This window comes from Streptomyces sp. NPDC001415, assembly GCF_053597395.1.
Map to the genome: position 1 here is coordinate 1 of NZ_JBSFIE010000002.1, position 442609 is coordinate 442609.

The window sequence follows — 442609 nt, forward strand, 5'->3', positions numbered from 1 at the left end:
ACTGTTCTGGCTGGTGACACTAATTGATGTCGGTCCTTCGGTTTCGGATGGCCCGCCTTCTTTACTGTGGAGCTAAGGAGAATTGAACTCCTGACCTCCTGCATGCCATGCAGGCGCTCTACCAACTGAGCTATAGCCCCTTGTTTTCCCGCCGCCCGGTTTCCCGCGGCGACATCGAGAACATTACACGGTCCCCCCGGTGCTTCACCAAATCGGTTTCCGTTCTGCCCGAAGAAGGACCGTAACGTCCGCTTCAGCGACCGTGAAGGTAGTGCACGCCTCTGCCCGCTTCCCCTGCCCCGGCCATCCCGTGACGCCTGCCGCCGACGTGTACCTGCTGCGTCAGTCGACCGGGACGCCCTTCCCCTCTCCGGCGGCGCTCAGGCCGTCGCGAAGGAGTAGAACCGCTTGAGCGTGCAGTGCGCCTCAAGGAGACGGCCGTAGATCGGCTCCCCTTCGAGCTCCCGATACGTCTCGATCGGGTCGCCCTTTATGATCAGCGCCCGGGCGCATTCCTCGCACCAGTACTGGTAGTCGGTGTTGACCGGATCCATGTCCCTGACGATGGGCGTACCGCTGCCGCACCAGTCGCATTTCCGCCTGTGTGCACCCATGTTCAGCTCCAGCTGTGGCCGCAGGCCGTGCACACGTAGGACACCCCTCCGTTGTCGCCGAGCATCTGCGCGACGTGGGAGGAGCCACAGGAGGGACAGCTCAGGCGGGCGCCGGGCGACGCGGCCTGCGGCCCGCCGGGCGGTTCCGGGAATTCATCGCGACTCGCGGGCATCGCGCACTCCCTCCCGTTCGGTCCGTCGTCCCCCTCCGGCCGTCCCGATTCTGCCATGTCCTCGCAAGGGGGTCAGTGCTGTCGCCGTACGAGACCGGCCACGGGGGGGGCGGACAACAAGAAGATCCCGCCCCCACGAGGGGACGGGATCCGATTGTGGAGCTAAGGAGAATTGAACTCCTGACCTCCTGCATGCCATGCAGGCGCTCTACCAACTGAGCTATAGCCCCGCTGTTCGCCTTGTTTCCGCTTCTTCGGCGGTCCCGCGCTGCGAACAAGAAGAACTCTAGCCTGTGACCTGCCGGAAAGTGAAATCCGGCCGTCACCGCCCCTGAGCAGCGGTTAGTCGTCGTCGCCGAGGACCGGCTCGGGGAGCGTGCCGGCGTTGTGTTCCAGCAGGCGCCAGCCGCGCGCGCCCTCGCCGAGGACGGACCAGCAGCAGTTGGTGAGCCCGCCAAGGCCCTCCCAGTGGTGCGCCTCCAGGCCGAGCAGACGGCCGATCGTGGTGCGGATGGTGCCGCCGTGGCTGACGACGACGAGGGTGCCGCCGTCGGGCAGCTTGTCGGCATGGCGCAGCACGACCGGGGCGGCCCGGTCGGCGACCTCGGTCTCCAGCTCGCCGCCGCCGCGGCGCACGGGCTCGCCGCGCTTCCACGCCGCGTACTGCTCGCCGTACTGGTCAACGATCTCCTCGTGCGTGAGCCCCTGCCAGGCGCCCGCGTACGTCTCACGCAGGGCCGAGTCGTGCTCGACGGGAAGACCGGTCACGGCTGCCAGCTCCGCGGCGGTGGCGGCGGCCCGCTGAAGGTCGGAGGCGACGATCGCGTCCGGCTTCAGCGCGGCCAGCAGGCGCGCGGCGCGGTGCGCCTGGCCGATGCCGGTCTCGGTCAGCGCGATGTCCGTGGAGCCCTGGAAGCGGCGCTCCAGGTTCCAGGCCGTCTGGCCGTGCCGCCACAGGACTATCCGGCGGCCCCGGCCGCCTTTGGTGGTGCCGTTCAGCTCAGCTCACCGTCCGCTTCGTCGGCGCCGGTCAGCGCGGCGTGCTCGGCGGCCTTGCCGCGCGTCTTCATGGCGTCGTCCGGCAGCGGCAGCTCGGGGCAGTCCTTCCACAGCCGCTCCAGGGCGTAGAAGACGCGCTCCTCGCTGTGCTGGACGTGCACGACGATGTCGACGTAGTCGAGCAGGATCCAGCGGGCGTCGCGGTCGCCCTCGCGGCGCACCGGCTTGGCGCCGAGCTCCTTGTTCAGCCGCTCCTCGATCTCGTCGACGATCGACTTGACCTGGCGGTCGTTGGGTGCGGAGGCGAGCAGGAAGGCGTCGGTGATCGACAGCACATCGCTGACGTCGTACGCGATGATGTCGTGCGCGAGCCGGTCGGCGGCCGCCTGAGCGGCGGCGGTGATGAGCTCGATGGAACGGTCCGTGGCGGTCACAAGCAGGCTTTCGTCGGCGGTCAGATCCAATCGGATCGGTTTCCAGGATCTCACGGACCGCCGACAGCCCCGAAAGGATTACTCCGGGCCCCTCACTGCGGGGCCTTGTAGTCCTTTCCGATGACGACCGACACGTCGGCGTTGACGGCCGCCTTGCCCTGTTTGACCGCGCTGTCCGGGAGCCCGAGAGTCTTGGCGACCTCGACGGCCTTCGCCTTCTTCGCCTCGTCCGCGTACAGGACCTGCGAGGCGGCTTCGGTGCCGGAGTTTCCGGCGTCGACGAACGCATAGCCGCCGTTGACGAGGGCGACCCGTGCGGCCTCTGCCGTCTTGGGGTTGCCGCTGGCGTTCTTGACGCCGACCCGCACCGCCGAGCCCTGCTCGGAACCACCGCCGAGCTGGCCGCCCAGGACGTCCTTGACCACGCTGTCGCTGGCCTGCTGGCTGAGCGTGCCGTCGGGCTGTACGGGCAGGAGCGCGGTCTTGTAGGCGCCGATCTTGGCGTGCTCGGCGAGCTTGGCCAGGGAGGCCCCGAGGTCGCTCTCGGGCAGCGACGGGTCGAGGATCTGCGCGAGCGTCTGGACGGTGACGGTGGCGGCCTTGGGATCGTCGGAGATCTTGCGCAGCACCCCGTACATCACCGCGCCGAAGCGCTGGAGCTGCTTGGTCTCGGCTTCGCCGGGGCCGCGGTAGGTGGCGTAGGCGACGGCCATCTGGCCGGTGAGCGTCTGGTCGTCGCCCTTCTTCACCACCGGGTCGCCGCCCTTGCCGCCGGGAACGTCCGCATCCGTACTGATGTCGATGTTTCCGACGAGGTCGACGAGGTTTTCCAGGTACGGGGTGTCCAGGCGCCAGGTCCCGGTGATCTTGGCGCCGAGGAGGGTGGAGAGCGAATCCCGGGTGCCCTGCGAGCCGTCCGCGTCCACCGACTTGCCCAGGGTGGTGCGGCTGCCGTCGTCATTGGAGACGGCGAGCGCGTTGGGCAGCAGCACCGTGGTGCCCTGTTTGGTGGTCGCGTTGTTGACGAGGAGCGCCGTGGAGGTGCCGCCCGCCTTGGTGTTGTGCAGATGCACCACGATCATGTCGCGCTTCTGCGGACCGGCCGTGGTGGCGCCGCCGTTCTTGGTGTCCGAGGAGGACGAGAGGCCTGGCAGCTTGCCCGCGAACCACAGGTAGCCGGCACCTCCCACCGCCACCAGGGCCAGCGCCACGACAAGCGCGACCACGCGGTTGCGGCCCCGCCGCTTGGCCTCCTCGCGGCGTTCGCTGCGGCTCTCGGTGAACTTCAGCCAGTCGATGACGTCTTCGGAGTCCTCGTCGGGCTCCTCGATGAACGAGAACTGCTCGGTGCGGTAGTCGCGTTCGCCACCCTCGCCGTGCTCGTCCCGGCGCTGCTGGGGCAGCACGGGCGCGCCCTGCGGCTGCGGCGCCGGCTCCGGCGCGGGAGGCGCCTGGACGGGCGGCTGCTGCGCGGTGCCGTAGTCGTACCCGTAGCCCTGCTGCGGGAACTGCTGGGTCTGCTGCGCCTGTTGGGGGAACTGCTGGGTCTGCTCCGGCTGTTGCTGCGCGTACGGGTCGTACGTCGCCTGCTGCGGGACGTACGTCTGGTCGTAGCCGTACCCCTGCTGCTGGGGTTCCTGGGGCTGCGCGTAGGGGTCGTACGCCTGCTGCTGCGGCTGGACCTGCTGGTACACCGGCCGGCCGTACTCGTCGTACCCGACCAGCTGCACCTGCGGCGCGTACGGGTCGTACTGGCGGTCGTTCACCGGTGGCCTTCTCTCACTCGCCGACGTACAGGCGGTTCAGCTGGTCTCACTCGCCGCGATACAGCTGGCGCTTGTCGATGTAGCGGACCACACCGTCCGGAACCAGATACCAGACGGGGTCGCCCTGCGCGACTCTCGCCCGGCAGTCCGTCGAGGAGATCGCCAGGGCCGGCACCTCCACCAGGGAGACCCCGCCCTCGGGCAGCCCGTCGTCCGTCAGTACGTGGCCGGGCCGGGTCACGCCGATGAAGTGGGCCAGCGAGAACAGTTCCTCGGCGTCCCGCCAGGTGAGGATCTGGCCGAGTGCGTCGGCGCCGGTGATGAAGAAGAGGTCCGCGTCGCTGTTGCGCTCGCGCAGGTCCCGCAGGGTGTCGATGGTGTACGTCGCCCCGCCGCGGTCGATGTCGATGCGGCTGACAGAGAACTGCGGGTTGGACGCGGTGGCGATGACCGTCATCAGATAGCGGTCCTCGGCCGGGGAGACCAGCTTGTGGCTCTTCTGCCACGGCTGCCCTGTCGGTACGAAGACGACCTCGTCCAGATGGAACTGCGAGGCCACCTCGCTGGCGGCCACGAGGTGTCCGTGATGGATCGGGTCAAACGTTCCGCCCATCACACCGATGCGTCGCTTCACCGGACCGGTAGGCACTTCCTGCTCTCCCATGCGTGCAGAGCCTACTGGCCCGGCTTTCGGCCCCGACTCAGCGGTCGCGGTTGAAGCGGGTGGTGACCCAGAGCAGGAGAAGCAGGATGACCAGCGCGCCGCCGCCCGTCATCCAGGGCTGCAGGCTTTCGTGGTTGCCACCGTGCTCGGCGCCTTCGGCGAGCGTGACCAGGTTGGCGGCGGTGCTGTGGAGGCTCATCTTCGGCAGGACCTATCCGGGAGTCGGGGCGGAGACTTCGCCCACATCGTATGCGGGCGGTCCGGGCACGCTCACGCCGACTCAGTCGTTCTTGTTGTCGTCGCCACCGTTCGAGCGGTATCCGCGCAGCAGGAACCAGGCCAGCAGGCCCGCTCCGACCATGGAGCCGAGCAGCAGGATCCGCAGCAGCGCGCCCGGCCCCTGGCCGGAAGCGGCAGCGAGAGCGGTGACGACGTCCGGCATGGCAGGTCTCCTCGAAGTTATCCACAGGCCCCCGGGCCACGGTATCCCCACCGCCTAATGTGGATGTCGTCAGGGGGACGAGCCGACGACTCGAACGACAGGGGGCACCCATGACCGAAGACATCAACGACAACGTGCCGAGCAGGCAGCGGCGCAGGTTCCCCGGGATCTCCTCCCGGGCCTACGAACACCCCGCGGACCGCTCGGCGCTGGTCGCGCTGCGCAAGCTGACCGGCTTCGACACCGTCTTCAAGGCGCTGAGCGGGCTGCTGCCCGAGCGCAGCCTCAGACTGCTGTTCCTGTCGGACTCCGTGCGAGTGAGCGACGCCCAGTTCGCGCACCTCAACGCCATGCTGCGGGACGCCTGTTACATCCTGGACCTGGAGAAGGTCCCCCCGATGTACGTCACGCAGAACCCGCAGCCGAACGCGATGTGCATCGGTCTCGACGAGCCGATCATCGTGGTGACGACGGGCCTGGTCGAGCTGCTCGACGAGGAGGAGATGCGCGCGGTCGTCGGCCACGAGGTGGGCCACGCCCTCTCCGGCCACTCCGTCTACCGCACGATCCTGCTCTTCCTCACCAACCTCGCGCTGAAGGTCGCCTGGATTCCGCTGGGCAACGTCGCGATCATGGCGATCGTCACGGCGCTGCGCGAATGGTTCCGCAAGTCGGAGCTGTCCGCGGACAGGGCCGGGCTGCTGGTGGGCCAGGATCTGCAGGCCTCGATGCGGGGGCTGATGAAGATAGCGGGCGGCAACCACCTGCACGAGATGAACGTGGACGCGTTCCTGGAGCAGGCCGAGGAGTACGAGGCCGGGGGCGACCTGCGTGACTCCGTGCTGAAGATCCTCAACGTGCTGCCCCGCTCGCACCCGTTCACCACGGTGCGCGCGGCCGAGCTGAAGAAGTGGTCGGAGACCCGCGACTACCAGCGGATCATGGACGGTCACTACCCGCGCCGCGACGAGGACAAGGACACCTCGGTGACCGACTCCTTCCGGGAATCCGCGGCCTCGTACGCCGACGCGGTCAAGAGCAGCAAGGACCCGCTGATGAAGCTGGTCGGCGACATCGCGGGCGGCACGGCGGACCTGGGCGGCAAGCTGCGCGACAAGTTCACGGGCACGGGCCCGCGCCCCTCGGACAAGGCGGCCGGACCGGACGCGGAGCCGACCGACGGCAAGCCCGAGCAGAACGGCAAGGGGGAGGGCTGAGGAAGAGCGGCCGCGGAAGAACGCTGAGCCGGATCAGCCGGCCGCGGGGGACGGCTGGGTGCCGGCGGCCAGGGTGCCGCAGAGGGCCTCGGGCGCGGGGCCGGTCGCGTACGGGTCGGTGCCTGCCGGGCCCTGCGCGCTGGCCCGCTCCCCCGCGAGGAGCGGCCTCAACTGGGCCGCGACATCGGCCGAGCAGGCCTGCGGACCGGCCTCGACGGTGCTGGCCTGCAGCTCCGTACGGTTCAGCCGCAGGTCCTCGCGGTCGAGCCGGAAGTGCAGCTCGCGGCGGACGGTGAACAGGGAGGCGTCATTGGTGTGCGGGTCGTTCCCGGCCGGGTGCAGGGCGTACACGAAGACATAGTCGGTGGCCACGTCGAGGGCGTTCGGACCCGACTCCGAGTAGCTCATCGAGCCCTGGACCCGGATCTGGGGATCGGCGAGGACCACCTTGGCCGGATCGAAGCGCACCAGCCAGCCGGTGGCGGAGTGCCGGCCGTCGTCCACCGGGGCGGCCACGCTCTGGTCGAACTGGGCCATCAGATCGGGATCGAGCAGCACCCGGATCTGACGGACCGGGCCGCCGGCCAGGACATCGGGATCCAGGGACGACTTGATCAGGTAGTCCTTGGCGATGGACAGGGCGTTCATCACCTGCCCCTCGGAGAAGTGCTCGGTCTTGGTGGCCGAGGGCAGATTGATGCCGGAGCCGCCGATCCGGAACCGGGCGGCCGGGCTGCGCGCGAAGAGCTGCTCCGCGTCACCGCCCGGCACCGGGCCCTGCGGGGCGAGCGGGATCACGGTCATCCGCAGCGGCTCGGGCCGACTGGTGGAAGGCGGCTGGTACGGGTGCCGGATGCCCATGTAGATGGCGGTACTGAAGGCGATGAGGAGCAGCAGCACCAAGGCGATGGCCGGTTTGGAGGAAGCCCTGAGGGACCAGCTCGGACGGGACCGTACGGCCCGCGCGTGTTCGCGCATGCGCTCCTGGGCGGAGAACTCCTGAAGGCGGGCAGCACGCACGAACGATTCGTCGAAGACGACGGACCGGTACTCGTCGTCACCACCGCCGGGGAGGCCCTCCGGTGTCCCCTCGGGTGGCTCTCCACGCCCTGCCATACCTTCAGGGTAGGTCTGGTGAGGGAAAGGTAAACGCGCTGGTACACGACAACTTCTGACGAGTTCGTACGCGAGCGTTCAGGGGCTGCTCAGGGGGTGGGGCGGGGGAAGGGGAGGGTGGGCGGGGGGAGGGGGAGGGGCCCCCTCCCCCGCGCGGAAACCACTCCCCCTAAGGCACCCAAGGCGCAGCCGAAACCGCCGGCGCGTCGAAGTCCGCGGAAGCCGAAACCGGGGCGGAGACCGAGGCAGGAGCCGAGGCGGAGACCGCGGGGGCGGGTTGGCCGTTGGTGTCCGGTGCCGCGCCCACGTCCCGCCCCAGTCCTCCAGCGTTGGAGGAGGCCGCGGCGGCGCCGGGGACTGCCCCTACGGCGGGGCCGGCCGCGTTCGTCGGATTGTCGACGTTGCTCGTGGCGGGGGGTGGGGCCTTGTCCTCGTGGTCGGAGGTGGCGCCTCGGTAGACGGCTGAGAAGGCCAGGGCGACCATGCCGATGCCCATCACGACGGCGAGGACCCAGGCGATGGGGCGGTGCCAGCGGGCTCGGCCCCGGTAGGGGCGCAGGACCCCGCCGTGGCGGCCGTACGGTCCGGCTTCGGCGCCGCCGGACAGGCCGGGGCCGCCGAGGTCGTCCGGGTCGCGGCCGGGGCGGTAGGGGTCGTAGCCGTCGTCGTAGGGCTCGTCGTCGGGGGCTCCGGCGCCCGCGCGGGCGCGGGCGGCTTCCGCCTCGGCGCGGGCCTGGGCGGCGGCGAGCAGTCGCTCGACCGCACTGGGTTCGTGGATCTGGGCGGCGCGTACGAAGTCCTCGTCGAACACCACGGAGGCGAAGTCATCGTCCGCGCCCCCGCGGTCGTCGTCGGGCTCCCGGCCGTCCGGAAACGGCCCGCCCCCTACGTCGTCCGGCACGCGTTCAGGGTAGCCCCGGGCGGCCGTTTTGGGCAGGGAGTGGCCGAACTCCGCCTCCCGGAAGGGGAGTTACGCCACTTACCCGCTGCGACCGTCAATTACCTGCTGCGACCGTCGCTTACCGGGTGTGACCATCGCCGGTCACGATGTACTTCGTCGAGGTCAGTTCGGGCAGTCCCATGGGGCCGCGGGCGTGCAGTTTCTGGGTGGAGATGCCGATCTCCGCGCCGAAGCCGAACTGGCCGCCGTCGGTGAACCGGGTGGAGGCGTTGACGGCGACGGTCGTGGAGTCGACGAGCTGGGTGAAGCGGCGGGCCGCGGCCTGGGAGGTGGTGACGATGGCCTCGGTGTGTCCGGAGGTCCACCGTCGGATGTGGGCGACGGCGTCGTCCAGGGAGTCGACGACGGCGGCCGCGATGTCGTACGAGAGGTACTCGGTCTCCCAGTCCTCCTCGGTGGCCGCGACGACCGTGGCCTTGGAGGCGTCGGCGTGGGCCCGTACCCGCTCGTCGGCGTGGACGGTGACTCCGGCGTCGGCCAGCGCGTCCAGGGCGCGCGGCAGGAAGGCGTCCGCGATGTCCTGGTGGACGAGGAGGGTCTCGGCGGAGTTGCACACCGAGGGGCGCTGCGCCTTGGAGTTGATCAGGATGTCGACGGCCATGTCGAGGTCGGCCTGGGCGTCGATGTACACGTGGCAGTTGCCGGTGCCGGTTTCGATGACGGGGACGGTGGATTCCTCGACGACGGTGCGGATGAGGGAGGCGCCGCCGCGCGGGATGAGGACGTCCACCAGGCCTCGGGCGCGCATCAGCTCCCGTACGGAGTCGTGGGATTGGCCGGGTACGAGCTGGACGGCGTCGGCGGGCAGGCCGGCTTCTTCGATGGCGTCGCGCAGGACGCTCACAAGGGCGGTGTTGGAGACGTACGCGGAGGACGAGCCGCGCAACAGGACCGCGTTGCCGGACTTGAGGCAGAGGGCGGCGGCGTCGACGGTGACGTTGGGGCGGGCTTCGTAGATGATGCCGACGACGCCGAGCGGGACGCGGATCTGACGCAGATCGATGCCGTTGGGCAGGGTGGAGCCGCGCACGACTTCGCCGACCGGGTCGGGCAGGGCGGCCACGGCGCGTACGTCGGATGCGATGGCGCGGATCCGCTCGGGGGTGAGGGTGAGGCGGTCGATGACGGTTTCGCTGGTTCCGGCCTCGCGGGCCTTGGTCACGTCGAGCGCGTTGGCTTCGACGATTTCGCCGGTCCGTGCTTCGAGCGCGTCCGCGATGGCGAGCAGCGCGGTGTCCTTGGCCGCGCGCGGAAGTGGCGCGATCTCGGCGGCGGCGGTGCGCGCCCGGTGGGCGGTCTGGGTGACCGGGGGCATGGCGTCGTCCGGGGAGTCCGGGGACGAGGGCGAGGGCGAGGTGAGCGAGGCCATGTCCGCAGACTAATGGGCGCCGGGAGGTCGTTCTGACCGTATTCCACTCCCCGAGACGGTGCCGGGGAGCGGGGTCAGAAAGGGTGGACGCCCACGGGTGCGGCTGGTGGCGGCCCGTATCCCTCGGCGAGTCGCTGGTGGTAGGTGCCGCGGTCGATGACTTCGAGGCCGACGATCTCCCAGGGCGGCAGTTTGGCCGTGGAGCGGTGTTCGCCCCACAGGCGCAGGGCGACGGCGGCCGCGTCGTGCAGGTCGCGGGCCTCTTCCCAGTAGCGGATCTCGGCGTGGTCGTTGGCGTAGCGGCTGGTCAGCAGGAAGGGGTGGTCGTGGGCGAGCTGTTCGAGGCCTCGGCGGACCTCTTTCAGCGGGGCCTCGGCTCCCGAGACGCTGAGCGTGATGTGCCACAGCCTGGGGGTGTCCCCGGGCTGTTCGGGTACTTCTCTCCGTTCGACGTCGGCCCCCGTCCCCACACTGGTCAGGGTCCGCTCAGCCGTCGTCCCTCGGGGCGCCGCCCCCGGGCGCGCTCGTCTCACCGGCGGCCTCCTGTGCTGCTGTGTGCGATGCGGTGCGGTACTGCGCGGGTTGCCGGTCCGCGCGTACCCCCGCTTCAAAGTTGACCAGCCCGAGGCCGGGCGCGGGGCGGTTTTCCTGAAGGTGTCTGTCTTATGGCTGGACTTTCGGCCGTTATCAGGGGTGCAGGACGACCAGATCGTCCCTGTGTACGACTTCGCGCTCGTAGCCGGGGCCGAGTTCCTTGGCGAGGTCGTGGGTGGAGCGGCCGAGGAGTTGGGGGATTTCCTTGGCGTCGAAGTTGACGAGACCGCGGGCGATGGGCCGGCCTTGGGTGTCGCGCAGTTCGACGGGGTCGCCGGCGGCGAACTCGCCCTCGACGGCGGCGATTCCGGCGGGGAGGAGGGATTTGTGGCCTTCGACGATGGCGTGTACGGCTCCGTCGTCGAGGACGAGGGCGCCTTGCGGGGTGGAGGCGTGGGCGAGCCACAGGAGGCGGTCGGCGGAGCGGCGTCCGGTGCGGTGGAAGTGGGTGCCGGTGGCGCGTCCGGCGAGGGCGTCGGCGGCCTGGCTGGCGGAGGTGAGGACGACGGGGATGCCGGCGGCGGCGGCGATGCGGGCGGCTTCGACCTTGGTGACCATGCCGCCGGTGCCGACGCCGGCCTTGCCCGCGCTGCCGATCTGGACGTGTGCGATGTCGGCCTGGCTGTGGACTTCGTCTATGCGCGAGGTGCCGGGTTTCGAAGGGTCGCCGTCGTAGAGGCCGTCGACGTCGGAGAGCAGGACGAGCAGGTCGGCGCGGACGAGGTGGGCGACGAGCGCGGCGAGGCGGTCGTTGTCGCCGAAGCGGATCTCGTCGGTGGCGACGGTGTCGTTCTCGTTGACGACGGGGAGCGCGCCCATGGCCAGGAGCTGGTCGAGGGTGCGGTAGGCGTTGCGGTAGTGGGCGCGGCGGCTGGTGTCGTCGGTGGTGAGCAGGACTTGTCCGACGCGTACGCCGTAGCGGGCGAAGGAGGCGGTGTAGCGGGCGACGAGGAGGCCTTGGCCGACGCTGGCGGCGGCCTGTTGTCGGGCGAGGTCCTTGGGGCGGCGGCGTAGGCCGAGTGGGGCGAGGCCGGCGGCGATGGCGCCGGAGGAGACGAGGACGATCTCCTTCTCGCCGCCGCTGCGCGCCTTGGCGAGCACGTCGACCAGGGCGTCGACGCGGTCCGCGTCGAGGCCGCCGGAGGCGGTGGTGAGTGAGGAGGATCCGATCTTGACTACGATTCTGCGGGCCTGTGCCACCTGCTGCCTTGCCACTGTCACACGGTGAAATCTATGTCAGGACGGGTGCTCGGTGCTTGGAAGTTCCAATCGGCGGACAGCCTCACCGTGACCGCACAGAGAAGCTTTAAGTTCGACAAAGTAGGAAAACTGGGGAAGTCATGGCCCGATGGGGTGCTGAAGCCCACACGTCCGTACCTTGCTGTTTCACGTCCGTACCTTGCTGTTTCGTACCAGCCGGGCAAATTTAGCGTCTGAAGTGAAACCTCCGCGGCCGCTTCGCCCTCCCTTCTGATGACCAGTCGAACAACTCCATGGTGGGTGCAGGGCGGGACGCGGCTCACCTGGATGCAACTAGGAGCGTGTCGGATGCCGTCGTCGCCGTCTCGTAGACGTCTGTTGCAAGTCGCCGGTGGCGGGCTTGTGGCGGCGCCTCTTGCCTACGGAGGATGGCAGTGGCTGGCGCCGCAGGGCGGTTCGGGCACGCAGGGCCCGTCGGCGGGGACGACGACCGGGAAGCCCGCCTCGGCCGCGTCCGAGCAGTCGTATCTGCACGTGATCGCGCATGCCGATGACGGCATCTACTTCATGAATCCGGATCTGGAGCAGTCGATCCGCAGCGGTGCGCTGTCGGTGACGGTCTGCATGACGAGTGGCGAGTCGGACGGCCGCAACGCGGCGCCCAAGAGCCCCCAGTTCAAGTCGCTGCCCACGGACCGGCCCGGGTTCGCGCGAGCCCGCATAAACGGTCTGCGTGCCGCTCACGCGCTGATGGCGACGGGTGACGACAACAGTCCGTGGTCGGTGGAGCCGGTGGAGCTGCTGCCCGGGTTCCGCTCGGAGCTGCACTATCTGCAGGCCGCTCCGCACGTCCAGTTGATCTATATGGGTCTGTGCGAGGCGCGTTATGTGAGCGTGCCGCGTCCGGTGAGCATGCGGGGTCTGTGGCTGGGCGCCATCGAGCAGTTGCCGACGCTGCCGGGCACGGGCAGCTCGGTGCGGATGCCCCGCGCCTACACGCGTGACCAGCTCACGGACGCGCTGGCGGCGACGATCGCGCGGGTGAATCCGACGGTGATCCGGACCTTGGACCCCACTCCGCTGCATGCCCCGCGCGAGACGGTGGCGATGATGAGCGCGCCGACGATACTGCGCGGGCTGAGCTATCTGGATCACCAGGACCACACCGCTTCGGCCCGTTTCATGCAGGCGGCTATGGAGCGCTATTGGGGTGCGGGCAAGGGCCGTGCCGCGTCGGTGACCAATTACTTCGGCTATCCGACGAACTACACGCCGCCGTCTTTGGACGCGGCGACCACCCGGCGCACCGCCCAGCTTCTGAACGCGTACGGCTGGGTCGATCACCGGGACTGTGGTGATCCGTCGGGCTGCGGTGACCTCAAGGTGGGTCCGAACGGTCTGAAGGCGGGCGGGGCCGGCTGGGCGCGCGGTACTCGTACGCGCACGCCGGGCACTTCGCGCTGGCTGGCGCCGCTCAAGGACGGGCGGCTCGCGGCGTTCGCGGTGCTGAGCGGCGCGGTGCGGTGCTGGGTGGAGCGGGAGGCGGGCAAGGGGCCGTGGGCGGGGCCGTTCGACGTGGTGGGCAGTGCGGGTTCGTCGCTGGACCCGCAGGTGGAGGTGGTGCGGCACGCCGACGGGACGCTTCAGTTGTTCGCGACGCGTACGGTCCTGCCGTTCAAGGGCGCCAAGCATCACAAGGAGCTGGTGTGCGTCCGGCAGAGCGGGGTCGGCGCCGACGGGGCGCCCAGGTTCGGCGCGTGGAGTTCGCTGGGCACGCCGGACGCGGATCCCGACAAGTCGTTGGAGACGGGCTATCCGGCGACGGCGCTCGCCCCTGACGGCACCGTGCACGTTCTTGCGCGGAACTGGGCGGGGGATGTGGCGCTGCGCAGTGGCCGGGGCGGCAAGGACTGGGGGCCCTGGCGGCTTCTGGACCACCCGCCGGGCAAGCAGCCTCCGCATCCGCTGGTGGTGGAGGGGATCGACGCGCTGGTCGACCCGTCGGGCCGGCTCCATGTGGCGGCGCCGGTCGCCAAGACGGTGCTGCACTGGGTGTCCCCGGCGCCGGGTGAGCTGCCGAAGCTGGCGCCGCCGACGGGGCTGACGCCGGCGGGCAGCGCGGTGAGTCTGGTCGGGGACGGCAAGGGCGGTGCCTCGGCCGTCTACCGGCAGGCGGGCACCGCGCAGGTGGCCGTCGCCTCGCCCGGCGGTCCTGGGGCGGCGTGGACGGTGGTGCGGCGTACTCCGGTGGGCGGTTACGGGCGGGTCGCCGCGTACCGGCTCGGCGGGAACGGCGGCACGCTGGTGCTGGCGGCCCGGGACGACGGGGGCCGTGTGGTCCCGTCGTCGGACGAGTCGGCGTGGGAGGGCCCGGGTGTGCAGTTCGTGGGCATACCGGGCGCGGCGCAGGACTCTTCGGGCCGGGCCGTGGTCGCGGTGGTCGGCACGGACGGCCATCTGTACGCTTCCCGCCAGACCAGGCCGGGTGCCCGGTTCGGCGAGTGGGCGCCGGCGGTGAAGGAGAGCGCGGGCAGCCGCGCCTAGGACATGACGGAGGGGGCGGACACCTTGTGGTGTCCGCCCCCTCCGTTGTGTTCGCGGCGCCGCTACTTCACCGGGATCTTCGGTGCGACCGCTGCCGGCTCGGCCTCCTTGTGTCCCGACACGAGGATCTTGCGGGACAGCACGTACGTGAACGGGATCGCCACCACGGCGGCGACCAGCGGGGCGATCGTCTTGTTCATGCCGACCCAGTGCACCAGGGCGAACAGGCCGGCGCTCTGCACCACGAAGTTGGTGACGTTGGTGAGCGGGAAGAGCAGGAACTTCTTCCAGGTCGGCTTGGTGCGGTAGGTGAAGTAGGTGTTCAGGAAGAACGAGCCGACCATGCTGAGCAGGAAGGCGATGGTGTACGCCACGAAGTACGGCAGGTGCGCGAGGTGCAGCAGCGGCCAGTAGAAGGCGTAGAAGGTGCAGGTGTTGACGCCGCCGACGAAGCCGAAGCGGATCACCTGACCGAGCTGACTGGGCATCAGACCGCCTTGTGCTGCTGGCCGTTGCGGTAGAGCTCGCGCCGCTCGACGCCCTCGGGCTTGCCCGGGAAGCCGTGCGACTCCTTGACCAGGAAGTGCGGGCGGCGCTTGGTCTCGTAGTAGATGCGGCCGATGTACTCGCCGATGAGGCCCAGCATCACCATCTGCACGCCGCCGAGGCCGACGATGATCGCGACGAGGGTGACGTAGCCGGGGGTGCTGACGCCGTACGCGATGGCGGCGACGGTGATCCACAGGGCGTAGGCCGCGCCGATGCCGGCGAGGATCACGCCGAGCCAGATCGCGAGGCGCAGCGGACGGTTGTTGAAGGAGATCAGGCCGTCCATGCCGTAGTTGAGGAGCGAGCCGAACTTCCACTTGGTCTCGCCGGCTTCGCGCTGCGCGTTCTGGTAGTCGAACGTGACGGTGTCGAAGCCGATCCAGGAGAACAGGCCCTTGGAGAAGCGGTTGTACTCGCCGAGGGAGAGCAGCGCGTCGACGGCGGGCCGCGACAGCATGCGGAAGTCGCCGACGCCGTCGGTGAGTTCGACGTCGACCCACTTGTTGACCGCGCGGTAGTAGAGGCGGCTCAGGGCGGAGCGGACCTTCTTGTCGCCTTCGCGGGTGCGGCGGGCGATGATCTGGTCGTGGCCCAGCTGGTAGAGGTCGAGCATCCGCTCGATGAGCTCCGGCGGGTGCTGGAGGTCGGCGTCCATGATGACCACGGCGTCGCCGGTGGCTTCGCGGAGCCCGGCGAGCATGCCGGCCTCCTTGCCGAAGTTGCGGCTGAAGGAGACGTAGCGGGTGGCGTCCGGGTACTTCTCGGCGAGCGCCCGCAGGTGCACGAGCGTCTTGTCGCGGCTGCCGTCGTCCACGTAACAGATCTCGTACTCGATCGCGAGGGTGTCGAGCACGCTGCGGGTCTTGGCGTCGAATTGGTCGATGACCGCTTCTTCGTTGTAACAGGGGACGACGACCGACAGCTTCATCATCAGTGCTTTCCAGTAGAGGAGCGGCAGGTGCGGGTGCGGAGCGCCCCACCGATGGCGACAGCGAGCAGGGTGGCGAGTGCCAGACCGCTCACCACCAGTCCGGACTTCAGCCCGGGAGTATGGTACGAGCAGGCCACGCGGGAGCTGCTCCCGGCCAGCTCGACGGCGATCAGTCCGCCGAGCGTACCGGGGGTTCGCGCCGCCCCGCCGTCCACCCGGCACCGCCAGCCGTCGGTCGCGGGGACCGCGATGACGGCCGTGCCGGTGGTGCCCGGGCGGAAGGCGGCCTGGATCGAGTGGCCGCCGGCCGTGACCCGGGTGGGGCCGGTGGCCTGCAGGGCGTCGACCACCTTGTCGAGTGTCCCACGGTCGAAGCAGCCCAGGGGCGTGCGGGGGATGTCCTGGGCCTTGGCGGAGTCGAACGTGACGGTGAACTCGCCGGTGGCCGGGACGGTGGCCAGCGTCAGCAGGCCCGGGTTGGCCATGGGCCGCAGCGGGTCGGGGTTGAGGGTGACTCCGAGTGCGCGGACGGTGCCGGAGTACCAGGGGGCGTACAGCTGGGCCGTGGCGCCGGGCGTGCAGCGTGCGGTGAACGTGGTCGTCCCGGCGGGCAGGTGCAGGTCACCGGCCGAGGCGCTCGGGGTCTGTCCGGCGGGTCTGGTCGCCCGCGAGGCGCCTTGGCCTTTCGGCGTCCCGGACGGGATCCGCCGGACGGGCCCCAGGGTCGGGACGGTGTAGAGGGGTGCGCCGATGACCCGGTTGCGGCGGGCGAAGAGCGAGGCGTCGGGGGTCGCCGAGTCCAGCGGTGTGCCGGGCGGGCGCAGGGTGACGACGGGCGGGGCGGGCTCGGTGGACTGGACGAATCCGTGCGGGGCGTCGGCCGCGCTCTCCAGGTGGCTGCCGATGCCCATGATGGCGCGGCCGACCGGGTCGTCGAGGGCGAGCAGGTGGCGGCCGCCGATCTCCCAGCCCGCGCCGAGGTCGTGCAGGGTGGCCGCGGTCCGGGCGGGCACGTAGCTGCTGTAGTACGAGCCGCCCTGGCCGCCCAGGAGCAGCGGGTCGTTGTCGGCGAACTCGTGCCGTCCGGGGTCGCTGCGCCCGTGCGGCCAGGTGTCGTGGGCGCGTACGGCGGCGCGGGCGGCGAGGGAGTCGGCGTCCAGGGTGGTCTTGGGGCGCCAGAAGGGCTGCCGGTCGCGGATCTCGCTGGTGGAGTAGGCGGCGCCCGCGGTGCCGAGGAACACGGCCGCGGCCAGCGCGCACAGGAGGGGCGTGCGTGGCCCTCGGCGGTGCAGCAGGTGGAGCAGCCCGCCCGAGGCGGTGAGGCCGGCCAGGGTGAGGATCCAGGTGCCGGATGACATGTACGGGCTGGTGCTCGCGGCGGCGAGCAGCACTGCCAGGAGCGCGGTGCCGAGCAGCAGCTCGCGGGGTCTTGGCCCGTGGGACAGGGCGAGCCAGGCGATGGCGACCAGGATCGTGGTGAGGGCGAGGGCGGCGCGGTAGGGGCTGCCGTTGGGTATGGCCAGGCCGTGCCAGAGCAGGATGGTCGGCCGCCAGAGGTAGGAGAGCGCGACGAGCACGGCGAGGGTGCACCAGGCGGCGCGCTCGCGGCGGGCCACTCGGGTCATGAAGGGGAAGGTGAGGACGAGGAGCAGGGCGAGGACGCCGACGCAGATGCGGGGCGTGCTGGTGAAGTAGCCGCCGGGCAGCAGGTGGGCGAGGTAGTCGCGGGCTTCGGGCGGGCCGTCCCAGGTTTCGTCGGGGGCGGGCTGGGCGGCGCGGCTGGCCAGGTAGGGGACGGTGATGACGGGGGCGGCGAGCAGGATGCCGGTGGCGGTCATGGTGGCGGCGCGGATTACGGCCCGGCCTCGTTCGCGTACCGGCCGGGTATCGAGGAGGAGGCGCACCGCGAGGATCAGGCCCATGCCGAGGGTGGCCATGGCGGCGGTGTAGAAGTTCCCGGCCCAGCAGGCGGTGACCAGGAGGGTGCCGGCGGTCCAGCGGCGCCGGTGCAGTGCCCAGTCGGCGGCGATGCCGATGAGGGGGAACGAGACGAGGCCCCACATCCACATGGGGTCGGACCAGCCGTCGTAGGTGACCCAGCCGCTCACGCCGTAGCCGACCGCGAGGATCGCCCGCGGCCAGGGCGGGCCGGGCCGCAGGGTGCCGAGGAACACGGTCATCAGGGCGGTGCCGAGGCCGATGCTGAGCAGAGTGACCAGGAATACACCGAGGTCCAGGGCGTCGCGGGGGAAGAGCGCGACGAGCCAGGAGAACGGGTTCATCAGATAGGTGAGGAAGTCGGCGAGGAAGGGGACGCCGTAGCCGCTGTTCCAGTTGAAGACGAGGTCGCCGCCGCCCTGCCCGTGTACGAGGTCCCACAGGTGGGCGTGGAAGGGCACGAACTGGTTGCCGAGGTCGTTGACGTCCCGGGAGCGCCCGCCGAACGGATAGGTGCCCCGCACGGCTGTGGCCAGGCAGTACGCGCTCATCGCGGCGAGCGAGGAGGCCGCGGGCGCGGCCCACCGGGCGCGGGGTCGTCGTGCCGGTCCGGGGCTGAGGGGGGCGGGCGCCGGGCGGGGCGAGGTCTTCAGCACCGTGGCTCCCTGGTGGGTTCGGCTCGGTTCTCCACCGCTTCTCCCTATAGAGGGGTGTGGGCTCGCGAGGGTTGCCTTCGCGCCACACATTCGGGTGACAAACCACGGCGGGCCTGACGATGTCCCTTTTGCCGGGCGGCCGGGCGGGACCGGGCGCTGCGAAGCACGGTACGAATACCAGGTAGCGTTGAAGCGCCTGCGAGTAGAACAAGTGGATTGAGGTGCCAGTGCCTGACGTCTCCGTGATCGTCATCGTCTACAACGACGCAGATCGCCTGCCGACGGCTGTCCAATCGGTCTTGGACCAGACGTTGAACAGCGTCGAGGTCCTGATCGTCGACGACTGCAGCACCGACACTTCCTTCGAGGTCGCCCGGGCACTGGAGGCTTCTCACCCGGGCCGCATCCGCGCTTTCCAGCTGCCCGAGAACAGCGGCGCGGGCGGCGAGCCGCGCAACGTGGGCATCGGCCATGCCACGGGCCGCTACATCATGTTCCTGGACAGCGACGACGTGCTGGAGCACAACGCCTGCCGGAACCTTCTGGAGGCCGCGGAGAACACGCGGGCAGACATCGTCTCCGGCCTCTGTGTACGCCTCACGCAGGGCACCCGCACCACGAAGCGCACCGAGTGGTACCCGTGGCTGTACCGGACCACGCGCACCCTGGAGTCGATCACCGAGCTCCCGGACCTGTTCGTGTGGGACACCCTGTCCACGAACAAGTGCTACCGCCGCGAGTTCCTCCTCGACAACGACCTGCGCTTCCCCAAGGGCATGTTCTACGAGGACCTGATGTTCATCGCCGAGGCCTACCTCGCCGCGAACCGCATCACCCTCATCCCCAACCAGGTCTATTTCTGGAACGTGCACGAGAAGGCGGCCGTGAAGTCGGTCACCAACCGGCGCCACGAGATGACCAACTACGAGCACCGGCTGGAGATCCACCGCCGGATCGAGGCGCTCCTGGAGCACAACGACCTGCACGGGCTGCGGCTCGCCAAGGACGTCAAGTTCCTCAAGCACGACCTGGTCCTGCACCTGCGTGACCTGCCGCACCGTGACGAGGAGTACCGGGCGGAGTTCGCCGAGCTGTCGCGCGAGTACCTGGCGGACCTCTCCCCCGAGGCGTACGACAGCGTCCTGCCGATCCAGGCGATCTGCTCCTATCTGCTCCAGCAGGGCGACTGGGACAATCTGCTGCCGGCCGTGGACGCGCTGATCCGCCGCAACACGGTGACGTCGCCGCTGATCGAGCGGGACGGCCGGATCTACTGGTGCGGCGAGCACCTCGACACCGCCGACGGCGCCAAATTCCTGGATGTGACGGGGCTCGGCTACCACACCCGCCCGCTGACCCAGCTCGCGCTGGGCAACCGCCTGACCTCGTACGCCGACGACGGGCGCGGCAAGGTGCGGCTCGGCGGGTCGGTCGTCAATCCGCTGGGCCGGATCCGGTCCGGGGCGAAGCTGAGCGGCACCCTGGAGTTCCGGGCCCGCCGCACCAGCCTGCAGTCCTTCAAGTTCCCGCTGTCCTCGCTGAAGCACGCGGGCCGGACGCTGGACTGGACGGCCGAGGCCGATCTGGCCCGCAAGCTGCGGCCGCTCGGCATCATCGACGTGGTCTGGGACGTGTGGGTCAACCTGGACGTCGACGGCGAGAAGGTGCCGACCCGCCTGGGCGCGGGCCGTATCGAGCTGGAGTCGGCGCGCCCGCTGCGCATCCGGCCGCGTCTGAGCCGTCTGGTCGCCGACCGTCTGGTGCCGGAGATCTCCGCGAAGGGCAACCTGTCGTACCTGCTGACCGCGGAGGGCCAGGCCACCGTCCGCACCCAGGAGCTGATCGGCGAGGCCCTGCAGAGCAAGGCCGCCTCGCTGGCCAAGAAGGGTCTGCGCAAGGCCAAGAAGGCCAAGAAGGACCTCAACTCGGGCGACACCAAGATCCGCGTGTACCACGAGGCGTTCTCCAAGCTGCCCATCCGCAAGGGTCTGGTGGTGTTCGAGAGCCACATGGGCAAGCAGTTCAGCGACAGCCCGAAGGCGATCTACGACGAGATGCGCCGTCAGGGCGTGCAGTTCGACGCGGTGTGGTCCTACGACGGCGCCAAGCCGACCGGCTTCCCGAAGGACGCCACGCTGGTCAAGCGGTGGAGCTACCCGTATCTGCGGGCGCTGGCGCAGGCCGAGTTCTGGATCGACAACCAGGGCTTCCCGATGAAGCTGGCCAAGCGGCCCGGCACGACGTACATCCAGACCTGGCACGGCAGCGCGCTCAAGCGGATGGGCTTCGACGTGCCGCAGATGAAGCTGCTCAACCGGGCAGGACAGGCCACCCACCAGAAGGTCCTGGACCGCTTCGACCACTTCCTGATCCGCTCCGAGCACGATGTGCGCACCCTGGCCAGCGGCTTCCGGCTGCGCGACGAGGTGCTGCTGCGCACCGGCTACCCGCGCAACGACGCGCTCGTCGCGGCGCGCGAGCAGGAGGCGGAGAGCGGGGAGCGGGTCCGCGGCCCGATCGCCGAGCAGCTCGGCATCGACGCGGACAAGAAGGTGCTGCTCTACGCGCCGACGTTCCGCGCCTCCGAGTCCGGCGCGGTCAAGAAGTTCGAACTGCCCTTTGACGTCGAGGAGTTCGCGGACCGCTTCGGCGACCGCTACACCCTTCTGATCCGCTCGCACTATCTCAACCAGGTGGTCCTTCCGCCGTCGGTGCGCGGCAAGGTCATCGACGTCTCGCAGGGCCACGACATCACGCCGCTCCTCGCCCTGGCCGACGGTCTGATCACCGACTATTCGTCCCTGATGTTCGACTATGCTCTGCTCGACCGTCCCATGATCTTCTTCGCGTACGACTACGAGGAGTACGCGGACGAGACCCGCGGCACCTACTTCGATCTGCGCGACAAGGCGCCCGGGCCGGTCGTCGCCACCGAGAGCGAGCTGTTCGCGACGGTGGACGGCCTCAAGGCGGCGGACGCCGACTACGCGGCGGCCCGCGAGCGGTTCGCCACCGAGTTCGGCGAGTACGACAAGGGCACCGCGGCCCAGCAGATCGTTGCCAAGTTCTTCACTCCCGGGAGCGGTAAGTGACTGAAGTGACCGCCACGGACGGCGGCCGTGACATCTTCCTCGTCTCGAACGCCGTCAACGAGCTGGGCGGCGTGACCACCTGGTCGCACCAGATGGCCCGCCTTTTCGTGGAGCGCGGCAACAAGGTCCACGTCGTCGGCATCACCCCGCCGTCGGTCCCGCACGAGCTGGACGACGACCTGCCGTACGCGACGACGACGCTGTACGACGTGCATCCGCCGTCGGTGGGCAGCGCGCGCGGCATCAAGGGCAAGCTGAACGTCGTCGAGCACCGCCGCCGGGCCGCCCGCGCGGCCGGCATGCACGCGCAGGCCGCGAAGATGACCCGGCTGTTCCGCCAGGCCAGGCCCGGCGCGATCGTCATCGTCACCCAGGTGTGGGCGATGGAGTGGGTGGCGCTCGCCGACACCTCGAACGTGACGGTCATCGGCATGACCCACGAGTCGTACGAGACCTGCCGCAAGTCCTCGCGCTTCGGCCGGGTCAAGCGGTTCTACAAGGACGTCGACCGGATGCTCGCGCTGACCCGCGAGGACGCCGACCTGTGGGCGCTGCAGCGCCTGGACAACGTGGGCTTCATGCCCAACCCGCTGCCGTTCTTCCCCGAGGTGCCCTCGCCGCGCACCGAGAAGCACGTGGTCAGCATCGGCCGGCTGCACGAGGAGAAGGGCACCGACCTGCTCCTGGACGCCTGGTCCGAGGTGGCTCCGGTGCACCCTGATTGGACGCTGCGGATCTACGGCTCGGGCTCCGACGAGGAGGCTCTGCGCCGCCAGTGCACCGAGCTGGGCCTGGACGGTTCGGTGGAGTGGATGGGCCGCACCGACGACCCGGCGGGCGCGCTGCGCGACGGCTCGGTCTTCACGCTCGCCTCGCGCGGCGAGGGCTTCCCGCTGTCGCTGATGGAGTCGATGGCGACCGCCGTGCCGTGCGTCGCCTTCGACGTCGCCCCCGGCATCCACGAGATCATCCGGGACGGCGAGGACGGTCTGCTCGCGCCCCCCGGCAACACGCACGTCTTCGCACGCCGTCTGAGCAGCCTCCTGGCCGACCAGGAGCTGCGCGACCGTCTCGGCGAGGCGGCCCGCGAGAACATCCAGCGCTACCGGACCGAGGAGATCGTCCGGCGCTGGGAGGCTCTGTTCGACCTGCTCCAGCGCTGACCGCCCCCGAGACCCCCTGGAATCATGAACTCATCGACCACTGTGGCCGCCGACGACAGCGCAGCCGATGCGCAGAGTGCCGCCGCGGACCGCCCCGAGCGGTCGGGGGCGCGCAGAGCCCTGCTGTGGACCGCGGGGATCCTCACCGCCGCCACCGGCATACTCCTGGCCGTCGGCTCGTTCCTGGGCCTGTACGTGCGGCCCACATCCGACGACTGGTGTGCCGCCTGGAAGTCCCGGGACATGGGCGTCTTCGGCATCACCTCCGACTTCTACAACACCCAGAACGGGCGGGTCACCAACGCCTTCCTGAGCGGGATCATCTACTCGGACGGCCTGGCCGGCATCAAGATCCTTCCGGTGATCCTGGTGGTCACCATGGGCGTCGGCCTGGTGCTGCTCGGCCGGGAGATCCTGCGGGCGTTCGGCACCCGGGCCCCGCTGCTGCTGCTCGTGGCCGTCGCGATGGTCCTGGAGGCGCTGCTGTTCTTCGCGGGCACCCGCTCCTACCAGGTTCTCCTGTGGACGCCGGCGACGATCTCGCACACGATGCCGTTCATCATCGCCCTGTGGGCGCTCCTGTTCGGCATCTGGGCGTTCCGCACCGGCCGCAAGGCGCTGCGCAACACCGCGCTGGTCCTCACGGCCGTGGTGGGCTTCGCGATCGGCACGCTGAGCGAGCCGTTCACGGTGGTCAGCTGTGTGCTGGTCGGCACGGCCGCGCTGGTGTGCCTGCCGCGCCTGAAGGTCGCCAAGAGCTGGTACCCGTTCACCTGGTCCGCCGTGTACTGCGTGGCGGCCGTGATCGGCCTCGCCTTCCTGTACACCTCGCCGGGCGCCCGCTGGCGCCGGGCGCAGACGCCGCCGACGAAGATGAGCGTCGGCGACGTGTTCAAGGACTACTTCCACATCTGGGACACGATCCTGCACCAGTGGATCTACCTGGGTGCCGTTGCCGCCGGTCTGCTCCTCGGCCTCGCCGTGGCCCTGCTGGCGCCGCGCCGCGAGCGGCCGGCCGCCTCGCGTCCGCCGGTCGCGATGCTGCGCGTGATCGCCGTGCTTCCGGTGCCGCTGATGGCGCTGTGCACGCTGCTCGTGGCGTACGCGCTGCGCAGCGGCTACGGCCCGACGGGCTGGACGTACGCGCGTACCTGGATGAACTTCATGATCCCGCTGGTGATCGCGCTGTGCGGGTACGGCGTGCTGCTCGGCCACTGGGCCGGGCGCCGCATCGCGGAGCGCAGGGCGCCGCGCATGGTGCCGATCGTGGCGACGGTCCTGGTCGGCGCGTTCGCGCTGTCGGCGACGGCGGCCCTGGTGCCGTCGGTGCAGCAGCTCGCCGTCTCGACGGTGTACCGCAGCATCGCCTGGGACAAGCAGAACGCGAAGATCCGCTCGGAGATCGCCAAGGGCGAGACGGACGTGGCGTACAAGCCGATGTACATCGGTTCGCTCGCCGAGCCGTTCTTCACCAAGAACTACAAGCGCGACTGGGTCGCCCAGTGCACCGCGAAGTTCTACGGCGTGGACCGCGTCCACAAGCAGTGACGTAGCGACGACGAAGGAGGGGCGCCCCGGTTTTCTCCCGGGGCGCCCCTCCTTTTACGTGTCCGGGCCTTGCCCGTCCGGGTCTCAGACGGCGTCGCGGTGGTGGCGCCAGCCCGCCCACGCCGAGGAGATCATCGAGCGCACGTCGTGGTGGGCCTTCCAGCCGAGTTCCTCGGCGATGCGGTCGGCCGAGGCGACGACGCGCGCCGGGTCGCCCGCGCGCCGCGGGTGGACCTCGGGGGCGATGCCGCGGCCGCTGATGTCGTTGATCAGGTCGACCATCTCGCGCACCGAAACGCCTTCACCGCGGCCGATGTTGACGGTCAGGTCGCCGTACTCGCCGGCCTTCGCGGACTCGGCGAGCTTGCGGGCGGCGGCCAGGTGGGCGTCGGCGAGGTCCTCGACGTGGATGTAGTCGCGCACGCAGGTGCCGTCGGGCGTCTCGTAGTCGTCGCCGAAGATGCGCGGCGGCTCCCCGTCCTCCAGCTTCTCGAACACCATCGGGACGAGGTTGAAGATGCCGGTGTCGGCGAGTTCGGGGGTGGCGGTGCCGGCCACGTTGAAGTAGCGCAGGCAGCCGGTTGCGATGCCGTGGGCCTTTCCGGCGGCGCGGACCAACCACTCACCGGCCAGCTTGGTCTCGCCGTACGGGCTCATCGGCAGGCACGGGGTGTCCTCGGTGACGAGGTCGACGTCCGGCATGCCGTACACGGAGGCGGAGGAGGAGAACAGGAAGGTGCGCACGCCCGCCTCGGCGACCGCCTCCAGGAGCACGGTCAGGCCGAACACGTTCTCCCGGTAGTAGTGCAGCGGGATCTCGACAGACTCGCCGACCTGCTTCTTGCCCGCGAGGTGGACGACGCCGGTCACCGCGTGCTCGGCCAGGGTGCGGTCCACGAGTTCGCGGTCCAGGACGGAGCCGACCACCAGAGGCACATCCTGCGGCAGGCGGGCCGCGTCACCGCTGGAGAGGTCGTCGAGGACGACCACGCGCTCCCCCGCCAACGTCATGGCCCGCACGACGTGGGAACCGATGTATCCGGCGCCACCGGTGATCAGAAAAGTCATTTGCGCGTCCACGTCCTCATCGTCGCCTTGATCGAACCGTCCGGGCCAGTCTGCGCAGCTTCCCGCCGACCACCCCGAAGGCCCCCTGCACTCCGGGCGCGAGCCGCACCGCGAGCGATCCGCTCGACGTCCGGTACGGCTGCACCAGCAGAACACCGTACCGGCTGCCGGGGACGGCCGTGCGCCGCAGCCCGGCCTGCTTGGCCCGCAGCGTGGTGTGCGGGCCCTGGCCGGGGCCGGTGTTCAGGCGGACCCTCAGGTCCCAGATCTGGGTGCCGCGGCCGCCCGCCGCCGCCAGCCTGGCCAGCGGTACGGGTGCCTGCCCGCTCCAGCCGCCCCTGGCGGCGCGCAGCGGCGCCGTGACGGTCAGGGCGCTCTCCCCGCCGTCCCTGGGCACGAACTCGATGTCGGCGCTGGCCGGGGGGCCGCTCGCGGCGAGCCGCCCGTACAGCTCGTGCACGCGCAGCTTGAGGATGCCGCGCCGGCCGGCGAGCAGGGTCGCGTCCACGGAGACGGGCAGCCGGCCGGCGGGCAGCGCGTCGAGTCCGTCCAGCGGTACGTGCAGGTCGTCCGTCCAGACCGGGCCGGATTCGGCGGTGGCGTACGGCGGGATCAGGCGGGCGGGGTCGGCGGCGAGCTGGGAGAGCCGGTCGAGGTCGCGGGGGGCGTCGGCGGCGAGCACCACCTTGGCCGCCCAGCGGGCCGGGGCGGCGGCCGCGGCCACTTCGGCGGCCTCGAAGGAGGCGAGGTGGTCGCGGGTCAGCCGCCACCAGTCGGCCTGGTACCCGGCGTCACGCACGCGCAGCTCGCGCAGGTACAGGCACAGGTCGTAGTCGACGAACTTGGTGCGGCAGGCGGCGGCCAGGGTCTTGCGGTCGGCGGCGCGGAACGCCTCGACGGCCTTGGTGTGGGCGGCGATGCGCGCCTGCCAGTTGCCGACGTCCTTGCGGGCGAGCGAGATGGAGACCTGGGCGGCGGCGCGGCGCACGTGCCAGATGTAGACGAGCTCGGGCACGACGGCGATGCGGGGGGCCGCGGCGTACACGCGGGCCGTGAAGACGAAGTCCTCGTACACGAACCTGCCGTCGGGGAACCGGAGTTGACGGCTCGTCAGGAAGTCGCGGCGGTAGAGCTTGTTGACGCAGAGCGTGTCGTGGAGCAGCTCGGGCGCGGCCTCGGGCGACTCGTACACGGCCGCCTCGTTGTAGAGGCCGGGCTGCCAGCGGACGTCGCGGCCGCCGGGCAGCTCGCGGCGCACGGCGCGGCCCACGGTGACCTCGGTGCCGTGCTCCTCGGCCGCGGCCAGGAGGGCGGCGACGGCGCCGGGGGGCAGCACGTCGTCGCTGTCGAGGAACATGACGTACGGGGAGGTGGCGACGGCGATCCCGTCATTGCGGGGCGTTCCACACCCGCCACTGTTCTCTGTACGCCTCACCACGCGCAGCCTGGGCTCGGTGGTGGCCAGCTGGTCCAGGACGGCGGCCGTACTGTCGCCGGAGCAGTCGTCGACGGCCACGACCTCGGCGACGGCCGCGCCCTGCGCGAGCGCCGACCGCACGGCGTCACCCACCAGCTCGGCGTCGTTGTAGGCGATGACGACGACGCTGACACCGGTGGGACCGTGGGGGGTGGCAGAACTCTGGCTCACCCGCCGAATCCTACGGGAGCTCCCTGTGCCCCTTACGCTCCCCAACCCCCTGGGGCCCCGCCCCAGGGCCCGTTCGCGCCTTAAGGGCCGAAATGGCCAGATGCGGGCCGGCATCAGTACCGCCAGGGGCGCGGGGAACTGCGCAAGTTCCCCGCGCCGACGCAGCCGAGCCCCCCACGCCCCGTGCAGGACTGGGCGCCGCCTAGAAGGGCCCGAACTCCTTGAACTCCTGGTCGGCCTCGTCGCGCTCGGCTTCGCGGTCACGGCGGCGCTGGGCGGCGGGCCGAGGCGCCTCAAGGCGATGGTCCTCGCCACGGCGCCCCAGCATCTCCGCGCCGGCCATCATCGTCGGCTCCCAGTCGAAGACGACCGCGTTCTCCTCGGGGCCGATGGCCACGCCGTCACCGGAGCGGGCTCCTGCCTTCATCAGGGCGTCCTCGACGCCGAGGCGGTTGAGGCGGTCCGCGAGGTAGCCGACGGCCTCGTCGTTGTTGAAGTCGGTCTGGCGGATCCAGCGCTCCGGCTTCTCGCCACGCACCCGGTAGACGTCGTTCGCCTCGTCGTAGGCGACGGTGAAGCCCGCGTCGTCGACGGCCTTCGGGCGGATGACGATGCGGGTCGCCTCCTCCTTCGGCTTGGCCGCGCGCGCCTCGGCGACGATCCCGGCGAGCGCGAAGGACAGCTCCTTCAGACCCGTACGGGCGACGGCGGAGACCTCGAAGACCTGGTAGCCGCGGGCCTCCAGGTCGGGGCGGATCATGTCCGCGAGGTCCTGGCCGTCCGGGATGTCGATCTTGTTGAGGACGACGATGCGGGGCCGGTCGTCGAGCCCGCCGTACTGCTTGAGCTCCTCCTCGATGATGTCGAGGTCGGAGACCGGGTCGCGGTCGGACTCCAGGGTCGCGGTGTCCAGGACGTGCACGAGGACCGAGCAGCGCTCGACGTGCCGCAGGAACTCCAGGCCCAGGCCCTTGCCCTGGCTGGCGCCGGGGATCAGGCCGGGGACGTCCGCGATGGTGTAGACGGTCGAGCCGGCCGTGACCACGCCGAGGTTCGGGACCAGCGTCGTGAACGGGTAGTCCGCGATCTTCGGCTTGGCCGCCGAGAGGACCGAGATCAGCGAGGACTTTCCGGCACTCGGGTAGCCCACCAGGGCCACGTCGGCGACGGTCTTGAGCTCCAGGACGATGTCGGCGGTCTCGCCGGGCACGCCGAGCAGCGCGAAGCCGGGGGCCTTGCGGCGGGCGGAGGCGAGCGCCGCGTTGCCGAGGCCGCCGCGGCCGCCCTGGCCCGCGATGTAGGTGGTGCCCTCACCGACCAGGTCGGCGAGCACGTTGCCCTGCTTGTCGAGGACGACGGTGCCGTCGGGCACGGGCAGGATCAGGTCCTGGCCGTCCTTGCCGGAGCGGTGGTCGCCGGCGCCGGGCTGGCCGTTGGTGGCCTTGCGGTGCGGCGAGTGGTGGTAGTCGAGAAGCGTCGTCACGGACTGGTCGACGACCAGGGTGACGTCGCCGCCACGGCCGCCGTTGCCGCCGTCAGGCCCGCCGAGCGGCTTGAACTTCTCACGGTGGACGGAGGCGCAGCCGTGGCCTCCGTTACCCGCGGCGACGTGCAGCTCGACGCGGTCCACGAAGGTGGTCATGGGATGTGCCTCCTGAGGGTCCCCCGGCCGAAGGCTGAGGGAAAGTACGGATTGTCTATCTAGTAACACGCGAAAGGCGGACCCGCTTCCCGTGGGGGAAGTGAGGTCCGCCTCCGCTGAAACCGCTCTACGAGTGCCTAAGTGATCAGGCAACCGGAACGATGTTCACGACCTTGCGGCCACGGTGGGTGCCGAACTGCACCGCGCCGGGCAGCAGCGCGAACAGGGTGTCGTCGCCACCGCGACCGACGCCCGCACCCGGGTGGAAGTGGGTGCCGCGCTGGCGGACCAGGATCTCACCGGCGTTGACGGTCTGACCGCCGAAGCGCTTCACACCGAGCCGCTGAGCGTTGGAGTCGCGACCGTTCCGAGTGGACGATGCGCCCTTCTTGTGTGCCATGTCTCCTCAGTCCCTTACTTCGCAGCCGTGGGGATGCCGGTGACCTTGATCGCCGTGTACTGCTGGCGGTGGCCCTGGCGACGGCGGTAACCGGTCTTGTTCTTGTACCGAAGGATGTCGATCTTGGCACCCTTGTGGTGGTCCACGACCTCGGCGGTGACCTTGATACCGGCCAGCACCCACGGGTCGCTGGTCACAGCGTCGCCGTCGACAACGAGCAGGGTCGAGAGCTCGACCGTGTCGCCAACCTTGGCAGTGGAAATCTTGTCAACCTCAACGATGTCGCCGACAGCAACCTTGTGCTGGCGACCACCGCTGCGCACGATGGCGTACACGCGGATCTCTCTCTCGCTCGATACGGAACCCTTGAAGCCAGCCATCCCGCAGAAGTGCAGGGGGCCTCCCCCGGCGGACCGGGAGGTGAGGTGCTCAGGGGCAGGCGCGTATATAAACACGCCGAGGGTCAAGGCTACGGGGCCGGACGTGGTGGGTCAAACCAGGGTCGTTACCCGCACCCATCAGCGACGAAACCACACGACTGGGCCCGGAAGTTCCGGCCCGGATCCGCCCGCCCGCGGGCGGTCCGACAGAGCCCGCCCCCGGTGATCCGGGGGCGGGCTCTGGGGCCGTACATCAGCCAACTGCCGCTTGGCGTACGCCGGTTGGGCGCGGGCCGGCCGTCAGCTGTCGGTCGACGCCGAGACCGACGTCTGCTGCTGCTCGGCCGCCGCCGTCTTCTTGGCGGTGGCCGCCTTCTTGGCGGTCGTCTTCTTCGCCGCGGTCTTCTTGGCCGTCGCCGTCTTCTTGGTGGCGGCCTTCTTCGCGGTGGCCTTCTTCGCCGTCTTGCGGGCCGCCTTCTTGGCCGGTGCGGCCTCCTCGGCGGGTTCCGCGACCGCGGTCGCCTCGGCCGGGGCAGCGGCCGGCTCGGCCGCCGGGGTGGCGGCCACCACGACGATCGCGGCGTCCTCGGCACCCGACGGCGGACCGGCCGGGGCCGTGGCCTTGCGGGTCGCACGGCGACGGGCCCGCGGCGGGGCGGCGACGGGCGCCTCCTCGACGACGGGTTCGGCGACGGGCTCGGCGACCGACACGGCCGACTCTGCCACCGGCTCCTGCGCCTCGACCTCTTCGGCCTTCGGCTCGGGCTCCGTGACGACCACCACCGGCTCGGCGACGGCCGCCGTCGGCGCGCCCGCCGGGGCGGTCGCCTTCCGGGTGGCGCGGCGACGGGTGCGGCCGCGCGGCGCGTCGTCCTCGATGAACGAGGCGACGGTCACCGCGGCCGGAGCCTGCGCGGCCTCCGGCTCCTCGGCCACGGCGGCCGGGGCCTCGACGGCGGCCGTACGGGGCGCACCGGCCGGAGCCGAGGCCTTGCGGGTCGCACGGCGACGGGACCGGCCGCCACGCGCGGCGGCCTCGGCCTCGGCGGCGCTGCTGTACAGCTCCTCGTCGGGTACGAACTCTGGCTCCGCCAGCGCCACCGGAGCGGCGATCTCGGCGGCGACCTCGGCCTCGACGGCCTCGGCGGACTCGCTGTCGAGGACCTCGTGCTCGTGGGTGTGCTGGTCGAGCTCGGCGCCACCGCGGCCGCGCTTCTTCGCGCGCTTGCCCGCACCGCCGCCGCCGACCGCCGTCGGCTGCTCCATGTGCACGATCACGCCGCGCCCGTTGCAGTGGACGCAGGTCTCGGAGAACGACTCCAACAGGCCCTGGCCGACCCGCTTGCGGGTCATCTGGACCAGGCCGAGCGAGGTGACCTCGGCCACCTGGTGCTTGGTCCGGTCGCGGCCCAGGCATTCGAGCAGCCTGCGCAGGACCAGGTCCCGGTTGGACTCCAGGACCATGTCGATGAAGTCGATGACGACGATGCCGCCCAGGTCGCGCAGCCGCAGCTGGCGCACGATCTCCTCGGCCGCTTCGAGGTTGTTCCTCGTCACGGTCTCTTCGAGGTTGCCGCCCTGGCCGGTGAACTTGCCGGTGTTGACGTCGACGACGATCATCGCCTCGGTCTTGTCGATCACCAGCGAGCCACCGGACGGCAGCCAGACCTTGCGGTCCAGGGCCTTCGCCAGCTGCTCGTCGATCCGGTACGTCGCGAAGACGTCGACCTCGCTGGTCCAGCGCGAGAGCCGCTCGGTCAGGTCCGGCGCGACGTGCGCGACGTAGCCGTGGATGGTCTCCCAGGCCTCGTCACCGCTGACGATGACCTTGGTGAAGTCCTCGTTGAAGATGTCGCGGACGACCCGGACGGTCATGTCCGGCTCGCCGTAGAGCAGCGACGGCGAGGACGTCGAGATCTGGTTGGCCTTCTTCTGGATGTCGGCCCACTGCGCCTGCAGCCGCTCGACGTCGCGGCGCAGCTCGTCCTCGCTCGCGCCCTCGGCGGCGGTGCGCACGATGACGCCCGCGTCCTCGGGGACGATCTTCTTGAGGATGGTCTTCAGGCGCGCGCGCTCGGTGTCGGGCAGCTTGCGGCTGATGCCGGTCATCGAGCCCTCGGGCACGTACACCAGGTAGCGGCCGGGCAGCGAGACCTGGCTGGTCAGGCGGGCGCCCTTGTGGCCGATCGGGTCCTTGGTGACCTGGACGAGCACCGACTGGCCGGACTTGAGGGCGGCTTCGATGCGGCGCGGGCCGTTGCCCATGCCGAGCGACTCGAAGTTGACCTCACCGGCGTACAGGACGGCGTTGCGGCCCTTGCCGATGTCGACGAACGCGGCCTCCATGGAGGGCAGCACGTTCTGGACCTTGCCCAGGTAGACGTTGCCTACGTAGGAGGTGGCCTGCTCCTTGTTGACGTAGTGCTCGACGAGCACGTTGTCTTCCAGGACGCCGATCTGGGTGCGCTCGCCGCTCTGGCGGACGACCATGACGCGCTCGACGGCCTCGCGGCGGGCCAGGAACTCGGCCTCGGTGATGATCGGGACGCGACGGCGGCCCTGCTCGCGGCCTTCGCGGCGGCGCTGCTTCTTGGCCTCCAGACGCGTCGAGCCCTTGATGGACTGGACCTCGTCGGAGGAGGTGGACTCGGCGGCGCGCTCGCGGGCCGGGCGCGGCTCGCGGACCTTGACGACGGTACGCTCCGGGTCGTCGGAGCCCGGCTCGCCCTCGGGGCCCGAGTCGCCGGAGCGGCGACGGCGGCGGCGCCGGCGACGGCTGCTGCTGGTTCCGGCCGCGGAGGGGGTGCCGTCCGTGTCCTCGTCCTCGTCGTCCTCTTCGTCGGACTCGGAGCCCTCGGCCTGCTCGGCCGGCTCGTACGTCTGCTCCTCCGCGGCGTCATCGGCCTCGGCAGGCTCGCCACGGCGGCGGCGACGGCCGCCCCGGCGACGGCGGCGCGAGGGACGGTCGTCGTCGGACTCCTCGGACTCCGCTTCGGCCTCGGCCTCGGCCTCCTCGACGTGCTCGACGTGCTCGTCGATGGGGGCCTCGGCGGGCTTCTCCTGGACCGGCTCGGCGGGCTCACCACGGCGGCGGCGACGGCGTGAGCGGCCCTGCGGCTCGGCGGCCTCGACCACCGGCGTCTCCTCGGCCTCGGCCTCGGGCTCCTCGACGCGGGCGGCGACAGCGGCGGCCGCGGCCGTCTCCGGCGTCTGGAACGTCGGCTCGGTGAAGACCGGCGCCTGGAACACGGCCACGGCGGGACGCGTGGCGCGGCGGCGGGAGCGACCCGTGACGGGCTCCTCCGCCTGCGGCGCGGGCTGCGGCTCGACCGGGGTGAACTGCGGGGTGGACGCGGGCCGGGCCGCCCGACGGCGGGTACGTCCGCGAGGCGCCTCGTCCTCGGCGGCCGGGGCGGCGGCTTCGGCGGGCTCCTCGACGGCGGCCGGGGCAGCGGCGGCGGGCGCGGCGGCCTGCCGGGTGGCGCGGCGACGCGTACGGCCACGCGGGGCCTCGTCCTCGACGGGAGCCTCGACGACCGGGGCCTCGGCGGCGGCGGTCTCCTCGGCCTCTTCGGCCTCGTCGAGCTCCTCTTCTTCGACGACCTCGACCGGGGCCGAGACGGTCGTCTGCGGCGCGGTCGCCTTACGGGTCGCACGACGACGGGCACGCGGCGCGGGCGCCTCGACGGCTTCCTCGGCGGCCTCCGGCTCGGCGGCGGCCGGGGTCTCGACGACCTCGATGATCTCTTCGGCGGCCTGGGGCGCACCGGCGGGAGCCGTCGCCTTACGGGTCGCACGACGACGGGTACGCGGCGCGGGCGCCTCGGCGACCTCCGGCTCGGCGGCGGCCGGGGCCTCGACGGCCTCTTCGGTTCCGGCGGCCTGGGGCGCACCGGCCGGAGCCGTCGCCTTACGGGTCGCACGGCGACGGGTACGCGGCGCGGGCGCCTCGGCGGCTTCCTCGGCGGCCTCCGGCTCGGCGGCGACCGGGGCTTCGGCGACCGGGGCTTCGGCGGCCGGAGCGGTCGCCGTGCGGGTGGCACGGCGGCGGGTGCGCGGCGCCGGAGCGGCATCGGCCTCGTCGGCGGACACGGCGGCCGGTGCGGCCGTCTCCGCGACGGGCTCCGCGGTGTGCCCGGCGGGCTCCGCGTTCTGTGCGCCCACCGGCGGCCCGGCGGGCCGCGACGCCGCGCGGCGCCTGCGGCGCGGCGGCAGCGTGTCGCTGGGGCTGTTGTTGTCGTTGGTGTTGTCCCCGGTGGTGCCGGGTTCGTTCTGCTCAAGCATGCGGGCGTAGCTCCCGTCACGCTCCCGGGCGCCGCGCCTGTTCCGGTCCGGCGGCACGGCCCGCGTGATGTGCGCGGGTGCCGCCGTCCGGGGCGCGGGCGCCGCACGGGAGCTGATATCTGGCTCGCCGGTTCCGTACGCGGTACGTACGGCCTGGCGAAAGTCTTCAGGTCAGTGCGCGGCCCGACCCAGGTGGCTCCCGAGTGCCAGGGCTGCGCTACGACGACCGCCCTTACGCGGCGGGACCTTCCGGCGCCGTCGCAGAGACCGTCCCGGCGGCTGTTTGTGGAGCGGCCGGGGCTGCCTCGCGGTCGGGCGCGAGCGGGTCGGTCACCGTGCCGGACTCCTCGTCGAAGAGCCCCTGCGCCAGCCTGGTCACCGCTGCGGGGACCGGCGGCGCCAGGTCGGCCACAGCTCGGAGACCGGACAGGACGTCGTCGGGTCGTACGGCAGGTGTCAGGTGCCGTACTACCAGCCGCAGTATCGCACAGGCGTCGTCGAGAGGCCTATCAGCCTGCGGAGGAAGCGCCTGGAGCTCGGCGACGGCGCCCCGGGTGTCGAAGGTGCGCATGCCGTTCTTGGTCTTGCGCTGGACCTCGACGGTCTCGGCGGCCAGGAACGTCGCGACGGCCTTCTCGGCCGCGTCCACGGTGACGCCGTCCAGGCGCAGCTCCCAGACGGAGGCCGTGAGCCGGTCGGCGAGGCCCGAGGTGCGGGCCTCGACCGCGTCGATGATGTCGAGCCCGGTGGGCAGCGACTCGTCGAGCAGGGCGCGCAGTTTTTCGGGGTCGCGCTGTGCGGTGAGGGCGATCTCCAGGTATTCGGCCTCGGAGCCGACGCCGGTGGGTGCGGCGTTCGCGTACGACACCTTGGGGTGCGGGGTGAATCCGGCCGAGTACGCCATGGGCACCTCGGCGCGGCGCAGGGCCCGCTCGAAGGCGCGCTGGAAGTCGCGGTGGCTGGTGAACCGGAGGCGGCCGCGCTTGGTGTAGCGCAGTCGGATGCGCTGCACCGCAGGTGCGGGCGGCGGGCCTTCGGGCTGTCGCTTGCCCAGTGGTTCTTCTCCTCGGTGCGGGGCGGGCGCGGTGAGCGCCGCCCACCGTCCTGTGGGGCCCCTCCGGTCACGGCCGGTGCGCCACCCGGCTCATCCCTCCGTCTTGCTGAGGGAGATCTCGGGGGCGGGCACCGCGCCGGAGGCAGTAGTTGTACTACCCAGAGTACGCGCCCGGTGCTCGCCCTGTTCCCGGGGCGGCCCGCCGATCAGTGCGCGCCAGGCGTCGCGCCGGGCGGTCCGTACGGTCTCGCGCGCCGAAGCCAGCGCCTGGCGCGCACCGCGCCCCGCCGCGAGCGCGGCCTTCTTGGCCGGTCGCAGAACGGTGTTCCGCACCCAGTGCCCGACCGGCGTCAGAAGCACGACGTACGCCCAGCGCACCGGCCGTCCCACGAGGTTCCAGCCGAGCCATTTGAGCCCGCGCCCGACCGCCCGCGACACGAACCCGGCGGCCCGCCAGGCATGCCCGATCGCGTCGCGGATCTCCCGCCCGACAACGACCACCGCCCGCCCGAGCGGCGCGAGCAGCGTGCCGACCCCCCGGGCGAGCCACGCGACGGCCCGCCCGAGCGGGGTCAGCACCCACGCGTACAGCCACACCGCGGGCACGACGAGGGCGTACGTCCAGAGCGGGACCACGACCCATCGCCACACAGCCGCGCACGGCCACCCGAGCAGCACCTTGGCGAGCCACCCGATCCCGGCCCCAACTACCCTCCCCAGCCAGGCAGTTGCCCGCCCGAGCGGGATCAGCACCCAGGCGTACAGCCACCCGGACGGGATCACGATCAGGGCGCGCCACAGGGGGGCCAGGACCACTCGGCGCAACGTCTTCGCGCCGGCCGCGAGGAGGTCCCAGAGCATCCGTACGGGGACGACCAGGACGAGCACCACGATCCGCACCGGGACGCGGATCGCGACGGTCAGGCACCCTTCGGGCCCCTGCGGGGCGGGCCGGTTCTCCATATGGTCAAGGATGCGCAAAGGGCCCCCGGCCGTTGCGGCAGGGGGCCCTTCGTGATCAGGCGGTTATGCACCCGGAGCGGGCAGGGTTCAGTTCTTCACCGTGAGCGGCAGCAGCTTCTTGCCCGTGGGTCCGATTTGGATGCTCGTGTCCATCTGGGGGCACACCCCGCAGTCGAAGCACGGCGTCCACCGGCAGTCCTCGACCTCGGTCTCGTCGAGCGAGTCCTGCCAGTCCTCCCAGAGCCAGTCCTTGTCGAGGCCGGAGTCCAGGTGGTCCCACGGCAGGACTTCCTCGTAGGTGCGCTCGCGGGTGGTGTACCAGTCGACGTCCACGCCGAAGGAGGGCAGCGTCTTCTCGGCGCAGGCCATCCAGCGGTCGTAGCTGAAGTGCTCGCGCCAGCCGTCGAAGCGGCCGCCGTCCTCGTAGACGGCGCGGATGACGGCGCCCACGCGGCGGTCGCCGCGCGAGAGCAGGCCTTCGACGATGCCGGGCTTGCCGTCGTGGTAGCGGAAGCCGATGGAGCGGCCGTACTTCTTGTCGCCGCGGATCTTGTCACGGAGCTTGGTCAGGCGCGCGTCCGTCTCCTCGGCCGACAGCTGCGGCGCCCACTGGAACGGGGTGTGGGGCTTGGGGACGAAGCCGCCGATCGACACCGTGCAGCGGATGTCGTTCTGGCCCGAGACCTCGCGGCCCTTGGCGATGACGTTGACCGCCATGTCGCCGATCTGGAGGACGTCCTCGTCGGTCTCGGTGGGCAGGCCGCACATGAAGTACAGCTTCACCTGGCGCCAGCCGTTGCCGTACGCGGTCGCGACGGTACGGATGAGGTCCTCTTCCGAGACCATCTTGTTGATGACCTTGCGCATGCGCTCGGAGCCGCCCTCGGGGGCGAACGTCAGACCCGAGCGGCGGCCGTTGCGGGTCAGCTCGTTGGCCAGGTCGACGTTGAACGCGTCCACGCGGGTCGACGGCAGCGACAGGCCGATCTTGTCGTCCGTGTAGCGGTCCGCGAGGCCCTTGGCGATGTCACCGATCTCGGTGTGGTCGGCGGAGGAGAGGGAGAGCAGGCCCACCTCTTCGAAGCCGGTCGCCTTGAGGCCCTTTTCCACCATCTCGCCGATGCCGGTGATGCTTCGCTCCCGCACGGGGCGCGTGATCATGCCGGCCTGGCAGAAGCGGCAGCCGCGGGTGCAGCCGCGGAAGATCTCCACGGACATGCGCTCGTGGACGGTCTCGGCGAGCGGGACCAGGGGCTGCTTGGGGTAGGGCCACTCGTCGAGGTCCATGACGGTGTGCTTGGACACCCGCCACGGCACGCCCGACTTGTTCGGTACGACACGGGCGATGCGGCCGTCCGGCAGGTACTCGACGTCGTAGAAGCCCGGAACGTACACCGATCCGGTCTTCGCGAGGCGGAACAGGACCTCTTCGCGGCCGCCGGGGCAGCCTTCCGCCTTCCACGCGCGGATGATCTCGGTCATGTCGAGGACGGCCTGCTCGCCGTCGCCGATGACCGCGCAGTCGATGAAGTCCGCGATCGGCTCGGGGTTGAAGGCCGCGTGGCCGCCCGCGAGCACGATCGGGTCGTCGATGGTGCGGTCCTTGGACTCCAGCGGGATGCCCGCCAGGTCGAGCGCGGTGAGCATGTTGGTGTAGCCGAGCTCGGTGGAGAAGCTGAGCCCGAACACGTCGAAGGCGCGCAGCGGGCGGTGGGAGTCCACCGTGAACTGCGGCACCTTGTGCTCGCGCATGAGCTCTTCCATGTCCGGCCACACACTGTACGTGCGCTCGGCGAGGACGCCCTCGCGCTCGTTCAGTACCTCGTAGAGGATCATGACGCCCTGGTTGGGCAGCCCGACCTCGTACGCGTCCGGGTACATGAGCGCCCAGCGGACGTCACACTCGTCCCAGGCCTTGACGGTGGAGTTGAGCTCACCGCCGACGTACTGGATCGGCTTCTGCACATGCGGGAGCAGCGCTTCGAGCTGTGGGAAGACGGACTCGGCAGACATCTCGACCTTCGTGGGCTGGCAGGGGGACGACTCTCTAGCGTAACGCGAGCCGAGTCGCCCCCTCGCACGACGATCATGGGGCCGTCAGGCGTTCCCGGAGCTTGGGGGCGCTCGCCCGGGCCCAGACCTCGGGCAGTTCACGCTCGCGCCTCTCCGCCGTCGCCTCCTCCTGGCCGTACAGGAGTCCCCAGGTGAACGCGGACTCTCCGGCCGCGTGGGCCTGCGCGGCCAGCGTGCGCAGGGCGTCGCGGGCGACCACGCTGTCCTGGTGGTCGCCGAGCACGTTCTGTACGGCCTTCATGCGCTTGGCGAACTTCCCGGCGGGCTTGCCGAGCGCGGGGGCCGCGGCCTCGGCAGCGTAGCGGGCGCGCTTGGCGGCCTTGCGGGCTTCGTGCAGGGCGAGGTCCCGCTCGTGGCCGGGGGCGAGGCCGAGCGCGGTGTGGACGCGGCCCGCGAGCCGGTCGTAGTCCTTGAGCACGGCCCTGGGCAGGACGTCGGCGACGGGCCGCTCGGCCGCCGGGAGCAGCGGCGGGGCCGCGAGCAGGGTGTCGAGGGTTCCGAGGAGGGCGAGGTAGCGCTTGCCGTCGAGTACGGCGACGGTCCTGCGCCGGGAGCCGGTGCGGCGGGCCACGGTCCAGATGCGCAGCCGGCCGCGGACGGGGCCGAGCAGCAGGGTGCGGGGCAGGGCGTCGATGCGGGTCCGCAGGCGTTCGGTGAGCACTTCCTGGTCCCGGTCGACTCCGAGCTCGGCGGCGAGCCACTTGAGTTCCTCGCCGACGGGGTCGGTGGCGGCCCGGTCGACGACCTTGGAGTACGACTTGAACGCGCTGCGCAGGCGGCGGGTGGCGACCCTCATCTGGTGGACGGAGTCCGGCAGTTCGCGGCGGACGGCGGGGTCAAGGGCGATGATCGCGTCGCGCTGGGCGCGCAGGTAGCCGAGGACGTGGGCGCCCGCGGTGCCTTCGGCGGGCCCGGTGTTCTTCGCGTCCTTGGCCGTCCTGCGCGGCTTCGGGGCGGTCTCGCGCAGGGCCCGGGCGACCTTGGAGGAGCTCGTCGAGGGCCGGATGCCTGCTTTTCGCAGCCGTTTCTCCACACCGTCCAGGATGCTCTCGTCGTCGATCCCGTCGGCGAGTTCCACCTCGATCTCGGTCCAGGTGGTGGACGAGGCGCCATCGCGCAGCCCTTCGGCGCGGACGGTGTCGATGCTGAGCTCGGCGAGCAGGGTGTGGTCGTCGGCGAGCAGGTGGCGTACGTCGCGGGAGGACAGCAGCCTGACGACGGGCAGGAGTTCACCGTCGCGGACGCGGGAGCGCAGCAGGGCGGCCAGTGCGGGCGGGAGGCGGTCGGAGAGCGGGGCGCGGATCTCGTCGCGGATGCCCGCGGTGACCGGGAACTTGAGGTGCCAGCCGGCGTCGGCGCCGCCCGTTCTGCGGCGCAGCGTGAGGGAGTCGGCGTCCAGGCGCAGGTCGGGGGTGTCGTAGTAGACGGCGTCGAGGTGGACGACGCCCTTGTCGACGATGTCGGTGATGCCGGGGACCCGGGTCAGGTCGGGGAGCCGCAGCAGGTCCCCGTCGGACGGGGTGAACTCGAATTTCCGCTCGATCTCGCGCTTCGTGTCCGCCATGACCAAAATCTAGACGCGATCGGCGGTCGGTGGCAGAGCCCCGGACCGGCCATCTCTCGGACCGGTCCGAAGCCCTGGCCGCTATGCCGTTATCGGCCGCTGCACCCGGATCGACTGGAGCAGCCCTATGGCGACCCACACCGCGAACATCGACGAGCCTCCGTAGGAGACGAACGGCAGGGGGATGCCCGCCACCGGCATGATGCCGAGCGTCATGCCGATGTTCTCGAAGGACTGGAAGGCGAACCAGGCGATGATGCCGGCCGCGACGATGGTGCCGTACAGCTCGGTCGTCTCGCGGGCGATGCGGCAGGCGCGCCACAGGATGACGCCGAGCAGCACGATGATCAGGCCCGCGCCGACGAAGCCGAGTTCCTCACCGGCGACGGTGAAGACGAAGTCCGTCTGCTGTTCGGGGACGAACTGGCCGGTGGTCTGGGAGCCCTTGAAGAGCCCGGTGCCGGTCAGGCCGCCGGAGCCGATCGCGATCCTGGCCTGGCCCGTGTTGTAGCCGACGCCGGCCGGGTCGAGCTTGGGGTTGGCGAACGCGGCGAAGCGGTTGATCTGGTACTTGTCCAGTATCCCGAGCGCGGCGACCAGGACGGCCCCGACCACACCGGCACCGAGCAGCCCGAAGATCCAGCGGTTGGAGGCCCCCGAGGCAAGCAGCACGCCGAGGATGATCACCAGGATGACCATGGTCGAGCCGAGGTCGGGCATCAGCATGATGCAGCCGATCGGGATCATCGCGAGGCCGAGGGACTTCACGACCGTGCGGTGATCCGGATGCAGTTGGTCGCCCGCGTCGACCCGGGCCGCGAGCAGCATCGCCATGCACAGGATGATCGCGATCTTCGCGAACTCGGAGGGCTGGAGGGAGAATCCGCCGCCGAGCACGATCCAGGAGTGCGCGCCGTTGACGGTGGCGCCGAGCGGCGAGAGCACCGCGAGGAGCAGCAGGATCGAGAGCCCGTACAGGATGGGCACCGCGCCGCGCAGGGTGCGGTGGCCGAGCCAGATGGTGCCGATCATCAGGCAGAGCCCGATGCCGGCGTTCATGGCGTGCCGGATCAGGAAGTAGTACGGGTCGCCCTGGTTGATGTTGGTGCGGTTGCGGGTGGCGGACCACACCAGGAGCGAGCCGACGAAGCAGAGCGCGAGGGCCGCGAGCAGCAGCGGCCAGTCGAGCCTGCGCACCACCGAGTCGCGTGCGGTCAGTTTGGCGAAGGCGCCGCGCTCTTTGGGTGTGTAGCGCTGGACGGAGAAACCTGCCATGGCGCTAGTCCCTCCGTGGGTTGCGGTTGTCGACGTTCGCCGCCGGGCTGTTGTTGGGCTGCGGCTGTCCGCTGGGCAGCGGCTGGCCGTCGGGGCCCAGCTTGTCCTTGACCTTGCCGGCGTTCGGGTCGTACGCGGTGACGGTCGGCGCGTCGATGGAGCCGTCGGCCTGGACCTTGGGCAGGGACTCCACGGGCTGCGGCAGCATGGCGCGACTGAGGTCCTGGTGTCCGGCGTCGTCGACGCCGTACATCGCCTCGTAGATCCTGCGCACGGCCTCACCGGAGGCGCCGGAACCCGTACCGGCCTGGGAGATCGTCATGACGACCGTGTAGTCCTTGGAGTACGTGGCGAGCCAGGAGGTGGTCTGCTTGCCGTAGACCTCGGCGGTGCCGGTCTTGGCGTGCAGCTCGATCTTGTCCTGCGGCCAGCCCTGGAACTTCCAGGCGGCGGTACCGCCGGTGACGACGCCGGCGAGGGCCTTGTTGAAGCCGTCGAGGGTGGCCTGGCTGACCGGCAGCCTGCCGTTGACCTTCGGCTTGATCTCCTGGACGGACTTGCCGTCGGCGCTGATGATCGCCTTGCCGATGGTGGGTGCGTGTATGGTCCCCCCGTTGGCGATCGCCCCGTAGATCATGGCCTCCTGGATCGGCGTGACGAGGGTGTCGCCCTGGCCGATGGAGTAGTTGATCGCGTCGCCCTCGCGCATCTTGTTGCCTTCGAGGCAGTTCTCGTACGCGATCTTCTCGACGTAACTCCCGTCCTTCTTGCCGGTCTTGCACCAGCTGTCCTTCATGGACGCGAAGAGGTTCTCCTTCCACTCGCGGTCCGGGACGCGGCCGGTGACCTCGTTGGGCAGGTCCACTCCGGTGACCTTGCCGAGGCCGAACTGGTGGGCGGCCTTGTAGAAGAAGTCCTTGGGCTGGCCCTTCTTCGGGTTGATCCCGCCGTCCTTCTTCCACTCGTTGTCGGCGAGCCCGTAGAAGACGGTGTCGCAGGAGACCTCAAGGGCCCGGCCGAGCGAGATGGGGCCGAAGCTCTCGCCCTCGAAGTTCTTGAAGACCTGCCCGCCCACGGAGTAGGAGCTGGTGCAGGGGTACCCGCCGTCCCACTTGTAGCCGGCCTCGACCGCGGCGGCCGTGGAGACCACCTTGAACGTCGAGCCGGGCGCGGCCTGACCCTGTATGGCCCGGTTCAGCAGCGGGTAGTTGCCGTCCTTGCCGGTGAGCTGCTGGTAGTCCTTGGCGGAGATCCCGCCGACCCAGACGTTCGGGTCGTACGTCGGCGCCGATGCCATGGCGACGATCCGGCCGGTCTTGGCCTCCATCACGACGACCGCGCCGGAGTCCGCCTTGTAGTTCTCGTTTGTGATCTTGTCGAACTGCTTGCGGGCCTCGACCATCGCGTTGTTCAGCTCGTACTCGGCGACCGCCTGCACCCGTGCGTCTATCGACGTGACGACGTTCGCGCCGGGCTGCGCCTTGTCGCTCTGCGCCTGCCCGATGACCCGCCCGAGGTTGTCCACCTCGTACCGGGTGATGCCGGCCTTGCCCCGCAGCTGCTTGTCGTACGTGCGCTCAAGGCCGGAGCGGCCGACCTGGTCGGAGCGCAGATAAGGCGAGTCGCTGTCCTTCGCCTTGGTGATCTCGTCGTCGGTGACGGGCGAGAGGTAGCCGAGCACCTGGGCGGTGTTGGACTTGCCGGGCGCGGGGTAGCGGCGTACGGCGGTGGGGTCCGCGGTGATGCCGGGGAAGTCCTCGGAGCGCTCGCGGATCTGGAGGGCCTGCTGGGTGGTGGCCTTGTCGGTGACCGGGATCGGCTGGTAGGGCGAGCCGTTCCAGCAGGGCTTGGGGGTCTTGGCGTCGCAGAGCCTGACCTTGTCCATGACGTCCTGCGGCTTCATGCCGAGCACCTCGGCGAGCCGGGTCAGGACGGCCTTGCCCCGGTCGGGCATCTTGCTCAGGTCGGTGCGTGAGGCGGAGACCACGAGGCGGGTCTCGTTGTCGGCGAGCGGGACCCCGCGGGCGTCCAGGATGGAGCCGCGCACGGCGGGCTGGACGACCTGCTGGACGTGGTTGTTCTTGGCTTCGTCCTCGTACTCCTGGCCGTTGCGGATCTGCAGGTACCACAGGCGTCCGCCCAGCGTCAGCAGGAGCGAGAAGACCAGGACCTGGATGATGACGAGCCGGATCTGCACCCGGGGGGTGCGGCCGGTCTCAGGGATGTTGCTCATGCCGTGACGACCCCCTGGTTCACAGTCGCTTGACGCCCTTGATGCGGCCTGCGCGGGCCGCTCTGCTCCTGGCCGCCCTGATCCGCAGACCGCCGCGCTGGTTGCCGATGCGCAGGCCGGTGCCGCCGGAGAGCCAGCCGGAGGTGATGTTGTTCCTGGGACTGCCGTTGCCGGCGCTCTCGGCGAGCGGGTCGTGCTCCGCGCGCCGGGCGATCGCCATGATCAGCGGCACGATGAACGGCGCGAGCAGCAGGTCGTAGATCGCGGCCGTGAACAGCAGGCCGGGCAGGCCGACATGGCGGGCCGCGGTGTCCCCGACGAGCGCGCCGACCAGGGCGTAGAGCAGCGTCGAGCCGATGGCCGCGCCGACCACCACCAGCATCGGCCCGGCAGCCGTGCGCAGTCGGCCGTGGTCGGGCCTGGCGAGGCCGGCGAGGTAGCCGATCACGCACAGCACGAGGGCGTAGCGCCCGGCCGCGTGGTCGGCGGGCGGCGCGAGGTCGGCGAGCAGCCCGGCGCCGAATCCGACGAAGGCGCCGCCGAGGTGGCCGTACACCAGGGCCAGACCGAGGACGGTCAGGAGCACCAAGTCCGGTACGGCGCCCGGGAGTTGGAGGCGGGCGAGGACGCTCACCTGGACGACGAGGGCGACGACGATCAGGGCGGCGGAGAGGAGGACCCTGTTGACACGCATCTGGATCAGCTCCTACTGGTCGCCGTCGGCGTTGGCGTTGCCGTTGGGATCAGCGTTCGGATCGGGTGGATTCGGATTGGCGTTGCCGGCGGGAGGGTTCGCGTTCCCCGCGGGAGGGTTCGCGTTCGCGGCCGGCGGGTTGGCGTTCGCGTTGGGGTTGGGGTTCGCGTTCTGGTCGGCGATGTTGGTGTTGCCCTGGCCGTTCGGGGTGGCGGACGGGGTGGCCGTGACGGTGACCGTCGGGGTCGGCGTCGGCTTGGGCTTGGCCGGAAGGACCTGGTCGCGCGGGTCGGTGCGCGGGGCCTCGACGACGACGCCGACGATGTCGAGCTTGGTGAAGCCGACGAAGGGGCGCACGTAGATGGTGCGCGTGAGGTCGCCGCCCGAGGGGTCCACCTTGACGACCTCGCCGACCGGGACGCCCGGCACGAACGGCTTGTCGGCCTGCGAGCCGAAGGTCACCAGGCGGTCGCCGGGGTTGACCTTGGCCTTGCCGTTGAGCAGCTGCACCGACAGCGGCCGGTCGCCGTGGCCGGTCGCGAAGCCCAGCTCGTCGCTGCTCTCCATGCGGGTGCCGACGGTGAAGTCCGGGTCGTTGGCGAGCAGCACGGTCGCGGTGGAGGGGCCGACGGTGGTTACCCGGCCGACCAGGCCGTCGCCGTTGAGCACCGTCATGTCGCGCTTGATGCCGTCGTTGGACCCGGCGTCGATGGTGACCGTCCAGGAGAAGCCCTGGGCCGCTCCTATGGCGATGACCTGGGCGGCCTTGATGCCGTACTGGCCTTCGCCGGCGGTCTTCAGCATGGAGTCGAGCTGGTTGAGGCGGCTGCGGTTGCGGGCGTCGCTGCCGAGCTTCTGCTTGAGCACCTCGTTCTCGGCCTGCAGGGTGGAAATCCTGTCGTGGCGCCTGCCCGAGTCGCGTACCGCGCCGATCGCGTTGCCGACCGGGTCCACGGCGGCGGCGACCCCGTTCTCCACCGGCCCGAAGACCGCTGCGGCGGCCTGCCTGGCGCCGTCCACCGGTGAATTCGCCCCGCCTCTGATATCGACCGTGATCAGCGCGAACGCTACGGCGATCAGCAGCACCAGGAGCAGCCGGCTCTCTCGTGTGTCCCTCACGTGCGGCGGCCGTGCCTTCCTCGTAGGAATGTGGGTGATCTACAAGATCTCTTCGATCTGTATACCAACGATCCGCCGTACGGGTTGGCAGTGACCCATACGGCGGACGGCGGGCCCCGGGGGCTATCTGCGGGGCTGGGCGTCCAGCACCTGCTGGAGCGCCTCGAACTCCTCGACGCACTTGCCCGAGCCGAGCGCGACCGAGTCCAGCGGGTCCTCGGCGATGTGGATCGGCATGCCGGTCTCGCGGCGCAGCCGCTCGTCCAGGCCGCGCAGCAGGGCGCCGCCGCCGGTCAGCACGATGCCGCGGTCCATGATGTCGCCGGAGAGCTCCGGCGGGCACTTGTCGAGGGTCGTCTTGACGGCGTCGACGATCGCGTTGACGGGCTCCTCGATCGCCTTGCGCACCTCTGCGGCGGAGATCACGACGGTCTTGGGCAGACCGGAGACGAGGTCGCGGCCGCGGATCTCGGTGTGCTCGTCCTTGTCGAGGTCATACGCCGAACCGATCGTGATCTTGATCTGTTCCGCGGTCCGCTCGCCGAGGAGGAGGGAGTACTCCTTCTTGATGTGCTGGATGATCGCGTTGTCGAGCTCGTCGCCGGCCACCCGGATCGACTGCGCGGTGACGATTCCGCCGAGCGAGATCACGGCGACCTCGGTGGTGCCGCCGCCGATGTCGACGACCATGTTGCCGGTCGCCTCGTGGACCGGCAGACCCGAGCCGATGGCCGCGGCCATGGGCTCCTCGATGATGTGCACCTGGCGGGCACCGGCCTGCGTGGACGCCTCGATGACGGCGCGGCGCTCGACTCCCGTGATGCCCGAGGGCACGCAGACCACGACGCGCGGGCGGGCCAGGTACCGGCGCTTGTGGATCTTCAGGATGAAGTAGCGGAGCATCCGCTCGGTGATCTCGAAGTCGGCGATCACGCCGTCCTTCAGCGGCCGTACAGCGACGATGTTGCCCGGCGTACGGCCGATCATCTTCTTGGCTTCCGCGCCGACCGCGAGGATGCCGCCGGTGTTGGTGTTGATGGCGACGACGGACGGCTCGTTCAGGACGATTCCGCGGCCCCTGACGTACACCAGCGTGTTGGCGGTCCCGAGGTCGACAGCCATGTCACGGCCGATGAACGACATTTTGTTGCTCCCCATGAGGATGCGTCCGGCCTTCCCTAATCGAGCGTTGACGGCTTCTCAGGTCGGCGAGGTGGGTGCGTAGAGCGTGAGGCCCCATCGTAGTCCGGCCTGCGCGGACACGGCGCGGTGGTCCACCTCAGTATTGGTGACGTCGTGTCGGGGCGATGCGTTCCCGAAGTCGCCCCGCATATGCCGGGGGGCGACCGAAATTCCTTCGGTCGCCCCAGGTCATGAGCGCTATATGGCTGACATCCCGTCAGGAAATGTCAGCTGCGGCCCGGGAAGAAGATCTTCAGTTCTCGCTCCGCGGACTCCTCGGAGTCCGAGGCGTGGATGAGGTTCTCCCGGACGATGGTCCCGAAGTCGCCACGGATCGAGCCGGGCGCCGCCGCGATCGGATCGGTGGGACCCGCCAACTGGCGTACGCCCTCGATGACGCGCTCACCCTCGACGACCAGCGCGACGACCGGACCCGAGGACATGAACTCCACGAGCGGCTCGTAGAAAGGCTTGCCCTTGTGCTCGCCGTAGTGCTGCTCCAGAGTGTCCTGATCCAGGGTCCGCAGCTCAAGCGCGGTGATCTGCCAGCCGGCCTTGCGCTCGATGCGGCCGATGATCTCGCCGACCAGCGACCGGCGGACGGCGTCCGGCTTGAGGAGGACGAGGGTGCGCTGCGTCATGGTGTACGGCTCCTTGGCAAACGTGTGCGGTCCGCCGAGATTACCGGGTGTAGCTGAACCGCTGTCACCCGGTCCCTCCGCCGCCCCTCAGCCCTGCGGCTGGGCCTCCGCCTGCGCCGCGAATCTGGCCTTCGCCTCGTCGATCTTTCGCCCGTAGTGGACCGAGGCCCACCACAGGGCCGCGAAGAGGGCGCCCATGAAGAACATCAGCGGGACGGCGAAACCGCTCGCGATCAGCGCGATCTGGAGCGCCCAGCCGAGCTCGACGCCGCCGCGCCGGCCGAGCATCCCGCAGAGCAGGACCGAGAGCAGCATGCCGACGCCGCACACCGTCCACACGGTGGTGGTGGCGAGGTCCGGGTCCTTCATGGCGACCAGGCCGGCGAAGGCGATGACGAAGAATTCACCGATCAGGGTGGACGCGCAGAGCGTACGCATCGGCTCAGCCCCTCTTCAGCAGCAGCCGGGCGTCGCCGACCGTGAACACGGAGCCGGTGACGAGGACGCCCGCGCCCGCGTACTCGTCCTCCTCCTCGGCCAGGGTGATGGCGGCCTCGATGGCGTCGTCCAGGCGCGGCTCGACCACCACCCGCTCGTCGCCGAACACCTCGACGGCCAGCGCCGCCAGCTCGTCCACGTCCATGGAGCGCATGGAGGTGTTGGCGGTGACGACGACCTCGGCGAAGACCGGCTCGAATGCTTCGAGCAGGCCCTTCACGTCCTTGTCGGCGCTGGCGGCCACCACGCCGATCAGGCGCGAGAAGCCGAACGCCTCGGTCAGGCCGTCCGCGGTGGCGCGGGCGCCCGCCGGGTTGTGCGCGGCGTCCAGGACGACGGTCGGCGAGCGGCGCACGACCTCCAGGCGGCCCGGCGAGACGACGGAGGCGAACGCCTTGCGGACGGTGTCGATGTCGAGCGGGCCCGCCTGCTGCGAGCCGACGCCGAAGAACGCCTCGACCGCGGCGAGCGCCACCGCCGCGTTGTGCGCCTGGTGGGCTCCGTACAGCGGGAGGAAGACCTCCTCGTACTCGCCGCCGAGGCCGCGCAGCGTCAGGAGCTGGCCGCCGACGGCGACTTCACGGCCCACGATGCCGAACTCCATGCCCTCGCGGGCCACGGTCGCGTCGGCCTCGACGGCCTTCTTCAGCATGACCTGCGCCGCGTCCACCGGCTGCTGGGCCAGGATCACGGTCGCGCCCTGCTTGATGATCCCGGACTTCTCGACGGCGATCTCGGCGGGCGTGTTGCCCAGCCGGTCGGTGTGGTCGAGGTCGATGGGCGTGACCACGGCGACGCCCGCGTCGATGACGTTCGTCGCGTCCCAGGAGCCGCCCATGCCGACCTCGACGACCGCCACGTCCACCGGGGCGTCCGCGAAGGCCGCGTACGCCATGCCGGTGAGGACCTCGAAGAAGGAGAGCCGGAACTCCTCCTTGGCGTCCACCATCTCGACGTACGGCTTGATGTCCTCGTACGTCTCGACGAAGCGCTCGGCGGGGATCGGCAGGCCGTCCAGGCTGATCCGCTCGGTGATCGACTGGACGTGCGGCGAGGTGTAGCGGCCGGTGCGCAGCTCGAAGGCGCCGAGCAGGGCCTCGATCATGCGGGCGGTGGAGGTCTTGCCGTTGGTGCCGGTGATGTGGATCGTCGGGTAGGCGCGCTGCGGCTCGCCGAGGACGTCCATCAGGGCGGCGATGCGGCTGACGGACGGCTCCAGCTTGGTCTCGCCCCAGCGGCCCGCGAGCTCGGTCTCGACCGCGCGCAGCGCCGCGTCCACCTCGGGGTCGGCGGGCCGGCCGGGCGCGGCGTCGCCCTGGGGCAGGCCGCCGTGGGTGCGCAGGGTGCGGCTGCCGGCCTCGATCACCGCCAGGTCGGGGTCTCGATTGGTTTCGGCTTCGACGATTCCGTCGAAGTCATCGGCTTCACTGCGGTCGGGCTGCTCGGTCACAGGACCAGTCTACGGAGGGGCACCGACAGGACCTTGGACCCGCCCCTTTCGGGACGTTCGACCCCCGGGTCCCACAGACTCTCCGGGCAAACTTGGCGATCATGGACATAGGGATCGACCTCGGGACCGCCAACACCCTGCTGTACGCCAGGGGGCAGGGCATCGTGCTCAACGAGCCGTCCGTGGTGGCGATGAAGGAGGGCGGCCGCACGGCGCTCGCCGTCGGCACGGAGGCCAAGGAGACCATCGGCCGCACGCCCGGCTCGATCACCGCGATCCGGCCGCTGCGGGACGGCGTGATCAGCGACTACGAGGCGGCGGAGGAAATGATCCGCCACTTCGTGAAGAAGGCCGTGCCGGGGCGCCGCCCGCGCACCCGCATGGTGGTGTGCGTGCCGAGCGGGGTGACCCCGGTCGAACGCCGCGCGATCGTGCACGCCTCGCAGCGGGCCGGCGCGAAGGCCGTGCACCTCATCGAGGAGCCGATGGCGGCGGCGATCGGGGCCGGGCTCCCGGTGGCCGAGCCGCGCGGCTCGATGGTGGTGGACATCGGCGGCGGCACCACCGAGGTCGCCGTGATCTCGCTCGGCGGCATCGTGACCTCGCAGTCCCTGCGGGTGGGCGGCGACCGTCTGGACACCGCGATCACCGACTACGTACGCAAGGAGCACTCGCTGCTCATAGGCGAGCGCACCGCCGAGGACGTCAAGTGCGCGATCGGGTCGGCCTGGCCGGTGCCGGGCGACGAGGAGCTGGAGGAGCTGACCTTCACGGTCCGGGGCCGCGAGAAGGTGGGCGGGCTGCCCAAGACGCTCAAGCTCAGCGCGCGCGAGGTGCGCGCGGCCCTCGACGAGCCGGTCGAGTCGATCATCGCGGCGGTGCGGGTGACCCTGGAGGAGTGCCCGCCGGAGCTCTCCGGCGACGTGATGGAGCACGGCATCGTGCTGACCGGCGGCGGCGCCCTGTTGCCGGGCCTGGACCTGCGGCTCGCGTCCGCGACCGGCATCCCGGTCTTCGTGGCGGACAACCCGCTGGACTGCGTGGCGCTCGGCTCGGGCAAGTGCGTGGAGGACTTCGACCAGCTGCAGAAGCTGCTCGTCGGCACGTAGGGCCGCTCCGGCCGACCGGCCGCCCGGTCAGCCGACCGCGCCCGCGGGAAGCGTCGCCCGCACCTCGTACGTGGTGTCGGTACGGGTCGTGGCGAGCGAGCCGCCCATGCTCTCCACCCGCTCCCGCATCGAGAAGGTCCCGGTCCCCGTGGAGACCGGGGCCTTCACCGGTCCCGAGCGGGGCAGCGGGTTCTGCACCGTCACGACCAGGTCCCCCTCGGCGAGCCGGATCGTCACCGCGACCGGCTCGCCCTGGGCGTGCTTGACCGAGTTGGTCAGGCACTCCTGGACCACCCGGTACACCGCCGCCTGACGCAGCGGGGACAGCCGGTGGGCGGCCGGTTCGATGTCGAGGCCGACCGGGGTGCCCGCGCCCCGGCTCTCCTCCGCGAGCGCGTGCAGGCCGTCGAGGCCGGGCGTGGCCGTGCGCTCGTCCGCGCGCCGCACGATGATCTCGTTCAGCATGAGGTGGGCCCGGCGCGCGGTGTCGGCGAGCTCCTCGAAGTCCTTGTGGTGCGGCTCGTTCCTGGCCCGCATCGCGAGCACCTCGGAACGCACCGCGAGCATCGTCAGCTCCCGGCCCACCATGTCGTGCACGTCCCGGGCCACCGAGACCCGCTCGACCTGCACGGCGTGAAGGGCCGCGTGCTGGGCGCGCTGGGCCTCCAGTTCGCGTACGAGGTCGTGCCGGTAGGCCGAGATGCCGACGCCCGAGGCGAGCACGCCCACCGGCACCACGATCGCCAGGAACGAACTCAGCGTCTCGCCCCGGGTGTCGGGCCAGCCCGGCAGGTTGAACAGGGCGTACGCCACCACGATGTACGCGCCGGTGGCGAGGACGGCCGCGCGCCGGCCCCGGAAGCGGCCGAGCGAGTACAGCGCGAACTGCACCAGGTTCAGCTGGTGCAGCCAGCCCAGGTAGAACAGCGCGACCAGATACGGCAGCCACGGCCAGCGGCGCCGGAAGAGCAAGGTGGCCGCGCCCAGCGCGAGGACCGGCGGCGCGGTGTAGCTGTTGAGGGAGTTGTCGGCCCTGGCCAGGCCCGGCACGTCCAGGACCATCAGGCCGAAGCAGCTCAGCGCGATCAGCACGTCCAGGGCGCGCTCCTCGCCCACCCAGCGCGTGCCCGCGGCACGTACCGCCGCCAGCGCGCGCTGCGGCGCGGAGGGGGAGGGCGGGGTGTGCATGCCCTCCATCATCCAAGGTCTTTGGGCCCGAACACCTGAGCCGAACGGCCCAAATTTAGTGATATGTCGCACGCGGGCCTCTGCCCGTTCGGCCCTCCCCCGGTGGCCGTAAGGCTCCCGGGCATTGCCCCCATGCCCGCCCCCCTGGCACGAGGAAGGCCCCCAGGATCCGATCCTGGGGGCCTTCCTCACATCCGTACGTCCGTATGTCCGTCTCCGGATCAGCCCTCGGGCAGGGCGGCGATCTGGTTGGTGATGCGCTCGATGTCGGCCTCGGCCTTGGTGAGCCGCGTACGGATCTTGTCGACCACGTTGTCCGGGGCCTTCGCGAGGAAGGCCTCGTTGCCGAGCTTCTTGTTGGCGTCCGCCTTCTCCTTCTCGGCCGCCGCGAGGTCCTTGCTCAGGCGCTTGCGCTCGGCCGCGACGTCGATGGTGCCGGACAGGTCGAGCGCCACCGTGGCACCCGCGACCGGCAGCGAGGCGGTGGCGTGGAAGCCCTCGCCGGCCGGCTGGAGACGGAGCAGCTGACGGATGGCCGCCTCGTGCGGGGCCAGCGCGGTGCCGGTCAGGGTCAGCTCGGCCGGAACCTTCTGGCCGGGCTGGAGACCCTGGTCGGAACGGAACCGGCGGACCTCGGTGACGACCTGCTGTACGAGCTCGATCTCGCGCTCGGCGGCCTCGTCACGGAAACCGCTGTCGCGCGGCCAGTCGGCGACGACCAGCGACTCGCCACCGGTCAGCGTCGTCCACAGGGTGTCGGTGACGAACGGGACGATCGGGTGCAGGACCCGCAGCATCACGTCGAGGACCTCGCCCAGGACCCGGCCCGAGACCTTGGCCTGCTCGCCGCCCGCGAAGAACGTCGTCTTCGACAGCTCGACGTACCAGTCGAAGACCTCGTCCCACGCGAAGTGGTAGAGCGACTCGCTGAGCTTCGCGAACTGGTAGTCCTCGTAGTACGCGTCGACCTCGGCCACGGTCTTGTTCAGCCGGGACAGGATCCAGCGGTCGACCGCCGACAGCTGCTCCACGGGCGGGAGTTCACCCGCGACCGTGGCGCCGTTCATGAGCGCGAAGCGCGTCGCGTTCCAGATCTTGTTGGCGAAGTTGCGGGACGCCTGGACCCAGTCCTCGCCGATCGGCACGTCCGCACCGGGGTTGGCGCCCTTGGCCAGGGTGAACCGGACGGCGTCCGAGCCGTACGCGTCCATCCAGTCGATCGGGTCGACCGCGTTCGGGTTGGACTTCGACATCTTCTTGCCGAACTCGTCACGGACCAGACCGGTCAACGCGACCGTCTTGAACGGGACTTCGCCGTCCATCGCGTACAGGCCGAACATCATCATCCGGGCGACCCAGAAGAAGATGATGTCGTGGCCGGTGAGCAGGACGTCGGTCGAGTAGAACTTCTCCAGGTCCGGCGTCTTCTCCGGCCAGCCCAGCGTGGAGAACGGCCACAGGCCGGACGAGAACCAGGTGTCCAGGACGTCGGGGTCCTGGTGCCAGCCCTCGCCGGTCGGGATCTCGTCGTCGGGCCCGACGCAGACGACCTGGCCCTCGGGGCCGTACCAGATCGGGATGCGGTGGCCCCACCACAGCTGGCGCGAGATGCACCAGTCGTGCATGTTGTCGACCCAGTCGAAGTACCGCTTCGACATGTCCTCGGGGTGGATCTTGACCCGGCCGTCGCGGACCGCGTCACCGGCGGCCTGCGCGAGCGGGCCGACCTTGACCCACCACTGCATCGACAGGCGCGGCTCGACGGTCGTCTTGCAGCGCGAGCAGTGCCCGACGGAGTGCATGTACGGCCGCTTCTCGGCGACGATGCGGCCCTGCTCCTTGAGCGCGCCGACGATCGCCGAACGGGCCTCGTAGCGGTCGAGCCCCTGGAACGGGCCCGGGACCGTGATGACACCGCGCTCGTCCATGACGGTGATGGAGTCGAGGTTGTGCCGCTGCCCGATGGCGAAGTCGTTCGGGTCGTGCGCCGGGGTCACCTTGACGCAGCCGGTGCCGAACTCGGGGTCGACGTGGGTGTCCGCGACGACCGGGATGGAACGGTTGGTGAGCGGCAGCTTGATGAGCCTGCCGATGAGGTGCTGGTAGCGCTCGTCGTCCGGGTGGACGGCGATCGCCGTGTCACCGAGCATCGTCTCGGCGCGGGTGGTGGCGACGACCAGGGTGTCGTCCCCCTCGCCGTACTTGAGCGAGACCAGCTCGCCCGGGTCGTCCTGGTACTCGACCTCGATGTCCGAGATGGCGGTCAGGCAGCGCGGGCACCAGTTGATGATGCGCTCGGCCCGGTAGATCAGCTCGTCGTCGTACAGGTTCTTGAAGATGGTCTGGACGGCCTTGGAGAGCCCCTCGTCCATGGTGAACCGCTCACGGGTCCAGTCGAGCCCGGCACCCAGGCGCTTGAGCTGGCCCAGGATCCGGCCGCCGTACTCGCCCTTCCACTGCCACACGCGCTCGGTGAACGCCTCGCGGCCCAGATCGTGCCGGGACTTGCCCTCCTCGGCGAGCTGCTGCTCGACCTTGTTCTGGGTGGCGATGCCCGCGTGGTCCATGCCGGGCAGCCACAGCGTCTCGTACCCCTGCATCCGCTTGCGGCGGGTGAGGGCGTCCATGAGCGTGACCTGGAAGGCATGCCCGAGGTGCAACGCGCCCGTGACGTTCGGCGGCGGAATGACGATGGTGTACGGGTCCTTCTCAGACCCGGCGTCAGCGGTGAAGTAACCGCGCTCTACCCAGCGCTCGTACAGCTTCCCCTCTACCTCGGCCGGCGCGTACTGGGTCGGCAGTTCGGTGGTGGGCGCTGGATTCTGCTGCTGAGGATTCTCGGTCACGGGGTCAGTTTAGGGGCGGCAGCAGCCTGTGATGAAACGGGAATGTTCGTTGGCATCCTCCCCGCGATGGCCTGCGAGGATTCCCTGCTCGCGCCCGGGGGCGGAGCAAGAGGTTCACGCGTGCGCCCGGTTCTGCCGCCGGGCATGACCGGCCGGGTGCGGCCGGTCGGTGCGTGCTGTTCACCGCAGTGCCCTGCGGCAAAGGGTGCGCCCGCCGGTGTGCGGAGGGCGCGATGGAGCGTCACGGCGGAGGCATTGTGGTCGGCGTCGTCCACGTGTCCGCAGCTGGTGCAACGGAAGGTGTCCCGGTCGGTCCGGGACGCCGGGTCGCGGTGGTGGCAGACCCGGCACGTCTGCGAGGTGCCGGCGGCCTCCACGGCTACCAGCACCGACCCGTACATCGGGCATTTGTAGGCGAGCTGACGTCTCCGCTCCCCCGGGGTGTTGTCGAGAATGCCGCGATTGAGCCCCGCTTTGCGCGAGCCGGGTCTGGCACTCCGCGTCATGGACTTCACCCGCAGGTCCTCGACCGCGACCAGGCCGTGGTTCTTGGCCGGGTCGGTGGTGAGCTTGTGGGCGAAGTCCAGCCGTCGACGGGCCTGCCGCGCCTTGCTGATTGCGCGTGCATGCGGCGAAGCTGATGTACCAGCGTCCGGAGGCATCCGTGCGAACCGTCGCGTTCTGAACCTCTCCCCCGAGGGCGCGGGACAGCCGGAACTTGACCTCGCCGAGCTTCGGAATCCGCACGAAAGCCCATTTCCGATTGACCTGCCTCACCCGAACCGCCTGCCCCGGAAAGGGGATGGAGAGCCGCGCGGATCACTTCTTGAACCGTGGGCCGCTCTGGCGGCCGGTGCCGACGTCGAGGATTTCGCCGGAGCACCCGACCACATTCGTGCCGTGGTCCGCTATCCGGCGGGGCTCGCCGCCTCCGACCTGGCCAGGAAGCTCAGGACCGCCTCTGAACGCGCCCTGCGGCAGAGCGTTGCGTCGCAGGTCTGGGACCCTTCGTACTTCGTGGCCTCCGTCGGAACCGACCCCTCCGGCCGGATCGACGAGTACGTGCAGGAACAGGAACAAGTCATCAACAGCTAGACATCAACCGACCCCGGGTACTGCGGGCCGCCCCCCTTTCGGTCAGGATGTCAGGATCGGATAAGCATCCCTAGGGGGAACCCAGCAATGAGCTACAACCAGCCGGGCCCGTACGGCGGCCAGCCCCAGCAGCCCGGCCCGTACGGCCAGCAGCCTCCGCAGCAGCCGTACGGGCAGCCCGGTCCGCAGCAGCCCGGCTACGGCTACCCGCAGCAGGCCCCGCAGGGCGTGCCGCCGCAGCAGCCCTACGGGTACCCGCAGCAGCAGCCGCCTTACGGCCAGCCGCCCCAGCAGCCCCCGTACGGCCAGCAGCCTCCGTACGGCGCCCCGATGCAGCCCATGCCCCCGGCCCCGCCGAAGAAGAAGACGGGCGTCATCATCACGGCGGTCGTCGTGGCGGTCGCGGTCATCGGCGGCGGGGTGTGGTTCCTGACGAAGGGGGGCGGCAACAGCGACGTGTCGGCGAGCACGAAGGGCTACAAGATCGTCCCGCCCGCGTCGGTCGAGGACTTCAAGAAGAGCAGCAAGGGCGACAGGACGACGCCCATGGGCGCGGAGCAGAAGGCGAAGGTCGAGGCCGCGGGCGTCAAGAACCCGCAGCAGGTCGTCACGGACTACGCGTCGGGCGATTTCAAGATCAACCCGATGGGCGCCAAGAGCATCAACTTCCAAGGTGTGTGGGGCGAGATCGCCGATCCGGCGAAGGTGATCGACGCCTCGTTCCTGAACGCCAAGAACAACGCCGACAAGAAGAACGAGGGCCTCACGGTCGAGCTCGTCGGCCAGCCCAAGGCCTACAAGCCGGCCGGGTTCTCGGGCGCGCTGATGAAGTGCCAGGACTTCAAGCTCACCAACGCCGAGGCCGACGGGACGCCCTCGAAGGGGCCCAAGCAGTTCACGGCTCCGGTGTGCGTGTGGGCCGACTACAGCACGTACGGCGTCGTGACCATGATGGACGGGGGCAAGGCCGCCGCCGGTGGAGGCGCGAGCCAGGACGACGCCGCCAAGCTGACGGCGTCGCTGTACAACACGGCCCGCCAGAAGGCCTAGTCACCGGCTGAACACGTCAAAGGGGCGCCCGGTCAAGGAAGTTGACCGGGCGCCCCTCCGTCGTGCTTAGGCAAGCGCAGCGCTACGCGCTCTTCTCGTGCCGCCCGTCGTTCTTCACGATCCGCGGCTCTCGCGGCACCAGCGTCGGGTTCACGTTGTTGCGGACCACGTCCGCGGTGATGACCACGCGGGCGACGTCCTTGCGGGACGGGACCTCGTACATCACCGACTGGAGGACCTCCTCCATGATGGCGCGCAGGCCGCGCGCGCCGGTGCCGCGCAGGATGGCCTGGTCGGCGATGGCCTCCAGGGCCGGGCGGTCGAAGTCCAGCTCCACGCCGTCGAGTTCGAAGAGGCGCTGGTACTGCTTGACGAGCGCGTTGCGCGGCTCGACCAGGATCTGGAGGAGGGCTTCGCGGTCGAGGTTGTGGACCGAGGTCAGGACGGGCAGGCGGCCGATGAACTCGGGGATCATCCCGAACTTCACCAGGTCCTCCGGCATGACCTCCTGGAACTGGTCGCTGGCCTCGATCTCCCGCTTGGAGCGGATCGTCGCGCCGAAGCCGATGCCCTTGGCACCGGCCCGGGACTCGATGATCTTCTCCAGGCCCGCGAAGGCGCCGCCCACGATGAACAGCACGTTCGTCGTGTCGATCTGGATGAATTCCTGGTGGGGGTGCTTGCGGCCGCCCTGGGGAGGGACCGACGCCGTCGTGCCTTCCAGGATTTTCAGCAGGGCCTGCTGGACGCCTTCGCCCGAGACGTCGCGCGTGATCGACGGGTTCTCGCTCTTGCGAGCCACCTTGTCGATCTCGTCGATGTAGATGATGCCGGTCTCGGCCTTCTTGACGTCGTAGTCGGCGGCCTGGATCAGCTTGAGGAGGATGTTCTCGACGTCCTCGCCGACATAGCCCGCCTCGGTGAGCGCGGTGGCGTCCGCGATCGCGAACGGGACGTTGAGCATGCGGGCCAGCGTCTGGGCCAGGAGCGTCTTGCCCGAGCCCGTCGGGCCGAGGAGCAGGATGTTGGACTTGGCGAGCTCGATCGCGTCGTCGCGGCCCTGGGCGCCGCCGTTCTCACCGGCCTGGACGCGCTTGTAGTGGTTGTAGACCGCCACCGAGAGGGCCTTCTTGGCGGGCTCCTGCCCGACGACGTACCCCTCAAGGAACTCGTAGATCTCGCGCGGTTTGGGGAGTTCCTCCCACCGCACCTCGGAGGTCTCGGCGAGCTCCTCCTCGATGATCTCGTTGCAGAGGTCGATGCACTCGTCGCAGATGTACACCCCGGGGCCTGCGATGAGCTTCTTCACCTGCTTCTGGCTCTTTCCGCAGAACGAGCACTTGAGCAGGTCGCCGCCGTCACCGATGCGTGCCACGAGGTGCTTCCCCTTCGCCTGGGAGACGCCATGTGCGCCGCCTCCTGGTGCCTACTGCGTTTTCCGGGGGGACACCCCCAGACCCCCTACCGACGGTACCTTGCCGAGCCCCTCGTACGGGCCCCCCTTGGCGCGGTTCACTTCGACGTGGACCGCGCCAAGGATGCCGAAGCGACTCAGGCCGCCGCGGAGGTCGTCGTCTTGCGGGTCGAAACGATCTGGTCGACCAGACCGTAGGCCAGCGCGTCCTCGGCCGTGAGGATCTTGTCGCGCTCGATGTCGTCGCGGATCTTCTCGATCGGCGTCGTCGAGTGCTTGGCCAGCATCTCCTCCAGCTGCGAACGCATCCGGAGGATTTCGTTGGCCGCGATCTCCAGGTCGGAGAGCTGCTCGCGGCCGGTGCCGCCCGAGGGCTGGTGGATCAGGACGCGGGCGTTCGGCAGCGCCATGCGCTTGCCCGGCGTACCGGCGGCGAGCAGGACGGCGGCGGCGGAGGCCGCCTGGCCCATGCAGACCGTCTGGATGTCGGGCTTCACGAACTGCATCGTGTCGTAGATCGCCGTGAGCGCGGTGAAGGAGCCGCCCGGGCTGTTGATGTAGATGGAGATGTCGCGGTCCGGGTCCATCGACTCCAGGCACAGGAGCTGCGCCATCACGTCGTTGGCGGACGCGTCGTCGATCTGCACGCCGAGGAAGATCACGCGCTCTTCGAAGAGCTTCGCGTACGGGTCGTACTCGCGCACGCCCTGCGAGGTGCGCTCGACGAAGCGCGGCACGATGTAGCGGTTGTCGACCTGCGGGCCGGTGTAGAGGCCGCTCGCGTTGGCCGAGGGGCCGGAGAAGTTGGTCATTGGGGTGTTCACCATCCTGGTGGCGTTCAGTGGGCGGGTCGAAGCGGTGCGGGCGGGGGCTCAGGCCCCGGTGCCGCCGCCGCCCGGAACACCCGAGGCAGCGGAGATGATCTCGTCGATGAGGCCGTAGTCCTTGGCCTCCTCCGCCGTGTACCAGCGGTCGCGGTCGCCGTCGCGGATGATCGTCTCGACGGTCTGACCGGAGTGCGCGGCAGTGATCTCCGCCATGCGCTTCTTCGTACGGATCAGGTACTCGGCCTGGATCTTGATGTCGGAGGCGGTGCCACCGATGCCGGCGGAGCCCTGGTGCATCAGGATGTCGGTGTTGGGGAGCGCGAAGCGCTTGCCCGCGGTGCCGCCGGTCAGCAGGAACTGGCCCATCGAGGCGGCCATGCCCATGCCGATGGTGACGACGTCGTTCTGGATGTACTGCATGGTGTCGTAGACCGCCATGCCGGCCGTCACCGAGCCGCCGGGGCTGTTGATGTACAGGTAGATGTCCTTGTCCTGGTCGGCAGCGGCCAGGAGGAGCATCTGGGCAGTGATCTTGTTGGCGATCTCGTCGTCGACCTGCTGGCCGAGGAAGATGATGCGGTCGTTGAGCAGTCGGCTGTAGACCTGGTCGCCGAGGCCACCACCGAGGGACGGCTCACCGGCGGCGTAAGGCATCAGATTCGTCACGTATCCACCTGCTCGTCTCTGACGGCTTCGGCCGTCTCAGCGTCTTCGTTCCGGGGGCGCGGACTCCGGCTCGCCAGACTCCACCACCCTCGTATTCATGGACCCTAACGCGCAGGTGGGACAACGCCATCCCGGTTCCCGAACTGTTCGCTCGGAGCGCAAGGTGGTTGAACCGGAATCGCGTACGAAGAAGGGCCCGTACGCGGCTGCGTACGGGCCCTTCTCGACGGGTCAGGCAGAGGCTCAGGCCTCGGTCTTCTCCTCGGCGGCGGCCTCGGCCGGCTCGCCTTCGGCGGCGGCGACGACGGCCTCGGCGACCTCGTCCTCGTCGTCCTCCAGGTCGACGACCTCACCGTTGGTGTCGGTGACCTTGGCGGCCTCGACCACGACGGCCAGCGCCTTGCCGCGGGCGACCTCGCCGACGAGCATCGGCACCTGGCCGCCCTCGACGACGGCCTGGGCGAACTGGTCCGGGCTCATGCCGGAGGAGGCGGCACGCCGCATGAGGTGCTCGGTGAGCTCCTCCTGGTTGACGTTCAGCTTCTCCTTGTTGACGAGCTCGTCCAGGATGAACTGCGTCTTGATGCCCTTGACCGCCTGCTCCTCGGTCTCGGCGGTGAACTCTTCCTCGGTCTTGCCCTGGATCTCCAGGTACTTGGCGAGGTCGATGCCCATCTGGCCGAGCTGGTGGTGCTCAAGGTTGTGCTTGCGGGTCTGGATCTCGTCCGCGAGGAGCTTCTCGGGGATCGGGACCTCGGCCAGCTTCAGGAGCTCGTCCAGGACGCGCTCCTGGGCCTGGGTGGCCTGGTCGTACTGCTTCATGTTCTCAAGGCGCTTGCGGCTGTCGGCCTTGAGCTCGTCCAGGGTGTCGAACTCCGACGCGAGCTGCGCGAAGTCGTCGTCCAGGGCGGGCAGTTCACGGGCGGCGACCTGGGTGACCTTGACGGTGACCTCGGCCTCCTTGCCCTCGGCCGAGCCGCCCTTGAGCTCGGAGGTGAAGGTGGCCTCGCCACCGGCCTCCAGGCCCTTGACGGCGTCGTCGATGCCTTCGAGGAGCTCGCCGGAACCGATGGTGTACGAGACACCCTCGGCCACGCCGTCCTCCAGGACCTCGCCGTCGACCTTGGCCTGCAGGTCGATCGTCACGACGTCGCCGTCCTCGGCGGCACGCTCGACGGGGGAGGTCGAGGCGAAGCGCTCGCGGAGCTGCTCCACGGACTTCTCGACGTCCTCGTCGCTGACCTCGACGGCGTCCACGGTGACCTCGATGCCGGAGTAGTCCGGGATCTCGATGGTCGGGCGGATGTCGACCTCGGCGGTGAAGTTCAGCGTCTCGCCGTCCTTCAGCTCGGTGATGTCGACCTCGGGCTGACCCAGCGGATTCAGCTCCGCCTCGTTGATCGCCTCGGTGTAGAACTTCGGAAGGGCGTCATTGACGGCCTCTTCGAGCACGGCGCCACGACCGAACCGCTGGTCGATCACTCGGGCCGGGATCTTGCCCTTGCGGAAGCCCTTGACCGTGACCTGCTGGTTGATCTTCTTGTACGCCGCGTCGAGGCTGTCCTTGAGCTCCTCGAAGGGCACCTCGACAGTGAGCCGAACCCGAGTCGGGTTCAGGGTCTCCACGGCGCTCTTCACGGTTCGGTCTCCTTGTGGCTGACTTCTTTGGGGTTCTGCCGCAGACCGACGGTCTGGAGCGGATGGGGCCCGGTACATCGGATTCATCAGACACACGGGCACGCAGCTTGCATAGTAACCGCAAGCGGGATGCCACCCACAATGTGATCTTGATCCGCGGAGAACGCGGCGATCGGACATCGGTGACGCTGGTCGGGGTGGCGGGATTTGAACCCACGGCCTTCCGCTCCCAAAGCGGACGCGCTACCAAGCTGCGCCACACCCCGTCGGTGCGACACGTAGGGTACATGGCCGCGGGGAGCGCGTCGGCCGCTTTGTTTCGCTGGGCGGTGCGGATTGCTCGGCGGGGGGTGGTGCGGATCGTTCGGCGGGCGCGGGTCGGCCGGATCGCGCGGGTGCGGACTCCGGAGAGCGCGCGGGCGGAGGCCGGGGAGCGCGTGGGCGCGGGGCCGGATCGTTTCGCGGGTGTGGCCCGAATCGTTTCGCGGACGGGCCGCCGAAGAACGCGGTGTGCGCGTCCGGGGTGCGACCCGCTACGATGCTCTACGTGCCGCGGTCGCGATGACCTGCGGCGCGGTGCTTGCGGGCGTAGCTCAATGGTAGAGCCCTAGTCTTCCAAACTAGCTACGCGGGTTCGATTCCCGTCGCCCGCTCTTGTAGTCCTGAAGGGCCCGGCAGCTTGGCTGCCGGGCCCTTCGGCGTGGTCAGAACTTGATCTGATTGATCGTGTCCGCTATCGAGTTCAGGAAGCGCTGGATCGAGGGGGCCATGCCCGTCGAGGCCAGGAAGAAGCCGAAAAGTATCGCGACGATGGCCGGCCCTGCCTTGATGGAGCCGCCGCGGATGAGCACCACGAGGACGACCGCCAACAGCAGCACCACTGACAGTGAAATGGCCACAACTGATCACACACCCTTGGTCGGTCCGCCTTGCCGGCCCGGGAACATGCCGCGCACACCCCCGCGATGACTATCGTGCCACCAACACCCCTGTGGTTGTTCCCGGGTGACGGATCGCCAAGGTAAGGATCAGGCCAACCGCGAGCGGGGCTCAAGGAGTTACGAGAGGCCGAGCAGACGGCGTACCTCGGTGTACTTGGCTTTCAGGCGCGTGCGGGTCGGCTCGTCGAGGATCGCGAGGCGGGCCGGGTCGGCGTTGTGCGCCAGGTCGGACTCCTTGATCAGGAGTGCGCCTTCGGTGGCCAGGATGCGGCGCGTGTACGACTGGAGTTCCTCGCCCGGGCGTTTGGTCATGGCCAGCACCAACTCCTTGACGGATTGCGGGAGTTGGGCGGATTCCAGCCACTGGAGAGACAGAGCGTCGTCCTCGATCGCGTCGTGCAGCCAGGCCGCCTTGATCTGGTCCTCGGTGCCGCCCCGCGCCCGTACGCCCTCGGCCACCGCGGCTAGGTGTTCGGCGTAGGGGCGGCCCGCCTTGTCGGTCTGGCCCTCGTGGGCGGCTCGGGCGGCGGTCTCGACCTCACTGAGGGTCATCATGGGCTTCGCGTGGGGCATGGCTTCGACTGTACGGCTCACCTCAGCGCCGCCCGGGCCGGGAGGGCGGTCGCCGCGAGGCCGAGGACCAGGACGCCGCCCGCGAACGAGCCGTACAGGAGCGGCGGTACGTAGGGGGCGCGGCCGGTCAGGCCGTTCACCATCGGGACGAGGGTGGCCAGGGCGATCGCGCTGCCGATGACGACGCCCGCCGCGACCACCAGGAGGGCCTCCCAGCGGATCATCTTGAGGACCTGGCGGCGGGTGGTGCCGATCAGGCGCAGGGTGCCGAGTTCGCGGCGGCGGTCGAAGACCGTCATCACCAGGGTGTTGACGGCGGCGACGGCCGCGAAGCCGCCGAGGACCGCGGCCATGACGGCGTTGGCCCAGGCGTTGACCTCGCGGTCCGTGCTCCGCGCGGTGGCGTACCCGGCAGCGTCGGTGACGTGGCCGAGGGCGGCGAGGGGGGTGGCCGCGGCGGGGGTGGCTCTGGTGAGCAGGGTGGTGGGGGTCGGCGAGGTCAGGTGGGTCCTCAAGTCGGCCTGGGGGAAGGTGACTTGAGCCAGGCCGAGGCCTCGGTCGTAGGTGGCGACGATCTTCGGGGCGGCCTTGGTGCCGTCGGGGAGCAGCATCGGGAGGCGCTCTCCGGCGCGTACGCCGACGGCGTCGGCGAGGGAGGCGTCGATCGCGGCGGTGCCGGGGGCGAGGGCGGTCAGGGATCCGGTACGTACGCCCAGGTCCTGGACCTTGGCGAGGTCGGCGCCGGTGCCGGTGACGCCCTGGGCGGAGGCGTCGCGCGGGGTGGAGCCGGCGCCGGCGTTCGGGATCAGGACGGCGGTGCGGGTGAGGCCGACCGCGGTGTCGACGCCGGGGGTGGCTGCGGCTCGGGCGACCGCGTCGGAGGGGAGGCCCGCGGGGGCGGTGACCACCTGGTTCGCGGTGATGCCCGCCCGCTGCTGCTCCTCGGTCGCCTTCTCCTCGCTGGTGTGCATGAAGACCAGGACGGACGAGAAGGCCATCGCGAGGACGATGGGGGTGATCGCGGAGGCCAACCTCCGTGCGTTCGTACGGGAGTTGGCGGCGGCCAGCGCGCCGGGCGCGCCCGCGGCGCGCAGCGGGAGGCCGAGGACGGCGGCGCATGCGCGGGCGAGCAGCGGGCCGAGCAGGGCGACGGCGAGCATGAAGAGCATGACGACGCCGAGGGCCGCGTTGGCGGCGTTCTCGCCGGTCTCGGAGGCCGCGACCCCGGCGAACACGCAGCCGCCGACGAGGGAGGCCACGCCGAGCGGCGTACGGATCCGTCCGGGGCGCAGGCGCTCGGTGGCGGATTCGGCGAGGGCCTGGCCGGGCTTGATCTTCGAGGGGCGGCGGGCGGCGGCCGCTCCGGCGCACAGGGCGGTCAGCACGGTGGTGGCGACGGCGATGAGCAGCGGGAGCGGGGTGACGGCGAGGTCGACGGTCCCCGGGATGGCGCCCTTGTCGCGGAGCCGGCCGAACCACCAGGTGGCGAGCGCGACACCGGGCAGGCAGCCGAGCACTCCGGCGAGCGGGGCGACCAGGAGGGCTTCGGTGGCGATGGTGCGGCGGATCTGGCGCGGGGTGGCCCCGATCGCGCGCAGCAGGGCGTACTCGCGGCGGCGCTGGCCGACGGAGAGGGCGACGGTGCCCGCGGCGGTGAACACGGCGACCATCGCCGCCACGCCGCCGAAGGAGCCGCCGAGTCCGGTGAGCACCTCCTTCGCCTTGGCGAGGCCGCTGTCCTCGACGGTGGCCCGGTCGTCCCCGGTACGCACCTGGGCCTGGCCGCCGAGGGCCGCCTTGACCTGGGCGGCGAGGGTGGCGGTGGAGGTGCCGGGCTTGGGGAGCACGGCGATCGCGTCGATCTTGCCGGGGTGGCTGGAGAGGGCGTGGGCGTCGGCGTCGTTGAGCCAGATCTCGTCGGTGCCGGGTGCGCCGACCGTGCCGGGGGCTGCGGCGGTGCCGGGTGCGCCGGTGTTGCCGGATGCGCCGACGGTGCCGGAGATCCTGAACTCCCGCCTGCCGCCTGGGGTGTCGAGGGTGATCCGCTCCCCCACGGTTCCGGTCGTGGTGACCGCCTCGCCGGGGCGGGGTGCGGTGCCGGAGGCAGGCTTCGTACCGGTGAAGGCGGTGGAGGCCCAGTTGTGGGCGGTGGCGGGGACGTTGTTGTCGGCACGCACGGTACGTACGGGGAGGGTGAGGTCGGGGATGGCTTCGGCCGCGCCGGGGGCCGAAGCGGCCTTCGCCACCAGGGAGTTGTCGAGGCGGGCCCGGTCCGGGAAGGGGACGGACTCGGTGGTGCGGTCCTCTCCGGACCCGGTCCTGTAGTGCAGGCTCTGGTCGGCGGCGGCCACGACGGGGGCGGCGGCGTAGCGCTGGGGTGGGACGGAGGCGGTTATTCCGGTCGCGAGCAGGAGGCCGCAGGCGGAGACGATCACCGCGGCCATGAGCAGGGCGACGAAGGTGCCGACGAAGGCGGACGGTCTGAACCGGAGTGCTGCGCGGGCCAGGCGGTTGGGCGGGTACATGCGGGGCTCCTGCGGAGGGTGGGGGTGGTGCCGTGCCAGGGGCGGGCCGAGCCGGGGTCAGGCTGAGCCGGACCGAGCCGGACCGGCCCGCTTCGCCCCTACGCCGCCACCCCCGTCAACCGGCCTCGCGTCGTCAGGGCTGTCATCCGCGCGGCGATCTGCGCCATGGACGCGCGCGGGAGGGCGTCCACGATCGAGCCGTCGGCCAGGAACAGGACCTGGTCGGCGTGGGCGGCGGCCGCCGGGTCGTGCGTGACCATCACCACTGTGGCGCCGAGGGAGTCCACCGCGTCGCGGAGCAGGGCGAGGACCTCGGCCGCCGTGGTGGTGTCCAGGGCGCCGGTCGGCTCGTCGGCGAAGATCACGTCGGGGCTTGTGACCAGGGCCCGGGCAATCGCCACGCGCTGCTGCTGGCCGCCGGAGAGCTCGCCCGGGCGGCGGTCGCCCTTGCCCGCGAGGCCCACCTGGGCGAGGAGTTCGGCCGCGCGGCGCCGGTCGGGGCGGTCCCCGGCGAGCCGCATGGGCAGGACCACGTTCTGCTCGACCGTGAGCGAGGGCAGCAGGTTGAAGGCCTGGAAGACGAAGCCGAGGCGGGAGCGGCGCAGTTCGGTGAGCTTGTTCTCGCTCATGCCGGTGATCTCGGTGCCGCCGAGCCGGACCGAGCCGTCGGTCGGCCGGTCCAGGCCCGCCGCGCACTGAAGGAACGTCGACTTGCCGGAGCCGGACGGGCCCATCACCGCGGTGAAGCTGCCCCTCGGCAGGGTGAGGTCGATGCCGCGCAGGGCGTGCACGGCGGTGGCGCCGCGGCCGTACTGGCGCCGGACGCCGCGCAGTTCGACGGCCCAGTCGTGGGCGGGCGCCGCGTCCGCGGTCGTCCGCCGTGTGTTCTTGGCCCGTCGCAATGCCATGGCCCTGCCTTCCGCTCGTCCTGGCCGGCGCACTCACGCCGACCCTTCGAACCTACGGATCACAGCGGGGTGCGGACCATGGCGGCCGCCGGTGGATCAAGGGTGGGGCTTACCCCACCTCTGACCGGGGACGCGAGCCTGCCCGGGCCCCCGCTCCCGGGCAGGCGCGTGATCGCCAGGGCCCCAACTGGATGTGTCGGGTCGGCTCTTGGTGCTTTACGGCGTGGTCATGTCACCGGTCTGTGACGGCGGTGTCGTAGAACGACGACGCCGGGATCCGTTCCTCACACGGCCCCCTCATAGTGATCAAGCAAGTACCGAACAGCCGAACCCGCTTCGGACTCGATCACTGGATACCAAGGGGCTCTTTCATGTCCGGCAACCGTCGCAAGGCCTTTCTCGTCTCCGCAGTTCTCGTCGGCGGCGCCATGCTGATGACTGCGTGCCAGGACACGGACGCGGACGCGGGCGCCGCGCAGGGCTCTTCGTCCGCCACTCCGGGCGGCAAGGAGGCCACCTCGTCCGGCTCGACGGCCACGGGCGGCAGTCAGGGCGGTGGGAAGGACTCCGCCGGGAAGAGCTCCGGCGGGCAGGGCGCGGCCGCCGGGACCGGCTCCGGCGGGAACGGCAAGAGCGGCAACTGCCGCACCGCCGACCTGAAGATCACGGCGTCGGACAGCAGCATCTCCGGCGACCCCGAGGGCACCGTCGCGGTGACGCTGAAGAACACCGGCGGCCACGACTGCGCGATATCCGGGTTCGCGGGCGTCGACCTGAAGACCAACGCGGGGTCGCTGTCCGCGAAGCGTACGGCCCAGAAGCCCAGCCCCGGCGTCCTCAAGAGCGGGAAGTCGGTGTCCTTCGGCATCACCTACCCGCTCAACAAGACGGGTGGCTCCGGCGTGCGCATCACAGGGCTCCTGGTGACCCCGCCGAACGAGACGAAGACGGTCACCCTCGCCTGGCCGGGCGCCGCCTCACTGCCCGCCACGGACGGCGCCGACTCCCCGGTGAAGGTCGGCCCGATCGGAAGCGCCGGTCAGGGCGACTGACCCGCGCTCGGGGACGGCGGAAAACCCCGGGCGCTCACGCCTCCCGTCTGATCAGGAGCAGCGCCCTGTCGTCGTTGACGTCCTTGGCCACCGCCTCGATCAGGTGCCAGGCCGCCCCGTCGAAGCCCGTCGAGACGTAGCGGTCGGCCTCGCCCGTCAGGCGGTCGATGCCCTCGCCGATGTCGCGTTCCGAGGTCTCGACCAGGCCGTCGGTGAACAGCATGAGGACGTCGCCGGGGGCCAGCGAGCCCTTGGCGGGGTGGAACTCGGCGCCGTCGTACACGCCGAGCAGGGGGCCTTCCGCGGCCTGTTCCTTCCAGCGGCCGGAGCCCGCGTGGAGCTGGAGGGCCGGGGGGTGTCCGGCCGAGAGGAGTTCGTAGTCCCCTGAGTCGAGGTCGAGGACCAGGTGGATGGCGGTCGCGAAGCCCTCGTCCCAGTCCTGGCGCAGCAGATAGCCGTTGGCCGCCGGCAGGAAGGCGTGCGGGGGCAGCGAGCCGAGGAGGCCGCCGAACGCGCCGGAGAGCAGCAGGGCGCGGGAGCCCGCGTCCATGCCCTTGCCGGAGACGTCGGTGAGGACGATCTCCAGGGTGCGACCGCCGCCGGTGCGGGCCGCGACGACGAAGTCCCCGGAGAAGGACTGGCCGCCCGCCGGACGCAGCGCCATCTCGCGGTGCCAGCCCTTGGGCAGGCGGGGCAGGGCGCTCTGGACCCGGATGCGTTCGCGCAGGTCGAAGAGCATGGTGCCGCCGCGCCGCCACGGCACGCCGACGCGGGCCCGGAACTGGGCGATGAGCAGCCCGAACAGCCCGCAGGCGGCCACCACGAGGACCGTGCCCGGGGTGACCCGCGACGGCCCCGCCGTGTACGGGCCGAGCCGTACCGACTCCACGATCAGCGCGGCCGCGGCGGCCGCGTACAGGGCGAGGAGGTTGGCGGGCCGCAGCAGGAGCCCGCCCGCCACGATCGGCAGGACCAGGGCGGCGGGGGCGCACCAGACCGGGGCGAGGAGGGTGGCGCAGGCGATGGCGGGGACGGTGAGGAGCAGGCCGGCCAGGGCGATCCAGTCGGAGCCGTCGCCGCGGAAGTAGTCGACGCCGGATCTGCGCACGGCGTTGCGGACCCGGTGCAGCGCCTTGCGCCACCGGGCGGTGAACGAGTCCGCTCTCATCGCACGTGCCATTGCCGAGGACCCTATCCAGCCGGTGGCGCCCCGTGCAGGTGGCCCCCGGCGCCCGGAGGGGGCGGTCCGGTGGAAAACCGGTAGCCCGGGCGGCGTGCACCCGGCCGGGCCGGGCGCCCCGGCCGTTCGCGCCCCGGGCGGTTGCCACCGGCGGGGGGTGTGAGGAAAATCCGTTCGCCCTGGCGGTGCGGGGCCCGTCGGAGGACGGCACCCGATCCGTCCGGCCCTCGGGCGCGCCCGTCACGGAAATCCGTTCGCCCCGCCGCGGCCCGGCTGCTAGTCATGGCATATGACGACGGAGTTGCGGGTTCTGGATCCGGCCGAGTGGGACGAGTGGTACGGAGCCCTGACGGTGGCCTTCGGCGGGATTCCGGATGCCCCCGAGGAGCTTGAGCTGTGGCGCGAGCTGATCGATCCCGCGCGGTCGATCGCGGTGTGGGACGGCTCGCAGTGCGTGGCCGGCACCAGCACCTTCCCGTTCCGGCTGAGCGTTCCGGGCGGGGCCGTGGTGCCGGCCGGGGGCGTGACCGGGGTCGGCGTCATGGGCACCCACCGCCGCCGCGGCATCCTCACGTCGATGATGCGGCACCAGCTCGACGACCTGCGCGAGCGCGGTGAGGCGCTCGCCGTCCTGACCGCGTCCGAGCCGGCCATCTACGGGCGGTTCGGGTACGGCATCGGCACGATGACGCTGTCCGCGGAGATCGACACCTCCCGGGTCCGTCTCGACGTGCCGCCCGGCACCGACGAGGTGCGGCTGCGGTACGTGAAGGTGAAGGACTCGCTGGCCGAGTGCGAGGAGCTCTACGCGCGGCTCGTGCCGGGGCGGCCGGGCATGCTGGCCCGGCAGCCCGGCTGGGACCGGTTGGCCACGGTCGACCCGGAGTCCTACCGGGACGGCGCCTCGGCGTTGCAGTGCGTGCTCGCCGAGCGCGACGGGGAGCTCGTCGGATACGCCCGCTACCGGGTCGCCTCGAAGTCGGGGCCGACGGGCGTGGACGGCACGGTCACGGTGGAGGATCTGGAGGCTGTGGACCCGGCGGTGTCCGCGGCGCTGTGGCGCTACCTGTTCGGCATCGACCTGACGAACACCGTGAAGGTGATGGACCGCCCGGCCGACGATCCGCTCCAGCACCTCGTCTCCGATGTGCGCCGCTGCGGGCTGCGGCTGAAGGACCGGTTGCACGTGCGTCTCGTGGAGGTGGGCGCGGCCCTTGAGGCGCGTACGTACGCGGCGCCCGTCGATGTGGTCCTGGAGGTCGAGGACGCGTTCTGTCCGTGGAACGCGGGTACCTGGCGGCTGACCGGTGACGCGAAGGGCGCGTCCTGCGTCCGCACCGAGGAGCCAGCCGAACTGGCCCTGTCCGTACGGGAGTTGGGCGCCGCCTACCTCGGCGGGGTCACGCTCGCCTCACTGGCGGGCGCGGGCCGGGTGCGCGAGCTGCGCCCGGGCGCGCTGAGCGAGGCCTCGGCGGCGTTCGGCAGCGAGCTCGCCCCGTGGCTGCCTCACGGCTTCTGACAGCCGGGGCACCAGAACAGATTGCGGGCGGCGAGATCGGCGGTGCGGATCTCGCCGCCACAGATGTGGCAGGGCAGATGGGCCCGGCGGTAGACGTACACCTCGCCGCCGTGGTCGTCCACGCGCGGCGGGCGGCCCATCGCCTCGGGGGTGTGCTCGGGGCGGACGGTGTCGATCCGGTTGAGCCGGACGCCCTCGCGCATCAGCTCCACCAGGTCCGCCCAGATCGCGTCCCACTCGACGCGCGTGAGGTCCTTGCCGAACCGGTACGGGTCGATGCCGTGCCGGAAGAGGACCTCGGCGCGGTAGACGTTGCCCACGCCCGCGATGACCTTCTGGTCCATGAGCAGGGCGGCGATGGTGGTGCGGCTCTTCGAGATCCGCTGCCAGGCCTTCTCGCCGGTGTCGGCGCCGCGCAGCGGATCGGGCCCGAGCCGGTCGTGTATCGCCTGCTTCTCGCCGTCGGTGATCAGCGCGCACGTCGTCGGTCCGCGCAGGTCCGCGTACGCGTCGTCGTTGATGAGGCGCAACCGTACGGTGTCGGTGGCCGGCGGGGCCGGGGCGTCACCGAAGCCGTACTTGCCGAACAGGCCCAGGTGGATGTGGACCCAGCCGGACGGGCCGAAGCCGAGGAACAGGTGCTTGCCGTGGGCCTCGGCGCTCTCCAGGACCTGGCCGTCGACCAGGGCCGCGCCGTCCGAGAACTTGCCCTGGGGGCTGGAGACGCGCAGCGGCCGGCCGCCGAACATGAGGTCGTGGTCGGCGGCCAGCCGGTGGATCGTGTGCCCTTCAGGCATGGGTGGTGCTCAGCCCTGCTGCGGGTGGTGGGCCGGGATCTCGGGGAGCTTGCCGCTGGTCTCGTACTCGGAGAGCATCTCGATACGGCGGGTGTGACGCGCCTCACCGGAGTACGGGGTCGCGAGGAAGATCTCGACGAACTTCGTCGCCTCCTCCTCGGTGTGCATCCGGCCGCCGATGGAGATCACGTTGGCGTTGTTGTGCTCGCGGCCGAGGGCCGCGGTCTGCTCGCTCCAGGCCAGTGCGGCGCGAACGCCCTTGACCTTGTTCGCGGCGATCTGCTCGCCGTTGCCGGAGCCGCCGATCACGATGCCGAGGGAGCCCGGGTCCGCGGCCGTCTTCTCGGCGGCACGCAGGCAGAACGGCGGGTAGTCGTCCTGGGCGTCGTAGATGTGCGGACCGCAGTCCACGGGCTCGTGGCCGTGGGCCGTGAGCCACTCGACGAGGTGGTTCTTGAGTTCGAAGCCGGCATGGTCGGAGCCGAGGTACACGCGCATGCCCCCGAGTGTGGCATGCGCGGGGCTGGGCAGGGCTGAGCGGGGTGGAGCCTTTCGGCACGGGCTCCGAGGACTTTGGTCCCGTTACAACGATCCGGATTCAGGCCTTCCGTCCCGGAGCGGACCAGGTTTGAATACCCGGGCTCGTAACCCGAGTGCTCCGAAGACTTAAGGAAGCGTCCATGACCTCGCAGCCGTCCCTTGCGAAGGAAGACCGCCTGCCCGGTGAACCCGGTGATTCGCAGGCGCCCGACAGCGGCCTCAAGGCCGGTCTGAAGAACCGCCATCTGTCCATGATCGCCATTGGTGGCGTGATCGGCGCCGGCCTGTTCGTGGGTTCCGGCTCCGGCATCGCCGCGGCCGGCCCCGCCATTCTGCTCTCGTACGCGCTCGTCGGCGTGATGGTCGTCTTCGTCATGCGGATGCTGGGCGAGATGGCCGCCGCCCGCCCGTCGTCGGGCTCGTTCTCGGCGTACGCGGACCGTGCGCTCGGCCGCTGGGCCGGGTTCTCGATCGGCTGGCTGTACTGGTTCTTCTGGGTCGTGGTGCTCGCGGTCGAGGGAACGGCCGGCGCGAAGATCCTGCACGAGTGGGTGCCGGGGGTCCCGCAGTGGGGCTGGGCGCTCATAGTGATGGTGGTCCTCACCGCCACCAACCTGGCCTCCGTCTCCTCGTACGGCGAGTTCGAGTTCTGGTTCGCCGGGATCAAGGTCGTCGCGATCGGCGGCTTCGTGGTCATCGGGCTGCTCGCGGTGTTCGGCGTGCTGCCGGGCTCGAACAACCCGGGCGCGGGCTTCGCGCACCTCACGGACGCGGGCGGGTTCTTCCCCAAGGGCTACGGCGCGATCCTGACCGGTGTGCTGATGGTCGTGTTCTCGTTCATGGGCTCCGAGATCGTGACGCTCGCCGCAGGTGAGTCCGAGGACCCGCGCCGCGCCGTGACCAAGGCCACCAACAGCGTGATCTGGCGGATCGCGGTCTTCTACCTCGGTTCGATCTTCATCGTCCTGACGCTCCTGAAGTGGAGCGACCCGTCGATCGTCGCGGACGGCTCGTACGTCGCCGCCCTGAAGACGATCGGCATCCCGCACGCGGACCAGATCATGAACGTGATCGTCCTGACGGCGGTGCTCTCCTGCCTCAACTCCGGCCTGTACACGGCCTCCCGGATGGCGTTCTCGCTCGGTGAGCGCGGCGACGCGCCGAAGGCCTTCGCCCGTACGAACAAGCGGGGCGTGCCGCAGGCCGCGATCCTGTCGTCGGTCGTCTTCGGCTTCGTGGCGGTCTTCTTCAACTACAAGTGGCCGGACACCGTCTTCGCGTTCCTCCTGAACTCCTCGGGCGCGGTGGCCCTGTTCGTGTGGCTGGTGATCTGCTTCACGCAGCTGCGGATGCGCGGGATCATCCTGCGCGAGCAGCCGGAGAAGCTGACCGTGAAGATGTGGGGCTTCCCCTACCTCACGTGGCTGACGATCGGGATGATCTCCTTCGTCCTCGTCTACATGCTGTTCGACAAGTCCGGGCGCGAGCAGGTGCTCCTGTCGCTGCTGGTCGCGGCGGTCGTCGTCGTGATCGCCGTGGTCAAGGAGAAGGTCCTCGCGGGCCGCGCCCCCGCCTACAGCGGGGTGAACGAGGACGCCACCGCGTCATAGGTGTTCAGGGCGGCGGACTCCGTGTCGGCCTCGTACCAGGTGTTGATCTGGTACGACTTGCCGCCCTCGTCGAAGCCGATCTGACGGGCCTTCCACGGGACGCCGTTCTGGGTGAAGTCGTAGTCCCAGATGATGGCGGGCTGGTCGTGGAAGGTCGTCCGATCGAGCCGGATCTTGTGGTAGCCGGGCACGTCGTGCGATCCCGCCTCGGCCTCCTGCCACTGGGTCATGAGATCGCCGCCGCGTACGAGTGCGTACGAGGCGGCGATCTCCTGTTTTCCGCCCGGCGCGTGGTAGTGGACGTTGGACGGGCTCTTGGCGGTACGGGTCCAGCCCTTGGGCGGGATCCAGGCGAAGCCGGTCTCGTTGATCGAGCCGGGCGGCGGGGTGGGCGAGGGCGGGCGCGACGTGCCTGCCACGGTCGGCGGCGCCGAACTGTTCGACCCGCTCGCGTGGCCGCCGCCCCCGCCGCCCTGGTCGGCGGTGGTGGCGATCAGGACGGCGGCCACGGCGGCGGCCACCACGACGACGGCCACGGCCAGGATCCGGGTGCGGCCGCGCCCACGGCGCCGGACCGGCGGCTTCGGCTCCTCCCGTACGGGTTCCGGCGCCACGGGTTCCGGCACCCGGGGCGACTCCCTTGGCGGGGGCGGCGGTTCCTCGCGTACGGCACGGTCGCCGGGCCAGGGCGGCGGGTCGCCGAACCCCTGGAGGGTGGGCGGATGCGGGGCGGGCGCCGGGCCCGCGGCGAGGACGGTGGGGGGCGCGGCGATCGGCATCAGGCGGGTGGCGATCTCGTCCAGGCCCGGCCTCAGCTCGGGGTCCTTGACCAGGAGCTGCGCGAGGAGGGGGGCCAACGGGCCTGCCGCGTCCGGGAGTTCGGGCTCCTCGTAGAGCACGGCGTGCAGCGTGGCGAGGGTGGAGAGGCGGGCGAACGGGGAGCATCCGGCGACCGCCGCGCACAGGGTGGCGCCGAGCGACCACACGTCGGAGGCGGGGCCCTGCGGCTTGCCGGAGACCCGCTCGGGCGCCATGTAGTCCGGGGAGCCGACCAGCATGCCGACCACGGTGAGGGCGGCCGCGTCCTGGATGGCGGCGATGCCGAAGTCGGTGAGGACGACCCGGCCGCCCGGGCCGAGCAGCACGTTGCCGGGCTTGATGTCCCGGTGCAGGACGCCCACCGCGTGCACCTCGACGAGGGCGGCGGCGAGGCCGATGCCGATGCGGGCGGCCTCGCGCGGGGTGACGGGGCCGTCCTCCAGGAGGAGCTTCTCCAGGGAGCGGGACTCGACGAGTTCCATCACGATCCAGAGCCGGTCGCTCTCCTCGGCCACCACGTCGTAGACCCGCACCACATTGGGGTGGTCGATCCGGGCGGTGGCCCGGGCCTCGCGCAGGGTGCGCTCGCGGCGAATTCGGCTGTCCTCTGCATCGAGTTCATTGATGCGCATTTCCTTTATGGCGACCTGCCGGTCGAGTATCTCGTCCGCCGCACGCCACACCCGCCCCATTCCCCCCTGGCCAATTGTTTCGCCCAGGCGGTAGCGCCCAGCGATCAATAGCCCCCGCGTTCCCTGCATGACCACCCACCCCCTCAGCACCTACTGTGACCAGGACTGATTCACGACGGTGACACCATCACAGCATAATTCCTGGAAATCTTGTGGGACCCTTCTGTGCACAGATGCACCCAACGCGGGTGAGGGGGATGGGAAATGCACGTTCGAAACGTTAAAGGATCTCTTTTTGCCTCGGTATTCGCGGCTCTGTTGATTTTGCCGTTCGGAGCGGGGGCGGCGTTCGCGGCCGATCCGACGCCGGGCAGCAGCCAGGGCGGGACCCCCGGGCCGAGCGCCCCGGCGGACCTGAAGATCTCCACCGAACTGCCGTCGACGATCAGGGTCAACAACTCGACGCACCGCAGCACGTTCACGGCCAAGGTCGCCAACCACGGCAGCAAGGCCACCGGCCCGGTCACCCTGACCGTGCTCGGCCTGGACGGCATGAAGATCACCGGCGTCAAGGGCTGCGTGCCGGTCGCGAAGAACAAGCTGCCGGCGGGCACCAACAGCGGGTTCGGCTGCGCGATACCGAACCTGGCGCCCGGCCAGTCGAAGACGTACACCGTCTCGGCGACGTACGACCTGTCGAAGACCGGCAAGATCTGTCTGCCGGTGATGGCGGGGAGCAGCGACAAGGTGCTGTGGCAGCAGGGCCCGGTGCCGTTCGGCACGACGAAGCCGACGCCGAACGCGCCCGACACTCCTCTTCTGCTCGGCACCGACAACGTCCCCGCCGCCCCGCCGTCGGGCACGGCCTCGCCCTCGCCGAGCGCAGAGCCTACGAACCCGGCCCCGTCCTCACCGTCCGCGCCGCCCCAGCTCCCCAAGACCGGGGTCAACGACGGAGTACTGCCGCTCGCCGCGGCCGGCGCACTGTTCCTGATCGCCGGGGGCACGGGCCTGTGGTGGACGACCCGGGGCCGCCGGTGGATGACCAGGCACTGACGTCCACACCGGTCATGCAGAAGGGCCCGGCAGTTGCCGGGCCCTTCTGCATCGCGAAACCGTACGGACGTCAGCCCTTGCGGCCGATCAGCTTCCAGGCCGCCGGGAGCAGGCCCATCGCCAGGGCCGCCTTCAGGGCGTCGCCGAGCAGGAACGGGGTGAGGCCGGCGGCGACCGCGGCGGTCAGGGACATGCCGGTCGAGGCGGCGAGGTACGGCACGCCCACCGCGTAGATGATCGCCGAGCCGAGCACCATCGTGCCCGCGGTGCGCGGCACCGAGCGGTCGGCGCCGCGCCGGGCAAGGGCGCCGACGACGGTGGAGGCGAGCAGCATGCCGAGCACGTAGCCGAACGAGGCGCCGCCCGCGCCGGAGGTGCCGTTCGCGAACCAGGGCATCCCGGCCATGCCGACCAGGGCGTACAGCGCGAGCGAGAGGAAGCCGCGGCCCGCGCCGAGGCCCGCGCCGACGAGCAGCGCCGCGAAGGTCTGGCCGGTGACCGGGACGGGCGAGCCGGGGATCGGCACGGCGATCTGGGCGGCGAGTCCGGTGAGAGCCGCGCCGCCGACGACCAGCGCGATGTCCTTGGTGCGGGAGGCGGGCAGCAGGTCGGCGAGTACCGATCCGGTGCGGGGGGCGGCGGCGGACGCAGTGCTCATCGGAACTCCGGCAGGTGTTGGGCAGCGGGAAACATGCTGGGGACACGGTGACGTTAGCCCACTGAATCTCGCTGGATCACCAGCAGCCGCCCACAAAGCGGGCGTTGAAGCCTTGGTGGGGTCTGCACAAAGGGCGGGATTCATGCGCGGCCCGGCGTGACCCTCGTCACTGCGGTGATGGTGTCGAGTATCCCTTTTGCACCGGAGGCCATGGCTCCGCGAGACTGTAGGTTCCCCATAAACCGAAAGTACGAGGGCCATGCACGACTCCTTGCCCGCGGAGCCCCTCTCACACGGGCTGAAGCAGCGCCACCTGACCATGCTCGGCCTCGGCGGGGTGATCGGCGCGGGGCTCTTCGTGGGGTCGGGCGCCGGGATCGCGGTGGCGGGGCCGGGCATCGTCGTCTCGTATCTGATCGCGGGCGCGATCGCGATGCTGGTGATGCGGATGCTCGGCGAGATGTCGTCGGCGATGCCGGCTTCGGGCTCGTTCTCGGTGCACGCGGAGCGGGCGCTCGGCCGCTGGGCCGGGTTCAGCGTCGGCTGGCTCTACTGGTTTCTGCTCGTGGTGGTGCTCGCCGTGGAGGCGACCGGCGCCGCGAAGATCGCGAACGGGTGGGCGCCGGGGGTGCCGCAGTGGGCCTGGGTGCTGATCTTCATGGTGGTGTTCACCGGCGCCAACCTGGCCTCGGTGAAGAACTTCGGCGAGTTCGAGTTCTGGTTCGCCGCCCTGAAGATCTTCGCGATCGTCGCGTTCCTGGTGCTCGGGCTGCTCGCGATCTTCGGCGTCCTTCCCGACACCTCGGCGGTGGGCCTGTCCAATCTGACCGGGCAGGGCGGCTTCCTGCCCGCCGGGTGGAGCGGGGTGGTCTCCGGGGTGCTCGCGGTGATCTTCGCGTTCGGCGGTCTTGAGGTCGTCACGATCGCCGCCGCCGAGTCGGACGACCCGGCGCGCGCGGTCGGGCGCGCGGTGCGCAGCGCGGTGTGGCGCATCCTCTTCTTCTACGTGGGTTCGATGCTGGTCATCGTGACGCTCCTGCCGTGGACGGCGATGAAGCCGGGCCAGAGCCCGTACGTCGCGGTCCTCGACTCGATCGGCATCACGTCGGCAGGCCAGATCATGAACATCGTGGTGTTCGTGGCGCTGCTCTCCGCCCTGAACGCCAATCTGTACGGCTCCTCGCGCATGATCTTCTCGCTGGCCGAGCGGGGCGAGGCACCGGGGGCCCTGCTGAAGGTGTCGGGCGGCGGGGTGCCGCGCCGGGCGGTGCTGGCGTCGGTGGCCTTCGGGTTCGTCTCGGTCCTGCTGAACCTGAAGTGGCCGGACTCGGTGTTCCTCTACATGCTCAACGCGGTCGGCGCGGTGCTCCTGTTCGTCTGGGCGCTGATCGCCCTGTCGCAGTTGCGGCTGCGCCGCCGCATCGAGCGCGAGGCGCCCGAGACGCTGTCGCTGAGGATGTGGGCGTTCCCCTATCTCACGTGGGCGGCGCTCGCCGCGATGGCCGCGGTGCTCGTCCTGATGCTGTTCGACGACTCGGCCCGGCCGCAGGTGTTGTGGTCGGCGGGGGCGGCGGCGGTGGTTCTTCTGGTGGCGGGGGTACGGGAGTTGCGCGCACGCCGCGTGTGAAGTTCACGTAAACAAAACGCACCCGCTTCTTCACGGTGTGTGAGTCGGGTGTCCGCATAGCGGTCGGGTGTTCCCTCTGAGCGGGGCCGCCCTAAGACTGTGGGCTCCGTGCCGCCGACCCGGTGGATCAGCTACTGAACAGGGCATGCTCATGTCTCGGACAACCGCGCCCGCGCCCAACGACAGCCGGCCGCAGACCGACTCACCGCTCACCCACGGTCTCAAGCAGCGCCATCTTTCCATGATCGCCCTCGGCGGCGTCATCGGCGCCGGGCTCTTCGTCGGGTCCGGCACCGCGATCGCAGCGGCCGGGCCCTCGATCATCCTCGCCTATGCGATATCGGGCGCCCTGGTCATGCTCGTCATGCGCATGCTCGGCGAGATGTCGGCCGCCAATCCCGCCTCCGGCTCGTTCTCGGTGCACGCCGAGCGGGCGATCGGGCCGTGGGCCGGGTTCACCGCGGGCTGGGCCTTCTGGTTCCTGCTGTGCGTGGCCGTCGGCCTGGAGGGCATCGGCGCCGCGGGCATCGTGCACGGCTGGCTGCCGGGCGTCCCGGAGTGGGCCCTTGTCGCCGTGTTCATGCTGCTGTTCTGCGGCACCAACCTGGCGGCCGTGAAGAACTTCGGCGAGTTCGAGTTCTGGTTCGCCGCGCTGAAGATCGGCGCGATCGTCCTGTTCCTGGTCATCGGCGTGCTCGCGATCATCGGCGTACTGCCCGACACCGAGGCCCCGGGCCTGACCAACCTCACCGGCCAGGGCGGTTTCATGCCCAACGGCAGCGAGGGCCTGATCGTCGGACTGCTCGCCTCCGTCTTCGCGTACGGCGGCCTGGAGACGGTCACCATCGCCGCGGCCGAGTCCGAACACCCCGTCCAGGGCGTCGCGAAGGCCGTGCGCACCGCGATGTGGCGGATCGCGATCTTCTACATCGGCTCGATGGCGGTCGTCGTGACACTGCTGCCGTGGACCGGCAAGGACATCGCCACCAAGGGCCCCTACGTCGCGACCCTGGACTACCTCGGCATCCCGTACGCGAGCCACATCATGAACGTCGTGATCCTGGTCGCCCTGCTCTCGGCGATGAACGCGAACATCTACGGCGCCTCCCGCATGGCCGGTTCGCTCGTCTCGCGCGGCCAGGGCCCCAAGGTGCTCGGAAAGGTCTCCGGCGGGGTGCCGCGGGTCGCGGTGCTCGTCTCCTCGGCCTTCGGCTTCGTGTGCGTGCTGCTCAGCTACTGGCGCCCGAACGACATCTTCCAGTGGCTCCTGAACACCATCGGCGCGATCATCCTGGTCGTCTGGTTCTTCATCGCTGCGTCCCAACTGCTCCTTCGCCGCCGCCTTGAGCGGGAGTCGCCGGAGAAGCTCGTCGTGAAGATGTGGCTGTACCCGTGGCTCACCTGGGTCGCGCTGGTCGGCATGGCGGTCGTGTTCGTCCTGATGGCTCGTGAGGACGGCACGCGGGTGCAGCTCTACTACACGGGCGGCCTGACTGTGGTCCTCGCGATCATCGGCTACATCCGTCAGCGCACGTCGGCCCAGACCCCGATCGACGCCTGACCGAACACCCCGGTCCCGCCGCTCAACTGTCCTGCGTCCCCTGGCCCTAGGCCTCGGGACGCAGGACTTTTTGCTGAGGTCACCCTTAGCTGCGAACCCGTATTGCTGCTGGTAGCGTGCACTTGCATACCAGTTGCAATAAGCATTTGCAGTGAGCAGTCGGAGGGCTCGGACATGGCCATTTACACGCTTCCTGAACTTCCGTACGACTACGCGGCGCTCGAACCCGTCATCAGCCCGGAGATCATCGAGCTGCACCACGACAAGCACCACGCGGCGTACGTGAAGGGCGCGAACGACACCCTGGAGCAGCTCGCGGAGGCGCGCGACAAGGACGCCTGGGGCTCGATCAACGGCCTGGAGAAGAACCTCGCGTTCCACCTCTCCGGCCACATCCTGCACTCGATCTACTGGCACAACATGACGGGCGACGGCGGCGGCGAGCCGCTGGAGAAGGACGGCACCGGTGAGCTGGCGGACGCCATCGCCGAGTCCTTCGGCTCCTTCGCCAAGTTCAAGGCCCAGCTGACCAAGGCCGCGGCGACGACCCAGGGTTCGGGCTGGGGCGTCCTCGCCTACGAGCCGATCAGCGGCCGCCTCGTGGTCGAGCAGATCTACGACCACCAGGGCAACGTCGGCCAGGGCTCGACCCCGGTCCTGGTCTTCGACGCCTGGGAGCACGCCTTCTACCTCCAGTACAAGAACCAGAAGGTCGACTTCATCGAGGCCATGTGGCGGGTCGTCAACTGGCAGGACGTGGCGAAGCGTTACGCCGCCGCCAAGCAGGCCGGCAACAACCTGATCCTGGCCCCGTAGGGCCGCCCGGAACGTCCTGCCTCGTGATCGTCTTCTCACCCTTCACGACGGCAGGCGGATGAAAGAAGGGCCCTCGCGAGGACGTGACTCGCGGGGGCCCTTCGGCAGCCGGGTCGCACCCGGCCGGCGGTCAGAGGTTGCTGAAGTCCGGGCCGGCGGTGCGGCTGCGCTTGATCTCGTAGAAGCCGGGGGTGGCGGCGACCAGCAGGGTGCCGTCCCACAGCTTGGCGGCTGCCTCGCCCTGCGGAGCGGGGGTGACGACCGGGCCGAAGAAGGCGATCTGCTCGCCGTCGGCGCCCGGCACCGCGATGACGGGGGTGCCGACGTCCTGGCCGACCTTCTCGATGCCCTCCTTGTGCGAGGCGCGCAGCTGGACGTCGTAGGTGTCCTGGTCGACGTAGTCGATGAGCTCGGCGGGCAGGCCCACGTCCTTCAGCGCGGCGGCGATGGAGTCGCGGTTCACACCGAGGCCCTCGTTGTGGAACCGGGTGCCGAGCGCGGTGTACAGCTTGCCGACGACCTCGTCACCGTGCAGCTGCTGCGCTGCGATCACGACCCGCACCGGGCCCCAGGACTTGCCGCCGGGCCGCATGTTCTCGGCGTACTCCTCGGGCAGCTCGTCCAGGCGGTTCTCGTTCAGCACCGCGAGGCTCATCACGTGCCAGCGGACCTCTATGTCGCGCACCTTCTCGACCTCCAGCATCCAGCGCGAGGTCATCCAGGCCCAGGGGCACAGGGGGTCGAACCAGAAGTCGACGGGGGTCTTGGCGGACTCGGACATGTCTCTCCTCGGGCAACATTCGGGCAACGTCGGTCAAGCAAGCATCTCTACGGTCGAACACCGGCATCGGCTGAAAGCATTCCGCTGGGGGCCCGTTTCGGCCGACCCATTCCCGCTCGGCCTCCGCGTCGGCGGCATGGGAGGATCGAGGCCGTTCGAACGAGACACGAAGGAGTGCCCGTGCCCGGTGAGAATCTGTCCCGCGACGAGGCCCGCGAGCGGGCCGAGCTGCTGTCCGTCGAGGGCTACGAAGTCTCTCTCGACCTGCGGTCCGCGGTCGGGGACGCCCCGGACGGGCCCCGCACGTTCCGGTCGCTGACCACGATCCGCTTCCGCTCGGCGCGCCCCGGCGCCTCGACCTTCGCCGATCTGATCGCCCCGTCGGTGACGTCGGTGACGCTGAACGGCCGGGCGCTCGACCCCGCCCAGGTCTTCGACGGCAACCGGATCGCGCTCGACGATCTCGCCGAGGACAACGTCCTGGTGGTCGACGCCCAGTGCGCGTACAGCAGGACCGGCGAGGGCATGCACCGCTTCGTCGACCCGGAGGACGGCGAGGTCTACCTCTACACGCAGTACGAGCCCGCCGACTCGCGCCGGGTGTTCGCGAACTTCGAGCAGCCAGACCTCAAGGCCCGCTTCGTCTTCGAGGCCCAGGCCCCCGAGGGCTGGACGGTGTGGTCCAACGGTTCCGGCGGCCAGGAGACGGACGGGGTGTGGCGGTTCGCCGCGACCGAGCCGATCTCGACGTACATCACGTGCGTGGTCGCGGGCCCGTACCACTACGTCACGGACTCCTACACGCGCACCTTCGACGACGGCCACAAGCTGGAGATCCCGCTCGGCGCGATGTGCCGCAAGGGGCTCGCCAAGCACTTCGACGCCGACGACGTCTTCCTGATCACCAAGCAGGGCCTGGACTTCTTCCACGAGAACTTCGACTTCCCGTACCCGTTCGGAAAGTACGACCAGGCGTTCGTGCCGGAGTACAACCTGGGCGCGATGGAGAACCCGGGCCTGGTGACCTTCCGCGAGGAGTACATCTACCGCGGCAAGGTGACGCAGGCCGCCTACGAGCGCCGGGCCAACGTCATCCTGCACGAGATGGCGCACATGTGGTTCGGCGACCTGGTCACCATGGTGTGGTGGGACGACCTGTGGCTCAAGGAGTCGTTCGCCGACTTCATGGGCTCGTTCTCGCAGGCCGAGGCGACGCGCTTCACCAACAGCTGGGTGACCTTCGCCAACAACCGCAAGGCGTGGGCCTACCGCGCCGACCAGCTGCCGTCCACGCACCCGATCACGGCCGACATCCGTGACCTGGAGGACGCCAAGCTCAACTTCGACGGGATCACGTACGCCAAGGGCGCCTCGGTGCTCAAGCAGCTCGTCGCGTACGTCGGGCGGGACGACTTCCTCGAAGGCGCCCGGCGCTACTTCAAGCGGCACGCCTACGGCAACACCCGCCTGGGCGACCTGCTCTCGGTCCTCGAAGAGGTCTCCGGGCGCGACATGGCGACGTGGTCGCGCTCCTGGCTCCAGACCGCCGGGGTCAACTCCCTTACCCCGGTGGCCACTTACGACGCGGGCGACCGCATCACCGAGCTGGCCGTGGTCCAGGAGGCCGCCGCCTCCCACCCCGAGCTGCGCCCGCACCGGGTCGCGGTGGGCCTGTACCGCGGCGAGGCGGGCGCGCTGGTGCGCTATGCCCGCGCCGAGGTCGACGTCGAGGGTCCGCGTACGGTCGTGGCCGAGCTGGCCGGGGCCGAGCGGCCCGATCTGATCCTGGTCAACGACGACGACCTGACCTACTGCAAGATCCGCTTCGACGAGGGCTCGCTCGCCACCCTGCGCGCCCACCTCGGTGACATCGACGACCCGCTCGCGCGCGCCCTGTGCTGGTCGGCGCTGTGGAACCTGACGCGGGACGCGCTCATGCCCGCCCGTGACTTCGTCGCCCTCGTCCTCGCGCACGCGGGCCGCGAGTCGGACATCGGCGTGCTCCAGATGCTGCACTCCTGGGCCCGGTCGGCGGTCGTCCACTACGCGGCGCCGGGATGGCGCGAGGAGGGCGGCCGGCTGCTCGCCGAGGGCGCCCTGCACGAGCTGCGGCTCGCCGAACCGGGCAGCCAGCACCAGCTCACCTGGGCACGGTTCTTCGCCGCGACGGCCGCCACCGGCTCCGACTTCCAGCTCCTGCGGGGGCTGCTCGCGGGCTCGGCGAAGATCGACGGCCTCGACATGGACCAGGAGCTGCGCTGGGCGCTGCTCGAACCGCTGGCCGCGCACGGCGTGGTGGACGAGTCGGCGATCGACGCGGAACTGGCCCGCGACGACACCGCGTCCGGCAAGCGCCACCACGTGCGCTGCCTGGCCGCGCGCCCGTCGGAGGCCGTCAAGGCGCAGGCCTGGGCGCAGGTCGTGGAGTCGGACGCGCTGTCCAACGCGCTGGTGGAGGCCACGATTTCGGGCTTCAACCAGCCCTCGCAGCGCGAGCTGACCGCCGCGTACGCCCCGAAGTACTTCGAGGCGATCGAGCGGGTCTGGGCCGAGCGTTCGATCCAGATCGGCATGGACATCGTCAAGGGCCTGTTCCCCGGGCTCCAGGACGACGAGGCGACGCTGTCGGCCACGGACGAGTGGCTCACCGCACACGAGAACGCGGCCCCGGCGCTGCGCCGCCTGGTCCTCGAAGCCCGCGACGACCTGGCCCGCACCTTGCGCGGCCAGACCTGCGACGCGGCGGCGGCCGCGCGCTGACACCCGTTCGGGGGCCCGCGAACGGGCCCCCTGATCGGCACTCGAACGCCCGTACTTTAGGACGGGGTTGTCCGGATTTGTCGACGGGCGTGTAACAGCGGTTAGCGGACGGTCCGGCTGCGGAAAGCCCTGCGGCATGAACCACAACACCCCGCTCTCCCCCCGCCCCCTGAGCCACCTCGCCGACGTGCAGCGGCGCGTCCTCTCCTCCAACCAGCTGCGCGCGCACGGGGTTTCGGCCGCGCGGGCCGCCGCCCAGTGCCGGCCCGGCGGCCCGTGGCAGCAACTGCTTCCGGGCGTGTACGTGCTGCATCCGGGCCCTGCCACCAGCGAGGAGCGGCTGCACGCCGCGCTGCTGTACGCGGGGTGGCCGGCCACCGGGCGCGCCAAGGCCATCCCGGCGCAGGGCCAGGCCCCCGACGAGGCTCCGCAGGCGATCGTCACCGGGCTCGCGGCGCTCGCGCTGCACCGGTTCGCCTCGGCTCCCCCGCTGCTCTCGCTCGACCGGATCGACATCCTGGTGCAGCGCACCCGGCGGCTGCGCTCGACGGGCTGCGTCCAGCTGGTGCGGGCGCACGCGATGCCCTGCGCGGAGATGATCACGGGGGTGCCGGTGGCGCCGGTGCCGAGGGCGCTCGCGGACGCGGTCGCGGTCCTGGGTGACGCCCAGGCCGTACGGCGGCTGCTCACCGAGGCGGTGCGCTGCGGCCACACCGAACCGGCCGCGATCGTCCGGGAGTTGACGCAGGCCCGGCTGCTGACCCGGGCCCATGTCGTGGACGCGGTGGACGCGCTGCTCGCCGAGGGCCGCTCGATCGCCGAGGAGCGGCTGTACGCGATGGTGCGCGGGTTCGGCCTGCCGGACCCGCTGTGGAACGTGGACCTGCGCCTGCCGGGCGGCCCGCACCTGGGCGGCCTGGACGCGTACTGGCCGGAGCAGGCGGTGGCGGTGGAGCTGGACACCCGGGCACCTCGTCAGGACGACGACGCGATGTGGTCGGAGTACACGCGCAAGCGCGATGCCCTTGAGCGGCTCGGGATCACCGTCGTGCACATCACGCCGAGGAAGCTGCGCGAGTCGCTGGAGCAGCAGGCGGCCGTGGTGCGCACCGCGCTGATGGCGTCGACGGAACGGGAGCCGGCCGCCTACGTGGTGGTGCTCCCCCGCTGAACCCGACGCGGGTGGCGGGGCCTTCGGAGGGGAATGGCCTGCCGCCCGCTGTCGGAAAACACGGCTCAGCCCATCGGTGGGGACGCCTTGCCCGTGGGGGGCCGGGTGCGCCACAACTGCACGCCCACGTCGACGAGTTCGACCCGGTCCAGGGCGGCCACCCCGGTCAGCGGGTGCCAGGCGGCCAGGTCGGTGGAGCCGTTGGTCTCGTGGCGCAGTTCGCCGCCGGTGATGCGGCCCTCGTACACGATGCGCAGGCCCTGGAAGTCGGCGAACCTGCCGAGGTTGCGCGGGTAGCGCCGGTTGATCGAGTCGATGCCGAGCAGCCGGACGGGCTCGACGGCATAGCCCGTCTCCTCGTCGACCTCGCGCACCACCGTGTCGAGGGGGTCCTCGCCGTGGTCCATGCCGCCGCCCGGCAGCGTCCACCGCTTGGCGCCGTCCCGGGCCACCCAGCGCGCGAGCAGGATCTCCTGGGCACCACTGGTTTCCCGTACGCATACGGCGTAGGCCGCCACCCGCAACTCCGTGTTCATCCGGTGAGGTTACGGGGCGGCGTGCGCGGGCGCCGCTCTCCGGTGTGAGGACCGGCCCGGGTTGCCCTGGCGGGCCCCGGGCGATGGCGGAAAAGCGCCATGTTCACATCACGTAACGGTCAACTCTCCACAAACACCAGTCATATACGCCATGCTCAGCGGTCATCCGGCACCGAAATTCGAACCGTTTCCTGCTGCCGGACTCTTACCCACCTCATAGGGATGCTGAATGACCACTGAATCCCCGCGCTCCATACCCGGGGCCAGACGCACGGCTCGTATCGCGGCGGCGGCCGGCCTGGTGGCCGCGCTCGTCACGGCGGGCGCCGCACCGGCCTTCGCCGCGACCGGCGGCGACGACCCGTGGACCGCGCCCCCGGTGAAGACCGCTCCGGCCAAGACCGCCGAGGACAAGCTCGGCAAGGCCGACGAGCAGCGGCTCTCCGAGGCGCAGGCCAAGGGCGAGAAGAGCGTCACCGTCATGGTGGCGACCGCCCCCGGCGCCACCTCGGCCGTCACCCAGCAGCTGCACGCGGTCGCGGGGGCGACCGTGGGCAAGCAGGACGACAAGCTGGGCTACGTCCGCGCGACGCTGCCGACGGCGCAGGCCGAGGCCGCCCTGAAGGCGGCCGCGAAGCTGCCCTCGGTGCACGGCATCGACCTCAAGCAGGACATCCAGCTGGACGACCCGACGCCCTCCGCCGACACCACCAGGTCCGCGAAGCAGCTGCGCACTTCGGGCAGTTACCCGGCTCCGGGCAAGGACACGCCCGCGAAGAACCCGTACAACCCGAACTTCGAGACGGGTGCGGTCGACTTCGTGAAGCAGCACCCCGAGGCGGACGGCCGCGGGGTCACCATCGGCATCCTGGACTCGGGCGTCGACCTCGGCCACCCGGCGCTCCAGAAGACCACCACCGGCGAGCGCAAGATCGTCGACTGGGTCACCTCGACCGACCCGGTGCAGGACAACGACGGCACCTGGCTGCGCGCCAACACCGCTGTGTCCGGGCCGGTGTTCACGGCCGGCGGCAAGACGTGGAAGGCTCCGGCGGGCTCGTACGACTTCTCGATGTTCGCCGAGAAGGTCACCGCGGGCGGTGACGCGAAGGGCGACCTGAACCGGGACGGCGACACCTCCGACAGCTGGGGCGTGCTCTACGACCCGGTCGCCGGCACGGTCCGCGTGGACCTGAACAACAACAACGACTTCTCGGACGACGCTCCGATGAAGCCGTACAAGGACGGCTACCAAGTCGGCTACTTCGGCACGGACAACCCGGCGACCGACGTCTCCGAGCGCGTCCCGTTCACCGTCGAGATCCGCAAGAACGTCACCTACGACGCGGCCGGGCACACCTCGGACTACGTCAACATCGGCGTCATCGAGTCCGAGCACGGCACCCACGTCGCGGGCATCACCTCCGCCAACGGCCTGTTCGGCGGCAAGATGAGCGGTGCCGCGCCCGGCGCGAAGATCGTCTCCTCGCGCGCCTGCAACTGGGACGGCGGCTGCACCAACATCGCACTGACCGAGGGCATGATCGACCTCGTCACCAACCGCCACGTCGACATCGTCAACATGTCGATCGGCGGCCTGCCGGCGCTCAACGACGGCAACAACGCGCGCGCCGAGCTCTACAAGCGCCTCATCGACAGCTACGGCGTGCAGCTGGTCATCTCGGCCGGCAACGACGGCCCGGGCGTCAACACCATCGGTGACCCCGGCCTCGCCGACCACGTGATATCCGTCGGCGCGAGCATCTCCAAGGACACCTGGGCCGCCAACTACGGCTCCGGCGTCTCCACGGACTACCAGATGATGCCGTTCTCCTCGCGCGGCCCGCGTGAGGACGGCGGCTTCACGCCGACCCTGTCCGCCCCGGGCGCGGCCATCAACTCCACCCAGACCTGGCTGCCCGGCAGCCCGGTCAAGGAGTCGGGCTACGACCTGCCGGCCGGCTACTCGATGCTCCAGGGCACCTCGATGGCCTCCCCGCAGGCCGCCGGTGCCTCGGCGCTCCTCATCTCGGCCGCCAAGCAGCAGGGCATCGACCTGCCGCCGGCCGATCTGCGCACCGCTCTGACCTCAACTGCCAAGCACATCAAGGGAGTTCAGGCATACCAGGAGGGCGCGGGCCTCATCAACATCGTGGGCGCCTGGGACGCGATCAAGCAGACCGCGAAGAAGCACGCCCCGGCCCACGAGTACACCGTGACGGCCCCGGTCTCCAGCGCGCTCTCGTTCGCCCTGAAGACCCCGAACGTCGGCACCGGCATCTACGACCGCGAGAGCGGCCTGAAGGCCGGGCAGAAGAAGACGTACGACGTCACGGTCACCCGCACCACGGGACCGGACAAGAACGTCAAGCACAAGCTGTCGCTCAAGAACGACGACGGCACCTTCAAGATCCTCGGTGACGACGAGGTGAGCCTGCCGCTCGGCAAGCCCGTCACCGTCAAGGTGCAGGCGCAGCCGAAGTCCGGCGGCGTGCACAGCGCGATCCTCCAGGTCGACGACCCGAAGACGGTCGGCGTGGACCAGCAGGTCATGGCGACGGTCATCGTCGCGACCCCGGTCGCGGGCCCCGGCTACACCTTCACGGCGTCCTCGACGGTGCAGCGCAACTCCACCAAGTCGTACTTCCTGACCGTGCCGGCGGGCGCGAAGAACCTGGAAGTCCGCATGGGCGCGCTGCGCTCGGGCAGCCAGACCCGCTTCATCTCGATACACCCCTACGGTGTGGCCGTGGACACGACGTCGACGCCGAACTGCTACCCGAACTACGACAACCCGGCCAACACCTGCCGCCCCGACCTGCGTTCGTACGCGAACCCGCAGGCCGGAGTGTGGGAGATCGAGGTCGAGGCGCGCCGTACGTCGCCGTACCTGGACAACTCCTACAAGCTGGACGTCTCGGTGCTCGGCGTGAACTTCGACCCGGCCACCCAGTCGGTGCCCGAGGCGAAGGCCGGCACCCCGGCCCCCGTGCAGTGGAAGGTCACCAACAACTTCGCCGCCCTCGACGGCAAGCTGAAGGGCGGCTCGCTGGGTTCGGCGAAGGTCGCGACCCCCACCATCAAGACCGGTGAGACGCAGACCAGCACGGTCACCATCGGCGCGGGCGTCGAGCACCTGGACGTGTCGATCGGCGGCACCTCCGACAAGGGCGCCGACCTCGACCTGTACGTCCTGGACCAGAACGGCAAGACCGTCGGCAAGTCCACGACCAGCAGCTCCGACGAGTCGGTCAGCCTGGCCAAGCCGGCCGCGGGCACGTACACGATCCAGGTCGCGGGCTACGCCGTCCCGGCCGGTTCGACCACGTACGCCTACAAGGACGTGTACTTCGCTCCCTCGCTCGGCACCGTCAAGGTCGACGAGAGCAAGACCGTCAAGCTCGCGGGCGGCGCGTCCGCCCAGGTGACGGCGGACGTCGTCGCGGCGGGTGCGGCCCCCGAGGGACGCCAGTTCTTCGGGACGGTACAGCTGGTGAACGAGCGCGGCACCGCGGCGGGCTCCGGCAGCGTGATCATCGGGAAGGTCACGCAGTAACAGCAGGTCACGCGGTAACGGCTGGTACGAACACGGCGGGGCGGGCGCTCTTCACGAGCACCCGCCCCGCTTCGTGCTGTGTGCGCTCAGCCCTTGAGGGAACTCAGGTCGACCGCGTAGGTGCCCACGGCCTGCGCGATGACGTCGATGTTGAGGTCGAAGTACTTCTTGTCGATGTTCTTCAACGTGTCGCCCTTGGCGTGGTAGTTGGGGTCGAAGGCCTCGCCCGCCCTGCCGCCCCACTTCCTGGCCTGCTCGGGCGTCTTGATCTCCTCGGCGCCGGTGTAGGTGCCGCCGGCCGGGATGCCGACCGCGATGAAGGGGCCGTAGTCGGAGCGGCCGTCGAAGTCGTAGCCCTCGTGCTGGACGTGCCGCTTGTCGAGGTAGCCGTTGATCAGGCCCTCGATCTGGGCCGATCCGGCGGGACCGGGGCCCGCTCCCTTCTTGTCGGAGTCGTCGCCGTCGTAGACGAGCTGGGCGGCGTTGGGCGAGGCGATCATGTCGAAGTTCAGGTAGAGCTTGATCTGCTTCTTCTGCCGCTCGGTGAGGTTCTTCACGTAGTACTCGGAGCCGAGCAGGCCGAGCTCCTCGCCGGACCACCACGAGAACCGCACCTTGTTGGGGAGCTGCTTGGGGTGCTTGCGGGTCTGCTTGATCTCCTTGGCGAGCTTCTGCGCGACCTCCAGGAGCCCCGCCGAGCCGGAGCCGTTGTCGTTGATGCCGGGCCCGGCGGGGACCGAGTCCAGGTGGCTGCCGAGCGCGACCACGTTGTCCGGGCTGCCGGTGCGGGTCTCGGCGATCACGTTGCGGGTCTTCTTGGCGACGGCCTCGGTGGCCACGTCCAGGGTGACCTTGACCGGGCCCTTGGCCACCTGGGCGGCGAGCGCCTCGCCGTCGGCGCGGGTGATCCCGGCGGCCGGGATGTGCGCGTTGCGCGGCTCCCCGACCGTGGCGTGCACCGGGTCCGTCCCGGAGTGGTTGTAGACGATGACGCCGACCGCGCCCGCCTTGGCGGCGACGGCCTCCTTCTCCTGGAAGGTGCAGCTGCCGCGCTTCACCAGCGCGATCCTGCCGGTGAAGGTGTCGGAGGCGTAGTCGTCGAGCGAGCAGCCCGGCGTGTCGTCGACACGGGCCGCCTTCACCTCCGCGGTGAGCCCGCCGACCGGGGTCGACTTGCTGAACTGGTAGGCGGCGACGGGCAGTTGGCGCCCGTCGAGGGTCAGCTTCTCGCGCAGGGTCTTCGACTCGTAGAAGGTGAAGTCCTGGTACGAGACGTCGTACCCGGCCTCCTTGAGCTGCCCGTACACATAGGCGGCGGAGGCGTCGTGGCCGGGGGTGCCGGCCGCCCGGTTGCCCCCGTTGGCGTCGGCGATCTTCTGGAGGGCCTCCAGGTGGCGGTAGGCGCTCTCCCCCGACGCGTCCCTGACCAGCTTCTTCGCGAGGTGCTGGTCGTGTCCCCCTCGGGCGACGGCGGGCGTCGCCAGGGACAGGATCACCGGGGCGGCGGCGAGGGCGGCTATGGCCCGGGTGCGGCGGGATACGGGCACGGGAAATCCTCCGGAATACGGTGCGGTGTCGCCGATGATCGACCGGCTTGTCAGGACCGTAGCCAGCAAAAACGGCTCCGTGGGGCAATTCGGCGCGGATGCAACACGGACGCCATGGACTTGTCACAAGTGGGCAGGTGTCCCACACCCCGGACAATGGATTGGACAAGTCCGGCGGGATCCGACGCATCATGGGTGCGCCGGAGCCGTATCAGGAGCACGTGAAGCACGTGAGCACCAAGGGAGTCACCGTGAGGGTCGGAATCGTCGGAGCCACCGGACAGGTCGGGTCGGTCATGCGCAAGATCCTCGTCGAGCGGGCGTTCCCCGTCGACGAGCTGCGCCTGTTCGCCTCCGCGCGCTCCGCGGGCACGGTCCTGGACGGCGTGACGGTCGAGGACGCGTCCACCGCCGACTACTCGGGCCTGGACATCGTGCTGTTCTCGGCGGGTGGCGCCACCTCGCGCGCGCTGGCCGAGAAGGTCGCGTCCCAGGGCGCCGTCGTGATCGACAACTCCTCCGCCTGGCGCGGCGACCCCGAGGTCCCGCTCGTGGTCTCCGAGGTCAACCCGCACGCGATCAAGGACCGCCCCAAGGGCATCATCGCCAACCCGAACTGCACGACGATGGCCGCGATGCCGGTCCTGCGTCCGCTGCACGACGAGGCCGGGCTCACCGCGATGGTCGCCACCACCTACCAGGCCGTCTCCGGCTCGGGCCTGGCGGGCGTCGCCGAGCTGCACACCCAGGCCTGCAAGGTCGCCGAGGCCGCCGACCAGCTGACCTTCGACGGCGACGCGGTCGAGTTCCCCGAGCCCGGCGTCTACAAGCGCCCCATCGCCTTCAACGTGCTCCCCCTCGCGGGCAGCATCGTCGACGACGGCTCCTTCGAGACCGACGAGGAGCAGAAGCTCCGCAACGAGTCCCGCAAGATCCTGGAGATCCCCGGCCTGAAGGTCTCCGGCACCTGCGTCCGCGTGCCGGTCTTCTCCGGCCACTCGCTCCAGGTGAACGCCCGCTTCGAGCGCCCGATCAGCGTGGAGCGCGCGTACGAGGTCCTGAAGGACGCCCCCGGCGTCGAGCTGTCGGAGATCCCGACCCCGCTCCAGGCGGCGGGCAAGGACGCGTCGTACGTGGGCCGCATCCGCGACGACGAGACGGTCGAGAACGGCCTGGCGCTGTTCCTCTCCAACGACAACCTCCGCAAGGGCGCTGCGCTGAACGCCGTCCAGATCGCCGAGCTGGTGGCGGCCGAGCTCAAGGGCTGAGCACCCTGCCGGTGCGTTCACTTCGGGTGCGGGCCCGTCGTGGCTGGTCGCGCAGTTCCCCGCGCCCCTAAAAGCATGGGGGTGCCGGCTCGCAGCCTCAACCTGCTGGGCCGCAGGTGCTTAAGGGGCGCGGGGAACTGCGCGAGCAACCCAGGACGACCCGCAGCCGAACCTCAGGGCCTGCGTACCTCGAACTGGAAGCAGCCGTACTCCACGGCACGTACGTGCACCAGGGCGACCTCCGGGTCGGAGAAGGCCTCGTCGAGGGCTGCGTCGAAGGCGGAGGCCGCGTCCTCGGGGAACTCAAGGAGCCGCCCTCCGAGAATGCGCCCGTCCCCGCTGTAGCGCCGCATGACCCGGATCGCCCCCGGCCGCGTGAAGGGGTAGCCCTCCCCGGAGGGGCCGTCGCATTCCTCGGCGTGGATGAAGACGGGCCCCTGCTCGTCGTACGCGCCTGGTTTCGCCCAGTTCTCGGCGGCCCAGCGGCGCAGCGGGGCGTACGAGACCAGTGCCACCCGCTCCCCCGGCCGGATGGGCCGCAGGCAGCAGCGCAGGGGGTCGCCGCCCTCCTCGTCGACGTAGGGGACGCAAGCGCGCCCCGCGTCGTCGGTGTCGCGGAGCTGCTTGAGGACGGCGGGTTCGATGGGGCGTGCGGTGTAGATCGTCATGGCACCAGGGTGGTCGCGCGAGGCCCTGTTCACCGGCGGGAAACGGACATCGCGCTGTGCCGATCCTGCGTGCAAGGATGGCCGGAACGTCACGATCTGATGGAACTGAAGCATCTGAAGGAGATGACCGGGTGCCTGGCACGAATCTGACCCGTGAAGAGGCGCAGCGGCGGGCCGCCCTGCTCACCGTTGACTCGTACGCGATCGAGCTCGACCTGAGCGGCGCGCAGGAGGGCGGCACCTACCGGTCCGTCACCACCGTGCGCTTCGATTCCGCCGAGGCGGGGGCGGAGACCTTCATCGACCTGGTCGCGCCGGCCGTGCACGAGGTCGTCCTGAACGGGACCGCGCTGGACGCGGCCGCCGCCTTCCAGGACAGCCGGATCGCCCTGGCCGGCCTCGAAGCGGGCCGGAACGAGCTGAAGGTCGTCGCGGACTGCGCGTACACCAACACCGGCGAGGGCCTGCACCGCTTCGTGGACCCGGTGGACCAACAGGCCTATCTGTACACGCAGTTCGAGGTTCCGGACGCGCGCCGCGTGTTCGCCTCGTTCGAGCAGCCGGACCTGAAGGCGACCTTCCAGTTCACCGTGAAGGCGCCGACCGGGTGGACGGTGGTCTCCAACTCGCCGACGCCGGAGCCCAAGGACGACCTCTGGGTCTTCGAGCCCACCCCGCGCATCTCCTCGTACATCACCGCGCTGATCGTGGGCCCGTACCACTCGGTGCACTCCTCGTACGAGGGTCCGGCCGGGCAGTCCGTGCCGCTGGCGATCTACTGCCGTCCCTCGCTCGCCGAGTTCCTCGACGCGGACGAGATCTTCGCGGTGACCCGGCAGGGCTTCGACTGGTTCCAGGAGAAGTTCGACTACGCCTACCCGTTCGCCAAGTACGACCAGCTCTTCGTGCCGGAGTTCAACGCGGGCGCGATGGAGAACGCGGGCGCGGTCACCATCCGCGACCAGTACGTGTTCCGCTCGAAGGTGACGGACGCCGCGTACGAGGTGCGGGCCGAGACCATCCTGCACGAGCTCGCCCACATGTGGTTCGGCGACCTGGTGACGATGGAGTGGTGGAACGACCTGTGGCTGAACGAGTCGTTCGCCACCTACACCTCGATCGCCTGCCAGGCGTACGCGCCGGGCTCCAAGTGGCCGCATTCGTGGACCACGTTCGCCAACTCGATGAAGACCTGGGCCTACCGCCAGGACCAGCTTCCCTCGACGCACCCGATCATGGCGGACATCCGTGACCTGGACGACGTCCTGGTCAACTTCGACGGCATCACGTACGCCAAGGGTGCCTCGGTCCTGAAGCAGCTCGTGGCGTACGTCGGCATGGACGAGTTCTTCCAGGGCGTACAGGCGTACTTCAAGGCGCACGCGTTCGGCAACACCCGCCTGTCCGACCTGCTCGGCGCGCTGGAGAAGACGAGCGGCCGCGATCTGAAGACCTGGTCGAAGGCGTGGCTGGAGACGGCCGGCATCAACGTCCTGCGTCCCGAGATCGCGACGGACGAGTCCGGCGCCATCACCTCGTTCACGGTCCTCCAGGAGGCCCCGGCGCTGCCGGCCGGCGCGAAGGGCGAGCCGACGCTGCGGCCGCACCGCATCGCGATCGGCTTCTACGACCTGGACGGGGCGGGCAAGCTGGTCCGTACGAACCGTTTCGAGCTGGACATCGAGGCAGCGGCCCGCACCGAGGTCGAGCTGCCCGCGGGCACGTCCCGTCCGGCGGTCGTCCTCCTGAACGACGACGACCTGTCGTACGCGAAGGTCCGCCTCGACGAGGAGTCCCTGCGGTTCGTCACCGAGCACCTGGGCGACTTCGCCGAGTCCCTGCCGCGCGCACTGTGCTGGGCCTCGGCCTGGGACATGACCCGCGACGGCGAGCTCGCGACGCGCGACTACCTGGCGCTTGTCCTGTCGGGCATCGCCAAGGAGTCCGACATCGGTGTGGTGCAGTCCCTGCACCGCCAGGTGAAGCTGGCCATCGACCTGTACGCGGCGCCCGAGTGGCGCGACGCGGGCCTGACCCAGTGGACGGACGCGACGCTGGCGCACCTGCGCACCGCCGAGCCGGGCAGCGACCACCAGCTGGCGTGGGCCCGCACCTTCGCGGCGACGGCACGCACCCCGCAGCAACTCGACCTGCTCCAGGGCCTGTTGACGGGTGCCGAGACCATCGAGGGCCTCGCCGTGGACACCGAGCTGCGCTGGGCGTTCGTGGAGCGGCTCGCGGCGACCGGCGTCTTCGACGAGCCGGAGATCGCGGCCGAGCTGGACCGCGACAAGACGGCCGCGGGCGAGCGCCACGCGGCGACCGCCCGGGCCGCGCGCCCGACGCCGGAGGCGAAGGCCGAGGCGTGGGCGTCGGTGGTGGAGTCCGACACGCTCCCGAACGCCGTCCAGGAAGCGGTGATCGGCGGCTTCGTGCAGACGGACCAGCGCGAGCTGCTGTCTCCTTACTGCGAGAAGTACTTCGCCTCGGTGAAGGACGTGTGGGAGTCCCGCTCGCACGAGATCGCCCAGCAGATCGCGGTGGGCCTGTACCCGTCCCTCCTGGTCTCCCAGGAAACCCTGGACGCGACGGACGCCTGGCTCACCTCGGCGGAGCCGAACGCGGCGCTGCGCCGCCTGGTCTCGGAGTCCCGGGCGGGCGTGGAACGAGCCCTGAAGGCCCAGGCGGCGGACGCGGGGGCCGCGTAGCGGCTGCGGGGTGGGGGCGGCTCTGCGGGGCTGTCCCCCACCCCGCCCCTTCCCGGCTGTGACACTCTGCGGCTCCGCCGCGTGGCTCCGGCGGGTGGGGGGAGGGGAGTTTCCCGGGGGCTCCGCCCCTGCACCCCGCTCCTCAAACGCCGGAGGGGCTGAATTTTGCCCACCACCCCGCCGGGGGCACTCGAAAGATGGGAATGGACACGCCGGTTTTACCGGGGTTGTCCATCCCGAGTGCCATGATCGGGTTCCACCACTTCGGTGCAGGGGCCCGATTTTGGGCCACCGACCACCACGACATCGCACTGCTCGACGAGGCCGACACCTTCCTGGACAAGCTTCGCATCGAAGACACCCCCGTCGGCTTCAGCCAGCTCCTACATCAGCTGGCCCAGCACGGCGACAGCCCAGAGAACCGGGTCCCGGTCGCCATCGAGACCTCTCACGGTCTCCCCAGATCCAACGTCAATCCACCGGCGGCGGTTCGGGTCGGGCGCTGGCGCGCGGCAATTCGATGGTGGCGGGAGTCAGGTCACGCCAGCTGGAGCTGTAGTGCCGAAGACCGGCTGCCGGTTAGGCTCGACGGGCGATCACGCTGCACACACGACGACCTTTGCACTCCCGGAGAGGCGGTACCACCACCCCATGAGCAGCGCAGGCGGGGCGTCCCAGGCACCAGACCCCCGACTCGTACGCCTGGCCAGGCAGTCTCGCAACTTCGGGTTCCTGCTGCCGCACCTTCCGCTCCTCGTCGCATACGGGACCGCTGCCGAGAGTCATGTTTTCAGCGACCCGAACACGTCGCTCATCAAATCCCGTCAGTTCGCGGAGGCCATGGCGGCCGACCTGGTCAGCAGGGGCCGGGTCCGGGTGGAGGGCAGTACCCAGTTCGACCGGCTGCGGGCGCTGGACAGGGAGGGGTACCTCCACGGTGACGTGGGCACCGCCTTTCACGAAGTGCGCGCCCTCGGCAACGGGGCGAACCATGCAGGACTCGACAGCGCCGACGACGCCTTCCGCGCCCTGCGCACCTGCTTCCGCCTCGGAGTCTGGTACTACCGGCTGCTCACCAGCTCGCGCGAGCAATTGCCGTTCGTGCCGCCCAGCCCTGACCGCACACCGGCCACTGAGAACGAGCGGCTGCTTCAGGACGTCGCGCGCGCCCGCAAGGATCTGGAAGAAGCCCGCGTCAGCTACCGCGACCAAGCCTCCCAAGCCCAGGCCGAGCAGGCCGCCCGGAGCGCTGTCGAGCGCGAGTTGGCCCAGGCGCAGGCCGAGCGCGAGGATCTGGCCCGTGCGGTCGCGGCCATGCAGGACCAGCTCAATGAGTTCCAGGCCACCGCCGAGGCCACACAGCTTGGCCGCAGGCGCGCTGACACCATCGATCGGGCCGCCGCCTCGGCCGCCGTCGCCGAGCGTGCCCGCCTCCTCGACAATGCCGAGCAGGCCTCCCGTGAACCCCTCACCGAGGTGCAGGTCCGCAAGCGGCTTGACGCGATGCTCACGGCGGCCGGCTGGGACGTCCAGGACGGCGGCGCGAACCTCAACCTCCACGTCCAGGGCGACCGGCGGGGCAACGGCGTCGCGGTCCGTGAGGTCACCACCGCCAAGGGCCGCGCCGACTACGCCCTCTACGTCGACCGTAAACTCGTCGGTGTCATCGAGGCCAAGCGCGAGGGCGCCGATCTGTCCGCCGCCGAGGCCCAGGCCGACGGTTACGCCGACCACCTCACCGACGCCCAGCAGCGCCTCAGCGCCTGGCGTACCCCGCTCCCGTTCCGGTACGTAAGTGACGGCGGCGAGACCCGCTTCCGGTCCGTCCTCGACCCGGACTCCCGTACCCGCCGCATCTTCTCCTTCCACCAGCCCCGCACCCTCGCCCGCTGGATCCGCCAGGCCGAGGAGGACGAGCAGGCCCCCAGCTACCGGGCCCGGCTGCGCTGGCGCATGCCCGACCTCGACGAGCGCCCGCTGCGCCCGGCGCAGATCAAGGCGGTGCGCGGCGTGGAGGACTCGGTGGCGCTCGGCAAGGGCCAGCAGGGAATGGGACAGTCCCGCTCCCTCGTCCAGATGGCCACCGGTGCCGGTAAGACGTTCACGGCGGTGACGTTCTCGTACCGGATGCTCAAGCACGCGCGTGCCGAGCGCGTCCTGTTCCTCGTCGACCGTAACAACCTCGGTGTGCAGGCCTTCGCCGAGTTCGAGAACTTCAAGACCCCTGACACCGACCGCAAGTTCGCTGACCTGTACAATGTCCAGCGCCTCGGCGCGGAGGGCATGTATGCCTCCTCCAAGGTCGTCATCTCCACTGTTCAGCGCCTCTACATGGAGCTCACCGGCGCGAGCCTGCCGGGCAGCGAACGGGGCGACGGCGAGATCGAATACGACGTCGACGTGCCGGGCGGCATTGAGGTCGGCTACAACGCGGACATCCCCCCGGAGGCCTTCGACCTCATCGTCGTCGACGAGTGCCACCGCTCCATCTACGGCAAGTGGCGCTCTGTCCTCGAATACTTCGACGCCCCCATCGTCGGCCTCACCGCTACCCCCGTCGCCCAAACCTTCGGCTACTTCAACGGCAACCTGGTCAGCGAGTACTCCTACCAGGAGGCGGTGGCCGACCGGGTCAACGTCGACTTTTCCGTCTACGAGATTGAGACGCGGATAACCGCCGAGGGCGGCGTCATCGCACAGGGCACCATCCCGGTCCGTGACCGCCGTACCCGACGCCAGCGCTACGAGGACATCGACGAGGACATCGAGTACGGCGCCAACCAGGTTGGTGTCGGAGTCATCAGCAAGGATCAGCTGCGCACGGTCGTTCAGACCTTCCGCGACCGCCTGTTCACGGAGGTCTTCCCCGAGCGCGCGAAGTACGACCGGGCCACGGGCACACTGCGTTGGGACGAGATATACGTGCCCAAGACGTTGGTCTTCGCCAAGAACGACAACCACGCGGAGGAGATCGTCGAGGTCGTCCGCGACGTCTTCGGGAAGGGCAACGACTTCTGCGCGAAGATCACCAGCGCGGCCCGCAACGCCTCCGAGCGCCTCGCCGCCTTCCGTAACCTCCCTGAGCTGCGCATCGCGGTCACCGTCGACATGATCGCCACGGGCACGGACGTCAAGCCGCTGGAATGTCTGCTGTTCCTCAGAGACGTCAAGAGCTGGGCGTACTTCGAGCAGATGAAGGGCCGTGGCGCTCGGACCCTCTCCCTCACAGACTTCGAGAAGGTCACCCCAGGTGTCGGCCCCAAGACCCGATTTGTGATCGTCGACGCGGTCGGCGTGACAAAGAAGTCCAAGGTCGACGCGGCACCGCTGGAACGCCACACCGACAAACAGATCAGCCTGGAGAAGCTGCTCCGCAAGACCGCCGCGAACACCATCGAGGAGGAAGAGGTATCCACCCTCGCTGCCCGCCTCGCCAAACTCGACATCCAGATGACGGACGAGGAGCGTGCCGAGATCCAGCGCCTGAGCGGCGGGCTGGAACTGAAGAAGATCGTTCATGGGATGGTCGACGCCGTCTCGGCGGACCGGCAGCTGGAAGCCCGGGAGGCCGCCGAACGCGCGGGCCGTGACCCCGAGCGTGCGGTACGCGACCTCATCGAGCAGTCCGTGCGCACCCTCGCCGCCACGCCGCCGCTACGCGCCCGCCTACTGGAGATGCGGCGCGCGAAGGACATCCTCTACGACGAGAACGGCACCGACGAGCTTCTCCGCGCGGGGGCCGCCGCCGACGACAAAGACGCGGCGACGGAGATTGTCCGCGACTGGCGTCGGTACATCGCGGACAACCGCGACGAGATCGCGGCGATGTCCATCGCGTTCAGCGCCGGCTCCGACGTGCCGCCGGGCGTCGCCATGGACCGGCTCCAGGACGTGGCCCGCAGCATCGCCCGCCCGCCGCGCGCCTGGACCCCGGACCGACTATGGAAGGCATACGAGAAAGTCGGCGAGGCGGTGCCCGACGGGGCCCACCGCAAGCACACGGCCTCTGATCTGCTCGCCTTGCTCCGCTACGAACTCGCGGGCGGCGCCGCATTGGGCGCCCCGGCACCCCGCCCGCACGAGGATCTTGTGCACGAGCGCTATCAGGCCTGGATCGCCCGCCAGGAACAGGCCGGCGCGTGTTTCACCGAGCGGCAGCGCTGGTGGCTCGACCGCATCGCCGCAGCGACGGCCGAGCGTGTACGCTTCGACACCGCTGACCTCGACTACGCCCCTTTCACCTCACGCAACGGCACGGACGGATTCCTCGCGGAATTCGGGGGGACCCGGGCAGAACACATCATCAATGAGCTGGACAGGGAGCTGAGCGCGTGACGACCGACTCGGGTGTGGGGCCGGAGGGTTCGGGCTCCGGGGGGGATGTCGCGGACGCGGGGGGGCTGCCTCCGGGGTGGGGGCGGGCGACGTTGGGGGAATTGTGCCAGCCAATTAAAAAGGTTCTGCCCACTGAGCTTGGACGCAGCACATTTAAATACGTCGACATTGGATCAGTTGATCCCTCCACTCTTTCAATCGTGGGTGCTGTCGAGACCGAAGCCGACGCAGCTCCCAGTCGTGCACGTCAACTCTTGAGGCGCGGCGATACGGTGTTCTCGACGGTTCGGCCATATTTGCGGAAGATCGCTTGGGTTCCCGAAGAGTTCGATGGCGAGATCGCTTCCACGGGATTTTGCGTTCTGCGAGCCGGAGAGGCGATAGATCGCCGATTTCTGTTTCATCTGGCTTCATCGAGTGAGTTCATCTCGCGTGTTGTCGAGAAGCAGCGTGGAGTAAATTATCCTGCGGTTCGGGAGCGGGATATCTTGGAGATCGAGGTTCCCGTACCGCCTCTCGCTGAACAGCATCGCATCGTCACCAAACTGGACGAGCAGCTGGTGCACATCCACGCGGGAGAGGGGTCTCTAGGTGTCGCGGACGCAAAAGGGGAGTATTTTCTTCAGGCCGCCCTTCACGATGCCTTGCATGGGAAACTTGTTTCCGAAGACCTTTCTGAAGGGGATGCACAGGTTCTCGTGCGGGACTCCGCTGCTCTGGATGAGGGGCCTTGGGATATCCCTGACGGATGGCGATGGACAACTATAGGAAAACTTTTTAAGGTTGCTGTTGGGTCAACTCCGTCACGCGGCAATTCGGCTTACTGGGGTGGTGATGTCCCCTGGGTGAGCAGTGGCGAGGTATCCTTCGCTCGCATTTCATCCACGAGAGAGTCAATCACGGTTGATTCGATCACAAGTCCTGAGGCTCGGATTCATCCGCCCGGAACGGTGATGATCGCGATGATCGGCGAAGGGCGGACGCGAGGCCAGGCGGCAATCCTTGATATTCCTGCTGCGCATAACCAGAACTGTGCATCGATCCGAGTCTCGGAAACTGCGATCCTGCCCGAGTTTGTGTACTACTTTCTCATGGCTCGCTATGAGGAAACACGCAGGGAGGCTTCAGGCGGTAATCAGCCGGCGCTTAATAAGGGGAAGATTCAGAACCTCGAAATTCCGATTCCGCCCCTTGGTACACAGCGGAACATAGTTGCTCGTGTTCAGGAACTGGAAGAGGACCTGCGGGGACTGCGAGAAGCAGTGACTGACGGCTGGGCGAGGGCTTCGAAGCTCCGTAATGCCCTCTTCCACGCAGCCCTCACCGGAGCCCTGATGCCCCAGGACCCCGATGACGAGCCGGCATCTGTCCTCCTCGTCCGGAACCGTGCTCAGCGGTCTGCCGAGGTCAAGCCGGTCAGGCGCATGCGCACATCCCGTACGACTGCCCCCCAGGCCTCCGGCCAGCCGGTTCCCACCGGTACCCAAGAAACACTTCCCCTGTGAGCACCGTCATGAGCAGCACCTACAAGCCGACCCCCGAGGATCCCGCTGACGCGGCCCCGGCACCCGGCACCCCTCGCGCGGTGGAAGTGAAGACCAAGACTGCCCTCGCAGCCCCGGCCTCCACCTCCACCCTCGTCAACCGCCTCTGGTCGTACTGCGAACTGCTCCGCCACTCCGGTGTCTCCACCCTGGACTACGTCGAGCAGCTCACGTACCTCCTCTTCCTGAAGATGGCCGACGAGCGCGCCAACCGCCCGGCCGCCTTCCGGCGTAACGCCCCCGAGAAGCCTCTCGTCCCCGAGGGCCGGGACTGGAAGAGCCTGACCACCCGGTCCGCCGAAGCGCTGCTCGACCACTACGAGTTCGTCCTCAAGGATCTCGGTCAGCGCGGCGGCACCATGCTCGGTGAGGTCTTCACCAAGGCGCAGAACAAGATCCATGAACCGGCCGTCCTCGACCGCCTGATCAAGGACCTGATCGACCCCTACACCTGGACCACCGAGAACCAGGACCTCAAGGGCGACGCCTACGAAGGTCTCCTCCAGCGCGGGGCCGAGGACCGCAAGACCGGCGCGGGCCAGTACTTCACGCCCCGGCCGCTCATCGACGCCATGGTCGACTGCGTCCAGCCGAGGCCCGGCGAGACCATCACCGACCCGGCCTGCGGCACCGGCGGCTTCCTCATCGCGGCGCACGCCCACCTCGTCCAGAACTACGAGGACGAGCTGTACGGCGACAAGGGCCGCGCCCTTCAGACCGGCGCGATCACCGGTTACGAACTCGTCCGCGAGACCGGCCGCCTGGCCCTGATGAACATGCTGCTGCACGGCATCGGAAGCTCCGAGGCCAAGCCGCTCATCACCATCCAGGACTCCCTGGCCCGCCCCCCGAAGCGGCACTACGACATCGTGCTCGCCAACCCGCCCTTCGGCGTCGGCTCGGTGACCGGCGAGTCCTACACCTCCCGCACCGACTTCTGGGCACCAACCACCAACAAGCAGCTCAATTTCGTCCAGCACATCTACAACCTGCTGAAGACCAACGGCCGAGCTGCCCTCGTCCTCCCCGACAACGTCCTCTTCGAAGGCGGCGCCGGCGAGACCATCCGCAGGAACCTCCTCAACCTCTGCGACGTCCACACCCTGCTGCGCCTGCCCACCGGCATCTTTTACGCCAACGGCGTCAAGGCCAACGTCCTGTTCTTCGAGAAGACCGGCCAACGCTCCGGAGGCCGCCCCGGCACGCGCGAGCTCTGGGTCTACGACTTCCGCACGGACCAGCGCTTCACGCTCAAGCAGCGCCAGCTGGGCCGCCAGCACCTCGACGATTTCGTGGCCGCGTACCACTCCGGGGCCACTAACTTCAGCAAGCGCAGCCCGAGTGACCGTTTCCGCGCGTATGACTACGACGAGCTGATCGCTCGCGACAAGGTCAACCTGGACCTCACGGTGCTCAAGTCCGACGCCACCGCGACCACGGATTACGCGCCGCCGGACGTGATCGCCCAGGAGATCGTCGACGAACTCGAAGTGGCGCTCGCCCAGTTCACGGCCGTGGCCCGTGCCTTGAAGAAGGACGTACCGCCGTCGGCCGACGAGAACTAGAGCCAGCAGGCGGGCCGGTGGTTCACCGAGAACCACCGGCCCGCCGCTGTTCTCCGTGCTCAGAGCTCGCCCGCGATCACACCCGCCCGGAACGCGGCCCACTCCGACGCGGTGAACCGCAGTGGTTCCCGCTCCGGGTTCTTCGAATCACGTACAGCCCGCGCGCCGTGCGGCAGTTCGGCGACCTCGACGCAGTCGTTCTCGGCTCCACTGACTGTGGCCTTGCGCCAGACGGCGCCATCGAGGTCTTGTTCGTACAGCTCAGTTTTGCGGTCGGTCACTTCCGGAAGCCTTCTTCCAGCTCGGCGATGCGTACGAGTGAGTCCTCGACGGGCATGGCGGTGGCGCGAATGCGCTCGCACGCCCGCTCGAAGGGGACCGCGTCTTCGCCTTCAACGTACGTGGCTCCGCCTGGGTTCTCCAAGAGGACGACGCTCGGTAGCGGTGCCCGGAACTTGGTGAGCGAGAAGCCGCCTTCAAGCCCTGGATGGGGTGTTGCATCGATGGGCATCAACTGCACTGTCACATTGGGCAGCTCCGCGGTCTCGCGAAGTCTGCGCAACTGTTCTCGCATCGTGCCGGGCCGACTCGCGAACCTCAGGCGCAAGGCTGCCTCGTGGATGATCGCCCAGAACTCCAGAGGGGCGCCAGGACGGCTGAGCACGGATTGGCGAGCCATGCGCACCTCCGCCAAGGCGGTGACCTCCTCAACGCTTCGGGTGGTGGTGATCCCGGCGATGGTCTCGCGCGCGTAGGCGGCGCTCTGCAACAGCCCCGGAACCAGCAGGGGCGACCATGAGCACACCATCTCGGCGTCCGTCTCCAGGGAGATGTAGTCCGCGTAAAGGGGACCGACGACCTGCGAATATGCCTGCCACCAGCCTTTCTTCGCCGCATCGTTTCTCAGCTGCTCCAGAGTGTCGCGGACCTCATGGTCATTCACTCCGTAGATCGTGAGCAGCTTGTCCAGGTCGGCGGGTCGGATCGCCTGTACGGCATTCTCGATCTTCGACATCTTCGGGCTCTGCCACGCCATCGCGGAGGCGGCGCGGTCCAGGCTCAGGCCAGCCTCGTTGCGGAGCCTGCGAAGCGCTCCTCCAAGTCGGCGGCGCCTGACGGTTGGGGCCAAAGGGGCGTTCGGCATACCGGCATGTTGCCATTCGCGCCACGCCCTGACGGGAAGCAAAGGGAAACCGTCACCCGATAGGGTAGAAAGGTTGCGATTTCAGGGAGCCGATGGCCACTCTCAAGTCATCGTGAGGCGAGGAAAGTTCGCCCCCGACGCAGAGGAGCCCCCCCATGCCCCACTCCCTCGGCTGGTACCAGACCCCCACCCCCTCCGGCTTCGTCCTCCACCTCACCGCCACCCCCGACCACCTCCGCGCCACCCGCACCCTCATCTCCAAGACGCTCGCTGACGCCGGGGTCGGCGAAGACCTCATGTACTCCGCACAGTTGGTGATGTCCGAGCTGTGCGGGAACGCGGTCCGCGCGTGTGGTGACTTCGTTCCGCTCGTCGCCGAAGTAGGGGTCATGCCGCTCGGGCGCGGTGATGATGCGGAGCGAGGCGTCCGGGTCAGGCTGCACGACCCGTACCGCCGGATGCTGCCCGTGCGGGGCGGCGTACAGCTGGACGACCCCGAGGCGGAGTCGGGGCGTGGGCTGCCGTTGGTCGATCTGCTCGCACCGGGGTGGCGGGTCACGGGGACGCCGGTCGGCAAGCAGGTGCGCTGCTGGATTCCGGAGCAGCAGGAGAACGGGGTCTGACAGGCCGAAAAAAGTACTGCTCGGGGCCCCCGATGCCGACTTTGCGCCTACCCTGGAAGGGAGTTGATCGCCTGCGGCCCGATCGGCCTGTTCAGATGTGTTCTCAGAGCGCTTCGTCACCGGATCCGACGCTGCCGGAACAGGGGGGTGGCCCGTCGGCGTATCCACTCGGACATGGACGTTCGAGAACGGGTGGGGCATGGCGACGGAGCGCGAGAACATCGGGGCGAGAGGGCCGGAGGCACACTGGACGACAGACGGGATATTCCGGCGCTGGCAGCGGTTCTTCGAACAGAAGCCGAGTCTCAAAGGTCTGACGCGGCTGGAGTTCACCGAGCACATCGCGTACCTACTCTTCCTCAAGCTCGACCATGAACGCGCCCAGCGGACGGGGATGTTCGCGAGCCCTCCGATCGCGCCTGCGGGCAGCTGGCCGAGCCTCGTGCTGGCCGGCGGTGAGGATCTGCACCGTGCCCTGACCGGGCTAATGGCCGAACTCGGCAAGCCGAACCCGCAGGATCCCCGCCGGGCCATCGCGAGTGTCCTCTTCCACGACTCCCGCCCCTGGCCGGCCGACAAGATGGCGGATCTCGGACGGCTGATCGTCGAGGAGTTCGACCCGTACCGCTGGTCGGACGTGCTCCGGGACGAGCTCGGTTCTGCCTTCTCCTTGTTGATAGCCGACTGCCGGGACGATATCCGGGCCAAGCGGGAGACGGGCCAGTTCCTCACCCCGCCCTACCTGCTCACCGTGATAGCCAAGGCGCTCGCCCTCACCCCGCGGGACCGGATGGTCGACGCGGCTGTCGGAGTCGGCACCAGCCTCATCGCCGCCCACCGCGAGATGGCCGCGCACGGGGGCCGCGTGGACGCCGCCGCCATCGCGGGTGCCGACATCGACGTACAGATGTGCCGCCTGGCGACGATGAACGTGCTCCTCAACACCGGGCGTCAGTTCCACGACGTACCGCCGATTCTGCGCGCGGACTCGCTCGACACGAAGGAACGCCTGGTACGCCGGTACGAGCGGGACGTGGCCGCCACCGTCGCCATCTGCAACCCGCCGTTCAAGAGCAACGTCGAAGCGAACACCGAGCGGCGGAACGACTTCTGGGCGCAGAACGCCACGCTCCCGGCCAACTTCCTCCAGCATCTGGCCATCACCCTGCCACAGGGGGCCAGGGCGGCCGTCTTCGTCCCCGACGGTGTGCTGTTTCACGGCGGAGCGGCGGCCACCATCCGCAGGGCGCTCCTGAGGAACTGCGACGTGCACACCCTGCTGCGGCTGCCGACCGGCATGTTCCACGACACCGGCTCCAAGTCGAACGTGCTGTTCTTCACCAAGTCCGTCCTGCGCCCGAACGGCGATCCGGCCACCGACGAGCTGTGGGTGTACGACGCCCGCGACCTGCACCACACGGACACCGAGAACCCGCTCATGGAGGAGGACTTCGCAGAGTTCCTGGAGGCGTACCGGCCCGGAGAGGAGGGGTGCGCGGGGCGCGTCGAATCGTCGCGCTTCAAGCGATACGGCCGTGCCGCTGTACGCAAGATACTGGACAGCCGCGATACCAGCCTCCTCCTGAATGCCGGGCCCATCGACGCGCCCGACGACTTCGGCGACCCGCGCGAGATCGCCCAGTCGATCGTGGACCATCTCGGCGACGCGCAGAGGAGCTTCCAGGTGGTGCTCGACTCGCTCAGCTGACGCTCCCGTACCCACGCCCTCTTCGCCGCTCGCAGTCAGCCGAACAGGAACACCGTGAACGCCACTCCCCAGCAGCCCGACATCCCCACCCAGGTCCGCCAGGTCGAGCGCGCCTTCGACGAGACGTACACCGGCCTCATCGACATCAGTGACTTCGGCAACCGGCCGCCGGAGCAGACCCAGCCCGCCTTCCGCTCCCGCGCCCTGGCCGCGCACGCCGTGCGCATCATGACAGGCTGGACCCCGGAGCAGGCGGCCGACTGCGTCATCGACGGAGGCCAGGACCAGGGCATCGACGCCATCGCGATAGACGAGACGGCCGCGCACATCTACCTCGTCCAGGCCAAGTGGAGCCCGACCGGAAAGGCCAAGGCCGACGAGACCGCGGTCCACAAGCTCTTCGCCGGGCTGACCCTCATCGACTCCGGAGAGGCCGCCCAGTTCAACCCTCGCGGCCAGATCCTCGCCAAGCGGGCACACGGCCTCATCAGTGAGAAGACCACCGAGATCACACAAGTGATCGTCCTCATGGGCACAGAGCCCCCGTCGCCGGGCGTACTGCAGGTCATCAAGAACGGCGAGGGGGAGTTCAACTCCCACGGCGACTACGTCGACCATCGCTTTCTGCACGCCAAGGAGATCCACACTCTGGTCCGGAAGGACCAGCAAAGTGAACCCGTCACGCTGACGGCGACGCTTCACCCCTGGTTCAGCGTGCCCTCGCCCTACCTCTCCTACGAGGGCGTCATACAGGCCGAAGAGGTCGCGACCTGGGCCAACCACGGCAACGAGCTGTTCGTCCGCAACATCCGCAACCCGCTGGGGCTCACCCCCATCAACAAGGAGCTGCTGGACACCCTCACCGGCGAGCCGTCCCACTTCTGGTACTTCAACAACGGAGTCACCGTCCTGTGCGACTCCTTGGAAGCAGTGCCCGGATCGCAGAAGTTCCCCGAGCGCCACCCCGTCCGCCTCACCGCCAAGGGCGCCAGTGTCGTGAACGGCGCACAGACCGTACGCTCCGTCATCGACGCCGCCCAGCAGTCCGAGGAAGCCGGACTCGCCCAGGTCACCGTCCGGTTCATCGTCACCGGCGGCGACACCGAGTTCGCCAACCGCACCACCCAGGCCACCAACCGCCAGAACCACATCACCGAGCGTGACCGTATCGCCCTCGACCCCGTCCAGGCGGTGCTCATCGACGAGTTCAGTGCCGAACTGGGCCTCGTGTACAGCGTGCGCCGCAGCGAACTCGAACCCCAGGACGACGAGGGCTGCTCCGTGGTGGAAGCCGCGTGCGCGCTCGCCTGCGCCCACAGCGGCAGCCGGTTCGCGGCCCGGCTCGTCGCATCCGGCTCCACCGACGTGCTGTGGGAACGGGGCGGTAGCGGCATCTACGACCCCCTCTTCCGCTCCGTGCCCAACGTGTATGAAACCTGGAACGCCGTGAACGTCCTCCGGGCGGTGCGTACGGCTCTGCGTACGGAACGCGAACAGTACGCCGGGCGCGCGGCCGCCGTCATCGACGACGGCACGTTCCTCATCACCCACCTGGTGTTCCGGCAGCTCCTCGCCCAGGACGCCGGCATGGGCGAGCCGGACCAGTCGCTCACGTGGGCCGCTGAGGCCAAGGAGCAGGTGCCAGACCTGGTCAAGCGCGTTGTCCCGGCGGTCGTACAGGCTCTGGACGGTGTGGGAACCCGGTCGAGTCTCCAGCGGGTGTGCGCCGATCCGGGGCAGGCCGCCGACCTCGTGACCGCGGCCCTGGCAGCCCTCGAAGGCGGCGGAAGCGAGGACGCCGCCGCGCAGTACCGGCGCGGGGAGAACAAGCCGCGTAAGCGCCGCAGGCCCAACGCCGTGCACGTCATCGTCGACAAGGGCGCCCTGGAGGAGGGGGCACCGCTGCACCTGGCCCTGTACCTACAGCCGGAGAAGGACGCGCTCGCCGCATGGCTCGACGCGAACCCGCGCCGGGCACTCGCGAAGTGGACCAACAGCAACCGGGCGCGCCCGATCGTCTGGGCCGCCGACGGCAACGCGTACTCGCCGAGCGGTCTCATCGCACGGATGTGGGAGCTGGCCGAGTGGGAAGGTCGTCCGGTCGCAAACCAGGGCACCGCCCGCTGGGCTACGCAGGAGGGCGAGACACTCGCCATCCTCGCCCGGCGGCTCCTCGACGGCATGGAGGAGTCGGGGGACGCCGAGTGACTGACTAGCGCCACGGGCTTTCAGGCCGTCACGCGAACCTCTCGTTTGTGGTTACATCGAGCGCTTGTAGGCACAATCGAGGGTCGGCCATGAGCGTCTCCTACGTCCGAGACGCTCTCCCACAGCCTCAGCGCCGTCTTCACCCGAGTCTAAACGGTCGAGGGCAGGCGCCGCCGACCTACCGATTCAGCCGGACAACCGTCTCGATCACCAGCTGCCCGCCCCCAACCGGCGACTTCGCCCGTCCCCATGTCCCGGGTCCCCCGCCAGGGGCACACGCGGCGGAGCCGCAGAGTGTCGCAGTCGGGAAGGGGCGGGGTGGGGGAATGAAAACCGCCCGACGGACGGGCGCCATACGCGCAGCCGTTCCGCCGGGCGGAGGCAAGAGGGAGGGGCCGGGCTCAGCCGGTCAACTCCGTGTAGCGGCGCCGGAGTTCAGCCGCACCCTCGGCCGTCAGCGCGCCGTGCAGCCGCATCCGCGCCACCCCGCCGTCGGGGAACGCGTCGAGGCGGACATGCGTCGCCACCGCCTGCGCCGGGAGGCGGAACCGGTGCAGCGTGTCGGGCTGCAGCTTCGTACGCGGGAGGATCTCGAACCACTCCCCCGCCTCCCCGTCGCGCCCGCTCAGTGCGACCCACCCCGCCGAGTTGCCCTTCAGGTACGCCGTGTCGATCTCGACCGCCCTGATCGCCCCCTGTGCGACAAGCCGGAACCGCACCCAGTCGTTGGTGTCGCGGACGCGGCGACGGCGGTTCTCCCAGCCGTCGTCCATCTTCCGCGACGTACCCGGAAGGATGATCTGCGTCGGCGAGGAGTAGAACTTGTCCGACGCGTCCTCGTACGCACCGCCGTTGACGACCGCCACGAGGTCGATCGTGCCCAGCGTGTCGAGCCACTCCGGGTCCGGTACGACCTCGCCGTGCACGCGCAGGCGGGCGACGCCGCCGTCGGGGTGCTGGCAGAGCCGGACGTGGGTGTAGCGGCGGCCCGTCGTGATCTCGAAGCCGTTCTCGGCGTGGCCGCGCACCGGCGCATGGGGCCTCCCCTGCTCCTTGGAGCTTGGGGAAGGGACGAGCTCGTCCCACTTCACGTCGTCGGCGAGAAGCCGCTCGGGGCTTGGCGAGCCCTCAACCGCCGTTGCCTGTACGGAGATTCCCTGCGGGTAGTTGCCGCGGAAGTGCGCCGTGTCGACGACGATCCCCTTGATCACGCCGGGCGCGCCGAGCCGTACGAGCGCCCAGTCGTGGTCCTCGGGCGCGGGGAAGACATGATCGGCGTCGGCGCCGCGACGGCGGCGGGTCTCCCAGCCGTCCATGATCTTGCCCTTGTGCCCGAAGCGCTCCGGGTCGAACACGGCCCGCTCGCGGACGAGCAGGTTCTCGCGCTCGGCGAAGAACTCGTCGTTGGCGGCGATGACTCCGGCCCCGAGCCGACGGTCCGCGAGGTCGACGAGCTCGGTGAACGCGAAGTCACCGTAGCGGTAGTCGGCGTACGGGTCTCCGCCTCCGTAGGGGGCGGCGTCGTTGGCGTGCGGGTCCGCTGCGGATGCGTGGTCGGCGGTGTTCTCGGTGGCGTCGGCGGCGTCGGTGGCGGAAGTCATGACCCCGACTCTCGCCCGCCCCACACCCCACGTCCATCGAAAGTTTCCACACAGTCTGTTCAGTGATACTGAACGTTTGGCTGGGCACCGGCTGCCCGCTCCTGGCAGCTTGTTGCCATCTCGGGGCGGGCCGCCCCGTCCCTGCCAGACTCCCGCCATGACCACGACCTCAGAGACCATCACCGCGGCGGCCGCGGGCACCTGGCAGCTCGGCGACCTGACCGTCAACCGGATCGGCTTCGGCGCGATGCGCCTGCCCCAGCAGGGCGCGGCATTGCGCGCCGATGCCGTGTCGAGCGACCGGGAACGGGCAATCGCCGTACTGCGCAAGGCGGTTGAGCTCGGCGTGAATCACATCGACACCGCCGCGTTCTACTTCTCCCCGCTGCGTTCCGCGAACGAGCTGATCGGCCGGGCGCTCGCCCCGTACGCGGACGGCCTCGTCATCGCCACCAAGGTCGGGCCGACCAGGGTCCCGTCGGGCGAGTGGGGGGAGCACGCCAGGACGCCCGAGGCGCTGCGCGGGCAGGTCGAGGAGAACCTGCGCCAGCTCGGCCGCGACCACCTGGACGTGGTGAACCTGCGCATCATCGGCACCGATTCGATCGCCGAGCGCTTCGGCGCGCTCGCCGAGTTGCGCGAGGCGGGGCTCATCCGGCACCTGGGCCTGTCCAACGTCGGCCCCGCGCACCTGGAGGAGGCGCTGGCCATCGCGCCCGTCGTCTGTGTGCAGAATCCGTACGGCATCGGCGCGCCCGCGGGGCAGGAGGAGATGCTGCGGCTGTGCGGCGAGAAGGGGATCGCGTTCGTGCCGTTCTACGCGATCGCCGGGGCCGGACGCGAGACGGGTGCGGGTGGCGCGGAGAGCGAGGCGGTGCTTGCCGTCGCGCGCGAGCGGGGCGTGAGCGCGGCGCGGATCCGGCTCGCGTGGACCCTGCACCGCGGCCCGCACGTGCTGGCCATCCCCGGCACCGGCGACCCGGCCCACCTCGTCGACAACGTGGCGGCGGGCGCGCTGCGGCTCAGCGAGGACGAACTGGCTCGCCTGGACACCCCGTAACCGGCAGATCGCCTAACCGGCAACCCGCGCGCCCGCGACCTCTCGCAGGGCGGCCAGCACCCGGGCCACCGCCGGGCCCTCCTCCGCGCCGCGCCGCACGGCGGCCACGACATGCCGCCGAGGCTGATCCGCGCTGAGTATCCGCATGACGACGCCCGCGCGTCGGTCCGCCGCGGCCATCCTGGGCACCAGGGCGACGCCCATCCCGGCCTCCACCATGGACAGGATCGCGGTCCAGCCGGCCGCGCTGTGTGCCTGTTCGGGGACGAATCCGGCCGCCTCGCAGGCCGCCGTGGTGATCTCCGACCAGGGGCCGCTGCCGCCGAAGATCCAGGGCTCGTGCGCGAGGTCGGCGAGCCTGAGGCCCGGTTCGGCGGCGAGCGGGTGCCCGGCGGGAAGCGCCACGTCGAGCGGGTCGGTGAGCAGCGGAAGAAGCGCGAACTTCGGGTCGCGGGCGCTCGGCGCATGGGCGGCGAGGGAGAGGGCGAGGTCCACGGCTCCGGCCGAGAGCAGCTCGTACGCCTCGGCCGCCTCGGCCTCCCGCACCCGTACCTCCAGGGCCGGATGGCTGCGGCGCAGCTGCTGCACGGCCGGTACGACGAGGGCGGGCACGGCGGTCGAGAACGCCCCGATCCTCACCTCGCCCGCCTCGCCCTGCAGATAGCCCGCCAACTCGGCGTCCGCGCGCTCCAGTTGGGCGAAGACGACCTCGGCGTGGCGCAGTACGAGATGCGCCGCGTCGGTGAGGCGGACGCGGCGGCCGTGCGCTTCGAGCAGCGTCACGCCGAGCTGTTTGGCGAGGTTGGACAGCTGCTGCGAGACCGCCGAGGGCGTCATCATGAGCACCTCGGCGGTCGCGGTCACGGTGCCCTGCTCGCGCAGGGTCCGCAGGATGTGCAGCTTCTTGATGTCCCACTCGCTCATGGGACGCAACATACCGGCGCCTCCCCCGGGCGCCTCACCTGCGGGATCCGAGGACGACCCCGCCGAGGATGAGCGCCATGCACACCAGCTGCGCCGGGCCGGTCGACTCGCCGAGCAGGGGGTAGGAGAGCAGGGCCACGCAGACCGGCTGGAGGTAGTAGACGACTCCGGCGCGGGCGGCGCCGATCAGGGAGATCGCCTTGTTCCAGGCGAAGAAGGCGACGGCGGAGGACAGCACGCCGACGTAGAGGAGCGGTCCGACGGTGCCGGGCGTCGCGGCGAAGCCGCCCTGCGCCGCGAGACTGACCCCGTACACCGGAGCCAGCATGAGCGCGCCGAGCACGAAGGTGGTGAACAGGAAGGCGAGCGCGCCGAGTTCGGCCGGACGACGCTTCAGGAGCACGCTGTACGAGGCGAAGCTGAGGGCGGCCGCGACCATCCAGAGGTCGCCCGGAGCGAGGTCGAGATCGAGCGAGCCCTTGCTGACCAGGAGCAGCACCCCGGACACGGCGACGAGCAGTCCGATGGTGCGGCGGGCGCCGAGCCGGCCGCCGGTGAGGCGCTCGTGGACGGCCATCAGGACCGGCGACGCAGCCATGATCATGCCCATGTTGCCGGCCGAGGTGGAGGTCCCGGCCTGGTTGACGAGGGTGTTGTAGACCGTGATGCCGAGCAGCGAGGCCACCGTGAGGAATCCCAAGTGACGCCGGATCAGGGCGCGTTGGCGCCAGGTCTCGCGAGCGGCGAACGGGGCGACCGCGACGATGGCGATCAGCCAGCGCCAGAACGCGGCCTGGACGGGCGGCACCGAGTCGTGCAGGGCCCGGGAGGCGACGAAGCTCCCGGACCAGACGACCGTCGCGACGGCCGCGAAGACCAGGCCAAGACCGGAGGCTCCGCCCGCCTTCTTGGCCGCGGTGGCGCGCGGTGTGCTGCGGACTCGGTCCAGGACGACGGTCACGATGACTCCGTTTCGGTGTGAGCGGGGGTGGGGCGGCGCTTGTTGCTGGCGTTGGCGTGGCGCCTGGTGTGCCCCTGTGGCCCTACCGTCGCACCGGGTGACTCGTCACGTCCATCGAAAGTTTTACGTTGCTATCTTCAGCAGAACTGAACGATTGCAGGGACTTGGACCTTCCGGGGCCCTTGGGTGCGGTCTGGCCGGCCAGGGTGGCGCCGAAGGCGATGGCCATCCCGAGGACCTGGACGGGGGCGAGGGCCTGGCCGAGTGCCGCCCAGCCGATGACGGCGGCGGTGAGCGGGGAGAGCGGGCCGAGGAAGGTGACGGAGGTGGCGGTCATGCGGCCGATGCCGCGGAACCAGAGCCAGTACGCGACGGCCGTGTTCACCAGGGCGAGGTAGACGTATCCGGCGAGGTTGCGACCGTCGAGCGCGGGCGGGGCGCCCTCGACGAAGAAGGCGACCGGGGCGATGAGCAGCCCGCCCGCGGTGAGCTGCCACCCGGTCAGAACCAGCGGCCCGACGCCCTCCGGCCGCCCCCAGCGCTTGGTGAACACGGTCCCGGCGGACATGCTCGCCGAGGAGCCGAGCGCGGCGATCACCCCGATCGCGTCGAAGGCGCCGGCCGCCTTGAGGACGACGAGGCTGACCCCGAGCGCTGCGGCGATGCCGGTGAGCAGGGTCCGCAGGGTGGGCTTCTCGCCGAGGAACACGGCGGCGAGACCCGCGACCCAGAGCGGCCCCACCGACCCGATCACGGCCGCCATGCCGCCGGGCAGCCGGTAGGCGGAGAGGAAGAGCAGCGGGAAGAACGCCCCGATGTTGAGCGCCCCGAGCACGACCGCCTTCCACCACCAGTCACCTCTGGGCAGCCGCCGGGTGAGCGCGAGCAGAGCGAGTCCTGCGGGCAAGGCCCGCATCATGCCGGTGAACAACGGGCGGTCGGCGGGCAGGAATTGAGTGGTGACGAAGTAGGTGGAGCCCCAGGAGACGGGGGCGAGCGCGGTGAGGGCGACGGTGACGAGCCGGTTCTGGTTCATGACTGACTTCCTGTGAGTGGTGGAGAACGAACTCCCCCGGAGGCCACGCGGCGGAGCCGCAGAGTGTGACAGCGGGAAGGGGCGGGGTGGGGAACGGATCAGCGTGCGGCGACCGGCACACCCGCGCCCGCCCCCACCCGCCCAGCGAAAGCGACCCGCACAGCGCCCGTCGGCAGAACCCGCTCAAGCCGCACCACGACGACCGCCGCGACCAGGGACGTACCGACCAGCACAGCCCACGGCAGGCGCCCGTCGACCGACATCAGCGCCGTGAAGAGCGACGGCGCGACCGCCGCGGACAGCGACCACGACAGCTGGTACGCCGCCAGGTACCTCCCCCGAAGGGCCTCCGGCGCGGCCGCGACCGACAGCGCCCCGGCGGACGGGCTGTGGACGAGTTCGCCCAGCGTGTACAGCGCGACGATGAGCAGCAGCGCCCCGCCGAGGACGACCCCCGAGCCGGGCCGGAACGTACCGAGGACGATCTGCGCGGCGAACGCGGCGGCGAACAGGAGCGAGCCGAGCGCCGAGGAGCGGGTGCGCCGGGCGCCGCGGGACCGGACCCGTGCCGCGACCACGACCCCGCCCGCCGCGCACATCACGGTGTTGAGTGTGAACGCGACACCGGTGATGGCCTGGGGCCCGCGCAGCCAGGTGGTGATGTACAGCGGGAAGAGGACCGAAAGGGCCGAATAGCCCAGCGCATTGAGGAAGTTGGCGGCGGTGAGCCCGAGGAAGGGCCGGTCGGCGAAGACCTGCCGGTAGCCGGCGGACGGCTGGGCGCCGCCCTCGACCGGGGCCTGCCGCTCGGCGCGTACGCCCCGCATGAGCAGGGCCGCGAGCGCGAAGCTGGCTGCGTTCAGCCAGGCCGCCGCGGTGAACCCGGCGTCCCCGGCGAACCCGACGACGAGCGAGGCGAGGAGCGAACCCGCGCCGAGTCCGCCGTTGCGCAGGGCGCGCGAGGAGGCCTGGAGCCGGTCCCGGTCGGCGCCCTGGGCGACCTCGCCGAGGAGCGACTGCTGTACGGCGGGGAAGGCCCGGTCCCCGAAGGCGGTGGCGAGCGCGACGGCGGCGAAGGCGGGCAGCGAGTGGGCGAAGGGGTAGAGCAGGAAGCCCGCGCCGCGCACCCCGTACAGCAGGAGCTGCACGCGTCTCGCCCCGTACCGGTCGACGGCGGCCCCGGCGAGCGGCAGCGCGCCGAGCCCGAGGAGCCCCACGACGGTGAGTACGAGTCCGACGGTGGCGAACGGGAGCCCGGTGACGTGGTGGAAGAACACCAGGCTGAACGGCACGTACATCCCGGAGCCGGTCGCGTCGACCGCCATGGCGACGAGCATCCGGCGTTCGCCGGCTATGCGGGCGGTACGGCTGCGGCTGCGGTGCGTACGCATGGGGGCTCCGGCGGGATTCGGGGCGATCACTTGACGGAAAGTAGCTTACTCCTAAGCTACTTTCCGTCAAGCAACTTTCTTGCGTCCGACCGAACGGCCTCGGATACTGGGCCACATGACTGCCGCAAAGACTCCCCCGCCCCGGAACCCGAGCCCGGACCCGAACCCGGACCCGGCGCTCGCCGAGCCGCCGTCCGAGACCCCCTCGGACGCGCTGGACGCGGTGGACGCGGTGGACGCGATCACCGCGCAGTGGGCGGCGGTCCGCCCGGACCTCGAAACGGTCCCGATGGCGGTGTACGGCCGGATCTACCGGATCGCGCGCGCGATGGGCGAGCGGATGGACAAGGAGTACGCGCAATTCGGCATCGGGCGGGGAGAGTTCGACGTCATCGCCACGCTGCGACGCTCGGGCGAGCCGTACACGCTGTCGCCGCGGCAGCTTTCGGCGACGCTGATGCTGACGACGGGGGGGATGACGGGGCGCCTCGACAAGCTGGAGAAGGCGGGGCTGCTGCGGCGCAGCCCCGACCCGACCGACCGCAGGGGTCTACGGGTGACCCTCACGGAGAAGGGGCTGAAGCTGGTGGACGAGTCGGTGACGGCGGGGCTGGCCGCCCAGACGGAGGTTCTGACCTCCGCGCTGGACAGGGACGAGGCGGCTCAACTGTCCGCGCTGCTAAGGAAGTTGCTGGCGGCGCATTGAGGTGCGGGGCGGTTGAATCCCCCACCCCGCCCCTTCCCGAGACCCTCCGGGGGATGGGGGGCGGGCTTGAGATCCGTCCCCGCGGGTGGCCCCAAGGGGCCGGGGTTACATGGACGGCTTTCGACTGCGGGCGGTGCATGGCTGGCCGCGCAGTTCCCCGCGCCCCTAGCAGGGTGCGGTGCGGGCATCCCCAGCCCCCGGGGGATGCGCATGGGCTTGAGATCCGTCCCCGCGTGCGGCCCCGAAGGGGGCCGGGATCCCGTGGACGGCCTTCCGCTGCGGACCGTGCGTGGCTGGCCGCGCAGTTCCCCGCGCCCCTATCAGGGTCGCCCTTGGCAGGATGCCCGTGCGGGCATCCCCAGCCCGTCCGGCGTTTGAGGACGAGCGCCCTTCAGGCGCGAACGGGGTCTGGGGCAGAGCCCCAGGAAACGACCACCGGGCCGCACCCGAGCCATCCACCCCCGGCGGGTTTCGGGAAGGGGTGGGGTGGGGTCAAAGGGGTCTGGGGCGGAGCCCCAGGGGACGACCGCCCGGCCGCGGGCGCCGACGAAACGGCAACCACCCACCCCCTCGCTCCGCCCTCGCAGGGGGCAGAACGGGCGGGCGGGTGGCTGGGAAAGTCAGGCCGACGAACCCGCCGGCTACGCCTTCTCCGGCGCCTTCCGGGACTTGTCAAGCACCATGACCAGCCCGGCGATAACCGCGAACAGCGCGATCGGCGCGACCACGAACAGACCGATCGTGTCGATCACGCTCAGGCCGGTCCCCGGGTCGTCACCGTCGTCGCGCGTGAGCGCAAGCGCCGGGGACGACATGAGCAGCATCATCAGCGTCGTACCGGCTGCTACGGCGCCGGCGCGCAGGGCGTTCTTCTTGTCCACGGTGCAAACGTAGCGAACGCCCAAGAGGGCCGCGCGCCCGGGGGTGCCGTACGGGGCGCGCACCGCGGCCGCGCACCGGGTCCGCGCCCCGAACCGAACACGGAAAGTCCACGTCAGGCGGGGCTGCCGTACAAAGCCGCACACCGAACCCGGCGCGGAAGAGCCCACCTCAAGCCGGGCCCCCGGGGCCGACCGTGCCCGGGTTCGCACCCGTCCCCCTCCTGGGAAAGACCCGCATCAGCGCATGCAGCCGCGGCGAAGCCGCGATCGCCTCCAGGGGCATCGGCTGCCCGTCCGGCCCCGCCACCGGGAGGCGCCAGTTGGGATACTCGTCCCACGTGCCCGGCAGGTTCTGCGGTCTGCGGTCGCCCACCGCGTCCGGCAGCCACACGCCCACCATCCGGGCCGGGGTGCGCAGCAGGAAGCCGTAGATCGCGCGGATTTCCGTCTCCTCGTCACCGGGGGCGTCGGGGAGGAGGCCCAGGCGTTCCAGGTAGCCGAGCCACTCGGCGACCTCCGCGCGGGCCGCGGTCTGCTCCTGGGCGAGCGGGGTCGCCAGGAGGCCGAGGCGGTGGCGGAGCTGGACGTGTTCGCCGGTGAGGCGGGCCGCCGTGGACGGCAGGTCATGGGTGGTCGCGGTGGCGACGCATCCGGGCCGCCAGTCCTCGGGGGCCAGCGGCCGTCCCGTACCCACCCAGTCGCGCTCGAACCACAGGACCGACGTGCCCAGCACGCCCCGCTCGGCCAGGGCTTCGCGTACGCCCGGTTCGACCGTGCCCAGGTCCTCCCCTATGACGACCGCGCCCGCGCGGTGCGCCTCCAGGGCGAGGACGGCGAGCATCGCCTCCGCGTCGTAGTGGACGTACGTGCCGTCCGTCGGCGGATGCCCCTCCGGCACCCACCAGAGGCGGAACAGACCCATCACGTGGTCGATGCGCAGGGCGCCCGCGTGGCGGAGGAGGCCCTGGAGGAGGCCTCGGTACGGGGCGTAGCCGCACGCGGCGAGGACGTCGGGGCGCCAGGGCGGCAGGCCCCAGTCCTGGCCGCGCGCGTTGAAGGCGTCCGGGGGTGCGCCGATGGACATGCCGGGTGCGAAGGCGTCCTGCTGGGCCCAGGCGTCGGCCCCCTCGGGGTGCGCGCCGACCGCCAGGTCGTGGACGAGGCCGACCGGCATGCCCGCCTCGCGGGCGGCGCGCTGGGCGGCGGCGAGCTGGGTGTCGGTGAGCCAGGCGAGCCAGGTGTGGAAGTCGACGCGGTCGATGAGCTCGCGGCGGGCGCGGGCGGTCGCGGCGGATCTGGGGTCGCGCAGCCCCTCGGGCCAGCGCCGCCAGTGCGGCCCGTACCGTTCGGCGAGCGCGCACCAGGTGGCGTGGTCCTCCAGGGCCTGGCCCTGACCGGCGAGGAAGTCGCAGTAGGCGGCCCGGCGGCCGGGGGCGAGCGGCACCCGGTGCAGCATCTCCAGGGCTTCGCGCTTGAGCTCCCACACCGCGTCCCGGTCGATCAACTCCCCTTTGACCAGGACCCGTTGCCGCAGAGCGGCCGCGCGCACGGTCAACCCGTCGAGTCCGGCGCGCTCGGTGGCGTACGCGTACTCGGGGATGTCCTCGATGCGCAGATGTACGGGGTCGGGGAAGCGGCGCGAGGAGGGGCGGTAGGGGGACGGGTCGGTCGGCGCGCCGGGTACGGCCGCGTGCAGCGGGTTGACCTGCACGAATCCGGAGCCGAGCGTGCGGCCCGACCAGCTCGCGAGCTCCGCGAGGTCGCCGAGGTCGCCCATGCCCCAGGAGCGGGCGGACAGCAGCGAGTAGAGCTGGACCAGGAAGCCGTGGGTCCGGGACGGGGGCTGCGGTACGCCGTCCGGCGCGACGATCAGGGTCGCGGTCGCGGTGCGGCCGTCCCGGTGGCGTACGTTCAACTGGTGTACGCCCAGCGGGAGTTGATCGACCGGCGTGCCGATGACCGTCAGCTCATCCGACAGGCCCGGCACCGGCCCGTCGCCCCAGCGCACCAGCGTCGGGGGCAGCAGGTGGTCCGCCTCGGCGGCTTCGGCGACAGCCAGGGCCCGGCGCAGCGCGGCCGGGGTCGAGGCGTCGACGCCGAGTGCGGCGAGGACGGCGACGACCGTGGCGTCCGGCACGTCGACGGTGACGCCCGCCGACGGGGAGTACGACGTGGCCACGCCGTGCCGGGCGGCGAGCCGGGCCAGGGTCATGGCCTCAGAACCCCGCGGCCGCGGCCACCGGCGTGGGCTCGCTGGTCAGCGGGGCGGTCTCGGCCATGGGGGGTTCGCTGATCAGGGGCTCGGCGTCGGCCATCGGGGGCTCGCTGGTCAGCGGCTGCTCGGGGGCGGGGGCGACCACGGGGGCCTCCAGGTTCGGTGGACGGCAGGGACAGAGGTGCCCTACCCAGCGGGCGGCCCGCCAGACGTACCGTCGCTCACAAGCTGGTACCGCACGCATCGCACCAGGCATATCAGACACATCGACCACTCGCATTGACACCCTCGGCGGACGGGTGGTGGGCTCGTGACTCACGCAGTGTCAGGTGAGGAGTGGCCCGTGCAGCTCGGTCGCGGGAAGAGGGCGACAGCGCTTGCGATCGCCGTGATCGGCGGCCTGCTCGGTGCGGCGCCCGGCGCCCTCGCCGCCCCGTCGGGACCCGCTCTCACCGCCTCCGATCCGGCTCTGGACGCGGGCGCGCCGCCCCAGGTGTGGCCTCGGCCACAGTCACTGAAGCCCGCCGGGTCGCCGGTCGGCTTCGGCAGCGAGGCCGTGCTGCTCGCGGACCCGGCCGCCGATCCGTACGCCGTGCAGGCCGTGATGGACGCGCTGAAGGCGGCGGGAGTGCGCACCCTGCACCGTCAACTGCCGGGCGGTGGGCCGGTGTTCAGGCTCGGCGGGGTCGGCGCCGATGACGCGCTGCGGGCGCTGCGGGTGCCCGCGCGGGGCGATCTGCCGGCCGGCGGCTACCGGATCGGGGTCGGCCGGGTCGGCGGGCGGGACACGGTGGCAGTGGACGGGGTGGGCGGCGACGGTCTGTTCCACGCCGCGCAGACGCTGCGCCAGCTGCTCGGCAGGGACGGGCACGGCGACGGGCGGATCCCGGGCCTCGCGGTGCGCGACTGGCCCGGCACGGCCGTGCGCGGCATCACCGAGGGCTTCTACGGCCAGTCCTGGAGTCTCGAACAGCGCCTGGACCAGCTGGACTTCATGGGCCGCACCAAGCAGAACCGTTACCTGTACGCGCCGGGCGACGACCCGTACCGCCAGGCCCAGTGGCGCGACCCGTACCCCGCCGAGCAGCGCGACGCGTTCCGGGCGCTCGCGGACCGGGCGGCCCGCAATCATGTGACGCTGGCCTGGGCGGTGGCGCCCGGCCAGGAGCTTTGCCTGTCCTCGGACGCCGATGTCGCGAAGCTGAACCGCAAGTTCGACGCGATGTGGGCGCTCGGGGTGCGGGCGTTCCAGCTCCAGTTCCAGGACGTCTCGTACAGCGAGTGGCACTGCGGCGCGGACGCGGAAACGTTCGGCTCGGGCCCCGAGGCCGCGGCGAAGGCGCATGCCCGGGTCGCCAACGCGGTCGCGGCCCATCTCGCTTCGGCCCACCCGGGTTCTGAGCCGCTGTCGCTGATGCCGACCGAGTACTACCAGGACGGCGCGACCAAGTACCGCAGCGCCCTGTCGGCCGCGCTCGCTCCCGGCGTGCAGGTCGCCTGGACCGGGGTCGGGGTCGTGCCGCGCACCATCAGCGGCTACCAACTCGCTGGCGCCCGCGATGCGTTGGGCCATCAGCTCGTCACGATGGACAACTACCCGGTCAACGACTACGCGCCGGGCCGGATCTTCCTCGGCCCGTACACCGGCCGCGAGCCGGGTGTCGCGGTGGGCTCGGCGGCGCTGCTCGCCAACGCGATGGAGCAGCCCGCCGCGTCCCGCATCCCGCTGTTCACGGCCGCCGACTTCGCGTGGAACCCGCAGGGCTACCAGCCGCAGGAGTCCTGGCGGGCCGCCGTCGACGACCTGGCGGGCGGCGACCCGAAGGCCGGCGAGGCGCTCACGGCCCTTGCGGGCAACGACTCCTCCTCGGTGCTCGGGGGCTCCGAGTCGGCGTATCTGCGTCCGCTCATGGACGCCTTCTGGAGTGCGCGTACGGGCCCGGACGCGGCGGCGCGCGATCGTGCGGCCAAGGAGCTGCGCGGCGCGTTCACGGTGATGCGGCAGGCCCCGCAGCGCCTCGCGGACGCGGCGGTGGGGAGTGAACTGGCGCCCTGGATCGACCAGTTGGCGCGCTATGGGCAGGCAGGCGAGCTGGCCGTCGATCTGCTCCAGGCGCAGTCGGCCGGGGACGGCGCCGCGGCCTGGCGGGCCTCGCTCGCCCTGGCCCCGGTGCGCGAGGCGGCAGCTCACGCCCCGGTCACCGTCGGCAAGGGCGTACTCGGCGCGTTCCTGGAGCGGGCCGTGCGGGAGGCGGACGCGTGGACGGGCGCGGACCATCCGGCGGCGGACGTCACCGACGCGCCGGACGCCTACACGGTCGGGCTCGGCGGCGGCCGCCCCGTCCAGGCGCTGACCGTGATGGCGGAGCCCGGCACCACGGGCGAGGTCCAGGCGCACATCCCGGGCGAGGACTGGCGCACCGTGGGCCTCCTCGACGCGTCCGGGTGGACCCAGATCGCGGCGAACGGGGTGCGGGCGGACGCGGTACGGGTGTCCGGCGGCGCGGCCGGGGTGCGGCGCCTGGTGCCCTGGTACGCGGACCGGCCGCGGGCTCACCTGACCCTGGACCACGCCTCGACGGACGCCGAGATCGGCGGGGCCGCGCAGCGCGTCACGGCCTCGGTGGCGGCGATGGGTCCCGAGGACGTGCGGGGCGCGCTGACCGCGCGGGCGCCGCGGGGCATCACGGTGCGGCTCCCCCGGGACACGACGGTGGCCCGTGGCACGAGCGCCGGCGTCCCGGTCGAGGTGAGCGTCGCGAAGGGCACGCCCGCGGGCGAGTACGAGGTGCCGCTGGCCTTCGCGGGCCAGGAGACCACCCTGACCGTGCGGGCCTACCCCCGCACCGGCGGCCCCGACCTGATCGCGGGCTCGAAGGCGACCTCGTCCGGGGACGCGGACCCGTCCTTCCCGGCCCGCGCGGCGGCCGACGGCGACCCTGGGACCCGCTGGACCTCGCTCCCCGACGACACCGCCTGGTGGCAGGCCGAGCTCGCCGGGCCCGCCCGGGTCGGCCTGGTGGTGCTCCAGTGGCAGGGCGCCGGTGCCGCGGGGTACGAGGTGCAGGTGTCGTCCGATGGCCGTAGCTGGCGTACGGCGGGGAGCGTAGACGCCGGGAAGGGCGGGCGTGAGGTGGTCCATATGGACGCGAAGGACGCCCGCTTCATCCGGGTCCAGGGGATGCGGCGGGCGTCGCGGTCCGGCTATTCGCTGTGGTCGGTGGAGGCGTACGCCGTCGCGGACGGCTCATAGCCGGGATACGACAGGGCCCGGGGACCCCGTGGCCGGGGCGATCCCGTGGCCCGGGACGTACGACAGGGCCCGGATCGCGTCAGGCGGAGATGCCGTCGATCCGGGCCAGGGCGTCGTCCGCGCCGAAGGGTTGGAGGTAGGGCAGCCAGCGCGGGTCGCGGTGCCCCGTGCCGATGATCCGCCAGGCCAGACCGGTGGGCGGGGCGGGCTGGTGGCGAAGGCGCCAGCCGAGCTCCATGAGGTGGCGGTCCGCCTTGACGTGGTTGCAGCGCCGACAGGCGGCGACGACGTTCTCCCAGGCGTGCTGGCCGCCGCGGCTGCGCGGGATGACGTGGTCGACGCTGGTTGCGACGCCACCGCAGTACATACAGCGGCCGCCGTCCCGGGCGAACAGGGCACGGCGGGTCAGCGGAACGGGCCCCCGGTAGGGGACCCGTACGAATCTCTTGAGCCGTACGACGCTGGGCGCCGCGACGGCACGGGTCGCGCTATGCATGAAGGCGCCGGACTCCTCAAGGCTGACGGCCTTGTTTTCGAGGACGAGGACGAGCGCGCGGCGGAGCGGTACGACGCCGAGGGGCTCGTACGACGCATTGAGGACCAGGACATGCGGCACGGGTGCCTCCTATTACGCCGGCGGCGCGTGGCTCGCGCCGGGACGATCTGCTCTCCAGTCTCTCCTCATGGCTGGTCGAAGCGCCACCACGTCCAGGTAACGGGCTCGAAGTGTTTTCGACCACATCCCCTACTTTCCCAGGCGCGGCGGCGTTCTCCCTCGAACACGTCAACGGAGCACAGCTCTTGCCCCGTTAGTGTGGTGGGTCTGCCGCCGCCTTCGCCGGCACCGCAACGCTGGAGGTTCCTGCCGTGAACTGGTCCGCCGTCCTGGCCGACGGATCGCCGCCGCCCACACCCGCGACGCTCCAAGACGCCCAGAAGTCGGCCACCGAGGCCGCGGGCTGGGTGGAACAGAACTGGTCGACGTGGCTGTACGTCGGATTCCGCATCCTCCTGATCATCGTCATAGCCTCGGTCCTGAGAGTCCTGGTCCGGCGCGCCCTGACCAAGCTCATAGAGCGGATGAACCGCAGCGCCCAGGCGGTCGAGGGCACCGCGCTCGGCGGCCTGCTGGTCAACGCGGAGCGCCGCCGCCAGCGCTCGGAGGCCATCGGCTCGGTGCTGCGCTCGGTGGCATCGTTCCTGATCATGGGCACGGCCGCGCTGATGGTGCTCGGCGTCCTGAACATCGACCTGGCCCCGCTGCTCGCCTCGGCGGGTGTGGCGGGCGTGGCGATCGGTTTCGGCGCCCGCAACCTGGTCACGGACTTCCTGTCCGGCGTGTTCATGATCCTTGAGGACCAGTACGGCGTCGGCGACTCCATCGACGCGGGCGTGGCCTCGGGCGAGGTGATCGAGGTCGGCCTGCGCGTGACGAAGCTGCGCGGCGCGGACGGCGAGATCTGGTACGTCCGCAACGGCGAGATCAAGCGCATCGGCAACCTGTCCCAGGGCTGGGCGACGGCCGGGGTGGACGTCCGGGTCCGCGCGTCCGAGGACCTGGAGCGCCTCCGTACGGTGATCAACGAGGCGACCGAGTCCATGGCCAAGGAAGAGCCGTGGAACGAGCGTCTGTGGGGCCCGGTGGAGATCCTGGGCCTCGACGAGGTACTGATCGACTCCATGGTGGTCCGCGTCTCGGCGAAGACCATGCCGGGCAAGGCGCTGAGCGTGGAGCGGGAGCTGCGCTGGCGGATCAAGGTGGCCCTGGACGCGGCGGGCATCCGCATCGTGGGCGGCCTGCCGGTGGCGGAGGAGCCGTCCGCATCGGACCCGTCGGCCGCCGTGTCCGCCCCCTCGGCCCTGGCCAACCCGACGTCGCCGCAGTCGCTGGCGACGACGCCGATCCCGAACCCGAATCTGGCGAAGTAGCCGGAGCCGCCACCGCCTCGCATTCGGCGCCATACGAAGGGCGCCCCTTCCGGACCCACTCCGCAGGGGGCGCCCTTCGTTGCGTGGGCCGATGGCCTTGCGGGGCGGCTCACCCGTACCAGTTGGCCTGGACGATGACGACACGCTCGCCGCGTACATCGGTCAGGTAGGTGAGCATCACCCGGCCCCGGCTTTCGGTACGCAGACCAGGCCCCATGCCCGTGTAGGCGGCGCCTTCAAGGAAGACCATGGATTCACGGACGGCGATCTCCTGGGCGAGCCTCTCGACATCGGTCAGTGCCTCGGCAGGCAGGCCCGCGAGCAACTCGTCCGGGCTGCACTCCCAGTGCCAGTCAGCCACCAGCGACCTCACGATGCGCCGCGCGTACGATCTCGCCCGCTTCCAGAATGGCGGCCGCGCGCACATCCGGGTTCGGGCTGTCGACGGCCCGCTCGGCCGCGTGCAGGCGCCGGGCCGTCTCCGGGTGTCGCTCGATCTCCACGACGACGCCCCACCGCTGGTAGAACATCCGGATCGGTACGACGCTGTCCTCGTCCCCGGCCCGTACGAACGCCTGCTGAAGCTCCTCGAAGAACTCCGGCAGCCGGGACGCCGCGACAGCGGCGACGGCTTGCCGGAGAGCGGGGAGGGTGAGTTCGGGCCTGGGAATGACCGGCCCGTCGTCCTGTCTGTACGGCGCGGTCATCGTTCGCCCCTTCCACTCGACGATCGCCACTGCGGCATCGCCTCGACGATAGTGCCGCACCACACCCGGCCGCCTCATGTCGCACCGAGGTGGCCGATGCCGACCACGCTCGATGCCTCGCGACCGCTTGCGACCGCGATCGTGAGTTCCGCGTACACGGTCTTGCCGACCGTGCGCGGCTCTGTGCCCCAGCGGTCGGCCAGTGCCCCGACGAGCAGGAGGCCCCGCCCGAACTGCTCGTCGTCGGCCGCCGTGCGCGGGCTCGGCCCCGATTCCCCGCGCGGGTCGCTGACCTCGATACGGAGTGCGGCGGCACCCAACGTGATCCGCACCCGGAACAGCCGGTCGCGCAGGCAGCCGTGCAACAACGCGTTGGTCGCCAACTCGCTGACGAGCAGCGCCGCGTCACCCGCGAGTTCGGGATGCCCCCAGGCGGTGACGAGCCTGGCGGCCCGGCGGCGGGCCAGGCTGACGCTGCGGGCGGTGGGCGTGTAGTCGAGGCAGTCCTCGTACTCGGGCGCCTGCTTGCGCTCATCCATGGACGCGCACCTTCCTGTGCGGGTCGGGGTGACGGTGGCGATGCCGCGTCCCGCGCGGGGCGGGGCGGTGCACTTCCGTCAACTGGCTCTGCCCGATGGGCGGTTGAGTACAGACCGTAGCGGTGCGCACACTCTGGGTTCAAGCAGAACGGGGAATATCTTCCCAAGAGAGTGAGAGTGGTCGACTGGCCGTGACAGCCGGGGTCACACTGTGTGCGTGATGCGAGCAGATCAGGGGAATCGGACGTCAACTGTCCTGGGGCGGCGGCTCGGTGGCGAACTCCTGCGCCTACGGGACAGCGCGGGCAAGACGCAGCAACAGGCGGCCCAGGTCATCAGCGCCACCGGCACGAAGATCGTGAAGATGGAGCGCGGCTGGGTGCCGATGCGGGACCCCGACATCCGAGTACTGAGCGAGTTCTACGGCCTCGATGACCCCAAGTCGGTTGCCCGACTGCTTGAGTTGGCCCGGCTCGACCGGGAACGCCGCAAGGCCAAGGGCTGGTGGCAGCACTCCCCGCACGCGGGCGCGCTGGCGGAGTACATCGCAATAGAGGACGTTGCCGATCGCGTACGTACCTGGCAACTCGCCCTGATTCCAGGCCTGTTCCAGACCGCCGAGTACGCGCGCTCGCTCGCCGTCAGCGACGGCGTCTGGGAGGACCTCGACGAGATCGAGCGCATCGTCGAGGTCCGCATGAAGCGCCAGACCCGCCTGGGCGGAGACAAACCGCTCCAGGTGTATGCGGTGGTGTGGGAGGCGGCGCTGCGTCAACTCGTCGGTGGGCCTGCGGTCATGAGAGCCCAACTGGGTCGACTCCTCGACGTGGCGAAGCTGCCGAACGTGCGCCTTCAAGTGCTGCCGTTCCGCACCGGGGGCCACCCTTGCGTATCGGGGGCCTTCAACATTGTCTCGTTCACGGAAGCGGAGGCGGTCGACGTCGTCCACGTCGACACCATGGCCACTACGGTGTGGGTGGAGAATCCGGAGGAAGGCGCTGTGTACAGCACCTTCTTCGACCGCACGGCCCGGCTCAGCCTGGCCCAGCACGACTCCGCCGTACTGATCGACGCCATCCGCAAGGAGCTCTAGACGTGACCGCCTTCGACTTCAGGAAGTCCAGCTACAGCACCTCGGGAGGCGAGTGCATAGAAGTCGCCCTCAACATCCCCGGCACCATCGCCGTACAAGACTCCAAGTGCTCCAACTCCCCCGAAGGCACGGTCCTGCGACTCACTCCGGCCGCCTGGGCCGCCTTCACCGCCGGGCTCGCGGAGTGGCCACGGCTCTGATCCGCCAACTCCGTGAGCCGACCCCGCCGCCCTCATCGACGCCATCCGCAAGGGGTTGTGAATCATGACCGAGTTCAGCTTCACCAAGTCCAGCTACAGCAGCACGTCGGGCGAGTGCGTAGAGGTCGCGCTCAATATTCCCGGCACGGTCGCCGTACAGGACTCCAAGTCGTCCCCCGCAGGACCGGCCCTGCGCCTCACCCCCGCCGCCTGGGCCGCCTTCGCCGCCGGGTTCGGGCGCGCCGCGCAGCGGTAAGATCGGCAGCCCCCTCCCGACACCTCCAGGTAACGCTTTGGCGGCCGCCAGCACCCCGGCCATTGACGTGCCGCTCACGCACGCCTACGTTTCCTCCCATCGAATAGGAAACTTTCCTAACAGTGGTGTGGGGAAGCAAGCGCCCGAAGGGCAGAGGGGGCAGGGGGATCTGTCGTGGCCGGTAGCACCACCCCAGGGACTCCGCGCGTGCTGCGCGCCATGAACGACCGGGCCGCGCTCGATCTGCTCCTGGAGCACGGGCCGCTCTCGCGGACCCGGATCGGCAAGCTCACCGGGCTCTCCAAGCCGACCGCCTCGCAGCTGCTCGCGCGGCTTGAGGCGGCCGGGCTCGTCGTCGCCACGGGCACGACCGCGGGGCGCCCCGGGCCCAACGCCCAGCTGTACGCCGTCAACGCAACTGCCGCCTACGTGGCGGGACTTGACGTCACCCCCCAGCGCATCCGCGCCGCCGTCGCCGATGTGGCGGGCAGCGTCGTCGGGGAGTTCGAGCTCGCGACGCCCGGGCGGCGCGCCGAGTCCGTGGTGCGGCAGGTGACCGACGCCCTGGACGGCGCGGTCAAGGCCGCCGGGCTCGCGCGGGCCGATGTGCACCGGGTCGTCATCGGCACCCCGGGCGCCTTCGACCCCGGCACCGGACGGCTGCGCTACGCCTCCCACCTGCCCGGCTGGCACTCCCCCACGCTGCTCGACGAGCTCGCGGCCGCCCTGCCGATGCCCGTCGAGTACGAGAACGACGTCAACCTCGCCGCCATCGCCGAGCAGCGCCTGGGCGCGGCCCGCGGGCACGAGGACTTCGTGCTGCTCTGGAACGAGGGCGGGCTCGGTGCCGCGCTGGTCATCGGCGGGCGGCTGCACCGCGGGTTCACCGGCGGCGCGGGCGAGGTCGGCTTCCTGCCGGTGCCCGGCGCTCCCCTCGTACGGCATGTCACCAAGGCCAACTCGGGCGGCTTCCAGGAGCTGGCCGGCGGCCACGCCCTGCCCCGGCTCGCCCATCAATTCGGCGTCTCCGACATCCCCGGCGGGTCGCCCAATGAGGTGGCCGCCGCCCTGATCACGCGGGGCGCCGAAGCCGAGCGGGGCCCCGACCGTCAGCTCCTCCAGGCCTTCGCCACCGGTCTCGCCACCGGCCTCGCCTCCCTCGTCGCCGTGCTCGACCCCGAGCTCGTCGTACTGTCCGGCGGGCTCATCGCCGCCGGGGGCGAGCCGCTGCGCGAACTCGTCCAGGCCGAACTCGGCGAGCTGGCCGCCTCCCGGCCCCGGCTCGTCATCGGCGAGGTGGACCGACTCCCCGTACTGCGTGGGGCGTTGGAGGCCGCCCTCGCCACCACGCGCGACGAGGTCTTCGACACCGCACGCTGAACCGCCACCCCCCGAACCCTCTCAAACCACCCCCGTCGGGAGACACCGCCATGCCCACAATCCGCCGGAAGTCGGCCGTCGCACTGGCCGCGACCGCCTCCATAGCCCTGCTCGCCTCCGCCTGTACGGGCCAGAGCGGCACCAGCGCGAGCGACGACGCGTCCAAGGACACGACGATCACCTTCTGGCACGGCTGGAACGCCGCCAACGAGGTCAAGGCCATCCAGGCCGATGTGGACGCCTTCCAGAAGGCGCACCCCAACATCCACGTCAAGGTCGTCGGCGACATCAACGACGACAAGATCAACCAGGCGCTGCGCGCGGGCGGTTCGAGCGCCCCCGACGTGGTGTCGTCGTTCAGCACGAACAACGTCGGCAAGTTCTGCTCGTCCAACGCCTTCGCCGACCTCGCCCCCTTCCTGAAGAAGGACGGCATCGACCCGGCGAAGACGTTCCCCAAGACCATGAACGAGTACACCCAGTTCGAGGGCAAGCGCTGCGCCCTGCCGCTGCTCGGCGATTCGTACGCGCTCTACTACAACAAGGACGCCTTCAAGGCGGCCGGGATCACGGACCCGCCCAAGACATGGTCCGAGTTCGCGGCGGACGCCAAGACGCTGACCAAGACCAAGGGCGACTCGTACGAGCAGCTCGGCTTCATGCCGAACTACCACGCCTACGAGACGACGACCGAGCACTACCTCGCGCAGTGGTCGCCGACGTACTTCGACGCGACCGGCAAGTCCAACATCGCCAAGGACCCGGCTTTCGAAAAGGGCCTCGCCTTCCAGAAGCAGCTCGTCGACGGTCTCGGCGGCTTCACCAAGCTGGAGAAGTACCGCACCGCCTTCGGTGCGGAGTACGGCGAGACCAACCCGTTCAACACCGGCCAGCTCGCCATGGCGATGGACGGCGAGTGGCGCCTGGGCATGGCGATGGACAGCAAGCCCAAGTTCGAGATCGGCGTTGCCCCGCTGCCCGTCCCCGACGATCAGGCCGCCACGTACGGCAAGGGCTATCTGACCGGCACCATCGCGGGCATCGCCGCGACCTCGAAGAAGCAGAACGCGGCCTGGGAACTGGTCAAGTTCATGACCACCAACACGGACGCGGTGGTCGGCTTCGCCAACGCCATCCACAACGTGCCGTCCACCTTCGACGCCCTCAAGTCCCCCAAGTTCCAGGCCGACCCGCGCTTCAAGACCTTCCTGGACATCGCGCAGAACCCGAACTCCACCGCCACCCCGGCCTCCGTCAACGGCGGCCAGTACCTCGTGTCGCTGCAGAACCTCGGCTACGACGTGGAGAGCGGCAAGCAGGGCGACATCAAGGCGGGGCTCGCCAAGACCGCCCAGGAGATCGACGCCGCGATCGCGCAGGCGAAGTAGCCCGGCCATGAGCACGACGTACACACTGCGCTCCAAGCACCGCCGCTCGATGCTGCGGACCCTGGCGTTCCTGTCGCCCTGGCTGATCGGCTTCGGTGTCTTCTTCGCCTACCCGCTGATCACCACCCTCTACTTCTCCTTCACCCACTACGACGGCTTCGGCGCGGCCACCTTCGACGGCCTCAAGAACTGGTCGTACGTCTTCAACGAGTACCCGCTGTTCTGGCCGGCTCTGCGCAACACCCTGTGGCTGGTGGTCGTCATGGTCGCCTGCCGGGTCGTGTTCGGGCTCGGCGTCGGCCTGCTCATCACCAAGATCAAGACAGGTGTGGGCGTCTTCCGCACCCTGTTCTACCTGCCCTACCTCGCCCCGCCGGTCGCGGCGACGCTCGGCTTCGTCTTCCTGCTCAACCCCGGTACCGGGCCCGTCAATTCGCTCCTGGGCGATCTCGGCATCCCGGCCCCGAACTGGTTCAACGACCCGACCTGGTCCAAGCCCGCGCTCACCCTGCTCGCGGTGTGGGGCGTCGGCGACCTCATGGTCATCTTCATGGCCGCACTGCTCGACGTGCCGAAGGAGCAGTACGAGGCCGCCGAACTGGACGGGGCCTCCGCCTGGCAGAAGTTCCGCTTCGTGACCCTGCCCAACATCTCGCCCATCGTGATGTTCGCCGTGGTCACCGGGGTCATCCAGGCGATGCAGAGCTACACCCAGCCGCTGGTGGCGGGCAAGGTCGCCTCCGGGTCCCTCGGCAACTCGGGCCAGCAGTTCGAGCCCGGCTACCCCGACAAGTCGACGCTGACGCTGCCCCAGCTCGTCTACAACCTGGGCTTCCAGCGCTTCGACTACGGCTCCGCGTGCGTGGTCGCCCTCGTCCTGTTCGCCCTCTCCATGGTCTTCACGGCGCTGCTCATGAAGCGCCGCGGCGGACTCGTCCAGGCAGGTGAGTGACATGACATACGCCCTGGAGGCACCGATGGCCACCCCGGCGGCCAAGGTGGCCCGCCGCAAGGCCCTGTTGCAGTGGATCGCCGTGCACGCGCTCGGCGTCGCGGCCGCGCTGTTCTTCGTGCTGCCCTTCGTCTTCCTGCTGCTCACCTCGCTGATGGACGACCAGCAGACGCTCACCCGGGACCTGGTCCCGCACCACTGGGCGTGGTCCAACTACCGCAGGGTGCTCGACACCCCGGGCTTCTTGACCTGGTGGAAGAACACCCTGCTCTACGCCGGTCTCGGCACCGTGCTCAGCGTGGTGTCGTCCGTGCCGGTCGCCTACGCGCTCGCCAAGTTCCGCTTCCGCGGCCGCAATCTGTCGCTGATGCTCGTCATCTCGATGATGATGCTGCCGCCGCAGGTCGTCATCATCCCGATGTACCTGTTCTGGGCGAAGCAGCTGGACCTGTCCGGCACGCTGTGGCCGCTGATCATCCCGCTGGCGTTCGGCGACGCGTTCACCATCTTCCTGCTGCGCCAGTTCCTGATGACCATCCCGAACGAGTACCTGGACGCCGCGAAGGTCGACGGGTGCGGGGAGCTGCGCACCCTCATCAAGGTGGTGCTTCCGATGGCGCGCCCCGGCATCGCCGCCGTCGCCCTCTTCCAGTTCTTCTACGCCTGGAACGACTACTTCGGACCGCAGATCTACGCGTCCGACACGCCGGCGTCCTGGACGCTGAGCTACGGCCTGGAGTCGTTCAGGGGCGCGCACCATACCGACTGGAACCTGACCATGGCCGCGACCATTCTGGTCATGGCCCCCGTGATCCTCGTCTTCTTCTTCGCACAGAAGGCTTTCGTCGAGGGCGTCACACTGACCGGAGTGAAGGGCTGAGTGAGAGCTGACATGAAGCTGGCTGTAGTGGGCGGCGGGTCCACCTACACCCCCGAACTCATCGACGGGTTCGCCCGGTTGCGGGACACCCTGCCGATCAGTGAGCTCGTCCTGGTCGACCCGGCCGCCGACCGCCTGGAGCTGGTGGGCGGGCTCGCCCGGCGCATCTTCGCCAAGCAGGGCCACCCGGGGAAGATCGTCACCACCTCGGACCTGGACGCGGGCGTCGAGGGTGCGGACGCGGTGCTGCTCCAGTTGCGCGTCGGCGGCCAGGCGGCCCGCCGGCAGGACGAGACGTGGCCGCTGGAGTGCGGCTGCGTCGGGCAGGAGACGACGGGCGCGGGCGGCCTGGCCAAGGCGCTGCGGACCGTGCCGGTCGTCCTCGACATCGCCGAGCGCGTCCGCCGTACGAACCCGGACGCGTGGATCATCGACTTCACCAACCCGGTGGGCATCGTGACCCGGGCCCTGCTCCAGGCCGGGCACAAGGCGGTCGGCCTGTGCAACGTGGCGATCGGCCTCCAGCGCAAGTTCGCCGCCCTGCTCCAGGTGACGCCCGCCGAGGTGCACCTGGACCACGTCGGCCTCAACCACCTGACCTGGGAACTCGGGGTACGCCTCGGCGGCCCGCAGGGCGACAACGTCCTGCCGAAGCTGCTCGCCGAGCACGGCGACACCATCGCCGACGACCTGCGCCTGCCCCGCCAGGTCCTCGACCGGCTCGGCGTGGTCCCCTCGTACTACCTGCGGTACTTCTACGCGCACGACGAGGTGGTGCGGGAACTCGGCACCAAGCCGTCGCGGGCCGCCGAAGTCGCCGCCATGGAGCGTGAGTTGCTCGCGATGTACGGCGATCCGGCGCTGGATGAGAAGCCGGAGCTGCTCGCCAAGCGGGGAGGCGCCTTCTACTCGGAGGCGGCCGTCGACCTCGCGGCATCCCTCCTGGGCAACGGAGGCAGCCCGGTCCAGGTCGTCAACACGTACAACAACGGAACGCTGCCCTTCCTCGCCGACGACGCCGTCATCGAGGTGCCGGCCCGGGTGGACCGCAACGGCGCTGTCCCGCTGCCGGTGCCCGAACTCGACCCGCTGTACGCCGGGTTGATCGCGCACGTCACCGCGTACGAGGACCTCGCCCTTGAGGCCGCCCTGCGCGGCGGGCGCGACCGGGTGTTCCGGGCGCTGCTCGCCCACCCGCTGGTCGGGCAGTACGACTACGCCGACGGGCTCACCGACCGGCTGATCGAGCACAACCGGGAGCACCTCGCGTGGGCATGAGTGTGCTGGCGATCGACGCCGGCAACAGCAAGACCGATGTGGCACTGATCGACGCGGACGGCACGGTACTCGGCACCGCCAGGGGCGGAGGCTTCCGGCCGCCGTCGGTGGGGGTCGAGGTGGCCATGCACATGCTGGCCACCACGGTGGAGGAGGCCTACCTCTCCTCACACCTGGCCGAACCGCTGCGGGTCGAGCACGTCTCGGCGTGTCTGGCCAACGCCGATCTGCCCGTCGAGGAAAGGGAGTTGGCCGCGGCTCTTGAGGCCCGCGACTGGGGGGACTCCGTGCGGGTGCACAACGACACCTTCGCGATCCTGCGCGCCGGACTGCCCCCCGGCGCCGAGCCGTGCGGCGTGGCGGTGGTGTGCGGCGCGGGCATCAACTGTGTCGGCATGACCCCGGACGGGCGCACCGCCCGCTTCCCCGCGATCGGGAAGATCTCCGGCGACTGGGGCGGGGGCGGCGGGCTCGCCGAGGAGGCCCTGTTCTTCGCGGCGCGCGCCGAGGACGGCCGCGGCGCCCCGACCGCGCTCGCGGCAGCCCTGCCCGCGCACTTCGGGCTCTCCTCGATGTACGAGCTGATCGAGGCGCTGCACCTGGAGAAGATCCCGGCCGTACGCAGGCACGAGCTGAGCCCGGTCCTGTTCGAGGTCGCGGCGGCCGGGGACGCGGTGGCGCGCTCCCTCGTCGAGCGGCAGGCCGAGGAGATCGTGGCCCTGGCGACGGTCGCCCTGGACCGGCTCGGCCTTCTGGAGGTGGAGACGCCGGTGCTGCTCGGCGGCAGCGTGCTGGCGGCCCGCCACCCCCAACTGGACGACGCTGTAAGGGAGTTGCTGGCGAGCCGGGCCACGAAGGCGGTGCCGCTGGTGGTGACGACGTCGCCCGTGCTCGGCGCGGGGCTCCTGGGGCTCGACCACGTCTCCGCGCCGCCCGAGGCCTACGCGCGGTTGCGGGCCCAGTACGCGTAGTCGCGAGCCGGGCGGGGCCCCGGGGAACCGAACGGATCGCCACGACGTATACATGGTGGGGACGCGGGGCAGGGGGGCAAAGGGGTGGTCCGGCCCGCCGGACACCTTCCAGGGGCGCGGCACGGCAGGTAACAAGATCCAGACAACCCTGGATGGTTGTCGGTCCCTACGGCCATACTGCCTAGGCAGCGACCGAGGGGGAGGTCAGGGTGGCGAATCCGCCGAACGTGCGCGAACCGGAGACGCGGGAGTCCGCGGCCCGGGTCGCGGCGCAGCGATCCGGCACACACCGGGGCTGGGCCGAGACCAAGGAGCAACTGCGCGCCGCCGCGAGGACCGAGCCCGGCCGCCTGTGGATCATCGGTACGGTCGTGGCGCTGCTCGTCGTCGCCTTCGGCGGCGTCACCGCCTGGGAGATCTCGGACCGCTCGGCCGCGGCGAGCGACGTGGTGAACCGCAGCCAGCCGCTGAGCGCGGACGCCGCGTCCATCTACCGCTCGCTCGCCGACGCCGACACGGCCGCCGCGAGCGGGTTCCTCGCGGGCGGCCAGGAGCCCCTGGAGGTACGTAAGCGGTACGACACGGACATCGCGACCGCCTCCCGCCTGCTGGTCAAGGCGGCCGCGAACACGACGGGTTCGGCCGAGTCGGCCCAGCAGATAGCCACCCTGAACGAGCAGCTCCCGCTCTACAACGGCCTGGTCGAGCAGGCGCGGGCCAACAACCGGCAGGGCTTCCCGGTCGGCGGCGCCTATCTGCGCTTCGCCAACCAGAAGATGAGCACCAGCCTGCTGCCCGCCGCGCAGAAGCTGTACGAGGCCGAGACGGGCCGGCTCTACGACGACTACGACCAGGCGGACACCTGGCCGTACGCGGCGACCGCGCTCGGCCTGGTGGCGCTCGGCGGGCTCGTGTGGGTCCAGCGCCGCAACTTCCTGCGCACCAACCGGGTGTTCAACCACGGCCTGCTCGCAGCGACCGCCGCTTCCACGGTGGTGCTGCTCTGGCTGGTGGTGGGGCACGCGGTCGCCTCCTCCGACCTGTCGACCTCGCGCGCGCACGGCCAGGAGTCCCTGAAGGTCCTCAACGACGCCCGGATCAGCTCGCTCCAGGCCCGCGCCAACGAGAACCTGACGCTGGTGGCCCGGGGCGCGGTGCTCACCGAGGGCGGCAAGGACCTGTACGAGTCGGAGTTCACCAAGGAGATGGCGTCCCTGACCGACAAGCTCGGCGCAGCGAAGAAGCTCGCCGACGACGACGCGGGCAAGACCCCGGTGGCGAAGGCCGTCGGCGACATGGACGAGTGGCAAAAACGCCACACGGCGGCCCGCAAGACGGACGACAGCGGCGACTACGACGGCGCGCTGACCCAGGTCCTCGCCTCGAAGGGCTCCACCGGCGAGTGCTTCGACCAGGTGGACCAGGCGCTGGATTCGGCGATCGCCCACGAGCAGCGCCAGTTCACCACGGCGGCCTCCGACGGACGCGGCGCCCTGACGGGTCTCCCGCTGGGCGCGGCCGTCCTCGCGGTGCTCGCGGCGGCGGGCGCGGGCGTCGGCATCAGCCGCCGGCTCGCGGAGTACAGGTGAGCGGCATGGACAGCGGCAACGGACGCGCCACCGGCGGCGGATCGGCGAGAGGGGTCGAGATGAGCGGCGCGAAGAGCTCGGCGGATCCGGCACACCCGGCCTCCGGCGCCGACCTGCCCGGTCGCGTCCGGCGCACGCGGCGCGGGGCCGGGCGGCTGCGCGGCTGGGGCGGCGTGGCCGGCATGGCCCTCGCGCTGGCGGTCGCCGCGGGCGCGCTGATCCCGCTGACCGGGCGCGGTGGCGACGACGCGGCGACGAGTGTCGCGGGCCCCGGCGTCGCACAGGGCGTCCAGGTCAAGGCCGACAGCTGCAAGGACCCGGAGGCGAGCCTGCCCGCGTCGTCGGGGGACGGGCCGAACATCGACGCCATCAAGCGGCGCGGCAAACTGGTCGCGGGCGTCGACCAGAACAGCTTCCGCTGGGGCTACCGCAATCCGACGACGCGCACCCTCGAAGGCTTCGACATCGACCTGGTGAAGGCGATCGCGAAGAACATCCTGGGCGACGAGAACGCGGTCATCTACCGCGCCATCCCCACCAGTCAGCGCATCCCCGCACTCCAGAACGGCACGGTCGACGTCGTCGTCCGCACGATGACCGTCAACTGCACGCGCATCAAGCAGGCCTCCTTCTCCACCGCCTACTTCGAGGCGGGCCAGCAGGTCCTCGCCCCCAAGACCTCCACCATCACGGGCTTCGACGACTCGCTGAAGGGCAAGCGGGTCTGTGTGGCGGCGGGCTCCACCGCGCTGGAGGCGCTCAAAGCCGCCCCGCACGGCGCGGACTACCAGGACTTCACGGTCCCCAACCAGCTGGACTGCCTGGTGCGCCTCCAGCAGAACCTGGTGGACGCGGTCGTCACCGACAACGCGCTCGCCGCGGGCCAGGCCGCCCAGGACCCGGCGGTCCAGCTGAAGGGCAGCCCGTTCACCACCGAGTACTACGGCGTCGCCGTCAAGCTCGGCAACACCGATCTCGTGCAGCGGATCAACCAGGTCCTGGTGGACTACCGCAACGGCGGGAAGGGCAGCCCGTGGATGACGGCGTACCAGCACTGGCTCGCCGCCGACCTGCCCGGCATATCCGGGCCACCGGCACCCAAGTACCGGACGGGATGAGCGAGTTGACAGCTGCGGCGTACCACAGAGCGGAGAGGTGATCGATGGGCGCGGGACCCTCCCCCAGCTCCACCGGGGGACCCCCGGAGCCGGTCATGGACCGGGACGAGGTGGACCGTGCCCTGGCACGCCTCGACGCCGAGCACGAGGCCATCGAGACCTCGCTGCTCGCCCTCCAGGACCATGCGGGGCGCCGGCTCCTGGAAGGCGCCGGGCTCACCGGTGTCACCAAGGAGCGCTGGGCGGCCACCGAGCAGTCGATCTCCCTCCTGTGGGCGTACTTCGACGCGTACACGGCGGCTCTTGAGGCCGCGCGTGAGCTGCGCGCGAGGCGGCGCTGGCTCGGCCGGGAGGATCTGGTGGAGCTGACCGAGCGGCTGCGCGGCGAGTCCGTGACGCTGTCGGGCGCCGCCCTGCACAGCGCCCCGACGCTGGCCGGGGGCCCGGCGAGGCTGACCGAGCGGTTCACGCTCGCCGAGCTCGTGAACCGGATGAACGAGCTGTACGCGCACGCCCTCGACCTGGTCGTGGCCGCGGACGCGGTGTGGTCGGCGCTGCCCGCCCGGATAGACCTCCTGGCCGCCGAGCTGCACCGCACCCGAAGCCTTGCGCACTCGGTGGGCGTGCGGCCCGGGGAGCATCCCTCGGGCGACGACCTGGAGTCGATCACGGCCGAACTGGCCGATCTGCGCGCCCAGGTGGTGTCCGACCCGCTGGCGTTCTGGACGCCCGCGCCGGGCAGCTCCGCGCCGGGCGGCGGCCGCCCCGACACCGGGCGCTACGACCGGGCGGCCCGCGCCCTGGAGGACGTACGCCGGGAGATCGACGCCGTTCTGACGGTTCGTCAGGATGCTGAGCAGCGGCTGGTCCGGTTGCGCGACGTGCTGTCGCGGGCGGACCGCACGCTGGCCGAGGCCCGCTCCGCGCGCGGTGAGGTCCTGGCGAAGATCGCCGCGAGCGAGGTGCCCGCGGTGAGCGGCCCGTCGATCGCGCTCCAGGAACAGCTGGCGGCAGCCGCCGAGTACCGCAGGCACTCACAGTGGCACCGGCTCTCGCCCCTGCTCGAATCCCTTGAGCGGGAGGCGGAGGACGAACTGCTGCGCGCCCGCGAGTCGTTGACCGCGGTCACCGCGCCGCTGGCCGTGCGCGCGGAGCTGCGCGGCCGCCTTGACGCGTACAAGGCGAAGGTCGCCCGGCACGGCATGGCCGAGGATCCGCTCCTGATCGAGCGGTACGACGCGGCCCGCCGGATGCTGTGGTCCGCGCCCTGCGACCTGCGCGTCGCCGAAGAGGCGGTGCTCCGCTATCAGCGGGCGGCGGCGGACGTCCTGGTCCCGAGACATCCCGGGCCCGTTGACCAGAGGGGGGAATCGTGAGCGAGAACACCCAGTGCCAGCGCCCCGGTTGCGCGGGTTCGTACGAGGACATGGGCGGCGGTGAGCTGTACTGCGACACGTGCGGCCTCGCTCCGGTCGTGTCGCCATTGGGGTCTCCCCTGTTCGAGCACGTTCGAGAACTTGGGGAAGGCATGGTTTCCTCGCCGCCGACCGGGATCACCGCGGGCGGGCACTCGTCCTCGCAGTCCTCGCGCTCGTCCTCGCGTAGTTCGTCGCGCTCCTCGCGGTCCTCGACGTCGCGGCGCTCGGTCTCAGGGCGCCTGTCGTCGCTGACCGGCGGCAGCACCTCGCGGTCGGTGTCGGTGCGCAGTTCGGGCAAGGCGGCGAGCGCGTCGTCGCGCAGCCGGCTCGGCGCGGGTCTGGTGTCGGTGCCGGGGGTGCCGCGCCCCGATCCGCGCTCCGCGGTGATGGAGCGCCCCGAGGTCCCCGAGCGGAAGCGATTCTGCTCGCGTTCGGACTGCGGGGCGCAGGTGGGCCGTTCGCGCGGCGAGCGCCCCGGGCGCACCGAGGGCTTCTGCACCAAGTGCGGCCACCCGTACTCCTTCGTACCGAAGCTGCACACCGGCGACATCGTGCACGGCCAGTACGAGGTGATGGGCTGCCTGGCGCACGGCGGGCTCGGCTGGGTCTATCTCGCCGTGGACCGCGCGGTCTCCGACCGCTGGGTGGTCCTCAAGGGCCTGCTCGACACCGGCGACCAGGACGCGATGGCGGCGGCGATCTCCGAGCGGCGCTTCCTCGCGGAGATCGAGCACTCCAACATCGTGCGGATCTACAACTTCGTCGAGCACCTGGACCAGCGCACGGGCTCGCTCGACGGCTACATCGTCATGGAGTACGTGGGCGGCAAGTCGCTGAAGGAGATAGCCAACGAGCGGCGCACGGCCGCCGGCAAGCGCGACCCGCTGCCCGTCGAGCAGGCCTGTGCGTACGGCATCGAGGCCCTGGAGGCGCTCGGCCATCTGCACAGCCGCAACCTGCTGTACTGCGACTTCAAGGTCGACAACGCGATCCAGACCGAGGACCAGCTGAAGCTGATCGACATGGGCGCGGTGCGCCGTATGGACGACGACGAGTCGGCGATCTACGGCACGGTCGGCTACCAGGCGCCCGAGGTCGCCGAGCTCGGCCCCTCGGTCGCCTCCGACCTGTACACGGTGGCGCGCACCCTGGCCGTCCTCACCTTCGACTTCCAGGGCTACACGAACGTCTACGCGGACAGCCTGCCGGACCCCGACAACATCGACGTGTTCCGCACGTACGAGTCGTTCTACCGGTTCCTGGTGCGGGCCACCGACCCGGATCCGGCGCGCCGGTTCGCCTCCGCGCAGGAGATGGCGGAGCAGCTGACGGGCGTGCTGCGCGAGGTCGTGGCGCTCCAGACGGGCCACCCCAGGCCCGCCCTGTCGACCCTGTTCGGCTCCGAACTGCGCGTCACGGACACGAAGTTGTTCGCCGAGCCGAGCGGGGACGTCTCGCGGCTCGGGGCCCGGGTGTCCCCGGTGGGCAGACGTGCCCGCAAGGCGCTCGCGGCCGTCCCGGCACCGGCCCTGGCCGCTGTTCCGGCGGGCGCCCCGCCCCTGCCCGCCGTCGCGCCGAGCACGCCGAACCTGCCGCACCCGGCCACGCAGGGCGCCATTCCGGTGCCGCGCGCCGAGGGCACGACCGGCGGCGGGCCTACCTCGCCCGTGCTCGTGCCGCTCGACCCGCGCGGCACCTCGCTCGCGCTGCCCGTGCCGCACGTCGACCCGAGCGACCCCAACGCGGGGTTCCTCGCGGGCCTGATGGCGGCCGCGCCCGCCGAGCTGATCACCGCGCTGCGCTCGGCCCCGGCCGACTCCATCGAGCGCCGGCTGCGCGAACTGCGGGCCCGGCTCGACATGAACGAGCGGGTGTCCGCCGCCAAGGCCCTCGACTCCCTGGAGATGGACCACCCGGACGACTGGCGGGTGGTCTGGTACCGGGGCCTTGCCTCGCTCGCGGCGGGCGACAACGAGAACGCGGCGCTGTCCTTCGACGCGATCTACGACGCGTTCCCCGGCGAGCCCGCCCCCAAGCTGGCGCTCGGCGTGTGCGCGGAGGTGCTCGGCCAGCTCGACAACGCCGCCGAGTACTACCGCCTGGTGTGGACGACCGACCCGAGTTATGTGAGCGCCGCGTTCGGCCTGGCCCGGGTGCAGCTCGCCGCCGGGGACCGCACCAGTGCCGTGCGCACCCTGGAGTCCGTGCCCGAGGCGTCCATCCACTACACGGCGGCGCGCGTGGCGGCGGTCCGCGCGCGGCTGCGCAGCCGCGCCCCGCAGGACCCTTTGATCGAGGATCTGAAGGCCGCCGCGGCGCAGGTCGAGGCGCTCGACGCGTTCGGTCTGGACGCGGTGCGACGTGAACAGCTGACGACCGAGGTCCTGGGCACCGCCCTGGACTGGGTACTGTCGGGGAGCACCGGCGCCGGGCAGGCGAAGACCGTACTGCTCGGCAGCGAAGTCGACGAGCGGGGCCTGCGCTTCGGTCTGGAACGTTCGTACCGGGTGCTCGCCCGGCTCGCACAGCGTGGCGAGGAAAGGATCGACCTGGTGGAACGGGCCAACCGATTCCGCCCCCGGACCTGGGTGTGACGATGTCGCAGACGCATCAGCTGGCCGCCTGCCCCGGCTGCGAAGAGCCGCTGGAGACGGGGGACCTGTTCTGCGGGGCCTGCGGGTACGACCTGTCGGCCGTGCCCGAGCCGCCGCTGGACCATCCGACCATCGAGATGGCGTCCCCCGTCGCCTCCGCGTCGGAGCCCCAACTCCCTTACGCCGTACGGACGGACGAGCCGGTCGCGGCGGGCGCCGGGGACGACGGGGTGGACGAGTACCCTCCCCCAGTCTCGGCTTCGCTCGACCGGGGGCACCCCCACCCGGCGCCCGACCCGCGCGCCGCCGAGCCCGACCCGGACACCCATGTCGCCCGGCCCCCGGCGCCCGGCGCCCGGGTGTGCGTGGCCTGCCGGGCCGGACGGGTCGACGGCGACGGGTACTGCGAGAACTGCGGGCACGCCCAGCCGCGCGAGCGCGACCACATGGAGCAGGAGCTCGGCTCGGTCTCCGCGGTGAGCGACCGGGGACTGCGCCACCACCGCAACGAGGACTCCTTCGCACTGTCCTCGACCGCGCTGCCCGACGGCTCGCCCGCCGTCGTGGCGATCGTCTGCGACGGGGTGTCGTCGGCGACCCGCCCCGACGAGGCGTCCGCGGCGGCCGCGGACGCCGCCAACGAGGCGCTGCTCGCGGCTCTGCCGCAGGGCACCCACCCCCAGCAGGCCATGCACGACGCGATCCTGGCCGCGGCGGAGGCCGTCAACTCCCTTGCCGCCGAACCCGGTCAGGCCCTCAAGGACGATCCGCACCGGCATCAGAACGCGCCGGCCTGCACGCTGGTCGGGGCGATCTCGGCGGGCGGTCTTCTCGTGGTGGGCTGGGTCGGCGACAGCCGCGCGTACTGGGTGCCGGACGACCGCACGGCCGCCCCGGCCCGGCTCACCGAGGACGACTCGTGGGCCGCGCAGATGGTGGCGGCCCGCCTGATGAGCGAGGCCGACGCCTACGCCGACGAGCGGGCCCACGCCATCACGGGGTGGCTGGGCGCCGACGCGTACGAACTGGACCCGCACACCGCCTCGTTCAAGCCGGACCGCTCGGGCGTGGTGGTGGTGTGCACCGACGGCCTGTGGAACTACGCGGAGGCCGCCGAGGAGATGGCCCGCGTCATCCCGGCGGACGCCGCCGAGCGGCCCTTGCAGAGCGCGCGGGTGCTCGTCGGGCACGCCCTGGACGGCGGGGGCCACGACAACGTAACAGTGGCCGTGCTGCCGTTCGCGGTGGAGCAGCAAGGGGCAGGATCCGCCTACAACTAGGCCTCCGTCCCCATTGCAGCCCTATTGGGTCGCTTCTCTCACTTCTTTCACTTCAGGTCCGTGGAGCCTCAAGGAGTCTTTCCGATGGCCAACTTCTCCAAGTCCAACGTGCCGCAGTTCTCCGTCGAGGTGTACCAGAACGAGTTCCTGCCGGAGGGCGGCCGCGAGGTCAACGCGATCGTCACCGTGGCCTCCACCGGCGGCGGCACCATCGGCGCCCCCTTCACGGCGGCCACGACCGCGCCCTCCTACATACCCGGCCAGCCGCCCACCGCGGCCGTGGTGATCATGGTGGACTGCTCGGGGTCCATGGACTACCCGCCGACCAAGATGCGCAACGCCCGCGACGCGACGGCCGCCGCCATCGACACCCTGCGCGACGGGGTCGCCTTCGCGGTCGTCGGCGGTACGCACATCGCCCGTGAGGTCTACCCGGGCAACGGCCGCCTCGCCACCGCCGACAGCCAGACCCGTACGCAGGCGAAAGATGCGCTGCGCAAGCTGAGCGCGGGCGGCGGCACCGCGATCGGCACCTGGCTGCGGCTCGCCGACCGGCTGCTCGGGTCGGCCGACGTCCCGATCCGGCACGGCATCCTGCTCACCGACGGGCGCAACGAGCACGAGTCGCCCGAGGACCTGCGCTCCGCCCTGACGGCCTGCGCCGGACGGTTCACCTGTGACGCCCGGGGCGTCGGGACCGACTGGGAGGTCAAGGAGGTCACCTCGATCGCCTCCGCCCTGCTCGGCACCGCGGACATCGTCGCGGATCCGGCCAACCTGGCCGCGGACTTCACACAGATGATGGAGAACGCGATGGGCAAGGAGGTCGCGGACGTAGCGCTGCGGCTGTGGACCCCGGTGGGCGTGGAGATCAGGTTCGTCAAGCAAGTGGCGCCCACTGTCGAGGAGTTGACGGACCGCCGCACCGAGGCGGGCCCGCGTGCCGGGGACTATCCGACCGGCTCCTGGGGCGACGAGTCCCGCGACTACCACGTGTGCGTGCAGGTGCCCGAGGCCGGAATCGGCCAGGAAATGCTCGCCGCCCGGGTCTCGCTGATCGTGCCCGACCGCGAGGGCGGGGCGCCGCAGGTCCTTTCACAGGGCCTGGTGCGGGCGGTGTGGACCGACGACATGGCGGCCTCCACCTCCATCAATCCCCAGGTCGCGCACTACACGGGCCAGGCCGAACTGGCACAGGTCATCCAACAGGGGCTGGATGCCCGCAAGTCGGGCGATGTGGACGGGGCGACGGCGAAGCTCGGCCGGGCGGTACAGCTGGCCGCGGCCTCGGGGAACGCGGATACCGCGAAACTCCTTGCGAAGGTGGTGGACGTCGTCGACGAGGCGACGGGTACTGTGCGACTGAAGGCGAAGGTCGCGGAAGCGGACGAGATGACCCTCGAAACGCGCTCCACCAAGACCGTTCGCGTCAAGAAGTAGCAAGAAACAGCAAGAAGCGAACAGGGAGTGGCTATGTCCGAGAAAGACGTGGTTACGCCCTGGAAGTACCGCGACGTGACGAGCAGTACCGAGCAGTACCGCTGAGCAGCAACACGTACACGGAACCACCGAACCACCGCGGCCCATCGGGCCGGACGACGAGAGGGGGAAGCGACTCCATGCCGACCTGCCCGAACGGACACCAGTCGGGTTCCGACGACTGGTGCGAGATCTGCGGCCATCGCATGGGCGCTGTGCCGCCGCCTCCCCCGCCTCCGCCCGCGTACGGCTACCCGGGCCCCGGGGATCCGAACGCCACCGCCCAGGCCGAGCTCTGCCCGCAGTGCCGCACCCCGCGCGAGGCCGGTGCGCCCTTCTGCGAGGAGTGCCGCTGGAACTTCCTCACGAACACGGCGACCTCGTACACCCCGCTGGCCCCGCAGCAGCCGATGCCGAACCAGGGCCCCGGCCCCGCGAACGGCCCCGGTCCTGCCCCCGGCCCGGCCCCCGGTCTGAATCTGCCGCCCGCCTTCCAGCAGGGCCCGCCGCCCGCGCCGCGCGACCCGTACGAGTACCAGAGCTCGCGGCCCTCGCAGGTGAACCGGCCCGCCGAGCCGCTGGCCGCCGACCCGTCGCAGCGCTCCGCGCAGCAGCTGCCGCCGAACGCGTTCCAGCAGCAGCCGCCCGCGCCCCCGGCGCCCTTCAACGCGGGCCAGGGCGGACCGCCCCCGCCGCCCCCGCCAGCCTTCCAGCAGTCGGCGCCGCCGGCTCCGCCGCAGGTGCAGCAGCCGCAGGCCGACGACGACTGGATGCTGCCGCCGCCGTCACAGCCCGTCCAGGGCCCGGGCCGCCCGCCCGCGCCCGACCGCGGCGACGACTGGCCGCAGCCCATCCCTCCGGACCGGGGTGACGACTGGCCGCAGCAGACCCCCGAGCAGGGCGACGACTGGCCCAAGGCCACGCCCCCGCCCCCGCCCGAGCACGGTGACGACTGGCCCAAGGCCGTGCCGCCGCCCGCGCCGGCCGGCTGGTCCGTCACGATCGGCCCGGACCGGGACTACTTCCTGGCGATGATGCAGCGCAGCGGCCCGGAAGCGGCCGGTCTCAACCTGCCCGCGTACTCGCCCGAGCAGCAGCGCCCGCTGTCCGGCAACCAGGTCACCATCGGCCGCCGCCGGCACTCCACCGGCGAGGCCCCCGACATCGACCTGTCGGTGCCTCCGGAGGACCCGGGCGTCTCGCACCAGCACGCCGTGCTCGTGCAGCAGCCGGACGGCACGTGGGCGGTCGTCGACCAGAACTCGACGAACGGCACCACGGTCAACGGCTCCAGCGAGCCGATCCAGCCCTACGTTCCGGTGCCACTGCAGGACGGCGACCGGGTGCACGTGGGCGCCTGGACGACGATCACCGTGCGCCGGGGCTGAGAGCCGTCACCCCCGCAGGGGCCAGGTGTAGGGCCCCTGCGGATCGTCCAGCCACGCCCACTGGGCGCCGTCGTCGACCGTCACCCCGAACCGCTCACGGCGGGGCCGCCGCTCGCGCCGCCACAGCTCGTGCGCCTCGTACGGGTCGAGGCTGCCCGCCGTCAGTTCGAGCAGGAAGCGGAACAGCTCGTTCGCCACGCTCTCGCGCGGAAGGCCGCTCGCGTACGGGGCGGACCGGTCCTGCGCACCCGTACCGCGCAGCGGCACGAAATAGGCCGGGGTGTGCAGGAAGCGCCCCTCGGCGTGGCCGGGGCCCGTCACGCGCAGCCGGATGAGGCCGGTCGCCAGCGGGGCGAGGATCAGCGCGCCCGTGCGGCACTGGGCGGGCCAGTCGGGGGGCACCGAGCCGACCGTGCAGGTCGCCATGATCTTGTCGAAGGGTGCCCGCGAGGGAGCGCCGCGCGCCCCGTCCCCGGTGATCACGGCGGGGTGGTATCCGGCCGCGGCCAGGTGCGCCCGCGCGGAATCGGTGATCTCGGGGTCGAGGTCGACGGTGGTCACGTTCTCGTCGCCGAGCCGGTGGCACAGCAGCGCCGCGTTGTACCCGGTCCCCGCGCCGACCTCCAGGACCTTGTCCCCGTCCCGGATCTCCAGCGCCTCCAGCATGCGGGCCATCAGCGAGGGCTGGCTGGAGGAGGAGACGAGGTCGCCGTCGCGCATCCGGGTGGCCAGCGGGGCGTCCGCGTAGGCGCCGGTCAGCCAGCGTTCGCGCCGCTCGGGGTCGGGGTCCTCGCCCCACAGCCGGACATGACCGCCGGGCACGCCCTCGTAGTAGTACGGCACGAAGAGGTGGCGCGGCACGTCCTCGAAGGCGGCCCGCCAGGCCGGGTCGGCGAGCGCCCCGCCGGCCACGATCTCGCGCACCAGGGCCCGCCTCAGTGCCAGATCCGCGCTCATACATCCACTGTGCTGCGCCGAAGCCCAGGAGGCGAGCGGTCCCGCGCCGCCGGGCCGCTCCCCTGGGCGCCGGGGCCCAGGACGGGAGTGGTCCTACGACCCCGGTCCTCGGCCACCGCGTCTGAGACCATGGAAGCGTGCTGCATTTCCCGGGGGACGGCCCCTGGACCCCGGGCCGCGTTCCGGGGCAGGCCAAAATGACATTGCGAGGGTGTTCAACGTGACCGAGATTCCGCGCGGCACGCTGCAGGAGCAGACCTTCTACGAGCAGGTCGGCGGCGAGCAGACCTTCCGGCGCCTCGTGCACCTCTTCTACGAAGGCGTCCGCGAGGACCCGCTGCTTCGTCCGATGTACCCGGAGGAGGACCTGGGCCCGGCCGAGGAGCGCCTCGCCCTGTTCCTGATGCAGTACTGGGGCGGCCCGCGCACCTACAGCGACGGCCGGGGGCACCCGCGGCTGCGGATGCGGCACGCGCCCTTCACGGTCGACCGGGCCGCGCACGACGCCTGGCTACGGCACATGCGGACCGCCGTCGACGCTCTGGGCCTGTCCCCCGAGCACGAGCAGACGCTCTGGAACTACCTGACGTACGCGGCCGCTTCGATGGTCAACTCCGAGGGCTGAGCCGCCCACCAACCCCAGCCGCCCACAAACCCCACGGCTGCCCCAAAGCACCCTCGAAAGCTGCCCCTTCGACCGGAATTCGGTCGTCCGTGGTCGCATTCCGATCACGATCGGGCAAGTTGATACGGCAAGCGGTTTCCACGGCCCCATGCCCTCTGAAAGCATCTGGGCACATTTCGGGGGGATGGCCTAAAAGCCACCGAGGGGGGCCGTGTGCCGGGGTTCGTCTTTCTGCGGGTGCGCGCGCACCGGCTGCTGCTGATCGCGGCGCTGCTCGCGGTGCTGCTCACCACGTCGGTGCTCGCCGCCCTGGCGACGTTCTCCGGGTCCATCGGGGACGCGGCCCTGCGCCACACGCTGGCCACCCGGTCCGCCGCGCCCGCGGCTCTCGCCGTCAAGTCCGAGGTCAAGCCGGACCGGCGCGAGGCGGCGGCGGATGCGGTGCGCACCGGAGCCCGCGCCGTCTTCGACCAACTCCCGGTCACCACAAGTGAGTTGACCGAGTCCGGACCGTACGCCCTGCCGCGTTCCCTGCAATCGCCGGACGCCCGCGGCGGTGATCCCGACCTCACCCTGTTCGCCGCGATCGACCGCTCGCGCGTCCGCCTCACCGCGGGCAGCTGGCCCGCCGCCGACAGCTCCCCCGAGATCCAGGTCGCCCTGCCCGAGTCCGCGGCCGGACGGCTCAATCTGCGCCCGGGGGCCACGCTCTCGCTCACCGACCGGCTCGACGGCCCGGCCGTCACCGCCCGAATCACCGGTGTCTACAAGGCGGTTGACGTCTCGGACGCGTACTGGCGCCTCGACGACCTCGGCGGCCGCGGCATGCGCAAGCTCGACTTCACCACGTACGGGCCGCTGCTCGCCGACGGCTCGGTGCTCGCGGGCGGCCGGGTCAGCGCGGGCCAGAGCGCGTGGCTGGCCTCCGCCGACTTCTCCGGGATCGGCGTCGACCGGATGGACCGGCTCCGCTCGGCCGCCACCGACGGGCCCAAGTCCCTGGTGAAACAGCCCGTGTTCGGGGGCAACGCGACCGCGGTGACCTCGCTTCCGGAGATCCTCGACCGGGCCGAGCGCTCCCTGCTGGTGTCCCGCTCGACGCTGCTCATCGTGGCGCTCCAGCTGGTGCTGCTCGCCGGTTACGCGCTGCTCCTCGTGGCCCGGCTGCTGAGCAGCGAGCGGTCCGGTGAGACCGAACTCCTGCGGGCCCGGGGCGGATCGCGGGGCCAGATCGCCCGGCTCGCGGCCGCCGAGGCGCTACTGCTCGCGGTGCCGGCCGCGCTGGTCGCCCCGCTGCTCGCGGGCCCGCTGACCCGGCTGCTCGCCGGGCGGGGCGCGCTCGCGCGGGCCGGTCTCCATCTGGACACCTCGGCCACCTCCACGGTGTGGCTGGTCGCCGTCCTGGTCGCGCTCGGCTGTGCGGCCGCCGTGGTGGCGCCCGCGCTCTCGGCGGGCCGGCTCGGCCGGGGCGGCCGGGACGGGGCGCTGCCCGCGCCGGTCCGGGCGGGCGCCGACATCGGGCTCCTGGTGATCGCCGGGGTCGCCTACTGGCAGCTCGACCGGCAGACCTCCGGCTCCGGGGCGATCAACACCGACGCCTCGGGCGGCCTCGGCGTCGACCCGCTCCTCGTGGCGGCGCCCGCGCTTGCCCTGCTCGCCGGGACCGTCCTGGTCCTGCGGCTGCTGCCGCCCGCGGCCAGGCTCGCCGAGCGGCGCGCGGCGGGTGGGCGCGGGCTGCCGACGGCGCTGGCGGGCTGGCAGTTCAGCCGCCGTCCGCTGCGCGGCGCGGGCCCGGTGCTGCTCCTGATCCTCGCCATCGCGATGGGCCTGCTCACCCTCGGCCAGGCGTCGACCTGGAACCGTTCACAGAGCGACCAGGCAGACTTCCGCGCGGGCACCGACATCCGGGTGCTCGGCTCCACCATCAGCCCGCTGGGCCAGGCCGGTTCGTACGACGCGGTCCCCGGCGTCAGCGCGGTCGCCCCCGCCTCGCGCGGCTCGATGCCGCTGAGCGGCGGGCGTTCGGGCACCGTGCTCGCCCTCGACACCCGGCACGCGGACGGCTTCCTGCTGCGCGAGGACCTCGCGGGCCGGTCCGGCAAGGACCTGCTCGCCGCGCTCACGCCGAAGCAGGCCAGCCCGGCCGGTGTCGCGCTCCCCGAGGACACCGAGCGGATCGGCCTCGACCTGCGGCTGACCGGCGGCGCCCCGGGCGGGCCGCCGGGCACGGTGACGGCGACCCTGGAGGACCGCTTCGGGATGCGGTTCCGGTTCGCCCTCGGCAAGCTGCCGTCGGACGGCCGGCCGCACGCTCTCGGCCTCGATCTGTCCGCCGCCGCGGGCCGGCCGGCGGGACGCCCCGCCGGGCCCCTGCTCCTGACCGGCCTCGACGTGGTGCGCGGGCTGCCCGCGGGCGCGGCCGAGCGGCAGGCGATCGCCCTGGACGGGCTGCGCGCCACCGGCCCCGGCGGCAAGGAGACCTCCGTGGCCGTGACGTCGGCCGGCCGCTGGCAGGCCGACAGCCAGGACCTCACCGGCGAGACCAATTGGCAGACGGGCGAGGCGTCCGTCACCCGCACCGTGCGGCTCGCCGCGCCCCGTCCCGCGCCGCCCGCGCCGACCGCCGTCGCCGACGACAGGTTCCTTCAGTCCAGCGGCAGCAAGGTCGGGCAGACCATCGACGTGCCGATGGCGGGCCAGAGCGTCAAGGTGAAGCTCGTAGCCCGCCTCAAGCAGCTGCCGACCACCGGCAGCGGCGCGGTCGGGCGGGCCGCCGCGCCCCCGGTCGCCGCCGCCTTCGACGGCGGGGGGCTGCTGGTCGACCTGCGGGCCGTCAACCGGGTCCTCCAGGACAAGGGCGACGGCCTGCCCGCCACCGAGTGGTGGCTGGCCACCGCGCCGGGCCGCTCGGCCGCGGCCGTGGCGGCGCTGAAATCCCGCCCCGACGCCGACCCCGCGCAGATCGTGTCCCGTGCGGAGATCGCCAAGGAGCTGGGCGACGACCCCCTGGGCGCGGGCCCGCAGTCCGCGCTCGCGGCCGTGTCGATCGTGGCGGCGGCGCTCGCGGCGGTGGGCTTCTCGGTGAGCGCGGCCGGGTCGCTGCGCGAGCGGGGCCAGGAGTTCGGCGTGCTGCGCGCGCTCGGCACCCCGCGCCGCCAGCTCGCCCGGCTGATCGCCGCCGAACAGGGCGTGCTGATCACGATCGCCCTGCTGGCCGGGCTCGGCCTCGGCGAAGTACTGACCAGAGCGGTGGTGCCGCTGATCGTGCTGACCGACCAGGCGACCCAGCCGGTGCCCGCGGTCCTGGTCGAGCTGCCGGCCGGCCGGGTGGCACTGCTGCTCGCCGGGGTCGCCGCCGTGCCGCTGCTCATCGTCGCGGCGATCGCGCTGCGCCGCACCGACCCGGCCGTCACACTGCGGCACCAAGGGGGCAACTGACATGTCCGGCAAGGCAGTTGCGCCCTGGGTGCGCACCCGGCTGCGGACCACGCCGGGCGCCGCGGCGGCCCTCGCCCTCCTGGTCCTGCTGACCGCGTGGCTGGCCGCGGCCTACCCGCGCGGCATCGACACGTACGAGGACGACGGGCTGCGCCGCACCGTCGCCACGGCCGCGCCGGGTCGCACCGCCCTCCAGTTCGTCGCGGGGGCACCGGGTCTCGCCCTGTCCGACGAGCAGCGGGCCGCGCTGGTCTCCCCCGCGGAGATGCGGCGGCGCTTCGACGCGGTGGTGCAGAACGTGCCCGCCCCGCTCACGACCGACCTCTCCCAGTCGGCGTACGGGCTGCGGACCACCCAGAAGCTGGAGTCCGACGAGCCGTACCTGCCCCGGCCGCGGGGGCTGCCGCCGCAGTTCACCGTGGCCACCCAGTCGGACCTGGCCGCCCACGCGCGCCTGGTGTCGGGCCGGCTGCCCGCCGGATCGGCCGACCAGAAGTCGGCCGAGGCGGAGGTCGCCGTCACCGAGGCCACCGCCAGGACCTTGAACATCAAGGCGGGTTCGGTGCTGCACGTGGACGGGCTCGGCCGCCCCGAGCTGGTGTTCAAGGTGACCGGCATCGTGGCGCCGCTGCTGCCGGAGACCGGCTACTGGTCGGTCCTGCCGGTGCTCCGCACGCCCGAGCTGACGCCGGTGCCGGGCACCGACCCCGACCGCAAGAGGTACTGGCACGCCGGTCTGCTGCTCGCGCCGGGCGCCGCCCCGGCCCTGCTCGCGACCAACGGAAAACCGCAGGCGTACGCCCAACTCGCCACGGACAGCGCTGATGTGAATGCTCGTCAGTTCGATGACCTCAAGGCGGCGGTCGCGTCCGTGCAGAGCGGCCCCGCGCTCACGAGGATCCGCACCGTCTTCTCCGTCTCGACCACCGTGTACACCGAGCTGGACCGGGTGCTCCTCTCGTATGCGACGGTGCGCGACTCGATCACCCCGGTGGTCGCGGTCGCGGGCTTCGGCACCGCGACCGTGGCGGCGGTGGTGCTCCTGATGGCGGGCGGCCTCGCCGCGGCCCGGCGCACCGCCGAGCTCGCCCTGCTGCGGGCCCGCGGCGGTTCGCTGCTCCAGATCGCCGGCCGGCTGCTCGCGGAGAGCGCCGTCGTGGTGGTCCCGGCCGCGGCCCTCGGCCTGCTCCTGGCAGTGCTCGCCGTGCCGCACGGCCGCCTCGGCCCCGCACTCGCGGCGGCGGGCGGGGTCGCGATGCTGGGCTGCCTCGCCCTGCCGGTGCGCGCCGCCCTGACCCACCGCACGGTCAGCTCGGCCGCCGAACGCGCCGATCTCGTACGGGAGAAAGCCTCTCCGCGCCGCACGATGGCCGAGCTGACGCTGCTCGTTCTCGCGGCGGGCGCGGTATTCGCGCTGCGCCGTCGCGGCACCGGCGGGGGCTCCACCGACTCACTGGTCAGCGCGGCCCCGGTGCTGATCGGGGTGATCGCGGCCCTGGTCCTGATCCGGCTCTACCCGCTGCCGCTGCGCTGGGCGGCCCGCCCGGCGGCCCGGCTGCGCAGCACCGTCGGCTTCCTGTCGGTCGCCCGCGCGGGGCGCGCCTCGGGCGGCGGCGTGCTTCCGCTGCTCGCCCTGCTCACGGCGCTGACGACGGCCGCGTTCGGCGGCTCGGTCCTGGCGGGCGCCGCCGACGCCCGCGACCGGGCCGCGCTGTACGCGACCGGCACCGCCGCCCGCGTCGACAGCGACCTGTCCCTGCCCGGTGATCTGCCGGGACGCGTCGCCCGGGTCCCGGGCGTCCGGGGCGTCTCCCCCGTCCACATCGAGTACTCCGTCCAGCTCCCGGACGACGACAGGACCGCGGTCGCCGGCGTGGACCCGGACACGTACGCCAAGCTGACCGCGGGCACCGCACTCAGCGTCCCGTCCGACCGGCTCAAGGCACCGACAGGGGCTCAGGGCAAGGCGGTTCTGCCCGCCGTCGCCTCGCCCTCGGTGGCCCAGCGCCTCGGCAAGGAGCCGGTGAAGCTGCGCGTCGCGGGCTACGACGTGACGATCAAGGTGGTCGCCGCGCAGAACGGCTCGGCGGCCGTACCCCAGAGCGACTTCATCCTGGTGGACACCGCCGGTCTCGGCGCGAAGGACCCGACCGCGCTGCTCGTCGGCGGAACGTCCATCGACGCGAAGGCGCTGCGCAAGACGGCCGTGAGCGGCCATGTGAGCGTCCGGCTGCGCGCGGAGGCGCGGCAGGAGTACGCCGACTCGCCGCTCCAGAACGGTGCCGGCCGCATCTACGCGGCGGCCGTCGCCGCGGGCGCGGGCCTGGCCGTCCTCGCGCTGCTCCTCTCACTCCTTCGCGGCGCCCCGGAACGCTCCGCGCTCCTGGCCCGCCTTCGCACCATGGGCCTCACCCGCCGCCAGGGCCGCACCCTGCTCGTCCTGGAGGCGCTGCCGCCGGCGTTCCTCGCGGCGGTGGGCGGCGCGCTCACCGGCTGGGCGTCGATCGTGCTGCTCGCACCCGGCATCGACCTGGCGGGCCTGGCGCTCGCCACCAGCAGCACTCTGGCGCCGGTCGGCTCCGAGCTGCGCGCGGACCCGCTGTCACTGCTGCTGCCCGCCGTGTGCGTGGTGCTGCTCGCGGCGGGTGTGGCGGCCGCGCAGGCCTGGTGGAGCGGCCGCCGCGGATCCATCACCGAACTCAGGGCAGGAGACGCTCGATGACCACCACATCGCTCGAAGACCTGGAGCGCCGGGCCACGGCCCACCGCGACCGGCCCGCCTACGGCCACGACGCGCTGATCGCCTGCGACCGTCTGGTACGGGTCTTCACGACCGACGGCGTGGAGGTGCAGGCCCTCCAGGGTCTTGATCTCCTGGTCACCGAGGGCGAGTTGATGGCCCTGGTCGGGGCGTCGGGCAGCGGCAAGTCGACGCTGATGAACATCCTGGCGGGCCTGGACGTGCCGACGGCGGGAGCCGCCAGGGTGGCGGGCCGCGATCTGCTGACCATGGACTCCGGGGCCCGGCTCGGCTACCGCCGCGACGTGGTGGGCTTCGTCTGGCAGCAGACCGCCCGCAACCTGCTGCCGTACCTGACGGCGATCCAGAACGTGGCCCTGCCGATGCAGCTCAAGCGCGGTCTGTCCAAGCGCCGCAAGGCCGAGCGGGCCGACTCGCTCCTGACGATGCTGGAGGTCGCGCACTGCCGCGACCGGCGCCCCCATCAGATGTCGGGCGGCGAACAGCAGCGCGTCGCGATCGCGGTGGCGCTGGCCAACAGCCCGTCCGTACTGCTCGCGGACGAGCCGACGGGCGAGCTGGACTCGGCGACGGGCGAGCAGATCTTCGCGGCGTTCCGCACGGCGAACGAGGAGCTGGGCACGACGATCGTGATCGTCACCCACGACCAGGCCGTGGCGAGCGAGGTCCGTCGCACGGTGGCCATCCGGGACGGCCGCACCTCGACGGAGGTCCTGCGCCGCACCCAGGTCGACGAGGCGACGGGCGAGGAGTCCTTGGTGGCCCGCGAGTACGCGATGCTCGACCGGGCCGGGCGCCTTCAGCTCCCGGCGGAGTACACGCGCGCCCTGAGCATGGAGCACCGGGTGGCCCTGGAGCTGGAGTCCGACCACATCCAGATCTGGCCCGACGAGCAGTAACTCCCGTACGGGGCAGGGCAGTTGGGCCACGAGGCCCGGGTAGGCGTGACGCTCAGGGGTGTGAGGCGGGTGCGGCTCAGGCGGGTGTGACGCTCAGCCCGCCGAGACCGGCCCTGCGCAGCGCGACGGACCCGTACGGCGTGCGAAGGCGAAGCCATGGCCCGGAGGCGAACAGGGCCACCTGCTCGGGCGCGGAGGGCGCGCCCGCCGAGGCGAGTGCGCGGACGGGCCGCAGGAAGCCGAGCGACTGGGCCGCGTGCACGGCCCGCAGCGGCAGTTCGGTGGAGCCGAGCGTGCGGGACCAGATCTCGCGCCCGATCAGCTCGCGCTCGGCGCGGGTGCGCCGCTCCTCGGGCAGTGCCTCGTCCCGGGCACGGAATTCAGCGACGGCGGCCGCGACCGCGCCCCGCATCTGTTCGGGTTCGGGCAGCCCCGGCACGGGCCGCCAGCCGCCGCGCGGCGGAAGGACTCCGGCCCAGGGCGGCCCGGTGACGGCCTCGGGCACGTTCGTGCTGGCACTCAACTCATCGAGGGATTCGAGGAGTTCACCGGCGGAGACGGTCACGTCCAGGGCGACGGAGTCGTCCTGGAGCCGGGCCGTGCGGATCGCGAGCACCTCGAAGGAGGGCGGCCGGCCGAACACGGCGAGCGCGCCGCCGCCCGCCTGGAGGCGGACCGCGGCGGCGCGGTCGTAGTGGATCAGCCGGCCGAGGAAGGCGGCGAGATCCGCCGCCTCCCTGGCATCGTCGAACCGCAGCACGGCGTTCATGCCGCCGCCCGCTCCTGCCCGTCGTCGCGCGTGCCGTCGTCCAGGTACTCCCGGAGGAAGACCTTCTCCTCGGCGGTGATCCGCCGCGGCCGGCCCGCCGCCAGGTCGTAGGGCACGACGACGGTGGCCGCGGCGACGTACACCAGACCGCCCTCGCCGGGCTCCTTGATCTCGTACGCGATGGTCAGTGACGCCGCGCCGATCTTCGTCACCCACGACTCGATGATCACCGGCTCGTGCCGGTGGACCAGGGGCCGCTTGTAGTCGATCTCGTGCCGGGCCACGACGGACCCGCCCTGGAACGACGGCGACCCGTCGCCCGGCGCGAGCCGGAACATGAAGTCGATGCGGGCTTCCTCCAGGTACCGGACGAAGACCGCGTTGTTGACGTGCCCGAAGGCATCCATGTCCGACCAGCGCAGCGGGCAGCGGTAGATATGACGGGCCACTGACACTCAGCCCCGGGTGAGCTTCTTGTACGTGGCGCGGTGCGGGCGGGCCGCGTCCGCACCGAGGCGCTCGATCTTGTTCTTCTCGTACGACTCGAAGTTGCCCTCGAACCAGTACCACTTGGACTCGCCCTCGTAGGCGAGGATGTGGGTGGCCACTCGGTCCAGGAACCAGCGGTCGTGGGAGATCACGACGGCGGCACCGGGGAACTCCAGGAGCGCGTTCTCCAGCGAGGAGAGCGTCTCGACGTCGAGGTCGTTGGTGGGCTCGTCGAGGAGCAGCAGGTTGCCGCCCTCCTTGAGCGTGAGCGCCAGGTTGAGGCGGTTGCGCTCACCACCGGAGAGCACGCCGGCCGGCTTCTGCTGGTCCGGGCCCTTGAAGCCGAAGGCGCTGACGTACGCGCGGGACGGCATCTCGACCTGGCCCACGTTGATGTAGTCCAGCTCGTCCGACACGACCGCCCAGAGGGTCTTCTTCGGGTCGATGTTGGCGCGGGACTGGTCGACGTAGGAGATCTTGACGGTCTCGCCGACCCTGATGGCGCCGGAGTCCGGCGTCTCCAGGCCCTGGATCATCTTGAAGAGCGTGGTCTTGCCGGCGCCGTTCGGGCCGATGACGCCGACGATGCCGTTGCGCGGCAGCGTGAAGGACAGGTCGTCGATGAGGACCTTGTCGCCGAACGCCTTGGAGAGGTTGTTGACCTCGACCACGATCGAGCCCAGACGCGGGCCCGGCGGGATCTGGATCTCCTCGAAGTCCAGCTTCCGCATCTTGTCGGCTTCGGCGGCCATCTCCTCGTAGCGGGCCAGACGCGCCTTGGACTTGGTCTGGCGCCCCTTGGCGTTGGACCGCACCCACTCCAGCTCTTCCTTGAGCCGCTTGGCGCGCTTCTCGTCCTTGCGGCCCTCGACCTTCAGGCGGGCCGCCTTCTTGTCGAGGTACGTGGAGTAGTTGCCCTCGTACGGCAGGGCGCGGCCGCGGTCGAGCTCCAGGATCCACTCGGCGACGTTGTTCAGGAAGTACCGGTCGTGGGTGACGGCCACCACGGCGCCCGCGTACTTCGAGAGGTGCTGCTCCAGCCAGTTCACCGACTCGGCGTCGAGGTGGTTGGTGGGCTCGTCGAGGAGGAGCAGGTCCGGGGCCTCGATGAGCAGCTTGCAGAGCGCCACGCGGCGCTTCTCGCCACCGGAGAGGTTGACCACGGGCCAGTCGCCGGGCGGGCAGCCCAGGGCGTCCATGGCCTGCTCCAGCTGGGCGTCGAGGTCCCAGGCGTTGGCGTGGTCCAGGTCCTCCTGGAGCTTGCCCATCTCGTCGAGCAGCGCGTCCGAGTAGTCGGTCGCCATGAGCTCGGCGACCTCGTTGAAGCGCTTGAGCTTGGCCATGACCTCGGCGGCGCCGTCCTGGACGTTCTCCAGTACGGTCTTCGACTCGTCGAGCTCGGGCTCCTGCATGAGGATGCCGACGCTGTACCCGGGCGACAGGAAGGCGTCGCCGTTGGAGGGCTGCTCCAACCCCGCCATGATCTTGAGAACGGTGGACTTACCGGCACCGTTGGGGCCGACCACACCGATCTTCGCGCCGGGCAGGAAGTTCAAGGTGACGTCATCCAGGATCACCTTGTCGCCGTGCGCCTTGCGCGTCTTGCGCATGGTGTAGATGTACTCAGCCAAGAGAAACCGTCCGGCAGATCGATGGGTGGGCAGATACACCCCATCTTGCCTGACGGCTACCCCTGGGGGGAAACCCGTATCACCGGGCACCCCTGACCTGCCCGCTTGTCCTGCCGTCCGCGGGGTGGCCCGGTATGACGAAACGGCCCCGGTACGCGATGCGCACCGGGGCCGCCGCCCGTCACCGGGCACTCACTCTGAGCTCGGAACGTGCTCCTGCTGAGCTCAGCTTCCTGCTCTTACCGCTCGCTTACTGACCGGCGGCCTTCTTCTTGCGGAGGAAGAACACCGCGCCGCCACCGAGCAGCACCAGGGCGATCGCCGAGCCGGCGATCACCGGGGTGGCGCTGGAGCTGCCGGTCTCGGCCAGGTTGGTGCCGCCGTTGGTCCCGGTCGAGCTGCCACCGGCCGAGGCGGGGCTGGGCTTCGAGGACGGGGCCGGGCCGGTGCCCGCCGTCTTGCAGTCCAGGACACCGGAGAAGTGCTGGCCCGCGATGGTGAAGTCGTACTTCTGGTCCTCGGCGACGGGGAACAGAACGGACTTCGAGCCGCCGGCCGGAACCGTCGCGATGGTCTTGCCACCGACGGTCACCGGGAAGGCCTCGTCACCCTTGTTGGTGACGGTGATGTCCACGCCGCCCTTGGCGCAGTCCTTCTTGACCGACACGGCCGGGATGGCGCCCTGCTTGGCCCAGGTCACCTTGGCCTCGGCGTTGACCGTCGAGTCGCTGGAGCCGGCCAGGATCTGCGTCTGGCTCTTGGAGTCACTGGCGAACGCGCGGCCGACGGGCACCTGGGTGGTGGCCGACAGACGCAGCGAGCCGGCGCCCGGCTGGGCGGCCGCGGGCACGTCGAAGAAGAGCTGGCTGCTGTTGGCGGCGGAGCTTACGGTCTTCCCCGCCTTGTCGACGATCTTGACGCCGGCGGCCTGGAGCTCCTGGGACGGCGTCACCGTCACCTTGTCGGCGTTGGTGTGCACCGTGACCGGGCCGAGCTTCTGACCGGCCTTGCCCGCCACCGACGCGCCGTCGAGCGTCAGGGAGGCCTTGGGCTCCTCGACGACCTTCGCGTTCTTGAACAGCCAGTCGGCCAGGGTCTGCGCGTCCTTGTCGGCCGCGTCGACCTTGACGTGGTCCGAGTAGCGCCAGATCGCGACCTGGGTGGCCGCGGCCGCCTCGCCGTTGCTGAGCTTGCCCGTGACGCCCGCGTCCTTGGCCAGCTGGCCGAGGTCGTTCTTCTGCGGGTAGGAGTTCTCCAGGATCCAGCGGATCTTGCCGGCGTCCTTGTTGTTCGCCAGCGAGGTGCCGTTCCACGGCGTCTCGCGGTACTGGGCCTCGCGCTGCGTCGGGTTGTGGATGTCGATGCAGTACGTGCGCAGCGTGCCGCCGCCGTCGACGTTCATCCGGAACAGGCCGGCGGAGACCTTCTCCTGGTAGCCGTTGTCACCGGTGATGACGGCACCGGCGAACGAACCGGGCTCCAGGCCCTGGATGGTGGCGGTCGCGCCGCCCTGGCCCTGCTGGTCAGGCGTGTCCGCGACGGCCGCACCGGCGCCGGCTATCGCACCGGCCGCGACGAGTCCCGAGACGGCTGTGGCGGTGGCGAGGCGCAGAGCACCCCGCTTGCGGGCGGTACGCCCGTGAACGGCTGAAAACACAGAATTCCCCTTCGGGCGAGGCACTTTCGCATGTGATGCGCGTGCACAGAGGTGCGCGTGGGGGAAGTGCCTCACCGGCAGACTCAAGTGCCCCGTGAGTACGCGGGAATCCTAGGGATACGGAAGTCAACGATCCGCAGCGATGCCATCAGATAAGCATTCTGATTCGGAATCGTTATCCCGAAGCACGTGTGGCGCCTGGTCTTATCGACAAATCACCGGTACAGAAAGGGAGTTTCGGGACACCTTCACTGCTCAACCATCTTTTCATTCCCCTTCCCCCGTTCCTCAAGTGCCCCCGCTCAGGCGCCCATCGCGGCGGTCGCCGGAGCGGTGGAAGTGGCCGATTCCCATACCACTGCCGGGACATCATTGGCCGAAACCGGCCGGCCTCCGCCGGACGGTGCCGGTGCGCGGCCGGGCGCCGGGCCGCCCTCCGCGCCCTGGGCCCCGGCCCGTTCGACCGGTCCCGCCTCGCCCTTGAACACCCGCCGGAACGCCGTGGTCCCCCGCGACATGTCGTGCCCGATCGCCACCGCGTCGACGTCCGCCGAGAACCTGCGCGGCCCGTCCCCCCGCTCCTCGTCCCGCACCTTCAACCGGCCGTGCACCACCAGCGGTTCGCCGATCGCTACCGAGCCCGTCAGATTCATCCCGAGCGCCCGCCCCGCCCACACCGTGTAGAAGCTGGTGGCTCCGTCGACCCAGGACTGCTTCTCCCGGTCGAAGCGGCGGGCGGTCACCGCGAGCCGGAACCTCGCCGCCCCGCCCGTCGCCGATTCCCGCCACTCCACCTGGGTGGCCACATTGCCGACCAGCGTCACCATCGTCTCGTTCACTGCCCTCAACCCCCGTACTCGATAGAACCCGTGGGCCCGGTCCCTCGTACGCGGAGCGGGAAAGGGGCAATGAAAAGCCCCGCCCGGCCCGGCACCCGATCGAACCCTTGCGCTGTCGATCTCCATGCTGGACCGGACGGGGAGTCCCTGCCGGAGCCTGTGGACTACCGCCCCGCTGTGGAAAACCCGCTCACCCGCCCGCCCCCGCCACCACCGCGTACTGCTCCCGCACCTCCCGGTACCGCAACAGCTCCGTGGCCACCGGATCGAGCACCTTGGCCCGGCCGCAGGCCGCCGCCGCCTCCCGGAGCCGGCGTTCGGCCTCCTGGCCGTAGCGCCGCCCGGGGCCGCGCGCCGCCACCGCGCACGCCCACTCCACCAGCGGCCCGCCGACGATCCCGCCCAGCATCACGAACGCGGGAACGATGAGCCCCGGCTGCAGCACCCCCACGATCTGGCCGAGCAGCCAGAGCCCGCCCACGACCTGAAGGCCCGTCATGAACATCTGGACCAGCACGGCGGCCGGCCACCAGGGCGGCCGGGGCGAGGTGCCGCGCTCGACGTCCTCTCGTACAGCGAGTTCGTCCAGGGCCTCGGGGAGCCCCTCCGCGCCGCGCACGGCGGCCTCGCGCACGGCCTGCGCCCAGGGTGCGGGCAGCCCGGAAGAGGCCTCGTCGGCGACCATACGGACCGCCTGCTCGACCCGCTGACGTGCCGTGACCTGCTCCTCGACCTGGACATCGGAGCCCGGACGCTGCACGGCCGGGACGCGGAGCCGGCCGCACCAGCGCCACAGCCGCAGCCACGGAGTCCCGCACGCGCGCTGGGCACCCCGGCGCCACTCGCGTTCGGCGGCCTCGCCCGCGGCCGAGGCGCCGACCGCCGCGGCGAGCCGGTCCGCGAAGTCCTTGCGGGCCCGCTCGTCGAGCCCGGGCCGGCCGGCCGCGACGTACAGCGGGCGCAGTTCGGCGGCGGCCGCGTCCACGTCGGCGGCCAGGCGGCGGGCCGCGGCGCCGCGTTCCTGTACGAACCGGCCGAGCTGCTCGCGGAGTTCGCCGACGCCCTTTCCGGTCAGCGCGGACACGGAGAGCACCGAGGCGCCGGGCTCGCCGTGTTCGCCGAGCGCCATGCCGTCCTCGTCGAGCAGCCGGCGCAGATCGTCGAGCACCAGGTCGGCGGCCTCGCCGGGCAGCCGGTCCACCTGGTTGAGCACGACGAAGCTGACCTCCGCGTGCCCGGCGAGGGGGCGCAGATAGCGCTCGTGGAGCCCGGCGTCGGCGTACTTCTCGGGGTCCACGACCCACACGATCGCGTCCACGAGCGCGAGCACCCGCTCGGCCGCGTGGCGGTGCGAGACGACCGCCGAGTCGAGGTCGGGGAGGTCGACGAGGACCAGGCCCTCCAGGTCGCCGCCGTCGCTACCGGCGCTGTCGAGCGGGCGGCGGCGCAGCCGGCCGGGGATGCCGAGCCGGTCGAGCAGCCCGGCGGCGCCGTCGGTCCAGCTGCACGCGATGGGTGCGCCGGTGGTCGGGCGGCGCAGCCCGGTGTCCGAAATCTGGCTTTTGGCAAGGGAGTTGAAGAGAGTGGACTTGCCGCTTCCGGTGGCGCCCGCGATGGCGACCACGGTGTGCCGCGCGGAGAGCCGCTGGCGCGCGGACGCCTCGTCGAGCACCCGCCCGGCCTCGGCGAGCGCCTGGGCGTCGAGCCGGGTGCGGGAGAGCCCGACCAGTTCGCGCAGCGCGTCGAGCCGGCCGCGCACCGGACCGACGTACGGCCCGCCGATGGGCTCGAACTCGTCCTCGGGTTCCTCCTCCTCGGAGTCGGGTGTCAGCTCGCCGGGCTCGGCGGCGCGCCGCGCGATCAACCCGTCCGCCCAGCGGTCCTCGGTCTCCTGCGTCATGCCGCTCTCCTCTCCTTCTGCACCAGGGACAGCGCGGCGATCAGACCGGCCTGCGGCTCGGGCGTCACCTCAAGGACGTCCAGCGGCGCGAGCCGGCGCTCGCGTTCGGCGCCGAGCACATGGTCGATGTAGGCGGTGACGAGCTCGCCGCCCTTGTCGCGGAGCCGCAGAGCGGCCTGGGCGCCGATCCGCTCGGCGAGCCGTTCGCCCGCCCGGCTGGCCCGCCGCCCGCCGAGCAGCGCGGCCGCGAGCAGCGCCGCCACGTTCTCGGGGTCGGGGGCCAGCGAGCGGTCCATCTCCCCCACTTCCTCCTCGGCCATCTCTTCGAGCACCCGCCGCCAGCGCCGTACGGCGAGCCCGATCCGGTCCTCCGGGTCCGCGTGGCGTACGTCGTTGTCGAACCGCCCCGCGGCCGGCTCGCGCGCCCACGCCTCCCGGACCCGCTCGTCCGCCGCGGCCGCCGCGCACCGCAGCAGTTCGGCGAGGCTGTCCACGAGGGCGTCGAGGAGTTCGGTGGAGGAGGCGCCGCCGGGGTGGGCGCGCCAGCGGGTGAGCGCGTCCCCCGCGAGCACCTGGCCGGCCTGCAACCGCCGCCGGACCCGGGCGCCTTCCTTCGCGTACGCGTCCTCGACCGCTCCGGTGAGGCGTACGGCGGCGGCGTACTGGGCGGCGACGGCCGAGGCGAGCTCCGGCATCCGCGCGTTGAGCGACTCGATCGCGCCCGACGCGGTACGGAAGACGGCCTGCTGGCGGGCGGCCGGGTCCTGGCTGCGGTGGATGAGCCAGGCGCGCAGCGCGGCCACGGCGGTGGCGGGCAGCAGCCCGTGCGAGGCCCCGGCGGACTCGGGCAGCTCGGGCACGGTGAACCGCGGCACGTCCCCGAGCCCGGCCTTGGCGAGCAACGCCCCGTACTGCCGTGAGACTTCGGCGAGGACCGGATGCGGCACCCGGTCGAGCACGGTGACGAGCGTGGCGTCGTACTCCTTCGCGGTACGCAGCAGGTGCCAGGGCACCGCGTCGGCGTAGCGGGAGGCGGTGGTGACCATGACCCACACGTCGGCGGCGCAGATGAGTTCGGCGGCCAGGATGCGGTTGCTGACGACCAGTGAGTCGATGTCCGGCGCGTCCAGGAGCGCGAGCCCGGGGGGCAGCGTGGTGGCGGTCTCGACGCGTACGGCCCCGTCGTCGTCCCCGCCGGGCAGCTCGTCGGCCTCGGCGTCCTCCTGCTGCTGCGGCAGCCAGACGCGAGTGAGTCCGGGCAGCACCCGCGCCCCCGCGAACCAGTCCTTGTCGTCGGGGTGGCATACGAGCACAGGAGTACGGGTGGTGGGCCGCAGCACCCCGGCCTGGCTGACCCGCCTCCCCACAAGAGAGTTGACGAGCGTGGACTTCCCGGCCCCCGTGGACCCGCCGATCACTGCCAACAGAGGCGCTTCAGGATCTTTGAGCCGGGGCAGCAGATAGTCGTCGAGCTGTGCGAGCAGTTCGCTGCGCGTCTGGCGGGCGCGTGGAGCACCCGGCAGGGGCAGCGGGAGACGCACGGCGGCGACACTGTCGCGCAGGGCGGAAAGTGCGTCGATGAGCTGAGGCCGTACGTCCAAGGTCACCACATGCGAAGAATGCCCAATTTTGCCGCCTTTTTGAAGCGTATGGCCACTTCCGCGCGCGTCCATAGGCCGCCAGGACATGCCGAACGGACACAAGGGACACATGGGACGAGTGGGACGCAGGCATAACGAGTACACAACACCCTGCGCCACGAGCGTCAAAAGCGCTGCATGATTCGCACCTGCCTGCGATTATCGGTTCGCTTCACCGAACCTCCACATCGTGCCACGCAGGTGAAGCAACCGGGACGAGGTGACAGGAGCCCTATCCTTGTCCCGGCAAGGTCATCGGCCCGGGACCCGTCCCGGACCTCCGCCCTTGCCCGCCCGGGGCTCCAGGCCGCCGAGGCCCCATCCGGCCCCCGTAGCTCAGTGGATAGAGCAGGCGCCTTCTAAGCGCTTGGCCGCAGGTTCGAGTCCTGCCGGGGGCGCCCAGGTCCACCAGGCGTTCGGCCCTCCTTCGGGAGGGCCTTTTTGCTGATCGGAGCACCATACCGGGCGGGCGGTAGCACCCGCGTAAGCGCCGGGCCGGCCCCTGGTGGGTCCCGGGCGGGTGTGGCGCTGTCCGGCTGTCACCGGGTTTCTGCGGGTGGCCACGGAGAAACGGAGAATACGCGGAGGAGTTCTCCATGATCTTGGTCATCCCGCCTCAGGGATCCTTCGCAGGGTCCGCTGCCCAACCAGCCGCATCAGCCGCACATCCAGGGCGCCCACGCCCTTTTTGACCTGCGCCTATTCAGGATGATAGGGGCTTACTGAACAGTAACTCCTTTAAGGGCAGCGCCCCTTGGGTGAACACGAGCTGCCGGAGCGACCGACGCCCCGCCACGAGAAGGCGGCCAAGCTCACATCTACCTCAAATCTCTACTCGCCGGTTGACCCGGCCCGCAGGAGTACACGATCATCACGTGATCCTCCGAGGGAGGACCTGGCACACGCTTGATTATGAGAAGTTTTAACGGACGCCGATGCCAAAGCGTCCGAACGGGGGCAGAGCATGAAATTTCTGATTCTTGGACCACTGGAGATAGAGACTCAAGACGGCCGGCAGGTAGCGCCAAGGGCCCTCAAGCTTCGCTCGCTTCTGGCCTATTTGTGCGCCCACAGCGGGGAAGTCGTTTCAACGGCTCGACTTACTGAGGCTCTCTGGTCGGGCGCACCGCCCCGGACCGCGCCGACTGCCCTGTACGTCTACGTTTCCAAGCTGAGGCAATACCTCCATTCACTGGGGCTGGACGGCACTGCGATGATATCCACTCAGCCCCCCGGATACCGCTTCAACCTGGCCGGCCACGATCTCGATCTGCGAGAATTCGAGAGTCTGCTTTCCAAGGCTGAGGAGCTCAAATCCCTCAACTGCGACGAAAAGGCCTCCGAGGTACTGAACTCCGCAATATCTCTCTGGCGAGGACGAGCCGTTGAGGACCTGCGCACCATCCCGGCCTTCGACACCCTCGGCCAATGCCTGGATGAGCGAAACGCGTTCACCCATATCCAGCGCTTCGAAATCGAACTCGAACTCGGGAACCACAAAGGAATAATCAGCGACATCTACTCGCTTATCGCCAGGAATCCAACCTGGGAGATCCTCTATGAGTACCTCATGGTGGCGCTCTACCGCTCCGGCCGCACCGTCGAGGCTCTCGCGGCGTACGGGCAGATCCGAAAAGCCCTGGTCCAAGAACTCGGAGTCGAGCCCGGGCCTCGCGTTCAACGTCTGCACCAGGCCGTTCTTTCTCACGACCCGTCCCTCAATCGGGATGCGGATTTGCTGAGGCTTGTACCGTGAAGGGCTTCCTGTGGCGTCGCAACGGCATCGCAGAGCGAGTTGACTAAATTCGACGCCTCGGGCGCAAGTCTGCTCGCGCTTCCGGTATCTCAGTTGCTCGGCCACGGCCGGCTTGCCGGGTGACACGAGTCGTTCGCGCCAGACCGCCACGTGGAGTGGGGGGCGGCTGATGCCCCCAGCCCACCCCGGTAGACAGTGTCAACCGTCGTGGTAGACACTGTCTACCGGGAGGTGCCACATGGACGGCGATCTGAGAACCCGGCTGTTGGCGTGCGCCATGGACATCGTGTCGGAGGACGGCATTGAGGCAGTCTCACTCCGGGCCATCGCCCGTCGAGCAGGGGTTTCTCATGGGGCTCCGCTGCGTCACTTCCCCGGACGCGCCGCGCTGCTGTCAGCCGTTGCCGCGGAGGGGTACCGCATGTTGGCCGCGGAACGCCAGCGCGCGATCGACGATTGCGCAGCAAGCGTCACCGCCGCAGAGCGGTTGCACGCCGCAGCACTTGCTTACGTTCGGTTCGCGGTTGAGAACCGGGGCCTTCACGAGCTGATGTCACGCGAAGATCTACTGCTTCCCACAGACCCGATGTTGAGCAAGATCAGCCGATCCTTCTTCGAAGAGTCGGTCGAACTGGTCGCGGCTAAACAATCAGAGGGAAACTGGCACCGAGGGACCGATGAGCGACTACTGACTTCCGCCCTGTGGTCGGCCCTGCAGGGCTTCACCCGCCTGTGGCTGATCGGTTCCATCACACGCGCCTCTCATTCCGAATCGCTGGAGGACGCCCTCGGCGTCGCTCTCGAAGCTTTCGGTCTCACGCCAGAATCCAAGAACTGACAGCCACCGACATCAAAGGAACAAGGTGCTGCTCCACGCTGCCGTGAGACTGGTGGCCGCCCCGCTGGCTCGCCTGATCTACCGACCTGTAATCGAAGGCAGAGAGAACGTCCCACAACAGGGCCCCGTCATCCTCGCTTCCAACCACCTCTCATTTATCGACAGTGTCGTCATCCCCTTGGTGGCGCCGCGCCCGGTCGCGTTCCTGGCAAAAGCTGAATACTTTCGGAAGCCCGGCCCTACAGGCCGAATGAAAGCTGCCGTGTTCGCGGCGCTCGGCGCTGTTCCCGTCGAACGCGGAACCCACCGCGCGGCACAGGACTCTCTGGAGTTGGCACGCAGGATCCTGGCCGACGGTCAGGCGTTTGGGATCTATCCGGAAGGAAGCCGATCCCGCGACGGAAAGCTCTACCGGGGCCGTACTGGGGTGGCCTGGCTTGCTTTTTCTTCCGGCGCTCCAGTCGTACCCGTCGCCCTGATTGGCACCGACCGGATCCAGCCCGTTGGGGCTCGCATCCCCCGGATCCAGCGAATTACAGTCCGCTTCGGCGAGCCATTGCAGCCTTCACAATCGGACCCGTCGATCCCTGCCGCTCAGGCTCGGCGGATGGTCACTGATGAGATCATGAGCGCCATCCAGGACCTCTCCGGTCAGGAACCGGTAACCCACTACAATGAAATACTTCCGGCGGCATAAGATTGAGCCCGTGAGAATATTCTTCGCGGGTGGGCAGCTGACCGACTGGCCCCCTTTTAGCATCACTAATCGAGGCCCCGCGCGGGGCGCGCCACAACGTGGTGCCCGCCCCGGCCTTCAACGAGTACGCGGCCCGCGAATCGACAACCAGACACTCGACTCGCCGGCCCTCATCACCTTGGTGCAGGGATGACGACCAGCCCGACCACAGGCTCGGAGGTGCTGCTGAGCGCACCACGCGCCGACTCCTTCACGGCCTTTGGCCGCCGAGTGGAGATCTGGGTGGCGCACATCGACACCCGGCCCGGCACCGGCACCGGCACCGGCACCGGCACCGGCACCGGCACCGGCAGTCTGTCGTCGAGGGAGCTCATCTCGCGTGCGGACGCGGAGCAGGCGGCACGCATCGGCACTCCCGGCGGGAGGATGCGGTTCACGGCCGGGCGGGCTCTCGCACGCTGGGCGCTTGCCGCGCACTTGGATTGCCGCCCCGCCGAGGTCCCGCTGGCCACAGGTCGGGGCGGCAGGCCCGAACTGGCTGCCCAGGGGCGGCAGTTGCGCATGCGTGAACAGAACCCGGAAGGCATCGACTTCAACCTGTCGCACTCTGGAGACCAGGTCGCGGTCGCTGTGGCGCACGGGGTGCGGGTGGGGATCGACATCGAGCGCGTCATCGACCGGGGAAATGCCGCCGGCCTGGCGAACCGGGTGTTCTCCGAGGCAGAACGCGGGCTCCTGGCTCGCACCCCACCACCTGGCTACCTGGTCCGCTGGTATCAGATCTGGACCATGCGCGAGGCCTATGTGAAAGCGCGCGGCACCGGTCTGAGCGGTATCGCGGCCGAGTTGCCAGACCCCGGAACGGCGTGGCTCGCCCATGTGGTGGGCGCGGCTGCACCGGGCTACGCGGCCACCGCGGTCGCCTGTCGCGAAGATGGCCGTACGGAAGGCTGTGGCGAAGTCCGCGAAGAAGGCTTGGATCGGGCACTTCCGCGCGCAGGAGCCGGCACTCACTGAATCCGAACCGCAAGGGCAAGAGGCGGCCGGAGGGCTTCACGTCCTGCGGCCGCCTCTTGTCATTGGCTTCACCTGGCGGTGGTCTCCACCGTCTCCCAGAACCCGTTGAGCCAGGTCAGCGTGTCGCGCATGACGTAGTGGTCGGCGTTTGGGCGCAGCGCTGACAGGAGGAAGGAGCGGGCTCCTTCGGTGGGTACGCCGAGCACGGTGATGCGGGACTCAATGCTGCCGTCACCACGCACGGGGTGAAACTCAGGGCTGAGGTCGAGGCCTCCAGGCACGAAGTCCTCACCGTCGGCCGAGGCGTTGCGCCACAGCCGGACCATGCCGCTCGCGAGGAGGTTGCGGTAGAGCGGAAGGACGTCCGCCCGCGGGTCGAAGGCGTGCATGCGGGCGTCGACCAGCACGTCGACCGGCCGGACGAACCCGGTGTGCGGGCCGTCCACAACGACCCGCCCGGTCGGCTCGTCAGGCCGTACGCGCGCCTCGGGCCCGGCTCCCACGTCGAGCAACCCGCAGTCGATCAGCGCCGTGATCTTTGCCATGATCTCGGGGGCGGCCCCGTTGGCGAGCCGGTTGTGATGGCGTACGTAGCGGTTGAGGAAAGTTCGCTGGGAGGCGGCGGTCAGTCCCGCGTCATCCACGGCGTACGAGATGACTGCGCGCAGGTCGCGCCAGACCCCGTCGGAGGCCGCCTTGTGCGGGTTCAGCCGGTTCCCCTGGTCCGCCCACCGCTGGTCACGTTCCATGAACTCCCTCACCATGCGCCGGAATTGCTCCGGGCAGGACTGCGGGCGGACTGGACTGACGGCATCGTCCCAGCTGAATCGGTTGGCGGTGACGGCGGTTTCGAGGGCAACCGGCGAAGTGAGGCCATCCAGCGCGAGCTTCGGCGGCTGTGCCCGGTCCACGCAGCGCCGCACCTCCTGCTCCGCGCGGGAACCGAACACCACACGGGTCCAGTGCAGCAGGGCGTCCCGCACCGGCCAGGACACCGAGGGCTGGACTTCGGCAACGGTGTGGACACCGCGCAGCACCGAGTCCAGGACGTCGGTCACCTGGTCGACCGCCCTATCAAGTGGTACGAGCAGGCAGTCGCGAGCCGCGCCGGAGGCCAAGGCCCCGGACAGGAACGCGAGATAGTCCGGCATGACCCGCTGGGTGAGGAACATGGCGACGCCGGGACCGAACAGGGTGACGTAGTGCAGATGGGCCATCTCCAGGACCACCAGCGGCAGTACGTCCTTCTCGAAGTCGAGCTGCGGCTGCCGCTCGTCCCTCGCGCCCGGGTAGGGGCTGCCGACGTTGACGCGGAGCTGGCGCACCGCCTCGTGGGTGAGGAAGGTGCCCTGGTGGTCGCCGGAGCCGTCGCTCGGCTTGTGGTTGTCGGGCCGGGCGAAGGTGAAGAGGCCGGACCCGCTGAAGGCGACGATGCCCGCGGGCTCGGCGCCACCGCGCCGGTACACCAGGCCGTTGCCGGGCGCGGCGTCGAACCGGCCGCCACGCCCCTCAGTCAGGTGGAGGATGGTGTCGATGGCGGTAAGGCCCATACCCGCGCAGCCGACGACGGCCTCGGGGCCGCAGCGGTCCGGGCCGAGTTGCCGGTCCATCGGGTACGGATGGGGAATGTAGCGAGCACCGCCGGCGGCGGCGGATCTGGCGAGCCGCCGCCCTGCCGGGTTCCGCTCCGGATCGTGGTAGGAGTGCCCGGTGAGTAGCAGCACCTCGTCGGCCGGGTGGCGTTCGCCGTCGGCGGTCACCACGGTGAGCGCGTCGTCGGACGATTCGACATCCACGACCTCCGCTTGGTGCAGATGGAGTTCGGCACCAGGGTGACGGCGCAGGTCGGCGGAGAACGTGTCGAACATGTCGCGTAGCGCGAGCCCGTGCACATACCGCTTGGGCCAGTCCTCCGGTGCCAGGTCGAAGTCCGGGTCGCCGGTGGCTTCGAAGCGGCGGCGACACCATTCGTGGAGGGTGGGCCGCTCCGCCTCCGGGCGCAGTGGCCCGGCCCCGGTGACGGTCCCATCGGCGGCGAAGCTCACCTGAGAGCCGATCCGATTGAGGTAGCTGGTGCGCGCCTGCGCGGGGCTGTGCGCCTGCCCCGCGCCGAACTCCCCGGTCCGTTCGAAGACCCGCACCTGGAGCTTCTGCCCGGGGCCGAGCCTGCCGATCGTCGCCGACAGCCTCTCCAGGGCGTACGTCGCCCGCGGGCCGCCGCCGACGAGGGCAAGCCGATAGGAGCGTCCGGCCGGCACGGCCCGGACCGACGCGTCAGGGGTGGTCACCTGTTACCTCATTTGGTTGGGCGGAATCGGTTCAGACCAGGGGTGCAAGGAGGGAGGCGAGTACGTCGAGGAAGCGGTCGATGTCGGACTCCGTCATGCCGCCCATGGTGGACAGCCGGAAGAAGTCCCGGGCCAGCCGCTCCTGGGCGCTGTAGATGACGAACCCCTCGGCGCGCAGGCCCCGGTGGAGTTCGGTGTAGCTGCTCTGTGCGGGGATGCGGATAGTGGTGAGTCCGGCGGCCCGCTGCTCGGGCGGCAGCAGGATCTCCAGGCCGAGCGTTTCCAGGCCGGTGCGCAGCCGCTCGGCGAGGGCGGTGTAGCGGGCGTGGCGGGCCTGCCACCCTTCGGCGAGGGCGAGGTCGAGTGCCACGTCGAAGGCGTAGTAGGCGGGGATGCCGGGCGTGAAGGCGGGGGCCGTTGCCTTCTCCTGGGCCGTGTAGTGCCGGTAGAGGTCCAGGTAGTAGGTGCGCCCCTGGGCACCGCCGAGACGCTCGAAAGCGTCCCTCGCAGCACTGACGAAGGCGAGGCCGGGGGCCCCTTCCAGGCACTTGTTGGAAGAGCCCGCGAGCCAGTCGATGCCGTCCTCGGCGAGCGAGAGGCGTTCGGCGCCGATGGTGCTGACGGCATCGACGATGACCTGACGGCCGTGCGTGTGGGCGATCCGGGCGACCGCGGCCACGTCGTTGAGCATGCCGCTGCTGGTCTCCTGGTGGACCACACCGACGTGGCTGAGCCCCGGGTCCGCCGCGAGCGCCGCCTCGACCTGCGCGAGGTCGAGGGGGGTGGCCCAGCCGAATTCGAGGCGATGGGTCCGGATGCCGTGGGCGGCGGCGATGTGCTGGAAGCGCTCACCGTAGTGGCCGTTGTCGAGGACGAGGAGTGCCCCGTCGGCGGGCACCGCCGAGCTGATGGCGGCCTCCACGGCGCTGGTGCCAGACCCGGTCAGGAGGACCGAGGTGTGCCGCTCGTCGCCGCCGGCGGCCAGAGTGGTCTTGTGCCGTACTCGGGTGAGGAGTTCGGAGAACTCCGGCTCGCGGTGACACATGTCAGGTCCCGCGAGTGCCGCACGGACCCGGTCGTCGGTGATGACCGGTCCGGGGTTCATCAGGACCAGCCGGGGGTGCGTGGTACCGAGGGTGTCGCTCACCGGGAGACCGCCTCCATGAATCGGGTTGCCGACTGCGGCGGCCGCAGCGCCGGGCGGCCCAGGCGGGGGTCGGAACCTGGCGCGATGCGGACCCGGATCAGCTGGGGGCCGCCGTCCTGCTGTGCGCGCCGCACCGCGTCCCGCAGTCCGTCCGCGTCCGACACGTCATACGTTGCCCGGTAGCCGCAGGCCGTCGCGATCGCGCAGAAGTCCACGCCGGCCGACGCGGTGGGCTGACCGCCGGTGGACTCGTAGGCCTCGTTGTCGAGCAGGATGTGGGTCAGGGAGGTGTGCCGCTGACGGCCGATGGTGGCCATCGCCTCCAGCCGCATGAGGGCCGCGCCGTCGCCGTCGAGGACCGCGACCGGGCGCCCCTCGGTGTGCAGGGCGACGCCGAGGGCGACGCTGGAAGCACAGCCCATCGACCCGACGACGTACAGATTCTCGGGCCGGTCGAAGTCGCGTTCCAGTTCCCTGGCGGTCTTGCCGGTGGTGGCGACGAGCAGCGTGCGCGGGTCCATCGCCCCGACGACCTCGCTGATCGCTGCCGCCCTGAGCATGAGCCCGGGGCCGCTCGTCGAGGGCTCGGCGGGCTTCGGATAGGGGGCGATGGCACCCTTGGGCACGATGAAGGCGAACGGCAGTCCGGTCGCTGTCATGTGCTCATCCGCCGCGTCCAGGCGCTCGGCGAGCCGGGCCTGGTCGTCGGGGAGCAGTTCGTTGCGGATGCCCATGGTGGTGAGCAGGCTGGGGGTGATCTCGCCCATCAGCTCGTGCTGCGGCTCGTCCGGGTTGCCGGGGCGGCCGCGCCAGGTGACGAACAGCAGGACCGGCAGGCGCAGGGTGTGGCAGAGCGACGTCAGCGGGTTGACGGTGTTGCCGAGCCCCGAGTTCTGCAGGATGACCACGGGGCGGCGGCCCGCGAGGCGCGCACCGGCCGCGATGGCAACGGCTTCACCCTCGTTGGCAGCGATGACGTAGTCCTGCGGGTGCTCGGCTTCGAGGCAGGTGATGACAGGCCCGAGGAAGGAGCAGGGAACCCCGGTGAACGGGCCGAAACCGCGGTCGTGGAGCAGGTCCACGACGGCGCTCGGCTTGAGACCGGCCGCGGCAGCGGTGCTCAACGGACCTCCCCCTGACCGGCGAGCAGTGCGGCGGCGCGTCGGGCGTCGGCTGCCGTGCGCAGCTCCATCCAGCCGGAGCCGATCTCGACCGCACCCACCTGGTGCCCGGCCTCGATGAGGTCGGCCAGCAGGTCGGCGAGGGTGGCGCGACTGCCGTTGGCACGGTGCTTGTCGGCGGCCTCGCGCAGCGCGGCGAAGCCCTGCGGGGAGAAGGCGGCGGCTCCGGCGAACTCGCCGTCGGCGTCCTGCCCACCGACGCCGGTGACCCGGCTGCCGTCCCCGCCCGACACCCTGCGGCCGTCGTGGACGCGGGAGTTGAGGCGCAGGGGCAGGGCGTCGGCACGGCGCTCGCCGTTGGCTGAGACGTCCACGAGGACGGCCGCGTCGCCTCCGGCGGCCAGCAGCTGGACCAGCGGCTCGCTCTGGACGTACGCGTCGGAGGAGAGCAGCAGGGTGGCCCCCAGCTGGGTGGCGGGGAGTGCCAGCACGGCACCGGCGGCATCGGTGTGCTCGGCGAGCACCACCGTGTCCTGGGGGCGCTGGGCGGGGGCGTCCGCGGACGTGGCGATGGACACCGATTCGATGCCGGAGCGTCGCAGCGCCGCGTTCTGGTGGTCGAGCAGCACCGCCGCCTCGGCGGAGGGTTCCTCGGCGCCCGGTACGACGACCGCGCGCGCCCGGCTCTCGAAGGGGGTGATGAACTCGGCCTCGTGGCGCTTCTGCAGGGCCATGCCCTGGAGGTCGAAGACGGTGGCCAGCGGGGCTATGCGGTCCTCGATGCCGGTGGTGCGGTCCTCCCTCAGGATCGCCTGGAAGGTGTCGCTGACGGCATTGATCCCGGCACGCAGGCCGTGGTTGGCGTAGATGACCAGCTTGGCGCCCGCCTCGCCCAGTTCGGTCGCTGTGATCGTGTGGTACGTCGTGGGGACGACAACCACGGGCGTGGGCAGGGTCCACTCCCGCAGGAATCGGAGGATGGGTTCCGGAGAGTCGCCCTTGGCATGGATCAGTACGGCGTCGGCACCGGCCCGCGCGTACGCCTCGCCGCGGCGCAGCGCCTCGTCCATGCCCCAGCCCGCGATGAGCGCCTCGATACGGGCGATGACCATGAGGCCTGGGTGACGCTGGGCCTCCTTGGCGGCGGCGAGCTTTCCGCAGAACTCGCCGATGGGCGCGAGCTCCTGACGGCCCGGGATGAAGCTGTTGACCTTGGGGAAGCGCTTGTCCTCGATGGACACCGCAGCGATGCCCGCCGCCTCGTAGCGGCGGATCATGTTCATCACGTTGTGGGCGTTGCCGTAACCCGCGTCGCAGTCGGCGACGACGGGCACGCCGACGGCGGCGGCCATCGAGGAGGCCACGCCGAGCAGTTCGCTCATCGTGAGGATGTCGGTGTCGGGGACGCCCTGCGAGGCGGACACCTCCAGGCCGCTGGACCAGACGCCGTCGAAGCCCGCGCGTTCGGCGAGCCGGGCGCCGAGCGGATTGTGGGCTCCGGCGATGCGTACCACGCCGGGCCGTGCGAACAGTTCGCGCAGACGGTCCGCCGCAGGGGTGGCGCTCGCCGGACTTGCTTGTGTCGTCGCGGCACTCATGCCGATTCTCCTAGTGCGTGAGGGGCGGCACAGCATCGTTGGGGCAGCCCACGTGGTGCGGTTGATGAGGGAAGGCTTGGGGTGCGGGCGGCCCGGGGTGCGGGCCGCCCGCTCACTGCTGTTTCGCGGTCTTCCCGGGGCCGATGGCGAGTCCCGCCAGGGCTCCGGCGGCGGCCACGACAGCGGTGGCGATGAGCGCGTACTGCATGCCCTCCAGGAACACCGACTGGCTGGCCCGGGTGAGGAGTTCCTGTGCGGCCCCGGAGAGTCCGAGGTCGGGGGGAAGCCCGACGGCGGCCTTGCGGACGGCCGCGTCGGCATGCTCCGGGGCGAGCGCGATACCGTCGGCCGCGAGCCGGCCGGGCAGCACCGACGCGGTGTGCGCGGCGATGATCGTGCCTGCGGTGGCGATGCCCAGGCTGCCGCCGATCTGCATGGCAGTCTGCTGCATGCCGCCCGCGACGCCGGACAGTTCGATCGGGGCGCTGCTCATGACGAGCTTGGTGCCGCCGACCATGACCGGGCTGAAGCCGAGGCCCAGCAGGAAGAAGAAGAGCGTCATCTTCAACGTACTGGATTCGGCGTCCAGTTGAGACAGCGCGGCCATCGCGGCCGCGATCACACCGAGGCCCAGCACGACGGGGGTACGCGGGCCCGAACGGCTGATCCACATGGCGGCCGGGGGCGCACCGACGATCATCAGCAGGGTCAGCGCAAGTACCCGGATGCCCGACTGGGCGGGTGTCAGGCCGAGCACGTTCTGCAGGTAGAACACGAGGACGAAGGGGGCCGCGACCATCACGAAGCCCATGACGACCATCGTGAAGACCCCGACGGAGAATCGGGCCGACCGGAAGATCCGCAGCGGCACCAACGGGTCGGCTGCCCGTCCCTGCCACCAGACGAATCCGGCGATCAGCACGGCGGCGGCGATGAGCGCGAGCAGGGTGACGGTGTCCGCCCAGCCCTTGTGCGGGACTTCGGCCAAGCCCCAGACGAGTGAGCAGAGGGCACCCGCGAGGACCACCATGCCGGTGACGTCGAACCGGCCGGCGGCGCCGTCGGCGCGGACGTCGCGCAGCACGGTGAGGCCGAGGACCAGCGCGATCACGCCGAGCGGCACGTTGAGGAAGAACACCCAGCTCCAGTCGGCGTGTTCGACGATCAGTCCGCCGACGACAGGGCCCGCAGCGGTGGACGCGGCGATGACCGCGCTGCGCACGGCGATCGGCATGTTGAGCCGCTCGGCCGGGAAGGCGCTGCGCAGCAGGCTCAGTGTGGCGGGCTGCATCAGAGCCCCGAAGGCGCCCTGGACGATGCGCAGGCCGATGACCCAGCCCAGGCTCCCGGACAGGCCGATGGCCACCGACGCCGCGGTGAACCCGGTGACGCCGATGAGGAAGCCGTTGCGGTGGCCGAAGCGGTCGCCGATCTTGCCCGCGGTGATGAGCAGCGCGGCAACGGTCAGGAGATAGCCGTTGGTCACCCACTGGATGCCCGTGAGGTCGGCGCCCAGATCGCTCTGCATGGCGGGCTGGGCGACGGTGACGATCATCCCGTCGAGCGAGACCATCATCGCGCCGACGGACAGCGTGACCAGGGTCAGCCACGCGTGGCCGCGCACGCCCCGCCGGGCGGAGTCGGCGGGCTGCCGTTCCGCCGGCCCGTCAGGGCGCAGTTCCGATCGGGTGTCTTCGGTCATGCGAGAACTTCACTGGTCCTTCCGGTAGTGGCTCCCGGCTGTCCGGAGCCGTCGCCGCCCTGCTCACGGTTCCGCTCCTCGGCGGGCTTCCAGCCGGGCGGGCCGAAGACGTAACCGAGCTTGTGCTTGAAGGTGCGGGCCTGGCGCACGTCGCGGAGCATCGTGGCGAACTCGTGCACCTGGACGTGCCAGATGCTGTAGCTGTTGATCTGCTTGGTCAGGCCGTACGTCGGGCGCCGCACCTCTGGCTGGAAGGTGCCGAAGATGCGGTCCCAGATGATCAGGATGCTGCCGAAGTTCTTGTCGATGTACTCGGGTTCGGTGCCGTGGTGCACGCGGTGGTGGGACGGCGTGACGAAGACGTACTCGATGAAACGGGGCAGCTTGCCGATCTTCTCCGTGTGGGAGAACAGCCCGTACAGCAGATGGATCGAATGCATGGAGAAGACAAGGGCGGGGTGCACGCCGAGGAGAGGCAGCGGGAACCAGATCGCCTTCTCGAACCACTGAGCCCACTTGCGGCGCAGAGCTGTCGAGAGGTTGAAGTACTGGCTGGAGTGGTGGACTTGGTGGCCCGCCCAGATCAGCCGGATCGCGTGAGAGGCCCGGTGGTAGACGTAAAGGAGCAGCTCGACCCCGAAGAAGACGAAGACCAGGGTCGCCCAGTTCGTCGAGGGCAGGTGCCACGGGGCGATGTACTCGTAGACGAACAGATACAGCGCAAGGGCCAGGGTACGCAGCAGGGTGGAGGAGATCAGCGAGCCGAGGCCTGTGAGGATGCTCGTCCGGTGGTCCTTGAGGTCGTACCCCGTCTGCTCCTCGTCGTCGCTGAACTTCATCGCCACCAACTCGATGATGATCAGCAGCGCCATCGCGGGGAGGGCGTAGACCGCTGGGTCGTGCAGCCGGTCCATCACCTTGTCGAGCATCGGTATCTCCTCTGATTCATGCGCCCCTGCCGGATGTGCCCTGCGGGTTCATAAAAACGCCACCGGGTGCCATCTTGTTGTTGCGTAGGAGCATAATCCGGACGCCCTAAAGCCAAACTTAACAATCACCTTTCGCTCCGCTATCACAGTCATCCGCCACACATTTCAGGAGCAGACAAGCTGCCTCTTAGCAGTGATTAAGCCCAGTTTTAGTGATGACTCTGTACGCTCGCCTCGACTTGGCTGAATAATGCGTACCGCGGTTACGTATCGCCCTGGAATTGAACTCCGGCCACGTCCATATTCGCGCGGTACATCGAGGGTCGCCCCGCGCCGATCCCGTCCGCCTCCGCCACCGCCAGCTGCCATGAGAGGGAGCCAAGCATGCACTCCCCCCCTGCCCCCCTTGACGTCCTGGTGACCGGAGTCGGCACCGTGAGCTGCCTGGGGCTGGGCGCCGAGGAGTTCTGGGCCGGGCTGAGGACGGCTGACAGCCGTCCGACAGCCGTGCCCGGTCTGACCGAACGGGTCCCCGACGCCCTGGCCTACCAGGTGACCGGCATGGGGCCGTGGGGGGCGACGCCCACCGAACGGCAGGCCCGCGCAACGGAGTTCGCTCTGTACGCCGCCCGCGAAGCGGTCGCCGACGCAGGTCTGAGCGACGCCGAGATCGCGGACATGGCCGTGGTGATGGGCACAGCGGGGGGCGCGACCGGGGAACGCGACGGCGGGCCCGGCCCAGGCACCGGAGCCGACGGCGCGGCCGACTGGTCGCCCATGTTCTCCCTCTCCTCGGCGGTCGCCGATGAGTTCGGCGCGTTCGGCACCAACCTCAGCGTGAGCAATGCCTGCGCCGCCAGCGGCTATGCCTTGACTCTCGCCATGGGCATGGTGCGCCGGGGCGATGCGGACACGGTGTTGGTCGGAGGGGCGGACGCGCTGGGCACGGTGCCGCTGTCCAGTTTCAGCAGGCTCGGTGCCAACGACCCCGAGGTGTGCCGCCCGTTCGACGAGAACCGTCGGGGCACCGTGTTCGGCGAGGGTGCGGCGATGCTCGTCGTCCAGTCCGCGCGGGCCGCCGGCGACCGCCGCCGCTACGGCCGACTGCGCGGCAGCGCGTGGAGCTGCGACGCCCACCACCCCACCGCACCGGACCCGACAGGTGGGCAGCTGGTGCGGGTGGCGCGGGAGGCACTGCGCGAGGCCCGGACCGCGCCTCAGGACATCGGCCTGGTCATCCCGCACGGCACTGGCACCGAGCAGAACGACGGGCTGGAGTCACGAGTCCTGCGCGAGGTATTCGCGGGACACCTCGACAGGGTGCCGCTGTTCAGCCTCAAGGCCTTCATCGGCCACAGCGCGGGGGCCGCCGCCGCGTTCGCCGCGGTCTGCGCGGCGCTGATCGCCCGGCACGGGGAAGTTCCGGCGAACGTACTCCTCGACCGGCAGGATCCCGACTGCCCCGTGTGGCTGCCGCAGGACGGACCGACCCCGGCGTCCGGGGTGAACACCCTTCTCAGTGCGTACGGATTCGGCGGAAGCAACTTCTCGATGGTGTTCGGAGGCGAGGCGCTGTGACAGCCGGGACCACGGTGGCGGAGGCCGCCGTCGCGGGCGTGGGGCTTGTGGTGCCGCCCTCCGGGCTCGCGCACGGCGAGGCCTGGTTCGACTACCGCACCCGGCTCGGGCCGCGCGGCTACAAATACCTTCCTGACGCCTGCCAGTACCTCCTGGCCGCCGCTCGCGAGGCCCTGAGCTCCCCTGGGGGCGAGGCCGCGACGGAGCCCTTCGCCGAGGAGCGGAGGGCGGCTGTGGTGGGCACCAACAGCGCAGTGGCGGCCCTGCACTCCGAAATCGAGGAGACCGTACGGCAGGACGGCATCCGGCTGCTCAGCCCGATGACCACGCCGTTCTTCTCGGTCAACCTGGTCGCGTCAAAGCTGTCCACCGAGCACCGTATGAAGGGTTTCAACCTGACGTTGACCTCACCGCGGGTCGCCGGGTTCGAAGCTCTGCACGTGGCGGCGCAGGAACTCGCGGAAGGGCGCGGCGACGTGGTCCTCGCCGGAGCGGCCGAGGCGGCCGACCCCCATTCCGGCAAGGCCACTCCCGAGGAGGGCGCCGCGCTGTTCGTCCTGCGCCCCACCGATGCCGGGCTGAAGGCGGACGGCGCGCTCCTGCGGACCGCCCTGTGCTTCGTGCCGCCCTCTGCCCTGGACCGGGCGCCGGGCCGCGAGCGTGCCGACCGTGCGGTGCGAGAGGCGTTGGACGCACTGCATGCCCCTGGCCCGACCGGCTCGGGCCCGGTCTCCGTGCGGCTGGTCACAGACGGCTCACCCGTCGCCGCCGCCGTCGAGACCTCGGTACGCGCCTGGTGCGGCGGCAGGGTACGGGTGGCACAAGCCCTGTCCACGCCGCGTGCGGGGGCGCTGACGCCCGTGGAACTGCTCGTCCGCGCACTGCGCACGGCCGGACCCGGCACCCATGTGGTGGCCGTTGCCGGCCGCGAGGGCAACACCGCCTTCGCGCTGGTCTCGGCACCGGACACCGTGGGCCCCACCACGGCCTGAACTCCTGTACACGGACGAAGAATCCGGTGTGCGTACGCCTCGTACGCGCACAGAAGTGCGTACCCGGAAAACGGATCCCGAACGCGGATCACGTGCACGAACCAAGAGGTAGAAATGCTGTCATCTGTCAAGGGAACGTGGTGCCTGATCCTCGGCGCCTCCAGCGGTATGGGCAAGGCCACCGCCCTGGCCATGGCGCGAGAGGGCGCGAACATCTTCGGGGTCCACTTCAGCACCGCCGCCCACGAGGACGAGGTCAACGAGCTGATCGCGGAGCTCCGCGACACCGGCGTCCAGGTCTCCTTCCACAACTGCAACGCGGCCAGTGCGCAGATCCGCGCCGACCTGGTCGCTGAGCTCGCCGAGTTGACGGACGGGCAGGGCGTGCGGGTGTTGCTGCACTCGCTGGCCTTTGGCAGCCTGCTCCCGTTCATCCCGCAGGACGGGCAACCTGATGTGATCACGCAGCGCCAGATGAACATGACCGTCGACGTGATGGGGCACAGCCTCGTCTACTGGGTCCGCGACCTGTACGTGGCGGGGTTGCTCCCTCGGGGCGCCAGCGTGTTCACCCTGACCAGCCGCGGTGACGAGCACGCCATGCCGAGCTACGGTGCCGTCGCCGCCGCGAAGGCCGCCCTTGGCGCCCATGTGCGCCAGCTCGCCGTGGAACTCGCTCCCGCGGGCATCTCGGTCAATGCCCTGCGGGCCGGCATGACGCCCACCCCCGCACTGCTGCGCATCCCGGGCAGCGACGACCTCGCCCGGCGTGCCGCGGAGGGAAACCCACACGGCCGGACGACCACGCCCGAGGACGTCGCCGAGGCGATCGTGATGCTCTCCGCCAGCGACTCGTCCTGGCTGACCGGCAACACCATCGCTGTCGACGGCGGCGAAGGCCTGGTCTGACCCACCCGACCACATTCGAACAACGGAAGAGAAACCCATGCCGCAGACGCCGCCGGTCCTGGACCTTGAGGACCTTCGCCACACCATCGCCGAGGTCATCGACATCGACGTGAACGAAGTAACCGACACCGCCGACTTCAAGGAGGACCTCGACGTCGACTCCCTCCTCGCCATGGAGATCCTGGTGACGCTGGAGCGCAAGTACCAGGTGAAGGTCAACGAGGCGAACCTGCAGGACGTGCGGTCCCTCAAGTCCGTCTTCGACCTGCTCACCGAGAAGGCCGTGGCAGCGTGATGACCCAGGACATCAGCAGTGCCGCGGGAGATCGCAAGGTCGCGCTCGTCACCGGCGGGTCGCGCGGCATCGGCCGCGCGGTAGTGGAGCGCCTGCTCGCCGAGGGGCACGACGTCAGCTACTGCTACCGCAGCCGCCCCGAGGACGCCGACCAGATCGAGCGGCTCGCCGAGAAGCACGGCGGCCGGGTGTTCGAAGCCGCGGTGGACGTGACGGACGCGCAGGCCATGGCGGACTTCGTAGCGGCGAGCGAGAAGGAGCTCGGCCCTCTGAGCACCGTGGTGACCAGCGCGGGCATCGTCAGTGACGCCCCGCTGGCGACGATGAGCCCGCAGGCTTGGCACAGCGTCATCGACACGAATCTCACCGGCACCTACAACGCATGCCGCGCGGCGGTCTTCCCGCTGATCAAGCAGCAGGGTGGTGCCATCGTCAACATCTCCTCGGTGACCGGGGTGCACGGGAACGCCACGCAGTCCAACTACGCGGCGTCCAAGGCCGGGATCATCGGCTTCACCAAGTCGCTGGCCAAGGAGGTTGCCCGGTTCGGCATTCGGGCCAATGTCGTGGCGCCCGGCCTGATCGCCACGGACATGACCGACGGTATGAACGAGAAGGCGCGGACCAAGGTGCTGCGGCAGATCCCGCTCGGCCGGGCGGGGACGGCCGCCGAGGTCGCCGACGCCGTCGCCTTCCTCGTCTCAGAGCGGTCCGCGTACATCACGGGCCAAGTGCTCCAGATCGACGGCGGCATCAGCGGCTGAGCCGCGAAGGGGGCGCATGCGGCGGCGGGCCCCAGCCGCAACGGCTGACACGGCGAGGCCCCTGCCATCGGGAGGAGCCTCGCCCCGTCAGGCAAGTCGGCTCTTCGCGGTCTCCGCGTAGATGCCGGCGTACTCCTGCCCGGTGAGCGCCCCGATCTCCTGGACGATCCGGTCGGTCACCTGACGGCGCGTCTTGCGGTCGGACTCGCGGCCGTGGTGCTCGGTGAAGTGCAGGGGCTTGCCGTACCAGACATCGAACCGGGCGATGTGCAGCCGCTTGGCGCCCTTGGGGTGTACCCGCTCCGTGCCCCGCACGCCGCACGGGACAACCGGCACGCCGCCGCGCAGCGCCAGCCAGGCGGTGCCGGTGTTCCCCTTGTAGAGGCGGCCGTCGGGCGACCTGGTGCCCTCGATGTGGATGCCCAGTCCGTGCCCCTGACCGAGAAGGCGCAAGGAAGTCTCCAGACCCGCCATCGTCGTCGAGCCGCTTCCGCTGTCCACCGACACCATTCCGACGCCCCGGAAGAACAGCCCCTGAATCTTTCCCTTCAGACCGGGCTGTTCCAGCCAGCCCTGCTTGCCGACGAAGTACATGCGTCGGGGCGCGAGCAGCGAGATGAAGATGGAGTCGAAGAACGACAGGTGATTGGCCGCGACGATGAACGGCCCATTCTTGGGTATGTTGCCGACTCCTCGCACACGAGGGCGCAGAATGACCCTCAGCGGAATAACGAAAAGCCACCTCAGCAGCGTCCACAGCATGCGTGCGACCCATCTTTCTGTCTGTACGTGAGGGGCCGGCCAGCTCCTCACAGAAGCTTTCGTGGCGAATCCTGATTCGAATGGCCTGCAACCGCAAGCCACCTTAAGGGCGGGTGTCAGCCAGATGAAAGCCACGCTTTAGCATGTGGTTAGTGGACTGTCGCTACTCTACTTCTCATCTATTGTTCGGGTCACCCGATACCCATTAATGAACACGCTAATTGGAGGATGACATGTCCCAGACCTTGCAGGCACAGCGTCTCGAAGAACTGCGGGAACTGGCTGCGGCGGCCCTGGAGATAGAGCCCGAGGACCTGGGCGACGACGACCTGTTCATCGAGGACCACGACGGCGACTCGCTGCGCGCCATCGAACTGCTGGCCCGTATCGAGAAGAAGTACAAGATCGAGCTGCCGCAGTCCGAGCTGCCGAACATGACGAGCCTCACCGCTGTCTACAAGGTTGTCGCCAACATCGCGAACTGGCAGGACTGAGCACGTGGACCGGCGCGTTGTCATCACCGGGCTCGGACCGGTTACCAGCATCGGGATCGGGATCGCCGCCTTCGGCGCCGGGCTGCGCGCCGGGCACAGCGGAATCTCCCCCATCTCCAGCTTCGACACCACAGGCTTCCCGCACATCATGGCCGGCGAGGTCCGGGGCTTCGAGCCCGAGTCGATCCTGAAACGGCTCGAACCCGCCGATTGGGGCCAGAGCAGCCTGTTCGCGGCGGCCGCCGCCCGGCTCGCCGTCGAGGACGCCGGGATCGACCCCGAGCTGATCACGGGCAGCCGGTCCGGCGCCAGCGTGGGGACCTGCACCGGCGAGGCTCTCAGCGTCCAGCACCTGACCGAGGATTGGGTGCGGGACGGCTTCGGCAACCTGTCCGGCACGGAATTCGCGCTGACCCCGGCATCTCGTATCGGCGCGGCGGTCAACCGTGAACTCGGTTTCACCGGCGACGCGATGATGCTCTCGGCGGCCTGCTCGGCGAGCAACTACACCATCGGCAACGCCTACGACATGATCGCGGGCGGCGAGCTGGACTACATGGTCGCGGGCGGCGCGGACTCCATCGTGCGCTGGGGCCACGCGGGCTTCTACCGCTGCGGGCTGATGGCGCAGGACGCCTGCTCGCCCTTCGACCGGGATCGCACCGGAGTACTGGCCGGCGAGGGCGCCGCGGCGCTGTTCCTGGAGACGCTGGACTCGGCGCGGGAACGTGGCGCCAGGATCTACGCCGAAGTGCTCGGCTACGGCCTCAGTTGCGATGCCAGCCATCCAGTGGCGCCGGACGCCGAAGGTATTGCCCGTTGCATCCGCCGGGCCCACAAGAACGCCGGGATCTCCCCGTCCGACGTGGACTACATCTGCGCCCATGGCACGGGCACCCCAGCCAACGACCTCACCGAGACCAACGCGGTGCGGGACGTGTTCGGAGCGAACCCGCCGCCCATGAGCTCCATCAAGTCGATGCTGGGCCACACCATGGGCGCGGCCAGTGGCCTGGGTGCCATCGCGTCCGTACTCGGCCTCAAGGAAGGGTTCATGCCGCCCACCATCAACTACCGCACCCCGGACCCGAAGCTGGAGGGCATCGACCCGGTGGCGAACGCCGCGCGTCCGGCCCGGCTGCGGATCGTGCAGAACAACGGGTTCGCGTTCGGTGGAAACAACGCGGTCACCGTGTTCGGGGAGGTCGCCTGATGCCGGCCACACTCGCAGTCACGGGCTGGGGCATCCTGTCGCCCCTAGGGGCAGGCGCGGACGAGTTCACCCGGGCCGTGGCCGATCGCAGGAGCGGGCTCGCTGACGTGAGCGCCATGTTCGACGAGCCGCTGCCGCAGCCGAAGGCCCATGCGATCACGGACTTCGACGTACGCGACCACCTGGGCCGCAAGCGGACCGGCAGCCTGGACCGCAGTACCGCGTTCGCTGTCACGGCGTCCGGTCTGGCGCTCACCGACTCGGGCATCGTCGTGGACGAGGACAACCGCGACGAGGTCGGTGTGGTGCTGGGCACCACGCTGGGCAGCCTGCGCGCAACCGCCGAGTTCGACCGGGAGACACTGGTCAACGACCGCCCGTACATGGTGGAGCCGCTGCTCTTCCCCAACGCCGTGATGAACTGCGCGGCCAGCCGCTGCGCCATCTGGCACCAGCTTCGCGGCGTCAACTGCACTATTCCGGCTGGCGAGTTGGCGGCGGTGTCGGTTCTCCGCTACGGCCGCACTCTGATCAGCCGGGGGCACGCCGACACCCTGCTCCTCGGCGCGACCGAGGAGTTCAGCGCGCACCGAGCCTGGGGCGACCACCACACGCACTCGGGTGACCCCTCCCGAGTCCCGCTCGGCGAAGCCGCAGTGGTGATGGTCACCGAGGACGCCCGAGCGGTCAGGGCAGCCGGGCGGCCCATGGACGCGGAGATCCTGTCCGCCGAGTTCGGCCAGTACGAGCCGGACGGCGCCGGTCCCGCGGCGGGCCTGGCCGAGCGGATTCGGGCCGCGCTGAGCACGGCGGGTGTCACCCCGGACCAGGTCACGGTCGCATCGACCGGCGAGGGCGGCATCACCCGCCTCGACGAGGTCGAACAGGCAGCACTGCATGAGGTGTTCGGCTCCGGCGGCCCCGAGCGGTTGCGGATCAAGGAGCTGGCCGGGGAATGCGGCGGCGCCTCCGGCATGGTCCAGATCGCCGCGGTTCTCGCCCGGCACCGGGCAGATGCCCGGCACGACGGCGAGCTGTCCCTGGTGACCTCGGTCTCACCGGACGGCGCGGTCGGCGCAGTGCTCCTCCGCGGCTGGAGCAGGAAGGGAACCGACGGTGAAGAGTGAGCGCAAGCGTCCGCAGGACGCACCCGAGATATCCGCCCGGAAGACCGGCGGGCACCATGTCGGTGTCCGTCTCCTGGCCGAAGGCGCCGGGCCACTGGTCGTCGCGGTGCACGGAGCCGAGGGTGGCTGGCACGAATGGCAGCCGCTGGCACGGGAGTTGGCGGGGGATTACCAGGTAGTCGCCCTCGACCTGCCGTGGCGGGCGGGCAACGACTACGCCTGGAGCGGCGCAGGGACCCCGGGAGCGTGGCTGCGCGGCGCTCTGGAACTGCTCGACGCTCCCGTTCACTCGCTGCTCGGGCACTCACTGGGCGCGAACGCGGTCCTGGAGCTGCTGAGCGCCCCGGACGCCCCGGACCTCACGACAGCCATGCTGTTCGCGCCCTTCTACCGCCCGGCCGAGGACACGGTGGGCGACGCGCTGGAACGGGAGTTCAATGCCGCGTTCCGGTTCGCGGTCGCCGACGGCATCCGCATTGCCCTGGGCGGCCGCTACGACGGCATGGACGAAGCACTCTTCGAGTCGATCGTGGACACCACGCTCGACCGGATCGGTCCGGGCGGGATTCACACGCTGTATCTGCGGTTCGCCGCCACCGGCACCTTCCCGGTCTCCGGCATACGCACGCCGACCCGGGTGCTGGTGGGCGAGAGCGACCCCGCGCTCATCAGGCGACGGGGCACGGCCCTGTCCTTGGCGATGCCCGCGGCCAAGGTGTCACACCGGCCCGGCTACGGCCACTGCTTCCACGTCAGCCACGCGGCCGAAGTAGCGGCCGAGTTCGCCGACTTCCTGGCCGGCGCGGTGGCCAGCGCCGGCGCACTTACCGGCCCGCGAGGGAGGGCATGAACATGCGCAAGCGTCCCCGGCTGTACTTCAGCCTCCGCAGCCCGTACAGCTGGATGGCGGTGGACCAGCTTGAGCGTCGCTTCCCACGGGCCACCGAGCTGATCGACTACTACCCGTTCTGGGAGCCCGACACCGAGCTCGGGCGGGCGCTGCACGACCGCGGCGCCGAGGTGCTGTACTCGCCGATGAGCAAGGCAAAGCACCTGTACATGCTGGGTGACATCAAGCGGACGGCGGCCCGGTTCGGCTATCCGCTGGCGTGGCCGGTCGACCAGGCGGGCCAGGAGTGGGAACTGCCGCACCTTGCCTGGCTGGCGGCCCGCCGCCGCGGCGAGGAACACGTCCTGTACCGGGCCCTGGTCGAGGCGCGCTGGCACCGCGGGGAACGCATCTACGACGAGGACGTCTTCATCAGGACCGCCGACGCGGCGGGGCTCGACGGTGCCGCACTGCGGGCCGCCGAGTTCGACCCGGAGATCCGGGCCGAAGGGGTGGGAGTACTTGAGGCGGCATGGGAGGACGACATTTTCGGCTTCCCCTACTTCCGCATCGGCCGGGAGCGGCTGTGGGGCCTCGACCGGCTCGACGAGTTCGTCGCCGCCCTGGAGGCCGCGTACGGCGAAGCCCCTTCCACCGAGGCCTCGTTGGCCGCCAAGACCGATCCGTTGCACGGCGTACCAGTCCAGCTGACGGGTCAGATCGGTGCGTACGACCGGGACACGGCAGGCGGCTGCGGCTGACCTCGCGGCCCGGCTCGGTGCTCCGGAGAACCCAGGTTCTCCGGAGCACCGGATTTTCAGGTAGGCAACTCCTGACAGAGGCCTGGGCACTTTGTCGCGAGGCCTGTCACTCGGCGCCCCCGCATGTCCCAGCATGACGAATAAACCGGTTCGCCCCACGAAGAAAGGCATGGACGGCATGAACACCCCGGGCAAGAGGCTGCGTTCGGTCAGCGGTTCTCCGCACACCCGGCTGCTCGGCCTGGGCAGCGCCCTGCCGGACCGGGTGGTGTCCAATCACGACCTGGCCGCTGTGCTCGACACGAGCGACGAATGGATCCGGACCAGGGTCGGCATCGTGAATCGCCGGTATGCCGGTCCCGAGACCTCGGTCGCTGACCTCGCGGTGGAGGCAGGCGCCAAGGCCTTGGCCGACGCCGGGGTCGATCCGTCCGGCGTGGACACCGTCATCGTTGCGACCTGCACGATGCCGGCTCCGATCCCGAACGCCGCCGCGCAGGTGGCCGACCGGATCGGCATCCGCGCCAGCGGGGCCTTCGACATCAACGCGGCCTGTGCGGGCTTCTGTTACGCCGTCAACACCGCGTCCGACCTGGTGCGCTCGGGCTCGGCGGGCCGGGTCCTGGTGATCGGCGCCGAGAAGCTCACCGACTGGGTGAACCACTCCGACCGCAACACCGCCATCATTTTCGCCGACGGGGCCGGGGCCACTGTCGTCGGCCCGTCCGACGAACCCCGGATCGGGCCGGTCGTGTGGGGCAGCGCGGGCGACCAGGTGTCGACCGTCGGCATCTGGAACCGTAGGCACATTGAGCAGGACGGGCTGTCCGTCTATCGGTGGGCGACAGAGACAGCCGCCCCGGTCGCCGCGCGCGCCGTCGAGCGGGCGGGGCTCCAGCTGGCCGACATCGACGCGTTGGTGCCGCACCAGGCCAACCTTCGCATCGTGAACTCCATCGCCAAGCAGCTGAAGGCGGACGGAGCGCGGCCCGACCTGGTGGTCGCCGACGACATCGCAGAGTCGGGCAACACCTCGTCCGCGTCGATCCCGATCGCCCTGGACCACATGCGCGCGTCCGGTCGGATCACCAGCGGCGACATTCTGCTGCTCGTCGGATTCGGCGCCGGGCTGAGCTACGCGGCACAAGTCGTGATCTGCCCCTGACCAGCGGCATCACCGTCCCGCCCAAGGCCGGCACCCGCCGTTGGGGCCGTCGGCGCGCACGAGTTGGGGGTTCCTGCTCATGGAGCTGGTGCGATGGGGCGTTCATGGCGGGCGCTGGTCTGTGGGGCTCTACCACTGAGGACATCGGTGGCGACGTCCAGGATCCAGCGTCGGTTCGGGCTCACAGCGTCGGGTGCGGGGAGCCAACGGAACTGCCGATCTCCATCGGCGTACGCCGTGGGCGGAGGCAACGGTGTCGCCGCGTCCTCGTGTGCGTCCTCCAAGACGCGCACGAGGACGCGGCGAGTGCGCGCCTGTCCTGTCAGGGACGGCTGCTCGCACCCCTCGTCGGTCGGGGTGTCACAGCGCCGCGCCGCCGTCCACCCGGATCACCTGGCCGGTGATGTACTCCGCACGGTCGGAAAGGAGATAGGCGACCAGTTCGGCGGTCTCTTCGGGGCGACCGAACCGCTTGAGCGGGATGCGTTCCAGCATCTTCTCTCGCATCGGCACGGGGATGTCCTCCATCATCTGCGTATCAGTGATTCCAGGAGCAACCACGTTGACCCGAACACCATGGGCCGCGACCTCCCGCGCGAGGGACTTGCTCATGCCGATGATGCCCGCCTTGCTGGCGGCATAGTTGCTCATGGTCACGAAGCCGCTGAGGGCGACGATGGAGGAGATGTTGACGCAGGCGCCGGACTTGCGTCGCAGGAAGCGGTACAGGACCGACTGGCACACGTTCCACGTGCCGGTGAGATTGGTGTCGACGACCTCGTCCCAGGCCTCGCCCGCCAGCAGCGGCATGGGGCCGTTCCTGGTGATTCCCGCATTGTTCACCAGCGCCGTGAGGGGGCCAAGCTCGCTCTCGGCCCGTGCCACCATCTCCTCGACGGCGTCTCGGTCCCGTATATCGCACTCTGTGAACAGCGCCCGTACACCCAGGGATTCGACCTCCTCCTGGGTCTCCCGGGCCTGCTTGCTCTCGGACCGGTAGCAGCCGACGACGTCGTACCCCTCCGCAGCGAGCTTGAGGGCGATGCTCCGGCCAATCCCGCGGGCCGCTCCCGTCACCAGAACGCGACGCTGGATGTCCGGCTCGCGTTCCATGTCGGGCGCGGCGTGCGGCCCGCCCTCAGCGATTTCGTTGGACAAGATCCCTCCAGGGTCGTGGCACATTTGCGTCCCAGGAAAGCATCGGCCTATAAAGAGCCGCTTAATTTCCTCACGCGTGGAGATCTCACCAAACGCGCGTCCTGCTGTTGTCAAGAGGCATCGGCCGCCATCTCACGCGGTTCGGCCTGGTCTCCCTGCGACGGGCTCGCCGCGTCGGTGACACGGGCTGCGCCACGCACCTCTACCGTCGGTGGAAGGGCCCATCGGTAAAGCGGCACAGCTGCGGCCGTGGTCACTACCGCGACCAGGACCAGGATCGAGAAGACCTCCTGGGAGATGATGTGCTGGCTGAGACCGATGTTGATGAAGATCAGGATCATCAGGCCCCTGGCATTCATGAGGCCGCCCACCGCCCAGGACTCCCGCCAGGAAAATCCCACCGCCCGCATCGCGAGCCCGCAGCCGACGTACTTACCGAGGAACCCGGCAGCGAACAACGTCGCGAAGGCAAGCAGCATGGTGACACCGGCTACGCCGTTGAGCTTGGTGTTGAGCCCGGAGAACGCGAAGAAGATCGGCAGCAGGAAGACGCTCACAAAGTCCATCATTCTGCCGTGCAGCGCTTCACGGAACGCAGCGTCCCGCGGCATTGCGAGCCCCGCGATGAACCCGCCGAAGACCGAGTAGATGCCGATGCGGTCCGTGAACCATCCAGCCCCGAGGACGACGAATGCCACGACATACATCTGACCGAGCGTGAGGTTCTTCGTTCGTGCCACCTTGGCGCCGAGTGGGCGCAGCAGCCGCGCTACCCCGAAGATCATCACGATGGTGAAGAGCGCAGCGAGCAGGATGCTCTCCAGCGCGCTCATGGGGCCCGAGCCGGCGTGCACGGCGGACAGCACCGCGAGGAAACACCAGGCGGCCGCGTCGTCCATGGAGGCGGCGATCAGTGTCAGTCTGCCCAGCGGCGAGTTCTCCAGGCCTCGTTCGTACAAGATGCGGGCGAGCATGGGGAAGGCCGTGAGGGACAGAGCACCGCCGAGGAAAAAGGCAAACTCCATGCGGGAGACGTCGTGCCTGGAGAGCCGCGAGTACCACAGCAGTCCTGCCGCGGCGCCCAGCACAAGTGAGGGGACCACGCCCGACACAGCGAGCAGCATCGCATGCCGCCCCTGCCTCACTCCTCCTGCGTCTTTCGCACCTTCCCCACTCTTATTGGTTTCTTTTTTGTGATCGATTCCGGCGCCCACCAGGAACATGTACAACGTGAGCCCGATAGTGCTCAACACGTAGAGAATCGGCTTCACATCTGCCGGAAAGAGCGACCTCTGAAATTCAGGAAACAGAAGTCCCAGCAATGTGGGGCCAAGAAGAACCCCGGCGACCATCTCACCGAGCACTCGCGGCTGTTTAACCATGAGCGCCAGTCGCCCACAGAGCGCGGATGTGGCCAGAATGGCAAGTATCGCAGGCAGTACTTTTAGAGTAAGTTCGAGATTTGGATCACTTGGAGAATAAAAAGCGAGATGCTGCATCATGCCCCTTGGATCGCTCGTCGGATACACCGCACGAGCCTGTCATCCTGCGCTGAAGCAGTGCCTAAATATCCCCTAAGCGCTAACACTCGCGCATGGTCGCCACACCTTGGCACGCAACCAACCAGGGGCCCAGCGCGCGGGCAACCTCACTAACAGCTCGCTTAAGTATGCCCAAACCTTGGCATCACCCTAGCCCCGCAGCCAGGCGCGCAGCACCCAGCCATTATTTACAATGATTTGACCCGCGGGAGGGGAAAGTTGTCTGGATTTCAACCCTGCCTGCGATCACCTGCGGGCAAATACTGGAATCACCCTTCAAGGAATTTCTACTAGATGTCACGATATAGATATATTTAAAGGGCGCCTAGGAATTAGATTCTACACCACGGTTCATTCGTCAGCTGCTCAGCGAACCACCCACTGGAATCGCCGCGGTATCTCGGTTTTCGACCTTCGACCACTTGACGTCCCCCAGGCGCCCGTCCATGATTTTTTACGCCTGACGTCCAGCGCGCCATCTGGACAGGAAAAGCCTTCGAAAAATAAGCGAGAGTGCATATGAGGTTTAGGATTCTGGGCACGATAGAAGTGGAGACGGACGCCGGCGAGATAGTCACCCCGCAGGCCTTCAAAATCCGGTCACTCCTGGCCCTGTTCTGCATGCACGCGGGCCACGTGATCTCCCCCACGCGGCTCATCAGCGATCTTTGGGCCGGGACGCCACCGCGCACAGCTGCCACGGCGCTCCAGGTATATGTCTCCAAGTTGCGTGGGCAGCTCACCCAGGCCGGCGCGAGCCCCAACCTCATCACGACCACGGCATCCGGCTACACGATGCGGTTCGACGAGCACTGCCTCGACCTCCTCCTCTTTGAATCCAGAGCGGCCAAGGCCCAACAGGCCATCCACATCGACCGGCCTCTGGAGTCCGCCCGGCTGCTGTCCGAGTCGCTGATGCTCTGGCGGGGAGCCGCACTCGCCGACGTGCGCACCACACCCGCGTTGGAGGGCTACGCCCAGCAGTTGGACGAGCGGCGCAACGCCCTACACGAACAGCGGCTCACCCTGGAACTCCGGCTGGGCCGCCATAGCCAGCTCATCGGCGAGCTCTACGGACTGGCTCAGGAGCACCCCATGTGGGAAACCGTGCACGCCTGCCTGATGATCGCCCTCTACCGCAGCGGGCGGATACCGGAGTGCCTGATGGCATACCAGCGCATCCGAAAGACACTCCACGAGGAGTTGGGCATGGAACCCTGCAACCGCTTGCACAATCTGCATCGCGCGATCCTCGCCCGGGAGCCGTGGCTTGACGACCACACTCGGCCGCTGTCCTCCGCGTACGCCTCGTGAGAGTCACCGGGGGCCAATACCTGGGGCGGTCACAGACCGCGAATTGGTACGACCGACTCAGGCCCGGCGCCCGCCTTCCTTTCGTGGCAGCCGCCTACATCCTCTTCGTGCTGACTGTCGGCACGAACATGCCGACCCCGCTGTACGCCCGCTACCAGACCGAGTTCGGGTTCTCGCCGCTGGTAGTCACCCTCATCTTCGCGGTGTATGCAGGCACCCTGATCCCCACGGCCATGCTCGCCGGGGCTCTGACCGACAGTATCGGGTACCGCCGCATGGCCGGCCCCGCTATTGCGCTCGCAGCGGTGGCGGCGCTCCTGTTCTTCTGCGCCGACGGCGTCGCCTGGCTGTTCGCCGCGCGGGCACTGCAGGGGGTATCGGTCGGCGCGGCCTCCAGCGCGCTCACCGCCGCCCTCGTCGAGACGGAACCCGCGGGGAATCGCGCGCGGGCGTCCCTGCTCGCCTCCACCATGATCACAGGTGGAGGGGGGATCGGCCCGATCCTCTCCGGGTTCCTCGGACAACACGCGCCGCTACCGCTACGCCTGACCTACCTCGTCGAACTGGCGTTGCTCGCCCTGGCGGCGGCCGCTGTCACCCTGCTGCCCGGGCAGACGCGGCCCGGTGTCCGACGCTTCCACCGACCCCGCATACCGACCCCATTGCGGCGGCGGTTTGCGCTCGCCTCCGCCGTCAGCGTCCTGGGGTGGGCCACCGTCGCACTCTTCCTTGCCGTAGTGCCGTCATACGCCACCACAATCCTGCACCGCCACGACCTGCTGCTCTCCGGCACGGCCGCGGGCATGTTCCTACTATTCGCCGCGGGCACACAGTATGGGCTGGCGCGCGCGGGCGCCGCGGCACGGCCGACGACCGGTCTGCTCCTGCTTTGCGTCGGCCTGGCGATGCTGGCAGCCGCCGGAGGCACCCGCTCACTCTGGTTGCTCCTTGCGGCCGCCGCCTGCGGCGGGGCGGGACAAGGCATTACCTTCATCGCCGCCCTGGCCAGGGTGAACGAATTGGCACCGCAGGAATCGCGGGCAGAAATTCTCTCCGCCTTCTACATGATCACCTACCTCGGAGTCGGACTGCCCGTCATCGGTGTCGGCTTGCTGGCCACGTCAACCGATCTGCTGACCGCAGTCGTCACCTTCTCAGTGGTGACGATCCCGGCGTGTTTCCTTGTCGCGGCCAAGACCCGCACCAACTGGGTCAACATGCTTTAAGCGGAGGTAAGTGACGTTTTAGCGGCTGTGGTTAGGGTGCGTCCACGTCATACCGATCGATCACTGCACTGCCTGCCGGCCCGTCCTATGACGCACCACCACCCCGAGGCGATCGCCAGTGGATGCCACCACCCCTGATGCACAGCTCTGGGCGAATACCACCCCTTCGGCCACCCGGTGCAGGTATGGGCAACACAGGTTCCACTCCCGCACAGTGACCGATTCGAGGCTTACGCGGCAGAGCCGGCCCCGGACGAGCGTGCGCAGGCCGCTCGCATCGTCACCGACATCGCCGCGGGCTTCTTCTCCCCGGCTGAGTACGACTGGTGGTCCTCGGCCGGCACCACGGACAGAATCGCAGTCCGGTACCGCGCTTGGACCCGGCGCGAGGCCTATGTGAAGGCCACCGGCACAGGGCTGCGCGACATCGGCCGCGACCACCACGGCCGCGGCTCGGCCTGGGTCGACATCCAACTGGAACGTCCCGGCCACGCCTGCTGTGTCGTGCTGCTCAACCCCCGCCGCCCACCCTGCACTTCACTCCACGCGAGGTGAACTACCATGACTGCCGACATCCCCCTGTGGACCCCACCCCACGACGTACTCGACCGCTCGCGCATCGGCGACTACCTGCGCTGGCTCGACCGGCACCGCGGGCTCCGCTTCGACGACTATGCCGAGTTGTGGCATTGGTCCGTGACGGACCTGGACGGCTTCTGGTCGTCCATATGGGAGTACTTCGAGGTCACGCCACAGACCCCGGCCACCGCGTTCGTCGACGCACCCGCCATGCCGGACGTCCAGTGGTTCCCCGGGGCTCGAATCAACTACGCGCAGCGCGTACTTGGCATGCCGGGTGTCGAGGGCCCTACTCCTGTGGTGTTCGGTCATTCCCAAACGAGAGAGCCCACCGTGCTCACCGCCGACGATCTGCGCGACCAAGTCGCGCGGGCACGGCGCGGACTTCGCGACCTCGGGGTGGGGCGTGGGGATCGGGTGGCCGCCTATCTTCCGAATATTCCCGAAGCCCTGGTGCTGCTGCTCGCGTGCGCGAGCCTGGGTGCCGTCTTCTCCTCGTGCGCCCCGGAGTTCGGCGCCCGGTCGGTGCAGGACCGATGGCGCCAGATCGCGCCGAAGGTCCTGGTCACCGTCACGGGCTACCGCTCAGGCGACCGGCTCATCGACCGCGCACCTGAGGTCGAGGCGATCCGCGCCGCCCTGCCGAGCCTGACACACACCGTGACCGTGCCGTACGCAGGTTCCGGCATCGTCAACGCTCTGTCCTGGTGCGAGTTGCTTGCCGAAACGGACGAACTCGATTTCGAGCAGGTGGATTTCGGCCATCCGCTGTACGTGTTGTACTCGTCGGGGACCACGGGGCTGCCCAAGCCCATCGTGCACGGCCATGGAGGCATCCTCCTGGAGCATCTGAAGATGCTCGCTCTTCACCACGACCTGGGCCCAGGAGACCGCTTCTTCTGGTTCACCACCACGGGTTGGATGATGTGGAACTACCTGGTCTCCGGACTCGCCGTGGGCAGCGCCGTGGTGCTCTTCGACGGCAACCCCACGTATCCCGACTTCGATGCCCTCTGGCGGCTTGCAGCGGAGTCCGGAACAACATATTTCGGCACCTCGGCTCCGTATCTGATGGCCTGCCGCAAGGCCGGAATCACCCCGTGGCGAGACCATGACCTCTCGCGGCTGCGCGGCATCGGATCGACCGGCGCCCCGCTACCCGCGGAAGGGTTCCGCTGGTTGTACGAGGCATCGGACGGCAGCGAGGCGCCTTCCCCCATGCTCACGTCGTTGTCAGGCGGCACCGACGTGTGCACTGGCTTCGTCGGCGGAGTGCCGCTACTGCCCGTCTTCGAGGGTGAGATCAGCTGCCGCTGTCTGGGGGCGCGGATCGAGGCATACGACCCGGCCGGGCAGCCAGTCACCGGCCGCACCGGGGAGCTCGTAGTGACCAGGCCCATGCCCAGCATGCCGGTCGCCCTGTGGGAAGACACCGACGGATCGCGGCGCCACGCCTCGTACTTCACGAGGTTCCCAGGGGCATGGCACCACGGCGACTGGATCAGGATTACCGACCGGGGCACCTGCGTGATCAGCGGGCGCTCGGACGCGACGCTGAAGCGCGGTGGGGTACGCCTGGGCACAGCGGAGTTCTACTCCGTGGTGGAGGAGGTCGACGATGTTGCCGACTCCCTCGTCATCCACGCGGAAGGGTCGAAGACCGGCGCCGACAAACTGATGCTCTTCGTTGAACTGCGCGGGGAGACCACGCTCGACCAGCGGCTGCGCGAGCGGATCAGCCGCGCGCTACGCACCGCGCTCTCCGAGCATCACGTCCCGGACCACATCGTCCAGGTCCCGGCCATCCCTCGCACCCTGTCGGGCAAGAAGCTGGAGGTGCCGGTCAAGCGCATCCTGGCCGGCGCCGATCCCGAACTCGTCGTGGCCCGGGGCGCGTTGGCCAATCCTGGCTCACTCAGCGCATTCGAGGACGCGGCGGTCCGCTACCGTACGCGTGATCGTGCTGCACACAACCTCGCCGAACCAAACCGCGGAACCGAGTGAGAGGGCACCCATGACGACTACCACCCCGGACGCCACCGACAACTTCGCCACCCCCATCGAAGACCGGTACTTCGAGGACTATGTGCAGGGCACCGTACACACCTTCGGTAGCAGCACCCTCACCGAGCAGGACATCCTTGAGTTCGCCCGGCGCTTCGACACTCAGAGCTTTCACACGGATCCCGTTGCGGCACAGGCCGGACCATTCCAGGGGCTGATCGCGAGTGGCTGGCACACCACGGCCGTGATGATGCGCCTGTACGCGGACCATTACCTGAGCAAGGTTGCGTCGCTCGCGTCCCCGGGCGTCGATGAAGTGCGCTGGCAGCGGCCGGTGCGGCCGGGCGACACGCTATCGGTCCGGGCCACCATCACCGGGGCCCGCCTTTCCCGTTCCAAGCCAGACCGCGGCCTGGTGCATACCGCCGTGGAGGTGCTCAACCAACACGGCGAGACAGTGCTGACGATGACCATCATGAACATGCTGCGGCGCAGGCCATAGCGGCCGGTTCCTCTTACCTACCGACGAGAGAGCGGCCGCTCCATCGCCTACTGGCCAGAGCGGCCGCTCCATCGTTTTCCGGCTCCGTTACGCGAATGTCAGCACGATCTTTCCGATGTGGCGTCCGCCCATCATCTTCCGGAACGCGCTGTCGGCCCGCGTCACCGGAAACGGTGTATAGGGCAACGGCGCGAGTGCGCCCGAGGCGAACAACGGCGATAGCTCTGCCAGGATTTCCCCGATGAGCTCGGGGCAACGGTCAATCAGTAGCCGTAGGTCCACGCTGTGCATGCTGAGGCTATTACGGAAGGGCCCCAGACCCAGTGCGGCGTCGGCCATGATGTCTCGCTTGCCGATCTCGATGAACCTGCCGCGGACTCGGAGCAGCTCCAGACCGCGGCGCAGCAGCTCCCCGGTAAGAGAGTTGAGGACGACATCGACACCTTCGCCGCCGGTGGCCGCCATCGTCTGGTCCCCAAACTCCGTGCTGCGGGAATCCATGACGTGGCTGATGCCCAGTTCATGCAAGTACGTTCGCTTTTCGGGCGTTCCGGCAGTCGCCAGTACCTCGCCTCCCCTCAGTCTCGCGACCGCCAGCGCCGCCAGACCCACTCCGCCGGCCGCGGAGTGGATGAGGAGCCGCTCTCCGCGCTGGAGGCCGGCCATCCGGACCAAGCCGTACCAGGCGGTGACGAACGCGACGGGCACCGTGGCGGCCTGCGCGAAATCCATGTGGTCGGGCACCGGCATAACCGATGTCACTGGCACATTGACCTCAGACGCGAAGGCCCCCTCGGCCATGGCCGCGACACGGTCGCCGACCTTGAATGCCGTCACGCCCGACCCGACCGCGGTAACGACACCAGCGCACTCCAGTCCCGGCCGCGGCGGTTCTTCGAAGTACGTCGCGGAGAGTCCCATCGCCGTCAGCACGTCGGGGAAGTTGAGTCCGGCAGCGAACACCTGGACGGACACCTCGCCGGGACGCGGCGGCTGCGCTCGAACGGCGGCCATCTCGAAGTCCAGTTCTCCGGGACGCCGTTGCCGCAGTTCTACGAGGGTCGCCTGACGGCTCTCGGCCGCCATCGAATTCAAGTCCTCCATGAATCCCTCCTGGGAGACGGTGTCACACGACGCTGCGGAAGAACTCGATGAGGAGGCGGTTGACTTCCTCGGGGCGCTCCAGGAACCCGAAGTGCCCACATCCTTCGAGCAGTTCGAACCGGCACCTCGGGATGGCTTCGGACACCGCACGCCCCATGGCGGGCGGCATAACGATGTCGTGGGCGAACGCGAGGACAAGCGATGGACACTGGATGTCACGCAATCCCGGCAGCCGGTCGCTGGTGACAGTGGCCTCGTACTGGGCCGCGAACCCCGCCCCCCGTTGGGGGAAGAGGGACAGGGTCGTCAGCCAGTCCTCGGCGAACTTGTCGTTACCCAGGCTCTCCGGAGCGAAGAGCTGGCACATCGTGGCCACAGCCGAGTACCCCGCAGGCAGCGCGTCTCCGGCACGCATGGCATCAGCGCATCCCCGTGCCAGCGCATCGTGAAAGACGTCCGACCGCCCCCGAGTCGCCATGAGCGCGAGCGCGCCGACAAGCCCGGGGTGCTCCCTGGCCAACTCCTGGGCGATCATCGCTCCGATCGAGACTCCCGCCACAAGGCAGGACCTGAGACCCAGATGGCGGATCAGCTCCGCCGTGTCGGTGACGAGGTCGTCGAGCGCGTAGGGGCCAGGCGGAACTTCCGAGGGGGCACTCCCGCGCAGGTCGAAGGTGATGACCTGGAATCCGGCCCGTACGAGATCCGGAACCTGATGCCGGTCCCAGACGACAGCCGGTGAAGCGGCTGGGCCGATCAGGAGCAGCGGGTCGCCCTCGCCCTGAACACGGTAGGAGATGTGCACTCCATTGACTGTGGCCGTGGGCATGACTCAGCCGGCCTCTGCCACGGCGGCCGTGGCAGAGGCCGCCGGCCTGTCGAAGAACTTCTCCTGAATCGTGCGCAGGGTCTGGAAGTCCTCGGTCTTGAGCTGTCGCCGGTCGATGACCTGCCCACTGGCCTGTTCGATGACGAGGACGAACTCGATCAGCGAGAGGGAGTTGATCAGCCGGGTGTCGAACAGGTCGAGGTCAATGTCAATGTCCTCGATGTCCGGGTTCTGCTCGTAGATCCAGTTCATCACGTCGGGTGGCAGCGCAGACATGCTTGTTCTCCTTCTTCTGGGTGGAGTGATGGGGCAGTGGCCCCTGGCCAGGCCGGCCGGGAAGTCCGGGTTCAGCGGGTGGCATCCGCGTGGTCGCCGGAGGGCGCGGAGGCCGGGCGCGCGCGTTTGACGCCAAGGGCAGGCTGGGTGACCAGGTAGAGGCCCGAGGCGTCGTCGTAAAGATCGCTGGGCTCTATGCGGAGCGCGTTGAGATTGGCGGTCTGCCCTTCCGGGGCGTTCTCGTCAGCGCGCCGACGCGCCTGGTCCGCCTCCTCGATCAGCTCTGGCATGGCACTCGTGCCCCGCGAGTCCGCGGCGTCCCTGAGGTCGCTGAGCCCCGCGGAGATCTCGGCAAAGGCCCCGTTCGGGCGGTCGTAGCGCTCCTTCTCCCGGACCAGGCGCTGGGCGAGCCAGAAGTAGCTTTCGGTGCCCTTGTACTGCTCGTAGACCCCGGACACCAACACGATGAGGCGGGCGTAAGCATTGCGGAACAGCGACTCGTAAAACCCTTGCGCCTCACGCTCGTTGATTTGTCCATTGTCGACACTGATCACGGACGCAGCCGCGAGTACCGCGCTGTACATCGCCAGATGCACTCCGGTGGAGAGCAGCGGATCGAGGAAACAGGCGGCGTCTCCAACCAGGAAATAGCCGGGACCGCAGAAACTGTCGGCCACGTAGGAGTAGTCCTGCTCGACCCGGGTAGGCCCGGTGAACTTTGCATCCGCCAGCTGACCGCGCACCGTCTCAGATTCCTGGACCAGTGTCAGCAGCATTTCGTCGTCCGATGCGAATTCCTTACGCCGCTCGACGAAGCGCGTCTTGTGCGTCACGAACCCGATGCTGAACTTTCCGTTCCGCAGGGGAATGACCCAGAACCAACCATCAGGCGTGGAGACGACGTTGAGGCCGCCTGAGGGCGTTCCCTTCAACAGCTCGCCGCCGTCCCAATAGCCCCAGATCGCGACATTGCGGAAGATCTCGTGGGCCTGGCGATTCCGGAAATGCTGGGCGGCGAGCACTCCCGAACGGCCGGAGGCGTCGACAAGGAAGTCGAACTCGGTCACCTTCCGGGCGTTGCAGTGGTTCGTGTCCACCCATTCCGCGGCAACGGGGCGCTCTCCTTCGAAGCGGACCTTCTTGACGTGGGCGCCCTCGATGACCTGAACGCCTTGCTCCTGTGCATGCCGCAGCAGGATCTCATCGAACTCGGCGCGCTCCACCTGCCAGCCGCGCACATCCGGCCCAAAGAGCTCAGCCCAGTCGATGGTCCAGTCCTCGGCGCCCCACCTCAGCAGAGCACCTCGACGACTGGTGAACCCGGCGGCGTCGACCTTCTCCAGGACGCCGGCGATATCCATCATGACGCGACACGATGAGGTGAGAGATTCACCAACGTGATACCTGGGAAATGTCTCCCGCTCCAGCAAGGTGACGTCGATACCTGCGCGGGCCAACAACATCGCGGTCAGCGAACCTCCCGGCCCGCCACCTATCACTAGAACTCGCGACATCAATGCTCCCCTTAATTCGCATGGCTGCCAGGAAGGACAACACACAACCACGCCGCGGTTAAGGGACGGCCGCAGCACTGCTAAAGGTGCGCTTAATTGATCTTTTGTGACGATCCGGCGGTTCTCGGACTGGACATTTTCAGCTCGGGCTCACGGTGCGCAGGCTGTCGCGTCGGGTAGGCGTCGGTAATCACATGGATCCAGGCCGTGGTGCGCGTATCGCAGCGGTCGGCGACGGAGAACAGGCGAGGTCGGAGGCGGCGGAGCCTCCACCGGAGGCCTGATGCCCGCCGAGGGCCCGAACCTGTACCCCCGCCCAGCGCCCGACCGCCGCAGGCGGCCACGCCTGCCGCGCACCCGCGCGCCCTCAACGGCGCCGGGCAGCCGGTGCCCATTGCTTGCGGCCGGTTCGGGCGATCGTCACGTCGTCGCGGTCGTCCGCCTCGGGGTCGGCGTCCTTGCCGGACACGTCGATGCCCGACTTGCGGCCGAGGGGCGGAGTCGCAAGGACGAGGCCGGCGCGCGAGCATCGTGCCGCACGGCCTCAGTGACGGACATGCGGCCGAAGCCCTCCCCCGAACCGGCAGTCCCCGCGATGTGACCCCGCCCGGGCACCGGCGTTCCCCTCCCCGCCGGGTACCCCGCGTCCGTGGCCATCATCAGCACAGGCCCAGCCGTTCACCGTGCGGCCGGGCCGGCGTCGGCCCGGCACCGCGACAGCGCCCGGCGCTGGACACCCCCGTTGGCCCAGCCCCGGACACCCGTCGGCAGGCGACGCCGTTTTCACTCACGTGAAGACCGCCGCGGTCGAAGCTTCTCACGTCAGTGGAAGCAGACGCCACCGTCTCCACTGTGATGAATCTAGCTCGGGCCCAAAATTGCACTCAGGTACTGTGGAGGGGTACGTCCCGTGGAGAGGGGGAGGCGTGAGCGAGCAGAGGTCCCGCAGCCTCGCCGACAAGCTCAACCGGCTGTTCGAGAGCATCAGGCCGCCCGACGGCCATGAGTACAGCAACGAGCAGGTGGCGGACGGCATCAGCAGGCAGGGGCTCACCACGATCTCGCAGAGCTATGTCTGGCAGCTGCGCAAGGGGAAGAAGACCAACCCCACCATCAGTCACCTGCAGGCGCTGGCCGACTTCTTCGGAGTTCCCGTCGCGTACTTCTTCGACGACGAGGCCGCCGGCGAGGTCGAGGGGAAGCTCAAAGCGCTGGAAGCCCAACAGGCCCAGATGAAAGAGGCCATGGGCGGTGGCGATGTAAAGCTCATGGCGATGCGAGCCGGCGAACTCTCTCCCGAGCGGCGCAAGCAGGTGATGGATCTCCTGGACGTCGTCTACAAGCTGGAGCAGGTAGAACGCGGTGACGACATGAGCGGCTGATCAGTGCTGGAATGAACCGTCATCAGCAGTAAGGCAGGAAAGGGGGATTCATGCCGCATTTACTCAGGAGAGAATCCCTTGAAGGAGCGAGAGCTTCGACGCCGCTGTAAGCGGGAACTGCGGGCCCTGAACATACAGCCACCACTCCAGGTGGACGTGCTGTGCCACAAGCTCGGCGAGCGACGAGGGCGCCCCATTCGGCTGGTGCCCCATCCGCTTCCCATGCCGGGCCCGTTCGGTTGCTGGATCGCGACACCCACGACCGACTACATCCTGTACCAACGGGAAACCAGCAAGACCCACCAGGACCACATCATCCTGCACGAAGTGGGTCACATCCTGGCCGACCACGAAGGCGTCGACACCGACGCCGACTTCCTCCAGGGGACCATGCCCGGGCTCTCGCCGGACACCGTCACCCGCGCTCTGCGACGCACCTCGTACGACGAGGAGCACGAGCATCAGGCGGAACTCGTCGCCACGATCATCCTCGAATGGGCCTCGGTCCTGGACCGGGTGACGCCCCGCCCGGTCGCCGATCCATCGGTGAACCGCGTTCAGACCGCCCTCGGCGACCGGTGGGGGTGGCTGTGACCGCCGTGATGTTCCTGACGGCCGGGCTGTTCCTGCTGGCGGTGCTCTGGAAGGTCTACCAGCTCACCCAGGCGCCTCGCGACCGCACTCTCCAGGCGGTCACCGCCTGTCTCGTCTGCGCGGCCGGCTCGTTCTCCACGGGATTTCCGCCCGAGAAGCGCGCCCTCAACACGGCGCTCGGCGCCGGCGCGGCCAGCCTGCTGTCGAACGTACTGCTCCTCGCCGCGGTGTACTCGCTACTGACGTTCTACCTGCACTCCGCGGCGGACCGGGCCCGGGCGACTCGCCGTGCCCGTCTCGAAGCGGTGCCCCTGGTGGTGACGACGATCGTCATCACGGTCGCCACCATCACCACTCCGGCCGAAGTGCGCGGTCTCCCCTACGCACAGGCTGACCTGCACACACCACAGGTGGCGGTGTTCTTCATCGCCGCCCAGCTGTATCTGGTCTACGCGTTCGCGACCACCGCCCGGTGGACCGCCCGCTATGCACGGATGTCGCAGCGACCCGCCACCATCGGCCTGTGGATGACCGCCGGCTCCCTGGCCAGCATGGCCATGGCGAATGCTCTCCGCGTGGTGACGGACCTGATCGGCTGGCAGGGCGGTTCTGCTCCGGCGGCGCTGTCCCATGGCGCGGCGCTGCTGTTCCTGATCGCGGTGCCGGCTTTCGTCGCTGGGCTGAGTTACCCCGGTGTCGCCATGCGCCTGGCGAATTTCCGGATCTGGCGGCAGCACCGCCGGACGTACCGGAGCCTTCGCCCGCTGTGGGTCCTGCTGCACGACGCGTTTCCGCAGGACGCCCTGAGCCGGACGCCGGGAGGCAAGTGGCGCGAGGCGATACGCGTGCATGGAGTGCACCGCAGCTACTACCGACGCGTCATCGAGTGCCGTGACGGTTTGGTCCGGGTGAGCCCGTACCTGGCACAACTGGGCGTCGAGGACGGAGCCACGCCCCAGGCCGTGGCGGCGCACCTGCGCACAGCCCTGGGCGCGCAAGCAGCGGGCACTCCCGCGACGACCGATGCGCTGGCGGTAGCGCTTCCGGGCGAGGACAGCATCGACGCCGACGCACGGCAGCTGGTTGCCGTGGCCGACGCGTTGGTGAAGACGGCATAGGAGTTCGAAGAGTTCATGAGTGACGTACTGATCACAGCAGCCCGAGTGCTCACCGGCCCCGGTGGACAGCACGTCGAGGACGGCGCCGTCCTGGTGCGGGCGGGCACCATCACGGCCGTCGGCCCGCGCTCTGCGGTCGAGGCCGTGGCACCCGACGGCGTCGCGCGGCAGGACTTCGGGGATGCCACAGTGCTGCCCGGCCTCATCGACTGTCACACCCACCTGGCATTCGACGCGAGTTCGGACCCCGTGACCGCCCTGCAGGACACCGACGACGAGGCCCTCCTGAACGGCATGGCCGAGCGAGCACGGCAGCTGCTCGGCACCGGGGTAACGACGGTGCGCGACCTGGGCGACCGGAACGGCCTGGCCCTGCGCCTGCGCGACACGATTGCCGAGGGCGCCGTACCCGGTCCGCGCATCCTCTCCGCAGCGACGCCGGTGACCTCGCCCGGAGGCCACTGCTGGTTCTTCGGCGGCGAGGTCGAGGGGGCGGACGCCATCCGTGCCCTGGTGCGGCGCAACGTGGAGGCCGGGGCCGACGTCATCAAGGTGATGGCCACCGGCGGCGGGCTCACCCGTGGCGGACCGGCGATCTGGCAGAACCAGTTCAGCCAGGACGAACTCCGGCTCGTCGTCGAGGAAGCCCGCCGGGCCGGGCTGCCGGTCGCCGTCCACGCCCACGGCACCGCGGGGATCGAGGCGGCCGTGGCCGCGGGCGTGAGCACCATCGAGCACTGCACGTGGATGGCCGAGGACGGCGGATTCGACCTCCGCGAAGAACTCGTGGACAAGATCAAGGCCGCCGGGATCCACGTCTGCACGGCCACCAGCCCCAACTGGCGGGCGTTCGCCGACCGGGTCGGCCACGAACGCGCCGAACAACTCTTCACGTCCATGCGCTGGATGGCCAAGCTCGGCGTGCCCATGGTCGCCGGCACGGACGCCGGCGTGACGCGAGCCGTCTTCGACAAGTTCGTCAACAGCCTGGAGTTCTACCAGTACCTGGGCATCCCGCTCGCGAAGATCATCGACATGGCCACCGTCGACGCCGCGCGGGCTCTGGGTATCGGTTCCGAGACCGGCCGGCTGGCCGAGGGGTACCGAGCCGACGTCCTCGTCGTCGACGGCAACCCCCTCGACGATCTGGACGCCCTCCGGCGCGTAAGCCTCGTCATGGCGGGCGGCCGGCCCTTCCGGAGCTGACGCCCCTGGGAGGATTGAGACCCACCGGCCCACCCCCGGACCAATCGGCCCGGGTCGGCCCCGGGTGAGCCGGGCGTCAGGTGCGGCGGGTTTCATGGGGGACCTCGCTCGGGGAGCGGTGTCGCTCAGTCCCGCCGCAGGACCACCGTCGCGTTGTTCCCTCCGAAGCCGAAGCTGTTGACGGCGGCGAACCTCGCCCGGGGGAGGTGGAGCGCGGTGGTCGGCAGGGTCAGGCGGGTGGTTCGTTCGGGGGTACGCAGGCCGGGGGTGGGCGGGGCGGTCGCGGTGCGCAGGGTCATGGCCGCCGCGGCCACGCCGGGGGCGCCGGAGATGTGGAGCAGGTGACCGATCGCGCCCTTGTGGGAGCTGACCGGTACGCCGCTCCAGGAGCGCTCCGCCGCCACGGCCTCCAGGGCGCGGAGTTCGGCGGTGTCGCCCTGGGCGGTGCCGGTGGCGTGGGCGTGGGCGTAGTCGAGGCGGTCGGTGCCGGCGGAGTCCAGCGCCTCACGGAGGCAGTCCGCGACGGAGGTCTCGTCCGAGGCGACGGACTTGCCCGCGGCGACCCGGCTGCCGGTGCCGGCGACCACGAGGTCAGGGTTCAGGCCACGGGCGCGGGCGCGGGCGGCGGTCTCCAGGACGAGCGCGCCGCCGCCCTCGCCGAGCGAGATGCCGCCGCGTTCGATGTCGAAGGGCCGGCAGGCGGCGCGGTCGACGGCCCGGACCACGTCCATGCTGGCGTACTCGTAGTGGTTCAGGGCGGTCGCTCCGGCGACCACGACGGCGGGCACGCTTCCCGTACGCAGCGCCTCGTGGGCGAAGGCGATCGCGAACAGCGCCGAGGCACAGGCGTGCGTCAGGTGCACGGCGTCCGCGCCCGCGAGCACCTCGTCGGCGGCGGGGCCGAGGAACTCCCGCTCCTCCGCGTCGAGAGGCGAGCCGCCGGAGGGCGTCGGGGCCTGGCCCACCAGGATCGCCAGGGTGCCGTCCGGAAGCTTCGGCAACCGCGCTTCGCGCAGCGCGTCCCGGGTGGCCGTCGCGGCATAGGCCCGCTTGCGGGGTGTGCCGTCGGGCGTGAACTCCGCCGCCTCGCCCACCGGTTCGCCCCGGTAGGCGGGGACGGCGAAGCGACGGGCGGGTGCCAGCGCGGTCCGGTTTTCGGTGAGCCCGCGCCAGTAGGCGTCCACGCCCCGCCCGAAGGGGGTCAGCAGACCCATTCCGCTGATGACGACGTCAGACACGGGCCGCACGTCCTTCCTGGAACAGGGTGGTGAGCAGACCGGAAGCGGGCGGCGCCGCGGCGGCCCGCCCGGCCGGCGCGGGAGCGGCCGCCGGTTCTGCGGCACCCCACACGGCGGCGACTGCCAGCAGTCCGGGGGCGTAGGGATCCTCGCCGGGGACGAGGGCCAACTCGCAGACCACGGTGGCCGGCCGGGCCGCCGGGTCGGCGAGACGCAGTGCCCTGGAGGCGGTCGTCCCGGCCAGCAGGTAGCAGCGGCCGGTCCGGCCGGAGGCCGTCAGCCAGGGGCGCACCAGTTCGGAGGTCTCCGCCGCCACCGAGTCCGACGGGCGAAGCCGGCGCGCGGGGTCGGTGCAGCGGGCCGCCAGGCGCCGGGCGGCCAGCACGCTGTAGTCGTCGCACAGGACGTACAGCGGGGCGGTGGCGCGCAGCGACGCCGGCAGGGCGGCGAACGCGGAGCCGAGCGCGGCACTCACGGCATCCACGGGCTTGGTGTGCAGTGACGGTTCGGCGAGCAGGGGCAGCGGGCCGGACCCGGCCGCCTCACAGACCGCGGCAGCCGCAGCCGTGGCCGCGAGCGCCAGTGCGGGGTGGTCGTAGGGCCCTGGCTCCGTGCCGGTACTGCGTTCCGTCATGTTCCTCACCCCGTTCAGTTCATGATCCCGGGGGTATCTTGAGGCGCCTAGTCATGCCAAGTCAATAATGGTTGAATCACATGACTGTTGTTGCAGGCCCCGTCAGGAGCTGGTCTTGCCGCTCCGGCTGCTCGCCGTCCGGTACACGCCGTAGAGGATCTCTATGCCACCGATGAACATCAGAACGACACCAACCTTCGTGAGTGTGAAGACGGGGATGTGGACGTCCTCGGTGAACAGGCGGAGCGCGAGCCCGACGCCGAACGTGGCGGCACCTTCTGCGAAGTGCCTGGCGGGGGATGCCATGGGGTGGAACCTCCTGGAGTTTCAGGGGCCTTTGAGCAAGCCATTTCAGGAATTACTGGCCAGGCTAGGCCAGTTCACGGCAACTGATGTCCTCCCACAGGAGGAGATGGGACGCCACACTTCGGCGTACTCGGAGGTCCGAAGCCTCCTCCCCGGCGGGAGCCGATCGTTTGCTCCCGCACATCAGTTGGCGGAATTTCGACCCTCATCCCGGACCGGCGAGGAAGGCGGGAGGCGATGACGCGCGTCGCGCTGGTCGTCGGTGGCAACCGAGGGATAGGGCTGGCTGTCGCTCGACGGTTCATCGCGGACGGGTACCGTGTCGCCGTCACATACCGTCAGGCACCACCGCCCGATGGGGTGTTCGGTGTGCCCTGCGATGTCACGAACCTTGACAGTGTGCGTGAAGCATTCGACCGGGTCGAGGAGGAGCTGGGTCCGGTGGAGGTGCTGGTGGTGAACGCGGGGATCACCCGGGACGGACTGCTCCTCTCCATGTCCGAGCAGGACTTCGCCGCGCCCGTCCTGACCAACCTCACCGGCGCCTACCGCGTGACCAAGCGGGCCGTGCGCGGCATGCTGCGCGCCCGCCGCGGGCGGATCGTGCTGCTGTCGTCGCAGGTCGCGCTGTCGGGCGAGGCCGGGCAGGCCAACTACGCGGCGGCCAAGGCGGGCCTCATCGGCTTCGCCCGCTCGCTCGCCCGGGAACTGGGCGGCCGCGGCATCACGGTGAACGTGGTCGCGCCCGGTCTGACCGACACCGACATGGCGGCCGCGCTCCCCGAGGCCCGCCGCCAGGCGATCCTGGCGGGCGTGCCGATGGGCCGCATGGTCCGGCCGGAGGAGGTCGCCGCCACGGTCGCCTTCCTCGCCGGCTCCGACGCGGGTGCCATCACCGGTGCCGTCGTCCCCGTGGACGGAGGTGCCGGCATGGGCCACTGACGCTCGGCCGCCCCGCCACCGGTGGCAACGCGGGACGTGCGGCAGCCGCGCCCGGACACCCGGTGGTCGCAGCCGGACCCCGGGCAACGGCACGGCACCCGGACACCGGGCGGCAAGCACACACGGAACAGACGAACAACGGGGGAAAGACCATGAACAACGCCGGAGCTCCGGCCCCTGGCGGGCTCAAACGCCCGTCGTCCCACGCCGTGGACGGAAGCCGATCGCCGAACGCGGCCCGCCCATCGGGAGGGGACCGGTTACTGGCCGGCCGGTCGCGGGACGTGCCGCCCGCACCGATACCGGACGCGTCCCTCATACCCGGGGCGTCCGGCGCACCCGATGCCTCGGACGCGTCCAAGCCGAAGGCCGTCCCCGAGACGACCCCCTCCGTCCCCGAGGCATCGACCGCCTCCGTGGCTGTCCCGGCCCCGTCCGACCCGTCCCGCGTCCGCCGGATCTGCGTCATCGGCTGCGGGCCGCGCGGTGCCTCGATCGTCGAGCGGGTGCTCGCCAACGCCCCGGACGTCCTGCGCGGCGGGCGCCTCGATCTGCACGTGGTCGAGCCGTTCCCGCCGGGGGCCGGACGCGTCTGGCGGACCGACCAGCCGCGGCTGCTGTGGATGAACTCCGCGGCCGATGACGTCACCCTGTTCCCGGACGCCTCGGTCGGCTGCGCGGGCCCGGTCCGCCCGGGGCCCACCACCGGGGCGTGGCTCGGGGGGCCGCTCCACGACGGCGCCTACGCCTCCCGTGCCGACCAGGGCCGCTATTTGCGCTGGTTCTTCGATCGGGCTACCGCCCAACTGCCGCCCGGGGTAAGGCTCTTGGTGCACCGGGCCCGAGCCGTCGACGTGTTCCGCACCGAGACCGAGGGGCCGGGGGGCACGCGGCGAGAGGGGCAGCGGGTGGTCCTTGACGACGGATCGGCGCCCTTCGACGCCGATCACGTCGTGTTCGCCACCGGTCACCACGGGGCGCTGCGCGAGCCCGGCCCCGAGGGCGTCACCCGTATCGGTCCCGGCCCGGCCGACCCGGAGCGGCTGGCCGCGATCCCGCCCGGCGCACGGGTGGTCACCCGGGGTCTTGGACTGGTCTTCGTGGACTGCGCGATGCTGCTGACCGAGGGGCGCGGCGGGCGGTTCGTCCGCGAGGACGGACGGCTGCGGTACCTGGCGTCGGGGCGCGAGCCGCACCTGATCGCCGGCTCCCGGCGCGGCGTACCCCTGCCACCCCGCCCCGCGCCGACCTCGGCGGTACCGGTGGAACCGCCCCGGATCGCCACGCTCGACGCCTGCCGCGAGGCGCTCGCCCGGCCCGGCGCGGGCTTCCGCCGCGACGTGTGGCCGCTGGTGGTGGCCGAGTTGACCTGGCGTCACTACCGGCAGCTCCGCACGGCCCGGCCCGGGAGCGCGGTGATGGACTGGGCGGAGTTCGACCGCGGGTTCCGCTCCTTCCCGGCGGGGGACGAGCGGCAGGTGAAGCTGGTCCACACCGCCGTGCCCGACCCCTCCGACCGGCTGGACCTCGACCGCCTCGAAGCGCCCCTCGCGGGGCTGCGGTTCGAGGGGCCCGAGGACCTTCAGAGCCACGTACGCGCCCAGATGGCGGCGGCCCTACGCCGGCGCAGGGACCCGCTGGCCAGCGGGGATTCCGCCGTCGTGGACGGCCTCACGGCGACGGGGGCGGTGCTGGAGGAGCTCTGGCGGGGCGGCGAGTTGCCGCCGCACGACGTGGTGGAGGCCCTGGACCGCTTCGCCTTCGGCGCGTTCCTCAGCTCCGGGCCGCCGATGGCGCGCGCGGAGCGGCTGCTTGCGCTGGCCGAGGCGGGCGTCGTCACCTTCGTCGGACCCGGCACCACGGTGAGGCCCGCGATCACGGACGACGGACGCCGGGTCGTCCGCGCGTACAGCCCGGCGGTGCCCGGGGCGTACGAGGGCTCGGTGCTGCTCGACGCCCGACTCGACCAGGCCGGGCCCGAGCGCGCCGAAGACCCGATGATCCGAGCCCTTTGGGCCCGCGGCGAACTTGCCGAGGAACTGACCGGGGAGACGGGCACGGGCGGGATCCGCCTGTCCGGGCCCGCGCTGCATCCCGTCGGGACGGACGGGCGGATCCATCGCGACCGCAGCGTGGCGGGCCCCGCGCAGTTCCCGAGACCGGGGACCGATGCCGTGTTCTTCCGCCAGAACGACATCGTTGCCCGCCATGCCCTCGGCGCCCGCTGAACCCGTGAACTCGCACCGAAGATCTGCCAATTCATGAAAAAACTTCCATTATCGGAAGAATCGGCAGAAGCTAGCCTGGGATCGCCCATGAAAGTCCGCCCAAGTGCCTGGGATACAAAGGGGCATTGCCCGTGCCTGGCACCGGGCGAAGAGGTGGCTCGAATGCGATCGTGCGCGCATGACCGGCGTGCCGACCGTGTTCTCACAAAGAACAACGGAGGAAAGCGGCCCTTGACCAGGGCCGCAGAGGGGGAAGTCTTGCAGACCGCAGTTGAGGGGCCGGCACCCTGGGAGCCCGGAACAGTCCGCTCTGCCGAGGACGGCGAGTTGCACGTGTTCTCCTTCGACACCGAGGAGGACGGGCCGCATTCCGAGCCGGGCGGCAGACCGTTCCGTGACCGGAACGAGAGACGGCTGCGCGGCCTGCTGGCCGACCTGCTGGGTCGCCGGGAGCACGAGGTCCCGCTGAGCCGGGACGGGTACGGACGACTGCGCGTCGACGGCCTGCCGATCGGGCTGACCATCTGTGACGACGGCGGACGGCTCGGGGTCGCCCTGGCCTCCGGCACGCAGGTGGCGCTCAGCGCGCACCCGGTGCCGCGGGCGTTCGCGGCACCGGCGTACCTGCCGTTCACCGAACACGAACGGCGCACGGCGGACCTCGCGCCGGACCACCAACGTCCCCGGTTCCTGGCCCGGTTGTGGGCCCGCAAGGAAGCGGCCCTCCGGCTGGCGGGCCCCGGCAGGCTGTCCCTGGCGGACCAGGTGGACGCGCTGCCCGGCGGCTGGGGTGGCAAGGTGCTCGTACCCGAGCCGCTGCCCGGCGGCGGACAGCGGCTCCGGGGTGCCTACGTCGTCGACCTGCCGGAGACGCAGGGTGGCTGGGTGGCCGCGGCCGCGACGTCCGCACCGCTGCGCGCCGTGCGCGTGTGGCGGTTGGGAGCGCCGCGGGAGTGCCTCACGGGGTGACGATCGCCGGATGGTCGGCCGAGGTGGCGGGGGCACCGTCGGGGACACTGAGTTCCCGCCACACGGCCGAAGCGGACCGGTAGGCGCCAGCCGCCTCGTAGAGCGCGGCGGCGGTGCGGTACTCGGCCTCGGCGTCGGCCGTGCGCCCGGCCGTGCGCTGGGCGCGGGCCGCGGCCACGGCACCGCCCGCCCGGTCGAGCGGCGGCAGCTCGGCCCGCCCCCGGACGACTTCTCCGGCGTGCTCCAGGGCTCGGTCGACCGCGCCGGCGCGCAGGGCGGCGAGCGTACGGAGCGTCGCGACCCGGACCGCGTCCGCCGGCGTGCCCAGGAGGACGACCGTCTGGCCGAGCCGCTCGGCCAGGTCCCCGGCGGTCTTCTCGTCGCCGACGGACAGATGGAGCAGTGCGGCCGCCCACAGCATCCGCAGCCGTGTCGCCATGTCCGCCGCGGGATCGGCGCGGGACAGGGCGCGGTTCATCACGGCGAGGGCCTGCTCCGGCTCGCCCGCCGCATAGTGGTGTTCGGCCGCCACCCACAGGGCGGTGGCCTGCAACTGGCCCGCGGGCAGGGCGTCGGCGGAGCTCAGCAGCTCCTCGCGGAGCCCGGCCCCGCGCTCCCACTCGCCGCTCGCCAGCCACCCGGAGAGCAGGCTCACCTGGGCCTGGACGCGCTCCGGTACGGCCGTCCCGTCGTCCGGTACGGAACGCAGGGCCTCCTCCGAGAGCAGGACGCTCTCGGAGAGCCGGCCCGCGTGCCGCAGCACGTCGGCGGTCTCCACGGCGACCCGGGCGCGCAGCAGCGGGGAGGAATCGGTGAGCGGGTCGGAGAGGAGCTGTCGCAGCGTCTCCTCGCGGGCGTCGGCCTCGCCCAGGCGACCCAGCGTGACGGCCAGCTCCCAGCGGGCCTCCCACCGGATCTCGTCCATCCGGGCGGCCGCGGCCGCCCGGGCGACGTCGAGGAGCTCGTCCCGGGCGAAGGCGAGGTCACCGGTGCTCTGGCGGGACCGGGCGGAAATCAGCCGGCCCACCAGCTCCACACGGTGCAGACGCTGGAGTTCCTGGGGGGCCGGGGAAGACAGCTCGTCGACCGAGACGCCCAGACGTTCCGCGAAGGCCCGCACCACCTTGGGGCTGGGGGTGCGGTTGCCGCTCTCGACGAGGGAGACGTAGCTGGGGGACGTTCCGTTGCCCGCGATGTCCGACTGGGAGAGCCCGCGTGCGACACGGATCTCGCGCACTCGTCTCCCGAACTCCGGTTGCTCGACCATCAAGACCGCTCGCTGAAGTGAAGTGTGCCGGGCCGCCCAACACTGGCCATGACTGCGCAGTCTACCCGCCGATCACGGAGTGTCATGCCCGCATTCGTTGCATGCACGGTCCCTTCCGCCTCCCTGTAACTAGGTTCCGGCGGCATCATCCCCCATGAAGGTCATACTAGAGTCATGTATGAGTCAATAATCGTCATGGGGAAGGGGGGCGGGCGGCGGAGGGGTTGGGGAATGCGGGCGCTGCTCGCCGCCGTGGGTGTCGGGGCACTCGGGGAGGCGATGATGCTGGTCGCCGTGCCCTGGTTCGTCCTGCGGACGACCGGGAGCGTGGCGCGCACCGGACTGATCGTCGCGGTGGTCGCCGTGGGCACGGTGGTCGCCGGTCTCGTGGCGGGTCCCCTGGTCGACCGCTGGGGGTTCAAGGCGATGGCCGTGGCCTCCTACGGGGTGGGGGGCGCGGCGGCCGCGTGCATTCCGCTGCTGCACCACCTCGGGGCCCTCGGATTCCCGGCCCTCACCGCCCTGGTGCTCGCCGCGAGCCTGCTCGACGTGCCGGGGGCCGCGGCCGTCACGGGCCTGGTGTCCGGGCTCGCGGACGAGGCTGGAACCCCCCTGGAGCGGGCCAACGCGCTGCTGGGCGGGGTGCACCAGACCGCGCACCTGCTCGGCGCGCCGCTGGGCGGTGCCGCGGCCGCGTTCCTGGGCGCGGGCAGCGTTCTGCTGGTCGACGCCGCGGCCTGCGGCCTGGCCGCCCTGGTCATCGCCTGCTGCGTGGCCCGACCGGAACCCGCCGGTGCGGACGAGCCGGCCGAGCGTTACCTCGCCGGACTGCGGGCCGGGCTGCGGACGCTGCGCCGCCATCGGCTGCTGCGTACCGTGACCGTCTCGTCGGCCGCCTTCAACGCGCTCGACAGCGGGCTCTCCGGCGTGATCCTCGTGACGTACGCCTACCAGCACCTGGACAGCGCGGCCGCGCTCGGCGTGCTGCTGATGGCGTTCGGCCTCGGGACGGTGGCCGGCACGCTCGGCTTCGCCTCGATCGGCCACCGGTTCGGCGGCCGGGCCGTCTACCTCCGCTCCAGCCTGCTCGCCGGACTGCTGCTCCTGCCGCTCGCCACGCTGCCGCCGCTCCCGGTCGGCGCCGCGCTGCTCGCCGTGCTCGGCGCCGCGGCCGCGCCGGTGGGGCCGGTCCGCACGGCCGCGCTGCAACGGCACGTGCCGCGCGGCCAGTACGGCCGCGTCACGGCCGCGGTCGACACTCTGGCGCAAGTGGCCGTGCCGCTGGGGGCCTCGGCCACCGTGGCGTCGGTGGGCCTGCTGGGCCTGTCGTGGACGCTCCTCGCCGTCGCCGCCGCCTACCTGCTCGTGGTCGCCTGCTGCTGGGCCGCGCCGGGGCTGCGGGAGATGTAGCCCGGGCGCGGAGGGAACCGGCACCTCCGCACGCGTGCGGAGCCGGTCGCCCGCGACCTTGACTCTGCTTGACAAGCGATGACTATATGTTGACTCTACCTCTGTATACGTATCCAGACTGAGGGGGAGAAATGACACCTGTTCTCGACCGGTCAGCGACGTCGGCCGAGGTGGAGGGCATCCCCTTCGCCGACCGTCTGCAGGCGCTGCGAAGGGTCCGGCGACACCTGACCGAGAACCCCGGGCCGGTCCACGAACTGCTCTGCGAGATCTCCACCCACCGCGCGGCGGGCTACGAGATCGAGGCGGCGGTCAAGACGCTGGACGGGGCGCTCGCCGAGGTGGCGAAGTACCGCCCCGCGCGGGTGCCGAAACTCGCCGTCTTCATGCCGTCCAACGTCCTGCTCTACTCCTATGTCCTCTACCTGCTGGTGCCCGCGCTCTACGCGGAGCGGCTGGTGTTCCGGCCGTCCAGCCAGGTCAAGAAGCAGATGATCGAGCTCCACGCACTCCTCGCCGATCAGCACGGCCTGCCCGTCGAGATCTCCACCACCAGCCAGCGCGACTTCCTGCAGGACCGCGTGGAGCCCGCGGACGTCGTCGTGTTCACCGGCGCCTACGCCAACGCCGAGCAGATCCGCGCCCGGCTCCGCCCCGAGCAGCTCTTCCTCTTCCTCGGCTCCGGGGTCAACCCCTTCGTCGTGGCCCCGGGCGCCGACCTCGCCCGGGCCGTGCGCGACGCCGTGGAGATCCGCACGCTCAACTCCGGCCAGGACTGCCTCGGCCCCGATCTGTTCTGCGTTCACGAAGACCTCCTGGACGAGTTCGTCGACACTCTGGTGACCGAGGTCAAAGCCCTGCGCTACGGCCCGTACACCGACCCCGACGCCGACTACGGGCCGATCTTCTACGAGGGCGCCCTTGAGGAGGCCGCGCTCTACCTGGCGCGCAACCGGAGCCGGATCGTGCACGGCGGAGCCGTCGACTTCCGCAGCCGGCACGTCGAGCCCGCCGTCGCCGTGGGCGGGGAGGTCACCCCGCGCTTCCAGCTCCCGGAGTTCTTCGCGCCGGTGTTCAACGTCGTCGGCTACCGCGACGAGGACACCTTGGCCGCGACCCTCACCACCGGCGTGTTCACCGAACGGGCCCTCGGCGCCAGCGTGTACGGGGCGGCCCCGCGCCTGACCGAGGCGCTGCGCCGGCGCGCCACCGTCACCGAGGACGCCACCCTGCTGTCCATCGACGACGGCAACGCTCCCTTCGGGGGCTTCGGCCGCCAGGCCAACTACATCAGCGTGGGCGGGGAGTTGACGGCCGAGCCGGTCCTGATCTCCAAGGCCGTCGCCGAACACCTCCCGAAGGCGGACCGATGAGCACCGTTTCCTTCCCCACCGCCTGGGCGGCCGTCGCCGACTGGCTCGGCCACCTCGGGCTCGCCACCGTGTACGGCCTGCCCGGCGACGACATGGACCTGCTGGGGGCGCTGGAGAACACGACCGTCGACATGGTCCTGTGCCGCGACCAGCGCAACGCCGTCCACATGGCCTGCGGCCACGCGCTGGCCTCCGGCCGGCTCGCCGTCTGCACCATCGGCAAGGGGCCCGCCGTCACCAATGCGCTCACCGGCCTGCTGGAGGCCTCGTCGGCCGCCGCTCCGCTGCTGCTCGTCGCCGGGGGCACGGACCTCGACCGGGTCGGCACCGGCGCGTTCCAGGAACTCGACCAGCTCGCCGCGGTCCGCCCGTTCACCAAGTGGGCGGTCCGCGTGGACCGCCCCGAGCGGCTGCCCGCCGTCCTGGAGAAGGCCGCCGCCGTGGCCGTCAACGGCACCCCCGGCCCGGTCTACGTCGAGATACCTGACGGCACCGCCCAGCAGCCGGTCACCCGCACCGCCCCCTGGCGCCCGGTGGCGCCGCACCGGCTCGCCCCCGACCCGGACGTACTGGCCCGGGCAGCCGAGCTGATCGCCGCCGCCCGACGGCCGCTGCTGCTGGTCGGCGGCGGGGCGCGGCACCGCAACGCGGACCGGGCGCTGGAAGGGTTCGCGGATCTGCTGGGCGCCGGCGTGTTCACCACGGCGTCGGGCCGCGGCACGGTCGACGAGGACCATCCCCTCTTCTGCGGCGTCTCCGGTCTCTACACGGTGGCCCCGGCGACCGCCCTGTGGGAGGAGACGGACCTCGTCGTCGCGTTCGGCAGCCGTCTGGAGGAGACCGCCACGTTCGGCTGGCCCGACCGCGCGGGTCTGCCCGTCGTCCAGGTCGTCGCGGCGGAGGACTCCGTGGTCACGGCCGGGCCCGGCATCCACGTCCTCGGGGACGCCGGGCGGACCGTGAGCGGGCTCGCCGAACTCCTCGCCGGGCACGTCCCCGACGCGGCGTGGGCGGAGCGGGTGACCGCCGTCCGCTCCGGTCTGCGGGACCGGGCGGCCGAGCGGGCGAGCGCCGCCGCGGCGGCCGCGGCCGGCCACGGGGTCGCGGTCTCCCAGGTGCTGGCCGCGCTCGACCGGGCCGTGCCCGCCGACCGCGTCCTCGTCCAGGAGAACGGACTGCAGGACATGTGGTCGTACTTCCACCCCCACTGGACGTGCGGTGCCGACGGGGGTTCGGTGGTGCCCAGCGAGCAGACGCCGCTCGGCTTCGGCGCGGCCGCGGCCGTCGGCGTCAAACTCGCCTCCGGCGACCGCCCGGTGGTGGCGGTGTGCGGCGACGGGGCGTTCAACCTCTTCCGCACCGAACTGCCGACCCTGGCCGACTCCGGTGCGGCTGTTCTCTACGTCGTCCTCGACAACGGCGGCTACGGCTGGCTCCAGACCAACCTGGACCGGGTCAGCGGCCCCGGCTCCCGATTCGCGTTCACCGATGAACGGCCCACCGGGACAAGGGAGTTGGCCCGCGCCCATGGCCTCGGCCATTGGTCCGTGGCCGGCCCCGACGACCTCGACGACGCCGTCGCGCAGGCCTGGGAGAGCTGCGCCAAGGGCGTCTCCGCCGTGATCGAGGTGCGCGTCGCGCTCACCGACCAGCCGCCCGGGATGGACGGGGCGGCGGGCGACTTCCCACACCGCGAGGACGCGTGACGCGCGCGTACCCGATTCGACGACCAGAGAGCCCAGCGCCATGTCCGTAGTGATGTTCTTTCCCGGCCTCGTTCCCAGCGGCTACGACGCCATCCGGGACTTCGTGACCGGCGACCCGCACGCCAGACGGCGGTTCGCGGCCGCCGACGAGGTCCTCGGCTACCGCCTCCAGGACGCCTACCGCGAGGCGTCGATCTACGACTGGGAGGTGTACGAGGCCGGCTACATGGCCCTCACCCTCGCCCTCGCCGACTGGGCCGAGGAGAAGTACGGCGCGGCGCCCTCGCTGTGCGGCGGCCAGAGCTTCGGCTCGTTCATGGCCGCCGTCCGCTCGGGCGCCCTCGCCTACCAGGAGGCGCTGGAACTCGTCCGGCGCAGCGTCGTGGTCGAGACCGACTACTTCGACTCGCTGGAGCGGCCGCTGGGCTGCCACTTCTTCTACCGGCTCGCCCACGAACAGGTGGACGCCCTGCTGGCGGAGGTCCGCGCGCGCGGCGAATGGGCCGAACTGTCCGTCATCCTGGACGAGCGGGTGCACGCCGTGTCCGCGGAACTCACCACGCTCGCCTGGTTCGAGCAGCGCGTCCGCGAGGAGGGCGGCTTCCCCTTCTACACGATGAACCGGGCCGAGCACTGCTCCGCCGTCGGCGGGCTCCGCCGGCGGCTGCACGACGAGGTCTACGGCGGCATCGAGTGGCGGGACGCCACGATCCCCTTCCTCTCGGACGTGGACGGGCGGCTGCTCACCGACGCCGAGGAGATCAAGCAGGACCTGCTGGACGGCTGGACCACACCTGTCCACTGGGAGACGGTGCTGCGGGGCATGCACGCGGGCGGCGTGCGGGAGGTGTGGATTCCGGGCCCGCGCAACATGTTCGCGCGGATCACCGGCAACGCCTTCCCCACGAAGGTCATCACGCCGAAGGGCGCCATCCGTTGAGCGAGGCCACGCCGTCCCGCTCCCCCGCCTTCCGGCGGGTGTTGCGCGCGGCGGCCCTGGCGGGTGCGCCCGCGGAGGTGCTCGACTTCCTGCTGCCCCTGTGGGCGGCCGCCGCCCTCGGGGCCGGCCCCGCCGTGACCGGCGCGCTGATCGCCGTCGAGGCGGTCGTCTCGCTGGTGGTGCGCCCGCTGGCGGGTGCGCTCGCCGACCGCTTCGACCGGCGGCTGACGGCCGCGGCGGGCGCCGCCGGATACGCGCTGTCCTGCGCGGGATACGCCCTCGCCGACGGCCTCGCGAGCCCGTTGCCCGCCGCCTTCGCGGCGGCGGCCGTCGGCGGCGCCGGGGGCGCGCTGTTCTGGGTCGCCGTCCGCACCTGGACCGGTGAGCAGGGCGGGGACCGGCTGAGCGCGTACGGCGCGCTGCTGGCCGCCGAGGGCCGCGGGACGCTCGTCGGGTACGTCGCCGCGTTCGTGCTGCTGGGCAACTCCGGTTACGCGGCGGTGTTCTGGGTCGGCGCGGCGGCCTGTGCCCTGGCCGCCGTGCTGCTCGCCACGGCGCCCGCCTCCCCGGGCTCCGCGCCGACGGCCCGCCCGGCCCACGGCGGACCACCCGCGCGGCGCACCCTGCCCTTCATGACCGTCGCGGCCATCACGGCGGCGGGAGAAGCGGGCCTGTGGCTGATCCTGCTGCTGAGGCTGCAAAGTGACGGCCTGTCACCGACGCAGGTGATGGCGGTGTTCTGCCCTGGCTTCCTCGTGTTCATCCTGGTGCCCGAGCACGCCCACCGCGTAACCGGTCCGCTCGGCCGGGAGCGGACCATGGTGGTGGCCTTCGGGGCCGGGACCCTGTTCGCCGCCGGTCTCGCGATCGTGCCCACGCCCACCGGAATCGCCGTGCTGTGGGCCCTCGCGGCGGCCTGCTTCGCCGCGCAGACGCCCGTGGAGCAGGCGACGGTCTCGGCCGCCGCGGGAGACCGCCCCGGACTCGGCATGGGGCTGTACGAAGGTGCGCGCCTGGTCGGCGTCACGGTCGGCGCGGCGGCTCTGGGCGGTCTCTACCAGGCGGCCGGCTGGGTCGCGGCGTGCGCGGTGGCGGCCGGTGCGTCGCTGGTCGGAGCGGTCCTCGTGCCGTACGCGATCCGGGCCCTCGCGCTGCCGAAGGACGGTCCGGCGGGCGGCCCCCTGGACGGTTCGGCGAACGGCCCGGCGGAGGGCGCGGTAGCGGCGGCCAAGGACGACGGGGGGCCGGAGGGCGGGGGCGTCGCGACCCCGTCCGGCGAGCGCGCCCGCCGGGAGCGGCAGGGCTGGTACGTCCACTCGGCGCTGTTCGCGGTGGGCGAGGCCGCGCTGTGGGCCCTCGGCGCCCCGGGGTGGATCGGGCGGACCTGGATCACGGTGTACATCGTGGACACGCTGTGGTCCTGGTCCTACGCGCTCCGCTCCCGCAAGGAGTGACGGCGCCCGGTCTCCGCGGCCCGGTCCCGGCGTCTCCCGCAACGCCGGGACGCGGGCGCTCAGCGGCTCCGGCGGCTCAGAGCTGCTTCTCGATCCGGGTGACCACGTCGGACACCAGGCGCAGTTCCTTCAGCTCCTCCTCCGGCAGGCTGACGCCGAAGCGCTCCTCGGTGGAGACGATGACCTCCACCATGGCGAGCGAGTCGACGTCGAGGTCCTCGATGAAGGACTTGTCCTCGGTGACGTCGGCGGGCTCCACGTCGGCCACCTCGTTGAGGATCTCGGCGAGGCCGGTGATGATCTCTTCGCGGGTCATGGTTTCTCCAGGTTGTGTCAGGTGGATGCGGTGCGGTGCGGACGGAGTGCCGTCCGGTGTCTCACTGGCCCTCGGCGGGGGCGGCGCTCTCGGTGAGGCCCACGACGTGATCGGCGAACGTCTCGTCGATGCCGATGAGCCGCAGCTGGCGGCGCAGGCTGTCGATGCCCAGGCTGCGCATCGTCGTGCCGGTCTCCGAGTCCTCGACGTCGCCGCCCTCCTCGATGGCCAGCGCGAGCGGCGCGGCCTGCTCGATGACGTCACGGATGGCGTCGGCGTGCCCCTCGCGCACGCCCTGGCGCAGGGCGTGCAGACCGAAGCTGACGTGCCGTGACTCGTCCCGGCACATCGCGGTGAAGCCGGCCTTGACGCCGGGCAGCAGCGGGACCTCGTGCAGCGACTGCACGATGGCGCGCTGTCCGACGAGGGCCAGGACGCCCTCCGAGATGAGGTGGAACAGGGTGACGGTGCGCAGCCAGGTCTCGTAGTCGGCGGGCCGCTCCTGGACCTCGCGGATTATCTCCGTCTCCAGCCGGCTCAGCGCGCGGTGCGGGGGCGTGCACAGGTTCCACGCCTGGACCAGCATCCGCTTGGGGTCCGGGTCCAGACCGAGGACCTCCTCGCCGAGGCGCAGCATGAGCTGGGTGTGGCGGGTCTCGTCGGCGATCTGGGTGCCGAGATAGAGGTGGTCGATCTCCTCCGGGGCACCGGTGAGGATCGGCGCGAGCAGGTCGAGGCCGGTGTACTCGCCGATGATGAAGGTGGCGATGGACTCCTCCAGCGCCTTCCGCGCGGACCGGGGGAGGCGCTTCTCGTAGTCGACGCGGTCCTGTTCCAGGTCGATCGCCTGGGCGGACCACTGCTGCTTCTCCCAGCGTTCGTACAGCGCCTGGGGCTTCATCCGTTGAGCCGTGACCACATCCGCGTGGCGCAGGACGTCATCGACCGGCAGTTCCGGCATCTGCGCCAGGGACGCGTCGTCGAGCAGCAGGGTGCTCCAACGGGTCATGTCATTCCTCCATGACTCGTGAGTGAAGAGTTTGACTATCCATGATGTAGCAGTGAACCCCATTCTGAACTGGGTGGTCAATGAGCGATGAGCGAGCGCCAGCCCTTACGCGGGTGACAGTGGGCGGCTCCATCATGACATTCAGAAAAGCCTGAGTCACGATTCTTGACAACGACCTCGGCTTTGAGTCAAGGTTCCGTTGCCGGTCAGAACCGGCCGCTGCGGGGAGCGGAACCGCCCGGAGCAGAGAGGAGGGGCCGACGGATGCCCAGGCAGACACAGCGCGACGACCGGCGAGTGGTCGTCACCGGACTCGGAGTGATCTCTCCGGTCGGGAACACCACGCACGACTTCTGGACCGCCCTCACCGAAGGGCGTAGCGGCATCAAGCGCATCACGCGCTACGACGCCGACTCCCTGCCCACGCCGCTTGCCGGCGAGGTCACCGGATTCGACCCCCGCGCCTACATGCCCAACCGGACCGCCCGCCGCCTCGACCGCTTCGCCCAGTTCGGCCTCGCGGCCGCCCTGGAGGCGATGGACGGAGCGAAGCTGGAGATCGGCGAGGAGGCCGCCCCGCGCACCGCGGTTCTGGTGGGATCGGGTTACGGTCCCGGCCAGATGACCCTGGCCGGGGTGCGCGCCCTGGACCGCGGCGGCCGCCGGACCATGACCCCCTACCTGGCCGCGGGCGGCTCCGTGGACAGCGCCTCCACCGAGATAGCCGGGCACATCGGCGCCCGGGGCCCGTCCGGGGCGATGGTCGCGGCGTGCGCCACCGGCGCCACCGCGATCGGCGACGCGCTGCGGCTGATCCGGCACGGATACGCCGACGTGGTTGTCGCGGGCGGCTCCGACGACGCCGTCAACCCCCTGGACCTGGCCGCCGCCGCCAACGTCGGCGCGCTCTCCCGCAGCACCGACCCGGCGCGCGCCAGCCGCCCCTTCGACCGGGCCCGCGACGGGTTCGTCATGGGCGCCGGCGCCGGGGTGGTCGTCCTGGAGTCCGCCGAGCACGCCGAGCGGCGCGGGGCCGAGATCCTCGCCGAGGTCGCGGGATACGGCGTCACCACCGACGCCTACCACTCCACCCACCCGCACCCCGAGGGCATCGCCGTGAAGCGGGCGATGGTCGACGCGCTCGCCGACGCGGGCGCACGGCCCGAGGACATCGACTACATCAGCGCCCACGGCACCAGCACCGAACTCAACGACCGCATCGAGAGCGCCGCCATCCGCGATGTGTTCGGCGACCACGCCCCGCGGGTGCCGATCAGCTCGCTGAAGTCGATGACGGGCCACATGATCGGCGCAGCCGGTGCCGTCGAGCTGATCGCCACCGTGCAGGCCGTCCGCACCGGAGTGCTGCCGCCCACCGTCAATTGCGACGACCCGGAGGACTCGGGCCTCGACTATGTGCCGCACCGGGCCCGACGGCACCCCGTCCGCACCGCGTTGAGCAACTCGTTCGGCTTCGGCGGTCACAACGCCGTCCTCGTCGTCCGCGCCTGGGCGCCCGCCACCACGTCCGCAGACCAGCAGGAAGGGCAGCGATGAAGGGCAGACTGGTCAGCCTCGTGCGTCCCACCGACGCCGACTACGAGCTGATGACCGAATGGCTCGGCCCCAACTCACCGGCGGCCGTCCTCACCGCCGACACCAACGAGTTCGCCACCCCGCAGGCCCTGCGTCAGCTCGACGAGAGCGGCAGCATCCGCCAGTTCGCGGTCCGCGACCACGACGGCCGCACCGTCGGCACCGTCAACCACCGCAGGTCCGGCCCTGCGGGCAACTTCATCATCGGCGGCGCCATCGGAGACCCGGAGCTGTGGCGGCGGGGGCTGGGCGCGGAGGCGTTCGACCTCCTCCTGGACCACCTCTTCCACTCCCTGAACGCGCACCGGGTGCAGTTCACCACGGCCCTTTACAACAAGTCCGTGCTGCGGCTCGTCACCCGGGCCGGCTTCGTCCTGGAAGGCGTTCTGCGCGACTTCTTCTTCCTCGACGGCGCGTACCACCACGCCGCGGTGTGGTCGTTGCTGCGCCACGAGTACTACGAGGCGGTCGACATCCTCACCCGCACGTCCCCCTCCTTCGTCGGGCCCGACCGCATCCCCGAGGAGGACAAGGCCGCCGCCCGCGAGCTGATCCGCGCCCATCTGCGGAAGCCGGACACCGAGACCTCCTTCCGGCTGCTGCTCGGCGAAGCCTCCGAGCCGGCGGCCTCCGCACCGAACGGGGACGGGCGATGAACTCCAGGCCGCCCGCCGAGGCGTACTGCCAGGCCGACCCGGTCTTCTACGACACCGGCAGCCGGAACATGGCCGACGACACCGCCTTCACCCAGACCGACGGACCCGTGCCGGACGGCTGGCAGCGCCGGGACCGCGAGATGTGGGTGGTGTACGAGCCGGCCGGGCACACCATGCCCGGGCAGGGCTGGAAGATCCACGTCTCCGGGCTGCCCGACAACTCCCAGCGCGTCATCGACATCACGTACGCCCACTGCGTCCGGCTCGGCGTGCCCTTCAAGTTCCTGCGCGCCCGCTCCGTGGTCGCCGCCCACGGCCTCAAGTACGCGCCCCGCTCCGCCAGCGGCAAGCTCGTGACGATCTACCCCCGGGACGAATCCGAACTGCGCACGGTTCTTGAGGAGTTGGCGCCCGCGCTCGACGGCGAGCCCGGCCCGTACATCCTCACCGACCTGCGCTGGGGCAACGGCCCGCTGTACGTGCGCTACGGCGGATTCGTCACCCGGTACTGTCCGGACGAGAACGGCACCCCGGTCCACGCCGTCGAGCGGCCCGACGGCGTGCTCGTCCCCGACCGCCGCCGCCCGGTGTTCGAGGTGCCCGACTGGGTCGAGCTCCCCGACTTCCTCGCACCACATCTGGCGACCCGTCAGACCGCCGGCCGGGAGGCCGACTTCCCCTACACGGTCGAACGCGCCCTGCACTTCTCCAACGGCGGCGGCGTCTACGAGGCCCGGCACACCGACGGGCGGCGCGTGGTGCTCAAGGAGGCCCGCCCGCACGCCGGCCTCGACGGCCGCGGCGTGGACGCGGTCGCCCGGCTGCACCGCGAACGGCGGGCGATGGAACGGCTCGCCGGCATCCCCGGCGTTCCCGCCCTGCACGGCCACCACCAGGTGTGGGAACACCACTTCCTCGCCGTCGAGCACATGCCTGGCGACACCCTCCAGGCGTGGCTGGCCCGCAACTACCCCCTGATCAAGGCCGATCCGGACGAGGCGGCGCTGGCCGCCTACGCCGACCGGGCGCTGGCGGTGGTCGACCGCGTCGAGCGCCTGATCGACGCCGTGCACGCCCGTGGATTCGTCTTCGGCGACCTGCACCCCGCCAACATCCTGGTGGACGAGGACGACCGCGTCGCCCTCGTCGACTTCGAACTGGCCGTCCCCGCGGCCGAGGCCGAACGGCTCGGCCTCGGGCACCCCGGCTTCATGGCCCCGGGCAAGTCCGGCTTCGCCATCGACCGGCACGCGCTGGCCGCGCTGCGGCTGTGGGTGCTCTTCCCGCTCACCCACCTGTCCGAGCTGGACCCCGGCCGCCCGGTGCGCCAGACCGACGAGGCCGAGCACGCCTTCCGACTCCGGCCCGGCACGCTCGACGCGGTGCGCCGTGAACTGGCGCCCACCGAGGCGGCGTTGGCGAAGGTCCCGGCCGCGCTGCGCGCACCGGCCCGGCCGGACGCCGACTGGGACGCGGTCCGCGACTCCATGGCCCGGGCCGTGCTGCTGAGTGCGACGCCCGAACGCAGTGACCGGCTCTTCCCCGGCGACGTACGGCAGTTCCACACGGACGGCCTCAACTTCGCCTACGGAGCGTCCGGAGTGCTGTGGGCGCTGCACACCAGCGGCGCCGGACGCCACCCGGACCTGGAGCGGTGGCTGCTCGACGCGGCCGCGCGGCCGGGCGACCCCAGGCCCGGCTTCTACGACGGTCGCCACGGAATCGCCCACGTCCTGGAGGAGTTCGGCCACCGCGAGGCGGCGCTGCGCACCCTCGAATCCTGTCGCGGCACCCTCGCCGACACCCGGGACACCAGCCTCTTCCACGGCACCTCCGGCATCGGCCTGAACCTGCTGCACTTCCACCGGCGCACCGGCGACGGGGAGTACCGCGCCGACGCCCTGGAACTCGCTGCCCGCACCGCGGACGCGGTCCGCGCGGGCGTCGCCCCGGGCATCGTGCGCGGCGGCGACCAGGGCACCAGGGCCGGACTCCTACGGGGCTGGAGCGGCCCCGCGCTGTTCTTCCTGCGGCTGTACGAGGACACCGGCGACAGCGCCCACCTCGACCTCGCGGTCGAGGCACTGCACCGCGACCTCGACCTGTGCAAGGCGGCCGGCGACGGTTCGCTCCAGGTCGACGCCGGCTACCGGCTGCTGCCGTACCTGGAGGTGGGTGGTGCGGGCATCGCGCTCGTCGCCGCCCAGGTCCTCGCGCACCGGCCCGACGACCGGCTCGCGGAGCTGCTCCCGGCGCTCGCCCGCGGCGCCGAACCGGAGTTCGTCATCGAACCGCACCTGTTCGCCGGGCGGGCCGGTCTGCTGGCCGCGCTCGCGGTGCTCCGCGACCGGGGCGCCGGCGGTCCCGGTGTCGAACCCGCGGTCGAGCGGCACCTGGCCCGGCTGCGCTGGCACGCCCTGTCCTACCAGGGGCACGTCGCCTTCCCCGGCGAACAGCTGCGCAGGCTCTCCATGGACCTCGCCACCGGCTCCGCGGGCATCCTGCTCGCGCTGTCCGCGGCACTCGACGGCCGTCAGGGCTTCCTGCCCTTCCTGGCCCCCGGACCCGCCCGCCCGGCGGTCCCCGCGCCCCGTCACGGGGCGCCCCAGAGCTCCGGCCGGCCTTCGCCGGACCGGTCGATCCGGCCCGTCCCCGTACCCGCGGGACGGCCCCGAGCACAGGGAGAGGAGGCACTCCATCATGGCGATCGTTCTTGACCTTCAGGGTCTTGAGGTCCCGGCCGCAGAGGCCGAGCTGCTCGGCAGCACCATCAGCAACGGCTGCTGACACCCGCGCGGCACGGTCGGCCCGCGCCCCGAGTGCGGGCCCGCCGTCCCACCGACACCCGGAGAGGAGGCAATCCATCATGGCGATCGTTCTTGACCTTCAGGGTCTTGAGGTCCCGGCCGCAGAGGCCGAGCGTCTGTCCAGCACCGTCAGCAACGGCTGCTGACACCGCCGTGCGGGGGCCGGGCCCACACACCCGTGTGGGCCCGGCCCCGGCCGGTCGCAGCCACCCCCACACCAAGGAGACCGATGAGCGGGCTGCTCGACGGCAGAAGACTGCTGATCACCGGGGTGATCAGTGAGAGCTCCATCGCGTACGCGGTGGCCCGGCTCGCGCAGGAACAAGGCGCCCGGGTCGTACTCACCGCCTACGGCCGTCCTTCGCTGGTGCGGCGCGTCGCCCGGCGCCTGCCGCACGAGGCCCCCGTCGTCGACCTCGACGTCACCGACGAGGAACAGCTCGCCTCGCTCGCCGAGCGGGTCGGCTCACACCTCGACGGCCTCGACGGCGTCCTGCACGCCGTCGCCCACGCACCGGCGAGCTGTCTGGACGGCGGTTTCCTCGACGCGCCCTGGCCCGATGTGGCCGGCACGTTCCACACCTCCGCCTACTCCCTCAAGGCGCTCGCCGTGGCCTGCCGCCCTCTGCTGCGTCCGGGATCGGCTGTCGTCGGCCTCGACTTCGACGCCTCGCGCGCCTGGCCCGGCTACGACTGGATGGGCGTGGCCAAGGCCGGCCTGGAGGCGTGCGCCCGCTATCTGGCGCGTGACCTGGGCCCGGAAGGCGTCCGGGTCAACCTCGTCGCGGCCGGACCGCTGCGCACCCTCGCGGCCCGCGCCATCGGCGGCGACGGAGCCGGCTTCGAAAAGGACTGGGCCGCCCTCGCCCCGCTGGGCTGGGACCCCGCCGACACCGAACCAGCCGCGCGGGCCTGCCTCGCCCTGCTGTCCGACTGGTTTCCCGCCACCACCGGCGAGATCGTCCACGTGGACGGCGGACACCACGTCATGGGGGCCTGAGATGCGGCACCTGGGCTCGATGTTCGGCCCCGACATCACCTTCCTCGGAGTCGAGCGGCTGGACTTGCGCAACCCGCCGGACCACCCCGACGTGGTCATCCTCGGCGCCCCGCTCGACGGCGGCACCACCCACCGTCCCGGCGCGCGGTTCGGCCCGGCCGCCATCCGACAGGCGTGCTACCTGCCCCAGAACGGGATCCGCCGCAGTCTCGCGCTGGGCGTCGACCCGCTGACCGAACTGAGCGTGTACGACGCCGGCGACGTGCCCTGCTACTCGGGTGAACTCGGCCGCAGCGTACGGCAGATCGAGGCCGCCGTACGCAGGGTGGCGGCCCTCGGCGCGATCCCCGTGGTGCTCGGCGGCGACCACACCATCGCACTGCCCGACATGAGCGCGGTGGCCCGCCACCACGGCCGGGGCCGCATCGCCATGCTGCACTTCGACGCGCACGCCGACACCGGCGACATCGAGTCGGGCCCGCTGTACGGCCACGGCAAGCCCATGCGCCAGCTCATCGAGTCCGGCGCGGTGCGGGGCGACCGGTTCTTCCAGATCGGCCTGCGCGGCTACTACCCCGAGCCCGAGACCCTGCGCTGGATGGCGGACCAGGGCATGCGCTCGTACGACATGAGCGAGATCACCGCCCGCGGCCTGGACGACTGCCTCACCGAGGTGTTCCGCTCGGCCATGGAGGACTGCGTCGGCGTGTACCTCTCGGTCGACGTCGACGTCGTCGACCCCGGGCACGCGCCGGGCACCGGCACCCCCGAACCCGGTGGCCTGACGTCCCGTCAACTCCTGGACGCGGTACGGCGGATCGCCTACGAACTGCCGGTCGTCGGCGCCGAGGTCGTCGAGGTCTCGCCGCCGTACGACCACGCCGAGATCACCGCCTACCTCGGCAACCGCATCGTCCTGGAGACGCTCTCGGGCATCGCCCGCCGCCGCCGCGACGCGATCGACGGCCCCTGGGACCCGCGCACGCCCCTGCTGGAACGGCCCGTCCGGCTCGCGGAACGGGCGGGAGGAACACATGACTGAGCGGACGGTCCTCGCCACCGCCCCCCGGCTGACGGCCGGCCCCGGCGACCCCGGCGGCGCGACCTTGAACCAGCGGATCGCCGCGGCCGCGCGGGAATTCCGCCGCCGGGGCGTGCGCGCGGGCGACCGGGTCCTGGTCCGGGGCGACAACTCCGTCGACTACGTCGTGGCGTTGCTGGCCCTGATGCACCTGGACACCTCGCTCGTCCCGGTCGACCACCGGGGCACCGCCGCGGAGGCCCGCGCCACCGCAACCCAGGCGGACGCGCGGTGGCTGCTGTGCGAGGGCGACGGCGCCGACCATCTCCCGGCCGGCCGGGTACTGCGCTTCTCCGGCCTCGGCACCGGGGCCGAGGGGGAATCCGCGGACGAGCCCTGCCTCGACGCCTGGTTCGCGCGCCGCGACGCGCTCGTCCTGTGGTCCTCCGGCACCACCGGGCGGCCCAAGGGCATCGTGAAGTCCGGCCGCGCCGTGCGGGGCAACACCCTGCGCACCATCCGGGCCATGGGCTACCGCGAGGACGACGTCCTCGCCCCGCTGCTGCCCTTCTCCCACCAGTACGGGCTCTCCGTGATCCTCATCTGGTGGCTGACCCGCTGCACCCTGCTCGTCACGCCCTACCAGCGGCTCGACCACGCGGTCGCGCAGGCCGCCGCCGTCGGGGCCACCGCCGTCGACGCCGCGCCCTCCACCTACCACGCCCTGCTCGGCCTGTGCCGGCGGCGGCCCGAACTCCGGGCCGGTCTCGCGGGCGTACGGGTGTGGGGCGTGGGCGGCGCGCCGCTGCCCGACGCGCTCGCGACGTCCTTCGCCGACGAACTGGGCCTGCCCCTGCTCGACGGCTACGGGCTCACCGAACTCGGCAACGTCGCCCTGGCCACCCCCACCGCCCCGGTCGGCTGCGGCCGCCCCCTGCCCGGCATCTCCCTGCGGGTCGTCGGCCCGGACGGCGTCCCGCTCGGCCCCGGCGACGCGGGCGAGATCGAGGTCCGCTCGCCCGACCTGATGGAGGGCCGCCTCGACCCGGACGGCACGCTGCGCCCGGCCGACCGAGACGGTTGGTACGCCACCGCCGACCTCGGGTTCCTCGACGCGGACGGCAACGTTCACGTCCTCGGCCGCAACCGGGCCGTCCACCGCCTCGGCTTCACCCTCTACCCGGAGGGCCTGGCCCGGAAGGCGGAGGCGTGCGGGCGGCCGGTCGAGGTCCTGCCCGTCGACGACGCCCGCCGCGGCTGCGCCCTGCACTTCGTGGTCGCCGACCCGGACGGCCTGCCGTCCCGGCACTGGCGAGTCCTGCTCGCGCCCCACCTGGCGGACTACGAACAGCCCAACGCCGTCCACGTCGTACGGGACTTCCCGCTGCGCACCAACGGCAAGGTCGACACCGGCGCCCTGCGCACCGCCCTCGGCCTCGCCGCGCCCGGGCAGCCCGGTTGATCCAGGCCCTGCGGGGCCGTCACGCCTCCGGTGGCTCGCCGCCCAGCTCGCGGTGCACCAGGTTCGTTTCCTCCGCCGTCAACGGCCGCTCCGGCAGCGGACGTTGGGCCGGGGCCCGGAAGCCGTCCAGCAGGAGGGCCAGGGGGCGGCGCCAGGAGCCCGGGCGGATCTTTTCGATCGCGGGGAGCGAGGTGCCCAGGGCGCTCAGGGCGAAGAGGAGGTCTTCGGTGACCACGTCCGTGCGCAGTTCGCCGTCCGCCGCGGCCCGGCGCATCAGTTCGCTCAGGGTCTCGTGGTTGTGGACGTGGATCGCGTCCAGGGTCGGGACGCCCTCGATGCCCGTCGTCATCAGGTCCCCGACGCCCCGGTCCCGGGCCAGCAGCGCGCACACGCCTTCCAGGTACGTGGCCAGCGCGCCCCACGCGTCGTCCTCCAGGCGCGCCCTCTCGCCCGAGGCCATCACCGCCGCCAGGTCCTCGTGGAAGACGGCCTCCACCAGGTCGCCCCGGGTCGGAAAGCGGCGGTAGAGGGTCGCGTTGCCGACCCCCGCGCGCTTCGCGATCTCGTCCAGCGGGACGTTGATCCCCTGCTCGGCGAAGAGCTCCTGCGCGGCCGCCACCAGCAGATCCCGATTGCGCTGAGCGTCCCGCCTGAGGGGGGCGGCCTTTTTCGGGCTCTGCTTCTGCATTCGGTTCTGGCTCTGCTTCTGGCTCTCGTTCTGGTGCTGATTCTGCTTCTGGTGCGGGTGCTGGTTCTGCTTCTGGTTCTGGTTCTGGTTCTGGTTCTCCGGCCGGGCCATGGGGTCAGACCCTATATCGGCAATCGGGGGCCCCTCCCCGGTTGCCCGAGCCGGCCGGTGGCCGGGCCGCCCTCGCCCCGTATGCCCACCTCAGTTGACGCTGTACTCCCACTCCGGCTCCCACGCCCGACCGATCAGCCCGGCCCCGCCCGCACCCATCACCAGGCGGACCCCCACCGTCCCGGCCAGGCCGTGACGCAGCCGGCTGCGGGCGAGCAGCACCACCGCCGCCAGGCCGTACTTGTCGATCAGGGCGGTCCGGTAGCGCACCGTGGACTCCTCGTCCAGGAACGCCGCCCTCCCCCGCAGCGCGGCAGCCCCGATCAGGACCCGGGATCCCGCGCGCAGCCGGCACGCGAGGGGCGAGGCCGTCGGGATGAGGATGCCCAGGGCCGAGCCACCGTCCCGGATCACCCACGTACGGTCGGTCACCTCGGCGCCGTCCGGACCGTACGTGGTCACCAACAGGCGCCTGGAGCTTGCCAGTTGGGCGACCCTCGTGCGCATTGGCGTCCGTACGCCGTTCAATGTCCGCCACCCCCGTGCCCGGCGGGAAGGCTCTCGCGCTCCTCCGCCGTCGCCTTCGCGACCTGCCCGCCCTCGCCGAAGTAGGCCCGCGAGAGCCGGGCCCTCAGCGACTTCCCCTCAGCGAGCGGTTCGGGCTGTTCGTGGGCGGTCAGGGTGTGCAGGCGCTCGGCCGGAAGCGGCTCGTGGACCTCGACGTACTCGCCGTGCGGCAGCTTCTTGATGATGCCGGTCTCCCTGCCGTGCAGCACCAGATCGCGGTCGCGCCGCTGGAGGCCGAGGCACCAGCGCCGGGTGATCTCGAAGACGAGTACCGGCACCACGAAGAAGCCGATCCGCACCGTCCAGGTCATGGCGTTCAGCGAGAGGTGGAAGTGGGTGGCGAACAGGTCGTTGCCGCCGCCGACCAGGGTCACCAGGTACAGGCTGATCCAGGCCGCGCCGAGCGCCGTGCGTACGGGCGCGTTGCGCGGCCGGTCGAGGAGGTGGTGCTCGCGCCGGTCCTTGGTGATCCACGCCTCCACGAAGGGATAGACCGCGATCAGGCCGAGGATCGTCGGGAAGAGGAGGAACGGGATCAGAACGCCGAGGGCCAGGGTGTGGCCCCACGCGTTGATCTCCCAGCCCGGCATCACCCGGATCAGGCCCTCCGCGAAGCCCATGTACCAGTCGGGCTGGGCGCCGGTGGAGACCTGGTCGGGGCGGTACGGGCCGAACGCCCAGATCGGGTTGATCGAGGCGACCGCGGCGACGACCGCCGTCACCCCGAAGACCAGGAAGAAGAAGCCGCCCGCCTTCGCCGCGTACACCGGCAGGAGCGGCATGCCGACCACGTTCTTCTCCGTGCGGCCGGGCCCGGCGAACTGCGTGTGCTTGTGGAAGAAGACCAGAATCAGGTGAGCCACGAGCAGGCCCAGCATGATGCCCGGGATGAGCAGGACGTGCAGGCTGTAGAAGCGCGGAATGATGTCCGTACCCGGGAACTCCCCGCCGAACAGGAACATTTGGATGTACGTTCCGACCACCGGCACCGACAGGATCACGCCCTCGATGAAGCGGATGCCCGTACCGGAGAGCAGGTCGTCGGGGAGCGAGTAGCCGAAGAAGCCGTCCAGCATGCCGAGGAACAACAGGCCGAAGCCGAACAGCCAGTTGACCTCGCGGGGCTTGCGGAAGGCGCCGGTGAAGAACACCCGCATCATGTGCACGAACATCGCCGCGATGAAGATCAGCGCCGCCCAGTGGTGGATCTGCCGGATCAGCAGCCCGCCGCGCACCTCGAAGCTGATGTGCATCGTGGAGTCGAAGGCCTCGGAGACCTTCTGGCCGTTGAGCGGGACGTACGAGCCGTCGTAGACGACCTCCACCATGCTCGGCTTGAAGAACAGCGTCAGGTAGACGCCGGTCAGGATGATGATGACGAAGCTGTACAGGCAGATCTCGCCCAGCATGAACGACCAGTGGTCCGGAAAGATCTTCCGCATGTTGGTCTTGGCGAGCCGGTAGAGGCCCACCCGCCCGTCCGCCCAGTCGGCGACCCGCTCTCCGCGCCCTGCCATCCCGAACCCCCTCGCTCCAGCGCGCCTTCACTGCGGACGCGCACGTCGGACGTCGGCAGGTACTGGCACTCCCCTGCCGACGCCCGAATACTAACCGGGGATAGTTCCCCATTTACCTGCGGGGCCCGCCCGCCCGGCTGCCCTTATCCTTATTGCGAACTACTTGCAATAACGGCGGGGCGGGCGGAAGGGGTGTTCGGGGTGGGTGGTCCGGTGGTGCTCGGGATCGAGTCGTCCTGCGACGAGACCGGGGCCGGTCTCGTGCGGAACGGGCGGCTGCTCGGCCACGCGGTGGCGTCGAGCATGGACGAGCACGCCCGGTACGGCGGGGTGGTGCCGGAGATCGCCGCCCGCGCCCATGTCCACTCCTTCACCCCGGTAGTCCAACGGGCCCTGGAACAGGCCGGGTTGGGGATGTCCGACATCGGCGCGGTCGCCGTGACGACCGGGCCCGGCCTTTCCGGCGCCCTCCAGGTCGGTCTCGCGGGCGCGAAGGGACTGGCGTACGCCCTGGACGTGCCGCTGTACGGCGTCCATCACCTGGCCGGGCACGTCGCGGCCGACACCCTGGAACACGGCCCGCTGCCCGACCCGTGCATGGTGCTGATCGTGTCCGGCGGACACACCTCGCTTCTCCTCGTACGAGACCTGGCCCGCGACCCGATCACGCACCTCGGCGACACCCTGGACGACGCGGCGGGCGAGTGCTTCGACAAGGTGGCCCGCGTCTTCGGGCTGCCCTACCCCGGCGGGCCCGCCATCGACCGGGCGGCCAGGGGCGGCGACGCGGGCGCGGTCACGTTCCCCCGGCCGCTGACCGGGCCGCGCGACGACCCGTACGCCTTCTCCTTCTCCGGGCTCAAGACGGCCGCCGCCCGCTGGGCCGAGCGCCACGCGGGCACCCGACTCCCGGTAGCTGACGGGTCGTTGGCGCTCCAGGAGGCGATCGCCGACGTACTGACCCGGAAGGCGGTGGACGCCTGCCGTACGCACGGCGTCGACACTCTGGTCGTGGTGGGCGGGGTCGCCGCGAACTCCCGCGTACGGTCCCTGGCCGAGCAGCGCTGCGCGGAGGCCGGGATCACCCTGCGCGTACCGCCCCTTGGCCTCTGCACCGACAACGGCGCGATGATCGCCGCGGTGGGCGACCTGCTGGTCCGCGCGGGCGCCGAGCCGGCCCCGCTGAACGTCTCCGTCGACCCGTCCGCACCGCTGGAGTACGCGGCCCTGCACCCGGTCGCGCGGAGCGTGCGGGCCGCCTGACGAAGGCGGGCCTTCGCCGGTCCGCGCCGGGCGGCAGGTGTCTCGCGGAACGGTATGCGCCGGGCCTACCGCGCCTCGGCGGAGGGATGCCCCCCTCAGTGCCCCAGCCTCGCCAGCGCCGCGTCCGGGTAGCGCCCCCCGGCGACCGCGTCCTGGGGGACGGCACGGGTCAGCAGGGCCACCTGATCCGGGGTCGGGGTCAGCTCGGTCGCCGCCGCGTTCTCCTCGACGTAGCGGCGCTTCTTCGTGCCGGGGATCGGGACGATGTCCTCGCCCTGCGCGAGCAGCCAGGCCAGGGCGGCCTGGCCGGGCGTGCAGCCGAGGTCGACGGCGACGGCGCGCACCGCGTCCACGAGGGCCAGGTTGTGCTGGATGTTCCCCTCGGCGAAGCGCGGCCAGCGCCTGCGGTTGTCCGCGCCGTCCAGGTCGGACATGGCGGTGATGCTGCCGGTGAGCATGCCGCGGCCCAGCGGGCTGTACGCGACCACGGCGATCCCCAGCTCGCGGCACGCGTCCAGCATCGCGCCCTCGACGACGTCCCGGGTGAACAGCGAGTACTCCAACTGCACGGCGGCGATGGGGTGTTCGGCATGCGCTCTGCGCAAGGTGTCGACGCTGATCTCGCTCAGCGCGAGGTGTCCGATCTTGCCCTCGGCGACCAGTTCGGCCATGGCGCCCACCGTCTCCTCGACCGGGACCGAGGGGTCGCGGCGGTGCACGTGGTAGAGGTCGATGTGCTCGACGCCCAGGCGCCGCAGCGAGGCGTCGCAGGCGTTGCGGACATGGGCCGCCGAGGTGTCCACCCGGTCCACCCGGCCGGTCTCCGGGTCGTGTCGCAGCCCGAACTTCGTCGCGATCACCAGGCGCTCCCGGTCGGCCGCGCGCCGCCGCAGCCAGCGGCCGAGGAACTCCTCGTTGGCGCCGCGACCGTACGCATCCGCCGTGTCAAGGAGGGTGACGCCCAGGTCGAGCGCCCGGTCCAGGGCCCGCTCGGACTCCGCGTCGTCCGGCACCCCGTACGCCGTCGACATGCCCATGCACCCCAGACCCACGGCCGAGACGGTCGGACCCCCGGTGCCGAGTTTGCGATACCTCATGTCGCGTTCAGCTCCCCTTCTGTCACTCCCCGAAGTTCCAGCCCCTCGATTCTCCCGTATTCCGCTTCCGTACGGGCGGAAGGAAGGCGGTCGTCCGGCCCTCAGGTCTCCCGTATTCCGCTTCCGTACGGGCGGAAGGAAGGCGGTCGTCCGGCCCTCAGGGGGCTCTTTGTAAGCTCGACAGGGCGCACCCATCCCATGCCGTTCCACGCACGCGCGGCACCGCGAGAGGAAACACCATGACCACCGAGCTGAGCTCCGACGCACTGGCCGGGCTCCTCGACCAGGCCCGGCAGGACTACGCGGCGCTTGCGGCCCGCGGCCTCAAGCTCGACCTCACCCGGGGCAAGCCCGCGCCCGAGCAGCTCGACCTCTCCGAGGAACTGCTCAGCCTCCCCGGGGGCCGCTACACCTCCGCCGACGGCACGGACGTACGCAACTACGGCGGGCTCCAGGGTCTCGTCGAGCTCCGGGAGATCTTCGCCGAGGTGCTCCAGGTGCCGGCCGGGCAGCTGCTCGCCGCGGGCAACTCCAGCCTGGAGCTCATGCACGACTGCCTCGTGCACGCGATGCTGAGCGTCGTCCCCGGCGCCGAGTCCCACTGGGTGGACCAGGAGCGCCTCGCGTTCCTGTGCCCGGTGCCCGGCTACGACCGGCACTTCTCGCTGTGCGAGCGGTTCGGCATCGAGATGATCCCGGTGCCGATGACCGACGCGGGCCCGGACATGGACGTCGTGGAGCGCCTGGTCGCCGAGGACGCGGGCATCAAGGGCATCTGGTGCGTGCCGAAGTACAGCAACCCGAGCGGCGTCAGCTACAGCGACGAGACCGTGGCGCGCCTGGCCCGCATGGAGACCGCGGCCCCCGACTTCCGGATCTTCTGGGACAACGCGTACGCCGCCCACCACCTGAGCGACGAGCCCACGGAGATCGCCGACCTGCTGGGTGCCTGCGCGGCGGCCGGTCACGCGGACCGCGCGTTCGTCTTCGGCTCCACCTCGAAGATCACCGCCGCGGGTGCGGGCGTCGCCTTCTTCGGCTCCTCGCCCGCCAACGTGCAGTGGCTGCTCGCCAACAACTCCAAGCGCTCGATCGGCCCCGACAAGATCAACCAGCTGCGCCACGTCCTGTTCCTGCGGGACGCGGACGGCGTGCGGGCCCACATGGAGCGCCAGCGCGCCGTGCTGCAGCCGAAGTTCGAGACCGTCCAGCGGATCCTGGAGAGCGAGCTCGGCGGCACGGGCCTCGCGAGCTGGACGGTCCCCAAGGGCGGCTACTTCGTCACCCTTGAGGTCCCCGAGGGCTGCGCCAAGGAGGTCGTGAAGCGGGCCGGCGAGGCGGGTGTCGTGCTGACCCCGGCCGGTGCGACGCACCCGTACGGCGACGACCCGAAGGACGCCACCATCCGCATCGCGCCCAGCTACCCGGGCCTCGCGGAGCTGGAGCAGGCGATCCTGGGCCTGACGGCCTGCGTGCGGCTCGTCGGCTACGAGAAGCTCCTCGCTGCCTGAGCCTGACGGACCGAGCAGGGAGGCCGTCTTCGCACTCCCGGGTGCGAAGACGGCCTTCTCGCATGTCGGCCCTACGACACGATGTCCTTGCGGGCGAACCCGCGGAAGGCAAGCGCGAACAGCACGAGCGCGTACGCCACCGACACCGCCGAGCCCTTCAGCATGCCGCCCCACTCCAGGTGCGGCTGGAGCGCGTCGGCCCAGGCGAACTGCCAGTGCGCGGGCAGGAAGTCCCGCCAGTCGCCGAGCGCCGTCACCGCGTCCAGGACGTTGCCGACGATGGTCAGGCCCACCGCGCCGCCGACCGCGCCGAGCGGCGCGTCCGTCCGCGTGGAGAGCCAGAACGCGAGGGCCGCCGTGACCAGTTGGGACACGAAGACGAAGGCCACCGCGATGGCGAGCCGGGGTATGGCCTGGCCCGAGCCGAGCGAGCCGCCGGTCGGGATCTGGAGTGGCCCCCAGCCGTAGACCGCCGTACCCGCCGCGAGCGCCACCACCGGCAGCAGCACGATCGCCGCCGCGCTGAACCCGAGCGCCACCGCCAGCTTCGACCACAGCAACCGGGCCCGGGGCACGGGCGCGGCCAGCAGGTACCGCAGCGAGGACCAGCTCGCCTCCGAGGCCACCGTGTCCCCGCAGAACAGCGCGACGGGCACCACGAGCAGGAAGCCCGCCGACACGAACAGGCAGGTCGCGGCGAAGTTGGCGCCGGACGCGGTCGCCGTGTCCATCAGCGTGATGCGGCCGTTGCGGCTGCTCGGGCTGCCGCCGATGGCGAAGGCGACGATCAGGACGAACGGCAGTGCGCCGAGCACCGCGCCCATGACCAGGGTGCGTCGGCGCTTGAGCTGCCGTACGGCCTCGACGCGCAGGGGCAGGGTGCGCCGGGCCCGATAGCCGGGGGCCGTCTCGCCCGACGGGGACTCCATCAGCGTGGTCATGCGGAACCTCCGATCAGGGTGAGGAACGCGTCCTCCAGGCGGCGGTGCGGGCCGATGCCGGTCAACCGCACGTCCAGGCGCAGGAGTTCGGCGATGAGCTCGGTGGTGGTCGCCCCTTCGAGGCGGATCAGGAGGCCGTCGTCGGTGCGCAGCGCCGAGCCGATGCCGGGCAGCGCCGCCACCTTGTCCACGACGGCCTCGGCGACCGGTTCGGCGGTCGTGACGAGCAGGGTGTCACTCGCCCCGGTGATCTCGGCGACGGGCCCCGCCTGGACGAGGCGGCCCCGGTCCATCACCACCAGATGCGTGCAGGACTGCTCGACCTCCGACAGGAGGTGGCTGGAGACGATCACGGTGCGGCCGCCTTCCGCGTACCGGATCATCACGTCCCGCATCTCGCGGATCTGCGGCGGGTCGAGCCCGTTGGTCGGCTCGTCGAGGATCAGGAGGTCCGGCATGCCGAGCATGGCCTGCGCGATGGCGAGCCGCTGCCGCATGCCCTGCGAGTAGGTGCGCACCGCGCGCTGGAGGGCATCGCCCAGGCCCGCGATCTCCAGGGCCTCCTCGATGCGGGAGTCCTCTGCGGGGCGGCCGGTCGCCGCCCAGTACAGCTCCAGGTTCTCGCGGCCCGACAGGTGCGGCAGGAAGCCCGCGCCCTCGACGAACGCGCCGACCCGGGACAGGACGGGCGAACCCGGCCGGATGGCGTGGCCGAACACCCGGATCTCGCCGCCGTCGGGCCGGATCAGCCCCATGAGCATGCGCAGGGTGGTGGTCTTGCCCGCGCCGTTGGGCCCGAGCAGGCCGAGCACCTGGCCCTTCTCGACGCGGAAGGACAGCTCCCGCACCGCGTACCGGTCGCTGGACTTGGCGTATTTCTTCGTCAAGTCCGTCATATGGAGCGGCACTTGGGCCAGCTCCGGGTCGGGCGCGGGGGTGTGGGTGCGCCGGGTGACCAGGAGCGCGCCGCCGATGAGAGCCCCGGCGAGCGGCAGCCCCCACACCCACCAGGAAAGACCGGCGGAGGCGGTGCGCGCGGCGGGCACGGTGGGCACGCTCAGGCCGCCGCCGTCCAGCGACACGGTGTACGTGGCGGGTGCGGCCGGGGAGGCGAAGCCGAGGTCGGTGGCGGCCACGACGAGGCGCAGCCGGTGGCCGGCCTCGATGTTGTGGTCGACGGCGGGCAGGGTCAGCTCGACGGTCTTTCCGTCCTTGGCGCCGTCGACCCGTATCGGGGCGACGAGCTGGGAGGGCAGCACCTGCTGCTTGCCGTCGGGGCCGACGTCGTACACCTTCCCGAAGAGCACGGCGCTGTCGCCGCTCGACTTCACCTTCAGCTTGACGGTGGGCGAGCCGGTGACGTGGACGCCGGTCTTCAGGGGCGCCGAGTCGAACTTGGCGTACTGGCCGGGGAAGTCGAGGGAGAGGCCGACGCCGAGGGAGGACAGGCCCGACAGGCCCGCGCCGAGGCCGGGCACCGCCGAGATCGCGGGCGGCGCGCCGCCCGGCGGGTTGTCGAAGCTCTGCTCGCGGCCGGTCAGCGCGATCGTCTGCCGGCCGCTGCCCAAGCCGGGGTAGTTGCCACTGCTCGCGCCCCTCAACTGGGCGGCGCCATCGGTGGAGTTGATGCCTCCGGTACGGGTGACGCGGAAGGCAGGACCGGTGTCGGCTCCCTTGTCGTCCTTCAGGTACCGGTCGAACCACCGGGTGACGCGGGCCTGGGTGCGGCCGGTCTCGCGGTCGCCGCCGTCGTGGCCGCCCGCGACCCAGTCGACCGAGACGGGCGCGCCGTTGGCGGCGATCCGCTTCGCCATGGCGTCGGCCTGGCCGAGCGGGAACAGCGAGTCGGTCTGGCCCTGCATGATCAGCGCGGGCGCCTTGATCCGGTCGCCCACGGCCGAGGGGCTCTTCGATTCGAGGAGCTTTTTGGCCTCGTCGTCCGGCTGCCCGGCGGTCGCGACCCGGTTGTACATGTCGCAGATCCGCGGCTCGAACTTCTGGCAGCCGCCCGCCGTGGAGACGAAGATCCCCGCCCAGAGCTTCTTGTAGACCCCGTCGGGGAAGAAGACGTCCGACAGGTTCCAGTACGTCATCTCCGGGGCGATCGCGTCGACCCTCTTGTCGTACCCGGCGGCGAGCAGCGAGATCGCCCCGCCGTACGACACCCCGGTCACGCCGACGCGCGGGTCGCCCGCGCCGTCGAGCCGTACCTCGGGCCTCTCGGCCAGCCAGTCGATCAGCCGCGACACGTCCTTGACCTCGGACTGCGGGTCGTTGAGCCCGATCTGGCCGCTGGACCTGCCGAAGCCGCGCGCGGACCACGTCATGACCGCGTACCCGTCGCGCGCGAGCTGCTCGGCCTGGCCCTTCACCTCGTCCTTGCTGCCGCCGAAGCCGTGTCCGATCAGCACGGCGGGCCGCTTGTCCTTGGCGCTGCCCGCCGTGAAGAACGAGGTGTCGATCTTCGCTCCGGGCATGTCGAGCACCCGGTCCTCACGGTGCACGGCGGGGGCACCCGAGGCGCCCGCGGCACTCCAGACACCGGCCCCGGCCAGCGCGGCGAGGGCGGCCGCCCCCGCGCCCACCCGCCATCGGCGTCTGCGCATGCTGATCTCCATGCCCCAACGGTATGCGCCCGCACCGACAACCGAGCCTGCCGCTGGGTGGAAGTGCCTGCTGTACCCGGGGAGTACGGTCGCACCGTCCCGTACCGCAGCGGGAGTAGTGAGCCGGCCGCACGCACACCGCGGGAGAATGCCGAGCCCGCCATGGACACGCCGCACAGGAAGGGCGGGCCGCCCGGCACACGCCCCACGGGCAGCGCGGGGCCGCCATGGACACGCCGTACTCGAAGGGAGCGCCCGCCATGGAGAGTCCGTACGAGATCCGCCGCGCCACCACCACGGCCGAGCTGGCCGCCGCACAGCACCTGTACGACGGCCCCGCCCGCGCAGAGTGGGCGGCCCGGTTCCTCGCCGCGCCGGGGCACCTGATGCTCATCGCGTACGCCGGCGGCGAGCCCGTGGGCTTCGTGTCCGGCATCGAGATGCTGCACCCGGACAAGGGCAGTGAGATGTGCCTGTACGAGCTGGCGGTGGCCGAGCCGCACCGCCGCCGCGGCATCGGGCGTGCCCTGGTCGACGCGCTGGCCGCCGTCGCGCGGGACCGCGGCTGTTACGACATGTGGGTGGGCGTGGACACCGACAACGACCCGGCCCTTGCCACGTACCGCGCGGCGGGCGCGAAGGACGACGGCCCCTTCGCGATGCTGACGTGGCCCTTCACCTGACCGGCCCGGGGCCCCAGGCCGGTTGACGGGTCGGCTCAGCCGAACGTCGCCGTGCTGAGCCAGCGGTCGAGCACGCCCGCGTCGCCGAGTATCTCGACGGTCGGGGTGTCGGTGGGCAGGCGGCGGTAGAAGACGCGCAGTACGTCGGCGAGGGGGCCGCGCACCGCGACCGTCGCCTTGTCGTGGGCGCGGCGCCAGGTGAAGCCCTCCTCGCCGATCTCGATGAGCCATTCGGCGCCCGGAACGTCCGTCGCGTGCAGGTGCAGGGATTGGCCGGGCTCGCCGAGCGGGGTCTCGGAGCTCTCGAACGCCCGGGCGAAGTCGACGATGCCGAGCCATTCGTCGATGGCGTCGGCCGCCACGTCGGCGGGCAGGGTGTACGCCGCGCCCACCGCGCCGGCCGCGTCCGCGCGGTGCACGACGGTCTCGTGGGCCATCCGGCGCGACCAGAACGAGGTGGTCGTCTCCCCCGCCCAGGACCAGATCTTCATATCGGGCCCGGCGTCCCGCAGCGCCGCGGCGCAGAGTTCGGCGCCCTCGGCCAGCCAGGCGTCGAGGGCGGCCGCGTCGTCGCTCCCGGGCCCGCCGCGGCCGGCCACCTCCTCCGGCTTGACCGGCTCCATGGCCTTGGTGCTCACGAGGTGGTGGACCCAGCGGTGTGCTCCGCCCACGTGCACGACGAGCTCGCGCAGGGTCCAGTCGGGGCAGGTCGGCACCTTCGCGGAGAGGTCCGCGCCGGCCAGGTGGGACCTCAACTCGGCGGTCTGACGGACGAGTTCGTCGCAGTACGTCGCATGCTCAAGAGTCATGGCGCCACCCTAGGCGACCCCGGTGACAACCCGCCGGACACCCCCTGGGAGCCGCCTCAGGCCTGCGCGTCCTCGGGGATGCTGACGAGCCAGCGGGTCTCGCGGCGCGGCCGCAGGTAGAGCGCCCAGTACAGGGTGGCGGCGGCGGTGATGCCGCCGGTCCACAGCAGGTACTGGGTGTCCTGCTGGGTCAGGATGTAGGCGAGTACGGCGATGAGGAGGACCGGCACCGCGGGCCACAGCGGCATCCGCCAGGCCGGGACGTCCTTGTGCGAGCCGCGCCGGCAGAGCAGGGCGGCGACGGCGACCAGGAGGTACATGGCGGTGACGGAGACGCCGGTGACGCCGTAGAGGGTGTCGAGCTTGACGAAGCACAGGCCTGCGCCGGGAACGCCGACGAGGAGGGTGGCCACCCACGGGGAGCCGAACCGGCCGAGCCGCGACAGGCCCCGGTTGACGGGCTCGGGCCAGGCCTTGTCGCGGGCGGAGGCGAACAGGACGCGGGAGTTCTGGATGACCATGACGATGCCCGCGTTGATGATGGCGAGGGCGACGCAGAGGCTGACGAAGGTGCCGACCGCGGAGTTCGACCAGGCGCTGACCATGTCGCTGAGGTTGCCGCTGGTGAGGGCGGCGAGGTCGGGGGCGCCCAGCGTGATGGCCACAACGGGCACCAGGATCACGGCGGTTGAGATGGCGAGGGTGGCGAGCACGGTGCGGGCGACGTTGCGCCGCGGGTGCTCCAGTTCCTCCGACAGGTACACGGCGGTCGAGAAGCCCTGGGTGATGAAGAGGGCGATGGCGAGTCCGGAGATCACCATCATGGCGGTGACCGTAGAAGGCGCACCGCTGTCGGTCGCGACCGAGCCGTGCACGAGAGCCGAGGCGCCGCGCTCGCTGTGGGCGAAGCCGAGTACGGCTACGACACCGGCCGCGACGACTTCGAGTACGAGGAAGATTCCGGTGATCCAGGCGTTGGCGCGCAGGTCGAGCAGGCCGGCCAGGGTGGCGAGCAGCATGACGCCGGCGCCGGCGAGCGGCGCCGGTATGTGCACGACCGGCGCGAGGTAGTCGGCGGTGCCCATCGCGATGACGGGCGGCACGATCATCACGACGAGCAGCGAGAGGACGAACACCAGCCAGCCCGCGAGCCGCCCCGCCATCGTCGACACCATGGCGTACTCGCCGCCCGCGCTGGGGATGAGGGTGCCCAGCTCCGAGTAGCAGAAGGCGACGCCGATGCAGAGCAGCGAGCCGATCGCGATGGTGAGGGCGGTGTACGTGCCGAGCGTGGCGAAGAGGTCGGGCACGACGACGAACAGGGTGGAGGCGGGCGTCACGCAGGACAGCGTGAGGAGGGTGCCGCCCACGACGCCGATGGAACGCTTGAGCTTCTGCGGGGTGGGGCCGGTCGCGGGGGCGAGCGCCTGGGGGGCGCTGAGCGTTTCCGTCATCGTGCGGTTCCGATCGACTGGTGCGGTTCCGAAGCGCGGGAGCGGTATCGCCTCCAGAGGCGGGGTGGTGAAGTGGTTCGCTCGGCTCCCGGGTGGACGTCATGGAATCCTTCGGAGAACCGCAGGTCAATAGCGGGTTACCTGCGGAATCCGAAGATCTGGCCCGGTTGTACGCCGGTTTTCGGCGTTAAGGACGTGTCAAGACATGAAGTTCGCCCGGTACGGGAACCGCAGCGCACCCGCCGAAGTTCGTCGGCAACTTTCCGCGGTACGGACGCGTACGACGCGTACGTACGCTCTGAGCCGCTCGATCGGCCGGCACGGCGACGGCCGCCGCCCGCACCCCTCTCAGGGGGCGGACGGCGGCCGTGGAGCGGATCAGGCGATCAGTGGTTCCGCGGGAACCCCAGGTCCACGCCCGACGGGCCGTCGGCCGGGTCCGGCCAGCGGGTCGTGACTACCTTGCCCCGGGTGTAGAAGTGCGTGCCGTCGTTGCCGTAGATGTGGTGGTCGCCGAAGAGGGAGTCCTTCCAGCCGCCGAAGGAGTGGTAGCCCACCGGCACCGGGATCGGCACGTTCACGCCGACCATGCCGGCCTCGACCTCCAGCTGGAAGCGGCGGGCCGCGCCGCCGTCCCGGGTGAAGATCGCGGTGCCGTTGCCGAAGGGGGAGGCGTTGATCAGCGCCAGGCCCTCCTCGTACGTCTCGGCGCGCAGCACGCACAAGACCGGGCCGAAGATCTCGTCGCGGTAGGCGTCCGCCGAGGTCGGGACGTGGTCCAGGAGGGACAGGCCGATCCAGTGGCCGTCCTCGAAGCCCTCGACCGTGTAGCCCGTGCCGTCGAGGACGACCTCGCAGCCCTGGGCGGCCGCGCCCGCGACGTACGAGGCGACCTTGTCGCGGTGGGCCGCGGTGATCAGCGGGCCCATCTCGGAGGACGGGTCGTCGCCGGGGCCGATCTTGATCTTCTCGGCGCGCTCGCGGATCTTCTCCACCAGCTCGTCGCCGATCGCGCCGACGGCGACGACCGCGGAGATCGCCATGCAGCGCTCGCCCGCCGAGCCGTACGCGGCCGAGACGGCGGCGTCGGCCGCCGCGTCCAGGTCGGCGTCCGGCAGGACCAGCATGTGGTTCTTGGCGCCGCCGAGCGCCTGCACCCGCTTGCCGTTCGCGGAGGCGGTGGTGTGGATGTAGCGGGCGATCGGCGTCGAGCCGACGAAGGAGACGGCGGCCACGTCCGGGTGGGCGAGCAGTGCGTCGACGGCCACCTTGTCGCCGTGCAGGACGTTGAAGACGCCGTCGGGCAGGCCCGCCTCGGCGAGCAGTTCAGCGATCTTCATCGACGCCGACGGGTCCTTCTCCGAGGGCTTCAGGACGAAGGTGTTGCCGCACGCGATGGCGAGCGGGAACATCCACATCGGCACCATCGCCGGGAAGTTGAACGGCGTGATGCCCGCGACGACGCCGAGCGGCTGGCGGATGGAGGCCACGTCCACCCGGCTGGAGACCTGGGTGGACAGTTCGCCCTTGAGCTGGGTGGTGATCCCGCAGGCCAGGTCCACGATCTCCAGGCCGCGGGCGACCTCGCCGAGTGCGTCCGAGTGCACCTTGCCGTGCTCGGCGGTGATCAGCTCGGCGATCGCGTCCCGGTTCGCGTCGAGCAGCGCCCGGAACTTGAACAGGACGGTGGTGCGCTGGGCCAGCGAGGAAGTACCCCAGGTCGCGTACGCCGCCTTGGCGGTGGCGACGGCCCGGTCCACCTCCTCCACCGACGCGAAGGCGACCTGCGTGGTGACCGCGCCGGTCGCCGGGTCGGTCACCGGGCCGAAGCTGCCCGAGGTGCCCTCGACAGTCTTGCCACCGATCCAGTGGTGGACGGTCTTCGTCATGTCCAAGTGCTCCTTCACAGATGGCGGCGTCGGGCGGTGACGTGCCGTTCGTACTCCTCGCGGGCCGTGACCGCCGACGTACGGGTCGCGGTCTCGGCCACGGGCACATCCCACCACGCCTGGGCCGGGGGCGGGCCCGACACTGTGTCGGGCGTTTCGGTCTCCACGTAGACACATGTGGGAACGTCGGTCCTACGCGCTTCGGCGAGGGTTTCTCGCAGGTCACGCACGGTTTTGGCGCGAAGTACGCGCATCCCGAGCGAGGCCGCGTTGGCCGCCAGGTCGACCGGCAGCGGATCGCCGCCGTACGTCCCGTCCGGCGCGCGGAACCGGTACTCCGTGCCGAACCGCTCACCTCCCACCGCGTCCGAGAGCCCGCCGATCGAGGCGTACCCATGGTTCTGGAGGATCACCACCTTGATGGGGATGTTCTCCTGCACGGCGGTGACGATTTCGGTCGGATTCATCAGATACGTACCGTCGCCGACCAGCGCCCAGACCGGCCGCCCGGGTGCCGCGAGGGCGACTCCGACGGCCGCGGGGATCTCGTAGCCCATGCAGGAGTAGCCGTATTCGACGTGGTACTGGTCGCGCGAGCGGGTCCGCCACAGCTTGTGCAGGTCGCCGGGGAGCGAGCCGGCCGCGTTGATCAGGATGTCGTCCCCGTCGACCAACGTGTCGAGTACGCCGAGGACTTGGGCCTGGGTGGGGCGGGCCTCGTCGGACGCTGGCGTGTAGGCGGCGCTCACCCGCTCCTCCCACTCCGCCTTCAGCCGCGTGCACTCGGCCTCGTACGCGGCCGGTACGCGGTGGCCCTTGAGCGCCTCGTGCAGCGCGGCGAGGCCCGTGCGGGCGTCGCCGACCAGTTGGCGGCCGCCCATCTTGAGCGCGTCGGCGGGGCGGACGTTGAGGTTGATGAAGCGGACGTCCGGGTTCTGGAAAAGCGTGGCGGAGGCGGTCGTGAAGTCGCTCCAGCGGGTGCCGACGCCGAGCACCACATCGGCGGTGCGGGCCAGTTCGTCGGCGGCGGCCGTACCGGTGTGGCCGATGCCGCCGACATCGCGGGGGTGGTCGTGGGGCAGCGCGCCCTTCCCGGCCTGGGTGCTCGCAACCGGGATGCCGCTGTCCTCGGCGAACGCGCCGAGCACGTCCTGGGCCCGGGCGTGCCGCACCCCGCCGCCCACGACGATCAGCGGCCGCAGGGCCTGCCTCAACTCCCGTACCGCACCAGCCACTTCATCCGGATCGACGGCGGGAGCCCGGACCGACCACACCCGCTCGCGGAAGAACTCCTCCGGCCAGTCGTACGCCTCCGCCTGGACGTCCTGGGGCAGCGCGAGGGTGACCGCGCCCGTGTTCGCGGGGTCGGTGAGGACGCTCATCGCGTTCAGGGCGGCCGGGATCAGCGCCTCGGGGCGGGCGATGCGGTCGAAGTAGCGGGAGACGGGGCGCAGGCAGTCGTTGACCGACACGTCGCCCGCGTAAGGGACTTCGAGCTGTTGAAGGACCGGGTCGGCGGGGCGCCCGGCGAAGGTGTCGCCGGGCAGGAGCAGCACCGGGAGGTGGTTGATGGTGGCGAGGGCCGCGCCCGTGACCAGGTTGGTGGCGCCGGGCCCGATGGAGGTGGTCACCGCATGGGCGGAGAGCCGGCCGGACTGGCGGGCGTATCCGACGGCGGCGTGCACCATCGCCTGCTCGTTGCGGCCCTGGTGGAAGGGCATGGCGTCCGGCCCGGATTCGAGGAGCGCCTGCCCGATCCCGGCGACGTTGCCGTGTCCGAAGATGCCCCAAGTGGCCGCGATCAGACGGTGGTTGACGCCGTCGCGAGCCGTGTACTGGCGGGCCAGGAAGGCGATCAGCGCCTGGGCGGTGGTGAGGCGGCGCGTCGTACCGGTCACTGGTATCCCTCCACGTGGTCGGGGTGGAAGGAGATCTTCCACTCCCGTTCCTGTCCCGGGCCCGCCATCACGTTCAGGTAGTACATGGCGTTGCCGGGCTGGGCGATGGACGGCCCGTGCCAGCCGTCCGGCACGAGCACCGCGTCGCCGGCGCGCACCTCAGCGAGGAGGTCGGCGCCGCCGGCGCGGGACGGCGAGATCCGCTGGTAGCCGTAGCCGCCGGGGCGCTCGAACTCGAAGTAGTAGATCTCCTCCAACTCGCTCTCCCTGCCCGGCAGATGCTCGTCGTGCTTGTGCGGCGGGTACGAGGACCAGTTCCCGCCGGGCGTGATCACCTCCACGGCGATCAGCCGGTCGCAGGCGAAGGCGTCCGCCGAGGCGAAGTTGCGCACGGTACGGGAACAGTTCCCGGAGCCTCGCGCTTCGACGGGTACCTCCGGCGCGGGGCCGCGGCGAGCGGGGAGTCTTCGCTCGCACCGCGCTCCTGCCAGGGCGAAACGGCCTCCCGCGCCGGAGGTGATCTGGGCGTGCGCGTCACGCGGCACGTAGGCGAAGTCGGTGGCGCCGTCGAACACGCCCTTGCGGCCGTCCAGTTGGAGGGCCTGGTTGTCGGTGCGCACCGCGCAGCCGCCGCTGAGCGGCACCACGAGCCACTCGCTGTCCCCGGCGGCCAGCAGGTGCGAGCCGCCGGGCGGCAAGGTGAGCACGCGCAGGGACGAGTAGCCCCACCCGGCCCGCTCCGGGCCGATATCGAGCGCGTACGCACCCTGCGCGGTCTCCCCCGCTCGTACGAGCAGTCCTTGGTGATCCATGCCTGAACTCCTACCCCCTACAGCAGTCCGACGGCGGTGTCGACGGCCGCCGCCACATCGCCGTCGGCCGGATAGAGCAGCGAGCGCCCGGCGACCAGGCCCTGGACGGTGGGCAGCCGCAGCGCCCCGCGCCACTTCTCGAAGGCGGCGTCCTGGTCGTCCCCTATGTCACCGCCGAGCAGCACCGCGGGCAGCGTGCTGGTGGCCATGACCTCGGCCATGTCGTCCGGGTTCTCCGTGACGGGCACCTTCAGCCAGGTGTAGGCGGAGGTGCCGGCCAGGCCAGAGGCGATGGCGATCGACCGGGTGACGGCCTCGGCGGACAGGTCGTTGCGGATCCGGCCGTCGCTGCGGTGGCAGATGAACGGCTCGACGAATACGGGGAGTTGACGCTCGGCCATCTCGTCGATGGCCCGGGCCGACGCGTTCAGGGTGTCGAGCGAACCGGCGTCGTCGTAGTCGATCCTGAGCAGCAGCTTGCCCGCGTCGAAGCCGAGCCGGTCGAGGTCCTGGGCGCGGTGGCCGGTGAAGCGGTCGTCGAGTTCGAAGGCGGCTCCGGCGAGGCCGCCGCGGTTCATGGAGCCGATGACGACCTTGTCCTCCAGGGCGCCGAGCAGCAGGAGGTCCTCCAGGACGTCGGCGCTGGCGAGCACACCGTCGACGCCGGGCCGCGACAGGGCGAGCCGGAGCCGGTCGAGCAGGTCGCCCCGGTCGGCCATGGCGAGCCGGTTCGTGCCGACGCCGAGGGCACCCCGGGCCGGATGGTCGGCGGCGATCACCATGAGCCGCCCGCGATCGCCGCGGAGCAGGGGTCTGCGCACCCGGCGGGCGGCGGCCTCGGCGACGGCTTCGGGGTGGCGGGCCCGGAGCCGCGCGAGGCCGGCGGGGCCGAGGTCGGCGCTCACACCCGGCCGCCTTCCAGGACGCGGTCGACCTCGGCGGGGTACGGCATGGCGGAGGAGCAGGCGAGCCGGGAGGCGACGATGGCCCCGGCGGCGTTGGCGTACCGCATGACGCGTTCGAGGGGCCACCCGGCGAGCAGCCCGTGGCAGAGCGCCCCGCCGAACGCGTCGCCCGCGCCGAGCCCGTTGACCACGTCGACCGGCACGGGCGGGACCTCGGCGACGGCGCCGTCCCGGTGCACGGCGAGCACGCCCTTGGGGCCCTGCTTGACGACGGCCAACTCGACCCCCGCGGCGAGGAGCGCCTCGGCGGCGGCCCGGGGTTCACGTTCGCCGGTGGCGACCTCGCACTCGTCGATGTTGCCCACGGCGACGGTGGCGAGGGCGAGGGCGGCACGATAGTGGCCCCGGGCCTCCGCGGGATCGGCCCAGAACATGGGCCGCCAGTCGAGATCGAAGACGGTGGCCCGGCGGGACGCCACTTGAGCCCCTCCGGCGGATGACAAACCATCAGCCCCTGGGGGTCCCCCCTGGACGAAGTCCTTGGGGGAGTTTGAGGAGCGGGGGTCCGGGGGCGCCGTGCTCATCAGCGGCTCCGCCGCGGGCCCCGGCGACCACCGGCCCGCACCCGACACACTCCCCCGGAGGGTCTCGGGAAGGGGCGGGGTGGGGAAAGAATCGCCCCGCACCCCCAACGCGGCCAGCGTCGCGCTCCGGCTCGGTTCGGCGCACAAGCCGGTCCCGGTGACCCAGAAGATCCGCGCCGCCCGGATCGCCGCAAGGTCCAACTCCCCCTCCCGCAACTCCAGATCGGGCGCCTTGGGCAGCCGGTAGAAGTACAGCGGGAAGTCGTCCGGCGGGAACACCTCGCAGAACGTGACCGGGGTGGGCAGCCCGTCCACGGGCGTGGCCCAGCGCGCGTCGACCCCGAACTCGCCCAGTTCCGTACGGAGATACTCGCCGAAGGGGTCGCGCCCGGTGCGGGTGACGACGGCGGTACGGCGGCCGAGCCGGGCCGCGGCGACCGCCACGTTGGAGGGCGAGCCGCCGAGAAACTTCCCGAACGAGCTGACCTTCGCCAGCGACACCCCGGTCTGCAACGGGTAGAGGTCGACGCCGATCCGCCCCATGGTGATCAGGTCGTACGCAGGGGCGTGCCCACTGCCGTGCTCGGTGCCGTACGGAGCCTCGTCCATGCACGTCCCCTCGGATCGCCCGATCGCCCGATCGCCGGGTCGCCGGGTCTGGCGGATCTCCGGAGGCACCGGGCCTGCCGGATCCACCAGGTCGCCGGATCGCCAGGTCGCCGGATCGCCGGTGACCCCAGGTCTAGCCGCCCGCTCCCACCCCTGTCAATCTTTTGTCCTTACATTCGGACGTGGCCTTGACACTCCTCCCGCGCCCCCGGAAGGCTTGCCCCCATGACGACGGCGAAGACCCGCATCCGGATCGGTTCGGCCCCCGACTCCTGGGGCGTCTGGTTCCCCGACGACCCTCGCCAAGTCCCCTGGCAGCGCTTCCTCGACGAGGTCGCGAGCGCGGGCTACCGGTGGATCGAACTCGGACCGTACGGCTATCTCCCCACGGACCCGGCGCGCCTCGCCGAGGAGACCGCCGTACGCGATCTGCGGGTCTCGGCCGGGACGGTGTTCACGGGGCTGCACCACGGCCCCGCGGTGTGGGAGAAGACCTGGGCGCACGTCTCCGACGTGGCCGCGCTCGCGCAGGCGACCGGCGCCGGGCACCTCGTGGTCATCCCGTCGTTCTGGCGCGACGACAAGACGGGCGAGGTCCTGGAGGACAGCACCCTGACCGCCGAGCAGTGGCGCGATCTCGCCGGTCAGACCGAGCGCCTGGCCCGCGAGGTGCGGGACCGCTACGGCCTGCGCGTCGTCGTGCACCCGCACGCCGACACCCACATCGACAGCGAGGAGAACGTGGCCCGCTTCCTGCACGCCACGGACTCCGGCCTGGTGTCGCTGTGCCTGGACACCGGGCACTACGCGTACTGCGGCGGCGACAGCGTCAAGCTGATCGAGACGTACGGGGAGCGGATCGGCTACCTCCACCTCAAGCAGGTCGATCCGGAGGTACTGGCCCAAGTCCGCGCCGCGGGAACGCCGTTCGGGCCCGCCGTCGCGCAGGGCGTGATGTGCGAGCCGCCGCACGGCGTGCCCGCGCTCGAACCGGTCCTCGCGGCGGCCCAGGACCTGGACGTCGACCTGTTCGCGATCGTCGAGCAGGACATGTACCCGTGCGATCCGGACAAGCCCCTGCCGATCGCCGAGCGCACCCGTGCGTTCCTCCGCTCCTGCGGGGCCTGACATGACCCTGGGCATCGCCGTCATCGGCACCGGTCGGATGGGCGCCGACCATGTGCGCCGGATCGACTCCGTCATCGGCGGCGCCCGCGTGGCCGCCGTCGCCGACCTGGACGTGGAGCGCGCGGGCGCGGTGGCCGCGGGCATCGAGGGGTGCTCCGTCCACACCGACCCGGCGGCCGCGATGGCGGCCCCCGGCGTGGACGCCGTCCTCATCGCCTCCTCGGGCCCGGCCCACGAGGCGGCCCTGCTCGAAGCCTTCGCGCGCGGCCTGCCGGTCCTGTGCGAGAAGCCGCTGACCCCCGACCCGGCCGGCACCCTGCGCATCCTGGAGGCCGAACAGCGCCTCGGCCACCGCCTGGCCACGGTGGGCTTCATGCGCCGGTACGACACCGAGTACCAGAAGCTCCAACTCACCCTGGAACAGGGTGAGTTGGGGCGGCCGCTGATGCTGCACTGCCGCCACCGCAACGCGGCGTCCCCCTCCTTCTTCACCACCGAGATGCTGATCCGCGACTCGGTGGTGCACGAGGTGGACGCCACCCGCTGGCTGCTCGGCCAGGAGATCACCGCCGTACAGGTCCTGCGCCCGCGCCCCTCCTCGTACGCGCCTCAAGGCCTCGGCGATCCGCAACTGGTCCTCTTCGAGACGTCCGGCGGCGCGGTCGTGGACGTCGAGATCTTCGTGAACTGCGGTTTCGGATACGAGGTGCGCTGCGAGGCGGTGTGCGAGCGCGGAACCGCCTCGATCGGCGAGAGCGGCGGGCTCGTCACGCGGGCGGCGGGCCGGGCGGGCCGCGACATCCCGCAGGACTTCACGGTCCGCTTCGCCGAGGCGTACGACCGGGAGGTGCAGGCCTGGGTGGACGCGACGAGGCAGGGCCGCACCGAGGGCGCGAGCGCCTGGGACGGCTATGCGGCGGCGCTGGTCTGCGAGGCGGGAGTGCGGGCGCAGCAGTCGGGCGAGCGGGTCGAGGTGGAGCTACCGGAGCGCCCGCCCCTGTACAAGTAGCCACCGTGCGATTGATCCCCCCCCAGAGCCTCCTCGCCCATTTGCCCCAACCACCCTTGTTCATCGCATGCGTTACAAGCATGCGGCTCCCGTCACACATGTCTCGATTTCGCGGGTCTTGCGTCACAGCCGGCCGACAGGAGCCCCCCTGGCCTCACTCTCCGTCGTTCAACGAGCACAGGCTGAGTGATCGCCAAGCGCGTTCACGTCGCAGCTCCCCCGACGGCCTTCCGGCCGCCGCTGCGGCGTACGCAGGGAGGTGCCCCCCATGACCGACCGAAGGCTCTGGTCCTACAAAGAAATCGCCGCGCACATCCGCGTGCAGCCGGACACGGTGCGCTCGTACCGCAAGCACGGGCTCCTGCCGGCGCCGGACCTGGTGGAGAACGGCAAGCCCTACTGGTTCGCGGACACGATCCGGGCGTGGGTCGCCCGGCGCCCCGGCAACAGGGGCCGCCGCGTGGAGTAACCAGGGCGCACCGAGGCGGGCGGTTGCGTCGTTACCACCCCGAATCGCCCAAACCGCGTCCGAGAAGGTTCGCTTAATACCCCCAGGGGGTATAACCTGTGGTGCGTGAGGGCGCCTCGGCTTTTCCCGGGCCCCTTGATGCACCATGGATCCGTACGCCCGTGAAGAGGAGAACGCGATGACCGCCGAGATCGAGACCCCCGCCGCGACCGGTTCCTGCTGCTCGCCCGCCGGAGGCTGCCAGGGTGGCGGGGCGGCCGACGTCCAGGTGGGCGCCGTCACCGCCGTCTACAAGGTCTCCGGCATGACCTGCGGTCACTGCGAGGGTGCGGTGTCCGGCGAGATCTCCGAGATCGAGGGCGTCAGCTCGGTGAAGGCCGTCGCCGCCACCGGCGAGGTCACCGTGATCTCGGCGGCGCCGCTCGACGAGGAGGCGGTCCGTGCGGCCGTCGACGAGGCGGGCTACGAACTGGTCGGCCGCGCCTGACCGGAGGGCATCCCCTCCGCACATCCCGTCGGGCCGCACCCGGCCGGCTCCCCGCCGGCACCGTGCGGCCCGGCCCGCTTTCTGGAGCCCCATCGTGCACAGCCCCACCCCGGATCACGTGGTCGAACTCGCCATCGGCGGGATGACCTGCGCGTCGTGCGCGGCCCGCGTGGAGAAGAAGCTGAACCGGATGGTGGGGGTTTCCGCCACGGTCAATTACGCCACCGAGAAGGCGCGGGTCGCCTTCGGCGAGGGGGTGGGGGTGGGCGACCTCGTGGCGACGGTGGTGAAGACGGGCTACTCCGCCGAGCCCCTGCAACCCCGGGGCTCCGCCCCGGACCCCGACGCAGATACGTCTGCGGGCCGGTGGTCCGCTGTGCCCACCCTTCCCCAAGGTCTCGACTTCGCTCGACCAGGGGAGACCCCAATCGCCTTGCGGAACGACTGCCCACAGCGTGAGGGGGTGGAAGAGTCCGCCTCCCCCGATTCAGCGCCGGTCACGGCAACCCCAGCCCGTCCGGCGCTTGAGGACGAGCGCCGTTCAGGCGCGAACGGGGTCTGGGGCGGAGCCCCAGGACGACCGCCTCACTCACACCTCACCCCCGGCGGGTCTCGGGAAGGGGCGGGGAGGGGCCCACGGGGTCTGGGGCAGAGCCCCAGCACCCTGGGGAGCCCCGGCCCGCAGCCGTCGGCGGCGAGCGGCCCCCCGCAGGGTCAGAGCGAGCACGCAGCGCGGGGGCTGGCTGCGATGAGGCGGCGCCTAACTGTCACGGCCGTTCTTACCGCGCCCGTCGTCGCGCTGGCGATGATCCCGACGCTCCAGTTCGACAACTGGCAATGGCTCTCCCTCGCCCTCGCCGCCCCCGCCGTCATCTGGGGCGGCCTCCCCTTCCACCGGGCCGCGTGGACCAACCTGAAGCACGGCGCCGCCACCATGGACACCCTGGTGTCGACCGGCACGCTCGCCGCGTTCGGCTGGTCGCTGTGGGCGCTGTTCTTCGGCACCGCGGGCATGCCCGGCATGCGGCACGACTTCACCTTCACCACCAACCGTGGGGACGGCTCCGGGACGATCTACCTCGAAGTCGCCGCCGGTGTCGTCACGTTCATTCTGCTCGGCCGCTATCTGGAGGCCCGCGCCAAACGGAAGTCCGGTGCCGCTCTGCGCGCTCTGATGGAGCTGGGCGCCAAGGACGTCGCCGTACTGCGGGAGGGGGCCGAAGTGCGCATCCCAGTAAGCCAGTTGCGTACCGGGGACCGCTTCGTCGTACGGCCCGGCGAGAAGGTCGCCACGGACGGCACGGTCGTCGATGGCGCGTCTGCGGTCGACGCGTCGATGCTGACCGGCGAGTCCGTGCCGTTGGACGTGGGCGTGGGCGACCCGGTCACCGGCGCGACCGTGAACGCCGGGGGCAGGCTCGTCGTCGAGGCGACCCGCGTCGGCGCGGACACCCAGCTCGCCCGCATGGCCCGCCTGGTGGAGGACGCCCAGAACGGCAAGGCGGCCGTGCAGCGCCTCGCCGACCGCATCGCGGGCGTCTTCGTGCCGGTCGTGCTCGTGATCACGCTGGCCACCCTGGCCACCTGGCTCCTGGTCACCGGGGACGCCACCGCCGCCTTCACCGCGGCCGTCGCCGTACTGATCATCGCCTGCCCCTGCGCCCTGGGCCTCGCCACCCCGACCGCCCTGATGGTCGGCACCGGACGCGGCGCCCAGCTCGGCATCCTGATCAAGGGCCCGGAGGTCCTGGAGTCGACCCGCCACGTCGACACCGTCGTCCTCGACAAGACGGGCACGGTGACCACCGGCCGCATGAGCCTGTACGAGGTCCACCCCGCCGAGGGCACCGACGAGAAGCAACTCCTGCGCCTGGCCGGTGCCCTTGAGCACGCCTCGGAGCATCCGATCGCCCGCGCGATCGCGGCCGGCGCCGAGGACCGGGCCGGGGTACTGCCGCTCGCCGAGGGCTTCCGCTCGCTGCCCGGCCGGGGCGTGGAGGGCGTCGTCGAGGGCCACCGCGTGTACGTGGGCCGGGACAGCGCTCTGGAGCTGCCGCCCGAACTCGCCGCGGCCAGGAGCGCCGCCGAGGCCCAGGGACGTACCGCCGTCACCGTCGCCTGGGACGGGGTCGCCCGGGGCGTCCTCGCCGTGTCGGACACCGTGAAGGCGACCAGCGCCGAAGCTGTCGCCCGGCTGCGGGCGCTGGGGCTCACGCCGGTCCTGCTCACCGGTGACAACCGGAGCGTCGCCGCGACCGTGGCCGCGGAGGTGGGGATCGAGGCGGCCGACGTGTACGCGGAGGTCCTCCCCGAGGACAAGGCCGCCGTCGTCAAGCACCTTCAGGCGCAGGGCCGTACGGTCGCCATGGTGGGGGACGGCGTCAACGACGCGGCCGCTCTGGCCGTCGCCGATCTGGGTCTCGCCATGGGCACCGGCACCGACGCCGCCATCGAGGCCGGCGATCTCACCCTCGTACGGGGTGACCTGCGGGTTGCCGCCGATGCGATCCGATTGTCCCGCCGGACCCTGGCCACGATCAAAGGCAACCTTTTCTGGGCATTCGGCTACAACGTGGCCGCGGTCCCCCTGGCCGCCGCGGGCCTGCTGAATCCGATGATCGCGGGTGCGGCTATGGCGTTCTCGTCGGTGTTCGTGGTAACCAACAGCCTACGGTTGCGTTCCTTCACCTGACCTCCACAAAGAGATCTAGATCACAGAGGTTTTGAGGTAACCATCGGGAGGGGTCGGGAGTCTAAGTGGGCGATGCCACGGACGTCTTGGGGGACGTCCATGGAATGTCTTGGGGGACGTTCCAGGCAACGCGTTGGCCGGGGCACGTACGTCGGGAAGCTTTGAGCGGCCCACCCGACAGGTACGTACCCCGGCAGACCGCCTAGACCCCCGGCTCGGATCCCGTGGGGGGAATCCGCACCGGGAAACAGGGAAGCGCCCCGACTGCCAACCCGTGGGGGGATTGGCAGCGGGGCGCTTTCCGACTTCTGGCGCCGAACCGGCCGCGTGTTACCGGGAGTTCGGCTGTGACCGACGGGTCACTGGTACGTCATCGAGGACTCAGCGGCCCTCGACGGGCACGAAGTCCCGAAGAACCTCGCCCGTGCTGTGCCGGCCCGGGGATAGCCCCCGGACCCCCAGCAATCCGGCTCAGCGGCCCTCGACGGGCACGAAGTCCCGAAGAACCTCGCCCGTGTAGATCTGGCGCGGGCGGCCGATGCGGGAGCCGGGCTCCTTGATCATCTCGTGCCACTGGGCGATCCAGCCCGGCAGACGGCCGAGGGCGAACAGGACCGTGAACATCTCGGTCGGGAAGCCCATGGCGCGGTAGATCAGACCTGTGTAGAAGTCCACGTTCGGGTACAGGTTGCGCGAGACGAAGTAGTCGTCGCTCAGCGCGTGCTCTTCCAGCTTCAGCGCGATGTCGAGCAGCTCGTCGGACTTGCCGAGAGCCGACAGGACGTCGTGCGCGGCAGCCTTGATGATCTTGGCGCGCGGGTCGAAGGACTTGTACACCCGGTGGCCGAAGCCCATCAGGCGGACGCCGTCCTCCTTGTTCTTCACCTTGCGGATGAAGGAGTCCACGTCGCCGCCGTTGGCCTGGATGCCTTCCAGCATCTCCAGGACGGACTGGTTGGCGCCGCCGTGCAGGGGGCCCCACAGCGCCGAGATGCCGGCCGAGATCGACGCGAACATGTTGGCCTGCGAGGAGCCGACCAGACGCACCGTGGAGGTCGAGCAGTTCTGCTCGTGGTCCGCGTGCAGGATGAGCAGCTTGTCGAGCGCCGAGACGACGACCGGGTCCAGCTCGTACTCCTGGGCCGGCACCGAGAACGTCATGCGCAGGAAGTTCTCGACGTAGCCGAGGTCGTTGCGCGGGTAGACGAAGGGGTGACCGATCGACTTCTTGTACGCGTACGCCGCGATCGTCGGCAGCTTGGCCAGCAGCCGGATCGTGGAAAGGTTGCGCTGCGTCTCGTCGAACGGGTTGTGGCTGTCCTGGTAGAACGTGGACAGCGCCGAGACCACCGAGGACAGCATCGCCATCGGGTGGGCGTCACGCGGGAAGCCGTCGAAGAACCGCTTGACGTCCTCGTGCAGCAGCGTGTGCCCGGTGATCTCGCTCTTGAAGGTGGAGAGCTGGTCGACGGTCGGAAGCTCGCCGTTGATCAGCAGGTATGCGACCTCGACGAAGGTCGAGCGCTCCGCCAGCTGCTCGATGGGGTACCCGCGGTAGCGCAGGATGCCCTGCTCACCGTCCAGGTAGGTAATGGCGGATTTATAGGCGGCCGTGTTGCCGTATCCGCTGTCGAGGGTGACCAGTCCGGTCTGGGCTCGGAGCTTCCCGATGTCGAAGCCCTTGTCGCCGACGGTGCTGTCGATCACCGGGTAGGTGTACTCGCCATCGCCGAACCGCAGTACTACAGCGTTGTTCGCGTTCTCGCTCACGTCATCCCTCACCGACGTAGTGCCTCTTCTTCGAGGTGCCCTGACTGTCTCTACCATCCCCCATTTGGCTCAGCAGAGTGCACTCGGGGTCGCCCATTGGGCTTATTCACGGCACTCAGTGCCGCTCAACCTGCTCATCCTGCCCCCTTCGCCCCAGTTACGAAAGCCCTGGGTGATCTTTCACACCAAAGTGCCCCCTGACAGCCGGTGAGCGAGTGCGGTAAAGCGTCTGCCTGCGGAAACGGTACGCACCGCCTGGCCGATCGCCTTGCGGGACCCCACCAGGACGACGAGCTTCTTGGCGCGGGTCACCGCCGTGTAGAGCAGATTGCGCTGGAGCATCATCCAGGCGCCGGTGGTGACCGGGATGACGACGGCCGGGTACTCGCTGCCCTGGGAGCGGTGGATCGTCACGGCGTAGGCGTGGGCCAGCTCGTCCAGCTCGTCGAAGTCGTACGGCACCTCCTCGTCCTCGTCCGTCAGGACCGTCAGGCGCTGCTCGTCCGCGTCGAGCGAGGTGACCACGCCGACGGTGCCGTTGAAGACGCCGTTCTTGCCCTTCTCGTAATTGTTGCGAATCTGGGTGACCTTGTCGCCGACGCGGAACACCCTTCCACCGAACCTTTTCTCCGGGAGGTCCGGGCGGCCGGGCGTGATCGCCTGCTGGAGCAGGCCGTTGAGGGTGCCGGCGCCGGCCGGACCGCGGTGCATCGGGGCGAGCACCTGGATGTCGCGGCGCGGGTCGAGCCCGAACTTCGCCGGGATGCGCCGGGCGGCGACGTCGACGGTGAGGCGGCCCGCGTCCTCCGTCTCGTCCTCCACGAAGAGGAAGAAGTCGTCGAGGCCCGAAGTGATGGGCTGCGTACCGGAGTTGATGCGGTGGGCGTTGGTGACGACACCGGACTGCTGGGCCTGCCGGAAGATCCGGGTCAGCCGCACGCTCGGCACGGGCCCGCCCTCGGCGAGGAGGTCGCGCAGCACCTCCCCGGCGCCGACCGAGGGCAGCTGATCGACGTCACCCACCATCAGCAGGTGGGCGCCGGGTGCCACCGCCTTGACGAGTTTGTTGGCGAGCAGCAGGTCGAGCATGGAGGCCTCGTCGACGACGACGAGGTCCGCGTCAAGGGGCCGGTCCTTGTCGTACGCCGCGTCCCCGCCCGGTTTCAGTTCGAGCAGGCGGTGCACGGTGGAGGCCTCGGCGCCGGTCAGCTCGGCCAGGCGCTTGGCCGCGCGGCCGGTGGGCGCGGCGAGCACGACCTTGGCCTTCTTGGCGCGGGCGAGCTCCACGACCGAGCGGACCGTGAAGGACTTGCCACAGCCCGGGCCGCCGGTGAGCACCGCGACCTTGCTGGTCAGGGCCAGTTTGACGGCCTCCTGCTGCTCTGGCGCCAGCTCGGCCCCGGTGCGCCCGGCGAGCCAGCCGAGCGCCTTGTCCCAGTCGACCCCGGCGAACCCGGGCATCCGGTCCTCTCCGGTCCGCAGCAGCCGGCCGACCTGGGCGGCCAGGGACAGCTCTGCGCGGTGGAAGGGCACGAGGTAGACGGCGGCGACGGGCTCGCCCCCGTCGGGCCCGGGCACCTTCTCCTTCACGGCGCCCTCTTCGGCGATGAGCTCGGCCAGGCACTCGATGACAAGGCCGGTGTCGACCTGGAGCAGCTTCACCGAGTCGGCGATCAGGCGCTCCTCGGGGAGGAAGCAGTGGCCCTGGTCGGTGGACTGGGACAGCGCGTACTGCAGGCCCGCCTTCACGCGCTCCGGGCTGTCGTGCGGGATGCCGACGGCCTGGGCGATCCGGTCGGCGGTGAGGAACCCGATGCCCCAGACGTCGGCGGCGAGCCGGTAGGGCTGGTTCTTGACGACGGAGATCGAGGCGTCCCCGTACTTCTTGTAGATGCGGACGGCGATGGAAGTGGAGACGCCGACCCCTTGCAGAAAGACCATGACCTCCTTGATGGCCTTCTGCTCCTCCCAGGCGGCCGCGATCTTCTTGGTCCGCTTGGGGCCGAGGCCGGGGACCTCGATCAGGCGCCCGGGCGACTGCTCGATGATGTCGAGGGTGTCGGCGCCGAAGTGCTGGGTGATGCGGTCGGCGAAGACCGGGCCGATGCCCTTGATCAGGCCCGAGCCGAGGTAGCGGCGAATGCCCTGGATGGTGGCGGGCAGGACGGTCGTGTAGTTCTCGACGGTGAACTGCTTGCCGTACTGGGGGTGCGACCCCCAGCGGCCCTCCATCCTCAGCGACTCCCCGGGCTGCGCGCCGAGCAGCGAGCCGACCACGGTGAGGAGATCGTTGCCGCCCCGCCCGGTGTCGACGCGCGCGACGGTGTATCCGCTCTCCTCATTGGCGTACGTGATCCGCTCAAGGACCCCCTCCACCACCGCCATACCCGTGAGACTCGACATGCCCCGACGCTACCGCCCCGCACTGACAATGCGGACAACACGGCTGCGCACAACGGGAGTCCAGGCCGGGCCCTTGACGTGCGGGGTCCCTTTGCGGCATGCGGCAGGCCCCTTGCGGCATGTGCGCGGCATGCACGCGGCGACTTGACTGCGGGCGGCCGGCTTTGCCGGCGGGTGAATTCAAGGGGGCCCGGTCCGTCGACCGGGCCCCTTGTTTTCCCTCCCCGTCGGCGCTTCCCGAAATCCCCCCGGATCCCTCCCCTGAAGCACCGACGCCCCTTAGACCTCCGTCACCCCCACAGGGTTGTACGACTGCGGGCGGTAATTTTCGCGGGCCGCCGACGTGCCGAAGCCCCGCCACGCTGGAGGCTCAGACTCCGCGCAGGAAGCCGTCCCCGTGAGTTGCGATGTGGGCCTCCAGGGCGGAGAGGGCCTGCTGTGTGGCGTCCGGGGTCCCGCTGCCGCGCCGCTCGGCGTAGTACGCGGCGCCCAGCCGCTTCAGCAGATCGTTGCCCGCGCGCTGCTGCTGGACCTCGTCCACCTTCTGCTTGCCCTGGTTCAGGGCGCTCTGGGCCTGCTCCTTGGCCCGGTCGAGAAAACCTGCCATGACTGCCTCCGATCGTGTCCCGGTCCCGGCATCACTTCCCTCGTCGCCGCCGCGCATGCTCCCGCGTACGTCCGATCGGCCCATCAAGGGGCGAGGCACACCGGGGCACACCGGGGGCCGCGGTTCGTCCCGAATTCAGACACAGGCTCTCAGTTCAGGCGCAGACTCTCAGCGCCGCACCGCCCCCGTGGACCCCCGGACCATCAACTCGCCGTGCACCGTGGCGATCCCCCCGGGCGGAGCCGGTTCCATGCCCAGGGCCAGGCGGCCCGCCCTCGCGCCCGCATCGGACAGCGGCAGCCGTACCGTCGTCAGCGCCGGGACCGCGTCCGCGCTGAAGGGGAGGTCCACGAAGCCCGCCACCGAGACGTCGCCGGGGACCGAGAGGCCCCGGTCGCGCAGGGCCGCGCACGCACCCAGCGCGACCGTGTCGTTCGCGGCCACCACGGCCGTCAACTCCGGTTCCCTGCGCAGGAGTTCAAGCGTCGCGTCGTAGCCGGAACGGCGGTCGTACGAGCCGTGGACCACGAGGTGGTCCAGGCGGAGCCCGGCCGCCTCCAGGACGGACCGGTGGCCCTCCAGGCGGTGCCGGGTCGTGGTGCGTTCCGCGGGCCCGGCGATGTAACCGATCCTGCGGTGGCCGAGGCCGATGAGGTGGTCCGCCACCTGCCTGCCGCCGCCCCGGTTGTCGAAGGCGAGGGTCGCGGTGACGCTGTCGCCGGGCAGCGGCGGCCGGCCGCACAGCACGATGCGGGTGCCCGCGTCCGCGAGCCGCGCCAGCTTCGCGCCGACGGCCGCCACGTGCTCCGGGTCCTCAAGAGCGCCGCCGGTCACGATGACGGCGGCCGCGCGCTGGCGCTGGAGCAGCGTCAGATAGGTGAGTTCGCGTTCCGGTGAGCCGCCGGTGTTGCAGATGACGGAGAGCTTCTCGCGAGCCCCCCGCTCCTCGCCGATCGCGGCCTGGGCCGCGCCCGCCATGATGCCGAAGAACGGGTCGGCGATGTCATTGACCAGGATGCCGACCAGGTCCGAGGTGGCCGCGGCGAGCGAACTCGCGGGCCCGTTCAGGACGTAGTCCAGCTCGTCGACCGCGCGCAGCACCCGCTCCCGAGTGGCCGCGGCCACCGGGTAGTTGCCGTTCAGGACGCGCGAGACCGTCGCCGGGGACACCTGGGCCCGGGCCGCCACGTCCGCCAGGGTCGCTGTCATCTCTGCCTCCGAAACGGTCGGGCCATGATCACGCCGTTGTGAGCCTGTGGGTGGATCCCGTCCGGATCAGACCCGGGCTCTCAAGCTTTCGGCCCCTTGTCCGAGGCGCTGTGCGCAGGCTAGCGTCCCGCCCTGTAGAAAGCGCTTACTATCGTACGTCTCAGGAGGGATCACATGACGGAACGCAGGCTCGTGCGGATCGCCATGAACGGCGTCACCGGACGCATGGGCTACCGCCAGCACCTCGTACGCTCCCTCCTCGCCCTGCGCGAGCAGGGCGGCCTCGACCTCGGCGACGGCACCGCGCTGTGGCCCGAGCCGGTCCTGGTCGGCCGCCGCGAGCACGTACTCAAGGCGATGGCCGACCAGCACGGGCTCACCGAGTGGTCGACCGACCTCGACGCGGTCCTCGCCGACCCCACCGTCGACATCTACTTCGACGCCCAGGTGACGTCCGCCCGCGAGCAGGCGATCGGCAAGGCCATCGCGGCCGGGAAGCACGTCTACACCGAGAAGCCCACCGCGACCGGACTGGCCGGCGCGCTCGACCTCGCCCGGCGCGCACGCGCCGCGGGCGTCAAGCACGGCGTCGTCCAGGACAAGCTCTTCCTGCCGGGCCTGCGGAAGCTGAAGCGCCTGATCGACGGCGGATTCTTCGGCCGGATCCTGTCCGTGCGGGGCGAGTTCGGCTACTGGGTCTTCGAGGGCGACTGGCAGTCCGCCCAGCGCCCGTCGTGGAACTACCGCCGGGAGGACGGCGGCGGCATCGTCATGGACATGTTCCCGCACTGGGAGTACGTCCTGCACGAGCTGTTCGGCCGGGTCACCTCCGTGACCGCGCACACCGCCACCCACGTTCGGCAGCGGTGGGACGAACACGGCAAGCCGTACGCGGCGACCGCCGACGACGCCGCGTACGGGATCTTCCAGCTGGAGGGCGGCGCGGTCGCGCAGATCAACTCCTCCTGGGCGGTACGCGTCCACCGTGACGAACTCGTCGAGTTCCAGGTCGACGGCACCGAGGGCTCGGCGGTCGCCGGCCTGCGCGACTGCCGTGTCCAGCATCGCAGTTCGACCCCGAAGCCGGTCTGGAACCCGGACCTGCCGGTCACCGAGTCCTTCCGCGAACAGTGGCAGGAGGTGCCGGACAACGACACGTTCGACAACGGGTTCAAGGCGCAGTGGGAGCTGTTCCTGCGGCATGTCGCGCTCGACGAGCCGTACCACTGGGACCTGCTCGCCGGAGCGCGCGGCGTCCAGCTCGCCGAGCTCGGCCTGCGCTCCTCCGCGGAGGGCCGCCGCCTCGACGTGCCGGAGATCGCGCTGTGAGCCTCCTGCTGCCGCGCCCCGACGGTACGACGAGGCGGTACGAGCCCCGCGCGACCCCGCTGTCGCTCTCCCCGGGCTCGCCTCCCACCTCCCGTACGGTCTTCTCGGCCGCGCATGTCGTGGCCGATCCGTACGCGGACACCTCGCCGGACTCCCCCGCCGCGATCGACTGGGACGCCACGCTCGCCTTCCGCCGCCACCTCTGGTCGCACGGCCTCGGCGTCGCGGAGGCGATGGACACGGCCCAGCGCGGCATGGGCCTGGACTGGCCGGCCGCAGCGGAGCTGATCACCCGAAGTGCCGCCGAGGCCAAGGCAGTCGGCGGCCGCATCGCGTGCGGGGTCGGCACGGACCAGCTCGGCCCGGGCAACCTGGCCGAGGTGAGGGCGGCGTACGAGGAGCAGCTCGGGGTCGTCGAGAAGGCGGGGGCGCAGCCGGTCCTGATGGCGTCGAGGGCACTCGCGGCGGCGGCACGAGGACCCGAGGACTACCTCTCCCTCTATGCCGGCCTCCTGCGCCAGGCTTCCTCGCCGGTGATCCTCCACTGGCTGGGCCCGATGTTCGACCCGGCGCTCGACGGCTACTGGGGCTCGGCCGATCTGGACGCGGCGACGGAGACCTTCCTGGAGGTCATCGCCGCCCACCCCGGCAAGGTCGACGGCATCAAGGTGTCCCTCCTCGACGCCCGCCGCGAGGTGGAGCTGAGGCGCCGCCTTCCGGACGGCGTCCGGTGCTACACGGGTGACGACTTCCACTACCCCGAGCTGATCGCGGGCGACCAACTGGGCTTCAGCCACGCCCTGTTGGGCATCTTCGACCCGCTGGGCCCGCTGGCGGCGGAGGCGGTACGCGTACTGGACAAGGGTGATGCCGACGGCTTCCGCGCCCTCCTCGACCCCACCGTCGAACTGTCCCGCCACCTGTTCCAACCGCCAACCCGCTTCTACAAGACGGGAGTTGTCCTCCTGGCATGGCTGGCGGGACACCAGTCGCACTTCACGATGGTCGGCGGGTTGCAGTCGGCGCGGTCGCTGACGCATCTGGCCCGGGCGTACGAACTGGCCGACGGGCTCGGCCTGTTCCCGGATCCGGGGCTGGCCGAGACGCGGATGAAGTCTCTTCTGAACGTATACGGAGTACCTCAGTGACCTCCTCAGCGACCTCCTCAGTGATCTCCTCGCGTTTCAGCATCAACCAGATGACGGTGAAGCAGCTCTCCCTGCCGGAGCTGGTGGACGCGTGCGTACGGCTCGGGGTGCGCGGGGTCGGCCTGTGGCGCGAGCCGGTCACCTCGTACGGGCTCGATGCGGCGGCAAAGCTGGTGCGGGGGGCGGGACTTGAGGTGACCTCGCTGTGTCGCGGCGGCTTCCTCACGGCGATCGATCCGGCCGAACGGGCGGCGGCGCTGGCCGACAACCGGGCGGCGGTCGACGAGGCGGCGGCCCTGGGCACGGATACGTTGGTGCTGGTCTCGGGCGGGCTTCCGGCCGGGTCGAAGGACCTCGCGGGCGCGCGGGAGCGGGTGGCCGAGGCGCTGGCGTCACTGGGGCCGTACGCCGCCGCGCGGGGCGTGCGCCTGGCGATCGAGCCGCTGCATCCGATGTTCGCCTCGGACCGCTGCGTGGTGTCCACCCTGGACCAGGCGCTGGCGCTGGCCTCGCGCTTTCCCGCGTCGGAGGTGGGGGTGGTGGTGGACACGTACCACGTGTGGTGGGACGACCAGGCGCCTGCGGCCGTGGCCCGGGCCGGCGCCTCCGGCCGCATCCACGCCTTCCAACTGGCGGACTGGATCACGCCGTTGCCGGCGGGAGTGCTGCACGGGCGCGGCCAGCTGGGGGACGGGTCGGTCGACTTCGCGCGGTGGCGCTCGCTCGTCGAGTCGGCGGGCTATACGGGCCCGATCGAGGTGGAGCTGTTCAACGAGGAGTTGTGGGCGGGGGACGGGGTGGCTCTGCTGGGAGAGACGGCTCGGCGTTTCGCGGAGGTGCTGGCGTAGGGGCTGTCCGGCGGGTCTGGTCGTAGGGCCCGCCCCCGGGGGGCGCCGTCCCGTCGAGGCGCCCAGCTCTGGTTTAGCCCGGGCGCTACGTGTCGTGCCGTCGCTGCCCGGCTGTCATGGGGCGCGCACGTAGAGTGCCGTCGCGAGGGCCGTTGGGGTTGCCGTCACGGATGGACCGGCGAGACCCTCGTTTCATGCACCCGGAGACGTCGGACCTGGTCGTCCTAGCGGGAGACGGGTCACGCCGTCACACAACACAGGACACAACCGCAACCGCACAAGACACAGGAGTCGATCGACATGACCGAGTACCCGGAAGGCGCCCCCTGTTGGGCGGACGCGATGTTCGCCGACGTGGAAGCCGCCAAGACCTTCTACTCGCAGGTGCTGGGCTGGACCTTCGGTGAGGCGGCCAGCGAGTACGGCAACTACACGCAGGCCTACTCCGACGGCAAGGCGGTCGCGGCCGTGGTCCCGCCGATGCCGGGCGCCGACGCCCCGTCGCAGTGGTGCCTGTACTTCGCGTCGCCCGACGCGGCGGCCACCGGCGAGAAGATCAAGGCGGCGGGCGGCGAGCTCATGATGGAGCCGATGCAGGTCGGCACGTTCGGCACGATGCTGATCGCGAAGGAGCCGAGCGGCGCGGTCTTCGGCGTCTGGCAGCCGGGCGAGCACAAGGGCTTCGAGAAGACCGGGGAGCCGGGGTCGTTCGCCTGGGCCGAGGTCTTCACCCGGGACGTGGCGAAGGCGGACGGGTTCCTGCCGAAGGTCTTCCCGTTCAAGGCCCAGCAGATGGACATGGGCGACGCGGAGCAGGGCGCGGGCATGGACTACAAGGTCTTCAGCCTGGGCGCCGGAAACCCGGTCCTCGGCCGGATGGCGATGGGCGCGGAGTTCCCGCCGGAGATCCCGTCGTACATCCAGGTCTTCTTCGGCGTCCCGGACTGCGACGAGGCGGTCGCCACGGCTCAGAAGCTGGGCGGCCAACTCCACTTCGGGCCGATGGACAGCCCCTTCGGGCGGTTCGCGGCGCTGACGGATCAGCAGGGGGCGGCGTTCGCGGTGATCGACATGGCTACGCGGGTGGGGGATGTGCCGCCGATGACGCCGGCGTAGGCCCTCCGGGGGTGGGCGGGGTCGGGGGCCGGGGTGCACCGGGGCTCCGCCCCGGACCCCGTTGTGCCCCCAGCCGAGCCGAAAGGACCAGCCCATGAAGTTCGCCCTGTCCACCCTCGGCCTCCCCGGCATGCCGATCGCCGACGTAGCCGGCCTCGCTGCCCGCACCGGCTACCACGGTGTCGAGCTCCGGGCCCACCCCGAGGAACCCGTCCATCCCGGCATCGGGACGCGCGAAAGGAAAGCCGCGGCCGGGGAGTTCCAGGAACGCGGCATCGAGATCCTCGCGGTCGCCGGATACGCCAGGGTCGCCCAGCCCCTGAACCCCGGCGATCTGGCCGACCTCGTGCGGCTCGCGCATGACCTGGGGGCCCGGTTCGTGCGGGTCTTCCCCGGCGGCGACGGGACCCCGGCCGCCGACGACAGAGCCGTACAACAGCTGGGTGAAGCAGGCCGGTTGGCGCGGGAGGACGGAGTGCGCGTCCTGCTCGAAACCCACGATTCGCACCGCACCGGCGCGGCCGCGGCCGCCCTTCTCGACCGCGTGGGCGAGAAGGGCGTGGGCGCGCTCTGGGACGTCATGCACACCTGGCTCGGCGGCGAGACCCCCGCCGAGTCCTTCGCCCACCTCGAACCCCACCTCGGCTACACCCAGGTGAAGGACATCGCGTCCGCCGAGGACACCACCCCCCTCCCCCTCGGCAGGGGCGTACTCCCCCTCAGCGAATGCCTCGCCCTGCTGCCGTCGGACGGCTGGGTCTGCTGGGAGTACGAGAAGCGCTGGTATCCCGGGGCCGCCTCGCTGCCGGGGCTGCTGGCGGCTGGGCGGGAGTATCTGACGCGCCCGGCCGGGACAGCGAGGTGAGCGCGACCCCGCCGACCAGCAGCGCCGCCGCGCACCACCGCAGGGGCGTCACCGATTCCCCGAGCAGCACCGCCGCCGACGACATCCCGAACACCGGCACCAGCAGGCTGAACGGCGCCACCGACGACGCCGGGTAGCGGCGCAGCAGCATTCCCCATGCCCCGAACCCGAACACCGTACTGATCCACGCCACGTACACCAGCGCCCCCGCCCCGCTCCAGTCGAACCCGGCCAGCGCCTCGGCGTCCCGCTCCGGCCCCTCGAAGAGGAGGGAGAGGGCGAGCAGCGGGAGTACGGGGACCACGGAGACCCACACCATGAAGTTGAGCGCGTCGGGCGGGGCGGCCCGGCGGGTCAGGACGTTGGAGACGCCCCAGCAGGCGGCCGCGGCGACGGTCAGCGCGAAGGCGAGCAGCGGCCCGCTCGCCCCCTCGTCGATTCCGGCGACGACGATCCCGCCGAGCGCCACCGCCATCCCCGACAGCCGTACGCCGCCGAGCCGTTCACCCAGTACGGCCATGGCGACGATCGCTGTGAACACGGCCTGCACCTGGAGGACGAGGGAGGAGAGCCCGGCCGGCATCCCCTGGCTCATCCCGATGAACAGCAGCCCGAACTTCGCGACCCCCAGCACGAGCCCCACCGCCACGATCCACTTCCAGGCGACCTTGGGCCGCCCCACGAAGAACACCGCGGGCAGCGCCGCGACGAGGAAGCGCAGGGCGGAGAACAGCAGCGGCGGGAAGTGGCCCAACCCCACGTCGATGACAACGAAGTTGACCCCCCAGACGGCGGTGACGAGCACGGCGAGCGCGATGTGTACGGGACGCATGCATCGAGGATCACCGCCCCGACCCTTCAGCACCAGCGTGGATTCCTTGATGATGGGATGAAGCAACTCTTAATCGTCGGCGATCGCTGGAGGCTCCCGTGCTCGATCTGGCCCGGCTGCGCGCGCTGCACGCGGTCCACGTCCACGGTTCGGTCGCCGCCGCTGCCGCGGCCCTCGGCTACACCCCGTCCGCGATCTCCCAGCAGATCACCAAGCTGGAACGCGAGACCCGTACGACCCTGCTGGAACGCCGGGGCCGAGGCATAGCACTGACGGAAGAAGCCCTCCATCTCGCTTCAGCCGCAAGGGAGTTGATGGACATAGTCGAGCGTACGGAGACCACGCTCGAAGAGCGGCGGGGCCTGCCCACCGGGCATCTGTCCATAGGCGCGTTCGCCACGGCCGCGCGCGGGCTCCTCCCGGCCGCCCTCGCCTCCCTCGCCCGCCGACACCCCACCCTGGAAACGCGGTTGTCCGAGGTCGACCCGCACGTCTCGGTGGACCTGGTCGCCAGGGGCGTCATCGATCTGGCCGTCGCGCACGACTGGGACATCGCGCCGCTGCCCGCTCCCGAGGGCGTCGAGCACGCGTCCATCGGCGACGACCACTGCGACGTACTGGTCCCGGCGGGCCACCCCCTGGCAGCCCGCCCCGCCGTCCGCCGCGCCGACCTCGCGCACGAGCCGTGGATCTGCCAGCCACCCGGTTCGGTCTGCCACGACTGGCTGGTCCGCACCCTGCGCGCCGACGGCCACGAGCCGGATCTGCGCCACCAGGCGGCCGAGTACCACACCCAACTCGCCCTGGTGGCAGCGGGTTTGGGCATCGCCCTGGTCCCCCGACTGGGCCGGGGCCCCCTCCCCGAGGACGTCGTGGCCCTCCCCCTCGACCCGGTCCCGACCCGCCACCTGTACGCCCTGTGGCGCACGGGAGCGGCCCGCCGCCCGGCGATCACGGCAACGGTCCACGCCCTCCGGGAGGCGTGGGGGTCCCTCAGCGGGTGAGCGCCCGGCCCTTGACGTCCGGGGCCGCGGAGAACTCCGCCGGGAGCCGGCCGAGTCGCTTCGAACGGGCCGGGCCGGACGTGTCCCGGCCTGAAGCAGGACGTAACCCACTACTTCTCCAAGCTGGAACTCATCCAGCAGACCCTCACCTACAAGATCCTCAAGGCGGTCCTGGTCCAGGACTTCCTCGACTGCTGGCACGGCAGCGCCAGCAGCTGCGTCTGGGCAGCAGCCACGATCATCCCGGGTGAGAAGATCGCGGAAGCCGTCAAGGCCTTCAGGGCCTTTGAAGAGGCGCTGCGTACCGGGGTCAGCGTCGAGGAAGCCATAGGCCGCCTCAAGATGGCGGACGGCGCGACCGTGGCGATGCTTGAGGCCAACGCGGCGGCGCATCTGGCCGCCGTTGAAGGCATGACGGTTGCCCGGGGCGCGCTGGAAGCCCGGCTCGCCGAATACATCCGCAGGTTCTCGCTCGGTGTCGACCCGGCAAAGGGTCTGATATTCAACTCGGGTGAGATGCAGTCGGCACTGCGTGTGGAGAGCGAACGTGGAGTCACTCTCACCCGGGACACAAGCGGAGATCTGGAATGGTACGACCAGAGGGGGCGCGGCTATGACGCGGTCGGCAACTCCCCCTCGCAATATCTGCAAGTCCCGCAATTCATGAAGTCCGTCAGGGCCCATTTGCTGAAGACGGAGAAGACTGGAAGGTTCGTCTCTTTCGTGCCGGTGGACGTGTCCACTTACACGGCCGAGCAGATCGGCGCGATCAAGGCGGCCGTCAAGGAACTTCCGGAGGCAGACCAGGCGCGCATCTTCTTCGTGGGCGACCACACCTGATCGGCGACCGTATGGTGTGGCGGGCGGCGTTGACGTTGACACGGTCGCCCGCCGCACCCCCTCTCCACTTTCCACGTTAGGAGTCCGATGTCCAAGCTCGTGGCCCTGCCGGGTGGGGGCGCTGCCCACGACCTCAACTGGTTTGCAACCGGCGGCCTGTTCGACGAGGTCGCCGCCTTCATTCGTCAGCATGTCCGGGATGAGCGTGCCAGGCAGGCAGTGACTGCACAGGCGACGTCCGGCCACCTGTTTCTGGCAGACCTACCGGAACCGGTCCTGACGGACGTCCTCAGAGCATTGCGCGACGAGTTGCCTGCCTACGTGAATGAGGTGATCTATCCTCCGGACACGGCATCCGCGATGGACTACCCGGAGATCTTCATCGCACGCGCCAAATCCCTTGCGCACCTGGCCGGCCGCAGCATCGCGCTGCGCGAGTCCGAGGCCCGGAGCACCACCGGGCCGGAAGGCCCCACCGTGGTGACCGCCCGGGCCGAGCCCGGATCGCCGCTGCGTGGACGGCTCCTGTGCCAAGACGCCGGAGACATCGACTTCCTGTGTGATCCCGGCAGTCGGGCGGAGAAACTGGCGCGTGCCGGAGTCGACGGGTCCGCGAGCCTGTGCATCGGCACACTGCGGCTCGAAGTGGGCATCGCCACCCATCAGGTGCTGTACGCCCGGGGATACAGCCCGCGTGACTCGTGGCAGGCGGCCCGGTTCGACATCCCGGACATGGCTCCCGGCGCAGTGTTCGCCGATCCCGACCAGCCGTTCGTCCCGGGCCTGTCGGTCGCGCTAGACCAGTCAGGAAGCTGGCACACGCAGCACGACGACCGGTCGGGCTGGCTCCGCATCTCCGCGACGGGCGAGGGGACAACAGGCCTGGTGACCCTGGTCGCTGACGGCATCGGCATCGGCGTACACGCCGGTCATCTCGTATCAGTCTGGCTGAGGTGTTTGCCGTCGTAGAGCTGCGTCTGAAGCCTTCATGGCAGGTCGCGGGTGAGTCGGGACAGGCGGGCTTCAACTAGTTCGAACGAACGGAAGTAGTTGAACACCAACAGCAGGGACGGGTGCGGCACATCACCGTGCCGGGCCGTGGGGCGGCCCACCGGGTGTGCCACATCGGGCGTCCCCTGCCGTCGGCGTCCGTCATCTTCCGCTTGAAGAACCGGGCGTACTCGTCCAGCTTGGCGGTGATCCCCTCAGCGGCCGAGGGCCCCGTCCTTGACCGCCCCCACGAACGACGTCCAGGCCGTCGGCCCGAACACGACGGCGGGGCCCGTCGGGTTCTTGCTGTCCCGCACGGGCACGCACCCCGAGCAGGAGTCGCTGAACTCCAGGCAGTCGCCGCTGGTGCCGCCGCTGTACGAAGACTTCCGCCAAGCCGCGTACACCTCGCTGACTTCCAGGCATTGGCCGCTGTCACCACCGCTGTAGCTGGACTTCCGCCAACCGGTCAGGACCGAGGCGTCGGACACGATGTGCTCACTGCGCTTCATGCCCGTAATCCTCCGCCACGGACCGCATCAGCGCCAGGGACCTTTGGTGCGACAACGCGTCGCCCAGGGCGTGGTCATAGACCTCCTGACACTGCCGCACCACGGACGGAAGTTCCCAGACCCTGCCGATCTTCATGCCTTCCACGTACGCGATGGGCGGGAGATCGCTGAACCACAGCAGCGAGAGATGTCCCTCCAGCAGGGCGTGCGCGCCTGCCTCGTACGGGAGCACGTGGAAGCGGATGCGACGACTTTCACCCAGCGCCAGCAGGTGACGGAGCTGTTCGCACATCACGAGCGGTCCGCCGATGGGGCGCCGCAACACCGCCTCGTCGAGCATCGTCCACACCACGGGCTTGGCGAAGTCCTGGAGAATCCGCGCGCGTTCCAGTCGCGCTTCAAGGAGCCGGTCACGTTCCTGGTCGCTCTTGGGTGGATAGCCCGAGCTGAGCACCTCGCGCGCGTACGCTTCCGTCTGCAGAAATCCCGGCACCAGCTTGGGTGCGTACTGACGAATCAGCGTCGCCTGCTGCTCGAACTCCAGCGCCTCCGCGAAGTGTTCAGCGACCTTACGAGTGTCCAGCGTAGGCAAGAACCGCTCAAAGAACCCATCAGTCCCCAGCACCTTGTCCAGCCGGCGCGCGTCGTCCAGAGTTGGCCGCCGCCTCCCCGCCTCGATATGGGCGATGTGCGTGCGCGACATCACCGCACGCTCGCTGAGCCCCTCCTGCGTGAGCCCCGCCGCCTCCCTCCGAGCCCTCAGTTCCTCGCCGTACTTGATGCGGGACACGGGGTTGTCCTCGATCGCCACGACACCAACTCCCTTGCGTGCAGGCTGCGTTGTCACGCTCTGTGGACTAGTCAGCGTACGGAACGTGACCCCACGCTGTAAGCGGAACACCACACACAGTGAGAGGCGGTCGTATGGGAGCCCACGACGTGGGGGCGTACGTCGCCCACACCGGGACCGACGTGTACGGGCCCGGCAAGGTGATCGGCACGGACGGTGACTGGCGACGCGTCCGGTTCGTGCACTTCGTCGCGACCGTCGCCGTGGGCGATCTGCGCACGGCCTCTCCGCAGGAAGAAGGGGAAGTGAGCGCATGGCTGATGGAGAAGGCCTCCAGACATGGGGGCAATTGGTAGCGGGCCCCGCCCTGTCGTTGCGGGTGTCGCGGGACGGTGGGCGGACGTGGGAGCCGTACGTCATGCCCCGGCCGGGACGGGCGAGCGAGCCCGTCGCGGGGTGTCCGTGTCCTCGCCGGGAGGACGAGGAGGTCTGAAAGAAATTCGGCGGGGCTGTCACATCCCCGTCCCGCCCCGTGTCAGGGCAGTGAAGGCGAAACGGCGCAGCCCTTACGACACAGGAGTCACCGCCATGCAGGCACGTATGCAGAACCCCGCACAGGTCATCCCGAGTGCGATGTCCGCCATCCTCGACCTGATCAAGGCCGCCAAGGAAGGCGGGGTGCCCGGGACCACTCTGGAGCTGGTGCACCTGCGGGCCAGCCAGATCAACGGGTGCGCCCCCTGCGTCTACGGCGGGATCGCCAGTGGCCGCAAGAACGGGGTGAGCGAGGACCAGCTGGCCACCGTCGTGGCCTGGCGGGAGGCGCCGTACTTCAGCGACGCCGAGCGGGCGGCGCTCGCGCTGGCCGAGGCGTCCACCCGGCTCGCCGACCGTCCGGACGCGGTGTCCGACGAGGTCTGGGACGAGGCCGCCCGGCACTACGACGAGAAGGGGCTCGCCTCGATCGTCCTCATGATCGGCGTGACCAACCTCTTCAACCGGCTCAACGCCACGACCCGGCAGATCGCCGGGGGGACCTGGTAGCCGTACGGATGAAACTCACCATCTTCGCGGCGAGCGGCGGAATCGGCCGCCTCGCCCTCCTCCAGGCGGTCGCCGCAGGTCACGACGTGACCGCGGCGGTCCGCGACCCCGCCAAGGTGGCCTCCGACGTCGTCCGTACGGTGGCCGTCGACCTGGCCCGGCCCGATCCGGACGCGCTGCGCCGGGCGCTGGCCGGGGCGGACGCGGTGCTGTCCGGGCTCGGCGCGACCACCAAGGCGGACTTCGGGGTCGCCGAGCGCGGCACCGGGGCGATGTGCGAGGCGATGCGCGCCACGGGGGTGCGCCGCATCGTCGTGATCAGTGCCGCGCCGATCGGCACCGTACCGTCCCCGGGGTGTCCGAACCCGCCCCGGCACGATCCGGGGGACGCGTTCGTGCAGCGGAGCATCGCGTACCCGATCGTGAAGGCTCTCCTGAAGAAGCGGTACGCGGATCTCGCGCGGATGGAGGACGTGCTGCGCACGAGCTCGCTCGACTGGACCGCGCTGCGGCCGCCCCGCCTCAACGACAAGGAGCTGACCGGGCGTTACCGCACCGAGGTCGGGCGCAATGTGCGCGGCGGCGGGATCATCTCGCGGGCCGATGTCGCGCACTGCATGCTGGAGATCCTGGACGACCCGGCTACGTACGGGCAGACGGTCGGCCTTTCGGACTGACCAGACGGTCGGCCCTTCGGATTGACCACCGCCCGCCACCCGTCGCTACTGGATCAACTCCCTTACCAATTCGGCTGATTGAGCGATCCGGGGGAACCCATTCGGGCCCGCCCCCGTCCAACGTACGTACTGCCGGTGAGTCTCCGCAGAGCGGTGTCGGCCTTCGCTGCTGGCCGCGAGCGTCGACTCCCCTCTCCAACCGCCTGCGGCCGGCAGCACGCCGCCACCGGTGCGCCCCCCTCCGACTGCACCGGTGGCGGCACCACCCCACCCATCACTGAGCCACGCGATACGGCTTGACCACGTCATAGGGCTTTCCTGAGCCACGCCGCACCGCGGTTTCGTGCGCATAGCCTTGACTGGCAATTACTTTCCGGATAACGGTTCGCCTTGGAAGTTTCTTCCAATTCGGAGTTTCTTCCGCCTCGGAGTCCCTTCCACCTCGGAGTCCTTTCCGCCTCGGAAGTCTCCTCCGTTTCGGAAGTCTCCTCCGCTTCCCTGGGCAGCACCGCTGGAAGGAGCGCACGTGCAGCACCGCACCTCAAGACGCAGCCTCCTCACCACCACCGCAGCCGTGGCCGCCATAACCGTCCTCGGCTCCCAGTCCCCCGCCCACGCCTCGAACGACGTCCCGGAGGCCGCCGGCACCGACCGCCGGCTTCGCGCGATCATCGCCCGCATGTCGGTCGAGGAGAAGATCGGCCAGCTCTTCGTCATGCGGGTGTACGGACACTCCGCGACCGCCCCCGATCAGGCGGACATCGACGCCAACCTGCGCGAACTCGGGGTGCGCGACGCCTCCGAGCTGATCGCGAAGTACCACGTCGGCGGCATCATCTACTTCAGCTGGGCGCACAACACGCGTGACCCGCACCAGATCGCCGCCCTCTCCAACGGCATCCAGGCCGCCGGTCTCGCCCAGCGCGTCCCGCTGCCGCTGCTCATCGCGACCGACCAGGAACACGGCGCGGTGTGCCGGGTCGGGAAGCCGGCCACGCTCTTCCCGGGCGCGATGGCGATGGGCGCGGGCGGTTCCACCGGGGACGCCCGCGTGCTGGGCCGGATCTCAGGCGCGGAACTCGCGGCGATCGGCATCCGGCAGGACTACTCCCCCGACGCCGACGTGAACATCAACCCGGCCAACCCGGTGATCGGCGTACGGTCCTTCGGCGCGGACCCCGCGGCCGTGGCTCGTATGGTCGCGGCGGAGGTGCGCGGATACCAGGAGTCCTCGGTCGCGGCTACCGCCAAGCATTTCCCGGGGCACGGCGACACCAGCGTCGACAGCCACACCGGGATCCCGGTGATCACGCACACCCGGGAGCAGTGGGAGCGGCTGGACGCGCCGCCCTTCAGGGCAGCGGTCGCCGCCGGGATCGACGCGATCATGACGGCTCACATCCAGTTCCCGGCCCTGGACCCGAGCAACGACCCGGCCACCCTGTCGCGCCCGATCCTGACCGGCATCCTGCGCGAACAGCTCGGCTTCGACGGGGTCGTCATCACGGACTCGCTCGGCATGCAGGGCGTACGCGACAAGTACGGGGACGACCGGGTGCCGGTGCTCGCCCTGAAGGCGGGCGTGGACCAGCTCCTCGACCCACCCAAGCTGGACGTGGCGTTCAACGGCGTGCGAGCGGCGGTGGCGAGCGGCGAACTGCCCGAGTCCCGCCTGGACGAATCGCTCCTGCGCATCCTGCGGCTGAAGGACCGGCGGGGTCTGTTCGCCCGCCCATACGTCACCGCGCGGGGCGTGGACCGGACCGTCGGCACCCGGGCGCATCTGGCCGCCGCCGACGAGATCGCCGAGCGCACCACGACCCTGCTCGCCAACCCGCACGGCCTGCTCCCCCTCTCCCGCCACCGGCACGCCCGCCTCCTGATCACGGGCGCGAACCCGGACTCACCATCGGGTACGACGGGCCCGCCGATCCGGGTCCTGGCCCACGCCCTGACCGAACTGGGCTTCCACACAACGGAGTTGCCCACGGGCACGCTGCCCTCGGCGGCGCAGATCGAGGCGGCCGTGAAGGCGGCGGCCGGGCAGGACGCGGTGATCGTGGGCACGTACAACGCGGGGGCGGGAGGCGCGCAGAGCAGGCTGATGGCCGCGCTGGGAACGACGGGCGTACCTGTCGTCCACCTCGCCCTGCGCAACCCTTACGACATCGCGAACGCGACCGGGTACGCGGCCTCGCTGGCGACGTACTGCTGGACGGACGTCGAACTCCGGGCGGCAGCAAGGGTGTTGACGGGTCGGGCCCGTCCACGCGGCCGCCTCCCGGTCGCGGTCCCCCGGGCCGACGACCCTACGCAAGATCTCTACCCGATCGGCTACGGCCTGTCGTACTAGCCATACGCCGCAGACCCGGCGCACCACCCCCAAGTGACGCAAAGCCCCCCGGACACCTGGCGTGCACCCGCTCCGGCGGGTCACGCTTGGGTCGTATCCGGGGGGTTCTGGGGGGTTCTGGTGGGCCGTATGCGTACGCACCGTTTGGCGCGGTTGCCACGATTGATGTGGTTGGCATGGCCGGTGTGGCTGGTGTGCTTGTTGCTGCTCACGGCGTCGGGCTGCCGGGACGCGGCGGGGGGCGGTTCGGCGACGGAGGGGAAGCTGTCGACGGGCTCGGCGTCGCCTTCGTCATCGGCTCCTGCGTCAGCGTCCTCATTGCCCTCGCCTTCTTCGTCATCGTCTTCGTCGAGCCCGGCTGCGACGTTCCTCGGCACCGGCGGGTGCGCCTCGCGCGAGGGGGCGGTGGGCGACACCAAGGACTTCCACGAGGTGCCCTGCACGAGCGAGCGAGCGGTGGCGAAGGTACTGGCCCGCCGGTCCGGACCGGTCGCGAAGGGCGCGGCGGTGGACTGCCCCCTGTACACGGACTTCGTCCTGTACGTGGCCGAGAGCGTGCCGTCGGCGGCCGCGAGCGGGGACGGAAGCGTGTCGCGGGGCTACGCCTGCATGCGCAACCTGGAGGCGCCGCATCCGGGCGACCCCGGGATGGGGGGTGGCCCGTACACGGTGGTGGGGGACTGCGTGTACGCGGCGGGCGCGGACCAGGTGAAGGAAACGGCGTGCGACGGCTCGGGGGTGCGGGCGCCGCAGTACCGGGTGGTGTCGGCGGTCGCGGGGCGGGCGGAGTGCCCCTCTTCGACGCGGCTGTACGTCCAACTGACGGGCAGGCAGGGGGTGGTGGGCTGCGCGAGGCGGCTGTGACTTTCCCCCCACCTTGCCCCTTCCCGCTGCGACACCCTACGGCTCCACCGCGTGGCTTCCGGGGGTGAAGGACCCTGGGCCGACGGGCCAAAGATGCCCGCCCGGGTCCGCACCGTCCTGCTAGGGGCGCGGGGAACTGCGCGACCAGCCACCCACGGACCGCAGCCGAGCCACTGACCGTAGCCGCCCCCACTCACCCCCGGAGCCACGCGGCGGAGCCGCAGAGTGTTGCAGCCGGGAAGGGGTGGGTGGGGGCTCAACGGGGTCTGGGGCGGAGCCCCCGGGGCGCTGGCCCGGGGGCTCCGGGTGCCCCCGGGCGACCCCGTTACGGGTGCAGCATCGGCTCCCGCGCCGGCGCCCCCGCGTCCAGCTTCGCGTCGAACGACGCCTGCGGCTTGGGCGCCGCGGGGTTCAGGCCCGCCCAGCGCAGGATCGACGCCGTCGCCTTCGCCTTCGCGTCGGGCGCCAGCAGGGCCACCTTCGAGCCGTGGTTGCCGCCCGCCACCGTGTAGACGTAGGAGTCACGTGCCCCCGCGCCGAGCGAGAACCGCTCCGCGCCCCACGGGTCGTTCTGGCCGTACACGTACAGCATGTGGTCCGCGTGGTGCTTGACCCAGGTGTCGACGTCCCGCATCGCCCACGGCTGGAACCGCATCGAGATGTCCCGCGGCACGAAGTTCCGCGGCGGCTGGTAGCCGTAGCGACTCAGGTTGCCCAGCCAGGGCTGCTTGATGGTGGGCGAGCCCAGCTGCGTACCGGCCTGGTAGTAGTACGCCGTGTACGGGGACAGGCCCTGGTCGGTGTAGAAGGAGAACCCGGAGATGGTGTCGACCGAGTCCCAGATCGCCTGGTCGGTGGCGTGCGCCGCGTCCGCCGGGATGGTCGGGCAGTCGGCCAGCAGGTGGTACTGCCAGAAGCCCCAGACGTAGTCGAGCACGACCGCCTCGTACGCCTTGTCCAGCGTGCCCACCGTCTTGAAGGTGTAGCCGTTCGCGGTCGCGTACTCCTGGTACTTCTTCTCCAGGGACCCGCGCCGCACCAACGCCTCGCGCTGCACGCCCTCCAGCTTGTCGCGGCACTCCTTGGTGCCGACGGTCTGGAAGAACCGGTCGTAGGCCGAGTCCTCGTTGTTCACCACGTCGTTGGGGGCGACGTAGGAGACGACGCCGTCCATGTCGCCCGGGTAGAAGCGCTTGTAGTACGTGGCCGTCATGCCGCCCTTCGAGGCGCCTGTGGTCAGCCAGTTCTTCGTGTAGATCGGCTTCAGGGCCTGGAATATGGCGTGCTGGTCGCTGGCCGCCTGCCAGATGTCGTCCTTGGACCAGTCGGCGGGCGTGGGCCGCGACGGCGCGAAGAACCGGTACTCGACGGAGACCTGGTTGCCGTCGACGATCTGCGTCGGCTCGGTGCGGCTGGGGTTCGTGGAGACCTCGTAGCCGCTGGTGTACATGACCGTCGGGCGGTCAACGTCCTTGTGCAGCAGGGTGATTCGCTGCTGGAAGGTGGCCCGGCTGTACGGATTGGCATGGTCGACGGGCTGGGTGAAGTTCAGTACGAAGTAGCGGTAGCCGCTGTACGGCTTCTCTTCTAGGAGACTCATCCCGGGTATCGCCAGGATGCGGTCCTTGATGTCCGGCTCGGCGGCGGTGGCCGCCCCCGCCGCGGCTCCCGTCGCGGTCATCGTGCCTATCAGCACGACGAGCGACAGCAGCCATCTGAGCGCCTTGCGCATTCACACTCCCCTGTGGGGCCCCTGTGGGCACGGAACGTGGCCCCGCGAACCTAGCGGGGGCAACACCCGCCCCGCCAGACCCGGTTCAGCCCCACAGTTGACCTTCGTAAGGAGTACGTATCGGGGCCGCCGGCTCAGAACCTGCGGCTCGCCCCTGCCTCGCGGGGCCGTCGGCTCCGCACCCGCGGCTCAACCCGTCTCAGCAAACCCAACCTGCCTCAGCAGACCCACCCCGTGTCCGCCGAGCTCCCCGCTATCGACCCGGTCGCCCGCACGCACCGGCCGCCGGAGTGCACGGTGACCGGGCCCGCCCGCTTCGTATAGGCGCCCGAGTCGCCGGCCGGGGCGCTTCCCCGGGCCTGGATCGTCACCGACATCTGGCGCCGGGCGCCCGGGTCGTCCGCGACGGCCACCGCGCACGCGTACCCGTTGCCCTTGTACAGCCGCAGCTCACCCGTGCTGAACCCCACGGTCTTCACCGGCCGCCCCGCGCACGCGGCCGCCGCGTCCGCGCTGCCGCTGACCGGCCCGAACACGACGAGCCCGCCGACCGCCGCGAGCACCGCGAGACCCGTCCCCAGGAGCCCCCCAAGCCCCCTGCCGCTCACCCCACCGAACACTTTTGCACCCTTCCGCCACTTGCGCGTATGTGGGGATGGACGCACCCGGCCGCCCGATGGTTCTCCCCCGGGGGCGGTTCTCAGATGGCGGCGACCGTCTCCCCCTCGTCCTCGGCCTCCGCCTCGCCGATGAACATGCGCCACAGACGCGCGTACTGGCCGTCCAGGGCGAGGAGTTGATCGTGCGTGCCGTCCTCGGCGACCCGGCCGTGGTCCATCACTATCACCCGGTCCGCGCGGGCCGCCGTCGTCAGGCGGTGTGCGACGACCAGCGTCGTACGGCGGCCGGTGAGGCGTTCGGTGGCCTGGTTGACCTGGGCCTCGGTGGCCAGGTCCAGGGCGGCGGTCGCCTCGTCGAGCAGCAGGATGTCCGGGTCCACCAGCTCGGCGCGGGCCAGCGCGATCAGCTGGCGCTGGCCCGCGGAGAGGTTGCGGCCGCGCTCGGCGACCTCGTGGAGGTAGCCGCCGTCGAGCGTGGCGATCATGTCGTGGGCGCCGACCGCGCGGGCCGCCGCCTCCACCTGGGCGTCGGTGGCCTCGGGACGCCCGTACGCGATGGCGTCCCGGACCGTGCCCTCGAAGAGGTACGCCTCCTGCGGGACGACCCCGAGCCGGTGCCGGTAGGCGGTGATGTCCAGGTCGCGCAGGTCGGTGCCGTCGGCGGTGACCCGCCCGCCCGTCGGGTCGTAGAAGCGCGCGACCAGCTTGACGAGGGTGGACTTCCCTGCGCCCGTCTCGCCGACGAACGCGACGGTCTGGCCTGCGGGTATGCGCAGGTCGACGCCGCTGAGCGCCTCTTCCTCGTCTTCCCCGTCGGCGGACCCGTACGCGAAGTCGACGTTCTCGAAGGCGATCTCGCCGCGCAGCGACAGGACGTCGAGCGGCTCGGCGGCCTGCTCGGTGGAGGTCTTCTCCTGGAGCAGTTCCTGGATGCGCCCGAGGGAGACGGTCGCCTGCTGGTACCCGTCGAAGACCTGCGAGAGCTGCTGTACGGGGGCGAAGAACAGGTCGATGTACAGCAGGTAGGCGACCAGGGCGCCCGTGGTGAGGGTGCCGTTGTCGACCCGGCCCGCGCCGACGATCAGCACGGCCGCGGCGGCCACCGACGACAGGAGCTGCACGAACGGGAAGTACACCGAGATCAGCCACTGGCCGCGTACCCGCGCCTGGCGGTAGTGGGCGCTGCGGTCCGCGAACCGTTCGGCTCCGTCGTGCTCGCGCCGGAAGGCCTGCACGATGCGCAGCCCCGACACCGACTCCTGGAGGTCGGCGTTGACGACGCTGACCCGCTCGCGGGCGAGTTCGTAGGCCTGCACGCTCTTCTTGCGGAAGAAGTACGTGCCGACGACGAGCAGCGGAAGCGTCGCGAAGACGACGAGGGCGAGCTCGATGTCGATGACGAGCAGCGCCACCATGATGCCGAAGAAGGTGACGACGGAGACGAACGCGGTGACCAGGCCCGTCTGGAGGAACGTGGACAGGGCGTCCACGTCCGTCGTCATCCGGGTCATGATCCGGCCGGTCAACTCCCGCTCGTAGTAGTCGAGTCCGAGCCGCTGGAGCTGGGCGAAGATCTTCAGGCGCAGGGTGTAGAGGACGCGTTCGCCGGTGCGGCCGGTCATCCGGGTCTCGCCGGTCTGGGCGAGCCACTGGATGGCGACGGTCAGCAGCGCGAGCCCGGAGGCGGCCCAGACCGCGCCGAGGGCGAGCTGGGTGACGCCCTGGTCGATGCCGTGCCGGATGAGGACCGGCAGGAGCAGCGACATGCCCGCGTCGATCGCGACGAGGAGGAGGCTGACGAGGAGGGGAAGGCCGAAGCCGCGCAGGAGCCGGCGCAGGCCGTAGGAGTCCTCGGCCTGGACGGCCTTCGCCTCGTCGATGCCGGGGGTGTCGGTCGCGGGCGGCAGCGCCTCGACCTGGGCGAGCAGCTCGGGCGTGGCGGGCATCCCGCCGGGGGCGGCGGACTCGGCCTTCTCCTCCCTCACCCACAGCGGCGGGGTGATGCCGCGCTCGGCGTCGAACTCGGCGTCCAGCTCGTCCCGTACGGAGTGGTCCTCCACGGGTTCGGCCACCGGCGGGATGCGGCCCGGGGAGACTCCGCCCAGCTCGTCGGGGTCGGTGAGCAGGCGGCGGTAGAGGGCGCTGTCGCGCTGGAGTTCCTCGTGGGTGCCGATCGCGGCGAGGCGTCCGCCGTCCAGTACGGCGATGCGGTCGGCGAGGCCGAGGGTGGAGCGGCGGTGCGCGATGAGCAGGGTGGTGCGGCCCGCCATGACCGACTTCAGCGCCTCGTGGATCTCGTGCTCGACGCGGGCGTCGACGGCCGAGGTCGCGTCGTCCAGGACGAGCAGGCGGGGGTCGGTGAGGATGGCGCGGGCGAGCGCGATGCGCTGGCGCTGGCCGCCGGAGAGGGTCAGGCCGTGCTCGCCGACGGTGGTGTCGTAGCCCTTGGGCAGCTCGGCGATGAACCGGTCGGCCTGGGCGGCGCGCGCGGCCTTCTCGATCTCGTCCTGGGTGGCGTCCGGCTTTCCGTACGCGATGTTGGCGCGGACGGTGTCGGAGAACAGGAAGGAGTCCTCCGGTACGAGTCCGATGGCGGCGCGCAGCGAGGCGAGGGTCAGCTCGCGCACGTCGTGGCCGCCCACGAGTACGGCGCCGTGCGAGACGTCGTAGAAGCGGGGCAGGAGCAGCGAGACGGTGGACTTGCCGGAGCCGGAGGAGCCGACCACGGCGACGGTCTCGCCGGGCCGGATGTCGAGGGAGAAGCCCTTCAGGACGGGCCGCTCGTCGTCGTAGCCGAAGCTCACGTCGTCGAATTCGACGGTGGCGGGGGCGTCGGGCGACAGCTCCTTCTTGCCGTCCTCGATGGAGGGCTCGGTGTCGATGAGCTCCAGGACCCGCTCGACGCCGGCCCGGGCCTGCTGGCCCACGGTGAGCACCATGGCGAGCATGCGGACGGGCCCGACGAGCTGGGCGAGGTAGGTGGAGAAGGCGACGAACGTGCCGAGGGTGATCTCACCGCGCGTGGCGAGCCAGCCGCCGAGCGCCAGCATGGCGACCTGGCCGAGCGCGGGGACGGCCTGGAGGGCCGGGGTGTAGCGGGAGTTCAGCTTGATCGTGCGAAGCCGGCCGGCGAAGAGGCGCCGTCCGACCTCCCTCAGCTTGCCGGTCTCCTGGTCCTCCTGGCCGAAGCCCTTGACGACCCGGACCCCGGACACGGCGCCGTCGACGACCCCGGCGACGGCGGCGGCCTGGCCCTGGGCGTACCAGGTCGCGGGGAACAGGCGGGTGCGGCTGCGCTTGGCTATGAACCAGAGGGCGGGCGCGACGGCGAGGGCGACGAGGGTGAGCAGCGGCGAGAGCCACGCCATGATCACGACGGAGATGATGAAGAGCAGGATGTTGCCGATGGTCATCGGCAGCATGAAGAGCAGGCCCTGGATCAGCTGGAGGTCGCTGGTGGCACGCCCGACGACCTGCCCGGTGGACAGCTCGTCCTGGCGCCGCCCGTCGAGCCGGGTGATGGTGCCGTACATCTCGGTACGGAGGTCGTGCTGGACGTCGAGGGCGAGGCGCCCTCCGTAGTACCGCCGGATGTAGGTGAGCCCGTACACCACGACGGCGGCGGCTATGAGGAGCCCGGTCCAGACCGCGAGGGAGCGTGTGTGGTGGCCGATGACGTCGTCGATGATCACCTTGGTGATCAGCGGGACGAGCGCCATCACGGCCATGCCGCCGAGCGACGAGCCGAGTGCCAGCACGACATCGCGCCGGTACCGCCAGGCGTACCCGGTCAGCCTGCGCGCCCACCCCTGTTGCGCACCCTCCGTCACGTGATTCCTCCCGTTGGTACCTGTCCTGCCGCAAGCCCCAACACGGGGGCCTGCGGATTTCATCCCGCCGCAACAAATACGGGACGTGAGGACTAGGACCCCGGGTTCTACAGGTGGGTCGGCGCGAACATCTTCAGGAGGGCGGGCAGGACGACCACCGAGGGGCCGGGGGCGGTCAGCGCCTTGGAGAGGTCGGCGGCCAGGGTGTCCGGGCTCGTGCGGACCGCCGGGACGCCGAAGGACTCGGCGAGGGCGACGAAGTCCGGTCGGGCCAGTTCGGTGCCCGTGGCTTCGCCGAACGCGTCCGTCATGTACTCGCGCAGGATGCCGTAGCCGCCGTCGTCCACGATCAGCCACGTGACCGGCAGGTCGTACTGCTTGGCGGTGGCGAGCTCGGCGATCGAGTACATGGCGCCGCCGTCGCCGGAGACCGCGAGGACCGGGCGGCTCGGGTCGGCGACGGCCGCGCCGAGCGCCGCCGGGAAGCCGTATCCGAGGCCCCCGGCGCCCTGTGCCGAGTGCATCGCGCCGGGCCAGGCGGACCAGGCCCAGTACGCGAGGATCGTCATGTCCCAGAAGCTGGGCGCCCCGGCGGGCAGCGCCTCGCGGACGGCGGCCAGGATGCGCTGCTCCTCGCCGAGGTCCTGCGCGTCGATACGGGCCCGGACCTTGTCCAGAACGGTCCGTACCCGCTCGGCCGCCTTCGCGTCGGTACGCTCCGGGACCGTTTCGAGCAGGGCCTGGAGGGCGATGCGGGCGTCCGCGTGGATGCCGAGCGCGGGGTGGTTGGACTCCAGTTTGCCGAGGTCGGCCTCGATCTGGACGATCCGGCCGCGCGGCCGGAACGTGTGGTAGTTCGACGACAGCTCGCCGAGCCCGGAGCCGACCACGAGCAGGACGTCGGCGTCCTCCAGGAAGTCCGTGGTGTGCCGGTCCTCCAGCCAGGACTGGAGCGACAGCGGGTGCTCCCAGGGGAAGGCGCCCTTGCCGCCGAAGGTCGTCACGACCGGGGCGTCCAGCCTCTCGGCGAGCGCGAGGAGCTTGCCCGAGGCGTCGGCGCGTACGACCCCGCCGCCCGCGATGATCGCCGGGCGGGCCGCACCTGCCAGCAACTCGGCTGCTACGGCGGTGAGTTCGGGGCGCGGGACGATGTCCTCGGGAAAGGCGTCCATGGGCGTGACGACGGGCAGCGCCGTCTCGGCGAGGAGGACGTCCTGCGGGATCTCCACCCACACCGGCCCGTGCGGCGCGGTCAGCGCCGACTCCCAGGCGGCAGCGATCGCCGACGGGATCTGCGACTGGCTGCGCACCGCATGGACGGACTTCACGACGTCACGGAACGACGCCTTCTGGTCGCGCAGCTCGTGCAGATGGCCGTGCCGGCCGCCGCCAACTCCCGCCGTGGGGACCTGACTTGAGATCGCGATCACCGGAGACGAGGCGGCCGCCGCCTCCTGGAGGGCGGCGAGCGAGGTCAGCGCGCCGGGGCCGGTCGAGAGCAGCAGCGGGGCCGCCTCGCCGGTGATCCGGCCGTACGCGTCGGCCGCGAACCCGGCGTTGTTCTCGACCCGCAGCCCGATGTAGCGCACAGAGGACCGGCGCAGCGCGTCGAACATGCCGAGCGCGTGCTGGCCGGGCAGCCCGAACACGGTGGTCGCGCCGAGCCCGGCCAGCGTCTCCACGACCAGGTCACCGCCGATGCGGCCGGGCGGAGGGTTCAGCGCGGCCGCGGTCTGCGCCTCGGTGGGGCGCAGGACGATGTCGTGGTCGTGGGTCATCAGGCGGTCCGGGAGGCCGCGATCTGGCGGGACATGATCGTGGTCAGCTCGTAGGCGGTGTGCGAGGCGGCCACGCTGGTGATCTCGGCGTGGTCGTAGGCCGGGGCGACCTCGACGACGTCGGCGGAGACCAGGTTGCAGGAGGCCAGGCCGCGCAGGATCTCCAGGAGCTCGCGCGAGGTCATGCCGCCGGCCTCGGGGGTGCCGGTGCCGGGCGCGTGGGCCGGGTCGAGGCAGTCGATGTCGATCGAGATGTAGAGCGGGCGGTCGCCGATGCGCTGGCGGAGCTGGTCGGCGACCTCGTCGGCGCCGCGCCGGTAGACGTCGGCGGAGGTGACGATGCCGAAGCCCATCTTCTCGTCGTCGGTCAGGTCCTGCTTGCCGTAGAGCGGCCCGCGGGTACCGACGTGCGAGAGCGCCTCGGTGTCCAGAATGCCCTCCTCGACGGCCCGGCGGAACGGGGTGCCGTGGGTGTACTCGGCACCGAAGTAGGTGTCCCAGGTGTCGAGGTGCGCGTCGAAGTGGAGCAGCGCGACCGGGCCGTGCTTCTTGGCGACGGAGCGGAGCAGCGGCAGCGCGATGGTGTGGTCGCCGCCGAGCGTCATCATGCGTGCGCCGGTGCCGAGCAGATCGTCAGCGGCCGCCTCGATCGTCTCGACAGCCTCGTTGATGTTGAAGGGGTTGGCCGCGATGTCACCGGCGTCGGCGACCTGGGCGAGCGCGAAGGGCGAGGCGTCCTGGGCCGGGTTGTACGGGCGAAGCAGGCGCGATGCCTCGCGGATGGCGTTGCCGCCGAAACGGGCGCCGGGCCGGTAGGAGACTCCGCTGTCGAAGGGCACGCCGACGACGGCGACATCGGCGGTGCCGACCTCGTCGAGGCGGGGCAGCCGCGCGAAGGTCGCGGGCCCGGCGTACCGCGGGATGCGGGACGAGTCGATCGGACCGCGCGGCGTTTCGTTGCTGCTCATGTGAACTGCCCTTCGTTCTCGGCGTGTTGTGGCGACCCCGGGCCGGCAGAACACCGCGCCCGACCCGGTCCGGCTCCGCGGGCCCGTCGGTCGGCACGACCTTAGGCGGGCGAGCAGCCACACTGAAGTGTACGTTTCTTCCACTCCTGTCGCTGCTGATGGATGGATCGTCCACCATGCCGGACCCGGCCACTCCGCCCACTTCGCCCATTCCTCCTACTCCGCCCATCGCGCTGGCCGCGCTGCTGGCCCGCGCGGACCTCGGCCTCCGCCAGATCGCGGGGCCGCCGGACGCGTCCATCCGCTGGGTGCACACCTCGGAGATGGCGGACCCGTACCCGTATCTGCTCGGCGGGGAGCTCCTGATGACGGCGGGGGTGCAGCTCGCCGACCCCGAGTGGTACGTGTCCCGGGTGGCCGCGGCGGGGGCCGCGGCGCTGGGCTTCGGCGTGGCCCCGGTGTACGACGAGGTGCCGGCCGCGCTGGTGGAGGCCTGCGCGCGGCACGGCCTGCCGCTCCTGGAGGTGCCGCCGCAGACGACGTTCTCCGGGGTGGCGCGGGCGGTCTGGCTCCTGATGGCCCGGGCCCGCGAGGACGAGCTGCGCCGGGTGAGCGAGGCACAGCGGGCCCTGGCGACGGCGGCGTCCCGCCGCGACCCGGTGGGGGCGGTGCTGCGGGTCCTCGCGGGGCGGCTCGGGGGGTGGGCGGGGTTGCTCACGCCGGACGGGGTGGTGCTGGACTCGGCGGGGCGCGAGCCGGCTCACTCCGTGGAGGTGGGGGTGGGGCGGTTGGTGCGGGTGGTGGCGCCTTCGGCGGATGCCCTCACCGCCACCGACACCGTCGGCGACACCCACCTCGCCGCCTACGCCCTCGCAGGGCCCCGCGTGCTCGCCGTCGCGACCCCGCACCGCGCCCCCGGCGACCACACCATCGCCGGCGTGGCGGCCGTGCTCCTCACCCTGCTCACCGCGGAGCGGCAGGGCGCGGGCGAAGCCGCCCGTTCGGCCGCGCTGGTGCGGCTCCTGCTCGGCGGCGCCCCCGAGGAGGCCGAACCGTTGCTCGGTGAAGGCCCCTGGGTCGTGGTGCACGCCCGGGGTCAAGGGGCCCCGCCCGACCTCGGGACCCCGCTGGTCGACGCGGGCGGGCCGAGCGTACGGGCCCTCGTACCAGCCGACCGCGAGGTCACCCCGCACCCCGGCTGGGCCCTCGGCGCCAGCGCCCCCGCCGGGCTCGACGGGCTGGCCGTCGCCGACACCCAGGCCGCCCGCGCCCTGGAACGCGCGGAAGCGACCCGCGCCACCCTCACCCGGCACCGCCCCGCCGGATTCGACGCGCTGATGAACCCCGAAGAGGCCGCCGCATACGCCCACGAACTACTCGCCCCACTCACCGACCCCCTGCGCACCACCCTGCGCACCTGGCTCTCGCTGCACGGAAGCTGGGACCGCAGCGCCGTCGCGCTGGGGATGCACCGCAACACCGTGCGCCAGCGGATCGGCCGCGCGGCGGCGCTGCTCGGCGTGGACCTCGACGACATGGACGTACGCACGGAGCTCTGGCTGGCACTGCGCCAATCGTGAAGTCGCCTTGGGGAAGCGGGAGTTATCCGATCTGGCCCATCCACATGCGTCGGCCCAACTCGTCGAGCTCTGTGCGGCGCTCCTCGTACTCAGGCAGCGCAAGCCCCAACAGCCGCCAGAAGTCGGCACGGTGGCCCGAAACCCGCACGTGAGCCAGCTCATGCGCGACGACGTAGTCCACCAGGTGCATCGGGAGCTGGAAGAGAGGCCATCCCAAGCTCATCAGGCCCGGCTCCCGGCCCTCGCCGCCCGGCCGGTACTTCCCCCAGCGCTGCCCAAGGTCACAGACCTCCAGCGCGGGTTCGGACACGCCCATTCTGGCTGCCCACGGCTGGAGTCGTCCCGCCGTCCAGGCACGTCCTACTCGGCAATACCAGTCGACCAGCGCCTTGCGGGCACGGGCCGGGTCCTCGGCCTCGTCCCTGCCCATGACCAGACGCCCCGCGATCAGCCGGACCCCGCCATTCACGGGTGAGTCCGGCACGATCGCCAGCCGGTACGTCCGCCCCAGGTAGCGGAAGACCTCCCCTTCGACCAGCCGCTTGGCCGGATTCAATGGTCGAGTCCGCTCACGCAGTCCGAGTTTGCTCACCAGCCAGTCGCGGTGTGTGCGGACGAAGCCCTCGGCCTCGGTCACCGGTCGGCCCAGGGGTGCGTGCAGCGTGAGCGCGGCGTCCGTCTCCACGGTCAGCGCGAACCGTTTGCGGCGGGTGCCGATCCGGACCCGCAGCACCAAGCCGTCCACGGTCAGTTCGTCCCCGTCGGCGAGTGCCGGGGGGATACGGGCGTCTGCGAGTGCGGTCACCCGCCCTATTCTCCCCGGGCCCTGCCCAAGAACTGCGCACGGTTACTGTTCGCGAAAGACGCGAGCCCCTGCGCGATGTGCCCCAGAGGACTCCAGTCCGCCGGGTCGGTGGGCCGAAGGCCGCCCCTGACCAGCTGAGTGTGGATGCCGCTCGCCAGGTCGCTGATGTCCTGGCTCTGGCCCTGGTAGGCGGCCTTCCCCATCGTGCGCGCGGCCACGTCGCACACGTCGCCGATCAGCAGCCGACTGTCCCGCGTCTCGTCATGTGCGGCTCCGGGGTACTCCATCAACAACTGGTCGAGGAGCCGGAACACCCGCTGCTCAAGCAGGCTGAGTCCGGCGAGCGCCGGATCCTGCTCCTCCTCCTGCAGCGCCTGCTCGATGAGCGGGCCGAACTCGGCGAGCTGCTCGTCGAACCGTCCGGCGAGATCCCGCAGGATCTCCTCAAGCCGCTCCGAGAGCCGGGCGTACTTCGCCGGGTCCTCCCGCTTGACCCGCTCCTCCAAGTGGAAGCGCAGGGCGTGCCCCATTTCTGCCGCCGCCTCACGGACCGGCAGAGCGCGCACCATGTCGTCGAAGGCGGGCGACGCGAGTGAGACGGGCGGGATGACCTCTTCGAACTCCGGCGCCTCCAGATGGTCGGCGATCATCGCACGCACCTTGCGGCCGTAGTTGCGCAAGGTGAAGATCCCGCCAGGACCGTCCCGGTGAAGCGTCCGGATGCGCTTTTGGAGCCTGCCCCATCGGCGTGCGTCGTCCACGAAGTCCAGCGCGTGCTCGTGTGGCAGTACGCGCTCCAGCGCTGCCAGGAACTCATGCAGCACCGTGTCGTACCCGGACCGTTTGGCCTCGTCCTCGAAACCGGCAGCGAGCCCGCCGAGCCGCGCGACGTCGTCGAGGTCGGCGTCGGAAATGCCGTACTGCTTCAGGAAGTTCCGCACCGCCTCAGCGGCCGGGGCCAAGGCCTCGACTTCGTCCGAGAGGCTCCTCATGGTGTCGTCGACATCGGCGTCCCGGTACCCGGCGAGCGCGCCGGCCAGGTGCTCGAAGACCCCGTAGTAGTCGACGACGTAACCGACTTCCTTGCCGGGCATGGGCCGGTTGACCCGGGCGACGGCCTGGAGCAGTTCGGCGTCGCGGATCGGGCGGTCCAGGTAGAGCGCCTGCTCGCGCGGCGCGTCGAAGCCGGTGAGCAGCATCGACTTCACGATGAGGAAGGCGACAGGGCTTTCCGGGTGCACGGGGTCCGGCCCCGGCCCGGTCTCGGGCTGCGCGGGCTCGGCGGGCGGGGACCAGGGGTGGTCCGCAACATCGGAATGCTGGGCGTCCTGTAGGCCCTGATGGAACGGCGTCGACGCCACCCACTCCGGCTCGGGCGGGAGATGCGGGAACGCGTGGTGAAACCGATCGATATACGCCTTCTGCCGCTCCTTGTCGGTCCACGACAGCCAGCGGCGGTGCTTGCGCTCGGCACCCGGCGAGATGACCGGTACGAAGTCGATGCGGCGCAGCAGCGCACGGTACTGGTGCGCCGTGTGCAGGTAGCGGAGCCGACGGGGCAGGTCCTCGACGGGGGTACCGGCCACGGACTCCGGGTCGAAGGCGGTGAGCTCGATCATCAGCGCATCGCGCGCGGCCCGCAGCGCCTGGTGATACTCCACGGCCGCCTTCCGGCTGACGGCGGCGACCTGAGCCTTGAAGCCGCCGCCCGGCAGCACCCAGGTGACCCAGTGTTCCAGCATGTCCTCGGCCTTGGCGCGGATCATCGGCCGTGATTCGGCGACGTCCCGCTCGGTCGGCGAACTCTTCAGCAGTTTCGCGCGCTCCTCAGGCGTGCGGTCCCTGATCAGGTCCTCGAAGTTCCGGTCGAGCCCGTCCTTGTCGAAGACCTTGCCCTCGCCGGTGCGGCCTTCGTACCGGATGCGAACGACGACGCCGTCGCGCTCGGCTTCCTCCATCCGGTACGTGTCGAGGAAGTCCCGCCCCGAACCACCACTGAAGATCCGGCGGGTGTCGGCCTCCCGGCCGGTCATGATCGGCGTGCCGGTGAACCCGATCTTCGCCGCGTTGGGGATGGCCTTGCGCAGCGCGGCGTGCAGCACGCTGGTGTGCGAGCGGTGCGCCTCGTCGACCAGGACGAGGATGTCGGAGGAGGTGTTGCACTCCGGGAAGTTCGGAACGATCGGCGGAGTTTCGACCACCCTCTCCCGCCGGGCCCGCTCGGCCTCTTCGTACTCCTCGGCGAGGTCCCGGTCGTCGCCGTCCTGCCCGCCCTCGGCGGCGAAGGTGAACCCGCCCCCGTACTTCTGGATCATGGCGAAGACGACGCGCCGTCCGCCGTCCCGCAGCAGCCCCTCCATCTGTGTCCGGGTCTCGGCGGTCTCGACCTCGGACTCGCTCAGCCTCAAGGTCTTGGACAGCTGGTCCTGGAGCTGGGCGCGGTCGGTGACGACCACCACCATGAACTCGCTGAGCCGGTGGTGCAGATGGATGCGGCGCACCAGGAACGTCATGGTCAGGCTCTTGCCGGAGCCCTGCGTGTGCCAGATGACACCACCGCGCTCGTCCGCGTCGAGCAGCCCGCTCCGGGTCCGCCCGTTGAGCAGCCGTCGCACGGACTTCTCGGCGGCCCGGTACTGCTGGTGCCGGGCCACGGCCTTGACCGTGCGAGTCCCGCCGGATTCGTTCTCGACGGGCAGCGGGATGACGTAATGCCGTACGACATTGAGCAGCGCGGCGGGCCTCAGCACGACCCCGACGAGCTTGTGCCGCTCGTTCAACGGGCCGACGTCGTCCGGCAGTTCACCAGCGATCGTCTGCGGCCGCTCCGGCTCGACACTGCGCCACGGGTGGAAGTGCTCGGGCGCCGAAGTGACCGTCCCGAGATAGGCGGTGTCGGCCGTCGCGGCGACCAGCAGCTGCACGGTCCGGAAGAGCTCGGGGACACCGGCCGGCAACGGCAGCCCGGCTTCCACGCGTTCGTCGTCTGGCAGCGGATCACCTGCGTAGTGGCGCAGGTCGACGACGGCACTGCGGAGCGGATCGGACAGCTCCGGGCTCTTGGCCTCGACGACGACGAGCGGAATGCCGTTCACGAACAGGACGATGTCGAGGACCGACACATCACCGGACCGGCTCTTGACCCGAAGCTGATCAACGACGACGAACTCGTTGAGCTGAGCCCGCTCCTCATGCCACTCGATGTACTGCACGGTCGCGGAGGGCCCGCCGTGGTCGGCCGACGGCGCGGTCAGGACGCAGCCGCTGAGCAGCATCTCGGTGGCGTCGAAGTTGGCCTGCGCGATGCCCTTGCCGAGGGGGACGAGGGTCAGTTCCGCACGGGCCCGGGACACATCCGTCGCGTCCATCCACGGCTTGCGGTCACTCGCCCGCAGGTTGATCCGCCGCAGCGCCGCATCCAGCCGGTCCACGAGCAGAGGCGCGTCGGCGTCGAGCGTTCCGACGTCCTTGCCGGTGAGATGCGTCCACCCCATCGCCTCAAGCTGCGCGACGATCGGCCGCTCCACCTCGTCCCGCTCCACCTGCACGACCACGCCCCGCGCCTTCCCGCCCGTACCGTTCTCCGCTCAGGCCACTCATTCTGCGCCTCGGGAGGGCAGGGTGGGAGGGTTCTGGCCTGCGGGAATGGGAGGAGGGCTGGGGTTGTGGTGGGGTTTATGGGTGTACGTCCATGAGGCGTTCGGGGTCAGTCAGCGGGCCCATCGGCCTCAGGCCCCGGAAGCCGGGCCCCTCGGCTCACCGCGATCCGGTGCACGTCACGGAGAGCCTCGGCCATGCGGGCCAGCAGGAATCGGAGCTGGGCGCTGGTGGCGGGCCCGCCTCCGCCCAGCATGTGGTCGGCGTGGTCAAGCAGTTCGACGGCCATACCGAGCCGGATGCTCTCGATGCCGTCGGCGACCCGGGCGAGGTACCCGGTCCCGTCCGTGAGGAGGTAGCAGGGTTTGCCGTCCGGGCTGACCCACGGGAGCAGCTGGCCTTCGTCCCTCATGTACCCACTCCCGCACGCCGGTTCGGGTACGGCCGAATCTCGACGCCGTGCGCGGTGAGCCAGAGCACGCGCCGTCGCCGCGCCTCGTCCCGCTCGTGCGCGACGAGGTACGGGCGGACGAGGGGACTGTCCTCGCCTCGGAGGAGAGGTTCGGGATCCCAGGAGGCGGCGACCCTCGGCGGGGCGGGGTGCGGCGGATCCGGTTCCGGCTCGGCGGGCCGTAGCCGCAGCAGCAGACTTTCGAGGATTCGGATGATCCAGTACGTCATGTGGCCGCCCTCTCTTGGCAGTTGGCGGCACCCCGCCTCGATATCGCTGCGTAGCGATCCACTTACAGAGTGAGACCGGGCGGGCTAGCCTTGCCAGCGGGCAGAGCGTGACAAGGCCTTTGTCGCAAGGGAGTTGGCCGTGAACAATACGTACGGCGAATGGCTGCGCCAGCAGCGCGAGGCAGCCGGCCTCACTCAGCAGGAACTGGCCGTAGAGGCGATCATGACCCGGTCGCACATCGCACACATCGAGGCGGGGCGCCGCATCCCGTCCAAGGAGGACGCACAGAGACTGGACCGGGCGCTGGGCACGGGGGATGTGTTGACCAGGTTCCTGCCGGGGGATGATTCGGCGATTGCCGACCACTTCGCGGCGGCGCGCCATCTCGAACAACAGGCAACGATGATCCGGGAGTTCGCACTGTCCCATGTGCCTGGCATCCTGCAAACGGACGCGTATGCACGCGCGGTCATCGGTGCCGCCTTCCCTCCGCACAGCGATGAGGAACGTGACAGGCACGTTGTCGCACGGCTTGACCGCTCGAAGATCCTCACCGATCCAGTGACGCCCGTGGTGTGGGCCCTGTTGGACGAGGCCGTCCTGCGACGCCCGGTCGGTGGCCCGGAGGTGATGGCGGAACAGATCATGCACATCGTCCGCCTGATCGAGACCGGGCGGGTACGCACGCATGTGATGCCGTTCGGCTTGGGGGTGTACCCGCTCATGCAGAGCATGCTGACGCTGATGTGGTTCGAGGACCAACCCCCGGCCGCGTACAGCGAGGGTTTGTCCGTCGGCAAGGTGCACGACTCTCCAGCCGTAGTCGAGCGGCTGCAAGCCGTCTACGATCTCGCACTGGGCGAAGCGCTACCGACCAAAGAGTCACTCGTCCTGTTGAAGGCGACAGCGAAGGAATATGGACACCGTGAGTGAGCACATCATCCCAAACGCCGCCTCACTGAGCGGCTGGCGCAAGTCGTCGTACAGCGGAAGCGACTCGGGGAGTTGCGTCGAGGTGGTGGATGACTACACGACGGGCATTCCGGTCCGCGACTCCAAGGTCCCGAGCGGACCGGCGCTGATCCTCCCCAAGGCGGGCTGGTCATCGTTCGTGGCGGCAATCAAAAGCGGCCACTTCACCGCCTGAGCCGCCCCAACAAACAGGCCCGCGCCTCACAAAGCACGGGCCTCGCCATTCTCGTAACCGTTTAACCTGCCGAACTCAAGCCGTTCGCTAGACCCTCCCGGCCAGCAGATCGTCCACGAGACCCAACTTGAGAGCCTGCAACTTGGCCAGCTCCGCCTCCTCATTCGCGATCTGCCCGTCGCAAGAATTGAGCGAATCAATAATTCGGCGCTGCTCGGCTACCTCAACTGGCAGATCAATATCCATTTCCCGCAGCCGAGTGGGGTTGACATTGACCTGCTGGACAGCAACGGTCGAGATCGCCCGAACGCGCTGCCGGATCAGCGGATGCATGAGCCACTCGACTAGGTACTCCGGGATCAGGCGAGTACGGTCAGAGTTGATGCGCACCAGGTACGACGCGAAAGTGGCCTCAGGGATTTCATCGCGCCACATCGCCGACTTTCCAATGTGGTCAATGCTGTTCGTGCGGTTGAACAGGACATCACCGTACTGGAGCCGGAGTCGATTCGGGACCGGTACCGGGCTGTACCGCAACTCCGAGAGCTCGGGCCTTCCGTCCTGAAGGTTGTTCATCCGCAGCACCGGAACGCCTCTCGGATCCTGGTTCAGAGCCTCGGAGATGCCGTACTCGGCCGTGGGCACGACGTCCTTCAACGGCACCCTCGCCCAGCCCGCCAGGGGTTCCGCCTCCACAACAGAGGACATGGAAGCCAGCAAAGCCCCTTGCCGTACGCTGCGCATCTTCGCAATCGACGCCTCAATGGCCTGCTCCTGCGCAGACACGGCCTCGATGACCTCGACGATGCGGCGCTGCTCCCTCAAGCTAACGGGGTGGGCAACAAGATGCTCAGCGAACTTATCTTGTGGCAAATGCGCAATACTCGTCTGTCCCACAGCATCATCGAATAGCTTCCATCGAGCGGCATAGTTCATGTAATGCAGCATGTAACGGGGATCGATTCCCCCGCGTGAGCGCAGTCGGTGCAGCGACTTCTGGAAGTAGCACTCTTGGCGCTGCTCTTCCCAAATGGCAGTTCGCCCAACTTCACCACCTTCAGTGACCAACAAGTCCCCTCGGAGCAGTCTGAACTTCACACGCTCCGACCCACTGAAACTCATGTGGTTCAGCTCTTCAAAGCCGATCCGGTTCCACTGAACGTTCTTGTTGGTCAGATATTCCCTCTGAGCCGGACCAGCGGTCGCCTCCTTGCTCAGCATCTTGCCCAGTTGCATATCGAACAGATCGCCCACTCGGGACAGAGCCCACCCGGGCCGAAGCTCACGCATAGCCAAGCCCCTCCAGAAACCCATCCAGCTCAGCCGCAGCCCGCTCCCGCTCCGCCCGGATCTCCCGCAACGAGACGGCGTACTTGCCGTCCCACATCCCGTACGCCTCGGCCAACTCCCGCCTACGGCGGACGACATGACCGTCCAGCTTCCCCGCGAGGTCGTCCCGCAACAGGTCCAGCACGACCCGCCGCTCCCCCGCCGCGTCCAGGGCGGCCCGCGCCCGGAACAGGCGGGGCGTCGACTCCTCCCCCAGTTGCGGCTGGTCGCCCGGCGTCCGCTCGAACCAGAAGTCGGCCTCAAGGCGCTTGATGAGCGCGCCCACCTTCGCGCGCTCCTTCTTCACCGTCGCCAGCTCGGCCAACTGCTCGACGCTCAGGGCGACTTCCTCGCGCGAAGGCGCATCGGAGTCCTGCGCCTCTTCCTCGCCGTCTTCCGACGGCTCCGCGTTGAGTTCCTTCCAGCGCGCGTCCAGCTCCGCCTTGCGGGCATCCGCCGCCGCGAGTTCCTCCAGGAAGTCGGGGGCGATGGCGGCGACCACCTTGTGGTCGTACGCCTGACGACGCTCGGCCGTGGTGCGCTTGCGCAACTTCCTTGTCTTCGGGTCCTGTTCGGGCGCGAGCATCGTCTCGACGTTCTCGACCCAGCCGTCCAGGACTCCCGCGAAACCGTTCTCCGAGAGCGCGAGCAGGTCGTACTTGGCCTCGTACCACCAGCCGGCCACCGCGCCCGCGAGCGCGTACCGGTCGAGGAGACCGACCTTCCCGAGTCGCTCCACGAACGACTCGATCAGCGAGCCCCGCACCGCCATCAGTGCGGCCTTGCGCTCCGAGGGCGTCAGGTCGGCGAGGCGTTCCGGGGTGGCCGCCACCGCTTCCAGGTGCCGGACCTCACCGGCCCACCACGCACCGAAGGCGTCCCGCAGCGCGTCCTCGCGTGGGCGGGCCAGTTCGGCGAGCCGGGCCGCGTCCGGGCGCTGCCCTTCCGGCAGGAAGTCGACGTACTCGGGATCCGCCGGGTTCCGCTCGACGAAGAGGTCGGCGAGTCGCAGCCCGTACGAGTCGAGCAGCTCCTTCTTGGCCTCGATCTCAGTGCGCGGCACGCCACCCACCAGATGGGCCCGCACATCCTGCGGCTCCGGCGGCGGCGTGTTGTCCACGTACCGGCGGATGTTGAGGTTGTCCTCGTTGTCGCGCAGCTCCTCACGGCTCACCACCCGTGAGAGGCCCGGCACTTCGGCGTACTCGCGGTACGTCGTCACGATCTTCTCGGCATGCTCGGGCAGCAGGACGTTCTGCGCCCGCTCCGAGTGATACTCGCGGTCGGCATTGATGAACAGCACCTTGCCGACCCGCGCCGGGTCCTTCTTGCCCGGCGGGCGCAGCATCAGGATGCAGGCCGGGATGCCGGTTCCGTAGAAGAGGTTGGGAGCCAGGCCGATGACGGCCTCGATCGCGTCCTCGTCCAGCAGCTTCGTACGGATCTCCTGCTCACCGCCGCCGCGGAAAAGCACACCGTGCGGCATGACCGTGATGACCATGCCGCCGCGCCCCTCCCGCTTGGTCTCCCAGAGCATGTGCTGGAGGAACATCAGGTCGGCCTTGCCGCGTTCGCTGGTCGCCCCGTACTTCGTCCGCTCGGCGCCGTGCGCGAGGTCGGCCAGCACGTAGTCCATGGAGAACGGCGGGTTGCTGAGCACCCCGTCGAAGCGGTCCAGATCGGTCTTCGGCACGTGCGCCGGCTCGGCGAGGGTGTCGCCGGTGTGCAGGTCGAAGCGGCGTACGCCGTGCAGCACCATGTTCATCGTCGACATGATCCAGGAGCCGCTGTTGGCGTCCTGGCCGGCGAGGAACATGTCCGAGGTGTCACCGCCATGTTCCTCTACGTACTCCTTGGCGTGGATGAGCATGCCGCCCGAGCCGACGCACGGGTCGTAGATGCGCGCCCCCTGCCGGGGGTCGAGGAGCTCGACCATCATGCGAACCACGGCACGCGGGGTGTAGAACTCGCCGCCCTTGCGGCCCGCCGAGTCCGCGAACTCCTTGATCAGGTACTCGTAGGCGGCACCGATCAGGTCGGGGAACTCGAAGTCGTCGGTACGCAGCCTGATGCGGCCGAAGTGGGCGATGAGGAGCTTCAGCCGCTGGTCGGCGAGCTTGGCCGCGCCCGCCGCCGCGCCGGAGCCGCCGATGCGGTTGAAGTCGAGGTGGTCGAAGAGGCCCTTGAGCTTGTCGTTCTGGCCTTCCAGGGCCTGGAGGGCGGGGCGCAGGCGCTCCTCGTTGATGTTGTGCGTGGCCGAGGAGATCGACTTCCAGCGCGCGATCTTGGGGACAAACAGCACATCGCGGTTGCTGTACTCGGATGCCTGCTCCAGGTAGCCGTCCAGCGATACCCCGCTGAGGCCCAGCTCGCTCGCCGCGCGTTCCTTGATCTGGTCACGTGCGGCTTCGAACTCGTCGTTGGCCCGCTTCAGGAAGAGCAGACCGAAGATGTAGTCCTTGTACTCGGACGCGTCCATCGTGCCGCGGAGAATGTCCGCGGCGGCGAAAAGATGCCGCTCCAACTGCGCGAGCGTGAGCTTGGCCACGTACCGACTCCCTACGACTGAGATGACGTAGGAACCCTACGGCCGACACCGGCCCGGCCGAAATCCGCAGTGCCGATCGGATTCGGCCTGATCAGTAAGTGGTGATTCCGAGTCCCGTTTCGACGAATGCGTGGACGTCCGTGTACGGGTCGCGCAGTTCGCGCGGCACGTGCTCGTGGTGCTGGGCGTTCATCTTCAACGCGCGGTCCCTGGCCTTGGTGTAGCTGCCCTTGGGGATCTCGTCCGGCTGAACGACCTTGATGTTCAGCGATGTCTGCGCGAAGGGCAGCCGTTCCGTGGCGAGACCGCAGACTCCGCCGAAGCTGCCGGAGACGTCCTTGTGATGAAGGAGGCGCCACACCTCGAAGCAGGGATGGGAGAAGGCAACCTTCACCCCGGCTGCCTCGGCCTCGCTCATCGCCTTCTGAATGTGCTCGTGCTGGTCGCGGTCGAAGAGAACCCAGACCTCCGGGAGTGGAGTCTTCGCCTTCTTCGCCTCGCGGGTCTTCTCTCTCATCGTCCTGGTTGCGTCTTCCACCAGCGTGAGCGGTTTGCGGTGAGACCCGGCGGCCTTCCTGTTCGCGATCCGCATGTCGACGTTCCGCGCGGCCCCGGACTCGCGGTGCCGCTCCCAGATGATGTCGAGGAACGAGGGCTCGGTCTCCTTGCCCTCCGTGAAGACGTAGACGACCTTCTTCCGCCTCCCGCCACGCGCGGGCGCCCCCAGCGACTCCTTGCCCTTCGCTCGTGCCACCTGCTCAGCCCCGCCCCTTCTGCTCCGCGCGGCCCCGCCCCGCCGCGCGCTCCTGTTCCTTCGCGACCAGGAGCCGCCTGGTGATCTGGCCCTCCAGGAGGGCGGGGACCCCGCCGAAGGCCCCGGCGAGGTAGGACCTCATCAGGTCCTCTTTCTCCCCCGGGTCGGCGGCGGTCAGCGGATAGATCTCGGTCGCGCCGTGCACGTCCTTCTCGGTCAGCCACACCTGCTCCGGGTCGAGCAGCCGCTCACCACTCGGAGTGCCAAGGACCGAAGGGTCGTGCGAGGTGAAGACCAGCTGGGCGCCCTCCGGGTTTGCCTGTGGGTCCTGAAAGAGCCGGACGACTTCGGCAGCGAACCTCGGGTGCAGACTGGCGTCCAGTTCGTCCACGAGGAGGACGGCGCCTTCGTCGAGAGCGAGGAGCATCGGGCCGAGAAGGGCGAACCATGACCGGGTGCCGAGGGACTCATGCCGCCAGTCGAGGGCGGTCTCGCCCTCCACCGTGCGGTGAGTGAGCTGGACATCCAGCCGCCCATCCTGATTCCGGACAGCCTGGGCTCCGGTGATACCGAGGTCGGCCACGGTCAGCAACTCACGGATCCGCTTCGCCCTGGGGCCGGACAACGCGTCGGCGGTGTACCGCTCGCGTTCCGCCCGCTCGTCTTCCGGGTTAATCAGCCAGAGGTTGCGGCGGAACCAATGGAAGAGCGGGGAGAGTTGAGGGTGGTTGTCCGTTCCGGCCATGGAGAGAAGCAGGGCGTCGGGACGGGTGCGTCGCACGAGCTGGGCTCGGTCCTTGACTCGGTTGCCCGGCCAGTCGTACACCTTGTCGGGCGCTCGTGAGGCGTCACGGTCGAGCCATACCTGGCGGTGGCCGCGCGGGTAGCTGTGCAGCCACTCGGACTCGACCCGAACGGCCCCGAGTTCGAACCCGTACGTCCAGCGCACTCCGTCGATGACGAGATCCACCTCGAAGAAGCTGGGCTCGCCCTCTTCCTTGGGGGCCAGGGCGAATGGACGGCGCGGGATGCTGCCGCGTGAAGCCCAGCGGGCGTAGGAGTCGAGAACGGCTGTGCGCATGTCCGTCATGGCGCCCAGCACACTCGACTTGCCGGAGGCGTTGGCGCCGAAAATACCGATCAGCGGCAGCACTCCTACGGCGCGGCCGCCGGCGAGTTCCAGGGTTCGTGTGGTGTCGTCCGGGGCGTCGGGCAGCTCCCGTTGCGGCACGACAAAAGACAGCTCCTGCTCATCACGCAGGGATCGCACGTTCGCAGCGCGGAATCTCAGCAGCATGCTGCCCCCTTCTCGCGGTCAGCGTAACGGCCGCTTGCGACATCGGCTCACGCTGGGTGGCGTCGCAGAGTGGGGCGTCTCACTCTGGACAGTGCCGGTGACTGCCGGGTAACTTCGTATTTCAACCTGAGCAAGCGCTTAGCTAAACTGTGAGCCGAGGAGGGCGTCCGTGCGCCGTACGGTATTCAACGAAGACCACGAGGCGTTCCGGGAGACCCTGCGTGCCTTCATCGAGGCCGAGGTCGTTCCGGTCTACGACGAGTGGTTCGCGCAGGGCATCGTGCCGCGCGAGTTCTACTACAAGCTCGCCGAGCTCGGCGTCTTCGGCATCCGCGTGGACGAGGAGTTCGGCGGCGCCGGCATCGACTCGTACAAGTTCGAGGCCGTCATGTACGAGGAGACGGCCCGCGCGGGCGTGCAGTTCGGCGGCTCCGGCGTGCACGTGCTGCTCGGCCTGCCCTACATCAAGATGCTCGCCACCGACGAGCAGAAGAAGCGCTTCCTGCCGAAGTTCGTCTCCGGCGAGGAGATGTGGGCGCTGGCGATGACCGAGCCGGGCACCGGCTCCGACCTCGCGGGCATGAAGACCACCGCCAAGCTGTCCGAGGACGGCTCGCACTACGTCCTCAACGGCTCGAAGACGTTCATCACCGGCGGCGTGCACGCCGACCGCGTGATCGTCTGCGCCCGCACCGACGCCCCCTCCGCCGAGGACCGCCGCCACGGCATCTCCCTCTTCGCGGTGGACACCAAGTCCGAGGGCTACTCGATCGGCCGCAAGCTCGACAAGCTCGGCCTGAAGACCTCCGACACGGCCGAGCTGGCGTTCGTCGACGTCAAGGTTCCCGTCGAGGACCTGCTCGGCGAGGAGAACAAGGGCTTCTACTACCTCGGCCACAACCTCGCCTCCGAGCGCTGGGGCATCGCGTTCGGCGCGTACGCGCAGGCCAAGGCGGCCGTCCGGTTCGCCAAGGAGTACGTGCAGGACCGCACCGTCTTCGGCAAGCCCGTCGCCTCGTTCCAGAACACCAAGTTCGAGCTGGCCGCCTGCCAGGCCGAGGTGGACGCCGCCGAGGCGGTCGCCGACCGCGCCCTGGAGGCCCTGGACGCGGGCGAGCTGACCCCGGCCGAGGCCGCGTCCGCGAAGCTGTTCTGCACCGAGGTCGCGCACCGCGTCATCGACCGCTGCCTCCAGCTGCACGGCGGCTACGGCTTCATGAACGAGTACCCGATCGCCCGTCTGTACGCCGACAACCGGGTGAACCGGATCTACGGCGGCACCAGCGAGATCATGAAGTCGATCATCGCCAAGGACATGGGGCTGTAGAGGCCGGTCACCGACCAGACCTGTACAACTACCCTCATGCATCAGGCACTTGAGAGCCTCCTCGATCTGCTCGACCTTGAGCGGATCGAGGAGGACATCTTCCGGGGGCACTCCCGCTCGGCGGTCGTCCCCCGCGTCTTCGGCGGCCAGGTGGCCGCCCAGGCGCTGGTCGCCGCGGGCCGCACCGTCCCCGCGGACCGGATGGCGCACTCCCTCCACGCGTACTTCCTGCGGATGGGGGACCCGGGCGCGCCGATCGTCTACACCGTGGACCGCATCCGCGACGGCGCCTCCTTCACCACCCGCCGCGTCGTCGCCATCCAGCACGGCCAGCCGATCTTCCACCTCTCCGCGTCGTTCCAGACGTACGAGGAGGGCATGGAGCACCAGACCGGCATGCCGCCCGCGCCGGACCCGGAGTCGCTGCCGACGGCCGCCGAGATGCTGCCGCGCTACGCGGACGCCTTCCTCGACGAGGGCGTGGTCGACCGCATGCTGGAGGCTCGCGCGGCCGTCGACCTGCGGTACGTGGACGTACCGCCGTGGGGCACCGTCGGCACCCCGCGCGAGCCGCGCTCGCAGGTGTGGTTCCGCACCAACGGCAAGCTGGCCGACGACCCGCTCCTGCACGTGTGCCTGGCCACGTACGTCTCGGACATGACGCTGCTCGACTCGGTGCTGCTCGCCCACGGGCGCGGCGGCTGGGCGGTCGGCGACGTGGTGGGTGCCTCGCTGGACCACGCGATGTGGTTCCACCGGCCCTTCCGAGCCGACGAGTGGCTCCTGTACGACCAGGAGTCCCCGTCGGCGTCCGGCGGGCGCGGGCTCGGCCAGGCCCGGATCTACACGCAGGACGGCCGCCTGGCGATCACGGTGATCCAGGAGGGCGTGGTCCGCGTCCCGCGCAGCTCCCCGCGTCCCTAGCAGGGCCCACAGGGCCCAGCGGGGTCAGACCGTCAGGCCCGCCGCGTCCAGCAGGTACGCCGTCATCGGCTCGTAGAACCGGGGATCCAGGACGTGGTCGTCCAGGGGCACCGTCACCTGGAGCGTGCCCTCCGCCTCGCCGATGAACAGCGCGGGGTCGTTGCTGTCCGCGTAGCCCATCGCGTCCACCCCGAGCTGCCCCGCGCACCCCGCCCAGCCGTGGTCGGCGACCACAAGGTCCGGCGGGGTGTCGAGTGCGCCCAGGATCGCCCGCATCGGCTCCGGCGAGTGGGTGTGCCACAAGGACGCGCCCCGCTCGAAGACGGCGACGTCCGCGAACTGCACGACGTACCCCTCGTCCGCGGTGAGCCCGCCGGGGATCCGTACGATCTCGCAGCCCGCCGCCCGCAGCCCGGCGGCCGTACGGCTGTGGACGTCGATGAGCGCGCCCGGGTGCCCGGTCGCGAACAGCACCCGCTCCCGGCCCGCCGCGGCCTTGCGCAGCCGCGCCGCCATCCGCTCCAGGCCGTCCACGGTCAGCTCGGGGTCGATGGTGTCCTGGCCGGCCCGGTGCTCCGGGTCGTCGACGACGCCGCAGCGCTCGGCCATCACCGCGAGCACGTCCTGCTCGTCGCTCCAGCGGTCCCCCAGCTCCAGGCCCAGCCAGTAGTGGCGGTCGCCGTTGGCGAGCTTGCGGTAGTGGGAGAGGTTGTTGTCGCGGGGCGTGGCGACGTCACCGGCGATACGGGTGCGGACGAGGTGGTCGACAAGGGCGGCACGGCTGGGTATCGGCATGCGGCCATTCTGCCCCGCCCGCGCCGCCCCCGGCCGGGCTGTCCCGCGCACCGGACGGGGCTTTCCGGAGCGGCGGAAGAGGCTCAGTGCGCGTCCAGGGAGGCGAAGGCCCCGTGCGCCAGGCGGCGAAGCAGTGCCTCGGTGGCCGCGCGGCCGGGCAGCCCGGTTCCGTAAGTGCCCAGGTGGGGCGTCGAGTTGAGCAGGCCGAACACCGCGTGCACCGCCCCGCGCACCTCCGCCTCGGGCACCGGCGGGTACAGCTCGCGCACGACGCCGACCCACAGTTCGACGTACTGCCGCTGGAGCTGGCGCACCAGTTTGCGGTCGCTGTCGCGGAGCCGGTCGAGTTCGCGGTCGTGCAGGGTGATCAGCGCCCGGTCGTCGAGCGCGAAGTCGATGTGCCCGTCGATGAGCGCGCCGAGGAGCCGCTCGGGGTCGCCCGCCGCCTCGGTGACCCGCTTGCGCCCGCCGTCGTACAGCCGCCCGCTGATGCCGACGAGCAGCTCGGCCAGCATCGCGTCCTTGCCCGCGAAGTGCCGGTACAGGCCGGGGCCGCTGATGCCGACCGCGGCCCCTATCTCGTCGACGCCGACGCCGTGGAAGCCGCGCTCGGCGAAGAGGCGGGCGGCCTCGCGCAGGATCTGCTCGCGGCGGGTAGGGGCGTCGGTACGGGTGCTCATGGGAATTCATTCTAGACAATGCGGTTAGCGCTCGTTAACCTGAGGGAAACGAGTTAACGGTCATTAACATCCGTTGACGTCGCCGCGTACGGGCAAGGGGGCTCGACACGATGCAGCAGGCACCGGTCCTGGGGAGTGCGGCGGATCCCGCCTCCGAGGCCTGGCGGGCCAACGAGGCGGCGCACCGCGCGCTCGGCGAGGAGCTGCGGGCGAAGCTCGCCACGGCCCGGCTCGGCGGGGGTGAGCGGTCCCGCGAGCGGCATGTCGCGCGCGGCAAGCTGCTGCCGAGGGACCGCGTGGACACCCTCCTCGACCCCGGCTCGCCCTTCCTGGAGCTGGCCCCGCTGGCCGCCGACGGCCTGTACGGCGGGCAGGCGCCGGCCGCCGGGGTGATCGCCGGGATCGGCCGGGTCAGCGGCCGCGAGTGCGTGATCGTCGCCAATGACGCCACGGTCAAGGGCGGCACGTATTACCCGATGACGGTCAAGAAGCACCTGCGGGCCCAGGAGGTGGCGCTCGAAAACCGCCTCCCCTGCCTCTATCTCGTCGACTCGGGCGGCGCCTTCCTGCCGATGCAGGACGAGGTCTTCCCCGACCGCGAGCACTTCGGCCGGATCTTCTACAACCAGGCCCGGATGTCCGGCGCGGGCATCCCGCAGATCGCGGCCGTCCTCGGATCCTGCACGGCCGGCGGCGCGTACGTCCCCGCGATGAGCGACGAGGCCGTGATCGTCCGCAACCAGGGCACGATCTTCCTGGGCGGCCCCCCGCTGGTGAAGGCGGCGACCGGCGAGGTCGTCACGGCCGAGGAGCTCGGCGGCGGCGAGGTCCACTCCCGGGTCTCGGGCGTCACCGACCATCTGGCCGAGGACGACGCGCACGCGCTGAGGATCGTCCGCAACATCGTGGCCACGCTCCCCGACCGCGGCGCGCTGCCCTGGTCGGTCGAGCCGGCCGAGGAGCCGAAGGCCGACCCGTTCGGTCTCTACGGCGCCGTGCCGGTCGACTCGCGCACCCCCTACGACGTACGGGAAGTGATCGCCCGGGTCGTCGACGGCTCGCGCTTCCAGGAGTTCAAGTCGGAGTTCGGGCAGACCTTGGTCACCGGGTTCGCGCGGATCCACGGCCACCCGGTCGGGATCGTCGCCAACAACGGCATCCTGTTCTCCGAATCCGCCCAGAAGGGCGCCCACTTCATCGAGCTGTGCGACCAGCGCGGCATCCCGCTGGTGTTCCTCCAGAACATCTCCGGCTTCATGGTCGGGCGCGACTACGAGGCGGGCGGCATCGCCAAGCACGGCGCGAAGATGGTGACGGCGGTCGCGTGCACACGGGTGCCGAAGCTGACCGTCGTCGTCGGCGGCTCGTACGGCGCGGGCAACTACTCGATGTGCGGCCGGGCCTACAGCCCCCGCTTCCTGTGGATGTGGCCCAACGCCAAGATCTCGGTGATGGGCGGCGAGCAGGCCGCCTCGGTCCTGGCGACCGTCAAGCGCGACCAGTTGGGGGACGACTGGAGCGCGCAGGACGAGGAGGCCTTCAAGGCCCCCATCCGCGAGCAGTACGAGACCCAGGGCAACGCCTACTACGCCACCGCCCGGCTCTGGGACGACGGGGTGATCGACCCGGTCGACACCCGCCAGGTCCTGGGCCTCGCCCTGACGGCCTGCGCCAACGCCCCGCTCGCCGAGCCCGCTTTCGGCGTCTTCCGGATGTGACGGACGTGATGGCTGAGACACCTGAGACGGCACCCATGTCGACTTCCACCTCGACTTCCCCGGTGAGGGCTTCCATGTTCACGACAGTGCTCGTCGCCAACCGGGGCGAGATCGCGGTCCGCGTCATCCGCACGCTGCGACAGCTCGGCATCCGCTCGGTCGCCGTCTTCAGCGACGCGGACGCCGACGCGCGGCACGTCCGGGAGGCGGACACGGCGGTACGCATCGGCCCCGCCGCGGCGTCCGAGAGCTATCTGCGCCCCGAGCGGCTCATCGAGGCGGCGCTGCGCACCGGCGCCCAGGCCGTCCACCCGGGCTACGGCTTCCTCGCCGAGAACGCGGCATTCGCCCATGCCTGCGCCGAGGCCGGCCTGGTCTTCATCGGCCCGCCCGCCGAGGCCATCTCCCTGATGGGCGACAAGATCCGCGCCAAGGAGACCGTGCGGGCGGCCGGCGTCCCGGTCGTTCCGGGCTCCTCCGGCAGCGGCCTGACGGATCATCAACTTGCCGACGCCGCACGGGAGATCGGCATGCCCGTGCTCCTCAAGCCGAGCGCGGGCGGCGGCGGCAAGGGCATGCGCCTGGTCCGCGACGAGGCGCTGCTCGGCGACGAGATCGCGGCCGCCCGCCGCGAGGCCCGAGCCTCGTTCGGCGACGACACACTGCTCGTCGAGCGGTGGATCGACCGGCCGCGCCACATCGAGATCCAGGTCCTGGCCGACGGCCACGGCAACGTGATCCACCTCGGCGAGCGCGAGTGCTCGCTCCAGCGCCGCCACCAGAAGATCATCGAGGAGGCGCCCAGCGTCCTGCTCGACGAGGCGACCCGCGCCGCGATGGGCGAGGCGGCCGTCCAGGCGGCCCGCTCCTGCGGCTACTCGGGCGCGGGCACGGTCGAGTTCATCGTGCCGGGCAGCGACCCCTCTTCGTACTACTTCATGGAGATGAACACCCGCCTCCAGGTCGAGCACCCGGTGACCGAGCTGATCACCGGCGTAGACCTGGTGGAGTGGCAACTGAGGGTCGCGGCCGGAGAGCAACTCCCGTACGAGCAGAAGGACATCACCCTCACCGGCCACGCCATCGAGGCCCGCGTCTGCGCCGAAGACCCGTCCCGTGGCTTCCTGCCGTCCGGCGGTACGGTCCTGAGCCTGCGCGAGCCGCAGGGCGACGGCATCCGTACGGACTCGGGGCTGAGCGAGGGCACCGAGGTGGGCAGCCTGTACGACCCGATGCTGTCCAAGGTGATCGCGTACGGGCCCGACCGCGCGACCGCGCTGCGCAAACTGCGGGCGGCGCTCGCCGGCACGGTGACGCTCGGCGTGCCCACCAACGCCGGATTCCTGCGCCGCCTGCTTGCCCATCCGGCCGTGGTGGCAGGGGAGTTGGACACGGGTCTGGTCGAGCGCGAGGCGGATTCGCTGGTCCCGGACGGCGTACCGGACGAGGTGTACGCGGCGGCCGCGGCGGTACGGCTCGACGCGCTGCGGCCCGCGCCGGCCGACGGCTGGACCGACCCGTTCTCGGTGCCGAGCGGCTGGCGGATGGGCGGCGAACCCGCGCCGCTCGTCTTCTCCCTGCGAGTACCGGGACGCGAACCCGTCACACGCGCCGCGAGCCCGGCGACCGATCTCGGTCCGGACCGGGTCACCGTCGAACTCGACGGCGTCACCCACACCTTCCACCGGGCCGGAAGCTGGCTCGGGCGGGACGGCGACAGCTGGCACGTCACGGACCACGACCCGGTCGAGGCGGCCTTGAGCGGCAAGGTGCACGGCGGAGCCGACACTCTGGCCGCGCCCATGCCGGGCACGGTCACCGTCGTCAAGGTGGCGGTCGGCGACGAAGTGGACGCCGGGCAGAGCCTGTTGGTGGTCGAGGCGATGAAGATGGAGCACGTGATCTCCGCCCCGCACGCGGGCACGGTCACCGAACTCGACGTCACCCCGGGCTCGACCGTGGCCATGGACCAGGTGCTTGCCGTGGTCACACCCGCCGCGCAGGAGACGGTCCAGGAGACCCCCGAGGAGAAGACCCCATGACCCTCCCCATGGTCGTTCCGGCGCAGAACCTCCCGTCCCGGGTCCGCATCCACGAGGTCGGGGCGCGCGACGGGCTGCAGAACGAGAAGTCGGTCGTGCCGACCGAGGTCAAGGCCGAGTTCGTGCACCGCCTGGCGGCCGCGGGCCTGACCACCATCGAGGCGACCAGCTTCGTGCACCCCAAGTGGGTGCCCCAACTGGCGGACGCGGAAGCCCTGTTCCCGATGCTGGGCGACCTCAAGGGCATCGCCCTCCCCGTCCTCGTACCGAACGAGCGGGGTCTGGACCGGGCGCTCGCGCTCGGCGCCCACCGGATCGCCGTGTTCGCCAGCGCCACCGAGTCCTTCGCCAAGGCCAACCTGAACCGCACGGTCGACGAGTCGCTGGCGATGTTCGAGCCCGTGGTGAGCCGCGCGAAGGCGGAGAAAGCGCACGTCAGGGGCTATCTGTCGATGTGCTTCGGCGACCCCTGGGAAGGCGCGGTGCCGGTGCGCCAGGTGGTGCGGGTCGCCAAGGCCCTGGTCGACATGGGCTGCGACGAGCTGAGCCTGGGCGACACCATCGGGGTCGCCACCCCTGCCCATGTGGGGGCTCTGCTCGCCGGGCTGAACGAAGAGGGCGTGCCGACCGACGCCATCGGGGTGCACTTCCACGACACCTACGGCCAGGCCCTTTCCAACACGCTCGCAGCCCTCCAGCACGGCGTGAGCACCGTGGACGCCTCGGCCGGCGGCCTCGGCGGCTGCCCCTACGCCAAGTCCGCCACGGGAAACCTCGCCACCGAAGACCTCGTGTGGATGCTCCAGGGCCTCGGTATCGACACCGGGGTCGACCTCGGCCTGCTCACCGCCACCAGCGTGTGGATGGCCGGACAGCTGGGCCGCCCCAGCCCCTCCCGCACCGTACGTGCCCTCTCCCACCAGGAGTCGTAGCCATGCCCCTCGACCACCGTCTCACCCCCGAGCACGAGGAACTCCGCCGTACCGTCGAGGAGTTCGCCCACGACGTCGTCGCCCCGAAGATCGGCGACTTCTACGAGCGCCACGAGTTCCCGTACGAGATCGTCCGCGAGATGGGCCGCATGGGCCTGTTCGGCCTTCCCTTCCCCGAGGAGTACGGGGGCATGGGCGGCGACTACCTCGCGCTCGGCATCGCCCTGGAGGAGCTGGCCCGCGTCGACTCGTCGGTGGCCATCACCCTGGAGGCGGGCGTCTCGCTCGGCGCGATGCCGATCTTCCGCTTCGGTACGGAGGAGCAGAAGCGCCAGTGGCTGCCGAAGCTGTGCTCGGGCGAGATGCTCGGCGCGTTCGGCCTGACCGAGCCGGACTGCGGCTCGGACGCGGGCGGCACCCGGACCACGGCGGTGCGCGACGACTCCACGGGCGAGTGGGTGATCAACGGCTCGAAGTGCTTCATCACCAACTCCGGTACGGACATCACCGGCCTGGTCACCGTCACCGCGGTCACCGGTCGCAAGGAGGACGGCCGCCCGCTGATCTCCTCGATCATCGTCCCGTCCGGCACGCCGGGCTTCACGGTCGCGGCCCCCTACTCGAAGGTCGGCTGGAACGCCTCGGACACCCGTGAGCTGGCCTTCTCGGACGTACGGGTCCCGGTGGCGAACCTGCTCGGCGAGGAGGGCCGCGGGTACGCCCAGTTCCTGCGCATCCTGGACGAGGGCCGCATCGCGATCTCGGCGCTCGCGACCGGGCTCGCGCAGGGCTGTGTGGACGAGTCGCTGAAGTACGCGAAGGAGCGGCACGCCTTCGGCCGCCCGATCGGCGACAACCAGGCCATCCAGTTCAAGATCGCCGACATGGAGCTGCGGGCCCACATGGCGCGGGTCGGCTGGCGCGACGCCGCGTCCCGGCTTGTGCACGGGGAGCCGTTCAAGAAGGAGGCGGCGCTGGCGAAGCTGTACTCGTCGACGGTGGCGGTCGACAACGCCCGTGAGGGCACGCAGATCTTCGGCGGCTACGGCTTCATGAACGAGTACCCGGTGGCCCGCATGTGGCGCGACTCCAAGATCCTGGAGATCGGCGAGGGCACGAGCGAGGTGCAGCGGATGCTGATCGCGCGTGAACTGGGGCTGCCTGCCTGACCTTTGGGGCCCCGGGGTCGATGACCCCCGGGGCCCCAAAGCCACTCCAAAGCCACTCCGACGTGCTCCCGAAGTCCTCCAAAGGAGTGGCGGCGCTCGCGTCGTCCCCGCCCTCGGGTGCCCGGGGCCGCACCCTGTCAGGGTGAATCCTCCGAACTGCCCCAGTTGCGCGAGCCGTCCACCGCTGTGGAAGGACACCTCGGCCACGGCGCCGGGCGCCGCCGACCGCTGGCACTGGCACTGCGTGGCCTGCCTGCGTTCGTACGAGCCGAGCCCCTCGCACAAGGTGCGGTTCACGTACGCGCCGCTGGCCCGGCAGGCGTCGCTGCTGGGCAGGTAGCGGGGCGGACGCCGGGGCCTGTTGGTTCGACACGAAGCGCCATCGCGCAGTGGACGTACGGGTCGTGGGGCTCGACGCGTGCCGGGCCGAGTTCGGCGCGTAGTGGGCGACACGTAGAGGCGGAGGGGCCAGCCACCGGCTAAGTAGTGAGGTTAGGCTAACCTATCTTCACATCCAGCCAGCGGCCGGTCCCCGGCACGTACGTACGAAAGCGGACACCGTCATGCCCCTCGCCCGAGCGTCCCTGCCCACCCGTCGCGGCCTGCTGGCCATGGGCGGCGCGATCGGAGTCGGTGCCGTGCTGACCGCCTGCGGCGGCGACAAAAAGGGCGGCTCGGCGGACGGCGGCACGGCGGGCAAGTCCGGACCCTGGTCGTTCAAGGACGATCGCGGCCAGACCGCCGAGACCAAGGCCCTGCCCAAGAACATCGTCGCCTACACCGGCACCGCGGCCGCCCTCTTCGACTACGGGATCCAGGTCAAGGGCGTCTTCGGCCCGACGAGGACGAAGGACGGCAAGGCCGATGTGCAGGCCGGTGACCTCGACATCAGCAAGGTCGAGATCATCGGCAACACCTACGGCGAGTTCAGCGTCGAGAAGTACGCGGCGCTCCAACCGGACGTGCTGATCACGGACATGTGGCAGAAGGACGTTCTCTGGTACGTGCCGGACAACAGCAAGGACAAGATCCTCAAGCTGGCGCCGAGCGTGGCCCTGTGGGCGGCCGACCAGAGCATGCCCGCGGCCCTTCAGCGCCGCGCGGACCTCGCCAAGTCCCTTGGCGCCGACCTGAACGCGAAGAAGGTCACCGACGCGAAGGCCGCGTTCGAGAAGGCCTCCGCCCGGCTGCGCGCCGCCGTGAAGGCAAACCCGGGGATCCGGGTGCTGCTCGGCTCGGCGAGCCCCGACCTGTTCTACGTCTCCGAGGCCAAGCGGAGCTGCGACACCCGGTACTTCCAGGAGCTGGGCGTCCAATTCGTCACCCCGAAGGTCGACTCACAGGGCTTCTTCGAGTCGCTCAGCTGGGAGAACGTCGCCAAGTACCCGGCGGACCTCATCCTCATGGACAACCGCACCGGCACCCTGCAGCCGGGCGACCTCGGCAACAAGCCGACCTGGGGGCAGCTGCCCGCCGTCAAGGCCAACCAGGTCGTGCCGCGCCTGACCGAACCGATCTACTCCTACGCGCGCGTCGCGCCCATCGTCGACGCGCTCGCCCAGGCCATCGAGAACGCGAAGAAGGTCGCCTGACGATGCCCACACCGGCCGAGACCGCCACCGCCCCCTTCCGCCTCTTCGATCTGCGCGTGGTACGGGCCCGGCGGCTCGGCCCGTCGCTGATGCGGGTCACGTTCGGGGGCTTCGGCGACGAGGACCTCGCGGAGTTCGCCGCCGGGGGCCGCGACCAAAGCCTGTCGCTCTTCCTGCCGCACCCCGGCCAGGAGGCACCCGTCCTGCCGCCGGCCGACGACGCGGAGGGCTGGTGGGGCGCCTATCGCGCGCTGCCCGACGACGTACGGGCCATCATGCGCTCGTACACGGTCCGCGCGCAGCGCCGCGATCCGGGCGGGGCGTGCGAGCTCGACATCGACTTCGCGCTGCACGAGGACGGCGGGCCCGCGTGCCGCTGGGCGGGCTCGGCGCGTCCTGGCGCCAGGGTTACGGTCCTGGGCCCGGCCGTCGCGGACAACACGGCGGTACGTTTCCGACCGCCGGCCGGGACCGACTCCGTCGTCATCTGGGCCGACGAGACGGCACTGCCGGCCGCGGCGGCCATCCTCGAATGGCTCCCCTCGGGCATGCCTGCCCAGGTCTGGATCACGGTGCCGTCCGCCGAGGACGCGATGGAGTTGGCGACGGCGGCGGACGCGGAGGTGACGTGGCTGCCGGACGCCTCCGCCCTGGACGCCATAGCGGCGGCGCCGCTGCCCGGCACCTCCCCGTACGTCTGGATCGCAGGCGAAGCCTCCCAAGTCCGCTCCCTGAGGCGGCACTTCGTGGGTGAGCGGGGGGTGGACCGGGGGCGGGTCACGTTCGTGGGGTACTGGCGCCGGGGCCGTACGGAGGATGAGCTCCGGGCGGCGGCGTAGGGGCCCCGCTATGCAGGGTGGGCGGCTCGACCCCTGGGAGCTGCGCCCCAGACCCGGGGGCTGCCCACCCACCCGCCCGCCTGTCGCTCAGCGTCGGCTGGACTGAACCCCGGAAGCCGGGCACCCCGCACCGCACGTCGGGGGCTCCGCCCCGGCGGCATTCCCCGGAACTGACCGCCCGCTAGAGGCTTGGGGCCACCCTCCCCCGAGACCCATACGAGGGCCTCACCCCCGCGCACCTCTCAAGGGCTCTCCCCTCCCGGGGGCCACCCCCTCCCGGCGGGCGCGCTTCGTCGGATCCCGCCCCCGCCCCTCATTCCACCAACTCGCCGAATCCGTACGGACGTCAGGCTCCCATGGCGGGCCCGTCCGCAGCCTGCCAAACGGGTGGGCGGGGCGGGAAAGCCCCCCACCCTTACCCCCAAAACTTAGGTTAGGCTAACCTTACTTACGAGATCGCGGGCCCTCGTTCACACCCCTCCCTGCCCGGAGGGCCAGGGCCCCGCCCGCTCCCCGATCCGGAGGACCCCCCATGCGTTCCCAGCTGCTCAACGACACGACCGCGGAGCAATACCGCCGCTCCGTGACCGAAGGAGTAGAGCGGGTGGCGCGCAAACTCGCCTCGACCCGGCGGCCGTTCAGCGGTGTCGGGGTCGACGACCTCGCCCCGGTCGTCGACGGCATCGACCTCGACGCCCCGCTCGGCGATTCCTCCGCCGTCCTGGACGAGCTCGAAGACGTCTATCTCCGCGACGCCGTCTACTTCCACCACCCCCGCTACCTCGCCCACCTCAACTGCCCGGTCGTGATCCCCGCCGTGTTGGGCGAGGCGGTCCTGTCCGCGGTGAACTCCTCCCTGGACACCTGGGACCAGAGCGCGGGCGGCACCCTCATCGAGCGCAGACTCATCGACTGGACCGCGCGGCGCATAGGCCTCGGCCCCGCCGCGGACGGCGTGTTCACCAGCGGCGGCACCCAGTCCAACCTCCAGTCGCTGCTGCTCGCCCGCGAGGAGGCCAAGACCACCGACCTCGCGAGGCTGCGCATCTTCGCCTCCGAGTGCAGCCACTTCAGCGTGCAGAAGTCCGCCCAACTGCTCGGCCTGGGAAGGGACGCGGTCGTCGCCGTCCCCACCGACCACGACAAGCGCATGCAGGTCCTCGGGCTCGCCCGCGCCCTGGAGCGCTGCGTGAGCGAGGGCAACGTACCCATGGCGGTCGTGGCCACCGCCGGGACCACGGACTTCGGCTCCATCGACCCGCTGCCCGGCATCGCCGAGCTCTGCGCCCAGTACGGCGCCTGGATGCACGTGGACGCCGCCTACGGCTGCGGGCTGCTGGCCTCGCCGACCCCCGGCCGCCGTGCCCTGCTCGACGGCATCGAGCGCGCCGACTCCGTCACCGTCGACTACCACAAGTCGTTCTTCCAGCCCGTCAGTTCGAGCGCCGTGCTCGTCCGTGACCGCGCCACGCTCCGCCACGCCACCTACCACGCCGACTACCTCAATCCGCGCCGCGCGGCCGAGGAGCGCATCCCCAACCAGGTGGACAAGTCGCTCCAGACCACCCGCCGTTTCGACGCCCTGAAACTGTGGATGACCCTGCGCACCATGGGCGCCGACGGCATCGGCTCCCTCTTCGACGAAGTATGTGAACTGGCCGAGCGGGGCTGGCAGTTGCTGGCCGCCGATCCCCGGTACGACGTGGTCGTACGACCCAGTCTCTCCACCCTCGTCTTCCGCTACATCCCCGACAACGTCACCTCGCCCGCCGAGATCGACCGCGCCAACCTCTACGCCCGCAAGGCGCTCTTCGCGTCCGGTGAGGCCGTCGTCGCCGGGACCAAGTCCGGCGGCCGCCAGTACCTGAAATTCACCCTGCTCAACCCCGAGACGAGCGTCGAGGACATCGCCGCCGTACTCGACCTGATCGCCGGCCACGCCGAGCAGTACCTGGGAGAGAACCTTGTCCACGCGTCCTGAAGCCCCCGGCACGTCCGAGGCGTACGACTTCATCGGGATCGGGCTCGGCCCCTTCAACCTCGGTCTCGCCTGCCTCACCGAGCCCATCGACGAGCTGAACGGCCTCTTCCTGGAGACCAAGCCCGGCTTCGAGTGGCACTCCGGGATGTTCCTGGAGGGCGCCCACCTCCAGACGCCGTTCCTGTCCGACCTGGTCACCCTCGCCGACCCGACCTCGCCGTACTCCTTCCTCAACTACCTGAAGGAATCAGGGCGGTTGTACTCGTTCTACATCCGCGAGAACTTCTACCCCCTGCGCACCGAGTACAACGACTACTGCCGCTGGGCCGCCGGGAAACTGGGCTCGATCCGCTTCAACCAGACGGTCGAGTCGGTGACGTACGACGACACGACCGAGCTGTACGCGGTCCGGACCACCACCGGCGACACCTTCCGCACCCGCCGCCTCGTGCTCGGCACCGGCACCCCGCCGCACCTCCCCGAGCCCTGCCGGGGCCTCGGCGGCGACCTGCTGCACAACTCCCGTTACCTGGAGCACAAGGAGGCGCTCCAGAAGAAGGAGTCGGTCACGATCGTCGGCTCGGGCCAGTCCGCGGCCGAGATCTACTACGACCTGCTCTCCGAGATCGACGTCCACGGCTACCGGCTGAACTGGGTGACGCGCTCGCCCCGCTTCTTCCCGCTGGAGTACACCAAGCTGACCCTTGAGATGACGTCCCCGGAGTACATCGACTACTTCCACGCGCTGCCCGAGGCCACCCGCTACCGGCTCGAATCGGCGCAGAAGGGGCTCTTCAAGGGCATCGACTCGGAGCTGATCGACGCCATCTTCGATCTGCTCTACCAGAAGAGCCTCAAGGGTCCCGTCCCCACCCGCCTGCTCACCAACTCCGCGCTGGGGTCGGCCAGTTACGACACCACCACCAGTACGTACACACTGGGTCTGCGACAGGAGGAGCAGGAGAAGGACTACACCCTCAGCACCCAGGGCCTGGTCCTCGCCACCGGCTACCAGTACGCCGAGCCGGAGTTCCTGAAGCCCGTCACCGGGCGGCTGCGGCGCGACGGGCGCGGGCGCTTCGACGTGGCCCGCAACTACTCCATCGACACCACCGGCCACGGCGTCTTCCTCCAGAACGCCGGCGTGCACACCCACTCGATCACCTCGCCCGACCTCGGCATGGGCGCCTATCGCAACGCGTACATCATCGGCGAGCTGCTCGGCCGCGAGTACTACCCGGTCGAGAAGTCCATCGCCTTCCAGGAGTTCGCCATATGAGCCCCCAGAACCCCCAGAACCGCCGGCCCGCCGTCGGGTCCTTCACCTTCCGGCCGCTCGACCCCCTCCGCGACTCCGAGCTGGTGCACTCCTGGGTGACCCACCCCAAGGCCGCGTTCTGGCTGATGCAGCACGCGAAACTCCAGGACGTCGAGCGCGAGTACATGGCGATCGCCGCGAACCCGCACCACCACGCCCTCGTCGGCCTGCACGACGGCGATCCCGCGTTCCTCATGGAGCACTACCACCCGGCGTACGTCGAACTGGCCGGCCTGTACGAGCCGTTGCCCGGGGACGTCGGCATGCACTTCCTGGTCGCCCCGACCGACACCCCGGTGCACGGTTTCACGCGGGCCGTCATCACCGCCGTGATGGAGGAGCTGTTCGCCGACCCGGCCACCGCGCGCGTCGTCGTCGAGCCCGACGTCAACAACAGTGCGGTGCACGCGCTGAACGAGGCCGTCGGCTTCGAGATCGCCAAGCGGATCACCAAGCCCGAGAAGGACGCCTATCTGTCCTTCTGCACCCGAGAGCAGTTCCGTACGGCCCTGGAGACCACACGGGCCCGAGAGGCGGCAACACGATGACCACCGACACCACGGTCACCCACCTCACCCCCGAGCCGTGGGCCGAGGCCAACCGGCTCCTCATCCGCAAGGCGCTCGCCGAGTTCGCCCACGAGCGCCTCCTCGCCCCCGAGCCGCTCGGCGACAACCGGTACCGCGTCCGCTCCGACGACGGCTCGGTCGAGTACCGCTTCACCGCGTCCCGGCTCTCGCTCGACCACTGGCAGGTGTTCGCCGAGTCCATATCGCGGCACGGCGCCGAGGGCCGACTCCCGCTCGACGCACTGGACTTCTTCCTCGAACTGCGCACCGCCCTCGGCCTGAGCGACACGATCCTGCCGGTGTACCTGGAGGAGATCTCCTCCACCCTCTCCGGCACGGCATACAAACTGACGAAGCCTCAGATTACGTCGGCGGAGCTCGCCCGCTCCGGCTTCCAGGCCATCGAGACGGGCATGACCGAGGGCCACCCCTGCTTCGTCGCCAACAACGGCCGGCTCGGCTTCGGCGTCCACGAGTACCTCGCGTACGCCCCCGAGACCGCGAGCCCGGTGCGGCTGCTGTGGCTGGCGGCCCGCCGCGACCGCGCCACCTTCACGGCGGGCGCGGGCCTGGACCACGAGGCGCTGATGCGCGACGAACTCGGCCGGGCCACCCTGGACCGGTTCGCGGCCCGGCTGGCCGAACGCGGCCTCGACGCCGACGACTTCCTCCTGCTGCCGGTGCACCCCTGGCAGTGGTGGAACAAACTGTCCGTGACCTTCGCCGCCGAGATCGCCCAGGAGCGCCTGGTCCTGCTCGGCGAGGGCGACGACGACTACCTCGCCCAGCAGTCGATCCGTACGTTCTTCAACACGAGCGACCCGGCCAAGCACTACGTCAAAACGGCCCTCTCGGTCCTCAACATGGGCTTCATGCGCGGGCTTTCGGCCGCGTACATGGAGGCGACGCCCGCCATCAACGACTGGCTGGCGGGGCTGGTCGCGGCGGACGACACGTTCCGCGCGGCGCGGTTCTCGATCATCCGCGAGCGGGCGGCGATCGGCTACCGCCACGAGCAGTACGAGCGGGCCACCGACCGCTACTCGCCGTACCGCAAGATGCTGGCCGCGCTGTGGCGCGAGAGCCCGGTTCCGTCGCTCCGGCCGGGCGAGCGCCTCGCCACGATGGCCTCGCTGCTGCACACCGACCACGAGGGCGCCTCGTTCGCGGGCGCCCTGATCGCCGAGTCGGGCCGCACCCCGGCCGAGTGGCTGCGCGGCTACCTGGACGCCTACCTGGTGCCGGTCCTGCACGCCTTCTACGCGTACGACCTGGTGTTCATGCCGCACGGCGAGAACGTGATCCTGGTGCTCGCCGAGGACGGCACGGTCTCGCGGGCGATCTTCAAGGACATCGCCGAGGAGATCGCGGTGATGGACCCGGACGCGGCGCTGCCGCCGGCCGTGGAGCGGATCCGCGCGGACGTGCCCGAGGACATGAAGCTGCTCTCCGTGTTCACGGACGTCTTCGACTGCTTCTTCCGCTTCCTGAACGCGGCCCTGGTGACGGAGGGAGTCCTTGAGGAGTCGGCGTTCTGGCGGACCGTGACGGACTGCGTCACCGCCTACCAGGCCTCCAAGCCCGAACTGGCCGACAGGTTCAAGCAGTACGACCTGTTCGCCCCGGACTTCGCCCTGTCCTGCCTGAACCGCCTCCAGCTCCGCAACAACGAGCAGATGGTGGACCTGGCGGACCCGGCGGGCGCCCTGCAACTGGTGGGCACCCTGAGGAACCCGATCGCCTGACGGGCTACCTGCCTGAGGGGCTCGGTTCTCGCGGAACCGAGCCCCTCAGGCTTGGGGACTCAAACCCACGGCACCACGGGCGACCGGTAGAAGTTGATCCCCAGCGCCGCCATCCGCGGCCCCTGCTGCGCGAGCCGCGTCTTGTACGACGCCCAGTCGTGCGTGGAAGCGGGCGACCACCCGATCTCCGCGATCCCCTGGAGCCGCGGGATGGCCATGTACTCGATCTGGGAGGAATTGGTCAGCGTCTCCGACCAGATCGGCGCCTCGACGCCGAGCACGGCCTTCGCCGGTACGCCCTTGATGAAGGTGCCCGGATCCCACGCGTACGACTTGTCGACGTCGACGTATCCGGCCCAGCTGGTCCCGAGCGGAGACTTCGCGTCGTACTTCATGTCGAGGTAGGCGTGGTTGGCGGGCGACATCACGAGCCGGGTGCCGGCCTGCGCCGCCGCGGCGACGTCCGCCTCGTTGCCGAGCGTGCCCCAGTACTGGGCGACGGCCCCCTTCACGGGTGTGGCCCCGGCGATCTGGTGCCAGGCCATCACCGTCTTGCCGTACTTGCCGACGACCGGCTGGGCCTTGCCCATGAAGGTGACGTAGTCGGCGTGCGAGGTGGAGTGCGCCTCGTCGCCGCCGATGTGGACGTACCGCCCGGGCGTGAGGGCGGCGACCTCGCGCACCACGTCGTCGAAGAACTTGTACGTCACGTCCTTGGGCACGCACAGCGAGCTGAAGCCGACGTTGGTGCCCGTGTACAGCGGGGGCGCGACGCCGTTGCAGTTCAGCTCGGCGTAGGAGGCGAGGGCCGCGTTGGTGTGTCCCGGGGTGTCGATCTCGGGGACGACCTCCAGATAGCGGGAGGAGGCGTAGGCGACGATCGCCCGGTAGTCGGCCTTGGTGTAGTAGCCGCCCTTGCCGCCGCCGACCTGCGTCTGACCGCCGTAGGTGGCGAGCTTGGGCCAGGAGTCGACGGCGATGCGCCAGCCCTGGTCGTCGCTGAGGTGCAGATGCAGCTCGTTGATCTTGTAGAGGGCGAGCTGGTCGATGTACCGCTTGACCTGGTCGACGGTGAAGAAGTGCCGCGAGACGTCGATCATCGCGCCCCGGTAGGCGTAGCGCGGGGAGTCGGTGACGGTGCCGCCCGCGATCTTCCAGGGGCCGGTCTGCTTCGTCCGCTTCTCCACGGCCGCGGGCAGCAGCTGCCGCAGGGTCTGTACGCCGTGGAAGAGCCCGGCGGGTTTGTCGGCGGTGATGGTGAGGGACCCGGCGCCCGAGGCGAGCCGGTAGCCCTCGTCGCCGAGGCCCTGGTCACCGGCGCCGAGCAGCAGCCGGATCCCGTCGTCGCCCGCGTCGCCGGTGACGGGCAGGCCGTACCCGGTGGAGGGCCGAAGGATGCCTGCCAGGTAGTCACCGATCCGCTGGGCGTCGGGCGAACCCGCGGCGACCCTGATCTTGGTGGCCGAGCCGATGGTGTACGGGGTGCCGCCGGTGGAGACGGAGGCGGGGGCGGGCACGATCTGGCCCAGCGGGCGGGGGGCGCCCGCCGCCGCGGGGGCCGCGGAGGCCCCGATACTGGTGAGCCCGGCGGCCGCCACGAGGACCAGGGAGCCGAGGAGCCGGGCGAATGTCCTGCGCTGTCTCTGTCTCACAAGCGGTTCCCTTCCAGGGGGTCGCGCAACTGTGGGGGCTGAGCAACCGAACACTCCCCATGGGACCGGGGATCGCACCCGGGGTCAAGGTGAGGAGCGGCACCGCGGGGAGTACCGGAACCGCCCGATGTCCGCAAGTCGATCATCACGGCGGAGGCCGATGAAACAATCCCCGCATGGCGGAAATCATCCAGAAGGACGGCACCTGGGTCTTCGACGGCGAGACGCTGCGGATCGTGCCGGGCAGCGACAAGTCGGTCGGCCTGCTCCAGCGGACGCTCGGGGAGACAGCGGTACCGCTGCGAGCGGTGGCGGGCATCGCGTACGAGCCGGGACGCAAGACCGGGCGGCTCAGGCTGCGGCTGCGGGACGGGGCGGATCCGCTGCTCCAGGTCACCGGCGGAAAGCTGCCGGACGCCTCGGACCCGTACGTCCTGACCGTGGAGACCCGGACGGCGGCCGTGGCCGAGTACATGGTGGACGAGGTGCGCAACGCCCTGCTGCTCGACGAGGTGCCGGACGGGCCCGTCGACAGCTACCTCCTGCCGGGGCCCGCGGTGCCGATGACGGTGGGCGCGGGCGATGCCACGGTCACCTTCGACGGCCGTACGGTGCGCCTGGAGTGGACCTGGCACACCGACGAGAAGAAGACGGCGGCCGGCCCGGTCACCCTGGGGCTCGACGATCTGACGGAGGTGGTCTGGCAGCCCGCGCGCGGCCTGATCGACGGCTACCTGCGCTTCGTCACCATGCCGAACGCCCCGCGGCTCGCCGCCAAACACGATCCGCTGGCGGTCGAGCTGAACGGCTTCAAGAAGGATCCGCTGATGGCGCTGCTCGCCTCGGCGGTGGTGGCCCGGATGCCGCACCCGCACGCCCCGCGGCGGGAACTGGCGCCCGCCGCCCCCAAGTCCCTGACGGCCGCGCCCGCCGCCCCGGCCGCCGAGGACCACGACGTACTGCTCCGGCGCCTGCGTGAACTCGGCGAGCTGCACCGGAGCGGCATCCTGACGGATGAGGAGTTCTCGGCGGCCAAGCAGGCGGTCCTCAAGCGCCTGTGAAGCCGTTCTGGTCCAGACCAGACGCGCGATCATGTGAATCCTGCCCGGAATCGGGCAGGATTCTTGCGTATGTCCCCGCCAGACCGCAATATCGACGGGTGCTCGAACGCCGCAGCCCGTCGTCCCACGACGACCTCGTAGATCATCTGGTGCGCAGCACCGCGCTCCAGCGCGGTGAGGCGGCCCGGGTGGTTCTGGAGGTGCTGGCGTACTTCGACGAGACGTGCGAGGAATTCGTCCGCCGGCGCCACCGTGAACTGCAGTCCGGGGGCGCCGTGAACGCGGAGATCTTCGAGCGGATCGCGGCAGAGCTGCCGCACCGCGCCGTAGCGCCACCGGAGCTCTCGCTCCGGCAGCTGCGCCGCATCGTCTACGGCTGAGCACACATCTGGGCTTGATACATGTACGTCGATGGAGGGGCAGAGACTCTATGTGCGGAATCGTCGGTTATATCGGTAAGCGTGATGTGGCTCCGCTGCTGCTGGAAGGCCTGCAGCGGCTGGAGTACCGGGGTTACGACTCCGCGGGCATGGTCGTCAACACCCCCAAGTCCGGGGCCCTGAAGATGGTCAAGGCCAAGGGCCGCGTCCGCGACCTGGAGGCCCGTGTCCCCAAGCGCTTCGCCGGCACCACGGGCATCGCCCACACCCGCTGGGCCACCCACGGCGCCCCCTCCGACCTGAACTCGCACCCGCATCTCGACCCCGAGAACAAGGTCGCCGTCGTCCACAACGGCATCGTCGACAACGCCGCCGAGCTGCGCGCCAAGCTGGAGGCCGAGGGCGTCGTCTTCGCCTCGGAGACCGACACCGAGGTCATCACCCACCTGATCGCCCGCTCCCTGGCCGACTCCCTGGAGGAGAAGGTCCGCGAGGCGCTCAAGGTCATCGAGGGCACCTACGGCATCGCCGTGATGCACGCCGACTTCGCCGACCGCATCGTGGTCGCCCGCAACGGCTCCCCGGTCATCCTCGGCATTGGCGAGAAGGAGATGCTCGTCGCCTCCGACGTCGCCGCGCTGATCGCCCACACCCGCCAGGTCGTCACTCTGAACGACGGCGAGATGGCGACCCTGAAGGCCGACGACTTCCGGACGTACACGACCTCGGGCACGCTCACCAACACCACCCCCGAGACCGTCGAGTGGGAGGCCGCCTCCTACGACATGGGCGGCCACGACACGTACATGCACAAGGAGATGAGCGAGCAGGCCGAGGCCGTCGACCGCGTGCTTCGCGGCCGCATCGACGACCGGTTCTCGACCGTTCACCTCGGTGGCCTGAACCTGGACGCCCGCGAGGCGCGCGGTGTGCGCCGCATCAAGATCCTCGGCTGTGGCACCAGCTACCACGCGGGCCTGATCGGCGCCGGCCTCATCGAGGAGCTGGCCCGCATCCCCGCGGACGCCGAGCCGGCCTCCGAGTTCCGCTACCGCAACCCGGTCGTGGACCCCGACACCCTGTACATCGCGGTCTCGCAGTCCGGTGAGACGTACGACGTGCTCGCGGCCGTGCAGGAGCTCAAGCGCAAGGGCGCCCGCGTGCTCGGCGTCGTGAACGTGGTCGGCTCGGCGATCGCCCGCGAGGCGGACGGCGGCACCTATGTGCACGCCGGGCCCGAGGTCTGCGTCGTCTCGACCAAGTGCTTCACCAACACCGTGGTCGCCTTCGCGCTGCTCGCGCTGCACCTCGGCCGGATCCGCGACCTGTCGGTGGCCGACGGCAAGCGGATCATCGAGGGCCTGCGCAAGCTGCCCGGCCAGATCGAGGAGATCCTGGCCATGGAGCCGGAGATCGAGAAGCTGGCCAAGGAGTACGCGGGCGCCCAGTCGATGATGTTCATCGGGCGTGTGCGCGGCTACCCGGTCGCCCTGGAGGCCTCCCTGAAGCTCAAGGAGATCTCCTACATCCACGCCGAGGCCTACCCGGCCTCCGAGCTGAAGCACGGCCCGCTCGCGCTCATCGAGCCGGCGCTGCCGACGGTCGCGATCGTCCCGAACGACGACCTCCTGGAGAAAAACCGCGCCGCCCTGGAGGAGATCAAGGCCCGCAGCGGCCGCATCCTCGCGGTCGCGCATCAGCACCAGGAGAAGGCCGACCACACCATCGTCGTGCCGAAGAACGAGAACGAGCTGGACCCGATCCTCATGGGCATCCCGCTCCAACTCTTCGCGTACCACACGGCGTTGGCGATGGGCCGCGACATCGACAAGCCGCGCAACCTGGCCAAGTCGGTCACCGTCGAGTAGTCGTCACCCCTCCGTACGCACGGAAAAGGGCGACCCCCGTCCCATCGGCGGGGGTCGCCCTTGTGCGTGCCGGTGCTGCCCAGGCGCCGGCCTGCGGCTGCCGATCAACCGGTGGCCGTCACCCCCCGGCCGGCAGCGCGTCGGGGCAGGGCGGTCGGCCACTTGGCGAGCGAGGCCGTGGCCCCGTACCAGGCGACGGCGCCCGCGACCGTGGCGACCCAGCCGGCCACCTTGCCGAGCGAGGAGTTGTCGGCGAACTGGCCGATGGCCAGGAGCACCAGGGCGAGGAAGAGCAGTCCGTACGTGCCCTGCCGGAAGAGCCCGGCGCCCGCCGAACCCGCCGCCAGGCTCAGCGCCAGGAGTGCGAAGAGGACCAGGAAGAGGCCGGCCGCGTTGGCCGAGAACTTGGTGTTCGCCCCCGCGGCCCAGGTGAACCAGAAGGCGCCCAGGCCCGCGAAGGCGGTGCCGGTGAACGCGTCCTGATCACGGAAGGCGAGGACGCCGAGGACGAACAGGCCGATGCCGCCGACGTAGGTCGCGATCGAGACGGAGTCGGCCACCGTCACGCCGTCGATCACGCGGGTGTTGCCAAGGCCGAAGGCCAGCAGGGTGATGCCGAGCGCGAGGTGACCGAGCGTGGAGGTGGTGCTTCCCGCGGAGACTTCGTTGTCCACGGCGGGCTCCCTTCATGTGCGGTGGTACTGCTGCGGTGATGCTGCTTCCCAGCGACCTTTATCTACCCTTCACAAGGGCACAATCCACCCCTACGCATGGGTAGATTCGGCTGCGCGCAAAGGGAGTTGACGGCTCATCAGCCAAACATCGCCCCGGTCTCAACTGGGACAACGCGCGATTACGGGATGACGACGACGGGACGCTGCGCACGCCGCGCGAGCCGCCCGGCGACGGAGCCGAAGATCCGCCCGACGATGCCGTGCGTGGAGCCGACGACGATGGCGTCGGCCGCGTACTCGCGCCCGACTTCTTCCAGTTCATGGCAGATGTCGCCGCCGCGCTCGACCAGGATCCAGGGGACTTCGGCGAGATAGTCGGCACAGGCGAGTTCGAGCCCGAGCACCTCGGTGCGGTGGTCGGGGACGTCCACGAAGACCGGCGGCTCGCAGCCCGCCCACACCGTGGTGGGCAGCCGGTTGGCCACGTGGACGATGATCAGCCCGGAGCCGGAGCGCTTGGCCATGCCGATGGCGTAGGCGAGGGCCCGCTCACTGGACGTCGAGCCGTCGAAGCCGACGACGACGCCGTGACGGAACGCGGGATCGCAGGAGTGTCGTGGTTCTGTCGCCGCTTGGAGGTCCGACGTGGGGTCGGCTACCTGCTTGCGGTCCGCGGGTTCGGAGAATTCGTGACCGGCCATGGGTGTCTCGGCGAAGGAGGTCCTCAGTCGGGGGACAGCGGGGACGAGTGAACAACAACGAGTCGGCGGCGGAGCTGTGTCCGGGAATCATCTTCCCAACCCCATACCCCCAAGGGTACGGCGACACTCCTCTCCTGCCCAGAGCCGCCGAACCTACTCGGCGTTCCCCGGAGCATGCACGAGCCCGCCCCGGAAGGCAATGCCCGGTGCCCTCTACAGCGGTCCCGGGGCCGGTCTCCGCCGCCGGACCGATGATCCTCCAATGCCCGGACCGGGCGCTTCCGCACCGATGATCTTTCAGTTACCGGACCGGGCGCTTCCGCGTTAGAGGCGTGATCACGCCCGACTCCGATCAGGAAGCACCTTCTCGTGCCCCCTCCCCCGGTCGCCCACCCGGCCACCCCCGCGCCGCCCGGCCCCCGCCACCGGTCGCCCGGAGTGCCGTCCGCGGCTGAATCCGTACGTACCAACCGGTCCGTGAATGCCGAACTACTCTGGTCGACCGGAGCACGCCCCCCGGCCGACACGGCGGGCGACGTCGTGCGCTGGGCGGCCTTCAGCTGTGTGCTCGTGCCCGTCGTGCTCGTCGTGTACGGGTCCTCGTTCGCGGGGGCGGCCGGCTCCGCGCTCGGCCTGACGGCCGTGACCGCGGTGTGCCGGCTGCTCCTTCGCCAGTCCGAGCGGGCGGCCGCCGAGGAACGGGCGCGGGGGGTGCTTCCACCCTCCGGACGGCACGCCCGCGTGCCTCCGAGAGCGCATCGTGGTGGGCGTCACGGACGGGGCTGTACACCCGAGGGGTGAGCCGATCGCACACCAGGACCCGTATGTTTTCGGCCAACTTCCCCCGGTGGCGGATTCCTTGGCCAAATGGCCTGCCAACCCCCTTGCCACCAGGGAGGAAAGGACCATCGCGGCCTCTGGCACCATACGGGTACGGGCCATCCCCAGGAGGCGCACTTCCCCTGCGGGGCCCACGAGTGAAACGCTTCGTGATCGAAAGCTTCGCGCCAAGTTGCCTTGTCGACATAGCGCTGGGTGCCGGACTTGTCACGCCGGCGCCACGGGACGCAGTAGATTCGATCATGCGTATCGAAGGCTGGGGACTCGTGCAAAACCGAGGGGAAAAGTGCAGGAGCGACAGGCCCGACAAGAACGGGGAGCCGCGAACACCGAGGGGGGCTTAGCGCCATGAGCCAGGACTCCGCTGCCGCATCACCGGAGACCGCAAGGAAGCTGGCCGGCCGCCGACGCCGGGAAGTCGTCGCCGTACTGCTGTTCAGTGGCGGCCCCATCTTCGAAAGTTCCATTCCGCTCTCCGTGTTCGGAATCGACCGACAGGACGCGGGAGTTCCGCGTTACAGGCTGCTGGTGTGTGCCGGTGAGGAAGGACCCCTGCGGACCACAGGGGGACTCGAACTCACCGCGCCGTACGGCCTGGAAGCAATCAGCAGGGCGGGAACGGTGGTGGTGCCCGCGTGGCGTTCCATCACCTCGCCGCCCCCGGCAGCCGCGCTCGACGCGCTGCGCCGGGCACACGAGGAAGGGGCAAGGATCGTCGGGCTGTGCACCGGCGCGTTCGTGCTCGCCGCGGCCGGTCTTCTGGACGGCCGCCCGGCGACGACGCACTGGATGTACGCGCCGACACTGGCCAAACGCTATCCATCAGTACACGTCGATCCGAGGGAGCTCTTCGTCGACGACGGGGACGTCCTCACCTCGGCCGGAACCGCGGCCGGAATCGATCTCTGTCTCCACATCGTGCGGACGGACCACGGCAGCGAGGCGGCCGGCGCGCTGGCCCGCCGACTGGTCGTGCCACCCCGCCGCAGCGGTGGGCAGGAGCGCTATCTCGACAGGTCTTTACCTGAGGAGATCGGCTCCGACCCGCTGGCCGAGGTCGTCGCCTGGGCGCTGGAGCACCTCCACGAGCAGTTCGACGTGGAGACCCTGGCCGCGCGGGCGTACATGAGCCGTCGCACCTTCGACCGTCGTTTCCGCTCGCTGACCGGGTCGGCCCCCCTCCAGTGGCTGATCACCCAGCGGGTCCTGCAGGCCCAGCGCCTGCTGGAGACGTCCGACTACTCTGTGGACGAGGTGGCGGGCCGCTGCGGCTTCCGCTCCCCGGTCGCGCTGCGCGGGCACTTCCGCCGCCAGCTCGGCTCGTCCCCGGCGTCGTACCGGGCGGCCTACCGGGCCCGGCGGCCACAGCCGGAACCCAGTGCGGGCCCGGTCGCGGTGCCCATGCCGGCTCCGGTGCCGGAGACCGTTCCGTCCCAGGCGCTCCCCCAGGCCCGGCGGACGGCGGCGGCGAGTGCGGTGGTGGGGCCGGGTGCGACCTCGCACACGGCGGCGGAACCGGGGAAACCCAGCTCCGATCTGTACGCCTCCGGCTACACCGGTGGCCGTCCGAGTCTGCCCGGTCAGCGGAGCGCCCCGTAGGGTAAGACACATGAACGACCGCATGGTGTGGATCGACTGCGAGATGACCGGGCTCTCGCTGACGGACGACGCACTCATCGAGGTGGCCGCACTGGTCACCGACTCGGAGCTGAACGTACTCGGTGAAGGGGTGGACATCGTGATCCGTCCCCCGGACGCCGCGCTGGAGACCATGCCGGAGGTGGTGCGCACCATGCACACCGCCTCCGGGCTCCTCGACGAGCTGGCCGGCGGCACCACGCTGGCCGACGCCGAGGAGCAGGTCCTCGCGTACGTACGTGAGCACGTCAAGGAGCCGGGCAAGGCTCCGCTGTGCGGAAACTCGGTCGGCACCGACCGCGGGTTCCTGCTGCGGGACATGCCGAAGCTGGAGTCCCACCTCCACTACCGGATCGTGGACGTCTCCTCCGTGAAGGAGCTCGCCCGCCGCTGGTATCCGCGGGCGTACTTCAACAGCCCGGACAAGAACGGAAACCACCGGGCGCTCGCGGACATCCGTGAATCCATCGCGGAGCTGCGCTACTACCGGGAGGCGGTCTTCGTGCCGCAGCCGGGCCCGGACTCGGACACCGCGAAGGCGATCGCGGCAAAGTACGTCCTGCCTGCGGAGTAGCCCTTCGCAGGGGGCCCGGGAGGGCGCCTCGAAACATGTGCGCGAGCACCCTCCCGGACCCTGTACACTTTTTCTCGGCCGGTAGGGAAGCCCCCAGGGACTTCCCAAGACCACAACAGTCCGGTCATGCATGGTGGGTATAGCTCAGCTGGTAGAGCACCTGGTTGTGGTCCAGGATGTCGCGGGTTCGAGTCCCGTTACTCACCCTGATGAGAAGGCCCGAGCCGCGAAAGCGGTTCGGGCCTTCTTCGTGTTCGGCTCCATGTTTTCGTGTCCGGCTCCACGTTCCGGCTTCTCGTTCCGGCTCCACGTTCCGGCTTCTCGTTCCGGTTCTTGCTCCGGCTCTTCTTCCGGCCCGTTGAAGGGCCTTCTTACGAAGACGCCCGCACCACCAGCTCCGTAGGCAGCACCAAGCCGGGGCGGGCCGGTTCCGTGGCGGTTATTTCGGTGAGGAGCAGTTCGGCCATCGCTCGGCCCATCTCCTCTATCGGCTGGCGCACGCTGGTCAGCGGCGGGTCCATGTGGCGGGCTATCGCCGAGTCGTCGAAGCCGATCAGGGCGGTGTCCTCGGGGATGCGGCGGCCGTCCTCGCGCAGGATCTGGCGGGCGCCGGAGGCCATCACGTCGGATGCGGCGAAGACGGCGTCGAGCCGGGGGGCGCGTTCGAGGAGTTCGGCCATCGCGCGGCGGCCGCCCTCCTCGGTGAAGTCGCCGTGCGCGGCCAGTTCTTCCAGGCCCGCCTCGGCCAGCGCCGCCCGGTAGCCGTCGAGGCGGCGGCGGGCTCCGTACACGTCGAGCGGCCCGGTGATCGTGGCTATGGTGCGCCGGCCGCGGGCGACGAGGTGGGCGACGGCCGCTCGGGCGCCCTCGTAGTTGTCGGAGTCGACCGAGGCGAGCGGCTCGTCCTCCGAGCGGCGGCCGCTGATGACGACGGGGATGCCGAGCTGTTCGAGCAGCTCGGGCAGCGGGTCGTCGGCGTGGACGGAGACGAGCAGGACGCCGTCGACCCGGTGCGAGGCGAGGTACTGGGCGAGCCTGCGCCGTTCCCGGTCGCCGCCGACCAGGGTGAGCAGGAGCTGCATGTCGGTGTCGGCCAGGGCCGCGCCCACCCCGCGCACGATGTCGGAGAAGTACGGCTCGGCGAAGAAGCGGGCCTCGGGCTCGGGGACGACCAGGGCGATGGCGTCCGTGCGGTTCGCGGCGAGGGCGCGGGCGGCCCGGTTGGGTACGTAGCCGAGCTCGGCGATGGCGGCCTCGACGGCGGCGCGGGTCTCGTCGCTGACCCGGGGCGAGCCGTTGATCACCCGGGACACGGTGCCCCGGCCGACCCCGGCCCTGGCCGCCACTTCTTCGAGCGTGGGCCGTCCGGCACTGCGGCCCCTGGCTGTGTGGGCTGCTGTCACGTCTGCCTCCCCAACTCGCGTAACTCCGGTGAAAGTAACAGCCCCGGCCGGGTGGAGAACCGCATCCACTGTTATCGCGCGGTCCCTTGACAGCCCCACAGGGAGCCGCAACCCTTCAACACATCACGGCTGGGAGCGCTCCCACACTAGTAGGTCCCTACACCTTTCGCATACCTTCCGCCCGCGCCGACGCGCCTCAACTGGCCTGGCCCGGACGACAGTTGGAGGAAGCACATGCGCACGCGTACACGTATGTCCAGGCGGCTCGCGGCCCTCGCGGCCGTGGCCGCGCTCGGCACCGGGCTGCTCGCGGGCTGCGCCGACGACGGCAAGTCCCCGGCGGCCGGAAGCTCGTCGACGGGGGGCGGCGGGGGCGGCGCGAAGACCACCCTCACCGTCGGCGTCTTCGGTGCTTTCGGCCTGAAGGAGGCCGGGCTCTACGACGCGTACATGAAGCTCCACCCGGACATCGAGATCAAACAGACCTCGATCGAGCGGAACGAGAACTACTACCCGCAGCTCCTGACCCACCTCGGGTCGGGCAGCGGGCTCGCCGACATCCAGGCCGTCGAGGTCAGCAACATCGCCGAGGTCACCGCCACCCAGAGCGGCAAGCTGGAGGACCTGTCCAAGGTGCCCGGCGTGAACAAGGACGACTTCCTGCCGTGGAAGTGGGCCGAGGGCACCGCCAAGGACGGCAAGACCGTGGGCCTCGGCACCGACACCGGGCCGACCGGCATCTGCTACCGCAAGGACCTGTTCGCCAAGGCGGGGCTGCCCACCGACCGCGAGGCCGTGGGCAAGCTGTGGGCGGGCGACTGGAACAAGTACCTGGAGGTGGGGCGGCAGTACAAGGCGAAGGCTCCGGAGGGCGCCGCCTTCGTGGACTCCGCCTCCGGCGTGCTGAACTCGATCACCGGGTCCAACGCCACCCGCTACTACGACGCCGACGGCAAGGTCGTCTACAAGACCAACCCGGCCATCAAGCAGGCCTGGGACACCGCGACCGCGTTCGCGACCGACGGCCTGACCGCGAAGCTCCAGCAGTTCCAGCCGACCTGGGACCAGGCCTTCGCCAACGCCTCCTTCGCCACCGTGTCCTGCCCGGCGTGGATGCTCGGCTACATCCAGGACAAGGCGGGCGCCCCCGCCAAGGGCCAATGGGACGTGGCCGCGGCCCCCAAGCCGTCCAACTGGGGCGGCTCCTTCCTGACCGTGCCGTCGGCCGGCAAGCACAAGGCGGAAGCCGCCAAGCTCGCCGCCTGGCTGACCGCACCCGCCCAGCAGGCGGTCCTGTTCGAGAAGCGCGGCAGCTTCCCGAGCGCCAAGGCCGCGTACGGACTGCCCGCGGTCGCCGGCGCCAAGCACGCCTACTTCGACAACGCGCCGATCGGCCAGATCTTCGCGCGGGCCGCCGAGGGCACCCCGGTGCAGACCCTCGGCCCGAAGGACCAGACCATCCAGCAGAACCTCACCGACATCGGCATGCTCCAGGTCGAGCAGAAGGGCAAGTCTCCGCAGCAGGGCTGGGACGCCGCGGTGAAGGCGATCGACAACGCGCTGGACCAGTGACGATGGCGAGCGACACCACGGCCGCCGTGCCCTCCCCCGGCCCCGGGCAGGAGGGCACGGCCCCCGCCCGGGACCTCCCGGACGAGCGGCGCAGCCGCCGCTACCGGCGTGACGTGCGCTGGAGTCCGTACGCGTTCATCGCGCCCTTCTTCCTGTTCTTCGCGGCCTTCGGCCTCTTCCCGCTCCTCTATACGGGCTGGGCCTCGCTGCACCAGGTCGAGCTGACCTCGCCGGACGACATGACATGGGTGGGGCTGCGGAACTTCTCCCGGCTCCTGTCGGACGACTTCTTCTGGAACGCGCTGCGGAACACCTTCACCATCGGGGTCCTCTCCACCGTGCCGCAGCTGCTCGTCGCGCTCGGCATCGCGCACCTGCTCAACTACAAGCTGCGCGGCTCGATGTTCTTCCGGGTCGCCGTCCTCACCCCGTACGCCACCAGCGTGGCGGCCGCGACGCTGGTGTTCGTGCTGCTCTTCGGGCGCGACTACGGAATGATCAACTGGGCTCTCGGGCTCGTGGGGTTCGGGCACATCGACTGGCAGAACGGCGGCTGGACCTCGCAGCTGGCCGTGTCCACCATCGTCATCTGGCGGTGGACCGGCTACAACGCCCTGATCTACCTGGCCGCCATGCAGGCGGTGCCCGCCGACCTGTACGAGTCCGCCGCGCTCGACGGGGCCTCCCGGTGGCAGCAGTTCATCCACGTGACGATCCCGTCGCTGCGTCCGACCATCCTGTTCACCGCGGTCGTCTCGACGATCGGCGCGACCCAGCTGTTCGGTGAGCCGCTCCTGTTCAACGGCGCCGCGGGCGCCACCGGCGGCTCGGACCACCAGTTCCAGACGCTCGGCCTCTACCTGTACGAACAGGGCTGGGTGAACCTGCACCTGGGCCGGGCCTCCGCGATCGCCTGGGCGATGTTCCTGATCCTGCTCCTCATCGGCGCGGTGAACTGGCTCGTCTCCCACAAGTTGCGCAAGGGGATGACCAGTTGAGAGCCCAGCGTGCCGGCCGCCAGCTGCACGGCGGCCGCCTCACCTACGCCGTCCTGATCGTGTTCACCGCCGGATCGCTGTTCCCGCTGATCTGGACGGCGGTGGCCGCCTCCCGCACCAACACCCGGCTCGCCCAGACGCCCCCGCCGTTCTGGTTCGGCGGGAACCTGTTCAAGAACCTCCAGATCGCCTGGACCGACGCCAACATGGGCACGGCCCTGCTCAACACCACCGTCGTGGCGGGCTCGGTCGCGGCCGGCACGGTGTTCTTCTCCACCCTGGCCGGCTTCGCCTTCGCCAAGCTGCGCTTCCGCTTCAAGAACCTGCTGCTGCTCCTGGTGATCGGCACGATGATGGTGCCGCCGCAGCTCAGCGTCGTACCGCTGTACATGCTGGTGGCCAAGCTGTCCTGGACCGACCAGCTCCAGGCCGTCATCCTGCCCACCCTGGTCAGCGCGTTCGGGGTGTTCTTCATGCGGCAGTACCTCGTGGAGGCGCTGCCCACCGAGCTGATAGAGGCCGCCCGCGTCGACGGGGCGAGCAGTTGGCGGGTGGTGTGGCACATCGTGTTCCCCGTCGCGCGGCCCGCGATGGCGGTGCTCGGGATGCTGACGTTCGTGATGGCCTGGAACGACTTCTTCTGGCCGATCATCGCGCTGACCCAGAACGGCAGCCCCACCGTCCAGGTCGCCCTCACCGGGCTCGGCCGCGGCTACATCCCCGACCAGTCGGTCATCATGGCCGGCGCCCTGCTCGGCACCCTGCCGCTGCTGCTCGCGTTCGTCCTGTTCGGGCGCCAGATCGTGGGCGGGATCATGCAGGGCGCGGTGAAGGGCTGAGCCACCACCCGGGCCGCATACCGGGCCAACTGCCGTCATTTACTTGCACGTTGGGAGTGTCGCATGTCCGACCGCTTTCCCCCCGGGTTCCTCTGGGGCGCCGCCACCTCCGCCTACCAGATCGAGGGGGCGACGGCCGAGGACGGCCGCACCCCGTCGATCTGGGACACCTTCAGCCACACTCCGGGCCGGACCGCCGACGGCGACACCGGCGACATCGCGGTGGACCACTACCACCGCATGCGCGAGGACGTCGCACTGATGGCGGAGCTCGGCCTCACCTCGTACCGCTTCTCCGTCTCCTGGTCGCGGGTGCAGCCCACTGGGCGCGGGCCCGCCGTCCAGCTCGGTCTCGACTTCTACCGGCGCCTGGTCGACGAGCTGCTCGACCACAACATCGTGCCCGCGCTCACCCTCTACCACTGGGACCTGCCGCAGGAGCTTGAGGACGCGGGCGGCTGGCCGGCCCGTGACACGGCCTACCGTTTCGCGGAGTACGCGGCCCTGGTCGGGACCGCGCTCGGCGACCGGGTCGAGCGGTGGATCACCCTCAACGAGCCCTGGTGCAGTGCCTTTCTGGGGTACGGGTCGGGGGTGCACGCGCCCGGCCGGACCGACCCGGCGGCCTCGCTTCGAGCCGCCCACCACCTCAATCTGGCCCATGGGGAGGCCACTTCGGCCCTGCGGGCCGCGATGCCGGCCCGCAACCAGATCGCGGTCAGCCTCAACTCCGCCGTCGTCAGGCCGTGTTCACAGGATCCGGCGGACCTGGCAGCGGTGCGCCGGATCGACGATCTGGCCAACGGCGTCTTCCACGGGCCGATGCTGCACGGCGCGTACCCCAAGCACCTGTTCGCGGACACGGCCTCCGTCACCGACTGGTCCTTCGTGCACGACGGCGATCTGCGCGCGATCCACCAGCCGCTGGACGCGCTCGGCCTCAACTACTACACGACGTCCCTGGTCTCGGCGGCCGACCCGGACCGGCCGGGCAGCCGCGCCGACGGCCACGGCGCGAGCGCGCACTCGCCCTGGCCGGGCGCCGCCTCGGTCGCCTTCCACCAGCCGCCCGGCGAGCAGACCGCGATGGGCTGGGCCATCGACCCCTCCGGCCTGTACGACCTGCTGCTCCGCTACACGAAGGAGGCCCCCGGCCTGCCGCTCCTGGTCACCGAGAACGGCGCGGCCTGCGACGACAAGCCCGGCCCCGACGGCTCGGTGCACGACCCGGACCGCATCCGCTACCTGCGCGACCACCTCGCGACGGTGCGCCGCGCGATGGAGGCGGGCGCGGACGTACGGGGCTACTACCTCTGGTCGCTGATGGACAACTTCGAGTGGTCGTACGGGTACGGCAAGCGGTTCGGCGCGGTGTACGTGGACTACGAGACGCTGACCCGCACCCCGAAGTCGAGCGCCCATTGGTACGCGGAGCTGGCCCGCACGGGGGCACTGCCTGAGGGGTGATGGGGGACGGGCGTCCCGCGCGTGCGGGTGCGTGAGGGTGCGCGGGGGCTTGAACCTCACACGGCGTGAGGATGCACAGTGGCCTCATGACCGAATCCACCTGGAAGGTGGGCCCGCTGGCCGAGGCCAGCGGGCTCACCGTCCGCGCACTGCACCACTGGGACACCATCGGGCTGCTCTCCCCCTCCCGTCGCACCCCGGGCGGGCACCGGGAGTACACCGAGGACGACATCGCCCGCCTCTACCAGGTACTCGCCCTGCGCGGCCTGGGCCTCGGGCTGGACACCATCGCCGTGTGCCTGGACTCCGGGCTCGACCCCATGCGGGTCCTGCGCGACCACCGCGAGAGCGTCGAGGCACACCTCGCGGCACTCACCGGCCTGCGCGACCGGCTCGTCCACATCGAGCGGGAGGTGGCGGACGGCCGGGCGCCGACGACCTCCGCGGTCCTCGACGCGCTGCGCGCCACCGGCGCCGCGAGCCCCGCCGCCGAACAGGCGGTACGCCGCCACCTCGACGACGACCAGGTACGGGCGCTCGGCACCCACACCGCGGCCCTCGGCCCGGCCGCGCACTACCTGCTGGAGATCGAATGGCCCGAACTGTACCGCCGGGCCGAGAAGTTGAGAGCCTCCGGCACCCCACCGACCGACCCGCGCGTACGCAGGCTGGCGGCCCGGATGGACGAGCTGGGCGCGCTGTTCAGCGGCGGCGACCGGACGATCTCGGCGGGCGTACGGACCGCGTGGCGCGAGGACCCGGCGGCGCTGTCCGGGGACGCGTCGGCACGCCCGGGCCAGTGGGACGACCTCTCGGACTACCTGGACGCGGCCCGGGAAGGAGTCGGGCGATGAGGCTGAACAACTACTCGGCGCTGCCGCCGCTGCTCGTGGCCGTACCGCCGGCCGCCCTGCTCGCCGCCTTCGGGGTGCTCCCGTGGAGCGTGGTCCTCTCGGTGACGGTCGCGGGCGGCGTACTGGCGCTCGCGATCCGGGCGGGCGAACGCCGTACGTCCCGGCCGCAAGAGTGAACTCGGCCGGAACCCACGGCAGTTGAGGCCCCTTGGCGGGGCTACTTGTAGGCGCCGAAGGCCTTCGTGAAGGCGAGGGGCTCCTGGACGATGGATGAGCAGGTCGGGTCGGCGGAGTTCTTGGCACCGCCGGAGCACTGCTGGTCGCGGGCGCCGGACCACATGGCGAGCCAGCCGAGACCCTTGGACCTGGCGAAGTCCACGAGCTTGGCGGCATCGGCGACGGTGAACTTCTCGACGTTCACGTCATTGACGCCGATCATCGGCGTGACGGCGACCGCCTTCCACGCGGCGGCGTCGGAAAGACCCAGAACTCCCTTGATCTGGGCCTGAGTTGCGGTGGCCGCCTGGATCGCGTAGTCGCCCATGTCGCCGCTGTAGGAGGGCCCGTAGTCCATCGCCATGATGTTGACGGCGGAGACCTTCACGCCGTTCTTCTTGGCGTCGGCGACGAGGTCGACCCCGGGCTGGGTGAGGCCCTCCGGCATCACGGGCAGCGTGAAGGACACGTCGAGCCCGGGGTGGGACTGCTGGAGCTTCGCGATGGCCTGCGCGCGGCGGGTGTTGGCTCCGGTGTCGGGCAGCGCGGCGCCCTCGATGTCGAAGTCGACCTTGGTGAGCTTGTACGCGTCGATGACCTTGCCGTACGCGGCGGCGAGCTCGTCCGCGCTCTTGCAGACCAGGCCGAGCTCGGAGCCGGCGGCGCCACCGAAGGAGACCCGGACGTCACCGCCCTTGGCGCGCAGCGCGCCGATCTGCGAGGCGACCTTGTCGCCGCCCAGGTCCGTGACGCCGCCCCACAGCGGGGCGCAGCTGCCGCCGGAGGTGACGAAGGCGAGGTTGAACTGCTTGACGCCGGTCTTGTCGGCGGTGGCCGCGAGGTCGTACGTGGGGTAGAGCGAGGTGTCGACGTACGGCGCGAACCCGGCGCCGGTTGAGGTGCCCGTGCTCTTGGTGGGGGTGGGTATCGCGGTGGCCGACTTGGAGGGCGTGGGCTTGTCGGTCGGCTTGGTGCTCGCCGACTGGGACGGCTCGGGGGTGGGCTGTTCGGTGGGGCGGCCGCTGGGCCGGGGGGTGGCGCCGGTGTCGACGGAGCACTTCTCCTGGTCGATGAGGCAGCCGGTGGGATCGCCCGCGGCGCCGGCGGCGGAGGTGACGAACCCCACGGTGACGGACTTGCCCGCGGCGAGCCCCGCCTTGTCCCAGCTCGGGGGCTTCACGGTGACGTGCCGGCCCTTGACGGTCTGGTCGCCGTTCCAGAGGGAGGACAGCGTGGTGCCTGCCGGGAGGTCGAACTCCAGGGTCCAGTCGGCGAGCGTCTCGCCGCTGTCGTTGGTGATGACGTACTGCCCGGTGTAACCACCGGTCCAGCTGCTGGTCTTGGTGTACGCCGCGCCGACCGAGGCGGCCTGCGCGGTGCCGGTGAGCGCGAAGGCCGCGCCGCCGACGACCGCGGCGGCGGCCACCCCGCCGATCACCTTGGTCTTGCCACTCGCCCTGCGCCGGTGCGTACTGCTGCCCATGCCGTGCCTGCCTCTGCGTTGCGGGGGAATTCGGGGGTGCGGGCAGCACGCTAGCGATGCGGAATCGGACAAATGCCCAGTTCGGGGCGGGGGTTGGGGATCTTAGGGTCTGCTTAAGGGTGGGATGGGGGGAGGTTAAGCCGGCTGTTCCCCGCCCCGTCGGCCCCTCCCCCGCCCCCGTACCCGATGCCCCCGCCGCCCCGGAGGCGTAACGCCGAGCCCGATCCAGAGGCGGACCTCCGTCCCGCCCAGGACGGAGTGGCCGATGCGCACGTCGCCGCCCGTCGACTCGGCGACCCGGCGCACGATGTCGAGGCCAAGACCCGTCGACCCGGGACGGCCCCCGCTGTTGCCCCGCGCCAGCGCCGCCCGGGGGTCGGCGATCCCCGGCCCCGCGTCGGAGACGAGGACGATCACCGCGTCCTCACCGTTGTGGACGTCGACGGAGAAGGCCGTGCCTTCGGGCGTGTGCCGGAACACGTTGCCGAGGAGCGCGTCGAGCACGGCCACGAGATCCGCCCGGGCCACCGGGATGCGTACCGGACGGTCCACGCCCGCGAGCCGCACCTCGCGTCCCTCGTCCTCGGCGAGCGCGGACCAGAACGCCATCCGGTCGAGGATGACCTCGCAGGCGTCGCAGCCCGCGCCGGGCCCGGCGGGCTGGGTCTTGGGCTTGGCCTCGCGCGCGGTGCGGATGATCGTGTCGACCTCCCGCTCCAGTTGCTCGACCGCGGCCCGGGTCTGGTCGGCCGCGGGCCCGTCCCCGAGGGAGGCCGCGTTCAGGCGAAGGACGGTGAGCGGCGTACGCAGCCGGTGCGAGAGGTCGGCCGCCAACTCCCGTTCGTTGGCGAGGAGTTGGACGACCTGGTCGGCCATCGAGTTGAACGCGACGGCCGCCGAGCGGAGTTCGGTGGGGCCCTCCTCGGGGACCCGCGCCCCGAGCTTGCCCTCGCCGAGGTCCTGCGCCGCGCCCGCGAGCCGCTGGGCGGGGCGGACCATGCGTACGCCGAGCCGGTCGGCGACCGCCACGGAGCCGATGATCAGGCCGATACCGACCCCGGCCAGGACCAGCCAGGCCGTCGTCACGCCGTTGGTGACCTCGGCCTCCGGCACGAAGACCTCGACGATCGCGATCTGGCCGGAGCTGAGCGCGGTCGGCTGGAGCAGCGTGGAGCCGCCCGAGACGTCGGAGATGGACGCCTTGATGATCTTCCGCGTCGCCTGGAGGTCCTTGTCCGCGGCGCGCTGCCTGCCGATGTCCACCGGCGCGCTGCCCGCGACGGCCGGGTCGGCCGGGACGTGCACGGCCATCCGGTCCTCGGCGCCGGACTGGGTGGAGGCGACGGCCCGCTCCAACGCGTCGCGGCCGGTGGTGATGGACAGGGTCGGCCCGATCGCCGCGGCCTGCCGCTCGGCGTTGGAGAACGCCCGGTCGCGGGCCATCTCCTTGATGACCATGCCGAGCGGCACCGCGAAGGCGACCACGACCATCACGGTGACGGCGAGGCAGACCTTGACCAGCGCCCATCTCACTGAGGTGGCTCCAGCTTCACACCCACGCCCCGCAGGGTGTGCAGATAGCGGGGCCGCGCGGCCGTCTCTCCCAACTTCCGTCGCAACCAGGACAGATGCACATCAATGGTCTGGTCATCGCCGTACGACTGCTGCCACACCTCGGCGAGCAGTTCCTTGCGGGGCACGACCACGCCGGGCCGCCCGGCGAGGAAGGCGAGCAGGTCGAACTCGCGCCGGGTCAGGTCGAGCTGTACGCCGTCGAGTTCGGCCTGGCGTCGCAGCGGGTCGACGCGGAGCCCGCCGACCTGGAGGACCCGGGAGGGCGGTTCGGCCCCGGCCGTGGCGCGCGCCCTGCGCAGTACCGCGGACATCCGCGCGGAGAGGTGCTCCACGGAGAACGGCTTGGTGAGGTAGTCGTCCGCACCGTCGTTGAGCAGTCGGACGATCTCCGTCTCGTCGTCCCGCGCGGTGGCGATGATCACCGGTACGTCGGTGATGCCGCGCAGCATCTTCAGCGCCTCGGACCCGTCCAGGTCGGGGAGGCCGAGGTCCAGGATGACCACGTCGAACCGGTGATGGGCCACTTCGCGCAGCGCCTCAAGTGCCGTGCCGACGCTCCGTACCGTGTGGGAGGCCTCGGTGAGGTGGCGGATGAGGGCGGAGCGGACAAACTGGTCGTCCTCGACCACGAGCACACTTGCCATGGCCCGCACCGTACGCCATCCGGAGGAGCGGAGTCCCCCGTGGGAGTGGAGCGGGCGGTGGCGGGACACGGGTGGGGCTCGTGGTGCAGTATGGCCCGGATGCACAGAGGACTCGTACACGGTTTGGCGTGGTCGCTCGCTACCGGAGCGGCGGTCACGCTCTCCTGGTGGGGCGTCCACACGGTCCTTGCCGGCACGGTGTACGACCCGCCGCGCGCCCTGCCGATCAGCGGCGACGTGCATGTCACGCAGGGCTCGAAGCCGGACGCATCGTCGACCCGGCGCCCCAGGGAAACCCCGCCCTCTCCGTCACCTTCCCCCTCCCGGAAGCCGTCGAAGGACGCCGGGAGCGGGAAGCCGTCGGGCAGCGGCTCGCCGTCCGGCGGCAAGTCACCGTCGCCGTCCGGCAGTTCGGGCAATCCGGCCAATTCCGGCGCGGTGCAGGGCTACAACGTCTCGGGCGGCCGGGTCGTCTTCGACCTCGGCGACACCTCGGCCCAGCTGGTCTCGGCGACGCCCGCGTCCGGCTGGCAGATGGAGCGGTGGATCCAGTCGGAGTGGATACGGGTCACCTTCACCCGGGGCAGCGAGACCGTCTCGGTGTTCTGCACCTGGAACGGCCACCCGCCCTCAGTGGAGATCAACAACACCTGAGAGCGTGATCCGGGCGAGGTTCGGACACAGGCTCTCAGCGGAACGCGGAGGCCGGCGGCGCCGGCGAGGGCTTCGCGCTCGCGTCGCTCACCGCGAGGGCCCCGCCCGTGAAGTCGGCGAGCTCGCGCCCGTGCTGTACGCGGCCGGGGTGCGGGTCGCCCGCGATGCGCCGGGTCAGCTCGGCGACCGGCAGCGGCACGGCCGAGCAGACGAGCACCGCGTTCCCGAACCGCTTGCCCCGCAGCACCGTCGGATCGGCGGCGAGCGCGAGCTCGGGGAAGGCCCCGGCCGCGGTCGCGATCTGGCCCCGCAGATGCGCGAGCGGCGGCCCGTCGGCGAGATTGGCGGCGTACGTGCCGCCCGGCTTCAGCACCCTGCGTACGTCGGCGAGGAACTCGGTGCTGGTCAGATGGGCCGGGGTGCGGGCCCCGCTGAACACGTCCGCGATGACGAGGTCGGCCCAGCCGTCGGGGAGCTTGCCGAGCCCGGCCCGCGCGTCCCCGCCCCGCACCCGGATCCGGGCCCCGGGGTCGAGCGGCAGCTCGCGGCGTACGAGCTGGACGAGCGCGGCGTCGAGCTCGACTATCTGCTGGGTGGAGCGGGGCCGGGTGGCCGCGATGTAGCGGGCCAGGGTGAAGGCGCCGCCGCCGAGGTGCAGGACGTTCAGGGCCTGCCCAGGCGGGGCCGCGAGGTCGATGACGTGGCCGAGACGGCGCTGGTACTCGAAGGTCAGCCGGTCCGGGGCTTCGAGGTCCACGTGCGACTGGGGCGCCCCGTCGAGCAGCAGCGTCCACCCGCCGGTCCGGTCCCGGTCGGGTATGAGCTCGGCGAGGCCGCCGTCCACCGTCTCGACGACGGGCTCGGGCCCGCGCCGCCTGCTGCTTTTCGCCATCCGGCCATTATCGACCGCCCGAGCGGGTGCCGCCTTCCCGAGCGGTGGCGGCCCTCAGAGCCTGCCCTCGGCCTCGCTGATCCCGTCGGCGGCCTCGATCATCCGGGCCGCCTCGCCGAGGGCCTCGCGAAGGAGGCCCGGGTCGGTGACCTCGGTGGTGTTCGGCGGGAGGAGCCAGCCCGAGCCGGTGACGGGCGGCTCGACGGGCAGGCCCTCGATGCGAAGGCCCCGCCCGTTGGTCTCCGTGCAGGCGCTGCCCGGCACGTCCCAGGCGGCGGCGGTGCCGGACGGCACCAGGAAGCCGAGGGTGTCGCAGGTCCCGTCGTGCAGGACGGGACCGACGGCGGCCGGGGCGGAGCCTCGGCGGATGATGTCGACGGCCTCCAGGCCTTGGCGGGCGGGCACGGTCACCAGGTCGCAGGGCTCCTCGGCGCCGCGCGCGAGGACCGGCGGGGCGCTCGCCTGCGGTGCATGCGGAGGCCGGACGGCCGTCGTCTGCGTACCGGAGCCTGTGAAGTCGATGTCGGTGTCGGTGTTCACGCAGTCCTCCAACAAGGCAAGCCCTCCGCGTCTCTGCGGTGTCTGGCTCTCTCCGCATTGTTCAACGCCCTTACGCGTCAAGGGGAACGGCGCCGCGCCGCCGCAAAGGATGGCAGTTCATGGCGGATCGCGGGTGAGATATCCGGTTTGTAGCCAAACACTGCGTGAACGTCTCGTCACAGCAGGTACGTTCTTGCTTCGCACCACCCCGCCAGAGAGGGCTGTCGAGCCATGGCGCCGTCACCAGATCCCCAGGACGACTCCCGGGTGAACGCGCGGACTTCGCAGACACCGCGCCGGATCACGCGGGAACCCAACGTGGCCTTCCGGCAGTTGAGGGGCGCCCGTTCGCCGGGCGAGTTCGCGGCCGCGGTCCGCCGGGCCGCCCGCGAGATCGGCGAGCAGGTCGCCTGCGACGCCCGCTACATCGGACGCGTGGAGAACGGCGAGATCCGCTGCCCCAACTACGCGTACGAAAGGGTCTTCCGGCACATGTTCCCGGGTTTGACCCTGGCCGAGTTGGGGTTCTCGGCAAGAGAGACGGTACGGGGCCGAGGGGCGCGCCCACTGTCTTCCGCGCCCCTGCTCCACGTCACGCCCCGCCCCGCCCATCCACACGACGGTTCGCCCGGCCAAGGCCTCAGCCAAGTTCCCGGCCGATGGCCCGGCCAAGGACACGGCCAATGGCCCGGCCAAGGTCAGGGCCAGCCGTCAGACGCCGCCCACCACCACATCCACCCCCAGACCCACAACCAGATCCACAACCACGATCACCAGAACCACGAGGAGAGCGACGTGCTGCGTCGCGCATTCATGACGGGCTCCACCGCCACGCTGGCGGCCGTCTCGCTGGGCCTCGGCCCGGCATCCGCACATCCCGTCCAGCGCGTCGGCGAGGCCGAGGTGAGCGCCGTCGAGGAGGCGGTGCGCCGGATCAGACTCCTGGACGACCGGCACGGCGCGGACGGGCTCTACCAGCGGGCCGCCCAGCCGCTGCGCACCGCGTACGCCCTGCTCGACGCGAGTGCGGCGCGGCGCTCCACGCAGGAGCGGCTGCACACGGGAGCGGGTGAACTGGCCATCTCCGTCGGCTGGTTGGCACACGACTCGGGCCGCTTCGGCGAGGCGCGCTCGCACTACGCGGAGGCTCTCGCGACGGCCCGCCTCGCGGGTGACCCAGGTCTTGAGGCGCACGCGTTCTGCAACATGTCGTTCCTGGCCAGGGACATGGGCCGGCCGCGCGAGGCGATGCGGGCGGCGCAGGCGGGCGAGCGCGCGGCCCACTCGCTCGGCTCGTCCCGGCTGCTCTCCCTGCTCGCGCTGCGCGAGGCCGGGGGCTGGGCGGGGCTCGGCGACCGCTCGGCGTGCGAGGAGTCCCTGGCGCGGGCGCACTTCCACTTCGCGCGGGGTGCCTCGCCGGCCGACCCCGAGTGGATGACCTTCTTCGTGGAGGCCGAGCTGGAGATGCTCCAGGCGCAGTGCTGGTCGGCCCTCGGCGACTGGTCCCGGGCGGCCCGCCACGCGCACCGTGCGGCGACCGCGCAGGACCCGCACTTCACCCGGAACCTGGCCCTGTACCGGGCCGAGCTCGCCGACGACCTCGCGCGGGCGGGCGCGCCCGCGGAGTCCGCGGCGGCGGGGCAGCAGGTCCTGGACCTCCTGAACCAGGTCCAGTCCACCCGCATCCAGGCGATGCTGGCGGACACGTCCCGCATCCTGGCCCCGCACCGGGCTTCGCCGGAGGTGGCGGCGTTTCTGGAACGCCGGGCGGCGGTGGCGGTGTAGGCGGTTGTTCTTCCCCACCCCGCCCGTTCCCGCCGTGACACTCTGCGGCTCCGCCGCGTGGCCTCCGGGGGGTGGGGATGGGCTGAGGTCCGTTTCGTCCCGGGGGGGGCGAGGGGCCCAGCCCCTCAGGGGGTCTGGGGCAGCCCCGGGCGTTCCGCCAGGGGGGTCGGGGCTCCGCCCCCCCGAGGGCTCAGCGCTCCAAGTGGCCCGTGTCGTTCCAGCGCTCGATCGCCGGGTCCCCGTACGCCCACCCCAGCACCGACAGCGACGTCGGGTCCAGGCGGATGCGCGCCGCGAAGGAGATGTCCTCGCCCAGCCACCGCGCCGCGATGGACCGCAGAATGTGCCCGTGGGCGAAGACCAGCACGTCCCGCCCGGCGGAGCGCGCCCAGTCGACGACCTCGTCCGCCCGGGCGGAGACCTGCGCCAGGGTCTCCCCGTCGGGCACCCCGTCCCGCCAGATGAACCAGCCCGGCCGCAGCGCCTGGATCTCGGGCGGCGCCATGCCCTCGTAGGCTCCGTAGTCGTACTCCATGAGCGCGTCCCACGGCTCGGCCCGCTCCCCGAACCCGGCGAGTTCACAGGTCTCGGACGCCCGCACGAGCGGGCTGGTGCGGACCTCGACGCCGGGCAGTCCGCCCCAGGGCTCCCGGTGCAGCCGCTCGCCGAGGAGCTTCGCGCCGCGCCGGCCCTCTTCCAGGAGCGGGATGTCGGTCCGGCCGGTGTGCTTGCCCGCGAGCGACCACTCGGTCTGCCCGTGTCTGGCCAGCAGGATGCGCGGTGCGGCGGCTGCCATGGGTGTTCTCTCCCGATCCCGTACGAAATGTTCCGGTCACCATCATCGCGTACCGCCCGAGGCAACCAGGAGCCGGATCCCGGCGTCTGACCCGAACACCGGGGTGCTGCGTGAGGGCGATCACTTACACCGTACGGTTGAACGCACGCCAAAAACCCGGAGGCCCCGAGCGGGCAGCCTCAGTACCAGTTGGAGGAACCCGCCGGATGCAGCCGCCGCAGCACGCCACGCGACCGCGCTGGTGGACCGAACTCCCCCTGATCGCGCTCGTGTACGCGGCCTACTCCCTGGGACGACTGATCGTACGCGGCGACGAGGCGCGGGCCGTTGAGCACGGCCTCTCCATCCTGCGCTTCGAGAAGGCCTTCCACCTCAACGCCGAGCACCCGCTGAACCGGCTGTTCACGCACACCCCGGCGGTGGGCATACCCGCCGACTTCATCTATGCCTCGCTGCACTACCTGGTCACCCCGGCCCTCCTGATCTGGATGTTCCGCCGCCGCCCCACCCAGTACCGGGCCGCCCGCGGCTGGCTGATGACCTCCACCCTGCTCGGCCTGATCGGCTTCACCTTCCTGCCGACCTGCCCGCCCCGGCTGCTCCCGGCGGTGCAGGGCTTCACCGACACGATGGCCCAGTACGGCTCGTACGGCTGGTGGGGCAGTGAGGCGAGCGCGCCTCGGGGCATGGGCGGCATGACCAACCAGTTCGCCGCGATGCCCAGCCTGCACGTCGGGTGGGCCCTGTGGTGCGGGGTGATGCTGTGGCGGTTCGGCGGCAGCCGGATCACCAGGATCGCCGCCGTCGCGTACCCGCTGACCATTACGTTCGTGGTGATGGGCACGGCCAACCACTACCTGCTCGACGCCGTCGCGGGCGTCGCCGTGATGGGCGCCGGCCTGCTGCTCTCCAAGCCCGTACTGCGGCTCGCGGAGCGCGTGCGCACCCGCTTCGCGCCCGCCTCTTCCGCCACGGGCACCTCGATTGTCAGTACCGGATGCGAGACTTCCGTGGGTGAGCGAATCCCTGGGCAGCGGACGTCCTCCGTCACCCCCGCAGAAGCCGCCGACAGCACTGCGTCGAAGGCTCGCTGAGCTGCGCGGCCCGGCCACCGTGGCCCGGCCGCTGGACGCACGGGCCCTCGCGGCCCTCGCCGCGAACCCGGGCTGCCGCAGACGCGCGCTGCTCGACGGCGCCGGGGTCGACAAGGGCGCGCTCGCCGAGGCGATCGGCTCGCCGTCGGCGGCGTTCGGCCAGTCCCAGTTCGCGTTCATGCGGGGCAACGCCTTCGAGGCCAAGGTGAAGGGCGACGGCGGCACCGAACTGCTCCGTCTGCTGCACGAGCGGATGGGCGCGGGCTCCGAGCCGCCCGGTGACGCGCTGACCCCCGATCTCGCGGCGGCCGGTCCCGAGGGCCGCGCGGCCCGCACCGCGCTCGCCCTGCGCGAGGCGACCGCAGCCGGAAGCTGGGCGCTGCTCGACCATCCGATGCTGGCCCTTGAGGTGGCGGGCTCCCCCGCCTACCTGGAGCCGGACGCGGTGGTGGTGCACCCGGACGGGCGCTGGACGGTCGTCGAGATCAAGTCCTTCCCCATGATCGACGCGGCCGCAGACCCGTCGAAGGTGGGCTCCGCCGCCCGCCAGTCCGCGGTGTACGTGCTGGCCCTGGAGCGGGTCGCCGCGCTCACCGAAGGCGCCTCGGTGGACCACTCGGTCCTGCTGGTCTGCCCCAAGGACTTCTCGAACCTGCCGACCGCGTCCGTCATCGACGTACGCAAGCAACTCTCCGTCACCCGGCGCCAGTTGACGCGCCTGGCCCGTATCGAGGACATCGCGGACGAGCTGCCGCCCGGCACCACCTTCGACCTCGACGGCCAGTCCGGCGAGTCCCTGGCATCGGCCGTCGAGGCGGTTCCCGCGGTGTACGCGCCGGAGTGCCTGGCCGCCTGCGAGCTGGCCTTCCACTGCCGGCGACGGGCCCGCGAGGAGGGCGCGGTGACCGCGCTCGGCCGCTCGCTGCGGGGCGAGCTCGGCGGCCTGACGACGATCGGCGAGGTCCTCGCGGCCGCGCGCGGCGAGTCGGGCGACCCCGCCGATCCAACGGTGGCCGCGGTACGCCGCGCGGCCGCCCTGCGCGCGGAGGCGGGTGCCCCGTGTCGCTGATCTCCACCCTGGCCCGCCTGGAGGCCGTCGAGTCCGGCCGGGCCCAGCCGCTGACCACCGTCCGCCACCGCCACCTGAGCGAGCGGCCCCTCGTCTTCGTGCCGCTCACCACGGCGGGCGAGGCGGGCGCCCCGCTCGGCGCCCTCGTCGGCACCGACCGCACGGCCCCGACGCTGCTCGTCGTCCCCCAGCCCCGCGACCGCGACCTGCGCTTCGGCTTCCTGGCCGACCTCGCCGAGGCCGTACTGCCGTACCTGGACGCGTACACCGACGACGTCGAGCTGACCGAGCGCGCCGAGACCGACCCGGAGACGGGCAAGAAGACCAAGGTCGAGGTCGAACTGTGCGCGGACGCGCCGCAGTTGATCGTCCCCGGCCGGGCCGGCCTCGACTTCGTACGCCTGCTGGGCCGCTCGATGCGGTTCCGCCGTACCGCCGAGCAGGACCCGGACGCGCCCTATCCGGCGCCGCCCCGCGTCCCGCTGCTCGGCCGCTGGTTCACGCACTACGCCGAGCGCGCCCGCACCCCCGGGGCCGCGCTGCTGCTCGCCGCGACCGACCTCCTGAACCGCCATTGGGCGACCGGCCAGTCCAGCCTGGAGGACCAGCACCTGGGCTCGCTGCTCGCCTGGATCGACCCGCCCGCGGGCGAATCCGGGGCAGAGGCGGCGCTGCGGGCCGAGCTGGCGCGGGGCGCGGACGGCCAGTTGCTCTGCCCGCCGGCCGGCCCGGCCACCGACCCGGCGTTCGACAACCGCCTGCTCGCCCCCGCCGTGGAGCGCTACGACCGGGCCCGCCAGGCGTTGGGGACCGCCGAGGACGGTCTGGTCGCGGACGAGCGGCTGGGTCAACTGACCGTCGCGGAACGGGAGATACGGCGTCTGCTCGCCGCCCAGCTCATGCCCACCTGGTCGGCGGTGTGGCGCGCCCTCGACCTGCTGCGGGAGCTCCCCGAGGGCGAGCGGGCCGCCGCGCGCTGGACGAGCGACCGCTGGTCGTTCACCGGCCACCGGGACCGCATCGCCGCGGGCGAGCCGCCCCAGCCGCGCCGCGACGACGCGGTGACGGCCGCCACCAAGCTGCTGCGGCGCGAGCGCGCGCAGGCCGAACTCGAAGCGGGCGAAGCGCTCGACGACCCGCTCGTGATGGCGGGCCGCAGGCTCGCGGGCGAGGCGTTCGTGGGCGAGGTCGTCGAGGTCGTGGAGGCGTGGACGGAGTCCAAGCGCCCGAGCCCGCGCCCCCTGGTCACCCTGCGCACGGACGACGCCCCGCACCTCGCCGAGGGCGCGAAGGTCTACCGCACCCTGGACGGCAAACCGCAGAGGGCCGAGTTCGTGACGTACGAGTCCGAGGGCTCGCTCGTCCTGCGCATCCTGGACAAGATGGGGCGCGCCAAGGATCCGGCGCCCGGCTCCGTCCCCGAGAAGGGCGACCGGATCTGCTGGACGTTGTTCGAGCACGAACAGCGCGGCGCCCCCAAGCTGCCCGACCCGGAGGCCACCCCGTGGACGCACGGCGGCCCGCCCCGCTCCGACATCGCCGAACAGCCCGATCCGCTGACCCCGGAGGACCTTCTGTGACCGCCTTCGATCCGGGCGCGGCCGCGGCGGAGGCCACCGACGCGATCCTCGCCGACACCCTGCACGGCTCGTCCCGCGGCGTCGTCGTCGACTCGCCACCGGGCGCCGGCAAGTCCACCCTCGTGGTGCGCGCCGCCCTCGAACTGGCCGCCGCCGGGCGCCCGTTGATGGTGGTGGCCCAGACCAACTCGCAGGTCGACGACCTGGTGATACGCCTCGCGGAGAAGGCCCCTGACCTGCCGGTCGGCCGCCTGCACAGCAGTGACAGCGACCCGTACGACAAGGCCCTGGACGACCTGGAGAACGTACGGAAGTCGTCGAAGGCGGGCGATCTCGCGGGCCTGGACGTGGTGATCTCGACGGCCGCGAAGTGGGCGCACGTGAAGGATGTCGAGCCCTGGCGGCACGCGATCGTCGACGAGGCGTACCAGATGCGCTCCGACGCGCTGCTCGCGGTCGCCGGGCTCTTCGAGCGGGCGCTGTTCGTGGGCGATCCGGGGCAGCTCGACCCGTTCGCGATCGCGGATGCCGAGCAGTGGGCGGGGCTTTCGTACGACCCGTCGGCGAGCGCGGTCTCGACGCTGCTCGCGCACAACCCGGCGCTGCCGCAGCACCGGCTGCCCGTGTCCTGGCGGCTGCCCGCGTCGGCGGCGCCGCTGGTGTCGGACGCGTTCTATCCGTTCACGCCGTTCCGCAGCGGCACGGATCACGGGGACCGGCGGCTCGCCTTCGGCGTCGCGTCGGACGGCTCGGCGCCGGACCGCGCCCTTGACGAGGCGGCCGAGTCGGGCTGGGCCCTGCTCGAACTGCCCGCCCGGCACACCCCGCGCACCGACCCGGAGGCGGTCCGCGCCGTCGCCCAGGTCGTACGCCGCCTCCTGGACCGGGGCGGCGCGGCGACCAGCGAGCGCTCGCCGGAGCCGGTGCCGCTCACGGCGGCTCGGATCGCGGTCGGCACCGCGCACCGCGACCAGGCCGCCGCGGTCCGGGCGGCGCTCGCGGAGCTTGGCGTGACGGGGGTGGCCGTGGACACGGCGAACCGGCTCCAGGGAAGGGAGTTCGACGTGACGGTCGTGCTGCACCCGCTCTCGGGCCGCCCGGACGCGACGGCCTTCCACCTGGAGACGGGCCGCCTGTGCGTCCTGGCCTCGCGCCACCGGCACGCCTGCATCGTGGTGTGCCGCGCGGGCGTGACGGACCTCCTGGACGACCACCCGTCGACGGAGCCGGTCCAGCTGGGCGTGACGGTGAAGTTCCCGGACGGGTGGGAGGCGAACCACGCGGTGCTGTCCCACCTGGCAGAACACCGGGTGATCTGGCAGCCCTGAGCCCCGCGGGGCCGCCCCCGCAGACCGCCCCGCGAAGGCCCCCTTGCGTACGCGCGGGAGAATGGACGGTGGCCCGGGGCGCCCGGACCGTGACCGTCGAGCTTGCCCCTGGGAGGACAGACATGCCGGAACACGAGCGGAACGAGGAGCGGCAGCGGCTCAGGCCCGCGCCGCTGCTCTTCGAGCCGTCCGAGGCCAGCGCCGACCCGGAGCACTTCTTCGACCTGGAGTCCATCGAGGACCCCCGGGCGCTCCTTTCGCGCGCGACCGAGCTGGCCCTCGCCTTCCGGGCGGCCGCGGACCGGGCGGTCGAGTTCCAGGCGATCGCGGCGGCCCAGCTCGCCGACCCCCGCCGCTTCGACCGGCTGACCCCCGCCGACGTGGCGGAACGGGCCCAGTGGACCGAGGACTACGCGAAGAAGATGATCGAGTTCGGCCGCGATCTGATGCGCGCGGGGGAACTTCCCTGACCACGGGCATATGCCGGGGTGCAAGATACGCCCTCCCGCCCCGCCCTGTCCCGGTTTCCGCCAAGTCGCCGAACCGGAATCTGTCCAGCCGGTAGACGTAGAGCATGAGCAGCGACAACGGCACGGGCAGCGGCGTCCGGGGGACCAGGGCGGGCGGCGGCCCGCTCACAGCGGTCGGTGGGCGCGGCGGACCGGCCGGGGGCCAGGACGCGTACGACATCTTCCGGGCGCTGCGCGACGAGGACGACCCCCAGGTGGGCGAGGTGACCGCCGCGGGCGCCGCCTGGCTGTCGTCCGCGGCCACCCACGCGCGCAGCACCCTCTCCCTCTGGGAGGCCCGGCCGACCGCGCCCGGCGTGCTGCCCTGCGGCTCGGTCTTCGACGTCGTGAACGTTCCGTCGATCTTCGGACGCCGCATGCTCGACCGGCTCTGGGCCGAGGGTCCGGGCTCCGGGCCGGTCGCCGTCCACCGCGGGCGCATGCTGCTCTTCGCCGCGCCCGGCACCGCGCAGCGCCTGCCCTCGCTCCTGGAGTGGGAGGAGTGGCACGGCGCCGGGGTCCCGGTTCCGCCGCTGCTCTGTCATGGAGCCGGCGACGCCGTCACCGTCCCGGCGCTGGTCCGCCCGCAGCGTGAGAACGCGGGCGCGGCCCGCTGGCTGGTGGCTCCCGACACCCGCCGCCCCTGGCTGCCGGGGCCCGACGTACTGCTGTGGGCCTGTGTCCGGGCGGCCAAGAGCGAGCCCACGGACCTCCCCCGGATATCGATTTTTCCTCGCGCCGATCAGGATGCTAATGTCTACGACGTCAGCAGGCGCCGCTAGCTCAGTTGGTTAGAGCAGCTGACTCTTAATCAGCGGGTCCGGGGTTCGAGTCCCTGGCGGCGCACAGACGGAAGAAGCCCCTCGCGGAAGCGGGGGGCTTCTTCGTGTGCGCGGGCGGGCGCCGGTCAGGGCGTGCGGCGCGGGGGCGGTCAGTGCGAGATCTTGACCGTCCAGGCGCCCGATTTCGTCCGGCCCTCGGCCTCGATCCTGATGCCTTCGCCGGGCACCGTGAACGTCTCGCCGAGCGCTACTGGGGCGTCCGCGAGCGCCGGGTACACCGACTTCTCCCAGCACGCTTCCGTGCCCGGGTGCGCGTCGAGCACCTCGACCGGGCCGCCGCCGGACGCGGACCCGCCGCGGACCCGGTAGACGAGCAGGCCCTGTTTGCAGCTCGCCCGGTCCAGGCCGGCCGAGTCCCGTACCTCGATGGCGATCGCCCGGTCCTCGCCGGTACGGGCCACCGCGAGGCGCTTGGCCGCGGTGCCCGCCTTCGCGGGGGACGCGGAGAGTGGTTCAAGGGTGAGCCGGGTCGTGCCGTCACCCGTCACACAGATGACCTGCTGCCGGTCGAGCCAGCCGAGCTTCCACTTCTGCCAGCCGAACAGGTCCGGCGCCGTCCCGAACTGACTGCCCATCACATCCCAGTCGCCGACGTAGGTGTCCCAGTCGCCGTTCTTGCCGTCCTGGGGGCGATGGTAGAGATCCGGCAGGTCGAAGACGTGCCCGGTCTCGTGGGCCAGCACGTTGCGGTCCGGCGGGTGGTGCTCGAAGACGGTCACGACCCGGTTGATGTCCCGGCCGTCCGCGCGCACGGGCCGGTCGAAGTTGACGACCTTCGTGGCGTCCGAGTCGACGCCGGGCGCGTCCGGGTCGGCGACCAGATAGACGATGTCGTACTTCGAGAAGTCGGTCGTCGGATCGGCCGCGTGGATCGCGTCCGTCAGATAGCGGGTGCGCTGGTCCGGGTCCCAGTCGCGCTGTATGCGGTACGAGGTCGACGCGGCCGGCATGCGCACCCAGCGCCGCTGCGGCTCGGCGTTCAGCCGGAACTTGCCGTACGAGGCCTGCTCGAAGAAGCGGCTGGTGGCGGGGAAGTAGTCGGCGGCCAGGTCCTTGGGGTCGTTGGCGGGCTTCGAGTCCGGGAAGGACAGGAAGACCATCACCGCGGTCAGGGCGCGGTCAGGGCGCGGGTAGGCGGCGTTCCAGGTGTCGAGGCCGAGCGAGTGGTGGGCTTTGGTCCGGGGCAGGGCGCACGGCACCGCGGAGTTCGCCGCGACGGCGGGGCCCGACACCAGCGAGATGGCGGCGAGCGCCGAGAGGGAGGTGAGCGCCGCCGCCGCACTGCGCAGCCGGACACGCTCCACTCCCCCGGGTGTCTGCTGACGCTGCACGTCGACCTCCGGGAGCGGGATGCGGGACATCCCACCCACTTTGATCATGTATGTACGGATACGTCCTGTTCTGCTGCCCCAGAAAGGTGAAGGGACCGACACTCCGATGGCTTACGGAAAGTCACGACCGATCACCGACGGCCCGAGCCCGGCCACACCCGCGCAGAAACGATCGGCCAACGATCGACACGGAACTCCGGGTGCGCTTGATCACGACGCCGAAGCTGGATCGCGCCGCGCGGCAGCCTCTATGATCGGCACACTTTCCTGCGTGGAACCGGCCTCCCAAGGCTGTCGTCCACCCCGGCCGAAGAACCCGAGCAACTCCGTACTACCTCTGCACAACTCGATTGCACTGCGGGAGCCAGCGGTGAGCGGAACCTCCGAAGGACCGGGTCAAGGACCCGCGACCACCCGGCCGCCGATCACAGAGCGTCATGCCGACCGGCTCGGGGACGCCCTGGCCGAGCGCCCTCCCGAACGCGCCGGAAACCCGCCGCCCGAGCACCATCCGCCGGAACCGGCCGGCCCCGCGCCGGACCGCTCCGCACAGGAGCGCGCGGGCTCGCTCGCCCAGCGGGCCGCCGAGCTCCTGGCCGCCCTGCGGGCCGAGCGCGCCGAGCAGGCCGGCCGGATCGACCAGTACGCGGCGGGGCTCAGCGCTTCCGAACTGCGCGACTACCGGGCCGCTTTCAACGCCGCCCACCTCGCGATGGCGGTCGTCGACCGCGAGGGCACCGTCGTCGCCGCCAATGACGCGCTCGCCGAACTCCTGGGCACCGACCCGGCCGCGCTGCACGAACAGGACGCCGCCGACCTCGTCGATCTGGCCGCCGACAACCGCACCTGGCACGCCTACCGCGAGGTGCTGCGCGGCGCCCGCAACCGGTTCCGCTGCACCCGCCGCCTCAAGCACCCCGACGGCCACTCACTCTGGGCCGAGGTCACCGTCGCGCCGGTGCCCGACAGCTCCAGCGTGCTGCTCTCGATCGCGGACATCAGCGACCGGCGCGAGCTCCAGGCCCGCCTGCGCCACCTCCAGATGCACGACCCGGTGACGCGGCTGCCCAACCGCACCCTCTTCTTCGAGCGGCTCAACTCCGCGCTCGAAGCGTCCGCGTACGACGACGGCGGCACCGGCCGCATCGGGATCTGCTACCTCGACCTCGACGGGTTCAAGGCGGTCAACGACACGCTGGGCCACCGGGTCGGAGACCGGCTGCTCAGCGCGGTCGCGGCCCGCCTCACCGAGTGCGCCGACCAGCTGGGGTACTCGCGCAGCGGCGGGCACCTGGTGGCGCGGCTCGGCGGCGACGAGTTCGCCGTCCTGGTCGAGGACTCCACGGGTACCGAGCAGTTGGCCGAGCTCGCCCGCTCCGTACTGGACGCGCTCCAGCAGCCCTTCGACCTGGCGGGCCAGCGCCTGTCGGTGTCCGCCTCGATCGGGGTGGTGGAGCGGGCCAGCGCCGGCACCACGGCGACCTGTCTGATGCAGGCCGCCGACACCACGCTGTACTGGGCGAAGGCCGACGGCAAGGCCCGCTGGACACTCTTCGACCCCGAGCGCAACGCCCACCGCATGACCCGGCAGGCGCTGTCCTCCACGCTCCGCCCGGCCGTCGAGCGCGGGGAGTTCACGCTGGAGTACCAGCCGCTGGTGGGCATGGCCGACGGGGTGGTGCACGGGGTGGAGGCGCTGGTCCGCTGGAATCACCCGCAATTCGGGATGCTTCCGCCGAATCGGTTCATCGGAATTGCTGAAGAAGACGGTTCGGTCGTCCAGCTCGGCCGCTGGGTGCTGCGCACCGCGTGCCGGCAGGCCCGCCGCTGGCAGATCGAGCACCCGGACGTGCCGCCGGTCTTCGTCAGCGTCAACGTCGCGGTGCGCCAGGTCTGGGACTCCGACCTGGTGGCGGACGTCGCGGAGATCCTCGCGGAGACCCAACTGCCGCCCCAGCTGCTCCAGTTGGAGCTGACCGAGTCCGCGGTGATGGGCTCGGCGGGCCGCCCGCTCCAGGCCCTCCAGGCCCTGTCCGACATGGGCGTGCACATCGCGATCGACGACTTCGGCACCGGCTACTCCAACCTCGCCTACCTGAGCCGACTCCCCGTCTCCGTCCTCAAGCTGGACGGGGCGTTCGTGCGCGGTTTCCAGTACGACGAGGGCGGCGCCCACCCCAACCCGGCCGACGAGACCATCGTCGAGGCGATGGTCCAGCTCGCCCACCGGCTCGGGCTCACCGTCACCGCCGAGTGCGTGGAGACCACCGAACAGGCCTCCCGGCTGGCCCGGATCGGCTGCGACACGGGCCAGGGCTGGCTGTACTCCCGGGCGGTCGCGCCGGACCACATCGCCAAGATGATCGCGCTGAGCCCGCAGAAGGTCTGAGACTCCGTACGGCTTGAGGCTCCGCGCGGTCTGAAGTTCCGTGCGGTCTGAAGTTCCGTGCGGTCTGAAGTTCCGGACGCGCTGAGTTTCGGTACGAAAGCGTGCGCCCCACCCCAGGACGAGGGGCGGGGCGCACGGGTCTGTCCGGCGGGATCGCGCGATCAGCAGGCGCCGAGGTCCTGCCACACGCCCCACTCGCCGGTGGTGCCGGGCTGCTCGCCCTGCGTCCACCACTTGGCCTTCCAGGTGTGGCCGCCGTACGAAACCTGCGTACCGCCGACGTAGGCCGCCGCCTTGTCCCAGGCCCGGGCGGTGCAGCCGCCGGGCGTCGGGGAGGGGCTGCTGGTGGCGGTCGGGGTCGGCGACGGGGAGTTGGTGGCCGTCGGCGTCGGGTCCGGGGAGGAGGAGGGCGACGAGCCGACCGCGTCCGCGATGTAGTTGAGCAGCGTGGTCTTGTCGTCGAGGCCGAGCAGGCTGTACATCATGGCGCCGGCGAGGCCGCGCTGGTGCGCGTAGTCGGCTCGGGCCTGGATGGACTGCTTGTCGAGGCCGGTGAAGAACTCGCCGTCCTTGTAGAAGTACGAGGCCTTCGCGTCCGCGTCCCAGAAGGTGGTCGCCGGGTTGTCGACTATGCCGCCGAGCTCCTTGTAGAGCGCGGTGCCCGCGACCTGGCTGGTGGGCCGGGCGCCCGAGGGGCCGGTCGCGGTCTGGGCGAGGCCGTTGCCCGTCGCCGGGACGCCCTTCCAGCCGCGGTAGTAGAACTCGTACCCGAGCGTGATCTTGTTGGCGGGGAAGCCGCCGACGATGCCGTAGGCCGCGTTGCCGTCGATCCAGGAGTCGATCGCGTTGGAGATCGAGTACTTCTGGGTGCCGGGCTTGATGACGTCCGTCGGGTCGTTCGCGGGCGAGACCAGCGGGGACTGGTGGTAGGTGGGGCCGGTCGCGTTCCAGGCGCCGTGCATGTCGTACGTCATGATGTTGGCGTAGTCGAGGGACGCGCCGATCTTGTCCGTCTCGATGTTCTTGATCTTGTCCTGGCCGGCCGGGAGCGCCGCCGTCAGGAGGTAGTGCTTGCCGCCGTGCGCGGCTCCGTACGCGTCCAGCTGCGAGCGGAACTCGGCGAGCAGGGCGGTGTAGTTGGCCTTGTCCTCGGCGCCGTAGTGGTTGCCGAGGTGGCCGTCGGGTGAGCCCGGGTACTCCCAGTCGATGTCGACGCCGTCGAAGATCCCGGCCGCCGCGCCGTTGCCGCCGTACCCGCCGTCGACCGGCAGGTTCCCGGCGATGTACTGGTTGATGCAGGAGGAGACGAACTTCTTGCGGCTGGCGTCGGTGAGGGCCGCGTCGTGGAAGTACTTGGAGTACGTCCAGCCGCCGATCGAGATGTTGATCTTCAGCTTGGGGTACTTCGCCTTGAGCTGCTTGAACTGGTTGAAGACGCCCACGATCGGCTGGTTCCAGGTGTCGGCCACGCCACTGACGCTGTCGGCGGCCGAGAAGGACTTCTGGTAGTCGGCGAACGAATCGCCCGCTCCGTCACCGGCGTTGGGGTTGTTGTCGTCGCCCGCCGCCTTGTTCGCCTCGAAACAGGTGAGGTTGGTGGGGTCGATGTTGCCGAACGAGTAGTTGAGGACGTCCAGTTTGCCCGCGATGCCCCGGGTGTCGAGGTGCTTGGGGTAGAAGGCGTTCCCGTACACGCTCCACTGGTCGTAGTACGCGATCTTCACGCCGCCCGTCGACGGTGTGGCACTCGGGGCGGTGGTCGCGGCGGATGCGGTGCCGAGGCCCGCGAAGGCGGCCAGGGCGCCGGCGGCGAGCACGGCGGTGCTCAGGGCGGCAACAAGGGGTCTGCGGCGGTGCAAGACGGCCTCCGGGGGGTGCGGCACAGGGGGTGCGGGTTACGGCGGTTGAGGAAGTGATAGCGATCGAATCCCGGCCACGTCAATGGTCTGAACCAAATTGAGGACTAGACCAATCGGGAGGGGAATGCCCTTGTCAGGGGCCGAGTTGGGGTGCTTTGGCCTGCCTCTGACCGGCGATCGCTGGCCATTCGCGGCTGCGGGGGCGCGGGCGGGAGAGCTGGACCAGCCCTCTGCGGTAACCCAGGTTTTACCGACGCGGCACCGGCTTTCACCGACGTAGCATCGGCGCCATGACCTCCCTCCCCACCCTCATGCTCATCAGCGGCAGCCTGCGCGGCGCCTCCACCAACTCGGCCGTGGTCCGCACGCTCGCGGAGCTGGTGGCCGGGCGCGCGAGGGCCGTCACGTACGAGGGCATGGGCGACCTGCCCCACTTCAACCCGGACGACGACACGGACCCGCTGCCGGCGGAGGTGGTGCGCCTTCGCACCCTGATCGCGGCCGCGGACGCGATCCTCATCTGCACCCCGGAGTACGCGGGCGACCTGCCGGGCTCCTTCAAGAACCTGCTCGACTGGACGGTGGGCGGCGTCGAGATCACGGACAAGCGGGTGGGCTGGATCAACGCGTCGGTGGCCCCGACGGGGGCGGCGGGCGCGCATGCGGCGCTCCGTACGGTGCTGGGCTACACGGGCGCGCACGTCGTCGACGCGGCAGCCGCCCACGTCCCGGTCCCGCGCGACGCCATAGACCCCGGCTCGGGACTGGTCACCGACCTGCCGGTACGGGACGCTCTGGGCGGGGTGGTCAGCACCCTGCTGGAAGCGGAACCCGCTTGATTTGAGGGCCAGTTGGGGCCCCCGCCCTACCAAGGGCGCGACCAGCCGAGCGAGCCCGGCCCCCACCGCGCCCCCGACAGGGCCGGTCCTGGCCCCCTAGAAAGCCTGGGCCGGCAGCCCGTAAGCGTCGGCGATCAGGTCGTAGGAGCGCACCCTCACCTCGGACCCATGCGCGTTGGCCGTGATCATCAACTCATCCGCACCGGTGCGCTTCTGGAGGTCGTCCAGCCCCGCACGCACCTCGTCCGCCGTCCCGGAGACGACGTTCGCCAGCCAGCTGTCCACGAACTCCCGCTCCAGCGCGCTGAATTGGTAGGACTCGGCCTCCTCCGGGGTCGGCACGAGGCCCGGGCGGCCCGTGCGCAGGCGGACCATCGAGAGCGCGTTGGTCAGGGTCTGGCGCCTGGCCTCCCGTTCCTCGTCCGCCGCCAGCGCCGAGACGCCGATCAGGGCGTACGGCGCGTCCAGAATCTCCGACGGCCGGAAGGAATCCCGGTACAGGTCCAGCGCCGGGACGGTGTTCGCCGCCGAGAAGTGGTGCGCGAAGGCGAAGGGGAGACCCAGCATGCCGGCCAGGCGGGCGCTGAAGCCGGACGAGCCGAGCAGCCAGATCGGCGGGCGGGCCGAGGGGCCCTGCACCGGACCCGGCACCGCGTGGATGCGGGCGTACGGATGCCCGTCGGGGAAGTCGTCGTCGAGGAACCGGGTCAGCTCGGCGAGCTGCTGCGGGAAGTCCTCGGCGCCTTCGTTGAGGAGGTCGGTGCGGCGCAGGGCCGCGGCCGTCGCGCCGTCCGTGCCGGGCGCCCGTCCGAGCCCGAGGTCGATGCGGCCCGGCGCCATCGCCTCCAGCGTGCCGAACTGCTCGGCGATCACCAGCGGCGCGTGGTTGGGCAGCATCACCCCGCCCGAACCGAGCCGGATGCGCGAGGTGTGGGCGGCGAGGTGGGCCAGGATCACGGCCGGCGCGGACGAGGCGACGCCCGGCATGGAGTGGTGCTCGGCGACCCAGTGCCGGTGGTAGCCGCGCCGCTCAGCGAGCTTCGAGATCTCGACGCTGGTCCGCAGGGCACGGTTCGCGGTGTAACCGTTGCCCACCGTCACCAGGTCGAGTACGGACAGGGGTACGGGTGCGGTTCCGGCCGCCGTCCCTCGAATCGCATCCACGTCCACCGGTTCGCGCCTCCAGTTCGTTCCGTCGTACGCGGTCCGCGTACGTGCGGCCAAACAGGAGGCAGTCTCCGTTTTATTCCCGGGGGCGGACATCCTGCCGGGACCGAACCTCCACGACTCCGCCGGGCCGAACCCCCGAGGGCCGGCCGGCCACCCACGATCGGCCGCCAGCCCGACCCCCCTGGCGGGCTGGAGGCCGAGCACGGCCAGGCGGTCGGCCACGTGGCAAGCCACAAACATGGGTACGACCTCATTCATGACTGAGCCGAGCGAACTCTTCGACCTGACGGCACGTCAACTCCTGGCCGGCTACCGGGCAGGCACCTTCTCGCCCCTCGATGCGACCCGGGCGGTACTCGCCCGGATCGAGGCGGTCCAGCCCCGCCTCAACGCGTTCGTACGCGTCGACACCGAACCGGCCCTGGCCCAGGCCCGTGCCGCCACGGAGCGGTGGCGTTCGGGGGAGCCGAAGGGGCTTCTCGACGGGGTGCCCGTGTCGGTGAAGGACGTACTCCTCCAGGCGGGCGGGCCGACGCTGAGAGGGTCCAACACCACGTCCGAGCACGGGAGTTGGCACGAGGACGCTCCGGCCGTGGTACGGCTGCGCGAGCACGGGGCGGTGCTCGTCGGCAAGACGACGACCCCCGAGTTCGGCTGGAAGGGCGTCACCGATTCCCCGCGCACCGGCATCACCCGCAATCCGCACGACCCGGCTCGCACGGCGGGCGGCTCCAGCGGGGGCAGCGCGGCGGCGGTCGCGGCCGGGGCGGCGCCGCTGTCGGTCGGCACGGACGGCGGGGGCTCGATCCGTATCCCCTCGTCGTTCTGCGGGGTGTTCGGCCTCAAGCCGACGTACGGCCGGGTCCCGCTGTACCCCGCGAGCGCGTTCGGCACCCTCTCCCACGTGGGCCCCATCGCCCGGGACGCGGCGGACGCGGCGCTGCTCCTCGATGTGATCAGCGGCGCGGACTGGCGCGACCCGACCGCCCTGGAGCCCCCGGCCCACTCGTACGCCGCGACCCTCGCCGAGGACACGGCGGCGGGCGTCAAGGGCCTGCGAATCGCCTACTCCCCCTCCTTCGGCGGGCAGGTGGCGGTGCGCCCCGCGGTCGCGTCCGCGGTACGGACCGCGGTGAGCCGGCTCGCCGACCTCGGCGCGCACGTGGAGGAGGCCGACCCCGACTTCGCCGACCCGATCGACGTCTTCCACACCCTGTGGAGCGCGGGAGCGGCCCGCCTGGTGGACCAACTGAGCGCCCCACAAAGGGAGTTGATCGAACCGGGGCTGCGGCAGATGGCGGTGCGGGGCGCGCGGCTCTCCGCCCTGGAGCTGCTCGCCGCGCGGACGGCCCGCCTGGAGCTCGGCCGGCGGATGGCCCGCTTCCACCAGCGGTTCGACCTGCTGGTGACGCCGACGCTGCCGATCACCGCCTTCGAGGCGGGCCGGGAGGCGCCGACGGGCCCCGCGCCGCACCGCTGGACCGGATGGACCCCGTTCACATACCCGTTCAATCTGACCCAGCAGCCGGCCGCCACCGTCCCGGTCGGCACGGACGCGGACGGCCTCCCGATCGGCCTCCAGCTGATCGCGGCGCGCCACCGGGACCAGGTGGTGCTGCGGGCGGCCGCGGCGTTCCCGGAGCGCCCGACGGGGTGAGTCCGACGGGCGGGCCCGAGCGGCGCCCCGAAAAATAGGGGGCATGGGCCGAGTAAAGGGGGGTAGCCGCGCCGCCATGGCCCGAGCTACCTCACGCCCCAGACCCTCCGTACCCAGGCGAACCCTGCTCACCGGCGCCGCCGCCGTCGCCCTCACCGGCGCCGCAGCCTGCTCCCGCGTCCCCCAGGGCGGCGCCCTCGCCCGCCTCAAGTCACAGGGCGCGGTACGCCTCGGCATCGCCGGCGAGGTCCCGTACGGATATGTGAACGACCAGGGCGAGTTCACCGGCGAGGCCCCCGAACTCGCCAAGGTGATCTTCAAGCGGCTCGGCATCGGCCGCGTACAGCCCGTGGCGACCGACTTCTCCTCGCTGATACCCGGGCTCAACTCCCAGCAGTTCGACGTGGTCTCCGCCGGGATGTACATCAACAAGGACCGCTGCGCGCAGGTCCTGTTCGCGGACCCCGAGTACCAGATGCTGGACGCGTTCATCGTCCGCAAGGGCAACCCGAAGAACCTGCACAGCTACGAGGACGTGGTCCGCAGCAAGGCACGGTTCGCGACCGGCACCGGCTACGCCGAGATCGGCTACGCCACCGCCGCCGGCTACCCCGAGAGCAACATCGTCATCCTCCAGGACCAGGTCGCGGGCCTGAACGCGGTCGAGTCGGGCCGCGTCGACGTCTTCGCCGGCACCTCGCTCACCGTGCGCGAGGTGGTGAAGAAGAGCGCGAAGGCCGAGGCCACCCAGCCGTTCGCGGCGGTCGTCGACGGCAAGAAGAAGATCGACGGCGGCGGCTTCGCCTTCCGGCCCACCGACGGCCCGCTGCGCGACGCCTTCAACACCGAGATCCACCGCATGAAGCAGAGCGGCGAGCTGTTCCGGATCCTGCGGCCGTTCGGCTTCACGCAGGCCGAGATGACCACCCTGACCGCCAAGGAGCTGTGCCGATGACGGCGGGACTGTGGCAGCACTGGGTGCTGCCGGGAATCTGGGTCACTGTCCAACTGACCGTGTACAGCGCGGCGTTGGCGGCGGCGGTCGCCTTCGGCATCGGCATCGCCCGCACCCACCGCTCGCGCCTGGTGCGCTTCCTGGCGGCCGCGTACACGGAGATCTTCCGCGGGACCTCGGCGCTTGTCCTGATGTTCTGGCTGTTCTTCGTGCTGCCGCCGCTCGCGGGCTGGCAGCTCGTCCCCATGTGGGCGGCGGTCCTCGCGCTCGGTCTCTCCTACGGTGCGTACGGCGCCGAGATCGTGCGCGGCGCGCTGAACTCGGTGGCGCCCGCCCAGCGCGAGGCCGGCATCGCGCTGAGCTTCACGCCCTGGCAGCGGATGCGCCTCGTGCTGCTGCCGCAGGCGGTGCCGGAGATGGTCCCGCCGTTCTGCAACCTGCTGATCGAGCTGCTCAAGGGGACCGCCCTGGTCTCGCTGCTCGGGGTGGGCGACGTGTCGTTCGCGGCGTACCTGGTGCGGCTCGCGACACAGGACAGCGCGCAGATCTACTCCATCACCCTGGTCATCTACTTCGTGCTCGCCTTCGGGATCACCCGTGGAATGAAGGCACTTGAGCGCCGTACCAAGGCCAACCTGGGCCTGAGCACCGCGCCCCCGGGGGACGGCCCCCGGACCACCGCCAAAGTGAGGAAGCCCGCCGTGGCCGGCGGCACGACAGCGCGAGGTGACCTTCGATGACCTGGGACTGGTCCGCGGTCTGGGACTTCATGCCGCGCTTCGGGGACGGCGTGCTCACCACGCTGCAGATCCTCGCGCTCGGCTCCCTCATCTCGTTCAGCCTTGGCCTGGTGTGGGCGCTGGCCTTCCGGGCACCGACCCGCTTCGTGCGCTGGCCGGTCAACCTGATCACGGAGTTCATCCGCACCACCCCCCTACTGGTGCAGCTGTTCTTCCTGTTCTTCGTGCTGCCGGAGTGGGGCGTGAAGTTCTCCGCGCTGACCACCGGCGTCCTCGCCATCGGCCTGCACTACTCGACGTACACCGCGCAGGTCTACCGGGCCGGCATCGATGCCGTGCCCAAGGGCCAGTGGGAGGCGGCGACCGCGCTGAGCCTGCCCGCGCACCGCACCTGGTTCGCGGTGATCCTGCCGCAGGCCGTGCGCCGCATCGCGCCCGCGCTCGGCAACTACGTCATCTCCATGCTGAAGGACACCCCGCTGCTCGCCGGGATCGGCGTCCTGGAAATGCTCCAGCAGTCCCGCCTGGCAGGGGCGAGCACCTTCCAGTACACCGAGCCGCTGACCGTCGTCGGCGTCGCCTTCATCCTCATCGCCTATCCGGCTTCGCTGTTCGTACGAGCCCTGGAGCGCCGCCTTGTCCGCTGACACCCAGATCGACATGCCCATGAAGAAGCAGAGCGGCACCGAGCTGATCCGCTTCGAGAACGTCACCAAACGCTTCGGCGACAACACCGTCCTGGACGACCTGTGCTTCACCGCCCGCAAGGGCAAGCACGTCACCCTGATCGGCCCGTCGGGCTCCGGCAAGACCACGATCCTGCGGCTGCTCATGACGCTGGAGACGCCCGACTCGGGCATCATCCAGGTCAACGGGACGCGGCTGCACCCGGCCGGTGAGAAGGAGCGCAGGGAGGCCCGCAAGAAGATCGGGATGGTCTTCCAGCAGTTCAACCTGTTCCCCAACATGAGCGTGCTGCGCAACATCACCGAGGCGCCGGTGCGGGTCCTCGGCCTGTCCCCCGACGAGGCCGAGGCGCGGGCGCGCGAGCTGCTCGACCTGGTGGGCCTGGGCGAGAAGCGCGACGCGAAGCCCGCTCAACTGTCCGGCGGGCAGCAGCAGCGCGTCGCGATCGCGCGGGCGCTTGCGATGCGTCCGCAGGTGCTGCTGCTCGACGAGGTGACCTCGGCGCTCGACCCGGAGCTGGTCGCCGGGGTCCTCGACCTGCTGCGCGACATCGCCCGTACGACCGACATCACGATGCTCTGCGTCACGCACGAGATGAGCTTCGCGCGGGACATCTCGGACGAGGTGATGATGTTCGACGCTGGCAAGGTGATCGAGTCCGGCCCGCCGGAGAAGATCTTCGGCGAACCGGAACACGAGCGTACGCGTGAGTTCCTGGGCGCAATTGCCTGAGCACGCGCCGTGCACAACGCTGACCTCACGTTCCGGCCACCCAAGCGCCCCCGATCGTGACTCTGGCATATGCCACGGTGGCGCGTCCCAGCGTAGAGCCCTGAAACGCGCCACCAATCTTGTCAACACCCCCACCAGAAACGGGTCTTGGCGGCTATCGTGGAACGGCAGACCTGCCACCTTCGCAGCTCGACCTGCTAGGGGGAAACCGTGGCGCTGAAGCCAGAGCCGACCGCGCCGTTCCATTCGGTGCAGTACGTCCTGCGGGTCCTGGAGGCGATCTCCAGGCACGGCGGGGGTGTGACCGATGTCCAGATCGCGCGCGAGACAGGCCTGCCTCCCGCTCACCTGACCTCGATGCTGCTCATGCTGCGGCGCGAGGGATACGTCGAGCAGGTCGCCGACGGCGCCTACGCGATCGGCGATTCGATGGTCCTGGTCGGCTCGGGCACCGCCCGCCAGCAGGCCCTGGAGACCAAACTCCAGGACACCCTCACGTCCCTGCGCGACTCGGTGGGCGCGGCCGTCTACATCAGCCGCTACATCGACGGCGAGGTCAAGATCACCCAGTACGCGGACGGGCCGACCGCGCCGAAGGTGAACGAGTGGGTCGACTTCAAGTCGGCGGCGCACGCGAGCGCGGTCGGCAAGTGCCTGCTGACCCAGCTCGACCAGAACGGCCGCCGCGACCACCTCTCGCGCCACAAGATCGCCCGGCTCACCTCGCGGACGATCACCAGCGAGAAGGTCCTGTTCTCGAAGCTCGACAGCCAGCCCGCCACCGTGCCGGTGCTCGACCTCCAGGAGTACGCGGTGGGCACGGTCTGCGCGGCCGTACCGCTGACCGCGGGCTCGGCCGTGGGCTGCCTGGCCCTGTCGATGCCGATCGAGCACGCCCACCGACTGCGCGCCGCAGCCGACACCCTCAACCGCAGGGCCGCCCCGGTGGTGCTCTCGCTGGCCATCTGACCACCCCGGCACAGCCCCGTCCCGAGGTGGTCAGAAGCACCCCGAAGGACCAGGTAGTATTTTCTCTGTCAGCAGGCGCCGCTAGCTCAGTTGGTTAGAGCAGCTGACTCTTAATCAGCGGGTCCGGGGTTCGAGTCCCTGGCGGCGCACAGACGGAGAAAGCCCCTCGCGAAAGCGGGGGGCTTTTTCGTGCGCGCGGGCGGGGCCGCGCGCACGCCCGGGAGGCGACGACGGATCACAGGACCGCTGGTCCACTACGGCGGATCGACCCGCCCCAAAATTTATACGGACGTCTTAAACGCTAGTACTAGACAGACGTTTAAGACGCTCGTACATTGATGCCATGACGAACTCGACGAGCACCACAGCGAGCACCACCGGCGGGGCGGGCCTCCGCGCCGGGCGCAGGGAATGGACCGCCTTCGTGGTCCTGCTGCTCCCCCTCCTCCTCGTCTCGATGGACGTCTCCGTCCTCTACTTCGCGCTCCCCTCCATCAGCCGCGAGCTCGACCCCTCCGCCACCCAGCAGCTGTGGATCATCGACGTGTACGCCTTCGCGCTCGCCGGGCTGCTGATCACGATGGGCTCGCTCGGCGACCGGATCGGCCGGCGCAAGCTGCTCCTGATCGGCGCCGCCGCGTTCGGGATCGCCTCGGTGACCGCCGCGTACGCCACCAGCGCCGAGATGCTCATCGCCTCACGAGCGCTGCTCGGCATCGGCGGGGCCACCCTGATGCCGTCCACCATGGGCCTGGTCCGCAACATGTTCCGCGACGACAAGCAGCGCGGTCAGGCGATCGGCATCTGGTCCGGCGCGATGGCGGGCGGCGTCGCGCTCGGCTCGGTGATGAGCGGGATCATGCTGGAGCACCTGTGGTGGGGCTCGGTCTTCCTGATCAACGTGCCCGCGATGGTGCTGCTCCTGATCCTGGCGCCGCTGCTCGTCCCGGAGTTCAAGGACCCGGCGCCCGGCAGGTTCGACCTGCTGAGCGTGCCGCTGTCGATGGGCGCGGTGCTGCCGGTGGTGTACGGCCTCAAGGAGTTCGCGGCCGACGGCTTCTCCGTGCGCAGCGCCATCTGCGTCACGGTGGGTCTGGCGCTCGGCACGGTCTTCGTACGCCGTCAGCTCACCCGGCGCGACGCGATGATCAGCCGTGAACTCTTCCGCCCCGGCCGGGGTTTCGGCGCCGCGATCTCGCTCAACACCATCGCCGCGTTCGCGATGATGGGCTCGGCCTACTTCACCACCCAGTACCTCCAGTCCGTGCTCGACATGAGCTCGCTGCGCGCCGCGCTGTGGAGCGTCGCCCCCTCGCTCGCCATCGGCGCCGCCGCCCCGACCGCGACCGCCGTGGCGCAGAAGGTGAACCGGGCCTACGTCATCGCGGCGGGCTTCGCGATCGGCGCCGCCGGCTACGCACTCCTGGCGCTCGCCGGGACCGATTCACTGTGGACCGTGCTCGCCGGTGCGGCGGTCATCGGCATGGGCATCGTGACGGTGATGGCCCTCGTCTCCGACATGGCGCTGGCCTCGGCGCCTGCCGAGAAGGCGGGCTCGGCGGCCTCGCTGCTGGAAACGGGGCAGGAGTTCGGCGGGGCGCTCGGCATGGCGGTGCTCGGCTCGATCGGCACCGCGGTCTACCGCTCCGACATGCCGGCCTCGGCGCCGACCGCCGCCCGGGAGACCCTGGGAGCGGCCGTCGCCGGCGCCGACCGGGCCCTGGCGGGCATCGCCCGGGAGGCGTTCGTGCACGGCATGCAGTACGCGGCGGTCGGCGGCACGCTGATCCTGGCGATCGCGGCGGCTCTGGCGGCGGGGATGCTGCGGGGTCCGGCCGCGGCGGCGAAGGATGCGGCGCGGGCGCAGGGCGGGGAGGACGCGAGCGGTGAGGCCACCCCGCCCCGGGCCGCGGAACCGGCGATGTGAAACCCGTACATATCTGTCCCGCCGAGCGACCCAGGGACCCGATGTAACCGACGTATCCGATGTAACCGACGTAGCCCAGGTAGCCGAAGGGCCGGTCATCTCCACGATGGCCGGCCCTTCGGGGGTTTCCGAGTGGGTCAACTACCCAATTCCGCAAGGACAGTCGCGGCCTGGTGGTCGGCGCCGAGACGGTTCGGGTGGAACGGGACGGCGGGCCCCGGCGGGTTGCTGGACATCGGCACCAGGCCCTCGACCCAGCGCGTACCGTCGGGCTTGCAGATGTCGTGCCCGACACTTCCCCGGTACGTGTCGACGAACCGGGCCCCGCCTTCTGCCGCGGCGGAGGCGAGCATGCCGTTCAGATCCTTGAGCCGGGCGCCGAACCAGGTCAGGTCCTGGTCTTGGATCGGCACCGTCGGATAGCAGCCGCGGTCGGCGGCGACCCCCGCGAGATAGTCGACGACCAGCACGGTGGCCCTGGGCGAACGCTGGTGAATGCCCGCCAGTACGGAGGTGATCCGCGGCTTGACGGCGGCGATGCGCTGCGACATCAGGTCCTTGCCGCCGGGCGCGGCGAACCTGGTCCGGCACGCGTCGGCGAGCGGGGCGGGCAGCGGGCTGATACAGCCGAGGACGGCGCTCACGAGCTCCGCGTCATTGCCTCCGATGCCGAGGGTGACGAGGTCGGTGGTGGGGGTGAGCCGATCGAACTGCGGCGGGTTCACGCCCTGCGTCAGCAGCAGTGCGCTGCCGACCTCCTGCGGCTTGGTCATCTCGGCGGTGGTGGCGCCACCGCAGGTCGCGTCCCGGAACGCCTTCACGCCGAGCCGGGCGGCGACCTGCTTGGGGTAGTTCCAACTGCTCTGGGCGCAGCCGACGGGGGCGTAGGTGTGATCGATACCGAGGACCGTGACGTTGGCGGACCACGAGTCGCCCAGGGCGACGTACTCATGGAACCGGTGTTTCGCGGGCGCGGCGGATTCGGCGGGGACGGCCCGGGCGGTGCGGGGTGCCGCTTCGGCGGGGGTTGCCGGGGCGGCGAAGGTGGCTGCGCCGGTGGCCACGGTGGTGGTGAGGGCGAGGGCGGCGAGGAGGAGGCGGGGGTTCACTCGCCCATCCACCCATTGTGGGGCGGGGTGTTGGGGGACCCTGGCCGGTGATTCACCCGGGCGCGGGATGCGGGTGCGGCGGCTGGCACAGCCCGTTCCGGTCATGCCGCATGCTGCGGCGGCCCGGTGGGGCCCGCCGGGGGGTGCCTGGGGGTGCGCTGGGGCTTTCGCCCCAGACCCCGGAGCGACCAACCACCCTGGGTGCCCTACAGGGGCGCGAGGAACTGCGCGAGCAACCACGCACGGTCCGAGGCCGAAAGCGGGGTCAGGGGCGCGGGGAACTGCGCGACCAGCCAGCCACGGTCCGCGGCCGACTGACGGCGCTTCCAGCCCCTTGGCGGAGCTTGAGGAACGGGGTGGAGCTGCGGAGGGGGGTGCGGGGGAGGAAGTCCCCGCAGGGGGCCCGGGGCGCAGCCCCAGGAAGGGGTGCAGGGGACGAAGTCCCCGCAGGGGGTCTGGGGCGCAGCCCCAGGGCTCGGCCCTCTTCACCCCCGCTCACGGGCGGGCGGGTGGGCAAACCCCCCGGGGGTCTGGGGCGCAGCCCCAAGAGTCAGCCTTCTCCACCCCCGTCACGGGCGGGTGGGTGGGCAAACCCCCGGGGCCCGGGGCGCAGCCCCAGGGGGCAAGCTTTCCGGCCGTGAAGTACAGCAGGAGGCGGCTGGCCGGGCTCACAGTCCCCAGCGTCGACTCGCCCGGCTTCGCTCCCTCGTACGGCGCGAGCAGTTGCTCGTACGCCTCCGTGTCCGTCACCAGGATGCGTACGCCCGGCAGTTCAAGACCGTCGAGCAGGGGAAGGTGTGCGCGCCCGGTGACCAGGACCCGGCATTCGGTGTGCAGGATGTCGCGGGCCAGCTCGGGGCCGCGCCGGGTGGGGTTGATGCCCGCCACGGCGGCCCCGGCCAGGGCCGCCGCGCTGAGCCACAGCGGGAACTCGGGGGTGTTGTCGAGCAGGACCCCGAGGTGCGGCTCGGCACCCCGGGGCAGCAGCTCGGCCAGGAGCGCGGCGCGGGCGGCGGCGCCCGCGGCGATCTGGTGGGGGTCCCCCTGCTCCTTAAGAGCTTGGGGGAGGGTGAGTTCCAGATCGCCGTACCGCAGCCCGGCCCGCCCGTCGCCCCACTGGCGCTGCACGTACTCCGACACGGTCGACGCCGTCGATCCGCTCGACACCGTCAATGCGGTCGATACGGTCGACGCGGCCGGGGTGGTCGATGCGCTCGGCTCACGCTTCTTCATGGGGGCGCACGGTAGTTGACGTACCGTCAGAACTGAACGTCCGAGCAGGCGTAGAAGGCGTTTCCGGTGTCCGCGACCGTCCACACGGCCAGGATGATCTGGTGGCCGGTCCGGCCGGTGGGGATGGTGCCCTGATGCGAGAGCGTGGCCGGGGGCTGCTTACCGCCGTACGGGACGACGAGGAACGGCCGGGTGTCGAGTGCGGCCCGGGTGAGTTTCTGGCTCGGATCCCAGCCCTGCTTGGTGAGGTAGTAGCGGAAGTCGGTCGTCGCGTGCCGGGCGGTGAACTGCCAGCGGAACGTGTATGTCTGACCGGCCGTCAGCTTCGTGGTGGGCCAGCCGACGCCACCGCGCGGATCGTCCAGCTCGGCGAATCTGCTGTTGCCGCCCGCGCAGATCGTCCGGTCGGCCGGGCCGGCCACCGGGAAGCCCTTGGGGCCCTCGACGGACTGCGGCTCCCACTGGATGTCACCGCAGCCGGTGACCGTTCCGTTGGCGCAGAGCTTCTGTCGGCTGATCGGCTGGTCGGTGTAGCCGTGGCTGCTCGCACTGCCGGTCGCGAGCAGGGACGCGCCGGCGACGGCGAGTCCCACCACGGCGGCACCGAGCCGCTGCTTCTTTCGCATGCTGACCACTCCTGGAGAACGTGGGGGAGTTCCTTGGATGGAGCTGCACGCGTGCGGTATCTCATGTTCCGGTCTAGACCAACTCCCAGACTATTGACGGGAGTTGGACGTGTCCAGGCCAACGGCCACACCAGCTTCACGGGCGCATCAGATTCACGGCGGCGTCGGATTCACGGCGCCGTCAGATGCGTGACAGCGTCGGATTCATGGCCGTATCGGATTCATGGCCGCGTCAGATTCGTGCGGGCCCGCCCAGCGCGGCCTCGCCCGCCTTCGCGGCCCCCACCGCGCCGGTCTCCGACTCCCGTACCCGCCCCTACGCGCCCTCCCCCGCCCCCCGCCCCGTGTAGAACGCGACCGTCAGGTCCTTCACCAGGCCCTTGCGCTCGTAGTCGTCGAGTTCCACCAGGCCCCGAGAGGTCAGCCGGTGCACGGTGTCCTCGACGGCGTCCACCACCGAGGTCAGCACCGCGTCCCGGTGGCGGGCGTCGATCGCCGCGACCCGTCGGCGACGCATCGCCGCCGCCACGTCGGGCGCGTACTCGATCCGGGTCGGCTGCGCCGCGTACAGCTCGATGCCGACCGCCTCCGCCTCCGGCTTCAGCATGCGGGTCAGCGCGTCGCCGACGGCTTCCGCGTTGCGCAGGGTGGGCGCGTCGTCGTCCTGGAAGGCGTCGGCCGGGAGCTGCGAGAGAACCCGGGCCATCGCCGCCTCCACGTGGTCGCGCAGATACCTCTGATGGTCGGCGACGGCGAGCGCGGCCCGCGCCGTCTCCCGGATCCGCCACACCACCAGGACCACCACCCGCAGCGCCGTCCCGTTCGCGTCGGCCGCGTCCATCGGCTCGCTGCGCCAGTGCCTCAGCCGCAGGTCGACGCGGCGGCGCAGGAACAGCGGGCTCATCCACACCAGGCCGGTGCGCCGCACGGTCCCCCGGTAGTCGCCGAACAGCGAGAGCACCCAGGCGTGCCCGACCTGACCCCGCCCGAGCCCGCCGAACGCGAGCACCGCCACGATTACCCCGAGGCCGAGCAGCCCCCACTGTCCGAGACCGATTCCGACGTACGGGTACGCGGGCAGCCCCAGCAGCGTGGCGAGGAGCCGGGGCGGGGCGCCGGTCCGCCAGATCACCGCCGCGCAGCCCGCGAGCGCGAAGGCCCCGACGGCGACGGCCGCCCAGCCGGGCAGCACCGGGCCCGGCCGCTCCGAGATGCGCGGGTCGGCCGCGGGCGCCGGCCTGGCCGGGGCCGCGACGACCGTGCGCGCGCCCGCCTGTCTGGGCGGCCTCGCGATCGTGCGCGAGGCGGGCGGATCCGCCGCGGGGACGCTCCGGTTGGGCCCCGTGTCGTCCCGGAACAGCAGGTGGACCGGGAGCTCGGCGGTGTTCTCGCTGCTGATCAGGGTCACCCTGCGCCCGGCGTCCGGCACCGCGAGGGCGGGACTCCGGGACGGCTCGGCGCCCTCGGGCGGGGTCGGGGTCGGGGTGGCGTTGGGGGTGGGGGTCTGCATGCTCGTCCTTCTCTCCGTCATGCCTTGATGCCTTGATGCCTTCGTGCGCTGATGCCGTCCTGCGTTGATGCCGGTCCTGCGTTGATGCCGGTCCTGCGTTGATGTCTTCGTGCCTTGATGCCGGTCCTGCGTTCGTGCGGTCCTGCCGTCTCGCCGTTCTGCGGTCCTGCCGTCACGCGGTCACGCGGTCACGCGGTCACGCGGTCACGCGGTCACGCGGTCACGCGAAGAGTCGCCGCCAGGTCTCGGGGCCGGGGTAGCCGTCGGCGTCCGCGCCGGACCAGCCCTGGGCCCGCTGGAACGCCTCGACGTTGCGCCGGTCCTCCTCGCCCCAGTACGGCCCGGGCCCCGAGGTGTAGTACATGCCGAAGCCCTTCATCACGAGCTGCCGACCGAGCTGGGTGACGTAAGGACTGTCCTGGCCCGGCCGGAAGTGGCCGAGGCCGGGATAGGCCGGCCGCACGGCCTGCGAACCACCCGAACCCGAAGCCGAATCGGAATCGGCATCGGAATCCGAATCGGAATCCGCAGCCGCATCCGGAGCCGGAGCCAGGGCCAAATCCGAATCCGGAGCCGAATCCGGAGCCGGTGCCGGGACCGGAGTCACGGCCTGGGCCGGAGCCGGAGCCGGGGCTTGGGTCGGAGCCGGGGCCGGGACCGGGGCTTGGGTCGGAACCGGGGCTGGGGCCGGGGCCGCCGGGGCCGGGGGGATGTCCTTGCCGCCGCCCTCCACGAGCAGCGCCCAGGTCCGCGCCCCGGGAATCCCGTCGGCGCCCGCGCCGGTCCAGCCCTGGGCCTGCTGGAAGGCCCGGGTCGCGTTCAGGTCTGCCGAGGTCCAGCGGGGTCCCGGCCCCTCGGTGTAGAAGCGGCTTCCGCCGCGCCGCACCAGCATCTGGCCGAGCCGCGTGACATAGGCGTTGTTGGCACCGGGCCCGAACTTCGCGGCGCCCGGGAACGCCGAGCCCTCGCTCTCCGTGCCGGTCTCCCCGCCGCCGCTCCCCGTGGCGAGCCCCTTGTACCGGTAGGGCACGTACTTGGCCGAGTTCTTCCAGTACGCGTACGGGGTGGCCTGCTTGCGGGTGCCCGGCGGGGTCTGCTCGTAGGCCGTGTAGTAGTTGTGCGTGTGGTCCGTCCAGCCGCCGAAGATCACGACGTGCGAGCCCTTGGACGGGTTGCTCGGGTTGTGGAAGAGCAGGATGTCGCCGGGCTGGAGCGCGTTACGACTCGTCCGCGCGGCGAACCGGTCCAGGCTCCCCGTCCACTCGTTGCTGCCGAGGTCCCACGCCATCGACACATAGCCGGAGCAGTCCTGCCGGTACCCGTCCGTCCAGTACGCGTCCATGTTGTACGGGACTGACGCGGCCACCCAGGTCTTGGCCCGGTTGATGATCTGGGCCCGGGTGACCGGGCGCAGCTTGGGGGGTGCGCCCTGCGCCGGCTGGCCCGGCGCGCCGTGCAGCCCGCTCGGGCCGCCCTGCTCGGTGGGCGGCCCGGGGTCGGCCGGCGTGTTGGCGCCCGGTCCCCCGGGCAGCGGGATGGGGGTGGCCGCGGCCACCGCGGAGCCCCCCAGCACCATCGAGGCCGCGGTGGCCGCGACGAGCGCGCGGCGGGCGCCCGGGCTCGCCGCGGGGTGGCCGCCGTCGCGCACCGGGAGCAGCCGCAGCCGCCGCCGGTCCGCGCAGCCGGGGCAGCCGCACGCTCCCGTGGGCTCGTAGTCCTCGAACACCGGCCCCGGTGTACTGGCCTTCATCCGCTTCCCCTCCCGTTCTTTTCGTTCTCGGAGACTTCGGAGACTTGGAGACTTCGGAGATCTTTTCCGTGCCTCCACACGGACAGCTGTGTCGTAATTGTCATAATGTGTAGCAGTTTGACGGAACGAAACGGATAAAACGAACATCTGACAGCGTGGCGCTGGTCAAAACCACCCTCAGGAGTCCGGTAAAGTTTTCCGAGTCAGCAGGCGCCGCTAGCTCAGTTGGTTAGAGCAGCTGACTCTTAATCAGCGGGTCCGGGGTTCGAGTCCCTGGCGGCGCACGCACCACCGAGGCCCCCTCGCCCAGCGCGAGGGGGCCTCGGTCGTTCCCGACGTCCGGCGGGGCCGCTCAGCGGGAATTACGCGCCAGGCCCAGGGCGTATTCCGGCCACCACGCCCCCGCCTGTGGGCCGCCCCTGCACGGGCCGTCCGACTCACCCGGCCGCTTCGCCCAGACGTAGGCGTCGACCAGGCCGTCCCCCGTATGCGTCGTCGGCGGTTCACCGAGGGCCCGGCCCGGCGGATTGCACCAGTTCTCGGCGGGGTCGCCCTGCGTGTAGGGGCCGTTGCCGTTGCGGCTCGTGTCGATCACGAAGTGCTTGCCGCCGACCTTCGCCGACAGGCGCTCCCCGAACTCCCGACTCGCCCGCGTCGTCTGGAAGTTGGAGACGTTCACCGCGAACCCGTCGGCGCTCTCGATGCCCGCCCGCCGCAGCGGTTCGTCCAGGGCCTCCGGTGAGCGCCACCCCGCGTTGCCCGCGTCCACGTACACCTTGGTCGCCGGCTGTCGCTTGAGCCGCTCGACGGCGCCCTTGAGGAGCGCGTACCGCGCCTCGTGGAGCGCGTTCGGGGTGCAGCCGTCGACGAGGTGCACGACGGCGTCCGGTTCCAGGACGACCGTGGCGGGGCGGTCCGCGATGCCGCGGGCCACCTGGTCGACCCAGTTGCGGTAGGCGTCGTCGTCGGGGGCGCCTCCCTTGGAGAACTGGCCGCAGTCGCGGTGCGGGATGTTGTAGAGGACGAGCAGCGCCGTGCGGCCGGCCTTGGCGGCGGCCTCGGTGTAGCCGCGCACCACCGCCTCCGGATCGGGATCGCTCCCGGCGATCCACTCGCCCACCGGCCGCTCGGCGATCTTCTTCATGAGCGCGGCCTTCTCGCCGTCACCGGCCTCCGTGTACGCGGCCAGCTGGCGGGCCGCGCTGGTGTCGGGGTCCACCCAGAACTGGCCTGTGGCGGTGGGTAGTCGGGACGGCCGGGAGGGCGCCGAGCTCGGGGCCGAGCCCTTGCCGGATCCGGCGCAGCCCGCGGCGAGGAGGGCCGTCGCGGCGGCCAGCACGCAGGACCGCACCACGGCCCTGGCACAACTCCCGTACATCCAGCCCGAGTTGTCCGAATACGTCGCGGCTCCGGCTCCGGCTCCCAACTCAGGGTGTCGCTCAAGGGACTTGGCGTTAACCGGGTCTAGGCCAGGTGCGTACATCGGTTCTACAGTGATGGCGTCGAGCCCCGCTCGGGTCGTCTCACGGGCTCCCGACCTCACTGAACCTCCCGCGGCGGCGCCGGGCTTCTCCCGCAGCCCTTGCGCCTGCGGTCGAGGACCAGCCCGGCCGGCGGCTCCGGGGGGAGCGGGCCATCGGCCGGGCCAGGTGCCCGGTGGCCGTCCGGGGTCCGGGCCCGGCCTCCCGCGCGCGGCGGTCAGGGCTTCGGCGGCTTCGAAGGGGCCGCGTCCCTCGCGTCGGTCAGATAGGCCGAGACCACCACGTTCGCCGTGTAGGCCTTCGTCCTGCGGTCGTACGTTCCGCCGCAGGTGATCAGGCGCAGCTCGGCACGCCCGTGCTGCCGGGGCCCGTACACCTTCGCGGCGTCGAAGTGGCTGCGGGGGAAGACCTGGACGTCGTCGATGGTGAACTCGGCGATCGAGCCGTCGGCGCGGGTCACCTTGACATGCTGGCCTGGGCGGGCCGAACTCAGTCCGTAGAACACGGCCGGCCTGCTCTCGGTGTCCACGTGCCCGACCAGGAGCGCGGCGCCCTCCTCGCCGGGCCGGGCCCCGCCGCCGAACCAGCCGACCGTGCCGGGCCGGTCGTAAGGCGGCGGGTCGACCGCGCCATCGGCGTCCAGGTTGCGCGGCACGACCGGCGCGGCGACCCCCAGAGCGGGGATCTCCACGCGCTGCGGCAGCACGCCCTTCAGCGGCTCGTGCGCGGGGGGCAGCGGCACGCCGAGCGGCCGGCCCACGGCCGCGATGTCACCGGTGGTGGGCGCCGACGTACTGCCGGAGCCGCTGGATGCGTCCCGGCCCCACAGCCACAGGCCGAGCAGCAGCACGGCCCAGGCGAGGCCGGTGAGCCGCCCACTGCCCTGCGCCGAGGACATGTCAGTCGCCGCTGCGCCGACGCCGTACGCTCCGGGAGGCCACGGCGACCGCCGCGACGGCCGCGAGCGCGAGGCCGATCACCGTGTGCACGGTGCCCGGGCCCTGCTCCCTGGCCTCGACCGCGGCCGGCGTCGCAGTACCGCCGCCGCCCGCGTGCACGGGCCGGAACGGGGTGGGCCGGGAGTGGTCATGGTGGTGGTGCGATTCGCCGTGGACCACGGTGAGGCGGCCGCTCGCCTTGCCGGGGCTGTCCTTGCAGGTGACCCAGATGTCGTAGTCGCGGTCCTGCGCGTCGACACGGATCCGGGCCCGGGCGAAGAGACCGCCGTCGGCGGCGGGCATGAAGTGGGCCTCCGACACGAAGGCGTCGGAGCCGGCGACCGCCTCCCGGCCGCCGCACACCCTGATCCGCAGATCCACTTCCCCGCCCGGGGCCGTGGTGCCCGGGGTCACCCGCACCGATCCGTGTTGCTCGGACTCGGCCACCGCAAGGGACCCGGGGAGCACGGTCAGGGCGGCGGCCGCCACGGCCGCACAGATGGTGATGGGGCGGATGCGCATCGTGAACCTCCTGCAACCGAGATTCGCGTGTGAGCCCGCATTCCGCACCCCGAGGGCGTGGCGGCTCCGCCGGACGGGCGCCCCGTGCGCCCCGGACGGGTCAGATCAGCTTCACCAGGTCCGCGATCGAGTCGACGATCTTGGACGGCCGGAACGGGTACGACTCCACGTCGTTCGGCCGGGTCAGCCCCGTCAGGACCAGGAACGTCTGCATGCCGGCCTCCAGGCCCGCGAGCACGTCCGTGTCCATCCGGTCACCGATCATGGCGCTGGTCTCGGAGTGCGCGCCGATCGCGTTGAGGCCGGTGCGCATCATCAGCGGGTTGGGCTTGCCCGCGAAGTACGGCTTCTTGCCGGTCGCCTTGGTGATGAGCGCGGCGACCGCGCCGGTGGCGGGCAGCGGGCCCTCCTGGCTCGGCCCGGTCTCGTCGGGGTTGGTGCAGATGAACCGGGCCCCTCCGTTGATCAGCCGGATCGCCTTGGTGAGCGCCTCGAAGCTGTAGGTACGGGTCTCGCCCAGGACGACGTAGTCCGGCTCGTGGTCGGTCAGGACGTACCCGATGTCGTGCAGCGCGGTGGTCAGGCCGGCCTCGCCGATGACGTACGCGGTGCCGCCGGGCCGCTGGTCGTCGAGGAACTTCGCGGTGGCGAGCGCCGAGGTCCAGATGTTCTCGACCGGCACGTCCAGGCCCATGCGCTGCAGGCGCGCCTGCAGGTCGCGCGGGGTGTAGATCGAGTTGTTGGTGAGCACGAGGAAGGGCTTCCCGGACTCCTTGAGGCCCTTCAGGAAGGCGTCCGCCCCGGGGATGGGGGTGCCCTCGTGGATGAGGACACCGTCCATGTCGGTGAGCCAGGATTCGATCGGCTTGCGCTCTGCCATGGGTGCGGACTCCTGCGTTCTGCGCGGTCTTCGCGCGCTGCTGAGCGATGAGCTGGGGACGCCGGCGCACCGCGCTGTGCGTTGCCGGCGCCCCCAGCCTAGCCACGATCCGCCGATCCCGACCTGGGCGATCAGCGTTCGGCCGCGGCTCAGTTTCCGGTGGCGGACTTCCACGCGTCCACGTACGCCGGCAGGTTCTTGGCTATGTCCATCCAGTCGGGCTGGAAGACGTCGACGCCCTGCATCAGCTTGCCGAGGGCGACCGCGTCGGCGTCGGTGGCCTTGATGTCGGCGCGGGCCGCGAAGCCGCCGCCGATCGCGCTGACCTCCTTCTGCGCTTCCTCGCTCAGCATGTGGTCGAGGAGCTTCTTGCCGTTGGCGCTGTGCGGCGCCTTGCTGACCAGGCCGGCCGCGTACGGCAGTCCGAAGGAGGACGGCTTGGTGCCGCTCGCGGTGCCCGGGAACCAGATGCCGAGGTTGGGCATGGTCTTGGCCTGGGCGTAGTTCATCTGTACGTCGCCGTTGGCGGCGAGCAGCTCGCCCTTGTCGACCTTGGGCGCGAGCTTGCCGGTGGAGGCGGACGGGCCGACGTTGTTGGCCTGGAGCTTGCGCAGGTACTCCATCGCGGCTTCCTTGCCGCCGAAGTCGTGCATGGCCTTGATGACGAGCGCGGTGCCGTCGCCCGCGACACCCGGCGTGGAGTACTGGATCTTGTTCTTGTATTTGGTGTCGAGGAGGTCCTCCCAGTTCTTGGGGGCCTCCTTCAGCTCCTTCTTGTTGTAGACGAACCCGAAGTAGTTGTTGACGACCGAAGTCCACATGCCGTCGGGTGACTTGGCCCCGCCGTCGACCTTGTCCGCGCCGGCCGGAACGTACTTCTGCAGCAGCCCCTTGTCCTGGGCCTGCTGGATGAACGGCGGCAGGGTGATGAGCAGGTCGGCCTGCGTGTTGGACTTCTCGCGGACGGCGCGCTGCACCATCTCGCCGGAGCCGCCCTCGACGTACTTGACCTTGATGCCGGTCTTCGCCTCGAAGTCCTTGAAGACCTTGTCGTACCAGCCGTCGCCCTTCTCGCCCTTGAGGCCGTCGGCGCTGTACACGGTGACGGTCTTCGCGTTGGAGTCGGCGGAGGAGTCGCCGCCGCAGGCGGTCAGGGTGGCGGCGAGGGCGAGGCTGCCGGTGACGGCGGCGATCGGCTTGAGTGCGGTGAGGGTGTTTCTGTGCATGACGTTCGGGACTCCTGAGATTCTCGGGTCAGCGGAAGGAGGCTTTGGTACGGATGCGGGAGACGGCGAACAGGACGAGCAGCGTCGTTCCCATGAGCACCACGGCGACGGCCGCGCCGGTGAAGAGGGAGCCGCGGTCGGTGGCCGCGAAGACCTGCACCGGCAGCGGGGTCCAGTCCGGCGGGTAGAGCATCATGGTGGCGCTCAACTCGCCCATGGACAGGGCGAAGCAGAGCCCTGCGGCCGCGGTCAGGGACGGCAGCAGGAGCGGCAGCTTCACCCGCCACAGGACGTACGCGGGCCTGGCGCCGAGGGAGGCGGCGGCCTGTTCGTACATCGGGTCCAGACGCCGGATGGCGGCCGAGACCGACTGGTGGGCGAACGCCATGACGAGGACGGTGTGCGCGAGGATCACGATCCAGCGCGTCCCGTTGAGCAGCACCGGCGGCTTGGAGAACGCGACGAGGATCGCGAGGCCGACGACCACGGAGGGCACGGCGACCGGCAGCACGAACAGGGCGTCCATGAACCGCCGTCCGCCCTTCTTCAGGGCGGCCGCCGCGAGCGCCGCCCACGACCCCACGGTCAGCGCGAGGACACTCGCCGCGAGCGCGGTGACCAGGCTGGTGGTGAGCGCCTGGAGGGAGTCCCCGGTGGTCGCCGCGCCGTAGTTGGCGGTCGTGAACCCGGAGGGAAACGCGCTCGACCAGGTCGTCGCGAACGACGCGGCCACGATGACGACCAACGGCAGCGCGAAGACCGGCAGAAACAGGACGAAGAAGACGAGGTACGTGGCCCAGCGGCCGCGCCGGCTATGCACCAACACGACGGCTCACCACCCGGTAGAGGCCGTAAAGGCCCACGGAAATCGCGATGTTGACGACGGCGACGACACAGGCAGCCGGGTAGTCCGACTCCAGGATCGCCTTGCTGTAGACGAGCATGGGAAGCGTGGTGACCCCCTTGGCGCCGGTGAACAGCACGATGCCGAACTCGTTGAGGCACATCACCAGGACCAGCGAGCCGCCGGCCGCGAGCGCGGGCAGCGCCTCGGGCAGGATCACCCGCCCTACGATCCTGGCCGGCCGCGCGCCCAGCGAGGACGCCACTTCCAGCTGGCCGGTGTCCAGTTGGGAGAACGCGGCGAGCAGCGGGCGCATCACGAAGGGCGTGAAGTACGTGATCTCCGCGAGCAGCACGCCCCAGGGCGTGGCCAGGAACTGGAACGGCCCGCTGTGCGCACCGGTGACGTCCGTCCAGAGCCCGTTGGCCATGCCGACCGTGCCGTAGATGAACAGCAGGGCGAGCGTGATCAGGAAGGACGGGAAGGAAAGAAACACGTCGATGAACTTGGCTGCGGCCTTCCCGCCGGGAAACGGCACGAACGCGATGACGAGCGCGAGCAGGAACCCGAGCACCAGACATCCGACGGTCGCGCCGACCGCGAGCCAGATGGTGGTACCGAGCGCGTCGCGGAAGGCGGCGGAGGCGAAGACGTCGGCGTAGGGCTGGAGGGAGGTTCCGCCGGAGTCGGGGGTGAGGGATTGCTGGACGACGAGTGCGAGGGGGTAGAGGAAGACGGCGGCCAGTACGGCGACGGGGGGCAACGTCCATAGAAGCGTGGGTACTTGCTTCTTCCTGCCTCGCTGTGGGCTCGGCAGGGCGGAACCGGTGGGCACAGCCCCCAGTGCCGGGTCACTGCTCAGTACCGCCGGGCTACGCCTGGCCATTGCCCACCCCTGCGGAGAGCAGCACCGCGTCTTCGGCGGCGAAGTGCAGGGTGACCGCATCCCCCAGCGCCGGGGTGACCCGGAGTTCGCGGACGTCGGCCTTCACCCGATGCCCCGCCACATCGACGTACAGCCGATGCGTCGCCCCCCGCCACTGCACCTCCGCGATCCTGCCTCGCAAGGCATTGGGCCCGGGTCCGAGCCCGACCAGGTGCGGCCGTACGCACAGCGTGGCCGTCGCCCCCCAGGCGACCGAATCGGTGGCGACGGACAGCTCGGTGTCGCCGAACAGCACCGACCCCGCCCCCACCCGCACCGGCAGGAGGTTCGCGTTGCCCACGAACGACGCCGTGAACTCCGTACGCGGCCGCCGGTACAGGTCCTGCGGGCTCCCGCAGTCCTGGAGGCGGGCCTTGTCCATGACGGCGATGCGGTCGGCCAGGGTGAGCGCCTCGACCTGGTCGTGGGTGACGTACAGGATGGAGACGTCGGGCAACTCCCGGTGCAGCCGGGCGAGTTCGGTCAGCATCCCGGAGCGCAGTTGTGCGTCAAGCGCGGAGAGCGGCTCGTCGAGGAGGAGGACGTCGGGGCGGATGGCGAGCGCGCGCGCGATGGCGACGCGCTGCTGCTGCCCGCCGGAGAGCTCGCGCGGGTAGCGCTTGGCGTAGCTCTCCATGCCGGTCATGGCGAGGGATTCGGCGACCCGCCCGGGGATCTCGCCCTTCGCGACCTTCTGCGCCTTCAGCCCGAACGCGACGTTGTCCTCGACCCGCATGTGCGGGAAGAGCGCGTACTGCTGGACGACCATGCCGATGCCGCGCTGATGGGGCGGCATCAGGGTCACGTCGCGCTCGCCGATGAACACCCGCCCCCGCACCGGCTGGACGAACCCGGCGACGGCGCGCAGCGCGGTGGTCTTGCCGGAGCCGGAGGGCCCGAGCAGGGCCATGACCTCGCCGGGTTCGACGGTGAGGTCGAGCGAGTCGAGGACGACGTTGCCGTGGTAGGCGACGGTGACGCCGTCGAAGCGGATGCCACTGCGCACGGCACCCGGCGGGGCCGCGCCGCTCACTTCCCGGCCTCCAACTCACTTATGAGATCCGGGAGTTCGGCGACAGAGGCGAGCACGTGGGTGGCGCCCGCCTCGGCAAGGGCCTCGTTCCCGTGGGCGCCGGTCAGCACGCCCGCGACGATGCCCGCCCCGGACCGTACGCCGCTGAGCATGTCGTACGAGGTGTCGCCGGCCACCGCGATGTCGCGCACCGAGTCGACCGCGCCGGTACGCAGGAAGGCGCTGAGCACCATGTCGGGGTACGGGCGGCCGCGGCCCCCCGCGTCGGCCGGGCACAGGGTGAGCGGGACGAGGTCCTGCCAGCCGAGGGCCTCCAGGATCGCGTCCTGGGTGACGCGGGCGAAGCCGGTGGAGAGGACCACGGTCCGGCCCTGCGCCTTGAGCTGCTCGATCGCCTCGCGGGCGCCCGGGATCGGTGCGATGAGCCCACCGTCGACGAGCGTTCCGTACGCCTCCTCGAAGGCGGTGTTCGCGGTCCGTGCCTTGGCCTCGTCGCCGAAGAGGTGGCGGAAGACGGAGATCTTGGATTCGCCCATGGTGGCGCGGACGTAGTCGAGCATGGTGGCGTGCTCGGCCGAGCCCGGCTCGACGCCGAGCCGCCCGGCGGCGCTCGCGAAGGCCCGCTCGACGAGCCCGCCGTCGGCGACGGTGGTTCCCGCCATGTCGAGCACGACCAGGTTGTACGTGTTCATCGCGGTCAACTCCAAGGTGGTCAACTCCCTTACCAGCCCAGTTCGTCGGCGGTCTTCTCGGCGATGGCCGGGGAGCACGTCATGCCGCGTCCGCCGGGGCCGGTCACCAGCCACACCCCGTCCCGCACCTGCTGGCGGTGCACGACGCGCGAGGTGTCGGTGCACTGGGCGTAGACCCCGGCCCAGCGGCGCTGGATCTTGGGCAGTGGCCGGCCGAGGAAGGACTCGACGACCCGGACGAGGTGCTCGTACGGCTCCTCCAGGACGTCGAAGGCGAAGGGGTGCTCGTACTCGTGGGTGTCGCCGATGGTCAGCCCGCCGTCCTCGCGCTGCACCATGAGGAGCTGCATCTTGTGCGCGGCGGCGGTCGCGTCCTGCGCCTGCCCGGCGTTGAGCGCGTCGAGGGCCTCGCTCGCGTACGCCGGGTAGTAGCGGAAACTGTCGGCGTCGGCGACGGAGGTCGTGAGCGGCTCGCCGAGCGGCGCGGTCTGCATCATCTGGAGCCGTACGCGACGCACGGGCAGCTCGGGCACGAGCTCCCGCACGAGCCCGCCGAGCCAGGCGCCCGTACAGAGGACGACGACGTCACCGCGGTGCACATCACCGTGATCGTCACGGACCGCGTCGCCACCGATGACCTCGCGAACCTCCCGACCACCGAGGTACGTGTACCTCGTGGAGCCCAACAGCTCAGCCTTCAGGGCGAGTTGGGCGGTACGGGGCTCGACGGCGGCGTCCCGCTCGCACCACAGGGCGGCGGTGAAGTCGCCGCGCAGGGCGGGGTTGAGGGCGCGGGCCTCGTCGGCGGTGAGGAGTTCGTAGCCGCGGGCGGCGGCGTCCTCTCGGCTCAACGCGGCCTCGGCGACGGCGAGTTCGAGGCCGGTACGCAGCGGGGTCAGCGAGCCGTTGGGCCGGAAGCCGAGCCCGGGGACGCGCGCCCCGAGCCCCTCCCACAGTTCGCGGGCGCGCAGCGCGGTGTCCAGCTCCTCACCGCCCGCACGGCCACTCACCCAGATCTGGCCGAAGTTGCGGAGCGAGGCTCCGCGCGCCTCGCTCTCGCGCTCGATGTGTACGACCTCGTGGCCGCGCTCCACTGCGTGCCAGGCGTGCATGGTTCCCACCACGCCGGCTCCAACGACGATGACTCTCACGGCGGCAACGCTCCTCGGGACGGGTGTCCCGCGCCGGTCCGTACGGCGACGGGACGGTGAACGGCCCCCCAAGCTTGGCCTAGACCCGTTACGTTCCCGTTACCAAAAGCCCCGCGGCACCTCACCTCCTGGGGCTCCGCCCCAGACCCCGGAGGCCGCCCCGCCCCTCCCCGAAACCCGCCGGGGGTTGGAAAGGGGTGAAGCCGGTCTCCCGGGGCTCCGCCCCAGACCCCGTCCGCGCCTTAAGGGCGCTCGTCCTCAAACGCCGGACGGGCTGAAATGCTCGATGCCGGCCAGCACCAGTACCACCAGGGGCGCGGGGAACTGCGCAATCGCCCCGACGGCCCGCAGTCGCTCCCCACCGGCCCCCGTCACCGCCCGAGGTGGGTCGTAAAGGAAAACCGGTCCCCCCGGTACAGGGTGCGTACACGCTCAAGGGGCCGGCCCTCCGCATCCCGCGAGACCCGGTGGATGAGCAGCATCGGCAGCGCGGGCGGGGTGCCGATGAGCAGGGCCTCCCGAGGTGTGGCCAGGACCGTTTCGATGCGTTCGTCGACGTCCCCGAGCGTGACCCCGAGCCGGTCGCGCAGATAGGCATAGAAGGAGGAGTCCGGCGTGAACTCCTTGTCCAGGTCGGGCATGCGGGCCACCGCCGTGTACGTGCTCTCCAGGCCCATGCGTTCGTCGTCGGCGAGCAGGACGCGCTCCATGTGCCAGACGGGTTCGCCCCGCTCAAGCCCGGTCTCGGCGGCGAGCGCGGGCGGGCAGGGGAAGCGTTCGAGGGTGATGAGGTGGCGTCCGGGCGTACGGCCCTGGCGGCGCACGCCCTCGGTGTAGCTGGCCAGCGAGAGCGGCTGTTCCAGCTTGGCGCCGGCCACCACCGTGCCCCGGCCCTGACGGCGCAGCCTCCCTTCGAGCAGCAGCTCGCGCAGCGCCTGACGGACCGTCTCCCGGGCGACTTCGTAGCGCAGGGCCAGGTCACGCTCGGTCGGCAGCAGATCACCCTCCCCCAACTCGTCGATGAGTAGGGCGACTTGGGCCTTCACGGCGTAGTACTTGGGGATGCGTCCGTGCTCCGGGATGCCGGAACGGATGGGGGCGCCGGGGGCCTGGTTCTCGGGGTAGCCGGTCAGGGAGTCGTACGGAGTGTCATACGGGGTGTCGTACGGAGCGTCGTTCAGGGCGTCGTTCGGGTTTTCCACAGGGGCGATGCTCGCATGAGCACGTGAACAGCTGGGGTCGTCCTCCTGGTCGGACGCGGGCTCTCAGCGGCTGCGGGTGCGCAGTCGGCGGGACGCGCTCACCAGGGCGCCGCCCGCGATGAGCAGTACGGCGGCGGTGAGACCGAGGTGGGCGAGCGCGCTGCCCCGGCCGGTCGCGGCGAGCTCGCTGTCGATCTGCCGCAGGAGGTCGTCCTCGGCCGCGATGTCGAAGCGGTAGTCGCCGGACTCCCCCACCCACTGCCCGTTGGCGCCCCGGCGCTGCACGATCGCCGCGTTCGCGGTGACCTGGTCGGGCCCGGCGTCGGCGGTGAATCCGAGCCGCACCGGCACGGTGAGCGTCTTGCCCGCGCCGATGACGAACCCGGGGAAGCCGTCGTCGAAGACGCCGATGTGCTCGTCCTCGTCGGTCCTGAGGAACGCGACCGAGTGGCTGCGGCCGGTGGCCGGGTCTTCGAACTCCATCCGGATCTCGGCGTTCTTGAGCGTACGGTCCCGGTCGACGAGGACGAGGACGGGGTGGATGCCGTCGCAGGCCTCGCGCGAGGTGTTGGTGAGGTCGAGGGACCAGGCCTGGCTGCCGCCGCCGGGGCGGTACTCGGCGGGCCCGCCGTGGATCTTCGTGTCCAGCGGGAACTCGGAGCCGGTCCGGCCGACGCAGACGGGCGGCTTCGGGCTGAGCGGCGGGTCGACGGGCATCGCGGTGACGACCGGCTTGAGCGGCGCCACGTTGTGCCGCCCGGGCGGGAGCCCGCCGTCGTCGGCCGCGGCCACCCCCGCGAGCGGGGCGATCGTGGCGGCGGCCACTGCGGTGACGAGGGCAGTGCGCAGTCGCATGAGGGGCCTTTGCAGCTCGCGGCGTTCGGGGTTCGGCGGCCGCCGCCCGCCCGGAGTCCGCGCCTCCCGGTCGGACCCGGTCGTGGCCCGCGAGCCTGCCACGCGCCGACACCCCGCCTTGCCCGCCCCGCCCGGCAAGGCCAGGACACGTCGGTGAAGACCGCCCTATCAGCCCAATATCAGCCCAACATCGAGCCTTCTTATGGGTATCGGGCCTTCTTATAGGTATCGGGCCTTCTTATGGGCGTTGCGGGCAGAGGCGTACCGCTCTGCCTCCTCACCCCGCCCTACGCCTGCGGGTACGCCACATTCGCCCGGCCGAAAACCGGGACCAGGACGAGCTGGGCCGCGCCCTCGGCGACGGCGTGCGGGCCGCCCGCGGCCGGGCGGACCGGGACCTCGGGGGCGCCGCCGCGCCGGGCGCGTCCCTCGACGACCGCGGCCACACCCCGTACGAACGTGTCCTGGTCGGCGGTGACGGTGCGGCCGCCGAGCAGGATCTCGTCGACGTCGAGCAGCGCGACGAGGTTGGCCGCGCCCACTCCGAGGAAGCGGGCCGCGGCCGCGATGTCCCCGCGGGCGACCGCCGCCAGGCACAGCGCCTCGATGCAGCCGCGCCCGCCGCAGCCGCACGCGGGCCCGCCGAGCAGGATCGTCTGGTGCCCGAACTCGCCCGCTCCCGTACGGGCGCCGCGATGCAGCGCCCCGCCGAGCACGAGCCCCGCGCCGAGCCCCGTACCGAGGTGGAGGTACGCGAACGAGCCCGCCCGGGTGCCGGCGCGCAGGGCGAGGCCGAGGGCGGCGGCGTTGGTGTCCTTGTCCAGGAAGACCTTCCGGCCGAGCCGCTCGGCGAGCGCGTCGCGCAGCGGGAACCCGTTCCAGTGCGGGAAGCCGGTGACGCGGTGCAGCACCCCGCTGTCGTGGTCGAGCGGGCCCGGCATGGCGACGCCGACGCCGAGCACACGCCGCCCGCCGGTCAGCGCCTCGGCCTCGGCGGCCGCCGCCTCCACCACGCACGACGGTTGCGCGCCGAGGTCCAGCGGTACGGTCCTGGCGCCGACCAGGGTGCCCGCGAGGTCGACGAGGACCGCGGTCAGTTCGTCGCGGTCCAGGTGCAGCCCGATGGCGTGCGCGGCGGACGGCACCAGCTTGAGCACGGTGCGCGGCTTGCCCCCGGTGGAGGCGCGGCGGCCCGCCTCGGTGGCCGTGCCCTCGTCCCGCAGCCGCGCGGTGATCTTGCTGACGGCCTGCGGGGTGAGCCCGGTGCGCTCGGCGAGTTCCAGCCTGCTGATGCCCGCCTCGCCCGCTGTCCGCAGCAGGTCGAGGACAAGGGCGGCGTTGTGGTTGCGCAGTGCCGGCAGGTTCGCACCCGTATTGCTCCTGTTCACCGACCCATTGTCCCTCTTGCTTGCACTTTGGCAACAGCGTTGCTTAAGTGGATGGCATGAAGGATCCCATGAACGCTCCCCAGACCGACGGCCTCCGCGTGGGACTCGTGGGCTACGGCCTTGCGGGCTCCGTCTTCCACGCCCCGCTGATCGCCGCGACCGACGGCCTCGTCCTCGACACGGTCGTCACCTCCAACCCCGAGCGTCAGGCGCAGGCCCGCGCCGAGCACGGCCAGGACGTGCGCATCGCGGGCTCCCCCGAGGAGTTGTACGACGCGGGCCTCGACCTGGTCGTGATCGCCTCGCCGAACAAGACGCACGTCCCGATCGCCACCGACGCGCTCAAGGCGGGTCTGCCGGTCGTCGTGGACAAGCCGCTGGCCGGCACGGCCGCCGAGGCGCGCGACCTCGCGTCCCTCGCCGAGGAGCGCGGCCTGCTGCTCTCGGTCTTCCAGAACCGCCGCTGGGACAACGACTTCCTGACCCTTCGGGCGCTGCTCGCGGACGGCGAACTCGGCGAGGTCCAGCGCTTCGAGTCCCGCTTCGAGCGGTGGCGGCCGCAACCCAAGGGCGGCTGGCGCGAATCGGGCGACCCGAACGAGATCGGCGGCCTGCTGTACGACCTGGGAAGCCACGTCGTCGACCAGGCACTCGTCCTGTTCGGCCCGGCCCTTCGCGTCTACGCGGAGGCCGACGTGCGCCGCCCCGGGGCCCAGGCCGACGACGACACCTTCATCGCGATCACGCACGCGAGCGGCGTCCGCTCCCACCTCTACGCCAGTGCGACGACCGCCCAACTCGGCCCGCGCTTCCGGGTGTTGGGGTCGTCGGCGGGCTTCGTGAAGTACGGCCTGGACCCGCAGGAGGCGGCTCTGCGCGAGGGCAGGCGGCCTTCTGCGGACGAGCCCTGGGGCGTGGAGCCCGAGTCGATGTGGGGCCGGGTGGGCTGCGGCGAGTCCCCTTTGACCGGCGGCGGCCGCCCCCTCGAAACGGTGCCCGGCGACTACCCGGCGTACTACGCGGCGATCGCGACGGCCCTGCGCGAGGGCGGCGAACCCCCGGTCACCGCACACGAGGCGGCGGCCGCGCTGGACGTCCTGGAGGCGGCCCGCCGCTCGGCCCGCGAGGGCGTGACGGTGGAGCTGGCCCTGTGAGGGCCCGGGACACGTCGGCACACCGGGAGGCGGCGGAAGGCGGCCCGGCGGCGGACCCGGTGTCCACGCTGGAGGCGGAGCAACAGCGCCTCGTACTGCGGCAGTTCAGCTACGAGGACGCCTGGGAACTCGGGGTGCTGCTGCGCTCACTGGCCGTGGAGCGCGGGGCGCCGGTCGTCATCGACGTACGGCACGGGGCGCGGCAGGTGTTCCGTTGCGCACTGCCCGGTTCCAGCGCCGACAACGACGCCTGGATCGACCGCAAGCGCCGCGTCGCCGAACGCTATGCGGCCCCGTCATTCCTGGTGGGCGCCCGCTTCCGCGCCAAGGGAACGACATTCGAGGAGTCGTCCCGCCTGGACCCCAACTCCTTTGCCGCACACGGGGGTTCGTACCCGGTGACGGTCGAGGGCGTCGGGATGGTGGGCACGGTCACGGTGTCGGGCCTGCCCCAGGCCGAGGATCATGCGCTGGTGGTGGAGGCGCTGGGGAGGCTGAAGCAGGGCTGAGGCCGGTGCGGGGGGGCGCCGGCCTCAACGAGCCGTCAGGCGAGCTCGGAGGTGTCGAGGTCGAAGCCGAACGGGTCGGGGAGGGCCAACTTGGCACCGAAGGCGGCCGTCGCCGAGTGACGGTAGTTGCCGCCCTCCGGATCCCAGTGCACGACGGCCTCGCCACGATGGCGGTCGACGAGCAGGTAGACGGGGAGCCCGGCCTGAGCGTAGGCGTCGCGCTTGTCGACCCGGTCGATGTCGGCGTCCTGCTCTCGCCCGGACGTCACCTCGACGACCATGAGAACGCCCGCAGGGTCCGACCAGGACGGCTGTCCCCGGAAGTACCCGAGTGGGGCGACCGCGCCGCCGACACGCGCCCGCCCGGCGCGGTAGGCGGGCACAGTCAACCCGCGCTCCTGGTACATGCGCAGCTCGGGTCGGCGCGCCCGTACCTGGTCCCCGATGAACATGACGTTCTCGTCGTGGTCACCGTCCGGAGCCGGAGTCACCAGGACCCTCCCGTTGATCAGCTCGACGTGGAAGCCCTCCGGAGCCGCGGCATCGAAGGCTACGAACTCCTCAAGCGCCACTTCGGTCTGCTCGACAGTCATGGTGCCCTCCTTCTTGCTCCAAAAGCCTACGCGTCCTTTAGCAGCTGCCGCTGCCGTCCCAACCCCTCGACCTCCAGCTCTACAACATCCCCCGCCCGCAGATACGGCTTCGGCTCGGGCTGGCCCATGGCCACCCCCGCCGGGGTCCCCGTGTTGATCACGTCGCCCGGGTACAGCGTCATGAACTGGCTGACGTACCGGACGACCTCCGCGACGGGGAAGATCTGCTGCGACGTGGACCCGTCCTGCTTGAGCTCTCCGTTGACCCAGAGCTTGAGCGAGAGCGCCTGCGGGTCGGGGATCTCGTCCCGGGTGACCAGCCACGGTCCGAACGGGTTGAACGTCTCGCAGTTCTTGCCCTTGTCCCACGTGCCGCCGCGCTCGATCTGGAACTCCCGCTCGGACACGTCGTGCGAGACCGCGTACCCCGCGACGTACGCCAGCGGGTCCTCGTCGTCGCCCACGTACCGCGTGGTGCGGCCGATGACGATGGCGAGCTCGACCTCCCAGTCGGTCTTGACCGACCGGCGCGGTACGAGCACCGTGTCGTTCGGCCCGACCACGGTGTCCGCCGCCTTGAAGAAGACGACCGGCTCGGCCGGAATCGCGGCGCCGGTCTCCTCGGCGTGGTCGTGGTAGTTCAGCCCGATGCACACGACCTTGCCGATCCGCGCCACCGGCGGCCCGATGCGCGCCCCGGCGTCCTCGAACGCGGGCAGCACACCGGTGTCGGCCGCGGCCCGTATCCGGTCCAGGGCGAACTCGTCGGCGAGCAGCTCGCCGTCGATATCCGCTACCAGTCCCGACAGGTCCCGCAGGGTCCCGTCGCCGTCCAGCAGCGCGGGGCGCTCTTCACCGGCGTTGCCTACGCGCAGCAGCTTCATGGTCAGTCTCCCTTGGTCGAGCCGGGCCCGGCCGATGGGTAGCGGCCATCGGAGGATCGTCCGATCCTCCAAGGAAGACGTCCACTCCGCAAGACCCCGTTCACAAACTGGACCGTAACCAGGGTTCGACTGCTATGCCGCGGTCGCCAGCGCGGCCGGGGCGGGCAGCATGTCCTTGTAGAGGAAGGCCCGCTCGACGGCGGTCCAGGTGGTGCTGGTCACGACGTACAGCGCGGCGGCGAGCGGCACCACGGCGACCGTGAACAGCGTCGCGAACGACAGCAGCGGCATGAACTTGCTCATCGCCGCCATCCCGGGCACCGCGTCCTGCCCGCCCGGCGCGACGACGGGCACGGGCGTGGCCGCCATCTGCCGCTTCATCCGGCGGTAGTTGAAGGTGGCCACGGCCGCGACGATCGCGAACAGCACGAGGTAGACCAGGCCCCGCGCACCGAAGATCCCACCGTCGGCGAGGGCCTGCGTCCAGTTCCCGCCGAGCGGCGCGGCGAACAGCGTGTGGTCGAGCAGCGCGTTCGCCTTCCCGCCGAGCTGCTTGCTGGAGAAGAGGTGGTAGAGCAGGAAGAACGCGGGCATCTGGAGCAGGCTCGGCAGGCAGCCCGACAGCGGCGACACCTTCTCGGCGGCATGCAGCTCCATGACCGCCTTCTGGAGTGCCTTGCTGTCCTTGCCGTGCTTCTCGCGCAGCGCGGCGATCTGCGGCCGCAACTTGGCCTGCGCCTTCTGACCCCGAGCCGCCTGCCGCGACAGTGGGTGCACAGCGAGACGTACGAGAGCCGTGAAAAGCACGATCGCGGCGGCCGTCGAAGCACCGTGGAAGACCGGTTCGAGCAGGCTCGCGAGGTGCTCGGCGAGGCTCGCGAAAGCGCTGAAAAGGGACGTGAACATGAGGAAGCCCTCCGGGGCGTCTCGTCAGGAATGACACGTGAACGCACGTGAGTGACGTGCATGTCGGCGTGACGAGCCGGGAGGAGCGGAGGTACGAGGGTGCCCCTACGCGGCCGTCGGGACGAGAGCCCCGGGCGCTCGGGGCCGGGGCCGCCCGGAGGCGTCGGGGTCGCGCTGCGGCAGGAAGGCGGTACGCCGTTCCCGGTCGCGGATCGCGGTACGCACCCTGGTGCGCGCCACCTGCGGCACCGCGCGGGAGGCGAGCGTCGCGCACACGGCGAGCGCGGAGCCGGCGGCGGCGGTCGCGGCGAGCGCGACGGCGGCCGAGAGCATGCCGCCCTCGATGAGGACGGCCTGGGCGAGCAGGAAGAGGAAGAGACCGAGCAGCGGCCGGGCAACCCGTACGGAACGCGCGATCACGCCGTCCATGCCGCCCTCCCTCGCTCGCTCAGTCGCAGTCACTCATGCGCGGTCAGTCATGCGCGGTCACACATGCGCAGTCACTCATTCGCTGCGGATTTCCCTCCAGCCGTTATACACGACGCTTCAGCGGGGGTCGCCGCCGGAGCGTCGCCGTGGGAGCGGATGAGGTCACAGCGGCTGGAGTTCCGCCCGCCCTGCTGCCCGCCGTCCTCGCGACCGCCTTGGTGTACTGAAAATCCTTGGTGGCGCTCACGCCTCACGCCCGCAGCGCCTCGCGCTCCGCGTCGTCCTCGCCGTCCTCCCCATGGATGGGATCGCGAGCCAGTACGTCGTACTCGCCGGCCGGCGCCTCCTTCGGCCCCAGGCACGAAAGGGCAAGCGCCACAAGGAGGTTGAGGCCGAGCGCGATGATCCCGGCGTTGACTCCCCACACCGGATCGTGATCGGTGAACACGAACCCGCAGACCACCCCGACCCCGACGGCAAGACCCGCGAGCCCGCCCACCAGAGTCAGCTTCCGCCACACGAGCCCCAGAAGCAGCATCGGCAGAAGCTGCGCCATCCCCTCGTACGAGATGAGCGAGAGCCGTACGAGGGTGTTGGGCACGGTGTACGTCATGAGCAGGGCGAGCGCGCCCGCGACGACCACCACGACCTGCGAGGCGCCCTTCTGCCGCTCCCGGAGCCGGGGCACGAGCGAGAGCACACTGCGCCCCCACATCGTGCCGATGACCAGCATGAACACGGCCATCGGCACGATCGAGGACAGCGCCGCGGCCACCCCGATCAGACCGACCGTCCAGGCGGGCAGCGAGTCGACGACGAGTTTGAACAGCGCGAGGTTGGAGTCGGCCCCGGCGAGCCCCGGCACGACGAAGATCGCCGCCATGCCGAGCAGCATCGGCACGAAGAGCAGCACGTTGTAGGCGGGAAGCAGCATGGCGTTGCGCCGCAGCGCATCGGCGCTGCGCGCGCCGAGATACCCGGCCACGGTGGTCGGAAAGATGACCACGGTGAGCGAGTTGAGCACGGACGTGGTGGCGAACCACGCCTTCCCGAACGCCCCGCCGTGTCCGGGCAACGTAAGCCAGTCGCTCTTCTCGTTCACGACCCGGTCGAGGAAGTCCCCGTACCCGCCGAAATAGTGCAGCGGCACATAGATCGCGAGGAAGGCCAGGGTGGCGATGACGAGCACGTCCTTGAGTACGGACACCCAGGCGCTGCCGCGCAGCCCGCTGACGACCACGAACCCGGTGGTGACGGCGAAGGCGATGAAATAAGCCCAGTTGAGCGAGACGGCCCCGTAGGAGATGGTCGAGACAACCACGCCCATGCCGGTGATCTGCAACTGGATGTACGGCAGCAGGAAGACGGTGGCGAGCAGCGCGACCAGCGCCCCGACCCACGGCCGCCCGTAACGGTGGGCCACCATGTCGGTGATCCCCACCAAACCGTGCTTCTTCGCGTACGCCCACAACATGGGGCCGACGACGTACCCCACGGCATAGCCGCACGACATGTAGGCGACCACATAAAGGACCGGGGCGCCGTAGTTGTATCCCCAGCCCGCGGCACCCAGATAGCTGAAACTGGTGTAGCTCTCGCCCGCCATGAGCACCCAGATGAACACGGTCCCCAGGCTCCGCCCGCCGACGGACCACTCGGCGAGCCCGCCCCCTCCACCCCCACGTCCCCGTACGGCGAAGAGCCCGAGCGCGACGGTGCCCACCATGAAGACCCCGAAGATGGTGGTGGCGACAGCGGCACTACTCACCGCGTGCCCCCCTCGTGCTCTTGTCGCCCCTCCAGCTCTTGTCGCCCCTCCAGGTGAACCAGATGGCGAGCGGGGTGACCAGCGTCGCGATCAGCAGCCAGAAGAAGAGGAAGGGCAGCCCGAAGACCACGGGCCGCACCTTGTTCACGAAGGGCAGCGCCCCGAGATACAGCAGGTAGGGCACCCCCAGCCAGAGCACATGAGATCGACGACGACCCATATCCGAACGACTCATATTTGAACGACGCATGTCCGAACGCTAACGCGGACGGCTCGCCCGCAATTTGCCCCATACGACGAGCCGGTAGGTGGACGTGAACTCGGGCGTGCAGGTGGTGAGCGTGATGTAGTGCCCGGGTGTGCTGTACCCGTACGAGGGCTTGACATCACTCCGGGGGACGGCAGCTATGGTCCCGCTGTCGTGGGCGGACGTCTGAGGCAGCACGGAATCAACAACGTACGTAAAGACGGTGTCCCGAGTCTCAACAATCACCTGGTCACCGGCCCTCAACTCATTGATGTAGCGGAACGGCTCCCCGTGGGTGTTTCGATGCCCGGCGAGCGCGAAGTTGCCGGCCTGCCCCGGCTGGGCGCTCTGCGCGTAGTGCCCGACGTACCCCTTGTCGAGAACGCCGGCCTTGCTGATCCCCTGAGCGACGGGCGCGGTGACCCCGATCCGGGGAATCCGGATGACGGCGTACGCCTGGTCCCCTTGCGGGGTGATGTGCGTGCCCGGGGCGGCGTGACCACCGGAGGGGTGAGGGGCGCCGGTAGCGGGGGCGCCGGGGTCCCCGGGGTCGTCCCCGACGGCGACCGGCTCATCGGGCGCCGTCCCCGAGGGGGCCGGGACGCGGGAAGGCCCCCACGCCTCCTCCAGGGAATCAACAGTGCGGCCGGCCTCGGCCCGCGCCTCCCGATTGGTCCACCAGAGCTGGTGCGCGACGAGCAGCAGCACCAGGAGCCCGACCGTCACGGCGAGCTCGGCCCCGGCCCACAGCCCCCGGGCCGCCCAGGCCCGCCGGGCGCGTCCGCCCTGCACCATCACCGGTATCCCTGTGCGCACGGGCGCAGGGTAGGTGCCGACACCACAACTCACCAGCCCCGCAACGGCACGGACTCGACCCACCAGGGCCGGAAGCACCCTCCGCCGGGCCCCCGTACAGCAGTACGGTGTCCCTCATGCGCCCCGACACGCCTGCCGATCACACTGCCGAAGCCGAGCGTCTGCTGCGCACCGCGGCGCAGTACCCGGAGGACCACGAGCCCCTGCTCCTGCAAGCCGCGGCCCACTTGGAGCTCGCCGGCGACCGCCCAAAGGCCACCACGCTCTACGACCGCCTGCTGGCCTCGAAGGTGGACCACCCCCACCTGGTGAAGGCGTTCAAGGCCGCGAACCTGTGGGAGTACGGCCACGAGCCGGAGGCCCGCGCCATCATCGACGGCATCCGGGCGGCGGCCCCGCTGGACCCGGCGGCGTGGGAGATCGTCGCCGAGACGCTGGAGGCCCACGACGAACTGGACCTGGCCCACGCCTCGCTGACAACTGCCCTGTCCTTGCTGGGGGTTGGCGAGGAGGTGGTGGATGTCACGGGGATCCCCTACAGCACACAGTCGTTGCTGACGACCCGTCACCGAGTACGCCGCCTGCTGGCCCTGACCCACGACACGTGGGACACCCTGGCCGACGAGCTGCATACGGCGCCGATCACCCTGGACGAACTCCATGACCCGAAGCGCCTGTGGTCGCTCGGCTCGGAGGACCCGGCAGAACTCCAGGCCGAACTGGCACGCTTGCGTGCGGAGTTGGGCAGCTACAGGGCAGCCCTGTCCCGCCCGTTCCCGGTAGCGGTCCTGCACTGGCCGGAACCAGAACTGGACGAACTCCTGACGGCGTACCCGGAACTCCAATCCGAATACCCCACGCATGCCGCCCACTTGCTGGACATCGAGGCGTCCCTGCGCGAACTGGCGGCGGCAGGCACGGCCAATCTGGGCATCGTGACGGGAACGGTCCCGTCGTACGAGGCCTTCGCGGCATCGGAGTCCTCGTCCCCCGCGAACGCGGACCTGCTACCGCAGTACGCGACAACGCTGGCGGCCCGGGGGCGCGCTGTGGCGTGGCCGCCTGGGCGGGGGGCGGATTGCTGGTGCGGGTCGGGGGTGGCTTATGGGGATTGCCATGGGGCAGATTGATTCACTCTGATTCCGTGGATTGTCAGTGGCCCCTGATTCACTGGGGGTGACAGTCCACGGGAGGGGCGCAGCGTGACCAACACCGTCGATTCGGGGCAACCCGCAACCGGTCTTTACGAGCAGCTCATCACGCTGCGCCTCACCGAGCAGCTCAAGGGGGCTTGATGCGGGTGGCTGGCGGACTATTGATGCCGAGGTGGGCACCGAGTCAACGCCACACGTCCTCGCTCGCCACATCTCTGACACCGTGCGGCAGGTGCTGTACCGCCTGCCTGCCGCAGAGAGAGTGCATGCCGCCAATCACATCCTTGAGTCCGTGAGCACTCTCAATGGGGCGCGCGAGTGGGTCGATCTCGTAGCCGATGGCCCACGTCAGTTGTTGGCCGTGGCCGAGCCCGAAGCGCCGGGCGTCTATGCCATCCGCCCCGCGACCCCCCTCTCCGATACGGCGCTGATCACCAACGCGCCTGACGACCCGAATCTGGGTTTCGAGCTCCGACGCTACAAAAATACGGACATCGGCGGCGCCCAGCCGTGGATGCTGCTTGGCCCGGTGCAGTACGTCAAACACGAGGGCAGCAAGCCGATGGCTATCACTTGGGAGCTTATGCATGAGCTGCCGGCGGATGTTTTGACGTACGCCGCGATCGCAGCAGGATGACCTCGGACCGCCACCTGCTTGCAGATCCCACACGGGAACCAATCTCTACGCTCGTGTAGTTCAGTATCTCGATAATCGCATTCACAAGGAGGCCCACGTTGGACATAACAGCCGTTGGCGCGGAGGTCGAGCGGAAGAAGATCCACGACAAGTATGGCGGCAACCGGCAAAAGGGAATTAGCCGCCCCAAGGACCAGCCATACGTCTTCCTCTTCTCGAACCCTAAGCGGGGACGCCAACACGGCTACTACGACGGGTGGGGGGATGACGGCTGCTATCACTACTGTGGCGAGGGCCTGTACGGCGACCAGGAGATGGCTGGGGGCAACCTAGACATCGCTGAGCACGCGCAGCAGAAACGTTCGCTCCAACTGTTCGAGTCTACGGAAAAGGGAGTTGTTGCCAACCTCGGACAGTTCGTACTCGACGCGAAGAAACCCTGGTTCACCACTGATGCTCCGGATACGGACGGCGAGATTCGCACCGTCATCATGTTCAGGCTTCACCCAGTGGACAAGACTCCTCCGGCTGATGACCTGGTTCCGAGCCCTGCATCAAAAACCCTAGTTCAGGACGTCGAGGTCGAAAAGTACAACGTTGAGCAGATGACCGTGACCCCCAGCGGCGAGCCGCGGCGAGCAGACCGACGCGAAGCAAAGCTCGTCAAGGCGTACCGCCAATACCTGGAATCCAAGGGCCACGTCGTCATTCGGCAGAAGATCGTGCCCGAAGGAGAGGTAAAGTCCCTCTACACTGACCTCTTCGACACAACCGACAAGCTCTTGATCGAAGCGAAGGCGAACGTAACTCGGGAAGCGATACGCATGGCTATAGGTCAACTCTTTGACTATCGCCGCCTTTTGAATCCTCGCCCCGATATTGCCTTGCTACTTCCCTCCAAGCCCCGACCGGACCTCCTCAGGCTCTGCCATGCGGCCGAGGTCGCCGCGCAGGTAATCTGGCCCGAAGGTGACGAGTTTAAGAAAAGCGTGCCCCAGTAATCGACCCCATCACCCGGCTCCACTCGACGCCGACTCGAAGCGCCCCCAGGCACGTTCCATGACCGCATCCGAATCTCGACCGTGTACGTGGAGCCAGCGGAGGAGGTCTGCGATCACGTCGATCGTCGCTTCCTCCGCAAGGGAGAGGGATGCACAACCCGCCATCTTCTGCTTTTCCTTGGCTTCCAGGCAGTAGATCCCCAAAAGCGCCTCAGCCCTGGCCACTTGAGGGTCATCAACATGCCCGTTCGGAGATCGGAGCCCGGTTGCCAGTTCGCACCAAGTGACCTTCGTGTCCGACCGGAGCACCACTCCCCAACGCTCCGCCGTCGCCTCGACGAGTGCCATCCCTCTTCCTGCCTCGTCATCAGCCCTTGCTGCGAGCAGAGTTGGGAGTGCGCGCGTGTCGGGGTCGACCACCTCGATACGTAGGAGGTTGCCATTCATGGACACGGCCAGAGTCGTCGGGGTCTGCGGACCCACATGCGTAATCACGTTGGCCACCAGTTCCGTCACGCACAACTGCGCGGACTCGACTACGTGCGGCAAACCCCACATCGTCAAATGCAGGCGCATGATGCGTCTCAGGGCCGCGAGCTCTTCCGGCTCCGCCATGAACGGGAGGTTCCACGCCTTCCGGTCGATCCCGAACCGGCATTCGTCCATGACAGCCACCCTTCGCCCCAGTCACCGTTGATTACCTGTGCAGCGCGATGCCCCTTCAGAGTGGCAGTGGAACTCTCAATATGGAACTCTCAAAAGTGAGTTGAAGGAGCATACGACAGGTCCTCGCGCCCCCGCGTGCGCTGTCTTGTCCCAAGCAGGGTGGGCCGGGCACGCTCAGAGAGATCGACACGAAGGGCCACGACCATGGCAGTTGGACCGACCACTCGGAGGCGTCAGCTCGGCGCAGACCTGCGCCGTCTCCGTGAGCGCAAGGGGCTCACCCTGGAGGAGGCGGGCGCGCTCGTCGGAGTCTCCAAAGCAACGCTGAGTCGATACGAGACCAAGGAGGGAACGGTCAAGTGGCCCGCCGTGGACGCCCTGTGCCGGGAATACGGCGCATCGGAGCAAGAGCGCAAAACCCTCGTCGAGCTCGCCAAAGGGGCCAAAATTCAAGGCTGGTGGCGGTCGCTCGCCGACCCTATCCCCGAATCCATGAACCTGATGCTGACCCTGGAGGACGAGGTCGTCCGCGAGGACCACTACGCCTGCATGTACGTTCCGGGGCTGCTCCAGACCCGCGCGTACGCCGAGGCCGTGCATCGCGCTTCCGAGATGCGCTGCACCGAGCAGGAGATCGCGCACATGGTGGACATCCGCATGAAGCGGCAAGAACTGCTCGTTCGGGACGACGCGCCTCACATCTGGGCCGTGATCGATGAGGCGGTCATCCGTCGTATGGTCGGCGGGCCGGACGTCATGCGGGAGCAGTTGCACCACCTGCAAGCTCAAGTCGAACAGCCTCAAGTCACGCTACAAATACTGCCGTTCGCACACGGAGCCCATGCCGCCGCCGTCGGAAGCTTCGTCATCCTGGGCGGTCCGACGCCCGAACTCGACGTCGTGTACGTCGACATCATCGGCGGCGGGCTCTTCATGGAGAAGCCCGAGGAGTTGGAGCGCTATAAGTTGGCGTTCCAGTACCTGAGCGCACAGGCTTTGGACATCGAGACGTCTGCCGCGCTCCTCGATCGGGCCCGCAGGGAGCTTTGATGGATCACCACGACATCCGCTGGGTGAAGTCCTCGTACAGCGGCGGCAGCGGTACGGAGTGTGTGGAGACCGCACACCTTTCGACACGTACGACTGTGCGTGACTCGAAACGCCCCGACGGAGCGCGCATATCCTTCGGGGCCGCGCCCTGGGCCGACTTCCTTCATGCCCTCAAGGGCGATGCCCTGTAAAGGGAACCCTGCCTCCGGGCCCCCGCAAGCCGCCCCCCCCCCAGCCCCCCGAGAAGCCCCAGGACGCCCCCGCTAGCCTCAAAGAAACCGCGCTTCAGGAGGCAAACCATGGCGAAGGTTCTCGCAACCGCTATCGCGGCTGGCGGGCTCATCGGGGGGTACGGCGTGGCCCGGTGGAGCAAGAAGCGGCCGCTCGGTGGGGTCGCCCTCGCCGTCGCCGGGGCGCTCGCCGCGCGGCAGTGGCAGCAGGCGGCCGGGGCCAAGGCCGCCGTCGGGCTCAGCGCCGCCTACGTCGCCGCGTTCGCCGGGTCGCATCCGCTGGCTAAGAAGGTCGGCGCCTGGCCCTCCGTGTTCGGCGTGGCCGCGGCCGTCTCCGTCGCCTCCTGGGCCGTCACCCGCAAGGCCCGGCAGCCCGGTAGCTCGGCAGCCCGGCAGCTCGGTAGGGAGATCCGCGGAAAGTTCGGGGTTCGTTGAGCAGGGTCCGTCACCGGGCCGTACCTAGGGGCAACTCCCCATAGTGGTCGGGTGCATGGCCGTACGGCAGGGACAGACAGGAGCCGTTCGGCCGTGCGCCCGGCGGGGGCGAGAGCGAGGGCGGCTGCATCGGGCCTCTGGCCCTTCACAGTGCGCCCAGGTCCACCCCCTTGCCCATCGCCGAATACCCCGCGTCAGAGGGATGCAGCCGGTCCCCGCAGTCATACGGGTCCCACAACGCCATCGGCGCGTACGGATCCCGCAGCACCCGGTCTATGTCGACGACCTCGTCATAGACCCCGCCTCCGCGAATCGCTGAGTTCACCGCACCCCGAACCCGCTGAACCGCCCCCGTACAGGTCCGAAGCCCGCCGCACGGCGAGAGCGTCGTGCCGAGCACACGTACCCCCCGCGCATGCCCCACCCGCACCAGCTCCCGCATCCCCGCGAGCAGCGCGGCGGAATCCCGCTCCCCGCCGAGCATGTCGTTGATGCCGAGTTCGACGATGACCGTATGAACCCCGGCCCGTCCCAGCGCGTCCCGCTGGAAGCGTTCGAGCCCGGTGGGTCCGGCGAGCCGCGTGAGCAGTCCGTTCCCGCCGATCCCGGCATTGAGCACGGCCCGCGGCGCCGAACCGTCATCTGGGGCGAGCGCGGCGTGTGGCCCCCGCAGGCGTTCGGCCAGTACGTCCGTCCACCGGCGATCGGTCCCCGGCGTGGACCCGATCCCCTCGGTTATGGAGTCCCCGATCACGACGACGCTGCCGGCCGCAGCCCCTGGCCCCTGCACATCGAGGGCGGTGACATACCGCCACGCCCCGGTGACCTGCGCGAACATCCCGGGATCGGCCGCCCGGTCGACGCCGCCCGGAGCCACGAAGGAGGTCTCCTGCGCCCCGGGATGCCAGGTGACGGGTCCGGCCGCGTACACGGACACGTAAAGATCGTCCGAGGCGGGCACCTCGAAGGCCAGCGGGTCGCTGACAACCTCCTCGCCGGCCGGCACGGAGACCCGCGCGAGGCCGCGGAAGGTCAGAGTCCGCATGGTCCGCGCGGGGTCGGCCACGGTCGCGAGCGTGGTGTGGCGCAGGTCGAGCGGGACGTTCCCGAACAGGTTGGAGACGGTGACGCGGGCCCGGCTGCCGCCGAGTGAGGTGTGCACGACATTGCGTACGGTACGGGCCGCCCCGCCTCCGGGCTCGGCACCGACGGGCGCGCCGTACCAGGTCCCGGCCCAGTCGCCGTCGTCGGAGCCCGCCCCGGCCCGCGCGGGCACGACCACGGCGTAGACGGCGGCGGCGAGCAGCACCACCACCGCGAGCAGGGCAAGGCGCCCGGCATGCGACCGAAGCGTCCGCATGGACATGATCCGAATGTACGGAGCGAAGGCCCGCGGGGCCACGCGAACGGGTGGTCGTACGGGTGCACGGGAACTCAGCGTGCGCGCCGTAAGTAGTTCATGTAGAGGTCGTACGGAACGGATCGGGCCGTACGAGACTGATCGGGGTCGTGCACACGCGAGGCGCGGACGGGTGGAGCGAATGGAACGTACGAGATCGGGGCCCGACGCCCAGGTGGCGGTGACGGCGGACACGGCCGCGCGCACGCTCCGCTCGTCGCCCTTCGCCTACACGGCGGCCGACGAGGAGAAGCGCCGGGGCGTGCGCCGCATGAAGGCGACGGCGACCGGCCTGCTGCTCCTGGTCGCGGTGATCTTCGGCCTCGCCACCTGGGCGGACCGCTCGGGCGCGGGCGCGTGGGCGGGTTACGTCGCGGCGGCGGCCGAGGCGGGCATGGTGGGCGCCCTTGCGGACTGGTTCGCGGTGACGGCCCTGTTCCGCCGCCCGCTGGGCCTGCCGATCCCTCACACGGCGATCATCCAGAACAAGAAGGACCAGTTCGGCGCCTCGCTCGGCACCTTCGTGGGCGAGAACTTCCTGTCGGCGGCGGTGGTACGCACCCGCCTCCAGGCCCTCGGTATCGGCCGCCGCCTGGGCACCTGGCTCGCGGAGCCCGACCATGCGGACCGGGTCACATCGGAGCTGGCCACGGCCCTGCGCGGCGCGCTGACGGTGCTCAGGGACTCCGACGTCCAGGCGGTGGTGGGCGAGGCGATCACCCGCCGGGCGGACGCGGCGGAGATCGCGCCGGGCCTCGGCAAGGCGCTGGAGAAGATCGTCGCCGACGGCAGCCACCGCAAGGCCGTGGACCTGGTCTGCGTACGGGCCCACGACTGGCTGGTGCTGCACGGGGACTCGGTGATGGACGCGGTGCAGGGCGGCGCCCCCGGCTGGACCCCGCGCTTCGTGGACCGCAAGGTGGGCGAGCGCGTCTACAAGGAGCTGCTGCGCTTCATAACCGAGATGCGCGACATGCCGGCCCACCCGGCGCGCGGCGCCCTGGACCGCTTCCTGGCGGACTTCGCGGCCGACCTCCAGTCGGACTCCGACACCCGGACCAGGGTGGAGCGCTTCAAGTCGGAGATACTGGCCCGCCCCGAGGTCCAGGACATCATCGCCTCGGCGTGGTCCTCCGTACGGTCGATGATCATCGCGGCGGCGGAGGACGACCACAGCGAACTGCGCCTGCGCGCAAGGGAGTCCCTGCTCTCCCTGGGCACCCGCCTGTCCACCGACCCCCGCCTCCAGTCCAAGGTGGACGGCTGGCTGGAGGACGCGGCGGCGTACGTGGTCTCGACCTACCGAGCCGAGATCACCTCACTGATCACCGACACGGTGGCATCGTGGGACGCGAACGACACCTCGCGCAAGATCGAGGCGAACATCGGCCGCGACCTCCAGTTCATCCGGATCAACGGAACGGTGGTTGGCGCGTTGGCGGGCCTGCTGATCTACACGGTGTCGCACGCGCTGGGCGGATAGGCCCTCTCATCCCGACAGGCTTCTCATCCCGGCAGGCCTCTCATTCCGACCGGCCCTCTCATCCTGAACTGGCCGCACAGCCAAGGGAGTTGGTGCGAGTGCCGATCCCCGCCGGGCTCACCCCAGCTCCTTCCGCCCCTTCTCCTCCCGCTTCTCCAACCGCAACCGCTCCTTCTGCGCTCGCCTCAGCTTCCGGTCCACCCCGATGCCGCCCATCAGGGCGAACGCCACGATCTTGACGTGGGGGGAGCCCGGCGTGCCCTCGCCGTTGGCCTTCGAGCCGCCCACTCCGCCCATGATCCCGAAGCCCTTTACCTGGACGTTCAGTTCGGGCGGGACCGTGACTCCGATGCCGCCCATGATCGTGAAGAGGCGTAGCACCGTTTCGCGGTCCTCGAAGCGGGCCTCGCGCAGGTCGATGTCGCCGCCGCCCCACATCGCGAACGCGGTGAACTTCTTCGCCACCGTCCAGTTGCCCTTGCGGTTGAAGCCGCCCCAGAGGGCGAAGCCTCCTTTGGAGGTGGGCGGGTGGCCGATGCGGGACGGCCAGTGCACCTCGGTCTCGTCCTCCGTGCGGCGGGCCACCGGGGCCGCCGGCCCTGCCGTGCCCGGCGCGGGCAGGTCACGGACGAGCGGCTCCAACTCACCATGCGTACGCGCCTTGTAGGCCGCCTCCAGGCGCTGCTCGAACTCCTCCATGTCGAGCCGGCCCTCGGCCACCGCGTCCCTCAGCGACTCGGCGACCCGCTCCCGCTCGGCGTCCGAGGCCCGCATCTCCGGCAGCCCACCCGTTGGTTCACTCGTCATGGCGTGAAGACTAGTGAAGGCCTCGGTCTTCGTACATTCTCGCGATCACGGCCTCGATGTCCGGTTCACGTACCGACAGGTCCACCAAGGGGTACTCCGCCGCGATGTGCGCCACCAGCGGCGCCGCCGACGCCGAGGCCGGGAAGGCGAGCCACTGGCGGGGGCCCTCCACCTTCACCACACGCGCGCCTTCGGCCCGTACCGGCGGGAGTTCGCGCTCCAGGTCGACCACCAGGGTGCGTTCGCTCTCGCCCGCCTCGTGCAGTCCGGCCAGCGCGCCGTCGTACATCAGGCGCCCGTGGTCGATGACCATCACCCGCTTGCAGAGCTGCTCGATGTCGGTCAGGTCGTGAGTGGTGAGCAGGATCGTGGTGGCGCGTTCGGCGTTCAGGTCGCGCAGAAATTGCCGGACCTTTGCCTTGCTGATGACGTCGAGGCCGATCGTCGGCTCGTCGAGGTACAGGACGTCCGGGTCGTGCAGCAGCGCCGCCGCGATGTCACCCCGCATCCGCTGACCGAGGGAGAGTTGGCGCACGGGTACGTCCAACAGGCTTGACAGGTCGAGGAGTTCAACACATCTGTCCAGGTTTTCCCGGAAGCGGGCGTCCGGGATGCGGTACATGCGGTGGGCCAGCTTGTAGGAGTCGTACAACGGCAAGTCCCACCACAGCGTGGTGCGTTGGCCGAAGACCACGCCGATTCGCTGCGCCAGTTTCGTACGTTCCCGGGACGGGTCCAGGCCCGCCACCCGGAGCCTTCCGGCGCTCGGGGTGAGGATGCCCGTCAGCATTTTGATGGTGGTGGACTTTCCGGCGCCGTTCGGGCCGATGTAGCCGACCATCTCGCCGCGCGGTACCCGGAAGCTGATCCCGTCGACCGCCCTGACCTGCCGCTTCTCGCGGCGCAGCCGTCCCGTCTTGCGGCGTACGTCGAAGACCTTCGCCACGGCGTCGAGTTCGATCAGATCCTGGCCCGGGCTCGTCGCCACGTCGACTCCCTGGCCCGGGCTCGTCACGTCAATTCCCTTGTCCAGGCCGACCATGTCAACTCCCTTGTCCGTCATGCGGGATGAGGTCACAGGCTCTCTCAACTCCCCGTGCTGCGGTACGAACGAATGCCCACCCGCCAGGCCTGGCCCGCCAGCGCCAGGCAGGCGGCCGCCACCAGCGGCGGGGCGAAGGCGAGCCAGCCCGGCAGGGCCAGCGGGTACGGGCGGCCCAGGATGTACAGCGCGGGCAGCCAGTTCACGAAAGCCAGGGGCAGGATGTAGGTGACGCCCCGCACCATGTCCTTGGCGAACACCGTCGGCGGATACTGGAGCAGCGTCTGGCCGCCGTACGTGAACGCGCTCTGCACCTCCGCCGCGTCCTGCGCCCAGAACTGGAAGGCCGCGCCCGCCACGAACACGGCGCAGAAGATCGCGGTGCCGCTGAGCAGCATCACCGGCACCAGGAGCACCTTCAGTACCGTCCAGTGGACGTCCAGGGACACCAGCGAACCGGCCAGGACCATGAGGCCCTGCAGGAGCCGGCCCAGGCGCTGGAGGCCGAAGCGGTCGGCGGCGACCTGGGCTAGGACGGGCGCCGGGCGCACCAGAAGCGTGTCGAGGGTGCCGTCGCGGACACGCGCGCCCAGCTTGTCGATCGAGCCGAGCACCGCGTTCGCGAGCCCGAACGCCGTCGTCGACGTCCCATACAGGAACGCCACTTCGGCGAAGGAGTAGCCGCCGAGCGAGCGGACCTGCGAGAACATCAGGGCGATCACGACGAAGTCGAACGCGGTCACCAGGAAGTTCCCGACCAGCATCATCACGAACGACGCCCGATAGGCGAGTGTGGAGCGGATCCACATCCCGGCGATCATCCTGTACGTAGCCCACACACCCGGCGCCGGCCGCCGCTCGGTCACCGTCTCAGCCACCCTGCACCACCACTCTCCGTACCGCAGCGGACTGGAGCAGCCGGCCCGTGCCGAGGAGCACCGCAGCCCAGCCGAGCTGGAAGCCGTACGCGCCGAGCAGGCCCCAGCCCCGGTGCCGGCCCATCAGGACGTCCGCCGGGATCTGGAGCAGCGAGGACCAGGGCAGCGCGCGAGCCACCTCGCCGAGCAGGCCGGGGAAGGCGTTGAGCGGCAGCAGCATCCCGGAGAAGAACAGGCCCGCGATCGAGACGAGCGAGGCGACGCCGGCCCCGTCGAGCAGCCAGAACGCCGAGAGCGCCACCAGGAAGCGCAGCGCGAAGCTCACCACCACACCGAGCAGCACCGCGAGGAGGAAGGCCAGCCAGGTCAGCGGGTCCGTCGGCAGTGCGAGGTCGAAGACGAGCGCGCCGAAGGCCAGCGGGACCACCCCGCGCCCCAGGAAGTGGAACAGCGCCCGGCCCAGATCGGCGGACAGCCACCACAGCTGGAGGTCGGCCGGACGGTACAGGTCGATCGCGATGTCACCCGTACGGATGCGTTCCACCAGTTCGTCCGCGAAGCCACCGCCGAACAGGTTGACCGTCATCAGCATGGCCTGGCTGATCCACACATAGGTGAGCGCCTGGGACTGGTCGTAGCCGCCGAGGTTGGGGCGCTGGCCCCACAGGGCTATATAGGTGTAGGCCACGATCACGCCGAAGACAGTGTTGGTGAACACCCCGGCCGCGGTGGCGACCCGGTACGTCGTATAGCGCCGGAACCCACCCGCGGCAACAACCCCGTACAGCCGCACGAACGCCCCCCTCTCCGCCGTCGGCACCAAAGCGCAGGAGCCTAGCCCAGCCCCACGGCCCTTCGCGACGGAATTTCCGCGGTGCGGCATGCAAGATGTCCCTACAGCACCAACCGCCCCATACAGTGCGCAAACGACCCGAGATGCAACGGCCGGAGAGACATGAGCGACGACGAGCAGCCGGAGCCCCCCAAGCCCGGACACGAGGCGCCGCAGAAGTGGACGCCCCGGGATCTCACCGCCGACGGACCCGAGCCGGAGCCCGGCCCCACCGCGGCGGCAGCACCCCCGGGCCAGGCGAAAGAGGGCAAGCGCCCCAAGCGGACCGGATGGCGCCGCTTCGTTCCCCGCTGGCGCGTCGTGCTCGGCCTCTTCCTGCTCGCCGCCCTGCTGCTCATCGGCGGCTTCGTCGCCGGCTACATGCTCGTGTCGATCCCGGCCGCCAACGCCGGGGCCACCGCCCAGTCCAACGTCTTCCTGTACGCCGACGGCACCCAGCTCGCCTCGGACGGCGAGATCAACCGCGAGAACGTCCAGCTCTCCCAGGTCCCGCTCACCGTGCAGCACGCCGTACTGGCCGCCGAGGACCGCGACTTCTACTCCGAGCGCGCCGTCGACCCCAAGGCCATGGTCCGCGCCGCCTGGAACACCCTCACCGGCAAGGGCACCCAGGGCGGCTCCACCATCACCCAGCAGTACGTCAAGAACTACTACCTCGGCCAGGAACAGACGGTCACCCGCAAGGTGAAGGAATTCTTCATCGCGATCAAACTCAATCGCGAGGAGACCAAAGAGGACATCCTCGCCGGATACCTGAACACCAGCTACTTCGGCCGCAACGCCTACGGCATCCAGGCCGCCTCCCAGGCGTACTACAGCAAAGACGTCGAGAAGCTCACCACCGCCGAGGGCGCCTACCTCGCCTCCCTCCTCAACTCCCCCAGCGCGTACGACGTGATCGCCCACCCCGAGAACAAACCGCGCGCACTGGCCCGCTGGAACTACGTACTCGACGGCATGGTCAAGAAGAAGTGGCTCAGCGCCCCCGAGCGGGCCGCGACCACCTTCCCCGTACCCGGAAAGGTCAAGCCCCGGGCCGGCCTCGCGGGCCAGCGCGGCTACCTCGTCGAAGCCGTCAAGGACTACCTCACCACCAACAAGATCATCGAAGAGAACACCCTCGCCACCGGCGGCTACCGCATCACCACCACCATCCAGAAGGACAAGCAGGACGCCTTCGTCAAGGCCGTCGACGACAAGGTCAACTCCAAGCTCAGCACCGACCGCAAGGCCGACCGCAACGTCCGCGTCGGCGGCGCCTCCATCGACCCCGCCACCGGCAAGGTCCTCGCGATGTACGGAGGCATCGACTACACCAAGCAGTACGTCAACAACGCGACCCGCCGCGACTTCCAAGTCGGCTCCACCTTCAAGCCGTTCGTCTTCACCTCGGCCGTCGTCAACGAATCCAAGACGCAGGACGGCCGCACCATCACCCCCAACACGATCTACGACGGCACCAACAAGCGCCCCGTACAAGGCTGGGACGGCGGCTACTACGCGCCCGCCAACGAGGACGACGCCTCCTACGGGCCGATCACGGTGCGCACCGCCACCGACAAGTCCGTCAACGCGGTGTACGCGCAGATGGCCGTCGACGTCGGCCCCTCCAAGGTCAAGCAGACCGCGATCGACCTCGGCATCCCCGCCGACACCCCCGACCTCACCGCCACCCCGTCGATCGCTCTCGGCCCGTCCACGGCGAGCGTCCTCGACATGACACAGGCGTACGCCACGCTCGCCGGCCACGGCCGCCACGGCACGTACACGATGGTCGAATCGGTCAGCAAGGACGGCGAGAAGACCGACCTGCCCTCACAGGACACCAAGCAGGCCGTCAGCCGCGAGGCCGCCGACACCACGACGTCGATGCTGCAGAGCGTCGTCGAGGGCGGCACGGGCACAAACGCGCAGGCGGCGGGCCGTCCCGCCGCCGGCAAGACCGGCACCGCCGAACAGGACAAGGCCGCCTGGTTCGCGGGCTACACCCCGGACCTCGCCACCGTCGTCGCACTGATGGGCGCCGACCCCGAAACGGCCGTCCAGCAGCCTCTGTACGGAGCACTCGGCCTTCCCCGCGTGAACGGCGGCGGCCTGCCCGCGCAGATCTGGGCCCAGTACACCAAGGGCGCCCTCCAGGGCAGCGAGGCCAAGGACTTCGACCTGGAACTCCAGGACGGCGCGAGCATCCCGGTCGAACCGCCCGCCCCGAACCCGTTCCAGTCCCCGACCCCGACCCCCGGCCGCAACCAAGGACAAGACCAAGGCCAGACCCAGGGACAGAACCAGGGCCAGACCGGCGGCCGCAACCAGGGCCAGACCCAAGGCCAGAACCAGGGCCAGACGCAGGGCGAAAACCAGGGTCCGACGCAGGGCCAGACCCAAGGCCAGACGCAGGGGCAGAACCAAGGGTCGACACAGGGCCAGACCCAGGGTCAGACCCAAGGACAGACGCAAGGTCAGACACAAGGCGGCACCACGGACGGAGGCACCAACACAGGAGCCACCGACAACGGCGGCGCCACCAACACCGGCACGACCACGGGAACAGCCGGCACGACAACCGGCATCGCCGACCGCCCCCGCAATTCGAGAAGCCGGTAAGGCCCTGGCGCCAAGCGAGTCGACGGCCCCCGTCAGCGGAGCGCCCAGCTAATGCCCGCTCGTCGCCTTCAGCCCGACCACGGCGACGAGCAGCAGACAGACGAAGAAAATCCGGGCAGCGGTGACCGGCTCACCGAGCACCACCATGCCGAGCACCGCCGCACCGGCCGCCCCGATCCCGACCCACACGCCGTACGCCGTACCAATGGGCAACGTCTTGGCAGCATGCGAAAGCAGCAGCATCGAAGCGACGATCCCCGCACCAGTGAGCACACTGGGCACGAGCCGGGTGAATCCGTCGGTGTACTTCATCCCGATCGACCAGCCCACTTCGAGCAGACCAGCGACGACGAGCAGGACCCATGCCATGACGGCACCTCCGAAAGACGCGAACACATACGGGGTGCGTCGTCTTGTCCTGACCCGGTACGACGCGTCTCGTCGGGGTCCCACCACGATAGCAAAGGGCATGCAAAAGGGCTGGTGACACCGGTCACCAGCCCTTGGCTCAGCGGCTACAGATACAGCCCGGTCGCATCCACCGACACCCGCTCGGAAGCGACGGCATGCAGATCGCGCTCACGCATCAGCACGTACGCCACACCCCGCACCTCCACCTCGGCACGGTCCTCGGGGTCGTACAGGACCCGGTCACCCGGCTCCACGGTGCGCACGTTCTGGCCGACCGCCACCACCTCGGCCCAGGCCAGCCGTTTACCTACGGCGGCGGTCGCCGGAATGAGGATGCCGCCGCCCGAACGCCGCTCGCCCTCGGGGGAGTCTGACCGGACCAGCACACGGTCGTGCAACATCCGGATGGGCAGCTTGTCGTGGGTGTTCTCGCTCACGGGGTCGAACCTACCCGCCCCGGCGCCGGGCGTACGCCGAAGGGTCCGAGCCAGGCCCTCAAGCCCGCCGCTTCTTCGCCGAAAGCGCGAGCAGCCCCACCAGGCCCACCGCGACCAGAGCGACCGGCACGATCCGCTCCACCCGGGGCGCCCCGTCCTCGGACACGAACTGCGCCTTCACGTCGTTCACCGTACGGTTCACCGCGACGTACGCCCGGCCCGCCGTGTGATCCACGGCCGACGCGAACCTGGCCTTGGCATCGCCGACGATCGTGGACGGGTGCAGCCGCACCCCGATCTCGTCGAGGGTCACCGCGAGCTGGTCCCGCCGGCTCCTGATGTCCGCCTCGATCTGCGCAGGGGTCCTGGCATCCGACACTGCGCCGCCTCCGGTGGTCGTATGGGGTCATCCGTCATCCACAGTCTGTCAGCTCCGCCGCCGATGCACTGTCACAGGCCCCCATTAGGCTCTGTCGTTGTACGTCACACCCTCGGCCTTCCCGGAGGAAACCCATGAGCGAGCGACTCCAGCCCGGCGACACCGCCCCCGCCTTCAGCCTGCCCGACGCCGACGGCAACGAGGTCTCGCTCGCCGCACACAAGGGCCGCAAGGTCATCGTCTACTTCTACCCGGCCGCCCTGACCCCCGGCTGCACCAAGCAGGCCTGCGACTTCACGGACAACCTGGAGCTGCTCGCGGGCGCCGGGTACGACGTCATCGGCGTCTCCCCCGACAAGCCGGAGAAGCTGGCGAAATTCCGCGAGAAGGAATCCCTGAAGGTCACGCTGGTCGGCGACCCCTCGAAGGAGGTCCTGGAGGCGTACGGGGCGTACGGCGAGAAGAAGCTGTACGGCAAGACGGTGACGGGCGTCATCCGCTCGACGGTGGTCGTGGACGAGGCGGGGAAGGTGGAGCGGGCCCTGTACAACGTGAAGGCGACGGGCCATGTCGCCAAGATCATCAAGGACCTGGGCATCTGACCCCACCCGCGCCGGGGACGGCCCCGCCCCCTTAAGCGGGGCGGGCCGTTCCGTATTCCGGGTGTGACCGTCCGGAATCCGGTTCGTTACTCCGTACGAGGCCGCGAACGCGTGGCCGGGGCGGAGGAAGGCATGACGGTCAGGTACACCCGTGAGCTGCTGGCGGAGGCGGCCCGGGAAACACGGCAGATAGGTGCTGCCGTCAGCGGGCATTTCAGCGCTGCAACACCGGTCGGCGCAATTCGGCATCGGACGCCGACATCTGGCGCCCCTGACAGCCGAAGGCGGCGAATCCCCATGGCTCACGCCGGAGCGACGGCGAGCACGCCGGGGCGGGCCAACCATGCCTGAGCGTTATGGATACGAGCATTTGGCCCCCGCCGTGGCCTCCGCGCAGAGCTGGGCCGACCTGATGCGTCAGCTCGGCTTGAGCGCGAGCGGCGGGCAGCGACGCGTCCTTCAGGAGAAGGTTGCCGGGCTCGGCCTCGACACCAGCCACTTCAAGCAACGCAGCCCCTGGCGCAAGTACCCCGACGAGGCCATTGCCGCAGCAGCGGCCTGCTCATCAACACTCCGCGAGGTCGCCGCCAGGCTGGGCGCCACGCCGGCAAGCGGAACGATGTCGCACATCGCTCGCCGAATAGCAGCGGCCGGGATCGACATCAGCCACTTCCCGGGCGCCAACCGAGAGTCGACCGACCTTCCGTTCACACGGGCGCAACTGGCCGAGGCCGCAGCAACAGCCCAGAGCATTCGCGGTGTTGCCCGGACGCTTGGCGTCCCTGATGACAGCCGGTCGCGAGCCGCGCTTGGGCGCATGCTGAAGCAGGAGATCATTGACACCTCCCATTTCAGCAACGCCCGAGTCGCCATCTCCGAGAAATCCCTGCGCGCGGCCGTCCTCAGTGCGACCAGCTATGCCGATGTCATGCGAGCCCTCGACCTCCCCGTGAACGACACCAACCACCGTCGAGTTCGCCGCCGCATAGCCCAACTGGACCTCGACACAAGCCACTTCAGGCGGCGCCCATGGAGTTCGGCACCACCACACGAACCCAAGCCGACTGCAGCGGTCACCCTGGTTCGACTCCCTCAGGGCTCACCACGGACGAACCGTGCCCGCCTCCACAGGGCCCTCCAAGAGATCGGCGTCCCGTACCGGTGCACCTCGTGCGGCAACGTCGGCGAGTGGCTCGGCCGTCAGATCACGCTGCAGATCGACCACATCAGTGGCGATTGGCTGGACAACCGGGCAGAAAACCTGCGGTACCTCTGCCCCAATTGCCATGCACTCACTGCTACCTGGGGCCGCCCCCGTCGACCGAGGCCGCTCGTCACAGAGACCGGTCGCCCCGTACACTGACGCTGCCGTCCGGGCATAAGAGGTCGGCAGTATGCGGCCTTGGCGGAATTGGCAGACGCCTCGCATTTAGGGTGCGATGGGAGAAATCCCGTGAGGGTTCGAGTCCCTCAGGCCGCACAGACCTGGGAATCGAAGGCCCGGCTCGCCGACGACGGCGAGCCGGGCCTTCGCGTTACCCCCTCAGCCCAACAGCTCCCGCACCACCGGCACCAGCGCCCGGAACGCCTGTCCCCGGTGGCTGATCGCGTTTTTCTCCTCCGCCGTCAGCTCCGCGCACGTGCGGGTCTCGCCGTCCGGCTGGAGGATCGGGTCGTAGCCGAAGCCGCCCGTGCCGGCGGGGGTGTGGCGCAAGGTGCCCAGGAGGCGGCCCTCCACCACTCGTTCCGTGCCGTCCGGGAGGGCCAGGGCTGCCGCGCAGGCGAAGTGGGCCGCTCGGTGTTCGTCGGGGATGTCGGAGAGCTGGGCCAGGAGGAGGTTCAGGTTGGCCTGGTCGTCGCCGTGGGTGCCGGCCCAGCGGGCCGAGAAGATGCCGGGGGCGCCGTTCAGCACGTCGACGCAGAGGCCGGAGTCGTCGGCGACGGCGGGCAGGCCGGTGGCCTGGGCCAGGGCGTGCGCCTTGAGGAGGGCGTTCTCGGCGAAGGTGACCCCGGTCTCCTTGACGTCGGGGATGTCGGGGTACGCGTCGGCACCCACGAGTTCGTGGGGCAGCCCGGCGGCGGCGAGGATGGCGTGGAGTTCGGTGATTTTGCCGGCGTTGCGGGTGGCGAGGATCAGGCGCGTCATGGTCCCAGTATCGGGGGAGCGACGGACCCGGCTGCCCCGGGCTTACGGCGTGCAGACCTTGCCGATTTCCTTGGCTGCGCTCGTGACGCCGCTGATGTCGGGGGTGCTGTCGCCGTTCTTGATGGCCGTACGGACGTTGCCGACGGCCTTGTTGAGGTCGTCGACGGCCTTGGACAGGTCGGCGTTGTCCGTCTTGTTCTTCAGGGACGACAGTTCTTTGTCGATGTCGTTGAGTGCCTGGTCGGCCTGGGTGGGGTTGTCCGTGGCCTTGCCGACGGCCTTGCCGAGGTTGTCGACGCTGTTGCCGATGGCGTCCGCGGTCTTGACGCAGTCGATCGCCTTGTCGACCGCGCCGCATCCGGCGGTGACGGTGACGGCCAGGGCCGCGGTGGCGACGGCGAGCACGGTTCGGCGCATCGGTCGGGTCCTCCCCACAAAGGCCGGCTCAAGGAGTGCCGGAAGTTACGGACGGGCGCACGGTCGGCCCGTACGCCCGTACTCGTAGTGACGCGGGAAGCGTTCCCCTTGGTTGCTTCTTTACTCTCCGGACGCCGCGGTCTACTCCCCGGACACCGCGGCCAGGGCGCGGAGTTGGAGGGCGGCGAGGTCGGCGCAGCCGCCGGTGGCGAGGTCGAGGAGCGCGTTGAGCTCCTTGCGGTCGAAGGGCTCGGCCTCGGCGGTGCCCTGGACTTCGACGAAGCGGCCGTCGCCGGTGCAGACGACGTTCATGTCGGTCTCGGCGCGTACGTCTTCCTCATAGCAGAGGTCGAGGAGGGGGGCGCCGTCGACGATGCCGACGGAGACGGCGCTGACGGTGCCGGTCAGCGGCTGGCGGCCGTGCTTGACGAGCTTCTTGCCCTGGGCCCAGGTGATGGCGTCGGCGAGGGCGACGTAGGCGCCGGTGATGGCGGCGGTGCGGGTGCCGCCGTCGGCCTGGAGGACGTCGCAGTCCAGGACGATGGTGTTCTCGCCGAGGGCCTTGTAGTCGATGACGGCGCGCAGGGAGCGGCCGATGAGGCGGGAGATCTCGTGGGTGCGGCCGCCGATCTTGCCGCGGACGGATTCGCGGTCGCCGCGGGTGTTGGTGGAGCGGGGCAGCATCGAGTATTCGGCGGTGACCCAGCCTTCGCCGCTGCCCTTGCGCCAGCGGGGGACGCCTTCGGTGACGGAGGCGGTGCAGAAGACTTTGGTGTCGCCGAAGGAGATGAGGACGGAGCCCTCGGCGTGCTTGCTCCATCCGCGTTCGATGGTGACGGGGCGGAGCTGTTCGGGGGTGCGGCCGTCGATACGAGACATGGTTATGAGCCTAGGTGATGGCGCTGGGGGCGCGTTCCTTGCGTACGCGAAAGGCCCCTCCTGGTCCGGGAGGGGCCTTTCGCTGAGCGGGTTGCTCACATCATGTCTTCGATGTCCGCGGCGATCGGGTCGGCGTCGGTGCCGATGACGACCTGGATCGCGGTGCCCATCTTGACGACGCCGTGGGCGCCGGCGGCCTTGAGGGCGGCTTCGTCGACCTTGCTCGGGTCGATGACCTCGGTGCGCAGGCGCGTGATGCAGCCTTCGACTTCCTCGATGTTCTCGATACCGCCGAGGCCGGCGACGATCTTCTCAGCCTTGCTGGCCATGTGTCTCTCCTGGTTCTTGAAGAACGCTGTATCGGCCCACGGTAGGTCCGCTTTGTCACGTTAACCCACGTTTGGCCCAGCTATGCGCGCGAGCGCATTCTGCCTGACCAAGGATGGCGATCACCGGAGCCATGTCCCGCGAGGGGCCCGCTCCGGACGATACCGCAACTGGTCTACACCAGTGTGCAACGACCGTCCGGACCGGCTTGTTTCCGCAAGCCAGGAGGTTGCCGATGAGCGCCAGCAGCGCGGCCGCAGTACCGCAGCCCAAGTGGTGGAACGGGCTGTTCCAGGGGCTGCAGAAGATGGGCCGCAGCCTCCAGCTGCCGATTGCCGTGCTACCCGCGGCGGGCATTCTCAACCGGCTCGGCCAGGACGACGTGTTCGGCAAGACGGGGCTCGGCTGGAACGACGTCGCCAAGGTGTTCAACGGCGCGGGCGGCGCCCTGCTCAACGGCGCGCTCGGGCTGCCGATGCTGTTCTGCGTGGGCGTCGCGATCGGCATGGCGAAGAAGGCGGACGGCTCGACCGCGCTCGCGGCGGTGGCCGGATTTCTCGTCTATTACGGGGTTCTCCAGCAGTTCCCGAAGGACTGCGCCGCCGGTGCGAAGCTCGCGGCGGGCGCCTGTGTCGCGAAGGACGGCTCGGCCGTTCTGGCCACGTACCAGAATCCGGGGGTTTTCGGCGGCATCGTCATGGGCCTGCTGACCGCGTACTTCTGGCAGCGCTTCCACCGTACGAAGCTGGTGGACTGGCTGGGGTTCTTCAACGGGCGCCGGCTCGTGCCGATCATCATGGCCGGGGTCGCGATCGTGTTCGCGGTGCTGTGCCTGTGGGTGTGGCCGCCGGTCGGTGACGCGCTGACCAGTTTCAGCAAGTGGCTGGTCGATCTCGGCGCGGCGGGTTCCGGCATCTTCGGTGTCGCCAACCGTGCGTTGCTGGTGATCGGCCTGCACCAGTTCCTGAACACGTTCATCTGGTTCCAGTTCGGCGACTTCACCAAGCCGGACGGCACGGTCGTGCACGGCGACATCCCGCGCTTCCTGGCGGGCGATCCGACGGCCGGCCAGTTCCAGACCGGGTTCTTCCCGATCATGATGTTCGCGCTGCCCGCCGCGGCTCTCGCGATCGCGCACTGCGCCAGACCGCACCGCCGCAAGGAGGTCGCCGGCATGATGCTCTCGGTCGGCCTGACCTCGCTCGTCACCGGCATCACCGAGCCGATCGAGTACTCCTTCGTCTTCATCGCGCCGCTGTTGTACGTGATCCATGCGGTGCTCACCGGCGTTTCCATGGCGGTGAGCTGGGGGCTCGGCGTCAAGGACGGCTTCAGCTTCTCGGCCGGTCTGATCGACTACGTCATCAACTGGAGCCTGGCGACGAAGCCTTGGATGATCATTCCGATCGGAGTGTGCTTCGCCGTCGTCTATTACGTGGTGTTCCGCTTCGCGATCACCAAGTTCAACCTGCCGACGCCGGGGCGGGAGCCGGAGGAGGACGAGCTGGAGAAGGAGAACATCAAGGCGTAGCCCATCTCCCTGTACGGCCTACGCCATACACCTTCTCCCCCCTTACCCTCTCCCCCTCTCCCCCTCTCCCCCTTTTCCCCTTTTCGCCGGGCCTTTCGGCCCGCGCCCGCGAGGCCCTCGGACCCCTTCGGTCCGGGGGCCTCGGCGCGTTGTTCCGGCTCTGAGGGGCTACGGAAAGGTCACGGCGGGGAGACGGCTCGGAGTCGGTCTTGCCCGTATTGCCGGGTATGGCTCAGGCCACAAAAAACGAAGGTTCCTTATCTAACCCTCACCGTGCTACAACTGGTCTACACCACTCAATGGTGTAGACCACGCGGGCTTGACCGCGTTCCCCTGAGACGCCGCCGTCCCCCCGTATTTTCCCATGCTCCCGGGCGGCGCCTTGCCTACTGGAGGATGTTGATGAGTACGGCCACCGCTACGGCGGCGCCCGCGAAGAAGCGGGGCTCCGGACTGTTCCAGGGCCTGCAGAAGATCGGCCGCAGCTTGCAGCTGCCGATCGCCGTGCTGCCCGCCGCGGGCATTCTGCTGCGGCTCGGCCAGGACGATGTCTTCGGCAAGGACGGTCTCGGCTGGGGGACCGTCGCCAAGGTCTTCGCGACCGCCGGTGACGCCGTCTTCCAGAACATGCCGCTGCTGTTCTGCATCGGTGTCGCGATCGGCTTCGCGAAGAAGGCCGACGGCTCCACGGCGCTGGCGGCCCTCGTCGGCTTCCTGGTCTACAAGAACGTACTGACCGCGTTCCCCGTCCACGACGCCGTCATCAACACGACGGAGAACAAGGGCGTCGACGTCCCCGCCGTCTACAACGACCCGAAGGTCCTCGGCGGCATCATCATGGGCCTGATATCGGCCGTGGTGTGGCAGCGGTTCCACCGCACCAAGCTGGTGGACTGGCTCGGCTTCTTCAACGGCCGCCGCCTCGTCCCGATCCTCATGGCCTTCATCGGCACCGCCATGGGTGTGCTGTTCGGCCTGATCTGGGGCCCGATCGGTGACGCCATCACCTCGTTCGGCGAGTGGATGACGGGCCTTGGCGCCGTGGGCGCCGGCATCTTCGGCGTGGTCAACCGTGCCCTGCTGCCGGTCGGCATGCACCAGTTCGTGAACACGGTCGCCTGGCAGGAGATCGGTGACTACACGGACTCCTCCGGTGTCGTCTGGCACGGTGACGTGCAGCGCTTCATGCACGGCGACCCGACGGCCGGTCAGTTCATGACGGGCTTCTTCCCGATCATGATGTTCGCCCTCCCGGCCGTGGCTCTGGCCATCACGCACTGCGCCCGTCCCGAGCGCCGCAAGGTCGTCGGCGGAATGATGATGTCCCTCGCGCTGACCTCGTTCGTCACCGGCATCACCGAGCCGATCGAGTTCGCGTTCATGTTCATCGCGCCGGTCCTCTACGTGATCCACGCGGTCCTGACCGCCGTGTCGATGGCCGTGACCTGGGCGCTCGGCGTGCACCACGGCTTCACGTTCTCGGCGGGCGCGATCGACTACGTACTCAACTGGAAGTTCGCCACCCACCCCTGGCTGATCATCCCGATCGGCCTGGTCTTCGCGGCGATCTACTACGTGGTGTTCCGCTTCGCGATCACCAAGTTCAACATCCCGACCCCGGGCCGTGAGCCCGAGGAAGAGGTCGAGGACCTCACGAAGGCGTAAGCCCCCGGAACGTCACGCGAGGGCCCCCCGAGCCACAAGGATTCGGGGGGCCCTCGCGCATGAACCGGGCTCAGAGCTCGTACACCGCCCCCGGCGCGGCCAGTTCCGTCGGGCCGGGGTAGGCCGCGCGGGCGTCCGACAGGTTGACCTCCGCGTCCGTCCACGGCGGGATGTGGGTGAGGACGAGGCGCCCGGCCCCGGCCCGCGCCGCGTGTTCGCCCGCCTCGCGGCCGTTGAGGTGGAGCGCCGGGATGTCCTCCTTGCCGTACGTGAAGGAGGCCTCGCACAGGAACAGGTCGGCGCCCTCGGCCAGTTCGTCGAGGGCGGGGCACGGTCCGGTGTCGCCGGAGTACACGAGCGAGCGCCCGCCGTGCTCGATGCGGATGCCGTACGCCTCGACGGGGTGGCACACCCGCTCCGTACGCACCGAGAAGGGGCCGATGTCGAACGAGCCCGGCTTCAGGGTGTGGAAGTCGAAGACCTCGCTCATCGAGGACGCGGAGGGTGTGTCCGCGTACGCGGTGGTCAGGCGCTGCTCGGCGCCCTCGGGCGCGTACACCGGCATCGGGGCGCAGCGGCCGCCCTCGTGGCGGTAGTAGCGGGCGACGAAATAGCCGCACATGTCGATGCAGTGGTCGGCGTGCAGATGCGACAGGAAGATCGCGTCGAGGTCGTACAGGCCGATGTGGCGCTGCAGCTCACCGAGGGCTCCGTTGCCCATGTCGAGGAGCAGCCGGAAGCCGTCTGCCTCGACGAGATAGCTGGAGCAGGCCGATTCCGCGGACGGGAACGACCCGGAACAGCCGACGACGGTGAGCTTCATGGAGCGTGAACCTCCGAAACAGCGGGGCCAGGCGAAGCCTGTCGTTGAGGGGCGGTGGTCGGGCGGGCGGGCCTGGCGACGCCTGTCGTTGAAGGGGGCGGACGGGGCTGGCAGGGCGGCCGCGGGGAAGGGCTGCGGTGCGTCGAGCGTAAGGCGCCACAAGGCCCCTCGCTCCTTTGGAGCGGGCCGTTGTGGGGGAACTCACCTGCGCTGTCACCGGTTCGGATGGTGTTGGTATGGAGCGCGCGCGGTGGGTGGTGCGCCGGTAACGTCTGGGATATGGACACGTCGTGGTGGCTGGCGCTGGGGGCCGTGGTGGCTCTCGCGTTGGTCGCTGCCGTCATGGACGGGCGTCGGCGCTCCCCGCGCGGGCCGGGCGGGCGCACCCGGCCACCGGGCCGCCCGGCGGGGACGCGCCGGGGTGCGGGGCGGCTGCCGAAGGCCAGGGAGATCTGGTGGGCCGAGGTGCCCTACGAGGATCTTCCGGGCGGCAAGGACCGTCCGTGTCTGGTGCTGCGGGTGCGGGGCGACGCGGTGACCGTCGCGAAGATCACCAGCAAGTACCACGACGAGCGGGCCGGGGTCATTCCGCTGCCGCCGGGCACGGTGGCCGACGCGCACGGACGGCCCAGCTTTCTGGAGACCGACGAGCTGCGCGAGGTCGGGGTGTGGGCGTTCCGGCGCCGGGTGGGGGTGGTGGACCCGACCCTGTGGGACCAGGTCCGCCACCTGGCGGGGTGACGCGCCCCGGTCCCGTACAGGGAAGGTCTCGCGTGGCCGGGCTTCTCGGGCCGTAGGAGCTGTGCGTACGAGCTGTTACGCCCAGAGCTGGCCGTGCAGGGTTTCGATCGCGGCCTCGGTCGTCGGCGCGGTGTAGACGCCGGTCGACAGGTACTTCCAGCCGCCGTCGGCGACGACGAAGACGATGTCGGCCGGCTGACCCGCCTTGACGGCCTTCTTGCCGACGCCGATCGCCGCGTGCAGCGCGGCGCCCGTGGAGACGCCGGCGAAGATGCCCTCCTGCTGGAGGAGCTCACGGGTGCGGGTCACCGCGTCGGCCGAGCCGACCGAGAAGCGGGTGGTGAGGACGGAGGCGTCGTACAGCTCCGGTACGAAGCCCTCGTCGAGGTTGCGCAGGCCGTAGACCAGGTCGTCGTAGCGGGGTTCGGCCGCGACGATCTGGATGCCGGGGACGTTCTCGCGCAGGTAGCGGCCGACGCCCATCAGCGTTCCGGTGGTGCCCAGGCCCGCCACGAAGTGGGTGATGGAGGGCAGGTCGGTGAGGATCTCCGGGCCCGTCGTGGCGTAGTGGGCGCCCGCGTTGTCCGGGTTTCCGTACTGGTAGAGCATGACCCAGGACGGGTTCTGCTCTGCCAGTTCCTTGGCGACCCGTACGGCCGTGTTGGAGCCGCCCGCCGCCGGGGACGGGACGATCTCCGCGCCCCACATCGCGAGCAGGTCGCGGCGCTCCTGGGAGGTGTTCTCCGGCATCACGCACACGATGCGGTAGCCCTTGAGCTTCGCTGCCATCGCGAGCGAGATGCCGGTGTTGCCGCTGGTGGGTTCGAGAATGGTGCAGCCCGGCGTCAACCGGCCGTCCTTCTCGGCCTGTTCGACCATGTGGAGGGCCGGCCGGTCCTTGATCGAACCGGTCGGGTTGCGGTCCTCCAGCTTGGCCCATATCCGTACGTCGTCCGAGGGGGACAGGCGCGGGAGGCGGACCAGCGGGGTGTTGCCGACCGCGGCGAGCGGGGAGTCGTAGCGCATGTCAGACGGATCCGCCGGCGACGGCGGGCAGGATCGTGACGTTGTCGCCGTCGGACAGTTCGGTGGTGATGCCGGCGAGGAAGCGGACGTCCTCGTCATTGAGGTAGACGTTCACGAAGCGGCGGAGGTTGTCGCCGTCCACGATGCGCTCGCGGATGCCGGGGTGGCGGGCGTCGAGGTCGTTGAACAGGTCGGCGAGGGTGGCTCCGCTGCCTTCGACGGCCTTCTTGCCGTCGGTGTAGGTGCGGAGGATGGTCGGGATGCGGACCTCGATGGCCATGGCGTGGGCTCCTGATCTAAAGGGAGAGGCAGGTGGGCGCGGCTCGGGCTCGGGTCCGCGCGCCGCACGCCGTCGGGCGTGCGGTGGTGCGTTCGGTGCGTTGCTGCGGGGGCGCGCGGCGTCAGACGGCGGCTGCGCGGGCCGTACAGATCGCGCTGGCGAGACGGCACAGGTCGACGTGCAGCCGCGCCACGAGCAGCAGGGCGGGGCCGCTGCTCGGCGTCTTGTCGCTCACGTCGTTCGAAACCATGGGGGCATCGTATAGATTCCCGGTCCGCTTCCCGGAATGTGATCTCGCATTCTGGACGAATTCCGCTCAGGATGTGGTCGCGACGCGTGTGGGCGGCAGGTAGACGACGGTCGGTGCGCCGGTGGCCGGGTGGAGGCTCACCTCGGCGTTCACTCCGTACACCTCGCGCAGGAGGTCCGCGGTGAGGACGTCTGCGGGCGGGCCCGCGGCGACGATGCGGCCGCCCGCCAGGACGCAGATGCGGTCGCAGTAGTACGCGGCGAGGTTCAGGTCGTGCAGGGCGAGCAGGTTGACCGTGCCCAACTCCCTTACCAGGGACAGGACTTCGAGTTGGTAGCGGATGTCCAGGTGGTTGGTCGGCTCGTCCAGGACGACGACGTCCGGCTGCTGTACGAGGGCCCGGGCGACCAGGGCGCGCTGGCGTTCGCCGCCGGAGAGGGAGGGGAAGGGGCGGGCGGCGAGGTCGGCGATGCCGACGCGGGCCAGGGCTTCGCGTACGAGGGTGTCGTCGGTGGCGGTGTCGGCCTCCCAGAAGCGGTGGTGCGGGGAGCGGCCCATGGCGACGATCTCGCGGACGGTCAGCTCGATGCCTCCGGCGTCGGCGTCCTGCGGGACGGTCGCGATGCGGCGGGCGCGGGCCTTGGCGGGCAGGGCGTGCAGGTCGGCGCCGTCGAGCAGGACGCGGCCGGTGGTGGGGCGCAGGGTCGCGTACATGCAGCGCAGCAGGGTCGTCTTGCCGCTGCCGTTGGGGCCGACCAGGGCGACGGTCTCGCCGTCGGCGGCGTGCAGATCGATGCCGGAGAGCAGTTCGCGGCCCTGGGGCGTGGTGTACGAGAGCGACTCGGTGCGCAGGGTCGTCATGCGGGGCTGCCTTCCGCGCCGGCCCTTTGGCCGCGCAGCATCCAGAGGAAGAACGGGCCGCCGGTGAGCGCGGTGAGCACGCCGACGGGGATGTCCTGCGGGGCGGCGACGGTGCGGGCCGCGAGGTCGGCGAGGACGAGGAAGGCGGCGCCGCCGAGGGCCGCGACCGGGAGCAGGGTGCGGTGGGCGGCGCCGACGGCCATGCGTGCGGCGTGCGGAACCATCAGGCCGACGAAGCCGATCGCTCCGCTGTACGCGACGAGGACGCCGGTGAGCAGGGAGGCGAGCACGAAGACGGCCGCGCGGAAGCGGCCGGTGTCGAGGCCGAGGACGGTGGCGCCCTCTTCGCCGACGAGGAGCAGGTCCAGGGGGCGGGCCAGGGCGATCAGGACGAGGGTGCCGATGCCGAGGGCGGCGGCGGGCAGGGCGAGCATGTCCCAGCGGGCGCCGCCGAGTCCGCCGAGCGTCCAGTGCAGGACTTCGGTTACGTGTTCGGCGCTGGCCGAGGTGACCAGGATCAGGCTGGTCAGCGCGGACAGGACGTAGGAGACGGCGACCCCGGCGAGGACCAGGCGGCCGCCCGTCATGGAGCCGCCGCGTCTGGCCAGGGTGTACACGAGGACGAGTGCGGCGAGTGCCCCCGCGAAGGCGGCGGCGGGCAGCGTGACGGTGGTGGCCGCCCCGGCCCCCACCCCGAGCACGATCACGGCGACGGCCCCGGCGCTCGCCCCGCTGGACACCCCGAGCAGGAAGGGGTCGGCGAGCGGGTTGCGCACGAGGGCCTGGAGCACGGTGCCGATGACGGCGAGCCCGGCCCCGACGACGGCCCCGAGTACGACGCGGGGCAGCCGCACGTCGAGCACGATGGTCCGGTACGGGCCCGGCTCCGCCGAGCCGGTGACGATCTCAAGAACCTGGCGGGGCGGTATCCGCACCGAGCCGAGCGCGAGCCCGGCGATGGCCGCGGCGACCAGCACGGTCGTGAGCACCCCGATGACGAGGGGGTACCGCCGGCGCGGGGTCACGCCGTTCACTCTCCCGCCCTCAGCTGCCCCGCCAGCTTGGCCACCGCGTCCGGCGCTCTGACGCCCGTCACCATGTCGGACAGGGGCAGGACCGCGAAGCGGTTGTTCTTGACGGCGGGGACGGAGGCCAGTGCCGGGTCGGCGCGCAGGCGTTGTTTCTTGGCGTCCGCGCTCGTGCCGCCGTAGTCCAGGATCAGGATCAGCTCGGGTGCGCGGGCCACCACGTTCTCCCAGCTCGCGTCGCCGAACGACTTGTCCTTGAGGTCGTCCGCGAAGACGTTGCGGCCGCCCGCCCGGGTGACGATGTCGTTGCCGATGCCCTTGCCGCCCACGGTGAACGCCGTCTTGTCCCCGCTGTCGTAGACGAAGACCGGGAGCGGGGCCGCGCCCTTGTGTGCCGCGGCCGTCCGCGCGTTCGTGGCCTCGGCGGCCTTCACCCACGTCTCCGCCCGCTCGGGCACCCCGAACGTCCGGCCCACCTCGCGGACCTCCTCGTACACCTCGTTCATCGTCGTCGAGGCGCCCTTGGGGCAGTTCTCCACGTTCAGGCGGGACCTGATGCCGCTCTTGGCCAGGGCCTCGCGCCCCCGGCCCTCGTTCGCGGCGAAGGCGGACGCGTAGCCGCCGTACACGTAGTCGGGGGCGGCCGACAGGAGCTTTTCGTAGGAGGGGTATTCGGCCGCGAGGACCGGCACCGTGCGGTAGGCCGCCTCGTACTTCGGGAGGACCTTGTCGTCCAAGTAGGCGGTTCCGGCAAGGGAGTTGGCGAGGCCAAGCTCCAGCATGACCTCCGTGGCGTGCTGGTTCATCGTCACCGCCCGCTTCGGCGGCGCGGTGAACGTCGTCGTCACCCCACAGTTGGTGACCGTGTACGGGAAGCCGGGGGCCGAACCGCCGGCGGCCTCGGGCTGCGCCCGTGTCGTGCACGCGGCGAGCGGGAACAGCAGGGCGGCGGCCAGGGCCGCGCGGCGCCAGAGCATGGCTGAGCTCCTCCGAGGGGATCCACGTCCCCTGTTGTCGGGAGAAGGCGGCAGGTCAGTTCCTGGCTTCCGGCGCCGCGGGTCTTCCGCGGCGCCGGTCACAGTGGCGGGACCGTGCCGGATTCACACCGGCTTCCTGGGTCCTGCCGCCCGAATGATCAAGATTGCGTACAGATAGTACGGGCCGGTGCGCCTTTGGTGTGTGGCGGTGCGGCTCCTGCGCCGGTCAGTACGCCTCGACGACCTTGACGTCTTCCTCCGTGATCACGCCGTCCACGATCCGGTACGAGCGGAACTGGAACTCCCCCGCGCCGTCCGTGTCCGCCGTCGAGACGAGGACGTAGTGCGCGCCGGGCTCGTTCGCGTACGACACGTCGGTGCGTGAGGGGTAGGCCTCGGTCGCCGTGTGGGAGTGGTAGACGATCACCGGCTCCTCGTCGCGGTCGTCCATCTCGCGGTACAGCTTCAGCAGGTCCTGCGAGTCGAACTCGTAGAACGTGGGCGAGCGGGCCGCGTTCAGCATGGGGATGAAGCGCTCGGCGCGGCCGGAGCCCGCCGGGCCCGCGACCACACCGCACGCCTCGTCGGGGTGGTCGGCGCGGGCGTGCGCCACGAGCTGGTCGTACAGGGCCTGGGTGATGGTCAGCATGTCGGCAAGGATAAGCAGACGGGCCGTTCCGTATCGAGGTGCGATACGAAACGGCCCGCATGGTGAGAACGTGCTGGTCAGAGACTCAGTTGCGCTTCTCGAACGCCTTGTTCTCCGGGTTCTTGGCCTTCAGGACCAGGTAGGAGACGCCGAGGATCAGGCCCCACAGCGGTGCGCAGTACAGCGAGACGCGGGAGTCCTTGTCGATGCCCATCATCACGATGACCATGAAGATGAAGATCAGCGCGAACCAGCTGGTGTACGGGGCGCCGGGGGCGCGGAAGCTGGACTGCGGCAGGGCGCCGGCGTCCGACAGGCGGCGGTAGCGGATCTGACAGACCAGGATCATGATCCAGGCCCACATGCCGGAGATGGTGGCGAAGGAGACCACGTAGTCGAAGGCCTTGCCGGGTGCCACGTAGTTGATCCACACGCCGACCAGCATGAGCGCGGCGGAGACGGTGGTGCCGACCAGCGGGGTGCCGCTCTTGGTCAGCTTGGTGAAGACCTTGGGGCCCTGGCCGTTGAGCGCGAGGTCGCGCAGCATGCGGCCGGTGGAGTACATGCCCGAGTTGCAGGAGGAGAGCGCGGCGGTCAGCACGACGAAGTTGACGATGGCGGCGCCGACGCCGAGGCCCATCTTCTCGAAGGCGGCGACGAAGGGGCTGACGCCCGGCTGGAACTCGTGCCACGGGACGACCGAGAGGATCATGATCAGGGCGCCGATGTAGAAGACGGCGATGCGCCACGGCACGGTGTTGATGGCCTTGGGCAGGGTCTTCTCGGGGTCCTTGGACTCGCCCGCGGTCACACCGACCAGCTCGACGGCGAGGAAGGCGAACATGACGATCTGCAGGGTCATCAGCGTGCCGCCGATGCCCTTGGGGAAGAACCCGCGGTCGTTCCAGAGGTTGGCGACGGTGGCGGTGTCCGCGGCGTCGGAGAAGCCGACGGTGAGGATGCCGGCGCAGATCAGGATCATGCCGACGATGGCGGTCACCTTGACCATGGAGAACCAGAACTCCAGCTCGCCGAAGAGCTTCACGGAGATGAGGTTCACGGCGTACAGGATGAGCGTGAAGACCAGCGCGTACAGCCATTGCGGGACGTCGCTGTGGGTCCAGAAGGCCATGTACTGGGCGGCCGCGGTGACTTCGGTGATGCCGGTGACGACCCAGAAGAGCCAGTACGTCCAGCCGGTGACGAAGCCCCAGAACGGGCCGACGAACTCCCGGGCGTACTCCGAGAAGGAGCCCGACACCGGGCGGTACATGAGCAGCTCGCCGAGGGCGCGCATGATGAAGAAGATGACCAGGCCCGCGATGGCGTAGGCCAGGATGAGGCTGGGGCCGGCCTTCGAGATGGCCTTGCCCGCGCCGAGGAAGAGGCCGGTGCCGATGGCACCGCCGATCGCGATCATCTGGATCTGCCGGGCCCCGAGGCCCCGCTGGTATCCCTCGCCCGAGCCCTCGCTCGGACTGTGGGCGGTCCCCGCGGCCTCATTGCCGGCAGGACGGTCGTCGTGCTGGTCGACCTGCGCTGAGGTCATGGTGGTGCGCCTTTCTCCATGCTGACCCGCCCGCCTCGGTCACGAAGCGGCGGATCAGGTCCTGATCCCCCCGGATGTGGATGGAGTGCCACCGGCGGTCAGCCGGTCGAAGCGCCCCCGGGAGACATGGGTGGCGTCCCCGGGTGGTCGTGAAGATTTATCACGGCCTTATGGGTGATCCCTATCGGCCACTGTGGCGCACCCCACAGGAAGAAGTGGACAAAGGGGCGTCAATATGACAAAGCAGGTCGATGTGGTGACGGGATCGTTATACGGATTTGAGCGTCCGCTGAGCGAACGGCCATCTGCTGGTCGCTCGGTCAGGGCATGAGCGTTTCGATGAGTGTTTCCTGCAGCACACCCAGCCACAGATAAGCCATCACCATCGGCTTGCGCGGGTCGTCGTCGGGCAGCTGGTACAGCTCGCCGCTCTCGTCCTCGTCGGTGATGTCGAGGCGGGTGGCGATGGTCAGGCGCAGGTCGTTGAGCGCGCCCAGCCAGTGCCGGGAGTCCTCGGCGGTCAGCTTGAGGACGGCCCCGCCGTCGCCCTTGGGGCTCAGCGCGTCGAGCCCGTGCACGACCGCGAGGGCGTCGGCGCGCTTGCGCGCGCGCAGGTCGTTCTCGGTGAAGCGCCTGAACTCGGCTGATTTGGCGCGCAGTTCATCGCTCTCCTCGCTCGCGTACGCCTCGGGGAAGAGGCGGGCGAGCGCGGGGTCGGCGGGCGGCTCGCTCGGGCCCTCGGCGAACAGGGCGGCCAGCGGGTCCGCGTCCTTTTCCGGTTCATCGCCGGGCCCGATGAGTTCGAGCAGCTGGACGGCGAGCGAGCGCAGGATGGCGATCTCGACCTCGTCGAGCGCGACGGCCGCGCCGCCGCGGGGCAGGGCCTCGAAGTGCCCGGCCATCAGCCGCGGTCCTGGGTGAGCGTCGCCCACAGGCCGTAGCCGTGCATCGCCTGCACGTCCCGTTCCATCTCCTCGCGGCTGCCGCTGGAGACCACGGCCCGTCCCTTGTGGTGCACGTCGAGCATCAGCTTGTGGGCCTTGTCCTTCGAGTAGCCGAAGTAGGTCTGGAAGACGTACTGCACGTAGCTCATCAGGTTGACGGGATCGTTGTGGACGAGCGTCACCCAGGGCACATCGGGTTCGGCGACGGGCAGGCTCGACTCCGCCGACTCGGGGCGTTCGATCTCTACGGGGGCAACGCTCACGGCTCTGGGCGACCTTCGTCTCTTCTGCCGGGGGTCCGGGGCTGGCCCCGGGAATTACAGCCTGCCGGGGTCCGGGGGTCACCCCTCGGACATCACATCCTCGGCCTCCATGCTGCCACCCGGGACGGGTCATCGCACAAACGGGCCCCTAGGGCCTGTCCTGCGGATCTTGTCTCGGACGCGCGGCCCTGGCACGCCCTCCCCCAAGGCCTAATGGGCCAGGGGGACCCCCACGGCGTTGTCGTCGGTTGCCGACTCCCCCAAGTTCTCGGCTCCGCTCGAACAGGGGAGACCCCCATCGCGTCGCCGCCCTCCTCCGCCTTGCAGCTGGACGCACCAGACCCCCGCTCACCAGCATCGAAGATGCTGGGCCGCATAGCGGGCGACCAAATCCGCCGAACAGGCCCTAGAAATCGTCAGAGTGACGAGTATTCGGGGTAGCATCCCCCACATGCCCCCTTTTTCGGGGGCGATCCCCGAAACCCCGGCCGGCGTGTGCCCGGCCCGGACGAAAGTGCGAGGTGGCTCGCTGTGAATGCCCCGGACCTCGGGCTGCCGGTGGACGTGCCGTCGACCGCGCTCTTCACCGACCAGTACGAGTTCACGATGCTCCAGGCCGCCCTGAAGGCCGGCACGGCCGAGCGGCGCTCGGTCTTCGAGGTCTTCACCCGCCGCCTGCCCGAGGGTCGCCGCTACGGCGTGGTCGGCGGCACCGGGCGCGTCCTGGACGCCGTCGAGAACTTCCGCTTCGACGCGGGCGTGCTCGGCTTCCTGCGCCAAAACAAGATCGTCGACGAGCCCACCCTGCACTGGCTCTCCTCGTACCGCTTCAGCGGCGACATCTGGGGCTACCCCGAGGGCGAGGTCTACTTCCCGGGTTCGCCGATCCTGCGCGTCGAGGGCTCGTTCGCCGAGTGCGTGCTGCTCGAAACCGTGATCCTCTCGATCCTCAACCACGACTCGGCGATCGCGGCCGCGGCCTCGCGGATGGCGGCCGCGGCCGGCGGGCGCCCGCTCATCGAGATGGGCGCGCGCCGCACCCACGAGCTGTCCGCGGTCGCCTCCTCGCGAGCCGCCTACGTGGGCGGCTTCAGCTCCACCTCGGACCTCGCGGCCGGATTCCGCTACGGCATCCCGACCGTCGGCACCAGCGCGCACGCCTTCACGCTGCTCCACGACAGCGAGCGGGACGCCTTCCGGGCGCAGGTCGACTCGCTCGGCCGCGGCACGACCCTGCTGGTCGACACGTACGACGTCGCCGAGGCGGTGCGCACCGCCGTCGAGATCGCCGGGCCCGAGCTGGGCGCGGTCCGCATCGACTCCGGTGACCTGCTCCTGGTCGCCCACCGGGTGCGCCAGCAGCTCGACGAGCTCGGCGCCACCAGCACCAAGATCGTGGTCACCTCCGACCTCGACGAGTACGCCATCGCCTCGCTCGCCGCCGCCCCCGTGGACGCGTACGGGGTCGGTACCCAGCTGGTCACCGGCTCCGGGCACCCGACCTGCTCGATGGTCTACAAGCTGGTGGCCCGCGCCCAGTCCGCCGACCCGAAGGCCCCGCTGATCCCCGTCGCCAAGAAGTCGCTGGGCGCCAAGTCGTCGGTCGGCGGCCGCAAGTGGGCCGCGCGCCGCTCGGACGCGTACGGGATCGCCGAGGCCGAGGTCATCGGCACCGGTGCGGTACCGACCGCGCTCGCAGACCGCCAGCTCCTGGCCGAGCTGGTCAAGGGCGGCGCGGTGGTGGCCCGCGAGCCGCTGGAGAGCGCCCGCGAGCGGCACATCGACGCGCTGGCCGCGCTGCCGATGTCCGCGATCCAGCTGTCGCGCGGCGAGCCGGTCATCCCGACCGAGTACGTCTGAGCCGTACGGCTCCCGCATGTGGAGAGCCGGTGTCTGATCCGGGCGGGGCTCAGACACAGGCTCTCAGACACCGGCTCTGAGGTTTCCGCCCCCGTTTGCCCCCTGCCGCGCGCCGAACGAAGTCTCTACGCTCAAGGAACAGCCCCCGACCCCCGGGCCGCAGACCGAAGGACAGCCGACATGCACCGCGCCTTGATCGTCGTGGACGTCCAGAACGACTTCTGTGAGGGCGGTTCCCTCGCGGTCGCGGGCGGCTCGGACGTCGCCGCCGCGATCACCGACCTGGTGGGCCAGGCGGCCGGGTCCGCCTACCGCCACGTGGTGGCGACGCGTGACCACCACATCGACCCGGGCGCGCACTTCTCGGACGCTCCCGACTTCGAGCACTCCTGGCCCGCGCACTGCGTCGCCGGTACGGAGGGTGTGGGCTTCCACCCCAACTTCGCGCCGACGGTCGCCTGCGGCGCGGTCGACGCGGTCTTCGACAAGGGCGCGTACGCCGCCGCGTACAGCGGCTTCGAGGGGCTCGACGAGAACGGTGTCTCGCTGGCCGACTGGCTGCGGGCCCGGCAGGTCACCGAGGTCGACGTGGTCGGCATCGCCACCGACCACTGCGTGCGGGCCACCGCCCTGGACGCGGTGCGCGCCGGGTTCGCCACGCACGTGCTGCTCGACCTGACGGCCGGGGTGGCCGAGCACACCACCTCGCAGGCCCTGGAGGAGATGCGGGCGGCCGGGGTCGAGCTGTCCGGCAAGCCCGTGGTGTAGAGCGGGGCCCGCCTACTGGAGCAGGGCGCGTATCGGGTGCCAGAGCTCTTCCGTGGTCTCGGGGGCCGTGCGCCACAGCAGGCCGTCCGGATGGTGCAGTACGGCCGTGATCTCGTCCAGCGTCGGCGGCTCGGTCTGGCCGCGCAGATAGACCGCCCGCAGACCGAGGTTCCGCAGCCTGGTCAGGGCGCGGGCGCGGTTGACGGCGTGCACCAGGATGCGCACGTTCGTGCCGGGTGCGGCCGGGTTCGGCAGCGTGAGCGCGACGACCACGCTGCCGCCTGGCAGCTTGCAGAAACCTCCGCCGGGCATGCCGGACCACTCCCCCTGTAAGACGACGCGTTGGACCCGCTGTCAATAAGGACTCGTAGACGCACCTAAACACGAGCGGCCGCCGCCCCGCTAGAGGGCGACGGCCGATCATGGTTTGACCTGCGGTTTTTAAAATTACTTGATCGAGGAGCCGACCTTCACGGTGACCGTCGAGCCGTCCAGCGGCTGGTTGACGATCGAGATCCGGGTCTTGGTGTCAGGAACCTTGACGCTCCCGGTCGGGTTCTCGGCGTACCAGTAGGTGCCGTGGTGGTCGTCGAAGATCGGCACGCCCATCTGGGAGTTGATCTTCGTGGCGACGTCCGCCTTGTGCAGCGTGAAGCTGTCCGTCGGGTACCAGCTGAAGGGCGCGTCGAAGGGCTGGACCTTGTTGCGGAGCAGCGTGCCGTCGGCCCACTTGAGGGGCTTGGCGTGCGCGTCGACCGGCAGGATCAGACCCTGGCCCGGGTGGGCCGAGACGTTGTTGTCCTTCTGGGAGGTGTCCCAGAGCCAGATGAGCAGACCCTTCTGGTACGGGTAGTGCTCGACCCAGCTCGGGCGGGTGCCCGAGAAGCCGAAGTTGTACGGGCCGACCTTGAGGGTCTGGTCGAACGAGACGTACTGGCGGTTCTCCGCGATGTAGTACTGCGGGTAGTCGTTGGTGAACGACTCGCCGATGCGGGTGAAGTTCTTCGCCGTCCAGCCGTTGTCGTCGCCCTCGGCGCCGTCGGTCACGACGGCCGCGCCGTCGGCGGTGACGGTGATCGCGTCGGCCGTGAAGCCCTTGCCGCCCGCGCCGCCGTCCGTCTGGTAGCGGAAGCGGAGCTGGATCTTCTGGCCGGCGAACTTGTCGAGCGGGAACGACAGCTTCTTGTACGCGCCCGAGGCGTCGGTCAGGGCCGGCTTGTCGCTGGAGTCGCGGGTGATGGCCTTGCCGTCGGCGGTGCCGTCGATCGCGTTCCAACTGGCGCCGTTGTCCGTGGAGACCTCGGTGTAGAGGAAGTCGTAGTCCTTCTCGATGTCCCACCAGCCCGAAAGGTCCAGGGACGCCTTGGACTTGCCGGTCAGGTCGAGGCCGCGGGTCAGGGTGTTGTTGAGGTTGTCACCCATGCCGCTCCACCACTGCTTGGAGCCCTCGGCGGGCTTCACGACGGTGGTGGTGACTTCCTTCTTGGGCAGCTCCACGACAAGCGCCTGCTTGTCCTTGGTGTTGTACTCGGAGACGCCCAGTTTGACCGTCTTGTCCGTACCGGCCTTCACCGTCTCGGCGTTGAGCCAGCCGAGCTGGAGCTTGTCCCAGGCGGTCATGTCGCCCGGCATGTCTCCGATGGAGTCCTTGCCGGTGCCGAGCCAGGAGCCCGCCGACATCAGCGACCAGAAACCGACCGAGTTCTCCGCGGTGTTGGTGGTGTCGTAGAGGTCCGGCAGACCGAGGTCGTGGCCGTACTCGTGGGCGAAGACGCCGAGGCCGCCGTTCTCCGGCTGCATCGTGTAGTCGCCGACCCACATCCCGGTGTCGCCGATCTGCGTGCCGCCGGCCTTGTTGTTCGCCGGGCCGGTCTTGCCCGCGTCCGTGCCGTACGCGTACCAGCGGTGCGCCCACAGGGCGTTGGTGCCCTGGGCGCCGCCGCCCGCCGACTCGTCCTCGCCGGCGTGCACGATCTGGAAGTGGTCGATGTAGCCGTCGGGCTCGTTGAAGTTGCCGTTGTTGTTGTAGTCGTTGCGGTCCCACTGGTCGTACTGAGCCAGGGTCGCCTTGATCTCCGCGTCCGTCTGGCCCTTGGCCTTCTGGTCGGCGACCCAGGCGTTCACGCCGTCGCGGACGGCGTCCCACACGTTGGCGCAGTTGGTCTGGCCGCAGTAGTTGGAGCCGTAGCGGGCCTCGTTGTACGGGATCTTGACCCAGTCGGTGACCTGGCCGTCGACCGAGTAGCGCCCCGAGGAGGTCTTCTCGTAGTACGTCTTCAGCGAGTTGACGCCCTGGCCCGTACCGAAGTACAGGTCCTGGTAGTGCTTCTGGTTGTAGTCGGCCTGCCAGGCCGTGGAGTTGTCCTTCGCCCGGTCGGGCTTGGCTATCTGGTTGTGCGCCGGGCCGGGGGTGCCGCCGTACTTGGGCTGCGGCGGCTTGGGTCCGGCGGGGCCGTCCGGGTCGTACATCGTGGTGTTGTCGACCTGGTCGCCGAAGTCCACCAGGATCGTGAAGATCTTGTCGGTCTTCTGCCGGCCGAGCTCGACGTACTTGTTGTCGTCGAGCTTGACGACGTTGGAGCCGTCCTTCTTCTCGACCGTCTTCTTGCCGGAGATGACCTGCTCCAGCGCCGCCTGGCGCTGCTGGGCCTGCTGGTCGCTGAACGGGCCCTTGAGGTTGTGCTCCTGACCCTTGGCCGTGGACGGGTCTTGGCGGACTACGGGTGCCGGAGCCTTCGAGTCCGCCTGGGCCGTGGCGTATGCCGAGCCCGTGGCGCCGGCCGTGGCGAGAGCCACGAGCACGGCGGCGGCTCTTGCCGCCTTCCTGCTGCTGGTCACTTGATGTTTTCCTCCCCCGCGGCCGGCAGGAACCGGGGGGTGAGGGACTGGTTCCGGTGCGCGACACGCGTCTCAAGTGACGACATTGGACCGGAGTTACCAAAGAAAAGACAGATCTTGACTTGTTTGTGCCAAGTACATTATGCAGTAGGCGAGTTCCGCTATCCGAACGTGACACTTGTGCTAACAGACCGGGACAACCGGTGCGCACGTCTCGCCATCCGGACGGCGCCGCCTCGCGGAATGACTCCGTGCGCCCCCTGTGCACCGGCACCGTGGGTTAGGTCACGCTTACCAACAGTTCCGCTCGGGCATGGACCGTCGTAGAGTCGCTTGACAGTGCGATCCGGCTGCCAGGTCTGCCGGTTGAGAACCGTTGAGAGGCCCACCCCTATCCGAACCATGAGGACGGATAACGCCATGCCGCGTCCCACTGCCGCACAGCTCTCCTACGGTTCGGCCACCGTCGTCTTCTCGACCGTCGCCATGCTGCTGCTCTCGCGCACCGAGTCCGGGGTCGGGGTGGCCGTCATCGTGCTCGCGGCCCTGCTGCTCGGCCTGCTCGTCGCCGTCACCGTCCCCATGCCGCTGCCCCGCCGGGCGCGCGCGGACGCGAACGCCGACGGCCGCACGGTCCTGGCCGGCGGCGCGGCACCGGTGAACCGTGCGGCCGTCGTGGAGACTTCCGCCGCCCTGAGCGTTCCGGCCCTCCGCGAACAGCGGACGGCCACGCGCGAGCACTCACTGCGTGGTTGAGACCACCACCGTCTTGCCGGCCTTGTCGTGCCAGCCCTGCCGGTACGGCTTGTCCGCCACGATTGTGATCATCAGGATGATGTCCCACAGGCAGTAGCAGCAGATCACGAACGGCGCCCAGAGCACGGCGGCCCGGGCGAGCGCCGCGTTGGAAGTGGGCACACTGCCGTCGTTGAGCATCGCGACCCGCAGCCCCAACCACTTCTTGCCGAGCGTCTGACCGGACTTGGACACCATCAGGGTGTCGTAGCCGATGTAGGCGACGAGCGAGATCAGCAGCCACAGCAGCCCGCTGCCGGAGTACGCCTTGCTGACCACCTCGGTGCCGGAGTCGCTGTTGTTCGTGGAGATGACGAAGCGGTTGCTGGTCCCCCACTCGATCAGGCCGAGCGGGACCGCGATGATGAGGAAGTCGAGGAAGCGGGCCAGGAACCGCTTGCCGTAGTCGGCGAGCGGCGGCATCCCGGCCAGCGGATCGACACCGCCGTACCCGCCCCCGTAGGGGTCGGAGGGCGGCGGGGCGCTGCCGTACGGCGAGCCACCACCGGGGGGAGGCGGCCCGCCGTACGGACCGCCGCCGCCGACGGGGGGCGGCGGAGCACCGTAGGGCCCGGCACCGCCGGGCGGCGGGCCCGAGCCGTAGGGGGAGTCACCACCCGGCGGCCCGGCGGGCGGCGGCTGCGAGCCGCCGTGGGGAGAACCGCTCTGCGGAGGCTCTGGCGGCTTCTTGAGGAACGGGTCGTCCTCGGGCGGCTGACCGGGCGGCGGCTGATCGGTGCTCATGCCGGTAGTGCACCGCGCGCGCGAGGCCCCCGCAACGGTACGGGCGCCGTTCGAGGGACGGCCCGGCCCGAATGCGCCGGGGGTCTCAGCCCTGCGCGACGAACGTGCGGGCCGCCTTGTCGTGCCAGCACTGGCGCCACGGACGGTCGAACAGGCACCACGCCACGTTGACCACGCCCACCGCGAGCAGCCCGAGGACCCCGTAGACCAGCCAGCGGCGCACCGCCTGACCGAACGTCGGCGGCTCGTACGACTCGATGCCGCGCACCTGCACCCCGCACAGCTTCTTGCCGAGCGTGCGGCCCCACTTGGCGGTGGGCAGCGCCTCGTACAGCAGGCCGAGGACGAGGAAGGCGCCGAGGACGATGCCGAGGAAGCCCGCGGTCGTGCCGTCGAGGAGGTAGACGGTGACCGTCCGCCCCGACAGCTTCGCCGCGTCGATCTTCTCCTGGATGTGGTCGGTGACCTGCGGGACGAGCGGTACGGCGAGACCCGCGACGGCGCCGCCGAGCAGCACGGTGTCGACGAGCCGCGCGACAAGCCGCCTGCCGAGCCCGGCGGGCCTGGCCGAGGCCTGCGCCTGGGCGGCCGCGAGGAACGGGTCGGCGACCGGGGGCTTCCACGGCACGACCGGCTCGGAGGCCTGCGGCTCGGGCTGGGCGAGCTGGTGCACCTGCTGCGCCCAGGACGCGGCCCCTCCCCCGGGCCCCGCCGTCATGGGCGATCCGGGCACGGCGGGATGGGGCTGTGCCTGGTGCGGCTGTACGGGAGGAGCGGGCTGCGCGGCACCCGGCTCCATGAGCCTGGCCTGCGGCGGCTGCTGCGGCTGGGCGGGCGCGGCGTACGGGCCGCCCGGTGTCGCCGGGCGGACCGGGGCGGCCGGGGCGGGCAGTTGGGGCCGCGCGGGCGGCGGTTCCACGGCGGCGGGCGGCATCGCCCCCGCGAGCCGCGCGCCCTGCTGCTGATGCGGCACCGATCCACCGGGCCGTACGGGGGCCGCCGGCTGCGAAGGCGGTACGGGTCCGGGCCGCCGGGGGTCGGGAAGGCGGCGCGGGTCGGCCGCTTCGGGCAGGCCGCGCGGATCGACCGGCTGTCCCCAGGAGACCCGGCGGTCCTGGTCGCCACCGAAGCCGGACTGGTGGGCGGCGTCCGCGCGCCAGGCGGGCTGCGGCCGGGCGCCCTGGTCCTGCGCGGCGGGCGCGGCCTCGGGCTCGTCGAGGAAGACCGGGCCGGTCTCCTCGGCGGGGTTCGGGTTCGCCACGGCCGGCGGCGCGGAGGCGAGGGAGGGGGCCGGGGCGGGGGCGGCGCCCGGCGGCGGGGTGGGCGGCGCCTCACCCGCGGCGGGGGCGGGCCGGCTCGTGCCGGGCACCCAGGAGACCCCGTTCCAGTACCGGACATATCCGGGAATGGAGGGGTCCGGGTAATACCCTTCCCGGGCTACGCTCCCGCCACTGTCAGGAGGAACCGTCGCCATGTCCCCAACTCCGTTCCGATCCAGCACACTTGATCTCTACCGCGGTACGCCGCCCGGCCCTGACACCGACCGGCCGCTTCCGCTTGTCCCAGGAGGACATTAGGGCCTCCCCGGTGGGTCCTGCAGGGGCACGCGGGGTCTGGCACGCACATCTGCGGCGTTGTCGTCGGTTGCCGACGCTCCGCGTCGCCGCCCTCCTCCGCCTTGCAGCTGCACGCACCAGGCCCCGCTCAGCCGTGACGAGAAGCCTGGCCCACTGCGCCCAGCCGGACCCATCGGACAGACCCTAACCAAGAACCCCGGGCCCGTAGGAAGAAGCCGGGGAGGAAGCCCGCGTACGGGCGACGTCGGCGCGGCGCGGGGCGGAGTGGGACCGGGCTTCGCCGCCTGGTCCGACCAGTGCGTACAGTCGTGGCGGATCGAACTGGTGCACCCGGCCCGGCCGGTCAGGAAAGTGAGTGAGCAATGCGCGTGGGGCCCGGCCGAACCGGTCACGACGAACCGGCCGTCGGTTCCCCGGCGGGGGCGCCTCCGTTACGGCGGGCCTGGACGGCGGTCGCGGCCTTCGCGGCGGTCCGCGCGCTCGGCCTGCTGGTCCTCGCCCTCTGGTCCCGCGCCGGCGGAAGCGACGCCCACGCACTGCTGTCCGCGCGCTGGGACTCGCTCTGGTACGTGCGGGTCGCCGAGTCCGGCTACGACTTCACGCTGACCGCGCCCGACGGCCGGGTCCTGTCCGACATGGCGTTCTTCCCGCTGCTTCCCTGGCTGGAGCAGGCCGTCGCCGCGGTGAGCCCGCTCGGCCCGGGCGACGCGGGACTGCTCATCAGCGGCCTCGCGGGGCTTGCCGCCGCCTGGGCCATGTATCTGATAGGCCATCAGATACATGGCCATCGGGCGGGGCTCCTCCTGGTGACGCTGTGGGCGGCGGTCCCGGTCGGGATCGTCGAGTCGATGGCGTACAGCGAGGCCCTCTTCGTCGCGCTCGCCGCCTGGGCGCTGTACGCGGTTCTCAGGCATCGCTGGATCGAGGCCGGGCTCCTCGCGTCGCTGGCGGGGCTCACCCGTCCGGTGGGGCTCGCGGTCGCCGCCGCGCTGTGGGCGGGCGCCGCGGTCGAGGCCCGGCGCACCCGGCGCATCGGGGCGCGGATGCTCACCGGGGCGCTGCTCGCCCCGCTCGGCGCGGCGGGCTACGTCCTGTGGGTCGGGCTGCGCCGGGGCAACCCGCTGGCCTATCTCGACGTCCAGGCCGAGTGGGGCAACGGCTTCGACGGGGGCCTGGCGTACGGGAAGTTCATCGTGGCCCACCTCGGCGGCTGGCCCGTGGTGCTCGCGGGGCTCGGCCTGGTCGCGGGCACCGCGCTGGCGCTCTGGGCGTACTGGGCGTGTGTGCGCGGGCGCCAGCCGCTCCCGCTGCTCGTCTACACCGGCATCGTGATGGCCCTCGCGCTGTGCTCGTCGGGCTACTTCGGCTCGAAGCCCCGGCTGCTGCTTCCGGCCTTCCCGCTGCTGCTTCCGGTGGCGCTCGCACTGTCCCGGGTGCGCGCGGCGCGGGCGGTGGCGGTGGTCGCCGTCCTCGCGCTCGGCTCGGCGGTGTACGGCGCGAGCTGGCTCAACGGCTCGGGTCCGCCGTGAGGCGGGCCGGTGCGCGGCCCCGGTCGCCCGCCTTCGGACCGCTCGGCAAGGCCGCTCAAAAAAGTTTTTCGGAAAAGCGTCCCGAAGTCGCGTCATGACCACGGGGGAACGCGCTCTCACCTGTACGGCCCGCGCCCGGGCCTCGTACCGCACGTACGGGCTCGTCCTGCGAACCCGTACAGGGAAAGGGAAGAGAGACGCCTCATGCACACCGTGGTGGAACGCGAACTGGAGCTCAAACTGGTGCTGTCGCCCGAGCGCAGCATCCCCGTACCGGCCCGGCTGACCTACCGCACCGACGACCCGTACGCCGTGCACATCACCTTCCACATCGGCTCGGACGTCCCCGTCAACTGGACCTTCGCGCGCGAGCTCCTGGTCGAGGGGGTGTTCCGGCCGTGCGGTCACGGCGACGTGCGGATCTGGCCGACCAAGGTCGAGGGCCGCAGCGTGATCCTGATGGCGCTGACCTCGCCGGACGGCGACGCGCTGCTCGAAGCGCCGGCCGCGCAGGTCTCGGCGTGGCTGGAGCGGACGCTGCGGGTGGTGCCGCCGGGTTCTGAGACCGAGCAGCTCGGCATCGACGACGGCCTGGCCGAGCTGCTCGCACCGACCACCGGCCGCGGCGCCGTGGACGAGCTGTGGCTGCGCGACCCGTGGCCCTCCGACGAGTCCCGGCCGGAGGAGGGTGCGTGAGGGGCCGCGTTCAGAACAGCTTGCCCGGATTCAGCAGGCCCAGGGGGTCGAAGGCGTGCTTCACCGCGCGCTGCATCTCGATACCCACCGGACCGAGCTCGCGGGCCAGCCATTCCTTCTTGAGTACGCCGACGCCGTGTTCGCCGGTGATGGTGCCGCCCAGTTCCAGACCGAGCGCCATGATCTCGTCGAACGACTCGCGGGCGCGCCGCGACTCGTCCTCGTCGGCGGCGTCGAAGCAGACCACGGGGTGGGTGTTGCCGTCGCCCGCGTGCGCGCAGACGCCGATGGTCAGCCCGTACTTGGCGGCGATGGCGGAGGTGCCTTCGAGCATCGCGGCGAGCCGGGAGCGCGGCACGCACACGTCGTCGATCATCGTCGCCGACTTGATCGTTTCGAGGGCGGTGAGCGACAACCGCCGTGCTTGGAGCAGGAGTTCGGACTCGGCGACATCCTCGGCCGGGACCACCTCGGTGGCGCCCGCGGCGGTGCACAGCTCGCCGACGGCCGCGAGGTCGGCGGCCGCGTCCGGGGTGTCGAAGGCGGCGAGCAGCAGCGCCTCGGTGCTGTCCGGCAGACCCATGTTGGCCATGCGGTTGACGGCCTGGATGGTGGTGCGGTCCATGAGTTCGAGCAGCGACGGGGCGTGCCCGCGCTCCATGATCCGTACGACGGCCTCGCAGGCGGCCGCGGCCGAGCCGAACTCGGCGGCAAGCGCCAGCTGCGGCGGCGGCGCGGGGCGCAGGGCGAGCACCGCCTTCACCACGATGCCGAGGCTGCCCTCGGAGCCGACGAAGAGCCGGGTCAGGTCGTACCCGGCGACGCCCTTGGCGGTGCGCCGCCCGGTGCTCATGAGCCGCCCGTCGGCGAGCACGACCTCAAGGCCGAGGACGTACTCCGCGGTCACCCCGTACTTCACACAGCACAGACCGCCGGACGCGGTGCCGATGTTCCCGCCGATGGTGCACATCTCCCAACTGGAGGGATCCGGCGGGTAGTAGAGCCCGTGTTCATGGACCGCGCGCGACAGTACGGCGTTGACGACGCCGGGCTCGACGACCGCGACCCGGTCGACCGGGTTGATCTCCAGGATGCGGTCCATCTTGACCAGGGACAGGACGATGCAGCCGTCGCTGGCGTTGGCCGCGCCGGACAGGCCGGTGCGCGCGCCCTGCGGCACGACGGGCACGCGCAGTGCCGTCGCCGTGCGCATCACGTGCTGGACCTGCTCGGCGGTGCGCGGCAGCACGACCACGGCCGGGCTGCCCGCGGCGCAGAAGCTCGCCATGTCGTGCGCGTAGGAACCGGTGATGTCGGGGTCGGTGATGACGGCGTCCGCCGGGAGTCCCTCACGCAGCCGTTCGAGAAGATCGTCCATGCCTTCAGCCTGGCACTCGGGGGCCATCGGTGTGAACCCTTTCCCCGGTCGGTCGGGCGGGACCGGGTGCGCTCTTCGTATTGACGCACAGTGAGCGCCATGGAGATCGCGAAGACCGAACAGGATGCGGACGCGGCACACCGGGCGGCCTGGATGTCGGCGGCGGCCGCGGCCGGGCGGACCTCGCCGCCGGCCGGGCCGCCGCCGGCCCTGAAGCGGGCCGTCCTGGTGGGGCTGGCGGCGGCCGTGCTGATCGGCGGCGTCCTGCTGATCATGCCGGACGAGGGGCCGAAGGCGCCGCCCGCCCCGGGCCCGGCGGCCCGGGCCCTGACGGCGGTCGCCTCCGGGGCGCCCGCCTCCCTGGGCGACGTGACGGCGCTCATCACCGACCGGGCCGACTGGGTGCGCACCCATCCGACGGACGCCGCGTCGTGGGCGGTGCTCGGCTCCGCCTATCTGGAGCGCGGGGTGCGGGGCGCCGACTCCTCGTTCTACCCGCGCGCCGAGTGGGCGCTGCGGCGCTCGCTCCAGGTGCGGCCGAAGGACAACCTGGATGCCGAGACCGGGCTCGCGGCGCTCGCCAACGCCCGGCACGACTACGCCTCGGCGCGCACCCTGGCCGAGGGCGTACGCGCCCGCAAGGCGGATCGGTGGACGCTCTACCCCGCGCTGATCGAGGCGTACAACGGGCTCGGTGACGCGAAGTCCGCCGCCCAGGCGGTGGAGAAGCTGCTCGAACTCCGGGGCGGTACGGCCGCGTTGACCCAGGCGGCCGAGGTCTACCGCGAGCACGGCTGGCGCGAGGACGCCTCGGCCGCGCTCGACGAGGCGCTCGGGCACGCCACGTCGCCCGCGCAGAAGGCGGCCACGCTGGTGGCGGTGGGCGATCTCGCGTGGGAGCGGGGCGAGCCGCAGGCGGCGATCGCGCACTACGACGCGGCGCTGCGCACCGATCCGGGCACGCACGAGGCGCTGGCGGGCCGGGCCCGCGCCAAGGTCGCGCTCGGCCAACAGGCGGACGCCCAGCGCGACTACCTGGCGGCGATCGCCGTACTGCCGCGCCCCGAATACCTCCTGGGACTGGGCGAGTTGTACGAGTCGCAGGGTCTGGACGGCGATGCGCGGACCTGGTTCGACAAGCTGCGCGAGCTGGCCGAGCGGGACGAGTCCAACGGGGTGGACGACTCCTTGGTGCTTGGCCGCTTCGAGGCCGACCACGGGGCCCCGCGCACCGCCCTCGACCGGCTCGAAGCCGAGTGGAAGACGCATCCGAGCGCGGCCGCGGAGGACGCGCTGGGCTGGGCGATGTACCGGTCGGGCGAGACGGAGGAGGCGCTGGTCCACGCGCGCAAGGCGACCGACTCGGGGGTGCGCGACGCCCTGTTCTCCTACCACCAGGCCGTCATCGAGCGCGATCTCGGCCAGTTCGGCGCGGCCCGCCGCCACTTCCAGGACACGCTGCGCACCAACCCGTACTTCTCGCCGGTGCTCGCGCCGAAGGCGAACGAGGCGCTCGCGGCGCTCGGCGAGCCGCCGGAGGGTGGCCCGAAGGACATGTACGGCTATGTGGCGGCGGCCGCCGAGGCGGCGGCCTCCTCCAACGCGGCCTCGCCGCCGGCGAGTTCGCCGGGTTCGACGGGTTCGTCGAATTCATCGGGTTCGGCGAGTTCGTCGAGTGCGGGGTCGAGCTCGAACTCGGGGCCGAAGCGGCCGGTCAAGCCCCGCAAGCAGAGGCGGCGCCGCTGAGCGGGAGTGAGAGCGGACGAAAAGAGCCGCGGCCCCACGGGTCAGGTCCGTGGGGCCGCAGACTAATGACGGTAACTCAATTACCGTACGCGCGTGACCAGTTGCAGGTCAGAGGTTGCCGCGCTTCTCCTGCTCGCGCTCGATCGCCTCGAAGAGCGCCTTGAAGTTGCCCTTGCCGAAGCCCATGGAACCGTGCCGCTCGATCATCTCGAAGAAGACGGTCGGGCGGTCCTGCACCGGCTTGGTGAAGATCTGCAGCAGGTAGCCGTCCTCGTCGCGGTCGACCAGGATCTTCAGCTCACGCAGCGTCTCCACCGGCACCCGGGTCTCGCCGGCCCACTCGCCGAGGGTGTCGTAGTACGAGTCGGGGGTGTCCAGGAACTGCACGCCCGCGGCCCGCATGGCCTTCACCGAGGCGACGATGTCGTTGGTGGCGAGCGCGATGTGCTGGACGCCGGGGCCGCCGTAGAACTCCAGGTACTCGTCGATCTGCGACTTCTTCTTGGCGATGGCCGGCTCGTTGAGCGGGAACTTCACCTTGAGGGTGCCGTCGGCGACGACTTTCGACATGAGCGCGGAGTACTCGGTGGCGATGTCGTCGCCCACGAACTCCTTCATGTTGGTGAAGCCCATGACGTTGTTGTAGAACGCCACCCACTCGTTCATCTTGCCGAGTTCGACGTTGCCGACGCAGTGGTCGATCGCCTGGAAGAAGCGCTTGGGCGTCTCGACCATCGGCGCGGCCTCGACGAAGCCCGGCAGGTAGGGGCCGGTGTAGCCGGAGCGCTCGACCAGGGTGTGCCGGGTCTTGCCGTACGTGGCGATCGCGGCGAGGACGACGGTGCCGTGCTCGTCGGAGACCTCGTGCGGCTCCTCCAGGCCGGTGGCACCGTGCTCGGTGGCGTACTTGTACGCGGCCCGCGCGTCCGGCACCTCGATGGCGAGGTCCACCACGCCGTCGCCGTGCTCGGCGACGTGCTCGGCCAGGAAGCGGCCCCGGTCGGTGGCGGTCTTGATGACGGAGGTGAACACGAAGCGGGCTGCGCCGCTGGTCAGCACGTAGCTGGCGGTCTCGCGGCTGCCGTTCTCCGGTCCCGAGTAGGCGACCAGCTTCATGCCGAAGGCCGTCGAGTAGTAGTGCGCGGCCTGCTTGGCGTTGCCCACGGCGAAGACGACCGCGTCCATGCCCTTCACCGGGAAGGGGTCGGCCTGTCGCGCGGATTCGGGGGTGTGATGCATGGTCTCAGTCATGGCGGCAGAGTCCCTCTGTCCGGCAAGCTGCGCAATAGTTCGCGTTTTCACTGGTCAATCCGTACAGCGACTGGCCAGTATGGGGAGGCGTTCTGTACATGATGACCATCCGGAGGCGGCCATGGCGATCGATCATCTGGACGGGCGGCTGATCGTGCTGCTCGCGCGGGAGCCCCGGATCGGGGTCCTGGAGGCGTCGCGGCGGCTCGGGGTCGCGCGCGGCACGGTCCAGGCACGCCTCGACCGGCTTCAGTCGAATGGAGTCATCCGGGGCTTCGGCCCGGACGTCGATCCGGCGGCGCTCGGCTACCCGGTCACGGCGTTCGCCACGCTGGAGATCAAACAGGGCCAGGGGGCGGACGTACGGGCCCACTTGGGAGGCGTGCCCGAGGTTCTGGAGCTGCACACGACCACGGGGCACGGCGACATGCTGTGCCGTCTGGTGGCCCGCTCCAACGCCGATCTCCAACGTGTGATCGACCGGGTTGTCGGTTTTGATGGCATCGTCCGGGCCTCCACGGCGATCGTCATGGAGAACCCGGTCCCGCTGCGGATCATCCCGCTGGTGGAGCAGGCGGCTCAGGACTCCGCCCCCGGCGGTGCCTGACCCGGGACCGACAGGGGTGAGCACGCGTGGGTTTCTGGGACTACCTGTCCAGCAGGCACCAGCAGCTGCTCACCGACGCCCTCCAGCACGCGAGCGCGGTGTTCCAGTGCATGGTGATCGCGACCGTACTCGGCATCGTGATCGGCGTGGTGACGTACCGCAGCGGCTGGGCGGCGGGCCTGGCGATCACGTCGACCTCGTCGATCCTCACCATCCCCTCGCTCGCCATGATCGGTCTGCTGATCCCGCTGGTGGGCCTGGGCGTGGCGCCCACCGTCGTGACCCTGACCCTGTACGGGCTCCTGCCGATCGTCCGGAACTCGATCGTGGGCCTGCGTGGCGTCGACCCCTCGCTGGTGGACGCGGCCAAGGGCATTGGGATGTCGCGCCTCGCGCGGCTGCTGCGGGTCGAACTCCCGCTGGCCTGGCCGCCGATCCTCACCGGCATCCGGGTCTCCACGCAGATGCTGATGGGCATCGCGGCGATCGCGGCGTACGCCTCGGGCCCCGGGCTCGGCAACGAGATCTTCCGTGGGATCGCCTCGCTCGGCAGCGCCAACGCCATCAACCAGGTGCTCGCGGGCACCCTCGGCATCGTGGTGCTCGCCCTGCTCTTCGACGCGGCGTACGTACTGATCGGCCGTCTCACCATCCCGAGGGGGATCCGTGTCTGAGCGATCCGTGTCTGAGGGATCCGTGCCTGAGCGATCCGAGTCCGAGCGATCCGAGTCCGAGCCGGGCGGCGCCCCTGATTCGGGGGCCGCCTCGGGCGCCTCCATCCAGTTGGAGAACCTCACCAAGCGGTACCCGGGCAACCCGAACCCGTCGGTGGACAGCGTCACCATGGAGATCAAGGCGGGCGAGACCGTCATCTTCGTCGGCCCGTCGGGCTGCGGGAAGTCGACAACGCTCAAGATGATCAACCGGCTGATCGAGCCGACCTCCGGACGCATCCGGATCAACGACGAGGACGTCACCGACATCGACCCGGTGAAGCTGCGCCGCAAGGTCGGGTACGCGATCCAGTCGTCCGGGCTGTTCCCGCACATGACGGTGGCCGAGAACATCGCGCTCGTACCGAAGATGATCGGCTGGTCGAAGGCGAAGGTGCGGGACCGGGTCGAGGAGATGCTCGACCTGGTCGGGCTCGACCCGCGCGACTTCCACGGCCGTTACCCGCGCCAGCTCTCCGGCGGACAGCAGCAACGGGTGGGCGTGGCAAGGGCGTTGGCGGCCGATCCGCCGGTCCTGTTGATGGACGAGCCGTTCGGCGCGGTCGACCCGATCACCCGGGACCACCTCCAGGACGAGTTGATCCGCCTCCAGCACGAACTGCACAAGACGATCGTCTTCGTCACCCACGACTTCGACGAGGCGATCAAACTGGGCGATCGAATCGCCGTTCTGCGCGAACGATCACACATCGCTCAATTCGATACGCCCGAGGCCATCCTCACCAACCCGGCCGACGACTTCGTGTCCGGCTTCGTGGGCGCGGGCGCCGCCCTCAAGCGGCTCAACCTCACCCGCGTACGGGATGTGGAGATGGCCGGGTTCCCCACGGTCACCGTGGACGACCCACTCCAGTCGATCTTCAACAAGCTGCGCAGCGGCCCGCACAACGAGCTGCTCATGCTGGATCGCAGGAACCGGCCCTACAAGTGGCTGCGGCGCGGCGACCTGATGCGCGCCAAGGGCTCGCTCGCGCGCGCCGGCCAGCTGGTGCACGACACGGTGACCCGGGACGCGACGCTGCACGACGCCCTGGAGGCGGTGCTCATCGACTCCGGCGGCCGGGTCGCGGTGACCGGGCGGCGCGGCGAGTACATCGGCGTCGTCGACATGGAGACGCTGATGAACTCCGTGCACGAGCTCCTGGAGGCCGACCGGCTCGCCGCCATCGAGCACCAGCACGACCTGGAGGAACTCCGCCACCACCAGACCGAACAGGAGCTGGAGGGCGGTGCGGAGGAGTCATGACGCCCAAGAACCCCGCCTCCGCCGAACGCCCCCCGGGCGAGCACGAGGTCAAGGGGCACGCCTTCCGCGACGAGCTGACCGACGACCTGACCGACGCGCTCGCCGAGCCCGAGGAGGAGGCGAGCCCGGCGCCCGGGAAGCCGGCCCGGCGGATCACCTGGCAGAAGCTGGTGTTCCTGCCGCTCGTCATCGCGGTCGTCCTCGTGATCACGTACTTCTGGATCACCCATGTCCACCTGGACTCGATCGCGAAGAACTCCCTGAACAACGGCAACGTCCAACTGCGGCTGTGGCAGCACGTGAAGCTGACCGCGGTCTCCACGTTCTGGGTGCTGATCATCGCGATCCCGCTGGGCATCGCGCTGACCCGGCGCGGGGTGAGCCGGGCGGCCCCGCTGGTCACCGCGATCGCCAACATCGGCCAGGCCACCCCCGCCATCGGCCTGTTGGCGCTCCTGGTGATCTGGCTCGGCATCGGGCCCGGCACCGCCGTCATCGGCATGGTGATCTACGCGGTCCTGCCGGTGCTCTCCAACACGGTGGCCGGGCTCAAGGCGATCGACCCGCAGCTGGTGGAGGCCTCGCGCGGCATCGGCATGTCGGCGCTCGGCACCCTGGGCAAGGTCGAACTGCCGCTCGCGGTACCGCTGATCCTCGCGGGGGTGCGCACCGCGCTCGTCCTGAACGTCGGCACCGCGACGCTCGCCACGTTCGGCGGCGGGGGCGGCCTCGGCGACCTGATCACCTCCGGCATCCAGACCCAGCGCATGCCGGTCCTGGTCCTCGGCTCGATCCTGACGGTGGCGCTCGCCCTGCTCGTGGACTGGCTGGCCTCGCTGGCCGAGGTGGCGCTGACCCCGCGCGGACTGGAGGTGGGGTGATGCGGCAGCTCCGTACGGCACTGGCCGCCGCCTCGGGCGCCCTGGCGCTGCTCGCCGGGGTGTCCGGCTGCGGGCTCAAGTCGGGATCGCCGATGGTGGACGACGTGGTGCCGGGCTCGGTCGGCAAGGGCCTGCCCCTCAAGGGGGCCTCCCTGACGGTCACGTCGAAGAACTTCAGCGAGAACATCATCCTGGGCCAGATGGTCGGCCTGGTCTTCAAGGCGGCCGGCGCGGAGGTCCTCGACCGTACGAACCTGCCCGGGTCGATCAGCGCCCGCGAGGCGATCGTCAAGGGTGACGCGGACGCGATGTACGAGTACACGGGCACGGCGTGGATCACCTACCAGGGCAATGCCAAGCCGATCACGGATCCGCAGGCGCAGTGGCTCGCGGTGCGCGACGCCGACCTGAAGAACGGCGTGACGTGGCTGCCCCAGTCGACCCTCGACAACACGTACGCGCTCGGCATCAGCCAGGCCAACAACGCCAAGTACCACCTCAAGACGCTCTCGGACGTGGCCGCCCTTTCGAAGAAGGACCCCTCGGCGGTGACGATCTGCGTGGAGAACGAGTTCGCCTCGCGCGAGGACGGACTGCCCGGCATGGAGAAGGCGTACGGGATGTCGGTCCCGGCCTCCAACATCCAGAAGATGGACGCCGGGATCATCTACACCCAGGTGTCCCAGTCCAGCTCCTGCCTGCTCGGCGAGGTGTTCACCACCGACGGCCGCATCAAGGCGATGAACCTGGCGACCCTCCAGGACGACAAGCACTTCTTCCCCAACTACAACGCGGCGCCCGAGCTGCACAGCAAGACGTACGAGAAGTTCCCGGCGATCGCGGGCCTCCTCGACCCGGTCAGCGCCAAGCTCACCACCCAGGTCGCCCGGGACCTCAACGCCAAGGTGGACGTGGACGGCCAGGACCCGCACGACGTGGCGCTGGACTGGCTGGTGCGGGAGGGGTTCATCAAGAAGGGGTGAGCCCGGTACGGCTCGCGAAGAACCCTGTGCAAAGAAGTTGATGCAAAGAAAGCGTTGCAACACTGTCTTTGCAGAGCTACCTTTGGACCATGCCCGAGAGCAAGAAGCCCGAGACGCCCCACAACGACCAGGCCGACAAGGCTGAGCGGACCGGCAAGCACCCCGAGAACGCGGCCGGGGAGCGCATCCTCGACGCGCGCTCCCTGCGCGGCCTCGCCCACCCGCTGCGGATCCGCATCCTGAAGTCGCTGCGCCACGACGGCCCGGCCACCGCCTCCCAACTGGCCGAGCGGCTGGGCGAGTCGAGCGGCGCGACCAGCTACCACCTGCGCCAGCTCGCCGCGCACGGCTTCGTCGAGGACGACCCCGGCCGGGGCAAGGGCCGCGAGCGCTGGTGGAAGGCGATGCACAACGGCACGTCGTTCGCCGACGACCTGCACACCAGCACCGACCCGGAAGTGCGGGGCGCGGCCAACCTGTTCCTGCACGAGATCGCCAATATCCACACCCAGGAGCTCTCGACCTGGCTCGCCACCATGCACGACTGGCCCGAGCCCTGGTCCACCAGCGGCGACCTGAGCGACTTCACGCTCAACCTCACCGCGGCCCAGCTGCACGAACTCAGCGAGAAGCTGCACGCCGTCGTCGAGACGTACCGCACCCTCACGCCCGCCGAGACCGACGACGCCGCCCAGGTCCGCGTCCATCTGCACTCCTTCCCGCGCTCCCGCCCGTCCCGCTGAAAGGACCGCCGCCGCCATGCACAGCGACACCCACCTCCTGATGCACCATCTGCGCGCCGCCGAGCTTGAGACCGAGGCCCGTGCCGCACTCCCCCGCGAGCCCCGCGAGCTGCGTGCCCAACTGGGCTGGATATTGGTCGAGTTGGGCCTTCGACTGACCCAGCAGGCGCCCCGCCGGCAGGCCCGCCTCGCATGAGCGGGCCGGGGGGACACCGCGACCGAAAGCCGCTCGTAGCCGTACTGACCGCCAACGCCGTTTCCGCGAGCGGCAGTTCACTCACCCTCATCGGGGTGCCGTGGTTCGTCCTTGAGACCACCGGCAGCGCGGGCCGGGCCGGGGTCGTCGCCTTCTGCGCGACGCTGCCGATCGTCGTCTCGGCGCTGATCGGCGGCCCGGTCATCGACCGCGTCGGCCGCCGCCGGGTCTCGGTCGGCTCCGATGTCGTCTGCGGGCTCGCGGTCGCCGCGATCCCGCTCCTGCACCACACGGGGCTCCTCGCCTTCTGGATGCTGTGCGCCCTGATGGCACTCGGCGGCCTCGCCCACACCCCGGGCGTCACCGCCCGCTACGTCCTGCTTCCGGACCTCGCCCGCCAGTCCGGTACGACCCTGGCGCGCGCGGCCAGCGTGTACGACGCCGTCGCGCGTGGCTCCCGGATGACCGGCGCGGCCCTGGCCGGCGTGCTCATCGCGGTGACCGGCGCCGGGAACGTACTCGTCATCGACGGCGCGACCTTCGCCGTCTCGGCGGTGCTCGTCGCGGCCGGCCTGCGTGACGTCCGTGCGGCCCGCCCCCGGCGCGACGCGCCACCGGTCTCCCCGCGCACCTACAAGGCCGAACTCCGCGAAGGATACGGCTACTTGGCCCGCACCCGGCTGCTGCTCGCGGTGGTCATGATGGTGATGCTGATGAACGGCACCGACCAGGGCTGGACCGCCGTACTGCTCCCCGTCCACGCCGAGCAGGAGCTGGGCGGCGCGACCCAACTCGGCCTGCTCGCGGCCCTGTTCGGGGCGGGCGGCCTGTCCGGCGCGCTCCTGTACGGCCTGGTCGGCCACCGCTTCTCGCGCCGTACGGTCTTCACGGTCTGTGTGCTGCTGTGCGGTGCGCCCCGGTACGCGGTCGCCGCGCTGACCGGCACCACCCTGCCGCTGGCCGTCACGATGCTGGTCGCCGGGCTCGCGAGCGGCGCGCTCAACCCGATCCTGACCACGGTGATCTACGAAAAGGTGCCGGACGAGCTGCGCAGCCGGGTCGCCGGGGTGCTCACGGCGGGCTGCGAACTGGCGATGCCGCTCGGCGGGCTCGCCGCGGGCTTCCTCGTGGAGGCGGCCGGGGTGCGCGGTGCGCTGCTCGCGGTCGGCGGGGTCTACCTCCTGGCGACGCTGAGCCCGCTGGTCTTCCCTGCCTGGAAGGACATGGACGCGGGCGCCGTCAGCAGGACGGAACCGGGTCGCCCTTCTGCAGCGCCTGGAGCGCGGACACCGCACCCTTCAGCGTAGTCACGGGGATCAGGCGCAGCCCCTTGGGCAGTTCGGACTGCGCGTCCGAACACTCCGCCTTCGGCACGAGGAAGACGGTCGCCCCGTCCCGGGCGGCGGCCTGCGTCTTGAGCGCGACCCCGCCGACCGCGCCGACGTCACCGCCGCCGGTGATCGTCCCCGTACCGGCGACGTTGCGGCCACCGGTGAGGTCGCCGCCGGAGCCGTTGCCGTTCAGCTTGTCGATGATGCCGAGGGTGAAGAGCAGCCCGGCGCTCGGGCCGCCGACGTCGGCGAGGTGGAGGTCGACCTTGACCTTGTCGGGGCTGAGGCCGAGGTAGCCGAGGGCCGCGACGGCGGCGGCGTCCTGCGACTGCTTCATCTGCTCCTGGTTGTGCTCGGAGATCTCCTTCTCGCTGCCACCGCCCGGGTAGACCGAGTCGCGCGGCATCACGGCCCGATCGGTACGGAACCAGCCGTCGACGACGTCGGAGATGCCGACGTCCGCCTTGGGCCCGGTCGCCACGATGGTGGTCATCCGCAGCTGCCCGCTGGTGGGGCGGGTGGGCGCGCCGGAGATGGTGATCACCGGCTTGCCCCCGTCGTCGCCCAGCACGTTCGCGGTCGGCCCCGGCTGCGCCACCGCGAACGGCAGCGGCGCGAAGCAGGCGACGGCGAGCAGCGCCACGACCGGAGAGGCGCCGATGGCGAGGTTACGGAGGCGGGGGTGACGAGTGAGCACGGCTCCAATCTAGCCGTACGCACTTGGCGGCCCGGGGCACGGGCCCGGGCGGGGCCGAGCGGGACCGGGGCCCGGTCCGCACCCTGGCCCGCTACGGCGGGGCTTCGGCGCGGGGCGTCGGCGCGGGGCTCCGGCTCGATGCGGCGGGGCGTCGCCCGGCCCGGGGGTCGCTCCGGCACAGGGCGTCGCTCCGGCCCAGGGCGCCGGCTCAGCGCAGGGCGTCGGCGACTTCCTTCGCCGCGTCCACGACCCGGGGCCCGACCCGTTCGGGCACGGCGTCGGCGAGCATCACCACGCCGACGCTCCCCTCTATCCCGGTGACCCCGACCAGCGGCGCGGCGGCCCCGCTCGCCCCGGCCTCCAGCTCGCCGTGGGTGAGGGTGAACCCGGGCTCGGCGAGGCCCCCGGCCTGCCGGGCCGCGAGGATCGCCCGGCCGGCCGCGCCCTTGTCCAGGGCGTGCCGGAACCCGGCGCGGTAGGCGACGTGGTAGTCGGTCCAGGTCGGCTCGACCACGGCGACGGCGAGCGCGTCCGAGCCGTCGACGAGGGTGAGGTGGGCGGTGGCGCCTATGTCCTCGGCGAGCGAGCGCAGCGCGGGCAGCGCGGCCTCGCGGACCAGCGGATGCACCTGGCGGCCCAGGCGCAGCACCCCGAGCCCGACCCGGGCGCGGCCGCCCAGATCACGTCGTACGAGGGCGTGCTGCTCCAGGGTGGCGAGCAGGCGGTAGACGACCGTGCGGTTGACGCCGAGTTTGTTGGACAACTCGGTGACCGTCAGACCGTGGTCGGTGTCGGCGAGCAGCTTGAGGACACGTAGTCCCCGGTCGAGCGTCTGGGAGGTCTCCGCGGTCACGACACCCACTCCTTAAGTGGTGAGTCGCGGCGGCACTCTCACGTGGTTCGCGGCGCCGGTCCCATCGGCATCGCGCGCGGAGCCCGCCGGCGAGGCCAAGGCACCGGCTGCGCTCCGCGGCGACGCTGCCACGGGGCGTTTGCATGGCGGGGACATTAGCGAGCGGACACCGCTCAGCGGAAGACCTCGTCCAGAATCCGGGCGCGAGCAGAATTCCCGGCCCCCTGGAATGGGCGAACCGACCCCAACGGATGGACAAAACAATGCCCGTGGAGAACGAATTTGATCCCTGTTCGATCACGTTCGGGACCTAAGAGGATGTCTCACGTGGTGATGTGGTGAGCTGCGGCATCATTACCGCTTGTGGGTGTCGATCTGTCGCAGCGACTGGTTCCTGACGGACTGTGG

Annotated in this window: 377 protein-coding genes, 10 tRNA genes, 6 pseudogenes and 2 riboswitches; of the genes and pseudogenes, 190 read left to right on the forward strand and 203 right to left on the reverse strand. The window is 70.6% G+C overall.

Translation table 11 applies throughout. The annotated features are described in order from the left end of the window. Window positions 1-67 precede the first annotated feature (67 nt). The 9 genes from ACWC2B_RS02265 to ACWC2B_RS02305 form a co-directional block, all read right to left on the reverse strand. Window positions 68-140, reverse strand: a tRNA-Ala gene (locus ACWC2B_RS02265). Between the two features lie 240 nt (window positions 141-380). Continuing rightward, complete coding sequence (locus ACWC2B_RS02270; protein ID WP_053726163.1) at window positions 381-614, reverse strand: hypothetical protein; 234 nt, start codon at window positions 612-614, stop codon at window positions 381-383. Window positions 615-944: 330 nt separating this feature from the next. Then, a tRNA-Ala gene (locus tag ACWC2B_RS02275) sits at window positions 945-1017 on the reverse strand. Window positions 1018-1129: 112 nt separating this feature from the next. Then, a complete protein-coding gene (locus ACWC2B_RS02280; protein ID WP_450714876.1) occupies window positions 1130-1786 on the reverse strand; it encodes a histidine phosphatase family protein in 657 nt (218 codons plus the stop codon). After that, window positions 1783-2220: a ribosome silencing factor gene (rsfS, locus tag ACWC2B_RS02285; RefSeq protein WP_053726174.1), complete on the reverse strand. Its 438-nt coding sequence runs from the start codon at window positions 2218-2220 to the stop codon at window positions 1783-1785. Before rsfS ends, ACWC2B_RS02280 begins: the two co-directional genes overlap by 4 nt. 92 nt (window positions 2221-2312) lie before the next feature. Then, the gene (locus ACWC2B_RS02290; protein WP_450714547.1) at window positions 2313-3986 is read right to left on the reverse strand and encodes an LCP family protein; all 1674 of its coding nucleotides are present in this window, start codon (window positions 3984-3986) and stop codon (window positions 2313-2315) included. Between the two features lie 46 nt (window positions 3987-4032). After that, window positions 4033-4650 carry a nicotinate-nucleotide adenylyltransferase gene (gene nadD / locus ACWC2B_RS02295; RefSeq protein WP_100578252.1) on the reverse strand — a complete coding sequence of 206 codons (618 nt, stop codon included), beginning with the start codon at window positions 4648-4650 and terminating at the stop codon, window positions 4033-4035. 37 nt (window positions 4651-4687) lie between these two features. After that, entirely contained in the window at window positions 4688-4849 is a 162-nt protein-coding gene (locus ACWC2B_RS02300; RefSeq protein ID WP_189964312.1) for a hypothetical protein, read from the reverse strand. Window positions 4850-4930: 81 nt separating this feature from the next. Then, window positions 4931-5092 (reverse strand): hypothetical protein, encoded by a 162-nt coding sequence (locus ACWC2B_RS02305; RefSeq protein ID WP_189964314.1) that lies wholly within the window; start codon window positions 5090-5092, stop codon window positions 4931-4933. Window positions 5093-5202: 110 nt separating this feature from the next. Between ACWC2B_RS02305 and ACWC2B_RS02310 the strand changes: the two genes are divergently transcribed. Beyond that, entirely contained in the window at window positions 5203-6309 is a 1107-nt protein-coding gene (locus ACWC2B_RS02310) for a M48 family metallopeptidase (RefSeq protein WP_450714548.1), read from the forward strand. Between the two features lie 33 nt (window positions 6310-6342). Here ACWC2B_RS02310 and ACWC2B_RS02315 read toward each other — a convergent pair whose 3' ends face one another. The 5 genes and pseudogenes from ACWC2B_RS02315 to proB form a co-directional block, all read right to left on the reverse strand. Next, the gene (locus ACWC2B_RS02315) at window positions 6343-7425 is read right to left on the reverse strand and encodes an SCO2583 family membrane protein (RefSeq protein ID WP_450714549.1); all 1083 of its coding nucleotides are present in this window, start codon (window positions 7423-7425) and stop codon (window positions 6343-6345) included. Between the two features lie 334 nt (window positions 7426-7759). Further along, window positions 7760-8326 (reverse strand): annotated as a pseudogene (locus tag ACWC2B_RS02320) (SCO2584 family spore wall biosynthesis protein); the annotation flags it as partial. Window positions 8327-8444: 118 nt separating this feature from the next. Continuing rightward, complete coding sequence (locus tag ACWC2B_RS02325; RefSeq protein WP_450714550.1) at window positions 8445-9755, reverse strand: glutamate-5-semialdehyde dehydrogenase; 1311 nt, start codon at window positions 9753-9755, stop codon at window positions 8445-8447. Between the two features lie 74 nt (window positions 9756-9829). After that, window positions 9830-10288 (reverse strand): hypothetical protein, encoded by a 459-nt coding sequence (locus ACWC2B_RS02330; protein WP_399485968.1) that lies wholly within the window; start codon window positions 10286-10288, stop codon window positions 9830-9832. A gap of 154 nt (window positions 10289-10442) precedes the next feature. After that, window positions 10443-11570 carry a glutamate 5-kinase gene (gene proB, locus ACWC2B_RS02335; RefSeq protein ID WP_450714551.1) on the reverse strand — a complete coding sequence of 376 codons (1128 nt, stop codon included), beginning with the start codon at window positions 11568-11570 and terminating at the stop codon, window positions 10443-10445. Between the two features lie 381 nt (window positions 11571-11951). On the opposite strand from proB, the gene ACWC2B_RS02340 reads away from it, so the two are divergent. Next, window positions 11952-14093, forward strand: a complete 2142-nt coding sequence (locus ACWC2B_RS02340; protein ID WP_450714552.1) for a PIG-L family deacetylase — start codon at window positions 11952-11954, stop codon at window positions 14091-14093. A gap of 62 nt (window positions 14094-14155) precedes the next feature. Here ACWC2B_RS02340 and ACWC2B_RS02345 read toward each other — a convergent pair whose 3' ends face one another. Genes ACWC2B_RS02345 through ACWC2B_RS02355 form a run of 3 tightly spaced genes read right to left on the reverse strand, consistent with a single transcriptional unit; the run spans window position 14156 to window position 18167 of the window. Then, window positions 14156-14581, reverse strand: coding sequence for a GtrA family protein (locus ACWC2B_RS02345; RefSeq protein ID WP_450714553.1), 426 nt, complete (start codon window positions 14579-14581; stop codon window positions 14156-14158). Continuing rightward, window positions 14581-15570, reverse strand: coding sequence for a glycosyltransferase family 2 protein (locus tag ACWC2B_RS02350; protein ID WP_450714877.1), 990 nt, complete (start codon window positions 15568-15570; stop codon window positions 14581-14583). Before ACWC2B_RS02350 ends, ACWC2B_RS02345 begins: the two co-directional genes overlap by 1 nt. Before the next feature lie 2 nt (window positions 15571-15572). After that, a complete protein-coding gene (locus tag ACWC2B_RS02355) occupies window positions 15573-18167 on the reverse strand; it encodes a YfhO family protein (RefSeq protein WP_450714554.1) in 2595 nt (864 codons plus the stop codon). Between the two features lie 221 nt (window positions 18168-18388). On the opposite strand from ACWC2B_RS02355, the gene ACWC2B_RS02360 reads away from it, so the two are divergent. Genes ACWC2B_RS02360 through ACWC2B_RS02370 form a run of 3 tightly spaced genes read left to right on the forward strand, consistent with a single transcriptional unit; the run spans window position 18389 to window position 23970 of the window. Continuing rightward, a complete protein-coding gene (locus tag ACWC2B_RS02360) occupies window positions 18389-21259 on the forward strand; it encodes a bifunctional glycosyltransferase/CDP-glycerol:glycerophosphate glycerophosphotransferase (RefSeq protein ID WP_450714555.1) in 2871 nt (956 codons plus the stop codon). Continuing rightward, window positions 21256-22422: a glycosyltransferase gene (locus ACWC2B_RS02365; RefSeq protein ID WP_450714556.1), complete on the forward strand. Its 1167-nt coding sequence runs from the start codon at window positions 21256-21258 to the stop codon at window positions 22420-22422. Before ACWC2B_RS02360 ends, ACWC2B_RS02365 begins: the two co-directional genes overlap by 4 nt. A gap of 24 nt (window positions 22423-22446) precedes the next feature. Then, window positions 22447-23970 carry a DUF6056 family protein gene (locus tag ACWC2B_RS02370; RefSeq protein ID WP_450714557.1) on the forward strand — a complete coding sequence of 508 codons (1524 nt, stop codon included), beginning with the start codon at window positions 22447-22449 and terminating at the stop codon, window positions 23968-23970. An 84-nt stretch (window positions 23971-24054) separates the two neighbouring features. Here ACWC2B_RS02370 and galE read toward each other — a convergent pair whose 3' ends face one another. The 18 genes from galE to folC all read right to left on the reverse strand — a co-directional run bounded on the left by galE (window position 24055) and on the right by folC (window position 48138). Beyond that, entirely contained in the window at window positions 24055-25038 is a 984-nt protein-coding gene (gene galE / locus ACWC2B_RS02375; RefSeq protein ID WP_450714558.1) for a UDP-glucose 4-epimerase GalE, read from the reverse strand. A gap of 16 nt (window positions 25039-25054) precedes the next feature. After that, complete coding sequence (locus ACWC2B_RS02380) at window positions 25055-26686, reverse strand: glycosyltransferase family 2 protein (RefSeq protein WP_450714559.1); 1632 nt, start codon at window positions 26684-26686, stop codon at window positions 25055-25057. 202 nt (window positions 26687-26888) lie between these two features. Next, complete coding sequence (gene obgE, locus ACWC2B_RS02385) at window positions 26889-28328, reverse strand: GTPase ObgE (RefSeq protein ID WP_450714560.1); 1440 nt, start codon at window positions 28326-28328, stop codon at window positions 26889-26891. Window positions 28329-28473: 145 nt separating this feature from the next. Further along, the gene (rpmA, locus tag ACWC2B_RS02390; protein WP_450714561.1) at window positions 28474-28728 is read right to left on the reverse strand and encodes a 50S ribosomal protein L27; all 255 of its coding nucleotides are present in this window, start codon (window positions 28726-28728) and stop codon (window positions 28474-28476) included. Window positions 28729-28742: 14 nt separating this feature from the next. Then, window positions 28743-29063 (reverse strand): 50S ribosomal protein L21, encoded by a 321-nt coding sequence (rplU, locus tag ACWC2B_RS02395; RefSeq protein WP_114036861.1) that lies wholly within the window; start codon window positions 29061-29063, stop codon window positions 28743-28745. Between the two features lie 345 nt (window positions 29064-29408). Continuing rightward, window positions 29409-33392, reverse strand: a complete 3984-nt coding sequence (locus ACWC2B_RS02400) for an Rne/Rng family ribonuclease (protein ID WP_450714562.1) — start codon at window positions 33390-33392, stop codon at window positions 29409-29411. Between the two features lie 232 nt (window positions 33393-33624). Next, complete coding sequence (locus ACWC2B_RS02405) at window positions 33625-34404, reverse strand: TIGR03936 family radical SAM-associated protein (protein WP_450714563.1); 780 nt, start codon at window positions 34402-34404, stop codon at window positions 33625-33627. 132 nt (window positions 34405-34536) lie between these two features. Then, entirely contained in the window at window positions 34537-35409 is an 873-nt protein-coding gene (locus ACWC2B_RS02410; protein WP_450714564.1) for a hypothetical protein, read from the reverse strand. Between the two features lie 87 nt (window positions 35410-35496). Then, window positions 35497-37422 (reverse strand): TIGR03960 family B12-binding radical SAM protein, encoded by a 1926-nt coding sequence (locus ACWC2B_RS02415; RefSeq protein WP_450714565.1) that lies wholly within the window; start codon window positions 37420-37422, stop codon window positions 35497-35499. Between the two features lie 73 nt (window positions 37423-37495). Beyond that, window positions 37496-39046, reverse strand: a complete 1551-nt coding sequence (locus ACWC2B_RS02420; protein ID WP_450714566.1) for a CYTH and CHAD domain-containing protein — start codon at window positions 39044-39046, stop codon at window positions 37496-37498. A gap of 81 nt (window positions 39047-39127) precedes the next feature. Continuing rightward, window positions 39128-40321 (reverse strand): rod shape-determining protein RodA, encoded by a 1194-nt coding sequence (rodA, locus tag ACWC2B_RS02425; RefSeq protein WP_450714567.1) that lies wholly within the window; start codon window positions 40319-40321, stop codon window positions 39128-39130. A gap of 4 nt (window positions 40322-40325) precedes the next feature. Then, window positions 40326-42554 carry a penicillin-binding protein 2 gene (gene mrdA, locus ACWC2B_RS02430; RefSeq protein WP_450714568.1) on the reverse strand — a complete coding sequence of 743 codons (2229 nt, stop codon included), beginning with the start codon at window positions 42552-42554 and terminating at the stop codon, window positions 40326-40328. Between the two features lie 19 nt (window positions 42555-42573). Then, window positions 42574-43248, reverse strand: a complete 675-nt coding sequence (mreD, locus tag ACWC2B_RS02435; RefSeq protein ID WP_450714569.1) for a rod shape-determining protein MreD — start codon at window positions 43246-43248, stop codon at window positions 42574-42576. Window positions 43249-43260: 12 nt separating this feature from the next. Continuing rightward, the gene (mreC, locus tag ACWC2B_RS02440; protein ID WP_450714570.1) at window positions 43261-44367 is read right to left on the reverse strand and encodes a rod shape-determining protein MreC; all 1107 of its coding nucleotides are present in this window, start codon (window positions 44365-44367) and stop codon (window positions 43261-43263) included. A gap of 123 nt (window positions 44368-44490) precedes the next feature. Beyond that, the gene (locus ACWC2B_RS02445; RefSeq protein ID WP_053727412.1) at window positions 44491-45510 is read right to left on the reverse strand and encodes a rod shape-determining protein; all 1020 of its coding nucleotides are present in this window, start codon (window positions 45508-45510) and stop codon (window positions 44491-44493) included. Between the two features lie 266 nt (window positions 45511-45776). Then, a complete protein-coding gene (ndk, locus tag ACWC2B_RS02450) occupies window positions 45777-46190 on the reverse strand; it encodes a nucleoside-diphosphate kinase (protein ID WP_382588548.1) in 414 nt (137 codons plus the stop codon). A gap of 87 nt (window positions 46191-46277) precedes the next feature. Further along, window positions 46278-46628 (reverse strand): DUF4233 domain-containing protein, encoded by a 351-nt coding sequence (locus ACWC2B_RS02455; RefSeq protein ID WP_450714571.1) that lies wholly within the window; start codon window positions 46626-46628, stop codon window positions 46278-46280. Window positions 46629-46632: 4 nt separating this feature from the next. Next, complete coding sequence (gene folC / locus ACWC2B_RS02460; protein WP_450714572.1) at window positions 46633-48138, reverse strand: bifunctional tetrahydrofolate synthase/dihydrofolate synthase; 1506 nt, start codon at window positions 48136-48138, stop codon at window positions 46633-46635. 101 nt (window positions 48139-48239) lie between these two features. Between folC and ACWC2B_RS02465 the strand changes: the two genes are divergently transcribed. Continuing rightward, window positions 48240-49247: a rod shape-determining protein gene (locus tag ACWC2B_RS02465; RefSeq protein ID WP_450714573.1), complete on the forward strand. Its 1008-nt coding sequence runs from the start codon at window positions 48240-48242 to the stop codon at window positions 49245-49247. Window positions 49248-49274: 27 nt separating this feature from the next. Here ACWC2B_RS02465 and ACWC2B_RS02470 read toward each other — a convergent pair whose 3' ends face one another. The 3 genes from ACWC2B_RS02470 to ACWC2B_RS02480 all read right to left on the reverse strand — a co-directional run bounded on the left by ACWC2B_RS02470 (window position 49275) and on the right by ACWC2B_RS02480 (window position 53898). Further along, window positions 49275-50435, reverse strand: coding sequence for a sensor histidine kinase (locus tag ACWC2B_RS02470; RefSeq protein ID WP_450714574.1), 1161 nt, complete (start codon window positions 50433-50435; stop codon window positions 49275-49277). A gap of 221 nt (window positions 50436-50656) precedes the next feature. Further along, the gene (locus tag ACWC2B_RS02475) at window positions 50657-53281 is read right to left on the reverse strand and encodes a valine--tRNA ligase (RefSeq protein WP_450714575.1); all 2625 of its coding nucleotides are present in this window, start codon (window positions 53279-53281) and stop codon (window positions 50657-50659) included. Beyond that, on the reverse strand, window positions 53278-53898 hold the full coding sequence (locus ACWC2B_RS02480) for an RNA-guided endonuclease InsQ/TnpB family protein (RefSeq protein WP_450714878.1): 621 nt from the start codon (window positions 53896-53898) through the stop codon (window positions 53278-53280). The genes ACWC2B_RS02475 and ACWC2B_RS02480 overlap by 4 nt, the downstream gene beginning before the upstream one ends. On the opposite strand from ACWC2B_RS02480, the gene ACWC2B_RS02485 reads away from it, so the two are divergent. Both ACWC2B_RS02485 and ACWC2B_RS02490 read left to right on the forward strand, forming a co-directional pair. Then, window positions 53786-54376, forward strand: coding sequence for a transposase (locus tag ACWC2B_RS02485; RefSeq protein WP_450714576.1), 591 nt, complete (start codon window positions 53786-53788; stop codon window positions 54374-54376). The genes ACWC2B_RS02480 and ACWC2B_RS02485 overlap by 113 nt on opposite strands. Window positions 54377-54463: 87 nt before the next feature. Next, on the forward strand, window positions 54464-55426 hold the full coding sequence (locus ACWC2B_RS02490; protein WP_450714577.1) for a hypothetical protein: 963 nt from the start codon (window positions 54464-54466) through the stop codon (window positions 55424-55426). An 82-nt stretch (window positions 55427-55508) separates the two neighbouring features. Here ACWC2B_RS02490 and clpX read toward each other — a convergent pair whose 3' ends face one another. The 5 genes from clpX to ACWC2B_RS02515 form a co-directional block, all read right to left on the reverse strand. Continuing rightward, window positions 55509-56801: an ATP-dependent Clp protease ATP-binding subunit ClpX gene (gene clpX, locus ACWC2B_RS02495; RefSeq protein ID WP_450714578.1), complete on the reverse strand. Its 1293-nt coding sequence runs from the start codon at window positions 56799-56801 to the stop codon at window positions 55509-55511. A gap of 176 nt (window positions 56802-56977) precedes the next feature. Next, window positions 56978-57667 (reverse strand): ATP-dependent Clp protease proteolytic subunit, encoded by a 690-nt coding sequence (locus ACWC2B_RS02500; protein WP_450714579.1) that lies wholly within the window; start codon window positions 57665-57667, stop codon window positions 56978-56980. Between the two features lie 45 nt (window positions 57668-57712). Continuing rightward, window positions 57713-58321: an ATP-dependent Clp protease proteolytic subunit gene (locus ACWC2B_RS02505; RefSeq protein WP_189964508.1), complete on the reverse strand. Its 609-nt coding sequence runs from the start codon at window positions 58319-58321 to the stop codon at window positions 57713-57715. Window positions 58322-58576: 255 nt separating this feature from the next. Continuing rightward, a complete protein-coding gene (gene tig, locus ACWC2B_RS02510; RefSeq protein ID WP_450714580.1) occupies window positions 58577-59971 on the reverse strand; it encodes a trigger factor in 1395 nt (464 codons plus the stop codon). Window positions 59972-60160: 189 nt separating this feature from the next. Then, a tRNA-Pro gene (locus ACWC2B_RS02515) sits at window positions 60161-60237 on the reverse strand. A 316-nt stretch (window positions 60238-60553) separates the two neighbouring features. Between ACWC2B_RS02515 and ACWC2B_RS02520 the strand changes: the two genes are divergently transcribed. Continuing rightward, window positions 60554-60624: transfer RNA gene (locus tag ACWC2B_RS02520), tRNA-Gly, on the forward strand. Window positions 60625-60675: 51 nt separating this feature from the next. Here the strand turns inward: ACWC2B_RS02520 and ACWC2B_RS02525 are convergent. The 4 genes from ACWC2B_RS02525 to ACWC2B_RS02540 form a co-directional block, all read right to left on the reverse strand. Then, window positions 60676-60870: a hypothetical protein gene (locus ACWC2B_RS02525; RefSeq protein WP_053727400.1), complete on the reverse strand. Its 195-nt coding sequence runs from the start codon at window positions 60868-60870 to the stop codon at window positions 60676-60678. 159 nt (window positions 60871-61029) lie between these two features. Continuing rightward, window positions 61030-61485 (reverse strand): HD domain-containing protein, encoded by a 456-nt coding sequence (locus tag ACWC2B_RS02530; RefSeq protein WP_450714581.1) that lies wholly within the window; start codon window positions 61483-61485, stop codon window positions 61030-61032. A gap of 17 nt (window positions 61486-61502) precedes the next feature. Beyond that, window positions 61503-64010, reverse strand: coding sequence for an FtsX-like permease family protein (locus ACWC2B_RS02535; protein WP_450714582.1), 2508 nt, complete (start codon window positions 64008-64010; stop codon window positions 61503-61505). Window positions 64011-64108: 98 nt separating this feature from the next. Next, window positions 64109-64918 (reverse strand): ABC transporter ATP-binding protein, encoded by an 810-nt coding sequence (locus ACWC2B_RS02540; protein ID WP_450714583.1) that lies wholly within the window; start codon window positions 64916-64918, stop codon window positions 64109-64111. Window positions 64919-65289: 371 nt separating this feature from the next. Between ACWC2B_RS02540 and ACWC2B_RS02545 the strand changes: the two genes are divergently transcribed. Beyond that, window positions 65290-65970 (forward strand): DUF4232 domain-containing protein, encoded by a 681-nt coding sequence (locus ACWC2B_RS02545; RefSeq protein ID WP_450714584.1) that lies wholly within the window; start codon window positions 65290-65292, stop codon window positions 65968-65970. 34 nt (window positions 65971-66004) lie between these two features. Here ACWC2B_RS02545 and ACWC2B_RS02550 read toward each other — a convergent pair whose 3' ends face one another. Next, entirely contained in the window at window positions 66005-67150 is a 1146-nt protein-coding gene (locus ACWC2B_RS02550; protein WP_450714585.1) for a PP2C family protein-serine/threonine phosphatase, read from the reverse strand. Between the two features lie 289 nt (window positions 67151-67439). Between ACWC2B_RS02550 and ACWC2B_RS02555 the strand changes: the two genes are divergently transcribed. Further along, window positions 67440-68669, forward strand: a complete 1230-nt coding sequence (locus ACWC2B_RS02555; protein WP_450714586.1) for a GNAT family N-acetyltransferase — start codon at window positions 67440-67442, stop codon at window positions 68667-68669. Here ACWC2B_RS02555 and ACWC2B_RS02560 read toward each other — a convergent pair. Further along, a complete protein-coding gene (locus tag ACWC2B_RS02560; RefSeq protein ID WP_450714587.1) occupies window positions 68657-69466 on the reverse strand; it encodes an Fpg/Nei family DNA glycosylase in 810 nt (269 codons plus the stop codon). The two genes, ACWC2B_RS02555 and ACWC2B_RS02560, sit on opposite strands and share 13 nt — an antisense overlap. A gap of 9 nt (window positions 69467-69475) precedes the next feature. Further along, window positions 69476-69964, reverse strand: a complete 489-nt coding sequence (locus ACWC2B_RS02565) for a ribose-5-phosphate isomerase (protein ID WP_450714588.1) — start codon at window positions 69962-69964, stop codon at window positions 69476-69478. Between the two features lie 182 nt (window positions 69965-70146). Between ACWC2B_RS02565 and ACWC2B_RS02570 the strand changes: the two genes are divergently transcribed. Continuing rightward, the gene (locus ACWC2B_RS02570) at window positions 70147-71616 is read left to right on the forward strand and encodes an amino acid permease (RefSeq protein WP_450714589.1); all 1470 of its coding nucleotides are present in this window, start codon (window positions 70147-70149) and stop codon (window positions 71614-71616) included. Here the strand turns inward: ACWC2B_RS02570 and ACWC2B_RS02575 are convergent. Next, on the reverse strand, window positions 71580-73196 hold the full coding sequence (locus tag ACWC2B_RS02575) for a serine/threonine-protein kinase (protein WP_450714590.1): 1617 nt from the start codon (window positions 73194-73196) through the stop codon (window positions 71580-71582). The genes ACWC2B_RS02570 and ACWC2B_RS02575 overlap by 37 nt on opposite strands. A gap of 189 nt (window positions 73197-73385) precedes the next feature. Here ACWC2B_RS02575 and ACWC2B_RS02580 point away from each other — a divergent pair, with 189 nt between their 5' ends. After that, window positions 73386-74123 carry a CARDB domain-containing protein gene (locus ACWC2B_RS02580; protein ID WP_450714591.1) on the forward strand — a complete coding sequence of 246 codons (738 nt, stop codon included), beginning with the start codon at window positions 73386-73388 and terminating at the stop codon, window positions 74121-74123. Window positions 74124-74193: 70 nt separating this feature from the next. Here the strand turns inward: ACWC2B_RS02580 and ACWC2B_RS02585 are convergent, their stop codons facing one another. After that, window positions 74194-74781 (reverse strand): biotin transporter BioY, encoded by a 588-nt coding sequence (locus ACWC2B_RS02585; protein WP_450714592.1) that lies wholly within the window; start codon window positions 74779-74781, stop codon window positions 74194-74196. Between the two features lie 259 nt (window positions 74782-75040). Between ACWC2B_RS02585 and ACWC2B_RS02590 the strand changes: the two genes are divergently transcribed. The 3 genes from ACWC2B_RS02590 (at window position 75041) to ACWC2B_RS02600 (ending at window position 78785) form a co-directional block, all read left to right on the forward strand. Then, a complete protein-coding gene (locus ACWC2B_RS02590) occupies window positions 75041-76408 on the forward strand; it encodes an amino acid permease (RefSeq protein ID WP_450714593.1) in 1368 nt (455 codons plus the stop codon). Window positions 76409-76559: 151 nt separating this feature from the next. Then, window positions 76560-77969, forward strand: a complete 1410-nt coding sequence (locus ACWC2B_RS02595) for an amino acid permease (RefSeq protein WP_450714594.1) — start codon at window positions 76560-76562, stop codon at window positions 77967-77969. A 174-nt stretch (window positions 77970-78143) separates the two neighbouring features. Further along, the gene (locus tag ACWC2B_RS02600; RefSeq protein WP_450714595.1) at window positions 78144-78785 is read left to right on the forward strand and encodes a superoxide dismutase; all 642 of its coding nucleotides are present in this window, start codon (window positions 78144-78146) and stop codon (window positions 78783-78785) included. A gap of 130 nt (window positions 78786-78915) precedes the next feature. Here ACWC2B_RS02600 and ACWC2B_RS02605 read toward each other — a convergent pair whose 3' ends face one another. Next, window positions 78916-79566, reverse strand: coding sequence for a mycothiol-dependent nitroreductase Rv2466c family protein (locus ACWC2B_RS02605; protein WP_450714596.1), 651 nt, complete (start codon window positions 79564-79566; stop codon window positions 78916-78918). 180 nt (window positions 79567-79746) lie between these two features. Between ACWC2B_RS02605 and pepN (ACWC2B_RS02610) the strand changes: the two genes are divergently transcribed. Both pepN (ACWC2B_RS02610) and ACWC2B_RS02615 read left to right on the forward strand, forming a co-directional pair. After that, window positions 79747-82326, forward strand: a complete 2580-nt coding sequence (pepN, locus tag ACWC2B_RS02610; protein WP_450714597.1) for an aminopeptidase N — start codon at window positions 79747-79749, stop codon at window positions 82324-82326. A 136-nt stretch (window positions 82327-82462) separates the two neighbouring features. Continuing rightward, window positions 82463-83497, forward strand: a complete 1035-nt coding sequence (locus tag ACWC2B_RS02615; protein ID WP_450714598.1) for a hypothetical protein — start codon at window positions 82463-82465, stop codon at window positions 83495-83497. Window positions 83498-83562: 65 nt separating this feature from the next. On the opposite strand, the gene ACWC2B_RS02620 is transcribed toward ACWC2B_RS02615, so the two are convergent. Then, a complete protein-coding gene (locus ACWC2B_RS02620) occupies window positions 83563-84033 on the reverse strand; it encodes an NUDIX hydrolase (RefSeq protein ID WP_450714599.1) in 471 nt (156 codons plus the stop codon). Between the two features lie 229 nt (window positions 84034-84262). On the opposite strand from ACWC2B_RS02620, the gene ACWC2B_RS02625 reads away from it, so the two are divergent. After that, on the forward strand, window positions 84263-87589 hold the full coding sequence (locus ACWC2B_RS02625; RefSeq protein WP_450714600.1) for a S8 family serine peptidase: 3327 nt from the start codon (window positions 84263-84265) through the stop codon (window positions 87587-87589). Window positions 87590-87675: 86 nt separating this feature from the next. On the opposite strand, the gene ACWC2B_RS02630 is transcribed toward ACWC2B_RS02625, so the two are convergent. Further along, entirely contained in the window at window positions 87676-89136 is a 1461-nt protein-coding gene (locus ACWC2B_RS02630; protein WP_450714601.1) for a M28 family metallopeptidase, read from the reverse strand. Between the two features lie 251 nt (window positions 89137-89387). Between ACWC2B_RS02630 and ACWC2B_RS02635 the strand changes: the two genes are divergently transcribed. Further along, window positions 89388-90404 carry an aspartate-semialdehyde dehydrogenase gene (locus ACWC2B_RS02635; protein WP_450714879.1) on the forward strand — a complete coding sequence of 339 codons (1017 nt, stop codon included), beginning with the start codon at window positions 89388-89390 and terminating at the stop codon, window positions 90402-90404. A 173-nt stretch (window positions 90405-90577) separates the two neighbouring features. On the opposite strand, the gene ACWC2B_RS02640 is transcribed toward ACWC2B_RS02635, so the two are convergent. Then, window positions 90578-91072, reverse strand: coding sequence for a DUF1203 domain-containing protein (locus ACWC2B_RS02640; RefSeq protein ID WP_450714602.1), 495 nt, complete (start codon window positions 91070-91072; stop codon window positions 90578-90580). Window positions 91073-91203: 131 nt separating this feature from the next. Between ACWC2B_RS02640 and pepN (ACWC2B_RS02645) the strand changes: the two genes are divergently transcribed. From pepN (ACWC2B_RS02645) to ACWC2B_RS02660, 4 genes are all read left to right on the forward strand, one after another. Continuing rightward, entirely contained in the window at window positions 91204-93780 is a 2577-nt protein-coding gene (gene pepN / locus ACWC2B_RS02645) for an aminopeptidase N (protein ID WP_450714603.1), read from the forward strand. 651 nt (window positions 93781-94431) lie between these two features. Then, a complete protein-coding gene (locus tag ACWC2B_RS02650; RefSeq protein WP_450714604.1) occupies window positions 94432-98115 on the forward strand; it encodes a type I restriction endonuclease subunit R in 3684 nt (1227 codons plus the stop codon). 200 nt (window positions 98116-98315) lie between these two features. Beyond that, the gene (locus ACWC2B_RS02655) at window positions 98316-99620 is read left to right on the forward strand and encodes a restriction endonuclease subunit S (RefSeq protein WP_450714605.1); all 1305 of its coding nucleotides are present in this window, start codon (window positions 98316-98318) and stop codon (window positions 99618-99620) included. Further along, a complete protein-coding gene (locus ACWC2B_RS02660) occupies window positions 99617-101224 on the forward strand; it encodes a type I restriction-modification system subunit M (protein ID WP_450714606.1) in 1608 nt (535 codons plus the stop codon). The genes ACWC2B_RS02655 and ACWC2B_RS02660 overlap by 4 nt, the downstream gene beginning before the upstream one ends. A 59-nt stretch (window positions 101225-101283) precedes the next feature. Here the strand turns inward: ACWC2B_RS02660 and ACWC2B_RS02665 are convergent, their stop codons facing one another. Further along, window positions 101284-101505 carry a DUF397 domain-containing protein gene (locus ACWC2B_RS02665; RefSeq protein WP_450714607.1) on the reverse strand — a complete coding sequence of 74 codons (222 nt, stop codon included), beginning with the start codon at window positions 101503-101505 and terminating at the stop codon, window positions 101284-101286. Next, window positions 101502-102368: a DUF5753 domain-containing protein gene (locus ACWC2B_RS02670; RefSeq protein WP_450714608.1), complete on the reverse strand. Its 867-nt coding sequence runs from the start codon at window positions 102366-102368 to the stop codon at window positions 101502-101504. Before ACWC2B_RS02670 ends, ACWC2B_RS02665 begins: the two co-directional genes overlap by 4 nt. A 155-nt stretch (window positions 102369-102523) precedes the next feature. Between ACWC2B_RS02670 and ACWC2B_RS02675 the strand changes: the two genes are divergently transcribed. The 3 genes from ACWC2B_RS02675 to ACWC2B_RS02685 all read left to right on the forward strand — a co-directional run bounded on the left by ACWC2B_RS02675 (window position 102524) and on the right by ACWC2B_RS02685 (window position 106907). Next, a complete protein-coding gene (locus ACWC2B_RS02675; RefSeq protein ID WP_450714609.1) occupies window positions 102524-102991 on the forward strand; it encodes an ATP-binding protein in 468 nt (155 codons plus the stop codon). 199 nt (window positions 102992-103190) lie between these two features. Continuing rightward, window positions 103191-104699 (forward strand): N-6 DNA methylase, encoded by a 1509-nt coding sequence (locus ACWC2B_RS02680; protein ID WP_450714610.1) that lies wholly within the window; start codon window positions 103191-103193, stop codon window positions 104697-104699. A gap of 54 nt (window positions 104700-104753) precedes the next feature. Then, window positions 104754-106907, forward strand: a complete 2154-nt coding sequence (locus tag ACWC2B_RS02685; RefSeq protein WP_450714611.1) for an AIPR family protein — start codon at window positions 104754-104756, stop codon at window positions 106905-106907. 401 nt (window positions 106908-107308) lie between these two features. Here ACWC2B_RS02685 and alc read toward each other — a convergent pair whose 3' ends face one another. Beyond that, window positions 107309-108508 carry an allantoicase gene (gene alc, locus ACWC2B_RS02690; RefSeq protein WP_450714612.1) on the reverse strand — a complete coding sequence of 400 codons (1200 nt, stop codon included), beginning with the start codon at window positions 108506-108508 and terminating at the stop codon, window positions 107309-107311. Between the two features lie 157 nt (window positions 108509-108665). Between alc and ACWC2B_RS02695 the strand changes: the two genes are divergently transcribed. After that, window positions 108666-109568, forward strand: a complete 903-nt coding sequence (locus ACWC2B_RS02695) for an aldo/keto reductase (protein ID WP_450714613.1) — start codon at window positions 108666-108668, stop codon at window positions 109566-109568. 12 nt (window positions 109569-109580) lie between these two features. Here ACWC2B_RS02695 and ACWC2B_RS02700 read toward each other — a convergent pair whose 3' ends face one another. The 4 genes from ACWC2B_RS02700 to ACWC2B_RS02715 all read right to left on the reverse strand — a co-directional run bounded on the left by ACWC2B_RS02700 (window position 109581) and on the right by ACWC2B_RS02715 (window position 113880). After that, window positions 109581-110492 (reverse strand): LysR substrate-binding domain-containing protein, encoded by a 912-nt coding sequence (locus tag ACWC2B_RS02700; protein WP_450714614.1) that lies wholly within the window; start codon window positions 110490-110492, stop codon window positions 109581-109583. 34 nt (window positions 110493-110526) lie between these two features. Then, the gene (locus tag ACWC2B_RS02705; protein ID WP_450714615.1) at window positions 110527-111453 is read right to left on the reverse strand and encodes a DMT family transporter; all 927 of its coding nucleotides are present in this window, start codon (window positions 111451-111453) and stop codon (window positions 110527-110529) included. A gap of 82 nt (window positions 111454-111535) precedes the next feature. After that, complete coding sequence (locus tag ACWC2B_RS02710; protein ID WP_450714616.1) at window positions 111536-112489, reverse strand: EamA family transporter; 954 nt, start codon at window positions 112487-112489, stop codon at window positions 111536-111538. Window positions 112490-112587: 98 nt separating this feature from the next. After that, window positions 112588-113880 carry an MFS transporter gene (locus ACWC2B_RS02715; protein WP_450714617.1) on the reverse strand — a complete coding sequence of 431 codons (1293 nt, stop codon included), beginning with the start codon at window positions 113878-113880 and terminating at the stop codon, window positions 112588-112590. 115 nt (window positions 113881-113995) lie between these two features. Here ACWC2B_RS02715 and ACWC2B_RS02720 point away from each other — a divergent pair, with 115 nt between their 5' ends. Continuing rightward, window positions 113996-114586 (forward strand): MarR family winged helix-turn-helix transcriptional regulator, encoded by a 591-nt coding sequence (locus ACWC2B_RS02720; protein ID WP_450714618.1) that lies wholly within the window; start codon window positions 113996-113998, stop codon window positions 114584-114586. A gap of 641 nt (window positions 114587-115227) precedes the next feature. Here the strand turns inward: ACWC2B_RS02720 and ACWC2B_RS02725 are convergent. The 3 genes from ACWC2B_RS02725 to ACWC2B_RS02735 form a co-directional block, all read right to left on the reverse strand. Further along, window positions 115228-115467: a hypothetical protein gene (locus tag ACWC2B_RS02725; protein WP_450714619.1), complete on the reverse strand. Its 240-nt coding sequence runs from the start codon at window positions 115465-115467 to the stop codon at window positions 115228-115230. Window positions 115468-115636: 169 nt separating this feature from the next. Beyond that, window positions 115637-117679: a 4-alpha-glucanotransferase gene (gene malQ / locus ACWC2B_RS02730; protein WP_450714620.1), complete on the reverse strand. Its 2043-nt coding sequence runs from the start codon at window positions 117677-117679 to the stop codon at window positions 115637-115639. A gap of 4 nt (window positions 117680-117683) precedes the next feature. Beyond that, the gene (locus ACWC2B_RS02735; protein ID WP_159047870.1) at window positions 117684-117827 is read right to left on the reverse strand and encodes a hypothetical protein; all 144 of its coding nucleotides are present in this window, start codon (window positions 117825-117827) and stop codon (window positions 117684-117686) included. A gap of 198 nt (window positions 117828-118025) precedes the next feature. Between ACWC2B_RS02735 and ACWC2B_RS02740 the strand changes: the two genes are divergently transcribed. Continuing rightward, window positions 118026-120935 carry a beta-N-acetylglucosaminidase domain-containing protein gene (locus ACWC2B_RS02740; RefSeq protein WP_450714621.1) on the forward strand — a complete coding sequence of 970 codons (2910 nt, stop codon included), beginning with the start codon at window positions 118026-118028 and terminating at the stop codon, window positions 120933-120935. A 79-nt stretch (window positions 120936-121014) separates the two neighbouring features. On the opposite strand, the gene ACWC2B_RS02745 is transcribed toward ACWC2B_RS02740, so the two are convergent. Further along, on the reverse strand, window positions 121015-121551 hold the full coding sequence (locus ACWC2B_RS02745; RefSeq protein WP_053727372.1) for an HNH endonuclease: 537 nt from the start codon (window positions 121549-121551) through the stop codon (window positions 121015-121017). A gap of 251 nt (window positions 121552-121802) precedes the next feature. Between ACWC2B_RS02745 and ACWC2B_RS02750 the strand changes: the two genes are divergently transcribed. Continuing rightward, entirely contained in the window at window positions 121803-122864 is a 1062-nt protein-coding gene (locus ACWC2B_RS02750; protein ID WP_450714622.1) for a mechanosensitive ion channel family protein, read from the forward strand. 109 nt (window positions 122865-122973) lie between these two features. On the opposite strand, the gene ACWC2B_RS02755 is transcribed toward ACWC2B_RS02750, so the two are convergent. From ACWC2B_RS02755 to ACWC2B_RS02765, 3 genes are all read right to left on the reverse strand, one after another. Beyond that, a complete protein-coding gene (locus tag ACWC2B_RS02755) occupies window positions 122974-123225 on the reverse strand; it encodes a hypothetical protein (protein WP_450714623.1) in 252 nt (83 codons plus the stop codon). Beyond that, window positions 123218-123571 carry a hypothetical protein gene (locus ACWC2B_RS02760; protein ID WP_450714624.1) on the reverse strand — a complete coding sequence of 118 codons (354 nt, stop codon included), beginning with the start codon at window positions 123569-123571 and terminating at the stop codon, window positions 123218-123220. The genes ACWC2B_RS02755 and ACWC2B_RS02760 overlap by 8 nt, the downstream gene beginning before the upstream one ends. A 74-nt stretch (window positions 123572-123645) precedes the next feature. Beyond that, complete coding sequence (locus tag ACWC2B_RS02765) at window positions 123646-124110, reverse strand: ATP-binding protein (protein WP_450714625.1); 465 nt, start codon at window positions 124108-124110, stop codon at window positions 123646-123648. 220 nt (window positions 124111-124330) lie between these two features. Here ACWC2B_RS02765 and ACWC2B_RS02770 point away from each other — a divergent pair, with 220 nt between their 5' ends. The 16 genes from ACWC2B_RS02770 (at window position 124331) to ACWC2B_RS02845 (ending at window position 143374) form a co-directional block, all read left to right on the forward strand. Beyond that, window positions 124331-125203: a helix-turn-helix domain-containing protein gene (locus ACWC2B_RS02770; protein ID WP_450714880.1), complete on the forward strand. Its 873-nt coding sequence runs from the start codon at window positions 124331-124333 to the stop codon at window positions 125201-125203. A 2-nt stretch (window positions 125204-125205) separates the two neighbouring features. Continuing rightward, window positions 125206-125403, forward strand: a complete 198-nt coding sequence (locus tag ACWC2B_RS02775) for a DUF397 domain-containing protein (RefSeq protein ID WP_386151059.1) — start codon at window positions 125206-125208, stop codon at window positions 125401-125403. Window positions 125404-125467: 64 nt separating this feature from the next. Then, window positions 125468-125659 (forward strand): DUF397 domain-containing protein, encoded by a 192-nt coding sequence (locus ACWC2B_RS02780; protein ID WP_450714626.1) that lies wholly within the window; start codon window positions 125468-125470, stop codon window positions 125657-125659. A 174-nt stretch (window positions 125660-125833) separates the two neighbouring features. Next, on the forward strand, window positions 125834-127039 hold the full coding sequence (locus ACWC2B_RS02785) for an ROK family transcriptional regulator (RefSeq protein WP_450714627.1): 1206 nt from the start codon (window positions 125834-125836) through the stop codon (window positions 127037-127039). A gap of 50 nt (window positions 127040-127089) precedes the next feature. Then, a complete protein-coding gene (locus ACWC2B_RS02790; protein ID WP_450714628.1) occupies window positions 127090-128427 on the forward strand; it encodes an ABC transporter substrate-binding protein in 1338 nt (445 codons plus the stop codon). A 7-nt stretch (window positions 128428-128434) separates the two neighbouring features. Continuing rightward, the gene (locus tag ACWC2B_RS02795; RefSeq protein WP_450714629.1) at window positions 128435-129379 is read left to right on the forward strand and encodes a carbohydrate ABC transporter permease; all 945 of its coding nucleotides are present in this window, start codon (window positions 128435-128437) and stop codon (window positions 129377-129379) included. Between the two features lies 1 nt (window position 129380). Further along, the gene (locus ACWC2B_RS02800; protein ID WP_450714630.1) at window positions 129381-130259 is read left to right on the forward strand and encodes a carbohydrate ABC transporter permease; all 879 of its coding nucleotides are present in this window, start codon (window positions 129381-129383) and stop codon (window positions 130257-130259) included. Between the two features lie 12 nt (window positions 130260-130271). Next, on the forward strand, window positions 130272-131537 hold the full coding sequence (locus ACWC2B_RS02805; protein ID WP_450714631.1) for a 6-phospho-beta-glucosidase: 1266 nt from the start codon (window positions 130272-130274) through the stop codon (window positions 131535-131537). After that, window positions 131534-132508, forward strand: coding sequence for an N-acetylglucosamine kinase (locus ACWC2B_RS02810; RefSeq protein WP_450714632.1), 975 nt, complete (start codon window positions 131534-131536; stop codon window positions 132506-132508). Before ACWC2B_RS02805 ends, ACWC2B_RS02810 begins: the two co-directional genes overlap by 4 nt. A 209-nt stretch (window positions 132509-132717) precedes the next feature. Further along, complete coding sequence (locus ACWC2B_RS02815) at window positions 132718-134097, forward strand: hypothetical protein (RefSeq protein ID WP_450714633.1); 1380 nt, start codon at window positions 132718-132720, stop codon at window positions 134095-134097. Window positions 134098-134279: 182 nt separating this feature from the next. Beyond that, complete coding sequence (locus ACWC2B_RS02820; protein WP_450714881.1) at window positions 134280-135215, forward strand: glutamate ABC transporter substrate-binding protein; 936 nt, start codon at window positions 134280-134282, stop codon at window positions 135213-135215. Between the two features lie 95 nt (window positions 135216-135310). Then, window positions 135311-136591 carry a hypothetical protein gene (locus ACWC2B_RS02825; RefSeq protein WP_450714634.1) on the forward strand — a complete coding sequence of 427 codons (1281 nt, stop codon included), beginning with the start codon at window positions 135311-135313 and terminating at the stop codon, window positions 136589-136591. A gap of 50 nt (window positions 136592-136641) precedes the next feature. Continuing rightward, window positions 136642-139227, forward strand: coding sequence for a tetratricopeptide repeat protein (locus tag ACWC2B_RS02830; protein WP_450714882.1), 2586 nt, complete (start codon window positions 136642-136644; stop codon window positions 139225-139227). Beyond that, window positions 139224-140507 carry a protein phosphatase 2C domain-containing protein gene (locus ACWC2B_RS02835; RefSeq protein ID WP_450714635.1) on the forward strand — a complete coding sequence of 428 codons (1284 nt, stop codon included), beginning with the start codon at window positions 139224-139226 and terminating at the stop codon, window positions 140505-140507. Before ACWC2B_RS02830 ends, ACWC2B_RS02835 begins: the two co-directional genes overlap by 4 nt. Before the next feature lie 84 nt (window positions 140508-140591). Then, the gene (locus ACWC2B_RS02840; RefSeq protein WP_450714636.1) at window positions 140592-141947 is read left to right on the forward strand and encodes a vWA domain-containing protein; all 1356 of its coding nucleotides are present in this window, start codon (window positions 140592-140594) and stop codon (window positions 141945-141947) included. Between the two features lie 179 nt (window positions 141948-142126). Then, window positions 142127-143374, forward strand: coding sequence for an FHA domain-containing protein (locus tag ACWC2B_RS02845; protein ID WP_450714637.1), 1248 nt, complete (start codon window positions 142127-142129; stop codon window positions 143372-143374). 6 nt (window positions 143375-143380) lie between these two features. On the opposite strand, the gene ACWC2B_RS02850 is transcribed toward ACWC2B_RS02845, so the two are convergent. Next, window positions 143381-144331 carry a methyltransferase domain-containing protein gene (locus ACWC2B_RS02850; RefSeq protein ID WP_450714638.1) on the reverse strand — a complete coding sequence of 317 codons (951 nt, stop codon included), beginning with the start codon at window positions 144329-144331 and terminating at the stop codon, window positions 143381-143383. A 220-nt stretch (window positions 144332-144551) separates the two neighbouring features. Between ACWC2B_RS02850 and ACWC2B_RS02855 the strand changes: the two genes are divergently transcribed. From ACWC2B_RS02855 to ACWC2B_RS02870, 4 genes are all read left to right on the forward strand, one after another. Continuing rightward, window positions 144552-144956 (forward strand): globin, encoded by a 405-nt coding sequence (locus ACWC2B_RS02855; RefSeq protein WP_450714639.1) that lies wholly within the window; start codon window positions 144552-144554, stop codon window positions 144954-144956. 213 nt (window positions 144957-145169) lie between these two features. Then, a complete protein-coding gene (locus ACWC2B_RS02860) occupies window positions 145170-148394 on the forward strand; it encodes an FtsX-like permease family protein (RefSeq protein WP_450714640.1) in 3225 nt (1074 codons plus the stop codon). A 1-nt stretch (window position 148395) separates the two neighbouring features. Next, a complete protein-coding gene (locus ACWC2B_RS02865; protein WP_450714641.1) occupies window positions 148396-151116 on the forward strand; it encodes an FtsX-like permease family protein in 2721 nt (906 codons plus the stop codon). After that, window positions 151113-152054: an ABC transporter ATP-binding protein gene (locus ACWC2B_RS02870; RefSeq protein ID WP_450714642.1), complete on the forward strand. Its 942-nt coding sequence runs from the start codon at window positions 151113-151115 to the stop codon at window positions 152052-152054. Before ACWC2B_RS02865 ends, ACWC2B_RS02870 begins: the two co-directional genes overlap by 4 nt. A gap of 76 nt (window positions 152055-152130) precedes the next feature. Here the strand turns inward: ACWC2B_RS02870 and ACWC2B_RS02875 are convergent, their stop codons facing one another. From ACWC2B_RS02875 to ACWC2B_RS02905, 7 genes are all read right to left on the reverse strand, one after another. Then, window positions 152131-152823 (reverse strand): hypothetical protein, encoded by a 693-nt coding sequence (locus ACWC2B_RS02875; RefSeq protein WP_450714643.1) that lies wholly within the window; start codon window positions 152821-152823, stop codon window positions 152131-152133. Continuing rightward, window positions 152820-153272, reverse strand: coding sequence for an acyl-CoA thioesterase (locus ACWC2B_RS02880; RefSeq protein ID WP_450714644.1), 453 nt, complete (start codon window positions 153270-153272; stop codon window positions 152820-152822). Before ACWC2B_RS02880 ends, ACWC2B_RS02875 begins: the two co-directional genes overlap by 4 nt. A 6-nt stretch (window positions 153273-153278) precedes the next feature. After that, on the reverse strand, window positions 153279-154943 hold the full coding sequence (gene ettA / locus ACWC2B_RS02885; RefSeq protein ID WP_450714645.1) for an energy-dependent translational throttle protein EttA: 1665 nt from the start codon (window positions 154941-154943) through the stop codon (window positions 153279-153281). A 250-nt stretch (window positions 154944-155193) separates the two neighbouring features. After that, on the reverse strand, window positions 155194-156600 hold the full coding sequence (locus ACWC2B_RS02890) for a Cys-Gln thioester bond-forming surface protein (protein ID WP_450714646.1): 1407 nt from the start codon (window positions 156598-156600) through the stop codon (window positions 155194-155196). Between the two features lie 302 nt (window positions 156601-156902). Beyond that, window positions 156903-157439, reverse strand: a complete 537-nt coding sequence (locus tag ACWC2B_RS02895) for a single-stranded DNA-binding protein (protein WP_450714647.1) — start codon at window positions 157437-157439, stop codon at window positions 156903-156905. A 190-nt stretch (window positions 157440-157629) separates the two neighbouring features. Continuing rightward, window positions 157630-159339, reverse strand: coding sequence for a GTPase (locus ACWC2B_RS02900; RefSeq protein ID WP_450714648.1), 1710 nt, complete (start codon window positions 159337-159339; stop codon window positions 157630-157632). Then, window positions 159336-160940, reverse strand: coding sequence for a dynamin family protein (locus tag ACWC2B_RS02905; protein WP_450714883.1), 1605 nt, complete (start codon window positions 160938-160940; stop codon window positions 159336-159338). The genes ACWC2B_RS02900 and ACWC2B_RS02905 overlap by 4 nt, the downstream gene beginning before the upstream one ends. A gap of 364 nt (window positions 160941-161304) precedes the next feature. Here ACWC2B_RS02905 and ACWC2B_RS02910 point away from each other — a divergent pair. The 5 genes from ACWC2B_RS02910 to ACWC2B_RS02930 all read left to right on the forward strand — a co-directional run bounded on the left by ACWC2B_RS02910 (window position 161305) and on the right by ACWC2B_RS02930 (window position 165287). Next, a tRNA-Arg gene (locus ACWC2B_RS02910) sits at window positions 161305-161377 on the forward strand. A 566-nt stretch (window positions 161378-161943) separates the two neighbouring features. Then, window positions 161944-162735, forward strand: a complete 792-nt coding sequence (locus tag ACWC2B_RS02915; RefSeq protein ID WP_450714649.1) for an AfsR/SARP family transcriptional regulator — start codon at window positions 161944-161946, stop codon at window positions 162733-162735. 238 nt (window positions 162736-162973) lie between these two features. Beyond that, a complete protein-coding gene (locus ACWC2B_RS02920; RefSeq protein ID WP_450714650.1) occupies window positions 162974-163573 on the forward strand; it encodes a TetR/AcrR family transcriptional regulator in 600 nt (199 codons plus the stop codon). Between the two features lie 25 nt (window positions 163574-163598). After that, window positions 163599-164270 carry a lysophospholipid acyltransferase family protein gene (locus tag ACWC2B_RS02925; RefSeq protein ID WP_450714651.1) on the forward strand — a complete coding sequence of 224 codons (672 nt, stop codon included), beginning with the start codon at window positions 163599-163601 and terminating at the stop codon, window positions 164268-164270. Window positions 164271-164459: 189 nt separating this feature from the next. Further along, a complete protein-coding gene (locus ACWC2B_RS02930) occupies window positions 164460-165287 on the forward strand; it encodes a 4'-phosphopantetheinyl transferase family protein (RefSeq protein ID WP_450714652.1) in 828 nt (275 codons plus the stop codon). A gap of 68 nt (window positions 165288-165355) precedes the next feature. Here the strand turns inward: ACWC2B_RS02930 and ACWC2B_RS02935 are convergent, their stop codons facing one another. From ACWC2B_RS02935 to ACWC2B_RS02960, 6 genes are all read right to left on the reverse strand, one after another. Next, window positions 165356-167575, reverse strand: a complete 2220-nt coding sequence (locus ACWC2B_RS02935) for an FAD/NAD(P)-binding protein (RefSeq protein WP_450714653.1) — start codon at window positions 167573-167575, stop codon at window positions 165356-165358. Window positions 167576-167606: 31 nt separating this feature from the next. Then, the gene (locus ACWC2B_RS02940; protein ID WP_450714654.1) at window positions 167607-168722 is read right to left on the reverse strand and encodes a 2-aminoethylphosphonate aminotransferase; all 1116 of its coding nucleotides are present in this window, start codon (window positions 168720-168722) and stop codon (window positions 167607-167609) included. Continuing rightward, complete coding sequence (aepY, locus tag ACWC2B_RS02945) at window positions 168719-169846, reverse strand: phosphonopyruvate decarboxylase (RefSeq protein WP_450714655.1); 1128 nt, start codon at window positions 169844-169846, stop codon at window positions 168719-168721. Before aepY ends, ACWC2B_RS02940 begins: the two co-directional genes overlap by 4 nt. Beyond that, on the reverse strand, window positions 169843-171441 hold the full coding sequence (locus ACWC2B_RS02950; RefSeq protein WP_450714656.1) for an isocitrate lyase/phosphoenolpyruvate mutase family protein: 1599 nt from the start codon (window positions 171439-171441) through the stop codon (window positions 169843-169845). Before ACWC2B_RS02950 ends, aepY begins: the two co-directional genes overlap by 4 nt. Window positions 171442-171553: 112 nt before the next feature. Then, complete coding sequence (locus ACWC2B_RS02955; protein WP_450714657.1) at window positions 171554-173143, reverse strand: MFS transporter; 1590 nt, start codon at window positions 173141-173143, stop codon at window positions 171554-171556. Then, entirely contained in the window at window positions 173140-174072 is a 933-nt protein-coding gene (locus tag ACWC2B_RS02960) for a sterol desaturase family protein (protein ID WP_450714658.1), read from the reverse strand. Before ACWC2B_RS02960 ends, ACWC2B_RS02955 begins: the two co-directional genes overlap by 4 nt. Window positions 174073-174456: 384 nt before the next feature. On the opposite strand from ACWC2B_RS02960, the gene ACWC2B_RS02965 reads away from it, so the two are divergent. The 5 genes from ACWC2B_RS02965 to ACWC2B_RS02985 all read left to right on the forward strand — a co-directional run bounded on the left by ACWC2B_RS02965 (window position 174457) and on the right by ACWC2B_RS02985 (window position 178610). Next, entirely contained in the window at window positions 174457-175650 is a 1194-nt protein-coding gene (locus ACWC2B_RS02965) for a beta-ketoacyl-[acyl-carrier-protein] synthase family protein (RefSeq protein WP_450714659.1), read from the forward strand. Beyond that, window positions 175647-176642: a beta-ketoacyl synthase N-terminal-like domain-containing protein gene (locus tag ACWC2B_RS02970; protein WP_450714660.1), complete on the forward strand. Its 996-nt coding sequence runs from the start codon at window positions 175647-175649 to the stop codon at window positions 176640-176642. The genes ACWC2B_RS02965 and ACWC2B_RS02970 overlap by 4 nt, the downstream gene beginning before the upstream one ends. A gap of 114 nt (window positions 176643-176756) precedes the next feature. Further along, window positions 176757-177551, forward strand: coding sequence for an SDR family oxidoreductase (locus ACWC2B_RS02975; protein WP_450714661.1), 795 nt, complete (start codon window positions 176757-176759; stop codon window positions 177549-177551). A gap of 37 nt (window positions 177552-177588) precedes the next feature. After that, window positions 177589-177846, forward strand: coding sequence for an acyl carrier protein (locus ACWC2B_RS02980; RefSeq protein WP_450714662.1), 258 nt, complete (start codon window positions 177589-177591; stop codon window positions 177844-177846). Beyond that, window positions 177846-178610, forward strand: a complete 765-nt coding sequence (locus ACWC2B_RS02985; protein WP_450714663.1) for an SDR family oxidoreductase — start codon at window positions 177846-177848, stop codon at window positions 178608-178610. The genes ACWC2B_RS02980 and ACWC2B_RS02985 overlap by 1 nt, the downstream gene beginning before the upstream one ends. Window positions 178611-178697: 87 nt before the next feature. On the opposite strand, the gene ACWC2B_RS02990 is transcribed toward ACWC2B_RS02985, so the two are convergent. Beyond that, a complete protein-coding gene (locus ACWC2B_RS02990) occupies window positions 178698-179372 on the reverse strand; it encodes a lysophospholipid acyltransferase family protein (protein WP_450714664.1) in 675 nt (224 codons plus the stop codon). Between the two features lie 233 nt (window positions 179373-179605). Between ACWC2B_RS02990 and ACWC2B_RS02995 the strand changes: the two genes are divergently transcribed. From ACWC2B_RS02995 to ACWC2B_RS03020, 6 genes are all read left to right on the forward strand, one after another. After that, window positions 179606-179866 (forward strand): acyl carrier protein, encoded by a 261-nt coding sequence (locus ACWC2B_RS02995; RefSeq protein ID WP_450714665.1) that lies wholly within the window; start codon window positions 179606-179608, stop codon window positions 179864-179866. A gap of 4 nt (window positions 179867-179870) precedes the next feature. After that, window positions 179871-181079, forward strand: a complete 1209-nt coding sequence (locus ACWC2B_RS03000; protein WP_450714666.1) for a beta-ketoacyl-[acyl-carrier-protein] synthase family protein — start codon at window positions 179871-179873, stop codon at window positions 181077-181079. After that, window positions 181079-182206: a beta-ketoacyl synthase N-terminal-like domain-containing protein gene (locus ACWC2B_RS03005; protein ID WP_450714667.1), complete on the forward strand. Its 1128-nt coding sequence runs from the start codon at window positions 181079-181081 to the stop codon at window positions 182204-182206. The genes ACWC2B_RS03000 and ACWC2B_RS03005 overlap by 1 nt, the downstream gene beginning before the upstream one ends. Then, the gene (locus ACWC2B_RS03010) at window positions 182196-183056 is read left to right on the forward strand and encodes an alpha/beta fold hydrolase (protein ID WP_450714668.1); all 861 of its coding nucleotides are present in this window, start codon (window positions 182196-182198) and stop codon (window positions 183054-183056) included. The genes ACWC2B_RS03005 and ACWC2B_RS03010 overlap by 11 nt, the downstream gene beginning before the upstream one ends. 2 nt (window positions 183057-183058) lie before the next feature. Then, window positions 183059-183796, forward strand: a complete 738-nt coding sequence (locus ACWC2B_RS03015) for a DsbA family protein (RefSeq protein WP_450714669.1) — start codon at window positions 183059-183061, stop codon at window positions 183794-183796. Between the two features lie 169 nt (window positions 183797-183965). Then, a complete protein-coding gene (locus tag ACWC2B_RS03020) occupies window positions 183966-184961 on the forward strand; it encodes a beta-ketoacyl-ACP synthase III (protein ID WP_450714670.1) in 996 nt (331 codons plus the stop codon). Between the two features lie 360 nt (window positions 184962-185321). On the opposite strand, the gene fabG is transcribed toward ACWC2B_RS03020, so the two are convergent. Both fabG and ACWC2B_RS03030 read right to left on the reverse strand, forming a co-directional pair. After that, window positions 185322-186119, reverse strand: a complete 798-nt coding sequence (fabG, locus tag ACWC2B_RS03025) for a 3-oxoacyl-ACP reductase FabG (RefSeq protein ID WP_450714671.1) — start codon at window positions 186117-186119, stop codon at window positions 185322-185324. A gap of 110 nt (window positions 186120-186229) precedes the next feature. Beyond that, window positions 186230-187621, reverse strand: coding sequence for a cation:proton antiporter (locus ACWC2B_RS03030; RefSeq protein ID WP_450714672.1), 1392 nt, complete (start codon window positions 187619-187621; stop codon window positions 186230-186232). Between the two features lie 588 nt (window positions 187622-188209). On the opposite strand from ACWC2B_RS03030, the gene ACWC2B_RS03035 reads away from it, so the two are divergent. The 5 genes from ACWC2B_RS03035 (at window position 188210) to ACWC2B_RS03055 (ending at window position 193285) form a co-directional block, all read left to right on the forward strand. Next, entirely contained in the window at window positions 188210-188974 is a 765-nt protein-coding gene (locus ACWC2B_RS03035; RefSeq protein ID WP_450714673.1) for an AfsR/SARP family transcriptional regulator, read from the forward strand. An 83-nt stretch (window positions 188975-189057) separates the two neighbouring features. Continuing rightward, complete coding sequence (locus ACWC2B_RS03040) at window positions 189058-190200, forward strand: MFS transporter (RefSeq protein ID WP_450714674.1); 1143 nt, start codon at window positions 189058-189060, stop codon at window positions 190198-190200. 177 nt (window positions 190201-190377) lie between these two features. Further along, window positions 190378-190755, forward strand: coding sequence for a 4'-phosphopantetheinyl transferase family protein (locus ACWC2B_RS03045; protein ID WP_450714675.1), 378 nt, complete (start codon window positions 190378-190380; stop codon window positions 190753-190755). Between the two features lie 6 nt (window positions 190756-190761). Next, window positions 190762-192783 (forward strand): acetoacetate--CoA ligase, encoded by a 2022-nt coding sequence (locus ACWC2B_RS03050; RefSeq protein WP_450714676.1) that lies wholly within the window; start codon window positions 190762-190764, stop codon window positions 192781-192783. A 10-nt stretch (window positions 192784-192793) separates the two neighbouring features. Then, entirely contained in the window at window positions 192794-193285 is a 492-nt protein-coding gene (locus tag ACWC2B_RS03055) for a MaoC family dehydratase (RefSeq protein WP_450714677.1), read from the forward strand. A gap of 87 nt (window positions 193286-193372) precedes the next feature. Here the strand turns inward: ACWC2B_RS03055 and ACWC2B_RS03060 are convergent, their stop codons facing one another. The 4 genes from ACWC2B_RS03060 to ACWC2B_RS03075 all read right to left on the reverse strand — a co-directional run bounded on the left by ACWC2B_RS03060 (window position 193373) and on the right by ACWC2B_RS03075 (window position 197008). Next, window positions 193373-194389, reverse strand: a complete 1017-nt coding sequence (locus ACWC2B_RS03060; RefSeq protein WP_450714678.1) for a zinc-binding dehydrogenase — start codon at window positions 194387-194389, stop codon at window positions 193373-193375. A 22-nt stretch (window positions 194390-194411) separates the two neighbouring features. Beyond that, the gene (locus ACWC2B_RS03065) at window positions 194412-195218 is read right to left on the reverse strand and encodes an alpha/beta fold hydrolase (protein WP_450714679.1); all 807 of its coding nucleotides are present in this window, start codon (window positions 195216-195218) and stop codon (window positions 194412-194414) included. Between the two features lie 3 nt (window positions 195219-195221). Continuing rightward, window positions 195222-195494: an acyl carrier protein gene (locus ACWC2B_RS03070; RefSeq protein WP_450714680.1), complete on the reverse strand. Its 273-nt coding sequence runs from the start codon at window positions 195492-195494 to the stop codon at window positions 195222-195224. A gap of 71 nt (window positions 195495-195565) precedes the next feature. Next, window positions 195566-197008 carry an NAD(P)/FAD-dependent oxidoreductase gene (locus ACWC2B_RS03075; protein ID WP_450714681.1) on the reverse strand — a complete coding sequence of 481 codons (1443 nt, stop codon included), beginning with the start codon at window positions 197006-197008 and terminating at the stop codon, window positions 195566-195568. A gap of 926 nt (window positions 197009-197934) precedes the next feature. Between ACWC2B_RS03075 and ACWC2B_RS03080 the strand changes: the two genes are divergently transcribed. The 4 genes from ACWC2B_RS03080 to ACWC2B_RS03095 all read left to right on the forward strand — a co-directional run bounded on the left by ACWC2B_RS03080 (window position 197935) and on the right by ACWC2B_RS03095 (window position 201308). Continuing rightward, window positions 197935-198390 carry a helix-turn-helix domain-containing protein gene (locus ACWC2B_RS03080; protein WP_450714682.1) on the forward strand — a complete coding sequence of 152 codons (456 nt, stop codon included), beginning with the start codon at window positions 197935-197937 and terminating at the stop codon, window positions 198388-198390. Between the two features lie 222 nt (window positions 198391-198612). Continuing rightward, window positions 198613-198984: a hypothetical protein gene (locus tag ACWC2B_RS03085; RefSeq protein ID WP_450714683.1), complete on the forward strand. Its 372-nt coding sequence runs from the start codon at window positions 198613-198615 to the stop codon at window positions 198982-198984. Next, complete coding sequence (locus tag ACWC2B_RS03090) at window positions 198981-200102, forward strand: MAB_1171c family putative transporter (RefSeq protein ID WP_450714684.1); 1122 nt, start codon at window positions 198981-198983, stop codon at window positions 200100-200102. The genes ACWC2B_RS03085 and ACWC2B_RS03090 overlap by 4 nt, the downstream gene beginning before the upstream one ends. 15 nt (window positions 200103-200117) lie before the next feature. Continuing rightward, window positions 200118-201308: an amidohydrolase family protein gene (locus ACWC2B_RS03095; RefSeq protein WP_450714685.1), complete on the forward strand. Its 1191-nt coding sequence runs from the start codon at window positions 200118-200120 to the stop codon at window positions 201306-201308. Window positions 201309-201433: 125 nt separating this feature from the next. On the opposite strand, the gene ACWC2B_RS03100 is transcribed toward ACWC2B_RS03095, so the two are convergent. From ACWC2B_RS03100 to ACWC2B_RS03110, 3 genes are all read right to left on the reverse strand, one after another. Further along, the gene (locus ACWC2B_RS03100) at window positions 201434-202546 is read right to left on the reverse strand and encodes a beta-ketoacyl synthase N-terminal-like domain-containing protein (RefSeq protein ID WP_450714686.1); all 1113 of its coding nucleotides are present in this window, start codon (window positions 202544-202546) and stop codon (window positions 201434-201436) included. Further along, on the reverse strand, window positions 202539-203180 hold the full coding sequence (locus ACWC2B_RS03105) for a hypothetical protein (RefSeq protein ID WP_450714687.1): 642 nt from the start codon (window positions 203178-203180) through the stop codon (window positions 202539-202541). The genes ACWC2B_RS03100 and ACWC2B_RS03105 overlap by 8 nt, the downstream gene beginning before the upstream one ends. A 102-nt stretch (window positions 203181-203282) precedes the next feature. Further along, window positions 203283-203486: a DUF5708 family protein gene (locus ACWC2B_RS03110; protein ID WP_450714688.1), complete on the reverse strand. Its 204-nt coding sequence runs from the start codon at window positions 203484-203486 to the stop codon at window positions 203283-203285. Window positions 203487-203723: 237 nt separating this feature from the next. Between ACWC2B_RS03110 and ACWC2B_RS03115 the strand changes: the two genes are divergently transcribed. The 3 genes from ACWC2B_RS03115 (at window position 203724) to ACWC2B_RS03125 (ending at window position 207625) form a co-directional block, all read left to right on the forward strand. Continuing rightward, window positions 203724-204428 carry an SDR family oxidoreductase gene (locus ACWC2B_RS03115; protein ID WP_450714689.1) on the forward strand — a complete coding sequence of 235 codons (705 nt, stop codon included), beginning with the start codon at window positions 203724-203726 and terminating at the stop codon, window positions 204426-204428. Between the two features lie 284 nt (window positions 204429-204712). Beyond that, window positions 204713-206656: an FAD/NAD(P)-binding protein gene (locus ACWC2B_RS03120; RefSeq protein ID WP_450714690.1), complete on the forward strand. Its 1944-nt coding sequence runs from the start codon at window positions 204713-204715 to the stop codon at window positions 206654-206656. A 258-nt stretch (window positions 206657-206914) separates the two neighbouring features. Next, on the forward strand, window positions 206915-207625 hold the full coding sequence (locus tag ACWC2B_RS03125; RefSeq protein WP_450714691.1) for a hypothetical protein: 711 nt from the start codon (window positions 206915-206917) through the stop codon (window positions 207623-207625). Here the strand turns inward: ACWC2B_RS03125 and ACWC2B_RS03130 are convergent. After that, a complete protein-coding gene (locus ACWC2B_RS03130; RefSeq protein ID WP_450714692.1) occupies window positions 207615-208892 on the reverse strand; it encodes a helix-turn-helix domain-containing protein in 1278 nt (425 codons plus the stop codon). The two genes, ACWC2B_RS03125 and ACWC2B_RS03130, sit on opposite strands and share 11 nt — an antisense overlap. A 231-nt stretch (window positions 208893-209123) precedes the next feature. On the opposite strand from ACWC2B_RS03130, the gene ACWC2B_RS03135 reads away from it, so the two are divergent. From ACWC2B_RS03135 to ACWC2B_RS03155, 5 genes are all read left to right on the forward strand, one after another. Beyond that, window positions 209124-210302 carry an MFS transporter gene (locus ACWC2B_RS03135; protein ID WP_450714693.1) on the forward strand — a complete coding sequence of 393 codons (1179 nt, stop codon included), beginning with the start codon at window positions 209124-209126 and terminating at the stop codon, window positions 210300-210302. Between the two features lie 131 nt (window positions 210303-210433). Then, window positions 210434-211675, forward strand: a complete 1242-nt coding sequence (locus ACWC2B_RS03140) for an aldehyde dehydrogenase family protein (protein ID WP_450714694.1) — start codon at window positions 210434-210436, stop codon at window positions 211673-211675. Then, the gene (locus tag ACWC2B_RS03145) at window positions 211672-213381 is read left to right on the forward strand and encodes a thiamine pyrophosphate-binding protein (RefSeq protein WP_450714695.1); all 1710 of its coding nucleotides are present in this window, start codon (window positions 211672-211674) and stop codon (window positions 213379-213381) included. The genes ACWC2B_RS03140 and ACWC2B_RS03145 overlap by 4 nt, the downstream gene beginning before the upstream one ends. Window positions 213382-213421: 40 nt before the next feature. Then, window positions 213422-214321: an ACP S-malonyltransferase gene (locus tag ACWC2B_RS03150; protein WP_450714696.1), complete on the forward strand. Its 900-nt coding sequence runs from the start codon at window positions 213422-213424 to the stop codon at window positions 214319-214321. After that, complete coding sequence (locus ACWC2B_RS03155; protein WP_450714697.1) at window positions 214318-215775, forward strand: MFS transporter; 1458 nt, start codon at window positions 214318-214320, stop codon at window positions 215773-215775. The genes ACWC2B_RS03150 and ACWC2B_RS03155 overlap by 4 nt, the downstream gene beginning before the upstream one ends. Window positions 215776-215851: 76 nt before the next feature. Here the strand turns inward: ACWC2B_RS03155 and ACWC2B_RS03160 are convergent, their stop codons facing one another. Continuing rightward, window positions 215852-216091 (reverse strand): acyl carrier protein, encoded by a 240-nt coding sequence (locus tag ACWC2B_RS03160; protein WP_114041188.1) that lies wholly within the window; start codon window positions 216089-216091, stop codon window positions 215852-215854. 61 nt (window positions 216092-216152) lie between these two features. Next, window positions 216153-217100: a ribonucleotide-diphosphate reductase subunit beta gene (locus tag ACWC2B_RS03165; protein ID WP_450714698.1), complete on the reverse strand. Its 948-nt coding sequence runs from the start codon at window positions 217098-217100 to the stop codon at window positions 216153-216155. A gap of 264 nt (window positions 217101-217364) precedes the next feature. On the opposite strand from ACWC2B_RS03165, the gene fabF reads away from it, so the two are divergent. From fabF to ACWC2B_RS03195, 6 genes are all read left to right on the forward strand, one after another. Beyond that, window positions 217365-218657, forward strand: a complete 1293-nt coding sequence (fabF, locus tag ACWC2B_RS03170; RefSeq protein ID WP_450714699.1) for a beta-ketoacyl-ACP synthase II — start codon at window positions 217365-217367, stop codon at window positions 218655-218657. Next, window positions 218654-219352, forward strand: a complete 699-nt coding sequence (locus ACWC2B_RS03175; protein WP_450714700.1) for a GNAT family N-acetyltransferase — start codon at window positions 218654-218656, stop codon at window positions 219350-219352. The genes fabF and ACWC2B_RS03175 overlap by 4 nt, the downstream gene beginning before the upstream one ends. Then, window positions 219349-222069, forward strand: a complete 2721-nt coding sequence (lanKC, locus tag ACWC2B_RS03180) for a class III lanthionine synthetase LanKC (RefSeq protein WP_450714701.1) — start codon at window positions 219349-219351, stop codon at window positions 222067-222069. Before ACWC2B_RS03175 ends, lanKC begins: the two co-directional genes overlap by 4 nt. Window positions 222070-222388: 319 nt before the next feature. Continuing rightward, window positions 222389-223159 carry an enoyl-ACP reductase FabI gene (gene fabI / locus ACWC2B_RS03185; RefSeq protein WP_450714702.1) on the forward strand — a complete coding sequence of 257 codons (771 nt, stop codon included), beginning with the start codon at window positions 222389-222391 and terminating at the stop codon, window positions 223157-223159. 1 nt (window position 223160) lies between these two features. Then, entirely contained in the window at window positions 223161-224201 is a 1041-nt protein-coding gene (gene speB, locus ACWC2B_RS03190; protein WP_450714703.1) for an agmatinase, read from the forward strand. Continuing rightward, window positions 224194-225642 (forward strand): class I adenylate-forming enzyme family protein, encoded by a 1449-nt coding sequence (locus ACWC2B_RS03195; RefSeq protein ID WP_450714704.1) that lies wholly within the window; start codon window positions 224194-224196, stop codon window positions 225640-225642. The genes speB (ACWC2B_RS03190) and ACWC2B_RS03195 overlap by 8 nt, the downstream gene beginning before the upstream one ends. A gap of 19 nt (window positions 225643-225661) precedes the next feature. On the opposite strand, the gene ACWC2B_RS03200 is transcribed toward ACWC2B_RS03195, so the two are convergent. From ACWC2B_RS03200 to qcrB, 3 genes are all read right to left on the reverse strand, one after another. Next, window positions 225662-226441: a TetR/AcrR family transcriptional regulator gene (locus tag ACWC2B_RS03200; RefSeq protein WP_450714705.1), complete on the reverse strand. Its 780-nt coding sequence runs from the start codon at window positions 226439-226441 to the stop codon at window positions 225662-225664. A gap of 90 nt (window positions 226442-226531) precedes the next feature. Next, window positions 226532-226903, reverse strand: coding sequence for a PPOX class F420-dependent oxidoreductase (locus tag ACWC2B_RS03205; protein ID WP_450714706.1), 372 nt, complete (start codon window positions 226901-226903; stop codon window positions 226532-226534). Window positions 226904-226965: 62 nt separating this feature from the next. Further along, window positions 226966-228525: a cytochrome bc1 complex cytochrome b subunit gene (gene qcrB, locus ACWC2B_RS03210; protein WP_450714707.1), complete on the reverse strand. Its 1560-nt coding sequence runs from the start codon at window positions 228523-228525 to the stop codon at window positions 226966-226968. 201 nt (window positions 228526-228726) lie between these two features. On the opposite strand from qcrB, the gene tsaD reads away from it, so the two are divergent. Further along, window positions 228727-229788 (forward strand): tRNA (adenosine(37)-N6)-threonylcarbamoyltransferase complex transferase subunit TsaD, encoded by a 1062-nt coding sequence (tsaD, locus tag ACWC2B_RS03215; RefSeq protein ID WP_450714708.1) that lies wholly within the window; start codon window positions 228727-228729, stop codon window positions 229786-229788. 95 nt (window positions 229789-229883) lie between these two features. On the opposite strand, the gene ACWC2B_RS03220 is transcribed toward tsaD, so the two are convergent. Further along, on the reverse strand, window positions 229884-230885 hold the full coding sequence (locus ACWC2B_RS03220; RefSeq protein ID WP_450714709.1) for an aldo/keto reductase: 1002 nt from the start codon (window positions 230883-230885) through the stop codon (window positions 229884-229886). Between the two features lie 239 nt (window positions 230886-231124). On the opposite strand from ACWC2B_RS03220, the gene ACWC2B_RS03225 reads away from it, so the two are divergent. Continuing rightward, window positions 231125-232396 (forward strand): aminotransferase class I/II-fold pyridoxal phosphate-dependent enzyme, encoded by a 1272-nt coding sequence (locus ACWC2B_RS03225; protein WP_450714710.1) that lies wholly within the window; start codon window positions 231125-231127, stop codon window positions 232394-232396. A 71-nt stretch (window positions 232397-232467) separates the two neighbouring features. On the opposite strand, the gene ACWC2B_RS03230 is transcribed toward ACWC2B_RS03225, so the two are convergent. Together ACWC2B_RS03230 and ACWC2B_RS03235 are read right to left on the reverse strand one after the other, a co-directional pair. Next, window positions 232468-233337, reverse strand: coding sequence for an ABC transporter permease (locus ACWC2B_RS03230; RefSeq protein ID WP_189968323.1), 870 nt, complete (start codon window positions 233335-233337; stop codon window positions 232468-232470). After that, complete coding sequence (locus tag ACWC2B_RS03235; protein ID WP_450714711.1) at window positions 233334-235955, reverse strand: alpha/beta fold hydrolase; 2622 nt, start codon at window positions 235953-235955, stop codon at window positions 233334-233336. Before ACWC2B_RS03235 ends, ACWC2B_RS03230 begins: the two co-directional genes overlap by 4 nt. 248 nt (window positions 235956-236203) lie before the next feature. Here ACWC2B_RS03235 and ACWC2B_RS03240 point away from each other — a divergent pair, with 248 nt between their 5' ends. Next, window positions 236204-236626 (forward strand): N-acetyltransferase family protein, encoded by a 423-nt coding sequence (locus tag ACWC2B_RS03240; RefSeq protein WP_450714712.1) that lies wholly within the window; start codon window positions 236204-236206, stop codon window positions 236624-236626. Between the two features lie 35 nt (window positions 236627-236661). Here ACWC2B_RS03240 and ACWC2B_RS03245 read toward each other — a convergent pair whose 3' ends face one another. From ACWC2B_RS03245 to ACWC2B_RS03275, 7 genes and pseudogenes are all read right to left on the reverse strand, one after another. Then, complete coding sequence (locus ACWC2B_RS03245; protein WP_450714713.1) at window positions 236662-237435, reverse strand: maleylpyruvate isomerase family mycothiol-dependent enzyme; 774 nt, start codon at window positions 237433-237435, stop codon at window positions 236662-236664. Between the two features lie 56 nt (window positions 237436-237491). Further along, window positions 237492-238889, reverse strand: a complete 1398-nt coding sequence (locus ACWC2B_RS03250) for an APC family permease (RefSeq protein ID WP_450714714.1) — start codon at window positions 238887-238889, stop codon at window positions 237492-237494. Between the two features lie 386 nt (window positions 238890-239275). Then, window positions 239276-240778 (reverse strand): CoA-acylating methylmalonate-semialdehyde dehydrogenase, encoded by a 1503-nt coding sequence (mmsA, locus tag ACWC2B_RS03255; protein WP_450714715.1) that lies wholly within the window; start codon window positions 240776-240778, stop codon window positions 239276-239278. Window positions 240779-240792: 14 nt separating this feature from the next. Continuing rightward, on the reverse strand, window positions 240793-242676 hold the full coding sequence (iolD, locus tag ACWC2B_RS03260) for a 3D-(3,5/4)-trihydroxycyclohexane-1,2-dione acylhydrolase (decyclizing) (protein WP_450714716.1): 1884 nt from the start codon (window positions 242674-242676) through the stop codon (window positions 240793-240795). Next, on the reverse strand, window positions 242673-243488 hold the full coding sequence (iolB, locus tag ACWC2B_RS03265) for a 5-deoxy-glucuronate isomerase (RefSeq protein WP_450714717.1): 816 nt from the start codon (window positions 243486-243488) through the stop codon (window positions 242673-242675). The genes iolD and iolB overlap by 4 nt, the downstream gene beginning before the upstream one ends. Before the next feature lie 17 nt (window positions 243489-243505). Beyond that, the gene (locus ACWC2B_RS03270) at window positions 243506-244393 is read right to left on the reverse strand and encodes a Cgl0159 family (beta/alpha)8-fold protein (RefSeq protein WP_450714718.1); all 888 of its coding nucleotides are present in this window, start codon (window positions 244391-244393) and stop codon (window positions 243506-243508) included. Then, window positions 244393-245586: pseudogene (locus tag ACWC2B_RS03275) on the reverse strand (PfkB family carbohydrate kinase); the annotation flags it as partial. The gene ACWC2B_RS03270 and the pseudogene ACWC2B_RS03275, both read right to left, overlap by 1 nt. Window positions 245587-245811: 225 nt before the next feature. Between ACWC2B_RS03275 and ACWC2B_RS03280 the strand changes: the two are divergent. The 5 genes from ACWC2B_RS03280 (at window position 245812) to ACWC2B_RS03300 (ending at window position 251371) form a co-directional block, all read left to right on the forward strand. Next, on the forward strand, window positions 245812-246714 hold the full coding sequence (locus ACWC2B_RS03280) for a sugar phosphate isomerase/epimerase family protein (RefSeq protein ID WP_450714719.1): 903 nt from the start codon (window positions 245812-245814) through the stop codon (window positions 246712-246714). A gap of 1 nt (window position 246715) precedes the next feature. After that, window positions 246716-247723: a Gfo/Idh/MocA family protein gene (locus tag ACWC2B_RS03285; RefSeq protein ID WP_450714720.1), complete on the forward strand. Its 1008-nt coding sequence runs from the start codon at window positions 246716-246718 to the stop codon at window positions 247721-247723. A gap of 268 nt (window positions 247724-247991) precedes the next feature. Further along, entirely contained in the window at window positions 247992-248192 is a 201-nt protein-coding gene (locus ACWC2B_RS03290) for a helix-turn-helix transcriptional regulator (protein ID WP_450714721.1), read from the forward strand. Between the two features lie 178 nt (window positions 248193-248370). Further along, a complete protein-coding gene (locus tag ACWC2B_RS03295; protein WP_450714722.1) occupies window positions 248371-248679 on the forward strand; it encodes a heavy-metal-associated domain-containing protein in 309 nt (102 codons plus the stop codon). Between the two features lie 169 nt (window positions 248680-248848). Further along, a complete protein-coding gene (locus ACWC2B_RS03300) occupies window positions 248849-251371 on the forward strand; it encodes a heavy metal translocating P-type ATPase (RefSeq protein WP_450714884.1) in 2523 nt (840 codons plus the stop codon). 471 nt (window positions 251372-251842) lie between these two features. Here the strand turns inward: ACWC2B_RS03300 and ACWC2B_RS03305 are convergent, their stop codons facing one another. The 4 genes from ACWC2B_RS03305 to ACWC2B_RS03320 all read right to left on the reverse strand — a co-directional run bounded on the left by ACWC2B_RS03305 (window position 251843) and on the right by ACWC2B_RS03320 (window position 257360). Next, entirely contained in the window at window positions 251843-253141 is a 1299-nt protein-coding gene (locus tag ACWC2B_RS03305) for a citrate synthase (RefSeq protein WP_450714723.1), read from the reverse strand. Between the two features lie 180 nt (window positions 253142-253321). Then, window positions 253322-255544, reverse strand: coding sequence for an SF1B family DNA helicase RecD2 (gene recD2 / locus ACWC2B_RS03310; RefSeq protein WP_450714724.1), 2223 nt, complete (start codon window positions 255542-255544; stop codon window positions 253322-253324). A gap of 370 nt (window positions 255545-255914) precedes the next feature. After that, window positions 255915-256151, reverse strand: a complete 237-nt coding sequence (locus ACWC2B_RS03315) for a hypothetical protein (protein ID WP_450714725.1) — start codon at window positions 256149-256151, stop codon at window positions 255915-255917. Window positions 256152-256319: 168 nt separating this feature from the next. Next, window positions 256320-257360: a LacI family DNA-binding transcriptional regulator gene (locus ACWC2B_RS03320; protein ID WP_450714726.1), complete on the reverse strand. Its 1041-nt coding sequence runs from the start codon at window positions 257358-257360 to the stop codon at window positions 256320-256322. Between the two features lie 174 nt (window positions 257361-257534). Between ACWC2B_RS03320 and ACWC2B_RS03325 the strand changes: the two genes are divergently transcribed. From ACWC2B_RS03325 to ACWC2B_RS03345, 5 genes and pseudogenes are all read left to right on the forward strand, one after another. Beyond that, entirely contained in the window at window positions 257535-258689 is a 1155-nt protein-coding gene (locus ACWC2B_RS03325; protein WP_450714727.1) for a Gfo/Idh/MocA family protein, read from the forward strand. After that, complete coding sequence (locus ACWC2B_RS03330; protein ID WP_450714728.1) at window positions 258686-259837, forward strand: dihydrodipicolinate synthase family protein; 1152 nt, start codon at window positions 258686-258688, stop codon at window positions 259835-259837. The genes ACWC2B_RS03325 and ACWC2B_RS03330 overlap by 4 nt, the downstream gene beginning before the upstream one ends. A gap of 50 nt (window positions 259838-259887) precedes the next feature. Beyond that, window positions 259888-260685 (forward strand): sugar phosphate isomerase/epimerase family protein, encoded by a 798-nt coding sequence (locus tag ACWC2B_RS03335; RefSeq protein ID WP_450714885.1) that lies wholly within the window; start codon window positions 259888-259890, stop codon window positions 260683-260685. A 300-nt stretch (window positions 260686-260985) separates the two neighbouring features. Further along, window positions 260986-261801 carry a VOC family protein gene (locus tag ACWC2B_RS03340; RefSeq protein ID WP_450714729.1) on the forward strand — a complete coding sequence of 272 codons (816 nt, stop codon included), beginning with the start codon at window positions 260986-260988 and terminating at the stop codon, window positions 261799-261801. Window positions 261802-261931: 130 nt separating this feature from the next. Continuing rightward, window positions 261932-262552: pseudogene (locus ACWC2B_RS03345) on the forward strand (sugar phosphate isomerase/epimerase family protein); the annotation flags it as partial. Here ACWC2B_RS03345 and ACWC2B_RS03350 read toward each other — a convergent pair. Further along, on the reverse strand, window positions 262521-263498 hold the full coding sequence (locus tag ACWC2B_RS03350) for an EamA family transporter (protein WP_450714730.1): 978 nt from the start codon (window positions 263496-263498) through the stop codon (window positions 262521-262523). The pseudogene ACWC2B_RS03345 and the gene ACWC2B_RS03350 overlap by 32 nt on opposite strands. 98 nt (window positions 263499-263596) lie before the next feature. On the opposite strand from ACWC2B_RS03350, the gene ACWC2B_RS03355 reads away from it, so the two are divergent. The 3 genes from ACWC2B_RS03355 to ACWC2B_RS03365 all read left to right on the forward strand — a co-directional run bounded on the left by ACWC2B_RS03355 (window position 263597) and on the right by ACWC2B_RS03365 (window position 266311). Further along, window positions 263597-264502 carry a LysR family transcriptional regulator gene (locus tag ACWC2B_RS03355; RefSeq protein ID WP_450714731.1) on the forward strand — a complete coding sequence of 302 codons (906 nt, stop codon included), beginning with the start codon at window positions 263597-263599 and terminating at the stop codon, window positions 264500-264502. A 342-nt stretch (window positions 264503-264844) separates the two neighbouring features. Further along, window positions 264845-265342 carry a hypothetical protein gene (locus tag ACWC2B_RS03360; RefSeq protein WP_450714732.1) on the forward strand — a complete coding sequence of 166 codons (498 nt, stop codon included), beginning with the start codon at window positions 264845-264847 and terminating at the stop codon, window positions 265340-265342. A gap of 87 nt (window positions 265343-265429) precedes the next feature. Continuing rightward, window positions 265430-266311, forward strand: a complete 882-nt coding sequence (locus tag ACWC2B_RS03365; protein ID WP_450714733.1) for a hypothetical protein — start codon at window positions 265430-265432, stop codon at window positions 266309-266311. Window positions 266312-266547: 236 nt separating this feature from the next. On the opposite strand, the gene ACWC2B_RS03370 is transcribed toward ACWC2B_RS03365, so the two are convergent. Both ACWC2B_RS03370 and ACWC2B_RS03375 read right to left on the reverse strand, forming a co-directional pair. Next, window positions 266548-266844, reverse strand: a complete 297-nt coding sequence (locus tag ACWC2B_RS03370; RefSeq protein WP_450714734.1) for a DUF397 domain-containing protein — start codon at window positions 266842-266844, stop codon at window positions 266548-266550. Next, entirely contained in the window at window positions 266831-267655 is an 825-nt protein-coding gene (locus tag ACWC2B_RS03375) for a helix-turn-helix domain-containing protein (RefSeq protein WP_450714735.1), read from the reverse strand. The genes ACWC2B_RS03370 and ACWC2B_RS03375 overlap by 14 nt, the downstream gene beginning before the upstream one ends. A 113-nt stretch (window positions 267656-267768) precedes the next feature. On the opposite strand from ACWC2B_RS03375, the gene ACWC2B_RS03380 reads away from it, so the two are divergent. The 4 genes from ACWC2B_RS03380 (at window position 267769) to ACWC2B_RS03395 (ending at window position 271708) form a co-directional block, all read left to right on the forward strand. Next, window positions 267769-267990: a hypothetical protein gene (locus ACWC2B_RS03380; protein WP_450714736.1), complete on the forward strand. Its 222-nt coding sequence runs from the start codon at window positions 267769-267771 to the stop codon at window positions 267988-267990. Between the two features lie 232 nt (window positions 267991-268222). After that, a complete protein-coding gene (locus tag ACWC2B_RS03385) occupies window positions 268223-268678 on the forward strand; it encodes a carboxymuconolactone decarboxylase family protein (RefSeq protein ID WP_450714737.1) in 456 nt (151 codons plus the stop codon). Window positions 268679-268686: 8 nt separating this feature from the next. Further along, window positions 268687-269355 (forward strand): NAD(P)-dependent oxidoreductase, encoded by a 669-nt coding sequence (locus ACWC2B_RS03390; protein WP_450714738.1) that lies wholly within the window; start codon window positions 268687-268689, stop codon window positions 269353-269355. A 526-nt stretch (window positions 269356-269881) separates the two neighbouring features. Continuing rightward, the gene (locus ACWC2B_RS03395; RefSeq protein ID WP_450714739.1) at window positions 269882-271708 is read left to right on the forward strand and encodes a glycoside hydrolase family 3 protein; all 1827 of its coding nucleotides are present in this window, start codon (window positions 269882-269884) and stop codon (window positions 271706-271708) included. Window positions 271709-271788: 80 nt separating this feature from the next. Here ACWC2B_RS03395 and ACWC2B_RS03400 read toward each other — a convergent pair whose 3' ends face one another. Next, a complete protein-coding gene (locus ACWC2B_RS03400) occupies window positions 271789-272124 on the reverse strand; it encodes a hypothetical protein (RefSeq protein WP_450714740.1) in 336 nt (111 codons plus the stop codon). Here ACWC2B_RS03400 and ACWC2B_RS03405 point away from each other — a divergent pair. Beyond that, window positions 272114-272572, forward strand: coding sequence for a hypothetical protein (locus tag ACWC2B_RS03405; RefSeq protein ID WP_450714741.1), 459 nt, complete (start codon window positions 272114-272116; stop codon window positions 272570-272572). The genes ACWC2B_RS03400 and ACWC2B_RS03405 overlap by 11 nt on opposite strands. A gap of 325 nt (window positions 272573-272897) precedes the next feature. Here ACWC2B_RS03405 and ACWC2B_RS03410 read toward each other — a convergent pair whose 3' ends face one another. From ACWC2B_RS03410 to speB (ACWC2B_RS03430), 5 genes are all read right to left on the reverse strand, one after another. Continuing rightward, on the reverse strand, window positions 272898-274304 hold the full coding sequence (locus ACWC2B_RS03410) for a S28 family serine protease (RefSeq protein WP_450714742.1): 1407 nt from the start codon (window positions 274302-274304) through the stop codon (window positions 272898-272900). Between the two features lie 218 nt (window positions 274305-274522). After that, window positions 274523-274912: a hypothetical protein gene (locus tag ACWC2B_RS03415; RefSeq protein ID WP_450714743.1), complete on the reverse strand. Its 390-nt coding sequence runs from the start codon at window positions 274910-274912 to the stop codon at window positions 274523-274525. Between the two features lie 92 nt (window positions 274913-275004). Beyond that, window positions 275005-278754 carry an ABC transporter ATP-binding protein gene (locus tag ACWC2B_RS03420; protein ID WP_450714744.1) on the reverse strand — a complete coding sequence of 1250 codons (3750 nt, stop codon included), beginning with the start codon at window positions 278752-278754 and terminating at the stop codon, window positions 275005-275007. 107 nt (window positions 278755-278861) lie between these two features. Beyond that, window positions 278862-280532 carry a thiamine pyrophosphate-binding protein gene (locus ACWC2B_RS03425; RefSeq protein WP_450714745.1) on the reverse strand — a complete coding sequence of 557 codons (1671 nt, stop codon included), beginning with the start codon at window positions 280530-280532 and terminating at the stop codon, window positions 278862-278864. Beyond that, on the reverse strand, window positions 280532-281500 hold the full coding sequence (gene speB / locus ACWC2B_RS03430; RefSeq protein WP_053724308.1) for an agmatinase: 969 nt from the start codon (window positions 281498-281500) through the stop codon (window positions 280532-280534). The genes ACWC2B_RS03425 and speB (ACWC2B_RS03430) overlap by 1 nt, the downstream gene beginning before the upstream one ends. Window positions 281501-281676: 176 nt before the next feature. Between speB (ACWC2B_RS03430) and ACWC2B_RS03435 the strand changes: the two genes are divergently transcribed. After that, window positions 281677-283080, forward strand: coding sequence for a PucR family transcriptional regulator ligand-binding domain-containing protein (locus ACWC2B_RS03435; RefSeq protein ID WP_450714746.1), 1404 nt, complete (start codon window positions 281677-281679; stop codon window positions 283078-283080). Window positions 283081-283102: 22 nt separating this feature from the next. Here ACWC2B_RS03435 and ACWC2B_RS03440 read toward each other — a convergent pair whose 3' ends face one another. The 4 genes from ACWC2B_RS03440 to ACWC2B_RS03455 all read right to left on the reverse strand — a co-directional run bounded on the left by ACWC2B_RS03440 (window position 283103) and on the right by ACWC2B_RS03455 (window position 288163). Continuing rightward, window positions 283103-283885, reverse strand: coding sequence for a M48 family metallopeptidase (locus tag ACWC2B_RS03440; protein ID WP_450714747.1), 783 nt, complete (start codon window positions 283883-283885; stop codon window positions 283103-283105). Between the two features lie 5 nt (window positions 283886-283890). After that, entirely contained in the window at window positions 283891-287439 is a 3549-nt protein-coding gene (locus tag ACWC2B_RS03445; RefSeq protein WP_450714748.1) for a type I restriction endonuclease subunit R, read from the reverse strand. Between the two features lie 152 nt (window positions 287440-287591). Beyond that, entirely contained in the window at window positions 287592-287894 is a 303-nt protein-coding gene (locus tag ACWC2B_RS03450; protein ID WP_450714749.1) for a hypothetical protein, read from the reverse strand. Then, window positions 287891-288163 (reverse strand): hypothetical protein, encoded by a 273-nt coding sequence (locus ACWC2B_RS03455; RefSeq protein WP_450714750.1) that lies wholly within the window; start codon window positions 288161-288163, stop codon window positions 287891-287893. The genes ACWC2B_RS03450 and ACWC2B_RS03455 overlap by 4 nt, the downstream gene beginning before the upstream one ends. A gap of 139 nt (window positions 288164-288302) precedes the next feature. Between ACWC2B_RS03455 and ACWC2B_RS03460 the strand changes: the two genes are divergently transcribed. Beyond that, complete coding sequence (locus ACWC2B_RS03460) at window positions 288303-289097, forward strand: helix-turn-helix domain-containing protein (RefSeq protein ID WP_450714751.1); 795 nt, start codon at window positions 288303-288305, stop codon at window positions 289095-289097. Next, window positions 289090-289311, forward strand: a complete 222-nt coding sequence (locus ACWC2B_RS03465) for a DUF397 domain-containing protein (protein WP_450714752.1) — start codon at window positions 289090-289092, stop codon at window positions 289309-289311. Before ACWC2B_RS03460 ends, ACWC2B_RS03465 begins: the two co-directional genes overlap by 8 nt. Window positions 289312-289398: 87 nt before the next feature. Here ACWC2B_RS03465 and ACWC2B_RS03470 read toward each other — a convergent pair whose 3' ends face one another. The 4 genes from ACWC2B_RS03470 to ACWC2B_RS03485 form a co-directional block, all read right to left on the reverse strand. After that, window positions 289399-290625 carry a restriction endonuclease subunit S gene (locus ACWC2B_RS03470; protein ID WP_450714753.1) on the reverse strand — a complete coding sequence of 409 codons (1227 nt, stop codon included), beginning with the start codon at window positions 290623-290625 and terminating at the stop codon, window positions 289399-289401. Then, on the reverse strand, window positions 290594-293188 hold the full coding sequence (locus ACWC2B_RS03475) for an N-6 DNA methylase (RefSeq protein ID WP_450714754.1): 2595 nt from the start codon (window positions 293186-293188) through the stop codon (window positions 290594-290596). The genes ACWC2B_RS03470 and ACWC2B_RS03475 overlap by 32 nt, the downstream gene beginning before the upstream one ends. 91 nt (window positions 293189-293279) lie before the next feature. Beyond that, entirely contained in the window at window positions 293280-293942 is a 663-nt protein-coding gene (locus tag ACWC2B_RS03480; RefSeq protein WP_450714755.1) for an RloB family protein, read from the reverse strand. Window positions 293943-293946: 4 nt separating this feature from the next. Beyond that, window positions 293947-295239 carry an AAA family ATPase gene (locus ACWC2B_RS03485; protein WP_450714756.1) on the reverse strand — a complete coding sequence of 431 codons (1293 nt, stop codon included), beginning with the start codon at window positions 295237-295239 and terminating at the stop codon, window positions 293947-293949. A gap of 169 nt (window positions 295240-295408) precedes the next feature. Between ACWC2B_RS03485 and ACWC2B_RS03490 the strand changes: the two genes are divergently transcribed. Both ACWC2B_RS03490 and ACWC2B_RS03495 read left to right on the forward strand, forming a co-directional pair. Next, window positions 295409-296566 carry an acyl-CoA dehydrogenase family protein gene (locus tag ACWC2B_RS03490; protein WP_344378855.1) on the forward strand — a complete coding sequence of 386 codons (1158 nt, stop codon included), beginning with the start codon at window positions 295409-295411 and terminating at the stop codon, window positions 296564-296566. 36 nt (window positions 296567-296602) lie between these two features. Next, window positions 296603-297490 carry an acyl-CoA thioesterase gene (locus ACWC2B_RS03495; protein ID WP_450714757.1) on the forward strand — a complete coding sequence of 296 codons (888 nt, stop codon included), beginning with the start codon at window positions 296603-296605 and terminating at the stop codon, window positions 297488-297490. A gap of 24 nt (window positions 297491-297514) precedes the next feature. Here ACWC2B_RS03495 and ACWC2B_RS03500 read toward each other — a convergent pair whose 3' ends face one another. Together ACWC2B_RS03500 and ACWC2B_RS03505 are read right to left on the reverse strand one after the other, a co-directional pair. Then, window positions 297515-298285, reverse strand: coding sequence for a phosphatase (locus tag ACWC2B_RS03500; RefSeq protein ID WP_450714758.1), 771 nt, complete (start codon window positions 298283-298285; stop codon window positions 297515-297517). 83 nt (window positions 298286-298368) lie between these two features. Further along, on the reverse strand, window positions 298369-298965 hold the full coding sequence (locus ACWC2B_RS03505) for an SACE_7040 family transcriptional regulator (RefSeq protein ID WP_344378860.1): 597 nt from the start codon (window positions 298963-298965) through the stop codon (window positions 298369-298371). A 110-nt stretch (window positions 298966-299075) separates the two neighbouring features. Between ACWC2B_RS03505 and ACWC2B_RS03510 the strand changes: the two genes are divergently transcribed. The 11 genes from ACWC2B_RS03510 to ACWC2B_RS03560 all read left to right on the forward strand — a co-directional run bounded on the left by ACWC2B_RS03510 (window position 299076) and on the right by ACWC2B_RS03560 (window position 312870). Next, the gene (locus ACWC2B_RS03510) at window positions 299076-300683 is read left to right on the forward strand and encodes a carboxyl transferase domain-containing protein (RefSeq protein ID WP_450714759.1); all 1608 of its coding nucleotides are present in this window, start codon (window positions 299076-299078) and stop codon (window positions 300681-300683) included. A 74-nt stretch (window positions 300684-300757) separates the two neighbouring features. Beyond that, on the forward strand, window positions 300758-302725 hold the full coding sequence (locus tag ACWC2B_RS03515; RefSeq protein WP_450714760.1) for an ATP-binding protein: 1968 nt from the start codon (window positions 300758-300760) through the stop codon (window positions 302723-302725). Next, window positions 302722-303657, forward strand: coding sequence for a hydroxymethylglutaryl-CoA lyase (locus tag ACWC2B_RS03520; RefSeq protein ID WP_450714761.1), 936 nt, complete (start codon window positions 302722-302724; stop codon window positions 303655-303657). Before ACWC2B_RS03515 ends, ACWC2B_RS03520 begins: the two co-directional genes overlap by 4 nt. Before the next feature lie 2 nt (window positions 303658-303659). Next, a complete protein-coding gene (locus tag ACWC2B_RS03525; RefSeq protein ID WP_450714762.1) occupies window positions 303660-304826 on the forward strand; it encodes an acyl-CoA dehydrogenase family protein in 1167 nt (388 codons plus the stop codon). A 142-nt stretch (window positions 304827-304968) separates the two neighbouring features. Then, window positions 304969-305166 carry a hypothetical protein gene (locus ACWC2B_RS03530; protein WP_450714763.1) on the forward strand — a complete coding sequence of 66 codons (198 nt, stop codon included), beginning with the start codon at window positions 304969-304971 and terminating at the stop codon, window positions 305164-305166. Between the two features lie 223 nt (window positions 305167-305389). After that, a complete protein-coding gene (locus ACWC2B_RS03535; protein ID WP_450714764.1) occupies window positions 305390-306418 on the forward strand; it encodes an ABC transporter substrate-binding protein in 1029 nt (342 codons plus the stop codon). 2 nt (window positions 306419-306420) lie between these two features. Beyond that, window positions 306421-307257 carry a siderophore-interacting protein gene (locus ACWC2B_RS03540; protein ID WP_450714765.1) on the forward strand — a complete coding sequence of 279 codons (837 nt, stop codon included), beginning with the start codon at window positions 306421-306423 and terminating at the stop codon, window positions 307255-307257. Window positions 307258-307789: 532 nt separating this feature from the next. Beyond that, window positions 307790-309238 carry a pyridoxal phosphate-dependent decarboxylase family protein gene (locus ACWC2B_RS03545; RefSeq protein WP_450714766.1) on the forward strand — a complete coding sequence of 483 codons (1449 nt, stop codon included), beginning with the start codon at window positions 307790-307792 and terminating at the stop codon, window positions 309236-309238. Next, complete coding sequence (locus tag ACWC2B_RS03550) at window positions 309222-310517, forward strand: lysine N(6)-hydroxylase/L-ornithine N(5)-oxygenase family protein (protein WP_450714767.1); 1296 nt, start codon at window positions 309222-309224, stop codon at window positions 310515-310517. The genes ACWC2B_RS03545 and ACWC2B_RS03550 overlap by 17 nt, the downstream gene beginning before the upstream one ends. Then, window positions 310514-311104 carry a GNAT family N-acetyltransferase gene (locus tag ACWC2B_RS03555; protein ID WP_450714768.1) on the forward strand — a complete coding sequence of 197 codons (591 nt, stop codon included), beginning with the start codon at window positions 310514-310516 and terminating at the stop codon, window positions 311102-311104. Before ACWC2B_RS03550 ends, ACWC2B_RS03555 begins: the two co-directional genes overlap by 4 nt. Then, window positions 311101-312870: an IucA/IucC family protein gene (locus tag ACWC2B_RS03560; protein WP_450714769.1), complete on the forward strand. Its 1770-nt coding sequence runs from the start codon at window positions 311101-311103 to the stop codon at window positions 312868-312870. Before ACWC2B_RS03555 ends, ACWC2B_RS03560 begins: the two co-directional genes overlap by 4 nt. A gap of 59 nt (window positions 312871-312929) precedes the next feature. Here the strand turns inward: ACWC2B_RS03560 and ACWC2B_RS03565 are convergent, their stop codons facing one another. Further along, the gene (locus tag ACWC2B_RS03565) at window positions 312930-314522 is read right to left on the reverse strand and encodes a beta-N-acetylhexosaminidase (RefSeq protein WP_450714770.1); all 1593 of its coding nucleotides are present in this window, start codon (window positions 314520-314522) and stop codon (window positions 312930-312932) included. Window positions 314523-314698: 176 nt separating this feature from the next. On the opposite strand from ACWC2B_RS03565, the gene ACWC2B_RS03570 reads away from it, so the two are divergent. The 3 genes from ACWC2B_RS03570 (at window position 314699) to glmS (ending at window position 317831) form a co-directional block, all read left to right on the forward strand. Further along, window positions 314699-315583, forward strand: coding sequence for a DUF4429 domain-containing protein (locus ACWC2B_RS03570; RefSeq protein ID WP_450714771.1), 885 nt, complete (start codon window positions 314699-314701; stop codon window positions 315581-315583). Window positions 315584-315681: 98 nt separating this feature from the next. After that, a complete protein-coding gene (locus tag ACWC2B_RS03575; protein WP_450714772.1) occupies window positions 315682-315963 on the forward strand; it encodes a hypothetical protein in 282 nt (93 codons plus the stop codon). Window positions 315964-316013: 50 nt separating this feature from the next. After that, window positions 316014-317831, forward strand: a complete 1818-nt coding sequence (glmS, locus tag ACWC2B_RS03580) for a glutamine--fructose-6-phosphate transaminase (isomerizing) (RefSeq protein WP_450714773.1) — start codon at window positions 316014-316016, stop codon at window positions 317829-317831. A 104-nt stretch (window positions 317832-317935) separates the two neighbouring features. Here glmS and ACWC2B_RS03585 read toward each other — a convergent pair whose 3' ends face one another. Both ACWC2B_RS03585 and ACWC2B_RS03590 read right to left on the reverse strand, forming a co-directional pair. Continuing rightward, window positions 317936-318505 carry an acetate uptake transporter gene (locus ACWC2B_RS03585; protein WP_450714774.1) on the reverse strand — a complete coding sequence of 190 codons (570 nt, stop codon included), beginning with the start codon at window positions 318503-318505 and terminating at the stop codon, window positions 317936-317938. Window positions 318506-318684: 179 nt separating this feature from the next. After that, window positions 318685-319206: a universal stress protein gene (locus tag ACWC2B_RS03590; protein ID WP_438293709.1), complete on the reverse strand. Its 522-nt coding sequence runs from the start codon at window positions 319204-319206 to the stop codon at window positions 318685-318687. A gap of 477 nt (window positions 319207-319683) precedes the next feature. Here ACWC2B_RS03590 and ACWC2B_RS03595 point away from each other — a divergent pair, with 477 nt between their 5' ends. From ACWC2B_RS03595 to ACWC2B_RS03610, 4 genes are all read left to right on the forward strand, one after another. Beyond that, window positions 319684-320007 (forward strand): hypothetical protein, encoded by a 324-nt coding sequence (locus tag ACWC2B_RS03595; RefSeq protein ID WP_450714775.1) that lies wholly within the window; start codon window positions 319684-319686, stop codon window positions 320005-320007. Window positions 320008-320394: 387 nt separating this feature from the next. Beyond that, complete coding sequence (locus ACWC2B_RS03600; RefSeq protein WP_450714776.1) at window positions 320395-321645, forward strand: helix-turn-helix domain-containing protein; 1251 nt, start codon at window positions 320395-320397, stop codon at window positions 321643-321645. Window positions 321646-321655: 10 nt separating this feature from the next. Then, on the forward strand, window positions 321656-322258 hold the full coding sequence (gene orn / locus ACWC2B_RS03605) for an oligoribonuclease (protein ID WP_189968426.1): 603 nt from the start codon (window positions 321656-321658) through the stop codon (window positions 322256-322258). A gap of 133 nt (window positions 322259-322391) precedes the next feature. Further along, window positions 322392-322464: transfer RNA gene (locus ACWC2B_RS03610), tRNA-His, on the forward strand. Window positions 322465-322629: 165 nt separating this feature from the next. On the opposite strand, the gene ACWC2B_RS03615 is transcribed toward ACWC2B_RS03610, so the two are convergent. Continuing rightward, window positions 322630-323661, reverse strand: coding sequence for a LacI family DNA-binding transcriptional regulator (locus tag ACWC2B_RS03615; RefSeq protein WP_450714777.1), 1032 nt, complete (start codon window positions 323659-323661; stop codon window positions 322630-322632). Between the two features lie 234 nt (window positions 323662-323895). Here ACWC2B_RS03615 and ACWC2B_RS03620 point away from each other — a divergent pair, with 234 nt between their 5' ends. The 6 genes from ACWC2B_RS03620 (at window position 323896) to ACWC2B_RS03645 (ending at window position 329567) form a co-directional block, all read left to right on the forward strand. Next, a complete protein-coding gene (locus tag ACWC2B_RS03620; protein ID WP_450714778.1) occupies window positions 323896-325233 on the forward strand; it encodes an ABC transporter substrate-binding protein in 1338 nt (445 codons plus the stop codon). A 2-nt stretch (window positions 325234-325235) separates the two neighbouring features. Further along, on the forward strand, window positions 325236-326231 hold the full coding sequence (locus tag ACWC2B_RS03625; protein ID WP_450714779.1) for a carbohydrate ABC transporter permease: 996 nt from the start codon (window positions 325236-325238) through the stop codon (window positions 326229-326231). Beyond that, entirely contained in the window at window positions 326189-327070 is an 882-nt protein-coding gene (locus ACWC2B_RS03630; protein ID WP_450714886.1) for a carbohydrate ABC transporter permease, read from the forward strand. Before ACWC2B_RS03625 ends, ACWC2B_RS03630 begins: the two co-directional genes overlap by 43 nt. 63 nt (window positions 327071-327133) lie before the next feature. After that, window positions 327134-328537, forward strand: a complete 1404-nt coding sequence (locus ACWC2B_RS03635; RefSeq protein ID WP_450714780.1) for a GH1 family beta-glucosidase — start codon at window positions 327134-327136, stop codon at window positions 328535-328537. A gap of 86 nt (window positions 328538-328623) precedes the next feature. Further along, complete coding sequence (locus ACWC2B_RS03640) at window positions 328624-329391, forward strand: MerR family transcriptional regulator (protein WP_450714781.1); 768 nt, start codon at window positions 328624-328626, stop codon at window positions 329389-329391. Then, the gene (locus ACWC2B_RS03645; RefSeq protein WP_450714782.1) at window positions 329388-329567 is read left to right on the forward strand and encodes a hypothetical protein; all 180 of its coding nucleotides are present in this window, start codon (window positions 329388-329390) and stop codon (window positions 329565-329567) included. Before ACWC2B_RS03640 ends, ACWC2B_RS03645 begins: the two co-directional genes overlap by 4 nt. 41 nt (window positions 329568-329608) lie before the next feature. On the opposite strand, the gene ACWC2B_RS03650 is transcribed toward ACWC2B_RS03645, so the two are convergent. The 3 genes from ACWC2B_RS03650 to ACWC2B_RS03660 all read right to left on the reverse strand — a co-directional run bounded on the left by ACWC2B_RS03650 (window position 329609) and on the right by ACWC2B_RS03660 (window position 333309). Beyond that, complete coding sequence (locus tag ACWC2B_RS03650) at window positions 329609-331090, reverse strand: cellulose binding domain-containing protein (protein WP_450714783.1); 1482 nt, start codon at window positions 331088-331090, stop codon at window positions 329609-329611. A gap of 135 nt (window positions 331091-331225) precedes the next feature. After that, on the reverse strand, window positions 331226-332623 hold the full coding sequence (locus ACWC2B_RS03655) for an ATP-binding protein (RefSeq protein WP_450714784.1): 1398 nt from the start codon (window positions 332621-332623) through the stop codon (window positions 331226-331228). Continuing rightward, window positions 332620-333309 (reverse strand): response regulator transcription factor, encoded by a 690-nt coding sequence (locus ACWC2B_RS03660; RefSeq protein WP_450714785.1) that lies wholly within the window; start codon window positions 333307-333309, stop codon window positions 332620-332622. Before ACWC2B_RS03660 ends, ACWC2B_RS03655 begins: the two co-directional genes overlap by 4 nt. Window positions 333310-333408: 99 nt before the next feature. On the opposite strand from ACWC2B_RS03660, the gene ACWC2B_RS03665 reads away from it, so the two are divergent. After that, window positions 333409-333963 carry a hypothetical protein gene (locus ACWC2B_RS03665; RefSeq protein ID WP_450714786.1) on the forward strand — a complete coding sequence of 185 codons (555 nt, stop codon included), beginning with the start codon at window positions 333409-333411 and terminating at the stop codon, window positions 333961-333963. Between the two features lie 34 nt (window positions 333964-333997). Here ACWC2B_RS03665 and ACWC2B_RS03670 read toward each other — a convergent pair whose 3' ends face one another. Together ACWC2B_RS03670 and ACWC2B_RS03675 are read right to left on the reverse strand one after the other, a co-directional pair. Continuing rightward, window positions 333998-334855, reverse strand: coding sequence for a spermidine synthase (locus ACWC2B_RS03670; protein ID WP_450714787.1), 858 nt, complete (start codon window positions 334853-334855; stop codon window positions 333998-334000). 54 nt (window positions 334856-334909) lie between these two features. Further along, window positions 334910-335395: a hypothetical protein gene (locus tag ACWC2B_RS03675; RefSeq protein ID WP_450714788.1), complete on the reverse strand. Its 486-nt coding sequence runs from the start codon at window positions 335393-335395 to the stop codon at window positions 334910-334912. 267 nt (window positions 335396-335662) lie between these two features. Between ACWC2B_RS03675 and ACWC2B_RS03680 the strand changes: the two genes are divergently transcribed. Next, window positions 335663-337180, forward strand: coding sequence for a hypothetical protein (locus ACWC2B_RS03680; RefSeq protein ID WP_450714789.1), 1518 nt, complete (start codon window positions 335663-335665; stop codon window positions 337178-337180). Window positions 337181-337370: 190 nt separating this feature from the next. Here ACWC2B_RS03680 and ACWC2B_RS03685 read toward each other — a convergent pair whose 3' ends face one another. Next, window positions 337371-337976: a histidine phosphatase family protein gene (locus tag ACWC2B_RS03685; protein ID WP_450714790.1), complete on the reverse strand. Its 606-nt coding sequence runs from the start codon at window positions 337974-337976 to the stop codon at window positions 337371-337373. Between the two features lie 206 nt (window positions 337977-338182). Between ACWC2B_RS03685 and ACWC2B_RS03690 the strand changes: the two genes are divergently transcribed. From ACWC2B_RS03690 to ACWC2B_RS03720, 7 genes are all read left to right on the forward strand, one after another. Beyond that, complete coding sequence (locus ACWC2B_RS03690) at window positions 338183-339070, forward strand: phosphatase PAP2 family protein (protein WP_450714791.1); 888 nt, start codon at window positions 338183-338185, stop codon at window positions 339068-339070. Next, window positions 338991-340139, forward strand: a complete 1149-nt coding sequence (locus ACWC2B_RS03695; RefSeq protein ID WP_450714792.1) for a hypothetical protein — start codon at window positions 338991-338993, stop codon at window positions 340137-340139. Before ACWC2B_RS03690 ends, ACWC2B_RS03695 begins: the two co-directional genes overlap by 80 nt. Further along, entirely contained in the window at window positions 340130-341719 is a 1590-nt protein-coding gene (locus ACWC2B_RS03700; protein WP_450714793.1) for a hypothetical protein, read from the forward strand. Before ACWC2B_RS03695 ends, ACWC2B_RS03700 begins: the two co-directional genes overlap by 10 nt. Beyond that, window positions 341716-343047, forward strand: a complete 1332-nt coding sequence (locus ACWC2B_RS03705) for an AAA domain-containing protein (RefSeq protein WP_450714794.1) — start codon at window positions 341716-341718, stop codon at window positions 343045-343047. Before ACWC2B_RS03700 ends, ACWC2B_RS03705 begins: the two co-directional genes overlap by 4 nt. A 122-nt stretch (window positions 343048-343169) precedes the next feature. After that, window positions 343170-343517: a hypothetical protein gene (locus tag ACWC2B_RS03710; RefSeq protein WP_450714795.1), complete on the forward strand. Its 348-nt coding sequence runs from the start codon at window positions 343170-343172 to the stop codon at window positions 343515-343517. A 104-nt stretch (window positions 343518-343621) separates the two neighbouring features. Further along, a complete protein-coding gene (locus ACWC2B_RS03715) occupies window positions 343622-344338 on the forward strand; it encodes a bifunctional DNA primase/polymerase (RefSeq protein WP_450714796.1) in 717 nt (238 codons plus the stop codon). Then, a tRNA-Lys gene (locus tag ACWC2B_RS03720) sits at window positions 344329-344402 on the forward strand. The genes ACWC2B_RS03715 and ACWC2B_RS03720 overlap by 10 nt, the downstream gene beginning before the upstream one ends. A gap of 85 nt (window positions 344403-344487) precedes the next feature. Here the strand turns inward: ACWC2B_RS03720 and ACWC2B_RS03725 are convergent. Further along, window positions 344488-345759, reverse strand: coding sequence for a M6 family metalloprotease domain-containing protein (locus ACWC2B_RS03725; protein WP_450714797.1), 1272 nt, complete (start codon window positions 345757-345759; stop codon window positions 344488-344490). A gap of 682 nt (window positions 345760-346441) precedes the next feature. Here ACWC2B_RS03725 and ACWC2B_RS03730 point away from each other — a divergent pair. Then, window positions 346442-348118 carry a putative bifunctional diguanylate cyclase/phosphodiesterase gene (locus tag ACWC2B_RS03730; RefSeq protein ID WP_450714887.1) on the forward strand — a complete coding sequence of 559 codons (1677 nt, stop codon included), beginning with the start codon at window positions 346442-346444 and terminating at the stop codon, window positions 348116-348118. 161 nt (window positions 348119-348279) lie between these two features. Here the strand turns inward: ACWC2B_RS03730 and ACWC2B_RS03735 are convergent, their stop codons facing one another. Further along, window positions 348280-349977, reverse strand: coding sequence for a glycosyl hydrolase family 18 protein (locus ACWC2B_RS03735; RefSeq protein WP_450714798.1), 1698 nt, complete (start codon window positions 349975-349977; stop codon window positions 348280-348282). Window positions 349978-350267: 290 nt separating this feature from the next. Between ACWC2B_RS03735 and ACWC2B_RS03740 the strand changes: the two genes are divergently transcribed. Then, window positions 350268-350816, forward strand: coding sequence for an NADPH-dependent FMN reductase (locus tag ACWC2B_RS03740; RefSeq protein WP_450714799.1), 549 nt, complete (start codon window positions 350268-350270; stop codon window positions 350814-350816). Between the two features lie 96 nt (window positions 350817-350912). On the opposite strand, the gene ACWC2B_RS03745 is transcribed toward ACWC2B_RS03740, so the two are convergent. After that, on the reverse strand, window positions 350913-351980 hold the full coding sequence (locus ACWC2B_RS03745) for an LLM class flavin-dependent oxidoreductase (protein WP_450714800.1): 1068 nt from the start codon (window positions 351978-351980) through the stop codon (window positions 350913-350915). Window positions 351981-352242: 262 nt separating this feature from the next. Between ACWC2B_RS03745 and ACWC2B_RS03750 the strand changes: the two genes are divergently transcribed. From ACWC2B_RS03750 to ACWC2B_RS03785, 8 genes are all read left to right on the forward strand, one after another. Then, complete coding sequence (locus ACWC2B_RS03750) at window positions 352243-353643, forward strand: amidase (RefSeq protein WP_450714801.1); 1401 nt, start codon at window positions 352243-352245, stop codon at window positions 353641-353643. 76 nt (window positions 353644-353719) lie between these two features. Beyond that, complete coding sequence (gene ehuB, locus ACWC2B_RS03755; protein WP_450714802.1) at window positions 353720-354598, forward strand: ectoine/hydroxyectoine ABC transporter substrate-binding protein EhuB; 879 nt, start codon at window positions 353720-353722, stop codon at window positions 354596-354598. After that, window positions 354595-355338 (forward strand): ectoine/hydroxyectoine ABC transporter permease subunit EhuC, encoded by a 744-nt coding sequence (gene ehuC, locus ACWC2B_RS03760; RefSeq protein WP_450714803.1) that lies wholly within the window; start codon window positions 354595-354597, stop codon window positions 355336-355338. Before ehuB ends, ehuC begins: the two co-directional genes overlap by 4 nt. Continuing rightward, the gene (gene ehuD, locus ACWC2B_RS03765; RefSeq protein WP_450714804.1) at window positions 355335-355985 is read left to right on the forward strand and encodes an ectoine/hydroxyectoine ABC transporter permease subunit EhuD; all 651 of its coding nucleotides are present in this window, start codon (window positions 355335-355337) and stop codon (window positions 355983-355985) included. The genes ehuC and ehuD overlap by 4 nt, the downstream gene beginning before the upstream one ends. Window positions 355986-355998: 13 nt before the next feature. Beyond that, complete coding sequence (locus ACWC2B_RS03770; RefSeq protein WP_450714888.1) at window positions 355999-356757, forward strand: amino acid ABC transporter ATP-binding protein; 759 nt, start codon at window positions 355999-356001, stop codon at window positions 356755-356757. Between the two features lie 210 nt (window positions 356758-356967). Further along, entirely contained in the window at window positions 356968-357726 is a 759-nt protein-coding gene (locus ACWC2B_RS03775) for an IclR family transcriptional regulator (RefSeq protein ID WP_450714805.1), read from the forward strand. A 75-nt stretch (window positions 357727-357801) separates the two neighbouring features. Beyond that, window positions 357802-357875, forward strand: a tRNA-Lys gene (locus ACWC2B_RS03780). A 194-nt stretch (window positions 357876-358069) separates the two neighbouring features. Then, window positions 358070-359653, forward strand: a complete 1584-nt coding sequence (locus tag ACWC2B_RS03785) for an MFS transporter (RefSeq protein ID WP_450714806.1) — start codon at window positions 358070-358072, stop codon at window positions 359651-359653. Window positions 359654-359790: 137 nt separating this feature from the next. Here ACWC2B_RS03785 and ACWC2B_RS03790 read toward each other — a convergent pair whose 3' ends face one another. The 5 genes and pseudogenes from ACWC2B_RS03790 to ACWC2B_RS03810 form a co-directional block, all read right to left on the reverse strand. Next, window positions 359791-360762 carry an SGNH/GDSL hydrolase family protein gene (locus ACWC2B_RS03790; protein ID WP_450714807.1) on the reverse strand — a complete coding sequence of 324 codons (972 nt, stop codon included), beginning with the start codon at window positions 360760-360762 and terminating at the stop codon, window positions 359791-359793. A gap of 507 nt (window positions 360763-361269) precedes the next feature. Further along, a pseudogene (locus tag ACWC2B_RS03795) lies at window positions 361270-361929 on the reverse strand (AMP-binding protein); the annotation flags it as partial. Window positions 361930-362021: 92 nt separating this feature from the next. Next, complete coding sequence (locus tag ACWC2B_RS03800; RefSeq protein WP_450714808.1) at window positions 362022-362621, reverse strand: lytic polysaccharide monooxygenase auxiliary activity family 9 protein; 600 nt, start codon at window positions 362619-362621, stop codon at window positions 362022-362024. A gap of 316 nt (window positions 362622-362937) precedes the next feature. After that, window positions 362938-364131, reverse strand: coding sequence for an SPFH domain-containing protein (locus ACWC2B_RS03805; protein WP_450714809.1), 1194 nt, complete (start codon window positions 364129-364131; stop codon window positions 362938-362940). Window positions 364132-364351: 220 nt separating this feature from the next. Then, a complete protein-coding gene (locus tag ACWC2B_RS03810) occupies window positions 364352-365881 on the reverse strand; it encodes a peptidoglycan-binding protein (RefSeq protein ID WP_450714810.1) in 1530 nt (509 codons plus the stop codon). A gap of 210 nt (window positions 365882-366091) precedes the next feature. On the opposite strand from ACWC2B_RS03810, the gene ACWC2B_RS03815 reads away from it, so the two are divergent. Continuing rightward, window positions 366092-366165 (forward strand) — tRNA-Lys (locus ACWC2B_RS03815). A gap of 68 nt (window positions 366166-366233) precedes the next feature. On the opposite strand, the gene ACWC2B_RS03820 is transcribed toward ACWC2B_RS03815, so the two are convergent. The 13 genes from ACWC2B_RS03820 to ACWC2B_RS03880 all read right to left on the reverse strand — a co-directional run bounded on the left by ACWC2B_RS03820 (window position 366234) and on the right by ACWC2B_RS03880 (window position 379018). Then, complete coding sequence (locus ACWC2B_RS03820; RefSeq protein WP_450714889.1) at window positions 366234-367259, reverse strand: glycoside hydrolase family 6 protein; 1026 nt, start codon at window positions 367257-367259, stop codon at window positions 366234-366236. A gap of 320 nt (window positions 367260-367579) precedes the next feature. Continuing rightward, the gene (locus ACWC2B_RS03825; RefSeq protein WP_450714811.1) at window positions 367580-368260 is read right to left on the reverse strand and encodes a class F sortase; all 681 of its coding nucleotides are present in this window, start codon (window positions 368258-368260) and stop codon (window positions 367580-367582) included. A 1-nt stretch (window position 368261) separates the two neighbouring features. Further along, complete coding sequence (locus tag ACWC2B_RS03830; protein WP_450714812.1) at window positions 368262-368822, reverse strand: hypothetical protein; 561 nt, start codon at window positions 368820-368822, stop codon at window positions 368262-368264. Between the two features lie 100 nt (window positions 368823-368922). After that, on the reverse strand, window positions 368923-369702 hold the full coding sequence (locus ACWC2B_RS03835) for an HAD-IIA family hydrolase (RefSeq protein WP_450714813.1): 780 nt from the start codon (window positions 369700-369702) through the stop codon (window positions 368923-368925). 149 nt (window positions 369703-369851) lie between these two features. Next, complete coding sequence (locus ACWC2B_RS03840; RefSeq protein WP_450714814.1) at window positions 369852-370928, reverse strand: 2-aminoethylphosphonate ABC transporter substrate-binding protein; 1077 nt, start codon at window positions 370926-370928, stop codon at window positions 369852-369854. A gap of 28 nt (window positions 370929-370956) precedes the next feature. After that, entirely contained in the window at window positions 370957-371754 is a 798-nt protein-coding gene (locus tag ACWC2B_RS03845; protein WP_450714815.1) for an ABC transporter permease, read from the reverse strand. Continuing rightward, entirely contained in the window at window positions 371741-372658 is a 918-nt protein-coding gene (locus tag ACWC2B_RS03850; protein ID WP_450714816.1) for a 2-aminoethylphosphonate ABC transporter permease subunit, read from the reverse strand. The genes ACWC2B_RS03845 and ACWC2B_RS03850 overlap by 14 nt, the downstream gene beginning before the upstream one ends. Next, entirely contained in the window at window positions 372645-373730 is a 1086-nt protein-coding gene (locus ACWC2B_RS03855) for an ABC transporter ATP-binding protein (protein ID WP_450714817.1), read from the reverse strand. Before ACWC2B_RS03855 ends, ACWC2B_RS03850 begins: the two co-directional genes overlap by 14 nt. Beyond that, window positions 373727-374422 carry a phosphonatase-like hydrolase gene (locus tag ACWC2B_RS03860; RefSeq protein WP_450714818.1) on the reverse strand — a complete coding sequence of 232 codons (696 nt, stop codon included), beginning with the start codon at window positions 374420-374422 and terminating at the stop codon, window positions 373727-373729. Before ACWC2B_RS03860 ends, ACWC2B_RS03855 begins: the two co-directional genes overlap by 4 nt. Before the next feature lie 29 nt (window positions 374423-374451). Next, window positions 374452-375573 (reverse strand): TIGR03364 family FAD-dependent oxidoreductase, encoded by a 1122-nt coding sequence (locus tag ACWC2B_RS03865; RefSeq protein WP_450714819.1) that lies wholly within the window; start codon window positions 375571-375573, stop codon window positions 374452-374454. A 371-nt stretch (window positions 375574-375944) separates the two neighbouring features. Continuing rightward, window positions 375945-376706, reverse strand: coding sequence for a GntR family transcriptional regulator (locus ACWC2B_RS03870; RefSeq protein WP_450714890.1), 762 nt, complete (start codon window positions 376704-376706; stop codon window positions 375945-375947). Window positions 376707-376838: 132 nt separating this feature from the next. Next, window positions 376839-377630, reverse strand: a complete 792-nt coding sequence (locus ACWC2B_RS03875; RefSeq protein WP_450714820.1) for a hypothetical protein — start codon at window positions 377628-377630, stop codon at window positions 376839-376841. Window positions 377631-377917: 287 nt separating this feature from the next. Next, window positions 377918-379018, reverse strand: coding sequence for an ROK family transcriptional regulator (locus tag ACWC2B_RS03880; RefSeq protein ID WP_450714821.1), 1101 nt, complete (start codon window positions 379016-379018; stop codon window positions 377918-377920). 68 nt (window positions 379019-379086) lie between these two features. Here ACWC2B_RS03880 and ACWC2B_RS03885 point away from each other — a divergent pair, with 68 nt between their 5' ends. After that, window positions 379087-380172, forward strand: a complete 1086-nt coding sequence (locus ACWC2B_RS03885) for a Gfo/Idh/MocA family oxidoreductase (protein ID WP_450714822.1) — start codon at window positions 379087-379089, stop codon at window positions 380170-380172. Further along, complete coding sequence (locus ACWC2B_RS03890) at window positions 380169-380681, forward strand: heme-degrading domain-containing protein (protein ID WP_450714823.1); 513 nt, start codon at window positions 380169-380171, stop codon at window positions 380679-380681. The genes ACWC2B_RS03885 and ACWC2B_RS03890 overlap by 4 nt, the downstream gene beginning before the upstream one ends. Window positions 380682-380716: 35 nt before the next feature. Here the strand turns inward: ACWC2B_RS03890 and ACWC2B_RS03895 are convergent, their stop codons facing one another. From ACWC2B_RS03895 to ACWC2B_RS03925, 7 genes are all read right to left on the reverse strand, one after another. Beyond that, the gene (locus ACWC2B_RS03895; RefSeq protein ID WP_450714824.1) at window positions 380717-381274 is read right to left on the reverse strand and encodes a Uma2 family endonuclease; all 558 of its coding nucleotides are present in this window, start codon (window positions 381272-381274) and stop codon (window positions 380717-380719) included. Window positions 381275-381300: 26 nt separating this feature from the next. Further along, on the reverse strand, window positions 381301-382158 hold the full coding sequence (locus ACWC2B_RS03900) for a fumarylacetoacetate hydrolase family protein (protein WP_450714825.1): 858 nt from the start codon (window positions 382156-382158) through the stop codon (window positions 381301-381303). Between the two features lie 132 nt (window positions 382159-382290). Further along, entirely contained in the window at window positions 382291-383064 is a 774-nt protein-coding gene (locus ACWC2B_RS03905) for a YidC/Oxa1 family membrane protein insertase (RefSeq protein WP_450714826.1), read from the reverse strand. Window positions 383065-383169: 105 nt separating this feature from the next. Further along, window positions 383170-383493, reverse strand: coding sequence for a DUF6412 domain-containing protein (locus ACWC2B_RS03910; protein WP_450714827.1), 324 nt, complete (start codon window positions 383491-383493; stop codon window positions 383170-383172). Window positions 383494-383743: 250 nt separating this feature from the next. Beyond that, window positions 383744-385219 (reverse strand): sodium:solute symporter family protein, encoded by a 1476-nt coding sequence (locus tag ACWC2B_RS03915; protein ID WP_450714891.1) that lies wholly within the window; start codon window positions 385217-385219, stop codon window positions 383744-383746. A 34-nt stretch (window positions 385220-385253) separates the two neighbouring features. Continuing rightward, a complete protein-coding gene (locus tag ACWC2B_RS03920) occupies window positions 385254-385445 on the reverse strand; it encodes a DUF3311 domain-containing protein (RefSeq protein ID WP_450714828.1) in 192 nt (63 codons plus the stop codon). Between the two features lie 75 nt (window positions 385446-385520). After that, on the reverse strand, window positions 385521-386303 hold the full coding sequence (locus ACWC2B_RS03925) for a class E sortase (protein ID WP_450714892.1): 783 nt from the start codon (window positions 386301-386303) through the stop codon (window positions 385521-385523). A 137-nt stretch (window positions 386304-386440) separates the two neighbouring features. Between ACWC2B_RS03925 and ACWC2B_RS03930 the strand changes: the two genes are divergently transcribed. From ACWC2B_RS03930 to ACWC2B_RS03940, 3 genes and pseudogenes are all read left to right on the forward strand, one after another. Further along, window positions 386441-387454 (forward strand): SEC-C metal-binding domain-containing protein, encoded by a 1014-nt coding sequence (locus tag ACWC2B_RS03930; RefSeq protein WP_450714829.1) that lies wholly within the window; start codon window positions 386441-386443, stop codon window positions 387452-387454. A 72-nt stretch (window positions 387455-387526) separates the two neighbouring features. Beyond that, window positions 387527-387953 (forward strand): annotated as a pseudogene (locus ACWC2B_RS03935) (DUF3427 domain-containing protein); the annotation flags it as partial. 260 nt (window positions 387954-388213) lie between these two features. Continuing rightward, window positions 388214-389116, forward strand: coding sequence for a restriction endonuclease (locus ACWC2B_RS03940; RefSeq protein WP_450714830.1), 903 nt, complete (start codon window positions 388214-388216; stop codon window positions 389114-389116). A gap of 9 nt (window positions 389117-389125) precedes the next feature. Here ACWC2B_RS03940 and ACWC2B_RS03945 read toward each other — a convergent pair whose 3' ends face one another. Next, window positions 389126-389782, reverse strand: coding sequence for an ATP-binding protein (locus ACWC2B_RS03945; RefSeq protein ID WP_450714831.1), 657 nt, complete (start codon window positions 389780-389782; stop codon window positions 389126-389128). Between the two features lie 204 nt (window positions 389783-389986). Between ACWC2B_RS03945 and ACWC2B_RS03950 the strand changes: the two genes are divergently transcribed. From ACWC2B_RS03950 to ACWC2B_RS03960, 3 genes and pseudogenes are all read left to right on the forward strand, one after another. After that, window positions 389987-390832: a helix-turn-helix domain-containing protein gene (locus ACWC2B_RS03950; protein WP_450714832.1), complete on the forward strand. Its 846-nt coding sequence runs from the start codon at window positions 389987-389989 to the stop codon at window positions 390830-390832. Next, the gene (locus ACWC2B_RS03955) at window positions 390832-391023 is read left to right on the forward strand and encodes a DUF397 domain-containing protein (RefSeq protein WP_450714833.1); all 192 of its coding nucleotides are present in this window, start codon (window positions 390832-390834) and stop codon (window positions 391021-391023) included. The genes ACWC2B_RS03950 and ACWC2B_RS03955 overlap by 1 nt, the downstream gene beginning before the upstream one ends. Window positions 391024-391131: 108 nt before the next feature. Next, window positions 391132-391428: pseudogene (locus ACWC2B_RS03960) on the forward strand (hypothetical protein); the annotation flags it as partial. A 214-nt stretch (window positions 391429-391642) separates the two neighbouring features. Here the strand turns inward: ACWC2B_RS03960 and ACWC2B_RS03965 are convergent. Further along, window positions 391643-392863 (reverse strand): GDSL-type esterase/lipase family protein, encoded by a 1221-nt coding sequence (locus tag ACWC2B_RS03965; protein ID WP_450714834.1) that lies wholly within the window; start codon window positions 392861-392863, stop codon window positions 391643-391645. Window positions 392864-393038: 175 nt separating this feature from the next. Between ACWC2B_RS03965 and ACWC2B_RS03970 the strand changes: the two genes are divergently transcribed. Further along, a complete protein-coding gene (locus ACWC2B_RS03970) occupies window positions 393039-394379 on the forward strand; it encodes a DUF445 domain-containing protein (protein ID WP_450714835.1) in 1341 nt (446 codons plus the stop codon). 117 nt (window positions 394380-394496) lie between these two features. Here ACWC2B_RS03970 and ACWC2B_RS03975 read toward each other — a convergent pair whose 3' ends face one another. Genes ACWC2B_RS03975 through ACWC2B_RS03990 form a run of 4 tightly spaced genes read right to left on the reverse strand, consistent with a single transcriptional unit; the run spans window position 394497 to window position 397899 of the window. Beyond that, window positions 394497-395153, reverse strand: coding sequence for a DUF1707 SHOCT-like domain-containing protein (locus ACWC2B_RS03975; RefSeq protein WP_450714893.1), 657 nt, complete (start codon window positions 395151-395153; stop codon window positions 394497-394499). A gap of 43 nt (window positions 395154-395196) precedes the next feature. Further along, a complete protein-coding gene (locus tag ACWC2B_RS03980) occupies window positions 395197-396249 on the reverse strand; it encodes an ABC transporter ATP-binding protein (RefSeq protein WP_450714894.1) in 1053 nt (350 codons plus the stop codon). Window positions 396250-396272: 23 nt separating this feature from the next. Beyond that, window positions 396273-397049 (reverse strand): ABC transporter permease, encoded by a 777-nt coding sequence (locus ACWC2B_RS03985; RefSeq protein ID WP_450714895.1) that lies wholly within the window; start codon window positions 397047-397049, stop codon window positions 396273-396275. 49 nt (window positions 397050-397098) lie between these two features. Continuing rightward, a complete protein-coding gene (locus tag ACWC2B_RS03990; RefSeq protein ID WP_450714836.1) occupies window positions 397099-397899 on the reverse strand; it encodes an ABC transporter permease in 801 nt (266 codons plus the stop codon). A gap of 162 nt (window positions 397900-398061) precedes the next feature. On the opposite strand from ACWC2B_RS03990, the gene ACWC2B_RS03995 reads away from it, so the two are divergent. After that, on the forward strand, window positions 398062-400563 hold the full coding sequence (locus ACWC2B_RS03995; protein WP_450714837.1) for a transglycosylase domain-containing protein: 2502 nt from the start codon (window positions 398062-398064) through the stop codon (window positions 400561-400563). Between the two features lie 48 nt (window positions 400564-400611). Here ACWC2B_RS03995 and ACWC2B_RS04000 read toward each other — a convergent pair whose 3' ends face one another. From ACWC2B_RS04000 to ACWC2B_RS04010, 3 genes are all read right to left on the reverse strand, one after another. Then, complete coding sequence (locus ACWC2B_RS04000; protein ID WP_450714838.1) at window positions 400612-400932, reverse strand: DMT family transporter; 321 nt, start codon at window positions 400930-400932, stop codon at window positions 400612-400614. 33 nt (window positions 400933-400965) lie between these two features. Then, window positions 400966-401036: riboswitch (guanidine-III (ykkC-III) riboswitch) on the reverse strand. 42 nt (window positions 401037-401078) lie between these two features. Beyond that, window positions 401079-401411, reverse strand: a complete 333-nt coding sequence (locus ACWC2B_RS04005) for a GroES family chaperonin (RefSeq protein ID WP_053729492.1) — start codon at window positions 401409-401411, stop codon at window positions 401079-401081. A 58-nt stretch (window positions 401412-401469) separates the two neighbouring features. After that, window positions 401470-401790: a DUF3618 domain-containing protein gene (locus ACWC2B_RS04010; RefSeq protein WP_344378971.1), complete on the reverse strand. Its 321-nt coding sequence runs from the start codon at window positions 401788-401790 to the stop codon at window positions 401470-401472. Window positions 401791-401924: 134 nt separating this feature from the next. Here ACWC2B_RS04010 and bcp point away from each other — a divergent pair, with 134 nt between their 5' ends. The 3 genes from bcp (at window position 401925) to ACWC2B_RS04025 (ending at window position 403872) form a co-directional block, all read left to right on the forward strand. Continuing rightward, entirely contained in the window at window positions 401925-402392 is a 468-nt protein-coding gene (bcp, locus tag ACWC2B_RS04015; RefSeq protein WP_450714839.1) for a thioredoxin-dependent thiol peroxidase, read from the forward strand. A 343-nt stretch (window positions 402393-402735) separates the two neighbouring features. Continuing rightward, a complete protein-coding gene (locus tag ACWC2B_RS04020; RefSeq protein ID WP_450714840.1) occupies window positions 402736-403755 on the forward strand; it encodes an HNH endonuclease in 1020 nt (339 codons plus the stop codon). Window positions 403756-403788: 33 nt separating this feature from the next. Continuing rightward, window positions 403789-403872, forward strand: a tRNA-Leu gene (locus ACWC2B_RS04025). Window positions 403873-403935: 63 nt separating this feature from the next. Here ACWC2B_RS04025 and rdgB read toward each other — a convergent pair. The 4 genes from rdgB to ACWC2B_RS04045 form a co-directional block, all read right to left on the reverse strand. Further along, window positions 403936-404538, reverse strand: coding sequence for an RdgB/HAM1 family non-canonical purine NTP pyrophosphatase (rdgB, locus tag ACWC2B_RS04030; protein WP_450714841.1), 603 nt, complete (start codon window positions 404536-404538; stop codon window positions 403936-403938). Between the two features lie 42 nt (window positions 404539-404580). After that, window positions 404581-404955, reverse strand: a complete 375-nt coding sequence (locus ACWC2B_RS04035; protein WP_450714842.1) for a hypothetical protein — start codon at window positions 404953-404955, stop codon at window positions 404581-404583. 141 nt (window positions 404956-405096) lie between these two features. Next, entirely contained in the window at window positions 405097-405834 is a 738-nt protein-coding gene (gene rph, locus ACWC2B_RS04040; protein WP_114036649.1) for a ribonuclease PH, read from the reverse strand. Between the two features lie 95 nt (window positions 405835-405929). Then, window positions 405930-406163, reverse strand: coding sequence for a glucose PTS transporter subunit EIIB (locus ACWC2B_RS04045; protein ID WP_018517946.1), 234 nt, complete (start codon window positions 406161-406163; stop codon window positions 405930-405932). 233 nt (window positions 406164-406396) lie between these two features. Between ACWC2B_RS04045 and ACWC2B_RS04050 the strand changes: the two genes are divergently transcribed. Together ACWC2B_RS04050 and ACWC2B_RS04055 are read left to right on the forward strand one after the other, a co-directional pair. After that, window positions 406397-407692, forward strand: coding sequence for a PTS transporter subunit EIIC (locus ACWC2B_RS04050; RefSeq protein WP_450714843.1), 1296 nt, complete (start codon window positions 406397-406399; stop codon window positions 407690-407692). A gap of 402 nt (window positions 407693-408094) precedes the next feature. Beyond that, window positions 408095-409357, forward strand: coding sequence for a PTS transporter subunit EIIC (locus ACWC2B_RS04055; RefSeq protein WP_450714844.1), 1263 nt, complete (start codon window positions 408095-408097; stop codon window positions 409355-409357). Window positions 409358-409427: 70 nt separating this feature from the next. On the opposite strand, the gene ACWC2B_RS04060 is transcribed toward ACWC2B_RS04055, so the two are convergent. Continuing rightward, a complete protein-coding gene (locus ACWC2B_RS04060) occupies window positions 409428-410180 on the reverse strand; it encodes an MBL fold metallo-hydrolase (RefSeq protein ID WP_450714845.1) in 753 nt (250 codons plus the stop codon). Between the two features lie 279 nt (window positions 410181-410459). Between ACWC2B_RS04060 and ACWC2B_RS04065 the strand changes: the two genes are divergently transcribed. Then, a complete protein-coding gene (locus ACWC2B_RS04065; protein WP_450714846.1) occupies window positions 410460-410921 on the forward strand; it encodes a type II toxin-antitoxin system PemK/MazF family toxin in 462 nt (153 codons plus the stop codon). A gap of 75 nt (window positions 410922-410996) precedes the next feature. Here ACWC2B_RS04065 and ACWC2B_RS04070 read toward each other — a convergent pair whose 3' ends face one another. The 10 genes from ACWC2B_RS04070 to clpS form a co-directional block, all read right to left on the reverse strand. Further along, window positions 410997-411947 (reverse strand): PLP-dependent cysteine synthase family protein, encoded by a 951-nt coding sequence (locus tag ACWC2B_RS04070; protein WP_450714847.1) that lies wholly within the window; start codon window positions 411945-411947, stop codon window positions 410997-410999. A 1-nt stretch (window position 411948) separates the two neighbouring features. After that, window positions 411949-412227, reverse strand: a complete 279-nt coding sequence (locus ACWC2B_RS04075; RefSeq protein WP_450714848.1) for a MoaD family protein — start codon at window positions 412225-412227, stop codon at window positions 411949-411951. Between the two features lie 121 nt (window positions 412228-412348). After that, window positions 412349-412477, reverse strand: coding sequence for a putative leader peptide (locus tag ACWC2B_RS04080; protein WP_264198279.1), 129 nt, complete (start codon window positions 412475-412477; stop codon window positions 412349-412351). Between the two features lie 66 nt (window positions 412478-412543). Next, complete coding sequence (locus ACWC2B_RS04085; protein ID WP_450714849.1) at window positions 412544-413338, reverse strand: ABC transporter ATP-binding protein; 795 nt, start codon at window positions 413336-413338, stop codon at window positions 412544-412546. Further along, window positions 413335-414372 carry a FecCD family ABC transporter permease gene (locus tag ACWC2B_RS04090; RefSeq protein WP_450714850.1) on the reverse strand — a complete coding sequence of 346 codons (1038 nt, stop codon included), beginning with the start codon at window positions 414370-414372 and terminating at the stop codon, window positions 413335-413337. Before ACWC2B_RS04090 ends, ACWC2B_RS04085 begins: the two co-directional genes overlap by 4 nt. Further along, window positions 414369-415343 carry an ABC transporter substrate-binding protein gene (locus ACWC2B_RS04095; RefSeq protein WP_450714851.1) on the reverse strand — a complete coding sequence of 325 codons (975 nt, stop codon included), beginning with the start codon at window positions 415341-415343 and terminating at the stop codon, window positions 414369-414371. Before ACWC2B_RS04095 ends, ACWC2B_RS04090 begins: the two co-directional genes overlap by 4 nt. Window positions 415344-415379: 36 nt before the next feature. Further along, a riboswitch (cobalamin riboswitch) is annotated at window positions 415380-415505 on the reverse strand. Window positions 415506-415569: 64 nt separating this feature from the next. After that, a complete protein-coding gene (locus ACWC2B_RS04100; RefSeq protein ID WP_450714852.1) occupies window positions 415570-415992 on the reverse strand; it encodes a Mov34/MPN/PAD-1 family protein in 423 nt (140 codons plus the stop codon). Between the two features lie 85 nt (window positions 415993-416077). Continuing rightward, entirely contained in the window at window positions 416078-417541 is a 1464-nt protein-coding gene (locus ACWC2B_RS04105; RefSeq protein WP_450714853.1) for an amino acid permease, read from the reverse strand. Window positions 417542-417861: 320 nt separating this feature from the next. Beyond that, window positions 417862-418443, reverse strand: a complete 582-nt coding sequence (locus ACWC2B_RS04110; RefSeq protein WP_450714854.1) for a DUF2017 domain-containing protein — start codon at window positions 418441-418443, stop codon at window positions 417862-417864. Further along, window positions 418443-418748 carry an ATP-dependent Clp protease adapter ClpS gene (gene clpS / locus ACWC2B_RS04115; RefSeq protein ID WP_393136623.1) on the reverse strand — a complete coding sequence of 102 codons (306 nt, stop codon included), beginning with the start codon at window positions 418746-418748 and terminating at the stop codon, window positions 418443-418445. Before clpS ends, ACWC2B_RS04110 begins: the two co-directional genes overlap by 1 nt. 531 nt (window positions 418749-419279) lie before the next feature. Between clpS and ACWC2B_RS04120 the strand changes: the two genes are divergently transcribed. Beyond that, on the forward strand, window positions 419280-420608 hold the full coding sequence (locus ACWC2B_RS04120; RefSeq protein WP_450714855.1) for a nicotinate phosphoribosyltransferase: 1329 nt from the start codon (window positions 419280-419282) through the stop codon (window positions 420606-420608). A gap of 180 nt (window positions 420609-420788) precedes the next feature. Next, on the forward strand, window positions 420789-421376 hold the full coding sequence (locus ACWC2B_RS04125; RefSeq protein WP_450714856.1) for an isochorismatase family protein: 588 nt from the start codon (window positions 420789-420791) through the stop codon (window positions 421374-421376). A gap of 12 nt (window positions 421377-421388) precedes the next feature. Here ACWC2B_RS04125 and ACWC2B_RS04130 read toward each other — a convergent pair whose 3' ends face one another. Together ACWC2B_RS04130 and ACWC2B_RS04135 are read right to left on the reverse strand one after the other, a co-directional pair. Next, complete coding sequence (locus ACWC2B_RS04130; RefSeq protein WP_450714857.1) at window positions 421389-421688, reverse strand: hypothetical protein; 300 nt, start codon at window positions 421686-421688, stop codon at window positions 421389-421391. A 135-nt stretch (window positions 421689-421823) separates the two neighbouring features. Further along, window positions 421824-424214, reverse strand: a complete 2391-nt coding sequence (locus tag ACWC2B_RS04135; RefSeq protein WP_450714858.1) for an immune inhibitor A domain-containing protein — start codon at window positions 424212-424214, stop codon at window positions 421824-421826. A 420-nt stretch (window positions 424215-424634) separates the two neighbouring features. Here ACWC2B_RS04135 and ACWC2B_RS04140 point away from each other — a divergent pair, with 420 nt between their 5' ends. Next, complete coding sequence (locus tag ACWC2B_RS04140) at window positions 424635-424970, forward strand: hypothetical protein (RefSeq protein ID WP_450714859.1); 336 nt, start codon at window positions 424635-424637, stop codon at window positions 424968-424970. Here ACWC2B_RS04140 and ACWC2B_RS04145 read toward each other — a convergent pair. Together ACWC2B_RS04145 and ACWC2B_RS04150 are read right to left on the reverse strand one after the other, a co-directional pair. Further along, on the reverse strand, window positions 424956-425753 hold the full coding sequence (locus ACWC2B_RS04145; protein WP_450714860.1) for an RDD family protein: 798 nt from the start codon (window positions 425751-425753) through the stop codon (window positions 424956-424958). The genes ACWC2B_RS04140 and ACWC2B_RS04145 overlap by 15 nt on opposite strands. 85 nt (window positions 425754-425838) lie before the next feature. Further along, the gene (locus tag ACWC2B_RS04150) at window positions 425839-427227 is read right to left on the reverse strand and encodes an RDD family protein (protein WP_450714861.1); all 1389 of its coding nucleotides are present in this window, start codon (window positions 427225-427227) and stop codon (window positions 425839-425841) included. Between the two features lie 465 nt (window positions 427228-427692). Between ACWC2B_RS04150 and ACWC2B_RS04155 the strand changes: the two genes are divergently transcribed. Together ACWC2B_RS04155 and ACWC2B_RS04160 are read left to right on the forward strand one after the other, a co-directional pair. After that, window positions 427693-428859 (forward strand): hypothetical protein, encoded by a 1167-nt coding sequence (locus ACWC2B_RS04155; RefSeq protein ID WP_450714862.1) that lies wholly within the window; start codon window positions 427693-427695, stop codon window positions 428857-428859. Between the two features lie 204 nt (window positions 428860-429063). After that, window positions 429064-429555 (forward strand): SsgA family sporulation/cell division regulator, encoded by a 492-nt coding sequence (locus ACWC2B_RS04160; protein WP_450714863.1) that lies wholly within the window; start codon window positions 429064-429066, stop codon window positions 429553-429555. Window positions 429556-429565: 10 nt separating this feature from the next. Here the strand turns inward: ACWC2B_RS04160 and ACWC2B_RS04165 are convergent, their stop codons facing one another. Then, on the reverse strand, window positions 429566-430933 hold the full coding sequence (locus ACWC2B_RS04165; RefSeq protein WP_450714864.1) for an FAD-binding oxidoreductase: 1368 nt from the start codon (window positions 430931-430933) through the stop codon (window positions 429566-429568). Window positions 430934-431032: 99 nt separating this feature from the next. Here ACWC2B_RS04165 and ACWC2B_RS04170 point away from each other — a divergent pair, with 99 nt between their 5' ends. Then, window positions 431033-432679 carry a tetratricopeptide repeat protein gene (locus ACWC2B_RS04170; RefSeq protein ID WP_450714865.1) on the forward strand — a complete coding sequence of 549 codons (1647 nt, stop codon included), beginning with the start codon at window positions 431033-431035 and terminating at the stop codon, window positions 432677-432679. Between the two features lie 108 nt (window positions 432680-432787). On the opposite strand, the gene hppD is transcribed toward ACWC2B_RS04170, so the two are convergent. Beyond that, window positions 432788-433930, reverse strand: a complete 1143-nt coding sequence (hppD, locus tag ACWC2B_RS04175; RefSeq protein WP_450714866.1) for a 4-hydroxyphenylpyruvate dioxygenase — start codon at window positions 433928-433930, stop codon at window positions 432788-432790. 121 nt (window positions 433931-434051) lie between these two features. Between hppD and ACWC2B_RS04180 the strand changes: the two genes are divergently transcribed. From ACWC2B_RS04180 to ACWC2B_RS04215, 8 genes are all read left to right on the forward strand, one after another. Then, entirely contained in the window at window positions 434052-434537 is a 486-nt protein-coding gene (locus tag ACWC2B_RS04180; RefSeq protein WP_450714867.1) for an Lrp/AsnC family transcriptional regulator, read from the forward strand. A 26-nt stretch (window positions 434538-434563) separates the two neighbouring features. Then, on the forward strand, window positions 434564-435211 hold the full coding sequence (locus ACWC2B_RS04185) for an ABC transporter permease (RefSeq protein WP_450714868.1): 648 nt from the start codon (window positions 434564-434566) through the stop codon (window positions 435209-435211). Window positions 435212-435314: 103 nt separating this feature from the next. Continuing rightward, window positions 435315-436517: an ABC transporter ATP-binding protein gene (locus tag ACWC2B_RS04190; protein WP_450714896.1), complete on the forward strand. Its 1203-nt coding sequence runs from the start codon at window positions 435315-435317 to the stop codon at window positions 436515-436517. Then, window positions 436514-437398, forward strand: a complete 885-nt coding sequence (locus ACWC2B_RS04195) for an ABC transporter permease (RefSeq protein WP_450714869.1) — start codon at window positions 436514-436516, stop codon at window positions 437396-437398. The genes ACWC2B_RS04190 and ACWC2B_RS04195 overlap by 4 nt, the downstream gene beginning before the upstream one ends. Further along, window positions 437398-438381, forward strand: coding sequence for a glycine betaine ABC transporter substrate-binding protein (locus ACWC2B_RS04200; protein WP_450714870.1), 984 nt, complete (start codon window positions 437398-437400; stop codon window positions 438379-438381). The genes ACWC2B_RS04195 and ACWC2B_RS04200 overlap by 1 nt, the downstream gene beginning before the upstream one ends. Before the next feature lie 89 nt (window positions 438382-438470). Next, the gene (locus ACWC2B_RS04205; RefSeq protein ID WP_450714871.1) at window positions 438471-439124 is read left to right on the forward strand and encodes an ArsR/SmtB family transcription factor; all 654 of its coding nucleotides are present in this window, start codon (window positions 438471-438473) and stop codon (window positions 439122-439124) included. Between the two features lie 16 nt (window positions 439125-439140). Further along, window positions 439141-439320: a hypothetical protein gene (locus ACWC2B_RS04210; RefSeq protein WP_450714872.1), complete on the forward strand. Its 180-nt coding sequence runs from the start codon at window positions 439141-439143 to the stop codon at window positions 439318-439320. Then, window positions 439317-440627, forward strand: coding sequence for an MFS transporter (locus ACWC2B_RS04215; protein ID WP_450714873.1), 1311 nt, complete (start codon window positions 439317-439319; stop codon window positions 440625-440627). The genes ACWC2B_RS04210 and ACWC2B_RS04215 overlap by 4 nt, the downstream gene beginning before the upstream one ends. Here the strand turns inward: ACWC2B_RS04215 and ACWC2B_RS04220 are convergent. Both ACWC2B_RS04220 and ACWC2B_RS04225 read right to left on the reverse strand, forming a co-directional pair. Then, window positions 440560-441348 (reverse strand): S16 family serine protease, encoded by a 789-nt coding sequence (locus tag ACWC2B_RS04220; protein WP_450714874.1) that lies wholly within the window; start codon window positions 441346-441348, stop codon window positions 440560-440562. The genes ACWC2B_RS04215 and ACWC2B_RS04220 overlap by 68 nt on opposite strands. A 208-nt stretch (window positions 441349-441556) precedes the next feature. Then, window positions 441557-442201 (reverse strand): IclR family transcriptional regulator, encoded by a 645-nt coding sequence (locus tag ACWC2B_RS04225; protein ID WP_450714875.1) that lies wholly within the window; start codon window positions 442199-442201, stop codon window positions 441557-441559. Between the last annotated feature and the right edge of the window lie 408 nt (window positions 442202-442609).

What these genes read in the sequence shown, in the direction of transcription:
- ACWC2B_RS03945 (WP_450714831.1), bottom strand. Translation starts at nt 389,782, where the DNA reads ATGGACGAATGCCGGTTCGGGATCGACCGGAAGGCGTGGAACCTCCCG.
- ACWC2B_RS02700 (WP_450714614.1), bottom strand. Translation starts at nt 110,492, where the DNA reads ATGAGCGAGTGGGACATCAAGAAGCTGCACATCCTGCGGACCCTGCGC.
- ACWC2B_RS02570 (WP_450714589.1), top strand. Translation starts at nt 70,147, where the DNA reads ATGACCTCGCAGCCGTCCCTTGCGAAGGAAGACCGCCTGCCCGGTGAA.
- ACWC2B_RS02810 (WP_450714632.1), top strand. Translation starts at nt 131,534, where the DNA reads ATGAGTGTGCTGGCGATCGACGCCGGCAACAGCAAGACCGATGTGGCA.
- ACWC2B_RS03250 (WP_450714714.1), bottom strand. Translation starts at nt 238,889, where the DNA reads ATGACGGAAACGCTCAGCGCCCCCCAGGCGCTCGCCCCCGCGACCGGC.
- fabF (WP_450714699.1), top strand. Translation starts at nt 217,365, where the DNA reads ATGCCCAGGCAGACACAGCGCGACGACCGGCGAGTGGTCGTCACCGGA.
- nadD (WP_100578252.1), bottom strand. Translation starts at nt 4,650, where the DNA reads ATGGGAGAGCAGGAAGTGCCTACCGGTCCGGTGAAGCGACGCATCGGT.
- ACWC2B_RS04035 (WP_450714842.1), bottom strand. Translation starts at nt 404,955, where the DNA reads ATGCGCCGAACCGTGCTCGCCGTCGCCACCGCGGCCCTGGCCGTCACC.
- ACWC2B_RS03165 (WP_450714698.1), bottom strand. Translation starts at nt 217,100, where the DNA reads ATGACCCGTTGGAGCACCCTGCTGCTCGACGACGCGTCCCTGGCGCAG.
- ACWC2B_RS02710 (WP_450714616.1), bottom strand. Translation starts at nt 112,489, where the DNA reads ATGAACCAGAACCGGCTCGTCACCGTCGCCCTCACCGCGCTCGCCCCC.
- ACWC2B_RS03380 (WP_450714736.1), top strand. Translation starts at nt 267,769, where the DNA reads ATGGGAGCCCACGACGTGGGGGCGTACGTCGCCCACACCGGGACCGAC.
- ACWC2B_RS04150 (WP_450714861.1), bottom strand. Translation starts at nt 427,227, where the DNA reads ATGGCGACGGTTCCTCCTGACAGTGGCGGGAGCGTAGCCCGGGAAGGG.
- ACWC2B_RS04200 (WP_450714870.1), top strand. Translation starts at nt 437,398, where the DNA reads ATGCGGCAGCTCCGTACGGCACTGGCCGCCGCCTCGGGCGCCCTGGCG.
- ACWC2B_RS02595 (WP_450714594.1), top strand. Translation starts at nt 76,560, where the DNA reads ATGTCTCGGACAACCGCGCCCGCGCCCAACGACAGCCGGCCGCAGACC.
- ACWC2B_RS03715 (WP_450714796.1), top strand. Translation starts at nt 343,622, where the DNA reads ATGAGCAGCGACAACGGCACGGGCAGCGGCGTCCGGGGGACCAGGGCG.
- ACWC2B_RS02955 (WP_450714657.1), bottom strand. Translation starts at nt 173,143, where the DNA reads ATGACCGAAGACACCCGATCGGAACTGCGCCCTGACGGGCCGGCGGAA.
- ACWC2B_RS02975 (WP_450714661.1), top strand. Translation starts at nt 176,757, where the DNA reads ATGCTGTCATCTGTCAAGGGAACGTGGTGCCTGATCCTCGGCGCCTCC.
- ACWC2B_RS02505 (WP_189964508.1), bottom strand. Translation starts at nt 58,321, where the DNA reads ATGCCTTACGCCGCCGGTGAGCCGTCCCTCGGTGGTGGCCTCGGCGAC.
- ACWC2B_RS02915 (WP_450714649.1), top strand. Translation starts at nt 161,944, where the DNA reads ATGAAATTTCTGATTCTTGGACCACTGGAGATAGAGACTCAAGACGGC.
- rdgB (WP_450714841.1), bottom strand. Translation starts at nt 404,538, where the DNA reads ATGACGCGCCTGATCCTCGCCACCCGCAACGCCGGCAAAATCACCGAA.
- ACWC2B_RS03325 (WP_450714727.1), top strand. Translation starts at nt 257,535, where the DNA reads ATGACGGAACGCAGGCTCGTGCGGATCGCCATGAACGGCGTCACCGGA.
- ACWC2B_RS03220 (WP_450714709.1), bottom strand. Translation starts at nt 230,885, where the DNA reads ATGAGGTATCGCAAACTCGGCACCGGGGGTCCGACCGTCTCGGCCGTG.
- obgE (WP_450714560.1), bottom strand. Translation starts at nt 28,328, where the DNA reads ATGACCACCTTCGTGGACCGCGTCGAGCTGCACGTCGCCGCGGGTAAC.
- ACWC2B_RS03315 (WP_450714725.1), bottom strand. Translation starts at nt 256,151, where the DNA reads ATGGCAGGTTTTCTCGACCGGGCCAAGGAGCAGGCCCAGAGCGCCCTG.
- ACWC2B_RS03970 (WP_450714835.1), top strand. Translation starts at nt 393,039, where the DNA reads ATGGAACGTACGAGATCGGGGCCCGACGCCCAGGTGGCGGTGACGGCG.
- recD2 (WP_450714724.1), bottom strand. Translation starts at nt 255,544, where the DNA reads ATGTCGAGTCTCACGGGTATGGCGGTGGTGGAGGGGGTCCTTGAGCGG.
- ACWC2B_RS04165 (WP_450714864.1), bottom strand. Translation starts at nt 430,933, where the DNA reads ATGGACGATCTTCTCGAACGGCTGCGTGAGGGACTCCCGGCGGACGCC.
- ACWC2B_RS04045 (WP_018517946.1), bottom strand. Translation starts at nt 406,163, where the DNA reads ATGGCCAGCAAGGCTGAGAAGATCGTCGCCGGCCTCGGCGGTATCGAG.
- ACWC2B_RS02640 (WP_450714602.1), bottom strand. Translation starts at nt 91,072, where the DNA reads ATGACGATCTACACCGCACGCCCCATCGAACCCGCCGTCCTCAAGCAG.
- ACWC2B_RS03665 (WP_450714786.1), top strand. Translation starts at nt 333,409, where the DNA reads ATGCACAGAGGACTCGTACACGGTTTGGCGTGGTCGCTCGCTACCGGA.
- ACWC2B_RS03640 (WP_450714781.1), top strand. Translation starts at nt 328,624, where the DNA reads ATGACCGAATCCACCTGGAAGGTGGGCCCGCTGGCCGAGGCCAGCGGG.
- ACWC2B_RS02760 (WP_450714624.1), bottom strand. Translation starts at nt 123,571, where the DNA reads ATGACCGCGCCGTACAGACAGGACGACGGGCCGGTCATTCCCAGGCCC.
- ACWC2B_RS03995 (WP_450714837.1), top strand. Translation starts at nt 398,062, where the DNA reads ATGAGCGACGACGAGCAGCCGGAGCCCCCCAAGCCCGGACACGAGGCG.
- ACWC2B_RS04160 (WP_450714863.1), top strand. Translation starts at nt 429,064, where the DNA reads ATGCACACCGTGGTGGAACGCGAACTGGAGCTCAAACTGGTGCTGTCG.
- ACWC2B_RS03455 (WP_450714750.1), bottom strand. Translation starts at nt 288,163, where the DNA reads ATGACGTACTGGATCATCCGAATCCTCGAAAGTCTGCTGCTGCGGCTA.
- ACWC2B_RS03115 (WP_450714689.1), top strand. Translation starts at nt 203,724, where the DNA reads ATGACGCGCGTCGCGCTGGTCGTCGGTGGCAACCGAGGGATAGGGCTG.
- ACWC2B_RS03885 (WP_450714822.1), top strand. Translation starts at nt 379,087, where the DNA reads ATGAACGCTCCCCAGACCGACGGCCTCCGCGTGGGACTCGTGGGCTAC.
- ACWC2B_RS03975 (WP_450714893.1), bottom strand. Translation starts at nt 395,153, where the DNA reads ATGCGGGCCTCGGACGCCGAGCGGGAGCGGGTCGCCGAGTCGCTGAGG.
- ACWC2B_RS02470 (WP_450714574.1), bottom strand. Translation starts at nt 50,435, where the DNA reads ATGCACACCCCGCCCTCCCCCTCCGCGCCGCAGCGCGCGCTGGCGGCG.
- ACWC2B_RS02590 (WP_450714593.1), top strand. Translation starts at nt 75,041, where the DNA reads ATGCACGACTCCTTGCCCGCGGAGCCCCTCTCACACGGGCTGAAGCAG.
- ACWC2B_RS04215 (WP_450714873.1), top strand. Translation starts at nt 439,317, where the DNA reads ATGAGCGGGCCGGGGGGACACCGCGACCGAAAGCCGCTCGTAGCCGTA.
- ACWC2B_RS03645 (WP_450714782.1), top strand. Translation starts at nt 329,388, where the DNA reads ATGAGGCTGAACAACTACTCGGCGCTGCCGCCGCTGCTCGTGGCCGTA.
- ACWC2B_RS03510 (WP_450714759.1), top strand. Translation starts at nt 299,076, where the DNA reads ATGCAGCAGGCACCGGTCCTGGGGAGTGCGGCGGATCCCGCCTCCGAG.
- ACWC2B_RS03725 (WP_450714797.1), bottom strand. Translation starts at nt 345,759, where the DNA reads ATGTCCCGCATCCCGCTCCCGGAGGTCGACGTGCAGCGTCAGCAGACA.
- ACWC2B_RS02445 (WP_053727412.1), bottom strand. Translation starts at nt 45,510, where the DNA reads ATGTCGTTCATCGGCCGTGACATGGCTGTCGACCTCGGGACCGCCAAC.
- ACWC2B_RS04155 (WP_450714862.1), top strand. Translation starts at nt 427,693, where the DNA reads ATGCGCGTGGGGCCCGGCCGAACCGGTCACGACGAACCGGCCGTCGGT.
- ACWC2B_RS04065 (WP_450714846.1), top strand. Translation starts at nt 410,460, where the DNA reads ATGGACACGTCGTGGTGGCTGGCGCTGGGGGCCGTGGTGGCTCTCGCG.
- ACWC2B_RS03520 (WP_450714761.1), top strand. Translation starts at nt 302,722, where the DNA reads ATGACCCTCCCCATGGTCGTTCCGGCGCAGAACCTCCCGTCCCGGGTC.
- ACWC2B_RS02345 (WP_450714553.1), bottom strand. Translation starts at nt 14,581, where the DNA reads ATGCCCAGTCAGCTCGGTCAGGTGATCCGCTTCGGCTTCGTCGGCGGC.
- ACWC2B_RS02600 (WP_450714595.1), top strand. Translation starts at nt 78,144, where the DNA reads ATGGCCATTTACACGCTTCCTGAACTTCCGTACGACTACGCGGCGCTC.
- ACWC2B_RS03140 (WP_450714694.1), top strand. Translation starts at nt 210,434, where the DNA reads ATGACACCTGTTCTCGACCGGTCAGCGACGTCGGCCGAGGTGGAGGGC.
- ACWC2B_RS03390 (WP_450714738.1), top strand. Translation starts at nt 268,687, where the DNA reads ATGAAACTCACCATCTTCGCGGCGAGCGGCGGAATCGGCCGCCTCGCC.
- ehuC (WP_450714803.1), top strand. Translation starts at nt 354,595, where the DNA reads ATGACGGCGGGACTGTGGCAGCACTGGGTGCTGCCGGGAATCTGGGTC.
- ACWC2B_RS04210 (WP_450714872.1), top strand. Translation starts at nt 439,141, where the DNA reads ATGCACAGCGACACCCACCTCCTGATGCACCATCTGCGCGCCGCCGAG.
- ACWC2B_RS02370 (WP_450714557.1), top strand. Translation starts at nt 22,447, where the DNA reads ATGAACTCATCGACCACTGTGGCCGCCGACGACAGCGCAGCCGATGCG.
- ACWC2B_RS03370 (WP_450714734.1), bottom strand. Translation starts at nt 266,844, where the DNA reads ATGAAGCGCAGTGAGCACATCGTGTCCGACGCCTCGGTCCTGACCGGT.
- ACWC2B_RS02565 (WP_450714588.1), bottom strand. Translation starts at nt 69,964, where the DNA reads ATGCGCGTGTACCTCGGCTCCGACCATGCCGGCTTCGAACTCAAGAAC.
- ACWC2B_RS03635 (WP_450714780.1), top strand. Translation starts at nt 327,134, where the DNA reads ATGTCCGACCGCTTTCCCCCCGGGTTCCTCTGGGGCGCCGCCACCTCC.
- ACWC2B_RS03710 (WP_450714795.1), top strand. Translation starts at nt 343,170, where the DNA reads ATGCCGGAACACGAGCGGAACGAGGAGCGGCAGCGGCTCAGGCCCGCG.
- ACWC2B_RS04070 (WP_450714847.1), bottom strand. Translation starts at nt 411,947, where the DNA reads ATGCGCTACGACTCCCCGCTCGCCGCGGTCGGCAACACCCCGCTGGTC.
- ACWC2B_RS02715 (WP_450714617.1), bottom strand. Translation starts at nt 113,880, where the DNA reads ATGCGTACGCACCGCAGCCGCAGCCGTACCGCCCGCATAGCCGGCGAA.
- ACWC2B_RS03895 (WP_450714824.1), bottom strand. Translation starts at nt 381,274, where the DNA reads ATGACTGTCGAGCAGACCGAAGTGGCGCTTGAGGAGTTCGTAGCCTTC.
- ACWC2B_RS03925 (WP_450714892.1), bottom strand. Translation starts at nt 386,303, where the DNA reads ATGGTGCAGGGCGGACGCGCCCGGCGGGCCTGGGCGGCCCGGGGGCTG.
- ACWC2B_RS02770 (WP_450714880.1), top strand. Translation starts at nt 124,331, where the DNA reads ATGCGAGCAGATCAGGGGAATCGGACGTCAACTGTCCTGGGGCGGCGG.
- ACWC2B_RS02840 (WP_450714636.1), top strand. Translation starts at nt 140,592, where the DNA reads ATGGCCAACTTCTCCAAGTCCAACGTGCCGCAGTTCTCCGTCGAGGTG.
- ACWC2B_RS03540 (WP_450714765.1), top strand. Translation starts at nt 306,421, where the DNA reads ATGCCCACACCGGCCGAGACCGCCACCGCCCCCTTCCGCCTCTTCGAT.
- ACWC2B_RS02535 (WP_450714582.1), bottom strand. Translation starts at nt 64,010, where the DNA reads ATGTACCCGCCCAACCGCCTGGCCCGCGCAGCACTCCGGTTCAGACCG.
- ACWC2B_RS03410 (WP_450714742.1), bottom strand. Translation starts at nt 274,304, where the DNA reads ATGCGCAAGGCGCTCAGATGGCTGCTGTCGCTCGTCGTGCTGATAGGC.
- ACWC2B_RS03070 (WP_450714680.1), bottom strand. Translation starts at nt 195,494, where the DNA reads ATGTCTGCGCTGCCACCCGACGTGATGAACTGGATCTACGAGCAGAAC.
- speB (WP_450714703.1), top strand. Translation starts at nt 223,161, where the DNA reads ATGCGGCACCTGGGCTCGATGTTCGGCCCCGACATCACCTTCCTCGGA.
- ACWC2B_RS03160 (WP_114041188.1), bottom strand. Translation starts at nt 216,091, where the DNA reads ATGACCCGCGAAGAGATCATCACCGGCCTCGCCGAGATCCTCAACGAG.
- ACWC2B_RS03800 (WP_450714808.1), bottom strand. Translation starts at nt 362,621, where the DNA reads ATGCGAAAGAAGCAGCGGCTCGGTGCCGCCGTGGTGGGACTCGCCGTC.
- ACWC2B_RS04085 (WP_450714849.1), bottom strand. Translation starts at nt 413,338, where the DNA reads ATGACGACCCTGCGCACCGAGTCGCTCTCGTACACCACGCCCCAGGGC.
- ACWC2B_RS02675 (WP_450714609.1), top strand. Translation starts at nt 102,524, where the DNA reads ATGCCCCACTCCCTCGGCTGGTACCAGACCCCCACCCCCTCCGGCTTC.
- ACWC2B_RS02545 (WP_450714584.1), top strand. Translation starts at nt 65,290, where the DNA reads ATGTCCGGCAACCGTCGCAAGGCCTTTCTCGTCTCCGCAGTTCTCGTC.
- ACWC2B_RS03555 (WP_450714768.1), top strand. Translation starts at nt 310,514, where the DNA reads ATGAGCCCCCAGAACCCCCAGAACCGCCGGCCCGCCGTCGGGTCCTTC.
- ACWC2B_RS02805 (WP_450714631.1), top strand. Translation starts at nt 130,272, where the DNA reads ATGAAGCTGGCTGTAGTGGGCGGCGGGTCCACCTACACCCCCGAACTC.
- ACWC2B_RS03470 (WP_450714753.1), bottom strand. Translation starts at nt 290,625, where the DNA reads ATGGGTTTCTGGAGGGGCTTGGCTATGCGTGAGCTTCGGCCCGGGTGG.
- ACWC2B_RS03505 (WP_344378860.1), bottom strand. Translation starts at nt 298,965, where the DNA reads ATGAGCACCCGTACCGACGCCCCTACCCGCCGCGAGCAGATCCTGCGC.
- ACWC2B_RS02465 (WP_450714573.1), top strand. Translation starts at nt 48,240, where the DNA reads ATGGACATAGGGATCGACCTCGGGACCGCCAACACCCTGCTGTACGCC.
- ACWC2B_RS02400 (WP_450714562.1), bottom strand. Translation starts at nt 33,392, where the DNA reads ATGCTTGAGCAGAACGAACCCGGCACCACCGGGGACAACACCAACGAC.
- glmS (WP_450714773.1), top strand. Translation starts at nt 316,014, where the DNA reads ATGTGCGGAATCGTCGGTTATATCGGTAAGCGTGATGTGGCTCCGCTG.
- ACWC2B_RS02790 (WP_450714628.1), top strand. Translation starts at nt 127,090, where the DNA reads ATGCCCACAATCCGCCGGAAGTCGGCCGTCGCACTGGCCGCGACCGCC.
- fabI (WP_450714702.1), top strand. Translation starts at nt 222,389, where the DNA reads ATGAGCGGGCTGCTCGACGGCAGAAGACTGCTGATCACCGGGGTGATC.
- ACWC2B_RS04125 (WP_450714856.1), top strand. Translation starts at nt 420,789, where the DNA reads ATGCACCGCGCCTTGATCGTCGTGGACGTCCAGAACGACTTCTGTGAG.
- ACWC2B_RS04020 (WP_450714840.1), top strand. Translation starts at nt 402,736, where the DNA reads ATGCCTGAGCGTTATGGATACGAGCATTTGGCCCCCGCCGTGGCCTCC.
- ACWC2B_RS03450 (WP_450714749.1), bottom strand. Translation starts at nt 287,894, where the DNA reads ATGAGGGACGAAGGCCAGCTGCTCCCGTGGGTCAGCCCGGACGGCAAA.
- ACWC2B_RS03235 (WP_450714711.1), bottom strand. Translation starts at nt 235,955, where the DNA reads ATGGAGATCAGCATGCGCAGACGCCGATGGCGGGTGGGCGCGGGGGCG.
- ACWC2B_RS02870 (WP_450714642.1), top strand. Translation starts at nt 151,113, where the DNA reads ATGACCACCACATCGCTCGAAGACCTGGAGCGCCGGGCCACGGCCCAC.
- ndk (WP_382588548.1), bottom strand. Translation starts at nt 46,190, where the DNA reads ATGACGCAGCGCACCCTCGTCCTCCTCAAGCCGGACGCCGTCCGCCGG.
- rph (WP_114036649.1), bottom strand. Translation starts at nt 405,834, where the DNA reads ATGTCTCGTATCGACGGCCGCACCCCCGAACAGCTCCGCCCCGTCACC.
- ACWC2B_RS03835 (WP_450714813.1), bottom strand. Translation starts at nt 369,702, where the DNA reads ATGGCAGAGCGCAAGCCGATCGAATCCTGGCTCACCGACATGGACGGT.
- ACWC2B_RS02620 (WP_450714599.1), bottom strand. Translation starts at nt 84,033, where the DNA reads ATGAACACGGAGTTGCGGGTGGCGGCCTACGCCGTATGCGTACGGGAA.
- ACWC2B_RS02325 (WP_450714550.1), bottom strand. Translation starts at nt 9,755, where the DNA reads ATGGCCTCGCTCACCTCGCCCTCGCCCTCGTCCCCGGACTCCCCGGAC.
- ACWC2B_RS02865 (WP_450714641.1), top strand. Translation starts at nt 148,396, where the DNA reads ATGTCCGGCAAGGCAGTTGCGCCCTGGGTGCGCACCCGGCTGCGGACC.
- ACWC2B_RS02300 (WP_189964312.1), bottom strand. Translation starts at nt 4,849, where the DNA reads ATGAGCCTCCACAGCACCGCCGCCAACCTGGTCACGCTCGCCGAAGGC.
- ACWC2B_RS03350 (WP_450714730.1), bottom strand. Translation starts at nt 263,498, where the DNA reads ATGCGTCCCGTACACATCGCGCTCGCCGTGCTCGTCACCGCCGTCTGG.
- ACWC2B_RS03030 (WP_450714672.1), bottom strand. Translation starts at nt 187,621, where the DNA reads ATGATGCAGCATCTCGCTTTTTATTCTCCAAGTGATCCAAATCTCGAA.
- ACWC2B_RS03685 (WP_450714790.1), bottom strand. Translation starts at nt 337,976, where the DNA reads ATGGCAGCCGCCGCACCGCGCATCCTGCTGGCCAGACACGGGCAGACC.
- ACWC2B_RS02845 (WP_450714637.1), top strand. Translation starts at nt 142,127, where the DNA reads ATGCCGACCTGCCCGAACGGACACCAGTCGGGTTCCGACGACTGGTGC.
- ACWC2B_RS02900 (WP_450714648.1), bottom strand. Translation starts at nt 159,339, where the DNA reads ATGACGCAGGAGACCGAGGACCGCTGGGCGGACGGGTTGATCGCGCGG.
- ACWC2B_RS02350 (WP_450714877.1), bottom strand. Translation starts at nt 15,570, where the DNA reads ATGAAGCTGTCGGTCGTCGTCCCCTGTTACAACGAAGAAGCGGTCATC.
- ACWC2B_RS03525 (WP_450714762.1), top strand. Translation starts at nt 303,660, where the DNA reads ATGCCCCTCGACCACCGTCTCACCCCCGAGCACGAGGAACTCCGCCGT.
- ACWC2B_RS04100 (WP_450714852.1), bottom strand. Translation starts at nt 415,992, where the DNA reads ATGCTGACCATCACCCAGGCCCTGTACGACCAGCTCGTGGCGCACGCC.
- ACWC2B_RS03980 (WP_450714894.1), bottom strand. Translation starts at nt 396,249, where the DNA reads ATGACGGACAAGGGAGTTGACATGGTCGGCCTGGACAAGGGAATTGAC.
- ACWC2B_RS02305 (WP_189964314.1), bottom strand. Translation starts at nt 5,092, where the DNA reads ATGCCGGACGTCGTCACCGCTCTCGCTGCCGCTTCCGGCCAGGGGCCG.
- bcp (WP_450714839.1), top strand. Translation starts at nt 401,925, where the DNA reads ATGAGCGAGCGACTCCAGCCCGGCGACACCGCCCCCGCCTTCAGCCTG.
- ACWC2B_RS03955 (WP_450714833.1), top strand. Translation starts at nt 390,832, where the DNA reads ATGGATCACCACGACATCCGCTGGGTGAAGTCCTCGTACAGCGGCGGC.
- ACWC2B_RS02980 (WP_450714662.1), top strand. Translation starts at nt 177,589, where the DNA reads ATGCCGCAGACGCCGCCGGTCCTGGACCTTGAGGACCTTCGCCACACC.
- ACWC2B_RS02825 (WP_450714634.1), top strand. Translation starts at nt 135,311, where the DNA reads ATGGACCGGGACGAGGTGGACCGTGCCCTGGCACGCCTCGACGCCGAG.
- ACWC2B_RS02270 (WP_053726163.1), bottom strand. Translation starts at nt 614, where the DNA reads ATGGGTGCACACAGGCGGAAATGCGACTGGTGCGGCAGCGGTACGCCC.
- ACWC2B_RS04105 (WP_450714853.1), bottom strand. Translation starts at nt 417,541, where the DNA reads ATGACCTCAGCGCAGGTCGACCAGCACGACGACCGTCCTGCCGGCAAT.
- ACWC2B_RS02615 (WP_450714598.1), top strand. Translation starts at nt 82,463, where the DNA reads ATGAACCACAACACCCCGCTCTCCCCCCGCCCCCTGAGCCACCTCGCC.
- ACWC2B_RS04110 (WP_450714854.1), bottom strand. Translation starts at nt 418,443, where the DNA reads ATGGCCGGGCACTTCGAGGCCCTGCCCCGCGGCGGCGCGGCCGTCGCG.
- ACWC2B_RS04055 (WP_450714844.1), top strand. Translation starts at nt 408,095, where the DNA reads ATGAGTACGGCCACCGCTACGGCGGCGCCCGCGAAGAAGCGGGGCTCC.
- ACWC2B_RS04170 (WP_450714865.1), top strand. Translation starts at nt 431,033, where the DNA reads ATGGAGATCGCGAAGACCGAACAGGATGCGGACGCGGCACACCGGGCG.
- ACWC2B_RS03385 (WP_450714737.1), top strand. Translation starts at nt 268,223, where the DNA reads ATGCAGGCACGTATGCAGAACCCCGCACAGGTCATCCCGAGTGCGATG.
- rodA (WP_450714567.1), bottom strand. Translation starts at nt 40,321, where the DNA reads ATGGCAGGTTTCTCCGTCCAGCGCTACACACCCAAAGAGCGCGGCGCC.
- ACWC2B_RS04145 (WP_450714860.1), bottom strand. Translation starts at nt 425,753, where the DNA reads ATGAGCACCGATCAGCCGCCGCCCGGTCAGCCGCCCGAGGACGACCCG.
- ACWC2B_RS03785 (WP_450714806.1), top strand. Translation starts at nt 358,070, where the DNA reads ATGACGAACTCGACGAGCACCACAGCGAGCACCACCGGCGGGGCGGGC.
- ACWC2B_RS03600 (WP_450714776.1), top strand. Translation starts at nt 320,395, where the DNA reads ATGAGCCAGGACTCCGCTGCCGCATCACCGGAGACCGCAAGGAAGCTG.
- ACWC2B_RS03240 (WP_450714712.1), top strand. Translation starts at nt 236,204, where the DNA reads ATGGAGAGTCCGTACGAGATCCGCCGCGCCACCACCACGGCCGAGCTG.
- ACWC2B_RS02550 (WP_450714585.1), bottom strand. Translation starts at nt 67,150, where the DNA reads ATGGCACGTGCGATGAGAGCGGACTCGTTCACCGCCCGGTGGCGCAAG.
- ACWC2B_RS03340 (WP_450714729.1), top strand. Translation starts at nt 260,986, where the DNA reads ATGACCGAGTACCCGGAAGGCGCCCCCTGTTGGGCGGACGCGATGTTC.
- ACWC2B_RS03650 (WP_450714783.1), bottom strand. Translation starts at nt 331,090, where the DNA reads ATGGGCAGCAGTACGCACCGGCGCAGGGCGAGTGGCAAGACCAAGGTG.
- ACWC2B_RS04205 (WP_450714871.1), top strand. Translation starts at nt 438,471, where the DNA reads ATGCCCGAGAGCAAGAAGCCCGAGACGCCCCACAACGACCAGGCCGAC.
- ACWC2B_RS02560 (WP_450714587.1), bottom strand. Translation starts at nt 69,466, where the DNA reads ATGCCTGAAGGGCACACGATCCACCGGCTGGCCGCCGACCACGACCTC.
- ACWC2B_RS03195 (WP_450714704.1), top strand. Translation starts at nt 224,194, where the DNA reads ATGACTGAGCGGACGGTCCTCGCCACCGCCCCCCGGCTGACGGCCGGC.
- ACWC2B_RS03060 (WP_450714678.1), bottom strand. Translation starts at nt 194,389, where the DNA reads ATGGAGGACTTGAATTCGATGGCGGCCGAGAGCCGTCAGGCGACCCTC.
- ACWC2B_RS02540 (WP_450714583.1), bottom strand. Translation starts at nt 64,918, where the DNA reads ATGGCATTGCGACGGGCCAAGAACACACGGCGGACGACCGCGGACGCG.
- qcrB (WP_450714707.1), bottom strand. Translation starts at nt 228,525, where the DNA reads ATGGCAGGGCGCGGAGAGCGGGTCGCCGACTGGGCGGACGGGCGGGTG.
- ACWC2B_RS03750 (WP_450714801.1), top strand. Translation starts at nt 352,243, where the DNA reads ATGACTGAGCCGAGCGAACTCTTCGACCTGACGGCACGTCAACTCCTG.
- ACWC2B_RS02795 (WP_450714629.1), top strand. Translation starts at nt 128,435, where the DNA reads ATGAGCACGACGTACACACTGCGCTCCAAGCACCGCCGCTCGATGCTG.
- ACWC2B_RS03425 (WP_450714745.1), bottom strand. Translation starts at nt 280,532, where the DNA reads ATGACCCACGACCACGACATCGTCCTGCGCCCCACCGAGGCGCAGACC.
- ACWC2B_RS03145 (WP_450714695.1), top strand. Translation starts at nt 211,672, where the DNA reads ATGAGCACCGTTTCCTTCCCCACCGCCTGGGCGGCCGTCGCCGACTGG.
- ACWC2B_RS02820 (WP_450714881.1), top strand. Translation starts at nt 134,280, where the DNA reads ATGGCCCTCGCGCTGGCGGTCGCCGCGGGCGCGCTGATCCCGCTGACC.
- ACWC2B_RS03225 (WP_450714710.1), top strand. Translation starts at nt 231,125, where the DNA reads ATGACCACCGAGCTGAGCTCCGACGCACTGGCCGGGCTCCTCGACCAG.
- ACWC2B_RS02960 (WP_450714658.1), bottom strand. Translation starts at nt 174,072, where the DNA reads ATGCTCGACAAGGTGATGGACCGGCTGCACGACCCAGCGGTCTACGCC.
- ACWC2B_RS02780 (WP_450714626.1), top strand. Translation starts at nt 125,468, where the DNA reads ATGACCGAGTTCAGCTTCACCAAGTCCAGCTACAGCAGCACGTCGGGC.
- ACWC2B_RS04000 (WP_450714838.1), bottom strand. Translation starts at nt 400,932, where the DNA reads ATGGCATGGGTCCTGCTCGTCGTCGCTGGTCTGCTCGAAGTGGGCTGG.
- ACWC2B_RS02670 (WP_450714608.1), bottom strand. Translation starts at nt 102,368, where the DNA reads ATGCCGAACGCCCCTTTGGCCCCAACCGTCAGGCGCCGCCGACTTGGA.
- ACWC2B_RS03130 (WP_450714692.1), bottom strand. Translation starts at nt 208,892, where the DNA reads ATGGTCGAGCAACCGGAGTTCGGGAGACGAGTGCGCGAGATCCGTGTC.
- ACWC2B_RS03570 (WP_450714771.1), top strand. Translation starts at nt 314,699, where the DNA reads ATGGCGGAAATCATCCAGAAGGACGGCACCTGGGTCTTCGACGGCGAG.
- ACWC2B_RS02485 (WP_450714576.1), top strand. Translation starts at nt 53,786, where the DNA reads ATGGACTTCACCCGCAGGTCCTCGACCGCGACCAGGCCGTGGTTCTTG.
- ACWC2B_RS03545 (WP_450714766.1), top strand. Translation starts at nt 307,790, where the DNA reads ATGCGTTCCCAGCTGCTCAACGACACGACCGCGGAGCAATACCGCCGC.
- lanKC (WP_450714701.1), top strand. Translation starts at nt 219,349, where the DNA reads ATGAACTCCAGGCCGCCCGCCGAGGCGTACTGCCAGGCCGACCCGGTC.
- ACWC2B_RS04050 (WP_450714843.1), top strand. Translation starts at nt 406,397, where the DNA reads ATGAGCGCCAGCAGCGCGGCCGCAGTACCGCAGCCCAAGTGGTGGAAC.
- ACWC2B_RS03690 (WP_450714791.1), top strand. Translation starts at nt 338,183, where the DNA reads ATGCAGCCGCCGCAGCACGCCACGCGACCGCGCTGGTGGACCGAACTC.
- ACWC2B_RS03285 (WP_450714720.1), top strand. Translation starts at nt 246,716, where the DNA reads ATGACCCTGGGCATCGCCGTCATCGGCACCGGTCGGATGGGCGCCGAC.
- ACWC2B_RS02720 (WP_450714618.1), top strand. Translation starts at nt 113,996, where the DNA reads ATGACTGCCGCAAAGACTCCCCCGCCCCGGAACCCGAGCCCGGACCCG.
- mrdA (WP_450714568.1), bottom strand. Translation starts at nt 42,554, where the DNA reads ATGAGCAACATCCCTGAGACCGGCCGCACCCCCCGGGTGCAGATCCGG.
- ACWC2B_RS02625 (WP_450714600.1), top strand. Translation starts at nt 84,263, where the DNA reads ATGACCACTGAATCCCCGCGCTCCATACCCGGGGCCAGACGCACGGCT.
- ACWC2B_RS04140 (WP_450714859.1), top strand. Translation starts at nt 424,635, where the DNA reads ATGCCGCGTCCCACTGCCGCACAGCTCTCCTACGGTTCGGCCACCGTC.
- ACWC2B_RS03910 (WP_450714827.1), bottom strand. Translation starts at nt 383,493, where the DNA reads ATGGACGGCGTGATCGCGCGTTCCGTACGGGTTGCCCGGCCGCTGCTC.
- ACWC2B_RS03295 (WP_450714722.1), top strand. Translation starts at nt 248,371, where the DNA reads ATGACCGCCGAGATCGAGACCCCCGCCGCGACCGGTTCCTGCTGCTCG.
- ACWC2B_RS04095 (WP_450714851.1), bottom strand. Translation starts at nt 415,343, where the DNA reads ATGCTCTGGCGCCGCGCGGCCCTGGCCGCCGCCCTGCTGTTCCCGCTC.
- ACWC2B_RS03560 (WP_450714769.1), top strand. Translation starts at nt 311,101, where the DNA reads ATGACCACCGACACCACGGTCACCCACCTCACCCCCGAGCCGTGGGCC.
- ACWC2B_RS02575 (WP_450714590.1), bottom strand. Translation starts at nt 73,196, where the DNA reads ATGCAGGGAACGCGGGGGCTATTGATCGCTGGGCGCTACCGCCTGGGC.
- ACWC2B_RS03485 (WP_450714756.1), bottom strand. Translation starts at nt 295,239, where the DNA reads ATGCTGCTGAGATTCCGCGCTGCGAACGTGCGATCCCTGCGTGATGAG.
- ACWC2B_RS03590 (WP_438293709.1), bottom strand. Translation starts at nt 319,206, where the DNA reads ATGGCCGGTCACGAATTCTCCGAACCCGCGGACCGCAAGCAGGTAGCC.
- ACWC2B_RS03360 (WP_450714732.1), top strand. Translation starts at nt 264,845, where the DNA reads ATGGCGGACGGCGCGACCGTGGCGATGCTTGAGGCCAACGCGGCGGCG.
- ACWC2B_RS03535 (WP_450714764.1), top strand. Translation starts at nt 305,390, where the DNA reads ATGCCCCTCGCCCGAGCGTCCCTGCCCACCCGTCGCGGCCTGCTGGCC.
- ACWC2B_RS03740 (WP_450714799.1), top strand. Translation starts at nt 350,268, where the DNA reads ATGACCTCCCTCCCCACCCTCATGCTCATCAGCGGCAGCCTGCGCGGC.
- ACWC2B_RS03055 (WP_450714677.1), top strand. Translation starts at nt 192,794, where the DNA reads ATGACGACTACCACCCCGGACGCCACCGACAACTTCGCCACCCCCATC.
- ACWC2B_RS02965 (WP_450714659.1), top strand. Translation starts at nt 174,457, where the DNA reads ATGCACTCCCCCCCTGCCCCCCTTGACGTCCTGGTGACCGGAGTCGGC.
- ACWC2B_RS02455 (WP_450714571.1), bottom strand. Translation starts at nt 46,628, where the DNA reads ATGCGTACGCTCTGCGCGTCCACCCTGATCGGTGAATTCTTCGTCATC.
- ACWC2B_RS03085 (WP_450714683.1), top strand. Translation starts at nt 198,613, where the DNA reads ATGCCGGGCCCGTTCGGTTGCTGGATCGCGACACCCACGACCGACTAC.
- ACWC2B_RS03900 (WP_450714825.1), bottom strand. Translation starts at nt 382,158, where the DNA reads ATGAAGCTGCTGCGCGTAGGCAACGCCGGTGAAGAGCGCCCCGCGCTG.
- ACWC2B_RS02410 (WP_450714564.1), bottom strand. Translation starts at nt 35,409, where the DNA reads ATGGAGAACCGGCCCGCCCCGCAGGGGCCCGAAGGGTGCCTGACCGTC.
- ACWC2B_RS03050 (WP_450714676.1), top strand. Translation starts at nt 190,762, where the DNA reads ATGACTGCCGACATCCCCCTGTGGACCCCACCCCACGACGTACTCGAC.
- ACWC2B_RS03905 (WP_450714826.1), bottom strand. Translation starts at nt 383,064, where the DNA reads ATGTTCACGTCCCTTTTCAGCGCTTTCGCGAGCCTCGCCGAGCACCTC.
- ACWC2B_RS02830 (WP_450714882.1), top strand. Translation starts at nt 136,642, where the DNA reads ATGGGCGGCGGTGAGCTGTACTGCGACACGTGCGGCCTCGCTCCGGTC.
- ACWC2B_RS03110 (WP_450714688.1), bottom strand. Translation starts at nt 203,486, where the DNA reads ATGGCATCCCCCGCCAGGCACTTCGCAGAAGGTGCCGCCACGTTCGGC.
- ACWC2B_RS03860 (WP_450714818.1), bottom strand. Translation starts at nt 374,422, where the DNA reads ATGAACACGTACAACCTGGTCGTGCTCGACATGGCGGGAACCACCGTC.
- ACWC2B_RS03930 (WP_450714829.1), top strand. Translation starts at nt 386,441, where the DNA reads ATGCGCCCCGACACGCCTGCCGATCACACTGCCGAAGCCGAGCGTCTG.
- rpmA (WP_450714561.1), bottom strand. Translation starts at nt 28,728, where the DNA reads ATGGCACACAAGAAGGGCGCATCGTCCACTCGGAACGGTCGCGACTCC.
- ACWC2B_RS02585 (WP_450714592.1), bottom strand. Translation starts at nt 74,781, where the DNA reads ATGAGCACTGCGTCCGCCGCCGCCCCCCGCACCGGATCGGTACTCGCC.
- ACWC2B_RS04180 (WP_450714867.1), top strand. Translation starts at nt 434,052, where the DNA reads ATGGCGATCGATCATCTGGACGGGCGGCTGATCGTGCTGCTCGCGCGG.
- speB (WP_053724308.1), bottom strand. Translation starts at nt 281,500, where the DNA reads ATGAGCAGCAACGAAACGCCGCGCGGTCCGATCGACTCGTCCCGCATC.
- ACWC2B_RS03280 (WP_450714719.1), top strand. Translation starts at nt 245,812, where the DNA reads ATGACGACGGCGAAGACCCGCATCCGGATCGGTTCGGCCCCCGACTCC.
- ACWC2B_RS03810 (WP_450714810.1), bottom strand. Translation starts at nt 365,881, where the DNA reads ATGAAGGCCAGTACACCGGGGCCGGTGTTCGAGGACTACGAGCCCACG.
- ACWC2B_RS03015 (WP_450714669.1), top strand. Translation starts at nt 183,059, where the DNA reads ATGCGCAAGCGTCCCCGGCTGTACTTCAGCCTCCGCAGCCCGTACAGC.
- ACWC2B_RS03335 (WP_450714885.1), top strand. Translation starts at nt 259,888, where the DNA reads ATGACGGTGAAGCAGCTCTCCCTGCCGGAGCTGGTGGACGCGTGCGTA.
- ACWC2B_RS02985 (WP_450714663.1), top strand. Translation starts at nt 177,846, where the DNA reads ATGACCCAGGACATCAGCAGTGCCGCGGGAGATCGCAAGGTCGCGCTC.
- ACWC2B_RS02420 (WP_450714566.1), bottom strand. Translation starts at nt 39,046, where the DNA reads ATGGCGGACACGAAGCGCGAGATCGAGCGGAAATTCGAGTTCACCCCG.
- ACWC2B_RS03105 (WP_450714687.1), bottom strand. Translation starts at nt 203,180, where the DNA reads ATGACGGAACGCAGTACCGGCACGGAGCCAGGGCCCTACGACCACCCC.
- ACWC2B_RS03150 (WP_450714696.1), top strand. Translation starts at nt 213,422, where the DNA reads ATGTCCGTAGTGATGTTCTTTCCCGGCCTCGTTCCCAGCGGCTACGAC.
- ACWC2B_RS03020 (WP_450714670.1), top strand. Translation starts at nt 183,966, where the DNA reads ATGGACGGCATGAACACCCCGGGCAAGAGGCTGCGTTCGGTCAGCGGT.
- ACWC2B_RS03620 (WP_450714778.1), top strand. Translation starts at nt 323,896, where the DNA reads ATGCGCACGCGTACACGTATGTCCAGGCGGCTCGCGGCCCTCGCGGCC.
- ACWC2B_RS02800 (WP_450714630.1), top strand. Translation starts at nt 129,381, where the DNA reads ATGACATACGCCCTGGAGGCACCGATGGCCACCCCGGCGGCCAAGGTG.
- ACWC2B_RS02950 (WP_450714656.1), bottom strand. Translation starts at nt 171,441, where the DNA reads ATGAGTGCCGCGACGACACAAGCAAGTCCGGCGAGCGCCACCCCTGCG.
- ACWC2B_RS03500 (WP_450714758.1), bottom strand. Translation starts at nt 298,285, where the DNA reads ATGCCGATACCCAGCCGTGCCGCCCTTGTCGACCACCTCGTCCGCACC.
- ACWC2B_RS03730 (WP_450714887.1), top strand. Translation starts at nt 346,442, where the DNA reads ATGGCGGTCGTCGACCGCGAGGGCACCGTCGTCGCCGCCAATGACGCG.
- ACWC2B_RS02490 (WP_450714577.1), top strand. Translation starts at nt 54,464, where the DNA reads ATGAGCTACAACCAGCCGGGCCCGTACGGCGGCCAGCCCCAGCAGCCC.
- orn (WP_189968426.1), top strand. Translation starts at nt 321,656, where the DNA reads ATGAACGACCGCATGGTGTGGATCGACTGCGAGATGACCGGGCTCTCG.
- ACWC2B_RS03320 (WP_450714726.1), bottom strand. Translation starts at nt 257,360, where the DNA reads ATGACAGCGACCCTGGCGGACGTGGCGGCCCGGGCCCAGGTGTCCCCG.
- ACWC2B_RS03515 (WP_450714760.1), top strand. Translation starts at nt 300,758, where the DNA reads ATGTTCACGACAGTGCTCGTCGCCAACCGGGGCGAGATCGCGGTCCGC.
- ACWC2B_RS03095 (WP_450714685.1), top strand. Translation starts at nt 200,118, where the DNA reads ATGAGTGACGTACTGATCACAGCAGCCCGAGTGCTCACCGGCCCCGGT.
- malQ (WP_450714620.1), bottom strand. Translation starts at nt 117,679, where the DNA reads ATGACCCTGGCCCGGCTCGCCGCCCGGCACGGCGTGGCCACGTCGTAC.
- ACWC2B_RS03670 (WP_450714787.1), bottom strand. Translation starts at nt 334,855, where the DNA reads ATGGCGAAAAGCAGCAGGCGGCGCGGGCCCGAGCCCGTCGTCGAGACG.
- ACWC2B_RS02310 (WP_450714548.1), top strand. Translation starts at nt 5,203, where the DNA reads ATGACCGAAGACATCAACGACAACGTGCCGAGCAGGCAGCGGCGCAGG.
- ACWC2B_RS03435 (WP_450714746.1), top strand. Translation starts at nt 281,677, where the DNA reads ATGCCGGACCCGGCCACTCCGCCCACTTCGCCCATTCCTCCTACTCCG.
- ACWC2B_RS04075 (WP_450714848.1), bottom strand. Translation starts at nt 412,227, where the DNA reads ATGGCCATCGAGGTCCGCATCCCGACCATCCTCCGCACCTACACCGAC.
- ehuD (WP_450714804.1), top strand. Translation starts at nt 355,335, where the DNA reads ATGACCTGGGACTGGTCCGCGGTCTGGGACTTCATGCCGCGCTTCGGG.
- iolB (WP_450714717.1), bottom strand. Translation starts at nt 243,488, where the DNA reads ATGGATCACCAAGGACTGCTCGTACGAGCGGGGGAGACCGCGCAGGGT.
- ACWC2B_RS03365 (WP_450714733.1), top strand. Translation starts at nt 265,430, where the DNA reads ATGTCCAAGCTCGTGGCCCTGCCGGGTGGGGGCGCTGCCCACGACCTC.
- ACWC2B_RS03245 (WP_450714713.1), bottom strand. Translation starts at nt 237,435, where the DNA reads ATGACTCTTGAGCATGCGACGTACTGCGACGAACTCGTCCGTCAGACC.
- ACWC2B_RS02990 (WP_450714664.1), bottom strand. Translation starts at nt 179,372, where the DNA reads ATGCTGTGGACGCTGCTGAGGTGGCTTTTCGTTATTCCGCTGAGGGTC.
- ACWC2B_RS03495 (WP_450714757.1), top strand. Translation starts at nt 296,603, where the DNA reads ATGCATCAGGCACTTGAGAGCCTCCTCGATCTGCTCGACCTTGAGCGG.
- hppD (WP_450714866.1), bottom strand. Translation starts at nt 433,930, where the DNA reads ATGACTGAGACCATGCATCACACCCCCGAATCCGCGCGACAGGCCGAC.
- ACWC2B_RS03005 (WP_450714667.1), top strand. Translation starts at nt 181,079, where the DNA reads ATGCCGGCCACACTCGCAGTCACGGGCTGGGGCATCCTGTCGCCCCTA.
- ACWC2B_RS03625 (WP_450714779.1), top strand. Translation starts at nt 325,236, where the DNA reads ATGGCGAGCGACACCACGGCCGCCGTGCCCTCCCCCGGCCCCGGGCAG.
- ACWC2B_RS03200 (WP_450714705.1), bottom strand. Translation starts at nt 226,441, where the DNA reads ATGGCCCGGCCGGAGAACCAGAACCAGAACCAGAACCAGAAGCAGAAC.
- ACWC2B_RS02930 (WP_450714652.1), top strand. Translation starts at nt 164,460, where the DNA reads ATGACGACCAGCCCGACCACAGGCTCGGAGGTGCTGCTGAGCGCACCA.
- ACWC2B_RS03825 (WP_450714811.1), bottom strand. Translation starts at nt 368,260, where the DNA reads ATGTCCTCGGCGCAGGGCAGTGGGCGGCTCACCGGCCTCGCCTGGGCC.
- ACWC2B_RS02530 (WP_450714581.1), bottom strand. Translation starts at nt 61,485, where the DNA reads ATGCCCCACGCGAAGCCCATGATGACCCTCAGTGAGGTCGAGACCGCC.
- ACWC2B_RS04080 (WP_264198279.1), bottom strand. Translation starts at nt 412,477, where the DNA reads ATGGTTTCGAACGACGTGAGCGACAAGACGCCGAGCAGCGGCCCCGCC.
- ACWC2B_RS03075 (WP_450714681.1), bottom strand. Translation starts at nt 197,008, where the DNA reads ATGTCGCGAGTTCTAGTGATAGGTGGCGGGCCGGGAGGTTCGCTGACC.
- ACWC2B_RS03770 (WP_450714888.1), top strand. Translation starts at nt 355,999, where the DNA reads ATGCCCATGAAGAAGCAGAGCGGCACCGAGCTGATCCGCTTCGAGAAC.
- ACWC2B_RS03985 (WP_450714895.1), bottom strand. Translation starts at nt 397,049, where the DNA reads ATGATCGCCGGGATGTGGATCCGCTCCACACTCGCCTATCGGGCGTCG.
- ACWC2B_RS04060 (WP_450714845.1), bottom strand. Translation starts at nt 410,180, where the DNA reads ATGAAGCTCACCGTCGTCGGCTGTTCCGGGTCGTTCCCGTCCGCGGAA.
- ACWC2B_RS03135 (WP_450714693.1), top strand. Translation starts at nt 209,124, where the DNA reads ATGCGGGCGCTGCTCGCCGCCGTGGGTGTCGGGGCACTCGGGGAGGCG.
- ACWC2B_RS02995 (WP_450714665.1), top strand. Translation starts at nt 179,606, where the DNA reads ATGTCCCAGACCTTGCAGGCACAGCGTCTCGAAGAACTGCGGGAACTG.
- ACWC2B_RS04130 (WP_450714857.1), bottom strand. Translation starts at nt 421,688, where the DNA reads ATGCCCGGCGGAGGTTTCTGCAAGCTGCCAGGCGGCAGCGTGGTCGTC.
- ACWC2B_RS03805 (WP_450714809.1), bottom strand. Translation starts at nt 364,131, where the DNA reads ATGCAGACCCCCACCCCCAACGCCACCCCGACCCCGACCCCGCCCGAG.
- ACWC2B_RS03850 (WP_450714816.1), bottom strand. Translation starts at nt 372,658, where the DNA reads ATGGCCAGGCGTAGCCCGGCGGTACTGAGCAGTGACCCGGCACTGGGG.
- ACWC2B_RS03175 (WP_450714700.1), top strand. Translation starts at nt 218,654, where the DNA reads ATGAAGGGCAGACTGGTCAGCCTCGTGCGTCCCACCGACGCCGACTAC.
- ACWC2B_RS03660 (WP_450714785.1), bottom strand. Translation starts at nt 333,309, where the DNA reads ATGGCAAGTGTGCTCGTGGTCGAGGACGACCAGTTTGTCCGCTCCGCC.
- ACWC2B_RS02695 (WP_450714613.1), top strand. Translation starts at nt 108,666, where the DNA reads ATGACCACGACCTCAGAGACCATCACCGCGGCGGCCGCGGGCACCTGG.
- ACWC2B_RS03915 (WP_450714891.1), bottom strand. Translation starts at nt 385,219, where the DNA reads ATGGTGGGCACCGTCGCGCTCGGGCTCTTCGCCGTACGGGGACGTGGG.
- galE (WP_450714558.1), bottom strand. Translation starts at nt 25,038, where the DNA reads ATGACTTTTCTGATCACCGGTGGCGCCGGATACATCGGTTCCCACGTC.
- ACWC2B_RS04195 (WP_450714869.1), top strand. Translation starts at nt 436,514, where the DNA reads ATGACGCCCAAGAACCCCGCCTCCGCCGAACGCCCCCCGGGCGAGCAC.
- ACWC2B_RS02315 (WP_450714549.1), bottom strand. Translation starts at nt 7,425, where the DNA reads ATGGCAGGGCGTGGAGAGCCACCCGAGGGGACACCGGAGGGCCTCCCC.
- ACWC2B_RS03065 (WP_450714679.1), bottom strand. Translation starts at nt 195,218, where the DNA reads ATGCCCACGGCCACAGTCAATGGAGTGCACATCTCCTACCGTGTTCAG.
- ehuB (WP_450714802.1), top strand. Translation starts at nt 353,720, where the DNA reads ATGGCCCGAGCTACCTCACGCCCCAGACCCTCCGTACCCAGGCGAACC.
- ACWC2B_RS03230 (WP_189968323.1), bottom strand. Translation starts at nt 233,337, where the DNA reads ATGACCACGCTGATGGAGTCCCCGTCGGGCGAGACGGCCCCCGGCTAT.
- ACWC2B_RS02680 (WP_450714610.1), top strand. Translation starts at nt 103,191, where the DNA reads ATGGCGACGGAGCGCGAGAACATCGGGGCGAGAGGGCCGGAGGCACAC.
- mreD (WP_450714569.1), bottom strand. Translation starts at nt 43,248, where the DNA reads ATGCGTGTCAACAGGGTCCTCCTCTCCGCCGCCCTGATCGTCGTCGCC.
- ACWC2B_RS02875 (WP_450714643.1), bottom strand. Translation starts at nt 152,823, where the DNA reads ATGAACGCCGTGCTGCGGTTCGACGATGCCAGGGAGGCGGCGGATCTC.
- ACWC2B_RS02605 (WP_450714596.1), bottom strand. Translation starts at nt 79,566, where the DNA reads ATGTCCGAGTCCGCCAAGACCCCCGTCGACTTCTGGTTCGACCCCCTG.
- ACWC2B_RS02850 (WP_450714638.1), bottom strand. Translation starts at nt 144,331, where the DNA reads ATGAGCGCGGATCTGGCACTGAGGCGGGCCCTGGTGCGCGAGATCGTG.
- ACWC2B_RS02500 (WP_450714579.1), bottom strand. Translation starts at nt 57,667, where the DNA reads ATGGTGAACACCCCAATGACCAACTTCTCCGGCCCCTCGGCCAACGCG.
- ACWC2B_RS03875 (WP_450714820.1), bottom strand. Translation starts at nt 377,630, where the DNA reads ATGCGACTGCGCACTGCCCTCGTCACCGCAGTGGCCGCCGCCACGATC.
- ACWC2B_RS03950 (WP_450714832.1), top strand. Translation starts at nt 389,987, where the DNA reads ATGGCAGTTGGACCGACCACTCGGAGGCGTCAGCTCGGCGCAGACCTG.
- ACWC2B_RS03965 (WP_450714834.1), bottom strand. Translation starts at nt 392,863, where the DNA reads ATGTCCATGCGGACGCTTCGGTCGCATGCCGGGCGCCTTGCCCTGCTC.
- ACWC2B_RS02920 (WP_450714650.1), top strand. Translation starts at nt 162,974, where the DNA reads ATGGACGGCGATCTGAGAACCCGGCTGTTGGCGTGCGCCATGGACATC.
- ACWC2B_RS02765 (WP_450714625.1), bottom strand. Translation starts at nt 124,110, where the DNA reads ATGGATGAGCGCAAGCAGGCGCCCGAGTACGAGGACTGCCTCGACTAC.
- ACWC2B_RS03820 (WP_450714889.1), bottom strand. Translation starts at nt 367,259, where the DNA reads ATGTACGGGAGTTGTGCCAGGGCCGTGGTGCGGTCCTGCGTGCTGGCC.
- ACWC2B_RS03840 (WP_450714814.1), bottom strand. Translation starts at nt 370,928, where the DNA reads ATGCACAGAAACACCCTCACCGCACTCAAGCCGATCGCCGCCGTCACC.
- ACWC2B_RS03290 (WP_450714721.1), top strand. Translation starts at nt 247,992, where the DNA reads ATGACCGACCGAAGGCTCTGGTCCTACAAAGAAATCGCCGCGCACATC.
- mmsA (WP_450714715.1), bottom strand. Translation starts at nt 240,778, where the DNA reads ATGACGAAGACCGTCCACCACTGGATCGGTGGCAAGACTGTCGAGGGC.
- ACWC2B_RS02415 (WP_450714565.1), bottom strand. Translation starts at nt 37,422, where the DNA reads ATGTCTGCCGAGTCCGTCTTCCCACAGCTCGAAGCGCTGCTCCCGCAT.
- ACWC2B_RS03830 (WP_450714812.1), bottom strand. Translation starts at nt 368,822, where the DNA reads ATGCGCATCCGCCCCATCACCATCTGTGCGGCCGTGGCGGCCGCCGCC.
- alc (WP_450714612.1), bottom strand. Translation starts at nt 108,508, where the DNA reads ATGACTTCCGCCACCGACGCCGCCGACGCCACCGAGAACACCGCCGAC.
- ACWC2B_RS02650 (WP_450714604.1), top strand. Translation starts at nt 94,432, where the DNA reads ATGAGCAGCGCAGGCGGGGCGTCCCAGGCACCAGACCCCCGACTCGTA.
- ACWC2B_RS02555 (WP_450714586.1), top strand. Translation starts at nt 67,440, where the DNA reads ATGACGACGGAGTTGCGGGTTCTGGATCCGGCCGAGTGGGACGAGTGG.